Origin of the sequence: Streptomyces sp. ALB3 (assembly GCF_044385685.1) — a bacterium.
GTDB lineage: Bacteria > Actinomycetota > Actinomycetes > Streptomycetales > Streptomycetaceae > Streptomyces.
Genome location: NZ_JBISCE010000003.1, coordinates 57048 through 512351, shown reverse-complemented (window position 1 = coordinate 512351; position 455304 = coordinate 57048). Strand labels below are relative to the sequence as shown.

Sequence of the window (455304 nt, the reverse complement as noted above, 5' to 3'; positions counted from 1 at the left end):
CAGGAGCGGCGGATCGGCTCGCTGATCTTCAACTTCGGCGGGCCCGGCGCCTCCGGTGTCGCCACGCTGCCGTCCTTCGGCACCGCGTACGACACCCTTCGTACCCGCTACGACCTGGTGAGCTTCGATCCGCGCGGAGTCGGACGCAGCGAGGGCGTCGAGTGCTCGGACGACAGGACGCTCGACGTCCGGTACGAGCAGGACGGCACCCCCGACGACGCCGAGGAGGAGAAGGCGTTCGTCGAGGACCAGGAGTCCTACATCGCGGACTGCGAGGAGAACTCCGGGGACGAACTGCCCTACGTCGGCACCACCAACGCGGCGCGGGACCTCGACCTCATGCGCCAGGTGCTCGGCGACGCCGAGCTGTACTACTTCGGGATCTCCTACGGCACCGAACTGGGCGGTGTCTACGCCCACCTGTACCCCGGGAAGGTCGGCCGGGCCGTCCTGGACGCGGTCGTCGACCCGACGGAGGACTCCCTGCAGTCCTCGCTCGGCCAGGCCGAGGGCTTCCAGCTCGCCCTGGACAACTTCACCGCCGACTGCGCCCGGCGCGACGACTGCAGACTCCCCGGCGCCACCTCGAAGGAGGTGCAGGACTGGATCGCGGGCCTCCTCGCCAAGCTGGAGAAGAAGCCCGTCCCCGGGCTCGGGGAGCGGGAGCTGACGCAGACCCAGGCCACCACGGGTATCGCGTCGGCCCTCTACTCCAAGGAGACCTGGCCGTTGCTCGAACAGGGCCTCGACGAGGCGGACGGTGACAACGGCGGACTGCTGCTGGCGCTCGCCGACTCCCTGAACGGCCGCTCCGAGGACGGGCGTTACGACAACTCCAACGCCGCCAACGCGGCCATCAACTGCGCGGACTCGGAACAGCGGTTCACCCTCGACCAGACGCGGAAGGCACTCCCCCGGTTCCGCGAGGCCTCCCCCGTGTTCGGGGACTACCTGGCCTGGGGGCTGATGTCCTGCACCGGCTGGCCCGTCGCGGGCGCCTGGGACACCCCGGACGTCAGCGCGGCCGGCTCGGCCCCGATCCTGGTCATCGGCAACACCGGGGACCCCGCGACGCCGTACGCCGGAGCGAAGGCGATGGCCGCCGAGCTGGGCGCGGGGGTCGGGATCGAGCTCACCTACGAGGGCGAGGGCCACGGGGCGTACAACGGTGGCAGCACCTGCGTACAGAGAGCCGTGGACGGTTACCTGCTCGACGGGAAGGTACCCGAGTCGGGAACGGTCTGCGAGTGACCGGGAGGAGCTTCGGCCGACGGACGCCCGTCCGGAGCGGGCAGGCGCTCCAGGCACGCGGAAGGGCCGGCTCCACCGAGGAGCCGGCCCTTCGTACCGCGGGTCTAGTAGACCGGCTTCTCCGGCTCGATCTGGTGGACCCAGCCGATCACGCCGCCGCCGACGTGCACCGCGTCGGCGAAGCCCGCCGACTTGAGGACCGCGAGGACCTCGGCACTGCGGACACCGGTCTTGCAGTTCAGGACGATGCGCCTGTCCTGCGGAAGGCCCTGGAGGGCGCTGCCCATCAGGAACTCGTTCTTCGGGATCAGCCGGCTGCCCGGGATCGAGACGATCTCGTACTCGTTCGGCTCGCGGACGTCGATGATCTCGATCTTCTCGTCCCCGTCGATCCACTCCTTGAGCTGCTTGGGAGTGATCGTGGAACCGGCCGCCGCCTCCTGGGCCTCCTCGGACACGACGCCGCAGAAGGCCTCGTAGTCGATGAGCTCGGTGACGGTGGGGTTCTCGCCGCAGACCGCGCAGTCGGGGTCCTTGCGGACCTTGACCTGGCGGTACTGCATCTCCAGCGCGTCGTAGATCATCAGACGGCCGACCAGCGGGTCACCGATACCGGCGAGCAGCTTGATGGCCTCGTTGACCTGGATGGACCCGATGGACGCGCAGAGCACGCCGAGGACACCGCCCTCGGCGCAGGAGGGCACCATGCCGGGGGGCGGCGGCTCCGGGTAGAGGCAGCGGTAGCAGGGACCGTGCTCGGACCAGAAGACGGACGCCTGGCCGTCGAAGCGGTAGATCGAGCCCCAGACGTACGGCTTGTTCAGCAGGACCGCGGCGTCGTTGACGAGATAGCGGGTGGCGAAGTTGTCCGTGCCGTCCACGATCAGGTCGTACTGGGCGAAGATGTCCATCACGTTGTCGGCCTCGAGCCGCTCCTCGTGAAGGACCACGTTCACCAGGGGGTTGATCCCCTGCACGGTCTCCTTGGCCGACTGGGCCTTGGACTTCCCGATGTCGGCCTGGCTGTGGATGACCTGCCGCTGCAGGTTGGACTCGTCGACCTCGTCGAACTCGACGATGCCGAGCGTGCCGACGCCGGCCGCGGCCATGTACATCAGGGCAGGCGAGCCGAGGCCGCCGGCGCCGACACAGAGCACCTTCGCGTTCTTCAGCCGCTTCTGTCCGTCCATCCCGACATCCGGGATGATCAGGTGGCGGGAGTACCTGCGGACCTCGTCGACGGTGAGCTCAGCAGCTGGCTCGACCAAGGGTGGCAGCGACACAGGAACCTCAACAATGCAGGTGGTCGGTTTCTACGTACTTCATCTACGTACGGTTGTTCTTCCGCAACACTGCCACGCCGCTCCTCATTCCGAGATACCCGGTCCGATCCGCGAGACGAATTCGTCCCAGTAGCTGGGCAGTGCCGCAAATGGATCGGTTTGCCCGCGTGTGCCGTCCCGGTCCGTGAAGAAGACCGTGCCGGCACCCTGCCAGCGGGCGATGCGCATGGCCTCTTCCAGATGGGTGCGCGGGACGCCGTGGACGAAGTGCGCGAAGCGTCCCGGCTCGTACGCGGCGGTCCACTCCGCCACCTGTGACCAGCGGTAGTCGGTCCACGGCCCCCGGAAGGTGACCAGTTGGTCGGCCGCCTCGGCGTAGCCCGGGTGCGGGTGGGTCCCGTGCCCGAGCACCAGCCGCCCGCCCTCGTCCGCGCTGCCGCTGTCGGCCAGAAGGGCGGAGAGGGTGCTGGTCAGCCGGCGGACCGCCGCGAGCCCGCCGCGTTCGGCCGGGCAGTGGTCCAGGTAGAAGCCGCCGACGCGGTACCAGTCGAGGTAGGACCGGGCGTCGGCGACCAGCTCGCCGAAGGAGCGGCTGCCGAAAGCCAGGTCCAGGTGGCCCAGCAGCCTCCCGCCCCAGGCCCGGACGGTGTCCTCGGGCACCTCCCCGCGCAGCGCCCGCTCACGGGCGTTGCGCAGGCGGCCGGCGGCCTCCAGGCAGTGCGGGTCGGGCCGGGCGCCCGGCCCGTCGTCGATGTTGAGGACGGCCCAGTGCAGCGGTGTGCCGGGCCGGTTGAGTCCGGCCCATTCGGCGGGCGCGAGCAGGGGATGGGCGTATCCGGGTACGCCGACGCCGAGTTGTCCCGCGCCACCGGTCCGCAGGGTGGAACCGGTACCGGTCAGATGCGGCACGCCGCCTCCATCCAGATGTCCGCCAGGGATTCCTCCAGGTTGATGCGGGGACGCCAGCCGAGCCTGTCCCGGGCCGTCCGCACGTCGGCCTGCTGCCAGGCACCGCAGCCGTCGGGATAGGGGGAGGGTGTCGCCGCGAGGTGCTCCACGACCGATTCCGTGGAGGCGCGGGGAGCACCGATGGGGAGCCGGCCGGGGGGCGTGTCGAGCTCGTGGAGCGCGCCCGCGTATCCGGCGACCCTGGCCAGGACGGCAGCCGCGTCCCGCAGCCGCACGGCCCTGCCGGTGCCGATGTTGACGACGCCCTGGGCGGCGGAGAGCGAGGCGGCGTGGACGGCGCGCGCCACGTCACGCACGTCGACGAAGTCCCGCTGGACCCCGAGTCCGCTGAGCTTGAGCTCGGGGTCGCCGGTCTGCATCGCGCGGCGCATCGTCTCGGCGAGTCTGCCGAGCGGGGAGCCCGCCGGGGTACCGGGCCCCACCGGCGAGAAGACCCTCAGGACGACCGCGTCCAGACCCGATCCCAGGACCAGTTCCGTGGCGGCGAGCTTGCTGACGCCGTAGGGGCCGCCCGGGCGGGGCACCGCGTCCTCGGCGGTGGAGGAGCCGGGCTGCGAGGGGCCGTACTCGGAGGCGCAGCCGACCTGGACGAGCCGTGCGCTGCAGCCGCTGCGGCGCATTGCCTCGCAGACGGTGGCCACGGCGACGGTGTTGTGGCGGGTCAGGTCGCGGGCGCCGCCCCGGGTGGCACCCGCGCAGTTGACGACGACCCCGGGGTGGACGGCGTCCAGGAAGCGGGTGAGCGCTCCGGGGCTGCCGCCCGCGAGGTCGAAGCGCACGTCGGCGTCGTCGCCTCGGCCGAGTGCCGTGAGGTGCACGGCGGGATCGGCGAGCAGGCGGTCGGCGACGAAACGGCCGAGGAATCCGTTCGCTCCGAGCAGCAGAACCCTCATCGCGCGCTCCCTCGGTGCCGACGGCGGGCTGCCGGTGCGGGGGATTGGGGGGTCATGTCCGGTGTCTCCTTTGAGGAAGGTGTGTGCGGTACGGAAGACCCGCGGCGTCGGCTCCGCGGGGCGGTGAGGAGGTCGGGGGTGTGCGCGGGGTCCCGTGTACGCCCGGGAGGGCGTGGAGCGAGCCCGGCGGGAGCTCGTGGCACCCCCTAGCCCGGGGCGTGGGCGGATGCCCGGGTGAGGGTGACCGATGCGTGGACCAGCAGTCCCAGGGCGGCGGCGCCGCAGGCCAGGACGGGCACGCCGCCGGTGCCGGCCGCGGCGACGACCGTCTCGACCGGGCGGGCGAGGAGGCCGAGGCCGGGCAGCCGACCCGCTAGGACGAGGAAGGGGGCTGCCACCTCGACGGCGCAGGCCGCGGCGAGACCGGTGGCGGCCGGTTCCGGGAATCCGTGCACGGCCAGCAGGCGGGCCACGAACAGCAGTGCGCCGAGGGCGACCGGAGCGGCGTGCCCCGTGCCGGTGCCGGGGTGGCCGGGACCGGCGAGGTACAGCAGTGCGGTGAGCGCGCACAGGAAGAGCGCGACGGCGCCGAAGAGCAGGGGGCGTACACCGGCGCCGAAATCGGCGAGCCCGTGGGACGCGGCGAGCCGGTGGCGCGCCCGCACGGCGAACAGGTGGGCGCACCAGGCTGCCGGGGCCAGGGCGGGCACGAGCCCGAGCAGGGGAGCCGGCGCGGCGGTCCAGTGGCCGTCGGGGCCGCCGCTGATGACCTGGGCGAGCAGGTCGTCGCCGTACACGACGTAACCGAGGAGCCAGCAGACGTACAGCGTCACGCCCCCGGCGCCGTCCGGGGCGCGCAGCGGGCCGCCGCGCAGGCAGAGGCGGAGCGTGAGGAGGACGAGCAGCGCCCCGGCGGACGTCACCGCGAACCTGGCTCCGTCCCCGAGCACCCCCTCGGTGGCCCTGAGCGCCCCGGCCGTCGCGAGGCAGGCGGCGCCGGGCAGCAGCGCCGAGAGCGTCCACGCGGCCCGCGCGTCCCCGCCGGCGTCCTGTTCGGGCCCCGGAGCGTGGAGGGCTCGCCTGCCCGCGCCGGGGACGCGGGCGTAGAGCTCCTCGGCGAGCGAGAAGACGTCCCGGTGCCGGTAGCGCGCGGCGGTCCGGTCGGTGAGTCCGTGCGCTTCGAGACCGGCTGCGATCTCCAGGGGGTCGACGGCACGCTCACAGAGCTCCCGGTGCCGGTGCATGAGCACCTTCACGGGGTCGGCGGGTCCGCGCCCGGCCACGGCTCTGCGGGCCGGGTGGTAGGCGATCTCGGGTGCCCGGACGGCGGAGCGGACCACGCCCGCGCCTTCGCCGGCCGGCCCGCCCCCGGCGCCCGGGGCGTCGCTCGGTCTCCCCATCCGGGCTCCTCCGTGGTCGTGGCCGCTCGTGTCGTCACGCATCGCCGTCCCCCGCTCCGTGTACGCCGGCGTGCACGCCCTCCGAACCGATGGCCCAGCTCGGCACCCGGGAGGAACCGGCACAGACACGCGCGGAGGAACGGGCGGTGCTCGCCGCGGCCACCGGTTCGGGGGGCAGCGCGCTGAGCACGTGGTCCTCGGGGGGTGTGGCGAACGGCCGTGGCGCGCCGGCCGGGTCCGGAGGCTCCGCCCGCGTCGTCCGACGGACCGGGGCGTGCCCCACCAGGTCCAGGTAGATACCGCGGAACGCCGCGAGGTTCTGTTCCACGGTGAAGAGTTCGAGCGCCCTGGCGCGCGCCGCCGCCCCCAGGCGCGCACGGCGCTCGGGGTCGCGCAGGAGCGCGACGCAGGCGTCGGCCAGCGCCCGGGGATTGCGCGGGGGCACCACCAGTCCCGTCCCGCCGACGACTTCGACCACCGCGCCCACGTCCGTCGAGACGGTGGCCCGGCCGCAGAACATCGCTTCGACCAGACTGATGGGGAATCCCTCGACGGTGCTGGACAGGACCACGACGCCGCCCGCGGCGTAGGCCTCCGCGAGGTCGGGTACCTCGGGGCCGCCGATCTCCTCGAAGGTGACCGGGCCGGCCCCGACGGCGTGTGGGCCAGCGGCCTCGTCGGGGAAGAGCCGGGCGGCGAGTGCCCGGCAGTGCGCGAGGTAGGTGTCCCCGTCGCCGCCCCGGACGGGCGCGCCGAAGATCCGCAGCCGGGCGTCCGGCTCGGCCCTGCGTACTTCGGCGAAGGCATGGAGCAGCAGGGTCAGGTCCTTGGCGGGTTCGATCCTCCCGATCCACACGAGCGTGCGGGGGCCGCCCTTGTCGTCGCCCTCCCCCACGGCCGCGAACCGCGCCGCCTCCATGCCCGGGTAGACCGTGCGCAGCTTGCTCCGGCCGGCACCGAACCGCTCCTGCCAGCGGCGGACGTGGGTGTTGCCGGGGGTGATGAGCGCGGCCTGCCGGTAGACCTCGGAGGCGAGCAGCCCGTGGAAGTTGGCCAGCAGGGCGCGTACCGGCGCGCGGAGCGGGGCCTCGGGCGCGGCGAGGTAGTGGGCCCGCAGCGGCACTCCGTACTCGGTCACCAGCAGCGGCAGACCGAAGAAGCGTTTGGCCAGGAGTCCCGGCAGAGCGGCCGCGCCGCCGGACGCCGCGTGGCAGAGGTCGACCGCGCCGAGGCCGTCCTCGTCGTACCAGTCGAGGGAGAGGGGGCGCAACGCGCGCTCCAGCCCGGCCACGAAGGCGAGGTGGTCGGGGACGGCGGCACCGTGGACCGTCCGCCCGGTGCCCGGAGCACGGCAGGCCGCCTCCACGATGCGTACGGTCGCCTCGGAGCGCAGGGCGTACCGCAGTCCGCCGTGCTCCCTGGCCAGTTCGGCGAGACCGTAGAGGCCGTCCGTGAAGAGGCCCGTCGCCGCACCGGAGTCCGTGCGGTCACCTGCGGGACGGGTCCCGGTGCCGGCGCAGACCGCGCCGACGAGCGCCGCCACGTGCGCCGTGAAGCGCCGTCGGTCCCGGCGTCCGTACGAGCGCCCCAGGCCGGTGGCGAGTCTGCCCGGCAGCCCTCTGGGGCGGCCGGCGTGCCGGACGTCCTCCTCGTGCGTCCACAGCGGCGCCGTCCGGACCCGCCCCACCTGGTCGGGGAGGCGCACCCGGCCCTGCTGTTCCTGGTCCGCCGAGCGGCTGAGCGCGAACAGGTCGAACCGGTGCTGGGGGAGACCGCGCACCAGACGGTCGCACCAGAGTCTGGACTCACCGTTCGCATACGGGTAGCCACCGTCCGTGAGGAGTCCGATCCGCACGAGTACACCCCCGATCTCCCTTGTGATCAGCCGCCGTTGCCCGGCGACTCGCAGCGGGACGACCGTATGCGGATACACAGGTGGTGCGACGGACGGTTGTCCGTCGCACCACCGAAAGGGGTGAACCGGCGTAACTTTCCCGGCCCGGTCGCGTTCCGTTGCGCCGAACGGGCCATCGGTGACACGAAGTCAGGCCGCGGCCGGCCGTGAGCGGCCCCGGAGCGTTCCGTCACCACGGCCCGGCGGCGGAGCGAGTACGCGAACAGTCGCGCCGGGCCGCCGGGGCCGGGCCCCACAGCGGGCGCCGGCTCCCCCGCGACTCAACCTCCCGGATACACCCAGGGGTTGGGACGGCACTTGACGCCGTCGAGGTCCAGCGTCTTCGTCTGCTGCTGCATCACGGGCGCCAGGGCGCCCGGAGTGCGGCAGCTCACGTGATTGTGCCCCAGCCGGTGGCCCACCTCGTGGTTGATCAGCATCTGACGGTAGGCCAGGAGCTTGTCGGGTCCGAAGGTGGAGGCACCCTGCGCCCAGCGGTAGGCGTTGATCATCACGCGGTCGGTGGCGGCGGAGTCGCAGGAGACGTTGTCCTCGGTGGTGTCGAGACCGGACTTCTCGCACCAGACGCCCGTGGTCCCCGGGCTCGCGAGGGTGATCACGAAGTCGGGCTCCCCGGAGGAGATCCGCTCGAAGGTCATGGCGCCGTTGTGCGCCCAGCTGCGGTCGTCGTTCAGCGTCTTCTGCACGGCCTCGGCGAACAGCCCGGGATCAAGGCCCAGCCCGCGCTCGACATCGATCCGGTACCGGTACTTGTGCCCCTTGCCCGGCGCCTTCGCCAGCCCCGGCACCGCGTCGAACGTCCCTGACGCCTTCAGGTCGGGTGCCAGCGGAAAGGCGACGGCCATCTTCTGGGCGTACGAGAGCGGCTTGACCTGATGCCTCTGGGCCTGCGGGGCGGGCCGGTCCACCGAGCGTGACGCGTCCTCGGCCTCCTGCCGGTCGACGTCCCCGGACCGCGGGCGGTCCACCGCTCCACCGTCGCGCGCCACCTGCCCGGCCACCACCACCGCGAGCACGGTGGTCACGGCGGCGGCCGCGATCCCCGTGATGGTGCGGCCCCTGCCGCCCTTCGGGCCCCGGCCGCCCACGTCGTCCGCGGAGTCGCCGGCCGCCCCGGGGTTCGCGGGAGGCCGGGCGCCGGCATCTCGCGGCGCCTGCGGTGCCGACGGCCGGGGACGCGAGGGGGCGGTGTCGAACGCCTCCAGGAATTCCCTGCGGGGGCCGGGTATCAGCGTGGCGTCACCCGTCTGCGGTCCGGCCGTGCGCCGCCCGGCCTCCCGCTGGGCCGCCTGCTGCCGCGCCATGGCTGCCTGCCCTGCCCGGAAGATCTCCTGACTGCCGGGGCCGGCCGGGTCCCGCCGGCTGCCGTCGTGCGGCTGCGGCGCGTTGCCCCAGCCACCACCGTGCTCGTGCTGCTCGGGGTGGCCGCCACGCACCTGCGGGGCGTCGCGGAACCGGCTGTGGCCGTCCCGGGAGGGCGGCGTGGCGGAGTCCCGCCCACGTCGGCCGGTGCCGCGCTCGCTACCGGCCGCGACCCCGGCCTCGTCGCGCCGGGTGGCCTCGGGGCCCTTTCGGCTGTGTCGTCCCACGCCCCGGATCAGCTCCCGCCGCGTTCGTCGAGCAGGTCCCGGAACGCCTGGGCGACCGTCTCCGGGTACTCCATCATCGCCACGTGCCCGGCGTCGGGCAGTGTCAGCAGGCGCGAGTCGCGGAAGGCCGCGGACGCCCTGCGCGCCATCCGGTACGAGACGAGCTGGTCCCGTCCGCCGTACACCAGCAGGGTCGGTGCGAGCACCCTCTCGGCCTGCCGCCACAACCCGTGCTGCCCTCCCAGCGTGTAGGCATCGACGATGCCTCGCGCCGAGCGGGCCATGGCGTCCCAGAAGTACGGCAGCCCCAGCCGTCGCTCCATCTCGGCCACCGCGTGACGGAAGGCTTCGTCGGAGATACGTGCCGGATCGCCGTAACAGAGTGCCATGGCGCCGCGGGTCCGCTGCTCCGCGGTCCAGTCCCGGGTGAGACGGACGAACAGGGATGCGACGCCCGGGAGTGCGAGGAGGGCGGTCGGCACGGCGGGCCGCTGGACCCGGATCTCGGGCAGGGCCGGGGAGACCAGGGTCAGGGTGCGCACCAGATCGGGCCGGACGGCCGCCACCCGGGTGGCAACCGCGCCACCCAGGGAATTACCGAAAAGGTGGACCGGCCCGCGCCCCTCGGCGTCCAGCAGCCGGATCACCGCCCGGGCGTGTCCGGTGACGGAGTAGTTGCCGTCGTCCGGCGGCGGCGAGTCCCCGAACCCGGGCAGGTCGACCGCCTGGCTGTCGAGGGTGTCGGCCAGCAGCGTCATCATCGCCGACCAGTTCAGGGACGAGCCGCCGAGACCGTGCACGAAGAGCGCGGGGGCGGGCTCCGCCGTCCCGGCCGGACGGGAACGGACGGTCAGGGTGAGGCCGGGAAGGGTGACGGAGCGCAGCTTCTCCCCTTCCGCGACACGGACGGCACTGACCGTGGGCGCCACCGCGGCGGCGGCGGCCTGGATGCCGGGCAGCTCGGTCGAAGACATGTGGCAATGTTACGAGACGATCACGTGCTGGTTCGTGTGTTCGCGGTCACAGGCCGCATAGCGCCCCCGCAGGGTTGCTCCTAGGCTGCAAGGGAAGGAAGGGAGCCACCATGACGGTCGACCCGACCGACCCGGAGACGTTCGAGGACCCGCAGCCGGAGGAACCGGGCCCCGAGGCGCCCGAAGCCGACAGCGCCGAGCAGCAGGCCGCCGTCCTGCCGGAGCGCGACGAACCGCTCACCGGCGTCGACCCCGGGGTCGCGAACGAGGCGGACGCGGCGGAGCAGGCACGCGTCGTCAAACAGGACGAGGACGATTACCGGTAGAACGCACCGCTTTGCGGCCGGAACCGGCGTCCCTGCGGCTGTCGCAGCCGTCCGGTACGTGAAATTCTGCGTCCGCGCCGCGCGCACCCGGGTTACTCAAAAGTACGATGGCCCCACGGCGCAGCGGGAACGGTACGGCTGTGTTCGAACACGAATTTGGGAGGCGGCGTGACAGCCATCGAGCAGACAGAGGCGGCGCGCCCGCGGGGCACCCGGCTGCCCCGCCGTGCCCGACGCAACCAGCTGCTGGGCGCCGCGCAGGAGGTCTTCGTCGCCCAGGGCTACCACGCCGCGGCGATGGACGACATCGCCGAGCGGGCCGGAGTCAGCAAGCCGGTGCTCTACCAGCACTTCCCCGGCAAGCTGGAGCTCTATCTCGCCCTGCTCGACCAGCACTGCGAGTCGCTGCTCCAGGCGGTCCGTACGGCGCTCGCCTCGACCACGGACAACAAGCTGCGCGTCGAGGCGACGATGGACGCCTACTTCGCGTACGTGGAGGACGAGGGCGGTGCGTTCCGTCTGGTCTTCGAGTCCGACCTGACCAACGAGCCTGCGGTCCGCGAGAGGGTCGACCGGGTCTCGCTGCAGTGCGCGGAGGCCATCTCCGACGTCATCGCCGGGGACACGGGCCTGTCCCAGGACGAGTCGATGCTGCTCGCGGTCGGTCTGGGCGGCGTCTCCCAGGTGGTGGCGCGCTACTGGCTCTCCAGCCGCTCCGGCATCCCACGCGACACCGCCGTGCAGCTGCTCACGTCGCTCGCCTGGCGGGGTATCGCGGGATTCCCCCTCCACGGCGCCGATCAGCACTGAGCCCCCGGGGCGACGACGGCCGGTGTTCGCTGCGGGCGTTGCCGGTCGACCCGTGATCCGTCCCTTCACCGGGCTAATGTGTGCTGCGTACGGCGCGGTTCACCGCGCAGAGACGGACCGTCGGAGGGACATAGCCGTGGAGGTCAAGATCGGGGTGCAGCACACGCCCCGCGAGATCGTTCTGGAGAGCGGACTTTCCGCCGAAGAGGTCGAGAGCGCGGTCGGCGAGGCGCTCAACGGCAAGGCGCAGCTGCTCAGCCTCACGGACGACAAGGGCCGCAAGGTCCTGGTGCCGGCCGACCGGATCGCCTACGTGGAGATCGGCGAGCCCAGCACCCGGCGGGTGGGATTCGGCGCGCTGTAGCCCGCGCGACGCGGAAGCACAGGTGGAGGCCCGGCGGATGATTCCGCCGGGCCTCCACCTGTGCTGCTCCGGATCGGTTCCGCTTTTCCCTCGGTGGGGTTCACGGAGGCCGAGGAGGGTTGTGTTCCGCGGGCCACGGGTAGGACGGCCTAGGACCGACCGACCGCCGCGCCAACAAGCGAGGTGACCCCTCTGTGCTCTGGGAATCCATCAGCTCCGTCGCGCTCGGACTCGCCCTGTCCTGGGTCGCGCTGCGCTCCCTGCCCGGCCGGCTCCCGTCCTCCCGCGTGGTGTTCGTCACGGGTGCGCTGGGAGCTCTGTTCGGCGCGTATCTGACGCACTCGACGGTGGGCTCCGGCCATCTCCTGGCGACGCCCACCGGCGCCGTCCTGGTCGGGGCGGTGACCCTGTCCCTCCTGATCCGCCCGCGCGGCAGGAGGCCGGTGCGGTCGGCGACGGCCCTGTAGGGCCGGGCCGTCAGGCGGCGAGGCCGAGAGCGGCCATCCGCTTGGTGTGCGCCTCGGTGATCCGGGAGAACATCCTGCCGACCTCGGCCAGGTCGAAGCCGTCCGCCACGCCGCCCACCAGCATGGTGGACAGGGCGTCGCGGTCCGCGACCACGCGCTGCGCCTGGGACAGCGCCTCGCCCATCAGCCGGCGTGCCCACAGGGCCAGCCTGCCGCCGACCCGGGGCTCCGCCTCGATGGCGGCGCGCACCTTCTCGACCGCGAAGTTCCCGTGGCCCGTGTCGTCGAGCACGGAGAGGACGAGGGAGCGGGTGTCCGTGTCGAGGCGGGCGGCGATCTCCCGGTAGAAGTCGCTGGCGATCGAGTCGCCGACGTACGCCTTGACCAGGCCTTCCAGCCAGTCGGACGGGGCGGTCTGGCGGTGGAAGTCGTCCAGCGCCTTGGCGAATGGCTCCATGGCCGCCGTCGGCGTCTCCTCGATGGCCGTGAGCCGGTCGGTCAGCTGCTCGAAGTGGTGGAACTCGGCGGACGCCATCTTCGCCAGCGCCGCCTTGTCACCGAGTGTCGGCGCGAGTTTCGCGTCCTCGGCGAGCCGCTCGAAGGCCGCGAGTTCCCCGTAGGCGAGCGCGCCGAGCAGGTCCACGACCGCGGCTCGGTACTGGGGGTCGGCGGACGCGGTGTCCCAGGCCTGGGCGGCGATCCCGGTCGGTGCGGGCGCTTCGTCGGATGCTTCGTTGGCGTTGTCAGGCGTCTCCATGGAGCGCAGAATAGCCCGCCCCGCCGGGGACGGACGGGCCCGGCCAGCAGGAGACATCACACCGTTCCGATGAATTCGTCCGACACGCATGCGCGAATCCGGGGTACAGTGGTATTGCGCTTACTGAGCATTTTGGTGTGCCAGGAGCGCGACCTTGAATGAGGATGCCCGGTCGGTGGCCCGATCGGCTCCGACCCGACAGCCCTCCACGCGGGGCGTACACCACGTACGACCGCAGATGAGGGGCCCCCTCAGCGGCACGAGCGCTCGAGCGACGGCAGTGGTCCCGCGCCACCCGGCCCACCCACGGCCGGATGACCAACCCCGGCACGGTACGACCCCCAGCGTTCGCCTCGGGCCGCGTCTCACAGAAGAGGCAGCACCCTGACTACGTTCCGCGACCTCGGAATCCTTGCCGAGACGGCCGAAGCCCTCGAGGCGGTCGGCATCACCTCCCCCTTCCCCATCCAGGAGATGACGCTCCCCGTAGCGCTCTCCGGATCCGACGTCATCGGCCAGGCCAAGACCGGCACCGGCAAGACGCTCGGCTTCGGTCTCCCGCTCCTGGAGCGCGTGACCGTGCCCGCCGACGTCGAGGCGGGCCGGGCGGCGCCCGAGAAGCTGACGGACGCGCCGCAGGCCCTGATCGTCGTGCCCACCCGTGAGCTCTGCCAGCAGGTCACCAACGACCTGCTGACCGCGGGCAAGGCCCGTAACGTCCGTGTCCTCGCGATCTACGGCGGCCGGGCGTACGAGCCCCAGGTCGAGGCCCTCAAGAAGGGTGTCGACGTGATCGTCGGTACCCCGGGCCGACTGCTCGACCTGGCGGGGCAGCGCAAGCTCGACCTCTCGCACATCCGTGTCCTGGTCCTCGACGAGGCCGACGAGATGCTCGACCTGGGCTTCCTGCCCGACGTCGAGCGCATCATCACCATGCTGCCGCCCAAGCGCCAGACGATGCTGTTCTCGGCCACCATGCCCGGCGCCGTCATCAGTCTCGCGCGCCGCTACATGTCGCAGCCGACGCACATCAACGCCACGTCGCCCGACGACGAGGGCACGACCGTCAAGAACACGGCGCAGTTCGTCTACCGCGCCCACTCGATGGACAAGCCCGAAATGGTCTCCCGTATCCTGCAGGCCGAGGGCCGCGGGCTGGCGATGATCTTCTGCCGTACGAAGCGGACGGCCGCCGACATCGCGGAGCAACTGGAGAAGCGCGGTTTCGCGTCCGGCGCGGTCCACGGCGACCTCGGCCAGGGCGCCCGCGAGCAGGCGCTGCGCGCCTTCCGCAACGGCAAGGTGGACGTCCTCGTCTGCACCGACGTCGCCGCGCGCGGCATCGACGTCGAGGGCGTGACCCACGTCATCAACTACCAGTCGCCGGAGGACGAGAAGACGTACCTCCACCGCATCGGCCGTACCGGCCGCGCGGGCGCCAAGGGCATCGCGATCACGCTGGTCGACTGGGACGACATCCCGCGCTGGCAGCTGATCAACAAGGCCCTGGACCTGAAGTTCCCGGACCCGCCCGAGACGTACTCCACCTCCCCGCACCTCTACGAGGAGCTCAGCATCCCGGCCGGCACCAAGGGGGTCCTGCCTCGCACCGAGCGGACCCGTGCGGGTCTGCGCGCTGAGGAGGTCGAGGACCTCGGTGAGACCGGCGGCCGCGGCCGCAAGTCCGCCGCCTCGGCCCCGGCACCCCGCGAGGAGCGCCCGCCCCGGACGCCGCGGCAGCGTCGCCGTACACGCGGAGGCAGCACGCTCGAAGAGGGCGCCGTCACCGTGCCCGCGCCTGCCGCCGAGGTGACCGCCGACGACACCGAGCCGCGCACCCCGCGCCGCCGGCGCCGGACGCGCGCCGCCGCCCCGGAGGCCGTGACCGAGGCCGCCGTGGCCGTGGCGGAGGCCCCCGTGGCCGAGCCCGCACCCGTGGCCGAGCCGGCTGCGGAGGCGGAGAAGCCCCGCCGTCGCCGTACGCGTGCCACGGCCGCGAAGGCGGACGCCGTGGCGCCCGTCGCCCCGGCTGCCGCCGCCGAGCCCGTCGTCGACTTCCAGACCGTGGCCGTCGCCGCACCGGCCACGGAGCCCGTGGCCACCAAGCCGCGCCGCCGCACCCGGGTGGTGAAGCCGGCCGACGAGGTCGACTTCCAGATCGCGCCGGCCTCGGAGCCCGTGACCGAGACCAAGCCGCGCCGCCGCACCCGTGCCGCCGCCAAGCCGAAGACCGAGGCGGTGGCCGCCGCCACCGTCACCGAGGACGCGGCGGAGACCAAGCCGCGCCGTCGTCGGCCGCGCGCCGCAGCGGAGAAGGCGGAGACCGCCTCGGTGACCGAGGCCACGCCGGACGGCGACGCACCCGCGAAGCCGCGCAGGCGCCGTTCCCGCGCGACGGCAGCCGCCGCCGAGACGACCGAGGGCTGATCCCCGACCCCGGACACCTCCGTACGGCCCCGTTCCCCGCGTCGCGGGGAACGGGGCCGTACGTCTGCCCGGGCGGGTCCGGGCCCCCGGCGATACGCTCGGCCCCATGAGCAGGCCGCCCACCTTCACCCCGCCCCCCTGTGCCCGTTCCCGCGTACTGCGTACCGCGCGCGGGGACTTCGCCGTGCTCGACGCCGTGCCATCTGCCGGCGCCCGTGCCACCGCTCTCCTCCTGCCCGGGTACACCGGCAGCAAGGAGGACTTCATCGCGCTGCTCGAACCTCTCGCGGAAGCCGGCTTCCGGGTGCTGTCCGTCGACGGCCGAGGACAGTACGAGACGGGGGGAGTGGGCAGTCAGGGGGCCTATTCACAGGCGGAGTTGGCCCGTGACGTACTGGCTCAGGCCACCGCCCTCGACGGCACCACGCCACCCGGCGGCATTCATCTGCTGGGGCACTCCCTGGGCGGCCAGATCGCCCGCGCCGCGGTCCTGCTGGATGCCGCGCCCTTCCGTTCGCTGACCCTCATGTCGTCCGGCCCCGCGGAGATCGACCCCGCCCAGCAGGAGAAGGCACGGCTGCTCAGCGACGCGCTGGGCAGATGGAGCATGGCCGAGGTCTGGCAGATGATGCGCGCGATGGATCCGCCCGAGGACGCGGACACCGGCGACGGGGAGGGCCTGCGCCGCCGCTGGCTGCGCCACGACCCGGCGCAGCTGATCGCCACCGGCGCGCAGTTGTCGTCCGAACCCGACCGGGTGGCCGAGCTCGCCGCGCTGCCCCTCCCCGTCCACGTCGTCTCGGGCGAGCGGGACGACGTCTGGCCGGTGCCGCTGCTGGACGACATGGCCCGCCGTCTGGGCGCGCGCCGCACCGTGATCGCGGGGGCCGAGCACTCCCCCAACACGGCCCGGCCCCTGGAGACGGCCGCGGCCCTCGTGTCGTTCTGGGACGGTCTCTGAGCCCGCCTCCCGGCTCACCGCGACGTCCGGTCGCCGGCCGTTCGTCGCGGTGCGGCACGGGCGGGTGGGCCCCGGGTGCTTGCCGGGTGCCCCTTCAGCTCACCTCGACGAGAGCCTTCCAGCCGGTGCCGATCCTGGGTCGGTCGTCAGCGTCGGGTCCCCCCACACCGGGAAGCCCTGCTCAGTCGCTTCGCGGGGGGTGCGTGGCGGCCCTCAGGCCAGTGTCCGCCGCCCACAGCCGGCCGGCCCCCGGGGACGGCCGGCTCACCGCTGCGGCCCCTGTCAGTACTGCGCCTGCAGGTGCTGCCAGAAGCCGTCGCGCAGTGCCCGGCGGAGATGGGCGTGGCCGCGCAGCGAGTGCTGGAGGAGCCGCTCGGCCTCGACGAGCAGGTCCTGGTCGACGGAGCCCGGCAGATAGGGGTGGCCGGGCATCAGGTCGGCGAGTGCGTCGCGGCCTCGCGAGGAGAGCCACCCCGCGGCGATCTGGGCACCGACGAAGCGGACGTCCTCGCGCGCGGGGGCCGGGCTGTCGTCCTCGTACATCGTGACGGAACGCCGGGTCACGTACGGGCGGCAGAAGTCGAGGTCGAAGGTGCGCTGGCTGTCGACCTCCCACAGCAGCGGCTCCGCCTGGTTGCGGCCCTCACCCGCCTCGATGCCCCAGAGGTGGACGCGTGCGCCGTAGCCCTGGGCGGCCTCGACGGCCGAGACCAGGTCCTCGTCGCCGCCGACGAGCGCCGCGTCGCTGATGGCGCGGTGCCGGGCGAGTGACTCCAGGTCGGTGCGGATGAGCGAGTCGACGCCCTTCTGCTGGTTGTTGGCGTTGAGGTTGCCGAGCCTGACCTTGACGTCGGGCAGTTCGGCGATGGCCTGCTGTTCGACGGTGTGGATCCGGCGCCTGGCTCCGTCGTACCAGTACACGCGCAGCAGCCTGCTGTCCGCGAAGATCGTGCGGGCCTTGTCGATGAAGGCCTCGATCAGCCCTTCGGCGTCCAGGTCGAAGGACCGGCGGTCCTCTGTACCGGTGACCAGCAGACCGGCAGCCGCGTAGACGTAGCCCGCGTCCACGAAGATCGCGTGGGTGGAGGGGGTCTTCGACACCTCGGCGAGTACGCGCTGGAGCAGCGCGTTGGTGCGGTCGAGCTGTTCGCGGATGCCCGGTCCTTCGTCCGTCCGCGGGTCCGCCTGACTCATACGGGCCTCATCGTGTGCGCATGGCCGATTACCGACGGGTACTTAGACATCCAAAAAATTTCCTTAGCGTAGGGAATGTTTGCAGTAGGCAAGCCGTTGTACCCCCTGTGGAGCGCGAGACGTCGGACGCCTCGTGCTCCCCATCCTTGCGGACGGCGAGCCCGTCCTCCCAGTAGTTCTCCAGCAGGAGGATCAGACGAAGGGAAGCCATATGCGCTTCGAGATCATGCGACTCGACGACGTCGACGGTACCGCCGTGGACAGCACCGTCGTGGACGCCGCCTCCGTCAACCGGATCGTGCAGCAGGCCGCGGCAATGGGCCAGCGCATCTACATCCGGCCGGCCGACACGTCGGCCTCGTGACACCTTGCTCTGCTCCGCGCCGCTGACGTAGGGCGGACGGCGGGCTGAAGACGAGGCGCCCCCGCACGGCAGGTCCGTGCGGGGGCGCTGTGGTGTCCGGGCCGGGCAGGCCTCAGGAGGTCCGGATGACCTGGGTGACGCCGTTGATGATCTGCTGCACGGCGATGGCCGACAGCATCATTCCGGCGAGCCGGGTCACCAGGACCACTCCGCCGTCCTTGATCACACGGATGATCAGCAGCGAGTACCGCATGGTCAGCCAGAGCACGACGTGCATCGCGACGATGGCCGACCAGACCGACACCTGGCCGGCGGTCCCGTCCGCGTTCTGCACCGCGAGGATCACCGAGACGATCGCGCCGGGCCCGGCCAGCAGCGGCATGCCGAGCGGGACGAGGGCCACGTTGACGTCCTTGGTCTGCGTCGGCTCGTCCGTCTTGCCGGTGAGCAGGTCCAGCGCGATGAGCAGCAGGAGGAGCCCGCCCGCGATCATCAGGGCGGGTACGGAGACGTGCAGGTAGTCGAGGATCTGCTGGCCCAGGAGGCCGAAGACGGCGATCACCCCGAAGGCGACGGCAACGGCCTGGAGGGCCATCCTGCGCTGCACCTTGACGGGACGGCCCGCAGTGAGGGCGAGGAAGATCGGGGTGATTCCGGGCGGATCCATAATCACAAAAAGGGTGAGAAAAAGGGATCCGAAGACAGCGATGTCGAACACGATGAGCCTTGCGAGAGGAGAGCGGGCCGAACAGGAGGGTTCGCGCACCGGCGCGCCTCGGGGACGCCCGGCGCGCGGGGGTACGTACGACAGGGGGAGGAGAAGGTGCCCCGTTACGCGGGGAGCGGTCCACCGGCTCCCGGCACGGGGAACGCGCCGGTGGCGCGCCGGGTGATCTCGCCGTAGATCTCGGGGTCGGTGGTGTACTCACCGAGCCGGACGGTCTTGCGTGAGCCGTGGTAGTCGCTGGACCCGGTGGGGAGCAGCCCCAGCTCCGCGGCGAGTCCCCGCAGGCGCGCCCTGGCGGGCTCGTCGTGGTCCATGTGGTCGACCTCGATGCCGTCGAGCCCGGCGGCGGCCAGCCGCGCGATCGCGGCCTCCGGGACCACCTCACCGCGCTTGACGGCGAGCGGGTGCGCGAACACGGTGACACCGCCCGCGGCCTTGACCAGCCGGATCGCCTCGAACGGGTCCAGCTCGTGCTTGTCGGCGTACGCGCGCCCGCCGTTCCCCAGCCAGGCCGAGGTGAAGGCGTCGGAGACCGTGTCGACGACACCGAGCTCCACGAGCGCGGTGGCGACGTGCGGGCGGCCGACCGAGCCGTTGCCCGCGATCCGCGCGACCTGTTCCCAGGTGACCGGGACTCCCAGCTCCCGCAGCCTGCGCACCATGGCCTGCGCCCGCGGTACCCGGTCGTCCCGGACGAGCTCACGCTCACGGGCCAGTTCGGGCTCGGCCGGGTCGAAGAGGTAGGCCAGCATGTGCAGGCCGACGCCGTCCATGCGGCAGGAGAGCTCGGCTCCGGTGACGAGGGTGAGGCCCTCGGGGAGGGCGGCTGCCGCCTCCTCGTGGCCTCCGACCGTGTCGTGGTCGGTCAGGGCTACGACGTCGAGGCCCGCGGCGGCGGCGTTGGCGACCAGCTCGGCGGGGGTGTCCGTGCCGTCCGACGCCGTGGAGTGGGTGTGCAGATCGATGCGCACGACGCGGACTCCAGGGCTGCGGGCGGACAGGGGACGCTCAAGGATAACCGCCGGGCGTCACCCGTCCGGCCCTCCGCCTCGGCCCCGGGCCCGGTCAGGGCGGCGTGAGCAGCCGGGGCGTGAGTGCTCCGCAGGGCAGCAGGTCCACCTCGGCGCCGGCGTCACGCAGGTCGGTCAGCACCAGTTCGTCGTACATCAGGAGCCCGGACCGTTCGGGCCAGACGATCGCCCACAGCCACAGCCCGCGCGCCTCGCCCGCGAAGACCGCCCGGTCGGCGGGGGCGTGCCTGACGTGCCAGAGCGCGGTCGGGCGTCCCGCGGCGAGCACCTTGGCGTCGGGTGCCGCATCGAGGCGCAGGCCCGGCCCGGGATCGACGCCCTCGATACCGGCGTAACGGGCGCCGAGCCCAACGCCGAGCTCCTCGGCGACGAGAAGCAGTTCACCCATCCCGCCGAGCGGTCCGGGCCCCGAGCACGCGACAGCGGTGGCCCGGCCGCCGCTGCGGTCGTCGCCCGCGTACGCCGCGCCGGTGAACAGCCAGCCGACCGGGAGGGGCCAGGGCATCCACACCGGCACCTCGGCCCGGTGCACCACCACGCCCAGCGCCTCGACGCTGGGCGGGACGACCGGCTGCATCGGGTGCACCTGGCCGTGCCCGGAGCACTGCCAGGCATCGGCGAACAGACCGGGCGCCCTGACCCGGCCACCGCACTTCGGGCAACTGGGTTCGCCCCTCATAACGCTCAACGGTCCTCCCCGGCCGTCGCCGCGTCAAGGACGATCACCCGTCCGCAGCGCGGCTCCGGACGGAACCGATAGATGCAACTTGCACTTATTAGTGTGTCTAAATCAATCTGCGCATGACGCAACGACCTGAAGGGAGCGAGAGAACGATGCGGGGAGAGGATCCGTTCGACGAGGGGGCGACCAGCATCCTGCGCCAGCCGAAGGCCGGCCCTGGCCGGCGCGGTGGTCGTGTGGGTCAGGCGCTCGGCCCTGACCCACGAGGCCGGGGAACTGGAGCCGCGCCACGCCGCGGACGACGGCGTCAGCGTCTTCGCCGACTGACCTCACGGCCTCGTCCACCACGGCCCCGCCCACGGTTCCCCTCCTGTGCCGCGCGGCAGGGCCTCCGCCGCCCGCCGCGTCAGTCGAGCGGGACGGAGGCGCGGAGCGGGTCCCGGAGGTCCGTGCCGTGCGAGAGCCAGCGCTCCTGGAGCTCCTGCGCGCCCCTGACCCGCTTCCACGCCGCCTCGTTGTGCGTCATCGGCAGCAGGGGCAGGAAACGCACCGCGTCCATCGGGGCCTCCAGCTCCAGGTCCTCGACGAGACCGCCCGGCTCGGCGACCAGGACGGAGCTGAAGGGAGCCCCGGCCCACAGCGGCTGCCCGAGGTCCAGCGACGCCCCGGGGACCACGATCAGCCCCTCGACCTGCGGGGAGGCCGCCAGCACCGCGAGGGGCCGCAGCACCTGGTCCGTGTCGGCGAGACCGACCCGCACGGACAGGACCAGTTCGGCGCGCGGGCCCTTCACGGGATCGGCCAGCGGCGAGGTCGGATCGGCCATCGGCTGGGCGGACATGCCGAGTGTGGCGTAACGCACCACGTCCCCGTCGATGAAGCGGAGCACCTCGATGCGGTCCGTGCCGAGGAACGTCACATCGGCGCGTGCGTCCGGCTCGCCCAGCGCCGTACGGAGCCGGGCCTCGACCAGATCAAGAATTTCTCCCATGCCGCGAGCATAGAACGCGTAAGGAATGGGAACAGAAAGGGATTGGCTCCTCACCTGGCTGATAGCCTGAGGCGTCGGTCGGGACAGCACGCAGAAGCGTCGCTCTCAGTCCTGACAACACGTGATCCCCCACGGGGGACCGGCCGGAGGAGGTGGGGCTGCGGTGGATCCAAGTCGACCGTGCAGTACCGACCGCTCTTCCGCACGACGCCTTCCTTCTGTGATCTGACGCCCTTCCCGGCCGTCACCACGGCAGTTCGCGAACCGGAAGAGCACCTCGTTTTTGCCTGTCTGTAGCGAACGCCGTCATCGTGCCCACGCGGTGCCGCCCGCTTTGCGGACGTGAGCGCACGTCCCCATTCCGGGCTGTTCCACCTGCCCGCCGACGGCCCTCCGTGAAGAGGAGCCAGCCATGTCGATGATCCGTGACCTGCGCGCCGCCGTGCGCCCGTCCCTGCGCAAGAGCAACACCCCGTACAACAGCTACGACGCCACCCGCGACCCGTCCGCCTCCAGCGCCGTCGTCGACTGCGCGGTCTACCGGGACGGACGCCGGCAGACCGAGATCTCCTGCCTGACGCCCCGTGAGGCGATGCTGCGCGTACGGGAGGAGGGCGGCTTCGCCTGGATCGGTCTCCACGAGCCGACGGAGGAGGAGTTCGCGGGAATCGCCCGCGAGTTCGGCCTCCACCCGCTCGCCGTCGAGGACGCGGTCCACGCCCACCAGCGGCCCAAGCTCGAACGGTACGACGACACGCTGTTCACCGTCTTCAAGACGATCCACTACGTCGAGCACGCCGAACTGACCGCGACCAGCGAGGTCGTCGAGACCGGCGAGGTGATGTGCTTCACGGGACGGGACTTCGTCATCACCGTCCGGCACGGTGGGCAGGGTTCGCTGCGCGCCCTGCGCCACCGCCTCCAGGAGGACCCCGAACTGCTCGCCAAGGGGCCGTCCGCGGTACTGCACTCCATCGCCGACCATGTCGTCGACGGGTACATCGCGGTGGCCGCCTCGGTGCAGGACGACATCGACGAGGTGGAGATCGACGTGTTCTCCACCCCCTCCAAGGGGAGCGCGCGCGGATCGGACGCGGGCCGGATCTACCAGCTCAAGCGCGAGGTGCTGGAGTTCAAGCGCGCCGTGTCGCCGCTCCTGCGGCCGATGCAGCTGCTCAGCGAACGTCCGATGCGGCTGATCGACCCCGACATCCAGAAGTACTTCCGCGACGTGGCCGACCACCTGGCCCGGGTGCACGAAGAGGTCATCGGCTTCGACGAACTGCTCAACTCGATCCTCCAGGCCAATCTGGCGCAGGCGACCGTCACGCAGAACGAGGACATGCGCAAGATCACGTCGTGGGCGGCCATCATCGCCGTGCCGACGATGATCTGCGGCGTCTACGGCATGAACTTCAAGCACATGCCCGAACTGGGGTGGACCTACGGCTATCCGATGGTGCTGGCGCTCATCGGCGTGGTCTGCTTCTCCATCCACCGCACGCTCAAGCGCAACGGCTGGCTTTAGGGGCGCCCGCGCAACCCCATAGAGTGCGGGCATGACAGCTGCTGACGTGTTGCTTGCCCGGGCTCTCGTCGAGGAGGCCACCAAGAAGTCCGGCCTGATCTGGGTCCGGGGCACCGGCCACTCCCGGGCGCTGTGGCACGTGTGGCACGAGGGCGCGGCCGTGCTCGTCGGGGACGGACCCGGGGAGCAGCCGCTCCCCGCCGGGCTCGACACCGGCGCCACGGCCGAGGTCACGGTGCGCAGCAAGGACAAGGGCGGCAGGCTCGTGGCGTGGACCGCCGCCGTCACCGTGCTGGAACCGCGCTCCGAGGACTGGGAGGCGGCGGTCGGTGAGCTCAAGGGCAAGCGGCTGAACGCCCCGGACGCCGAGCGGATGACGGAGCGCTGGGCGCGTGAGTGCCGCGTCGTACGCCTGACGCCCGGCGAGTCCCGCACCGTCCTGCCGGACTCCTCGCTGGCCGCGCGACCGCTGCCCACCGGGGCGACCACGCGGCGGACGGCGCCCGCCGCGCTCCCCCGGCTGCTGCTGAAGCGCCGCAGGAAGCGCTGACCGGCCGCGCACGGGAGGCCGGCGGCCGACCGGCCCCGTCAGCCGGACGACCTGGGCAGTTCGCCGCCGTAGTCGACGGTCTCGTCCTCGGCCGGTGCTTCCAGCGGGAAGGCCTCGCCCCAGTCGGCGAGGGTGAGGGTGCCGCCGCCACCGCCACGGGCCACCCGCAGGGGATAGGGAGTGCCCTTCAGGGAGACGTCCAGTGCGCCCCCCTCACCCTTCCCCCCCATGATCTGCACGGTGCGCACGCCGCCGATCTCGTCCCGGCCACCCTTGTTGATCTTCCCGTGCAGTGCGAGCACCCCGTCGAGGAGCGTCTTCTTCTCCGTGAAACCACGCAGCTGCTGGTAGGTCGGGTCGTCCTCGGGGACCTTCACGTACTTGTCGCCGAGCTTGTCGGCGGCCTGGTCGCTCTCGTCGTCGGCACTCTCGTCCTTCCAGAAGCCGGCGTCGGCCTTCAGGAAGAGCTCGTCACCGACGCGCAGCAGCGCGAAGGTGTCGTTGCCCGAGGTGACCGACCCGGTACCGCCCTTGCTGCTGAGCTGCATGTTCAGGACGTAGGTCCCGCCCTTGCTGACCAGCTTGCCCGTGAGCCGTACCGCGTCGGCGGCGTCGGCCGCGGCCCGCGCCTTCTTGTCGATCTGCGATGCCGTCAGCTTGCCGACGCCGTTGGTCCCCTTGTCCGGGTCCTCTCCGGCACAGGCCGTCAGCGCGACGGTCAGCCCCGCGCAGAGCACCACGGCGGAAGCGGTCCGGCGACGGGCCCGGACGGCCGGGGCGGAAGAGGTCACGGGCGCACTGCCTCTCGTCTGTGTGTCGGGGGTTGGCAGACGGCAGCGTACCTGTGCGGCGTACGCCATTCGGCAGAGCGCCGTACGGACGGTCCGCCAGCGCGTCCCGGACCGGCACGGGCTAGCCTGATCACGGCAAAGGCGGACCCGAGAGGCAGAGGGAGGGGCACAGGATGGCGGCAGTCACTCCCAGGGTCTTCGTCTCGCACCTCGCCGGCGTACCGGTGTTCGACCCGAACGGTGACCAGGTCGGCAGGGTCCGCGATTTCGTGGCGATGCTCCGGGTCGGCGGCAAGCCGCCACGCCTGCTCGGCATGGTCGTCGAGGTGGTGAGCCGGCGGCGCATCTTCCTGCCGATGACGCGGGTCACGGGGGTCGAGTCGGGCCAGGTCATCACCACGGGCGTGGTCAACATGCGGCGCTTCGAGCAGCGCCCGACCGAGCGACTCGTCCTCGGCGAGTTCCTTGACCGGCGGGTGCGCCTCGCGGAGACGGACGAGGAGGTGACCGTCCTCGACGTCGCCATCCAGCAGCTCCCGGCCCGCCGCGACTGGGAGATCGACAAGTTCTTCGTACGCAAGGGGCGCGGCGGTGCCCTGCGCCGCAAGGGCGAGACGCTGACCGTGGAGTGGTCGGCGATCAGCGGCTTCTCGCTGGAGGAGCACGGGCAGGGCGCCGAGAGCCTGGTGGCCACCTTCGAGCGGCTGCGCCCCACCGACGTCGCCAACGCCATGCACCACCTGTCGCCCAAGCGGCGCGCCGAGGTCGCCGCGGCCCTGGACGACGACCGGCTCGCGGACGTCCTGGAGGAACTCCCGGGTGACGACCAGGTGGAGATCCTGGGCAAGCTGAAGGAGGACCGCGCCGCGGACGTCCTGGAGGCGATGGACCCGGACGACGCCGCCGACCTGCTGTCCGAGCTGCCCGAGGCCGACAAGGAACGGCTGCTGGCTCTGATGCGGCCGGACGACGCGGCCGACGTGAGGCGCCTGCTGTCGTACGAGGAGCGGACGGCCGGCGGTCTCATGACGACCGAACCGATCATCCTGCGGCCCGACGCGACGGTCGCGGACGCGCTGGCCAGGGTCCGTCAGCAGGACCTGTCGCCCGCCCTGGCCGCCCAGGTGTACGTCTGCCGGTCGCCGGACGAGACCCCCACCGGCAGGTATCTGGGCACCGTGCACTTCCAGCGGCTGCTGCGCGATCCGCCGTTCACCCTGGTCAGCTCGATCGTCGACAGCGACCTGGTCCCTCTGCCCCCGGACACCCCGCTGCCCGCCGTGACCAGCTATCTGGCCGCGTACAACATGGTCTCGGTGCCCGTGGTGGACGAGAGCGGATCACTGCTGGGCGCCGTGACCGTCGACGACGTGCTGGACCACCTGCTCCCGGAGGACTGGCGCGAGACCGACTTCCAGGGCGAGGAGGGGATCGCCGGTGGCCGCTGAGGACCGTTCGAGGGCCGTGCCGGCCGGCGCCTCGGGCATCGTGCGCCCGCCCCGGCCCCGGCTCGACCAGCCCAGGGCGCCGCGGCGCCGGCTCCTGCCCGAGTACGACCCCGAGGCGTTCGGCCGGTTCTCCGAACGCATCGCCCGTTTCCTGGGCACCGGGCGGTTCATCGTCTGGATGACGCTGATCATCATCCTGTGGGTGGTGTGGAACATCTTCGCGCCGGAGAACCTGCGTTTCGACGAGTACCCGTTCATCTTCCTGACCCTGATGCTGTCCCTCCAGGCCTCCTACGCTGCCCCGCTGATCCTGCTCGCGCAGAACCGCCAGGACGACCGCGACCGGGTCACCCACGAGCAGGACCGCAAGCAGAACGAGCGCTCGATCGCGGACACCGAGTACCTCAGCCGGGAGATCGCCGCGCTGCGGATGGGCCTCGGCGAGGTCGCCACCCGGGACTGGATCCGCTCGGAGCTGGAGGCCATGGTCAAGGACATGGAGGAGCGCCGGCTCCTCCACCGGGCCGAGAGTGACGAAGGCGACCGCTGAGGCGCTACCCGTGCGTAGCCCCCGGCGCCGTACCATCGTCGGTATGGCTACGGAAGACGCGGTGCGCGAAGCACTGGCGACAGTGAACGACCCGGAGATCCACCGACCGATCACCGAGCTGGGCATGGTGAAGTCGGTCGAGATCGATCCTGACGGTGTAGTCGCTGTCACCGTGTACCTCACGGTCTCCGGCTGCCCGATGCGCGAGACGATCACCAAGAACGTGACCGACGCGGTGGCCCGCGTCGAGGGCGTGTCGCGGGTCGAGGTCACGCTCGACGTGATGAGCGACGAACAGCGCAAGGAGCTCGCCTCGTCGCTGCGCGGCGGCACCGCGGAGCGCGAGGTGCCGTTCGCCAAGCCCGGCTCGCTGACCCGCGTCTACGCGGTCGCGTCCGGCAAGGGCGGCGTCGGCAAGTCCTCGGTGACGGTGAACCTCGCCGCGGCGATGGCGGCCGACGGGCTGAAGGTGGGTGTGGTCGACGCGGACATCTACGGGCACAGCGTGCCCCGGATGCTCGGTGCCGACGGCAAGCCCACCCAGGTCGAGAACATGATCATGCCGCCGTCGTCGCACGGCGTGAAGGTGATCTCCATCGGCATGTTCACCCCGGGCAACGCCCCGGTGGTGTGGCGCGGCCCGATGCTGCACCGCGCGCTCCAGCAGTTCCTCGCAGACGTGTACTGGGGCGACCTGGACGTCCTGCTGCTCGACCTGCCGCCGGGCACCGGTGACATCGCGATCTCCGTGGCCCAGCTCGTCCCGAACGCCGAGATCCTGGTCGTCACGACCCCGCAGCAGGCCGCCGCCGAGGTGGCCGAGCGGGCCGGCTCCATCGCCGTGCAGACCCACCAGAAGATCGTCGGCGTCGTGGAGAACATGTCGGGCATGCCGTGCCCGCACTGCGACGAGATGGTCGACGTGTTCGGCTCGGGCGGCGGGCAGCGGGTCGCCGAGGGGCTGACGAAGACGGTCGGCGCCGAGGTGCCGGTGCTCGGTTCCATCCCGATCGACGTACGTCTGCGTGAGGGCGGGGACGAGGGCAAGCCCGTCGTCCTGTCCGACCCGGACTCCCCCGCGGGCTCCGCCCTGCGCTCCATCGCGGAGAAGCTGAGCGGCCGTCAGCGCGGTCTGTCCGGGATGTCGTTGGGGCTCACCCCGCGCAACAAGTTCTGAGCACCTCACGGGTGGGGGCGGCCTCCTCGGGAGACCGCCCCCACCCGTGCGCGTGCCGCTCAGTCCTCGTACGAGGCGATGTCGCCGATCACCGCGAACCCCAGGCCGTAGGCGCTCATTCCACGCCCGTACGCGCCGATGTGGACCCCCTCGGGTGCCGAGCCCGCGAGCACCCAGCCGAACTCGGACTCACGGTAGTGGAAGTCCACCGGTACGCCGTCCACCGGCAGGGACAGCGTCGACCAGGGCTCGCCGCCCAGATCGTCCGCGAGCTCGAACGCCGTCTCGGTCTGCTGGTTCAGCCATTCGCCGCGCAGGGTGTGGTCCATCTGCGGGGGCCAGGTGCAGTCCAGCAGGCCCGAACCCGCCAGCCAGGCGGCCGACGACACGGTGGTGGCGTCCAGCACCCCCGTACCGTCGTCGCTGTGCCGTACGGGGCTGCTGCCCACGGTCACGACCACCGCGAAACGCGCCTTCTCCGCACCCGCGTCCGCCCGCACGACGGGCTCCTCGCCATGCCCGGTCGAACCGTGCTGCACCGTGTCGTCCGCCGCGGCGGTGACGTGCATCAGCCAGCGCGGACCCGTGAAGGCTTCGTCCAGCCCGTACCAGGGGAACGGTGCCTTGAGATAGCCGTCGACAGTACGCCGGGTCACCGGCACCCCCTCTGCGGTGACTGTGCTGGGCGCACCATCCGCCCCTGCCCGACTCGTCGTCTCCATCTGCCCGGCCGCCTCCTCGATCTTCCACTGATCCGGAGCGGCCCTCCCCCCATGGGCATGGGCAACTCGCAACCGGACAGATGGAGAATAGCCATACCGCCCGGACGAGTCGGGATTGACGGTCTCAGGTGGCGTCTGCGTCGAAGGGCGGACGCTCGTCCCCGGCCGGCTGCGCGGGCTTCTTGAGGAGGTCGGGCGCGGCGGATCCCGCCGCGCCGGCGGCGGTGCCGGAGGACGTGGCGCTCTCGCGGCCGTTCACCGCGTCGGTGACCTCGGCCATCTCCTTGCGCAGGTCGAAGCTCTCCCGGATCTCCTTGATCCCCAGATCGTCGTTCCCGTCCATGAGCTGCTTGCGGACGAACGTCTTGGGGTTGAGGTCCTCGAACTCGAAGTCCTTGAACTGGGGTCCGAGCTCCGAGCGGATGTCCTCCTTGGCGCTGTCCGAGAACTCACGGATCTTGCGGATGGTGCGCGTGACGTCCTGGATGACCTTCGGCAGCTTCTCGGGGCCGAATACGAGCACGGCGAGAACCACGAGCGTCAGCAGCTCGAGTGCGCCTATGTCATTGAACACCTTGTTGCTCCTCGTGTTCTCTGCGTGGTCTCCGTGGGTTCTCCGCCGCCAGGTCGTCAGGGGCCCGGACCGCTCCACGGTACCCGGCGAAGCTGTCCGTGCGGTACCTGCCGGTGGCCGTCAGGTGCCGCTCGCCGAACCCAGCGTCAACGTCATGGACAGGTCCTTGCCTCCGCGGGTGAGGACGAGACCGAGCCGGTCGCCGGGCCGGTGGGCGCGGATCTTGACGATCAGTTCCTCCCCGCTGTGCACGCGCTGTCCCTCCACCTCGGTGATGACGTCGCCCGGCCGGATCCCCGCCTTGTCGGCCGGTCCCCCCTCGGTCACCGCGGTTCCGCCCTCGGCCGCCTCGCCTCCGACCTTGGCACCGTCGCCGGTGAACTCCATGTCCAGTGTGACGCCGATCACCGGATGGGTGGCCTTGCCGGTGTTGATCAACTCCTCGGCGACCCGCTTGCCCTGGTTGATCGGTATCGCGAAACCGAGGCCGATGGAGCCGGACTGGCCGCCGTCGAGCCCTGACCCGCTGTCCGCGGCGCGGATGGCGCTGTTGATGCCGATGACCCGGGCCTTGCCGTCGACCAGGGGGCCGCCGGAGTTGCCCGGGTTGATCGGCGCGTCGGTCTGCAGGGCGTCGACGTAGCTGACGTCGCTTCCGTCGCCCTTCTCGCCGCCCGCGGTGATGGGCCGCTGCTTGGCGCTGATGATGCCGGACGTGACCGTGTTCGACAGGTCGAAGGGTGCGCCGATGGCCACCACCGGGTCACCCACCCGCACGTTGTCGGAGTTCCCGAGCGGCAGCGGCTTGAGGCCCGATACGCCGGTCACCTTGACGACGGCGAGGTCGTAGCCGCTGTCCTTGCCGACGAGTTCGGCCGGCGCGCTCTCCCCGCTGCTGAACGTGACGGTGATGTCGCCGGTGGAGCCGGCGGGAGCGACCACGTGGTTGTTGGTGAGGATGTGGCCCTTGCCGTCGAGGACGAAGCCGGTGCCCGTGCCCGACTCGGCCGAGCCGTCGACGTGCAGGGTGACCACGCTGGGCAGTGCGCTGGAGGCGATCCCGGCGACGCTGTCGGGCGCCCGGCCGCCGTCGTCGCGGCCCGACTGGGGGAGCTCCACCGTGGTCAGCCCGCCGTTGCGCTCGACATAGGCACCGATCCCCCCGCCGATCCCGCCGGCGACCAGCGCGAGCAGGGCCGCCCCGACGAGGAGCTGCCCCCGCCGGCCCTTACGCGGCCCGGTGTCCGGGCCGTGGCCGGGGCCGGGGTGGCTCAGCGGCTGCTGCCCGGGGGCTCCCCACGGGTCGTACCGCAGCCATTGCGAGGTCTGCTGCGGGGCCGTCGGGGCCTGTCCCGCCCGCGCGACGGGCTGAGGCGCCGCGTGCTGCTGCGGCACGGTGTGCGGGGGCGGGGGCGCCCAGGCCTCCGCGTGCCCCTGGCCAACCGGTGCGGCGGCGGGGGCCTGTGGGGAGGGCAGGGGGGTGGCCATGCCGTGCCCGCTCCGCCCCGCGTACGGCGGCGGTACGGGGGTCCCGTGTGCCGGGGTCGCCACCGGGCGCTGCACGGGCGGCGCGGGCGCCCAGGGCCCCGGGCCGCCGTAGGGCGGGGTGCTGTACTCGTCGGGAGCGTGCAGCGGCTGCGCACGGTGGGCGGGCGCGGTGGGCGGCGCCGGGGTGTAGTCACCGTCGTCGTCCGGTGTCACGGGTGCTTCCGCCCCGGCTGCGGGCCGCCCGGGTGTCCGCGGTTCGGTGGCCGGCGGACCGGGCGTGGGAGCACCGTCCGGGGTCGCGGGCGGGTGCGGCTCTCCGGCCACGGGCACGGTGGCTTCGCCGGTGCCCGCCTGCGCGTCCACGGGCCCGGGCAGCTCCGGGCCGGCGGCGGTCACCGCGTCCTCCGGCCCGGCGGGACGGTTCCGCTCCGTCGAGGGACGGCTCCACCACTTCGTCCGCGGCCCGCTGGGCTTCCCGTCGTCCATGCTCTCCCCGCAACTGGCCTCTGCACGCCCCCACAGGGGCGTCCCTCCCGGAATTCAACCAGGTTTGCGAATCCGTGCGCAGGATCCCGGTCAGCGCAGAGGAGAAAGCGGCATCGCGCGGTCGCGCGGCGGCGGTGCGGAGACCGTGGCGGAGGGCTTCGGGTCCGCTCCCCCGCCGAGCGCGGCCGAGTAGAGAGGGCCGGCGTCGGTCGGGCGTATCAGGGGCGGCACGGTCACGTTCAGCACCGGGAAGGTGTACGTGCTCCCGGTGAACGCCGAGGTGCTGAGCAGCGAGGGCGCGGAGACGAGCACGGGCCTGGCCGACCTGGTCGGCACGGCACTCGGGCCGGGGGCCTGCCCCTCACCGACGGCGAGGGCGCCGCCACCGCTGCGGCTGGCCGCGGGGGTGGTTCCGCCGGTCCGGTCCTCCGCGTCGAGCGGGGTCGTGCTGCTGCCCGCGCCCTCGGCGCTGAGCGGCGCCCCGGGGCCGTAGCCGAGGGGAAGCGAACCCCCCAACGCGATAGCGGCGAGCGAGACGGCGCTGGCCGCGACGAACGCGAAGCGCCGGGCACGCCAGGGCGACCGGTCGGCTTCGCGCCCCACGTCGTGGATGCGGAAGCCGGAACCGGGCACACCTCCCGGCAGCACGGCGGTCGAGCCGTGAGCGGTGGGGAGATATCCGAAGCCGTCCAGCGGCGAGCGCCCCGGTTCAGTGGGACCGCCGGCCTGCAGCACGGGGAAGATCCCGTCTCCGAGGCGCCGGCCGTCACCCGGGCCGTTCCCGCCGCCGGTGGGGCCGCCCGGAAGACCCTGCAGACGGGCCAGGAAGCCCTCGGAGGGCGAAGGAGCGGCCGATGTGGCGAAGGCACTCTTCAGTCGCCGCTGGGAGTCGGCCTCGGCCTTGCACCTGGCACAGGTGGCCAGGTGCGCCAGGACGCGTTCCCGGGCGTCGTGCTTGAGCTCGCCGTCGACAAGCGCGGCGAGGCGGTCCCCCAGGTGCTGTTCCGCGGGGGTCGGACCTGTGCCGCTCACGCCGTACCGCCCTCCCCCGCCAGGACCGCGTCCGCGAGGGAACGCTGCTCGGCGCGGGCCTCGGGCGAACGGTGCTTGAGCGCCTTGCGCAGGTGCGAACGGCCGCGGTGGATGCGGCTGCGCACCGTCCCGAGCTTGACGCCGAGAGTGGCGGCGATCTCCTCGTAGGAGAGGCCCTCGATGTCACAGAGCACGACCGCCGCGCGGAACTCGGGTGCCAGGGTGTCCAGCGCCTGCTGCACGTCCGCGTCGAAGTGCGTGTCGTTGAAGACCTGCTGCGGGGAGGGCTCCCGGCTGGGCAGGCGCTCGGCCGCGTCGTCGCCGAGTGAGTCGAAGCGGATCCGCTGCTTGCGGCGGACCATGTCCAGGAAGAGATTCGTCGTGATCCTGTGCAGCCAGCCCTCGAAGGTGCCGGGTGTGTAGGTGGACAGCGACCGGAAGACCCGGACGAAGACTTCCTGGGTGAGGTCCTCGGCGTCGTGCTGGTTACCCGTCAGCCGGTAGGCGAGGCGGTACACACGGGCGCTGTGCGTGCTGACGATCTCTTCCCATGAGGGCGGGGTCCACGCCTGGGAATCCGCATCTGAGGCGAAGGTCGCGGTCGGTGCGGAAGCGTTGGAAGAACGGTCAGCAATGTCGGTCACGGATTTCGGCTCACCCGCCGACCTGAGAAGGCGCCGCAGCGGCCGTCTCCGATCCACAGGCGCAGCCGCACCTCCCCTATCGGCTCTGGTGGTGTCCAGTGGAGCCCCTACCATAGCCACCTCGCCCGTTAGCTCCGGATAAGCCTTTTTACCTGCTGGTACCCGGTGTCCCCGGGAGCAAGAGGCACATTCCGGGCCCGGCCGCAGGGCCTGGTCCGGCTGTTCCCCTCTGCCCCTACCTAACGCCTGGTCCCATCTGCGGGTTCCCGGGTCCAGCGGATACAGTCACCGTTGCGCCAACTACGGGGACAGGAGAGGGTCATTACCGCCAACCGGCAGACGAGCTGGGCATTCGCCGACGCCTTTGTCGCCGAGGAAGAAGCTCTGCTCTGGGCCCGGGACCGGGCCCACGAGACAGGGCTCCGCCCGGTGTCGTCAGGCACCGGCGCGGCACTGCGCCTGCTCGCTGCCACCGCGGACGCCAAGGCGGTGGCCGAGATCGGCACCGGAACCGGCGTGTCGGGTATCTACCTGCTCCAGGGCATGCGCCCGGACGGCGTCCTGACGACCGTCGACCCCGAGCCGGAGCGCCAGCAGTTCGCGCGTGAGGCCTTCCGTGCCGCCGGCTTCGCCACGAACCGGGCGCGCTTCATCCCGGGACGCGCCCTGGACGTGCTGCCGCGGCTCGCGGACGGCGGGTACGACCTCGTCTTCTGCGACGGCGACCGGCTCGAGAGCATGGACTGCCTCGCTGAATCGTTGCGTCTGCTGCGGCCGGGCGGGCTGGTCTGCTTCGAGGGCGTCTTCGCGGACGGCCGCACCATCGACTCGGCCGCGCAGCCGGCCGAGGTCCTGCGCCTGCGCGAACTGCTGCGGGCCGTGCGTGAGAGCCAGGAGCTCATGGCCACGCTGCTGCCGGTGGGCGACGGCCTCCTGTGCGCGGTGCGGCGCGGCTGACGGCCGGTCCAGCGGGAGCACTCCCGCGGGCCGGGGACCGCCCCCCCGGCGCACCACTGCCCCGGCACGGGTTCCGTGCCGGGGCAGTGGTGAAGTGTGGGCGCCTCAGCCTCAGCCGACGACCTTCTTCAGCGCGTCACCGAGTGCGTCTGCCTCGTCCGGAGTCAGCTCGACGACAAGCCGACCGCCGCCTTCGAGCGGAACGCGCATGACGATGCCCCGCCCCTCCTTTGTCACCTCGAGCGGGCCGTCGCCCGTCCGCGGCTTCATGGCCGCCATGCTCGTTCCCCTTCCTGAAACCAGCTCATCGCAGCCGGCGGCCCCATGACAGGCGCTGCCTCACCGGCGTCGAACACAATGCTTCCTCCGCATTATCCCGCATCGAAGACCCCGATGACCAACATCGGACGGCATCGCTTGCGCAACGCGCTCTCTCAAAACCACCCAATACGGCGATCCGGCTGCGATACTGCGCCACCTCCGGCCCTCAGCCGAGGTCCAATCGTTAGACGCAGGTCACATGACCGGGCCGTCCGGAGTCCGCCATGCTTGCCTGGACAGGCACAACGCCGGAGCCGTAGGGAGACCCAGCAATGGCCGACATGGCCGACACCATGGCTGACACCGTGCTCACAGACGTGAGCGACGGACTCGCGACGATCACGATCAACCGCCCGGACGCGATGAACGCCATGAACACCGCCGCGAAGGTCGCCCTCCGCGACGCCCTTCGGGCCGTCGCGGACGACACCGCCGTGCGGGCGGTTCTACTCACCGCCACCGGGCGCGCCTTCTGCGTCGGCCAGGACCTCAAGGAGCACGTCGCCAAGCTCTCCGAAGCCCGCGAGCCGGACGGCGGCAACGCCCTGAGCACGGTGCGGGAGCACTACAACCCCATCGTCCGCACCCTCACCGGGATGCGGAAACCGGTGGTGGCCGGGATCAACGGGGTCGCGGCGGGGGCGGGCTTCGGTTTCGCGCTGGCCGCCGACTACCGCGTGGCCGCCGACACCGCTGCCTTCAACACGTCCTTCGCGGGCGTCGCGCTGACCGCGGACTCGGGCGTCTCCTGGACCCTCCCCCGGCTGATCGGTGCGAGCCGCGCGGCCGACCTGCTCCTCTTCCCCCGTTCGATCTCCGCGCAGGAGGCGTACGGGCTGGGCCTCGTGAACAAGGTGGTGCCCGCGGCCGACCTCGCGAAGGAGGCGCACGCCGTGGCCCGCGCCCTGGCGGACGGCCCGACGGTGGCGTACGCGGCTCTGAAGGCCTCGATGGCGTACGGCGCCGGGCACACGCTCGCCGAGACGCTGGAGAAGGAGGACGAACTCCAGACCGAGGCGGGCGCGTCGCAGGACCACACGATCGCCGTCGAGGCCTTCCTCGCCAAGCAGCCGCCGAAGTACCTGGGCAGGTAGGGCTACCGGCCGCCGCCCCGGGCCACGCAGTCGGCCAGATGGTCGTCGACCAGACCGCAGGCCTGCATCAGCGCGTACGCGGTCGTGGGGCCGACGAAGCGGATGGACCGCTTCTTCAGCTCCTTGGCCAGCGCGGTGGACTCCGGGGTGACCGCCGGGACGTCACCGAGGGCTCGCGGGGCCGGCCGCGTGGCCGGGTCCGGCGCGTACGACCAGATGAGCGCGTCCAGTTCGCCCTCGTCCCAGCCGGCCAGCACCTTGGCGTTGGCGAGCGTGGCGTCGATCTTCGCCCGGTTGCGGATGATCCCGGCGTCGGCGAGGAGCCGCTCCCTGTCCGCGTCGGTGAACTCCGCCACCGCGGAGATCTTGAATCCGGCGAAGGCGCTCCGGAAACCCTCCCTGCGGCGCAGGATCGTCAGCCAGGACAGCCCGGACTGGAACGCCTCCAGACAGAGCCGCTCGAAGAGGGCGTCGTCGCCGTGGACCGGGCGGCCCCACTCGGTGTCGTGATAGACGAGGTAGTCCTCCGTGGACAGGCCCCACGGGCAGCGCGGGCGCCCGTCCGCCGCCGGCTCGGCGCCGCTCACCGCTCGCCCTCCCCGCCGCGCGGGGGCTCCTCGGCCGCGGACGGCTCGCCCGGCCGCTTGAACAGGTCCGGACCGTTCACCGCGGTCGCCTGGGCCCCGGCGAGCGCCGACTCCAGCTCGGCGATGTGGGCGTCCCGCTCGGCGAGCTCCGCCCCCAGCCGGCCGAGGGCCTCGTCCACGTCCGCCATGCGGTAGCCGCGCACGGCCATCGGCAGCCGCATGGCCTCCACGTCGGCGCGGCCTACGGGACGGTTCGCGGGCAGCGGGTCGGTGAGCCGCTCGGGCTCGACGTCCTGCAGCACCGCGCTTCCGCCACCGCCGACCACCGCCAGGGTGACCGCGGCCACGACCACGGTCATCGTGAGCAGCAAGAACCAGAACACGCGCATCTCCCGGGGAGCGGAATACCTGTCCAGGTCAGATCGTGCCATGCGCCACCGACAGTTAGGGTCGCAGGCGGGCTACAGGGAGGAACCAGGAATGCGCAGCGGGACGCTCAGGCTGGGACGGCGGGAGTTCGGGCCGGAGGAACCGGTGATCATGGCGATCGTGAACCGGACTCCCGATTCCTTCTACGACCAGGGAGCGACCTTCCAGGACGCGGCCGCCCTCTCCCGGGTGGAGCAGGCCGTCGCGGAAGGTGCCGCGATCATCGACATCGGCGGGGTGAAGGCCGGCCCCGGCGAGGAGGTGACGGCACGGGAGGAGGCGCGCCGCACGGTCGGCTTCGTCTCCGAGGTGCGCCGCCGCCATCCGGACGTCGTGATCAGCGTGGACACCTGGCGGCACGACGTGGGCGAGGCCGTCTGCGAGGCCGGCGCCGACCTGCTGAACGACGCGTGGGGCGGTGTGGACCCGGAGCTGGCGGCTGTGGCCGCGCGTCACGGGGCGGGACTGGTGTGCACGCACGCGGGCGGGGCGGAACCCCGTACGCGCCCGCACCGGGTCGCGTACGACGACGTGATGGCGGACATCATGCGGGTGACCCTGGGGCTCGCCGAGCGGGCGGTGGAGCTCGGCGTCCGGCCGGACGGGATCATGATCGACCCCGGGCACGACTTCGGGAAGAACACCCGGCACTCGCTGGAGGCGACCCGCCGGCTGGACGAGATGACGGCCACGGGCTGGCCCGTGCTGGTCTCCCTCTCCAACAAGGACTTCGTCGGGGAGACGCTCGACAAGCCGGTCAAGGAACGCGTCATCGGCACGCTCGCCACGACCGCCGTGTCGGCGTGGCTGGGGGCGCGGGTGTACCGGGTGCACGAGGTGGCCGAGACCCGGCAGGTCCTGGACATGGTGGCGTCCGTCGCGGGCCACCGCGCGCCCGCGGTGGCCCGGCGGGGGCTGGCGTAGCCAAGACCGCACGGCCCGGCCCGCTGCCCGCCGGGACCGGCCCGGGCGTCCGCGTTCCGCCTCGGGCCGCCCGATCCGCCTCCCGGCCATCGCGCGGGCGCTCGGGGAGCACGGTCCGGTACGCCGGGACCCCTACCGCCCGACCTCCTTCGTCACCAGCCGGACCGCCTCGTCCACGTCGTCGGTGACGTGGAACAGCATCAGGTCCCGCTCGGACGCCTTGCCCCCCGCGACCACCGTGTCCCGCAGCCAGTCCACCAGGCCGCCCCAGTACGCCGTGCCGAACAGGACGATCGGGAAGCGCGTCACCTTGCCCGTCTGCACCAGGGTCAGCGCCTCGAAGAGCTCGTCCAGCGTGCCCAGTCCGCCGGGCAGGACGACGAAGCCCTGCGCGTACTTCACGAACATCGTCTTGCGGACGAAGAAGTAGCGGAAGTTGACGCCGATGTCGACATGTGGATTCAGACCGGACTCGAAGGGCAGCTCGATGCCGAGTCCGACCGAGACGCCGTTCGCCTCCCGCGCCCCCTTGTTCGCCGCCTCCATGGCCCCGGGACCACCGCCCGTGATGACCGCGAACCCCGCCTCGACCAGCGCCTTGCCGATCTGTACGCCCGCCTCGTAGTCCGCTCCGCCCGCCGGGGTGCGCGCGGAGCCGAAGACGCTGATGGCGCTGGGCAGTTCCGCCAGCGCGCCGAAGCCCTCCACGAACTCCGACTGGATCCGCATGACCCGCCAGGGGTCGGTGTGGACCCACTCGGAGTCGCCTTCGGAGTCCAGCAGCCGCTGATCGGTCGTGCCCGGCTGGACCTGGTCCCTGCGGCGCAGTACCGGACCCATTCGCTGTTCCTCGGGCTTCACCGCACCCTCGGGAATCTGCGCGCCCTCGGGGATCCGTGCGTCCTCCGGGTTGCCCATGACCTGCTCCCTCCGCCGACCTGCGATGTGCGTGTGTCGTCTCAGCGTAGATCGGCGGAGGTTACGCGCAGGGGAATGCCGTGAGTCAGCTGGTGAGCCACGAGCGGAGACGCTCCTCGCAGTGCGTGATCCTTTCGACCCGCACGTGCTCGTCCCGCTTGTGGGCGTACAGGGGGTCACCGGGCCCGTAGTTCACGGCGGGAATGCCGAGGGACCCGAAACGGGACACGTCCGTCCAGCCGAACTTGGGCAGCGCGATGCCGCCGACCGCCTCCATGAACGCCTTGGCCGCCGGGTGGGACAGGCCGGGCATGGCGGCGCCGGAGTGGTCGTCGACGACGAACTCGGCGACACCGCAGCCGGCGAAGACCTCCTGGACGTGCGCCTCGGCCTCGGCCGCCGTGCGGTCGGGGGCGTAGCGGTAGTTGACGACCAGGGTGCAGGCGTCCGGGATGACGTTGGTGGCGACGCCGCCCTCGATGCCCACGGCGTTGAGCCCTTCCCTGTACTCCAGCCCGTCGATGACCGGCCGGCGCGGCTCGTACGCGGCCAGCCGGGCCAGCGCCGGGGCGGCCGCGTGGATCGCGTTGGAACCCATCCAGCCGCGTGCGGAGTGCGACCGTTCGCCCTGGAATCGCAGATGGACCCGGAGCGTGCCCTGGCAGCCGCCCTCGACCTCGGCGTCGGAACCCTCGAGCAGGACGGCGAAGTCCGCCTCTAGCCACTCGGGGTGCGCCTCGGCCACGTGCCCGAGGCCGTTGAGGTGGGCGGCGACCTCCTCGTTGTCGTAGAAGATGAACGTGAGATCGCGGTTGGGTTCCGGCACCGTCGCCGCGATCCTGAGCTGGACGGCGACGCCCGACTTCATGTCGGAGGTCCCGCAGCCCCACAGCACGCCGTCCTCGTCGAGCCTGGACGGCACGTTGTCCGCGATCGGGACGGTGTCGATGTGTCCCGCCAGGACGACGCGCTCGGCGCGGCCCAGCCGCGTCCTGGCCACGATGTTGTTCCCGTGGCGGTCGACCGTCAGGTGCGGCAGCGGGCGCAGGGCCGCCTCGATGGCGTCGGCGAGCTCCTTCTCCTGCCCGCTGACCGAGGGGAAGTCGACCAGCCGGGCGGTGAGCTGCGGGCCGTCCAGGGCGAGGTCAAGCGTGTGTCCATCCATGGTCACGACCCTAAGGGACTTCGGCCCGCGCCCCGGTCGTACCCTCCAGTACGGTGGGCCCCGTGCCCCGGACCAGCTCCCTTCCCCGTCGCAGCCGCCTCTTCCGTTTCGCGGCCGCCTTCGCCGTGCTCGTGGCCCTGGCCGGCTATCTGGCCGTGCAGTACCTCTCCGGCCACAAGGGCGCGCCCCGCTGCACCGTGGCCTCGGCCGACGGAGGCGAGGGGCGTACGTACGAGATGAGCCCCGACCAGGCCGCCAACGCCGCCACGATCTCCGCCGTGGCCACCACGCGCGGGCTGCCGGAACGCGCGGTGACCATCGCGCTGGCGACCGCGCTGCAGGAGTCCGCGCTGCGCAACATCGACCACGGCGACCGGGACTCGCTCGGGCTCTTCCAGCAGCGGCCCTCCCAGGGATGGGGTACGCCCGAGCAGATCATGGACCCGGTCTACTCGTCCGGGGAGTTCTACGAGCACCTCGCGGAGGTCCCCGGCTACTCCCGGCTGCCGCTGACGGTCGCGGCCCAGCGGGTCCAGAAGAGCGGGTTCCCGCAGGCGTACGCCAAGCACGAGCCGGACGCCGCCCTGCTGGCCGCCGCGCTGACCGGACGCGCTCCCGCCTCGCTGTCCTGCTCGCTGCCCGCGTCGGCCGGCGGCCCCGGGGACGCCGCCGAGGTCCGGTCCCGCCTGGTGCGCGCCTTCGGCAAGGACGTGCTGCCCTCCACCTCGTCGGCGGGCGCCTCCGCGGCGGGCACGGTGTCGGTGCCCGTGCGCGCGGGGGACGACGCCGCGTCCAGGCGGGGCTGGGAGCTCGCCCACTGGGCGGTCGCGCAGGCCGGCACCCTGCGGATCGAAGAGGTCTCGTACGCGGGCCGGGTCTGGACCACCGACACGGGCTGGCGGACGGAACGTGCGGAATCGGGCGCCACAGCGGTCCGGATGCGGCTCGCGCAGTAGTGCGGACCGTCATCCGTACGGGCAGTCGGCCGCCCGCTCGACCCTCACTCCCGTCACCTCTTCGAGAGCCCCGCTCCCCGGGGTAATCGCCATGGCGGCAGCGGGAAGTGACGGTTCGTCGGACGGCCGGGGAATGGGCCGTTCGCCCGGGTTCCTCCGTTGCGGATAATCCGACGCATTACCCAGTCTTTACCTTGCTGGCCCGCAACCTTCCCTGCCCCACGACCGGTTGTTCAGTGCGTCCGATCACCGGACAGGCGGATCCCACATCCGCCGTGAACCATTGACGTCCCGTCGAAGGAGCATCATGTCCCTCCCCCTGACCCGCCGGATCGCCCGTGCCGCGCTGCTGATCGCCGCGGGTGCGGCCCCCGTGGTCGGCGCGGCCGGTGCCGCGGGTGCCGCGGGGCTCCCGCAGACCCCGGCACTCGGCGGCCTCACCTCGCTCGACGGCGCCGGAGTCAGCAGCACGCTGGACTCCGCCTCGAAGCAGGGCTCCGCGGTGGCGAACGAGACCGGCGGCAAGGTGGTCGGCACGACCCTGCCCGCCGCGGGCAGGACCCTCGAGGCGGCCGGCACCGTGGCGGACGGTGAGCTCTCGGAGGACTCCCTCCCGGCCAAGGGCCTGCCCACCGAGGGCCTGCCGACCGGGAACCTGCCCACCAAGGGCCTGCCGATCGGCTGATCCGCCGGAGCGCGCGCGGTGGCGACGCGCGAAGGGGCCTCGGGAGTGCGCACTCCCGAGGCCCCTCGGCACATCCCGGGGCGGACGCCCGGCTCAGGACAGCCGCTTGACCGCCGCGTCCACGCGCTCGTCCGAGGCCGTCAGCGCCACCCGTACGAAGCGGTCTCCGGCCGGCCCGTAGAAGTCACCCGGTGCCACCAGGATGCCGAGCTCCGACAGGTGCGCCACGGTCTCCCAGCACGGCTCGTCCCGGGTGGCCCAGAGGTAGAGGCTCGCCTCGCTGTGCTCGATCCGGAAGCCGTGGGCCTCCAGCGCCGCACGCAGAGCTGTGCGCCGCCTCGCGTAGCGCGCCCGCTGTTCCGCCACGTGCGCGTCGTCCGCCAGTGCCGCGACCGTCGCCGCCTGGACCGGGGCCGGCGTCATCATCCCGCCGTGCTTGCGGATCTGGAGCAGCTCGCCGAGGACGGCCGCGTCGCCCGCGACGAAGGCCGCGCGGTAGCCGGCGAGGTTGGAACGCTTGGAGAGCGAGTGGACGGCGACGATGCCCTCGTACGTACCGCCGCAGACGTCCGCGTGGAGCACGGAGACGGGCTCCGCCTCCCAGCCAAGCTCCAGGTAGCACTCGTCACTGAAGAGCAGCACACCGTGCTCGCGCGCCCAGGCCACGACGCGGGTCAGCTCGTCCTTCGGCAGGACGCGGCCCGTCGGGTTGGACGGTGAGTTGAGCCAGAGAAGCTTCAGGCCCCGGGGGTCCAGGTCCGTCGGGTCGTCGTAGACGACGGGTTCGGCACCGCAGAGCCGCGCGCCGACCTCGTACGTCGGGTACGCGAGCCGCGGGTAGGCGACCTTGTCGCCCGCGCCGAGCCCGAGCTGGGTCGGCAGCCAGGCGACGAGTTCCTTGGAGCCGACGACCGGCAGCACGTTCTCGTGGGTCACCCCGGCCGCGCCGAGCCTGCGCTCCACCCAGCCGGTCAGCGCGTCGCGCAGAGCCTCGGTCCCCCACACCGTCGGATAACCGGGGCTGTCCGCGGCGGCGACCAGCGCCCGCTGGATCAGCTCGGGCACCGGGTCGACGGGCGTGCCGACCGACAGGTCCACGAGGCCGTCCGGATGGGCCACGGCCGTCGCCTTGTAGGGCGCGAGCTTGTCCCAGGGGAAGACCGGGAGACGGGAGGAGACGGGCACTGCTGCGGACACGGGACTCTGCTTTCTCGTACGGGGGACTTCGCGGCCGGGAAACACCTCGGTCCCGCACGGTGACGAGCCGTACGGGACCGGGCGGCGCTCGTGCGGCCGCTTACTGGTTCTGCGGCGGCAACGCGGCGATGAACGCGTGGTCGCGCTCGATGAGACCCAGCTTGGAGGCGCCACCCGGCGAGCCGAGGTCGTCGAAGAACTCGACGTTCGCCTTGTAGTAGTCCTTCCACTCCTCCGGGGTGTCGTCCTCGTAGAAGATGGCCTCGACCGGGCACACCGGCTCACAGGCTCCGCAGTCGACGCACTCGTCCGGATGGATGTACAAGGACCGTGAGCCCTCGTAGATGCAGTCGACGGGGCACTCTTCGATGCAGGCCTTGTCCTTCACGTCGACACAAGGCTGCGCGATGACGTAGGTCACGCTGTCGTTCCTCCTCGGTAGGGCGTTGGCTCTCGCGCGGGAGCGCGGCGTCGTCGATGCCCGCCCCTAGTATCTCCGTTCCGGGGCACGATCCGAACAGGAGGGGCGGACAGAGCTGTGGAATTCACTATCGGCGGACGACTCGAGGTTCGCCTGACACCCGCTGACGTGGGCAAACGGGTATCCGTCCGGTGTGCCGTCGGTGTCCCTGCCGAGGGCGCGAAGTTCACCGACACGGTCGGGGTTCTCACATCGTGGGACGACGAAGTGCTGTCCGTCACGACGAGGGCGGGCGAGAACGTCCGCATCGCGCAGTCCTCCCTGGTGGCGGGCAAGGTGGTCCCCGCGGCCCCGGCACGCCGCCGGGGTCCGGCGGCCTCCTTCGACGAGCTCGCCCGGGCGACCGCGCGCGCCTGGCAGCCGGTGGAGAGCGAACTCCTGGGCGGCTGGCGGCTGCGCGCGGCCGGAGGGTTCACCCGCCGGGCCAACTCCGTGCTTCCGCTCGGCGATCCGGGCCTGCCGGTCGGCGAGGCGCTCGGGCGTGTCCGGCACTGGTACGGGGAACGCGGCCTGCCCGCCTACATCCAGACGGCCACGGGTGCCGAGGGCACACAGGAAGGGCTCTGCGCGGATCTGGAGGACCACGGATGGCGGCGCGAGGTGACGGCGGAGGTGCGGATCGCGGCGCTGGCGCCGGTGGGCGACCTGGACACGGACGTCTCCGCCGTGCGCGTGTCCCGCGAGCCGGACAGCGCGTGGCTCTCACGGTACGGGCGCTCCGTGACCCCGGGCCCTCACGTGCTGAAGGTGCTGGGCAGCGGCCCTTCGGTGTGGTTCGCCTCCGTGCCGGGCGACGGTCCGGCCTCGGCGCCCGCCGCGATCGGGCGCTGCGTGGTGGACGGCCGCTGGGCGGGGTTCATGGCCGTCGAGGTGGCCCCGGAGTGCCGGCGCCGCGGTCTGGCCACGGCCGTCATGACGGCGCTGGCCCGCACCGCGCTCGACGAAGGCGCCTCTGCCGCGTGGCTCCAGGTCGAGGCGGACAATGAAGGTGCCCGTGCGCTGTACGACGGCATGGGCTTCGCCACCCACCACCGCTACCACCACTTCCGGCCCGCGTAGCGGGAACAGCAGCAGGGACACATGTCACATGAGCGCTGAGGATCCCGGCACGGCCGCACGACGGCAGCGGTTCGCGCAGGAGGCGCGGGCCGAACGGCCCGACCTCGCGCTGCTGTGCCTGCTGCTGGGAGCGGAAGCCTCCCCGCCGTCCGCCGGGGACGCCGATCCGTACGGCGTCGACGCGGCGCAGATCGAGTTGGACCGGCTGGCCGGCCTCCTCCCGTACGGAGCCCGCGGCGCCCGCGCGTGGGCGTCCGCGCTCGCCGGGCTGCTCGGTGAACGCTGCGGTTTCGCGGGCTCGTCCCAGGACTACCAACGGCTCGACTCGTCCGTGCTCCAGCAGGTGCTGCGGCGTCGCAGAGGACTGCCCATCCTGCTGTCCGTGGTCTGGATCGAGGTCGCGCGGAGGGCCGGGGCTCCCGTGTACGGGGTGGCACTCCCGGGCCACTACGTGGTCGGTTTCGGCGACCCGTCCGAGCGGGTGCTGGTCGACCCCTTCGCCGGTGGCGCCCCGCTGAGCGGCGAGGACGCGGAGCTGATGGTGGCGGGGGCGACCGGGCAGCCGCTGGAGTCGTCGATGCTGGTGCCCGCACGCCCTCTGGAGACGGTGCTGCGTGTCCTGAACAACGTCCGCGCCTGGGCGGCGGCGCGCCCCGAGCGTACGGACGTGGCGCTGTGGGCCCTCGAGCTCTCCCTGCTGCTGCCCTCGCACCCGGCGAGGCTCCGCTACGAGCGGGCCCAGCTCCTCGTGCAGCGTGGGGAGTTCATGCGCGGGGCGGCGGAGATGGACGAGTACGCCGAGATCGTCGACGGCATCGAGCCGACGGCCGCCGAGGCCATCCGGCACCGCGCCCAGGCCGCCAGGGCGCTGCTGAACTAGGCCGGAGGTGACGGCCGGCAGAGGGGCGAGGCGGCAGGCCCCGGCCACGTCGGTCATTCGCCCTGTGAACGCGTGGCCGACGCCATTCGGGGACGAAGCGTCCGTAACGCCGCACCGCCGACGTCAGGTGTTGCCGGTGCGGCGATCGGATGAGGACCCCTCGTGCACACCTCTTGACGTGTCCAGGCTGAGAGCGGTTACATCGGCGCATCGAGAGAGCGCTCTCTTGCCTCTCGAGTTCCGTCGTGCCCCTACCACGACCCAGGAGATGTCATCCATGCACGTTCCCCCCACGAACCCGGCGGCCCCCACCGCCCCTCGCCGGCACCGCCGGTCGAAAGCGCTCGGCTTCGCCGCGCTCGCCGTTTCCCTGCTCATGGCCTTCCCCACCGCCCAGTCGGCGTTCGGTGAAGAGGCCGGGGAAGTGGCCGGCGGCGGCGACCTCGGCCCCAACGTGCTGGTCTTCGACCCCTCGACGCCGGACATCCAGGGCAAGGTCGACGAGATCTTCAGGAAGCAGGAGTCCGCGCAGTTCGGCAGCGACCGCTACGCGCTGATGTTCAAGCCTGGCACGTACAACGACATCAACGCCCAGATCGGCTTCTACACCTCCATCGCCGGACTCGGCCTGAAGCCCGACGACACCACGTTCAACGGCGATGTCACCGTGGACGCCGGCTGGTTCGACGGCAACGCCACCCAGAACTTCTGGCGCTCGGCCGAGAACCTGGCCCTCGACCCCGTCAACGGCACCAACCGCTGGGCCGTCTCCCAGGCGGCCCCCTTCCGCCGCATGCACGTCAAGGGCGGCCTCAACCTCGCACCCGACGGCTACGGCTGGGCCAGCGGCGGCTACATCGCCGACAGCAAGATCGACGGCCAGGTCGGCCCGTACTCCCAGCAGCAGTGGTACACCCGCGACAGCTCCGTCGGCAGCTGGGGCAACGGCGTCTGGAACATGACCTTCTCCGGCGTCGAGGGCGCCCCCGCCCAGAGCTTCCCCGAACCCCCCTACACCACACTGGACACCACTCCGGTCTCCCGGGAGAAGCCCTTCCTCCACCTCGACGGCGACACCTACAAGGTCTTCGTCCCCGCCAAGCGCACAGACGCACGCGGGGTCTCGTGGGAGGGCACCCCGCAGGGCGAGTCCATCCCCCTCGACCAGTTCTACGTGGTGAAGCCGGGCGCGACCGCGCAGACGATCAACACGGCCGTGGACCAGGGCCTGCACCTGCTGTTCACCCCGGGGGTCTACCACGTCGACGAGACCATCGAGATAGACCGCGCGAACACCGTCGCCCTCGGCCTCGGCCTCGCCACCGTCATCCCGGACAACGGGGTGACCGCGATCAGGGTCGGTGACGTCGACGGCGTCAAGCTCGCCGGACTCCTCGTGGACGCGGGACCGGTGAACTCCGAGACGCTCATCGAGGTCGGCCCCGACGGCGCCTCGGGTGACCACTCGGCCAACCCGACGTCGTTGCAGGACGTGTTCGTGCGCATCGGAGGCGCGGGCCCCGGAAAGGCGACCACCAGCATCGTCGTGAACAGCGACGACGTGGTCATCGACCACACCTGGGTCTGGCGCGCCGACCACGGCGAGGGCGTCGGATGGGAGACCAACCGGGCCGACTACGGCGTCCACGTCAAGGGCGACGACGTCCTGGCCACCGGTCTGTTCGTCGAGCACTTCAACAAGTACGACGTCCAGTGGTCCGGTGAGAACGGCAGGACGATCTTCTTCCAGAACGAGAAGGCGTACGACGCCCCCGACCAGGCCGCCATCCAGAACGGCGACATCAAGGGGTACGCCGCTTACAAGGTCGACGACTCCGTCACCACCCACGAGGGCTGGGGCATGGGCAGTTACTGCTACTTCAACGTCGACCCGACCATCCGCCAGCAGCACGGTTTCCAGGCCCCGGTGAAGCCCGGGGTGAAGTTCCACGACCTGCTCGTCGTGTCCCTCGGCGGCCAGGGCCAGTACGACCACGTCATCAACGAGACCGGATTCCCCACGTCGGGTACGGACACCGTTCCCTCCCAGGTGGTCTCCTTCCCCTGACACGGTGACGGACGGAGCCCGGCCGCGCTCGCGGCCGGGCTCCGTCCGTCCGGGCCGCACACGGCGGGCGGCGGCTCCCTCACGGGCCGGCTGTCCACGTGGGCGGCCACGGCCGCCCACCGCCGGGGTCCACGACGCCGCCCCCGCCCGGAGACCCGGACGGGGGCGGTCGCACGGAGGTCGCCCGGCCCGTCAGCCGGCGCCGTTCAGATCGATCGCGACGGTGCGCTCGGCAGGGGTCTTGCCCAGCAGGGCGCCCTGCATGGCCTGGGCCACGTCGGTGGAGCTGACCTGGTGCTTCTTCCCGTCACCCTTGGTGATCATGACGCCGTCGAAGACGCCGTCGAGCAGGGTGTCGATCGCCTCCCGGTCGTAGACGGGGACCAGCTTGCCGTCCACCGGCTTCATGGACAGGATCTGCGGCAGCGACCTCGCGGGGCCGAAGTCGATCTCCTTGGGTCCGGCCTTGATCGTGATCAGCCCGGACATCGCCGGCTCGGCGAACTCCTTCATCGCCCGGTCCAGCTCGGCCTTGGTGATGGTCGGCTCGGTGGCGGCCACGGGCAGTTCGACGACGGCCGGTTCGCCGGTCTGCACCTGCGCCCGGTAGGCATCACGTACGGAGATCATCGACCGGTTGACGTCCAGCGACTTCCCCGCCTTGCCGGGGACGGCCACGGCCTTGTTCGGCTCGAACCTGATCGTGCCGTCGTCGGCGGAACCGGAGACGCCCGCCAGGTCGCTCAGCGCGACCCCGAGCTTCTCCTCGTCGACGGGGATCACCGGGTCGGCGGGACGGGCCCCGCCGAACAGGGAGCCGATGACCGAGACCGGGTTGTAGTCGCTTCCGGCCGCGCCACGGACGGTCTCCTGGCTGTCCAGGGTGAGACCGGCCTTCTCGGGGTCGAGCTTCTCCTCCTTGCCGTCCACGGACAGCCGGAGGGGCGACTGGGCGCGCTTGCCGAGGGCGGCCTCGAGCTTGGTGACCGCCTCCTGCTTCGTGCCGCCGCCGATGTCGACGCCGAGCACGGTGGTGCCCTTGGGGACCTCCGAGTGGTTCATCAGCAGGCCGGCGCCGTAGGCCAGGCCGAACAGCACGAAGACGGCCACGCCCAGGAGGACCAGCTTGGAGCGGCCCTTCCTGGCGGGCGGCGCGGCCTTGGGCGCGGGCCGGGGAGCGGATGCGGGGGCCTGGGCGCCCGTGTCCGCGGGGCCGCCGCCCACGGGGCCGTCGGCCGGCCGGATCCCGCCGGGTCCGCCCGGGAACGCCGAGCGGGGCTCCGAGGGGATGACGGGGATGCCGCTGGTGAGCGTGTCACCCGAGACATGACCGCCGGGGCCGGGCCCCGGGGCCGGCGCGGGTGCCTGCGGCGTGAGGATCGCGGTGTCGTCGGACATCCGCGGGGGTGCACCGCCGGGTCCGCCCGGCCGGGGGCCGGACGGACCGCCGGGCGCGCCGGGAAGACGGTCGAGATCCGGTGTGAGCGACGAACTCCCGGTCACCGGACCTGCGGTGGGGCCGGAGGGACCCGGGCCGCCGGGAGGCCGCACGCCGGGGTTCGGCGTGGGCCGGGGGCCGGAGTCCAGGTCGTCCAGGGCGCTGCGGCCCGGGCGGGGGGCGCCGCCCCGGTCGCCGGTCTGCTGAGGACCGTCCGGGAAGTACGGCGAGTCCGTGTGCGGCGGGGTCGGGCCGGACCCACGGCCGGCACCGGAGGGCCCACCGGGGACATGACCACCCTGACCCGGACCGGAACCCTGGCCGGGACCGGGGCCCTGACCGGGACCGGAACCCTGACCGGGGCCCTGGCCGGGACCGGGCACTCCCGCGGCCGAAGCCGCGGGGGCCTGGCCCGTGCCCGGTACGGCGGCCGGAGCCTTGCGCGGGGCGAACCAGTCGCTGCCGCTCTTCTCCCTGGCCGGCTTCTCGGCCGGGGACTCGGCGCCCTGACCGCCGTCACGCGTGTCGGGTCCGGCGCCCGGCGCGCCACCGGGCGCCGGCGCGGGTGCGCCGGGCCCCGGGGTGCTGCCGGTGCGCTCGGGGTCCGGACGGCCACCGGAGGGGTCCGTGTCACTCATGGGCGTGCGCATGACGACAGGCGGGATCGGACGCGATCCCGGGATGTTGATCCGGATGCGCGTCGTCAGCGTCGTCTCTGTTCTGGGCTCCTCGGGCTGAGGCGGGTCCGCAGGCTCCGGAGTCTCCTCCGGTCCGTCCTGAGACGGGTGCAGCGACGGATACTGGCGTGATCCGTACGGCGGCGTACCCGATGGGTACGCGGCTCCGCCGCGCCCCTGGGGCCCGGAGGACGAACTGTCAGTTTCACGACTCAAAGCAGGTTCTCCCGATTGGCTCCGCCGCCCGTACTTCCCCCATGCCGCAGGCCAGGGGACGGCTCGGCGCGCGCACCACCATACTGGCCGCCACCGTAAGACTCTCCGCGCCCGGGGGGAACAAGGATGCCCTCTTCACCACTCGGAGGGGCAATCCGGGAGCGGACATAGCACATCACGTGGCAGTTCGGCCGGTGTCGTCGGCCGGATGTGGCAGCCGCGTCATCGTGGCACACATCACAGCGACGGCCATCGTCCCGAGCATGAAGAGCGCCAGACCGATCTCCTCCCCGAAGACGTAGTCGCCCTCGGGGCGCCCGCCCAGGAGGAGGACGACCGCGATGAACCAGCCCACCGCCGGTACGAGCGCGCCGAGCTGGGTCCCCATCAGCACCCGGCCGCCGTAGAACAGCCCTGCCGAGGCGGCGAGCGACAGCAGCAACCCGCCCGGGAACAGGGCCGCCTGGAGGACGGTGCCCGCGATCCCGGCGGCCGCGCCCAGCACCGCGAGACCCACGTACAGGGGAATCCGCGAAGGGTCGGGCCGTGCGGCGAGACCCGTGGGGGTGGGCTCCCTGGGCGGGGCGTTGGTGCGCGGCGCCTGCGACGAGGCGCGCGGCCTCTGCCTGCTGCTCATGTCTGCGCTCCTGGTGCGGGGACCGCGTCCGGAACTCCCGCGAAGAGGTCGTGCTCCCGGGGACCGTCGCCCCCGCCGGGGTTGCCCCGCGCCAACTCGTAGTACTCGGTGGTGAAGACGGGCTGTCCCAGGTCGTTCGAAAGAGCGAAGAAGGGGCCGTCCACGGCGATCTGGGTGGCGTGTGCCCGCATCGCGGCGGTCTTCGCCGCGGCGTACGCCGAACCGTCGATCTCCGCCGTGATCCGCGCGTCGTCCACGACGCCCGGTACGTCGTCCACCGAGGCGATGCCCGGGAAGGCCGCGGGGGCGGTACTCCGCAGCCGCGCGAAGGCCTCCTCGGCCACGGAACGGGGCACCCTGTTCCAGTAGGTCTTGGCGATGGCGTGAGGGGCCCCGGCGCCGGCGTCGTAGGCGGGGTCGGCGGCCAGCTCGGCCGCGCGCGTCGCGACGCGGTGCGCCTGGATGTGGTCGGGGTGGCCGTAACCGCCGTCCGGGTCGTACGTGATCAGCACCTGGGGGCGCAGGGAGCGGATCACTCCGACGAGATGACCGGCCGCCTCGTCGACGGGGGTGGCCCAGAAGGCCCCGGGCCGGTGGTTCTGTTCGGTGCCCATCATCCCGGAGTCGCGGAACCGCCCGGGGCCGCCCAGGAACCGGTGGTCGGTGACCCCGAGCTCCCGCATCGCGGCCGCGAGTTCACCCACGCGGTGGTCCCCCAGGCCGCCGTCCCGGTCCGCGGCGAGGTGGGCGAGGCCGGGTGGGATGACCTCGCCCTCCTCGCCCAGGGTGCACGTCACCAGGGCGACGTGGGCACCCTCGGCCGCGTACCTGGCCATGGTGGCGCCGTTGTTGATCGACTCGTCGTCGGGGTGCGCGTGCACCAGGAGCAGACGGCGGGCGGGAACGTCCTTCATGGGACCACCCTACGAGCAGGCGGTCCCCGGGGCCGAACGCCCCACGGCGACCGGGGGTCCCGGCGGCGCGCCCGTCAGAACTTGATGCCCCCGATCATGCCTGCGACGTTCGACGTCACCTCCGAGATGGTCGGTGCGATCGACGAGCTCGCGAGGTAGAACCCGAGCAGCATGCAGACCACCGCGTGTCCGCCCTTCAGTCCGGATTTCCGGATCAGCAGGAAGACGACGATCGCCAGCAGCACCACCGCCGAAATCGAGAGTGCCACGGCGGTTCACCTCCATCAGTACGGTCGGGACGGGCAGCACACATGGAGCCAGCAGGTTCATACCCACCGAGCGCTACGGATCATAACTATCCGTGCCGACGCATTGATCGGGGCACAGCAGCACGAGGGGCGCACGGACCGGCCCTCGCGGGCTAGGTTCGGGGCCATGACCTCGCAGAAGCTGTCCTTTCCCCGCCAGCACGCCCGGACCCAGCGGTTCACTCTCGGCGCACCCCGGGCCTTCACCGTCTCACCGGATGGGACGCGGGTGCTCTTCCTCCGCTCGTCCTCCGGCACCGACCGGACGAACCGGCTCCTGGTGCTGGACACCGGTACGGGCGAGGAGCGGACCGCCGCCGACCCCGATGTCCTGCTGGGCGGTTCGGCGGAGAAGCTGTCGCCGCAGGAGAGGGCACGGCGCGAGCGGACCAGGGAGGGCTCGGCGGGCATCGTGGCCTACGCGGTGGACGCCGCGGCCGAGTTGGCGGCCTTCGCGCTCTCCGGCAAGGCGTACGTCGCCGAGTTGAGGGCGGGCACGGCGCGCGCCCTGCCGGTACCGGGGCCCGTGATCGATCCCCGCCCGTCCCCCGACGGCCGGCACGTCGCCTACGCCACCCGGGGCGCCCTGCGCGTGGTGGGGGCGGAGGGCGACGGCGACCGGCCGCTCGCCGAGCCGGAGGACGCGCACGTCTCGTACGGCGTCGCGGAGTTCGTCGCGGCGGAGGAGATGGGCCGCTACCGCGGCTTCTGGTGGTCCCCGGAGTCGGACCGCCTGCTCGTCGCCCGGGTCGACGACGGCGCCGTGCAGCGGTGGTGGATCGCCGATCCGGCCAACCCCGGGAGCAAGCCCGCCGAGGTGGGCTATCCGGCCGCGGGGACGGCCAACGCCGAGGTGGGGCTGGCCCTGGTGGGACTGGACGGTTCACGCACGGAGGTCGTGTGGGACCGGTCCCGTTTTCCGTATCTGGCCCGCGTCCACTGGTCCTCGCACGGCGCCCCGCTGCTTCTCGTGCAGGCCCGTGACCAGCGCAGCCAGCTGTATCTGGCCGTCGACACGGAGACCGGCTCGACCCGCACGGTGCACGTCGACGAGGACCCCGTCTGGCTTGATCTTTTCGCCGGGGTGCCCGCCTGGGCGCCCGACGGCCGGCTCGTGCGGATCGCCGACGAGGGCGGCGTCCGGGTGCTCTCGGTGGGCGGCCGGCCCCTGACCGGCAGCAGGCTGCACGTCCAGGCGGTGCTGGACATCGGGGAGTCGGACATCCTGGTGCAGGCGACCGCGGGCGAGGGCGCGGCGGACCCGGAGACGGGGCAGAGCCATGTGTACCGGGTCAACGAGCTGGGCGTGGAGCGCGTCAGCGAGGGCGCCGGCGTGCACTCCGCGGTGCGCGCCGGAGATGTGACGGTGCTGGTCTCGGCGTCCCTGGAGCACCCCGGAACGGCGGTGCGGGTGCTGCGGGACGGCAAGCGGACCGCCGCTGTGGCGAATCTCGCCCAGGAACCGGTGCTGACCGCGAGAGTGCGTCTCACGGAGGGGGGCGCACGGCGGATTCCGTGCGCCGTGCTGCTTCCCACCGGGTACGAGGAATCGGACGGTCCGCTCCCGGTCCTGATGGACCCCTACGGCGGCCCGCACGGACCCAGGGTGGTCGCCGCCCACAATCCGCACCTCACGTCGCAGTGGTTCGCGGATCACGGTTTCGCCGTGGTCGTCGCCGACGGCCGGGGCGCGCCGGGCCGTTCACCCGGCTGGGAGAAGGCGGTGAGGGACGATCTCACCCTCACGCTCGACGACCAGGTCGAGGCGCTGCACGCACTGGCGGAGCGCTTCCCTCTGGACCTCTCGAAGGTGGCCGTGCGCGGCTGGTCCTACGGCGGCTACCTCTCCGCGCTGGCGGTGCTGCGCCGCCCCGAGGTCTTCCACGCGGCCGTCGTGGGAGCCCCGGTGACGGACTGGCGGCTGTACGACACCCACTACACCGAGCGCTACCTCGGCGACCCCGCGAAGCAGCCCGAGGTGTACGCCCGCAACTCCCTGGTGACCGACGCGGGGCTCTCCGGAGCCGACGAGCGCGTACGGCCGATGATGATCGTCCACGGCCTGGCCGACGACAACGTGGTGGTCGCCCACGCGCTGCGGCTCTCGTCCGCGCTGCTGGCGGCCGGACGCCCGCACGAGGTGCTGCCGCTGAGCGGGGTGACGCACATGACCCCGCAGGAGCAGGTGGCCGAGAACCTGCTGCTGCTCCAGGTGGACTTCCTCAAGCGGTCCCTGGGACTCCCCCGGGCTTAGCGGCGGCCTGTCACCAGCCGGGCGGCGGGGACGCGGGCGGCGGCGGGGAACCGTGGCCGCCTTGCGGATAGCCGTAGCCCGGCGCACCGTCTTGCGGACAGCCGTAACCGGGCGCACCGCCCTGCGGACAGCCGTAGCCGCCGTAGCCCTCGTTCTGTCCGTCGGCGCTCTCGAATCCCCTGCGTGCCAGGACGAGCAGCGCCGTCGCCCCGGCGAAGGCGAAGAGGAACGGGGTGAGCACGACGAGCTGTTGCTCGGCCGGCGCCTCGCCGATGTGTTCCAGCCACGCGTTGTCGACGTACCGGGCGATCCCGCAGCCGCCGGAGACCAGCAGGAACCCGGCAAGGACCATGCCGAGCGGACGGGCGTGGACGGCGCGGAAGAGCGCGGTCCACGCCACCACCAGACACGCCGTCCCGAGTACCGCGCTGCTCCAGCCCGGCGGGGCGGCGGTCAGCCCGAGGGTGAGCGCCTCGCCGCCGATGAACCAGTCGGGATAGAGCTGGTCCGGCAGCCGGAAGGCCTGCCGGACCTCCCAGGCGATCATGACGGCCCCCGAAACGCCGAGTACCAGGAAGGCCGTGACGCCGGCACCCCGGCCGGGCCGGGTCGGCCGGTGCTCGTGGGAGGCCTCGGGCCGTCTGCGGCCGGCGGCGCCGGCGACGACGAGCGCGAGGGCGGCGGCGAGGGTGACGAAGGTGCTGATGAGGGCGCGGGTGCGCAGTTCGTCGCTGAACCGCCCGTCCATCCAGGACGAGCCGATGGTCCAGACGCCCGGCAGGCGGAGGGCGAGCGTGACCAGCCCGGTGACGACCAGGGTGGACGCGGCCACCGGGGAGCGCAGCGCGGCGAACAGGGCGAGGACGTGGACGACGAGCAGCACCGGGTCGGCCTGCAGGGTGGTGGGCAGTTCCCTCGGCCACCCGCCCGTGTGACCGGCCCAGTAGCGCAGCAGTGCGCCCGGGTCGCCGACGGCCCGTAGGTCCCGCACGATCCAGCCCGCGACGAGGGCCGCGAGCACGGCACACAGCACCGCTCCGGTGACTCTGGCTCCCCGTGTGAGTATCACCCCTGCGATACTCCACCGCGGTCCGCCGATGGACAAGGGGACCTGTGGGGGCGGGCGGCGACGGGCAACCGGCCGGGGCGACGTGATGGACGCCCCGGCCGGTTCACGGCACCCGCACGGCCGTACGCTCACCAGAGTGGGGCGTTCGTATATCGGTGTGACGACGGCGGAGTTGCCTCTGTGTTAACCCCGTGACGGCCTTTCGGCATCCTCCGTCACGCGTGGCCGGGCGCGTTCGGTCCACCCTCCTCGCCGGGCGGGAACGCCGGCCGGTCGTCGTCGGACGGCTCCCGCAGCGCTTCCTGGGGCACGACCCGCTTCTCCTCGGCGAAGTGGCAGGCCGAGTCGTGCCGGGCCGGTGTCGCCGTGTCCCGGAAGGCCGCCGGTACCGCGAGCAGCGGGACCTCCTGCGCGCACCGCTCCTGCGCCTTCCAGCAGCGTGTGCGGAAGCGGCAGCCGGACGGGATGTTCGCCGGGGAGGGGACGTCCCCGTGCAGGATGATCCGCTCGCGGTGCTCACGGGCCGTCGGGTCGGGCACGGGGACGGCCGACAGGAGTGCCTGGGTGTACGGGTGCGTGGGGTGGTCGTAGATCTCCTCGTCCGTGCCCATCTCGACGATGCGCCCCAGGTACATGACGCCGACCCGGTCCGAGATGTGCCGGACGATCGACAGGTCGTGCGCGATGAAGAGGAAGCTCAGGTCGAAAGCGCTCTGCAGCCGGTCCAGCAGGTTGACGACCTGGGCCTGGACCGACACGTCGAGCGCGGAGACCGGCTCGTCGGCGACGATGATCTCCGGGTTGAGCGCGAGGCCCCGGGCGATCCCGATGCGCTGGCGCTGGCCGCCGGAGAACTGGTGCGGATACCGGTTGACGTACTCCGGGTTCAGACCGACGACGTCGAGCAGGTCCTGCACCTTCTGCCGGCGGCTCCCCCTTGGCGCCACCTCGGGGTGGATCTCGTACGGCTCCCCGATGATGTCGCCGACCGTCATCCGCGGGTTGAGCGAGGTGTACGGGTCCTGGAACACCATCTGGATGTTGCGGCGCACGGCCTTCAGCGCCCGGCCGGACAGCTTGGTGACGTCCTCGCCCTTGTACCGGATCACGCCGGCGGTCGGCGGTTCCAGGTGCACCAGCATCCTGGCGACGGTCGACTTGCCGCAGCCGGACTCCCCCACGATGCCGAGCGTCTCGCCCGCGGCGAGGTCGAAGTCCACCCCGTCGACGGCCTTGACCGCGCCGATCCGCTTCTTGAAGAGGATGCCCCGGGTCAGCGGGTAGTGCTTGACCAGTCCACGCACCTCCAGGATGGGATCGCCCCCGGCGTACGGCCGCGTGGGGCCCGTCTCCCGCGCCTCGGGCAGCAGGGTGGGACCCCCGCCCGGGCCGTCCTCGCGTCCCGCGCCCTCAGCGCGCATCGAGGGTCTCCTTCCAGAAGTGGCAGGCGCTCCTGCGTTCCTCGTCCACGGTGTAGAGCGGGGGCACGTCCGTGCGGCACACGGCCTGCGCCATGGGACAGCGCGGGTGGAAGGCGCAGCCGGGCGGGATGTGCAGGAGGTTGGGCGGCAGGCCCTTGATCGCGTACAGCTCCTGGCCCTTCTGGTCCAGGCGCGGGATCGATTTCAACAGGCCCTTGGTGTACGGGTGGGCGGGCGCCGCGTAGATCTCGTGGACCGGCGAGGTCTCGACGATCCGGCCGGCGTACATGACCGCGATCCTGTCGGCGACGTCCGCGACCACACCGAGGTCGTGGGTGATGAGGATCAGCCCCATGCTGAGTTCGCGCTGCAGTTCCGCGAGCAGCTCCATCACCTGGGCCTGGACCGTCACGTCGAGGGCGGTGGTGGGTTCGTCGGCGATGATGAGGTCGGGCTCCAGGGCCAGCGCCATCGCGATCATGATGCGCTGGCGCATGCCGCCGGAGAACTGGTGCGGGAAGTCGCCGACCCGTTCGCGCGCGGCCGGAATGCGCACCCGGTCCATCAGCTCGATGGCCTTGGCCTTGCCGTCGCCGCGGGACATACCGCGGTGCACGACGAACATCTCGCCGAGCTGCGCCCCCACGCTGAGCACCGGGTTCAGCGAGGACAGCGCGTCCTGGAAGATCATGGCCATCTCCTGGCCCCGGATCCTGCGGCGTTCCTCCGGCTTCAGCTTCAGCAGGTCGCGGCCCTGGAAGAGGACCTCTCCCCCGCTGATCCTCCCCGGCGGGGTGTCGAGGATGCCCATGATCGCCTGGGCGGTGACGGACTTGCCCGAGCCGGACTCGCCGAGCACGGCGAGCGTCTCGCCCTCGGCCACCGAGTAGTTGACCCCGTTGACGGCCTTGGCGACGCCGTCGCGGGTGTGGAACTCCACGTGCAGATCGCGTACTTCGAGCAGCATGGCGGTGGACTCCTCAGCGCAGCTTGGGGTCGAGGGCGTCGCGCACCGCGTCGCCGAGCATGATGAAGGCGAGCACGGTGACGGCCAGCGCCCCGGCCGGCCAGAGCAGCATGTGCGGCGCGTTGCGGACGTACTGGGAGGCGGCGGAGATGTCGATGCCCCAGGACACGGCGGGCGGTTTCAGGCCGACGCCCAGGTACGAGAGGGTCGCCTCCAGCGAGATGTACGTGCCGAGGGCGATGGTCGCGACGACGATGACGGGGGCGATCGCGTTGGGGGTGATGTGGCGCAGCATCATCCGCGAGTTGGAGGCGCCCAGGGCCCGCGCGGCCTGCACGTAGTCGTTCTGCTTGGCGGTGATGACGGAGCCGCGCGCGATGCGGGCGATCTGCGGCCAGCCGAGCAGCACGATGAAGCCGATCACCGGCCAGACGGTGGAGCTGGTGACGACGGACAGGAAGACGAGCCCGCCGAGGACGACCGGAATGCCGAAGAAGACGTCCGTGATCCGGGAGAGCACGGCGTCCCACACCCCGCCGAAGAATCCGGCGAGGCCGCCCAGCACCCCGCCGAGCAGCGAGACCCCGAGGGTGGAGAGCACACCGACGGTGACGGAGGTCCGCGCGCCGTAGACGGTGCGGGTGTAGACGTCGCAGCCCTGGCCGTCGAATCCGAAGGGGTGCCCGGGCCGGGAGCCCTCCTGGGCCCTGGCCAGGTCGCAGTCCAGTGGGTCCTGGGTGGCGATCAGTGAGGGCCAGATCGAGATGACCACCAGGAACAGGATGATCAGCCCGGACACGATGAAGACGGGATTGCGGCGCAGGTCGCGCCAGGCGTCGGACCACAGGCTGCGCGGCTTGCCCCCGGGACCGGTGCCCTCGGGACCGCCGGGCGTCTTCTCCAGCGTGGTGCCCTCGTCCATCGCGAGGTCCATCGCACCGCCCGCACCGGCCCCCGAGATCGCTCCGCCGCCCGTCGCGTCGTCCCACGGCTGCTGTTCAGGCATAGCGGATCCTCGGGTCGAGTACGGCGTACAGGAGGTCGACGATCAGGTTCGCCGCCAGGAAGACGAGGACCAGGACGGTGACGAAGCCGACGACCGTCTGCGAGTTCTGGCGGAGGATGCCCTGGTAGAGCTGGTAGCCGACTCCGTGGATGTTGAAGATGCGCTCGGTGACGATCGCGCCTCCCATCAGCGCCCCCACGTCCGTACCGATGAAGGTGATGACGGGGATGAGGGAGTTGCGCAGCAGGTGCCGCACGACCACCCGGCGCCTGGGGAGGCCCTTGGCCACGGCGGTACGGACGTAGTCGGCGCGGGCGTTCTCGGCGATCGAGGTCCGGGTGAGCCGGGTGACGTAGGCCAGGGAGACCGACGCCAGGACGAGCCCGGGGACGATGAGCTCGTCGACCGGGGCCTGAGGGGACACGGAGGGCTTGATGATGCCCCACTCCACGCCCAGCAGGAGCTGGAGCAGCAGTCCCGTGACGAAGGTCGGCACGGCGATGACGACCAGGGTGACGATCAGGACCACGGTGTCGACGGGCCGTCCTCGCCGCAGACCGGTGACGACGCCGAGGCTGATGCCGATGACGATCTCGAACACGATCGCGACGATGGTCAGCCGGATGGTGATGGGGAAGGCGGTCGCCATCAGCTCCGTGACCTTCTGTCCGTTGAAGGCCGTGCCGAAGTCACCGGTGAAGATGTTGCCCATGTAGGTCAGGTATTGCTGCCAGACCGGCTTGTCGAGTCCGAACTCGGTGCGCAGCTGGGCGGCGGTCGCGGGGTCGCACTGGCGGTCGCCGCAGAGACCCGCGATGGGATCGCCCATCACGTTCACCATGAGGAAGATCAACAGCGTGGTGCCGAAGAACACGGGGATCATCTGCAGCAGCCGCCGGATCACATAACGTCCCATGAGGGGCTCCGGGGGTCGGGGCGGGCGGAAGGACCGGAAAGCCGGGTGGCCGGTGCGGCGTACCGCACCGGCCACCCGGCTTCAGCGGGTCACTTGACCTTGATCTGGTCGTACACCGGGACGCTGAAGGGGTTCAGGGAGACGTTCTCGACCCTGTCCGAGTAGCCCGCGCTGCCGTTCTGGTACCAGAGCGGGATGACGGGCATCTGCTCGACGAGGACCTTCTCCGCGTCCTGGAAGGTGGTGACGGCCTTGGCCTTGTCGCTCTCCGCGTTGGCCTTGTCGACCAGGTCGTCGAACTTCTGGCTGCTCCACTTGCCGTCGTTGGACGGGGCGTTGGTGTAGTAGAGCGGCTGCAGGAAGTTCTGGATCAGCGGGTAGTCCATCTGCCAGCCCGCACGCCAGGCTCCGGTGAACTTCTGGGTGGAGACCTGGCTGCGGAAGTCGGCGAAGGTGCCCACGGGCGCGCCGACGCAGGCCTTGTTGTCGCCCATGACGTTGTTGATGCTGTTGCAGACCGCGTCGACCCACTCCTTGTGGGAGCCGGTGTCCGCGTTGTACGAGATCTTGAGCTGGCCGCCGGGGATGCCGCCGCCCTCCCCGATCAGCTTCTTGGCCTCCGCCTTGTCGTACTCGCACGCCGGGCCGCAGAGGCCCTTCTTGAAGCCGCCCTCCTCGCCGAGGACCGGCGAGGTCCAGTCGGAGGCCGGGGTGCGGGTCTTCTGGAAGATCTGGTCGGTGATCTGCTCACGGTTGATCGCCATGGAGAGTCCCTGGCGCACCTTGATCGCTTTCGGGGTGTTCCAGGCCTTCTCGTAGAACGGGAAGGCGAGCGTCTGGATGATGCCGGCGGGCGTGTTGATGTACCGGTCGCCCAGGTCGGCCTCGGCGTTCTTGAGCTGCGAGGCGGGCACGTCGTCGACCAGGTCGAGGTTGCCGGCCGTCAGGTCGGTGTAGGCGGTGTTGTTGTCCGTGTAGACCTTGAGGTCGATGCCGCCGTTCTGCGCCTTGTCCGCGCCGGGGTAGCCGTCCCACCGGCGCAGGTTCATCGACGAGCCCTTGGCGTACTGGTCGATGGTGTAGGGGCCGTTGCCGACCGGCTTGGACAGCCAGGCGTCGTGGTCGGTGTAGAAGACCTTGGGCAGCGGCACGAAGGCCGAGTAGCCGAGGGTGTCGGGCCAGAGCGAGAACTTCTGCGACAGCCTGACCGTGAAGGTCGTGCCGTTGACCACCTTGAGGCCGGAGAGTGTGGCCGCCGTCGCCTTGCCCGACTCCGGGTGCACCTTGTCGTAGCCGTCGATGTACTGGAAGAAGTAGGCGTTCTTCTGGTTGTTCTTGAGGGCGGCGCCGTAGTTCCAGGCGTCCACGAACGACTTCGCCGTGATCTTCTCGCCGTTGCTGAAGGTCCAGTTGTCCTTGATCGTGACGGTGAAGTTCTGCGAGTCCTTCGTGTCGATCGTCCGGGCGATCTCGTTCTTCGCCTCGCCCGTCTTCGGGTCGTAGCGGACCAGTCCGCGGAAGACCATGTCGAGGACCTTGCCGCCCTGCACCTCGTTGGTGTTCGCCGGCTCCAGCGGGTTCTGCGGGTCGCCCCAGGAGGAGCTCACGATTCCGTCGGCGCCACCGCCCCCGCCGTCGTCCCCGCCGCCGCAGGCCGTGGCCGCCAGCGCGACGGCGACGGCGCATACGGCCCACCTGGCCTGTGTGGCTCCGCGCATGGAGTGCCTCCTAGGGTTTCCTTATGCGGCTCAATGCCTCATATCACCCCATATGGCACTTCGTCGCACGTCCTTGTCCGCCGTACGGGCGGGCGGCAACGCGAAACGCCCGGCCCCTCGGGGGCCGGGCGTCCTCAGCGGTCCGAACGGGCGCTACGCCGCGTGGACGACGTCCTTCTCCTCGGCGAAGTGGCACGCCGACTCGTGCGCGGCCGGCGTGTCCGTCGCCTTGAAGCGCTCGGGGATGGCCAGCAGCGGCACCTCGGTGGCGCACTTGTCCTGCGCCTTCCAGCACCGCGTGCGGAAGCGGCAGCCCGACGGCGGGTTCGCCGGCGACGGGACGTCACCGGAGAGGATGATCCGCTCGCGGCCCTCACGCGCCTCGGGGTCCGGTACGGGGACCGCCGACAGCAGCGCCTGGGTGTACGGGTGCGTCGGGTGGTCGTAGATCTGCGTGTCCGTACCGATCTCGGCCATCTTGCCGAGGTACATGACGCCGACCCGGTCCGAGATGTGCCGGACGATCGACAGGTCGTGCGCGATGAAGAGGTAGGAGAGGTTGAACTCGTCCTGGAGCTTCTCCATCAGGTTGATGACCTGGGCCTGGACCGACACGTCGAGCGCGGAGACCGGCTCGTCGCAGATGATGATCTCCGGGTTGAGCGCGAGGCCCCGGGCGATGCCGATGCGCTGGCGCTGACCGCCGGAGAACTGGTGCGGATACCGGTTGATGTACTCCGGGTTCAGACCGACCACGTCGAGCAGGTCCTGCACCTTGCGGCGCCGCTCACCCTTCGGGGCCGCCTCGGGGTGGATCTCGAAGGTCTCCCCGATGATGTCGCCGACCGTCATACGCGGGTTGAGCGAGGTGTACGGGTCCTGGAACACCATCTGGATGTTGCGGCGCACGGCCTTCAGCGCGCGGCCGGACAGCTTGGTGATGTCCTGGCCCTTGTAGAAGACCTCACCGGCGGTGGCCCGCTCCAGCGTCATCAGGAGCTTGGCGACCGTGGACTTGCCACAGCCCGACTCGCCGACGATGCCGAGCGTCTCGCCCTGGTAGAGGTCGAACGAGATCCCGTCCACGGCCTTGACCGCGCCGACCTGCTTCTTGAACAGGATGCCCTGGGTCAGCGGGAAGTGCTTGACCAGGTTGCGGACCTGCAGGATCGGCTCGCCCTGCGACACCGGCGCGTCCAGGGCCGCCACGGCCTCCGACTCGGTGGCCGCGTTGACGGTCGCCACTTCGGTGACGTTCGGGGTGGCGTCCACGGAGTCCTTGTCGAGCTCAGCCATGGATCGTCTCCTTCCAGAAGTGGCAGGCGCTGCCGCGGCCGACCAGCTCGGTACCGTCCTGCTCGGTCACCGGGCGAAGCGCCGGGACCTCGGTACGGCAGATGTCCTGCGCCATCGTGCAGCGCGGGTTGAAGGCGCAGCCCGACGGGACGTGCAGCAGGTTGGGCGGCAGGCCCTTGATCGCGTAGAGCTCCTGGCCCTTCTGGTCCAGGCGCGGGATCGACTCCAGCAGGCCCTTGGTGTACGGGTGCGCGGGGCGCTTGTAGATCTCGTGGACCGGCGCGGTCTCGACGATCCGGCCCGCGTACATCACGGCGATCTTGTCGGCGACGTCGGCGACGACACCCAGGTCGTGCGTGATCAGGATCAGACCCATGTTGAAGTCGCGCTGGAGCTCGGCCAGCAGATCCATGACCTGCGCCTGGACGGTCACGTCGAGCGCCGTGGTGGGCTCGTCCGCGATGATCAGGTCGGGCTCCAGAGCCAGCGCCATCGCGATCATGATGCGCTGGCGCATACCACCGGAGAACATGTGCGGGTAGTCGTTGACCCGCTCCTTCGCCGCCGGGATGCGCACGCGGTCCATCAGCGCGATGGCCTTGGCCTTGGCCTCCTTCTTGGAGACGCCCTGGTGCACGCGGAACATCTCGCCGAGCTGGTAGCCCACGGAGAGGACCGGGTTCAGGGAGGAGAGCGCGTCCTGGAAGATCATGGCGATCTTCTGACCGCGGATCTGCCGCCGCTCCTCGTTGGACATCTTGAGCATGTCCTGGCCGCGGAAGAAGATCTCGCCCTTGGGGATGCGGCCCGGGGGCATGTCCAGGATGCCCATGACCGCCTGAGCGGTCACGGACTTGCCCGAGCCGGACTCGCCGAGGACGGCGAGGGTCTCGCCGGCGCTGACGCTGTAGTTGACTCCGTTGACGGCCTTGGCGACGCCGTCACGGGTGTGGAACTCCACGTGCAGGTCCCGGACTTCGAGCAGCGGGCCGCCCGAGTCGTTCGAACCACGCGGAGCAGGAACATCCGCCGTCTTGTCGATGATGGTCATGTACGCCTCCCTCAGCGCAGCTTGGGGTCGAGGGCGTTGCGTACCGCATCGCCGAGCATGATGAACGCCAGGACGGTGATCGACACCATGACCGACGGGATGATCAGCACGAACGCGGCGTTACGCAGCTGCTCCTGGCCCGAGGAGATGTCGACACCCCACGACACGGTCGGTTCGGCGAGGCCGATGCCCAGGAAGGACAGGGTGGCCTCGGCCGAGATGTAGCCGCCGAGCGCGATGGTCGCGACGACGATCACCGGGGCGATCGCGTTGGGCAGGATGTGCCGGAGCAGGATGCGGGTGGTCGAGGCGCCGAGCGCCTTGGCCGCCATCACGTAGTCGGCCTGCTTGATCGTCAGCACCGAACCGCGCGCGACACGGGCTATCTGGGTCCAGCCGAGGAAGGCCAGCGCCAGGATGACGACCCAGATCTTGCGCTCCTCGAACGAGGTCAGGACGACCATCGCGCCGAGGATGAAGGGGACGCCGAAGAAGATGTCGGTGACCCGGGACAGGATCGTGTCGATCCAGCCTCCGAAGTAGCCGGCGAGCATGCCGACCACGGTGCCCAGGATCGTGACCAGGGCGGTGACGATGACGGCGACCATGATCGAGGCACGGGCGCCGTAGACGACACGCGCGTAGATCGAGCGCCCCTGGATGTCGTACCCGAACCAGTCCTCCTGGAAGAAGTTCCCCCACTTGGGCTTCTGCAGGTAGTGGTTGGCCAGGTCCGCGTAGCGCGGGTCGGCACCGGTGAACAGGCCGGGTGCTATCGCCATCACCAGGAGGAAGAAGATCAGCACGGCCGAGACGACGAACAGCGGGCTGCGCCGCAGGTCGTGCCAGGCGTCCGACCACAGGCTGCGGGGCTTGCCCGCCTTGGCGGCGGGGGCCGGCGCGGCCGTTGCTTCCACGGAGGTCTCCGCGGTGGTTTCCTTGAGCGTCTCAGGCATAACGGATCCTCGGGTCCAGGACCGCATAGAGCAGGTCGACGACCAGGCTGGCGACGAGATAGACGATGACGATCAGCGTCACGATGCCGACGACGGTGGCGCCCTCGCGGTGCCGGAGCGCGTCGAAGACGTTGTAACCGACACCCTTGACGTTGAAGATGCCCTCGGTGACGACGGCGCCGCCGAGCAGGGCACCGAGGTCGGTGCCGAGGAAGGTGACCACGGGGATCATCGAGTTGCGCATCAGGTGGACGCCGACGATGCGACGGCGCGGCAGCCCCTTGGCCACGGCGGTGCGCATGTAGTCGGAGCGCAGGTTCTCCGCGACGGAGGTGCGGGTCAGTCGTGCCACGTAGGCGAGTGACAGGGACCCGAGGACGACAGCGGGCAGGATCAGCTCGTCGGAGCTCGCTTCGAGACTCACGTTGGGCTGGACCCAGCCGAGCTGGAAGGCGAAGAAGTACTGGCCGAGGAAGCCCAGGACGAAGGAGGGGACCGAGATGAGCAGCAGCGTCAGGACGAGCAGGCCACGGTCGCGCAGGGTGTCGGCCTTCAGACCCGCGAAGATGCCCATGGAGATACCGACGACGACCGTGAAGATGAAGGCAAACAGGGCCAGCCGGACCGTGATCGGGAACGCTTCCGAGATGATGTCCGCGACCGGCCGGCCGCTGGCGATCTGCGTTCCGAAGTCACCCTGGAACAGGTTCACGAGGTAGTTCCAGTACTGATGCCAGAGCGGCAGGTCGAGCCCGAGCTCCTTCTTCATTGCCGCGATCTGGGTGGGGTCCACCGTCTGCTCCCCGGCGAGCGCCCGCACGGGATCACCGGGCAGCGCGTACATCATGGAGAAGACCAGCAAGGTTGACCCGAGGAAGACCGGGATCATCTGGAGCAGTCGCCGCGCGACGTAACGCCCCATGTTTGCCTCCGATAGGGATAAAGCAGCCCAGGGGCCGCCCTCCGGATACGGAGAGCGGCCCCCCGGGACCTACTGCCTGGTGTGGGCGGCTGATGGCCGAGTGGGGGCCCTCAGGCGTGTGTTACTTGTTGACGGTGACTTCGGTGACGTTGTAGTCACCGTGGAAGTCGATCGTCACGTTGTCGACGGCCTTCGAGTAGCCACCGTTGGTCTTGTACTCCCACAGCGGGATCGCCGGCATCTTCTCGAGGACGAGCCGCTCCGCGTCCTGGTAAGCCTTGATCGACTCGTCCAGGGTCTTGGCGTTGTCGCCCTTCTTGAAGGCCGCGTCGACCTCCTTGTCGGAGAACCGGCCGTTGTTGGCCTCGGCGGTCGTGCCGTAGAGCTCCCGCATGAAGTTGACGTTCAGCGGGTAGTCGGCCACCCAGCCACCGCGGTACATCGACTTCACCTGGTCGTTGTCACGCGCTTCCAGGTCGGTCTGGAAGTCCGGCTTGGCGTCCGGGACGCAGTCGACCCCGGTCGAGTTGCGGATCGACTCGCAGACCGCGGTCACCCACTCCTTGTGGCCGCCGTCGGCGTTGTACTGGATCCAGATCTTGTTGCCCGGAACGCCGCCGCCCTCGGTGACGAGCTGCTTCGCCTTGGCCGGGTCGAACTTGAACACGTCGGTGCCCAGGTCCTGGTTACCGGCGACGCCCGGAGGCGTGAAGCTGGTGGCGGGCTTGCGGGTGTTGTTGAGCACGGTCTTGGTGATCGTGTCGCGGTCGATGCCCATCGACAGACCCTGCAGGACCTTCGGGTCGATGTCCTTGAAGGTCTTCGAGTAGAAGGTCGGGACGAGCGACTGGATCGCGGCGTACGGCTCGTCGATCGCGCGGTCGCCGAGGTCGGCCTTGTACTTCGGGAGGTCCTTCGGGCCGACCTGGCGGATCATGTCCAGGTTGCCGGACAGGAGGTCCTGGTACGCGGCCTCGACGGTCGCGTAGTTCTTGAAGAGGACACCCTTGTTCTTGGCCTTGTTCGGGCCCTGGTAGTCAGGGTTGGCCTTGACCTGGATGAGCTTCTTGTGGTCCCACTTCTCGAAGACGTAGGGACCGTTGCCGACCGGGGCCTGGCCGAACGCCTTGGTGTCCTTGTAGAACACCTCGGGCAGCGGGGCGAAGGTGGTGTAGCCGAGCTTGTACTCGTAGTACGGCACCGGCTTGGTGAGCTCGATGGTGAAGGTGGTGTCGTCGACCGCCTTCAGGCCGGACATCTCCGTGGCCTTGGGGTCACCCTTCTCGGGGTGGACGTCCGCGTAGCCCTTGATGTCCTCGAACCAGAACGCGTTCTGCTGGGCGTTCTTGACGTTGGCGTACCAGTTCCACGCCTTGATGTACGACTCGGACGTGACGGGAGTGCCGTCGTGGAACTTCCAGCCGGGCTTCAGCTTGACGGTCCACGTCTTGGAGTCGGTCGTCTCCACGGACTCGGCGTTCGTGTAGACGATCTTGCCGTCCGCATCGAAGTCGAGGAGCTGGGTGAAGATCGACTGGATGACGTAGCTGCCGAGCGACTCGTTGGTGTCCGCAGGGATCAGCGGCTTCTGCGGCTCACCGACGTCGATGGACACATAGCCCTCGGGCTTGCCCTTCTCCTTGGAAGCCGAGTCACTGTCACTGTCTCCGCCGCCGCAGGCAGTCGCGGCCAGGGCGATGATTGCCGCTCCCGCGACCCACTTGGCGCTCTTGGCACCACGCATGGGTTTCCTCCTCATGAGTCCACTTTTGACTACAAGAAGGGCACTGGACAGATCACCGACACCCCTGACGGCGATCGTTTGCAGTGCCCCGAGTGTGCTCGTGAGTCCGCACTCCCCACAGTGCGCCGACCCATTGACCCGAGCTCAATGGAGCCAACTATTAAGTAACACCGGGCTGTAAACCACACTTAAAGGGTCTCGGTTTGACAACATCCAGAAGCCATGGTTGCCCGAAATCCGGACAAAGCGATCCCAGACAGACACCCCCGAAACGGACCGTTAACACATGTTCCGGAGAGCGACGCACGATATCCGGACACCTCGGTCATGAAAACGAGTTGACGAAAGGCCTGGACCCCCACAGTTTCTGCGGGGGTCCAGGCCTCATGTCAATGGCACGTCCTGATGGTTCGCCGGCCCGTGGCGGACGAACCCCTGGTCAGGTCAGCCGTTCTTCGCGCGCGAGGCCGTGCGGCCACGCTGCTTGGCGTCCAGGACGACCTTACGGATACGGACGGTCTCCGGGGTCACCTCGATGCACTCGTCCTCGCGGCAGAACTCCAGCGACTGCTCCAGGGAGAGCTTGCGGGCGGGCACCACGTTCTCGGTGGTGTCCGCGGAAGCCGCACGCATGTTGGTGAGCTTCTTCTCCTTGGTGATGTTCACGTCCATGTCGTCGGCGCGCGAGTTCTCGCCGATGATCATGCCCTCGTAGACCTCGGTGCCGGCCTCGGTGAAGATCACACCGCGCTCCTGGAGGTTGACCATCGCGAACGGCGTCACCGTGCCCGAGCGGTCGGCGACCAGCGAGCCGTTGTGGCGGGTGCGCAGCTCGCCGAACCACGGCTCGTGGCCCTCGAAGATGGAGTGCGCGATGCCCGTGCCGCGGGTCTGCGTCAGGAACTCCGTACGGAAGCCGATGAGGCCGCGGGAGGGCACGATCCACTCCATGCGGACCCAGCCCGAACCGTGGTTCGTCATCGTCTCCATGCGGCCCTTACGGGTCGCCATCAGCTGGGTGATGGCACCCAGGTGCTCCTCGGGGGAGTCGATGGTCATGCGCTCGATCGGCTCGTGCGTCTTGCCGTCGATCTGCTTGGTGACGACCTCCGGCTTGCCGACCGTCAGCTCGAAGCCCTCACGGCGCATCTGCTCGACCAGGATCGCCAGTGCGAGCTCACCACGGCCCTGGACCTCCCAGGCGTCGGGACGCTCGGTGTCCAGGACGCGCAGGGAGACGTTACCGATGAGCTCACGGTCCAGACGGTCCTTCACCTGACGGGCGGTGACCTTGTGGCCCTTGCCGCCCTTGCCGACGAGCGGCGAGGTGTTCGTACCGATGGTCATCGAGATGGCCGGCTCGTCGACCGTGATGAGCGGCAGCGCGATCGGGTTCTCGGGGTCGGCGAGGGTCTCACCGATCATGATGTCCGGGAAACCGGCCACGGCGCAGATGTCGCCCGGCCCGGCCTTCTCGGCCGGCTTGCGGGTGAGCGCCTCGGTCATCAGGAGCTCGGTGATGCGCACGTTGGACATCGTGCCGTCACGCTTGATCCAGGCGACCGTCTGGCCCTTGCGCAGCTCGCCCTGCTCGACGCGGCACAGCGCGATACGGCCGAGGAAGTTGTCGGCGTCCAGGTTGGTGACGTGGGCCTGCAGCGGGGCGTCCTCGTCGTACTCCGGCGCGGGGACGGTGGAGAGGATGGTCGTGAAGAAGGGCTCCAGGCTGTCGCTGTCCGCGGGGACGGTGCCGTCCTCGGGCTTGGTCAGCGAGGCGACGCCGTCACGGGCGCAGGCGTAGACGATCGGGAACTCGATCTGGTCCTCGTCGGCGTCCAGGTCCAGGAAGAGGTCGTACGTCTCGTCGATGACCTCGGAGATCCGGGAGTCCGGGCGGTCCGTCTTGTTGATGCAGAGGATGACCGGCAGCTTGGCGGTCAGTGCCTTGCGCAGGACGAAGCGGGTCTGGGGCAGCGGCCCCTCGGAGGCGTCGACCAGGAGGACGACCGCGTCCACCATCGACAGACCGCGCTCGACCTCGCCGCCGAAGTCGGCGTGGCCGGGGGTGTCGATGATGTTGATCGTGATCGGGTCCCCGCCGTCCTTGGGGTGGTACTTCACCGCCGTGTTCTTGGCGAGGATCGTGATGCCCTTCTCACGCTCCAGGTCGTTCGAGTCCATCATGCGTTCGTCGAGGTTCTCGGCGGCGTGCGCGGCGAAGGCGCCCGCCTGCTTGAGCATGGCGTCGACCAGCGTGGTCTTGCCGTGGTCGACGTGGGCGACGATGGCTACGTTACGGATGTCGTGGCGCGTGGGCATGGGTGGCTTGCGCTTCTCTCGGATCGTGGGATCAGGCGTCTCAGTCGGTCTCGAGTCCTCGTACGCCCGCCGGGCGGCACGCCACGGCTAGTCCAATGGTACGGGCCCGATGGGTCCGGGGCTTCCCGGCCCGATCCACAGGGCAGGACTACAGCCACAATTCAGCCGATATTCAGCTGGTATTACGTCATCGTCGAGCCGGTTACCGGCTCGACGGCAAGGGGTGCGGGAAGGCGAGCAGCCCGGGTCGGGGCGGACACCACCTTGCCCGCCGGAAGGTCCGGCGGGCAAGGGAGTTGAGCTCCATCTGAGCTTGGAACAGGGCCTTGACCTGCTACTTCTTCCGATTCGCGGGGGAACCTGCCGCTTCACGCCCGGTGAAGCCGATGTCCTCGTAGCGGGGTGCGGCGAAGCCGAAGGCGCCGATGTTCGCCAGCTTCTTGTCGACGGCGACCAGCTGAGGTCTCTGATAGAGAGGAATCGATCCCGCGGCGGCCCAGATCCGGGCGTCGGCCTGCTTCAGCAGGTCCCTGGCCGCGTCGGCGTCGAGCTCGGCGACCGCGCGGTCGAAGAGCTGGTCGATGTGGTCGGAACCGACCCGCGTGTAGTTCTGCTCGACGAGCAGAGAGCCGTCGGTGGCCGGCTCCGGCTTGGCGAAGATGGGGCGGCCGTCGGTCGCCGGGTAGGCGGTCGCGGGCCAGGAGTACAACGCCAGGTCGTAGTCACCGGAGGCGATGTGGTCCTTGAAGTAGCTCTCGTCGTCGACCTTCGTGATCTGCGTGCTGATGCCGATCGCGTCCAGCATCCCGACGATCTTCTCCCCGACGGTGCGCAGCGACTGCGATCCGGGGCCGGACGGCAGGACGAAGCGGAGGGTCAGCGGCTTGCCGCCCTTGCCCAGGCGGTCCCTGACCGAGGCGGGGGCCGGTGCCGCCGTCCCCGCGGGGGCGTAGGCGCCCGCGGCGCCGCCGGGCTTCTTGTCCTGCGCGGTGACCTCGGTGTCGCCGGCGGGGCGCTCGCCTGCCTTCTCGTCGCCGACGACGTACAGGCCCTCGTCGCGTGAGGCCTTGTCCTCCTTCCCGGCGGCCGGCTTCCCGTCCTTCTCCGTCGCCTTCTTCTCCGCCGCCTTCTCTTCGGCGGCCTTCTTCTCGGCGGCCTTCTTCTCCGCCTCGCTGCCCGCCTTGGTGTCCTCGGTCCTGCGGACGGCTCCCCCACGGGTCCACCCGGCGTCGGCCAGCAGGGCCTGTGCCTCCTTGGTGTCCTGTTCGCCGAGCGCGCCGCTGCCGTCCTTGTACCCGGGCTGCCCCGCCAGGGCCAGGTGGCTGCCGGGCGGCTCGGCGGGCAGGCCGAGCGGCTTGAGCACGGTGTCGGCGAGCTCCTGGCGGTCCAGGGTGCGGGCCACCGCGCGGCGCACCCGGTCGTCGGAGAGCGGCCCGGACTCACCGTTCAGCGCCAGTTGCGTGTAGGCGGGCTCCAGCGACTTGCGCACGGCGAATCCGCGGAGCGACTTCTGCTCGGCGGCGTAGACAGCGACGGCCTCCCGGTTCTTGGCGCGGGCGGCGCGCGCCGCCTCGGCGGCCTCCTCGTCCGAGCCGTGGGCCAGTGCCCATGAGCGCAGAGCGGAGGCCGGGGTGATGCCGGCTCCCGGCCCGTGGGCGGGCGGCACTCCGTTCCCTCCCCGGTAGCGTGCCGCGGAAGCGATGCTGTTCGCCGTCGCGGGGTCGATGTCGGCGACGTCCACCGTTCCCGCGGTCAGCGCGTCGGCGCGGGCCCCGGGCTCTACGGCGCGGAAGACCAGGGACTCGAGCTTGGCCTCGTCGCCCCACCAGCGCGGGTTCCGGTCGAGCACGACCGTCCCCTTGCCCTTGTTCACGCTGCGCAGGCGGAAGGGTCCGGCGGTGTTCTTGAGGGTGGCCCTGGCCCCGTCGTTGAAGGTGCCGGGGGAACCGGTCACCTCCTTCGGGTACAGCGGTGAGAAGAGCGAGCGCCAGTCGCCGTACGGCTTGGAGAACGTGACGCGGACCTGTAGATCGTCCTTGCCGCGTTCGATCTTCTCGATCCGCTCGTACCCCGCGTTGCGTGCGGTCCAGAAGGCCGAGTCCCGGCCGCTCAGCGCCCGCCACTGGGCGACGAAGTCGGGGGCGCCGATCTCCCGGCCGTCGCTCCACACGGCCTGCTGGTTGAGCTTGTAGAGGACGACCTGCTTGGGCTCCTGCTCGATGACCTTCGCCGACTCCAGGTAGTCGGGGTTCAGCCTGGGCTCGCCCCGTGCGTTCATGGGGAAGAGGGAGGGCAGCAGGGCGCCGGTGATCCGTGTGGTCGCGCTGTCGGCGTCCGCCTGGAAGGCGTTGAGGGTGGCGGGGACCGCGTCGATCGCCCAGGTGAGGGTGGAGCCTTCGGTCACCCGGTCCCGCGACGCCGGGGCGATGTCCTGGGGGACGGCCACCGATGTGGGGCCCTCGTTGTCCGAGGTGCAGCCCGCCAGTACAGGGAGCGTGAGCACACCTGTCGCCAGGAGCGCGACCGAGCGGCGCTTTCGGGCCGTCCCGCGTGGGACGCCGACGTGGGCCATGGCTGATACCTCCGGGGCCGGCCCGGCCCACCCCGTACCGGAATGGACCGGATGATGCGTTCTGGTGGCATTTGCAGTTGATCAGACTGATGCGCTGATTCACTGAACGCACCGTGACGCGCGGGCGGAGGCAGACACGGCCGGTGGGGCGCCGGAAGTCACCCGTGCGGCCCCGGCAGCGGCCCGGCGGACCGGTCGGCCGTGCAGCCCGGTCACCACGGCGCAGGCCCTGGGACCCGGACCGCCGCCACGGCCGTTCCGGACCGGGGCCTCTCGCGCGGACCGGCCGGCGACCGGTGCGCGACGCGTCCCGGACCCGCCGGCCGGTGCGGACGCGCCGGGTCGCGGGCGGCAGAGGGCGGACATAGCCTCCCAGATGTGACGCCGCCTGCGAGCCGCACCGGGATGCCCCGGCTTCCGATACCCGGCAGGGTCCTCGTCGCCGTCCTGGTGGCGGCGCTCTGGACCACCCTGCCGGGAGGCCCGGGGGCCCGGGCGGAGGACCCCGTGCCCCTGTCCCGGGACGGGCAGATCACCGACCGGGTGGACGCTCTCGGCACCCGCGAGCCGCAGGTCGAAGCCGCCCTCGACCGCTTGTTCGAAGAGCGGCGGGTGCAGCTGTTCGTCGCGTACGTCCGTGACTTCTCCGGGCGCGACGCGCAGACCTGGACCGACGAGACCGCGAACCGCAACGGGCTGGGCCAGGAGGACGTACTGCTGGCCGTCGCCACGCACGACCGGCAGTACGCCTACTCCGTCGACCAGGGCTCGCGGCTCACCGACGCCCAGCTCCAGGACGTGGCGAACACGGCCATCGAGCCGGCCCTCCGGCAGAACGACTGGGCCGGCGCCGCGATCGGCGCCGCCGGGGGCTACGCCGCGGTGCTCGTCGGTGACCCGGTCCCGGCCCCCGCCGTCACCCCCGGAGAAGCGGATCCCGGGGGCGGCTCGGGCAGCGGCGCCTCGGCGGGCCTGATCGTGCCCGTGGCGGTGCTCGTCGTCGCCCTCGCCGTCGCCGCCTTCGCCTTCACCCGCCGCAGGCGGCGCACGAGGACCAGGACGACACCTGCGGTGGGCGGCTGGGGCGGCGCGAGCGGGGCGGCGTCGGAGCCGCCGGTTCCGCTGGCGGAACTCGACGCGCGGGCGAAGGGGGACCTGGTCGACACGGACGACGCCGTGCGCACCAGTGAGGAGGAGCTCGGCTTCGCCACGGCCCAGTTCGGCGAGGAGGCCGCGGTCCCGTTCGCCGAGGCAGTCCGGCGCGCAAAGGCCGGACTGACCGCCGCCTTCCGGCTGCGACAGCAACTGGACGACGCCGTCCCCGAGGACGACGCGACGCGGCGCCGCATGCTCGACGAGATCGTCAGCCGCTGCGCGGACGCCAACGGGCGCCTGGACGCCGTGTCGGAGGACTTCGACCGGCTGCGCGCCCTGGAAGAGACCGCCCCGCAGGCCGTGGCCACCGCCGAGGCCACCTACCGCGAGCTGGCCTCTCGCGTCTCCGCGTCGGAGACGGCCCTCGGTGCGATGCGGGCCCGCTACGCCGAGCCGGCCTCCGCGCCCTCGGCCGAGGACATCCGGCAGGCCGAGGACCGGCTGGCCTTCACCACCTCCACCCTCGGCCGGGCGCGCCAGGCCGTGGACGGCGGCGACAACGCGCGGGCCGCTGTGTACGTCCGTGCCGCGGAAGGGGCGATCAAGCAGGTGGGCACGCTCCTGGACGCCGTGGGCCGGAGGGCCGGCGAGCTGGCCGAGGCCGCCGACAGGCTGCCGCGCGCGCTCACCGAGGCGGAGACGGATCTCGCGGACGCCCGGGGGCTGCTCGACGGCACACCGCGGGGGGTTCCGACCGCGGATCTGCGGGGCAGGGTCGCCCGGGTCGAAGCGGTGGTGGGCGACGTGAGGGAGGAGCTCTCCTCCGGTCCGTACGACCCCGTCGACGCGCTGCGCAGGGTGGAGGAGGCCGACGCGGCACTGGACGAGGCACTGGCCGGAGCCCGTGAGCGGGAGCACGGCAGCCGGCGGGCGCGTTCGCTGCTCGACCAGGCCATGCTCACCGCGCGGGCGGCGATCGGTACCGCGGCGGATTACGTCGCCACCCACCGGGGAGCCGTCGGCAGCCAGGCACGCACCCGGCTGGCGGAGGCCCAGCGGCGGTGGGAGAGGGCCGGGGAGCTGTCGGCCGGAGACGACCCCCAGGGCGCCCTGGCCGAGGCCCGGCAGGCGGACGCGCTGGCCGTCCAGGCGCGGAGCCTGGCCGAACAGGACGTACGCGGATACCACGACAGGAGCGGTTACGGCGGTCCGCTCGGCGGAGGCGGGGCGGGCGGCGCCGTGCTGGGCGGCATCATCCTGGGCGGCCTGCTCGGCGGCGGACGCGGAGGGTTCGGCGGCGGGTTCGGGGGCGGTTTCGGCGGTCCGGGCAGCTTCGGCGGCGGGGGGACCCGTGGCCGGCGGGGCGGGGGCGGCCGATTCTGACTCCGGTCCGCCCCGCTCGGCAGCCCCCGGCTCCCGTACGACGAGATCTCGCACAAGGAGAGGTGTCATGACCAAGCAGACCGTCCTCGGCCGCGTCACCCAGCTGGCACGGGCCAACATCAACGCCCTGATCGACCAGGCGGAGGATCCGCGGAAGATGCTGGACCAGTTGATCCGCGACTACACCGACAACATCGTGGAGGCCGAGCAGGCGGTGGCCGCCACCATCGGCAACCTCAGGCTGATGGAGGAGGACCACCGGGAGGATGTCGACGCGGCCAGGGAGTGGGGCCGCAAGGCACTCGCCGCCAGCCGGAAGGCCGACGAGCTGCGGGCCGGGGGGTCGGGCGCGGACGCCGACAGGTTCGACAACCTGGCGAAGGTGGCGCTGGGCCGGCAGCTCCGGTCGGAGCAGGAGGCGAAGTCCGCCGAGCCGACGATCGCCTCGCAGACGGTGGTGGTGGACAAGCTGAAGTCGGGCCTGGACCAGATGAAGGGCAAGCTGGCCCAGTTGAAGTCCAAGCGCGACGAACTGGTCGCCCGTGCCGCGTCCGCGCAGGCGCAGAACCGGATGATGGACGCCGTCAGGAGCATCGACGTTATGGACCCGACGAGCGAGCTCGGCCGCTTCGAGGACAAGGTGCGGCGCGAGGAGGCGAGGGCGGTCGGCAAGCAGGAACTCGCCGCGTCGTCCCTGGACGCCCAGTTCGAACAACTGGACAGCCTCGGGGACAGCGCGGAGGTCGAGGCCCGGCTCGCCGCCCTGAAGTCCGCTGCGTGACGGGACGCCGCCGCGGCCCTGACCTGCCGTCAGTACATGCTCAGCAGCTGCTCCACGGAGAGCTCGGCGGCCGGCTCTCCGTGAGGCAGTGCGAGCTCGAACCACACCGTCTTGCCGCGCGGAGTACGCCGCGAGCCCCAGGCGGCGCTCAGCAGCCCGACCAGTTGCAGTCCGCGCCCGCCCTCGTCGGTGTCGCGAGCACGCCGGCGCCGCGGCTGGACGAGCCCGGCGTCCCATACCTCGCAGACCAGCGTGCGGTCGCGGAGGAGCCTGAGCCGGATCTCACCCTCGCCGTAGCGCAGGGCGTTGGTGACGAGTTCGCTGACCAGCAGTTCGGTGGTGTCCACCAGGTCGTCCAGGTCCCAGGCGGTGAGCTGGACGCGGGCCAGCTCACGCGCGCGGGCGACCGAGCGGAGCTCACGCGGAAGCCGCCAGTCCCCCACCGCGTCCGGCGCGAGACCCTGGATACGGGCCATCAGCAGGGCGATGTCGTCCTCACCGTGCCGGGTGTCGAGCGTGGTCAGCACATGGTCACAGACGTCCTCCAGCGGCTGTGACGGCTCGGTGAGGGCCTCCCGGAACGCGTCCAGTCCCTCGTCGAGCGGGTGGTCCCGGGACTCCACGAGCCCGTCGGTGTAGAGGGCGAGGAGCGAACCCTCCCTGAGTTCCACCTCGACCTCCTCGAAGGGTTCGCCGCCGACGCCGAGCGGCATGCCCGGCGGCACGTCGAGCAGCAGGGCCGGCTCGCCCGGCTCGGCCACCACCGGAGGCAGGTGACCGGCGTTGGCGAAGGTGCACCGCCTGGTGACCGGGTCGTACACCGCGTACACACAGGTCGCCAGATAGACCTCGGACAGGTCTGCCTCACGCGACTTGTGGGCGGCCCGCGAGGGCCACTGGGCGCCGCCGCCAGCGGCGAAGCCCTCGCTCCGCTCGCCTCCCCCCGGGGTTCCGAGACCCCGTGCGACCTCGTCCAGGGCGGACAAAACCTCAGCGGGTTCCAGGTCCAGGAGGGCCAGCGTGCGTACGGCGGTGCGCAGTTCGCCCATGGCGACGGCGGCCCGCAGCCCGCGGCCCATCACGTCGCCGACGACCAGGGCCGTGCGGTGACCGGGCAGCTCGATGACGTCGAACCAGTCGCCGCCGACCTCCGTGGCCGTGTTGCCCGGCAGGTAACGGCAGGCGATGTCCAGGCCCGCCGCCTCGGGGTCGCCCGGGGGGAGCAGGCTGCGCTGGAGGATGAGCGCCCGCTCGTGCTCCCGGCGGTAGAGGCGGGCGTTGTCCATGCAGACGGCGGCGCGGGCCGCGAGTTCGGTGGCCAGTGCCCGGTCCCGCTCGCCGAAGGGTTCGCTTCCCTTGGTGCGGGAGAACTGGACGAGGCCGACGACGATGTCGTGCGCGACCATCGGCACGGCGAGGGTGGAGTGGACGAAGCCGCGTTCGTCGCCGGGCACGTCCTCGACCCGGCCGGTGCGCAGGGCGACGGCACAGGGCGAGTGGAACGGGTAGCGGTGGACCGAGCCGAGGGCGGGGGGGCCGGTGTCGCCGTGGGACTTCCCGTCGTCTCCCCCGGGGGCGCCGGTGAGGACTCCGGGGAGCGCGTCGGACACGGCGCTGGCATGGGCGACCCGGCGCAGTTCCGCCGTTCCCGAGCCGGATTCCTGGTGGTGCCTGCCCCAGCTGGCGGGAGAGGACTCCTCGCCGGTGAGCAGCCCCTGGAACAGGTCGACCGACGCCAGGTCGCAGAAGCCGGGCACGGCGACGTCGAGCAGTTCCCGTGCGGTGGTCTCCAGGTCGAGTGAGTTGCCGATGCGCGCGCTCGCCTCGTTGAGCAGGGCGAGGTTGCGGCGGGCGCTGGCCGCCTCGCGGGCGGCGATGTGCCGTTGCGTGACGTCGGTGGCGAGTCCGGCGATGCCGACGGGCCGCCCGGAGCCGCTGTGCACCCGGTAGAGGTTCATGGACCAGTGGCGCCGGCTCTTCGTCCCGGGCGGGGTCCCGACGAGCTGGAGGTCGGTGACGGCGTCACCGGTCTCCAGGACGCGCTTGAGCGTCATGGAGAGGCGTTCGGCCTCCGGGCGGGCCAGGTAGTCCTCCACCGTGCGGCCCCGGTGGTCGTCGGCCTCGCCGCCGAAGACGGTGGCGAAGCGCCTGTTGGCGCGCACGACGGTGAAGTCGGTACCGAAGAGGACGAAACCGAAGGGAGATTGGCCGAATATCGCCTGCGAGGCGGCGAGGTCCGTCTCGATGCGCCGCAGTGCCCTGACGTCGACCACGATGCACAGCGCGGCGCGTTCGCCGCTCTCGGTCTCGCTCGGCATGACGTAGATCTCGGCGAGTCCGCGTGCCGCGTTCTCGCCCGGGATCCGGAACGGGACGACGCCCGTCCACTCCTTGCCGTCCAGGATCTCGCCGACGCGCCTGTGGGCGTCCCCGCGCAGCTCGGCGGGCATGAACGCCTCGACCGGGTCCTTGCCCACCACCTCTTCGGAGGCCATGCCGAAGAGACCGGCGGCCCGCCGGCTCCACTGCTCGATCAGGCCGTCCGGCCCGATCGAGAACGATGCGACCCTGATGTAGTCATAGATCGAGCCGGGCGGGCTGCTCTGCCACATGACGTCGCCCGCCGTCCCAGGTATCTCGCTCACGCGACCGTCCCCTCCAGCTCACACACCGGACCGGTCCTGCCCGCAGTATTCAGCACTACGGGCCTCACCGGCACGGCGTTCACGATCACAGCACGGTCTCAGTCCCTTTCAGCCAGGTGCTGCCCGACCTCCGGTGATCGCTGTGCGTCCCCTCCCACTCCTAACCAGGCAGAGCGAGCTCGAACCACACGGTCTTGCCACTCTTTCCGCGCCGGGTCCCCCAGCGACGTGCGGAACAAGCCACGAGCTGCAGCCCACGACCGCCCTCGTCCTCCGGTCCGGCACTGCGTTCGGTGGGCGGATCCGGAACGGGATCCGAGACCTCCACCAGCAGACTCCGCCCGTCAGCGGTCCCCTCGGGCCGCCCACCGCCGGCGTGCGGACGCACGAGCCGGACACCGATGGGGCCGGAGGCGTAGCGCAGGGAGTTCGTCACCAGCTCGCTGACGAGCAGCACGACGACGTCACCCACCGCCGCGTCGAAGCCCCAGTCGTGCAAGGCGTCGCGGACCGCGTGCCTCGCGCCGCGCACGGAGCCCGGCACCGCCGGAAAGCTCCACTCGGCACGATCGCCGTCGGTATCGGTCACGCCGATCACTTCCCAGGGCCGGCATCGGGGGCATACCCTGCTCAAGGGTCTATTCGCCACATACCCGATATTTGATGCACCGTATCGCAAGCACTGGTCAATGGGGCGTACGGGTGCATCGCCGCCGGCAGAAGACACCGCGCGCCACCCAGGGACCTGGAGGGCTCGCGGCCCGTGCGGCTGGCGGCCCAGGCGGCTCAGGTCCGCGAGGCTTCCCGCAGCCGGCGTACGACCTCGGTCACGGCCGGGCGGTCCTGGTCCAGCCAGTCGACGGTGTCCGCCTCCTCCGGGGCCAGCCAGCGCAGCTCGTCGTGGTCCTCCAGCGGGCTGGGCTCGCCCGACAGCAGCCGGACCGTCCACACCCGGAGGACGTAGCCGGGCTTCAGCGGCCATTCACCCGGGACGCGCTCCAGAGGCTCCGCCTCCACGCCCAGCTCCTCCCGGAGCTCCCGCACCAGGGCCTGTTCACCGTTCTCACCGGGCTCCAGCTTGCCGCCCGGCAGCTCCCAGCGCCCGGCCAGCTCCGGCGGGGCACTGCGGCGGGCGGCCAGGAGCCGCCCGCCGTCACACACGGCCCCGGCCACCACGACGACGGAATCACTCATGCGCCGGAGCGTAACCGGTGCCTTCCCGGGCCCGCGGCCGGCTGTCCGGCCCTCCCCCGGCCCACGGTGCCTACGGGCGCGCGCTCCGGCTCGTTCGCTCCACCCAGTAGAGCTGTTTGTGCCCGTGGCGGTCCAGGCCGTCCGCGATCTTCTGTGCCTCGTCCTGCGTCGCATAACGCCCGACGCGGTACCTGTTGCCGTTGTCGTCCTGTCTGATCACCAGCCAGGGCAGCACGGCCCCACTGTCCGTCATGGCGTTCCTCCCCAGCATCCCGCCCCTCTCCCCACCGGCGTGCACGTCTCTAAGGATCCCCAGGAAACCGCAGTACGCATATGCCCGAGCGTACGCCTGACCTTCACTCAGCGGATGCGTCTTTACACAAAGAGACACGCATCCGGCCATACCGATGGGGCGCACTCTCCCGAGTGCGCCCCTGTCCCCCGTCAGCCGGCCGGCGTCCTCGCGCCGGATGTCCGGCGCCCTCCCCGCTCAGCCGGACGGTGTCCGCACGACGGGCATCGGCATCAGCACCGGGCCGGCCCCCGGCTCCTTGCGGCAGGCGTCCCCGCATTCCGCGTCCAGCGAGCAGCACAGGGAGCAGATCGGCCCCGAAAGGACGGGGCAGTCCGCGATGTCCGGCAGTTCGTAGGACGTCTCGCACACCCCGCAGGTGTGCGTGGCGGTGATGTCGGCGATCACGACGTCGGGGCCGTTCACCGGGTTCGGCCGGGCCAGGTAGTACTTCCCCTTGGTCAGCCACGCGATCAACGGGCAGAGGACCAGCGACAGTCCGGCCGCGATGAAGGTGGAGAAGGCCTCGGCGTGCCTGCCGAACAGACCGAAGAAGGCCAGGATCGAGACGGTCGAAGCGATCACCATCGCCCCGAAGCCGGCCGGGTTGACGGCGTGCAGGTAGGCGCGTTTGAACTCGATGTACCGAGGGCTCAGCCCTATGCGTTTGTTGATGACCAGGTCGGCGGCGACGGCCGTGATCCAGGCGATGCCCACGTTGGAGTAGAAGCCCAGCAGCTTGTTCAGGGCCGCGAACATGTTCATCTCCATCAGCGTCAGCGCGATGGCGAGGTTGAGGAAGATGTACCAGACCCGGCCCGGGTGCTTGTGCGTGATCCGCGAGAAGAAGTTCGACCAGGACAGTGAGCCGCTGTAGGCGTTGGTCACGTTGATCTTGATCTGCGAGACGATCACGAAGAGGGCCGCGGCCGGCAGCGCGAAGGAGCCGAGCCACGGCTTCAGTGCCTCGATCTGCGGCGCGATCGGCTCCAGCGCGTGCGTCTTGCCGACCGCTTCCAGGGCGACGAAGGCGAGGAAGGCGCCGCCGAGTTGCTTCGCGGCCCCGATGACGACCCAGCCCGGGCCCGCGGCGAGGACGGCGATGTCCCACCGCCGCTTGTTCGCCTCGGTCCTGGCGGGCATGAAGCGCAGGTAGTCGGCCTGTTCACCGATCTGGGCGATGAGCGAGAGCGCGACGCCGGTGCCGAGCCCGAAGGCGATCCAGGAGAAGCCCGGCGCGGCGCCCTCCGTACCGGTGAAGGAGCCGAAGGCGCCGAAGGAGCCGGGGGCTTCGACGGCGAGCACCACGAAGGGGAGCACCATGCCGATGATCCAGACCGGCTGCGTCCAGGCCTGCACCTTGGCCAGCGCGCCCATGCCCCGGAAGACGATCGGGATGACGATCAGCGTGGTGACCAGATAGCCCACCTCGACGGGGAGTCCGACGGCCTGGTGCATGGCCTGCGCCATGATCGAGCCTTCGAGCGCGAAGAAGATGAAGGTGAAGGACGCGTAGATCAGCGAGGTCAGCGTCGAGCCGAAGTAACCGAAGCCCGCCCCGCGGGTGACCAGGTCCATGTCCAGGCCGTACTTCGCGCACGCGCGGGCGATCGGGATGCCGGTGAGGAAGATGATCGCCGCCGCGGTCAGGATCGAGGCGAGTCCGCTCGTGAAGCCGTAGGTGAAGACGATCGACGCGCCGATCGCGAAGTCGGCCAGGTACGCGATGCCGCCGAGCGCCGTCCCCGCGACCATCGAGGGTGACCAGCGCCGGAAGGAGTGGGGGGCGTAGCGGAGGGAGTAGTCCTCACGGCTCTCGTCGGCGGCGAGCGCGGCATAGCTGCGCCGTGGTGCCGGGGAGTCCTCCTGCGGCTCCTGTCGCGGCACCTCGCCCGTCGTGGGCGTTGCGATGTCCGTCATCGGGTGGCTTCCCGTCCGTCGGTCCGGTGTGCGGTGACGAACGGGAAAGTAAGACTTGGACATGACAAGCCGTGACGGGGGACGGTTGCCCGCCGGTTACGCCCGGCGCGGGACTGTTAACTCCGCATCACGGAAGGCGGACAGGCTGTCGCTCCCAGCGGTCACCACAGCCGTCCCACGTGCCACCTCAGCTACCCCTGCGGTCACTTGACCGGCAGATGGTAGGCAATCCGGTAGCGGTCGGCGGGAACGACCACGTCGGCCGTCTCCACCGCCCGCCCCGAGGCGTAGTACGTCCGCCCGATCACCATCACCACATGCCCCGGCACGCCGCCGAGCGCCAGGAGCTCCTCCGCCAGCCCCGGGCGCGCACCGACCTCCTCCGCCACGTTGTCCACAACGACGTCGATCGCCGCCATGCGGTCGACGACGCCGCAACCGCCCAGCGGGCCCTCCTCCGGAAGCATCACCGGCGTACGGCCGGTGACGGCCAGGGGCTCCCAGGACGTGGACAGCATCATCGGCTCGCCCGCCTCCCGGAAGACGTACCGCGTGCGCATCACCCGGTCCCCCGGCTCGATACCGAGCCGCTCGGCGATCTCGGCGCTCGCACCCTCCTGCTCGCTGCGGGACTCCCAGGTCCCCCGCACCCCCTCCGCCGTCTGCTCCTGGCGGAACGGATCGATCCCCGCGCCCGGCCGGTAGCCGGAGCGGGCGATCGGGCGGGGGACGGGACGCGCACGCACGTACGTACCCGAGCCCGACCGGCCCTCGACGAGCCCTTCGGCCATGAGCACCTTGCGGGCCTCCAGCGCCACGGTGTCCGAGACCCCGTACTCCTCGCGGATCCTGGCCTGGGACGGCAAGCGGGTATGGGGCGGCAGCGCGCCGTTGACGATCTTCTCCCTGAGATCGCTCGCCACGCGCAGATAGGCGGGCTGCTGACCGAAAGGCACAGGCCACTCCCAACAGGTTGACAGACAGCAACAGCGTGGCAACCGTGGGTTGAGTACCGCAAGCGGAGGCCAGAGTTTCACTCGAAGTGATGACTACCCGCCCACCAGCGCATACCCGGCCCCCGTGCGAGCGGGCACGCCCAGGCTCTTGACCCTTTTTGGTCCAGACCAATACCTTCCTGTGCACAGCACGGCTCCCGCTGCCCCGCCGGCACCCGGAACACCACCGGAATCCGCCACCCGGAACCACCCCGGAACACGCACAGGAACGAGCCCCATGCGCCGAAGAACCCTGACCGGACTGACCACAGCCGCCTGCGCCCTGACCCTGCTGGCAGGCCTCGCCCCCGCCGCCACGGCCGACCAGGACCAGCACGACCGCGGTACGGGCCATCACGGCCGCGCGTACCGGACCGTCGGCTACTTCACCCAATGGGGCGTCTACGGGCGTGACTTCCAGGTGAAGGACCTGGAGACCAGTGGCACCGCGGCCAAACTCACCCACATCAACTACGCGTTCGGCAACGTCAGCGCCGAAGGCCGCTGCTTCACGGGCAACGTGCCCGGCGAGGCGGACGCCTGGGCGGACTACGCCCGACCGCTGGACGCCGCCGGATCGGTCGACGGCGTCGCCGACACCGACACGCAGCCCCTCGCGGGCAACTTCAACCAGTTGCGCGAGCTCAAGGCCGAGCACCCCGGCCTCAAGGTGATGATCTCGCTGGGCGGCTGGAGCTGGTCCACCCACTTCTCGGACGCCGCCCGTACCGCCGCCTCCCGCAAGGCCCTCGTCTCGTCCTGCATCGACCTGTACATCAAGGGCAACCTGCCCCAGGACGGCGCACGCGGAGGCGAGGGGGCCGCGGCAGGACTCTTCGACGGCATCGACCTCGACTGGGAGTGGCCCGGCTCCGCCGGTGACACGGACACGGTCTTCCGCCCCGAGGACAAGCGGAACTTCACCGCACTGGTGCACGAGTTCCGGACCCAGCTCGACGCCTACGCCAAGAGCGGCCGGAAGGGAGGGACCAAACCGAAGCACTACGAGCTGTCCGCCTTCGTCCCCACGGCGCCCGCCAAGATCGACGCCGGATTCGACGTGCCCCGCATCATGCGGGACTTCGACTTCGTCAACCTCCAGGGCTACGACTTCCACGTCTCCGGCGAGGCGACGACGGCCCAGCAGTCCGCGCTGTACGCCAGGGGCGACTTCAGCGTCGACCAGACGGTCCGTGACTGGATCAGGCGCGGCGCCCCGGCCCGCAAGCTCGTGATGGGCATGCCGTTCTACGGTCAGGGCTGGACCGGCGTCACCGGAGGCGGCGACGGACTGGGCCAGCCGGCCGCGTCCCCCGCTCCCGCCACGTACGCCCCCGGCTACGAGGACTACAAGGCGCTCAGGAAGCTGGCCGACTCCGGGCAGTACACGGTGCACCGGGACACGCGCAACGGCCACGCCTGGCTGTTCGACGGAAATACCCTGTGGACGTACGACGACCCGCAGGTGCTGCGGGCCAAGACCTCGTACATCCGCGAACGCGGCCTCGGCGGCGCGATGTTCTGGTCGCTGGACGGCGACACCGACGACGGTGAGCTGATGACCGCGGTCGACCGGGGACTGCGGCGGCGTTAGAGGGCGCCCCCGTGGGGGCCGCGCGTGACCATCCGTCCCGCGCGGCCCCCACCGGAAGCGGACCGTCCGGACACGGGTAATAGATTGGGCACATGGCCGACTCCCCCATGCCGACAGCGGAATACCTCTGCCCCCAGGACGGGACCAGGTCCGACGTCACCGCGCGGGCCTGGTGCTGTCCGGCCTGCGGAGGCCCCTGGGACCTCGACAGGGGCGCCTCGGCGCCGGTGCGCCTGGACACGCTGAGCGGACGCGTCAACTCACTGTGGCGCTACGAGGAGGCTCTGCCCCTGTCCGCCCCGGCCGTCTCACTCGGCGAGGGGCGGACCCCCCTCGTCCCCCTCACGGCCCAGGTCTCGGCCAAGCTCGACTTCCTGATGCCCACGCTCTCCTTCAAGGACCGCGGCGCGGTGATGCTGGCCGAACTGGCCCGCAGGCTCGCCCCGGAGCAGGTCGTCGCGGACAGCAGCGGCAACGCGGGAACGGCCGTCGCCGCGTACTGTGCCCGGGCCGGGCTGCCGTGCACGGTGTACGTCCCCGAGGGGACCTCGCCGAAGAAGACCGAGCAGATCCGTGCCCACGGAGCCTCACTGGTGACCGTGCCCGGCGGGCGCGAGGCCGCGGCAGCCGCCGCCCGGGCCGCCGCCGGCGCCCCCGGCACGTTCTACGCCTCGCACGTCTTCAACCCGTACTTCCTGCACGGCACGAAGACGTACGTCTACGAGATCTGGGAGGACCTGGGCGGCACCCTGCCCGACGCCCTCGCCGTACCGGTCGGCAACGGCACCCTGCTCCTGGGCGCCGCACTCGCCACCGCGGAGCTGTTCGCCGACGGCCTGATCGACCGTCGCCCCGCCCTGCTCGCCGTGCAGGCGGAGGCCGTGTCGCCCCTGGCCGAGGCGTTCCGGGCGGGTGCCGACGTGCCGCCCGGCGCCCCCGGCCACGCCGCGCCCACCCTGGCCGAGGGGATCGCCATCCCCCGGCCGCCACGCGCACGGCAGATCCTCGCGGCGGTCCGCGAGTCAGGCGGCACCTTCCTGACCGTCACGGAGGATCAGATCCGCGCGGCGCAGCGGGACCTGGCCGCGCGCGGCTTCTTCGTCGAGACGACCGGCGTCGCGTGCTGGGCGGCTGTCGGCGGCGTGACGGACCGGAGCGTGGTCGTCCCGCTCTGCGGGGCCGGCCTCAAGACGGGCCTCGCCCCCTGAGGCAGGCGCGCCCCGCCGTGTTCAGTCCGTCCAGTACGTGTCGTGCTTGATGAAGAACTCCGCCCGCTCCTTCTCCGGCCAGTCGGAGACCTGCCCCACCTTCTCGAAGTACTCCTCGCGGGGCGCGCCCGGCGTGAAGAGCAGCAGCATCGACGCGGGCTCGTCCGAGTCGTTCCGGAAGGCGTGCAGCCCGCCCTGGGGCACGTACAGGAAGTCACCCGCCGTGGCGTCGGTCCACCGCTCGCCGTCGTAGATCCGTACCGTGCCGTCGAGGATGAAGAAGGACTCCGATATCGACCGGTGGAAGTGCTCGGCGGGGCCGTCCGCCCTGGGGCCCATGTTGATCCGGTAGAGCCCGAACTCGCCGTGCGTCGACTCCGACGTGGCCAGGTAGTGGGTACTGCCTCCGCTGCGTGGCAGGAAGTCCGGCGCGGTGCCGGCCGGCCGGTACCGCGCGCTGATCTCGCCCTCACCGCCCGTGTGGACGGGGTCCGGATACGACATGCCGCTCTCCCTGCCTCCGGCCCTGGGACCGGTCCGCTCGTCCCGCGCGCCGGTACCGCACCGACGGCGTCCCGCTGCCTACCTTCGTACGGTGAGCCTCAAGCGCATCTCTCTTCTCGCGCCCCTCGTCGCGGGTACGCTGATCGCCCCTCCGCCACCGCTCTCCCACGCCGCCGGGCCCGCCCCGGCCCCCGTGTGCGGCAGGGCCGCGACGTCCGACGGCGCCTCCTGGACGCCGACGTCGACCGTCTTCGGGGAGGCCGGAGGATACGACCCGTACGTCGGCAACGGCTACCTGGGCCACCGGGTGCCCGCCGTCGGCGCGGGGTACGCCGCAACGGGCGGGAAGACGGGCTGGCCCCTCTACACACCACGGTACGACGGCGCCTTCGTCTCCGGGCTCTACGCGCGCGACGCGAGCCTGGCCGAGGGCCGCGAGGTGATCGCCGCACTCCCCTCCTGGACCACGCTCGACGTGCGCGTCGGCTCCGAGACGTACGGTTCGGCCACTCCTCGCGGCCGTATCTCGCGCTACCGCCAGACCCTTCACCTGCGCTGCGGCGTCGTGGTCACCTCCCTGCGCTGGACCACGGCCGACGGCCGCGCGACCGACCTGGCCTACGAGGTGCTGGCCGACCGGTCCGACGTGCACACCGGCGCGGTACGCCTGCGGATGACCCCGCACTGGAGCGGCACCGCGACGGTGACGGGCCGGCTGGACGAGCGCGGGGCTCGCCGGGTCACGGTCGCCGCGGACGGCACGTTCCGCACGCTCGGCACGGAGACGGAGGGGGCGATCGTCCAGCGGGGCACCGACGGCGCCCGGACGACCCGGGTCAGGGCCGGCCGCTCGTACACCTTCGAGAAGTACGTCGGCGTGGACACCTCTCTCACCTCCCGCACGCCGCTCACCGCCGCCCGGGCGGCGGCGGACCGTGCGGCCCGGCGCGGCTGGTCCGCGGTCCTCGCCGGAAACGCGGCGGCCTGGCGCGAGGCCTGGGCGGCTGACGTCAGGACACCGGGCAGTCCCGGCCTGCAGGCCTGGCTGCGGGCGGCGCAGTACGGGCTGCTGGCCGGCACCCGGCCCGGTTCCTCGGACAGCATCGCCCCGGCGGGGCTGACCAGCGACAACTACGCGGGCATGGTGTTCTGGGACGCCGAGACCTGGATCTATCCGGGGCTGCTCGCCACCCGCCCCGAACTGGCCCGGTCGGTCGTCGAGTACCGCTACCGCACCCGTGACGCCGCCCGTGCGAACGCCAGGGAGCTGGGTCACGAAGGCCTGTTCTTCCCCTGGACGAGCGCGAGCAGGGGGCGCCTGGACTCCGAGTGCCAGAGCTGGGACCCGCCGCACTGCCTCACCCAGATCCACCTCCAGGGAGATGTCGCGCTCGCCGTCTGGCAGTACTACCTGGCCACCGGCGACCGCGCCTGGCTGGCCGGGCGGGGCTGGCCACTGCTGAAGGGCATCGCCGACTTCTGGCAGTCGCGCGCCACGGCGAACTCCGACGGCAGCTACTCGGTGGAGAACGTCGCCGGCCCCGACGAGTACAGCAACGGCGTCACGGACGGCGTCTTCACCAACGCGGTCGCCGCCACCGCCCTGCGCAACGCCACCCGCGCCGCCGTGGTCCTCGGCCACCCGGCACCCGCGGGCTGGACCCGGGTCGCCGACGGGCTCCGCATCCCGTACGACACCGGACGGAAGGTGTTCCTCCAGTACGCCGGCTACAACGGCTCGACCATCAAGCAGGCCGACGCGGTGCTGTTGATCTACCCGCTGGAGTGGCCGATGGAGGAGGGAGCCGCCGCCGCGACCCTCGACCACTACGCCGCCCGGACCGACCCGGACGGCCCCGCGATGACCGACTCCGTGCACGCGATCGCCGCCGCCGCGATCGGTCAGCCGGGCTGCGCCACGTACACCTACCTCCAGCGCGCCGTGCGCCCGTTCGTCCGGGGCCCGTACCACCTCTTCTCCGAGGCGCGGGGCGAGAAGTCCGGCGCGCAGGACCCGTTGTCGGGCTTCCCCGCCGAGGACTTCCTCACCGGGAAGGGCGGGCTCCTCCAGGTCTTCACGCACGGGCTGACGGGACTCAGGCTGCGGGAGGACGGCGTACGCCTCGACCCGCTGCTGCCCCCGCAGCTCCGCGACGGCGTGGAGCTGACGGGGCTGCGCTACCGGGGCCGTACGTACGACGTCGCGATCGGCCCGAGGACGACCACGGTCCGGCTGACGGACGGCGCGCCTTTCACCGTCCACACACCCCAGGGCCCGCGCCGCCTCTCCGGCTCCCTCAGCCTCCCCACCCGCCGCCCCGACCTCACCCCGACATCCGACGCCGCCCGCTGCCGGCCCGCGACGGCCACCTCCGAGGCCCCCGGCCTGTACGCCGGGGCGGCGGTGGACGGCAGCCCGTCGACGTCCTGGTCACCGGACGGCGCGTCGGGCACGCTGACGGTGGCGCTGCGCCACGTGACCCGGATCGTGTCGCTGACGCCGCGCTGGACGGATACCGCACCGGCCTCCCACACCCTGGAGACCTCCCTGGACGGCCGCACCTGGCGCCCGTACGAACCGGGCGCCACGGCACGCCGGGTGCGGCTGACGGTCCGTTCGGCGGACGCGGAGAAACCGACGGGAGTGACGGAACTGACTGTCGGTACGGGCGCGTAGGCGACCGCGGGCGCGGCCCCGCCCGCGCCTCGCGCGGCCCCGGTGGCCGAGGGGAACGGGAAATCCCGAAAGCCCCATGCGTCGGTGGCCGCTGCAACTAGAGTGCCGTACATGATCAGCACCGTGGTCAACGGCGTGTCCCTCCGCTACGACGATCAGGGGCCGCCGGACGGCATACCGGTGGTGCTCGTGCACGGCCACCCGTTCGACCACACCATGTGGGCTCCTCAGGTCACCGCGCTCTCGGCTGCCGGGTACCGGGTCGTGACACCGGACCTCCGGGGCTACGGCGGCAGCGAAGTGGTGCCGGGCACCTGCCCGTTCTCCGATTTCGCGGACGACATCGCCGCCCTGCTCGACACGCTCGGCCTGCGGCAGGTCGTCATCGGCGGTGTCTCCATGGGCGGCCAGATCACCATGGAGTTCCTGCGGTCCCACCCCGGTCGCGTACGCGGGCTCATCCTGTCCGACACGTCCCCCGTCGCCGAGACGGAGGACGGCAAGACCTTCCGCAACGCCCTCGCCGACCGGCTCCTCGCGGAGGGCATGGGCGGCTACGCGGACGAAGTGATCGACAAGATGATCGCCCCGTACACCGTCACGGCTCGTCCGGACGTCGCCGAGCACGTCCTGTCCATGATGCGCGGCACCGCCCCTGCGGGGGCCGCCGCCGCCCTCCGGGGGAGGGCCGAGCGGCCCGACTACCGCGACACCCTCGCCGGGACCACGGTGCCCGCCCTCGTCGTGGTCGGCGCCGACGACTTCTACATCCCGGTGAGCGACGCCCGGGCCACACACCGCCTGATCCCTTCCGCCGATCTCGTCGTCATCGAGCGGGCGGGCCACCTCCCCGGCGTCGAGCAGCCCGCCGCCTTCAACGACGCGCTCCTGCACTTCCTCGGCACGCGGGTGGCCCCCCACCACTGAGGGACAGCGGCCGCCATGAGTAGTAGCAAGAAGTACTCGATCAGCCTGCCCGAGGACCTCGCCGAAGCCGCACGCGCCCACGTCGGGCCCGGCGGCTTCTCCGCCTACGTTGCCGAAGCCCTCGAACAACGGGTCGCCATGGACAAGCTCCGGGAGATCGTCGCCGACTTCGAGACCGACAATGACGAACTCACCCGCGAGGAGATCGAAGCCGCCCGCACGCTGCTACGCCATGACCACCGACAGGCCGGCGGGGCCGCCGCCTGATGCCCGGCACCCTACTGCTCGACAGCGAAGGCCTCTCGAAGCTCTACCGCAAGGACCGCGCCGTCATGGCCCTGGTCCAAGCGGCATCGGAGGAAGGCGTCCGCGTGGCTCAAGCGCCATGACCACCCTCGATGCCGACTACGAGCGCATTCACCCCGCCCGCATCAAGTGGGTCTTCTCCCACGTCGACGTTCACGACGTCACCAAGGAGATCACCGATCAGGCCGCAGCCCTCCTGCGCAGCCACCGCCTCCACGGCCACAAGTACGCCATCGATGCCGCCTTCGCCCGCACCGCACCGCAGCGACTTCAGCGCTTCGCGGCACAAGGACTCCACGCGGACGTACACCTGCGCCCGACCCATCGACAAGCGGGCCGGGCACAACTCTTGACTGCTCGTCAGACGTTGAAGCGGAATGTCTGCGGATCGATCCTGACCTGGGGCGGAGCCGCATTTCCCGCCCTGACCAGGCATTTCTCCGTTAGTGTGCGTTGGGTCCCGGCGGCTGTTTACGGGTGTCCTGCGGACTGCCTGCGGACTGACCTACGGGGTTTCGACGGAGGCGAGGTGCCTGCGCAGCTCCGCGGCGATGTCTTCGTCGCGGCCCTCGGCCGGCAGCGGCCACGGATCCTGGTCGCCGTTCGCCACGGCAAGGCTGCTCGCGAACCAGACGAGGTGCGGCGCGGGCACGAAGGAGTCCCGGAGCCACCGCGCGAAGACAGCGGCTTCGCCGGCAGTCACGTCGGTCAGGGTGATGTAGGCGTAGTCGGGTCTGGGCATCGACGCCGTCCCGTCGATCCATACACCGGATGCCAGCTCGATCTCGAAATCGAGGACGGGAACGCTGTGGATCCCCGAGATCCGATAGTCCACAGCGGGCTCGGGGAATGCCTCCCTGAGAGCCCTCTCCAGGGACCCGGCCGTGGCGCGCCAAGCTCCGCCGTCGCCCTGAAGCGGGTAGAAGGCGAATTGGTGCGGCTGTTCCGTTCAGTCGGCACAGTCCTCCTCTGGCCTCGAGGCCCCGGATCTCGTTGTTCGCGGGGTACTCCACGGCTTGCTCCGCCCCACCTTGCCCGGGGCAACTGGCGTGGCAGGTCGTGAACGGCTGCGATTCAGGCCTGACTGTCAGTGTGATCCGGCATGCTGAGGGGCCAGCCGAAGCCAAGGGGGATACGCCACGTGGGTGGAGTCGATACGGCACGGGGCATGGGATTCCAAACTGCGTGCGCCATCCTGCAGCTCATCCGCGCCCCGGAGGAGTACCCGGATGCTGCGGCCTTCCGGGTGGAGGGCGCCGACGAGGCTATCGATTTCGAGGTACGCGACGCGCAAGGGCGGCCGCTGCTGCTCGCGCAGGCGAAGACCCGCGTCGAACCGGGTTCGTGGTCCGGTACGGAGCTGGTGCGACTGGCCCGCCGGTGGGGGGCCGCAGATCCCGGCGGTACGGCAGTGCTTCGGTTCCTCTCGGATGCCCCCGTGCACCCGTCGGGCCAGGCGCTGCGGGACGCGGTGGCCCGAGCTCGAGCTATAGCGGACCCCAACCGGTGGCTGGCGGAGTGCGAGGGTCTGGTGCCGGCCTCCGTCACGCTCACCACCGAGGATCACGCGCTGCTGCGACGGCTGGAGATCGAGACCCGGATCGGCCCGTGGGAGCAGATCCTCGACCAGGCCCGGCTGGAACTGTTGCGACTGTCCCCCGTCGCCATGGCCGCGGCAGAGGTCGACGGCACTGTCGACGCACTCTTCGTGAAGATGTTCCAATGGTCCGGGGACCGCATGCTTGCCCGGCGCACGGTCCGGTTGGACGAGCTTCCGGTGCTCCTGCACGGACGCCACGCCGCGCCCGGGGCGGGGGCGATCAAGGCGCTCGGGCCCGGCCGCGCGCTCTTCCGGGAGGTCCCCTCAGCTGTCGGTGTGCGCGGCCGTGACCGGGAGCTGAGGGTGCTCAGGGAGCGACTCGAGAGGGAGCCCGATGCGGGCACAGCCCGCGTGGTGGTGTCCGGACTAGGCGGAATCGGCAAATCGAGCATCGTCCGGCTGTACGCCCACCGGTACCGGGACTCATACGAGTTCGTCTGGTGGATCCCCTCCGACACCCGGGAGGACGTTCTCGCCGCATACCGGCGGATGGTCGCCGAGGAACAGCAGGGGATCGGGGCGACGACCGAGGAGGAGATCCTCGCCCAGGTCGGCTCCCGCCTAGCGCGCTTGGGCCCCCAGCTGCTGCTGGTCTACGACAACGTCACTGACCAGGACCAGCTGCACGGACTGGTGCCCGCCTGCGACGGGGCACATGTGCTGGTCACAACCCGCGACTCGGCCTGGGCCGCGGCGGACGGCGGGCTCGTTGTAGAACGGATGAAAGCCGACGAGGCCACCGCCTGGGCCGGGGAGCGCCTGCCGGATGTCTCCACGGCGGAGGTGTCCGCGCTGGTTAACGCGGTGGAAGGCATCCCGCTCGGCATTTCCCAGGCCATCGGCTACATCGCGGCGACCCAGTGCCCGGTCGGCACCTATCTGGCGGAACTCGCCGAATGCCGGACCCGATTGCTCAACGAGTCTGGCTTCGTGCCACTCGACTACCGGCCGGGTGTGACGCTGACAGCGGCGGTGACCCTGAGCGTGGGGAAGGTACTCGATCGGGCGCTGCAGTCTTCCCAGGGCTCGGCACAACATCTCGCCGCCGAACTACTCGCCCGATGTGCCCTACTCGCGCCGGACTTCATTCCACTCCACCTCGCCACGCTCGACCTTCCGCCCGAATCCGCGGCTTATGGCGCCGTGGCAGAGCTGCGCAGATTCTCCCTGATCGACCCTCGGGACGGCGTGCTGGCGATCCATCGCATCGTCCAAGAGGTCATCCGCGCGATGCTGGACGGCGATGCCGTGGACGTGATGCAAGGGCGCTTCCAGTTCGAGCTGGTGACGCGGCTGGTGAAGTGCCAGAAGCAGCACGCCTGGGCTGAGGCTGCCGTCCTGATCGAGCACGCGGTTCATGTGGCACACAACGTACGCGGCAGCGGCAATGGGGACGGCAACACCGTCGCGCTGCTGGCCAATGTCGCCGGAGCCATCATGAACGTGCACGGTGATCTGCTGCGCAGCGAAGGGCTGTTGCGCGAGGCTCTGGACATCGTGGAGCAGGCGGGAGACGGGGTAGTGGACGATCCTGTCTATCGGCGGGCCGCGACGATGACCATCTTGGCTCAATGCCTACTAAATCAGTCACGCTTCGAGGAAGCCGCGGAAGCGGCGCGAACTGGCTGGACCCTGCTGGAGGGTATGGAGGTGCTCAACGGGGAGGGCTTGGAACACCTGCTGCTGGCCCACGAGTCCGATATGCGCGCGGCCGTGGCGCAAGACCGGTACGCCGATATTGCTCGCGCGAGCACCCGGCTCGAAGCTGTGCTGCGACGCGAGGACGTGGAGCCCGCGATCGCGCTCCGAACCCGGCTGCAACAAGCACAAGTGCTCGTGTGGATCCAGAACTGGGACGACGCGGCACTGGTCATCGACCAGGCCAGGGCAGAAGCTCCAACCGACGCTGAGGCGAACACGGAGCTGCGTTTCCTGGACGCGACCATCAGAGCATCCAAGGGCCGACTGGAGGAAGCCCTCGCCATCACCGCCGCGATCCCCGAGCCCGACGAGCGGACGGCCACGACGATCGTGCGCCACCATGCGGACCACATGGTGGAGGCGGCACATGCTGTGATGGTCGGCAGTCTCAACAGACATGAGAAGGGCCTCGCCACGGAGGCATGGCTTCTCCAGGCTGCGGAGTCGATGATCGACCGGGCGGAGGCCTTGCTACGAGCACACACCGAGGCCGGGCCGGAGGTGTTGGCCCCTGTCTTCCAGCGTCGCGCAGTTCTGGCCATGACTCGGTATCTGGTGGGGCATTCAGACGGGGATAGCAAGAGGGTCCGCGCTCTCATGCACGAGGCCCTCGGGCTGTTTGAGGCGGCGGGGCTGGGCCATGTAGCGCTCGCAACTACGGCGCGCCGCTACCTGGATTTGGGAGAGCTGGACACCCAGGAGAAGGGTTCCGAATATTTAGGCGTTAGCGCGCCGCCGATTGTCCCGCTGCCACCTTCGGGTGACGCCGGCACCTACCGGATTTCCGAGTTCCCCTGGCTCGACGCCGTAGCGCTTGCTCAGGCCGTTCCGCCCGAGGCCCGGCTGCTGTACAGCTTGGTCGGAGCCACTGCCTACCACCTGGGAGGCCAGGCGGCACCCTCCCCCACCTTCCTATCCCTCGCGTTCGCTGCGGCACTGCGCTCCTTGGGGTTGGACGGTCAACTGCTACCCGCAACTTTGCGAGTGACCCGAGGCGACGGCAGTCTCCTAGACCTGCCCAAGTGGAGGCTCCCGCCAATGGTCACCGAAGATGGAGAGGTCTTGGGGCACGTGGCTGTCTGGTGCGAGGAAGCTAGGCGACTGGTGGACCCGGCGCTGCTGCTCGGCCAGAGCCGATTCGGCCCCAACACGGCAGAGCACGCGATCTTTCGGGCTCCCACCGTTCTACCGGTACCCGGGTTGGATGCTCTGCTCGGCTGCAGCCCAGCCACGCACCGAGAGGGGCACCTGCTCGCGTACGAGTTCCGCCCCGACTGGGAGGGGCAGCTCGGCAAGGTAATCGCCCATGTGAACGGGGCGGCGGTCGCCGACTTCGCGCGGGTACTCTCCGCCTCCGCCACGCTGGCTGCCTCAACCGATCTGGAAGCCTGAAAGTAAAGGCGGTCCGGAACAGCCCGCCCTCGGGTGAACATAGGGAACGGCATCCGACCTGGTGTCGCCCTGCGGGCTGGAGTTCTGCGGACTGCTGCGGACAGCACAACGGCCTGACCCGCGTTCTCACAGGTCAGGCCGTCTGTGGGTAGGTGATCAGACGTTGAAGCGAAATGTCTGAAGCCAGATCCTGACCTGCGGCGGATCCCCCTTCAGGGCTCTGACCTGGGATTTCCTGGTTGGCACGCGTTGGCTCCCGACGGCCGTTTACGGGTGTCCTGCGGACTGGCTGCGGACTGGCCGGGCACCCAGTCAGAGAAATGCATGGCTCACCAGCGGGACCTCCAAGGAGACTGCGCAGGTGAGCAACTTCTACCCCTGCCCGTGCTGCGGACATCGCGTGCTGGACGCGATGCCCGGCTCGTACGAGATCTGCCCCGTCTGCTTCTGGGAGGACGACGGGGTCCAGTTCCGCTGGCCGACCATGGCCGACGGGGCGAACAAGGTCTCCCTGATCGAGGCCCAGCGCAACTACCAAGATTTCGGCGCCTGCGCCGAGCACGGCCGACGGTACGTCCGCCCGCCGACCGAGGACGAACTGCTCGACCCCGCCTGGCGCCCCATCGACCTGACGCGCGACTCCTTCGAGGACTGGGGAGCCGAGGACCGCATTCCGTGGCCTGATGACCACTCAGTGCTCTGCTGGTGGCTCCCCAGCTTCTGGCGCCGCGACCACCCGGCGTCATGACCACCCACATCGAGAGGCTCGCCCAGCAGCTCGACGGCGAGTCCGGCGAGTCCTACGACGCCCGCGCTGAACTGATCCACATCGGATCCGCCGCCACCCTCGCCATCCTCGACGCCCTCCCCTCCCTCGGGGGCTTCGGGCAGCTGACCGTCATCGAGGTCTTCGAGGAAGTCGCCGACCCCCGCTGCGGCCCCGCCCTGATCACCCTGCTCGACGGCGACAACCCCACCGTCCGGCACTGGGCGGCCTCGGCCCTGGCGAGCTTGGAGATCGAGGACGCGATTGAGCCCCTGCGCCGCGCCTACCGCGCCTGCCTGGAGCGGCGGACTCCACCCGACGAGTCCGAACCCGTCGCCATCCGCTGGGCCCTAACCGATCTCGGCGCCCGCAGCCCCGTCGTCCCCTCCCTGACCGCCCGGCTGCAAGCCAGTACCGGACCGGACAGCCCCGGCTGGCCCTCGGCCCACTTCGCGGAGATCATCGACGACCTGGCCGACCACTCCCAACTGGTCCTCTACTCCCAGTTCTGGCGAGTGGACGCCGGCCAGACGTACGGCGTCTCCGGCACCGGCCTCGACTGGCAGCTCGACTGGACCGCGCCCTGGGAGCACCTGGTCGAGGAAGCCCGCGCCTGGTCCCTCCTGGAAGCCACCGAAGCCCCCGTCGCCGACAATATCTTCGTTGCTCCCACCTGGATCGACCGGACCGACCTGCACCCGGAGAGGTGACCGATGCCGTTCCAGCACCCCGAGGAGATCGGCTACGGCTACGTGATCAAGCGCTACGCGGCAAGGAAGGACTCGGGCCACGCGCGCTACCTCATCCTGAAAGGTGGTCGATTCCTTCGGCCCGAGTGGCCTCACGCCCAACATTTCGCCCATCACCTCATCGACGACGCGGCCACGATCACCGATGCCGAGTTGGAAGCCCTTCTCGGCTACGAGTGGCGCTCGCGCCTCACCGCCGCGTGGCTGATCGGCGTCGACCGCCGCGATCGGTTCCGCGAACGCATCGGCGATCTGCTCCTGGCCAGCGAGGTCTGCTTCTCCGGTAGCGCCTACTGCTTCGCCCTGGCCCGCTTCGGCACCCACGCGGACGCCGAGACCCTCACCGCCTACCTCGACCATTACCTCCCCCGCACCGACCTCCGCTACGACCAGCCCGCAGCCCTTGGCGCCCTCCTCCGCCTCGACGCCCACCTCGGCACCCACCACGCCGACCGCTTCACCCAGCCCGACGGCCTCTGGGACCAGTGGCTCAATGCCCTGCCCCACCTGTGCGGCCACCAGGGCTACGTGCCCGACGAGCCGCGCCGCTGGACGGACCTGCAATGCGACTTCGCCAACAGCTGGACTGAGCCGTAGACGAAGCCCTCGGCTGCGTCTACACAAAGTCCCTCCTCGACCACGCACACCGGACCCGTGTGGATGTACCCCCGCGCTCGCCCGCCCCAGACGCACGTCGAGCTGGCCACGATGACCGCCCCGGTCTCCGACAAATTGGAGCCTGCTTCCTGGAATCAGCCCAGATCCCACATGTGACATCTCACCCGATGTACTGAAAGTCACACCCGCTCCTTCCGTTCGGCCTAGCCTGAACGGCATGCGAGTCCGTAACACCGGACCCAACCGTGGGGGGTGCACATGAGGTTGCTGTCACACGTTGAAGCAAGCCCAGAGCAGATGCGGATCCTGGCCGACACGCGGCCGGGCTTTCATCTGGTCCGTGGCGCCGCCGGGAGCGGCAAGACCACCACCGCACTGTTGCGCCTGCGGCAGCTGTGCGCCACCAGGCTTAGCCGTCGCGAGCGACTACAACTAGTCGACCCTGTGCGAGTGCTGGTACTTACCTACAACAAGACTCTGCAGGGATACGTCGGAGAACTAGCCCGTCAGCAAGTCTCCGGCTCACCGGGGCTGATCCTTCACGTTTCGACCTTCAGCAAGTGGGCCGTCGGGATGGTCGGCAATGAGGGCCTCGTCGATCGCGAGCGAACCCGGCCGGCCATCGGCAGCTTGGCTGCTTCGGTTCCACTTCCAATCGACTTCGTCATCGACGAGGTCGAATACCTCATGGGACGCTTCCGCCCCGACGAATTGGAGGACTACCTAGGCGCCCGCCGAGAAGGGCGAGGTCAAGCTCCCCGCGTCGAGCGAGCACTTCGCCAGCGCCTACTGACCGACGTGGTCCTTCCATATATTGCACACAAAGAGAAGCAGGGCTGGCGCGACTGGAACGACATCGCCGCGGAAGCTGCCTTGGTGGAAGGGTACCCGGCCTGGGATGTCGTGATCGTAGATGAGGCACAGGACTTCAGCGCCAATCAGGTACGTGCAATCGCTGCACACGTTGGTGCCGAACACACCACGACATTCGTCATGGACGCGACTCAGCGCATCTACCCACGCTTCTTCACCTGGCCCGAGGCTGGCGTCCAGCTCGTGAACTCCCATGTCTTGCGCAGCAACTACCGGAACACCCGGCAGGTTGCTGCCTTCGCGCGCGGACTCGTTGAAGGACTACCCAACGAGGATGACGGATCACTCCCTGACTTCCACGCATCCGATCGCGACGGCCCGCTCCCTACTGTCGCGGTTGGCCGCTTCGGCGCTCAAGTGCGCTACGCGATCCGACGTCTGCGCACCGAGATCGACCTGACGAGCGAGTCTGTCGCGTTTCTCCACCCGAAGGGCGGCGGATGGTTCGACCACCTACGACAGGAATTGGATCGCGAAGGCATCGCCTGGTGTGACCTGACTCGCGCATCCGGTTGGCCGTCTGGGCCCGAGTCAGTCGCCCTCTGCACCATCCACTCGGCCAAGGGGCTGGAATTCGACCATGTGTTCATGCTTGGCTTGAACCAGCAGGTCACCCCCCACGGCGACGAGGAAGGCGATGCAATGCTGGACATGCTCCGCAGACTGCTAGCCATGGGCGTAGGTCGGTCCCGTGAGACCGTGACCCTGGGATACAAGGCCGACGATCCGTCAACGCTTATCAACCTCTTGGCCGTCGGCACGTACAAGGAAGTGCGCCTGTGACGTCCACCCAGGACGCCCCGGAGACCAAGGATACGGTCGAATCGATCATTACGAGCCGGGAGATCTCCGAGGCACTCCACTTCACAACCAATCTCGGACTGCTAGGAATTCTTGGCACATCCGCAGTACTCAGCCGACGGCAACTCCCATCCGAGAAATATGTAGAGCACATCTATACACCAAATTGCAGCACTCGAAAAGATCACGCTTGGCTTGACTATGTCAATCTCAGCATTTCCCGCATCAACGATTCCATGTTCGATGCCAGCAAGCGATGGCACGAGGTCGATGAAGTGTGGTGGGCCGCGTTAAGCTTCGAAGCCGAGATTTTGAGCGCTCCTGGCGTCTATTTCACAACCACGAACAACATCTACCCCTCCGTTCGCAGGGGCACGGGCGCGGACGGATTGAACGCACTGTTCGCCGAGGTGGTCAGCGGGCGCTACTCTCAGCCGATGGTACGAAGAGTCGGGCAGCCAACCTCTTGGACTACTGACCGACAGGCGGAAGTCCTGTACCCGAGCCGCCTACCTCTGGCGCAGCTGCAGCGCATATATGTGCGCGAGGAGCATCACGCAGACGACATCAGCGGCTGGTTCGCCAGCTTCCCATCAGCCCCCACCGTTCCTATCATCTGCGCACCCAAGGTCTTCACATGAGCCCGAATGATGCAAGTATGCACATCCAGCAGCGACTGCACTCGGCGCTATGGGCAGCCTGGGCGGATGCACTTGGATTCATCAGCGAGTTGACCGACGAGGCGGGCCTCCGTCGTCGCCTAGCCGGAGGAACCCTGCAGCATCCGGTCGAGTGGAAACGCCGTATTGGTGGAAAATTTGGGGTAACCGTTCCACTACCCGCCGGAACTTATAGCGATGACACACAACTTCGCCTGGCAGTCGGACGAGCGATCCGCCCTAGTGGTTTCGACCCTGAAGTCTTCTCGAAGATCGAGCTTCCTGTCTGGACTAGTTACTCCCTTGGTGGCGGGAAGGCGTCCAAGGCGGCGGCATCCCATATCGCCGGCACTGGTGTTCCCTGGTTCGGCAACTTCTACAAAGGGTGGACTGACGCTGGAGGGAATGGCGCCGCAATGCGTGTGCAACCCCATATCTGGGCGGCGCAGGAACCGAGTCGGGTTGGATCGCATCTTCTGGATGTTCTAATCGATGCTGTGATCACCCATGGTCACCCACGAGCCCTTGTTGGCGCCCTGTTTCACGCGATGACTTTGGGGTTCATGCTCGATCGCGGCCGAACTCCACACCCCGTCGAGTGGGTCAGCATCGCTGACGAAATGCATCAATTTCCCTCGATAATCCGCCAACACTCAGAGCTCTCCTTGTGGTGCTCCGCCTGGGAGCGCAGCGCCGAGAAAACACTAGACGCTGCCTGGGAGGCCACGGTCCTCGAAGTGATCGAGATGTTTAACGCGGCCGAGGAGTTTGCACATTCCGGCAACACCGCGCTACAGGAGGAGGATTTCGAATCCCTTCGGACCGCCTACGAGCTACTTATCGAAAAGCTTGACTTGCGTTCACCCGCCACCAGAGGGAGCGGGACGAATACAGTTGTCGCCGCCCTAGCCTTGGCGGTTGCCGGCTCAAGCCATCCCATCTCCATCCTGCAAATCGCCGCTCAGGCCGTGGGGACAGACACAGACACAATCGCCACGATGGCAGCCGCCTTGGTGGGAAGCGTTACCAACGACGAACCGCCTTCCAATGTCGCTGATTACAAATACATTGCGACTGAAGCCGTCCGCCTCGCAGCAATTTCCGCGGAAAACCGAGAGCACATGGAGAACTTCACCTACCCGGATCTCCTCCATTGGGAGGCTCCCAGAACCCAGGCAGGCGCTGTCGGTCTGGTGGAGGGCAAGCCTGCCTTGGCCGGGCTGGGTCTGTCCGACAGCTTGACGCTGGCTGGGACCGCTCAGTCATTTTCCTGGTCCTGGACGACGCTAAATTTCGGTCAGACCGTCCTGGCCAAGCACCGCACAGTGTTGGACGAGCTGCCAGCCACACAATGCCCTGCGCCCCTACAGAGGGGTACAGTTCACAAAGAGTCGAACCCAGCCCAGTCGGAACCCACGCACAGCATGGTCCAGCAGGAAATTGAGCTCATGCCCGTGACAACGCCACCAGAGCACCGAGAACCCGCAGGTCCTAACCGCCGGCGCCCCAGCGGGGGACAAGACCTTGATGTCGATGCCATGTTGGAATGGCTTCGTGCTCAGGGGCGCACTGACCAGGCCATCGGATATGCCGTTCGACGCATCGCCGAGCTTGGTACAACGGAACAAATGATCGCCTTCACTGCAACCATCCAAGCTGAGATCAGGCTGCACGCCGGTCAGACGCACCGTACGTTCTAGCCTGCCCGCCGGATCGCCTCAGACGGTGGCCGACCGCGAGGACTCAGATCCCTAATTTCAGTTCAGGGAGCATGATGCTCACGCTTTTTGCCAACCCATCGCGGAGACCGCGGCGCCGTCGTTGAGATAGTGGTGGAGGGCGCTGGCCGTAGTGTCCACGAACGCGTCGGGGATGGCGTTGGCATCGACCCAGCGGACCTGAGAGTGCTTATGGGGTTCACGGTTCTCCGGCTCGCCGGTCCAGCCGTGAGCGGCGAAGACGACCGTGAGGAAGCCATTGGGGGACTCAACGCCCCAGGCTCCGTGAATGATGTGCGCGACCTTGAGGGACTCGGGCTTCACCGTGAGGCCGGTCTCCTCGTAGAGCTCGCGGACTGCGGTCTCGGTGATGGGCTCGCCCGGTTCGCTCTTTCCGACGGGCAGGTCCCACATCCCCTGGGCGAACTTGGCGTTCTCGCTGCGCTGGAGGAGCACGACGCGGTTGGTGGCCTTGTCGTGGACGATGACGGCCGCGACCAGCAGGGTCATGGAGTCGAGCGCCGGCTTGAGGGCTGGGGGGCGGTTGTCGGTCTGCTGGGCCACGGGGTTCCCTTCGTCGGGCGGGTTGTTGGGCATGTTAGGCGAGGGCCTCGCGGGCTCGGCGGGCGAGATCTGCGGCGCCGGGGACGCGGCGGCGCTGGAATACCGCCAGGGTGGAGCGGATTGAGGTGATGGCCTTGCGGGTGCGGTCTGAGGTCATGCCTTCCATGAGGACCAGGGCCTGTGTCCAGGCCGCGACTGCTTCGTCGGCTCGGGCCTGGGCGGCGAGGCTGTCGCCGAGGTCGGCATGGGTGAGGGCGTGGACGCGCTTGTACTTCTCCGGGTCCCAGCGGGTTAGCGCGTCGCGGTGCTGCTGTTCCGTGCCGATGTGGTCGGCGAGGTCGGTCAGCGTGCGGGCGGTGTGGCTGGCCACGGTGCCGGCGGCGGGGCCGCTGACGCGGGAGAAGCTGGGCTGGGGACCGTCCTCGCGCAGGAGGGCGTCTTCGGCGGCGAGGAGAGCGCGGGCAGCCAATGGGTTCTCGCCGACGGCCGCGTAGGCGCGTGCGTGCGTGATGTGGAGGAGAGCTTCGGTCTGGCCGTCCACGTGGCCGAGGCCGCGGGCGAGCGCGCCTTGGACGAGGTCCACGCAGTGGTGGGGTTGCTTGAGGCTGAGGGACTGGTGGGCGAGGGCGCGCATCATCCAGGAGGCATGGCCGTGGGCGTCTGCTTCGCAGGCGAGCTGGTAGCCGACCTGGTAGTAGCGCTGGGCGGCGCCTTCGTGGCCGAGGTCGTGGTGCTTCCACCCTGCGAGGTAGGCGAGTTCGGCGACGGCGCCGAAGGCGGCCTGGCGTAAGGCTTCTGTGGGGAAGCGGCCGCGCAGCATGGGGGCTGCCGTGTCGGCGAGGTACGCGGTGACCGTGGTCAGGCCGTGCCCGCCGCCGAGCCTTTCGTCGGCGGCGCTGAAGGCTGCCGTGATCTGTCGTACGACGTCGATGTCGTCGCTGCCGACGAGGGAGCGGGCGGTGCGGGCGCGGAGCATCCGCGAGGTGGCTTCGTGGTCGTGCAGGAGCGGCATGGCCACGCCGGCCGTGGTGAAGGCGGCGATGGCGAGGAAGCGGCGGCGCTCGACGTCCGCGCGGCCGAGGTCGGTGACTGCGGTGACGGGGTCGGTGTCCGGCGGCGACTCCGTGTCGGGTGAGTGGAGGCCGAGATCGGTTCGGGTGACGACGCGTCCCAGTCGCCGGGAGAGGGCTTCGGCGAGGTACTGGCCTGCCTGACCAGACGGCGTGCGGGCACCGCCCACCCAGTGGGAGATGGCCGACTTGTTGGTTTGGAGCAGTTCGCCGTTCTCGGCGGCGATGCGGCGTACGTCCTTGGCGAGCGCGTCATACGTGCACCCGGCGGCGTTGATCGTGTCGCGCAGCTGGGAGTTGGCGCTGATCGGTGCCGCCACGATCGCCTCCGCTCCGGATCTGTAAACCGTGTATACCGCTTGACCTCGCGCACACCGTACCCACTCTGCGTAGCGGACGGTTCACTTATCGACAGCCGCCCCACTCACGGCATCGCGGGCCGGGCGGCCCCCAAGTTCCGTACGCCCCAACGGGCTCGGGCATTCCTGTGCCCCGGTCCGGACGATCAGAGACGGAGACACGGTGACCACCATCGACACCGCGACCATCACGGTCGAGCTGCCCGACGCCTTCGACCCGCGCTGGAACCGCCTGCCCGGCATCCAGGTCGACGGCCGACGCATCACCATCGACCCGGCCGAGTACTTCTTCCGCTTCGAGTCCAACACCTGGCTCGTCGCCGACTGGGAGCTGGTGAAGGCGCAGCTCCTGGACGTGAACGAGACGACCGAGAGCGCGGTCGAGCAGCTCGCGCTCGACTTCATCAAGCAGCACAGCGAATCCACCTCCGACGCCGCCCGTGTGCTGACGACGGCGTACGGGGTGTACGCGTACCTCTTCCGCGAGGAGCACCTGGCCGGCCTCGGCCTCTCGCAGATCACCGCCGACCACCTGCGCATGCTGCGCGAGGCCGCCACGCTGATGGCGCTCAACAAGGTCGAACTGGACGGGCACATCTCCAACGTCGGCCCGTGCTGGTTCTTCCCCGCCGCCACGTCCGTCGTCTTCGACCTGGACGACGAGGCGGGCGGAATGCTGGACGAGGTCTACCACGGCGGCTGGTTCAACGAGCACCGCCGGATCGAGTCCATCAAGGCCCACGCCGCGCTCGGCGGCCGACTCGTGCACGGCTGCCAGTCGGTGCCGGACCAGTCCGGCGGCGTCGTCGCACCCTACGGTGCCTCGATGGCCAACTTCCGCGACGACCTGGCCGAGTTCAAGGCGGGCTGGATCGAGCAGGTCTACGCCCACCGCGTGACCGCAGCCGAGTAACCCTGCCCCCAGTACGGCTCCGGGGCGGGCCAGCTCGCGCGCGCCCGCCCCGGAGCCCACCAGTCCCCTGGAGACCCCCATGGCCCAGAGCCTGTCCGCCACCCTGCTGAACGACCTGTGCGCTCTCATCGGCAAGCCCTTCCCCGAACGTACCGAGATTCGCGTCTGGGGCATGTCCGGCGTCGAACGCGTCACCTTCCCCGACAGCACCACGGCCGTCTTCAAATACGCCAAGGAACCCTTCGACCGCGAGGCCCAGGCCCTGCGATTGGCCTACCAGCGACGGCTCCCGGTCCCCACGCTCCACGCAACCGCCCTGCGGGGCAAGTGGCTCGGGATGCTCATGGACGACCTCGGCACCCCCGTACGGGACGCAGACGACCTCGACGGCGTCGCCGCCGCCGTGATGCTCCATGCCGCCCGCCCGGCCAGCGGTCTGCCCCTCCTCGACGGGGCGGGCCTCGCGGCCCTGCCCGGCCGTGCCTTCGATCACCTACAGCGGCTGCGGAAGACCGACCGATGGACGGACTGCGACGACATCGAGACCGCGCTGGGGAAGATCTCCGCCGCGGCCGAGACCCGCGTCCAGGGGGCGACGCTCGAACCGTTCGGCTGGGTCCACTCAGAGTTCCACCCCACGAGCGTCCACATCGGGGAGAACGGCTGGCACCTCCTCGACTTCGCACGCGCCTTCACCGGACCCGGCCTGATCGACCTCGCCTCGTACCACGGCACCACCGACGTACCGAGCCCCTTCCGCATGCGGGTGCTCCTGGAGCAGTACGTCGCCGCAGGCGGTCATGCGGACGCCCTCGCCGCCCGGGGCGGCCTGACCGCAGAGGCATGGGCCCTGGGTTGGCATCGGATGTGGGCCGTGGAGTGGTTCATGGAGCAGGCCATCCGCTGGATCGACGACCCGGCCAAGGACCCCGCGTACATCCCCGTTGTCCGCCGCCACCTGAACGACGTGGTCCAACTCCTGGAGGTCTAGGTGCTCGCCCAGGTCTCCCCCTGGTACGCCCACGCAGCCCAGCGCACAGCCGCCGCCCCCGCACACGCCCTCACCGCACCGGCCCGGATGGAATGGAGCACCCACGCCGGCCTCGGTCCCGGCGCCGAGATCCTGGGCCGGGACCTCTGCGGCAAACGCGTCCTGGAGCTGGGCTGCGGCCCCGGCCACAACGTGGCCCACCTCGCGAAGCACCACCAGGCCCACGCCACCGGCGTGGACCTGATCGGCCTCCAAGTGCGCCGCGCCCGCTCCCACTACGGCCACATCGACGGCGCCACCTTCGCCGCCGGCCACGCACTGCACCACCTGCAAGCCACCGGCCAGACCTTCCACGCGATCTACTCCATCTTCGGCGCCGTCGGCCTCGTCGCCCCCGAACTCCTCCTCACCGCCATTTCCCGACGCCTGGAACCAGGCGGTGTCCTGGCCTTCTCCGTCCCTCACCCGGCACGGGCCGGAAGACATCCATCCACGGACGACCGTCCGCGCGAGGACTACGTCACCATGCCCGACCGCACCCGACTGCCCCTCGCCCGATGGGAGTTCGACGCCCGCCGCTGGGGAGCCCACCTCTCCCGGACCGGCCTGGGCGTCACCTCGACGGTGGAGCTGCGGCACCCGCGCCGCGACCCGTGGCCCACCACCCTCCTGATCACCGCCCGCAAACGCTGACCGACGGAGGCAACGATGGCCCCGCCCTACCTGCTCCTCGACATCGACGGCGTCCTCATCCCGTTCCCGGCCGCCGACGGCAGCACCCCGCCCACCCACGTCCGCCACACCGTCCTGCCCACCGGCCGGCACCCCGACGACCCCGTGCCCATCTGGCTCGACCCGAGCCAGGGCGGCATTCTCACCGACCTCCTGACCAGCGGGCTCGTCACCCCCGTGTGGTGCACAAGCTGGCGCAAGGACGCCACCACGATCATCGGCCCCCTCCTGGGGCTGCCCGACTTCCCTTACCTCGACCTGCCTCATCCTCAGATCACCACCAGTCACCCCGACGGCTACCTCTGGAAACGAGACCACGTCGACGTCTGGCTGGCAGACGCCCCCGCCGTCTGGATCGACGACGACTTCACCGGCCTCGACCATGACTGGGCAGCAGAGCGCACCGCCAAGGGGACGCCGATCCTCCTCGTTCAGCCAGACCCACACCTCGGGCTGCAGCCCGAGCATCTGACCGAGGTGGCGAAGTGGGTCGCGCAGTTACCCACAGCCCACGCCGTCTGACGACTGGTGCCCTCGCTACCGCGAGCGGCGAGGGCACCAGCGTGTTGCTCGAGCGTCTACCGTCTGCGGTCCGTGGCGGGGATCGGCACCGCTGATGTCGGAGTCGGCTGGAACACTGCGGCCGTGATCAATGAAACAACTCCGGACCTTCCTGATACTCCCGCCGGTTCCCTGCCACCCACAGCACAGGCTGAACTCGCCGACATCGCCTGGGAGGAGCTGCCGCACGTCTGTACAGGCCAGCACAGTGTGCATGACACACCGGACATCCTCGGCGCTGTGCTCGCCACCGACCCGGCCCGCCGGGTGCGGGCTGTGGAAGACCTGTATCGGCTGCTCCTCAATCGGGAGCAGGTTTTTCCGGCGTCCGCTCCGGCGGCCTTGGTCCTCGCTCGTGTTCTTGACGATCCGCGCACCCTCGCCGAAGACCGGTGGGAGCGCAGGGCCGGCCGGCGGTCGCTTCGCGCCGAACTGCTGAACTGGCTTGCTTCGTTCGCCGACATCACCCGCCTGGACGTCGAAGACGGCGTCGGCACGGCGCAAGATCTGGCTGCCGCCCGTGCGGCAAGGCCAATACTCCACGACCGCATCGCGGATTTCTGCGACGACGACGATCCACTGGTGAGGGAGGCCGCGCTTGCGGCTACAGCCCTGCTCCTGGCCGACCCCGCCCTCACCTCGTCCGTACCCCGATACGCCCCCGCCGTCCGCGAGGTCCTTGCCGTGAGCGCGGACTCGTACTACCGGTGGATCGCCCGGGAACGGCTGGCCGCCTGCGGAGAGGATGTCACCGGTCTCGTCACTGCGGAGGAGGAGCGCCGCGCAGCCCTGGACCGGGCAGGCGAGTTGGCGGATGACCCATTCGGCCGAGACCAGGAGCAGGCGATCCGCTGGCTGGAAGAGCAACCCGGGGACACCGCGGCTCCGGAACGATTCGGTCACCGGCGAGAGGACCGGACCGCGCCCATACCGGCCGCCCCGGACGAGCCGGCACCCGAGCCGCCCGTGGCCGTCACGGGGAGCGAGGCGGGGTACTGCGGCCCGTGGCGGATTGCCCGGGAGAAGGAGCGCGCCGAGTGGACGTTCACGCCATATGTAGGAGTCGGCCCCCTGCACTTTGGGATGACTTTGGAAGAGATCACCCACGTCCTCGACGAAAGACCTGCCGTCGTGTCCTACTCCCACCACGGCGAGGGCCAGCAACTCAACTACGCAGACTTCACCGAGAGCGGGATCAGGGCCCTCTTCCATGAGGACCACCTGGGGTGCATCGCCGCCGACGCCCTCACCGGCCCCCAGGTGAGACTGGACGCTACCCCGCTGACCGGTTGCGTCCCTTCTGACGTGGAGAACTGGCTGGTCCACCGCACAACACGGCTTGGCAGCCTGGCGTACAGCGTCGCTGGCGATCCGGTCTTCGCCGACCTCGGTCTAGCAATCCGCTCCCAGCGGGCCGACGACGTCGTCCTGACCCGCCCCCTCTTCCTGCTCTACGACTGGCTCGACCTGTGGCACGCACTGCCCAGTGAGGAGTGGAACTGCTCGTGAAGTGTGGTTCGCCGGTCGACCTCACCTGAGTGCGAGGCCGACCGGTACAACATTCCGCCTAATCGAGCGATAGCGGGGTCAACGGTGTCGACTGCGCCTTTCGAGACTCATAGCCACTGGTGCGGCCGGAGGGTGTGGGACAGGGGGCATGGGCGATGTTCCGCTGATGATGCTTCGACTGTGAGCTGCTTGCGTCCTCCTGTTCGGCTGAGCGGTGATGCGCCAGGCGAGAACCTCGGCCGGGTGCTCGGCGCTGTTGAGCTCCCGCTGGGCGCCCGCCTCGGCCAGGAGGCGTCGGGGGTTGGGGCCGGCGGCCTCGGCGTGGGCGAGGGTTGTGGTCATGGCGGTCCAAGTGGGGTCGGCGAGGATCCGGTCGGCGTGGTCGGGGAGGGCCGCGCGCACGTCCTGTTCGAAGCGGCGGGCGGTTGCGGCTCGTGGTGCGCGGCGGGCCAAGTCCGCTAGGACGGGTGTGGCGGCCTGCTGGTAGCCCGTCTGAAGATGGCGGAAGGCTTCTTCGGCCGCAGCGGCCTGCTGTGCGTGGCCGCGTTGCTCGTGCCACTTGGCGGCGGCACCAGCGAGGTACACGGTGGCGAAGAGCAGGGCGATGGCGAGTCCGCCCGGCTCGTTGGAGGCATGGGCGAGTTCCTTGGCGGCCGTGCGTAGGGCGGTGCCGGCTTGGTGGTTGGCGCGGGTGGCGGAGCGGCGGGCGCGGTTGAACGTCGAGGCGGCTGCGCGTAGCTCTGCGCGGTGCGGGCCCGGTGTGGCGCTGGCGATGTTGTAGAGGGTGTCGCCGAAGGCGGCGAGGTGGGCCTGGGCGGCAGCATCGTCGTCGGAGTCGAGGACGATGTACGCCGTCTGTATCGCGGTGATGGTGCGCTGCCACGGCTCGGCGGGGTCTGCCGCGAACCGGGGGCGGTCGGCTTTCTCCTGGTCGGGGAGACGTTCGCGGAGGCGGTTGATCGAGAGGTCGGGGGCGAGTTTCGAGCCGCCGTACCAGACGGGGTCGCCGGCGCTGTTGGTGTCGCCGGGTGCGGCGAGGCTGTAGCCGATCACGTCGCCGCTCTCGGGGCCGAGGCGCGTTTTGACCTTGATGCCGAGGGTCTGCAGCACGGTGAAGTAGTCGGCCTCGGTGTGCACGGCGGCGGCGACCGCGTACGCCCGCTCGCGCAGCCAGTGCCGAGCCGTCACCGACTGGCCCTGACGCTCGGCCTTGGCGCGTTCGGCGCCGGTGGGGGTGCGAGGCGCGGTGAGGTCGCCGGACTTCAGGCGGCGCAGGCCGAACTCGGCCTCGATCCTGCGACACTCGGCCTGGGCTCGGCGTCCGTCCTGGTGGGTGCGTGGGCGGCGGCCGTCGGCGCGGACAGTGGTGGCCATGATGTGGATGTGGTCGTCAGCATGGCGGACCGCGATCCATCGGCATGCCCTCTCGTCGCCTTCGGGGGCGATGCCCGTGGCGTGCACGACGCGGCGGGCGACCTCGGCCCACTCGTTGTCGGTGAGGTAGCGGTCGCCGGGGGCGGTGCGTACCGGGCAGTGCCAGACGTGCTGCGGTGGCTTCTTGCCGCCGAGCTCGCGGGTGCGGAGGTCGACGTGGTGGTCGAGTCGTTTGGCGAGCTGGCTGTAGGTGGCTGCCGGGTCACGGCTGGGGTCGGGGGCGCCAGCCATGTCCCAGGCGGCGACAATGTGGGGATTGGTGTGCTAGTCGCGGCGGCCGGGGCCGAAGAGGTAGGCGATCAGTCCGCGGCTGTCGGAGCCGGTGGAGACGTCAGGAACCATAAGCCGTGCCTTCCGCGAGCAGCTGGTCGATGAGGTGGTAGCTGTTGTGTGCCGCTTGCTCGACGCGGTCGAGGACCGCTTCCGCTCGCTCGGGCACGGTCCCTCGGTTGATGGCTGCGGTGATCCGGTTGAGGTTGCTGCCGATGCGGTTGAGCGCGACCGTGTGCGCCTCGACGGCCTCGATCAGCGGGCGCAGAGGATCGTCCTCAGGGCTGCCGAGCATCCCTGCTTTGCCCCGTGCGACGGCCAGGGCCGCGTCCCCGACGAATCCGGCGAACCTCTGACCACACTGCTGAGCGGCGACGCTGATCTCCTCAACCGCGCTGGGCGTGAAGCGGATGGTCTTCTCCCGGTCGCGCCTCTCGACGGTGCGCTTGCGGTTCATCTGCGCGGGCAGGGCGGGGGCGTCGAGATCTCGCCAGGAGGGCTGCTCGACGGGCAGCGCTGCCGTAGTCGACGTGCCGGGAGGGATGGAGGCGGCGGCAGGCTGGCCAGAGTCCTCAGCCACCCCCTGCTCCGGCTCGGGCGCCCCCTGGCGCTCGGCCTTGTCCTCCGCCACCCCTGGGGCGGGGGCAAGCGCGGACGAAGCCTCGTTAGAGGCTCGTTCGCTCCAGCTTGCTGCTGGTCGTCGGGTGAGCCTGAACAGCTTCTTACGGCGGCGGGAAGTGGTGTCGTCCTTCGATTCGGACATCGTTGCGCTCCGTCAGTGGTGAGGGGTGAAGGTTCGTCGCATCCGTCGCGTGGCTGGTCAGCACAGGTACGGAGAGGGCCGCAGGTACGGAGTGATCCGTAACGGCGAGGAGATCCGTCCCCGCGCTGACCTGCGCGGGGACGGATGCGACGGATTGCTACGGACCTGGTGTCAGCGAGTGGGCCTGGGGCCTGCGGGCCCTCCCGGCGGGCCGGTGGGCAGCGTCCCGGACGGAGGGGCGGGTGGCATGCCCGGGGTCGGACGTGCCGGGGCCTCGGCGGTGGGTGCCGACGGGGCGGGTCGGGGCAGTAGCGGGCCCAGGCGTCCACGAACTGGTTGCGGGCGTACGCCTTGGCCTGCCGGCCGTTCTCGAACCGGTAGTTGGCCGGGCTGATGCCGAAGTCGCGCAGCAGATTCGCCAGGTGGTAGGCGTTCAACCCCTTCGTGCCGTACTCCGCCCACGGGGCCTCGGCGTCCTGGATCAGCACGGCCAGCAGGTCCTGGCTGCGCAGTGCCTCCCTGCCGCCCTCCTGGTCGAAGACACGGCGGATGTCACGCAGCAGCCGTGTCTTCAGCGTCGTCTGTTCGTCTTGGACCACCTCGTTGCGTGTCATCGCCAGACAGGCGGCACGTGCCCGCGCGGGCCAGTGCCCGCCGGCGAGGTCGGCGACGATGACGAGCGGCTCCCATGTGTCAGCGGCACGGTCCTCGACGGGCATCTTCGGCACCGCGCCCGCGACGGTGCCGCGCTGCGGGACCAGCCAGTCGGCCAGCCGGTCGCGCAGCGCGTGCAGTTCCGGCACGGAGTACCGCGATCGGAACGGGGTTATCCGCTCGCCCGGCTTGCGCTTCTGCATGCGGATGACGATTGCCCGGTCCATGATCGTGTCCGGCAGGTCACCGATGCCGGCCAGCGCCGCCATCGCGAAGGTGGGAAACGCGGTCGGCTTGTGCTCAGGACCGGAGATCCGCCAGGCGGGTCGGTTGCGCTGGTGCCCTGCGTTCAGCAGGCCGCGCAGGTCCTCCTTGTCGCCCGCCTTGGGGCCGAAGATGGTGTCTGCCTCGTCCACCAGCAGTGTCGGCGGTTTCTTGCCGATGACGCGGAAGACGACAGCGGGGGACGTGTTGACCGTCATCATCGGCTGGTGGACGGTCTCGTAGAGAACGTCCAGGAGGCGGGACTTGCCGCACCCCTTGGTCGGTCCGACCACCGCCAGTCGTGGCGCGTGCTGGAGGGCGGGTTGGATGTGGGAGGCCGCGACCCAGAGGGTGACGGCGGTCAGGGCCTCGTCGCTCGGCAGCACCACGTACCGCCCGATCGCCGTGCGGAGGTCGTCCAGCAGCGCGCTGCCCTCGCCTGCCGCCCCGGCGCCGTCTTGGGTTTCTGATCCGCCTGGAGCAGGATCGCCTGCGCTGTCCGGCAAACCGGGTGTACTCCGATTCGGGGCATCGGAGGTCACGCCTCCCGTATCGGGGCGTGGTTCCGTCCGCTCCTCGCGGTTCCGAGGCAGACCCTGGCCCGGGATCGCGATCGGTGGCCAGGCAACACCGGATGCCTTCGAGGTGGCGGGGGACGTAGGGTCCTTCATAGATGTTCCTCTCGGGTGGGGCGAGACGGGCAAGGTCTCGCCCCCGACCAGTTCGTTCAGGGATGGGCGACGTGCAAGGGGATCTCCGGCCCTCGGCGTAGGCGCGCCGAGGGCCTTTGCTGTGTCCGGACGGGTCGGCGGCTCATGAGGCCAGGCCCCAGTCCTCTCCGCCATCGATCAGCGCGCGCTCGTAGCGCAGCAGTTCGGCCTCGGGGTAGAGCACCCGCTTGCCGACCTTGATGCTGCGGGGTCCCTTCTGGAGATGGCGCCAGTAACGGACGGTGCTCTCGGCGGTGCGGTAGCGCTCGGCTACCTCGGCGGTGGTCAGGTATCGCACGCGTTCCCATTCGGCTAGGCGGTGATTCGATATGCATAATCAGTACCTCATGATCGGCGGTTAGCCAAACCGGGAAGCCTATGTTTCAATTTGGATAGCGACGGTCGCGATGGAGGTTCGATGGCAAGCGAGAAGCCCGAGGGTGGCGAGGTGCCGCTGCTCTACAGCGAAGGCAACGTGGCGGGCCGCGTGGCCCTGGAGCGCGAGGTCAGAGGGTGGAGCACGACCGAGCTTGCCGAACGGGTGACCAGAGCAGGCGTGAAGATGAACCAGACGGCCGTCTGGCGCATCGAGAACGGCTCACCCCGTCGCCGGATCAACCTCGACGAGGCGCTCGCCTTCTCCCGCGTCTTCGAGCTCCCCCTCGAAGAGCTGATGTCGCCGCCCCTCGAAGGGCTCGACATCGACAGCCGACGACTCGTCCAGGAAGCCGTCGAAGCGTTCTACGAAACCCGTGACGCCCGCGACCGCCTGCACCGCGCCGTGGTCGCCGTCGCCGGCCACATCAAGGCCCACCCCGACAGCTCACGCGCGATCAACGAACAGTGCCTCCGCCTCATGGGCGACGAGCGAGACGCTCGCACCCTCACCAGCGACATCCAGGACGGCGGCCACTACTGACAACCAGCACCAAGGAGAAACCACTTGGCGAACATCCAGAAGCGCCCCAACGGCAAATGGCGCGCCCGATACCGCGACCTTGACGGCAAGGAGCACGCCCGCCACTTCGACCGCAAGATCGACGCCCAGCGCTGGCTCGACGAAGTGACGACTAGCGTGGTCACCGGCCAGTACGTCGACCCGCGCTCGGCGAAGAAGCCTTTCAAGGAGTACGCGGAGGAGTGGCGGGCCAGCCAGCCGCACCGGCCGTCGACGGCCAAGGCCGTAGCCCAGCACCTGCGTTGCTACGCCTACCCCGTCTGGGAGAAGCGGGCACTCGGCGCGATCAAGCCCGGTGACGTGCAGAGCTGGATCACCATCCTGACGACCACCCACATGCTCGCCGCAAGCACCTCCCGCACCGTCTTCAACACGGTCAACGCCGTCTTCCGGGCAGCGGTCCGCGACCGCATGATTCCGCACAACCCCTGCACCGACGCAAAGCTGCCCTCAGTTCCGAGGAGGAAGGTCGTACCCCTGGCCGTCGAGCAGGTGCGGATGCTGGCCGAGGAGATACCCGGCCGCTACAAGGGCCTGGTCCTGCTGGGCGCTTGCACGGGGCTCCGCCCCGGCGAGCTCTTCGGCCTCCAGCTCCGGCACGTGGACCTGCTGCACGCCACCGTCTCGGTCGAGCAGCAGATCCAGCAGACCGCCAAGCACGGCGTGTACGTCTGCCCGCCCAAAACCGCTCGCTCGTACCGCACGGTCCCGCTCCCCCGCATAGCGGTGGATGCGTTGAAAGCCCACCTACGAAACTTCCCCGCTGATGGGCCCGAGAGCTGGATCTTCACGGCGCCGCAGGGCGGGCCCGTGATCTACACGCACTTCATGGACGGGTCGTGGCGGCCCGCCTGTGCGAAGGCCGACATACCGAAGGGCACCGGACCCCACGCCCTCCGGCACCACTACGCCAGCCTGTTGATCAAGCACGGCGAATCCGTGAAAACGGTCTCCGAGCGCCTCGGCCACACCAACGCGGCCATGACGCTGAACATCTACACCCACCTGTGGCCCGACTCCGAGGAGCGGACCCGGGCCGCCGTCGACAAGGCGTACGCGGACCAGTCCGCCGATGCCCAGCCACAGGTCGACGAAGCGGCGTAACCGCTCCCCCGCGTGCCGGACCCATCCAGCACCTGCGGACTCTATGCGGACCGCAAAGGCCGCCCAACCCGCTCCGCCGCAGGTCAGACGGCCTTTCGCCGAACGTATTAGACGTTGAAGCGGAACTCCACCACGTCGCCGTCCTGCATCACGTAGTCCTTGCCCTCCATGCGCGCCTTGCCCTTGGCGCGCGCCTCGGCCACCGAGCCCGTCTCGACGAGGTCGTCGAAGGAGACGATCTCCGCCTTGATGAAGCCCTTCTCGAAGTCGGTGTGGATCACACCGGCCGCCTCCGGGGCCGTGGCGCCCTTCTTGATCGTCCAGGCGCGGGCCTCCTTCGGGCCTGCCGTGAGGTAGGTCTGGAGACCCAGGGTGTCGAAGCCGACGCGGCCCAGGGTGGCCAGGCCGGGCTCCTCCTGGCCCATGGACTGGAGGAGTTCGAGGGCCTCGTCGTCGTCGAGCTCGATCAGCTCGGACTCGATCTTGGCGTTGAGGAAGATGGCTTCCGCCGGGGCGACCAGGGCGCGCTGCTCGGCCTTGAAGTCGTCGTCGACCAGCTCGTCCTCGTCGACGTTGAACACGTAGAGGAACGGCTTGGTCGTGAGCAGGTGCAGCTCGTGCAGGAGCCGGCCCTTCTCGGTGCCGGCCGTGATGCCCTTGGAGAAGAGCGTGTCGCCGGCCTCCAGGATCTTCTGGGCCTCCTCGACGGCGGCGAGGACCGCGGCCTTCTCCTTCTGGAGGCGGGCCTCCTTCGTCAGCCGCGGGACGGCCTTCTCGACGGACTGGAGGTCGGCCAGGATCAGCTCGGTGTTGATCGTCTCGATGTCGTCCTTCGGCGAGACCTTGCCGTCGACGTGGACGACGTTCTCGTCCTTGAAGGCACGGATGACCTGGCAGATCGCGTCGGACTCGCGGATGTTCGCGAGGAACTTGTTGCCCAGGCCCTCGCCCTCGCTCGCGCCCCGCACGATGCCCGCGATGTCGACGAAGTCGACGGTGGCGGGGAGCAGCTTCTGCGAGTTGAAGATCTCGGCGAGCTTGTTCAGGCGGGGGTCGGGGACGCCCACCACGCCGACGTTCGGCTCGATGGTGGCGAACGGGTAGTTGGCCGCCAGCACGTCGTTCTTGGTCAGGGCGTTGAACAGGGTCGACTTGCCGACATTCGGCAGGCCGACGATTCCGATCGTGAGCGACACTTTGGCGACTTCCTGAGATGAGGAGAGGGGCTGTCCGGGCGGGCCGGGGAGCGGGCCGGTCCTCCAGTTTACGGGCGGGGCCGGGCGGCCCGTCACGGGTGCGGGGACGGGGGCCGTCCGGGGCCGAACGGTCCTGTTTCGGCCGTGTGGGATCGAACGCAACGCCAAGGTCGGCCAAAGCGCGTGTCCAACGCCCGAAAGAGTGCACCGGGCGACCTAGGTTGTCGGGGTGGAGCAGCACAGGACACGTACCCCGCAGCGCAGGCAGCCCCCGCAGGTTCCGCCGGCCCCGCCCGGCGGCCTCGGCGAGGTCACGGCCGCGGCCGCCCATCCGGTGGCGGTGGCGGTCGCACCGGCGGCGGGCCACTCCGGGCCGGGATCGCGGCCCGGCGGTGTCCCGCCGGTGGTTCTGGCGCTGCGCCGGTTCCCCAACCCCCGGCTGACCGGCATCGGGGCCGGGCTCTTCGCGGCGCTGACCATGTTCCTGCTGGCCTGCGCGGACCGGCTGCTCCTGGGCGGTTCCGAACTCGTGTACGGGCTGCTCTTCCTGCCCGTCAGCGCCCTGACCGCCCTCTGGGTGCGGCCCGCCGACCTGGTGACCGCTCCGATCATCGTGCCCATCGCCTTCGCGGTCGGCGTGATCCCCGTCGCCGGTGGCACCGGCGGCTTCGGCGGGCAGGCGATGGCCGTCGTGACCGCGCTCGCCGTCCATGCCGGGTGGCTGTACGGGGGCACGCTCGTCGCCGGGCTCATCGCCAGCGTGCGCAAGATCCGGCAGATGCGGGAACGGCAGCGCCACCTGCTCCGGGCCGACCGGGCTGCCGCCCGCCGCCCCCGCGCCTAGGGCTGCCTTCCGGCGGCCGCCATGGCCGCGCCGACGATGCCCGCGTTGTTCTGCAGCTCGGCCGGGACCATCTCGGCCCGTACGTGCTCGATGAGCGGCAGGAACTTCTCCGCCTTGCGGCTGACGCCCCCGCCGATGATGAAGAGCTCGGGCGAGAACAGCATCTCCACGTGGACCAGGTATTTCTGCACCCGGTGCGCCCAGTGCGACCAGCTGAGGTCCTCGTCCTCCTTGGCCTTCGTGGAGGCACGCTTCTCGGCGTCGTGGCCGTGCAGCTCCAGGTGGCCGAGCTCGGTGTTGGGGACCAGCTGCCCGTCGGTGAAGACGGCGCTGCCGATGCCCGTGCCGAGGGTCAGCATGATCACCGTGCCCTTGCGGCCGCGGCCCGCCCCGAAGGTCATCTCGGCGACACCGGCCGCGTCGGCGTCGTTGAGGATCGTGACGGGCTGTCCGATGCGGTCGCTGAGCAGCGTCCGGGCGTCGGTGTCGATCCAGCCCTTGTCCACGTTGGCCGCGGTCCTGGTGACGCCGCCGGTGACGACCCCGGGGAACGTGATGCCGACCGGCCCCTGCCAGTCGAAATGCCCGACGACCTCGGCCACACCGTCGGCCACGCTCCCGGGCGTGGCCGGGTGGGGGGTCAGTACCTTGTGGCGCTCCTGCGCCAGCTCTCCGCGGTCCAGGTCCACGGGCGCGCCCTTGATCCCTGAACCGCCGATGTCCACACCGAAGATCTTCATGCCGTCCACGGTACGGGCAGGTGGCGCGGACCACTCCCCGGACGCCCGAACCGGCGGGCGCCCCGGGGCGGTCCGGGGGGACGGGCACCCCCGAAGGGCGTCCGGCGACAGCCTGGGCCCGGGTCCTGCGGCGACCGCGTGGGCGTGCCCCGGGTCACCCGGCGGGGAGCGGGCGCACGGCATGGATCGGGCGCACGGCGGGGAGCGGGCGCACGGCGGCCAGCCGCTACGCCCGTGTCACTCGGAGAGTGCCGCCGCCTCGGCGCGCAGGTCGCGGCGGAGTTCCTTGGGCAGCGAGAAGGTGATCGACTCGTCGGCGGTCTTCACCGTCTCCACGTCCGCGTAGCCCCGCTCGCCCAGCCACTCCAGGACCCCGTCGACCAGGACGTCGGGTACGGAGGCCCCCGAGGTGAGGCCGACCGTGGTGACGCCCTCCAGCCACGCCTCGTCGATCTCGTCGGCGAAGTCCACCAGGTGGGCCGCGGGCGCGCCGGCGTCCAGGGCGACCTCGACCATGCGGATCGAGTTCGAGGAGTTCTTGGAGCCGACGACGATGACCAGCTCGGCGTCCTCGGCCAGCTTCTTCACCGCGACCTGACGGTTCTGCGTGGCGTAGCAGATGTCGTCGCTCGGCGGGGAGAGGAGGTTCGGGAACTTCTGCTTGAGCGCGCCGACGGTCTCCATCGTCTCGTCGACGGAGAGCGTGGTCTGGGAGAGCCAGACCACCTTCGACTCGTCGCGGACCTCGACGTTCGCGACGTCCTCGGGGCCGTCGACCAGCGTGATGTGGTCGGGTGCCTCGCCGCTCGTGCCGATGACCTCCTCGTGGCCCTCGTGGCCGATCAGGAGGATGTCGTAGTCCTCCTTGGCGTAGCGGACGGCTTCCTTGTGGACCTTGGTGACCAGCGGGCAGGTCGCGTCGATGGTGGCGAGCTTGCGCTCGGCTGCCTCCGCGTGGACGGTCGGGGCGACTCCGTGTGCGGAGAACATCACGATGGAGCCCTCGGGCACCTCCGCGGTCACGTCGACGAAGATCGCGCCCTTCTTCTCGAGCGTTTGCACCACGTACTTGTTGTGCACGATCTCGTGGCGGACGTAGATCGGCGCACCGTACTGCTCCAGGGCCTTCTCGACGGCGATCACGGCGCGGTCCACGCCCGCGCAGTAGCCACGGGGCGCGGCGAGCAGGACACGGCGGGCAGGAGTAGCAGTCATGCGTCCCATCGTAAGGCCGTACCGAACAGGCGCCGGGACAGCGGGGTCGTGAGACTGATGCGTACGCAAGCGAGCGACGGAGGCTTCATGGCGGGCAGCGGCAGCAGCGCGGAAGAGGGCAGGCTGCGGCGCACCCTCGGTTTCCGCGACCTGGTGGTCTACGGGCTGCTGTTCATCGCGCCCATGGCCCCGGTCGGCGTGTTCGGCACGCTGGACGCCAAGTCCGACGGGGCCGTGGCACTCGTGTACGTCGTGGCGACCGTGGTGATGGCCTTCACCGCGTTCAGCTACGCCCAGATGGTCCACGTCGCGCCCCTCGCCGGATCGGTCTTCGCGTACGCCCGTAAGGGGCTGGGGGAAGGGCCCGGGTTCATCGCCGGCTGGATGGCGATGCTGGACTACCTGCTCATCCCCGCGGTCGCCTACCTCTTCTCCGGGATCGCGATGAACGCGCTGGTCCCCGAGGTGTCGCGGTGGGTGTGGACGGCGATCGCGGTGGTGGTGACGACCCTGCTGAACCTCTGGGGTGTGCGGGCCGCCGCCCGGGTGGGCTTCGCCGTGCTCGCCATGGAGATCGTGGTGCTGCTGGTGTTCGTGGTGTCGGCTGTGGTGGTCCTGGTCCGCGACGGGGCGCAGCGTGGCTGGCTGACGCCGCTCACCGGGGACTCCGGGTTCTCCATGACGGCGGTGATGGGGGCGGTGTCCATCGCGGTGCTGTCCTATCTGGGCTTCGACGCGATCGCCTCGTTCGCCGAGGAGGTGACAGGGGGGTCGGCGAAGGTGGCGCGGGCGGTGCTGTTCTGCCTGGTGCTCGCCGGGGCCCTGTTCGTGGCCCAGTCGTACCTGGCGGCGCTCCTGGAGCCGGTGAGCTCGGCGGAGCTGGCAGCGGATCCGGTGAAGCAGGGGTCCGCGTTCTACGACGCGGTGGATGCCTCGGTCGGTACCTGGCTGCACGATCTGGTGGCCGTCAGCAAGGCGATCGGTGCCGCCTTCGCGGCGCTGGCGGGGCAGGCGGCGGCCGGCCGGCTGGTGTTCGCGATGGCCCGGGAGCGGAGGCTCCCCTCGTTCCTGTCGCGGATCGACGCGAAGTCCGGGGTGCCGCGCGTGGCGATCACGGGGGCCGCCGTGGTGACGCTGGTGGCGGCGGTGTGGGCGGCCCGGCGCGACGACGGGCTGGATCACCTGGTGTCGGTGGTGGACGTCGGCGCCCTCACCGCGTTCGTGCTGCTGCACGCGTCGGTGGTGGGCTGGTTCGCGGTACGCCGCATGGAGGGCCCGCCGAGCTGGTGGCGTCATGTGCTGATGCCGGTGGTGGGGGCGGCCGTCCTCGTCGCGGTGATCCTGGAGGCGACGACGAGCGCTCAGCTGGTGGGGTTGTGCTGGCTGGGGATCGGACTGGTGGTGCTCGCGGTGCAGTGGGGGCGGCGGGCCGCCTGATTGTCGGTTCCGGCCGATACGCTCGCCCGTATGGCTCTCACTACGTCCCCGGAAGCCCCGCTGCCCGTCGGCGACGTGTCACGGCTGATCGGCGGCTGGATCGACCGGCTCGGCGCGGTCTGGGTCGAGGGGCAGATCACCCAGTTGTCACGCCGGCCGGGGGCCGGCGTGGTGTTCCTGACCCTGCGCGACCCGTCCCACGACATCTCGGTGAGCGTGACGTGCTTCCGGCAGGTCTTCGACCGGATCGCCGATGTGGTGACGGAGGGCGCGCGGGTCGTCGTCCTCGCGAAGCCGGAGTGGTACGCCCCGCGCGGACAGCTCTCCCTGCGGGCCACGGACATACGGCCGGTGGGCATCGGCGAGCTGCTGGTGCGCCTGGAGCAGCTGAAGAAGTCGCTGGCCGCCGAGGGCCTCTTCGCGCTGGACCGGAAGAAGCCGCTGCCCTTCCTGCCGCAGCTGGTCGGCCTGGTCTCCGGGCGGGCGTCGGCGGCGGAGCGCGATGTGCTGGAGAACGCGAGGCGGCGCTGGCCCGCGGTGCGCTTCGAGGTGCGCAACACCGCGGTGCAGGGGGTGCACGCCGTCAGTCAGGTGGTCCAGGCCGTCCAGGAGCTGGACGGGCTGCCGGAGGTCGATGTGATCGTCGTCGCCCGCGGGGGCGGCAGCGTCGAGGACCTGCTGCCGTTCTCCGACGAGGCACTGATCCGGGCGGTCGCCGCGTGCCGCACCCCGGTGGTGTCCGCCATCGGGCACGAGCCGGACTCGCCCCTGCTCGACCTGGTGGCCGACGTACGCGCGTCGACCCCTACGGACGCGGCGAAGAAGGTCGTGCCGGACGTGGGTGAGGAGCTCGACCGCGTCCAGCAGCTCCGTGACCGGGCGCTGCGGACCGTGCGGGGGCTGATCGACCGGGAGGAGCGGGGGCTGGCGCACGCGCTGGGCCGGTCCTCGATGGAGCGGCCGCAGCGGATGGTGGACGAGCGGGAGGCGGAGACCGACGCGCTGGTGGGGCGGAGCCGCAGGGTGCTCGGCCACCTGCTGGACCGCGCCGACTCCGAGCTGGCGCACACCCGTGCCCGGGTCGTGGCGCTGTCGCCCGCGGCGACGCTCGAGCGGGGTTACGCGGTCCTGCAGCGGCCGGACGGGCACGTGGTGCGCTCGCCCGGGGACGCCGGGGCGCCGGGCGAGGAGCTGCGGGCGCGGGTGTCCGAGGGCGAGTTCACCGTGAGGGTCGCCCGGTGAGGGGCCCGCTCTGTCGGAGCCCGCGCATAGGGTGGTCGGCATGACGGACGACGGGACGACGACGGCGGCGGCGACGGGCACGCTCGGGTACGAGCAGGCGCGGGACGAGCTGATCGAGGTCGTGCGCCGCCTGGAGGCGGGCGGCACGACGCTGGAGGAGTCGCTGGCCCTGTGGGAGCGCGGCGAGGAGCTGGCGAAGGTGTGCCGGCGCTGGCTGGAGGGCGCGCGGGCCCGGCTGGACGCGGCACTGGCACGCCCGGAGGAGCCCTCGGAGGCCGGCGGCGGCGCGGACTGACCGCGCGCACCGCCGAAGGGCGGGACCGCTGTGCGCTGGATCACTCCGGGCCGATTTAGTTGAACTTTAATCTATTCTCCGGTTACGGTGGCCACGTCGCTCGACCCGTACCGTCCGGAAGGTAACGCCACAGATGTCCCTCGTTCTTGACCCCGCCGCCCAGGACCTCCTCTTCCGCGAGGCCCGCACCGCCAACACGTTCACCGACGAGCCGGTGACCGACGAGCAGGTCCAGGCGATCTACGACCTGGTCAAGTACGGCCCCACCGCCTTCAACCAGTCGCCGCTGCGCGTGATCCTGGTCCGCACCCCCGAGGGCCGCGAGCGTCTGGTCAAGCACATGGCCGAGGGCAACCGCCCGAAGACCGCGACCGCCCCGCTGGTCGCGCTCCTCGTCGCGGACCACGAGTTCCACGAGGAGCTCCCCGCGCTCATGCCGCACTTCCCGCAGGCCAAGGACGCCTTCTTCTCCGAGCGCCCGGTCCGCGAGCAGTCCGCCGCGCTGAACGCCGCGCTTCAGGCCGCCTACTTCATCATCGGCGTCCGCGCCGCCGGCCTGGCCGCCGGCCCGATGACCGGCTTCGACGCCGCGGGCATCGAGAAGGAGTTCCTGGACGCCGACCACAGGCTGCTCATGGCCGTCAACATCGGCAAGCCGGGCGAGGACGCCTGGTTCCCGCGTCTGCCGCGCCTGTCCTACGACGAGGTCGTCACGACCGTCTGACGTCCGGCCCTCCCCGGACCATCCGAAAGCCCCGCGGCGCCCGAGCGCCGCGGGGCTTTCGCGGTTCTCCCCGACCCGGTCCGCCGGATCCCGAGAAGGTCCCCGCGGAAGGTCAGGCGGCGGGGGTGGGGGCGCCGGAGGAGGCCGTCCTCAGCGCGGCGGCCATCTCCGCCAGCCGGTCCGCCGGGGCCGAGCCGGTGACCACCGTCGTCACGCCCTCGGCGCGCAGCACCAGCGCGTCGTACTTCGGGCCCTCCCAGACCTCCCAGACCCGGCCGGACACCTCACGCGTGCGACCGGTGGCCTCGGCGTCCTGGCTGACCTGGGGGACGTACTTCTTCGCCGGGGTCGTCGACTGCTCCACGGCCACGTACCTGTCGTCCGGGTCGAGGTAGCCGAGGTGCCAGCCGGCGTCGTTGTGCCCCTCGTACGAGACGGAGGTCGGCTTCCAGCCCTCGGCCAGGCCCGCCGGGGCCGCCACCGGGTACGGCGCGGCGCGACGGGCCGTCGCGAGCTCCACGCGGTAGTCGACCGCCTTGACCGGGTCGGCCTTGTCGTCGTGCGGGATGAAGATGTAGACGACGCCCGCCACTGCGGTGATCACGAGCATCGACAGGATCATGTCCCGGACGGTCTGCTTGCCTCGCTTGCTTGCCACGGACTCAATGGTGGCATGAGCCGCCGGACGCCCGGCCATCGGGCACCCGCTCATAAGTGACCCGCTCTGCTCATTTTATCGACCTACCGATAGAGTCGCAGCACCCTCTTTTCCGGTCGTCGTCGTACAGAAAGGTGCGCTCCGATGTCCGAGCATCATCTGCCGTCCCAGCTCGAGGTCTCCCCGGAGGCCCCCGACCGCAACCTGGCCCTGGAGCTGGTGCGGGTCACCGAGGCCGCCGCCATGGCCGCCGGGCGCTGGGTCGGCCGCGGCGACAAGATCGGCGCCGACGGCGCCGCGGTGAAAGCCATGCGTACGCTCGTCTCCACCGTGTCGATGAACGGCATCGTCGTCATCGGTGAGGGCGAGAAGGACGAAGCCCCCATGCTGTTCAACGGCGAACGCGTCGGCGACGGCACCGGAGCCGAGGTCGACATCGCCGTCGACCCGATCGACGGCACCACGCTCAACGCGAAGGGCATGCCCAACGCGATCGCCGTACTGGCCGCCGCGGACCGCGGTGCGATGTTCGACCCGTCGGCCGTCTTCTACATGGACAAGCTGGTCACCGGCCCCGAAGCGGCCGACTTCGTCGACATCAACGCGCCCGTGTCCGTCAACATCCGGCGGGTCGCCAAGGCCAAGAGCTCGACGCCCGAGGACGTCACCGTCGTCATCCTCGACCGGCCCCGGCACGAAGGCGTCGTCCGGGAGATCCGGGAGACCGGCGCCCGGATCAAGTTCATCTCCGACGGCGACGTCGCCGGGTCGATCATGGCGGCCCGCGAGGGCACCGGCGTCGACCTGCTCATGGGGATCGGCGGCACGCCGGAGGGCATCATCTCGGCCTGCGCCATAAAGTGCCTCGGCGGAGTCATCCAGGGCAAGCTCTGGCCCAAGGACGAGGCCGAGCGGCAGCGTGCGCTGGACGCCGGTCACGACCTGGACCGGGTCCTCTCGACGGACGACCTCGTCAGCGGGGACAACGTGTTCTTCGTCGCCACCGGGATCACCGACGGCGAACTCCTGCGCGGTGTGCGGTACCGCGCGGAGACGGCGACCACGGACTCCCTGGTGATGCGGTCCAAGTCGGGCACGATCCGCAGGATCGACTCGACGCACCGGCTGTCGAAGCTGCGTGCCTACAGCGCGATCGACTTCGACCGCGCCAAGTAGCCCCGGCGGCACGGATGTGGGGACCGCCCCGTGCGGGGCGGCCCCCACGTCCGTACGCGCTGTCTCAGCCCGCTGCGGCTATGCGCCCCGTCGGGGCGGACGCCTTGAGCTCCATCTCGCGCCTCCTGCGCCGGGCCAGCACCACGCGGCGCTCGGCGGCGGTGAGTCCGCCCCACACGCCGTAGGGTTCGGGCTGGATGAGCGCGTGCTCCCGGCACTCCACCATGACCGGGCATCTCGCACAGACCTGCTTCGCGGCTTCCTCACGGGACAGCCGGGCAGCAGTCGGCTCCTTCGACGGGGCGAAGAACAGCCCGGCTTCGTCCCGGCGGCACACCGCCTCCGAGTGCCAGGGCCCCGCCTGATCCTCCCGCGCGGGTGCGCGCTGGGGCGGTACGGCGGCGACCTGCAGGGGCTGATGCGGCATGTGCAGCACGGTCCACTCCTGACGACGGCTCGGGCTTCGTGAGCGAGGGGCGATGCAGCTCTCCCTACCCGCTGTACGCACGCCTAAGCACTGAGTGGCGTCGCCCGGTGACCGCCGCGGTCACGACGCGTCGCCGACTGGCCGGAATGCGTGCCGGCTCAGCCGCCCGGCTCAGTGGCCGAGGTGCTTGCGCAACTGCCGGTGCAGATTGGCGATGAGCTTGCCGCGCTTGGGCTTCGCCTCGACGCTCCCGAACACCGAGTAGCCGTTCACGACGACCACCGGCGCTTCCGGGTCCGCCGATTCCAGTGTGTCGACCTCGAAACTGCCGAAAACGCCCGTCCCGCTGCCCCGCAGCGAGATGTTCTCCGGAACCTTGACCTCGACACTGCCGAAGATGGACGTCGCGTTGATGACCGTCAGACGCTGGCCGAAAAGCGCCTCGGTCAGGTCGATCTCGACACTCCCGAAGAGCGCGAAGGCGTTCGTACGGCCACCGACGCGCCAACGGCCCCTGCGGGTGGAGCCGCTGAAGACCGCCACCAGGTTCTCGGCGGGGCCCGCCGTGCCCTCGGGGCCGTATCCGTAGGGCGAGGCGGCCTGCCCGGCGGTGCCGTGCGGCGTCGGCAGGTCCTGGACCAGCGGCTCGAGCTCACCGACGGTCTTGGCCCGGTAGACGAGGTCGACCCGCTCGGCGTGCTCCTCGGCGGTCAGCCGGCCCTCGGCCATGGCCTCCCGCAGGATGTCCGCGATCCGGTCGCGGTCCGCGTCGGAAGCGCGGATTCCGGCGGGCGCGGGACCGGCCGGAGCGACGGGCTGCTGGGGCTGCTTCTCGAGGTCCACCGGACCAGCCTACCCAGACGCGATAGATCGCGACCAGTGCCTCACCGGCCCTGCTCGCAATCCGGCCTTCCCGAGCGGGCGCCACGGGTGAGCCTTACCTCACAGGTCCGGCACGCCCAGGGGGTCCTACCCTGGTGGATGCGCTGCCCAAGGGTGGACAGCTGCTGTCGCCGAGTGAGGAATGGCCGTAATGCCAGAGTTTGCGTACTCCGATCTGCTCCCTCTGGGAGAGGACACCACGCCGTACCGGCTGGTGACCGCCGAGGGCGTCTCGACCTTCGAGGCCGACGGCCGTACGTTCCTCAAGGTGGCTCCTGAGGCCCTGCGCACCCTCGCGGCAGAGGCCATGCACGACATCTCCCACTACCTGCGCCCCGCCCACCTGGCGCAGCTGCGCCGCATCGTGGACGACCCGGAGGCCTCGTCCAACGACAAGTTCGTGGCGCTGGACCTCCTGAAGAACGCGAACATCGCCGCCGCGGGTGTGCTGCCCATGTGCCAGGACACCGGTACGGCCATCGTCATGGGCAAGCGCGGCCAGAACGTGCTCACCGAGGGCGGTGACGAGGAGGCCCTGTCGCACGGCATCTTCGACGCGTACACGAAGCTCAACCTGCGCTACTCGCAGATGGCCCCGCTGACCATGTGGGACGAGAAGAACACCGGCTCGAACCTCCCGGCGCAGATCGAGCTGTACGCGACCGACGGCGGAGCGTACAAGTTCCTCTTCATGGCCAAGGGCGGCGGCTCGGCCAACAAGTCGTTCCTCTACCAGGAGACCAAGGCGGTCCTCAACGAGGCCTCCATGATGAAGTTCCTGGAGGAGAAGATCCGTTCACTGGGTACGGCGGCCTGCCCGCCCTACCACCTGGCGATCGTCGTCGGCGGCACGTCGGCCGAGTTCGCGCTGAAGACCGCGAAGTACGCCTCCGCCCACTACCTGGACGAGCTGCCCGCCGAGGGCTCCCCGACCGGCCACGGCTTCCGGGACAAGGACCTGGAGGAGAAGGTCTTCGAGCTGACGCAGAAGATCGGCATCGGCGCCCAGTTCGGCGGCAAGTACTTCTGCCACGACGTCCGGGTCGTCCGCCTCCCCCGGCACGGCGCCTCGCTGCCCGTCGCGATCGCCGTGTCCTGCTCGGCCGACCGCCAGGCGACCGCGAAGATCACCGCCGAGGGCGTCTTCCTGGAACAGCTGGAGAAGGACCCGGCGCGCTTCCTCCCGGACACCACCGACGAGCACCTGGACGAGGCGGGCGACGTCGTACGGATCGACCTGAACCGGCCGATGGACGAGATCCTCGCCGAGCTGACCAAGTACCCGGTCAAGACCCGGCTGTCGCTGACCGGCCCGCTGGTCGTGGCGCGCGACATCGCGCACGCCAAGATCAAGGAACGGCTCGACGCGGGCGAGGAGATGCCGCAGTACCTCAAGGACCACCCGGTGTACTACGCGGGCCCCGCGAAGACGCCCGAGGGGTACGCGTCCGGTTCCTTCGGCCCGACGACGGCCGGCCGCATGGACAGCTACGTCGCGCAGTTCCAGGCGGCGGGCGGCTCCAAGGTGATGCTCGCCAAGGGCAACAGGTCCAAGCAGGTCACGGACGCGTGCGACGCGCACGGCGGCTTCTACCTCGGCTCGATCGGCGGCCCCGCCGCCCGTCTCGCGCAGGACTGCATCAAGAAGGTCGAGGTCGTCGAGTACGAGGAGCTCGGCATGGAGGCGGTCTGGCGGATCGAGGTCGAGGACTTCCCCGCGTTCGTCGTGGTCGACGACAAGGGCAACGACTTCTTCACCGAGCCCGCCCCGGCGCCGACCTTCACCAGCATCCCGGTGCGCGGCCCCGGCCTCGGCTGACCGCACACCCGTCCGGAGGGGCGCACCGGTGGCCGGTGCGCCCCTCCGGCATGTGCGCGTGCGGGCGGCCGGGACGGTGGGGGAGTGTGAACGTCGTGGCGTCGCGTGATCCGCTCCGCGCCCCGGGGCAGGAGGAGCGGGGGGAATACGGCGGGCGCGGACCGTGCTCGTTCCAGCAGGAGGTATGAACACCATGGGTGAACCGGCCGAGAACACGCAGTACCGCGTCGAGCGCGACTCGATGGGCGAGGTGAGGGTACCGGCGCACGCCAAGTGGCGTGCCCAGACGCAACGCGCGGTGGAGAACTTCCCCATCTCCGGGCAACGTCTGGAACGGGCCCACATCGAGGCCCTGGGCCGGATCAAGGCGGCGGCGGCCAAGGTCAACGCCGAGCTGGAGGTGCTGGATCCGGAGATCGCGGACGCCATCCGGGAAGCCGCCGCCGAGGTGGTGGCGGGGCACTGGGACGAGCACTTCCCCGTCGACGTGTTCCAGACGGGTTCCGGCACCTCGTCCAACATGAACACCAACGAGGTCCTCGCCACGCTCGCCACCGAGCGCCTGGGCCGCGAGGTCCACCCCAACGACCACGTCAACGCCTCCCAGTCGTCGAACGACGTGTTCCCGTCGTCCATCCACATCGCCGCGACCGCGGCCGTCACCGCCGATCTGATCCCGGCTCTCGAGCACCTGGCCGGGTCCCTGGAGCGGAAATCGGCCGAATTCGCGGACGTCGTGAAGTCGGGCCGTACGCACCTGATGGACGCCACGCCCGTCACGCTGGGCCAGGAGTTCGGCGGTTACGCGGCGCAGATCCGCCACGGCGTCGAGCGGCTGCACGCCTCGCTCCCCCGCCTGGCCGAACTCCCCCTGGGCGGCACGGCGGTGGGCACCGGGATCAACACCCCGCCCGGCTTCTCCGCCGCGGTGATCGCGGAGGTCGCCCGCACGACGGGGCTGCCCCTCACCGAGGCCCGCAACCACTTCGAGGCGCAGGGCGCCCGGGACGGGCTCGTCGAGGCCTCGGGCCAGCTCCGTACCGTCGCGGTGTCACTCACCAAGATCTCCAACGACCTGCGCTGGATGGCCTCCGGCCCCCGCACCGGACTCGCCGAGATCAGCCTTCCCGACCTGCAGCCCGGGTCGTCGATCATGCCGGGCAAGGTCAATCCGGTCGTCCCGGAGGCCGTACTGATGGTGGCGGCCCAGGTCACGGGCAACGACGCCACGGTCGCCGCCGCCGGAGCGGCCGGCAACTTCGAACTCAACGTGATGCTCCCGGTGATCGCGAAGAACCTGCTGGAGTCGGTCCGGCTGCTCGCCAACGCCTCCCGGCTGCTCGCCGACCGCACGGTCGACGGCATCACGGCCGACGCGGAGCGGGCACGGCGGTACGCGGAGTCCTCGCCGTCGGTCGTCACCCCGCTGAACAAGTACATCGGCTACGAGGAGGCGGCGAAGGTCGCCAAGAAGTCCCTCGCCGAGGGCATGACGATCCGGGAGACGGTGCTGGCCGGAGGATACGTCGAGCGCGGCGACCTGACGCCGGAACAGCTCGACGAGGCCCTGGACGTGCTGCGTATGACCCGGCCTTGACGTGTAACGCGCCGCGTCGGCGGGTGCGTCCCTAAGATCTCTTCATGGCAGCGACGGAAGCGGGTACGGGAGCGGGCACCGGGCCGGGTGCGGGGGACGGTGTGCGCTGGTCACCGGGGGACCGGATCCTCTGGCGCTACCGGGCCAACTCGAGGCCCGGCGACGGGGACGGTCACTCGGTGCACATCTGCCGGCCGGTCACGGTCGTCCAGGACACGGACGACCTGCTGGCGGTGTGGATGGCCTCCGGCACCGAGTGTGTGCGGCCGGTGCTCGCCGACGGCACCCAGGTGCACGCCGAGCCGCTCGCCACCCGTTACACACGCCCGCGCACGACGGTGCGCTCCCGGTGGTTCGGCTCGGGGGTCCTGAAGCTCGCACGCCCGGGTGACCCCTGGTCGGTCTGGCTGTTCTGGGACCGTGGCTGGCTCTTCCGCAACTGGTACGTCAATCTTGAGGAGCCGCGCTCACGCTGGGCCGGCGGGATCGACTCGCAGGACCACTTCCTCGACATCTCGGTGCGTCCCGACCACAGCTGGGAGTGGCTCGACGAGGACGAGTTCGCGCAGGCGCAGCGGGTCGGGCTGATGGACCAGGCCACCGCCCGGCGGGTGCGTGAGGCGGGGCTGGCGGCCGTCGAGGTCATCGAGCGCTGGGGCTCACCGTTCAGCGACGGCTGGGAGCACTGGCGGCCGGACCGGGGGTGGCAGGTCCCCCCGCTCCCCGATGACTGGGACCGCACCCCCGCTCCCACGCCGCCGTGAGACCCTTGATGCACCCCAGGGGGGCGAACGTAGGATCGCCCTCCATGAACCGCTCCGCCGGACCGATGTGCCACAACCGGCGTCACGGGCCCGGGGCCTGACCACAAGTCACCGCACGCATCGCATGAGACACACGGTCCACGGAGCCGGGTGGACCGTGCGGTCGCACGAACCACTACGAGGGGGTGGAGACGTGCTCGCTGTCCGCTGCCCGGCCGACGGAAGACCCCATACCGGTTCCCCCGGTGGCCGTACGGTTTCGGCCCCTTTTCCGAGGGCATCCGGTGACAGCCGTTGTTCTCACCGCTCTTGCCGGGGCACAGTTGCGCCCCACGAGGTGATTGCCTCATACAACCGGCCCGGACGGACGGAATCCCACGCGTGACGGAGCATCCCACCTCCCACGAAGGCCGGCAGCCCCTGGCCGCCCGGCAGCAGGAACGCGCCCGGCCACGGCAGCAGGAGGCCCCGCCGGGCGCCGCCGCCACCGCCGCGATTCCCGGTCCCTCCCCGGTTCCGGCCACGGCGAAGGGCCCGGGACCCGACGCCGTACCGCATGCGGTGCCCGGCACGGCCCCCGAGGCGGCCGGGCCCGTCGCCGACACCCAGACGGTCACCCGGCGCGAGGGGGACCGGCTGCGCTTCGTCGGGGCGGCGACCCGCCGGATCGCGCGGGGCATCGATCTGGACGAGATCGTGCTGGGTCTGTGCCGGGCCAGTGTGCCCACGTTCTCCGACGCCATACTCGTCTACCTCCGCGACCCGCTCCCGGTGGGCGACGAGCGGCCCGTCAACCCGTTCGTGCTGAGGTTGCGGCGTACCGACAGACTGCGGCTGGCCGACGAGGAGAACGAGAGCGGCCCGGAGGGGGAACGGCTGCGGCTGCCGGTCACCGACCCCCAGGCCGGGTTGCTCCCTGCCGCCGACCTGTGCGAGATCCGGGCGGGCGGCGCGCTCGCCGAGGTGCTGCGCGGGGTGCGGCCCGTCTTCGGCGACTCCGCGGCGGCCCGGGTCGCCCTGCCCGAGCTGCTGGGCGCGGGCCGGGCGGTGCCGACGGGGCACCGCGCGATCCTGGCTCCGCTGCGCGGCCGTCGCCGGGTGATCGGCGCGGCCGTCTTCCTGCGCGGCACGGACCGTCCGCCGTTCGAGGCCGACGACCTCCTGGTCGCCGCCCAGCTGGCCACGCACACCGCGCTCGGCATCGACAAGGCCGTGCTGTACGGCCGTGAGGCCTACATCGCCGACGAGCTCCAGCGCACGATGCTGCCCGACTCGCTGCCCCAGCCCACCGGCGTACGCCTGGCCTCGCGTTACCTTCCCGCCGCCGAGACGGCCCGGGTCGGAGGCGACTGGTACGACGCGATCCCGCTCCCCGGCAGCAGGGTCGCCCTGGTCGTCGGTGACGTGATGGGGCATTCCATGACCTCCGCGGCGATCATGGGCCAGCTGCGGACCACCGCGCAGACCCTGGCCGGCCTCGACCTGCCTCCGCAGGAGGTCCTCCACCACCTGGACGAGCAGGCGCAGCGGCTCGGCAGCGACCGCATGGCGACCTGCCTCTACGCGGTGTACGACCCCGTCGCCCACCGCATCACCATCGCCAACGCCGGCCACCCGCCGCCCGTGCTGCTCCACCTCGGCGGCCGGGCCGAGGTGCTGAGGGTGCCGCCGGGTGCGCCGATCGGTGTCGGAGGGGTCGACTTCGAGGCCGTCGAGCTGGACGCCCCGGCCGGGGCGACGCTGCTGCTGTACACGGACGGCCTGGTGGAGTCCCGGATGCGGGACGTCTGGACCGGTATCGAGATTCTGCGGGAGCGGCTCGCCGCCACCGCCCAGCTGACCGGGCCGGACCACTCTCCGCCGCTGGAAGCGCTCTGCGACGACGTGCTGGACATGCTCGGGCCGGGTGACCGGGACGACGACATCGCACTGCTGGCCGCCCGGTTCGACGGGATCGCGCCGAGTGACGTCGCGTACTGGTTCCTGGAACCGGAGGACGCGGCGCCGGGGCGGGCGCGCAGGCTTGCCCGCAGGGCCCTGAGCCGGTGGGGGCTGGACGACCTCTCGGACGAGGTGGAGCTGCTGGTCAGCGAGGTGGTGACCAATGCCGTGCGCTATGCGGAGCGGCCGGTGACGCTGCGGCTGCTGCGTACGGACGTCCTGCGCTGCGAGGTCGGTGACGACTCCCCGCAGCTGCCCCGGCAGCGGCGTGCCAGGGAGACGGACGAAGGTGGCCGGGGACTGTTCCTGGTCAACCGGCTGGCCAGGCGGTGGGGGGGCGACCCGGCTGTCGACGGGCAAGGTGGTCTGGTTCGAGATCGCCACGCCGTAGGCGCGGGCGGGCCGGGCCCAGGACACGGGTGAGGGGCGGGTGCCGGCCGGCACCCGCCCCTCACCCGTCGCTACTGGCCCAGCAGGCCGTCGCTGCCCGGCCGCTCGCCCGGCGGCTCGTCCTCGTCCCCGGGGCCCTTCGTGGGAGTGGGTGACCCGCTCGGCGTCGCGGAGGGGCTGTCGCTCGGGGGCTCGGCCGACGGCGATTCCTCGCCGGGTGTCCCGCTCGGCGACTCGGAGGGCGTCTCGGGCTCCTCGGACGGGGTCTCGGACGGCTCGGGGGTCTCCGACGGAGTGGCCGGGGGCGTCTCGGTCACGGCCGTCTCGCCGCGTTCGACTCCCTGCAGGTCGAAGGTGGCGTTCGAGCCGCCCCCGAGCGCGCCCAGGGTGTAGTCCGCCCAGATCCTGGCGGGGAACCCGCCTCCGTTGGCCCGGCCGGAGTTGGCCGTGCCGGTGAGGCTGACCTGGCCGCCGCCGTCCGCGGTGGACTCCCCGAAGAGGGCCACGGCTGTGGTGAGCTCCGGGGTGTAGGCCGTGAACCAGGCGGCCTTGTTGTCCTCGGAGGTGCCCGTCTTGCCGGCGGCGTCGTAGGCGGACGTGCTGGCCTCGCGGCCGGAGCCGACGTCGACGACCTCGGTCAGTGCCTTCGTCACGGTGTCGGCGGACGCCCGGCTGATCACCTGGCCGCCCACGCCGTCGACGGGCTCCATGGTCCGGTCGCGGTGCACGGCCGACTTGACGATGGTCGGAGTGACCTTCTTGCCGTGGTTGTCGAGGGTGGCGTAGACGCCGGCCATGTCCCAGGTCGAGGCGTTCATGGTGCCGAGGGTCATCGAGGGCGTCTCGGGGAAGTTCTTGTCCGGTACGCCCAGGGCGAGCGCCGTCTTCTTCACGGCGCTCGGGTCGGCGTCGACGACCATCTGCGCGAAGACGGAGTTGATCGACTTGTCCATCGCCCTCTGGACGGTCGGGCTGTCGTAGCTGATGTCGTCCTCGTTCTGCGGGGCGAACGGGATGTCGCTGCCGACCACGGGACGTTTGCTGGTCCCGTCGTAGACGGTGTCCAGGCCGATCAGGTCGCCGTCCTGCGTGGTCGCGCCGTTCTCCAGCGCGGAGGCGAGCACCAGCGGCTTGAAGGTGGAGGCCGGCTGGTAGTCCTGGCGGGTGGCGTTGGAGATGTAGTGCTCGGTCGCTCCGACACCGCCGTACAGCGCGACGACCTTGCCGGTCCTCGGGTCCACCGAGGTGGCTCCTGCCTGGACGGTCGCGTCGACCTTGCTGTTCTCGCGGTCGAGCTGGTCCTCCAGCTGGCGGTCGACCGACTTCTCCAGCTGCTTCTGCTTCTTCTTGTCGATGTTGAGGGTGACCGTCCAGCCGCCGGAGTCCAGCATCTCGTCGGTGATGCCCTGCCGCTTCATCTCGTTGTTCGCGGCCTCGACGAGGTAGCCGGTCTGGCCCTCCATGCCGGGCGCCGCCTTGGGCTGGTCGGGGACGGGGAAGGTCATTTTGTCGCGTTCGGCCCGGTCGAGCCAGCCCTCGTCCACCATGTTGTCCAGCGTGTACGCCCAGCGTTCCTTGACGAGCTTCTTGCCGCCCGGGGTGGCGTTCGCCCAGTCGTACTGGCTGGGGGCCTGGAGCAGGGCCGCGAGATAGGCGCCCTGAGCGGTGTCGAGGTCCTTGGCGTCGACGCCGTAGTACGCCTGCGCCGCCGCCTGGATGCCGCTCGCGCCCCGCCCGTAGTACACGGTGTTGAGGTACCCGGCGAGGATGTCGTCCTTCTCCATGCGCTGGTCGACCTTGAGGGAGATCACCAGTTCCTTGAGCTTGCGGGTGACCGTCTGGTCCTGCGTGAGGTAGTAGTTCTTCACGTACTGCTGGGTGATGGTGGAGCCACCCTGCTTGCCCTTGCCGGAGAGCGTGTTGAGCAGGCCGCGCGTGGTGCCCTTGAGGTCGACGCCCTGGTCACGGTAGAAGGACTTGTTCTCGGCGGCGACGAAGGCGTGCTGGACGCTCTTGGGCACGACGCCGAGATCGACTATCTCCCGGTTGACCTCGGAGTTGCTCCGGGCCAGGAGTGTGCCGTCGCTGTACTTGTAGACATTGCTCTGCTTCTGGGCCTGGGCGTTGGCCGCGGGCACGTCGACGTACACGTAGAGGGCGGCGAAGGCGCCCATCACGAGCAGGCACAGCCCGAAGAACGTCCCCAGCAGCCTTCGCCAGGTGAAGAACCGGCGTGTGCCACCACTTCCGCCGGCTCGCCGCGCATCCGCTCGACCCATCGCTGTAGTGCTCCCGTTCTTCTGCTCGTACCACTGCGGTCAGACCTGCCAGCTAACACTGAGAGCCTGGACAAAAGACAAGCGATCCGGTCTTTTCCGGACGTGAGAATCAGCACCCGACCCCTAGGGAACCGACTCCCGAGAGGTGCGCAAGGTTGCGAAGCGCGTTAATGTGTAATCACATTGCTAGCGCGGCGCGAGCCGCACGAAACGGGGGACCCATGTCCGCACCGCACGACCTTCCCGGCCCCACCGGCCCCGGCACCGATCTGACGCCCGACGCCCCCGAGATGCCCGAGCCGCAGGTCAGGGAGACGACCGCCCACTCCATCCCCGGCGGACTAGGGCTCCTGCTGACCGTCCTCGGGGTGTTCGTCGGGGTGGCCCTGGCCATCATCGGCGGAGTCCTCGGCTCCGACGGCCACAACGGCGTCGGCATCCCGGTCCTCGTCATCGGGCTGCTCCTGACCGTCGCCTCCTTCTTCTGCATGAGCGGTGTGAAGATGGTCGCTCCGGGCGAGGCCCGGGTCATCCAGCTCTTCGGCCGCTACGTGGGCACGATCCGCGCGGACGGGCTGCGCTGGATCAACCCGCTGACGTCCAGCCGCAAGATCTCCACCCGGGTCCGCAACCACGAGACGGCCGTCCTGAAGGTCAACGACGCCTACGGCAACCCGATCGAGCTGGCGGCGATCGTCGTGTGGAAGGTCGAGGACACCGCGCAGGCGCTCTTCGAGGTCGACGACTTCCTGGAGTTCGTCGCCACCCAGACCGAGTCGGCCGTCCGGCACATCGCGATCGAGTACCCCTACGACGCCCACGACGAGGGCGGGCTCTCCCTGCGGGGCAACGCCGAGGAGATCACCGAGAAGCTCGCGGTCGAGCTCACCGCCCGGGTCCAGGCGGCCGGCGTGCGCATCATCGAGTCCCGCTTCAGCCACCTCGCGTACGCTCCCGAGATCGCTTCGGCGATGCTCCAGCGGCAGCAGGCCGGGGCGGTCGTCGCGGCCCGTCAGCAGATCGTCGAGGGCGCGGTGGGCATGGTCGAGATGGCTCTGACGCGGATCGCGGAGCAGGACATCGTGGAGCTCGACTCAGAGCGCAAGGCCGCGATGGTCAGCAACCTCATGGTGGTGCTCTGCGGCGACCGTGCGGCGCAGCCGGTCCTGAACACGGGCACGCTCTACCAGTGACCGACGACGCGCCCCCTCCTCCCCCGGGCCGGACGCCCCGGGGCGGGCCCGCCCGGAAGCAGATGCTGCTGCGGCTGGACCCCGCGGTGCACGACGCGCTGGCCCGGTGGGCCTCGGACGAGCTGCGCAGCGCGAACGCGCAGGTCGAGTTCCTGCTGCGGCGGGCGCTGGCGGAGGCGGGCCGGCTCCCGGGCGGCGCGGCCCCGATAGCCCGCCGGGGCCGGCCCCCGAAGAGCCCGCCACCGGAAGGGCCCGAACCACCGGAGTGACCCCGCACGGGCTTGATTCCGCCCCTGCACCCACCCGACGCAGGCCGGCGCATTCAAGCCCCGCCGGCGATTGAGGCGCGGGGGTTCGGGGGCGGAGCCCCTGAGGTGGGCCCGCCTCAGGGGCTCCGGCGCCATATACACGCCAGGTATACACACCGTGTACAGTGCGGCGCATGTCAATCGGTCACACCCTCCTCGGGCTCCTGGAGTCCGGCCCCCGCCATGGTTACGACCTCAAGCGCGCCTTCGACGAGAAGTTCGGGCACGATCGCCCCCTGCACTACGGCCAGGTCTACGCGACCATGTCCCGTCTGCTGAAGAACGGGCTCGTCGAAGTGGACGGGGTCGAGACGGACGGCGGGCCCGAGCGCAAGCGGTACGCGATCACCGAGGCGGGCATCACCGATGTCGGCGCCTGGCTCGCGCAGCCCGAGAAGCCGGAGCCGTACCTCCAGTCGACCCTGTACACGAAGGTCGTCCTGGCGCTGCTCACCGGCCGCGACGCCGCCGACCTCCTGGACGCCCAGCGCTCCGAGCACCTGCGCCTGATGCGCGTCCTCACCGAACGCAAGCGCCGGGGCGACCTCGCCGACCAGCTGATCTGCGACCACGCCCTGTTCCACCTCGAAGCCGATCTTCGCTGGCTGGAACTGACCGCCGCCCGGCTCGGCAGACTCGCCGAGGTGGTCACCCCGTGACCCCCGCCGGATCGCTGCTCGCCGCCCGCGACCTCCACAAGGCCTACGGTTCGACCCCCGCGCTCGACGGCGCCTCCTTCTCCGTCCACGCCGGCGAGGTCGTCGCCGTCATGGGCCCCTCCGGCTCCGGCAAGTCGACGCTGCTGCACTGCCTCGCCGGGATCGTCACCCCCGACTCGGGCACCATCAGCTACGGCGACCGCGAGCTGTCCGCGATGTCCGACGCCGAGCGCAGCGCCCTGCGCCGCAGCGACTTCGGCTTCGTCTTCCAGTTCGGCCAGCTCGTCCCCGAGCTGACCTGCCTGGAGAACGTCGCCCTGCCGCTCCGCCTCGACGGCGTCAAGCGCAAGGAGGCCGAACGCACCGCCCGCCAGTGGCTGGAGCGCCTGGAGGTCGAGGACGTCGCCGGGCAGCGCCCCGGCCAGGTGTCCGGCGGTCAGGGCCAGCGCGTCGCCGTGGCCCGCGCCCTGGTCGCCTCCCCCAAGGTGATCTTCGCCGACGAGCCGACGGGGGCGCTGGACTCCCTCAACGGCGAGCGGGTGATGGAGCTGCTCACCGAGTCCGCGCGGCTGGCGAACACAGCCGTCGTACTGGTCACGCACGAGGCGCGGGTCGCCGCGTACTCGGACCGCGACATCGTCGTACGCGACGGCCGGTGCCGCGATCTGGAGTACGCCGTATGACCTGGCTGCGTGACCTCGGCCTCGGTCTGCGCCTCGCCGCCGCGGGCGGACGCGAGGGCTGGGCGCGGACCGCGCTCACCGCTGTCGGGGTCGGCCTCGGTGTGGCACTGCTGCTGGCCGCCTCGTCGGTCCCCCATCTGCTGGACGAGCGTTCCGCACGTGACCGCGCCCGTGCGGAGGGCTCGGCCTCGTGGAACGGGAAGGTCGAGAAGTCCGACACCACCGTGCTGCGGATCGGCGCGGAGACCGAGTTCAGGGGACAGGTCGTCACCGGCTTCCTGATGCGGCCGGAGGGCACGCACCCGGTCACCCCTCCGGGGGTCGAGTCCCTCCCCGCCCCGGGCGAGATGGCCGCCTCCCCCGCGCTGAGGGAGCTGCTGGCCTCACCGGAGGGCAGCCTCCTCAAGGAACGCCTCCCGTACCGGATCTCGGCGACGATCGGTGACGCGGGCCTGCTCTCCCCGGGCGAGCTGTACTACTACGCGGGCAGCGACACCCTGACCCCGGCCACCGGAGGTCACCGGGTGGGCGGCTACGGGGACAGGAAGTGGGGCGACGAACTGCCGCCCGTCCTGGTCGTCCTGGTCATCCTTCTCTGCGTCGTGCTCCTCGTGCCCGTGGCGGTCTTCATCGCCACCGCCGTACGGTTCGGCGGCGAACGCCGGGACCGCCGGCTGGCCGCCCTGCGCCTGGTCGGTACGGACATCCGGGCGACCCGCAGGATCGCGGCGGGTGAGGCCCTGTTCGGCTCGCTGCTCGGCCTGCTGGCGGGGGCGGGGATCTTCCTGGCCGGCCGCGGGTTCGTGGGCGAGGTCGAACTGTGGGGGCACAGCGCCTTCCCGTCCGACCTGGTCCCCGCCGGATGGCTGGCCGCGCTGATCGCGGTGGCGGTACCCCTCGCCGCGGTGCTCGTCACCCTCGCCGCCCTGCGCTCCGTGGCCGTCGAACCGCTCGGCGTCGTACGCGGCGCCGCCGGCCGGCGGCGGCGCCTCTGGTGGCGGCTGCTGGTGCCGGCCGCGGGAACCGCCGTGCTGGTGCTGACCGGGCGGGTGGACGAGTTCACCCCCGCCGACCCCTACCCGATCGCGGCCGGCGCCGTACTGGTCCTCCTCGGGCTCGCACTGCTGCTCCCCTGGCTGGTCGAGGCGGTCGTGCGACGGCTGCGCGGCGGGCCCCTGGCCTGGCAGCTCGCCGTCCGCAGACTCCAGCTGAGCAGCGGGGCCGCGTCCCGCGCGGTCAGCGGCATCACGGTCGCGGTGGCGGGCGCGATCGCCCTGCAGATGCTGTTCGGCGCGATGGGTGACGACTTCGTACGGATGACGGGACAGGACCCGTCCCGCGCGCAGTTCACCACCTACTCCCGGAACGTGAGCGGGGAGGCCGCCGCCAGGACCATCGAGGACTTCCGGGCGACCGAAGGGGTCGAGAAGGTCATCGGCACGGTCGAGACGTACGTGACCAGGCCGGGGCGGTACGAGGCGAACGACATCCAGCCCACCACCACCCTGACGGTCGGAGACTGCGCCACCCTGGCGGAGCTGGCGGCGATCGGCTCCTGCGAGGACGGGAACGTCTACGTCGTCCACCCGGAGGGCGACAAGGAGCGGGCGGACTGGATCGACGAGACGGCACGCAAGGGCGAGGCGATCGAGCTCAACTCCTCCCGCGGCCTCGAGCCGGGTGCCACGTCGATGCTCTGGACCCTGCCGGCAGCGACCCGGACCGTGCGGGCCGGGCTCGACCCCCTCGGCAAGGAGCACTGGGGCATCATGGCGACACCCGGTGCGATCGACCCGGCCACCCTGCCCAACGCCCGGATCACGGCCCAGCTCAGGGTCGACGAGGGCGTGGCGGACGTCGCCGAGCACGTGAGGAACACGGCGGCCAGGATCGATCCCACGATGCGGGTCGCCACCCTGACCTCCGTCACGCGCGACCGCCAGTACGCCGGCGTCCAGACGGCGTTGCGGCTGGGCGCGGTGGCCACCCTGATGCTGATCGCCGCGTCCATGCTGGTCTCCCAGCTGGAGCAGCTCCGGGAACGGAAGCGGCTGCTGTCGGTGCTCGTCGCCTTCGGTACCAGGCGGGTCACCCTCGGCTGGTCGGTGTTCTGGCAGACCGCCCTGCCCGTGGTCATCGGCCTCCTGGCCGCGACGGCCGGCGGCCTCGGGCTCGGCGCCCTCATGACGTGGATGCTGGACCTGACGGTGACCCGGTGGTGGGTGTTCCTGCCGATGGCGGGCGCGGGCGGGGCCCTCATCGTGGGCGTGACCGTCCTCTCCCTGCCGCTGCTCTGGCGCCTGATGCGCCCGGACGGCCTGCGGACGGAGTGACGGCAGGGGTGAGCGCGCCGGAGGCGCGTTCACCCCGGCCCGGGCACCCTGACCGGCAGCTCCGCCATCGCGGTGCGCAGCGCGGCCGCCAGCTCCTCGAACTCCTCGTGCCGTGCCGTACCCGTCCGCACGGCCAGGGCCACCTGCCGCGAGGGCGCCGGGTCCGTGAAGTACCCGGTGGACAGCGCTTCGTTCCGCCCGGTCTCCACCGTCACCGCCGTGCGCGGCAGCAGCGTCACCCCGAGTCCGCCCGCGACGAGCTGCACCAGCGTGGAGAGCCCGGCCGCGGTCGTCGTCACCGCCGCCCCCTGGGGGCGTCCCGCCTCCCGGCAGATGTCCAGCGCCTGGTCGCGCAGGCAGTGCCCCTCGTCGAGCAGCAGCAGCGGGAGGTCGCGCAACGTCTCGCGGGACAGGCCGGTGCGCCCGGCGAGTTCATGCCCTTTCTCCATGACGAGCACGAAGTCCTCGTCGAACAGCGGGAGTTCCGTGACACCCGGCACCCCGAGCGGCACGGCGAGCAGCAGCAGGTCCAGCCGCCCGGCCGCCAGCCCGTCCAGCAGCGAGGAGGTCTGCTCCTCGTGGACCTGGAGGTCCAGGTCGGGATAGCGCTCATGGACCAGCCTGAGCACGGCGGGCAGCAGATACGGGGCCACGGTCGGGATCACGCCGAGCCTGAGTATCCCGGTGAACGGCGCGCGCACCGCCTCGGCCTCCTCCATCAGCTCGCCGAGCGCCTCCAGCACCGCCCGGCTCCGCACCGCGAGGCGCTCCCCCTCCGGCGTGAGCAGCACCTTGCGCGTCGTACGCTCGATGAGCTGGACACCCAGTGCCACTTCCAGCGCGGACACCGCCCCCGAGAGCGCCGGCTGACTCATCCCGATTGCTGCCGCCGCGTCCCGGAAGTGCAGATGTTCCGCCACCGCCGTGAAGGCGCGCAGCTGGGAGAGGCTGGGCTGCTTGACCTTATTGGCCTGATTTACATACGCCACTGATAGGCACCTCCGATCACACCGACCGAGTGTAGCTATTTCCGTGATCAATGCACTGTGTGCCAAGGTGGGGACTGTCCAACCCCCAGGAACGCCCTCAAAAGGGGATTTCCTACGCAGCAAGGAGTGCGCGTGCTCACTGTCGGTGACAAGTTCCCCGAGTTCGACCTGACCGCTTGCGTGTCGCTGGAGAGCGGCAAGGAGTTCGAGCAGATCAACCACAAGACCTACGAGGGTCAGTGGAAGGTCATCTTCGCGTGGCCGAAGGACTTCACCTTCGTGTGCCCCACCGAGATCGCCGCCTTCGGCAAGCTGAACGACGAGTTCGCCGACCGTGACGCGCAGGTCCTCGGCTTCTCCGGCGACTCCGAGTTCGTGCACCACGCCTGGCGCAAGGACCACCCGGACCTGACCGACCTGCCCTTCCCGATGCTGGCCGACTCGAAGCACGAGCTCATGCGTGACCTCGGCATCGAGGGCGAGGACGGCTTCGCCCAGCGCGCCGTCTTCATCGTCGACCAGAACAACGAGATCCAGTTCACGATGGTGACCGCCGGCTCCGTGGGCCGTAACCCCAAGGAGGTCCTGCGGGTCCTCGACGCCCTGCAGACCGACGAGCTCTGCCCCTGCAACTGGACCAAGGGCGAGAACACCCTCGACCCGGTCGCCCTCCTCTCGGGCGAGTGAGCTGATACGACATGGCACTCGATGAACTGAAGTCCGCCATACCGGACTACGCCAAGGACCTGAAGCTGAACCTCGGTTCGGTCATCGGCAACAGCGAGCTCCCCCAGCAGCAGCTGTGGGGCACCGTCCTGGCCTGCGCGATCGCCTCGCGCTCGCCGAAGGTGCTGCGCGAGCTGGAGCCGGAGGCGAAGGCCGCCCTCTCCGCCGAGGCGTACACCGCGGCGAAGTCGGCCGCCGCCATCATGGCGATGAACAACGTCTTCTACCGCACCCGCCACCTGCTGTCGGACCCCGAGTACGGCAACCTCCGTGCGGGTCTGCGGATGAACGTCATCGGCAAGCCGGGCGTGGAGAAGGTCGACTTCGAGCTGTGGTCGCTCGCCGTCTCCGCGATCAACGGCTGCGGCCAGTGCCTGGACTCCCACGAGCAGGTGCTGCGCAAGGCCGGCGTGGACCGTGAGACCATTCAGGAAGCCGTCAAGATCGCTTCGGTGATCCAGGCGGTCGGCGTCACCCTCGATTCCGAGGCCGTGCTCGCCGGGCCGTAACCCGCAGTATCTTTGTACGAGAAGGGCCCCGTGGACGACCGACCGTCCGTGGGGCCCTTCTTCCATGCCCGCCCGCCGGCCGGGGCGGGCCTGGTGGCTACCGCTTCTGGTCGTCGGGCGCGCCGGCCTCGTCGGAGCGCTCGGCCCCGTCCGCGGCGGCGGGGCCCGACGCCGGTGCGTCGTCCGCGGGGAGCGGCCGGGATGCGGGCGGTTCCGTCGGAGCGACCGAGACCGCCGTGGCCCCGTGGGGCCCGGGTCCGTGGAGCGCCGACGCGTCCGGTCCGAACGAGCGCAGATAGCCGACCACCGTGTTGGTCACCGCGACCAGGGGCACGGCGACGACCGCACCGCCGATACCGGCGACCATGCCGCCCGCCGCGACCGAGAGCACCACGGCCAGCGGGTGGACGCGTACGGCACGGCCGAGGATGAAGGGCTGCAGGATGTGGCCCTCGATCTGCTGGACGGCGAGCACCACGATCAGCACCATCAGGGCGGTGAACACACCCTGGGTGACGAGCGCGACGACCACGGCGAGGGCTCCGGAGACCACGGCGCCGACGAGGGGGATGAAGGCGAAGAGGAAGATGAAGACGGCGAGGGGGACCGCCATCGGCACGTCGAGGAAGTAGATCCCCAGCCCGATGAAGATCGCGTCGATCAGGGCGACGATCACCGTGCCCCGCACATAGGCGGTCAGCGTCCGCCAGGCGCGCGGACCGGCGCCCGCGACTCCCGGCCGGGCCTGGGAGGGCACCAGCTTGAGCACCCACTGCCAGATGCGCTTTCCGTCGTAGAGCAGGAAGAGCGTCGAGAACATCGCCAGCAGCAGCCCGGTGAGGACCTCCACCATCACCGTGACGCCCTGGAGCCCGGCCGAGGTGATCTCCTCGGTGTTGGTGCCGATGGTGTCGCTGAGGTTCTTCGCGATGTCGTTGATCTGGGACTCGGTCACATGGAACGGGCTGTCGAGGAGCCAGCGTTTCAGCTCGTCGATCCCGTCGCGCACCCGGTCGGACAGGTCGTCGAGGTTGTCCATGACCTGCCACACGACGAACCAGCCGACCAGGCCCATGACGACGAAGCCGAGGACCGCGGTGACCGCGGTGGCCAGACCGCGCGGCAGCCCGAGCCTCCTCAGCCGTACGACGGTCGGCTGGAGCATGGCGGTCACCAGCAGGGCGGCCACGAAGGCGAGGACGACCAGTTGCACGGCGCTGATGACCCGCATGAGCACCCAGAGGGTGCCGGCCAGGACCAGCAGCCGCCAGCCCGCCTCGGCCGCGACGCGCATCCCCCAGGGGATCGCGGCGACCGGGTCGGGCTTGGCCGCGACGGAAGGGGCGTAGGCGGGCGGGCGCGGCACCTGTTCGGCGGCGACGGTGGAGAGCGTCGACGAGGACCCGCTGGTGGCGTCGGCCTCGGCGCGGCGCTCGTCCTCGGCGCGGCGTTCTTCCAGGCGCGCCCCGATCTCGGTGAGTTCGGCGCCCAGCCGGCCGAGCCACCCCGGAAGTTTGGACATGGATCTTTCCTTCCCCCGTACGCTCCACGCACGCCCCGGAGCTGTCCGGAAGACCGTACACGCGCGGAGCTCCGCACCGTGAGACGGTGCGGAGCTCCGCGGAGTTGCGAGCGGACCCGGCGGGGTCCTAGTACCAGTGGTTGGCCTGCCAGAACGACCAGGCCGCGCAGGGGCTGCCGTAGCGGTCGCTGTTCATGTAGCTGAGGCCCCACTTGATCTGGGTGGCCGGGTTGGTCTGCCAGTCCGCGCCCGCGGACGCCATCTTGGAGCCCGGCAGCGCCTGCATGATGCCGTAGGCACCGGAGGACGGGTTGGTCGCCTTGTAGTTCCAGCCCGACTCGCGCTCCACGATGTTGCTGAAGCACTGGAACTGGTCGGCCGGCATCATCTGACGGGCCATGGCCTGGACCTCGGCCACGCTGTAGGAGCCCTGCGACGAGAACGAGGAGGCGTCACGGACGGAGGACCGGCTCGCGCGCTCGGCCTCCTTCTCCTTGGCCTCGCGCTCCGCCTCCAGCTTGTCCTCGGCCGCCTGCTTCTTCGACTTGGCGTCCTTGGCGGCCTGGATGCGGGCCGTCTCCTCGGCGGACTTCTTGGCCGCCGCGTCGGCCGCGGAGGCCTGCGCGTCGGCCTGCTGCGTCAGCGAGGCGGTCTGGACCTGGGCCTGCTGGCCCGCGGGGATGTCTGCGAGCAGCGTGGTGTCGGCTGCGGCCGCCTCGAAGTTGTTGTCGTCGGCAGCGGGAGTGCTGCCCGACGCAACGCCTACGACGGCGCCTACGGTGGTGACCGCGGTGGCAGATGCCACGGCGAACCCCCGGACCGAGATCCGGCTCACACGGTGTCCTTCCAGCATCGCCCGCTTAGGTGACCTCGCGGGCGCGATCGTGCCCCTGACACTGGCCTCCCTACTGCTTGGGTCACGGGAGGCACGGGCCCGGTGGGCGACTTCCCTGCGGAAGCGCCGCGTGGTGCTCGCGGGCGGCATACGGACGACGGTTGTTGAGTTGTGTGGTGCGTGGCGCCTTCGGAGGTGCCCAAGTGCCGTATGCGGGGCCTGACGGAAGCAAGACTCTGCCGGAAGGACACGGCGCGTTGCAATTCTGTGTTGCGTGTGAAAGGTCACACCTCGTTTGGCGCACAACATTTTCGGAAATGACGGCGCAGCACGATGCCGCCCGGCTAAGCTCCTTGGCTCGCCGGGCGGCATCTATGGGGTGTAGCGGGTCAGATGTGGCCGTCCTCCAGCATTTCGGTCACCAGTGCGGCGATGGGTGAGCGCTCGGAACGGGTGAGCGTGACGTGCGCGAAGAGCGGATGCCCCTTCAGCTTCTCGACCACGGCGACGACTCCGTCGTACCGGCCGACCCTGAGGTTGTCCCGCTGCGCCACGTCGTGGGTGAGGACCACCCGCGAGTTCGCCCCGATACGGGACAGCACGGTCAGCAGGACGTTCCGTTCGAGGGACTGCGCCTCGTCGACGATCACGAACGCGTCGTGGAGCGAGCGCCCCCGGATGTGGGTGAGCGGCAGGATCTCCAGCATCCCCCGCCCCAGCACCTCTTCGATGACCTCGCGCCCGGCGACGGCCGACAGCGTGTCGAAGACGGCCTGCGCCCAGGGGCTCATCTTCTCGGACTCGCTGCCGGGGAGATAGCCGAGCTCCTGGCCGCCGACCGCGTAGAGCGGCCGGAAGACCATCACCTTCTGGTGCTGCCGGCGCTCCAGCACGGCCTCCAGGCCCGCGCAGAGTGCGAGTGCGGACTTGCCCGTACCCGCACGGCCGCCCATGGACACGATGCCGACGTCCGGATCGAGGAGCAGATCGAGCGCGATGCGCTGCTCCGCGCTGCGGCCGTGGATCCCGAAGGCCTCCCGGTCGCCGCGCACGAGTCGCACGTTGCCCTCGGCCGTGACCCGGCCCAGTGCCTTGCCCCGCTCGGACTGGAGGACCAGCCCCGTGTGCACGGGGTACTCGGCGGCCTCGGGGATGTAGAGGCTCTCCTCGCCGAACAGCAGGTCGACCTGTTCCGCGGCGACGGGAAGTTCCGCCATCCCGGTCCAGCCGGAGTCGGTGACGGCCAGTTCGGCGCGGTACTCCTCGGCGAGGAGACCGACCGACGAGGCCTTGATCCGCAGGGGCAGGTCCTTGGAGACGACGGTGACGTCGTACCCCTCCGCCTGCAGGTTGCGCGCGACCGCGAGGATCCGTGAGTCGTTGTCCCCCAACCGGTAGCCGGCGGGCAGCACGCCGGGGTCGGAATGGTTGAGTTCGACACGGAGCGACCCGCCGAGATCCCCGAGCGGGATCGGGGCGTCCAGCCGGCCGTACCGGACCCGGAAGTCGTCCAGCAGGCGCAGGGCCTGCCGGGCGAAGTAGCCGAGCTCGGGGTGGTGCCTTTTGGCCTCCAGCTCCGTGACGACGACGATCGGCAGCACGACTTCGTGCTCGTCGAAGCGGGTCACGGCTTTGGGGTCGGCCAGCAGGACGCTGGTGTCGAGAACGTAGGTGCGCCTGTCGGGCATGCGGCGCTTAGTGCTGGTCACCACGGAAGGACGTACCCCCTCGGACGAGGTCGGGGAGTGCGACGGGCGTCGCGGAACTTCCCGAAGGGAGAGGACGGACCGGGTTCGGGCCCTGTGCGCGGGCCGAACGCCGGCCCTCGCGTCGGCCGCACGGTGTGCGGTCCTTCGTGTGCAAAGGGCCTCCCGGGCGAGCGGGCTGGGTGCCGCTCACTTGGCTGCGACATCCGCCTGGTTGCTGACCGGACATCGACCTGAGAGCTGTATTCCCTCCCACACGCGAAGCCATGCCCCTGCCTGCGAGAAGGTGCGCCTGACCGGGCCTCCCGCCCCGGTTCTCCGTCCTTCAGCCGTCCACCGGGTGAACGGCGCCCGTCAGGTCCCGTAACGCCGGTGCCGCGCCGCGTAGTCGCGAAGGGCGCGCAGGAAGTCGACCTTGCGGAAGGCCGGCCAGAAGACCTCGCAGAAGTAGTACTCCGAATGGGCGCTCTGCCAGAGCATGAAGCCCGACAGGCGCTGCTCCCCGCTGGTACGGATCACGAGGTCCGGGTCGGGCTGCCCGCGGGTGTAGAGGTGCTCGGAGATCAGGTCCGTGGAGACGATCTCGGCGAGCTCCTCGAACGTGGTGCCCCGCGAGGAGTGCTCCAGGAGGAGGGAGCGGACCGCGTCCGCGATCTCCTGACGGCCTCCGTAGCCGACGGCGACGTTGACGATTATCCCGTCGACGCCCGCCGTGGCCTCCTCCGCCTCCTTGAGGACGGTCTGGGTGCGCGACGGCAGCAGGTCGAGGGTGCCCACGTGGTGGACGCGCCAGCGTCCGTCGGACGCCAGCTGGCGCACCGTGTTCTCGATGATGCCGAGCAGCGGGATGAGCTCGGCCTCAGGCCTGTCGAAGTTGTCCGTGGACAGCAGCCAGAGGGTGACGACCTCGACGTCGGTCTCGCTGCACCAGCCGAGCAGCTCCGAGATCTTGTCCGCGCCGGCCTGGTGTCCCTGCACGGCGGAGCCGCCGGATGCCTTCGCCCACCGCCGGTTGCCGTCGAGGATGACTCCGATGTGCTTGGGCACCTGGTCGTGATCCAGGCGGCCTTCCACCCGGCGTGCGTAGAGCCCGTACACCAGGTCGCGCAGATTCACTGAGTTCACCCTCTCGGTTCCGTACGGGCCCGGGGCCCGCCCTCCCCCTCGCCGGGGGTCCGGGGCCGCCCCCCGGGGGGATCGCCGCGCGGTCCGCGCACCGCGCTCCCGCGCCGCGGACCGGCATGTCCCGAAGCCGCCACATTACTGCGGACGGGTCACGAGGGCCCAACCCGGTCTGTCACAAGTCCGTGATAAGGAGTGAAACGTGACTGATTCCCTCTCCTACCTCGCCGACGAGTCGCGTTACGACTCCATGGAATACCGCCGCACCGGCCGCAGCGGGCTCAGGCTGCCCGCCGTCTCGCTCGGCCTCTGGCACAACTTCGGCGACGACCGCGCCCTGGGTACGCAGCGGGCCATTCTGCGCCGCGCCTTCGACCTCGGCGTGACCCACTTCGACCTGGCCAACAACTACGGCCCGCCCCCGGGCTCGGCCGAACTGAACTTCGGCAAGCTCTTCCGCCAGGACTTCGCCCCCTACCGGGACGAGATCGTCGTCTCCACCAAGGCCGGATACCGGATGCACCCCGGCCCGTACGGCGAGTGGGGTTCCCGGAAGTACCTGTTGTCCTCGCTCGACGCCTCCCTGCGGCGGACGGGCCTCGACCACGTCGACATCTTCTACTCCCACCGCTTCGACCCCGCCACCCCGCTCGAGGAGACGATGGGCGCGCTGGCCTCCGCCGTCAGCCGGGGCAAGGCGCTGTACGCGGGCGTCTCCTCCTACAGCGCGGCGCAGACCGCCGAGGCGGCGCGGATCCTCGGGGAGATGGGCGTACCCGCCCTGATCCACCAGCCGTCGTACTCGATGGTGAACCGCTGGATCGAGGCCGACGGGCTCCTCGACACGCTGGAGACCGCCGGTATGGGGTGCATCTCCTTCGCGCCGCTGGCCCAGGGGCTGCTGACCGACAAGTACCTGACGGGCATCCCCGAGGGTTCGCGTGCCAGCCAGGGCAAGTCGCTGGACCCGGGGCTGCTGTCCGACGAGATGGTGCGGCGGCTGCGCGGGCTGAACGACATCGCGCGGGGCCGCGGGCAGTCCCTGGCGCAGCTCGCGCTGAACTGGGTCCTGCGGGACAGCCGGATGACCTCGGCCCTGATCGGCGCGTCGAGCGTGAGGCAACTGGAGGAGAACGTGGCCGCGCTCGCCGCCCCCGCGTTGACGGCCGACGAGCTGAAGGAGATCGACACCTTCGCCGTGGACACCGCCGGCACCAACATCTGGGCCGACCGGGGCTGAGGCACGGCCACCGCGGGCCCGGCTCGCGTACGCCGCCCGGCGTCCGGCACGGGGCCTCCACAGGTGCCGCACCGGGGCCGCACACCGGGCACACGGTCAGGGCACAAAAAACGGGCCGGTCCGTGGGGGGGGTTACGGACCGGCCCGAGGGGGGGTTTCCACCATAACCCTTCGTAAGTGATGGTGGGTGCCACGCCACGGAATAATCACTCTCCGGATTCACCGGACTGCGCTGCGGGCACATCGGCCGGCATCTCGCCGACCCCTCCGTCCCGGTCATCGAGGACAGGTCCTGTCCTGTAGGCGGCCTACATTCGGCCCATGACGACACGAGCCCCGCGCACCACCGTCAGCTGGTCCCAGGCGAACGCCCGACGTCTTGACCGGCAGTTCCTCTCCGGACGTGCCCCTTCGGCTCCCCACACGGCCGGGGACGTCAGCGGCGGTGTGGCCGCGATGCTCGGGGCAGACGCACAGGTGATGCCGGCCGCCGAGCTCTCGGTCGCGCTCCGGGCGCCGGGGGCGACGCGTACTGATGTGCGTACGGCTCTGTGGACGGACCGGACCCTCGTGAAGACGTTCGGACCGCGCGGCACCGTGCATCTGCTGCCGGCCGACGAGCTGCCGATGTGGACCGGAGCCCTGTCGGCCGTACCTGCGGGCCGCAACCCGTTCCCCAGGGACGCCCGGATGACGCCTGAGCAGGTCGAGGAGGTCGTGGCCGCCGTGGGCGACGCCCTCTCGGGGGCCGAGCTCACGATCGACGAGCTCTCCGACGAGGTCATCGCGCGCACCGGTCCCTGGGCGGGCGACCTGGTGATGCCGGCGTTCCAGGGGATGTGGCCGCGCTGGCGCCAGGTGCTGCATCTGGCGGGCCACCGTGGTGTCCTGTGCTACGCGCCGAACCGGGGCAGAAAGGCCATGTACACCGGCCCCGGGACCGTCCCGATGCCCGGCCCGGATGCGACGGCCGCCCTCGTCGGGCGCTACCTGCGGGCGTACGGTCCCGCCACACCGGACCACTTCGCCCGGTGGCTGGCCGCGCCGCGGGCCTGGGCCGGGCAGCTCTTCGCGGACCTGGCCGGGGCCGGCGCCATCGAGGAGGTGACGTTCGAGGACTGCGGGACGGCCTGGGTGGCGTCGGGCGACACCCTCTTCCCGTCCGCCGCGCCGAGCGGCGTACGGCTGCTCCCCTACTTCGACGCGTTCACCATCGCCTCCCGGCCCCGCGAGCGGCTCTTCCCCGGCGCGGCGTACGGGCGCGCGCTCGCCGGCGGGCAGGCGGGCAACTTCCCGGTGCTGCTGGTGGACGGCACGGTCGCCGGGGTGTGGCACCAGCGCCGTACGGGGAAGCGGATCGCGGTGACCGTGGAGTCTCTGGTCCCACTGGACGCCGGGCGGACGCGCGCGCTGGAGGAACGGGTGGAGGAGCTGGGCAGGGCCCTGGAGGGGGACCCGGAGCTGACGCTGGGGAAGGTGACCGTGGGCGGTCACGCCTAGGGCGGGCTCAGCAGGGCAGGAAGCGGATCGCCACCGTGTCGCCGCCGACGACCACGAAGTCGCCGTTCTCGCACCGGATCACCGCTTCGCGCACCTCACCGTGCCCGTCGCGCCGCTCCTGCGTGCCGGTGACCGTCCAGGCCCCGCCGTACGGAGGGGACGGCAGCCGGCTCAGGTGCTCGAACTGCCACTGACCCGCGGGCACACACCAGTCGGGAAGACCGGGCCAGGCTCCGGACGTGATGCTCAGGGTGTGGTCGGAGGCGCAGGTCAGCAGGACCGACTGGCCGCCCTCCAGCACGAACTCGACGGCTTCCGGCTCCCCCGCCCGGCCCTCGGGCCGGTAGAACAGGCCGTGGACGGCGGTGATCCGCGCTCCCGTGAGCCAGTCGGCCTTTCCGTGGCGCGGCCGGCCGGCCGGCGGGCTGATCTCCCCGCCCGGCATCTCGCTTCCCACCGACATGACCTGCTCCTTCGTTGTGCGCTCAACTACCAGGGTCGCACTACTCATGGGTAGGACGGTGGGGAGGGTGATGCCGTTGCAGCCACGGCCCGCGAAGCCGCCCTCAGCGTAGGCCTGTCGGGGTCGGCTCCGGCTTGCGTGCCTCGATCAGGAAGCGGGAGCTGTGGGCGACGAACGGCCCCTCCTCCTCGATCCTCCTGTGCAGGGAACGCAGTTGGGGCAGGTAGGCGCCGACGGTGAACTCCGGCACCATCCAGATGACCTTGCGCAGGAAGTAGACGACGGCCCCGATGTCGAGGAACTCGATACGCAGCCGCTCGGCACGCAGGTCCGTCACCTCCAGCCCGGCGGCCTCCGCGTCGTCCCGCGCGCGCCGCGGGTCCCGGGCGCCGCGCTCCCCGGGGGACCGCGGGCCGAGGAAGTACTCCACGAGCTCGAACACGCTCGCCGGGCCGACCTGCTGGGAGAAGTACGTGCCGCCGGGGGCCAGCACCCGGGCGATCTCGGCCCACCAGGCAGTCACCGGATGCCGGCTGACGACCAGGTCGAAGGCGTCGTCGGCGAAGGGCAGCGGCGGCTCGTCGGAGTCCGCGACGACGACGGCGCCACGCGGGTGCAGCAGGGCGGTGGCCCGCGCGACGTTCGGCGGCCAGGACTCGGTGGCCACGGTGAGCGGAGGCAGCACGGGCGCGGAGGCGAGCACCTCCCCTCCCCCGGTCTGGATGTCGAGCGCGGCCCCCGCCCGTGCCAGCCGGTCCGCCATGGCGCGCGCGTACCCCCACGAGGGGCGCTGCTCGGTGGCCCGCCCGTCGAGCCACGAGAAGTCCCAGCCGTCGACGGAGACGGCGTCGGCCTCGGCGACGAGGGCGTCGAAGCGTGCGTCGGAGGCGGCGGGAGAAAGGGGTGCGGACGATCCGGTCATACGGGAAGGGTGTCAGCCCGCGGGGGCCCGGCGCGACCCCATATTCCGTATGTCCGTGCGCCGGGTGGGGTTCAGGCGGCGAGGCCACCGAACAGCAGTCCGAGCAACGCCCCCGCGATCATGAACGGGCCGAAGGGGATGCCCGTCTTGCGCCCGGCGCGTCGCATCAGCATCAGACCGGCCCCGTACAGCGCGCCGAACAGGAAGCCGGCGAATCCGCCCGCGAACAGCACCGCCCAGCCGTACCAGCCGAGCCCCACGCCCAGCGCGAGGGCGAGCTTCACGTCACCGAAGCCCATGCCGTTCGGGTTGATCAGGAAGAGCAGGAAGTAGAAGCCCCCGAGCGCCGCTCCGCCGAGCAGGGCGGAGGTCCAGGAGCCGCCGTGACCGGGCAGCAGCGCGGCACCTCCCAGCAGTGCCGCCGCGGCGCCCGCGAGGGGAAGCGTCAGCGTGTCGGGGAGCCGGTGGACGCGGCGGTCGATGACGGCGAGGAGCACGGCGACCGGGGTCAGCAGCAGCCAGACGGCGGCTTCGGGCCGTGCCCCGGCGGCGGCGGCGAGTGCCACACAGGCGAGCACGGTGACGACCGGGGCGACCACGGCGGGGGCGTAACGCCCCCGGCCGGAGGGCCGGGGGGCTGCGGGGGCCGCGCCTCCCGCGAGCGAGGGGACGGTCGCGGCGCACACCGCGCACCTGGGCGAACCGAGCCAGCCCCGGGCCGGCCCCGTGAGCGCGTGCCCGGCCGGACAGGCGTCCCTCCAGGACTCCTCGGGTTCGACGGAGAAGCGGTACGCGGCGCGCGGGAGCAGCAGTCCGGCGGCCGCGCCCCAGAGCGCGGCGACCGCGATCAGTGTGGCGTCCACGGAGCCGACCCTAGTCCGGCCGTGCGGCGGGGTCTTGGGCCCTGGGACCCATCGGTGTCCGTTCGGGGCCCACGGAACCGCCGGGAGGGCTACGGTCGCTTCCCATGGGGAAATGGCGTGACGGCAGCGGGACACTGACGGTCGGGACGGACGCCGAGGCGCGGGAGGTGCCGCTGCGCGTCGCCGCCTCGTACCGGGCGCGGGCACGCGGGCTGCTCGGTGCGGACGGGGTCGACGGGGCGCTCCTGATCACACCGTGCGGCAGCGTGCACACCTTCCGGATGCGCTTCACGATCGATGTGGCGTACCTGGACCGCGGGTTCAACGTGCTGGCGGTCCGCACGATGCGGCCGGGCCGGCTCGGCCTGCCCAGGCTCCGCGCCCGTCATGTGGTGGAGTCGGAGGCCGGTGCGATGGGCCGCTGGGGTCTGCGGCCGGGGACGCGGGTGCGGATCTCGGTACCCGTCACGGAAGTTTCGCCGCCTGCGCGGTGACCAGATCGGCGGGGACCTCCGGCGCCGTCGCCGTCAGGTAGTTGGCCGCGTAGAAGGTGACGACCGTGGAACCGGTCCGCACGAGGTGGAAGACGAGCGGGACCCTCACCCCCTCCAGGCTGCCCGTCACCTGGTAGGCGAACGACTCCTGGCCGGCCCCGGCCGCGGGCAGGGTCTTGACCTCGGTGTAGGTGGACGGCCCGTCGTCGCTCGTCGTGCGGAACCCCCCGGCGCAGGCCCGCACCGCGTCGCGGACCGAGCGCAGCAGTTCCTCGGCCCCGCCCTTCGGGTGCGAGGTGAGGATCTCGGTGACGACGGTCTGGTCGTCCTGGCCCTCCTCCCTCGTGTCCATGGCCGTACGGAAGACGGTGGCGGCCGGGGCGGGTTCGGGCGAGCCGTTGATGATCGCGGTGATCGGCCGGCAGGCCTTGTCCCCGGGCTCCTCGGTGCCGCGTTCGTCGGTGCCCTCCAGGGGCGCGATCTCGTAGCCCGCCACTTCGTCCGTGGCGAGGACCACCTTCGCCAGCTCGGCCTCGGTGAGGGTCCTGCCGTGGGTGGTGGGCGTGGGGGCCGGGGCGGCGGTGGCTCCGGGCGTGGCGGCGGAGCCGTCCCCGGAGGCCGGGGTCCGGGAGGCGGTGGCCCTCCCGCCGGCTCCCCCGTCCTCGCCGCCGTCCGGTCCGCAGCCGGCAGCAGCCAGGCAGAGGACCAGCGTGCCCGCCGTCACGAAAGTGGTACGTACCTTCATCGTTCACCGCTCCCGCCCGCTGTGCACCGGATCAGCACGCTAACAACCGGGGCGTCGCCGGCGCGTGGGCCCGTGGGCCCAACTCACGGCGGCCCCGCCCCCAGCAGCGTCCACGCACCGTACGCGGCGGAACCAAGCGCCAGCGCGGCGACGACCGCGCCGGGACCCACCGTCGTACGCAGTCGCGCGAGCGCCACCGCGGGGGGCAGGAGCAGGGGGAAGGCGGGCATCATCAGGCGCGGCCGTGAGCCGAAGTAACCGGAGCCGATGAGCGAGATGACGACGACCGCGACGCCGTACACCAGCACGGGGAGCGGCTGCCTCTGCCGTACGCACAGGTACACGAGCATGCCCAGCAGCCCCAGCGCGGCACAGAGTCCGGTCGCGGCGGGAAGCGGCAGTCCCGCGATGAACACGGCCAGCGCCCTGCCCCCGTCGATGCTGTTGCCCCACTGCGCCTGGACGTCGAAGTAGGCGAACGGGCCGCCCTCCCGCACGGCGACGAACACGACGTAGGACAGCCATCCCAGCGGGGCGGCGCAGACCCCCAGGAGCATGTGCGCGTTCCGGCGCAGCAGGCCCCGCCGTGCGCCGGCCCGCCACTCCCGCAGGAGGACGACGGCGGCGGTGAGCGCGAGCGCCGCGATGAGCGCGGCCGCCGAAGGCCGGGTCAGCCCCGCGAGCACGCACAGCGTGCCCGCGGCGACCCAGCGGTCTCTGAGCACGGCGTACAGGGACCATGCGGCGAGGGCCGTGAACAGGGTCTCGGTGTACGCCATCGACTGCACGAACCCGGTCGGGTACGCGCCCCACAGGGCGGCCAGCACCACACCGGCCCGCCGGCCGTACAGCCGCGCCCCCACGGCGAAGATCCCCCAGGCCGCGAGGAGCCCCGCCAGCCAGGCGACGGCGATCCCGGCGCCCTGCACGGTGAAGGGGGTGACCGTGGCGAGCGCGCGTTCCAGAGCCGGAAGGAGCGGGAAGAAAGCCAGGTCGGGGTGGACGCCTCCGTCGGGGAGGGTGACGGTGTAGCCGTAGCCGTCCTCGGCGATCCGCTGGTACCAGACGGAGTCCCAGCGCCCGCCCAGCAGGTGCAGAGCGTCCTTCCCCACGGCCGACGCCCACGCCCAGAGGACGAGGAGCCCGACGGCTCTGACCACCGCGTAGGCGCCCAGAGCGGGGGCGGCTGCGGTGAGCAGGTGCATGACGCGCTGCCGGGCGCTGCGGGATTCGGGCGCCGCCGGGCGGGAGGGCGTCTGCTGATCGGGCATGCGGCCGATTATGAGCCCGCCGCTGCGGGGGCCGGTGGGCCGGGGCTGTCAGGAGGCCGGGTGACCCGGCCCGGACCGGTCCCGACAACGGGGGCCTGAGGGCGCTGGGGGCAGGGAAACGCGGGGATTCACGGGAGCCGGGGGCTCACGGAGCCCGGGGCCTGAGGCGCCTGCGGGACCTGCCGGGTGCCGAGCCCCCGGCCGGCCAGGGGGGCGACCGTACGGATCAGGCATCAGCCCGTGCGGGAGGAGACGGGACTCCCCGTCGGTCAGGGGCGGCGGCCCGGCCGTGGGCACGCGCCGTCGCCTTCGGGTGGCGGCCCGGCCCGGCGCCGTGGGGGTGCGCCGGGACGGGCGTCGATCACCTGCAGCGCAGACGCTATTGACCCGCCGGCCTTCCCGTCTTGGGCCCAGGGGCCCAACCCGGGTCCTTGCCGTCCCCCGGGCGGACCCACCCGTGGCCGGGGCGCAGCTCCGGTGTCGCACGACGGTGCCGTCACCGGGCACCGAGACAGCGGCGCGCTGAGGCACTGCCGTCCGGGAGCGGCCGACTGCGCCGGGCCGGTGCCGGCCGGCCGCCGGCACCGGCACTTCCCCGCCCGGTCACCCCGCAGGCCGCACCCTCGTGAATCTCGCCGCCATGACCGGCCCGAGCTCCCCGACGATCGCGTGTCCCGGCTTGCCCGGGAAGGGCAGGTACTCCAGGAACGAGGTGTCGATCACCTCGTCGATGCCGGGCACCCCGCGCGCGCTCTGCTCCTCCAGGAAGGCCAGCGTCCGCCGCCAGTCGGGGGCGTCGGCGTCGGCACCGAGATAGGACTGCACGGTCTCCTGCGTGACGTCCCAGAAGAACACGTGCGGCAGCACGGTGCCGTTCTCGTTGAACACGTGCGACTCGTAGAGATCCTCGAACTCGGGGATCCGGGAGACCAGGTCCTTCACCAGCTGTACGTCGGCGGTCATCAGCACTCATCCAGCCCCGGGTAGTTCTTGTGGCCCTTGTACCTGCCCAGCTGAGCATCGTCGATGGCCTGGATCAAGATCTTCGCGATCTTGATGTCCTTGGGGCTCCGGATCACCTGCTCCTTCTTTCCGCCCTTGAGCCGGATCTCGTCCTTGGTGAGGAAGTTCTGCAGCGAGGCGCGGAGCTGGGCCGTGCTGCGGATGTGGTTCTTCCCCTCGACGCCCGGGGCTCCGTTGGCCTCGGCGCTCGCGGCTGCCATCGCGCTGCCGTCACCGACGAGTTCCGCGTTGCCCACCCCGTGGTACAGCGCGTCCACGATCTTCTGCAGCCTCGCGTTGTCCACGGCCGGGATGCTCGCGGGGCCGTCGTTGTTGTGGACGAGCAGTCCGGTGCGGTCGGCCACCACGTAGTAGGTGTGGATCCCCGCCACCGTCAGGTCGTGCGTGGTCCGGCGCTGCGTGTAGCGGGTCACGGAGGCGACGGCGAGTGTGGTTCCGTCCGCGGTGCGGAGTCCGGCCCCCGGCTCGATGTCACCGGCGTCGACCCAGCGCCCCTGGTCGGCCAGCCAGAAGGGGTGCGTGTCGGTGGCCGTGACGACGGCCGGTCCGTGGGCGGTGCGCAGGGTGAGCCGCGTGAAGTGTCTGTCGTCGTGGGTGGTGATCGCCTGCTCGACCTTCCGCACCCCGGTGCGCCCGGTGTACGGGTCGGTCGCGACCACCTTGTCGTCGACAGCGACCTTCTCGATGGCGAGGCGGCGCCCGTCGGCCAGGAGTACGGGAGTGCCGGGCAGGAAGCTGTGCCGAGCGGGACAGGCGGTCGGCCGGCTGTCCGGCTTGTCGTCCTTCCTGGGCGGGTCCTTCTTCTCTGTGTCGAGCTTCCTCTTCGCGTCCGCGAGCTTCTTCTCCGCGTCCGTGACCTTCCCACGGTTCTTGATCAGGCCCTTCAGCCCGTCATAGAGGTCCCCGCCGTGCTTCTTCAGCTTCTGGATCAGCTCCGCGGCCTTCTTCCACTTCCACGGCGCCCCGTACTTCGCCGCCAGCTTGCCGACCGCACCACCCACCAGGCTCAGCAGCACATTGATCAGCGTCTCCGTGCACGCACCCATGTCCCCCTTGGTGATGCAATCCAGAGCATCGGTGATCCCCAGCTCCTCAGCCAGGATCTTCGCCAGCTCCTTCGCCGCTTCCAACGCCTGGTCGGAACTCGACTTCTCCGCCGCCCGGGCGTCCTGCAACTCCTTCAGCGCGGCGTCGTAGTCCAGCTGCGCCTGCGACTTCGGCCCACCGTCGTCCGAAGCCGGATCGCCCTCACCCGGTGAGCCCTGCGCGTCGGAGTCCCCACCGGACCCACCACAGTCACTCCCACCGGTCACCTCACAGACCGCCACACCGAGACGCTCGGCCAGCTGGGGACCCACGCCCGTCGCCACCAACGCCCCGACGACCGCCACCACCACCAGGACAAGACCCACGTACTCGATCGCACCCTGACCACGCTGACTCCGCCGCAGGCCCAGCAGACGCACCCCCGTCCGCGGCGCCCTCCCCCGCGACCGACGACGAAGCAGACCACGCGACCGACGCCCCAGAACCCCCCGACCAGACATACACCCGACGCTAACCAGCCCACACCACCCACGTCTTGGGCCCGGGGGCCCAACATGGCGTCCTCCGCGCCCTGAGGCATCCCGGGTCCTCCGCGTCTCGCGTGCCGGACCCGGCGGACCGGGCCCGACTCGCCGTGCGAGGGTTTTCCGGCGTTCGCACGACTGGTCGGGCGGACGTGGCAGCGCGAGAGAAGGGTGACAGCGGATGACGGCCGGTTCATCGGTACCGACGACGGAGGAACGCGCGGAACAGCCGTCGTCCGGCGGAGCCTCGCCACGGCCACGGCTGGTCCGGGACCTCTCGGTGTCAGCCGTACTGGCCGGGGTGGTCGCGGTCGTCGTCTCCTACTCCGGCCCGCTGGTCATCGTGCTCTCCGCCGCCCGTGCCGGGCACCTGGACGCGGGGCGGACCGGTTCGTGGATCTGGGCGATCTCGATCGGCAGCGGGCTGACCTGCATCGCCCTGAGCATGCGCACCCGGATGCCGGTCATCACCGCCTGGTCCACCCCGGGTGCCGCCCTCCTGGTCACCAGCATCGGCTCGTACGCGTACGGCGAGGTGATCGGCGCGTTCGTGGTGTCCGGTGTCGTGACCGCCCTGATCGGGGTGACCGGCCTCTTCGGGCGGCTGATGCGGATGGTGCCCGACGCCGTCGTGTCCGCCATGCTCGCGGGCACCCTCTTCTCGTTCGGCGCCGACGTGTTCACCTCGCTGGAGCACACCCCTGTCATCGCCGGGTCCGTGCTCCTGGCCTACCTGCTGGGCAGGCGCCTGCTGCCCCGGTACGCCGTGCTCCTGGCTCTCGTCGCGGGCGTGGTGTGCAGCGCCGCGAGCGCGAGGCTGCACGTCCGGCTGGACCATGCCGGCCTGGTGCAGCCGGTGTTCACCACACCCGCCTTCTCCGTGGCCTCGCTCGTCGGGATCGCGGTCCCGCTGACCCTGGCGACCCTGGCCTCCCAGAACGCGCCCGGCATCGGCGTGCTGGCCGCGTCCGGGTTCCGGCCCGACGACCGTCTGCTGGTCGGCTCGACCGGCCTGGTCTCGGCGGTGCTCGCACCCTTCGGCTCCCACGCCGTGAACCTCGCGGCCATCACCGCCGCGATCTGCACGGGCCCCGAGGCCCACCGCGATCCCCGGCGCCGCTACGTCGCCGGGGTGGCCTGCGGTTCCGCGTACCTGGTGGTGGGGGCGTTCGGCTCGACCCTCGTGGCGTTCTTCGCGGGGCTGCCGAAAGAGCTGGTCGCCGCCCTCGCCGGTGTCGCCCTCCTCGGTGCGCTGTCCGGCGGGCTGACGGGCGCGGTACGGGAGGAGAAGGACCGGGAGGCCGCGCTGGTCACCTTCCTGGCCACGGCCTCCGGTGTCACCCTTCTCGGCATCGGCTCGGCGTTCTGGGGACTGGTCTTCGGAGTGGGCGCGCACGTCCTGCTCGGCGGCCGCCGTCGCGCGGCCGCTTCGGCACCGGCTGATCCCGGGGAACCCGCAGGGCGTTGACGGGGCCCCGGTCGCCGCGGCGCCGTCTCAGCTGTCCCACGGGAGCGTGGCCGGACGGCGGTGCCACCACCAGCCCCGGTCGGCGACAGCTGAACCCGACCTGGTGAGGTGGCCCAGCAGCGCACCCGAGTCCGGCTCGGTGCCGCGCCGGAACACCTCGTCCAGCTCCGCCACGGCCCGGGCGATCAGCTCGCGTTCCGGGCCGGCGGTCTCGGCCAGCTCCCCCAGGCCGTCGCGGATGCGCAGATCCTCGACGTACAGCTCGAAGGGATAGCGCCCGCCGGGCAGCCGGCCGGCGTCGATCCGGCGCACCAGCCGCTCCCAGAGCAGCAGTGCCTCGCGCGCGCGGTTCACGGTGCCGGCCGCCGGGGCGCAGCCGTGCGGGTCGGCCGCCTCGGCGAAGGCGTCGGTCACCGGGGTCCCGATGTGTCGCCCCCGCAGGATCTCGGCCAGCACCTCGACCCGGGCCGCCGGGAGCTGCTTCATCGGGGCTTCGACCGCGTCGACCGTACAGACCGGGAGGTCGCCCTCCCCCTCGTACAGACGGGCCCGTGTGACCGTACCGTCCGGGCCTGCCGCCCAGTACGCCGACGGGGCCTCCTCCTGAGCGGGGCGGAGGACCGTCGTGCCCAGGCCTTTCGCGAGCTCCAGCGCCGCCGCCTCGGCCGACGGTGCCGTCACCCCGTCGGACACGGAGACGTCCCAGCTGAGTGCGAGGTCCCCCGCCACGGAGCGATACGTGCACAGCACCGGGGCGTCCCAGTTCCTGTCGTCCGCCTCTTCCGTGTCCTCGTCGGCGAGGTCCACGGCCTCCGGTTCCACTCCGAGGGCTCCGGCCAGCGCCGACGCCATGGCGTGCGGTGCGGGCCGGTGCACGGTCAGGAAGCTGTAGGTCGCCGTCACGCATACGTCCCGTCGTGAATCCTCTTGGCCTTCCGGACCACCTCAGGACGGTCGAGAAGGCGGGTGCCCCTGTCGTAGCCGGTGCTTCCGTTCTACCACCCGCCTCGGCGGTCTCCCTGAGTGCCGCGTACTCGTTCCCGTGATGCCCCCGTGCCGGAGACCGGGAAGACCCGCCCGAAGCGGGCCGGCAGGCCCACCGCTCCTGGCGGCGACGCGAGTTGGGCCCTTATTTGGGGCCGGGGGCCCAGGTCGGGCGCGATTCCCAGCCGTACATTCACCCCGAGGGACAACAGGGCGGATGTCGACGAGAGGTGAACCGTGAGCGGTGGCAGAGACTGGGGAGGCAGAGTCCCGGGCCGTGTACCGCCGGGCGCCGGCGGGAGCGGCTGGTTCTTCCCCCTGAGCCGTGGCTGGGCGGCCGGCGCCCTCGTCTACGTCATCGCCGGGTACCTCGTGGCGCGGACACTCGTCGAGACCCTGGCCACCGATGAACGCCTCGGACAGTTCGGCTGGCGACTGGCCCTGCTGCATCTGCCCAGCATCGCCGTGACCGTACTGACGGTCCTGGCCTCCGCCCGCGCCCTTCCCGACCGGCAGAAGGACTCCCGCGTCCAGTACCTCCTCGGCACGCTGGCCGTCCCCGTCGCGGGACTCGCCCTCGGTTACGTCGTGACGTGGGACGTGGTGGACCCCGAGGGCGTCCTGATGCCGGTCGTGGCGATGGCCACCGGCGCCGCCGTCGGGCTCGGCACCGACCGGCTGCTGGAGGAACGGGGCACCGGGCCCGCCGCCCTGCCGACGCACACGCGCTCCTACGACTGGCGTGACGGCGGGGCCGCCGCCCTGGAGTACACCGGGGTCGTCATCCTGGTCGCCGCGCTCGTGGGCGCGCTCGTCATGACCGGTGTCGCGGGCCGGATCGGCGAGCGCTTCCGCTGCGCCGTCAGCGCGCTCACCGGGGGCGGCACCTGCACGACGGGCGGGGACGGCACGGCGAAGCCGAAGACCGACGCCGACTACGAACCCAAGCTCTGCCAGATCTCCAACATCTCCGACACCGCCGGAGGCAAGGTCAAGATCGGGTGGTTCGAGTGGGGCGAGGAGTACGGCTTCCAGCAGAAGGTCGCCCAGGCCGGCACCGACGTGAACCAGGACGGCAGAGTCGACGAGAACGACAAGCTCGTCTACATGACCTTCACCGACGCCGCGTCCGCGGGCGTCAACGCCAGCACACCGGGCGTCAAGCTCGGCAGCCTCGGCAAGGCGGACGTCGACATCGGGGGCGGCATCAAGATAACCAATGGTGACACCTGGGTGTTCAAGAGCGAGGAGGACGCCCAGAAGATGCGGGACGACATCGAGGAAATGAAGATGTGGGAAACCTCGATGAAGCACAGCGGCGGATACGGCGGCGGCTGGTACTCCGGCATGAAGTGGGCCGAGAAGATGGAGGACATCGAGAAGAAGATCGGCGACAAGAAGATCTCCTACTCGTCCCTGGGGATCAACGTGTACGCCGACGGCGGCCTCTCCATCAAGCCGGGCGACGAGGACAAGCTCGGCGCCAAACTCGGCGGCAAGGCGAAGTTCTCGCCGGACGTGACGATCACCAAGGACGACGTCAACGGCAACGAGTCGTACACCTACACCGCCAAGCTCGAGATCGAGGGCAAGGTGGGCGGCAACGCCGGTCCGCTGGGCGGGACGGCCGGGGCCAAGGACTCCCGCACCGGAGCCATCACCGTCACCCGCGACCAGGAGACCGGGAAGATCGTCCGCATCGACATGACCAGGACGGTGGAGACGACCTCGACGTCCGACAAGGGCGAGGTGGGCGGCGACAACGGCAAGAAGGACGGGGACAAGCGGGGCGGCAAGGGCAGCGTGACCGACTCGTCCGGGGACACGGGTATCGAGGTGCAGACGAACTCGGTCGTCTTCGGCAAGGAGACCGACAAGATCACCGAGGCGAAACGCTCCCTCGCCGAGGAGTGGCTCGACGGCTCAGGCAACAACACCGCACCGTTCGAGTACATGTTCGGCGACCACTCCCTGCAGGAGAAGCCTGCCGGGACCGACCCCTTCGAGCAACTGATGTTCCAGGACGGCCTGTCCAGCACCATGCGGTACCTCGGTGAGACGGACGCCCAGGAGTTCGGCTTCGAGGTCTCCCTGGGCATGAGCCTCGGCTTCTCGATCTCCGACGAGCACAAGAAGGAGACACTGACGGAAGCCCGGTTCCTCGGAGCTCCGCAGGGTGACAAGCGCACCTACCTCCCCTACAGCTACTGCGCGCGTTGAACACACGAGACCGCGAGACGAAGAGGCGATGACGTTGACGAAGTCCATGGCGCTCGGCGCGGCCGTCGCCGCCACGCTCGGCCTGATGCTGCTCAGCGGCTGCGGTGGCACGGACGCCGCCGCGGTCCCGGACGGCTGGGGCACGCTCGACACGAGGAGTGTGTCCGTCGGATACCCCGAGGACGAGGGATACGCCCCGCAGCCGGCGTCCGAGCGCAGCAAGGCCAACGCGGCGGTCGCGCTGAAGCAGGAGAAGGGCGTGCGCACCGGCATGGTGTCCGTCCAGCTGGACTTCGCCACCGGTGTCGACGACGCCGGTGAGGCCGCCGCCGCGGCAGGCGCCGGGATCGGCCTCGGAGCGACCCGTAAGGACACCCGGGACGTGCGCCTCGCGGGTGAGGAGAGCGCCCGGGAGGCCCGCAGGATCGACTACGAGTTCACGTCCACGGGCGAGGAGGCGACCCCGGCGAAGGGGACGCGCATGACAGGCGTCGTGGTGGCCGGCGTCGACTCGAAGGACGTACCGTTCGCCATCCGGATCAACGCGGTGAAGGGTGCGCTGACTCCGGCCGACCTCGACTCGTTCGTCGAGTCCATCACCGTCAAGTAAGCGCGGAGGAGCCCCGCTCATGGACGTACTGCCCGGTGGTACGGCCACCTTCCTCCTGCTGTTCGGCCTCTTCCTCGGCGCCTTCGCGGCCCGGTCCGGCCTCCGGCTCCTCCGCGTGCTGCGGCTGCTCCGGCACGGCGAACACGTGGAGGGCCGGTGCGCGGACCGGCGGGTGGTGGACCGCGGATCGGGCGCGGAGAACCGTTACCGCACCGAGTACGTATTCGCCTTCCGCACCCCGGACGGCCGTGAGGTGGAGTTCACGGACCACGCGCCGGGCCCCTTCGGCTACGAGGTCGGGGCACCGGTGCGCGTCTCCTTCGACCCGTCTGCCCCGGACCGGCGGGCTACGGTCGCGGGACCGGGCGCCTGGGGGCCGGTACTGATGCCGGCGGTCTTCGCCACGGTGCTCGGCCTGTTCTCCCTGGGTCTGCTGGCCGCGTTCGCGGCGACCGTGGGCTGAGCACCGTCCCCACGAGTCGGCCGGCCGGGCCGGCCACCTGTGCTGGCACGTTCAGTGGCCCGGTACCGAGGTACCGGGCCACTGGATGAGGGGCGGAGTCAGGAACTCGCACCGCGCGGGAAGGAGATCTCCACGCGGCGGTTCTTCTTCCGGCCTTCTTCCGTGCTGTTGTCCGCGATGGGGTACTGCTCGCCGTAACCACGGATCTCGAAGGTGACCGTCGTGCCGAGCTCTTCGGACAGCACCCCGTTCACCGCCTCGGCACGCTCCTTGGACAGCACGTCGCCGTGGGCCGAGGAGCCGAGATCATCGGTGAACCCGAAGACGCGGACCTTGACGGCCTTCTGCGCCTCGATCTCGGCTGCGATGGCAAGGATGCGGGAGTTGGCCTCGGAGCTCAGCTTCGCGCTGTCCTTACCGAAGAGCACCTCGGCCTGGAGAGCGAACTTGATGTCCGAATTGGTGTCCTCACGGCGCTCCTCGCCCCCGAGGTCCTCGACCACGGACTTGATGTCGAGGACCTTGGGTGCGGCCAGCGTGGCACCCTCTGGAAGCTTGAGATCGGAGTCGTTGGGATCCACCTCCACCGGAGCCTCAGCCGAAGCCGAGGGGTACGGAGTGTCGTCCGCGTCCGCTTGGGGGACACCTGCCATTCCGAAGGCGAACACTCCCGCGAGCACAGTCGTCGCCACGCGGGCACCGGCCCGTCCTGGACGGGTGAGGGCGCCAGTCATCAGGAGATCTCAATCGTCGCGTTCGGGAAGCCCGGGAACTGCAGGTCCACCTTGCTCGTCGTGTTGGGCGGGGCGGGGAACTGGGCGAAGAAGTTCAGACTCTTGCCCGCCTCGATGCTCGACGTGTAATTACTGGTGGTGAGCGCCCGATTGTCCGTGTCACGCAGCACGTAGTAACGCTTCTTGCCGACGGAGTCGACCAGTGTCATGCCTGCCAGTGAGGGCCCGGCGCCCTTTACCGCCTCTTCCTGGCCGCTCCACTCGACGGGCGTGGTGAAGCCCTCGCTGCCCGGGTTCTTGAAGTCGCCGCTGATGGTGAGGAACCCGCCGCTGTCACGCTTGGCCGTGTACACGACCATCTCGATGCCCTTGTCGTTCTTGAGGGTGGCAAGAGTCGAACTCCTGTCGGGCAGCGTTTCACCCTCAGGAGCTTCCTCTTCCTTGTCCTTGCCGGATTCCGACGAGGCTGCGGGCGCCTTGTCCTGCCCCCCCTTGTCGCCGCCACAAGCGGCCACGGAGAACACCAGTGTCGATACCAGGAGGGCGGCAGCCCCAGCCCGGCGCACATTCCTCACGTGCCGGTTATTCATGCGTGATCCTTTGCGTTGATTCACGGTCAGCGTTCGGCCAGTCGAACGGAGAAGAGGTCGCTCATGTCGGGCATGAGCGCCAAGTCCTTGGGATTGATCACCCATACTCTGCTGTCACAGACGACTGTGCCGGGCGACAGCCCCGTGGCGTCCGGGTTCGGGATGAATTTGCAACGCGACTTGACGACGGACACCGCATCCGCCTCGGCGCGTTTCCCCTCCGTGCCCGGGACGAGGTTCGCACTCATCCCCTTGTTCGACCTGACGCCGACCCGGAATCCCCAGCGCCCGTCGAAGAGCATGGCGCAGTCGACGTCACCGGCGTCGTTCCGCGCGGCGAACCTGGACGCCTGCGCACAGCCGTTGTAGGTGCCCGGGAAGGGCCCGTTGAACAGGTGGGTGAGGTAGGCCCTGTCCAGGATGTGAGCCCGGAGGTCGACCTCGAGCTGGTCACGGGATTCCTGGGCCGCTGCCAGCGCCGAGGCATCGGCCGCACTCTGGGCACCGTTACGTCGGACATCCGCCTCACCGAACGCAAAGAACACCAACGCAAGGAAGAGCAGGCCCGCCACCGCCGTGATGTACAGCGGTGCGGCCTGCCCTGACTCGCGGAGAAGCCCTCGGCTCACTTGTTGAGGACCTCGTTGATCTTCTCCTTGAACTTGTTCGCGATGGTGTCGCCCATCTTGGTGTTCAGGAGCGCGACGACGATCGCCACGACGAGGATCGTGATACCTACGTACTCGAGGGCGCCCTGACCGTTGTCCCGGCGACGCTTCATGTGGTCGACCGTGGTGTTCGCCCAGCTGTTCACGTAGACCCGCGTGCTGACTGCGGCCTTGAGCGCGGCGTCCTTCATCATGGTGTTCCCCTCCGAGTGCGGCCGGCCGCTGGCCGGCCGACGCTGCTGCGTAAGTCTTCGTGTCGTCCGCGCTTCCGGCTTCCTCCTGGCCGGTCTCGCTTCCGACATGCGAAACGTACGTCGGGGCACCACCCGCACACATGGGCCTCCGGGCCCAACTCCGGGCCCACTCCCTCAGTTGGGCCTTCGGGCCCAGCGCGTGCTCAACCATGCCTCGTCGGCCCCCCGGTCGACATGCGGTGCCAGAGGGCGATGGCCTCGCCCCGGCTACCGGCGTTCAACTTGGCGAAGATGCGGTTGATGTGGTTCTTGACGGTCTTCTGGCTGATGAAACAGGTGGCGGCGATCTGCTGATTGGTCATGCCCGACGCGATCAGGTCCATCACTTCCACCTCCCGTTCACTCAGCTCGGCGACCATTGCCTGGGGCGCCGCGGCAGGGGCTCCCGTAGACGAATATCCCACAGAAGATTGCGCGAGCGAAGAGTTTTCCGCACATCCGGGCCGACGCAACTCCCCCTGCCCTTCCGCGCTGTACGCGTCCGCCCCCCGGCTCGCGTCCCCCTGCAGGCCTTGCGTGTGTGCGGATGCAGATGGCTGACCGTGTCCACCGGCGGATCCCTGGCCGGAGCCGCTGAAAGCCGTTCCCAGACCGTCGGGGAGAGGACGGGCCACCTGCTCGGGGCCCGTGGGGCCGCCGCGTACGGACCGCAGCAGCGCGCTGGACGCGGAGTGCGTGAAGTGGGCCCGCCCCTCCTTGGTGTCGCGCACGGCCGCGACCAGCTGATCCGCGGTGAACTCGCCGTGCACGAGATAACCGCCGGCCCCCAGACGCAGCGCCTCGTGGACGATCTCGCTCTCGCGGCTGTAGGTCATCATCAGCACGGGCGCGAGCCGCACCAGGTGCGGGAGGGCCGAGATGCCGTCGACGCCGGGCATACGCACGTCGAGCAGGATGACGTCCGGACGGTGCCTGACCGACACCTCGTAGGCCTGGCGGCCGTCGCCGGCCTCCGCGACCACGTCGATGTCGTCCCGCCCCTGGAGCAGAACCGTCAGCCCCGCCCGTACGACGGGGTTGTCGTCGGCGACGACGACCCTGAGGGGCACCGCCGCCGGCAAGGGGCCGGGGAAGGCCGGGAAGGCGGCGGACTCACCGGACGCCGCGGGGACCGCGGCACCAGGCGTGCTGTGCGAACTGAGGGCGCTGGGGTTCGAAGACGTGTGCTGCGAGACATGGGGATGCCGGTCCCATTGCTCTCCGGAGCCTCGGGACGTCTCGTTCTGCATGGTGCGGCCTCCTCTCAGAGGGGGACGGTTTCGTGGCGGCTGTACCACCGGTGTCATTCGCGGGTTCCCGCGTGTTCACCCGGCGGCGACCCGAGCGGGGGCCGCCGCGTCGCCGGGTACGGGGAGGAGCCGGGGAGGGCCGGCGGTGTCAGGTCCATGGCAGACAGGGACAGATCGAGGCGGACCTCGGTTCCCCGGGTGGCCTTTCCCCGGCCGATGCGGATACGGGCCCCGATGGAGGCGGCCCGCTCGACCATGCCGACCAGGCCGAAGTGCCCGGCCTTCCTCAGGTCGGCGAGCGAGGTGCCCGGGGGCAGGCCGTCGCCGTCGTCGTACACACTGATGCGCACCACATCGCGCACCAGTCCGGCGGATACGTCCAGGCGCTGTGGACGAGCGTGCCGGTGGGCGTTCTCCATGGCCTCCGTCGCGATGATGAGCGCGTGCCGGGCCACGGCATGGGGGATGCGGGGTACCGGACCGCTTCCGATCCGGTGGAACGCCGTCGTCACCGTGTGGCGGCGTCCGAAGTCCTCGGTCCGGGCGCGCAGTTCGTCCAGGAGGTCCACGCCGCCGTCCAGGCCGGACTCGCGGCGCAGGTCGGAGAGCAGCTCCCGGGATTCGGCGGCGGCGCGGCGGGCGGAGCGGGCGACGAGCTCGGCCTGGTGCTTGACGGTGAGCGGGTCCATCCGGTCGGCCGAACCGGCCAGGCCGTCGGCAGCCAGGGCGAGACCGTGCAGCGTCTTGGCGACCGAGTCGTGCATCTCGCGGGCGAGACGGGCCCGTTCCTCCTCGACCGCGCTGTTCACGGCGAGGCGCGCCCGTGTCTCGGTGAGGGCCTGGGACGCGGCGCCGAACCGCAGCAGGAGCCCGCGCAGGGTGCTGCCCACCGCACCGGCCATGATGCAGAGGCCGACCATGAGGAGCGCCGAGGCGTCGGCTTCGGCCTTGCCGTTGATCCCGTAGGCGGCGGCGAGAAGGAGGGTCTGGAAGACAGCGAAGACGGCCCCTCCCCGCCAGCTGTAGACGAGACCCGCGAGGAGCGGGGTGCAGACGGTGACGTACGACAGGGTGGACCCCGGCGACGCGGCGAAGAGCAGCAGGGCGCCGAAGAGCATGTCGACGCCGAGGAGCGCGGGGTGTTTCAGGAGGATCGGGCCGAACCGTTCCCAGTCCCTCATCAGGAGGTAGGACACCATCACGGTGACGAGGACCGCCGCCCCGACCAGCCAGCTGCCCAGCTCGTCGTCGACGCCGTTCAGCGCGAAGGGCGCGGCCAGGGCCGTCATGGCCAGGCGGAAGCCGAACAGCTGCCGGCACAGGGCCTGCAGTGCGTTGATCTGGATGGGCAGTGCCGGTACGTGTCCGGGCTGGGCACCCGGCGCCGCCGCGTCCGGGCCACCGGTCAGTGCGGGGCCTCTCGGTCCGGGTCCCATGTGCGGTTCACCTCCTCGTCCGCGCTCGTCGCCATGCCCTCAGCCCCCGAAGACGTCGCCGATGTCGACGTTCGCGGCGTAGTAGAAGCCCACACCGATGAGGATCATCGTGCCGGGGAGCATGAAGCTGGTCACGATGAGCGTCGCCTTCGGCACCGCCTTGGACGCCTTGCGCCGGGCGTTCTGCGCGTCGGTGCGGCGCATGTCGTTGGCGATCTGGATCAGGGTGTCGACGATGGGCGCGCCGAGCTCCTCCCCCTGCTGGAGCGCCGACACGAACATGGAGACCTGCTCCGATTCGTTCCGCTTGCGGAGCTGGTCGAAGGCATCACGACGGCTCACCCCCATGTCCATCTGGCGCAGGGTGATGCGCAGCTCGTCGGCCCACGGACCGGAGTACTTCTCCGACACCCGCTCGAGTGCCTGACGGAACCCGAGCCCCGCGGACACGACCACCGCGAGGACGTCCAGGAAGTCGGGCAGGGTGCGGTCGATGTCGTCCTTGCGCCGGCCGATGGCGGACCGGATGAGCACGTCGGTCCAGAAGAGGCCGTAGACGAAGAACAGGACGGCCAGCACCATCTGTCCGTTCATGAGCATGGCGAGCCCCGCCAGGGTCCCCAGGCCTCCGTAGACCGCGCGCCGCGCCGCGTAGCGGTCCACGGTCATGCCGCCGGGATTGCCCGCCATGTCCAGCTTGCGGCGCAGCTTGTCGACCCGCTTGGGCCCCATCATCCGCAGCACCCTGGGGGCGTACCGCATCCCGAGCCGGTCCACCGCGCTGCCGGTGGCGGTGGTGCGGCTGGCGCCGACCTCCAGGGCGACCGCGAGGTCGCCCGGCAGTTTGGCATCGGCACGGTACATGCGGAGGCCTTGGAAGACCCCGTGGACGGCAAGCCCGAAGACCAGTGCGAGCAGTAGTTCCATAACGGCCTCTCCCCCTTCAGATGCGTACGCGGGTCAGTCGGTTGATCAGGAAGAAGCCGAGGGCGTAGAGCCCTGCGGCGATCACCACGGCGACCCGCCCCGGGAAGGCGCTCGTCATGTCGTCCAGGGCGCCGTCCCGCATGCCGTTGATCAGGAGCAGGAAGCCCAGCCCGAGAATCGGCACCGCGACCGCCGTCACCTTCACCTGGGAGAGCAGCGTGGTGACTTCTCGCCTGGTCTCCTTGCGCTCCTCCAGCGTCTCCGTGAGGTTGCGCAGCGAGGAGACGATGGCGCCGCCGGCCCGGCTGGACAGGATCAGCGTGGAGACGAGCACGTTCAGTTCGCGGGAGGGAAGTCGTTCGACGAGTTCGTTGAGCGCGTCGTCGAGGGAGTGGCCGACGGCCAGCCGGTCCGCGACCCGGCGCAGCTCCTCGTGGGCCGGGTCGTCGAGTTCCTCGACGGCCATGGCGATGGCGGTGCGCAGCGCGAGGCCCGCCTGGGTGGCGTTGGCCAGTACCCGGGTGAGTTCGGGGAGCTGGTTGATGAACGCCTCCGTGCGTTTGGCGCGTTGCCAGTCGAGGAAGGCGTTGCCGCCCCACAGGCCGATGAGGCCGGCGAGCAGCCCGAAGAACGGTGCGAAGACCGCCCCGGCCACGAAGTAGAGGCCGAGCAGGGCGGCGATGACGTAGACGAAGTACTCACCGGGCGTGAGGTCCAGCCCGGTGGCCGAGATCTTGCGCTCGATGCGCTTGCCGAGACCGGTCTTGCGCAGACGGCGGTCGACACCCCGGAAGCGCCGGCGGCGGCCGCCGATGGTGACCTGTCCCGTCTGGGACATCCGGTCGTACAGGAGCTGCCGCTGCGCCTGGCCCGACGAGTACGTGTGCACACCGATGACGGCGAACAGGCCGGCGAGCAGCGTGACGCCGATCGTCAGGAGCGGAACACTATCCATGTCGGGCGAAGACCTTCTCGGTGAGCGGCGGGCGGGGGGCTGGAGACGGGCCGGGGCGCCCGTGGGTGGGTCAGGCGGTGGATCTGCGCACGGCCAGCTGCTCCTCGGACTCGGCGACGCCGAAGGCGGCCGGGATCGCCTCGTTCGTCATGTAGAGGCGTTCGGCCACGCGGCGGGGCATCGGGTAGTACTCGAAGGCGCCGTGGACGCGTCCGTCGGCCGCCATCGGACGGGCGTTGAACCGGCAGACCGAGACGATGCGGTAGTCCTCGCGGCCGTGCGAGTCGACGACGGCGATCTCGGTGATCCGGCGCGATCCGTCGGCATGGCGGGTGAGCTGCACGATCACGTCGACGGCGCTGTTGATCTGGTCGTGGATCGCGACGAACGGGATCTCCACCTCGGACATGGAGCTCAGCGTCTGCAGTCGCATCAGGGCGTCTTCGGCGCTGTTGGCGTGGACGGTGGCGAGGGAGCCGTCGTGGCCCGTGGACATCGCCTGGAGCATGTCCAGTGTCTCGCCGCCGCGGACCTCACCGACGATGATGCGGTCGGGCCGCATGCGCAGGGAGTTCCGCACCAGGTCGCGGATGGTGATCTGGCCCTTCCCCTCGACGTTGGAGGGGCGGCTCTCCAGTGTGATCACGTGGGTCTGCTGGAGCTGGAGCTCGGCGGAGTCCTCGATGGTGACGATGCGCTCGCCGTCCGGGATCAGTCCGGAGAGCGCGTTGAGCAGGGTCGTCTTCCCCGTGCCGGTCGCACCGGAGACGATCACGTTGAACTTCGCCCGGACGAGTCCGGCCAGCAGGAGCAGCATGTGCTCGTCGAGGGAACCGAGACTGATCATCTCCTGGAGCGTGAAGGCACGGGGGAAGCGCCGGATGGTGAGGATGGGGCCCTTCAGCGAGAGGGGCGGGATGATCACGTTGACTCGTTCGCCGGACGGCAGGCGGGCGTCGACCATCGGGTTGGCCTCGTCCACCCTTCGGTTGACGGTGGAGACGATGCGCTCGATGGTCTGCATGAGCTGCTCGTTGGACGAGAAGCGCATGGGCAGCAGCTCGAGACGGCCACCCCGCTCCACGTAGACCTGTTCCGGTCCGTTGACCATGATCTCGCTGATGGAGGCGTCCTCGAGCAGGGGTTCCAGGATGCCGAGGCCGAGGGCCTCGTCGACGACCCTGCGGATGAGCTGCGACCGCTCGACGGTGGAGAGGACCGGTCCCTCGCGGCTGATGATGTGGCCCAGCACGCGCTCCAGCCGCGCCCTGCGCTCGGCCGCCGCGAGGGCGGACATCTCGGCGAGGTCGATCTCCTCCAGCAGCTTGGCGCGGTAGACACCGACCAGCCGGTTCTCCTCGCTCAGCCCCCCGGCCGGCTCGGGCCCGGTGATGCGCGCCCGCAGGCTCATTCCCTCAACTCCCTGTCTCGGTTCGGCATTACGTCGGTCAGTCGCGTGGCATGGTGGCGCTCTTCGTGACCGACCAGGAGTCCAGCAGCGGCAGCAGGGAGGGCACCTCGACCTCGGTGGTCACGGTCATCTCGTCACCGCCTCCGGACGGGGTGAAGGTGGCACCGTCCGCGAGCCAGCCGCTCATCGACGCCCGTCCCGCCTGCTCGTACTTCCATGCCTGGCCGTCGAGCGACGCCACGCGCGCCGCCGCACGCGATGCCGTCCCCGCCTGCTGTGCCGCGTACACCGCGATACCGAGCTGGACCACGGCGAGGGCGACGACGAGGAGGATGACCAGCACCCCCACGTACTCGATGGCGGCCTGTCCCCTCTGCCGCCGGCCGCTTCGCGGTGCGGGCGTCCCGGTCGCTCCGGGCTGTGGGCGCGTCACCACGCCCCCCGATTCTCCAGTGCGGCAGCCGCCTCACCCGGTACCGTCATCGGCAGGTTGAAGGCGCCGGGGAAGAGCAGCGGTACCTTGAGGTCCACCCTTGCCGTGACCATGTCGCCGCTCGCGCTGCATCTGAACGAGGCGTCCCAGGCGTTCGGCAGGTCCTCGCGGCCGGCTCTCTCGCACGCCGCCTGCCGGCTGCCGTACGTGGACGTGGCCGCGGTGACTCCCTTGTCGGCCGCGTTGCCCGCCAGCATGAAGGTGTAGCCCACCACCCCGGCCTGCCACATCAGGGCGAGCGTGACCAGGATCAGTGGGAGCGTGCCGGTGAACTCGATCGCCGCCTGCCCCCGGTCATCGCGCGGGCCGTGCCGGCGGCCCGTCACGGTCGGTCCCTCTGCTGGATGTCCCATGGCTCGACTGTCCCCCTCGGTATCGGTGAGCGGCCCTTACTTCGCACGTCCGCGGCGGCCACCGAGCGCGCCTCGATCGCCTCTGAGCCTGCCTTGCTTGTCCGTACCCTCGGTGTTCTTCACCAGGCCGAGGTCCCCCGCGAGGCCCCACAGTGCCTGCTTGACCGTGGACTTGGCCTCCAGGTCCTGCATGCGGCCCGCGTCCACGACCGCCTGCAACTCCTTGAAGGCCGCGGGGATCGCGATGCGCGCGACCTTCGTGGCGGTGATCTTCTCGATCAGCGGCGGCTGGATCTCCGTGTTCCGGTTGTACCGGTTGACGACGGTGATGGTCTCCTCGGCCTTGCGGATCTGCAGCCGGTCCCAGAGCCGGACCATGCGCTTCGCCGCCCGGACGGTGACGACGTCCGGAGTCGTGACCAGCAGCGTACGGTCCGCCATCTCGACGGCTGCGGCGTTCGCCGTGTTCATGTGGGTGCCGCAGTCGATGACGACGATCTCGAAGCGGTGTCTGAGCGCGCTGATGATCTGGCGTACGACCCGGTCGCTGACCTCCTCACCGCGCTCCCCCTCTCCCGGTGCCAGCAGCAGTCCGAGACCGGTGTCGTGGTTGAACAGGGCGTCCTGGAGGACCCGCGGTGAGATGTCCTGGATGGTGGAGAGGTCCACGATCGACCTGCGGAACTGCACGTCGAGGTAGGAGGCCACGTCACCGGACTGCAGGTCGAGGTCGGCGAGCGCCACCGTGTGACCGGACGCCTTGGCGGCCAGGGCGAGCTGGACGGCCACGACGGTCGTCCCGACACCGCCCTTGGCCCCGCTGACGGTGACGACCGTTCCGCCGGGCCCGGTGAAGACGTCCGCGCCCTGGCCCAGATGGCGGCGGACGCCCACGGACCAGCCTGCCGCGGCCTGCACGCGTGTCGCCAGTTCCTCGTAGGAGAGGGGCAGACCGACGAGGCCTCGCGCGCCGGAGTCCATCGCGGCCGAGTAGAGCCCGGGGCTCGCGTCGGCGGTGACCAGCACGACTCCCACCGCCGGGAACCGCAGGGACACCTCCCGGATCAGCTCGAGTGCCGGTACCGGGCCGATCCGCTCGTGGACCAGCACGACCTCCGGCAGCTCGTCCAGCGATTCCGAGGCCAGCCGCGCCAGGGTGTCGAGCAGCGAGGTCGAGTCACCCAGCGGTCCGGCCGGCTCCGCGTCCGGGAGCTGGCTGAGCAGCGTGGTGATGGATCGGGCGGCGTCGGGGTCACCGACGGCCGGGAGGATTCGTGTGCTCATCCGGCCCTCACTTGTTCTTGTCTTCGTCGAGGTTGTAGCTGCCCTCACCCGGACGAAGGGTGGTGGGACTGTTCTCCGGCAGGAGGGCCAGCCGTACGTGCTCGGCGAAGGACTCCGCGTAGGCCACGCGCTGGGCGTCCGTGGTGTTGAGGGCGAACGTGATCGGCACGGCCTCCGTCGGTCCGCCCCGGTCGTCCGCCTTCGGTTCGAGGGCGGTCAGCTGGCCGACGTCGATGACTTTGGCGTTGGGCACGATGACGCGGGAGGTGGGTTTCTCCCGCTCGTTCTCCGCGGCGAAGGTGGCGAAGATGTTGACGAGGTTGCCCGGCCGGATCTTGCCTGCGACACCCGTCGCAGCGTCGATCATGATGGCTATCTCCTGTTCGCCGTTCTCCACCCTGGGCCGCGAGACGAGCATGTCGTCCTGCAGCAGGGAGCCCTTGTTCAGCTGGGTGACGGCGATCTTCCCGTTGATGATCGAGAGGTCGGTGACCGCGTTCTCGGACAACCAGCGCTCGGGCATCCTGACCTTCTCGAACTGCCCCGGCGCCAGCGGCGCGTAGGGCGCCACGTTCGTCTTCACCTGGTAGGCGGTCACCTCCGGCCCGACCTTCGAGTTGACGTCGCTGATCACCGAGAGGACGCCGGCGAAGGCGCCGAAGGCACAGAGGACCGAGAGGAGGAGAAGGATCACGCCGCGGCGTTGCCGTGAGTTCATGAGCGGAGCAACCTCGTTGGGAGTCGTGGCCGATGAGCGGAGCGGACGGATGAAGCGGATCGGGTCCGGGTGGGGACGAACCTCGTGGAGACGCAGGCGCCGTTCGTCCGGGATGCCGGTTCCTGTCTCGGCGGCACTCGGCCGGGAAGCACCGTGCGGCGTCCTACGACCCGTGTCGCAGGGGTGTTCCTTGGTTCAGGACACCTGAGCCGTTGCTTTGGTTCTCCTGCGGACGCAGCGGGGCGGAGCACAACCCGCAGCGGTCCCCGATGAGTTCGTTGCCGCACCAGGTGCAGACCTCCCTGCGCACCGAGGAAACCAGCTGGTAGATGACCGAGATATCGGGCAGGAAGGCGGCGAACTCGATCATCTTCGACGTCCCCCACCACCCCGGTGAGTCCGTGAGCGGTGCGACCTCGTGCACCGCTTGGACCCCCCAGGCCGGCGCGATCGTGCTGGTCACCCAGTCCGACTGCAACTGCCCTTTCGCGACGAGGAGATGCGTTCCGAACTCGGGTCCGGTCAGCTCCCCCGTCCCGATCTTGATCAGTTGGGGGTTCGGGTTGGCCATCACGCCGAACTGTGAGCCGGGGACCCACGACTTCGCGTGAGCCTTCAGGCTGACAGGGACCCGGTCGAGTCTGGTCACCGAGTTCAGGAGGGCTCCGGCATGGATGTAGTGGGAGAGCAGTCTGGCCGCCGAGGCGACCACACCGGCACTGAAGTCACAGATGGACAGCTGTCTCAGTTGCCGGACGAGCACGGCCACCCCCAGGGGCGGCAGGTCCACCTTGAGCAGCGCGATCCTGTCGCTCTCCAGCACCGATCGGACGGTGTGCAGGCGCCGTTCGTGGGCGGGCGCGATGTTGGCGGGATAGACGGCGATCACATAACCGTGCTGGTCGAGCAGCAGCTGCATGTCGGACAGCGCCGTGTCCAGCGCCTGCTCGCCCGGCGCGCGCAGGAGCGCCGCAGGCGGTGTCTGCTGATCGGTCGGCGGTAGCACCAGATCAGCGCTGGTCACTGCTATTGCGGTCGGCACGCTCTTCCCCGTTCGGCTCCGGCCGTCGTCGGGGTGACTCCGGCCGCAATCGCTCCTGCTCCGTGCTTCTTCTCCAGCACTTTAGCCACGTCAAACCAGGCAGAGAACAGATATCGGAACCCAGTACGAAGACGTGCGGTACACGCGTTCGCAACGCCTCCGTGCGAAATCGGACGAAAAGAATGTTCGTTAACCGCTGTACCACTGCGGAGAGTTACCCCGACCGCCCGGGACCGGAAATGGTGAGAATTCGTCCTAGCACGTCAGAACGGGTGTCTGCCGCATTTTCCGGCCGCCCTGAAAATCCACTGCGTCACCACCCGGCATCCCGGCCGACTCACCCTCGCGAGTGGCCCACGCGAGTGCCGGAGTCGTCACCCGATGGTGGCCCCCGCCCCCGGGCGGGCCCCGCTTCCACCCGTGCCGTACGCCTCCGGATCCGCCAGAGGTCTTGACAACTTGATTGGTCTGGACCAGTTTATCGGCCAACGGTGGCCACCGTTCCCGCCAGCACCCCCAACTCCCCCACCGGAGGCAGCAAGTGGAACGCTCCGCAGGCAGCAGCAGGCACAGAAGACGCCGGGTCCGGCCGCTCCTCGGCGTGGCCGTCACCGGCGTCGTGGCCGGGGCACTGGCCTTCACCGGGCTCACCGGCACGGCCCAGGCGGCCGACGTCAACGTGGCCAGGAACGCCGGGTTCGAGTCAGGGCTCGCGAACTGGACCTGTTCCGCGGGAAGCGGCACCACGGTCTCCTCCCCCGTGCACGGCGGCACCTCCGCGCTCAAGGCCACTCCGGCCGGGCAGGACAACGCCAGGTGCACGCAGACCGTGTCCGTGAAGCCCGGTTCCACCTACACGCTGAGCTCCTGGGTGCAGGGCGGTTACGCCTATCTCGGAGCGAGCGGCACGGGCACCACCGACGTCTCCACCTGGTCGCCCGGATCCAGCAGCTGGACCCAGCTGAGGACCAGCTTCACCACCGGCCCCTCCACCACCTCGGTGACCGTCTACACCCACGGCTGGTACGGCCAGGCCGCCTACGTCGCGGACGACATCCAGGTGACCGGGCCGGACGGCGGCGGTGGCACGGATCCGGAGCCGGCGATCCCCGGGACCCCCGCCGGGCTGGCCGTGGGGACGACCACCGCCTCCTCCGTGGCCCTCACCTGGAACGCGGTCTCCGGCGCGACCGGCTACACCGTCTACCGGAACGGCGCGAAGGCGACCACCTCCACCGGTACCTCCGCGACGGTGACCGGTCTGGCCGCCGACACCGCGTACCAGTTCTCCGTCAGCGCGACCAACTCCGCCGGTGAGTCGGCCAGGTCGGCCACCGTCAGCGGGCGTACGGCCAAGGCCACCGACCCGGGGGGTCCGACGACGTCGGTGCCCAAGCACGCGGTGACCGGCTACTGGCAGAACTTCAACAACGGCGCCGCCGTCCAGAAGCTCAGCGACGTCCCGGCGAACTACGACATCATCGCCGTCTCCTTCGCGGACGCCACGGCCACGCCCGGCGCCGTCGCCTTCAACCTGGACACGGCGGGGCTCAACGGCTACACCGTCGCCCAGTTCAAGGCCGACATCAAGGCCAAGCAGGCCGCCGGCAAGAACGTCATCATCTCCGTCGGTGGCGAGAAGGGGTCCGTCGCCGTCAACAGCGACGCCTCCGCGACCGCCTTCGCCGACTCCGTGTACGCGCTCATCCAGGAGTACGGCTTCAACGGCGTCGACATCGACCTCGAGAACGGCCTCAACTCCACCTACATGACGAAGGCGCTGCGCTCCCTGTCCTCGAAGGCGGGTGCCGGCCTCGTCATCACGATGGCTCCGCAGACGATCGACATGCAGTCGACCTCCGGCGAGTACTTCAGGACGGCGCTCAACATCAAGGACATCCTGACCGTCGTCAACATGCAGTACTACAACAGCGGCTCGATGCTGGGCTGCGACGGCAAGGTCTACTCGCAGGGCTCGGTGGACTTCCTCACCGCGCTCGCCTGCATCCAGCTGGAGGGCGGTCTCGCCCCGTCGCAGGTCGGCCTCGGTGTTCCCGCCTCCACCCGGGGTGCGGGCAGCGGCTACGTCGCCCCGTCCGTCGTGAACGCGGCCCTGGACTGCCTGACCAAGGGCACGAACTGCGGATCGTTCAAGCCCTCCAGGACGTACCCGGACCTGCGCGGCGCGATGACCTGGTCCACCAACTGGGACGCCACCGCGGGCAACGCCTGGTCCAACGCGGTCGGTCCGCACGTCCACGGACTGCCGTAACCCCGCCGGACGACGCCACGTCCGGACGTGACCCCGTCCGGGCGTGACCCCCTCCGGGCGTGACGCGCTCGTCCTCCGGCCCAGCAGCGCCGCCGCTCCCCCGGCGGCGCTGCTGCGTCGTGGTGGCTCCTACGCCGGTGTCACCAGGGCAGCTCGCGCACCTGCTGGACGCACAGCACGAGGAAGAGCAGCCCGGCCGCGCCCAGCATCCCGTTGCTGAGCCAGCCGTTGCGCCACTCCCGCGGCGTGCGGGAGGAGTTCAGCAGCCACAGCAGGGTCAGGGCGAGGAACGGCATGAAAAACGCGCCCAGGACGCCGTAGGCGATGACCAGTCCGAAGGGCTCGTCCAGCCACAGCAGCGTCATCGGCGGGAAGGTCAGCCAGAGCAGGTACGCCCGGAAGGGTACGGACCGCTGCTGCCGGCCGACCTTCTCACTGCTCGCCTTCTCCACCTCCGCGCCGTCGCGCGCTGCCCGGACGCGTTCCACGAAGTCGGCGAACATCAGGCTCACGCCGTGCCACACACCGATGAGCGACGAGAACGACGCCGCGAAGAAGCCGACCAGGAACAGCTTCGCCGTGCCCGCGCCGAAGCGGTCCTCCAGGATCCGGCCCAGCTCGATCAGCCCGCGGTCACCCTTCGTCAGGGCGATCTGGGAGGAGTGCAGAAGCTCGGCGCCGACGATGAGCATCGCGACCACGAAGATGCCGGTGGTGATGTAGGCGACCCGGTTGTCGATCCGCATCACCTTCATCCACGAGGTGTCGGACCATCCCTTGGCGTTCACCCAGTACCCGTACGCCGCCATGGTGATGGTGCCGCCGACCCCGCCGATCAGCCCGAGCGTGTAGATCAGCGAACCGTCCGGGAGCACGGGGAGCAGGCCCGCGAAGGAGGCGCCGGCGTCCGGCGCCACCCGGATGGCGACGTAGACGACCACGACGAACATGACGCCGATCAGGACCGTCATGACCTTCTCGAAGACGGCGTACTGGTTGAACCAGACGAAGACGAGGCCGACCAGGCCGGTGATGATCGCCCAGGTCTTCAGTCCCGGTCCGTCGGGGAAGAGCGCCACGATGGGCAGGGCGCTGGAGGACATGGCCGTCGCGCCGTAGACGAAGCCCCAGATGACGACGTACACCGCGAAGTACCCGGTGGTCCACCCGCCGAGGGTGCGCCAGCCGTCGAAGAGGGTGCGGCCCGTGGCCAGGTGCCAGCGGCCCACCGCCTCCGCGAGGGAGATCTTCACGAGGCAGCCGATCACGGCCGCCCACATGAGCGTGTAACCGAACTTGCTGCCCGCGATGAGTGTCGCGACCAGGTCCCCGGCCCCGACACCGGTGGCCGCCACGACGATGCCGGGCCCGATATGACGCCAGCTGGATGTGCGCGGCCGGGAGCCCTGCTCCCCCGCCTCTGTGGTTTCGCTTGTCTCCGCCATGTCGATCAACGAAGCGCATCGCGCCGGTTCGCACAAGGGGGCGCGGCACACCGCCGTCATGCCCCCGCGCCGCCGCGACAGCTGTGGACGTCCGGTGAGCGGGGGCGGTGGGGCGCGCCCCGGCTCCCCGGGGGACGCCCGGTGCGCCGGACGGGGCAGGCGGCGTCCGGCGCCGGGCCGGATCAGGCCTGGTCAGTGGCCTGATCCGGGGTGGCGGACCCTAGATCACCAGGCTCAGCGCCGCCGCGACCACGAACCCGGCGACCGAGAGGACCGTCTCCAGGACCGTCCAGGTCTTGAGGGTGTCGCGCTCGGAGATGCCGAAGTACTTCGAGACCATCCAGAACCCGCCGTCGTTGACGTGGGAGGCGAAGATGGAGCCCGCCGAGATCGCCATGATGATCAGCGCGAGGTGGGCCTGCGACATGTCCTGGCCCTCGACGAGCGGGACGACGATGCCGGCGGTGGTGACGATGGCGACGGTCGCCGAGCCCTGCGCGACCCGCAGGACGACGGAGATCAGCCAGGCGAGCAGGATGACCGGCAGGCCGACGTCGTTGAAGGTGTCGGCGAGCGCGTCGGCGATACCGCTCCCCTTGAGTACGGCTCCGAAGATGCCGCCCGCGCCGACGACCAGCAGGATGTTGCCGACGGGCTTCAGCGAGGCCGTGGAGACCGATTCGAGGGACTTGCGGGACCAGCCGCGCCGGATGCCCAGCAGGTAGTAGGCGAGGAACAGCGCGATCGTCAGGGCGACGAACGGGTTGCCGAAGAACTCGATGACCGAACGCGGGGTGGACGGGTCCAGCGCGATGGAGGAGAACGTCGCCGCGAGGATGAGGATCAGCGGGGTGCCGATGATCGCGAGGACGGTGCCGAGCGCGACGGGCCGCTCGTGCGGGGTGACACCGGCGGCGCGCTGTTCGGCGACGACCGCGGCCTTGGACTCCTCCGCCGCCTCGACCATGTCCTGCGGTACGTCGACGAAGACGCGCTTGCCGATCCAGGCGGCGTAGCCCCAGGCGGCGAGGACGGACGGGATGCCGACGAGGGCGCCCATCAGGATGACCCAGCCCAGGGAGACGTTGAAGAGGCCGGCCGCGGCGACCGGGCCGGGGTGCGGCGGCAGGAACGCGTGGGTCATCGAGAGGCCGGCCAGCAGGGGCATCGCGTACAGGACGACCGACTTGCCCGAGCGCTTGGCGGCGGCGTAGACGATCGGCGCGAGGACGAAGATGCCGACGTCGAAGAAGACCGGGATGCCGAAGATGAGGCCGGTGAGGCCCATGGCGAGCGGGGCGCGCTTCTCACCGAAGAGGTTCAGCAGGCGGGCGCTCAGGACCTCCGCGCCGCCGGACACCTCCAGGATCGCGCCGAGCATCGTACCGAGGCCGATGATGATCGCGACGTGCCCGAGGATGCCGCCCATGCCGGACTCGATGACGGAGACGGCGGCTGACTTCTGGACCGTGCCGAAGAGTTCGGTGACGGAGAGACCGGCACCCAGGCCGACGGCTATGGACACGGCGAGCAGCGCGACGAAGGGCTGCAGCCTGACCTTGATGATCAGGAAGAGCAGGAGTGCGATCCCGAGGGCGGCGACGGTCAGCAGACCGGGCGTTCCGCCGATCAGGAGGAGCAGTCCACCGGTGTGGGGTGGCGCCTCGGGGGCGGGGGCGGCGGCGAGCAGCATGAGCGGTCAACTCCGTTGGTGACGGGGCCCTTCGGGCAGGGGGGAGCGCGGCACGGCGCCCCTCGGGGGGAGGGGTGGGGCGCCGTGCCGTGGGGCGGGCGGTTCAGGGGAGGCGGCTCACCGGTGGCGGATCGCCGGACCGGTCGGCCAGGTGCTCAGGTGATCAGCCGAGGACCGCGAGTGCGTCGATCTCGATGAGCAGGCCCTTGGGCAGGCCGACGTACACCGTCGTACGCGCGGAGGCGGGTGCCTTGAGGCCCTGCTCCTCGAAGTACTCGTTGTAGATGGCGTTCATCTCGGCGAAGTGGTCGACGTCCGTGAGGTAGACGCGCATCATCATCACGTCGTCCCAGCTCGCGCCGCCCTCCTCCAGGATCGCCTTGACGTTGGCGAAGGTCTGCAGGGTCTGCTCGCGCAGCGTCGGGCCGGCCGGCGTGGGCGCCTGTCCCTCCACGGCGGGGAGGAAGCCGACCTGACCGGCGACCTGGAGGATGTTCCCCTTCTTCACGCCGTGCGAGAACTTGGCGGGCGGGGCGGTGTGCGTGCTGGGGGTGAGGGCGGTCTTCTCGGTCATGGCGCTTCAGGCTTTCTTGGTGGGGGTGGTGCCGGAGTACTCCCGGCTGATCGTGTCCGCGGTGCGGCGCACCAGCGGGAGCAGGGTGAGGAGTTCCTCGGCCGTGACGACCACGTTCGGTGCGGACACCGACATGGCGGCGACGACCCGGCCGTCCGCGCCCCGGATGGGGGCGCCGACGCAGTTGATGGACTCCTCGTGGCCGCCGAGGTCGGTGGCCCAGCCCTGTTCGCGGACGACGGCGAGTTCCTTGAGGAAGGCGCCGGCGTTCGGGAGCGAACGGGACGTGTACATGGGGTAGTCGAGCCGTTCGGCGATGGCGCGCCGCTCGGGCTCGGTGAGGTCGGCGAGGAGCAGTTTGGCGACCGCCGCGACGGTGATCGCGACGGGTTTGCCGATCCGTGAGTACATCCGCACGGGGTAGCGGCTCTCGACCTTGTCGATGTAGAGGACCTCGTTCTCCTCGTACACGGCGAGGTGGACGGTGTGCCCGCACTGCTCGTTGAGCGCGACGAGGTGGCTGTGGGCGATCTCGCGTATGTCGAGGTTCTCGACGGCTTCCTGCGCGAGTGCGAAGAGCCGGGCGCCGAGGCGGTAGCGCTGGTCCTCCTGGCGGTAGACGAGTCCGTGCTCGTGGAGCGTGCGGAGCAGGCGCAGCGCCGTGGACTTGTGGACGCCGAGACGTATCGCGACCTGGCCGAGGTCGGCGGGGCCCTGGGCGAGCAGCGGCAGGATGCTCAGCGCGCGGTCGACGGTCTGGCTCATGTGACTCGTACCTCCTCGTTCGCCCCGGGGGCGGCTGTCCAGCCGGGGCCGAGACGAAGTGTGCCCCAGGCCTCGTCGTCGAGGGCGGCGAGCCGGTCGGCGTACGCGCGGGGCGGGGGGTCCGTGAGGTCACCGGGGACGGTGAGGACGGCGGCCGCCATGAGGTGGCCGTGCCGGGCGCGCTCGCGTACGGGCAGGTCGCGGAGGGTGGCGGAGAGGAACCCGGCGGCGAAGGCGTCTCCCGCGCCGACGGCGGCGACGACGTCGACGCGCAGGGAGGGCACGGTGGTGACGGTGTCCTCCGCCGTGCCGCCGCCCGTCCTCGCGAAGACCGTGACGCCGTCCGAGCCGCGCTTGACGACCAGGACGTCCGGTTCGGGCAGGACCGCGCGGATCGCCTCGGTGCCGTGCACGCCCCACGCCTCCTCCGCCTCGTCCTCGCCGACGAAGACCAGGTCGCAGCGGCGGGCGAGGGCGAGCAGGACCTCGGGGCCCGCCTCGCCGTCGCGCCACAGGCCGGGGCGGTGGTTGACGTCGAAGGAGACCAGCGGACGGCCGTCGCGGGGGGCGGTGAGGTCGTGGAGGAGCGCCAGGCAGTCGGCGGAGAGCGCGGCCGTGATGCCGGACAGGTGCAGGATCCGGGTGGCGAGGAGGTCCTCGTAGGGGACGTTGTCCGGGGACATCGCGGAGGCCGCGGAACCGGCCCGGTAGTACGCCACCTCGTGGGTGTCGGTGGCCCGGTCCGCCGCCGTGCGGAAGTAGACGCCGGTGGGGCGGCCCGGGTCGCGTCGCACGGCGGAGGTGTCGACGCCGTAGCCGGCGATCGTGGCGACGAGGTGGTCGCCGAAGCCGTCCGCGCCGACCCGGCCGACCCATCTGGCGCGGTGGCCCCCGGCGGCGAGCGCGCAGGCGACGTTGGACTCGGCACCGCCGATGCCCCGGCCGAAGGAGGGGACGTCGGCGAGGCGGCCCGGCTGTGAGGGCAGGAACGTCACCATGGACTCACCGAGGCAGACGACGTCCGCGGTGGCTGTCCTGGCTGCGTGTCCGGGCACTCTGGGCTCCTCATGGTCGGCCGTGGGCGCCGGTGCTCACCATTGACCCGGCATCGGCTCGGATGTTAGACAGCGTTAAGCGATATGCGCAATGGCCGTTGCAGATGCTGCAACGAGCATGTTTCCGAGGAGGACCCCTTGGCCGCCCAGCAGCCCGCTGACCAGCCCGTGACGGCACTCGCCGGTGAAGTGGTCGACCACCGCTTCAAGGCGCTGCCGCCCGATGCGGAGGGGCTGACCGTCGGCGCCCTGGCGGCCGAGCGCCGCAATCTCTTCACCGGCGGCTTCACCACCCCCGTCCTGGCCCTGTCCGCCGAGTCGGTCGAGGCCAATCTCGCCCTGCTGGAGACGTACGCGGAGCGGCACGGCCTGGCCTTCGCGCCCCACGGCAAGACGTCGATGTCACCGCAGCTCTTCGCCCGCCAGCTGGAGTACGGCGCCTGGGGCATCACCGCGGCGGTCCCCCACCAGGCCCGGGTGTACCGCGCCTACGGCATCCGGCGGATCTTCCTCGCCAACGAACTCGTCGACGCCGTGGCGCTGCGCTGGCTGGCCGGTGAGCTGGACGCCGACCCGGACTTCGTCTTCGCCTGCTACGTGGACTCCGTGCGCGGCGTCGAGCTGATGGACGAGGCACTGCGCGCCGCCGGTGCCGTCCGCCCCGTGGACGTCGTGGTGGAGCTGGGGGCCGGTCAGGCCGCGCGCACCGGTGCCCGTACGGAGGCGGACTGCGCGGCGGTCGCCGACGCGGTGGCCGCCACGTCCACCCTGCGCCTGGTGGGCGTCGCGGGTTACGAGGGCGAGGTACCGGACGCGTCCCCCGAGCTGGTGCGGCAGTGGCTGCGCCGGCTCGTCGCCCTGGCCGCGGACCTCGACGCCGCCGGGCGCTTCCCCGCGCTGGCCGACGGTGAGGAGATCCTGGTCAGCGCGGGCGGCAGCGCGTGGTTCGACGCGGTCGCCGATGTCTTCGCCGAGATCCCCGCGATGAGCCGGCCCGTACTCAAGCTGCTGCGTTCCGGGGCGTACGTCAGCCACGACGACGGCCACTACCGCCATCTCACCCCCTTCAACCGCATCCCGGAGGAGGGCGCGCTCCAGCCCGCCTTCCGCCTCTGGGCCCAGGTCGTCTCCCGTCCCACCCCCGGGCAGGCCTTCGTCAACGCGGGCAAGCGCGACGCCGCCTATGACCTGGACCTCCCCGAGGCGCAGGTCGTCCGCTCCGCACGCGACGGCTCGGTACGGCCCGCCACCGGCATCACCGTCAGCGGGCTGTCCGACCAGCACGGCTGGGTGCGCACCGAGGCGGGCGCCGAACTGGAGGTCGGCGACTGGATCGGGATGGGCCTCTCGCACCCCTGCACGTCCTTCGACAAGTGGCAGCTGATCCCGCTGGTCGAGGCGGACGGCACCGTCACCGACTACATCCGCACCTTCTTCTGAGCACGGCGGAAAGCCCCCACCCCGAAAGGCGACCTCCCATGGACCTGGTCATCCGCGACGCCCGCGTCGCCGACGGCACCGGTGCCCCCTCCTACCGTGCCGACGTGGGCATCACGGACGGCCGGATCACCGAGATCCGCAGCGAGGGCGACGGCCCCCGCCCCACCGCCGCCCGCACTCTGGACGCGGACGGCCTCGCGCTCTCGCCGGGCTTCATCGACATGCACGCGCACAGCGACCTCGCCCTGCTGCGCGACCCCGACCACAGCGCGAAGGCCGCCCAGGGCGTCACCCTGGAGGTCCTCGGCCAGGACGGCCTCTCCTACGCCCCCGCCGACGACCGCACGCTCGCCGAGGTCCGCCGCTCCATAGCCGGCTGGAACGGTGACGGCGGCGACATCGACTTCGACTGGCGCACCGTCGGCGGCTACCTGGACCGCCTCGACCGCAACTTCGGCGGCCAGGGCATCGCTGTGAACGCCGCCTACCTCGTCCCGCAGGGCACGGTCCGGATGCTCGCCGTCGGCTGGGACGACCGCCCCGCCACCGACGCCGAGCTGGACCGCATGAGGGAGCTGGTCGCCCAGGGCATGGCCGAGGGCGCGGTCGGCATGTCCTCGGGCCTGACGTACACGCCCGGGATGTACGCGAAGGACGCCGAACTCACCGAGCTGTGCCGGGTCGTGGCGGCGCACGACGGCTACTACTGCCCGCACCACCGCTCGTACGGCGCGGGGGCCCTCGCCGCGTACGAGGAGATGGTGCGGCTCACCCGCGACGCGGGCTGCGCCCTCCATCTCGCGCACGCCACCATGAACTTCGGTGTGAACGAGGGCAGGGCCCCCGAGCTCCTCGCCCTCCTGGACGACGCCCTCGCCACCGGCGCGGACATCTCCCTGGACACCTATCCGTACACCCCCGGCTGCACGACCCTGGTGGCGATGCTGCCCAGCTGGGCGAGCGAGGGCGGCCCCGAGTCGGTCATGACCCGGCTCGCGGACCGGGAGACGGCGGAGCGTATCCGCCACCACATGGAGGTCGTCGGCTCCGACGGCTGCCACGGCGTCCCGATCGAGTGGGACACGATCGAGATCTCCGGCGTCGGCTCACCCGCGCTGGCGGACCACGTCGGCCGTACGGTGGCCGAGTCCGCCCGGCTGCGCGGCGAGGAACCCTGGGTGACGGCCCGCCGGCTGCTCGTCGAGGACCGGCTGGGCACGACGATCCTCCAGCACGTCGGCCACGAGGAGAACGTCCGGCAGATCATGCGCCACCGGGTCCACACCGGTGGCAGCGACGGCATCCTCCAGGGCGACAAGCCGCACCCCCGCGCGTACGGCACTTTCCCCCAGTACCTCGGGCGGTACGTACGGGAGCTGGGCATCCTCTCCCTGGAGGAGTGCGTCGCCCACCTCACCTCCCGCCCGGCAGCCCGCCTGCGCCTGCCGGACCGCGGGTACGTCCGCGAGGGCTACCGCGCGGACCTGGTCCTCTTCGACCCGGCCACCGTGGCGGCCGGATCGACCTTCGAGGAGCCGCGCACCCTGCCGGTGGGCGTCCCGCACGTCCTGATCGACGGCCGCTTCGTCATCGAGGACGGCAGGCGGACGTCCGCCCTGGCGGGCCGGGCCGTGCGGGGCGGCGGCCGGCGGGCGGCCTGACGCCGCCCCGACGCCCGGGCGGGTCCCGCCCGCTGTCGTGCCGTCAGGGGCTGTGGGGAACCACTGAGGTGTCTGCGTAGTGTCGGGGTATGACACTCGACCTCGACGCCTACTTCGCCCGCATCGGCTGGTCCGGGGAGCGCCGCCCCACCGTGGAGGTGCTGCGGTCCGTGCACCGCGCCCACATGCTGGGCATCCCGTTCGAGAATCTGGAGCCCGTCCTCGGCAGCGCCCCGTCGCTCGCGCTCCCCGACCTGGAGAAGAAGCTCGTCCGCAGTGAGCGCGGCGGGTACTGCTACGAGCACAACACCCTCCTCGCCGCCGCCCTGACCCAGCTCGGGTTCCGGGTGACACTGCTGACGGCGCGGGTGGTGCTGGGCGCCGCGCCCGGTGACGTCAGGCCCCGCACGCACATGCTGATGCGGGTGGACGTGGAGGGCGGGTCCACCCCCTGGCTGGCGGACGTCGGCTTCGGCGCGCACGGCGCGCTGCTGGAGCCGATCCCGTTGGCGGTGGACGCCGAGCTGCTCGACACCCCGCGCCGCCACCGGCTCGTGCACGCCCCGCACGACGGGCCGCTGGAGATGTGGGAGCTCCAGGCGGACAAGGGCGGCTACTGGGAGCCGCAGTACGAGTTCACCCTGGAACCGTTCGAGGCCCCGGACTACGAGGTCATCAACTGGCACATCGCGACCCACCCGCGCTCGCCGTTCCGCCAGGCGGTGTACGCGCAGCGGACCCTGCCGGGCCTGCACCGGGCCCTGTCCGGCCGGACGCTGGTGGAGACCGCCGACGACGGCACGGTCGAGGAACGGGAGCTGGGCGACTCCGCGGAGGTGCTGCGCGTGCTGGCCGAGGACTTCGGCGTACGGCTGCCCGAGGGGACCGTGCTGCCCGGCTGAGCGACGGGCCGGTACGGGGCGCGCCGGCGCCGTCAGCCACGCGTGGCGCATCTCACCCGGCCCCGCGCTCACGCCCGCTTTCCAAGCCGCGGCGCCGCCCCGACCGGCCGTTCCCACGGTGCGCGGCCGGGGCGGCATGCCGATGGAAGACCCGGCGCTCCCTCGCACGGCCCCGGAGGGAGCAACGGGTACGCGAACGGGGCGCACCGCGCGAAACGCGGTCGTAAGCTCGCAGACATGCAGGTCATCCAGTCCACGAAGCTGTCCGGCGTCTGTTACGAAATCCGCGGCCCCGTGCTCGAGGAAGCGATGCGGCTCGAAGCCGCAGGTCATCGCATCCTCAAGCTCAACACGGGCAACCCCGCGGCGTTCGGTTTCGAGTGCCCCCCGGAGATCCTCGAGGACATCCTGCGCAACCTCTCGGGCGCGCACGGCTACGGCGACGCGAAGGGCCTGCTGTCCGCGCGCCGCGCGGTCATGCAGCACTACCAGACCAAGGGGATCGACCTCGACGTCGAGGACGTCTACCTCGGCAACGGCGTCTCCGAGCTGATCCAGATGTCGATGCAGGCCCTGCTCGACGACGGTGACGAGGTACTCGTCCCCGCCCCGGACTACCCGCTGTGGACGGCCTCCGTCTCGCTGGCCGGCGGCACGGCCGTGCACTACCGGTGCGACGAGCAGGCCGACTGGATGCCCGACCTCGCCGACATCGAGCGGAGGATCACCGACCGCACCAAGGCGCTGGTGATCATCAATCCGAACAATCCGACCGGCGCCGTCTACGACGACGAGATGCTGCGCGGCCTCACCGAGATCGCCCGCCGCCACAACCTGGTCGTCTGCTCCGACGAGATCTACGACCGGATCCTCTACGACGGCGCGACGCACACCCCGACCGCCGCCATCGCCCCGGATCTGATGGTGCTCACCTTCAACGGGCTCTCGAAGAACTACCGGATCGCGGGATACCGGTCCGGCTGGATGGCGGTCTGCGGACCGAAGGCCCACGCCTCCTCCTACATCGAGGGCCTGACCATCCTCGCCAACATGCGCCTGTGCGCCAACATGCCGGCGCAGCACGCCGTCGCCACCGCCCTCGGCGGCCGTCAGTCGATCAACGAACTGGTGCTGCCGGGCGGGCGCATCCTGGAGCAGCGGGACGTGGCCTACGACCTGCTGACGCAGATCCCCGGGGTGACCTGCGTGAAGCCGAAGGGGGCGCTGTACCTCTTCCCGAGGCTCGACCCCAAGGTGTTCAAGATCAAGGACGACCGGCAGATGGTCCTCGACCTGCTGCGTGCCGAGAAGATCATGGTGGTGCAGGGCACGGGCTTCAACTGGCCGGAGCCCGACCACTTCCGGGTGGTCACGCTGCCGCCCGCGAAGGATCTCACCGACGCGGTGACCCGTATCGGGAACTTCCTGGACGGTTACAGCCAGCCCTGACGGCTCCGCCGGACAGCAGGACCGGACCCGACACAACTTTAGACAGAATCCAATGTAGGATGGCCTTACTGCAACGCCAGGAGGCCACCCATGTACGAGCCGATCCGCACCAAGTCGGTCCACACATCGGCCGACGACGCCGATTTCCCGCACCGCAGCCGCGAGGAAGAACTGGACATCCAGCTCGCCGGCCATCTCGCGGCGCTGCTCGCCGTCACCGACGAGCTGGGGCTCACCGCCGAGGGTGACCGCGTCGCCGCCCAGGTGGCGCGGCTGCGCGGCGCACCGCCCGCCCGGCACGCCGGACGGAGCGACGTGCCTCCGGCCGCCCTGCACCGCCGCGCCCACACCCTCGCCGGCCGGGCGCTCGTGGTGGCGGCGTCCCGCGCCGACACCGCCGTGGCGATCCTGGCGGCCCAGGCCATGGACGTCCATGCCGCGGCCCTGTCCGCGCCGGCCGCCCTGGTCGGCGCCCCCTGACGGCCCCGGTCCACGGGTCGCGAAGACGCGTGGACCGGGTGCCACACACACGAGCCGGGTGCGGTCCGCACCCGGCTCGGGCGCGCACGGACTACGCCGCGGGGCGGACCCGTACCGTGGCCGACGCGGTCGACGCGCTGTGCAGGTCGTCCCCCGCGTACGCGACCGTGTAGACGACCTCGCCCCGGACCGAGGCCAGGTCGTTGATCCGGAAGGTGCCGTCCGCGGCGACCGCCGCCGACGTGAGCGCGCCGGTGCCCCGCCTGTCCGTGCGCTGCACGGACAGGGTGATGCCCGCGGGCAGCGCCCGGCCCTGTCCGGTCAGGGTGCCGGTGATCTCCAGCCCCTGGTTCCTCGTCGCCTCCGCCGGAGCCGTGAGCGCGATGGCCGTCGGGGCCTTGGCGACCGTGACCTGGAGCGTGACGTCCTCGGCGGGGCGGTGGGTCACGTCACCCAGGAAGGACAGGGTGTACGTGGACCCGCCGACCAGTGAGGGGACGTCGAGGACCGTGAAGGTGCCGTCGGCGTCCACTTCCACGGCCGCCAGCCTCCGGTCCCCGTTGGCGTCATGACGCGTCGCGGAGACCTTGACCGGCTCCGCCGGGGCGGGGCCGTCGAGTTCGAGCCGGCCACGGATGCCGAGCGGCTCGCCGACGACCGGGGTGCCCGGGGTGGTGGACGGCGTGCCCGTGAAGCGGGAGTCGTACTGGGCGGCGGGGGGCTGGATCACGTGCAGCCAGTAGGCGGACCCGGAGGCGTTGGTGGTCACGGCGAAGAGCCGGGAGCCGTCCCCGGACCACCCGAGGCCTCGCGGGGTGACGCGGGAGCCGTCCAGCTCGCCTTCGAACGCGAACTCCAGCGCCGTGGTGCCCTCCGCCGGATCGGCCTTCTGGATCAGGAGGTCGGCCGTGGACCCGGAGGCCGCGGCGCCCCGCGCGATGTACTTCCCGTCCCCGCTGAACGCGACGGCCGACGCCTTCGCGCCCTCCGGCAGCGGCTGGTACGGCGCCGGGGCGTCGGACAGGTCCGCGGTGTCCAGCAGCCGGGTGCCGTGCGCGGCGTCGGCGACGGCCAGCCGGCTGCCGTCGGAGGACAGGGCCAGGTCCTTCAGGTCGAGCGCGCCGTCGCCCGCGCTGTCGGCGAACCGGCGCTGCGGTCCGCGCACGAGCGTGTCGCCGCTGCTGTCGAAGACGGTCAGATAGGGGTCGGTGCCGCCCGGAGTCAGCGTCTGCCCCATGGCGAGCAGGTCCGGGGCCTGGGGCGTGGTCGCGAACTGGAGCCTGCCGGCGCCCTCCCAGCCGGTGTAGGAGAGCAGGCCGTTCGCGCTCCCGTACAGATAGCTCTGACGCTCGTCGCACAGGGTGGTGTATCCGATGTCGGTGTGCCACACCTTGCCACCCGCGTAGGCGACCTGGCGCCCGCACTGCCCCGACCAGTTGGTCCCCGTGTGGGTCGTCTTCCCGAACGTCCCGGTGTCGTACGCGGAGATCCGGTTCATCTCGGAGACGTACAGCTTCGACCCGTCGTGCGCGAGGGCCATGCCGCCGACGGAGCCGTACGTACTGGGCAGTTCACCGACCTTCTGGCCCTGGAAGTTGTAGACGTGCACCGACGTCTTCACCGTCGTGGACCGTGTGTCGTCACTGACGTAGACCCGCTCGTGCGCGGAGTCCACGACCATGGACGAGAACGACGAGATGGGCAGCTTCGCCACGTCGTCGTCCGCCGCGTGGGCAGCCGGCGCGGAGAGCACGGTGAGTCCCGCGCCTCCGAGCGTGAGCGCGAGGAGTGTCGCGAGGCCGCGCTTCCTCTGTCCTGTCCTGTTCAACTGGTTCCCCCACAGAAGAGTTGACGGCGCCTGACGTCCTCTGCGGCGCCCCGTGGGGATCATGCAACAGATGTGGAGGATGTGTGTGCAAGTGGTTGGCGATGCATGGACGTTCCCACCGAATCGGGACGCCGTGCCGTCCCAGCCGCTCTCCTGTGGAGGAGCGGCACCCGGAACCATGAGGGGGCTCCGGGTGCCGTGCCGCGGCGGGCCGCTGACCCCACAGGTCAGGGCGGATGTCGAAGGGACCCGGCCGCGGGGACGGGGGTGGGTCAGCCCAGGCGCCGGACCAGCGCGCGGTACTCGTCCCACAGTTCCTTCGGCGTGTGGTCACCGAAGGTGTTGAGGTGGTCGGGGATCAGCGCGGCCTCCTCGCGCCAGACCTCCTTGTCCACGGTGAGCAGGAAGTCGAGGTCGGACTCGGAGAGGTCCAGCCCCTCGGTGTCCAGGGACCCCTTGGCCGGCAGGATGCCGATCGGCGTCTCCACACCCTCGGCCCTGCCCTCCAGGCGCTCCACGATCCACTTGAGCACGCGGCTGTTCTCGCCGAAGCCGGGCCAGACGAACGTGCCGGCCTCGTTCTTGCGGAACCAGTTCACGTAGTAGATCTTCGGGAGCTTCGACTGGTCCGGCTTGTCGGCGCCGACCTCGACCCAGTGCTTCATGTAGTCGCCCATGTTGTAGCCGCAGAACGGCAGCATGGCGAACGGGTCGCGGCGCAGCTCGCCGACCTTGCCCTCGGCGGCTGCGGTCTTCTCCGAGGCGACGTTGGCCCCCAGGAACACACCGTGCTGCCAGGTGAAGGACTCGGTGACCAGCGGGACCGCGGAGGCGCGGCGGCCACCGAAGAGGATCGCCGAGATCGGCACGCCCTTCGGGTCCTCCCACTCCGGCGCGATGATCGGGCACTGGCCGGCCGGGACGGTGAAGCGGGCGTTGGGGTGGGCGGCGGGCGTGCCGGACGCGGGGGTCCAGTCGTCGCCCTTCCAGTCCGTGAGGTGCGCGGGGGGCTCCTCGGTCATGCCCTCCCACCACACGTCGCCGTCGTCGGTGAGCGCGACGTTGGTGAAGACGGAGTTGCCCCACAGGGTCTTCATGGCGTTGGCGTTGGTGTGCTCGCCGGTGCCGGGGGCGACACCGAAGAAGCCCGCCTCGGGGTTGATCGCGTACAGCTGGCCGTCCTCCCCGAACCGCATCCAGGCGATGTCGTCGCCGATGGTCTCGACGGTCCAGCCGGGGATGGTGGGCTCCAGCATGGCGAGGTTGGTCTTGCCGCAGGCGCTCGGGAACGCGGCGGCGACGTACCTGCTCGCGCCGCGCGGGGGCGTGAGCTTGAGGATCAGCATGTGCTCGGCGAGCCAGCCCTCGTCCCGGGCCATGACGGAGGCGATGCGCAGGGCGTAGCACTTCTTGCCGAGCAGGGCGTTGCCGCCGTAGCCCGAGCCGTAGGACCAGATCTCGCGGTCCTCGGGGAAGTGGGAGATGTACTTCGTGGTGTTGCAGGGCCACGGGACGTCCGTCTCGCCCTCGGCCAGGGGTGCGCCGAGGGTGTGGACGGCCTTGACGAAGAACCCGTCGGTGCCGAGCTCGTCCAGGACGGCCTGCCCCATGCGCGTCATCGTGCGCATCGAGACGGCGACGTACGCGGAGTCGGTGATCTCGACACCGATCGCGGAGAGCGGCGAGCCGACCGGGCCCATGCAGAACGGGACGACGTACATCGTGCGACCGCGCATGGAGCCGCGGAAGACGCCCTTCTCCCCCGCGAAGATCTCCCGCATCTCGGCGGGCGCCTTCCAGTGGTTGGTGGGGCCCGCGTCCTCCTCCTTCTCGGAGCAGATGAAGGTGCGGTCCTCGACGCGGGCGACGTCGCTCGGGTCGGACGCGGCGTAGTACGAGTTCGGGCGCTTGACCGGGTCGAGCTCGGTGAAGGTGCCCTTGGCCACGAGCTCCTCGCACAGGCGCTCGTACTCGGCCTCGGAACCGTCGCACCAGACCACGCGGTCCGGCTGGGTGAGGGCGGCGATCTCGTCCACCCAGGAGACGAGCTCCTGGTGCCGAGTGGGAACAGTGAGGGGAGCCGCGATGTCTCGCGCCACGATCGCTCCTAGTCGAGAGGGTGTGTTGTCAGGCCCCGTGGGGGCTGCGACCCGGATGCTGACCCCTTCGAATTCCCCTGGCGCTCATCCGGTGCCGACCGCACTCATTTGATCATCCGACCAACGCGCCCATATGTCCAGAGGGCCGCACACGTGAGCATCACCACTCGGATCGGTTACCTACGGAAGCGTAGGTAACATGCCGATATGACTTCTGCCGCCCCCGCGTCCGGACCCGTCGAACTCACCGATCCGGTACCGGTGAAACCGCGGATGCGCGGCTGGCTGCACGCCGGAATGTTCCCCGCGGTGGTCATCGCCGGAGCAGTCCTGCTCACCCTGGCCGACAGCACGCGCGCGCGGGCCGCCTGCGCCGTCTACGTACTCAGCGCCTGCCTGCTGTTCGGCGTCAGCGGCGTCTACCACCGGGGCACCTGGGGCCCGCGCGGCGAGGCGGTGCTGCGCAGGCTCGACCACGCCAACATCTTCCTGATCATCGCGGGCACCTACACGCCGCTGGCCCTCCTGCTGCTGCCGGAGTCCACCAGCCGCCCGCTGCTGTGGGCGATCTGGGGGGCCGCCGCGGCCGGGATCGCCTTCCGCGTCTTCTGGGTCGGTGCCCCGCGCTGGCTCTACACCCCGTGCTACATCGCCATGGGCTGGGCGGCGGTGTTCTTCCTGCCGGACTTCATGCGCGCCGGCGGCGTCGCGGTGCTGGTACTCGTGGTCGTCGGCGGGCTGCTGTACAGCGCGGGAGGCATCATCTACGGCCTCAAGCGCCCGAACCCGTCACCGGCCTGGTTCGGCTTCCACGAGGTCTTCCACTCTCTGACACTGGCGGCGTTCATCGCGCACTACGTCGGCATCTGCCTGGTCGTCGACCGGCACTGATCCACCCGGGCACGTACGGCGGGGGGCCCGGCCGCGGCCGGGCCCCCCGGCCGTACGTGCCCGGGTCAGCCGCCCAGCTTCCCGGCCAGCTCCCCCGCGTCCGTCGTCGGGGCGTCGCACACGAAGTGCCGGCAGACGTACGCCGTCGGCACACCGCCCATCAGCGGCCGGTCCACCAGGAGCGGGAACTCGGTACCCGCGTCCGGCCCCTCGCCCACCGCGACGACCGCGCCGGGCGCCCGTCCCAGCAGGGCCGCCCGGTGCAGTTCCCCGGAGACCGGGCCGGCCACCGCGACCTCGCGCGGACCGTCGAGCAGCGCCTCGGCGACGGCCAGTCCCCAGCCGATGAACCTGGGCGCCTTGGGGCCGAGCGCCCCGACGATCCCGAGGGCGCCCTCAGCGGCCGTGCGGTGCGCCTCGGAGCCGGTGTGCGCGGCGTAGGAGAGCAGCGCTCCGGCGGCGGCGGTCCAGCCGGCCGGGGTGGCGCTGTCGGTGGGGTCCTGAGGGCGTCGGATCAGCCGCTCCGCGTCGTCGGCGGTGTCGAACAGCTGTCCGCCCTCACCGGTGAAGCGCTCCAGCACGATGTCCAGCAGGAAGCCCGCGAACTCCAGCCAGGCCCCCTCGCCGGTGACGGAGGCCAGTGCGAGGAACCCCTCCGCGACATCGCCGTAGTCCTCCAGGACCCCGGCGTTGTCCCCGGCGCGGCCGTCCCTCGACGTGCGGCAGAGCCGGGCCACGTCACCCATGTGCACCCGCACCAGCAGGTCAGCGGCCTCGGTGGCCCGTTCGACGAGATCCGGGCGGTCGAAGTAGGCCCCGGTCTCGGCGAGCGCGGCGATCGCCAGCCCGTTCCAGGCGGCGACGATCTTGTCGTCGCGTTCGGGGCGTACCCGCAGCTCGCGCGCCGCGAGCAGCCGGGCCCGCACGTCGGCGACCCGGGCTGCGCCGGCCTCCTCCGCGTCACCGGGCCACGCCGCCCGCAGGACCGAGGACCCCTCCTCGAAGGTGCCCTCCTCGGTCACCCCGAAGTACTCCGCGGCGAAGGCCGCGTCCTCCTCACCGAGCACCTCGCGCAGCTGCGCGGGCGTCCACACGTAGAAGGCGCCCTCGACGTGGCGCCCCTGCGCGTCCTCGCTGTCGGCGTCCAGCGCCGAGGCGAAGCCGCCCTCGGTGGTCCGCAGCTCACGCACCATGAAGTCGGCCGTCTCCAGGGCGACCCTGCGGGCCAGATCCGACCCGGTGGCCCGCCACAGGTGGGCGTACACACGGCACAGCAGGGCGTTGTCGTAGAGCATCTTCTCGAAGTGCGGGACGACCCACTCGCGGTCCACCGAGTAGCGCGCGAAGCCGCCGCCGAGCTGGTCGTAGATCCCGCCGCGCGCCATGGCCGCACAGCTGTCGGCGGCCATCTGCAGGGCGCCCTCGGCACCCGTACGGGCGTGGTGGCGCAGCAGGAACTCGATGACCATGGACGGCGGGAACTTGGGCGCGCCGCCGAAACCGCCGTGCTTCTCGTCGTAGTCGCGGGTCAGCCGCAGCAGGGCCTGCGCCAGCTCCACCTCACCCGGCAGGCCCCCCTCCCCGGCGGTCAGGGACCGGCCCGCCAGATCGCGGACGATGCGCCCGGCCACCTCCGCGACCTCATCGCGCCGGTCGGACCAGGCGGCCACCACTCCTTCGAGCACCTGCCGGAAGGAGGGCATGCCGTGGCGGGGCTCCGGCGGGAAGTACGTGCCGAAGTAGAAGGGCTCGGCGTCGGCCGTCAGGAAGACGGTCATCGGCCAGCCGCCCTGGCCCGTCGCGGCCTGCACGGCCTCCATGTACACGGCGTCGACGTCGGGCCGTTCCTCGCGGTCGACCTTCACCGGCACGAAGTGGGCGTTGAGGTAGTCGGCGGTGGCCGTGTCCTCGAAGGACTCGTGGGCCATCACATGGCACCAGTGGCAGCTGGCGTAGCCGACGCTGAGCAGCACGGGTACGCCACGGCGCCGGGCCTCCTCGAACGCCTCCGGCGACCACGGCCACCAGTCGACGGGGTTCTCAGCATGCTGAAGCAGATAAGGCGAGGTCACACCAGCCAGCCGGTTCATACGGCCCAGCCTCTCACAGGGCCCGGCCCTGACGCGGGGAGCGCGCGGGGTCCGGACCGGGCGGCCAGGCGTCGCGGACAGCGGGGCCGCGGAACTCCTCGCAGGAGGTGCTCCGCGCGAACCGGCCGCCGCCGCCCCGGTCCTCGCGCGCCCCGCTCTCTCGCGCTGACGGGCCGTACGCAGGACACTGGACGCCTGTGACGGCCGGACGGGTCGCAGTCGCCGGAACCTGGGGGGACGCATGCGGGACAGCCATCGGGCGGAAGCCGAACGGCTGTTGGTACGTGCCGTGGAGGAAGAGGCACGGCGGACAGGAGGCCGGACGGACTCCGGCGCGCTGCTGGCGCGGGCGCGGGGCGCGCTCGACACGATGGCGGCGGGCGTGGCCGACGAGTACGCCGCCTACACCCGCGCACTGGACGCCGCGGAAGCCGGTCGGCAGCCGCTGTCCGCGCGGTTCAGCAGGGCGAACCTGGGAACACCCCTGCTGGTGACGGCCGTTGCCGCCGCGTCGGCGTTCGGTGCGGACCTGGCGCTCGGCACCGCGTCCGGTCTCGCCCTGGGCGCGGGCGCGGTCGTCGCCGTCGCGGGGACGACGACGACGGTGGCCCGGGTGGCCGCCGCGCACTGGCCCGCCGCCCATCGCAGGGCCGGCGAACGGAACCAGCCCGGCGGCCCGGAACAGTTGCGGCTGGAGTGGCTGACGGCCCTGGAGGTACGGGGCATCCGCCCGTTCCTCGACCAGCAGCGCATGCTGACTGCCTCCGCTCGCCCGGCGAGGAAGGCGGGCACGTCCGTGGTGGCGCAGTCGCGCGGTGGTGACCGCAGTGCCGCCGCACGCACCCGCGCGCTCCTCGAGCAGTCCTTCGGCCATCTGCCCGCGGTGGACGGCCCGTTCGCCGGCCGCCGTGGCGAACTGGCGCGGATCGCCCGGTGGGTGCACGCCGCGCGCGCCGCGACGGAGACCCGGCCGACCGTCGTCGTGCTGCACGGGCCCCCGGGGTCCGGGCGCACCGCACTCGCCGTACGGGCGGCGCACGCGCTCAAGGACCAGTTCCGCGGGGCGTGCGTGGTCGACCTGCGGGGCGACGTCGCCGGCGAGGCCCCGCTGCCGACGCGGGACGCCCTGCTGCACCTGCTCAACCGGCTGGGGGCGCCGCGCGAACAGCTCCTCTTCCGGGAGAGGTCATCCGCCGAACAGCACGTACGCCGGCTGGGCGAGCTCTACCACCAGCACCTGACGGGAACGCCCGTCGCGGTCGTCCTGGACGACGCGACCGACGCCGCCCAAGTGCGCACGCTCGTTCCCGAGCGCTCCGACAGCCTCGTCCTCGTCACCTCCCGTGAGCCCCTCGAACTGCCCGGCGACCTCCCGGCGAGGGTGTACCACCTGCCCGTCGGCGCTCTGGACGCCGCGGGCGCCGAGGAGCTGCTGCGCGAGTCGGCCTCCGACGAGGAAGCCGGTCCCTACGACCACCCGTCGACGGACACCGTCGTCGAGCTGTGCGGCGGGCTGCCGCTGGCGCTGCGCGTCGCGGGCTCGTCCCTCGGCGCCCGCACCCGGGCCGAGCTGGCGGCGGCCCTCGGGGCGTACGGTCCCGTCGCGCCCGTCGAGCGTGCCCTGTGGCTGCGCTACACGGACCAGCCCGAGGCGGCCCGCCGGCTGCTGCGGCGCCTGGCCCTGGCCGGCCGGGCCAGCCTCGGGGCCGCCGCGGCGGCGTCGCTGCTCTCCTGCGACGAGCAGGAGGCCGGCCGCCTGCTGGAGGCCCTGGCCGGGGCCGGGCTCCTGGTCCACGTGCGGGGGGCCCGCTACCGGCTGCACGACCTCGTGCGGGACTTCGCCCTGGCGAGACTGCTCGACGAGGAACCGGCGGCCGACCGTACGGCCGCGCAGGAACGCCTCGTCCAGAACTACGCGGAGCTCGCCGACGCGGTGATCCGCATGGTGGACGGCAAGATGTCCACCCGCGCCGGGCAGTTCGGCTCGCACGGCTTCAGCTCACTGGACGCCGCCCTGCGGTGGCTGGACGACGAGTCGAGCTTCATCACGTCGGCGCTGCGGCACGCGGAGGGTGTCGACCAGCGGGCGGTGCTCCACCTGCTGGGCGCCCTGTGCGACTACTGCCTGCTGCGCGGTGACCTCTACCGGCTCGGCGAGATCAGCGAGCTGACGCAGGCCGTCGACCAGGGGCTCCTGGAGCGCTCGGTCCAGTGGCGCACGGGCATCGCCGCCCGGCAGCTCGGGGAGCTCGACAAGGCCCGCACCACCCTGTCCGCCGTCGTCGGCCTCTACCAGGAGGCGCACAACGACGCCGGAGCGGCCCTCGCGCTCTGCTCGCTCGGCATCACGCTGCACCACCAGGGCAACCTGACCGAGGCCTCGGCGCGGCTGCGGGAGGCCCTCGCCCTGCAGGCCTCGCCGGAACAGGCCGAGGACCGCGCCTGGTCCCTGCACGCCCTGGCCGCCGTCGAACGCGACCGGGCCGGTCTGGCCGAGGCCCTGACCCTGCTGGACACCGCGCTCGCCCTGCACCGCGAGGGCGAGTCGCTGCACGGTGAGGCCTGGACGCACTTTCAGCTCGGTCAGGTCTGCCTGCGGATGGGCGAGGTCGCGAGGGCCGAGGAGGAACTGTCCACCGCGCTGGACCTGTACGGCCGCACCCGGGACGAGCGCGGGGAGGCGTGGGCCCTGACGCAGCTGGCGCGGGCCCGCCTGATGGACGGTGACCCCGCCCCGGCGGTGGAGGAGCTGCGCGGGGCACTCGCCCGGCACCGGGGCAACGAGGACGCGCGCGGCGAGGCGTGGACGCGGTACTACCTCGGGCAGGCGCTGGAGGAGGACGGCGACACCGACCAGGCGGTGCGGGAGCTGGAGCGGGCCCGCACGATGTTCTCCCGGATGCGTGACGTGTACGGGCTGGCGTGCGCCCGCCACCACTCGGGGCGCGTCACCCGCGACCAGCGGGCGGCGCAGACGGGGAACCTGCGCAACTCCGGCTTCGCACGGCAGCTCCTGGTGGACGCCCGTGCGGACTTCCGGCGGATCGGAGTGGCCCACGGCGAGGCCTGGACCTGCCTGGAGCTGGCCCTCATCGACGGCGGCAACAACCGTGCGGCGCAGGCGCTGGAACTCTGCGGCGAGGCCGTCGCCCTGTTCGCCTCGTACGGCGACGCCCGGGGCGGCGACTGGGCGGCGTTCCTGCGGTGCACGCTGCTGCCGTACGCCTCGCCCGGCGGCAGCGAGGTGGGCACGGCGGTGGCCCAGCAGGAACTCGCGGACCTGCTGGAGGCCGCCCACCCGCTGCGGGACGCCCACCTGGAGGACTGCGCGGAGGCCTTCCGGGTGGTCCTGGGACGCGGTGTGGACCTGGACGACGGCTGGCAGGCCTGGCGCCTCGGCCTGACGCCGTCCCGGCACGCCCGCGAGGTGATGGGGGTGCCGGTGGGCGTGCGGCCCTGACGGGGCCCCGGGCCGGGCCGGCCGCCCGGCCCGCCGCGTCAGCCCCTGTCCGGGGCCTTCGCCTTTGCCTTCGCCGGGCCGGAGGTGGCCGCCTCCCCGTCGGTGCCCGCGGGCTCCGCCGTCGGGTCGGGGGCCTCCTCGAAGTTCACCCGGCCCATGTGGCGGTTCATCGACTTCATCAGGAACCACACTCCGACGGCGAGCGCCGCGAAGACGAGGAAGCCGAGGACGCCGGGAGTCACCTTGTTCTTGTCGAGCTCGTCGGCGGCGAGCGGAACGAGCTGCGTCAGTGCCTGGGTCGCGTACATATCAGGCATTGTCGCGGATGCCCGCGAAGAGGTCGTCCTCGGGGAGGGAGGTAGCGACGAGGGACTTCGCGAGCTCGTACTCCTCGGTCGGCCAGACCTCCCGCTGGACGTCCATCGGCACCCGGAACCAGCCGCCGTCCGGATCGATCTGCGTCGCGTGCGCGATCAGCGCCTTGTCGCGGATCTCGAAGAACTCGTCGCACGGGATGTGCGTGGTCAGCGTGCGTTCGGCGCGCTCGAACTCCTTCCAGCGCTCCAGCCAGTCGCCGTACGGGGACTCCAGCCCGCGGGCGAGGAGGGCCTCGTGCAGGGCGACCGTCCGCGGCTTGTTGAAGCCCTGGTTGTAGTAGAGCTTCTGCGGCTGGAAGGCCGGGCCGAACTCCGCCTCGGGGAACCTCTCGGTGTCCCCGGCGCCGTCGAACGCGATCATCGAGATCGTGTGGGTCTTGATGTGGTCGGGGTGCGGGTACCCGCCGTTCTCGTCGTAGGTGGTGATCACCTGCGGCCTGAACGCGCGGATCTTCGCGACGAGGCGCCCCGCCGCCGTCTCGTCGTCCTCCAGTGCGAAGCAGCCGTCGGGCAGCGGCGGCAGGGGGTCGCCCTCGGGCAGGCCCGAGTCGACGAAACCGAGCCACTCCTGCTTGACGCCCAGGATCTCGCGGGCCTCGTCCATCTCCTTGCGGCGCACCTCGTGGATGTTCGCCTCGATGTACGCGTCCCCCTGGAGCTTCGGGTTCAGGATGGATCCCCGCTCGCCCCCTGTGCAGGTGACGACCAGGACGTCCACCCCCTCGGACACGTACTTGGCCATGGTGGCCGCGCCCTTGCTCGACTCGTCGTCGGGGTGGGCGTGAACGGCCATCAGTCGCAGCTGCTCGGTCAAGACTCGGTCCTCAGTGATTGGTCGCGTCGGTCGGCTTCTATAGTGACTGAACCGGGGGGTGGAAAATTCCTCGATCTCCGTCACGGGAGGAACGATCATGGCAGCGGTGCGCGAGGCCTTGCCCGAGGGGCGCTACGGCCGGTCGCGGGACCAGCGCGCGGACCGCAGGCTGAGGATCATCGGCGCGGTGCTGGGTGCGGCCTTCCTCGCCATGATCGGCTGGTTCGGTTACGACTACGTGGCCGGCCAGGACATCAGCGCCGAAGTCATCAAGTCGCGGATCGCCTCGGACGCCCGCGCGGAGGCCCACCTCGAGGTCCGCAAGGAACGGGACGCCGAGGGCCACTGCACGCTCCGCGCCCTGAGCGAGGACGGCGGCGAGGTCGGGCGGGCGGACTTCAGGTTCGACGAGCGCTCCGAGCGGATCGACGAGGTCGTCTCCCTGCGCACCACCTCCAGGGCGACGGCGGTGGAACTGAAGGGGTGCGCCGCGGGCGGCTGACCGCTTGGGGGCGCGCGCCGCGCCGGACGCCCGCTCTCCCGCCCCGACCTGCGCGGACGCGCGTGTGATGATTTACCTTCTCCCCCTTTTCGCGCGGAATTGTTAGGCTCGTTGTTTCGCCCACCCGTGGCAGCGCATGCTTGGGGTAGGGCGTTGCTTTGTATTCCCAGCACCGACGAGGAGCACCCTGTGACCCAGACCAGCGATAACGTCACCTGGCTCACGCCGGAGGCGTACAACCAGCTGAAGGCGGAGCTGGAGTACCTGTCTGGTCCCGCGCGCACGGAGATCTCCGTCAAGATCGCGGCGGCCCGCGAGGAGGGTGACCTCCGCGAGAACGGCGGGTACCACGCGGCCAAGGAGGAGCAGGGCAAGATGGAGCTCCGGGTCCGTCAGCTGACCCAGCTCCTGGAGCACGCGAAGGTCGGCGAGGCACCTGCCGACGACGGCGTGGTCGAGCCCGGCATGGTCGTGACCATCGCCTTCGACGGCGACCCGGACGACACGGTCACCTTCCTGCTCGCCTCCCGTGAGTACGCGAGCACCGACATCGAGACGTACTCCCCCCAGTCACCGCTCGGCACGGGCGTGAACGGCAAGCGGGTGGGCGACGACGCGGAGTACGAGCTGCCGAACGGCAAGAAGGCAACGGTGAGGATCGTCTCGGCGAAGCCGTACCAGGGCTGACCCCCCACAGCACCGCGAGAGCCCCGGCCGCACGTGCGGCCGGGGCTCTCGCGTCGCGCGGGGTCAGGCGGTGGCCGAGCGGTACCTGCGGACCGCCAGGGTGCGGAAGACCACGATGATCAGGACCGACCAGATGACCGAGGCGAGGATCGGGTGCCGCATCGGCCAGGCGTCCGGGGTGACGAAGCCCGGCGGCACGTTACCGAACAGCTCGCGGCAGGCCGCCACGGTCGCGCTGAACGGGTTCCATTCCGCGATGTGGCGCAGGACGGTCGGCATCTGGTTGGCGTCCACGAAGGCGTTCGAGATGAAGGTCAGCGGGAAGAGCCAGATCAGACCGCCCGACGTGGCCGCCTCCGGGGTGCGCACGACGAGGCCGATCAGCGCGCCGATCCAGGAGAACGCGTAACCGAGCAGGAGCAGCAGCAGGAAGCCGAGCAGCACCTTGCCGAGGTTCTCGTGGGTCCGCCAGCCGATGATCAGTGCCACCCCGGCGAGTACGACGAGGGTGAGCGCGGTCTGCACGAGGTCGGCGAGGGTGCGTCCGGTGAGGACGGCGCCCCGGGCCATCGGCAGTGACCTGAAGCGGTCGATCAGCCCCTTGTGCATGTCGTCCGCGATGCCCGCTCCGGCGCCGGCGGTGGCGAAGGTGACGGTCTGGGCGAAGATCCCGGCCATCAGGAACTCCTTGTAGGCCGTGGGCGAGAGGGAGCTGCCCACCTTGATGGATCCGCCGAACACGTAGGTGAACAGCACCACGAACATGATGGGCTGCACCAGACCGAAGATCACCATTTCGGGGATCCTGGCCATGCGGATCAGGTTGCGCCTGGCGACGACCAGGGAGTCGGCCACCGACCGGCTGATCGCCCCACGCGAGGTGAGCGGTGCCAGGTCCCGCGCTTCTGTGACGGCACTCACTTCCCGTCCTCCTTCCGGCTCTGTGCGGCGTCGGTCGATGGGTCCCCGCCGTTCCTCCCGATCTCGGCGGCATGGCCGGTGAGCGAGATGAAGACGTCGTCGAGGGTGGGGCGGCGCAGCCCGATGTCGTCGATCTCCACGCCCTGGGTGTCGAGGTCGCGGATCACCTCGGCGAGCAGCTTGGCCCCGCCGGTGACCGGGACGGTCAGCTTGCGGGTGTGCTCGGCGACGGAGATCTCTCCCTTGCCGTACCTGGCGAGCACCGAGCGGGCGGGGTCGATCTGGTCGGGCTGGTGGACGACGACCTCGACGCGCTCACCACCGGTGCGGGCCTTGAGCTGGTCGGAGGTGCCGCGGGCGATGACCTTGCCGTGGTCGATGACGCAGATGTCGTGGGCGAGGTGGTCGGCCTCCTCCAGGTACTGCGTGGTCAGCAGCAGTGTCGTCCCACCCGCCACGAGTTCCTCGATGACCTCCCACAGCTGCTGCCGGTTGCGCGGGTCGAGTCCGGTGGTGGGCTCGTCCATGAACATCACCGGCGGGGAGACGACGAGCGCCGCCGCCAGGTCGAGGCGGCGGCGCATGCCCCCTGAGTACGTCTTCGCGGTGCGGTCGGCCGCTTCGGCGAGGTTGAACTTCTCCAGGAGCTCCCCGGCCCGCTTCTTCGCGTCGCGCGCCCTCATCTGGTAGAGCTGCCCGACCATCTGGAGGTTCTCGCGGCCCGTGAGGTACTCGTCGACGGCAGCGAACTGGCCGGAGAGGCCGATCGAGCGGCGTACCTCGTCGGGGTGCTTCAGGACGTCGATGCCCGCCACGACGGCCCGCCCGCTGTCCGGCCGGAGCAGGGTGGTCAGCACCCGGACGGCTGTCGTCTTGCCGGCGCCGTTGGGCCCCAGCAGGCCGAGGACGGTGCCTTCGGGCACGTCGAGATCGACGCCGCCCAGTGCTCGTACATCGCCGAAGGTCTTCACCAGGCCTTCGGCGTAGATGGCGCCTGGCATAAAGGAGTCCCCCAGTTGCTTTCGCGTGAGTTCCTGAGCGGATCGTAGAGTTTCCGGCCCCTCGGCGGCGGGAGGACCGGATTGTTCGGCGGTGCACCGTAACGCGGCGGGTGGCGGCCGACAACGGGATTTCGCCGGGTCGACGGCCGTTCAGGACCTCACGAGGTAGCCCGCGGCCCGCAGCGCGGAGGCGACCTCCTCGCAGTGTTCCGGCCCCTTGGTCTCCAGGTGGAGTTCCACCTCCGCCTCGGTGAGTCCGAGCCTCGGATCGGTCCGCACGTGGCTGATGTCGAGCACGTTGGCGTCGGCGACGGAGAGGGTGGCGAGCATGGCGGCCAGCGCCCCGGGCCGGTCGGTGAGCCGCAGCCGCAGGCTGAGGTAGCGGCCCGCCGCGACCATGCCGTGCGTCAGGACGCGCCGCATCAGCAGGGGGTCCACGTTGCCGCCCGACAGTACGGCCACGACGGGGCCCCGGAAGGACTCCGGATCGCTCAGCAGCGCCGCGACGGGGCTCGCCCCCGCCGGCTCGACGACCATCTTCGCCCGCTCCAGGCACAGCAGCAGGGCGCTGGACAGCTCGTCCTCGGAGACCGTGCGGATCTCGTCCACCAGCTCCTGGACCAGCGGGAACGTGAGGTCGCCGGGGCGCCCCACCTTGATCCCGTCGGCCATGGTGTGCACCTGGTCGAGCACCACCGGATGCCCGGCGGACAGCGAGGGCGGGAAGGCCGCCGCGCCCGCCGCCTGCACACCGACCACCCGGACGTCGGGACGCAGCGCCTTCACCGCGACCGCGATCCCCGCGGCGAGACCCCCGCCGCCGATACCGACGACGATCGTGCGGACCTCCGGGCACTGTTCGAGGATCTCCAGGCCGACGGTGCCCTGCCCCGCGATGATGTCCGGGTGGTCGAAGGGGTGGATGAACACGGCGCCGGTCTCCTCCGCGTACTCCTGCGCGGCTGCCAGCGTCTCGTCGACGACCTGGCCCTGGAGCCGGACCTCGGCCCCGTAGTCCCGGGTGGCGGCGACCTTCGGCAGGGGAGCGCCCACGGGCATGAAGACCGTCGAGCGTACGCCGAGCAACGACGAGGCGAGTGCGACACCCTGCGCATGGTTTCCGGCACTCGCGGCCACCACTCCGGACGCCCGTTCGACGGGGCTCAGGCCGGCGATCCGCACGTACGCCCCGCGCAGCTTGAACGAGCCGGTGCGCTGGAGGTTCTCGCACTTGAGATGGACCGGCGCCCCGACGAGGGCACTGAGATGGCGGCTGCCCTCCATCCCGGTCGTTCTCGCCACCCCGGACAGCATCTTCTGCGCTCCTCGGACGTCGTCGAGGATCAGCGGAGGAAAGGGGCCTGACGTACGGAAGGTCATGACAGCAAGTCTTGCAGCTCGGAGCGGTCGCAGCCGTCGCATCTCATGGCGGCCTGCGGTGGTGTCCACAGGTTTGTGCAGCGCTGGTACACGTTGCCCCGTGGCCGCGTACTCTGTCCCCCACCCATCCGACACCGCACGAAGAGAGCCCCCGGCCATGCCCCCTCAGGACATGACGACTGCTGCGTCTCCTTCCGGGGGCGCGACCCCCGGACATCCGGGAACGGACCACCTGCTCGACGCACTCCAGCACCAGGTGGCCGTCTTCGCCCGCCGCGCCGAGCAGACCCGCCTCGGCGGTGTCGGCCAGGTCCGCAACTCGATGGACCGGGCGGCCTACCTGCTGCTCAACCGGCTCGACGTGGAAGGCCCCATGGGCGTCAAGGCGCTGGCCGCGGGCATGGGGATCGACTCCTCGACCGTGACCCGTCAGGTCGCGCCACTCGTCGACACCGGCCTGGTCAAGCGCACCTCCCACCCGGAGGACGGGCGCGCCGTCGTGCTCCAGCTGTCACCGCGCGGCCAGGCCCGTCTCGAGGAGGTCCGCGCCTCCCGGCGTGAGCTGATGTCCCAGGTGACCGACGGCTGGAGCGAGGAGGAGCGCGACACGTTCTGCGCCCTGCTGACCCGCTTCAACGGTTCGCTGGCGGCCCGGCAGGCGGCGTACCAGCCGGCCCCGGAGAACTGACGGCCGTTCCCGGGGCCGCGGCCGATCCGGAACTACCCTGGAAGGGCCTGCACTCGCGAACCGAGGAGGCCGTCATGACACGGAAGACCGCCGACTGCCGTAGGTATCCGAGCGTCTCGGACTGCACGCTCACCATGTCCGGTGAGGAGGACGAAGTCGTCCGGGCCGCCGCCGAGCACGCCGTCTCGGTCCACGGGCACACGGACGGCCCGGAGCTGCGCGAACAGGTCCGGGCCTCCCTCGAGGACGAGAAGACCGCCGTCTGAGGTGTGCCACGGTCCGGCGGCCGGGACCGGGTCCCGGCCGCCGGACCTGTGGTCGTCAGCCGAGTGCCTGCGTGAGGTCGGCCAGCAGGTCGTCCGCGTTCTCGATGCCCACGGACAGCCGGACCAGGTCGGCCGGCACCTCCAGCAGCGAACCGGCGGTGGACGCGTGCGTCATCCTGCCGGGGTGCTCGATCAGCGACTCCACACCGCCGAGCGACTCACCGAGCGTGAAGAGCTTCGCGCGGTTGCAGACCTCGACCGCCGCCTCCTCGCCGCCGGCGACCCGGAACGACACCATCCCGCCGAACGCCTTCATCTGCTTGGCGGCGACCTCGTGCCCCGGGTGCTCCGGCAGCCCCGGGTAGAGGACCTGGGTCACCTTGGGGTGCCGGGTCAGCAGGTCGGCGGCCTTCGTGGCGTTCTCGTCGTGACGGTCCATGCGGACCGCGAGGGTCTTGATGCCGCGCAGGACCAGCCACGCGTCGAAGGGCCCGGCCACGGCGCCCATCGCGTTCTGGTGGTACGCCAGTTCCTCGGCCAGCCCGGGGTCGCTGACGACGAGCGCGCCGCCGACGACGTCCGAGTGGCCGCCCATGTACTTCGTGGTGGAGTGCACCACGACGTCGGCGCCGAGCGAGAGCGGCTGCTGCAGGTAGGGGCTGGCGAAGGTGTTGTCCACGACCAGTCGCACGCCGGCCTGGCGGGCCACTCCGGCGACGGCCGCGATGTCGGTGATGCCGAGCAGCGGGTTCGACGGCGTCTCCACCCAGATCGCCTTGGTACGCGGGGTGAGCGCCGCCCGCACCGCGCTCACGTCACAGGTGTCGGCGACCGAGAACTCCACGCCCCAGCGCGAGGCGACCTTCGCGAACAGCCGGAAGGTGCCGCCGTAGGCGTCGTTCGGGATGACCACGTGGTCCCCGGGCGTCAGCAGCGTCCGCAGGAGGCAGTCCTCGGCGGCGAGGCCGGACGCGAAGGCGAGCCCGCGGCGGCCGCCCTCGAGCGCCGCCAGGTTCTCCTCCAGCGCGGTGCGGGTGGGGTTCGCGCTGCGGCTGTACTCGTAGCCGCCGCGCAGCCCGCCGACGCCGTCCTGCTTGTACGTGGACACCTGGTAGATCGGCGGGACCACGGCGCCGGTGAGGGGATCCGCCGTGTTGCCGGCGTGGATCGCAAGGGTCTCGAAGCTGTGCTGGTCGCTCATGGGGCCCGAGCGTAGTTCGTCGGGCGGTGAGTTACAGGCCACTCGCCGCCCGGATACCCGTCCGGGGACAATGGGCCGCATGGAGATTCTCTGGTTCCTGCTCGCCCTGTGCATGCTCGTAGCCGTCGTGGGGCCGGTCATGCTGCGGCGCCGTGGCGGTATCCGCCAGGTCGCCCCCGGTTCGCCCGACGCCGCCGACCCGGACACCTACGGCTTCGCGCGCCAGGAGGAGCTGGACGTCCGGATGCCGGGACCCGACCAGGACCTCCTCGACGTCCTCGAGGTCGTCCAGGGCACGCAGAACTGGAAGGCTGCCTCGCAGCTGCTCGCGGGGACGCCCACGGAGAGCGAGGTCCGCTGGCAGCGGGTCCAGGCGTTCGCCGGCGCCGCTTCCCTGGAGCTGGCCCAGCGACCGGGTGCCGGCGGGGCGTGGCTGAGGACGTGGCGGGCCGAGGCCCCGAAGGACGCCGGCGCGGCGGCGGTGCACGCGGAGTTCCTGGTGCAGCAGGCCTGGCGGACCGGCACCGTGGGCACCGACGACTTCCGGATCATCCTGGAGGAGGCCCGCACGGTCTGCGGCGAGGCCGCCCTGCTCGCCCCGGGCGACCCCGTCCCCTACATCGTGGAGCTGGCCGTCGCCCGTGGACTGGGTTACTCGCACGAGGAGTTCGACCGTCTCTGGGTGAAGATCATCGACCGTGCCCCCGCGCACATGGGCGCGCACATCGCGGCCCTGCACTTCTGGTGCGAGAAGTGGCACGGCTCCCGCGAGGAGGCCGACCGCTTCGCGACGACCGCCGCGGCCCGGGCCCCGCAGGGCTCCCTGCTCGCCGCGCTGCCGCTGTTCGCGGTGTACGAGCATCTGCCCGAGGTCAATCTGGTGCAGGGCTTCTACCAGGGCGCCGTCGTGACGAAGGCGGTCGAGGGCGCGATGTTCGCGGTGCACGCGGCCCGTCCGGACGACCCGGTGCTCGCCCACGTCCGGCACCTGCTGGTCCTCTTCCTGGTCCGCATGGAACGCTGGTCGGAGGCGATGCACCAGCTCGTGCACATCGACGGCCACGTGGGCGCGCTGCCCTGGACGCAGAACCCCGACCCCGCCGCCGAGTACACGGTGTACCGGGCGCTGGCCGTCGCCGGTTACGAGGCGAACGGCGGCAGCCCGGCCACCCTCCTCCACTGACCCGGCACGACCCGCCCCACCGATTGGACCGGCAGACCCATGGCACGACTGATCCCCATCGTCCTGATAGCCCTCGCCGTCTGGTTCTGGGTGCGTGCGCGGAGGAAGACCGCCGCGTACATGGCCTCCTACGAGAACCCGGCGGGCGGGCACCGCGACGGCGAGCGCCGCGAGCCCCCGGCAGCCTGAGCCCACGGAATCCGCCGCGCCCCCGCGGCGTTGTACGGACCGAACCCGACCCCCGGAGGAGCCCCGCATGTTCCTGACCCACCGCACCCCGCAGCTCCCCACCCCCCAGGAGGCCCTGCGCGGCCGTCCCACCCCGGAATTCACGGTGCCGTCCCGCCACACGGTCCTCGGCAACCCGCTGACCGGCCCGTATCCGCAGGGCCTGGAGGTCGCCGACTTCGCGCTGGGCTGTTTCTGGGGTGCCGAGCGCAAGTTCTGGCAGACGGAGGGCGTGTGGACGACGCTCGTCGGCTACCAGGGCGGCTACACCGAGAACCCGTCGTACGAGGAGACCTGCTCGGGCCTCACCGGTCACACGGAGGCGGTGCGCGTCGTCTTCGACCCGAAGGCCGTGAGCTACGCGGAACTGCTGAAGCTGTTCTGGGAGTCCCACAACCCGACCCAGGGCTTCCGCCAGGGCAACGACGTGGGTACGCAGTACCGCTCGGCCCTCTACACCCACTCCCCCGAGCAGGCGGAGGCCGCGGAGGCGTCCCGCGAGGCGTACCAGCAGGTGCTGACGGGCGCCGGCTTCGGCACGATCACCACGGAGATCCTGCCGGCGGAGGGCCGCACCTTCTGGCCTGCCGAGGCGTACCACCAGCAGTACCTGGACAAGAACCCCGACGGCTACTGCGGCATCGGCGGCACGGGAGCCACCCTGGAGTCCCCCTCGGAGACGAACTGGGGCCGTGCCTGCCCGACGGGTATCGCTCCCGCCCCCGGAGCGTGAACAGGGGCCTCGCGTAAGGATCTGGGCCCCGCCTCCCGGCTGCCGCCGGGGTGCGGGGCCCACGCCGTCAGGCGGCCAGCCGCACCTCGCCCATCGGAGCGCGGGCGGGAGCGGACCGTCGCGCCGGGCTGTCGCGGACGAGCTCCCGCTGGGCCAGGCTCAGCACGTCCCCCAGCCCGAGCCCCAGCGCACGGGCCGCGGCGGCGAGCACCTCGGACGACGCCTCCTTGCGGCCGCGTTCGATCTCGGAGAGGTACGGCACGGAGATCCTGGCGGTCTCGGCCACGTCCTTGAGCGTGCGCCGCTGGGCGGCGCGCTCGCGGCGCAGGACGTCACCGACGAGGTCCCGCCAGAGAGGTTCCCTGGCGGCGGGCGCGGGGCGCAGGGGGATGACGCGGGCTCGGTCCGGCTCGTGGCTGCTCATCGTCCCAGCGTAGGAACGAAGCGCCCGGCGCGGGAGGGGAACGCCTGCGGCGCCGGGCGGATCTGCTGCCGGCAGAACGGGGGCGTCCGTGAGGGGCCGTGCCGGCCTCCGGGTACGGGCCGGAACACGGCCGTGGCCCGTTCCTCCGACGCCTTCGGCGGGCCTCCGCCGGGCCCGGTGCCCGCTGTCCGGGGCCGGGCGGAGGCACGGGCTCAGATCAGGCCCTGCGCCAGCATCGCGTCCGCGACGATCTCGAAGCCGGCGATGTTGGCACCGACCACGTAGTTGCCGGGGCTGCCGTACTTCTCGGCCGTGGTGTGGCAGGAGTCGTGGATGTGGCGCATGATCTGCGCGAGCCGCTCCTCCGTGTGGGCGAAGGTCCAGGAGTCGCGGGACGCGTTCTGCTGCATCTCGAGGGCGCTGGTGGCCACGCCTCCCGCGTTGGCCGCCTTACCGGGGGCGAAGGCGACGCCCGCCTCCTGGAGGACGTGCACGGCCTCCGGGGTGGTGGGCATGTTGGCGCCCTCGGCGACCGCCTTCACCCCGTTGCGCACGAGGGCGAGCGCGTCGGCCTCGTGGAGTTCGTTCTGGGTGGCGCAGGGCAGGGCCACGTCCACGGGGACGCTCCAGACGCCCGTTCCCTCGACGTACCGCACGTGGTCGCCGCGCCGCTCGGCGTACTCGGAGATCCGGCCGCGGCCCGTCTCCTTGATCTCCTTGAGCAGCTCCAGGTCGATGCCCTTGTCGTCCACGACGTAGCCGCCCGAGTCGGAGCAGGTCACGACCGTCGCACCGAGCTGCTGGGCCTTCTCGATGGCGTAGATGGCCACGTTGCCGGAGCCGGACACGGCGATGCGCTGGCCGTCGAGGGACTCACCGCGCACACGCAGCATCTCGGCGGTGAACAGGACGCAGCCGTAGCCGGTCGCCTCGGTGCGCGCCTGGGCCCCGCCCCAGCCGAGCCCCTTTCCGGTGAGCACACCGGACTCGTAGCGGTTGGTGATCCGCTTGTACTGGCCGAAGAGATAGCCGATCTCCCGGCCGCCGACGCCGATGTCACCGGCGGGGACGTCGGTGTACTCGCCCAGGTGGCGGTGGAGTTCGGTCATGAAGGACTGACAGAACCGCATGACCTCCGCGTCGGACCGCCCCTTGGGGTCGAAGTCGGCGCCGCCCTTGCCCCCGCCGATCGGCATGCCGGTGAGGGCGTTCTTGAAGATCTGCTCGAAGCCGAGGAACTTCACGATGCCGAGGTTGACGGAGGGGTGGAAGCGCAGACCGCCCTTGTACGGGCCGAGCGAGCTGGAGAACTCGACGCGGAAGCCGCGGTTGACGTGGATGTCGCCCGCGTCGTCCGACCACGGCACCCGGAAGATGAGCTGACGCTCGGGCTCGCAGATCCGCTCGATGATGCGGGCGTCGACGAACTCCGGCCGCTGCGCCAGCACGGGGCCCAGGGTGTCGAGGACCTCGCGCACCGCCTGGTGGAATTCGCCCTCGCCCTGGTTGCGCCGCAGGATCTCCGCGTAGAGCGGCTCGATGACGCGGTTCTCCGCGGCGCGCGGGGTGAGGGAGTCGGAACTGGCCGGCATCTGATCAAGACCTTCCGTGGGTGGGCTGTCGCGCGTCGGCGCTCCCTGTCCCCGGAGGCGCCTGAGGCCGTGAGGCCGTCGCACGCGGCAAGTCTCGCAGCGCGGCCCGGTCCCGTCCGGGCGACATCCACATAGTGGCCACGGTTGTTCGCCCCGGTACGGGGGTTCCGTCCCCGCGCGGCCCCGTGACGCCGGGGCCGTGCGGTCCTCCGCCCCGGCGTCACGGAGCCGCGCGGGTGGCGAACCTCACAGCCCGAGGAGGGCGGCCGTGAGGTTCGCGCCGTCCCGGAGCGCGTACGCCGAAGGCGGCGGCGCCCGGGGATTCCGGGTGCCGCCGCCTTCGGAAGGGGAGGGGCGTGCGGATCAGGCCTGGGAGCCCGCCGTCCACTCCGACCAGCTCATGTTCCAGCCGTTGAGGCCGTTGTCCGGGGTGATGGTCTTGTCCGGGGAGTTCTTGACGATGACCACGTCACCGATCAGGGAGTTGTCGTAGAACCAGGCGGCGGGGGTGTTCGGGTCGTCGGCACCCTTGGTGTCGGAGAGGCCGACGCATCCGTGGCTGGTGTTCGCGCTGCCGAAGATCGACTTCGCGCCCCAGTAGTTGCCGTGGATGAAGGTGCCCGACGTGGACAGCCGCATGGCGTGCGGCACGTCCTTGATGTCGTACTCACCCTTGCCGTCGTCGTCCGTGAAGCCGACGGTCGAGCCGTCCATGCGGGTCTCCTTGAACTTCTCGGAGATCACCATCTGGCCGTTGTACGTCGGGTTGTCGGAGGATCCCGCGGAGATCGGGATGGTCTTGACCGTCTTGCCGTCCCGGGTGACGGTCATGGTGTGCGCCTTGGCGTCCACGGTCGAGACCTGGTTGCGGCCGACCTTGAAGGTGACCGTCTTCTGCTGCACGCCGACGACGCCGTCGGCGCCCTCGACGCCGTCCAGGGCCAGCTTCAGCGTGACGGTGGAGCCACCCTGCCAGTAGTTCTCGGGGCGCAGGTCGAGGCGCTTTGCGTTGAACCAGTGGCCGACGACTTCCTGGCCGCTGCTCGAGGTCACCTTGATGCCGTCCTGGACGGCCTTCTTGTTGGTGATCTCCTTGTTGAAGTTGATCGAGACGGGCATGCCGACGCCGACGGTGGAACCGTCCTCGGGGGTGAAGTTCCCGATGAAGCTGTTCTCCGGCGAGACCGTGGTGAAGGAGCTGTTGGCGTGGGCCGCACGGCCCTTGCTGTCGGCGGCCGTCGCGCTGATCCGGTACGTCGTGGAGCGTTCGAGCTGGCCGCTGGGCTTCCAGCTGGAGCCGTCGGCCGCGAGGGCGCCCTCGACGGCGTCGCCCTCCGCCGTCGTCATGGTGACCTCGGTCAGCTTGCCCTTGGCGACGGTGACCATCGCGGCGTTGTTGATGCTCGCGTTGGTGGCGCCGTTCTTCGGCGCGATCGTTATCTGTGCCTCGGAGGCGTCCTTGGCGGCCGCCTCGTCCACCTGCGCCTGTGACGTCTTCGAGCTGTCGGCGCTCGCGCCCGTGCCGCTGCCGCCGTCGTCGCTGCAGGCCGAAAGCACCAGCACTCCGCCGAGCAGTGCGGACGCGGCCATGAGGCCCCGGCGCCGCTTGCTGTCCGTCATCACACGCTTCTCCATCGTTGCCGATTCCCCAAGATCCCCGGACAGGGTCGCCCGACGGCGATTCCCCGTCAATGTTCCAAGAACACCGCGACCGGGTCTTCCGTTCCACATCCACCGAGGATGTGGGGAACACCACTCATCGACGCACCCGGGGCCGCGGCGGTTCCCGCCACCTGGGAGGAGGGGCCCGCGGGCGTCAGCGTTCCGTTTTCCCTCCGCCTTCTTCGTCGTCCGTGTCATTGTCCTCGATCCCGTAGTACGCCTCGTCCCCGTCCTCTCCCGCGGCCCAGTCCTCGGCGTCGGGGTCGTAGTCGATCGTCTCGCTGCTCCAGGAGGCCTGGGCGAGCTCGACGCCGGGCACCTGGCTGACCAGATCGAACGGGTCGATCAGCGAGGCGAGGGCTTCCGCTGCGTCTTCCCTGACCGTCTCCTCGGCATGCGTGCGTTCCTCGGCGGACTCGTCGGCCGACGCTCCGGAAGCGGTGAAATCCGCGGCGATGCTCTCCAGCGCGGTACCGGTCAGGGCGTCCGCGTCGCTGACCTCCAGCACCATCTCCACGCGAAGCCGAACAAATGAGGGTGTCTTCGAAGTGCTCATACGCCGGAGCGTAAGGCTCCCGGGACCTGTGGCTTTCCTCCGACCCGCTGCTTTGCTTAGCATCGGCCCGCAGGGCTAACTGATGGTTGTCGCAAGGGGATCGATTCTGTGTCCATGGCTCGTCGCACGCTGCTGACCACCACGGCGGCAGGCACCCTGCTCTGTGCTCTCTGGTTCGTCCCCTCCGCCAACGCGACCGGCGAAGCAGAGACACGGAGCGGTTCCACCGGCTCGTCCGCCGGTTCCTCCGCCGGGGCGGCGCAGGCCTTCGCCACGAAGGAGTCCGCCTCCGGCGACCGGCTCGCCGACACCGGGGCGGGCATCGACACGACTCCCTATCTGATCGGCGGCACGGCGTCGCTGTGCGTCGGCGCGGGTTTCGTCGCCTACTCGGTACGCCGGGGCGGCACACCGGTCGCCGGCCTCTGAGGCGCGCCGGGGCCGCCGCGTCCGGTGACGGGTGCGGCGGCCCCTCGCGTGCCGCGCGGTCAGGCCAGCGGGCCCGTCACCTTCTCCACGGCCGCGACCAGCCGCCCTTCCCGTACGAAGGCCTCGGCGGCGGCCAGGTCGGGGGCGAGGAACCGGTCGGGGCCCGGCCCCTGGACGCCGGCGGCCCGCAGGGCCTCGATGACCGCCCGGGACGCGGGCGCGGGGGTCAGCCCCTCGGCCGCGCGCAGCTCGACGGCGCGCGTGGCGGCGTACAGCTCGACGGCCACGATCCGCGCGAGGCCGGTGACCGCGGTACGGAGTTTCCTCGCGGCCGACCAGCCCATGGAGACGTGGTCCTCCTGCATGGCGGAGGACGGGATCGAGTCGACGGACGCCGGGACCGCGAGCCGCTTCAGCTCGCTGACCAGGGCGGCCTGCGTGTACTGGGCGATCATCAGCCCCGAGTCGACACCGGCGTCGTCGGCGAGGAACGGCGGCAGCCCGTGCGAGCGGTTCTTGTCCAGCAGCCGGTCCGTGCGGCGCTCGGTGATCGACCCGAGGTCGGCGGCGACGATCGCCAGGAAGTCCAGGACGTACGCGACGGGTGCGCCGTGGAAGTTGCCGTTGGACTCCACGCGCCCGTCGGGGAGGACGACGGGGTTGTCGACCGCCGAGGCCAGTTCACGGTCCGCCACGAGGCGTCCGTGCGCGAGGGTGTCGCGCCCGGCGCCGTTGACCTGGGGCGCGCAGCGCACGGAGTAGGCGTCCTGGACCCGGGGGGCGTCGGACGTGAGGTCGGCGTGCCGCCCGGTGAGGCCGGAGCCTTCGAGCACCCGCAGCATGTTGTCGGCGGAGACGCCCTGGCCGGGGTGCGGGCGGATGGCGTGCAGCTCCGGGGCGAGGACGCGGTCCGTGCCGAGGAGCGCCTCCAGGGAGAGCGCGGCGGTGATGTCCGCGCCGGTGTAGAGGTTCTTCAGGTCCGCCAGGGCCATCACGAGCATGCCCAGCATGCCGTCGGTGCCGTTGAGGAGCGCGAGCCCCTCCTTCTCGCGCAGCTCCACGGGGGTGATGCCGTGTGCCGCGAGCAGTTCGCCGGCCGGCCGCACGGTGCCGTCGGGGCCCTCCGCCTCGCCCTCGCCCATCAGGGTCAGGGCGCAGTGCGAGAGGGGGGCGAGGTCGCCGGAGCAGCCGAGCGAGCCGTACTCGTGGACGACGGGGGTGATGCCCGCGTTGAGCACGTCCGCCATGGTCTGCGCGACCTCGGGGCGTACGCCGGTGTGACCGGAGGCGAGCGTCTTCAGCCGCAGGAACATCAGCGCCCGGACGACCTCGCGCTCCACGTGGGGGCCCATGCCCGCCGCGTGCGAGCGGACGATGTTGCGCTGCAGCTGCGCCCGCAGAGCGGGGCCGATGTGCCGGCTGGCGAGGGCTCCGAAGCCGGTGGAGACGCCGTAGACCGGCTCGGGCTTGGCGGCGAGGGCGTCGACGGTCTCCCGGGCCGCGGAGAGCGCTTCGACGGCGGCCCGGGAGAGCTCGACACGGGCGCCCTGGCGGGCCACGGCGATGACGTCCTCGGCGGTCGTACCGGACGTCCCCACCACGACTGTATGCATATCCATATTCAGAAGCGTACGGACTGAAAGCCGCGATGTCACCAGTGGTCGTGCGGTTGACCCCTTACGCCCTCACCCGGGCCGGCCGGCGGGCCGGGGCGTCACCGGTCCCCGCCGGGCGGACTGCCCCGCAGCCTGCGGCGGTCGTGGGGGGACCTGGGCGGCGAGTCGGCGAGCCGGATCACGTCGCCGTCGCGCCCGGCGACCACCGGCCTCGTGGAACGCGCGGCCTTGGCCCGGTACTGGGCGGCGTCCGCCAGCCGGAAGAGCCTGCGGGCGGAGGGGACCGGGCCGATGTCGTCGCCCGTGGACGCGACACCGCAGGAGACCCCGCCACCGGGCTCCAGGGCGACGGCCCGCGCGCAGAGCTCCTCGGACACCCGGACCACGTCGTCGGCGGGCGGCCCGACGGTCAGCAGGCAGAACTCGTCGCCGCCCAGGCGTGCGGACAGCGCGCCCGGAAGCATCGCGCCGCAGAGCGAGAGTACGGAGCCGAAACGTTCCAGCAGCCGGTCGCCGACCGCGTGGCCGTGCGTGTCGTTGACCGCCTTGAGGCCGTTGAGATCACACACGACCAGGCTGACCACGGCGCCTTCACCGTGGTGCAGGTCCACCGCCTCGTCGAGGCGCAGATCCACGGCCCTGCGGTTGGCGAGACCGGTCAGCGGGTCCGTGAAGGCCAGCTTGCGGACCTCTTCGAGCCGCTCGGTCTGTGCGATCCCCGCCGCGACCACGGCGGCCAGCACGGTCGCGAAGTCCGCGTCGTCCCGGCCGAAGTACGGAGCCCCCGCCGGGCGGGCCACGTACAGCTCCCCCCAGGCCCGTCCGTGCAGCACGATCGGCGCCACGACGCAGCAGCCCCGGCCGCGCCGGCGCAGCGCCGCGACCCGCTGAGGGCAGTACGGGCGGGCGCCCCGGGCCGGTGCGCCGGCGGCCGGAGCGCCGTCGGCGGTCTCCACCCAGGCGTCGGGCTCGCCGCCGCCCGCCCAGCGCTCGTGCAGGAACTCCGTGATCTCCGGGAACTGGTGCACGGGGTAGGACTCGGCCTCGGGGAACTCCTCCTCCCCCTCCGCCCGCTGCCCCGTGTTCACCAGCACCCGGAGCCTGCCCTGCTCCCTCTCCCACGCGGAGAGGGCGGCGAAGCTTCCCGCCAGCGCCTCGCACGCCCCGGCCGCCGCGGCGTGCCAGGACTCGCGCGGGGTGCAGGCCGCCGCCATCGCCTGTGCCAGCGCAACCACGGCACGCAGCCGCGCATCATCGCCCATCGCCCCAGCTTAGGTACATCTGTGACGATGTGATCAGTCGGCGGCGCTGGCGATCTTCAGGTCACCCGGCGGCCCACCCGCCGGGCCGGGCGGGTGGGCTCACTCGCCGGGCCAGGCGGGCTTCCGCTTCTCGTTGAACGCGGCCACGCCCTCGGCCCGGTCCCCGGAGAAGGCGACGGACCGCCATGCGGCGTCCTCGACCTCGAGCCCGGCGCGCAGATCCAGCCCGTGCCCCAGCCGCAGTGCGCGCTTGGCGGCCCGCAGCCCCACCGGCGAGTTCGCGGCGATCCGGCCACCGAGGGCCAGCGCCTCCTCCCGGTCCCTGCCCTTCTCGACCAGCTCGTCGACCAGTCCCAGCTCACGCGCCTCGGCCGCCTCCACCCGCCGGGCGGTGAAGACCAGCTCGGCGGCGCGGGCGGCGCCGACCCTGCGGGGCAGCAGCTGCGTACCGCCGCCGCCCGGGATGACGCCGACGGACACCTCGGGCAGGCCGACGACGGCCGTGCGGTCGGCCACGATGACGTCGCAGGCCAGCGCGAGCTCGAAGCCGCCACCGAGGGCGAAGCCGTGCACGGCGGCGACGACCGGCATGGGCAGTTCCAGCACCCCGGTGTACGCGGCCCGCGCCGTGGGCCGCTGCCTCACGAGCTCGGCGTCGGTGAAGGAGTTGCGCTCCTTGAGGTCCGCGCCCACGCAGAAGGCCCGTTCGTGGCTGGACGTGAGCACGGTCGCCCGCACCCCCTGGTCGGCGCCGAGCGCGGCACAGGCCTCGGCGACGGACCGGGCCATCGCGGTGCTCACGGCGTTCATCGCCCCGGGCCGGTCGAGCACCAGCTCCGCGACGTGCTCCTGGCCCTCGTGCCGCCGCACGACGACGAACTCCCCGTACCTCTGCTCGGACGTGACACCCATGCTGCACCCCTCCGGTTAACGAGCGTTACCGGAATCCTAGGCGGGGTCACACGGGGCCCGGGAGGGGTCCCTCCCGGCCCTCGGCCTCGGCGCCCCCGTCAGGCCGACGGCTTGCCCCGCCGCGCCAGCAGCCACGGTTCCACCACGCCCAAGCCCCGCACCGGCCGCTGCCACATCGGCTGCAGCCCGAAGCGGTACGGCGGCGGCGGCTCCCCGTCCGGGCGGCCCTCCTTCTCCGCCAGCCGTGCGCGCTCGGCCGCCGCGGCGGCCTCCTCGGCCTCCGACGCGGGGGCGTCGCCGTTCCTGATCAGTTCCTCGGCGAACGCGCCGTCGACCAGCACCGCGTCCTTCGGCGCTATCGACGTCAGCCGGCTGGCCAGGTTCACCGTCGTCCCGAACACGTCGCCCATACGGGTGGTGACCGTGCCGAAGGCGATGCCGACCCGCAGCGCGGGCATCGTCGTGTCCTGGGCCATCGCCTCGACCAGCCGGAGCGCTATCTCGCCCGCCGTACCCGCGTCGTCCGCGGCGAAGAGCACCTCGTCGCCCAGGGTCTTGATGAGCCGTCCGCCGTGCGCGGCCACCAGGTCCGCCGAGGTCGTCTCGAAGGCCTCGACGAGCTCGCCGAGCTCCTCCTCCTCCAGCCTCCGCGTCAGCCGCGTGAACCCGACCAGGTCCGCGAAGCCCACGGCCAGCCGCCGGTCCACCATCTCCTCGTCGTCCGCCGCCTGCACGACCCGGCCCGTGGCGGCCGCCAGCTGGCGCCGCCAGACGTAGACCAGGAACTCCTGCAGTTCGGGCAGGAGCAGCTCGATGAGCGGATAGGTGACCTCGGTCCGGGTCATCCCGGCCTCGGGTGGCTCGGTGAGCCCCTCGAGGAAGGAGTCGATCTGCCACTCCGCCAGGCGGGCGGTGGTCTGCCCGGTCGACCGGGCCACCTGGATGGCCATCGGCTCGCTGAGCAGCCCGGCCTCCACGAGACCGGCGAGGCGGCGCAGCGCCAGGACGTCGGCCTCGGTCAGCGCCTTGGCCTGCCCGATGTCGGCGAAGCCCATGGCCCGCCAGAACCGGGACGCCAGGTCCATCGAGACCCCGGCGGTCCTGGCCGCCTGGAACGGCGTGTAGCGGCGGTCGGCCCCCAGGATCAGGGCCTCCAGCCGGATGGCGAGCGGGTCGTCGGTCGGCTCGGCCGTGTGGTCGACCTCGTGATGCGGTGTCGAGTGGACCGACGGTCCCGACGAGGGCTCCGCGCCGTCGTCGGAATGCGTGTCGTCGACGGTCACCGGCCGCCTCCTGCCCGTTCCCTGCGCACTGCCCTGCCGATCTGTCGCTGGATCGCCTCAACGATACGGCAGGTGTGCCCTGGCTCACGTCCCCGGTCACGCCGTCACGTGTCCGTCATACGTGACATCACCCGTATGTGCGGCAACTCCGGATCAGGTGAGACCTCCCTCCTCGCCCCGCAGGTGGACGATGTCGCCGGCCGACACGGGCTCCTGCAGCCCGTCGCCCGTGGCCAGCACGAGCCGCCCGTCCCCGTCGATCGCGACGGCCTCGCCGACGAGGGACCGGTCGCCCGGCAGCTCGGCGCGCACCGTCCGGTCGAGCGTGGCGCAGCCGGCCGCGTAGGCCGCCTGGAGCCCGCTCACGGCGGCGTCGCCGTTCGCGTCACGCCACTGCCCGTACCACTGTTCCAGTGACCGCAGGACGGCCCGGAGCAGGGTCTCGCGGTCGGTGGAGACGGCTCCGGCGAGTGCCAGCGAACCGGCGTGCGGGGCGGGGAGCTCGGCGGCGCGCAGCGACACGTTGAGCCCGATGCCGATGACGACTCCGTCCCCGGCCCGCTCGGCGAGGATGCCGCCGGTCTTGCGTTCCGTGCCTCCGATCGTCACCAGGAGGTCGTTGGGCCATTTCAGTGCCATGTCGACGCCTGCCGACCGGGCGAGGCCCGTGGCGGCGGCGACACCGGTCAGCAGGGGCAGCCATCCCCAGCGCTCGGCGGGCACGTCGCCGGGGGTCAGGTGGACGGAGAGGAAGAGGCCCGAGCGGGGCGGGGCCGTCCAGCTCCGGTCGAGCCGTCCGCGGCCCGCCGTCTGCTCCTCGGCGACCAGCACCGCCCCTTCGGCCAGGCCTCCGCCCGCGGCCCGTGCGGCGAGGTCGGAGTTGGTGGAGCCGGTCGTCTCGACGACGTCCAGGGAGGTCCACAGGCCGCCGGGCCTCAGCAGCCCTCGGCGCAGCGCAGCGGCGTTCAGGGGCGGCCTGTCGAGGTCCGACCAGCGGTTGTGCGGCGCATCGGGAGGTGTCATGCAACCCACATTAGGTGTGGCCAACGACGCACTGCCGAACGGTATCCGCGCCGATACGCTACGGGTCAGTAGCCAACAGCCGACGAGCACGCAGCCGTCGAGCACGAATGGGTCCAGCACCTACTGGATGTACCAGCCGTCCCCGTGACCAGGCAGGGAGCCGCCACCCGATGTCCGAGCCGCAGAGCGACATCCACACCACCGCGGGCAAGATCGCGGACCTGCAGCGCCGTATCGAAGAGGCCACACACGCAGGTTCCGCCCGTGCCGTCGAAAAGCAGCACGCGAAGGGCAAGTTGACCGCCCGGGAGCGCGTCGACCTCCTCCTCGACGAGGGGTCGTTCGTGGAGCTCGACGAGTTCGCACGGCACCGGTCCACCAATTTCGGCATCGAGAAGAACCGCCCGTACGGGGACGGTGTCGTCACCGGTTACGGCACCGTCGACGGCCGTCCCGTCTGCGTCTACTCGCAGGACTTCACCATCTTCGGCGGTTCGCTCGGCGAGGTCTACGGCGAGAAGATCGTCAAGGTCATGGACTTCGCGATGAAGACCGGCTGCCCGGTCATCGGCATCAACGACGGCGGTGGCGCCCGCATCCAGGAGGGTGTGGCCGCCCTCGGCCTGTTCGCCGAGATCTTCCGCCGCAACGTGCACGCCTCCGGTGTCGTCCCGCAGATCTCCCTGATCGTCGGGCCGTGCGCGGGCGGCGCGGTCTACTCCCCCGCGATCACCGACTTCACGGTCATGGTCGACCAGACCTCGCACATGTTCATCACCGGCCCGGACGTCATCAAGACGGTCACCGGCGAGGACGTCGGCTTCGAGGAGCTGGGCGGCGCCCGGACCCACAACACCACCTCCGGCGTGGCGCACCACATGGCGGGTGACGAGAAGGACGCCATCGAGTACGTCAAGTCGCTGCTGTCCTACCTCCCCTCCAACAACCTCTCCGAGGCCCCGGCCTTCCCCGAGGAGGCCGACCTGGGGACCACGGACGAGGACCGCGAGCTCGACACCCTCATCCCGGACTCGGCGAACCAGCCGTACGACATGCACACCGCCATCGAGCACGTGCTCGACGACGCGGAGTTCCTGGAGACGCAGGCCCTGTTCGCGCCGAACATCATCACCGGGTTCGGACGCGTCGAGGGCTACCCGGTCGGGATCGTCGCCAACCAGCCGATGCAGTTCGCCGGCTGCCTGGACATCGACGCGAGCGAGAAGGCCGCGCGGTTCGTCCGCACCTGCGACGCGTTCAACGTGCCGGTCATCACCTTCGTCGACGTCCCCGGCTTCCTGCCCGGCGTCGACCAGGAGTACGGCGGCATCATCCGCCGCGGCGCCAAGCTGATCTACGCCTACGCCGAGGCCACCGTCCCGCTGATCACCGTCATCACCCGCAAGGCGTTCGGCGGGGCCTACGACGTCATGGGCTCCAAGCACCTGGGCGCCGACCTGAACCTCGCCTGGCCCACCGCGCAGATCGCCGTGATGGGCGCGCAGGGCGCGGTCAACATCCTGCACCGCAGGACGATCGCCGCGGCCGAGGACCAGGACGCCACCCGCGCCCAGCTGATGGCCGACTACGAGGACGCGCTCCTCAACCCGTACGTCGCGGCCGAGCGCGGCTACGTCGACGCGGTGATCATGCCGTCCGACACCCGGGCGCACCTCGTCAAGGGCCTGCGCCAGCTCCGCACCAAGCGCGAGTCACTTCCGCCCAAGAAGCACGGCAACATCCCCCTCTGACCACCGGGAGCCATCATGATCAAGGTCGTACGGGGCAATCCGACCCCGGAGGAGCTCGCCGCGGCCCTGGCCGTGGTCCGGGCGCGCGCGGCGGCGACGGCCGCGGTGCCGTCCGGCGCGCCGCTGCCGCCCGAGGAGTGGTCGGACCCGGGACGGATCGCCCGCCGGGGCGCTCTCCGGCCGGGGCCCCGCTCGTGGGCACGGACGTACTGGCCCTCCTGAGAGCGGGCGGGCGGCGCTTGAGTACGCGTACTCAGGCGCCGCCGCCGTGCCCGGAGCACCATCGGGAGCATGCTGTGGTCCGACCCCGAGAACGAGCCCCCGAAGGAACTGCGCGACGCCCAGGACATGATGCGCCGCGCGGGCCTGGTGCTGGCGCTCGCCATGGTCGTGGCGATGTTCGTCCTGGGCACCCGCTGAGGTCCCCTGGGCCCGCCTACGATGGCGGGTATGACTGATCAGCGCCGCCTCGTGCTCGCCTCCGCGTCCCCCGCCCGTCTCGGTCTCCTGCGTCAGGCGGGTTTCGCCCCCGAGGTGATCGTCAGCGGCGTGGACGAGGACGCGCTCACCGCTCCGACGCCGGGGGACCTCGCGCTCGTCCTGGCCGAGGCGAAGGCCGCCGCGGTGGCGGCCCGGCCCGAGGCCGCCGGCGCGCTCGTCATCGGCTGCGACTCGGTGCTGGAGCTGGACGGTGAGGCGTTCGGCAAGCCGGCCGACGGCGAGGAGGCCACCGCCCGCTGGAAGTCCATGCGTGGCAGGTCGGGCATCCTGCAGACGGGTCACAGCCTCATCGACACGGCCACCGGCCGTACGGCGTCGGCGACCGCGTCCACCGTCGTCAGGTTCGGCGAGCCGACGGACGCCGAGGTGGCGGCCTACGTCGCTTCGGGTGAGCCCCTCCACGTGGCGGGAGCGTTCACCCTGGACGGCCGCTCGGCGCCGTTCGTCGAGGCGATCGAGGGCAGCCACGGCAACGTCATCGGGCTCTCGCTGCCGCTGCTGCGGCGCCTGCTCGGCGAACTGGACGTGTCCGTCACCGACTTGTGGGTCTGATCGGGGCCGGCGTCACACCGGCGCGGGCGCCTCTCCGGCACCGGCCCGCCGCGCTTCGGGCTCCCGTCGCTCGAACATCACCAGGGTCAGCACGATCAGGGCCAGGACGGCCATCAGGAAGGCGAAGGCCGCCCAGCCGAGCAGCCCCACCGCCAGTGCGCCCAGCACTCCGTGGACGACCGCGCAGCCGATGAGGGCGATCCTGGCGAAGCGGCCCGGGGCCCGGTCGCGCACACCGGCCAGGAGGGGGATCACTCCGCAGCACGCCAGCAGCACACCGGAGACACCGCCCATCACCCAGGTGCCGGTGACCATGGCGTCAGGGTCCATTCCGGCCAGGGACATGCTCTGGTTGCCGGCGACGGTCGCGAGGACGCCGTTGACGATCACGATGCCCACGGCTTCCACGAACAGAACGATCGCGGTCGCGAAGGCCACTGGTCTGCGCACCACGGCGCCACCCCTCTGTTACCTGCAGTACGTGCGGTAGCGCGGACCCTACTAACGGGTAACGCTCCGGACAAGGGGTCGGGCACGCCTCGCGCCGACGCCGGAGCCCCGCGCCGCCGCCCGTGGCGCCGGCCGTCGGCACCGTCGCGTGGCGGCGGCAAAGTTTCCCTCGTCCGTTCGTAGGGAGTCCACAAAGAAACGCCGCGCGGCGTTGACCGTACGAACAGAGACTTGAGCCACACTTCGTGGCTACTGTGCGGTTAAGGATCCCGGCGTACCGTGGTGCCACAAGGGATTTCGCGACTCGAGCAAGCCTCGAATCACACTCCGTGTGGGCAAGTTCACTATTGGGGACGGGTCGTACGGCCGTGTCGGTAGTCCCTAAACTCAGCTTGTTCTCAAGGAGGGAGTCATCGTGCGCAAGGTGCTCATCGCCAACCGTGGCGAAATCGCTGTCCGTGTTGCCCGGGCTTGCCGGGATGCCGGAATCGCGAGCGTAGCCGTCTACGCCGATCCGGACCGGGACGCTCTGCATGTGCGCGCGGCCGACGAGGCGTTCGCTCTGGGCGGTGACACCCCGGCCGCCAGCTACCTGGACATGGCCAAGGTGCTCCAGGCGGCCAAGGACTCGGGAGCGGACGCGATCCACCCCGGCTACGGCTTCCTGTCGGAGAACGCGGAGTTCGCCCAGGCCGTGCTCGACGCGGGCCTCACGTGGATCGGCCCGCCGCCCCAGGCGATCCGGGACCTCGGCGACAAGGTCGCGGCCCGCCACATCGCACAGCGTGCCGGTGCCCCGCTGGTCGCCGGCACCCCCGACCCGGTGAGCGGTTCGGCCGAGGTCGTGGAGTTCGCCGAGAAGAACGGCCTGCCGATCGCGATCAAGGCGGCCTTCGGTGGCGGCGGGCGGGGCCTGAAGGTGGCCCGCACGCTGGAGGAGATCCCCGAGCTGTACGACTCCGCCGTCCGTGAGGCCGTCGCGGCGTTCGGCCGCGGTGAGTGCTTCGTGGAGCGCTACCTCGACAAGCCGCGGCACGTGGAGACCCAGTGCCTGGCCGATACCCACGGCAACGTCGTCGTCGTGTCCACCCGTGACTGCTCCCTCCAGCGCCGCCACCAGAAGCTGGTCGAGGAGGCCCCCGCGCCGTTCCTGTCCGAGGCTCAGAACGCCGAGCTGTACGCGGCGTCGAAGGCGATCCTGAAGGAGGCCGGCTACGTCGGCGCCGGCACGGTCGAGTTCCTCGTGGGCGTGGACGGCACGATCTCCTTCCTGGAGGTCAACACCCGCCTCCAGGTCGAGCACCCGGTCACCGAGGAGGTCACCGGCCTCGACCTCGTGCGCGAGATGTTCCGCATCGCCGACGGCGAGGAGCTCGGCTACGGCGACCCGGCCGTGCGCGGCCACTCCTTCGAGTTCCGCATCAACGGCGAGGACCCGGGCCGTGGCTTCCTGCCCGCCCCCGGCACCGTCACCCTGTTCGCGCCGCCCACCGGTCCCGGTGTCCGCCTCGACGCGGGCGTGGAGACCGGCAGCGTCATCGGCCCCGCGTGGGACTCCCTGCTGGCCAAGCTGATCGTCACCGGCGCGACCCGTGAGCAGGCCCTCCAGCGCGCCGCGCGCGCGCTGGCCGAGTTCCAGGTCGAGGGCATGGCCACCGCCATCCCCTTCCACCGCGCGGTCGTGGCCGACCCGGCGTTCACCTCCGACCCCTTCCGGGTCCACACCCGGTGGATCGAGACCGAGTTCGTCAACGACATCAAGCCCTTCACGGTCCCCGCGGACCAGGAGGCCGACGAGGAGTCCGGCCGCGAGACCGTCGTCGTCGAGGTCGGCGGCAAGCGCCTCGAGGTCTCCCTGCCCTCCTCGCTCGGCATGAGCCTGGCCCGCACCGGCCTGGCGGCCGGCGCGAAGCCCAAGCGCCGCGCGGCCAAGAAGGCCGGCTCCGCGGCCTCCGGCGACACCCTGGCGTCCCCGATGCAGGGCACCATCGTCAAGATCGCCGTCGAGGAGGGCCAGGAGGTCAAGGAAGGCGACCTCATCGTCGTCCTCGAAGCGATGAAGATGGAACAGCCCCTCAACGCCCACCGCTCCGGCACGGTCAAGGGCCTGGCTGCGGAGGTCGGCACGTCGGTGTCGTCCGGCGCCACCATCTGCGAGATCAAGGACTGAGTACTCGTGCTCGTCACTGGGGGCCCGGCATCCGCCGGGCCCCCAGTGGCATCCTTGGGACGCGGAGCGGACACCCAGGAGGACACGGCGATGGCGATGAGCACGGCACCGACACCGGCCCGGCCGATGCGCGCCGACGCGCGCCGCAACTACGACCGGCTGCTGAGCGAGGCGCGTACGTCCTTCGCTGCCCACGGCACGGACGCCTCGCTGGAGGACGTCGCCCGGCGGGCGGGCGTCGGCATCGGCACCCTGTACCGGCACTTCCCGAACCGTCAGGCCCTGATGAACGCCGTGTTCCAGGAGGCCCTGGCCGCGCTGCTCGCCCGCTCCCGCGAACTGGCGGAAGCCGACCGGCCGTGCACCGCGCTGGTGGAGTGGCTGGGCGCGATCGTCACGCACGCGGGTGAGTACCGGGGTCTGGCGCAGGCGCTCATGACGGCGTCGGGGGACGAGACCTCGGCGCTGACGTCCTGCCATGTGCCGCTGCGTCAGGCGGGGGCGCGCTTGCTGGCGCGCGCGCAGTCGAGCGGCTCGGTGCGCGCGGACGTGTCGATCGACGACCTGCTGCAACTGACGAACGCGATCGCGCTGGCCGCCGAGCAGACCCCGGCCGATCCCGCCCTGGCCGACCGCCTGCTGCGGCTGACGCTCCGCGGCCTGAAGGCCGACCCGGCCGGCGGCCGGCCGCCGACGCCTCCGCCCGGCGGCTGACGGGCTCCTGACGGGCCCGCACGCGCCGGTGCCTCTTACCGGCGCCGCAGGTCCGCGACCCGTCCCACCGGCCCTTCCGCCAGCGCGGCGGCACTCCGCAGCTGGGGGCCGAGCCCTCCCGGCCCTCCGTGGCCGCCGGGCGTACGCCGCTGGCCCGGCAGCGGCATGTCCTGCCGCGACTGCCGTCCGGGCGGGACGCCGTCACCGGGACCGGCCTCGGTGCCGGGCCCCGCCACCGTGATCTCCACGCCCTGGTCCGCCAGGGCCTGGAGCTCGGTGGCCGCACGCTCGTCGTGGGCCGGTGGTCCGTCCGTCACCAGACGGGTGATCAGCTCCGTGGGCACCGTCTGGAACATGGTGTCGGAACCGAGCTTCGTGTGGTCCGCCAGGACCACCACCTCGGCCGCGGCCTGCACCAGCGCCCGGTCCACGCTCGCGGAGAGCATGTTGGACGTGGACAGCCCGCGCTCCGCGGTGAGCCCGCTCCCGGAGAGGAAGGCACGGCTGACCCGCAGCCCTTGGAGGGACTGCTCGGCACCGCTTCCGACGAGCGCGTAGTTGCTCCCGCGCAGGGTGCCTCCCGTCATCACGACTTCCACCCGGTTGGCATGGGCCAGCGCCTGGGCGACGAGCAGGGAGTTGGTGACCACGGTCAGACCGGGCACCCGCGCGAGCCGGCGGGCCAGCTCCTGCGTGGTCGTTCCGGCGCCGACCACGATGGCCTCGCCCTCACCGACCAGGCCGGCCGCAAGGTCGGCGATGGCCGTCTTCTCCGCGGTGGAGAGATGGGATTTCTGTGGGAAGCCGGACTCCCGCGTGAAACCGCCCGGCAAGACCGCACCGCCGTGGCGGCGGTCGAGGAGTCCTTCTGCCTCCAGTGCCCGCACGTCCCGCCGTACGGTCACTTCGGAGGTCTGGACGACGCGGGCGAGCTCACGGAGCGATACCGCCCCGTTGGCGCGCACCATTTCGAGGATCAATTGACGACGTTCTGCAGCGAACACGAAACTGACAGTAACCTGGCCGTACGTTGCTTTTCAGCAGTTTGCGCCGAATAACAGAAGTTGTGCACAGGCGGGGCCCCCCGGTGGTATAGGAGGCCCCGCCTGTGTACGAGCGGTGCGGACGGCGGCCGGTACTACGCCTCGCCGGTGCTCTTGCGGGTGTGCAGCTGCCGCGCCACCTCGGCGATCGAGCCGGACAGCGACGGGTACACGGTGAAGGCGTTGGCGATCTGCTCCACCGTCAGGTTGTTGTCGACGGCGAGCGAGATCGGGTGGATCAGCTCGCTGGCCCTCGGCGCGACGACACAGCCGCCGACCACGATGCCGGTACCGGGCCGGCAGAAGATCTTGACGAAGCCGTCCCGGATGCCCTGCATCTTGGCGCGCGGGTTGCGCAGGAGCGGCAGCTTCACGACACGGGCGTCGATCCTGCCCGAGTCGACGTCGGCCTGGCTGTAACCGACGGTGGCGATCTCCGGGTCGGTGAAGACGTTGGCGGAGACCGTCTTCAGGTTCAGCGGCTGCACCGCGTCGCCCAGGAAGTGGTACATCGCGATGCGGCCCTGCATCGCCGCGACCGAGGCCAGGGCGAAGACCCCGGTGACGTCACCCGCGGCGTACACGCCGGGGGCGCTGGTGCGTGAGACCCGGTCGGTCCGGATGTGCCCGGACTCCTTGAGCTGCACCCCTGACTCCTCGAGGCCCATGCCCGCGGTGTTGGGGATCGCGCCGACCGCCATCAGGCAGTGGCTGCCCGTGATGACGCGGCCGTCGGCCAGGGTCACCTCGACGCGGTCGCCGGCACGCTTGGCGGACTGGGCGCGGGAGCGGGCCATGACGTTCATGCCGCGGCGCCGGAAGACGTCCTCCAGGACGGCGGCGGCGTCCGGGTCCTCGCCCGGGAGCACCCGGTCGCGGGAGGAGACCAGCGTGACGCGCGAGCCGAGTGCCTGGTAGGCGCCGGCGAACTCGGCGCCGGTGACGCCCGAGCCGACCACGATGAGCTCCTCGGGAAGCTCGTCCAGGTCGTAGACCTGGGTCCAGTTCAGGATGCGCTCACCGTCGGGCTGGGCGTCCGGGATCTCCCGGGGGTGGCCGCCGGTCGCGATCAGCACCGCGTCGGCCGTGAGCCGCTCCTCGGTGCCGTCGGCGGCGGTCACCACGACCTGGCGGGACCCGTCGGCGGCCTGGAGCCCTTCCAGCCGCCCGCGGCCTCGCATGACCCGGGCGCCCGCGCGGGTGACGGAGGCGGTGATGTCGTGCGACTGGGCGAGGGCGAGGCGCTTGACACGCCGGTTGACCTTGCCGAGGTCCACACCGACCACCCGGGCGGCCTGCTCGATGTGCGGGGTGTCGTCGGCGACGATGATGCCGAGCTCCTCGTAGGAGGAGTCGAACGTGGTCATCACCTCGGCCGTCGCGATCAGGGTCTTGGAGGGCACGCAGTCGGTGAGGACCGACGCGCCGCCGAGGCCGTCGCAGTCGACGACGGTCACCTCCGCGCCGAGCTGGGCGCCGACCAGTGCCGCCTCGTAGCCGCCGGGGCCGCCGCCGATGATCACGATCCGGGTCACGAAAAGTCCGCCTCGCGTGGTGTCATCCCACGGCCGTCTGCCGCCCCGGCCGGGGGTCCGGGGGGTCGCCCCGGCGTATGCAGTACGTAATTCATTGTCCCGCACGCGCCAAGCGCCTTCGCCCCGGGGCCCTCCATACGGGAACCGGCCAGGCCGGGGCACGGCCCCCGGCCCGCGCGGACCGCCCGCGACCGGGCCTCTTCGCCCGTGGAACCCGGCACGTCCCCGGCGCCTCCCGTACCCTCGACCCCATGTCGCTCTACGCCGCATACGCCGGCAACCTCGACGCGCGGCTGATGACGCGCCGCGCACCGCACTCCCCGCTGCGCGGCACGGGCTGGCTCAACGGCTGGCGGCTGACGTTCGGCGGGGAGCAGATGGGCTGGGAGGGCGCGCTGGCCACGGTGGTGGAGGCACCCCGTTCCCAGGTGTTCGTCGCGCTGTACGACCTGGCGCCGATGGACGAGGACTCCATGGACCGCTGGGAGGGCGTGGGCCTCGACATCTACCGGCGGATGCGGGTGCGCGTGCACACGCTGGACGGCGAGGAGCCGGCCTGGATGTACGTCCTGAACGGCTACGAGGGCGGGCTGCCCTCGGCCCGCTATCTGGGCGAGGTGGCGGACGCCGCCGAGTCCGCCGGCGCGCCCCACGACTATGTGATGAACCTCCGCAAGCGCCCCTGCTGAGCAGGGCCCTCCGGGCCGTTTGTACGAACGTACGAGCAGGACCGGCCAGACTCTCCACGGGTGCATCTACGCGCGTAGGGAATCACCGGTTACCCTCGTCCGCGTGAACGCATCTGTTATTCCGGACCACATCCAGGGCGACCCCCACGCCGCCGCCGCCGACGCCGCCGCCCGCCTGCGCGAGCTGACCGGCGTCGAGACCCACGACGTCGCTCTCGTGATGGGCTCCGGGTGGGCCCCCGCCGGCGATGCGCTCGGCATCCCGGAGGCCGAGTTCCCGGTCACCGCGCTGCCCGGGTTCCCGGCCCCGGCGGTCGAGGGCCACGGCGGCACGATCCGCTCGTACCTGATCGGCGGGAAGCGTGTCCTGGTCTTCCTGGGCCGGACGCACTACTACGAGGGCCGCGGCGTCGCCGCCGTCGCCCACGGCGTCCGTACGGCCGCCGCGGCGGGCTGCGCGACCGTCGTCCTGACGAACGGGTGCGGAGGGCTGCGCGAGGGCATGCGCCCCGGTCAGCCGGTCCTCATCAGCGACCACATCAACCTGACGGCGGCCTCGCCGATCGTGGGCGCGAACTTCATCGATCTGACCGACCTGTACTCGCCGCGGCTGCGCGCGCTTTGCAAGGAGATCGACCCGACGCTCGAAGAGGGCGTGTACGTGCAGTTCCCCGGCCCGCACTACGAGACTCCGGCCGAGATCGGCATGGTCCGGGTCATGGGCGGCGACCTGGTCGGCATGTCCACCGTCCTGGAGGCCATCGCGGCACGTGAGGCGGGCGCTGAGGTGCTGGGCATCTCCCTGGTCACGAACCTGGCGGCGGGCCTGAGCGGCGAACCGCTCAACCACGAGGAGGTCCTCCAGGCGGGCCGCGACTCGGCGACCCGGATGGGCGCGCTGCTGGCGCGGGTACTCGACCGGATCTGACCGGCGGCAGCCGGACCCGGCGTTCCGGGCGCGGGGGCCGGAAGGGCCCCGGCGGCCCCGCGCCGGGGCCCACCCCCGACCCCACCACACCGCAGAAAGGCGGACACCGTGCAGCAGGACCTCATCACGCGGGCCAGGACCTGGCTCGCCGAGGACCCGGACCCCGAGACCCGCGCCGAGCTCGCCGGGCTCATCGACGCCGGAGACCTCGCGGCGCTGGAGAACCGTTTCGCGGGCACGCTCCAGTTCGGCACGGCCGGGCTGCGCGGCGAGATCGGCGCCGGCCCGATGCGGATGAACCGCTCCGTCGTCATCCGCGCCGCCGCCGGACTGGCGGCGTACCTGACGGCGCGGGGGCGGTCCGGCCAACTCGTCGTCATCGGCTACGACGCCCGCTACAGGTCCGCCGACTTCGCCCGCGACACCGCGGCGGTGATGACCGGCGCGGGTCTGCGCGCGGCCGTACTGCCCCGTCCGCTCCCGACGCCCGTCCTGGCGTACGCCATACGGCACCTCGGGGCCGTCGCCGGCGTGGAGGTCACGGCCAGCCATAACCCGCCGCGCGACAACGGCTACAAGGTCTACCTCGGCGACGGCTCGCAGATCGTGCCCCCGGCCGACGCGGAGATCGCCGCCGCGATCGCGGCGGTCGGTCCGCTCGACGGCGTACCGCGCCCGGAGTCGGGCTGGGAGGTCCTCGGTGACGAGGTCCTGAGCTCCTACCTGGAACGTACGGACGCCGTCCTCGGTCCCGGATCGCCGCGCACCGCCCGGACGGTCTACACCGCGATGCACGGCGTCGGCACCTCCGTCCTGACGGCCGCCTTCGCGCGGGCCGGGTTTCCTGACCCCGTGCTCGTGGCCGAACAGGCGGAGCCCGACCCGGCGTTCCCCACCGTCGCGTTCCCCAACCCGGAGGAACCCGGCGCCATGGATCTCGCGTTCGAGACCGCGCGCGGGGCCCGGCCGGACCTCGTCATCGCGAACGACCCGGACGCCGACCGGTGCGCCGTCGCCGTCCCTGACGCGTCGGCGGACGGCGGCTGGCGGATGCTGCGCGGCGACGAGGTCGGCGCGCTGCTCGCCGCGCACCTGGTGGACCGGGGCGCCACGGGCGTGTTCGCCGAGTCGATCGTGTCCTCGTCCCTGCTCGGCCGCATCGCGGAGGAGGCCGGGCTGGGCTTCGCCGAGACGCTGACGGGCTTCAAGTGGATCGCCCGCGTCGACGGTCTGCGCTACGGCTACGAGGAGGCGCTGGGTTACTGCGTCGACCCGGAGGGGGTCCGCGACAAGGACGGCATCACGGCCGCGCTGCTGATCACGGAACTCGCGTCCGTGCTCAAGGAGCGGGGCCGCACCCTCCTCGACCTGCTGGACGACCTCGCGGTCGCACACGGCCTGCACGCCACGGACCAGCTGTCGGTCCGGGTGGAGGACCTGACGGTGATCGCGGACGCCATGCGGCGGTTGCGCGAGACGCCCCCGGCCACCCTGGCGGGTCTCCCCGTCACCTCGGCCGAGGACCTCTCCCACGGCACGGACGCGCTGCCGCCGACCGACGGCCTGCGCTACCGCCTGACGGGGGCCAGGGTCATCGTCCGCCCGAGCGGCACGGAGCCCAAGCTCAAGTGCTATCTGGAAGTCGTGGTCCCGGTCGCCTCGGCGGACGAGCTGCCCGCCGCCCGCGCGAAGGGCGAGGAGCTGCTGAGCGGCATCAAGCGGGATCTGGCGGCCGCCGCCGGCATCTGACACCGCATGTGCGGCGGGGCGCGCGGGCGGCCCACGCCCGGGCGCCCCGCCGCACGCTCGCGTGCGGCCCGTGGGCCGTCAGGCGATCGCGAGCAGCACCACGAGCAGCACCGCGCCGACCACGGCCGGGGCGATCACCTCGTAGGCCCAGCGCACCGAGGCGGCGGTCGTGCCCTGCTCCTCACGGCCGGCGGCGCGCTCGGCGAGTTCCCTCAGCTCCCCCACCGCCTGGTCGGCTGCGGCCGCGCGGGCCTGGGTGTCCCGGACGTCGGCGTGCACGGAGGTCCTGCCGTACGGGTCGTCGTGTGCCTGCTGGGTGGCCTTCCTGGCGGCGCGCTTGCGTTCGCGCAGCGACACGGGGACCGCCCACAGCTGGTACTTGGCACCGCTGTGGGTGAAGATCTCGCTGGAGTACGCGGCGCGCACGGTGGAGACGTCGGACCAGGGGAGCACGATCGTGCGGAACGGGTTGCGGATCCGGATCCGCTCCTCGTCGGCGAACACGGCCGGGCGCAGCGTGAACGCCACGATCAGCGGCACCACCGTCAGCAGCGCGGCCAGAGCCAGCCACGGCACCCATCCCGCTCCCCGGACCACCGCGTCGCCGCCGATCCAGCCGGCCAGCAGGATCAGCAGCGCGCCGCTGACCAGCCCGGCACCCGACCGGAAGGTCCGGTCGGCGTAGGAGGGCTCGGTGGGGGGTGTGGGGCTCGTCATGGTCCGATTCTGCCTGAAGCGGCACGGTGCGCGGGGCGCGCCCTCGTCCGTCCCGTGGAAGGTCCGGAACGGGTAGGCCCCTGTACAGGTCGCTACGCGCGTAGATATGCTCATGTGGTGACCATGCCCACCACTGCACCCTCCCCCGAGCCCTCAGCTCCGTCCGGGCGGGGAGGCGCCTCTTTCGCCGACGCGACGGCGTCCGACAGCGCGCTGCGCCGCTTCCTGCACGGGCTGCCCGGTGTCGACACCGTCGGCCTCGAAGCGCGCGCCGCCTCCCTCGGTACCCGATCGATCAAGACGACCGCCAAGGCGTACGCCATCGATCTCGCCATCTCGATGATCGATCTGACGACGCTGGAAGGCGCGGACACCCCGGGCAAGGTCCGGGCTCTGGCCGCCAAAGCGGTCAACCCCGACCCCACCGACCGCACGACCCCGCGCACCGCGGCCGTCTGCGTCTACCCCGACATGGCGGCGACGGCCGTCGCCGCGCTGGCCGGCTCGGGGGTGAAGGTCGCGTCCGTCGCGACGGCCTTCCCCGCCGGACGCGCCGCGCTGGACGTCAAGCTCGCGGACGTCCGCGACGCCGTGGCGGCCGGGGCCGACGAGATCGACATGGTGATCGACCGGGGGGCCTTCCTCTCCGGCCGCTACCTCAAGGTCTACGAGGAGATCGTCGCCGTGAAGGCCGAGTGCGGCTCCGCGCGGCTGAAGGTGATCTTCGAGACCGGCGAACTGTCCACGTACGACAACATCCGGCGGGCCTCCTGGCTCGGGATGCTGGCCGGGGCGGACTTCATCAAGACGTCGACCGGCAAGGTCGGCACCAACGCCACCCCGGCGAACACCCTGCTGATGCTGGAGGCCGTGCGCGACTTCCGGGAGCAGACGGGCGTGCGGATCGGCGTGAAGCCCGCGGGCGGCATCCGCACCACCAAGGACGCGATCAAGTTCCTCGTCCTGGTGAACGAGACCGCGGGCGAGGACTGGCTGGACAACCACTGGTTCCGCTTCGGCGCCTCCAGCCTGCTGAACGACTTGCTGATGCAGCGCCAGAAGCTCAGCACCGGCCGCTACTCCGGCCCCGATTACGTGACGGTGGACTGATACGCCATGGCATCCGCATTCGACTACGCACCGGCGCCGGAGTCCCGCTCCGTCGTCGACATCGCCCCTTCGTACGGCCTGTTCATCGACGGCGAGTTCGCCGAGGCCGCCGACGGCAAGGTCTTCAAGACGGTCAGCCCGTCCACCGAGGAGGTGCTCTCCGAGGTCGCGCGAGCAGGCGCCGAAGACGTGGACCGCGCCGTGAAGGCGGCCCGCAGGGCGTTCGAGAAGTGGTCGGCGCTGCCCGGCTCCGAGCGCGCCAAGTACCTCTTCCGGATCGCCCGGATCATCCAGGAGCGCTCCCGCGAGCTCGCCGTCCTGGAGACCCTGGACAACGGCAAGCCGATCAAGGAGACCCGCGACGCGGACCTCCCGCTGGTCGCAGCACACTTCTTCTACTACGCGGGCTGGGCCGACAAGCTGGACCACGCGGGCTACGGCGCGAACCCCCGCCCGCTCGGCGTGGCCGGCCAGGTCATCCCGTGGAACTTCCCGCTGCTGATGCTCGCGTGGAAGATCGCCCCGGCGCTCGCCACCGGCAACACGGTGGTGCTGAAGCCGGCCGAGACGACCCCGCTCTCCGCGTTGTTCTTCGCCGACATCTGCCGCCAGGCGGGCCTCCCCAAGGGTGTCGTCAACATCCTGACCGGTTACGGCGACGCGGGCTCCGCCCTCGTCGAGCACCCGGACGTGAACAAGGTCGCCTTCACCGGGTCGACCGCCGTCGGCAAGGCCATCGCCCGGCAGATCGCGGGCACCGGCAAGAAGGCCACGCTCGAACTGGGCGGCAAGGGTGCCAACATCGTCTTCGACGACGCCCCGGTCGACCAGGCCGTCGAGGGCATCGTGACCGGCATCTTCTTCAACCAGGGCCAGGTCTGCTGCGCGGGCTCCCGGCTCCTCGTCCAGGAGTCCGTGCACGACGAGGTGCTGCACGCCCTCAAGCGCCGGCTGTCCACGCTGCGGCTCGGCGATCCGCTGGACAAGAACACCGACATCGGCGCCATCAACTCCGCCGAGCAGCTGTCCCGGATCAGCGCGCTCGTCGAGACGGGCGAGGCGGAGGGCGCCGAGCGGTGGTCCGCGCCGTGCGAACTGCCGTCCGCCGGATACTGGTTCGCACCGACCCTCTTCACCGGTGTCACCCAGGCCCACACCGTCGCCCGCGACGAGATCTTCGGCCCGGTGCTGTCGGTGCTGACGTTCCGTACGCCCGACGAGGCGGTGGCGAAGGCCAACAACAGCCAGTACGGCCTCTCGGCGGGCATCTGGACGGAGAAGGGCTCCCGCATCCTCGCGGTGGCGGACAAGCTCCGTGCGGGCGTCATCTGGGCCAACACGTTCAACAAGTTCGACCCGACCTCGCCGTTCGGCGGATACAAGGAGTCGGGCTTCGGCCGCGAGGGCGGCCGTCACGGTCTGGAGGCCTACCTCGATGTCTGACGGGCGACTGAGCGTCTTCAAGACCTACAAGCTGTACGTCGGGGGCAAGTTCCCCCGCTCCGAGAGCGGCCGGGTGTACGAGGTGACGGACTCCAAGGGCAGGTGGCTGGCGAACGCCCCGCAGTCCTCCCGCAAGGACGCGCGTGACGCCGTCGTGGCCGCGCGCAAGGCGTTCGGCGGCTGGTCGGGCGCCACCGCGTACAACCGCGGACAGATCCTCTACCGCGTCGCGGAGATGCTGGAGGGGCGCCGGGAGCAGTTCGTGCGGGAGGTGGCGGACGCCGAGGGGCTGTCGAAGTCCAAGGCGGCGGCCGTCGTCGACGCGGCGGTCGACCGCTGGGTCTGGTACGCGGGCTGGACGGACAAGATCGGCCAGGTCGTGGGCGGGGCCAACCCGGTCGCTGGCCCGTTCCTCAACCTGTCCACCCCGGAGCCCACGGGCGTCGTCGCGGTCCTGGCCCCGCAGGAGTCGTCGTTCCTGGGCCTGGTCTCGGTGGTCGCCCCGGTGATCGCCACGGGCAACACCGCGGTCGTCATCGCCTCGGCGGACGCACCGCTGCCCGCCCTCTCCCTGGGCGAGGTGCTGGCCACGTCGGACCTGCCGGGCGGAGTGGTGAACATCCTGTCGGGCGCGACGGCGGAGCTCGCCCTCCCCCTGGCCTCGCACCAGGACGTCAACGCGATCGACCTCACGGGGGCGGACGCCGGCCTGGCGAAGGAACTGGAGGTCGCGGCGGCGGACAACCTGAAGCGTGTCCTGCGCCCGTCCGCCGCCCGTCCACAGGCTGTGGACGCGGCCGACTGGTCGGCCGATCCCGGTACGCACCGCCTGACGGCGTTCCTGGAGACGAAGACGGTCTGGCATCCGACGGGCGCGCTGGGGGCCTCCGGCTCCTCGTACTGACCCGGGCACGACGTGGGGCCGCCCCTGGGGCGGCCCCACACGCACGCGTGCCCGGGGTCAGCCGGTGATCAGACCGGTCACCTGCCCGACGACGGGCAGGTCGCCGAGCGCGGCGCCGCTCGTGAGCGGGTCGGTGACCACGGCCGTGGTCACCGGCTTGAAGTCGGCGATCTGGGTACCCACCGCGTTGTCCAGCGGGTCCACGCCCGTCCCGGCCAGCGGGTCGAGCTGAAGGTCGGTCACGGGCTCGACGGCTCCCGCGAGCCCGTAGCCGAGCGCGCTGGTCAGCGCGGGCGCCGCCGCCTCGCCGACCGCCCCCAGGGTGCTGTCCGCGGTGTCCGCGCCGGCCGCGGGCGTGACGGGCAGCGGCGCGGCCTGGGCCGCCGCACCTCCCGCACCGAGTGCCGCGCCCAGCGCGGTGAGGGTCAGTCCGGCGCGCAGCAGGGCGCGGTGCCGGGGCTTGGACAGTGCATGACGTGCCATGTTTTCCCACCTGATCGGGACGTGTCGGGTAATCATCCGTGCGCGCAGAGTAGTTGAGGTGTGATGCTCGATACCAACAGGACCTCCCGGGGATCCCCTGCGCGGGTCAATGCCTCACACTTCTGTTCTGTGAGTTCCCAACCGATCCCCACGCGCGTCGTGCTGCTCTCCGGTCCTTCCGGCTCCGGCAAGTCCTCCCTCGCGGCCCGCAGCGGTCTCCCGGTGCTGCGTCTGGACGACTTCTACAAGGAGGGAAACGATCCGACACTGCCGCTGGTCACCGGCAGCGCGGACATCGACTGGGACTCGGTCCTGTCCTGGGACGCGGACGGCGCGGTCGCGGCCATAGCGGAGCTGTGCGGCACGGGGCGGACGTCCGTCCCCCTCTACGACCTCGCCACGAGCTCCCGTACGGGCCGCGAGACGCTCGACATCGCGCGCACGCCCCTGTTCGTCGCGGAGGGCATCTTCGCGGCGGACATCGTGGAGCGGTGCCAGGACCTGGGTCTGCTCGCGGACGCCCTGTGCCTGCGCGGCCGGCCGTCGACGACGTTCCGCCGCCGGCTGGTGCGCGACCTGCGGGAGGGCCGCAAGTCGGTCCCGTTCCTGCTGCGGCGCGGATGGCGGCTCATGAGGGCCGAGCGGGGGATCGTGGCCCGGCAGACGGCGCTGGGCGCGTACCCCTGTGGCGGACGGGAAGCACTCGGCCGGCTGGCCGCGGCGGCGGCGGGTCGCTGCCGGGCCCCGCGGAGCCGGGTGCCGAACTAGAGCGCGCTCACCGCCGGCGCGCGCCGCGCCGCGCGTAGCCCGGCGGCGCGTGGCCGCCTCCGGTGCGGACGACGTGGAACAGCGGGGCCGGACAGGACCCCCCGGCCCGTCCGGCCCCGCCGCGTTCTCCCCCGTGACCGCCGCCTCCCCCGAAGCCGCGGCCTTCCCCCGTTCCCCGTTACCCCGTTCCCCCGTAGACCTCAGGCCACCAGCTCGCCGAAGGACTCCTCCTCGTCACGGCCGAAGCTGAGGACCTCGTCCTCGCGCAGCCGGCGGAGCGACCGCCAGATGCTGGACTTCACCGTGCCGACACTGATGTCGAGGATGGACGCGATCTCCGGGTCCGTGCGGCCCTCGTAGTAGCGGAGCACCAGCATCGTGCGCTGGAGTTCCGGCAGACGCGCGAGCGCCTGCCAGAGCACCGCCCGCAGTTCCGTGCCCCGCATCGCGTCCGTGTCGCTCACCGTCTCCGGCAGCTCCTCGGTCGGGTATTCGTTGAGCTTGCGCCTGCGCCACGCGCTGATGTGCAGGTTGGTCATGGTGCGGCGGAGGTATCCGCCGACCGCCGCCTTGTCACTGATCCTGTCCCACGCCCGGTACGTGGAGAAGAGGGCGCTCTGCAGCAGGTCCTCGGCCTCGAACCGGTCGCCGGTCAGGTGGTAGGCGGTCGCGTACAGGGAGGCGCGGCGCTCCTGGACGTAGGCGGTGAACGCCGCTTCGGCGTCCTCCGTCCGGACCAGGGGCTTCCGCTCCCCCGGAACCTCCCCGTACGCGCTTCCCCCGCTCTCCCCCGTGGGCGCGTCGACCATCGTCAGGTACGACGCGTGCTGACGCCCGGCGCCACGAACGCACCCCCGCACTCCGGCACCGGACTTCTCCTGACTCCGCCCGACGTCGTGAAGGCGCGTGACTACTGCGCTTGAAGTGGTGCTGTGCAGTGCGTTCATCTGGCGCCCCCCATCGGTGGAGTCCGTTCGTTCCGTGTGACCACGAGCTTGCCGGGGCAGTTTCATGGCGCTGTCCCCCGACTGTCACAGGGCTGTCACAGGGCATGACGGAGGAGCAAGTCGGGGGGATTGTCGAAACGTGGCACCACCATGGGCCAGAATGACCCCCGTGCCTTTCCTGTTGCTCATCGAGGACGACGACGCCATCCGCACAGCCCTCGAACTCTCCCTGTCACGCCAGGGCCACCGTGTGGCCACCGCGGCGACGGGAGAGGACGGCCTGGAGCTGCTCCGTGAGCAGCGGCCCGACCTGGTCGTGCTGGATGTGATGCTGCCCGGGATCGACGGTTTCGAGGTCTGCCGGAGGATCCGGCGTACCGACCAGCTGCCGATCATTCTGCTGACCGCGCGCAGCGACGACATCGACGTCGTGGTGGGGCTGGAGTCCGGCGCGGACGACTACGTGGTGAAACCCGTGCAGGGCCGGGTGCTCGACGCCCGGATCCGCGCGGTCCTGCGCCGAGGGGAGAGGGAGTCCACCGACTCGGCGACCTTCGGCAGTGTCGTCATCGACCGTTCGGCGATGACCGTCACGAAGAACGGGGAGGACCTGCAGCTCACGCCGACCGAGCTGCGGCTCCTGCTCGAACTGAGCCGTCGGCCCGGACAGGCCCTGTCCCGCCAGCAGTTGCTGCGGCTCGTGTGGGAGCACGACTATCTCGGTGACTCACGACTGGTGGACGCCTGTGTGCAGCGGCTGCGGGCGAAGGTGGAGGACGTGCCGTCCTCGCCGACACTGATCCGTACCGTGCGCGGTGTGGGGTACCGGCTGGATTCGCCTCAGTGAGCGATTCCGCGAAACGTTCCATACTCGCGGGTCTTCGCTGGACCAGCTTGCGGCTGCGGCTCCTGATCGTGTTCGCGCTGGTGGCCCTGACGGCGGCCGTGTCCGCGTCGGGCATCGCGTACTGGCTCAACCGGGAGGCCGTCCTGACGCGTACGCAGGACGCGGCGCTCGGTGACTTCCGGCGCCAGATGCAGAACCGCGCGGCCTCGCTGCCGCTCCAGCCGACGGCCGGGGACCTGCGCGACACCGCCGAACAGATGGCCAGCAGCAGCCCCGGCTACCACGTGCTGCTGATCGGCACCAACGACGGCAAGCCCGTCACCGGTTCCTCCGACCTCGACGCCTTCACCAAGGCCGACGTGCCCGTCTCGCTCCAGAAGCAGGTGAACAAGAAGCAGCCGCTGACGTCGGCCAACACCTTTGAGTACCACCTGTTCTGGCAGCGTACGACCTTGGGCGGCACCCCGTACCTGGTGGCCGGGACGAAGATCATCGGTGGTGGTCCCGCCGGATACATGCTGAAGTCGCTCGACCAGGAACGCGAGGACCTCAATTCGCTGGCCTGGTCCCTGGGGATCGCCACCGCGCTGGCCCTCGTCGGCTCGGCGCTCCTCGCCCAGGCCGCGGCGACGACCGTGCTCCGGCCGGTGCAGCGGCTCGGTGACGCGGCCCGCAAGCTCGGCGAGGGCAAGCTCGACACCCGTCTCGTGGTCTCCGGCACCGATGAACTCGCCGATCTCTCCCGCACCTTCAACAAGGCCGCGAGTTCGCTGGAGAAGAAGGTCGAGGACATGAGCGCGCGGGAGGAGTCGAGCCGGAGATTCGTCGCCGACATGTCGCACGAACTGCGCACCCCGCTGACCGCCATCACCGCGGTCGCCGAGGTGCTGGAGGACGAGGCGGACAGCCTGGACCCGATGATCGCTCCCGCCGTCCACCTGGTGGTGAGCGAGACACGACGGCTGAACGACCTGGTCGAGAACCTCATGGAGGTCACCCGCTTCGACGCCGGTACGGCCCGCCTCGTCCTGGACACCGTCGACGTCGCCGACCAGGTGACCGCCTGCATCGACGCCCGCGCCTGGCTGGACGCGGTCGACCTGGACGCGGAGCGCGGCATCATGGTGCGGCTCGATCCGCGCCGGCTCGACGTGATCCTGGCGAACCTGATCGGCAACGCGCTCAAGCACGGCGGGTCGCCCGTGCGGGTGTCCGTGCGGACCGACGACGACGAGCTGGTCGTCGAGGTCCGCGACCACGGCCCCGGCATCCCCGAGGAGGTCCTGCCGCACGTGTTCGACCGCTTCTACAAGGCGAGTGCGTCCCGTCCGCGTTCCGAGGGCAGCGGTCTCGGTCTGTCCATCGCGGTGGAGAACGCGCACATCCACGGCGGTGACATCACGGCCGCCAACCTGCCGGACGGCGGGGGCGCGGTGTTCGTGCTGCGGCTTCCCCGTGACGCGGAGCGGCTGGCCGGCACCACGGACGGCGACGGGGGCGGCGACGGGAACGAGGAGGGCGGCGCGACGTGATGCGCGGCAGAGACGCGTACGGCATACGCCGCCCGGCAGGGGCGCGCGGACGCGGGGGCCCGGGGTGGCGCCCCGCGCGGGCGGTCACCGCCGCCCTCGCCGTCACCGTCTGCGCGGTGCTGGCCGCCGGGTGCGGCATCAGGAGCACGTCGGTGCCGGTCGACGCCGGGGCGGCTCCCTCCCGGGTGCCGTGCCGGGCCTCCGGCACGGGCACGGGGAACCATCCGGCCGGAACGCTGACGCTCCAGGTGTACCTGCTCTGTGCCTCCCAACTGCTCGCGGTGGACCGTGTGGTGGAGATGGACGAGTCGGACTCCGACCGGCTCGGGGTGGCACGGTCGCTCCTGGCCCAGCTGCAGCAGCGGCCGTCCGCCGACGAGCGGCGTGAGGGCTTCTCCACCCGCGTACCGGAGGGGCTCACCGTCGCCGGGGGGCTCCGGGACGACCCGGAGGGCACACTGCGTCTGAGCGAGCACCCCGAGGACCTGCCGGCCGGCGCGCTGGCGCAGTTGGTGTGCTCCTTCGCGGAGAGCGACGGCTTCGGCGATCCGGTGCTGCTCGGGGGCCCGGGTGAGTACCGGGCGCGGAGCTACGCGTGCACGCCGGAGACGAGAGCGCGCCCGGCCGACGGGGTGGGGAGCCGGACCGCCGCGCCCTGAACACCGCCCGGCCCGGGGCCGGTCCCGGCGTACCGGCCCGTGCGGCCGCCTTCGTAGGATGTCGGCCCATGGGGTCATGTTTCCGCACGGGTGAGGTCATCGTCCGAAGAGAGGTCCTGGACGGCCGTGAATGGATGGTCTATCCGGTCACGGTGGCGGGTGACGACGGGCGCACGCTGGCCGTGTACCTGGCGCAGGGCACTCCGCTCACGTTCGGCCGGGGCGACTTCCGCTGGGGGCTGCACCCCTGGACCGAGTTCGCCCACGCGTGGCAGTCCTCGGGCGTGCTGCAGCTGCAGCGGGACGGCGAGGCCTACTCCGTGTGGGGCCGTTGGGACGGCGGGGTACTGGTCGAGTGGTACGTCAACTTCCAGGCGCCGCTGGTGCGCACGGAGCGGGGCTTCGACACCCTCGACCACGAACTGGACCTGATCATCCCCGGTGACGGCTCGCCGCACCGCTGGAAGGACGTCGAGCACTTCGAGGAGCGTGTCAGGACGGGCGGCTTCACGCCCGGTGAGGAGGCCACGGTGCGGGCCGCGGCCCGCGAGGTCGAGGCTCTCGTCGTCAAGGGCGAGTGCTGGTGGGAGGAGTGGCGCGACTGGCGCGCTCCCGCCGGCTGGACCGTGCCGGGCCCCGTCGCGATCGGGGACGGCCCGGCGGCGGCCGTGTCCGCCGGGCCGCCGCACGTCCTTCAGTAGGACTCGGCGTAGAGGGTGCGCAGGTACTCCTGGTCGGCCTGCCCCGCCGGGTCGTTGTCCAGGTTTCCCGTCACCGAGGCCACGAACCGGTCCAGGTCGCCCCGGGTCACCCCGTGGTCGCGCAGCCTGCCGTTCAGGCCCGCCGAGGTGAGGAGGCGGCCCACCGCGTCGTGGACGGTGGGGCCGCCGAGCAGTTCGGCGACCGCGGCGAACGCGTCGGGTACCAGCGGTTCGGTGTGCCGCAGCCAGCTCGGATACAGGAGCGCGAGGCCTCGGCCGTGCGAGATGTCCAGCCCCGGGACCGCGCCCATGGCCTGCTGGAGCCGGTGGGGCAGGCAGGTGCTGACGTGGGCGACGTTCGATCCGCCCAGCAGGGCCGCCTTGCACAGGGCTTCGCGTGCCTCCGGGGACACGTCGCCGTCGAGCGCGCCGGGCAGGTGGGCGGCGATCAGCTCGATGGCCAGGTGCGCCCGTCCCCGGCTCGCCCCGTCCGCACGGGCGGCCACGCAGCCCTCGACGGCGTGGGCGAACGAGTCGAAGACCGTGTCGGCCATGACACCGCGCGGTACCGAGGCGATCAGGTCCGGGTCGACGACCGCGACGCGCGGGGTGACGGCGGCGCCTCGGACACCGGCGCGGAACATCCGCACCGTGTCCGTGATGATCGCTCCCCTGGTGACCTCCGAACCGCTGCCGGCGGTGGTGGGGACGGCCACCAGGGGGAGGGCGGGCGCGTCCGGGGCCAGCGTCCCTCCGATGAGGTCCCGGATCGTGCTCCCGTACGGCACGGCGACCGCGACGCCCTTGGCCGCGTCCAGGGCGCTGCCGCCGCCGAGGCCCACGACGAGGTCGCAGCCCCGGGACCGCGCCAGGGTGGCGGCCTCGTCCACCTCGTGCGACGCCGGGTTCGCCGAGACGCCGTCGAAGACCGTGACGCGCAGGCCCGCCTCGCCGAGCGAGGTGACGACCCGGTCGAGATAGCCGTTCGCCCTGGCCGCCGTCCGTCCGGTGACGACCAGCGCGTGCTCCCCGGAACCGGCGGCGTGGACGCCGGTGCGGTCCAGTTCACCGCGGCCGAACTCGACGCGGGTGGAGACGTCCAGGCCCATGTCCAGCTTCATCTGATCACTCCATCGGTAGCGGCGTGGCGGGTCACGTGTGCGAGGCGTCCCGGCCGGGCCGGGCGGCGTTGTCCCTGAGCGCGTCCAGGACCGCGCAGGTGCCGGTGGACAGCAGGTGGAGAGCCGATCCCCCGCCCGTCGACACCGGTCCGTCCCAGGGGAGTTCGGCCACGGTGTCCCCGCCGAGCAGGAGCGTCCTGCCGGGGGCGGCGGCCAGGGCCGAGAGGATCGCGTCGCAGGATCCGCGGTGGCCGTCGAGGTAGCGGGACGGTGTTCCGGCGACCACCGTCCTGGACATGCCCGCGAGCATGCGGGCGGCCCAGGGTTCCAGTACGAAGTCCACGATCGCGTGGCCCGGCGGTACCCCGTCGGCGACGGCGACCGGGAAGGCGGCGCCCGTGATCCTCCTGCCGTCCACGGGCGCGGCCCGGACGGTCGTCGGAACGTGCAGCCGTGCCCGGCCCCCGGTCCGCAGCGCGGTGCGCGCCGCGTCGAGGCACTCCTCGGGGTGGCTGCCGGTGTCGGACGCCCCGATCTCGTGGCCGAGGGCGCGCAGCACGGTGTTGAGCACCACTCCGCCCGGGACCACGAGTCGGCAGGTGCGCAGGGCGTGCACCAGCCCCACGCACGTCTTCTCCTTCTTCCGGCCGCCCAGCACGGCGGCTGACGGGCCCGGGGAGCCGGTTCCGCACCAGGGGGCCATGAAGCGCACGTCCGTCACGAGACTCCGGGCCGCGTAGCCCGGCAGCCGGCGCAGCAGACCGGTGTTCGAGGCGTGCGCCCGGTGCGCCTTGGAGAAGCCGCCGACCGCGACCCGGTCGCCGAGCAGCGCGAACCGGCGCGCGAGGTCGTCGTCCCCGCGTTCCTCGCCCGCGTGGTGCCTGGTGTTGCCGAAGAGGGCGATCTCACCGGGGCGCAGACGGCGGGCCTCCTCCACGGCGGCGTCGGATGCGTTCTCGGGTACGTACCGCACCGGCCGGTCCAGTCGCCGGGACAGGTACGCGGCGATGTGGTCCAGCGCGGTCGCGCTGCCGTCCCGGTGGCTGCCCTGGTGGGAGAGGACCGCCACCCGGGCGCCCGCGTCGGACAGCAGCCGCAGGTCGTCGAGTTCGCTGTCGACGCGGCCGGTGCTGGCGAGGTCCGGCCCCACGTTGAAGCCGGCGGAGTGGATCCACCGTTCACCCGGGACCACGGTCCGCTCCGTGAGCAGGGGGACGCCGGCGAGCGGGTCCCCCCGGGGGCCGTCAGAGGCCATAGCCGCGGAGTCCGGCCGTCTCGTCGAGGCCGAACATCACGTTCATGTTCTGCACGGCCGAGCCGGCCGCCCCCTTGACGAGGTTGTCCGTGACGGCGACCACCTTGGCGATACCGCGGCGGACGTCGTAGTCCAGCCCGATGTGGCAGAAGTTGGAGCCGGTGACTCCGGCCAGGCCGGGATACCTGCGGTAGTCCTTGTCCGTGAGGCCGCCGGTGCCGGTCTCCGTGTTGACCCGGACGAAGAACTCGCCCTCGGAGCCCGCGCCGTAGCGCTCGGTGTAGAGGTCCAGGAGCATGCTCCGCGAGACCTCCTCGCGCATCTCCTCGCGGACCCGGACGCTCGCCTGGATGTAGATCCCCCGGGCGAAGGGGCCGTGCGCGGTGCTGAGGTCGACCGTGACCGGGCCGTCCGGCCCGCCGGGGAGGCGGTCCTCGAGCTCCGGTGCGTGCCGGTGCCCCTGGAGGCTGTAGGGCAGCATCGAACCGTGGACCTCCGCGTGCAGGGTCTCGGTCCGGGGCTTGATCCCCGCGCCCGTGGTCCCGTTGACCGCGGCGATGTGCAGCGGTGCCCCCGGTTCGGCGAGCCGCGCGGACAACAGGGGTTCGAGTCCCAGCAGGGCGGTGATGACGTAGCACCCCGGGTTGGCGACGAGGCGCGCCCCCGCCAGGAGGTCGCGGTGCCACTCGGTGACCCCGTACACGGCCTCCGCGAGCAGCTGGGGGGCGGTGTGCTCCCGTCCGTGGGCGGCGCGGTACGCCAGGGGGTCGGAGAACCTGAAGTCGGCGCTGAGGTCGATCACCCGCGCCCCGGCCCCGAGCAGCGCGGGCGCCCGCCGCATGGCCTCGCCCGACGGGGTGCACAGGAACACGACGTCCAGGTCACGGGCCTGGGCCTCGATCTCCTCGGCGTCGTGGAAGCGCAGTCCGGATCCGAGGAGGTTCGGATGGACGCGTTCGAAGGACTCGGTTCCACGGGAGGTGGGCAGGATCTCGGACACCTGCGGATGCCCGAGGAGCAGGCGGCACGTCTCGCCGCCCGTGTAGCCGGTGCCCCCGATGACCGCCGCCCGTATGCCGTCGTCGCTCATGCGTTCCATCCGTTCGTGAACTCGTCCGGGTCGGTGCTCACATGGATCATGATCTTGCCCGTGGGTACGTCGGCCCGGTCCATCAGACGAAGCGCCGACGCGGCGTCGTCGAGTCCGAAGTGGTGCGTGATCATCGGGAGCACGTCGACGGAGCCGGTCGCGAGGTGTTCGATCACCTCGTCGAAGTCCCGGGGGGTGGACAGGGCGGAGCCGCGCACGGTCACCTCACGGCCGACGAGGGAGTTCAGGTCGACCGGGTGGGGGCCGTCGAAGTAGCTGACGATCACGACGACGCCTCCGGGCCGGACCGTCCTGAGCGCCTGGTCGGTGACCCCGGGATAGCCCGAGGCGATCACGACCACGTCCGCCGGTCCTCCCAGGGCGTCGCGGACGCCCGCGACCGGATCACCCTCCCGTGCGTCGACGTAGGCGTCGGCGCCGAGTCCCCGTGCCGTCACGCCCTTCGCCGCGCCGATGTCCACGCAGGCCACCGTGGCACGGCCGAGCGCGCGGGTGGCGACGAGGCAGCTGAGCCCGATGGTGCCGGACCCGAGGACGGCGACGCGGCGGTCCGCCCCGGCCACGTCGGCGAGCCGCATCGCGTGCCGGCCGATGGACAGCGGTTCGACCAGCGCCCCCGCCAGCGGGTGCATGCCGGGCGGCAGCCGGTGGGCCATGTTGGGGTGCAGGACGACCAGGTCCGCGAACGACCCCGTCCAGTCGAGGTGGCTGAGGTTGCGCTTGCGGGTGCACAGGTGCGGGGCGTCGCCCTCGCACTCCGCGCAGGAGCCGCAGTGCGAGAACGCTGCCGAACAGACCCGGTCGCCGGGGGCGAACCCGGTCACCTCCCCGCCCACGCGCACCACCGTCCCGGAGAACTCGTGGCCCAGGACCGCGGGCGCCTTCTTGTACGGGTGCGTCCCCCGGTAGGCCGCGAGGTCGGAGCCGCAGATCCCGGTGGCCGACACCCGGACGAGCAGTTCGCCCGGGCCGGGTTCGGGCGCGGGGGTCTCCCGGTACTCCAGGATCCGTCGCCCGGTCAGGACGGCGGCGCGCATGGTGGCGGTTCCTTCCGGTGCGGTCGTCATGGTCAGCACACCCTGTTCGTCGCGTCCGCGCCCGCCAGGACGGACCGGAGGTCATCGACCAGCAGGCGGCCGACCCTCTCCTGGGCGTCGGTGCTGGTGGCTCCGATGTGGGGGGTGAGCACCACGTTGTCCAGGGCGCCGAGGGCCGGGGTGCCGGACTCCCGGCCGTGCACGTCGAGCCCCGCACCGGCCAGTGCTCCCGAGGTCAGGGCGGCCAGCAGTGCCTCCTCGTCCACCACGCCGCCCCGGGACACGTTGATGAGGTAGGACCGGGGGTGCATCCGCGCCAGTTCCGCCGCGCCGACGAGGTTCTTCGTGCCCGCGGTGAGCGGTACGGCGAGGCACACGATGTCGGAGCGGCTCAGCAGGTCGTCCAGGGGCACCCGCTCGATGTGCCGGAGCCGCAGCTCCTCGTCGCGTTCGGGAGTGGGCCGCTCGACCGCGGCCAGGACCCGCATCCCGAGGGCGAGGCCGAGGCCCGCGATGTGGGAGCCGATCGGTCCCAGGCCCACCACGCCGAGGACCCGTCCGTGGAGGACCGGGCCGGCGAGCTGGGGCTTGTTCCACGCGCCCCCGCGTACCTGCCGGTCGGCGAGGGCGATGTTGCGGGTGACCGCGAGCATCAGACCGAGAGCCAGCTCGGCCACCGCGGGCGCGGAGACGCCCGGCAGGTTGAACACCTGGACCCCGGCCTCGCGGCAGGCCGCGAGGTCGATGTTGTCGGTGCCGGAACCCGCCCGCGCCACCACCTTCAGCCGGCTGCCGCGCCGGATCACGTCCCCGGTGATCCGCACGCCGCTGCGTACGACCAGGGCGTCGGCATCGGCGGCCAGTTCGAGGAGTTCCTCGTGGGCGGGCTGGATCCGCACCGTGATGTCGTGGTCGCGCCCCAGGTCCGCAAGGGCGTCCGCGGACACGGGGTCCAGGACGACGACGCGTGCTCGATAGGTCATGTCGGCGATCCAACCGCAGACCGCAGACCTTGGCAAGTAATTGACAACTCCATTGACATAGGCACCGGTGCGCCTCTAGCTTCAACGAGCTGCCGGACGTGGACACTCGCGATGAACGCCAGCACAGCACGTTGGAAATAAATTGCCCAGGTTGGTGAACGACGGGCTCAGAACCGTCTCGTGACGTCCCAAGAAAGGCCGTAGATGCTCAAGCGCAGCTCCGCCTCGTTCCGTTCCGTACTCGCGTCCCACGACGTGGTCAGGGTCGCGGGCGCCCATCACGCGCTCAGCGGGGTCCTGGCCCAGGAGGCCGGCTTCCAGGCCGTGTGGTCGTCGAGTTTCGAGGTGTCCGCCTCCCGGTGCCTGCCCGACGCGAGCATCCTGAGCATGACGGAGTACCTGGAGGCGGCGGCCAACATCCAGAAGGCCCTCGACATCCCGGTCGTGGCGGACTGCGACACCGGGTACGGCGGGAACTACAACGTGGCGCACATGGTCCACGAGTTCGAAGGGGCCGGCATCACGGCGGTCTGCATGGAGGACAAGCTCTTCCCGAAGATGAACAGCTTCGCCGACGGCGACCAGACGCTGCTCTCCACCAAGGCCTTCGCGAGCAAGATCGAGACCGCCAAGGCGGTGCAGTCCTCCGAGGAGTTCTTCGTCATCGCCCGCACCGAGGCGCTCATCTCCGGGGCGGGACTCGATCAGGCCGTGGAGCGCTGCCTCGCCTACGCCGACTCCGGCGCCGACGCGGTGCTGATCCACTCCAAGGCGCCGACCAAGGACGAGGTGCTCTCCTTCCTGGACCGCTGGGACCAGCGCGTCCCGGTGGTGATCGTGCCCACGACCTACCCCGACTGGCACATCGACGACGTCCGCGACGCCGGCGTCTCGGTCGTCATCTACGCGAACCAGGGCATGCGCGCCACGCTGTCCACCCTCCGCGCCACCTACCGCGCCATCTACGAGGCCGGGGACACCACCGCTCTCGAACCGAAGATCGCCGCCGTGCGGGACATCTTCGACCTGCAGCGGATGGGCGACTGGCAAAAGCTCGGCGCGTGAGCCGTCCCGGCGGCACCCGGCGGACGGACGGAGGTGGACGGAGCGCATGACCATCATCACCGGAGCGGACGAGCTCTTGGACAACGAGGTCTACCTGGACCTCAGGCGGCAGCTGAACTGCCGCCTCTACCTCAAGTGCGAGGGCTTCAACTTCGCCGGTTCGGTCAAGGTCCGGCCCGCCGCGTGGATGGTGGCCACGGCGCAGCGCGACGGGCTCATAGGCCCCGGCTCGGTCCTCGTCGAGTCGTCGTCCGGCAACCTGGGGGTCGCCCTGGCCGTGATCGCCGCCGCCAAGGGGCTCCGCTTCGTCTGCGTGACCGACCCGAAGTGCAATCCGGCGGCGGCCGACCTCATGCGGGCCCTGGGGGCCGAGGTCGTCGTGGTCGACGAACCCGACGCGGCGGGCGGCTACCTGGCCGCGCGCAAGGCACGGGTCCGCTCCCTCTGCGCCGAGGACCCGTCGTACGTCTGGCTCAACCAGTACGAGAACCCCGCCAACTGGGTCGCGCACTACGAGAACACGGCCGCCCTGATCGCCAAACAGTTCCCCCGTCTGGACACGCTGTTCATCGGCACGGGCACCGGCGGCACCCTCATGGGGTGCGCCCGCTACTTCAGGGAGCACCGTCCGAGTGTCCACATCGTCGCCGTGGACAGCGTCGGATCGGTGAACTTCTCCGGTGCCCCCGGGCCACGGCACATCCCCGGGCTCGGGGCGAGCACCCCCATGCCGCTGATCGACGCGTCCCTCGTGGACGAGGTCGTGCGGGTGCGGGAAGCCGACGCGGTACGCATGTGCCGCCGCCTGGCGAGCCACGGCGTACTGCTCGGCGGCTCCTCGGGAACGGTGGTCGGCGGGGCCACCGAGTGGCTGAAGCAGCACGACAGCGACCGGCTGACCTCCGTGGCCATCGCCCCCGACCTCGGCGAGCGCTACATGGACACGGTCTACGACGACGCGTGGGTGGACCGCCACTACGGCCCCGGCACGCAGGACCTCCTGGAGAACACGTGAACAACCCAGCTGCGGTACCGGACTTCGCGGTGGTACCCGGCACCACCGTGCACGAGATGCTCGACGGCCGGCAGGAGGAGGTGACCGGGCTCGTCGAGAGGACCTACCTGCTGCACGGTGAGGCCAGGACCGTCAACCCGCCCTCCTACTTCCTGCGCTTCCCCGACCGGCCCTCGTCCCGCATCATCGCGCTGCCCGCCTCCGTCGGCGGCGACCGCGCGGTGGACGGCATCAAGTGGATCGCCAGTTTCCCCTCCAACCTGGAGCGCGGCATCCCCCGCGCGTCCGCCGTGCTGGTGCTCAACACCCCCGGGACCGGCTACCCGTACGCCTGCCTGGAGAGCTCGATCATCAGCGCCGTGCGCACCGCCGCGTCCGCGGCCGTGGCCGCCCGCGCCCTGACCCGGGACAGGCCCGCACCGCGCCGCGTCGGCTACATCGGCACCGGCCTCATCGCGCGCTACCTGCACACCTATCTCTCCTCCCTGGGCTGGGAGCCGGAGGAGACCGGAGTGCACGACCTGTCGCGGGAGTACGCCGAGGCCTTCGCCGGCCATCTGAGGAGCACCGGCGACGCGGGCACCGTCCGCGTCCACGACAGCGCGGAGGAGCTGATCCGGTCCTGCGACGTCGTCGTCCTCGCCACGACGGCCGCGGCCCCCCACCTCACCGACCCGTCGTGGTTCGCCCACCACCCGCTGGTCCTGCACGTGTCGCTGCGCGACCTCGGCACCGACGTCGTGCTGGACAGCGTCAACGTGGTGGACGACGTCGAACACGTACTCAAGGCCGACACGTCGGTCCACCTGGCGGAACAGCTCACCGGCGGACGCGAGTTCATCGGCGGGACCCTGTACGACGTCCTGACGGGCCGGTTCACCCCGCCCGCGGACCGTACCGTCGTCTTCTCCCCCTTCGGACTGGGCGTGCTCGACCTCGCCGTGGGGGACCACGTGTACACCCGCGCCCGGGAGACCGGGAAACTCGCCGTCGTCGACGGCTTCTTCCACGACCTGGAGCGCCACCGCGCGCCCGCCGCCCGGGGCGGGGAGCGATGACCGCCCCGGCCGAGGGCCGCGTGTGGGCGGAGCTCCCCCTCGCGGACGGCGCCCGCGACCGGGCCAGGGCGACGGCGCCTGCCGCCACCGGGGACGTGGACACGGCGACCGGTGTCCTGGAACACGTGCTGGAGCACGCCGTGAAGGACCCGGGCCGCCCCGCCGTCACCGAGGGCGCGCGCACGGTGGGATACGGCGAGCTCGCCGAACGCGTCGCCGCCGTCCGCTCCCTGCTGCTGGACCGGGGCGTCGGCGCGGGAGACGTCGTCGCCTGCGTGGGTCCGCGCGGCATCGGCACCCCCGTCGTGTTCCTCGCCCTGGAGAGCCTCGGCGCCTCCTACCTGCCGGCCGATCTCGACTGGCCGCGCGAGCGGGTCCGTGACGTGCTCGGACGCAGCGGCGCCGCCCTCCTCCTCGACTACACCGGCGGCCCCGCCTCGGGGCCCGCACTGGAGGCGGCCCGTGAGGCAGGGGTGGCCACGGCGTCCGTACCCGCCGTCACCGCGCCGGGCGGCCCACCGCCCCGCGACGCGTCCGACCGCTCCCACGAGGCCCGCTACACCATCTTCACCTCGGGCACGACCGGACGTCCCAAGGGCGCCACCGTCGAGCACCAGGGCATGCTCAACCACCTGTGGGCCAAGGTCGTCGACCTGTCGCTGACCGAGGACGACGTGGTGGCGTTCACCGCCCCGCTCGTCTTCGACATCTCGATCTGGCAGATGCTCTGCCCGCTGATGGTCGGCGGCCACCTCGTGATCGTGGACGACACCGTCATGCGCTTCCCCCGTCGCCTGGTGAAGACGCTCGACGCCCACGGGGTCACCGTCGTGGAGCTCGTCCCCACCGTCCTCGGCTGGCTCGTCGACGAGACCGTCCGACGCGACCTCGCGCCCCTGCGGTCGCTGCGCAGCCTGCTCTCCACGGGCGAGGAACTGCACCCGGCGGTGGCCGGGCGCGCCATGGCCGCGTTGCCGAACGCCTCGCTGGTCAACGCCTACGGCCCCACCGAGTGCTCCGACGACGTCACCCACCACGTGGTGACCCCGGCCGATCTGCGGCGCACCCGGCTGCCGATCGGTGCTCCCGTCCTCAACACCGCGCTCTACCTGCTGGTGGAGGACGAGGACGGCCGCTGGCGTGCCGCCGGCCCGGACGAGCCGGGCGAGCTGTTCGTCGGGGGCAAGGGGGTGGGCCTGGGCTACCTCAACGACCCGGCGACCACCGACCGCGCATTCTTCCGCGACCCGTTCGACCCCGCCTCCCCCACCGGCCGGCTGTACCGCACCGGCGACCTCGCCCGGATCGAGGACGGCCTCGTGCACTACCTCGGCCGGGGGGACCGCCAGGTGAAGGTCGCCGGCGTACGCATGGAGCTCGACGAGATCGAGGCCGTCCTGGGCCGCCAGCCGGCCGTGGAGCGCTGCGCCGTGGTCGTCTCCGGTGACGGGGCGCGTTCGGAGCTGGTCGCCCACTACACCCTCCGCGAACCCGTGACGTCCGACGATCTCTACCTGGCCGTGCGTTCCGCGCTCCCGCCGGCCATGGTGCCCCGCCGCTGGCGGGAGTGGGAGGCACTGCCCCTCACGCGCAACGGCAAGGTCGACCACCGGTCCCTCGCGGCCGCCCACCAGGAAGAGGCACGATGACCACTGCACCGGAGAAGAACCCGGCGCCCCGCGAACGGCCGCAGGCCGGGCCGGACACCTCGGGGCTCCCCCCGCACGCGCGGCTGCTGCTGGCCCTGGCGCGGGTGCGCCTCGACGCCGCGCAGGTGGCCGCGATCCGCGCCCTGGCCGGGCGCGACGACCTCGACTGGGGCGCCTTCTGCGACGCGGCCGCACGCCACAAGCTGCTCCCGCTGGTCGGCCGCCACGTGTTCACCCACCGCCTGGGCCGTTCCGACGGCGACACCAAGGGCTTCCCGTACAGCTGGGTGTTCACCACCGCCTACACCGGGAACCGCGCGCGGAACCTCGCCCTGTCCGACGAGTTCGGCCAGGTCTTCCGCGAGCTCGCCGAGGCGGGCGTGCGCCACGCGGTGCGCAAGGGGTTCTCGCTGGCCGAGGGCGAGTACGCCGACGTCGGTGTGCGCCGGATCAACGACGTGGACCTGCTGGTGGACCGGGAGGACGCCTCACGGGCCCACGAGGTCCTGGAGCGCCTCGGGTACGTCCAGGGGCAGCTCGCGGACGACGGTGAGGTCGTCCGCCCCTTCAGCCGCAAGACGCAGATCTTCTGGCGCGTGAACCTGAGTAACCAGCTGCCGTACGTGAAGGCGGGGAACCGGCCGGACGTCCCCGAGTTCAACGTGGACCTGTGCCACGACATCTTCCAGAAGAAGTCCGGGGTCACGGCCCCGGCGGCGCAGCTGCTGGAGCGCAGCCTGCCCACCGTCCTGTGCGGCGCGGCGACCTGGGTCCCCGGCCCGGCCGACCGGCTCCTCGACCTCTGCTCCCACCTGCACAAGGAGGCGACCAGCCTCCGCTTCATCGAGGACAGCGTCGACCTGCAGATCAGCAAGTTCCTCGACCTCGCGCTCGTCGCCGCCGGCTACGACGACGCGCTGTGGAAGGACTTCCTGGCCCGGGTGGAGGAGTACGGAGCCGGCCCCATCGCCTACTACGCCCTCCACTTCACCGCCGAGCTCTACCCGGAGAGCGTGCCCGCCCACGTACTCGCTTCCGTGCGGCCGGACGACACCGACTACCTGGAGCAGTACGGCACCCTCGACGGCACGACGGCCCGCTGGTCCCTCGGCTTCCTGGAGCGCCTCTTCGAGACCGGCCGCAAGAAGGGCAGCGCCCAGTCCAATGTCCCGCACGACTGATCCACGGGCCCGTGGCGCCGGCGCGGCCGGCCGCCCCCTTCCCACCGACCTCTCACCGACACCGGGAACCCTCATGAACGCACCCTGGGACAGCCGCTTCGAGGAGCTGTTGCTGCGGATCGTCGACCTGCGCCGGGACGGCGGACTGCGGGCGGACGACGACCTGCTGCGCCTCGGACTCGACTCCATCGCCATCGTCGAACTCGTCGTCACGCTGGAGGAGACGTACGACATCGAGATTCCCGACGAGCACCTGACCCAGCAGTCCTTCGCGACGCCCGGCGTCCTCTGGTCGGTCGTCTCCGGCCTGCTGGAGCGGGAACCCAGCCAGGAGGCCGGCGCGTGATCGTCTCGCTCGTGGGCTCGGACGGGGCCGGCAAGTCGACCGTCTCCAAACTCGCCACCGCACGACTGGCCGGTCTCGGCACGGCGGTCGAGAGGGTGGACCGCTGGGACATCGTCGACAACCCGGCGTACCCGGCCGCCCGTTTCATGCGCCCCGACGTCCCCGACACCCGGCTGTGCGTCGCGGAGATGCCGAACGCGACCCGTTTCCTGTTCCTGATGTGGTCGATATCCCACGCCCTGCTGGGCCGCACACCCGCCGCCGTCCGGCCGGGCGCGGTCACCCTGCTCGACGGGTACTGGATGAAGCACGCCGCCAGTGAGGTCGTCTACGGGCTCGACCGCGCCTGGGCGGAGAGCGTCGTCGCGGGTCTCCCCGGCTCCGACCGGGTCCTCTACCTGCGCATCGATCCCGAGCAGGCCTGGGAGCGCAAGGCCGACGGCGACGTCGTCCCGTACGAGTGCGGGATGGACGACGAGTGCTCGCAGAAGAGCTTCCTGACCCACCAGGGACGCATCCTCGACGTGCTCGACGGCTGGGCCGAGCGCTTCGGATGGACGGTGCTGGACGCCGGGGCCCCCCTCGACACGGTGGTGGACCAGGTCGTCGCAGCCGTGCGCGGGGACACCGAGGAGGGCGCGTGAACACCCGGGCGGCCGTCCTGCCGCGCGCCGGCACGACCGCCCCGCGCACCCTGGTGGTCAAGGTCGGGGGCAGTCTCGTCTCCGACAAGCGCACCGACGACCACATCGACGCCGGGGCGCTGCGCGACTACGCCGCGCAGATCGCCGACCTGGTACGGACGTTCCCCGGCCGGACGGTATTCGTCGCGGGCGGTGGCGCGCTGGGCCACGGCGCGGTCCGGGACCTCGACGATGCGGACGACTTCGCGGTACTCGGCCTCACCCACGCCACGTTCGCCGTCAAGTGGGCCTGGGTGACGGCGTTCCGGGAGGCCGGCATCCGGGCCCTGCCGCTCCAGGTGGCCGCCATGTGCTCGGACCGGCCGGAAGGGACGTCCGCGGACCTGACGCTCGTCCGGGAGCTGCTCGACAAGGGCGTGCTGCCCGTGCTGTCCGGCGACTGCATCCTGACGCGCGACGGCGGCCTGCGGATCCTGGGCAGCGACCACGTCCCCGGCGTGCTCGTCGACGACGCCCTGGCTCCGGTCCGGATCGTCACGCTCACCGACGTCCCGGGCATCCTCACGGGGACCGGGCCCCGCAGCGCCGTACTGGCCCGGGTCAGCGCCGACGACCCCGCACCCGCCCACGACCTCGTCTGGGAGACCGCCGCCTGGGACACCAGCGGAGCCATGCACGGCAAGGTCGACGCCCTGGTCGCGCACGCGCGGCGCGGCGCGGAGTGCGTGATCACGCGCGGTGACCGGTCAGCGGGCTCACTGCGGCATCTGCTCGCACCGATGGACCGGTGGCCCGAGGACCTGCCGCACACCCTGATCACCAGAACCTCTCCGCTCCCCTGAGTGCGGCGGGCCGCCGGCTCCCCGAGCCGTCCCGGACCGCGCCCCTCCCCACCTTCGACCGTCCTACCCGAGGAGATCCCGGCATGCCCGAGAACACCGTCACGCCCCCCGCCGGCCGTCTGGTCCTGCTCAACCCCGGCCCGGTCAACGTCCACGACGACGTACGCGCGGCAATGACCTCACCCGACCAGTGCCACCGCGAGCCGGAGGCCGCCGCGCTGATGGCCCGCGTCCGCGAGAAGGCGACCCGGCTGAGCGGCGGCGACGACAGCTGCACCTCCGTGCTGCTGGCCGGTTCGGGCACGGCGGCGCTCGAGGCGGCGTTCTCCTCCATCGTCCCGGACGACGGCCGCATCCTCATCCTGGACAACGGCAACTACGGCGAGCGGCTCTGGCGCATCGTCGACGTCCACGGCATCCCCCACCGCCGCATGGAGTTCGGGTGGTGCAATCCGATCGACGTCGACGCGGTGGACCGCGCGCTCGCCGACGACCCGGGCATCACCCACGTGGGACTCGTCCACCACGAGACGAGCACCGGCATGCTCAATCCGCTGCGCGAGATCGGCGCCGTGGTCGCCAGGCACGGCCGCCAGCTGGCCGTCGACGCCATCAGCAGCCTCGGGTCCGAGCGCCTCGACCTGCGCGACGACAACATCGACTGGTGCGTCGGCACGGCCAACAAGTGCGTGGAGGGCCTGCCCGGCGTCAGCTTCGTCACCGCTCCCCGTGAGCGGCTGGAGCAGCTGGAGGGCGTACGGGCCCACACCTTCTACCTCGACCTGTACGGCCACTACATCTCGCAGGACCGGCTCGGGGCCCCGCTCTTCACGCCGGCGCTCCAGGTCATGACCGCTCTGGAGGCAGCCCTCGACCGGTCGCTCGACGAGGGCGTCCAGGGGCGCGGTGCCCGCTACAACGCCCTGGCCGAGCAGGTGCGCGAAGGCCTGGCCGCGCGGGGGGCCCGCTTCCTGCTGCCGCCGGCCGAACGCGCCAACTCGGTCACCAACGTCTACGTGCCCGAGGGCATGACCTACGACGAACTCCACGACGGACTCAAGGCCGAGGGCTACGTCGTCTACTCGGTCCAGGCGCAACTGGGCGGTGTCTTCCGGGTCGCCAACATGGGCCAGCTCGACGCCGCCGACATCGAGGGGTTCCTCGCCGCCTACGACCGGGTCGTCGGCAAGTACGCCGGCCGCGGAATCTGACCGGCCCAGGCAGCGGACCGTCCGCACCGTAACGATCAAGGAGAGCGACCCTATGCGTTCCAACCGACTGGCCATCGTCGGCGCGGGCCCGAGCTGCACCTACGTGCTGGACCGGCTCGCCGCGACGGCGCGGGCGGCGGCGGGACCCCTGTCCCTCGACGTCCACATCTTCGACCGCGGCGGGCAGTTCGGAGCCGGGCAGGTCCACAGCCCCGACCAGCCGGTCACCAGCTTCCTGAACCGGATCGTCGGGCAGGTCGCGTTCGCCGCCGACGAGAGCGTCGAGGGCGCCGGGCCCCTGCTGCCGAAGGAGGACCGCCCGACCCTGCTCGAATGGTGCCGCCTGCGGTACGAGGAGACGGGGGACCCCGTCTTCGACGTGGCGGCCGAGCACTGGCCGAAGCGGTACGTCCACGGCCTGGCGCTCCGGGACCAGTTCCAGCGGTATGTCAGGATGCTGCGGGAGGTCCCCGGGGTGAACGTCCATCTGCACCAGGCCGAGGTCACCGACCTCGAGGACCTCGAGGACGGCCGTCTCGCCGTCCTCACGGGCGACGGTGAGCGCGTGGTGGACGCCGATCACGTCCTGATGCTGACCGGGCACTCCTCCAACGACCCCGCGCGCTACCCGAGCCAGGCGGAGTGGCGCCGGTTCGCCGACGAGCACCGCGCGGTGTTCGTGCCGTCGGCCTATCCGCTGGAGGCGGCCTTCGGCCCCGGGGAGGCCGGGCCGGGCACGAAGGTCGGCTGCGTGGGGATGGGGCTCACCGGCATCGACGTGATCCTGCACCTGAGCGAGGGCAGGGGCGGCACCTTCGACGAACAGCCCGACGGCAGCCTGGTCTACCGCCCCTCCGGCCTGGAGCCGGATTCCGTCGTGATGTTCAGCCGGGCCGGACTGTTCACCTTCGCGCGCCCCTACAACGCCAAGGAACGCGATCCCCGGCGGCTGGAGCACCGGGGCGTGTTCCTGACCGAGGAGGCCGTCCGCAGCCTGCGCCTCTCCGCGGGCACCCCGGCGACCGTGGGGCGCAGGAGCCAGCGGCAGCTGGACTTCCGGGCCCACGTGTTCCCGGTGATCGTGCTCGAGATGGCCTACCTCTACTACAGGACGCTGCTCGGTGAGGACTTCGGCGCGCGTCTCGTCCGGGCGGTGCTCCCCGAGTACGAGGCGTTCCTCGCCGACGGCGGCCGGGGCCAGGCGTCGGACGTCTCCGTGCGGCGGCTGCTCGCCCCGGTGGAGGCACTCGTCGACGAGGCGGCTGAGGTCGTCGACGGTGTGCTGGCCGGCGGGCGGCCCCTCGCCGGGACCGGTGGCCTCGGCTGGGACGCCGAGGCGGCGGTGCTGCGGTTCCTGGACGTGGTCTTCGGCCCCGAGCAGGCCTCGGCGCTGACCGGTCTCCTGGACGACCCCGAGGCGTTCGCCGCGGCCGTCCGCGCGGCGCGGTCGCCCTGGCGGCACGCCAAGGACGTCGCCGGCCAGCGCTTCTCGTGGGAGCGCTCGATCCGTCCGGTCGACCGTCACTCGTTCACCACGCCCGAGGAGTACCGTGACGCGCTTCTCGACTTCCTCGACGTGGACCACCGCTGGGCCGCCCAGGACAACCTGACGAACCCCGCCAAGACGGCGGCCGACGGCGTCTGGCGGGATTTGAGGGACGTACTGGCGACGGCCGTGGACTTCGGCGGTCTGCACGCGGCCTCGCACCGTGACTTCCTCGACGTCTTCATGCGCCATCACAACCGTCTCTGCAACGGGGCGGCGCTCGAGGTGATGGAGAAGATCCGTGCCCTGATCCGGCACGGCCTGGTCGACGTGTCGGCGGGTCCCGGGGCCGACGTCGTCACCGACGCGGCCACCGGCCGCTTCGTGGTGCGCGGCACCGCCACCGGTGCCGTGCTGCCGGTCGACCTCCTGGTGGACTCGCGGGTCCACCCCTTCGACGCCGAGAACGACGTCCTGCCGGTCTACCCGAACCTGCTGCGCCGCGGAATCGTCCGCAAGTGGAGCAACCCCGGTGCGGGTGTCCCGGACTTCGCGCCGGGCGGACTGGACCTCACGGAGGACTTCCACCCGGTGCGCGCGGACGGTGAAGTGGACCGGCGCATAACCTTGTTGGGGCCCCCGAGCGAGGGCGTGATGTTCTTCCAGCTGGGTGCCCTGCGCCCGAACCAGAACCATCACGTCATGCAGGACATCCTCTGCTGGATGCGGGGGTTCTGGAAGCAGGACGCCGCCGCAGCCGACCCGGGCGGCTCCCTCATCACGACAGGAGTGTGACCGATGGCCACCACACACGGAACCTCAGTGGGACGGCTGGACGAGATCGCGTCCACGCACACGCGTCTGCGCGCCGACGCCGCAGCGCTGGACGAGGCGGCCGCCCGCGCGGCGACGGTGCTGCCCGGATGGACCCGGGGGCACGTCCTGACCCATCTCGGCGACCTCGCCCGGGCCTTCGCGCGCCAGGCGGAGGCAGCGCTCGAAGGCCGCACCGTCGAGGTGTACGACGGCGGCCGGCCCGGCCGGGACGCCTCCATCGAGCGCGGGGCGGGGCGGCCCGTGGCCGAACTGCTGGTCTCGCTGGAGGACGGGCTCGGCCGGCTGGAGCAGGCCTGGGGCAAGCTCGGGCCGGACGACTGGGCCCTGCCGTGCGCCTACCGCGACTCCGACCTGCTGGCCACCCAGATGTGCTGGTGGCGCGAAGTCCACATCCACTACGCGGACCTGGGCGTCGGCTACCGGGTGGAGGACTGGGGCGACGCCCTGGAGGAGCACCTCGTCGACTACCTCCTGCCCCGGCTCCCCGCCACCCGGACCACGGTCCTCCTGCCGGGCGACACCGACCGCCGCTGGGAGTACGGGACGGGGGCACCGACCACGGTCCACGGCTCCCGGAACACCCTGGCGGCCTGGCTCGCCGGACGGCCCTGCGAGCGGCTCCCGAAGGCGTACGGAGCGGCCGACACCCTTCCGGAGCTGGGCGACTGGCCCTGACGGGGCCGGGTTCGGCGGCGGTGTCCATCCCACCTGAGTACGACGAAGGAGCACGACCGACATGGCAGCACAGGGACAGACCCTCAGTGGCGACACCACTCTCGTCCTGCCCGAGTTCGACACGCCGCCCGAGGATCCGCTGGCGCTGATGCGCTCCTGGCTGGACTCCGCGGTGACCCGTCAGATCCGCGAGCCGCTCGCGGCGGTGCTGGCGACCGCCGACACGTCGGGCAGGGTGTCGAGCCGGGTCCTGCTGGTGAAGGAGGCCGACGAGCGCGGGCTCCTGTTCACCAGCTTCCAGGGAAGCCGCAAGGGCCAGGACCTGGCCGCGTCGCCCACGGCCTCGCTGACGTTCTACTGGCGCGAGACGCTCCAGCAGCTCACCGTGCAGGGCCCGGTGGAGGTCCTGGACGCCGGGGCGTCCGACGACCTGTTCGCCCGGCGGCCCCTCGAGGCGCAGGCCACGACGGCGGTCTCGCGGCAGAGCCGCACCCTCGACGACGAGGCGGAGCTCAAGGCGCGGGCCAGGGCCCTGGTGGCGGCCGGCGGACCGGTGCCCCGGCCGGCGGAGTGGACGGGCTACCGGCTCGTGCCGGACGCCGTCGAGTTCTGGTACGGCAGTCCCGACCGGCTGCACCGCCGGCTGCGCTACGACCGTCCGGCGGAGACCGGCTCCTGGTCCCACCGCAGGCTCCAGCCGTGACGGGCCCGGCCGTGCTCGGTCCGAAGCCCCCGCGCAGGGATCGCACGGACGTGGAGCGGCCTCTGCGCGCGGTGGCCGGCGACCTGGCCGGTGAGATGCGCCGCCGCCGTCCGGCGGGATGTCTGGCCACGTCGGGCGCGGTGCAGACCTGGCACCGCACCAGCGGACGGTTCGCCGAGGGGCGCGTCAGCGACATCAGCGTGCAGCAGGGCCAGGGAACGTCGGCCCGGTACGTCCTGCGCGACGGCTACCGCCACCGCTCCGTGGCGGGGCTCGACCCCTACGCCGCCGCCCTGGACGGCCGCGACCGCCCCGGGCGGGCCGGCGCGGAAACCGGGACGGCTGCCCCCGCCTGGATGGAGATCTCCTCCGTCCTGGCGGTCCTCGGTGAGCTGGAGGCCGCCGCACGCGGCTTCGATCCGTCCGTGGCCCAGGTCGTCATCGACTTCGAGCTCAGCGACCAGACCACGGTCCTGGCCAGGGACGGCCGGCTGCACGAGGACCGCCGTCTGCTCAGCTACCTGACCGTGCGCGTCATCGCCCGCGGCGGCGGCCGGGTGGCCACCGGGTTCTACACACCCGGGGTGAGCGGCCCGCTGAGCGGAATCGACGCGCGGAGCGCCGGCGTGGAGGTCGCCAGGCGCGCGGTGACGGGCCTGGCCGCACGCCCGGCTCCCGTCGGACGCCTTCCGGTCGTCGTCGCCGGCGGCCGGGGCATGGTCCTGCTCCACGAGGCGTGCTGCCACCCGCTCGAGGGCGACGAGGTGCTGCGCGGTTCGGTCTACGCCGGGATGCTGGGCAAGGACGTCGCCTCCCCGCTCGTCACCATCACCGACGACCCGACGGTCGCGGGCGCGGTCGGTTCCTTCGGCTACGACGACGAGGGGACACCGGGGACCCCCACCACGCTCATCGAGGACGGCGTCCTGCGGGGGTTCCTGACCGACCAGGAGTCCGCCGCCCGGCTGGGCGGGGGCTCCAGCGGCAACGGCCGGTGCACGACCGTGCTGCAGCCGCCGCAGCCGAGGATGACCAACACCTGCCTGCGTGCGGGGACCTCGTCGGTGGACGACCTCGTCGCCGGTACGGAGTCCGGCATCTTCGCCCAGCACGTGGGCGGCGGCGAGGTCATCGAGTCCACGGGCGAGTTCACGTTCAGGGTCACCAACGGCTTCCTGATCGAGAACGGCAGGATCACCGATCCGATCGAGGAGACGACCATTTCGGGAACGGGGACCCAGGTGCTCAGGGACATCAACGGCATAGCCGACGACACGGTCGTCGGAGCGGCCAAGTGCGGCAAGTTCGGTCAGTGGGTCCCGGTCGGCGTCGTCGGCCCCACGCTCCGGGTCGGCTCGCTGCTGGTGGGAGGCACCGGGCGATGAGCGACGTCAGCGTGTTCCTGACCGAGGAGGCGGCCCGCCGCGGGGCCGACGCCGAGGTCTGGGAGAGCACCCAGGAGATCCACGAACTCGTGTGCCGTGAGGGGGCGGTCGAGCGGCAGAGCGAGGTGACCGCCGCGGCGACCGCGCTCACCGTCTGGAAGGACGGCACGGAGGGGTACGCGGTGCGAATGCCCGGCCGCGCGGACCCCGCGCTCGTCGACACCGCGCTCGCCGTCGGCAGGGCGCTGCCGGGCGGGCAGTCCCCGCCCGCCGCGGCGCCTGCGGGCCCCGCCCCGGAGGAGCCGCCCGCGCCGTCCGGCTTCAGCACGTCGGCGGCCGGGCGGCTCTCCACGCTGTCCGCCGGAGCACCCGGCGTCGACGTCGAGCTGCGGGCGCGGGCCGACCGGACGCACGTGCTGCTGCACCGGGCGGGCAGCACGCCTCGCGCCCGCACCACGGGGACGGTGCAGCTCCAGACCCGGGTGACCGCGAAGGGCGAGCGCGTCGGATTCATGGCGCACCAGGTCTTCGGCCGGACCGTGGAGTCCGTCGTGGAGGCGGCGGACCGCGAGGTCGCGTCGCTGACGGGTCTCGCGCGGATCCTGGCCTCCGAACCGGTGGCGGACTGCTCCTACGCCGACGTCCTCGTCGACGGCCGGGTGATGGTCAAGCTGTTCGCCCTCGTCGCTCCGGCGTTCCAGTGGGACTCCGTCCTGGAGGGCCGCTCCCCGCTCGCGGACCGCGTCGGCGAGCGGGTGGCCGTCGCCGGACTGGAGCTGGTCGACGATCCGTCGTCGCCGGACTGCCCCGGCCCGGCCGCCTGGGACGACGAGGGCACACCGTGCCGGCGCACGGTGCTCGTGGAGGACGGCGTGCTGCGCGGCTTCCTCGGCTCGCGGCGCACGGCCGCCGCCTCGGGGGTCCCTTCCACCGGGTCGGGCCGCCGGGGCCCCTCCGGGGAGATGGCGACGGTGCAGCCCGGCTTCCTGGCGCTGCGCCCCGGGCCCCTGCTGGGTGACGGCCCCCGGGAGGGCCGGCCGCTGCTGAAGGTCGTCCAGGCGAACGGCGCCCACACGTCGAACGGCATCACCGGCGACTTCTCCATCGGCGCCAACGCGGTACTGGTGGGGGGTGACGGAACCGGGCGCAACGCCGGCAACATCACGCTCGCCGGCAACGTCTTCGAGCTGCTGCACCGGATCGACGGCCACGACGGCCACACGAGGGTCAACCGCGGCCACCACTCCTTCGTCGCCTCCCCCGGTGTGTGGACGTCCGGCCTCACCGTGGGGCGGTAGCCACCGTGTCCCTGCTGAGGCATCCCGATTTCCGGCTCTTCTGGGCGGCGCAGACGGCCAGCACCGTCGGCGGCAACATGAGCCGGGTCGCCATCCCCCTCCTGGCGGCCACGGCGCTGGCCGCCACGCCCTTCCAGATGGGGCTGCTCCAGGCGGCGCAGACCATCGCCTTCCTGCTGGTGGGCCTTCCGGCCGGCAGCCTCATCGACCGGATGCGGCGCCGCCCCGTCCTCATCGTGTGCGACCTGCTGCGCGCGCTGTTCCTGCTCGTCCTGGTCGCCGGGTTCGCGCTGGACTGGGTCGACTTCACCGGTCTCATGGCCGTGACGCTGGTGATCGGCTTCGCCACCGTCTTCTACGAGATCGCCTACCAGTCGTACATCCCGGCGGTCGTGGGCCGGGAGCACCTGGTCGAGGGCAACGCGAAGCTGGAGAGCACCAACGCGGTCGCACGGCTGGCGGGGCCCACCCTCGGGGGTTCCCTGGTCCAGCTCGTCGGTGCGACGTTCACGGTGACCGCCCAGACCTTCAGCCACCTGACATCGGCGGTCCTCCTGGCGCGGATGCGCACCGTCGAGGAGGTCGCCCCCCGCAGCGGCGAACGCCGCATGGCCGCCGAGATCAAGGACGGCCTGCTCTTCGTGGTGAGGCATCCCGTCTTCCGCGCCGTCACCGGGTCCGCCGCCACGTACAACTTCTTCTACGCCCTGATGCTGCCCCTGGTCATGCTCCTGCTCGTCGACGGGATGGGGCTGTCGGGCACCACGGTGGGTGTGCTGATGGCGGTCAGCGGCCTGGGAGGAATCCTCGGCGCGTCGCTGTCGGGCCGGCTCACCGCCAGGTTCGGCCAGGTGCGCGTCATGTGGCTGTCCTACCTCGTGACCGTACCCACCACCCTCCTCATCCCACTGGCCCATGGCGGGTGGGGCATCCTGCTGTTCGCCGTCCCCTGGTTCGCCGTCAGCTTCGGCATGGTCGTCTACAACGTCAGCCAGGTCAGCATCCGTCAGGCGCTGTGCCCTCCCGGCATGCTCGGCCGGATGAACGCGAGCGTGCGCTTCATCGTCTGGGGGATCCTCCCGCTCGGCTCGCTCACCGGCGGCGCCCTGGGCGAGTGGATCGGCATCCGCGGGGGCCTGCTCGTCGCCGGGCTCGGCATGTCGGCCGGTGTCCTGTGGCTGCTGCTGTCGCATCTGGTCCGTGTGCGCGACCTCCCGGCCGACGAGCCGCCCGGCAGCGACACGGCCGCCACCGCATCCGAAACATCGAAGTGACCGGCCCGCAGGCCGGGCCCGACCAAGGAGCATCCTCATGTCCCACCAGGAGACCCCCCGTTACGTGGTCTTCGTCGAATCCCCCCTGACGGGTGCGGGGCAGGACTGCGCCCGCTTCCTGCTGGAGCAGGGGATCACCCCGGTGGTCGTGGCCGCCCGCCCGGAGGCCATGGCTCCTTCGCTGCTGAGCGACTACGCCGAGCTCGGGGTGGAGATCAGGGCCTGCGACACGCAGGACCCGGAGGCCGTCGTGACCGCCTGCCGGGAGATCGCGGCGGACGGCACGCTCGTCGGAGTGAGCTCGGTCTACGAGTACTACTGCGCCATGGGCGCCGAGGTGGCGGCCAGGCTGGGCCTGGCCGGCCCGGACCCGGCCGCGATCGCCGCCTGCCGGTCCAAGGCGTCCATGCGCAGGGCGATGTCGGCCGTTCCCGGCCTCAACCCGCCGTTCCGGGTGTGCTCGTCTCCCGGGGAGGCCGCCGCCGCGGCCACCGAGATCGGCTTCCCCGTCGTGGTCAAGCCCCTCGACCTGACGGGAAGCCTGTGGGTGCGCCGCTGCGGGACGGCCGATGAGGTGTCCGCGCTCGCCGAGGAGATCATGGGAATCGGTGAGTACCTGGGCCAGCGGGTGGCTCCCGAGGTGGTCGTCGAGGAGTGCGTCCTGGGGGACGAGTACTCGGCCGAGGTCATGCACGGCAAGGTCCTCGGCCTCACCGAGAAGATCTGCAGCGAGCCCCCGTTGTTCCTGGAGATGGGCCACATCTTCCCGGCACGGGTCGACGGCGCCCGGGAGCGGCTGCTCGTCGCGAAGGCCGAGCAGGCCGTCAAGGCCGTGGGCGTGACCTGGGGGCCCGCGCACGTGGAGCTGAAACTCACCGGGGACGGTACGGACGCCCGGGTCATCGAGGTGAACGGACGCATAGCCGGGGACCGCATCCCCGAGCTGGTGCGGATCGCCACCGGTGTCGACATGTGCCGTCTCCACATGACCGCGCTGCTCGGCGGCACGCCCGACCTGGAGGTGCCCTTCCTGCGGACGGCCGCCGTGCACTTCCTGATGTCCGCCGCGCTGGGCCGGCTCGACGCCATCGACGGGGTCCCGGAGGCGACCGCGATGGAAGGGGTCCACGAGGTGCGCATGCGTCCCGGCGTGCAGCCCGGGATGGTGTACCGGGCGAACGGCTCCAACAGGGACCGCGCGGCCTGGATCATCGCCGAGGGTGCCGACAGGGCCGAGGCGCTCGGCCGGGCCGAGGCGGCCGGCCGGCGGCTCAGCTTCTCCTGGTCCCCCGTCGACGAGGTCCGGGCATAGCCGCCGTGGGGACCTCCGAGTGCCACCAGGTGCCCTTCAGCGGTGGCGAGGACCGGCCGCCGGCCCCGCTCACCTGGAGCCAGCAGTACTACCTCGCCGAGCTCGACGCGGCCCGCCCCCGGGGGTGCTCCCTGGCCATCAGCAGGGTGTACGCGCTGCGCCCCGGCACGAGCCGTCAGTCGGTCACCGAGGTGCTGGCGGAGCTGCTCCTGCGCTTCGAGGGGCTGCGCACCACCGTGCTGCGGGAGGGGGACGCCGCCCGCCAGCGGGTGCACACACGGGGCACGCTCCCCCTCGCCGTCCACAGCGCCGGGCCCGGCGACGAAGGTGACCGGGAGACGGCCGGGGTGGCCACCGCGCTCGCCGCGGCGCCGTTCGACGTCTCGGCGGAACTGCCGGTGCGCGCCGCACTGGTGGAGCGGGCGGGCGCGCCCCACTCGCTGGTCCTCGTCTTCAGCCATGTCGCCGTGGACGCCTTCGCCCTGCGGCCCGTCACCGACCACCTGGTGTCCACCGTCGCCCTGCGGCACCCGGACTGGCCCCCGGCACGCGCCGGCGAACCGGGACTCCACCCGTACGAGCAGGCCGCCGCCGAGGCGTCCGCGGCGGGTCTGAAGCGCGCCGGGCGGGCCCTGCGGCACGCCTCCGAGGTGTTCCGGACGATGCCCGAGGCCCTTCCCACGGCGGACGGCGGCCGTGCCGGGGAGCGGTTCGCGTTCCTGTCCCACCGGTCGCCCGCACTGGACCTGGCTCTGGGGGCTGTCGCGCTGCGCACGGCGGAGCCCGTCTCCACCGTGCTGGCCGCGGCCGTGCTGGCGGTCGACGCGGTCATGGCGGACCGCACCGACGGTTACGTGCAACTGCTCTCCGCCAACAGGTCGCGGCCCGGGACCGTCAACGCCGTGGTGCCGTGCTCCCAGCCCGTCCCCTGCGGTGTCACCGTGTCCGGCGCCTCCTTCACCGAGCTGGTCCGCCGCACCGCCACGGCCACCCTGGGGGCGCTGCGTCACGGTTCCTACCCGCCGGCCGGACTGGCCGAGGCGCACCGCGAGGCCGAGCTGCGCCGGGGGGCGGCCCTGGACGTGTCACCCACGTTCAACTACCGGGGCCGGCCCGGCTCGCTGCCCCGGCGCGGGGTGACGGCGGACGAGCTCGCGCGGGCCGCCGGCGGAGCGCGCACCGGCTGGGTCCCCGGGGGCCCGCAGTGGCGGTCCACCCGCTACCTGAGCGCCGACACGGGCGAGGCCGGGCTCCGGCTGACGCTCCAGGTGGACACCGCGGCGCACACCCCCGAGTGGGCCGGGGCCTGGATGTCGGCCCTGGAGCGGCTGGTGTGCGCGGCGGCGGTCGGGGACGTGTCACCCGCCGGGCTGGTACGGGTCGTCGAGCAGTCGGAAGCGAGGAGTCAGTAGTGGACACACCGGTGAACAGCGTGGACCGCACCCTGGTGCTGATCGGGGCGGGCGTCATGGCGGAGGGGTACCTGCACGCCGCGCAGGCCCTGGGAGTACGGGTGGGCCTGGTCGAGACGCCCGCGCGCCACGCGGAGCTGGCGCCCCGGTTCCCGTGCGTCGTCGACTTCGAGGCGGTGGAGGGAGTCGCCGCCCGCGACGAGGCGTGGCTGCCCCCGGCGATGGCGCTGGCCGAACGGCTGGCTCCGGACGCGGTCATGGGTTTCGCGGAGCCGCACGTCATGGCGACCGCGATGCTCCAGCACCGGCTCGGTGTGCCGGGCCCCGGCCTGGACGCCGCGGTGATCTCCCGCAACAAGGCGATGCAGCGCGGGGAGTTCCGGCGCGCGGGACTGCCGCAGCCGGAACACCGGTACCCCGCGCGGCTGTCGGAGGCCGCGGAATGGGCGCTCGCCGGGCTGCCGGTGATCGTGAAGCCGGTGTCCCTCCAGGGGAGTGCCGGGGTCGAGCGCGTCGACACGGCCCAGCAGTGGGAGGACGTGGTACGCCGCCGGGACGGGGAGGGCCCCCTCCTGGTGGAGGAGTACGTCGAGGGGCCGGAGTACAGCGTCGAGGCGCTGGTGCAGGACGGCCGGGTGCTGTTCACCAACCTCACCCGCAAGGAGACCACCGGGGCCCCCTACTTCGTGGAGCTGTTCCACGAGGCCGGGTTCGGCGCGGACAGGCCCGGACTGCGCCGGACCGCCGAGGCGTTGTGCCACTCGGTCGTCTCCGCGCTGCGGATGCGCACCGGGATCGCGCATCTGGAGTTCCGGGCCCGGGCGGACGACGATCCGGTCATCATGGAGGTGGCGGTGCGCACGCCGGGCGACCACATCCTGGAGATCGTCCGCCGGGCGCACGGCTTCGACGTGTACGAGGCGTGCCTGCGTCTCGCGCTGGGAGAGAAGCCGTCGGTGCCGTCCCCCGCCCGGGGACCCGTCCGGGCCGCAGGCAGCTTCTTCCTCACCGCCCCGGAGGCCGGGACCATGGTCTCGCTGGACCTCTCGGACTGGGCCGCCCGGCCGGGTGTCGTGCGGCACGGGGCCCGGCTCGCGCCGGGCACGGCGGTGCGCCCCGCCGAGAACTCGGGCGACCGGCTCGCGTACGCGGTGCTCGACTGCGGTGATCCGGCGGAGCTCCAGCGGCTCGCCGCACAGGTGCGGTCCTCCGCCCGCGTGGTGATCGCCGCGCCGCCGGCCGGCTGACCGGCCCCGCGGACCCCCAGACCTCAGGCTCTCAGCAGGACAGGAAAGGCACATGGCACAAGAACGCGTTCTGATCATCGGTGGCCGGATCGACAACGTCCGGAAGGCCGTGGAGCAAGGCCTGGCCGTCGTCTGCCTCCAGCAGCCGGGCCAGTTCACGCCGCAGCACGCGGAGCTCGTCGACGCGGCCCTCCTCGTCGACTTCTCCGACTGGTCCGTGGTCAAACCGCTGGTCTCCGCCGCCCACAAGGTCTACGGCTTCACCCGCGTCGTCACGACCGGTGAGGCAGGGGTGGAGGTCGCGGGGCGGATCAACGACCTGCTGGGGCTGAAGGGCGTGTCGTACGAGGTGGCCAGGCGGCTGCGGGACAAGCTGGCGATGCGCGAACACCTGGCGAGAGTGGGCGCGGCCACGGTCCCGGCCGCCGAGGTGACCGGTCCCGAGTCGCTGGAGGCCTTCGGCGCCGCCCACGGCTATCCCTTCGTGGTCAAGCCGGTGGACGGCATCGCGAGCCTGGGTGTCCAGCTGGTGAAGGGCCCGGAGCAGGTGGCCGGGGCGTGGGAGCGTATCGGGGAACTGCGCGGGTCCGACCACGCGTTCGCACGCTATTTCCCGCTGGACCGCTTCATCGCCGAGGGATACATCGACGGACCCGAGTTCAGTGTCGAGGCGTTCACCTTCGAGGGACGGCACCTCGTGGTGGCGGTCACCGAGAAGCTGACGCACGGCAACTTCGTGGAGGCCGGTCACGTCATCCCGGCGCGGATCGACCGGGCGACGGAGCGCCGGCTCGAACTGGCGGTCGCGGAGTTCCTGGACGCCGTCGGACTGACCCACGGCCCCAGCCACACCGAGCTGCGGCTCTCCCCCGCCGGTCCGAGGGTGATCGAGTCCCACAACCGGCCGGGCGGTGACCGCATACGGGACCTGGTGGAGGCCGCCTACGGGTTCGACATGGAGGCCTACACCGTCGCCCACCCCTGCGCCGGCCTGCCGGCGCCGGGGGAGCGACCGCCCCTGCTGCGGGCAGCGGCGACGCGTTTCCTGTCGGCCGAACCCGGCCGGGTCGTACGGGTCAGTGGCGTGGAGGAGGCCCGCGGACTCGACGGTGTGCAGGACGTGGAGCTGTCGGTGTCGGCGGGCGACGTGGTGAAGGACCTCGCGTCCAGCTGGGACCGGATCGGCCAGGTGATCGCCGTCGGCGCCGACGCCGACGCCGCGCTCGCCGCCTGCGAGGCGGCCGCCGCAGCGGTCGTCGTGGTCACCGGGGCGGAGGCGGAGCCCACCGGACCGGAGCCGGGCCGGTGACCTGGGCCGGAGGTGCGGACGGGCGGCCCTGAAGGCGCGGCCGGGGACGGCCGCGGCCCGCCGAACGCCCGCCGGGCCGGTACCCGACAACGATTGCCAATACCTGGCAATTTCTTGCCAAGAATGGCCCTCGCCCTTACTGTTGCCGCACAACCCGCACAGAAGGAGCGAGATAGTGAAGATCGCCAGGCTTGTCAGGATCGCAGCCGGGGGGCTGGCCGTTCTTTCCCTTTCCGTCGTGCTGGAATTCGGAGGCAGCGCCGCCTCCGAGGCCGGTACCACCACCGTCAGCTCCGCAAGCGGGCCTGCCACGCAGCCGTCCGGCAACATCGACTGGCCGTAACCGGAAGCTCACTGCCCACGCCCGTCACCGCGCCGTCCACGGCCGTTGTCAGGCTGGTCAAATCGTTGCAATGCGCGCCGGTATAGTGACAAGCGGGGGCGAGTCATATGACTCGCCCCCGCTTGGGCTCTGTCGATCCCGGGCCCAGACGCTTTTATCGCCACGCCGAGGTGGGAATTGCTCGAGCAGCCAGCGTTCGGCCGGCGCCTGCGCCAGCTGAGACAGCAACAGGGGAAGTCCCAGGTCGAGCTGACCGGGCCCGGGATGTCGGCCACCTATCTGTCCCGGCTGGAATCCGGCAGCCGCCGCCCGACCGACCGGGCCGCGGCCTACCTCGCGGAGAAGCTCGGCATACGGCCGGAAGGCTTTCGGGAACAGCCCGAGGACAGCCTGACCCACGCCATAGCCGCGGTCGTCTCGCTTCCCGAGAGCGAGGTCGACCAGGAGGCCGTGCGCGTCCTCACGGACGCCCTGCAGTCGGCGGGTGACGCCGACCCCGTGATGCGGTGGCACGCGCTCGCCCAGCTCAGCCGCGTCCAGGAGGCCCTCGGCGACTTCCCGGCCCAGCACGGCGCCCTCACCGAGCTCAACGCGCTGAGCGACGAACTCGACAGGCCCGTCCTGCGGATCCGCGCGCGGCTGCGGATGGCCCGGTGCGCCAGGAACATCGGCGAGGCCCGGGCGGCCCGGCTGGCGGTGCGGGAGGCCCTCGCCCTGAGCGAGGAGTACGACGTCCACGTCTCCACCTCCGACATGGTGCGGAGCAAGCTGGTGCTGGTGTCCGCGGAGGCGGAGCTCGGCGACCTCGCGGAGGCCGCCCGGCTCGTCGAGGAGATCTACGCCTCCCTGGGTGACGCCCGGGGCGCCCTGGCCGCCGAGGTGTACTGGACTGCCGCGACCGTCAGCACGCGGCAGGGCAACCACACCCGGGCCATCTCCTTCCTGCTCGAGGCCCTGGACGCCATCGACAGCCGGGAGGACCTGATGCTGTGGATCAGGCTGAGGCTGGCCGCCGCCTCGCTGTCCATGCAGGCGATGCCGCCCCGTCTCGCCGAGGCCGAGTCCTTCCTCGACAGCGTCGAGCCCCTGCTCAAGGTCACCGGTCCGCTCAGGCACTGGATGGAGCTCCTCTTCCTCAAGGCCCAGCTGGCCTTCCGGCGGGGGGACACCGACCGGGCCTCGACGCTCGCGGCGCAGGTCGAGGCGAACCTCCAGCTCCTCTCCTACCGCGACCAGGTGCGCCTCGCCGCGCTGCGCGGAGTCCTGGACCTCAAGGCCGGCGACCCGGAGGCGGGATCCCGCCTGAAGGAACTCGTGACGCAGGTCCAGACGGCGAACATGCCGGATCTGGCAGCCGAGGTGTGGCGCTCGATGGCCGAGAGCACGATCTGACGGGTCCCGCCTCACCGCGTGCCGGTCGTCACAGACCCTTCGCCCCGCCCGGCGGAACCGATCCTGCCGGCCACGGCGTCTTGGTCGACGTGCGTCACAGTCCGGACGGCCCGGCCGTCATCCGCTTCCGTGCGGCGGGAGTACTCCTCCTCCTCGCGCATCTTCTGTTCGTCGGCTGGCTGACGCTGCGCCCGCTGGACGTGCCCTGGATGACGGCCGCGAACTTCCATCCGTTCGCCGGCATCAGGGCGGATCTGGCCCTGGGACCGGCCGAGGCGGTACGCCGCATCGGTGAGGGCCTGCTGCTGCTCGCGCCGCTGGGCGTACTGCTGCCGATGGCCGGCGGCAGGCTGCTGGTCTCCCCCTGGGCCTCGCTGGCCCGTACCGTCGCGGCGGGGGCACTGATCTCGATGGCCATCGAGCTGGCGCAGACGGGGGTGCCGGGCCAAGTCGTCGACGTCGACTCGCTGCTCCTGAACACCGCCGGCGTGGCGCTGGCGCACCTCCTGGTCGTCCCGCTGTCGCGGGCACGGCTGCGCCGTGGCAACCGGGCCGGGGCCGGCGACCTGTCCCGGATCAGGACCGGGGCCCGGCCGTTCCGTAGCGAGGCCCCCCAGGGGGCGACCCCGACGATTACCAGGGTCGGCATCGCCCCGTAGAGCGATGCTTTGTCCCCCTTCGCGGAGCGACCATGGAGGTACCGGGAGCACGACGGAGCTGCTCCCCGGAACGGTTAGCGAAGGAGTCCACCATGGCCGCACTTGTCCGCCCCGCTGAGGGACGCATGATCGGTGGGGTGTGCGCAGCGCTGGCACGGCGCTTCGGCACCTCCGCGGGGACGATGCGCGTCATCTTCCTGGCGTCCTGCCTGCTTCCCGGCCCGCAGTTCCTGCTCTACCTGGCGCTGTGGTTCCTGCTGCCGTCGGAGAAGAGCCGGGCCGCGACGGCCTGGTGACCGGCGGCACCACGGGGAGAACGACCATGGGGCGCACACCCGGACCGGGTGTGCGCCCCATACGCGTGGGCGGTGATCAGCCGCCGAGCGGCAGGGCGCCGGTCAGGCCGCCGGCGGGCAGTCCGCCGAGCAGGTTGGTGCCGGGAGCCGAGAGGTCACTGCTGCTGCCGCCCTGGGACTGGTCGAGAAGTCCGCCGGCCGTCTTCTGCACGGCGGGCAGCGCGTCGGTGACGGAGTCGAGTGCGACACCGGCGGGCAGGGTGCCGGCCACGGCGTCGACGGGCACGGCGACGGCGGAGGCACTGCCCGCGCCGGCTGCGACGAAAGCGGCGCCGAGAGCGGCGACACCGAGGGTCCTGACAGCAGACTGCTTCATGTGAAATTTATCCTTGGGAAGGGGATGTGAGCGGCTCTGCAAGGTAGTCAGCACCGCACCCCTCCCGCAAACATGCCGGGACACGGAAAACGGCCGGAATTCCGAGATCCCGGCCGTTCCGCCCTTATGTCACTCAGCCCGCGACGGACGAAGAACCACTGGTCACAGCCGTCTGACGGAAAAGCCACTCGGATTTCAGCTCGGCGTAACCGGGCTTCACGACGTCGTTGATCATCGCCAGACGTTCATCGAAAGGAATGAACGCTGATTTCATCGCATTGACTGTGAACCACTGCATGTCGTCGAGCGTGTATCCGAATGTCTCGATCAGCCGCTCGAATTCACCGCTCATGCTCGTCCCGCTCATCAGCCGGTTGTCCGTGTTCACGGTCGCGCGGAAATGCAGCCTGCGCAGCAGCCCGATCGGGTGCTCGGCGTACGAGTCGGCGGCGCCGGTCTGGAGGTTGGAGGTCGGGCACAGCTCCAGGGGGATGCGCTTGTCACGCACGTAGGAGGCGAGACGTCCCAGTGTGACGCTGCCGTCCTCGGCGATCTCGATGTCGTCGATGATGCGGACTCCGTGACCGAGCCGGTCCGCACCGCACCACTGCAGGGCCTGCCAGATCGACGGCAGGCCGAAGGCCTCTCCCGCGTGGATGGTGAAGTGGTTGTTCTCGCGCTTGAGGTACTCGAAGGCGTCCAGGTGGCGGGTGGGCGGGTAACCCGCCTCGGCGCCCGCGATGTCGAAGCCCACCACACCCAGATCGCGGTAGCGGTTGGCGAGTTCGGCGATCTCCAGTGCGCGGGCGGCGTGCCGCATCGCGGTGAGGAGGGCGCCGACGCGGATGCGGTGGCCGTTCGCGCGGGCCCGGCGCTCGCCCTCGCGGAAGCCCTCGTTGACCGCCTCGACGACCTCCTCGAGCGAGAGGCCGGCGGTGAGGTGCTGCTCGGGCGCGTACCGCACCTCGGCGTAGACGACACCGTCCTCGGCGAGGTCCTCGGCGCACTCCGCCGCCACCCGGAACAGCGCGTCGCGGGTCTGCATGACGGCGCAGGTGTGGGCGAACGTCTCCAGGTAGCGCTCCAGCGAACCGGAGTCGGCCGCTTCGCGGAACCAGACGCCGAGCTTGTCGGGCTCGGTCTCGGGCAGGGCGTCGTAGCCCTGCGCCAGGGCCAGTTCGACGATCGTGCCGGGGCGCAGGCCGCCGTCGAGGTGGTCGTGCAGCAGCACCTTGGGTGCGCGGCGGATCTGGTCGGGACCGGGGGCATCAGGGGTCTGGCTCGTCATCCGGGCACTCTAGCGCCTACGCGCGTAGAGCGCTCGGTGTCGATGCGTAACAGTGACCGTGAAGCCGGGTCGCGTTCACCTGCCCTTCTGACACTGTTCTGTCATGGCACAGCGCGCACTTCCCCTGCCTGCCGCCAGGCTGGGACGGGCCGTCCTCACGGCCGGAGCAGCACCCGAGGTCAGCGGCGTCGTCCTGCTGCTCCCGGACGGCGAGACCGACTCCAGACGCCGCCCCTCCGCACTCCGCCACGCCGCACTGCTGCCGTTCGCCCGGGCCCTGGCCCGTTCGGGCGGGTCCGACGGGCTCGCGGTGCACGTCGTGCGCTACCGCACCCGGGGCTGGAACGACGGAGCGGATCCGGCGGCCGACGCACACTGGGCGGCCGACGAGGTCGTACGCCGCTACGGCGACATCCCGGTCTGCCTCGTCGGCCACGGCATGGGGGGCCGGGCGGCCCTGCGCGGCGCCGGGCACGACGCCGTCAACTCCGTGCTGGCGATGGCTCCCTGGCTTCCGGAGGACGCGGAGCCGGAACCCGAACCGGTGAAGCACCTGGCGGGGCGCCGGGTCATGATCGTGCACGGCACGAACGACGCGCGGACGAATCCGGAACTCTCCTACCGGCTGGCCGAGCGGGCCAAGAAGGCCAACCGCGCCACCTGCCGCTTCGAGGTCCACTCGGACGGAAACGCGCTGCGCCAGCACCGCTCCGAGGTGACGGCGCTGGCCTCCGACTTCATCCGGGGGTCGCTGTTCGCGCGGTCGTACGCGCGCCCGGTCGCCGACGCGTTCGCCGCTCCCCCGCCGCTGGGACTGCGGATGCCGCTGGCGGCGGGCTTCGGGCGGTCGCTGAGGCCCTGACGGAGACGCCCGGTCCGCCGGTGGCCCGGCTCCCGGGCCACCGGACGGCCCTCAGTCCGGCAGCAGGCTCCCCCGGCGCGACAGCAGGAATCGCTTGAAGGCGGCCACCGGTGGCGTGTCGGGGTGGCCGTCCAGCCAGGCGACCCCGATCTCGCGGGCCGCCCTCGGAGCCGTCACGGCCAGCTCGACCACGCCGGGCCGGGCGACGGCGGGCGGCGGCAGCAGCGCCACCCCGAGTCCGGCCGCGACCAGGCCGCGCAGCGTCTCCGCCTCCTCGCCCTCGAAGGCCACCCTCGGGGTGAAGCCGGCCTCGGCGCAGAGGTCGTCCGTGATACGCCGCAGCCCGTAGCCGGGTTCGAGCGTCACGAACGTCTCGTCGGCGGCCTCGGCGAGGCGGACGCGCCGGCGCCCCGCCAGCCGGTGGTCGTCGGGCACGACCAGGCGAAGCCGCTGTTCGTCCAGGCGCATGGCGACGAGGTCCGGGGCGTCGGGGACGGGCGAGGTGAGGCAGAGGTCGAGGCCCCCGGCACGCAGGCGGTCGATCATCGCCTCGCCGTAGTTCTGGACGAGCTGGAAGCGGACCCGGGGATGGTCGGCGCGGAAGGCGCGGATCAGGGCGGGCACGGTCTCGGAGCCCATGGTGTGCAGGAAGCCGAAGGCGACCCTGCCCGCCGTGGGGTCCGCGTCGGCGCGCACCGAGTCGGCCGCCTTCTCCACCTCGGCCAGCGCGCGTTCGGCGGAACCGAGGAACGTGCGGCCCGCCGGGGTGAGCGAGACGGTGCGGCCGCGGCGGGCGAACAGGGCGACCCCCAGGTCCTGTTCCAGCCTCACCATGGCCCGCGACAGGGTCGACTGCGGGACACCGAGCTCCTGCGCGGCCCGGGTGACGTGCTCGTGGCGGGCCACCGCCTCGAAGTACGCGAGGCGGGGCGCGAGCACGGCTCGGATGTCTTCTTCGTAACTGCCCGGTGACAGCCGTTGCTGTGAGCTGTATTGATGCGCCATGGGAACGATTATGAGCGTTTCATGCATTGGACGCATGAAACCGCGCGCCCTACGTTCGCTGTATGCCTCCTGCCAGTACCGGGGCGTCCACCATCGTGCTGGGCGCCGCCGTCCCCTCATCCCCCGCCACCGTCTCCCCGGCCGTCCCGGACCGCCTCACGCCCGGCGGTCCCGGCTACCGCAGGATGAGCTTCGCGCTCTTCGCGGCGGGGATCGCGACCTTCGCCCTCCTCTACTCGACCCAGGCCCTGCTGCCGGCCGTCTCCGCCTCCTTCGGGGCGACGGCCGGCCAGGCGAGCTGGACGGTATCCGCGGCGACCGGTGCGCTGGCCCTGTGCGTCCTGCCCCTCAGCGCGCTCTCCGAGCGCTTCGGGCGGCGCCAGATGATGACGGCCTCCCTGGCGGTCGCCGTGGTGATCGGGCTCCTCGTCCCCTTCGCCCCGTCGCTCGGCTGGCTGATCGCTCTGCGCGCGATCCAGGGCGCGGCGCTGGCCGGACTGCCCGCCTCCGCGATGGCCTACCTCGCCGAGGAGGTGCGGCCCAAGGCCCTGGTGGCCGCGATCGGCCTGTTCGTGGCGGGCAACAGCATCGGCGGCATGAGCGGCAGGATCGTCGCCGGCTGGGTCGCCCAGCTGTGGGGCTGGCGGGTGGCGCTCGGCGCGATCGGGCTGCTCGCCGTGGCCTGCGCGGTGGTCTTCCACCTCCTCATCCCCAGGGCCCGGCACTTCAGCCCCGCCTCGCTCAACCCGAAGGCTCTGGCGAAGACCGTCACCGGTCACCTCTCCGACCCGCTGCTGCGCCGGCTGTACGCGATCGGCGCCCTGTTCATGACGGTGTTCGGAGCGGTCTACACGGTCATCGGCTACCGGCTCGTCGAGGAGCCCTTCGGCCTCCCGCAGGGCATCGTCGGCTCGGTCTTCCTGGTCTACCTCGTCGGCACGCTCTCCTCCGCCGCCGCGGGCCGGCTGGTCGCACGGCTGGGCCGCCGGGGCGCGCTCTACCTCGCCGTGTCCACGACGGCCGCGGGACTGCTGCTCTCCCTGGCCGGCCAGCTGGCCGCCGTCCTGGCCGGCCTCGTCCTGATCACGGCGGGCTTCTTCGCCGGACACGCGGTCGCCTCGTCCTCGGTGAGCCGTACGGCGACGACCGGCCGCGCCCAGGCGTCGGCGCTCTACCAGTCCGCGTACTACCTGGGCTCCAGCGCCGGCGGCACGCTCGGCGCCGTCGCCTTCCACGCCGGGGGCTGGCCGGGCACGGTCGCGCTGGGAGTCATGGCGGTCCTCGGTGTCCTGTCGATCACCCTGTTCGGGACCCGGGCCGCCCGCACCGAGCGGCTCCGCGCCGCGTCCCCGGCACCGGTGCACAACTGAGACCTTCCCGGCACAACCACGGCTCCCCGACGCGCGTCCAACAGACGGAGTCACACACCGCGGGCGAACGCGAAGGGGAGCAGGCGTACATGACGATCATGGGGAACATACGCGGCGTACGGGTACGGCGTGGGGCCGTCCTGTCCGTCGCCGGACTGGTGGCCGCTCCGGCCCTGGTCCTGGGGACGGGGACGGCGGCCCAGGCTGCGTCCTGCACGGCGTCGAAGGGTCCGTACCAGAAGCAGGCCGAGAAGTGGCTGGGGCGCACCGCCGACGGCCGGCAGTCGGCCGCCGACTGCAAGGCCATCCGCTCGTTCCAGGTGTCCAGGGGCCTCACCCCGGCGATCGGGTACGCGGGGCCGGTCACCTGGCGCACGATGAAGACGATCACCGCGCAGAAGGCGGCGGGGAAGAACCCCAACGCGGCGAAGAAGTGCCCCACGAACAAGGGACGCATCGCCTGTGTGGACCTGACCAGGCAGCTGAGCTGGATCCAGGACGGGTCCAAGCTGAAGTTCGGCCCCGTGCCGGTGCGCACGGGCCGCAACGGTGACGAGACGCGGACCGGCTCGAAGAAGGTCTACTGGCGCAGCATCAACCACTGGTCGACGCTCTACGACGTCCGCATGCCGTACGCCCAGTTCTTCGACGGCGGGCAGGCGTTCCACTCGGTCACCAAGTCCATGTACAACAACCCGGGATCGGCGGGCTGCGTCAACATGCGCCCGGCGGACGCGAAGGCGTACTGGAACCTTTTGAAGAACGGCGACGACGTCTACGTCTACGGACGCAAGCCCGGCACCTGAGCAGCGGTTTACACGCTTCCCGTCCCGGTTGTCAGTGCCCTGCGGTAGCTTCCACAGTGCTGAGTGAGCGGTGTCACAGCGCAACAGGGGTGGAGCGATGAGTGATCTGACAGCGGCGACGGACATCGACAGCCGTCTGGAGGGACACCGGGTCGAGCTGACCGGTTACTGCTACCGGATGCTCGGCTCGGCCTTCGAGGCGGAGGACGCGGTCCAGGACACGCTGGTGCGCGCCTGGCGCAGCATCGACAAGTTCGAGGGGCGTTCGTCCCTGCGCTCCTGGCTGTACCGCATCGCGACGAACGTCTGCCTGGACATGCTGAACGCGGGCAAGAAGCGGGCCAGGCCGGTGGATCTGACCGGCCCGACACCGCTGGCGCAGGCCGCGCTGAACCCCCTCCCGGAGAACACCTGGCTGGAGCCGATGCCCGACGGGCGCATCCTGCCCTCGGTGGCCGACCCGGCGGAGGCCGCCGTGGCCAAGGAGTCGGTGCGCCTCGCGTTCGTCGCCGCGCTCCAGCACCTTCCGCCCAAGCAGCGCGCGGTCCTGATCCTGCGCGAGGTCCTGGCGTGGAGGGCGAGCGAGGTCGCCGAGCTCCTCGGTACCTCGGTCGCCTCGGTCAACAGCGCGCTCCAGCGGGCGCGGGCGACGCTGTCGGACACGGACACCACGGCCCCGGACACCGCCGACCCGCTGGACGACGAGCAGCGCAAGCTGCTGGACCGCTACGTGGCGGCCTTCGAGGGGTACGACATGGCGGCGCTGACGGCTCTGCTCCACGAGGACGCCGTGATGACCATGCCGCCGTTCGACCTCTGGCTCCAGGGACACGACGACATCGCCGGCTTCATGCTCAGCATCGGCGCGAGCTGTGCGGGTTCCCGTCTGGTGGCGACCGAGGCCAACGGGACCCCGGCCTTCGCGCACTACAAGCCGAATCCGGACGGCCCGGGGTTCGTGCCGTGGGCGGTGCAGGTCATCGACATCTCGGACGGCGCCATCACCGGGATGCACTGCTTCCTGGACACCCCGCGCTGGTTCCCGCTGTTCGGTCTGCCCGACCACCTGGACGACGCCGCGTGAGGACCGCACGCCCCGTGGTGGCCGGGTGGGCCCTGCTGGTGGCGGGTGGGTGGGCGGCGACGCTGTGGCTGGGCGAGCCGTCCGCCACGGCGGGTCCGGGACCGGCCCCGGTCTCCAGCGCTCCGGGCGACAACCCCGAACCGGGGCCGCAGCCGGAGAGCGGCTGGTGTACGTCACCGAGTGCGGCACCGCCGCCCCCGGGCGGCACCGATGAGGCGCCGCTCGCCAAGGCGCCGGGCGAGTACGGGCAGGCATACGCGCAACAGGTCGACTGCGTCCGCATCACGGCACGCGACAGCGCCAGGGCCCGCTGAGCGCCCATCACTCCGGGGACGGCCGGATGTTCCGCACCACGTCGGTCAGCCCCACCAGACCGAGCAACGCCCCCAGTTCGGCCGGAACGTTGCGCAGCCGCAGCTCGACGTCCCCGGCCCGGCGTGCGACGAGCCCCAGCCGGGCGACCGCCTCGACCAGGGCCAGGTCCGGGTGTACGACGCCGCCCACGTCGCAGTCCACCACGGCGGCCTCGGGGGCGCCGAGCAGCAGCGCCTCCAGCTCGGCGCAGAGCGCCGGCACGTCGGCGCGGGTGACGCGGCCGGTGAGGACGAGGGCGTTCGGAGTGATGGCATCCACACCAGGGAGACCGGCGGGACGCCAGGAACTCATCGCTGCCCGGCGGGGCGGGCTCAGCTGACCGGGAAGACGCCCGTGTCCAGATCCAGTCCGACGGGCTTCGGCAGCGTCAGCGTCTCGCCGTACTCCACCGCTTCCAGGACCCGGTAGGTGCCGTCGCTCGGCTCCCCGTACAGCGTCGCGGTCGGGCGGCCGGTGTGCCAGGGGTCCAGCAGCAGGAACAGCTCGACGCCTGCCTTCGCGTACCCGTGCGCCTTGCCGATGCGGTCGTGGTTGGCGTTGGCCGGTGAGGTGATCTCCACGACCAGCCGGACCTCTTCCGCCGGTACGCGATTGCCCGGCCCGGACGCGACCGCCCGAGGCAGGACGACGAGGTCGGGGACGTACAGCCCGGCCCGTCCGGGCACGGAGACACCGAGCGTCTGGTAGATCCCCCAGTCCTCCGGGATGACGGAGTACAGCCTGCGCTGAAGCAGTTCCGCGGTGGTGTTGTGGTCCTTGGACGGCGGTGGCGACACGGTGACGATCCCCTCGATGATCTCCACCTTGCAGCCCTCGGGTGCGTCCGTCTCCTCCCAGATCCGGACGAGGTCGTCCCAGTCCTGGCCGTGACCCGGCCCGGGACCGACGGTGAGTGCGCTCATGGCGGTCTCCTCTTGTCGGTGCGTCACCGATCCCAGCATGCCGAACGGGACCGGTGGTGGTCCACCGGTCCCGTTCACCCGAAAGGGAAAGCCGCAGGTCAGGCGATACGTTCCCGCACCGCCGGCGTGGCGGTGAAGGGGGTTCCGGCCGGGGCGATGTCGTACGAGCCGGGCAGGGCCTTCAGGGCGTACTCGAACTTCTCGGGGGTGTCCGTGTGCAGGGTCAGCAGCGGCTGGCCCTCGGTCACCGTGTCGCCCGGCTTGGCGTGCAGCTCGACCCCCGCGCCCGCCTGCACCGGGTCCTCCTTGCGCGCACGGCCCGCGCCGAGGCGCCAGGCGGCGACGCCGACGTCGTAGGCGTCGAGGCGGGTCAGGACGCCCGAGGAGGGGGCGCTGATCACGTGCTGCTCACGGGCGACGGGGAGCTCGGCGTCCGGGTCGCCGCCCTGGGCGGAGATCATGCGGCGCCAGACGTCCATGGCGGAGCCGTCGGCCAGTGCCTTCTCCGGGTCGGCGTCCTTGAGTCCGGCGGCGTCGAGCATCTCGCGGGCGAGCGCCAGGGTCAGGTCGATGACGTCCTTCGGGCCACCGCCGGCCAGCACCTCGACGGACTCGCGCACCTCCAGGGCGTTACCGGCGGTCAGGCCGAGCGGGGTCGCCATGTCGGTGAGCAGCGCCACGGTCCGTACGCCGCTGTCGGTGCCCAGCGCGACCATCGTGGAGGCCAGTTCGCGGGCGTCCTCGATCGTCTTCATGAAGGCGCCGGAGCCGACCTTGACGTCCAGGACGAGTGCCCCGGTGCCCTCGGCGATCTTCTTGGACATGATCGAGCTGGCGATCAGCGGGATGGCCTCGACGGTGCCGGTGACGTCGCGCAGCGCGTACAGCTTCTTGTCGGCGGGGGCGAGCCCGTCACCGGCCGCGCAGATCACCGCGCCGGTGGTGTCCAGGACGTCCAGCATCTCGGCGTTGGAGAGGTGGGCGCGCCAGCCGGGGATGGACTCCAGCTTGTCGAGGGTGCCGCCGGTGTGGCCGAGGCCCCGGCCGCTGAGCTGCGGCACGGCGGCGCCGCAGGCGGCGACCAGCGGGGCGAGCGGCAGGGTGATCTTGTCGCCGACGCCTCCGGTGGAGTGCTTGTCGGTGGTGGGGCGGGAGAGCGCGCCGAAGTCCATGCGCTCGCCGGAGGCGATCATCGCGGCGGTCCAGCGGGCGATCTCGGTACGGTTCATGCCGTTCAGCAGGATCGCCATGGCCAGCGCGGACATCTGCTCGTCGGCGACCTCGCCGCGGGTGTACGCGTCGATGACCCAGTCGATCTGCTCGGGGCTGAGCTCGCCCCGGTCCCGCTTGGTGCGGATGACGGAGATGGCGTCCATGGGAGGGGAGTCCTTCCGGCCGGAGGGGTAGGCGAGAGTCCCGTCGACTCTACGCGCATAGAGAGGGAACGTTCCGCCGCGCCGTTCCCGGCCGGGCCGGGGGGCCCGGCCGGGGAGCGGCGCGGCGGCGGGGGACGACTACCCCAGGTGTTGCGGTCCGAAGGCCTGCGGCAGCATCTCGTCGAGCGTACGGAGACCCTCGGGCGTCTCCATGACGAGCTCCGGGCCCCCGAACTCGTACAGCAGCTGCCTGCACCGACCGCACGGCACGAGTACCGCGCCCGCGCCGTCCACGCAGGTGAAGTGGGTCAGCCGGCCGCCGCCCGTCGCGGCGAGCTGCGAGACCAGCCCGCACTCGGCGCACAGGCTGAGGCCGTACGAGGCGTTCTCGACGTTGCTGCCGGAGATGATCCGGCCGTCGTCCACGAGGGCGGCCACGCCGACCGGGTAACCGGAGTACGGGGCGTACGCCCGGGACATCGCGTCCCTGGCGGCCTCGCGCAGCACGCCCCAGTCGACGGGGGCCGCGCCGTCGGTCACTTCCCCTGTCCCTTCCGGTAGCGCATGCCGTCCGCCTTCGGCATGCGCAGGCGCTGGGCGGACAGCGAGAGCACGAGCAGGGTGACGACGTACGGGGTGGCGCTGACGAACTCGGTGGGCACGGTGTCGGTGGTGAGGTACCAGACCAGCACCGCGGCGGCGATGACCGCGCTGATGACACCGGGCACGAAGCGCCTGCGGTAGAGCTTCCAGACCGCGAGGACGGCCAGCATCACCACGAGCAGGAGGAGGAGCGCGTGGACGGACTCCCCGCCGTTGCGCAGCTGGAGCGCGTCGGCGAAGCCGAAGAGGCCGGCGCCCATGGCGAGTCCGCCCGGCCGCCAGTTGCCGAAGATCATCGCGGCGAGGCCGATGTAGCCGCGGCCGCCGGTCTGGCCCTCGTTGTAGATGTGCGAGGTGACCAGGGAGAGGAAGGCGCCGCCGAGGCCGGCCAGGCCGCCGGAGACGATCACGGCGATGTACTTGTAGCGGTAGACGTTCACACCCAGCGACTCGGCGGCGACGGGGTTCTCACCGCAGGAGCGCAGCCGCAGGCCGAAGGAGGTCTTCCACAGCACGAAGAACGTCCCGACGAACAGCGCCACGGCCACCAGGGTCAGCAGCGAGACGTGGGTGACGAGTCCGCCGAGGATCCCCGCGAAGTCGGAGACGAAGAACCAGTGGTGCTGCTCGACGGAGTGCAGCCAGTCCGAGACACCTGGCACCGTGACCGTGGTGATGCTGTCGGCCGGCGGCGACTGCTTGGGGCTGCCGCCCTTCTCCGCCGCGACTCCGGTGTTGAACCACAGCTTGGCGAGGTACGTCGTGAAGCCGAGGGCCAGGATGTTGATGGCGATACCGGAGATGATGTGGTCGACGCCGAAGGTGACGGTCGCGAACGCGTGCAGCAGACCGCCGAGCATGCCGCCCACCACACCGGCCAGGACGCCGATCCAGGGATCGGTCTGCCAGCCGGCCCAGGCACCGAAGAAGGTACCGAGGATCATCATGCCTTCGAGGCCGATGTTGACCACACCGGCCCGCTCCGACCACAGGCCGCCGAGACCGGCGAGACCGATCGGCACGGCCATCGCGAGGGCGGCGCTGATCTGCCCGGCGGAGGTGACGTCCTGCGCACCGGTGACGGCGCGCACGGCGGACAGCGCGAGCAGGGCGCCCGCGATGACCAGAAGGATGACGGGAAGACTGAAACGGGTGCGGCCGCCCTTGCCGCCGGAGACCTTGGGGGCCGCGGGCGGCGGGGTGGAAGTCGCCGTGGCGCTCACGCCGACACCTCCTGCTGGTCGGAGTTACGTGCGGCCTTGGCGGCGAGTTCCGCGCCGACCTTGCTCTGCTGGCGCTTGAGGCCGTAGCGGCGGACGACCTCGTAGGCGATGACGACGCACAGGACGATGACGCCCTGGATGACGCCGACGATCTCCTTGTCGTAGCCCTCGAACTCGAGCTTGCCCGTGCCGCGTTCCAGGAAGCCCCAGAGGAGCGCGCCGAGCGCGATGCCGACGGGGTGGTTGCGTCCGAGGAGCGCGATGGCGATTCCGGTGAAGCCGATGCCGACCGGGAAGTCGCCGCTGTACTCGTAGCTGTCGTTGAGCAGCGTCGGCATGCCGATCAGGCCGGCCATGGCACCGGAGATCAGCATCGAGGTGACGACCATCTTCTTGACGTCCACACCGCTGGCCTCGGCGGCCGAGCCGGACTGGCCGACCGTGCGGAGGTCGAAGCCGAACCGGGTGCGGCCGAGCGTGAACCAGTAGGCGACACCGGCGAGGACCGCGATCACGAGGAAGCCCCAGACGGGCGTCGGCGTGGTCGGGAACTCGAAGAAGTGCGAGGACTCCGGGATCGGCGTGGTGGACACCTTCGTGCCTGCCTCGTCGAGGTGGCCCAGGCGGCCCTGCTGGAGGAGGTAGCCGATGATCGCCGTGGCGATGGAGTTCAGCATGATCGTCGAGACGACCTCGCTCACTCCGCGGGTGACCTTCAGGAGACCGGCGATGCCCGCCCACATCGCGCCGACGATCATCGCGGTGAGGATGATCAGGGGGATCTGGAGGGCGCCCGGCAGGGTCAGCGCCCCGCCGAGTGCGGCGGCGAAGAACGCGGCCAGGCGGTACTGGCCGTCGACCCCGATGTTGAAGAGGTTCATGCGGAAGCCGACGGCGACCGCGAGCCCCGCGAGGTAGTAGGTCGTCCCCTTGTTGAGGATGTAGACCTGGCTGTCCGACTTCAGTCCGTAGTCGAACATGATGCCGAAGGCGCTGAACGGTTCCTTGCCGGTGGCGGCGAGCACCAGAGCGGTGACCAGGAAGGCGACCACGATGGCGAGCAGCGGGGCGGCGATCCCCAGGAGCAGCCGCTCCTTGTCGAACTTCTTCATCGGTCCTCTCCCCCGTCCCGGGGGTCGGTTTCGGAGCTGTGGGCCCCGGTGTGGTCGCTGCCCGCGCCGTCCTGCGACTCCAGGTGGCCGACCGCGGCGCCGGTCATCGCGGAGCCGAGCTCCTCGGGCGTGACCGTCGCCGGGTCGGCGTCGGCCACGAGCTTGCCGCGGTACATCACGCGCAACGTGTCGGAGAGCCCGATGAGCTCGTCGAGGTCGGCGGAGATCAGCAGGACCGCGAGGCCCTCGTGGCGTGCTTCGCGGATCTGGTCCCAGATCTGCGCCTGCGCGCCGACGTCCACACCCCGGGTGGGATGCGCGGCGATCAGCAGCTTCGGGTTGTGGCTCATCTCGCGGCCGACGATCAGCTTCTGCTGGTTGCCGCCGGAGAGCGAGGCCGCGGTGACCTCGATGCCGGGGGTGCGGACGTCGTACTCGCGCACGATCCGCTCGGTGTCGGCGCGTGCCGCCTTGAGGTCGAGGAAGGCGCCCTTGCTGTTGGGCTTCTCCGTGACGTGGCCCAGCATGCGGTTCTCCCAGAGCGGCGCGTCCAGGAGGAGGCCGTGCCGGTGCCGGTCCTCGGGGATGACGGCCATGCCGTCCTCGCGGCGCCTGCGGGTGGCCGCGCGGGAGATGTCCGCGCCGTCGAGGGTGAGCGCGCCGGTGTCGAGGGTGCGCATGCCCATGATGGCGTCCACGAGTTCGGACTGCCCGTTGCCCTCGACGCCCGCGATGCCGAGGACCTCGCCCTTGTGGATCGTGAAGGTGATGCCGTCCAGCACCGCCCGCACCGTCCCGTCGGGGTCGGTGGCCGTCAGCCGCAGGTCCTCCACCGCCAGCATCGGGGTGTCGGTGACGGTCGACTCCCGGGTCTCGGGCGAGGGGAGTTCACTGCCCACCATCAGTTCCGCGAGCTGCTTGCTGGTGGTGTGCGCGGGGTCGGCGGTGCCCACCGTCGTGCCGCGCCGGATGACGGTGATCTCGTCCGCGACCGACAGCACCTCGCCCAGCTTGTGGGAGATGAAGATGACGGTGAGGCCCTCGGCCTTCAGTTCGCGCAGGTTGTCGAAGAGCGCGTCGACCTCCTGCGGCACGAGGACCGCCGTCGGCTCGTCGAGGATCAGGGTGCGGGCGCCGCGGTAGAGGACCTTGAGGATCTCCACCCGCTGGCGGTCGGCGACCCCGAGGTCCTCGACGACGGCGTCGGGGCGGATGCCCAGGCCGTACGCGTCGGAGATCTCCTTGATCCTGGCCCGTGCCTTGTCCCCGATGCCGTGCAGCTTCTCGGAGCCGAGAACGACGTTCTCGAGGACCGTGAGGTAGTCGGCGAGCATGAAGTGCTGGTGCACCATGCCGATTCCCCGGTCGATGGCATCACCCGGGCTGCTGAACGAGACCTGTTCACCATCGACCGAGATGGTGCCCTCGTCCGGCTTCTGCATCCCGTAGAGGATCTTCATCAGGGTGGACTTGCCGGCGCCGTTCTCACCGACGAGGGCGTGGACGGTGCCACGGCTCACCGTGATGTCGATGTCGTGGTTGGCCACGACGCCGGGGAACCGTTTGGTGATGCCGCGGAGCTCTACGGCATGGGGACTGCTGGACGCTTTGATGGCGCACTCTCCTTGGCAGGAGCGGAGGGCGGGCGATGTACGGACACGGCGCGGGGACCGGTGGCGAAAAATACCGTGCCCGGCGGACACTACGCGCGTAGCGCCACCGAATCGTTGGCCACCTGGTGACAGGTGACGACCACGGGCACGATACCGGCACGGACCGAGGGGGCGCGGCCGGGAGGTACACGTGAATCGGGGTCCGCAGGGGCGGCGGAAACCGCGCCTGCGGACCCCGGGTCCATCGGGCCGGTCAGGTCGTGGTCTTGACCTTGATCGTGCCGTCGACGATCTTCTTCTTGGCCTCGTCGAGCTTGGCCTGGATGTCCTTGAGGTGGTCACCCGTGGTGGTCAGGCTGACACCGTTCTCGGCCAGCGAGTAGGTCTGCGTACCGGTCATCGGCTTGCCGTCCTTGACGGACTTCACCAGGTCGAAGACACCGCTGTCGACGTTCTTCACGACCGACGTCATGATCGTGTCGGCGTACTTCGACAGAGCCGGGTCCTTGGCCTGGTCCGAGTCGACGCCGATGGACCAGGCGCCCTTCTTGCCGGCCACCGCCTCGATCGCACCGGCACCGGAACCGCCGGCCGCCGCGAAGATCACGTCGGCACCCTTGTCCAGCATGCCCTTGGCGGCGGCCTCACCCTTGTCGGGGCTGCCGAAACCGGACAGGTCCGAACCGGTGGACAGGTACTGGATCTGCACCTTGGCCTTGGGGTTCGTCTCCGTGACGCCCTGCTGGAATCCGGCCGCGAACTTCTTGATCAGCGGGAGGTCGACGCCGCCGATGAAGCCGACCTGACCGTCCTTGGACTTCAGCGCCGCCGCGACACCGGCGAGGTACGAGCCCTGCTCCTCGGTGAAGACGATGGACGACACGTTCTTGGCGTCGGAAACCGAGTCGATCAGGCCGAACGTGGTGTCGGGGTGGGACTTGGCCACCTTGGCGATGGCGTCCGAGTACGCGAACCCGACGCCGATCACCGGGTTGTAGCCGCCCTCGGCCAGCGACGCGAGGCGCTGCTCGCGGTCCGCGGGGGTCTCGCCGCTCTTGGCGGTGAGCTCCTTGGTCTCGGCGTCGAACTCGGCCTTGGCCTTGTCCAGGCCGCGGGCGGCGGAGTCGTTGAACGAGTTGTCGCCACGGCCGCCGACGTCGTAGGCCATGCCGATCTTCATCTGGCCGGAGTCGGACCCGGTGCTCTCGGTGGACGATTCACCGCACGCGGTGGCGGTGAAGGCGAGAGCCGCGGAAACGGTACACGCAGCTGCGATCTTGGATACGCGGCGCAAGGGAAGGCTCCTTCAAACCTGACCGAAGCGCCTCTTCCGGCGCTGGTTTCGCGGCGATCGTAACGCGCGTAGATGTCAGATAAGGACCCCTACGGAAGCCGTTATCGGATCGTCGCGAACAGGAGGTGTCCTGTCCGGTTACGAGCCGTTACCAGCACGGAACGTGATGTGCTCCGGACGGCCGCCCCGTCCGGCTCCTCGGCCGGTCAGGCCTCCAGCAACGCCGCGGCGGTGAACAGTTCGACCCCCACCGTGATCGCCTCCTCGTCCACGTCGAAGTCGCCCCGGTGCAGGTCCAGACCACGGGTGTCCCCCGGGGCTCGCACGCCGAGCCTCGCCATGGCTCCCGGGATCTTCTCCAGGTACCAGGAGAAGTCCTCGCCGCCCAGACTCTGTTCGGTGTCCTCGATCGCATACGAACCGCGGCGGATGGTCATCGCGGCGTCCAGGAGGCCGATCGTCTCGGCCTCGTTCACCACGGGCGGCACCCCCCGGACGTAGTCGATCACGGTCTTCGCCCGGTACATGGCGGCCACCTCGTCGATCGCCTCGTGCACGAGGTCGGGTGCCCGGCGCCAGCTCTCCAGGTCCAGGCAGCGCACCGTCCCGGACAGCTCGGCGTGCTGGGGGATGACGTTGGGCGCGTGTCCCACGTGCAGCCGTCCCCAGGTGACCGCGAGCCCGGCCCTGGCGTCGACCCGCCGGGCGAGCAGTGCGGGTACGTCGGTGGCGACGCGGGCGGCGGCGGTGACCAGGTCGGTGGTGAGGTGCGGCCGGGCGGTGTGACCGCCTGGCCCGTCGAGGGTGATCTCCACCCGGTCGCAGGCCGAGGTGATCGGCCCGATCCGCAGCCCGATCCTGCCCACGTCGACCTTGGGGTCGCAGTGCACCCCGATGATGCGGCCCACGCCTTCCAGCACCCCGGCCGCGACCGCGTCGGCGGCGCCGCCGGGCAGCACCTCCTCGGCGGGCTGGAACAGCAGCCGCACCGGCCGGGGCAGCGCCCCCTGCCGGTCCAGCTCACTCAGCACGAGTCCCGCGCCCAGGACGCAGGTCGTGTGGACGTCGTGCCCGCACGCGTGCGCCCGGTCGGGCACGGTGGACCGGTAGGGGACCCCCGCCTTGGTGTCCGGGATCGGCAGCGCGTCGATGTCGCCACGGAGCGCCAGCATGGGCGTCAGGCCGTCCCACTCCCCCACGTCACAGACCAGTCCCGTGCCACCGGGCAGCACCTGCGGCTCCAGGCCCGCCTTCTCCAGCCGGGCCTTGACGGCGGCGGTGGTGCGGAACTCCTGGTTGCCGAGCTCGGGGTGCATGTGCAGATCACGGCGGAAGGCGATGAGCTCGGCACGCAGGTCGTCGGGCAGGGTGCCGGGCAGCACGGCCTCGGCGTGGGGCGCACGGGACTTCAACTGGTTCACCCAGTCAAGGGTAGGCCCATGACACCCGCAACTGGCCACAGATCAACAAAAGTTCAGCCGCATAGAGGAACAAAAGGCGGCTCGTCGGCGTGTGACCGGTGGCCCTGGTGGGTAAACTCGCCCGTTTCCGCAGCGCGCGGTGAGGGTCCGGTCCGCTGCGGCAGGAGATTCCCAGCAGCTCACGGAGCGTACCGGCATACACGGCGACGTCGCGCGGACCGGCGCGCGGCGGGCGGTGCCCGTGGCGGAGCCGCCGCCTGACGAGACCGGTCGGCGAGGCGACCCGGCTGGCATTCCCGCGGCGGGTCCCGGGCCCGGATGCCGGGCGCCGGCTGTGTAACAGGCCGTCGACAAGCTCGAACGCCGGGCGCGGACAGGTGGAGCACTCGTTACTGTGCGCGGATGTCATACGCGCGTACGCCTCACGGCTACCGGACGGACGGCCTCTGGGCCACAGCGGGCATCGCCTTCGGCGCGCTGACGGTCTTCCTGTTCCTCGCCGTGGTCGCGATGTCGGATTTCGGCGAGCGGTGCGCGCACGGGCTGATCCAGGGGCCGGGCCGGCTCAGGGAAGTGCGGCACCAGGCGTTTCCCCCTGCCACCGTCTGCGAGTTCCAGGGCGGGGAGGTCGTGTCCGTCGGCGGCCGCGACGTGCTCGGCACGCTGCTCTGGACCGGCCTGCTGGTGATGGTGGTCTGCCTGTTCGTCGCCCTGCTCGCGGAGTGCCTCGACCCGGAGCCCGGTGGTCGTCTGGTGACGCCGATGTCCAGGACCCGGAAGCTCCGCCGGACCGGAACAGCGTTCGCCATCACCGGATTCGCGTTCCTGCTGCTGTACGCGCTGGCCGGCTGGAGGCTCGTCCAGGGGCCGTCGTCGGCCTGCTCGGCGGGCCGGGACCGGGACGTCCTCGCGCCCAGGACACTGGAGTACAGCCTCTTCCCTCCGCAGGCGACGTGCCAGTACGCCAGCGGCCACACGAAACGCGTCAACCCCCCTTGGCTGGTCTCGTTGACCGCGCAGTCCGCGGCTCCCACGCTGCTGGCCGGAGTCGGGTTCGCCCTGGCATGGCGGCGCCGGGGGGCGGAGCGGCGGGACGCGGGCCGGGCGGCCTCCCCGTCCTCCGGCCGGGAGGACACGCGCTGACGACGGCAGCGGCCTGACGGCACACGTGCCGGCAGCACGTGTCCCGAAGGCGTCGGACGCCACGGGCCGGTCCGTGCTCCGCGCGGGCTAGGACCACTCCTCCTTCCACGGGTCCGACGGCGGCTTCAGGCCGAACGTGCCGTCGAGTCGCGCCTGGACCGCCTTGAGGTTCTTGACGCCCTTGTCGAAGGTGTCCCACCCCTGCCACATCTGCGCGGTCTCCGCTGGTGACTGGAACAGGCTGGTCTCCGAAGCCGAGTCGAGGACGCCCTGGGCGCCGTTCTCCAGGTTCTCGAGGGCCGCCGACCAGGCGGCCTGGGTCCTGGGATCCGGGACGGAACCGAACAGCCGGGCGGTGGTCAGTGCCTGGAGGAGGTCCTCGAAGTCCACGGTCACGATGGCCAGGTCTTCGGTGGGGCGGCGGGCCCCCGCCTTCACGGTCTCCTCGATCAGGCTGGTCATCGCCGTCCCGCCGCCGAACTCGTACCAGTGGTCGACGGCCTCGGCGATCTCGGCGGCCGTGCTCGGTGCAGGCGGGGTGGCCGGGGTGGGGCTGGGCGTGGCGCTCGGGGCAGGCGTCGGGGTGCGGGCCCGCTGGGTGGCGGCCGACGGGGACGCCTGGGGCCCCGCTTCCGAACAACCGGTGAGCAGTACGGCGGTGACCAGCGGGAGCAGCAGGACGCTGACGCGTCCGGGCCGGTTCACCCGCAAGGTCCTGATGACCGGGCCGACGGGTGTCGCCGGCCGCGCGCATCCCGGGGCCACCTCGGCTTCGGCTCGTGACAACGCGTCTCCCCCTCGCACGGCATGGGGGCGGGGCCCCCGAGTGGCCGGGGAGGCCGACGCGGCCTCCCCCCCACCGAAGCTAGGGGGAGGCGATACATTCCACCAGCGACTGGTTTGCATGGCATCCATGCGCGGCCGGAATGGGTGAGTGAGGGAAGGGGCGGCTCGTGTTCGACATCGACGCGTTGCGGTTGCTGGTGGCGGTGGCCGGGACGGGGTCGTTCACCAAGGCGGCGGCCGGCCTCGACTACACGCAGTCCGCGGTGTCGCGGCGCATCGCGGCACTGGAGCGGGCCGCGGGCGGGCCGCTCTTCGAGAGGCTTCCGAGGGGCGTACGGCTGAACCCGGCGGGCCGCGCCCTGCACCGCCACGCCGTGGACGTCCTCGACCGCCTGTCACGTGCGGAGCGGGAGCTCGCCGTGCTCCGCACGGGACACGGCGGGCTGCTGCACGTGGGGGCGTTCCCGACCGCCAACATCTCGTTGGTGCCCACCGCCCTGCGCGCGTTCCGGCAGGCCTGGCCCGCTGTCGAGGTCGTCGCGGTCGAGGGCCGCAGCGACACTCTGACGGCGCGGCTCGCCGACGGGGCGCTGGACCTGGCCGTCGTCAGCGACTACCCGTCCGGGCTTCCCGCCGCCGAGGGCGTCACCACGACCCCGCTGTGCGGGGACGAGCTGTTCGTCGCCCTCCCGCGCGGGCACCGCCTGGCCGGCGCCGACGCGGTCGGTCTGCGCGAACTGCGCGACGAGGCCTGGCTGCAGGACGCGTACGGGGACCGTCCCACCGTGCTCGCCGACGCCTGCGCGCGGGCGGGCTTCACCCCCAGGAAGATCATCCGGATCGCGGAGTGGACGGGGAAGTTCGGTTACGTGGCGGCGGGGCTAGGAGTCGCTCTGGTTCCCTCACTCGCCGCCTGGGCGGTGCCGGACGGACTGGTGCTGGTCCGGCTCACCGACCCCGGTCTGCGCAGGACCCTGCACGTCGCACTGCCCGCCACCCCGCTGCCGGCGGCCCTGGCCCTGCGCGGTCTGCTCCGGGACGGCGGACCCGGTCAGTAGACGGCACCGCTCACGTACGGAGGGCACCGGGTCCGGGGTGCCGTGGCGCCCTGCCGGGGCGGCGCCGACGCCATGTCAGGGCCGCCGGGCCCGCCCTCAGCCCTCCGCGACGGCGGTGGCCCGCCAAGGAGCCAGCCGCTGCACGTCCTTGGCCGTCTCCGTCACGCCGCTCAGGAATCCCTGGGCACGCGGGGACGCCGTGTCGCGGAGCCATTCCGGCGCTATGTCGCACACGGCGACCTTCACCCCCGTGCCCGCCAGGGCCAGCGGGAGCGTGTGGACCACCGTGGACGGGAAGCTGAGGACCGTGTGCCCGATCGGGCCCCTGCGGGCGATGAGTTCCAGGGGGAGGTCCGGGCGGACGATCTCCAGGCCGGTGGCGGCTTCCAGGGCGTGGAGCTTCTCGGCGGATTCACGGCGGTGGGCGAAGTAGCGGGTCGCGCCGTGGGTGCGGGCGAGCGAGGTGACCGCCTCCTGGTACGGGACGGGGTCGACCACGCCGGTCTCCACCAGGGAGGTCCCGACCAGGTCGGCTCCCCTGGTGATGAGGGGCGGGCCGAAGCGCGCCCGGGTCCAGGCGAAGGCGTTGGCCGTCACCTCGACGCCCTCGGGGGCGTCCACCGGCATCGCGGTGAACACCTCGACCGTGCGGGTCGCCGACGGGGTGAAACTGCGGCGGGCCGCGGAGGCGACCGGGGCCAGGAGCAGCTCGCGCGGGCCCCGGATTCCCCGCCGGTGCCAGCGCACCAGGCGTTCGCCGCCGGCCAGTTGGGCGACGAACTCCATGGTGGCGGTGCCGTCGTCGACGACCGTGATCCGGCGGGTGCGGACCAGGCTGAGGAGCAGCTGCACGTACCGGGAGAACGGGTCCCCGATGACGATGCGGTCGGCCTTGCGGGTCAGGGCCGTCAGCGCGCGCAGGGCCTTCAGAGGCGCGCCGGTCTCCCCGCGCGCCTCCTGCCAGCGGACGGTGACGCCCTCGTCGCGGGCCAGCTCCGCCATCCTGCGCAGCTGTCCGCGCGACATCGGGTCGACCGGGGGGAGGACGACGACCGTGGTCCCGGGTCCTCCCCCGGTGTGGGCCCACTCCAGGACGTTCAGGAGCTGGACCGGGCTCTCGACGAAGGCGAGGTTCACCGGTCGGCCCGTCAGACCGCGACCGGCTCGGCGGCCGGCGCGTTCTCGCTCTCGGCGACGACGCCCGTGACCCGGCGGAGCTTCTTCATCGGGCCGAGCTCCGACTCGTACACCTTCTTGACCCCGTCGCCGAGCGACGCCTCGATGGTGCGGATGTCGCGGACGAGACGTGTGAGGCCCTGCGGCTCGACGGACGCGGCCTGGTCGGAGCCCCACATGGCACGGTCCAGGGTGATGTGGCGCTCGACGAACGCGGCGCCCAGCGCGACGGCGGCGAGGGTCGTCTGCAGGCCGGTCTCGTGGCCGCTGTAGCCGATCGGGACGTTCGGGTACTCCTGCTGCAGGGTGTTGATGACCCGCAGGTTGAGCTCCTCGGCCTTCGCCGGGTACGTCGAGGTGGCGTGGCACAGCAGGATGTTGTCGCTGCCGAGGACCTCGACCGCGTGCCGGATCTGCTTCGGGGTCGACATACCGGTGGAGAGGATGACGGTGCGGCCGGTGGAACGCAGGGCGCGGAGCAGCTCGTCGTCCGTGAGCGAGGCCGAGGCGACCTTGTGGGCGGGGACGTCGAACTTCTCGAGGAAGGCGACGGCCTCGGTGTCCCACGGGGAGGCGAACCAGTCGATGCCGCGCTCGGCGCAGTGCTCGGCGATGGCGGTGTACTCGGCCTCGCCGAACTCGACGCGGTGGCGGTAGTCGATGTACGTCATCCGGCCCCAGGGGGTGTCGCGCTCGATGTCCCACTGGTCGCGCGGGGTGCAGATCTCCGGGGTGCGCTTCTGGAACTTGACCGCGTCACAGCCGGCGTCCGCGGCCACGTCGATCAGCGCGAGGGCGTTGTCGAGGTCGCCGTTGTGGTTGATGCCGATCTCGCCGGTGATGTAGACGGGGTGGCCGGGGCCGGCGGTGCGGGTGCCGAAGGTGCGCAGGCGGGAGGTGTTGCTCATGGTGGTGCTTCCTTACCGGGTGGGGGTGTCGGGGGTTTCGGTGGAGAGGGCGAGGGTGGGGCCCAGCAGCCAGGCCGCGATCTCGCGGATGGCGCCGGAGCCACCGGGTCGTGTGGTCACGGCACGCGCGGCGGCGCGTACCGAGTCGTGGGCGCTCGCCACGGCGACGGGCCAGCCCGCCAGGCCGAAGCAGGCCAGGTCGTTGACGTCGTTGCCGACGTAGAGCACGCGGTCGGGAGCGATGGACTGCTCCTCGCACCACTGCTTGAGTGCCAGGTCCTTGCGGTCGATGCCGTGCAGGACGGGGACCTGGAGTTTGCGGGCGCGGGCGGCGACGACCGGGTTCTGTTCCGTGGAGAGGATCAGGAGCGGTACGCCGGCCCGGCGCAGGGCGGCGATGCCCAGGCCGTCCCCGCGGTGCACGGCGACGGTCTCCCGGCCGTCCGAGTCGATGAGGACGCGGTCGTCGGTCTGCGTGCCGTCGAAGTCGAGGACGACGGCGTCGACGTCCGCCCGGGTGGGCAGCGGTGACGGGTCGAGGAGCGGCGCGAGGGCGCGGGCGCGGGCCAGGTCGTGCGGGTCGTCGATCTCCAGGACCCGGGCGGGGTCCGTCAGGACGAGCGCGGTGTGACCGAAGAAGCGGTGACGGTGGGTGCGGAACCCCTCGACGTCCATGGCGTACGCGGCACCGGTCTCCAGGTGGTCCTGGGGCCGGTCCTGGCGGCGGGGGCGTACGGACTTGTCGTGGTTGACGCCGTAGGTGCCGTCCTCGACGGCGCTGCCGTCGCGCCACACGAAGCCGTGGAAGGGGGCCACGGTGACGGCGGTGTCGGCCCCGTCCCGGGCGACCGCGGTGGCGACGCCGTCGATGTCCTCGCGTGTGACGAAGGGACTCGTGCACTGGACCAGGAGGACCACGTCGGCCTTCCGGCCGTGTGCGGTCGCCTCGTAGGAGTGCAGGGCGTGCAGGACCGCGTCCTCACTGGTCGCTGTGTCACCGGCGATGGCAGCGGGACGCTGCACGCAGAGCAGCCGGGCGTCCTCTCCCAGGGCCTCCGCCGCCTCCCTGGCCGCGCCGGCGATGGCCGGGTCGTCGGTGGTGACGACGACGTCCGTGACCTCGGGCGAGGCGAGACAGGCGCGGACGGCGCGGGCGACGAGCGGTACGCCGCCGACCTTGGCGAGGTTCTTGGCCGGCACGCCCTTGGATCCGCCACGGGCGGGGATCACGGCGAGCACGGTGGGGGGCGGGGTCATGGTTGCTCCTGGATCGGTGGTCACAGCTCGCCCATCCGCCGGATCACGGGGGCGACCCGCTGGACTCCGTGGCGGTAGGCGCCGCGCGCCGCGTTGCGTACGGTCTCGCGGACCGCGCCCCGGACCCGGCCCGTCTCCCTGGGCGCGACGGCGCCCGGCAGCGGGTGTCCGTCGGGGCCCAGGTGGTGGCGGGCGAGGATGCCGGGGAGGTACCCGGGCGCGGTGGCGGGCGTGTAGTAGGGAGTGAGGCGGGGAAGCGGTCCGGCGGCGAGCAGCGCCGCGACCCGGGCGCGGGCGGTGTCGTAGGCCGCCCCGTACGTGCCGTCGGCGGCGACGCCCTGGCCGGCGAGCCACTCCTCGTCGGGTTCCGGCCGGATGCCGCCGTCGAGGTGGTCCCAGGACGTGATCAGTCCCGAGCCGATGAAGTGGTGGTTGCCGAGGGCCTCGCGGACACCGAGGTCGGAGAGGACCGCTGTCGGGATGCGCCGGTGGAGGGACTCCAGCGCGGCGGTGGAGGACACGGTGACCAGCAGGTCGGTGCGGTCCAGGACCTCGCCCATGTGTCCGTACACGAGCCGGAGGTTGGGCGGCAGGCCGCCGGGGATCCGCTCGGCGAGCCGCTGGTAGGGCAGCTCCTCGATGTGCGTGGTGTGTTCACCCGGCTTGGAGCGCAGCTTCAGCACCACCTCGCGGCCGGGGTGCAGCCTGGCGTGCTCGACGAGCCGGCGCAGCAGATACATGCGGTCGGCGCGGGAAGCGGGCACGGAGGGCTGGGCGGCGAACACGACGGTGTCGCGGCCCTCCACCGCACGGTGCGGCTCCCCGCCGAGGAACGGCAGGGCCGCCTCCGTGACGGACGACGCGTCGGCGCCGACCCCTTCGTAGACGGCCCGGAAACGCGCGGCGTCGTGACGGGAGTTGGCGAGGACGATGTCCGCGCCGTGACGGAGCAGGAGTCCGTCCGCGAGCTTCTCGTAGACGACCCCGACATAGCCGGTGACGACGACGGGCCTGCGGGGCGGGTCCAGTGCGGCCAGGCCGTGGATCATCGCCTGTACCGCGCCGCCCACGAGGGCGAGGACCACGACGTCGTACGCCTCGTCCCGCACGGTGTGCAGGAACTCCACGGCGGTCACCTCGCGCACCCGGCCGGCGTCGACGCCCACCTCGCCCACCTCGGCGAGCTGGCGTGGGGTCGGGGTGGCCCGGCCGCGCAGCAGCAGACCGCTGATCTCGACGGGGCGTTCCGCCGCACCGGCGTCCGCCGCCCCGGAGAGGCGGCGCGCGGTGAGCGCGCCCCATTTCCACCGGGTGTCGGAGTCGGCGAGGACGGCTATGCGGAGCGCCGCACGGCCGGCTGCTGGGGTGGCGGCCGGAGCGGCCACGTCATCGGTACTGGGGGGCACGTCGTAAAAGCTAGGAAGCCATTTCGATCCGCGGCCCAACGCGGTGGCAACAGATGGTTAACAGCCGGTCGACGGTTGGGTATTCATCCTTACGGAGGGCGAAAAGGGCCGCCGGGGCGGACCGGTTCACTTTCCTGCCGCGCGTCGTTCACTTTCCGTACGGGCAGGAGTCAGGGCGAATGCCGGGGCCGCCCTTAGCGTGACGCGGGTGGTCAAGCTCTCCGTCATCGTGCCGTTCCACAACGTCCGGCCGTACGCCCCCGACACGCTCAGAAGCCTGCGGGCCAACACCCGCGAGGACTTCGAGTTCGTCCTCGTCGACGACTGCTCGACCGACGGGACGGCGGATCTGCTGCGCCGGGCCCAGGACGACATCGAGGGAGTGGTCGTCCACAGGCACGAGCGCAACGCCGGACTGGCCACGGCCCGCAACACCGGTCTCGACGCGGCCCGGGGCGAGTACATCGCCTTCCTGGACGGCGACGACTGGCTCGCTCCCGGCCACTACGCCGGGCTGCTCGCCCGCACCGAGGCGCTGGGCTGCGCGTTCGTGCGCACGGACCACGTCCAGGTCACCGGCACGTCCCGCACGGTGCACCGCGTCCCGCACGGCCTGCGGGGAGTGGTCGGCGACCCCCGGGCGGCGATCCTGCCCGCCGGCCGGACCACCTCGGTCGACTACGCGTACGCCTGGGCGGGGCTCTACCACCGCAGCCTGCTGGACCGGGGGCTGCTGCACTTCACCGACGGGCTGCGCACCGCCGAGGACCGGCCGTGGATCTGGCGGCTGCACCGGGAGGCGGATTCCTTCGCGGTTCTGGGAGACCTGGGCCATTTCTACCGGCGGGGTGTCGCCTCGTCCCTCACCCGGATCGGCGACGAACGCCAGCTGGATTTCATCAAGGCCTATGACCAGGTGCTGTCCGACACCGCTGCGGACCGCGACGCGGACACCCTGATGCCGAAAGCGGTGCGGACGTATTGCGCCGTCATTTTCCATCACATCAATTCCGTCGGGAAATTCGAACCGTCCGTGGCCCGTACATTGAGAACTCTGTGTTCGGCGGCTCTCGGAAACATGCCCCAGCGCGTACTCGACGACGTCCTGGACTCCATGGACACCGGACGGGCGACCGTACTGCGCAGGCTGCGCCGCCGGTCCGCCACCGCAGAGGGAGCGACCGCCGCGTGACCACCCAGATCTTCCTCACCTCCGGCCTGCGCGGCACCGCCGTGCTCGCCGCGGCACTCGACTCCGGCTGTTTCGCGGACTCCGGCAGACGCCTCCTGCTGATCTGTGACACCACGGAGGCCCCCGAGGCGGTGCCCCCGGTCGACGCGATGCCCGGGTTCGAACGGCTGCGCACCCGCTTCGACGAGGTCCTGTCGTGGAACGACACCGTCTTCCCCCTGCATCCGGGCGCCTGGACCCCCCGCGCCGACGACGTGCCCCTGTGGGAACGCCACCTGCGACGTGCGTGGGACCTCGGGGACGAGGAGGTCGAACTGGTCCTCGAATCCCCGCACACCGGCCCCGCCCTGGCTGTGGCCCAGGTCTTCACCGGGGTACCGGTGACCGTGTACGCGGACGGCCTGAGCGGCTACGGGCCGACCGAGGGCAAGGTGGCGCCGCTGATCGGCACCCGCGTCCGGCGCCTGCTCCACCCCGGCCTCCTCCCCGGCGCGGAACCGCTTCTGCTGGCCGAGTTCGGCGCCGCGCCCCGTCAACTGCCCACCCCGGCCCTGCGGAAGGTCTTCGGTGAACTGGCGCGTGCGGCGGCGCCGGGGATCGAGGCACCCGAGGGAGCGGCTGTCCTGATCCTCCCGGAGCCGGGAACGCTCCCCGCCGCCGAGGAGGCGGAGCTCCACCTGCGGATGATCCGTGGCACGGCCGCTCTCGGCCACACCGACATCGTTCTCCAGCCCCACCCCCTCGGTCCCGCGCAGCCCGCCCCGGCCCTGCGGGCGGAAGCCGCCCGCCTGGGAGTCGAACTGACGGTGCCGGACTCCGGCCGGCCGGGCGTCCCGGTCCTGGCCGAGGTGCTGTTCGAGCGGCTGCGCCCCGCGCTCGTCGTCGGGTGCTCCTCGACGGCGCTGCTCACCGCGGCGGCGCACTACGGCCTTCCGGTGGCCAGGGCGGGAACCGGCGCCCTCCTGGAACGCCTGACCCCGTACGAGAATCCGGCGAGGATCCCGGCCACGATCGCCGACGTCCTGCTGCCCGACCTGGCCGAACCCACCGCCGTGTCCGGTCAGTCACCACTGACCGGGGCCCTGGTGGAGAAGGCCCTGGGCGGTCTGCTGCCCGCTGTCGCCTTCGCCATGCAGCCGCGCGTCCGGCCGGACCTCCGCCCGGCGGCCGAACGCTACCTCTCCGCGCACCTGGACGCCCGGACCCGGCGCTACTTCAGGCGCCGGCGCCTCGGCTCGCTGGCGCTCCCCGGCGCCGTGCCCGCCCGCCTCGCCTCCGTCCGGCGGAACGCCACCCTGCTGCGGCTGGCCCGGCGGGCCCGGGCGCTGAGAAGGGGACTCGGGAGCTGACGGCGCGGAAGCGCGGGTGTCAGGGCGTCACACCTCGTACTGTCCTACTGCGACGAAGTGGCGCAGCGCCTCCCTGGAACCGTCCTCCAGCGCGGCGATCGCCGCCGCACGCAGGGCTTCTCCGGTCCCGGGCGCACCCAGGATCGTGAACACCGCCACGCGGTCGTCCACCTCCTGCGCGTCCCAGCGCCCGGTCTCCAGGAAGTGCCGCAGCGCCTCGGCCGTACCGGCTTCGAGGGCCTTCACGGCCGCGTCGTGAACCGCCCGGCCCGTCCCGGGCGCACCCAGGATCGTGAACACCGCCACGCGGTCGTCCGTCACCTGTGCGACACCGCGTCCGGTCTTCAGGAAGTGGCGCAGCGCCTCTGCCGTATCGGTCTCCAGGGCCTGGACAGCCGCCTCACGAACAGTCCGGCCGGTGCCGGGGTCACCCAGGACCGTGAAGACCTCGACGCGGAGCTCGGTCAGCGACATGGAGTCGTACGGGGAGTCCGAGCCGGACACGTCCTTGGCCACCGACGCGGTGACGGGCGACGGGGCCGCGTCCGCGGCGAACGAGGGGGTGGCGAGCAGAAGGGCCGGAGCGAGGGCTCCTGCGGTCACGGCCAGCGCCGCGCGGGTCAGTCCCATGGGAAACACACACCTCAGGTCGATGAGCGGTCGGAGAGTCCGGAGGTGGGGACTGCCCGCACGGTGCCTGTCTCGGCATCATGTCCCGGCGCCCCCGCGTCCCCGGCGGCTGCATCCTCCCCCGTGCGTGGGCCCGGCTCACTGCCCGGCCCCGGCAGTCTTCACCTGGTCGCTGCTGCCGAGCCGGCACACCCGTCGTCGGACGGCACGGGAACACGGCCCTGCGCGAGCAGGGCCTCGTCGCCGGGGTTCAGCCCAGCAGCCGCGTCAGCCCGAGGCGGGTCCACAGCAGGGCCGCGCCGAAGGAGAGGGCGGTCGTGGCAGCGGTGACGGCGAGGACCAGGGCCGCCGCCACCGGCAGGGTGAGGTCGGCGTCGACCAGCACGTCGGTGAGGACGCCCAGCACCAGCACATGGATCATGTACGCGCCGAACGAGGCCCCCGCCAGACGGGTCAGTGCGGGGCGCAGCCGGTCCGGGACGCGCAGACGGTGCAGGGAGAGGAGCACACCGGCGCTGAACAGGGCCACCAGGACGCTCGCGTACGGGATCGCGTAGTGCACCTCGTGCTGGTACGTGACGACCCCGGCCAGGAAGACGCCCGCCGGGAGCAGCCACCACCGGCTCCGCCTGCCGAAGGCCCCGGCGGGCAGGGCGAGGAGCAGGGCTCCGAGGACCGCGTAGATCAGCTGGTACGGGCCGAAGCCCCAACCGAACCGCGGCAGTTCGAGGTCCGTGATCCTGGCCAGGTCGCCGGACAGGGACGGAGCCGCCCCCAGCACGAGGAGTGCGACGCCGAGGCCCCAGGGGCACCCGCCCGCTCTCACCAGGGCTGCGAAGGCGAGCAGCATGATCACGGGGATGTACGCGTACAGGTACCAGAGGTGGTACGCCGGGCGCACCGAGGCGAACAGCGCGTCGAACGCCAGCTCACCGGCCGGTGCGTCGTTGGTGTCGCGCAGCCGGCCCCAGGCCACGTGGAGCACCGTCCATACCGCGAGCGGCACCAGGATCCGGACGACCCGCTGCCACAGTTGCCGGCCGTCGCGGACCGGGGCGCCGACGAGGACGACCCATCCGGCGATCGCGAAGAACAGGGGTACGGCGAAGCGGCCGGCCGAGTCCGCCACCAGCCCCGCCCAGTAGGTGCCGGGCCCGTTCGCGGCCTCGCGGCCCGCCGTGTTCACGAACGCGGAGCCCGTGTGGCAGAGGATCACGCCGACGGAGCAGAGCAACCGGATCAGGTCCACGTCGTACCGGTGTTCGCGGTGCGGGCGGGGTCCGGGAGCGGGCCGCGGGGTCTGCGCGGGAGCGGGGGAGCCGGCTCGGGAGACGGAGGAAGACATGGTCGTCGAAGGCTACGAACGCGCGGCGCGCGGGTGAACTCCGGTCAGGTGAACAGTCACTTCGTCCGGGTGTCGGGCAGGTGAAGGCATGCTCGTTCCGCCGTTCCGTCATCGTCGTCAGGGACCGGCCCGGGGCGTGCCCGGGCCGGTCCGGGGGTCAGAGGCCCAGACTGCTGCGGGTGCGCCGTACGGTGCGGCGCAGTCGGATCGCCGCGCCTCGCGGGCCGCCGCCGGGCAGGGTGAGCTTCTGGAGGCGGCGCCGCTTGAAGTAGTGCTGCGTGCTGCTGTCGAGGTGGTCCCGCAGCCAGGACTCGGCCTCGGCGCGCAGGGTGGGGTGGAGGCCGGACTGCATGCAGTAGCCGACCGTCCGGACCAGGGGCGTCAGGCTCTCCGGGGCCGTGGACGGCAGTCGGGCGACGGGCTCGCCGGCCGCACCGTCCAGGTCGGGCACGAGGTGGTCGACGATCGTCAGCGGGACGCGGTTGCTGTTCTCGTAGGGAGTGATGCGGTCCAGGACGAGACGGGTGCCGACCCGGGCGACGGGGATGCCGTAGTACGCGGCGGCGGTGAACATCGCGGTGGAGAAGCAGCCGACGACGAGCGTGGGCGCGCAGCGCTCGTACAGGGTCTCGGCGAGGAGCGGGCTGTCCAGCGTGGTCAGCCGCACGCCCAGCGCGGTGGCCGCGTCGTCCAGCGCCCTGGAGTAGCGGGCCGGCGCCGTGGGATGGGGCTTGAAGAGGACGGAGGTGTGGCCGGCCCGCGCCGCGCCGCGCAGCATGCTCAGGTGCAGGTCCTCCTCCTCCTCGGCCGTGAGGATGCCCAGGGCCGCGAGGTACTGGCCCAGGAGCACGGCCGTGGGTGCCGCGGCCTCGGCCTCCGCGAGCCGGTGGTCGCCGTCCGACGCCCCGGCGATCTCGCCGAGCACCTTGCGGAACGCGTCGTCCGGCACCAGCTCCGGCTCGACGCCGGACTCGGTGAGGAGGAGCGGGCGCAGTCCCGGCACGAGGTCCAGGTGGAGCACCCGCTGGATGCGGCAGGCGAGGGACCGCGGCACCTTGGTGCGGGTGGGGCCGTAGGTCATCAAGCCGTCCGCGTAGACGTGCACGGCGCTCTCCGAGAAGATCGCGGCCAGCGCGCGGGCCGGGTTGACCTGGATGGACTCGACGGCGAGGTCGACGGGGCCGTCCGGGTCGATGCCCCAGGCGAGGCGGAAGGCACGCTGCCAGAGCTCGGTCTCCTCGGCGCGCGGCCCCCAGCCGCTCGGGTGGTGCGGGCTGATGGCCTCGTTCCAGTCGACGACGGAGTCGAAGCGCGCGGCGATGTCCCCGTAGCCGCGCATCTCCTCCAGCCGGAGTGCGGTCTCGGGGACCGCCGCGTTGTTGGACACGAGCAGGACGCGGTGGCTGTCCTGGCCCGGCCCGAACTGGCCGGCGTCCAGCGCCGCCGCGAGTGTGGCCGCCCCGTACAGGGTCGACACCTGGAAGATCTGGGTGCGCGTGGGCATGGGTCAGGCGGCCTTCTGCTTGTCACGCAGGCGGTGGAGCACGGTGCTGCGCCTGGTGTCCATCATCGTCAGGGTGTGGTCGAGCACCTGCTGCGGCATGCGGCGCAGCGCGGCTGCCGACTCGTGGCGCAGCCGCCGGAAGGTGGCGGGTTCGTACGCGTCCGCCTTCTCGTTGTGGAAGGCGATCATCGCGCAGTAGGTCCGGACGGCCTTGGGAAGGAGGAGTTCGGCGTCGGGGTCCTCGCGGATCTCGTCGAGCAGCGTGTCGTAGGCGGGGAAGAAGTCCAGCTGACGCGAGTCCTTGATCTGCGTCAGGGAGGTGGTGACACCGCGCCGGTAGAAGACGCCGTACAGGTTCAGCGCCGCGTAGGTACGGGCCCGGAGGTGCAGCTGCCAGATCCACAGCCGGTCCTCGGCGGTGCGCAGCCGTGTCGTGAACCGGTGGCCGCCGTCCTCGAACAGCCGCCGGTGGTAGACGCCCGCCCACACGAAGGGGTAGTCGACCATCGTCTCCCACTCGGGAGCCGCGATGCCCTCGCGCGGGTCCAGCACGGTGTTGCGGAGCCGGGCGGGCGCGCGCCGCACGACGCGGCTGGTCCCCGTGGCCTGTACGTGGTCGGTGCGGGCGAAGTCGCAGTCCAGCTCGGCGGCGGCGTGCAGCAGCCGTCCCAGGTGCCCGGGCGCGTACCAGTCGTCGCCGTCGAGGAAGGTGACGAAGTCACCCCCGGCGGCGTCGATGCCGCTGTTGCGGGCTGCGGCGATGCCGGCGTTCTTCTCGTGGCGGATGACCTCGGCGCGCGGCAGTCTGTCGGCCCAGCGGTCGATGACCGCCGGTGTGTCGTCCGTGGAGCAGTCGTCGACCAGCAGGAACTCGATGTCCGGGCCCGCGTTGCGGGCAAGACTGCCCAGGGTCGTGTCGGCGAACGGGCCGACATTGTGGAACGGGACGACGACGGACAGTTTCGGCACGCGGGCCCTCACCTTCGATCACGGTCCGCACACGCTAGTGAGGCGGGTGGAGGGGCGGGTGTCGCCCGGCCCGACGAAGGGTGAACTCTGGGCGTCGCCCCGGTGGCCCGCGCCCGGGCCCCTCCGGGGGATCACGTCCCGGCCCCCGGCGGGCCTTGACCTCAACTTTGCTTGAGGTCCTACGGTCCAGGGCATGGACTACTCACATGACGACGCGGGACTCGCACGGCAGCCCATCGGCTACTGGAGCTGGGCCGCCCACGACGCGGCCGTGACCCACATCCGGGGCGCGCTCGCCGAACACGGTCTGACCCAGCCGCCCTGGTGGGTCCTCAACCAGCTCACCGACGCGGACGAGCACGGCCGTCCGCGCGCCGAGGTGGTGGCGATGCTCCGCGGCTACCTCGACGTGGGCGACTCACTGGAGCCCGAGATCGACACCCTCATCACCCGGGGCCTGGTCACCGAGGACCCGGAGACCCGGCTGCGGCTCACCGCGGAGGGGCAGGCGTTGCGCGCCCGGGCGGCCGAGCGGGTCGGCAGGGCGTGGGCACAGCTCCACGCCGGCATTCCGGACGAGGAGTACGTCGCCGCCCTCAAGGTCCTCCAGCGGATGATCCACAACGTGGGCGGGAAGGCCTGGCACCACTGAGGCGTGCCGGTGCGCTCACACGCCGCTGAGCGACAGCTTCGCCGCGAAACCGAGGAACAGCACGCCCGCCGCCGACGTGGCCCCCGCCGAGAGCCGCTTACGGCGACGGAACGCGGTGGCCAGGCGGGTGCCGCCGAAGATGAGGGCGGAGAGGTAGAGGAAGCTGCCGGTCTGCAGGAGCGTGCCCAGCAGCAGGAAGGACAGGGCCGGGTAGGCGTAACCGGGATCGACGAACTGCACGAAGAAGGAGATCAGGAACAGGATGGCCTTCGGATTGAACAGGCTCACCACGAGCGCCCGCCGGTAGGGTCGTTCCGCCCCCGCCGCGGGAACCTCGTCCTCCTCCGCCAGTTCGGCCACCCGCTGGTGCCGCTCGCGCCACGTCGACACGGCCGCCCGCATCATCCCGACCGCCAGCCAGGTCAGATAGCCGGCGCCCGCGTACTTGACCACGGCGAACAGCAGCGGAGTCGTCTGCAGCAGGGAGGCGGCACCCAGCGCGGACAACGTCATCAGGACCGTGTCCCCGGTCCACACGCCGGCGGCGGCCACATAACCGCTGCGCACGCCGCGCCTGGCGGCGACGGAGAGCACGTACAGCGAGTTCGGCCCCGGCAGAAGAATGATCAGCACCAGGCCGGCGAGATAGGTCGGAAGATCGGTGACACCCAGCATGGACGGAGTGTCGCACGCGCGTACGAGACTCCGTCCGGCCGGTTCGCATCGCGGAAGATCAAGGGCTCCCGGGTGCCCGCGCCCCCACGGGGCGGGCGTACACGACGACGTGGTCCGCGCGCGCGACGTGCGCGCGGGACCGGGGAGTCGTCAGAACGCGTCCGTCGGGACGTACGCGCCCCAGACCTCCCGCAGCGCGTTGCACACCTCGCCCACCGTGGCCCGTGCCCTGAGCGCCTCCTTCATCGGGTACAGCACGTTGTCCGTGCCTTCGGCCGCCTTCTTCAGCTCCGTCAGCGCGGCGTCCACCGCGGCCCGGTCGCGGCCGGCGCGGAGTTCCGCCAGGCGGGCCGCCTGCTGGGCCTCGATCGCCGGGTCGACCCGGAGCGGCTCGTAGGGCTCCTCCTCGTCGAGCCGGAAGCGGTTGACCCCGACGACGACGCGCTCACCGGAATCGGTCTCCTGGGCGATGCGGTACGCGCTGCGCTCGATCTCGCTCTTCTGGAAGCCGCGTTCGATGGCGTTGACCGCGCCGCCCATGTCCTCGACCTTGGCCATCAGTTCCAGGGCGACGGCTTCCACGTCGTCGGTCATCTTCTCGACGACGTAGCTGCCGGCGAAGGGGTCGACGGTGGCCGTCACGTCCGTCTCGTAGGCCAGGACCTGCTGCGTCCGCAGCGCCAGCCGGGCCGACTTGTCGGTCGGCAGGGCGATGGCCTCGTCGAAGGAGTTGGTGTGGAGCGACTGCGTACCGCCGAGCACCGCGCCCAGGCCCTGCACGGCGACCCGGACCAGGTTGACCTCGGGCTGCTGGGCGGTGAGCTGGACGCCCGCGGTCTGGGTGTGGAAGCGCAGCATCAGGGACTTGGGGTTCTTCGCGCCGAACTCCTCCCGCATCACCTTCGCCCAGATCCGGCGCGCGGCACGGAACTTGGCGACCTCCTCGAGGATCGTCGTACGGGCGACGAAGAAGAAGGAGAGCCGCGGCGCGAAATCGTCCACGTCCATGCCCGCGGCGACGGCGGTACGGACGTACTCGATGCCGTCCGCGAGGGTGAACGCGATCTCCTGCGCGGGCGAGGCCCCGGCCTCGGCCATGTGGTAGCCGGAGATCGAGATGGTGTTCCACTTCGGGATCTCGGCCTTGCAGTACTTGAAGATGTCGGCGATCAGCCGCAGCGAGGGCTTCGGCGGGAAGATGTACGTGCCCCGGGCGATGTACTCCTTGAGCACGTCGTTCTGGATGGTGCCCGTCAGCTTGTCCGCGGGTACGCCCTGCTCCTCGGCGACGAGTTGGTAGAGCAGGAGGAGGAGTGAGGCGGGTGCGTTGATGGTCATCGAGGTGGAGACCTCGCCCAGCGGGATGCCGCCGAAGAGAACGCGCATGTCGTCGATCGAGTCGATCGCCACACCGACCTTGCCCACCTCACCCGAGGCGATGGGGGCGTCGGAGTCGTGTCCCATCTGGGTGGGGAGGTCGAAGGCGACGGACAGGCCCGCCGTGCCGTTGGCGATCAACTGCTTGTAGCGGGCGTTGGACTCGGCCGCGGTGCCGAAGCCCGCGTACTGCCGCATCGTCCACGGCCGGCCCGTGTACATCGTGGGGTAGACACCGCGCGTGAAGGGGAAGGCACCCGGGGCGCCCAGCTTCTCCTCGGCCTGCCAGCCGTCGAGCGCCTCCGGCCCGTACACCGGCTCGATGGGCAGTCCCGACTCGGACTCACGCGTCATGTGCTGTGCCTCCCGTTCAAGCTACTTAGCGGTAACAAACTCGCGACGGACTCTAGCGGCGGCGCCACGGCCCGTGGGAGCCCTCCGCTGGGACCTTGCTCACAACCCGTTCCCGGGGTCCGGACGTACGTCCCCCATCATGCGCAGGATTCGGCAACCGGGCAGGGCGGGAATCCGTCCCATGAGATGTCCGCCCCGTGCGACGCGGTTCACGCGGGACCGGGGCGGTGACGGACGCGACCAGGGGGTGGGACATGGGACGCAGACGGACGGACGGCGACGCGCGCCGCGTGCGCAGGGCGGCGGCGCTGGCGGTCGGCGCGGTGACGCTCGCCGTCCTCACCGCGGGCTGCAAGGCCGAGCCGGTGGGGACCACGGAGCCCACCGTCGGGCCGGCGCGGACACCCGCACCCCCCACGGGTGACGCCGGGCCGGGCGACCGACCGGCGAGCCCCTCGGCCGCTCCCCCGGCTCCCTCACGGACACCGAGCACACGGCCCGCTCCTCGGCCCAGCACCCTGATGTCCGTCGGTGACCGGAGCACGCGTGTACGGGAACTCCAGGCCCGACTGCGCCAGATCGGCCACTTCGACCGCAGCCCCACCGGCTACTACGGCTCGGCGACCGTCGCGTCCGTGCGGTCGTTCCAGGGCAAGCGGGGCCTGTCCCGGACCGGGAGGACCGACACGGTCACGTGGGAGCGGCTGCTCGCGATGACGCGGGAGCCGACGTCGGAGGAACTCGACCCGCCCGCCACCGAGCCGGCCGCCGTGAAGCCCGACCCCCGCTGCGTGGAGGGCCGTGTCCTCTGCATCAGCAAGAACAGCCGCACGCTGGCCTGGATGATCGACGGCCGGGTCGTCTCGTCGATGGACGTGCGCTTCGGCTCGCAGTACACGCCCACCCGCGAGGGCACCTTCTCGGTGTACTGGAAGTCCCGCCATCACGTGTCGACGCTCTACGACTCCCCGATGCCGTACGCCATGTTCTTCAGCGGCGGGCAGGCGGTGCACTACTCGTCCGACTTCGCGGCGCGCGGCTACGACGGCGCCTCGCACGGCTGTGTGAACGTACGGGACGAGGGGAAGATCGCGTCGCTGTTCGCCCAGGTGAGGGACGGCGACAAGGTCGTCATCCACTGGTGACCGGTGCGACAGGACAGAGGGCGCGGGCGGGACCGGGGGAACGAGTCCCGCCCGCGCCGGGTGCGCCGAGCCGAAGGTACGGGGGGAACCCCGGCTCGTTGCGCGGCCGATGACCAGTCGGCACTCACTACTGCGCCGGACTGTCGAAGAACGTTACAGCTACCGCGTCCGTGCAGGTCAGCGCGTTGTCCGGGTGAGCGCGGACAGTCCATCCGCCGTGGTGCCGGCCTGCGGAGCGTCGTCCGGCGCGCTCCGCGCGGGCAGCGTACGGAAGGTGATCGAGGGGCGGGAGCCCTTCCCCTCGTCCCCGTCGTCCGCCCCGTCGTTCCTGCCGCCGCCCTTGCCGTCCTCGTCGGCCCCGCTCCCGCCGTCGCGGCCACCGGGGCCGAGGACGCGGTCGCAGAAGCGTTCCAGGTTGCGCTTCCCGTCGGCCAGGTCGAGGAGGCGACGCTCGTCCTCCCGGCTCAGCTGGTCCTCGCGGTAGTCACGGCAGGCCTCGGCCGACTTCCTGTACACGTCGGCCGGAGAGCCTCCCGGTGCTTCGGGGCCGTCCGTGCGGTCCCGGGTGCCACCGGTCGTGCCGCCGTCCGGGCCGGCGTCCTCACGGTCGGGCGCGTCCCCACCGTCCTGTCCGGTCCGCCCCCCGCCTTCCGGCGTCCCGCCGCCCGGCACGTCCGACGGCGTGGGAGGGACCTGCGCACGGGGCGAGCCGGAGGGCAGCGGCGACGGCTCGCCGGAGTCCGGCACCTCGGCACCCAGTTCCTCCGGGGACGCGGCCGCCGAGACGGAGGTGGCCGGAACCGGTGAGGCGTGGCCGCCGAACGGTGCGGGAAGCATGCCCGTGCCCCCGGCGACCGCCACGCCGCCCAGCGCGCACCCGGCGAGTGAGACGGCGAGGCCGTAGCGCACCGGGCGGGTCCAGCGCGGGCGCCGGCGCGGGGCCGTGGGCGCCGCCGCGATCCGCACGGTGTGCAGCGCGCCCTGTCCCGCGGCGCGGGCGGGGCCCGCCGCGCCTGCCCTCCGGTCCCCGCCACCTGACGCCTCACGGAAGGCCGCCAGTACGGCCGCCTCGCCGGGCAGTTCCGCGTCGGCCGGGCCCGGGGTCCGCAACGCGCGGAGGGCCGCCTCCAGTCGCCGGGCCTCGGTCCTCACGTGATCGTCGACGGGCTCGACGGACTCGCCACGGAGCAATGTCTCCGCCGCGTCCGCATCAAGCCACTCATGCTGCTCGTCGGCCATCACATGTCCTTCTGCGTCCACGGACGCGAATGCGTCACACCGGCGGGCGCCACCGAACCCTGGCGGCCGGGGCGCTGCGCGGGTACGGCGCCCAGTTCCGCGCCGGCCGCCGGAATCTCGTCCTCCGGGCCGTGGTCGGCACCGACGAGCTCCGCCAGCCGCTTCAGTCCGCGATGGGCCGCGGTGCGTACCGCGCCGGGCCGCTTGCCCAGCGTCCGGGCCGCGCTCTTGGCGTCGAGGCCGATCACCACGCGGAGCACGACCGCCTCGGCCTGGTCCTGGGGCAGCTGCGCGATGAGGGACATCGTGCGTCCGGTGGCCAGCGACTCCAGCGCCTCACCGGCCGTGTCCGACTCGGCCGCCTCGCCCGCCAGCTCGGTCTCGTCGCCGCTGATCGCCGGGCGCCTGCCCCGCATCCTCATGTGGTCGAGCGAGCGGTTCCGCGCTATCCGGGCGGCCCAGCCACGGAACCGGTCGGCGTCCCCGCTGAACCGGTCCAGGTCACGTGCTATCTGCAGCCAGGACTCGGACGCCACGTCCTCGGCGTCCGGTTCACCGACCAGCGTCCGTATGTAGCCCAGCAGCCGCGGGTGCACGGCGCGGTACACAGTCCGGAAGGCGTCCTCGTCCCCGTCCTGCGCCGCGAGCACCGCGGCGGTCAGCTCCGCGTCGTCCCCCAGCACTCCCCAACCCGCCCTGCTGATCCGAATCGTGGCTGGTCACCACTACTGCGCCACCCTGCGCGACTCAGCACGCTACGTGGTCGGACGGTGCCCCGTCCATGACTTGTACAACACGCAACCGTCTCCTGACCCAGTGCGGTGTGACAGAAAACGCACCCGTGACGCTGAGATGAGTACGGGGTCGCCCTGCGGCCCTGTGGAAGACGGCCGGGGCCTCTCCTGTGGGGGGTGGCGGCCCCGGTCGTCGTCCTCCGGGTCTCCTGATGTCACTTCAGGGGCAGGCCACGGCCGCGAGCGCGGCGGGACATCACCGCGCGCAGCACGCGGCGGCCCTCGGCGGACAGGTCCAGGATTCCGCGCAGACCCGCGCCGCCGCCCGCCGTCCCGGTCGTCCCGGTCGTCCCGGTCGTCCCGGCGAGATCCTCCAGGATCCGGACCTGACGGCGGAGCTCTCCGGCGGCGAGGGGGCCGGCGTCCACGGCCCCGCCGTCCCGCCCGCACCCCGGGGCCTCCGCGCCGCTACCGGCCGGGACGTCGAATTCCCGGTGCACGTCCAGGGCGAGCAGCGAGCAGGCGTCCGCCCACGCGCGCAGCGGCCCCGCGTCGAAGTGCCGGGGCGCCGCGCCGAGCAGCGTACGGACGCGCGCCGCCGTGGCGTCGCTTTTTGCCACGGCCTCCAGCGCCGTGTGCACCGCGTCGATCCGGGCGGCCCATTGAGTCCCGCTCTCGCACGCCGGCCAGAGCGGGCGCAGCGGTTCCTGATCGCCCCCGCCCTCGGGCGGCGGAAGCAGGCGGTCCAGACAGGCGACGCCGCTCGTCGCCAGACCTCGCTCGTCGGCACGGGCGATCAGCTCCAGCAGAGTCATCGGCGCCTCCCCCATCGGTCGGTCCATCGGTCCCCGGGGAGCGCACCGCTGCCCGTTACCGCGTACAGCGTCGGATGGCTGAAAAGCGTCACTCTCACGACACGAGAGATCACAGCAGAGGTCAGCCGGGCAGGCCTTCGATGCCCAGACGATCCAGAAAAGCGAAGAATAGTTCCTCCGCCGACCCGGCGGACCGCTCGATACGGAGCAGTTCGAGCAGGGGACCTTCGAGGACTCCCCGGCCGGTTTCGGCCGCCCACTGCACCGCCCTGGCAGCCGCGACCTCGGGTGGGAGGAAGAGGTCCTCGACTGTCGCGCCGTCAGGGGCGAGGTGCTCGGCCATCGACTGCCTGCCGAGGCACGCGTACCAGGATCCGCTGTGCGGCGCGGCCGCCTCGACCGCCACGCAGACGCCGTCCATGACGAGCCCGAGGAGGACCGGCGCCCTCGCCGCCTCCGCGAGGGCGGTCATGCTGCCGGGCGAGGGGTCCGTGGGGTGGGCCCAGACCTGCCAGCCGTCCGCCCGGTACTCCCGCAGCGTCAGCCGGTCGCGCGCCTCACGGAGCGCCGGATGGCCGATGAGCGGCTCACCGCTGCGGCCCACCAGATAGCAGCCCCAGAAACCCACGTCGCGCTCCCCCCGCGGTCCGGGCAGTCATTCTTCCCTCCAGGCCCCCCGGGGAAGCGCGAGATCGGGTCAACTCAGAGGGACGCCGGGCCGCCTCCGGCGCCGGGGCTCCCCCGCCGCGGCACGCGGCGGACAGACCCCCGGGTCCGGGTGCGGCGACGCCCGTGCCCCGCGCCCTTCCTCCGGGGCACGTGGCACCCCATGGCCCGGGATCACTCCGACGGGTCGACCTCGTCCGCGAGGGCGGAGAACTCGGCCCAGCTGAGCTTCGGCTCTCGCGGGTCCCACAGCTTCTGGGAGACCGCGTTGAGCGGCATCCGGATCCCCTCGGCGACCTGCGCCTGCGTCTGCGCGTTCGGGAGGTCGCCCCAGACGGCGAACCGGCCCCCCAGGATCTGCTTCGAGTAACGTGCGGCCACCGGTTCCGTGCCGCGCAGGACGAACGGGGTCCACTGCTCGTAGATCCGCTCCCCGGTCGGGTACGTGAAGTCGTTGGGCTGCCCGAGCACGTAGTAGAGGTACTCGTCGTTGAGGTTGACCACCTTGCGGCCCTCGGCCAGGTAGTCCTGGGGCGGCCTGGCCCCGATCTCCTTGCCGGTCCAGTACTCGACCTCTATGCCCTGGTGGGCGGTGACCGTCCCGCCGCTGAAGAAGCCGTCGTTCCACGCCTTGGGGATCTTCCCCGCCTTGCGGACGACCGCGGCGCGGTCGTTCAGCCAGCCCTCGGCCAGGTCCTGGATGGTGGCGTCGGCGCCGTACTTCTCCCGCGCGGCGGCGGCCAGCTGCGGATAGGAGGCCGCGGGGTCGCTCACGGTGAGCGCCTGGTACTCGTCCGCGCCGACGTGGAACCAGTCGCCGGGGAAGAGCTCCGCGTACTCCTCGAGCAGGTCGTCCACGATCTCGGCCGACCCTGCCTTCGAGATGTCGACGGCCCCCTGCCGGGCCACCCCTCGCGTGTCGCGCAGCTGGAGGTCGGGGTGGGCGCGCATGACGGCGCCCAGGTGTCCCGGGGAGTCGATCTCCCCGACGACGGTGATGTGGAGACTGCGGGCGAGCTTCACGATCCGTCGGACCTCGGCCTTGGTGAGGTGCTCCTCGGACACCACCTCGGGATGGGTGTCGGACTCGATCCGGAAGGCCTGGTCGTCGGAGAAGTGCAGGCCGAGCTGGTTGAGCTTGAGGTCGGCCATCTCGTGCAGCCGGTTCTCGATCCAGTCCGCCGAGTAGTGCTTGCGCGCGATGTCGAGGTTGAGCCCGCGCTGCGGCCGGTCGGGCGTGTCGCGGACCACGCCCTCGGGCACGGTGCCGTCGGCGTCCAGCGACTGCTTGAGGGTGCGGGTCCCGTAGAAGACGCCCGCCTGGCCGGGGCCGCTGATCGTGACCCGGTTGTCCCCGGTCCTCAGCGTGTACGACTCCGGACCGCTCTTGCCCGCGGCGAGCGCCAGCTCGACGTCTCCGGACCGGGGGGACCTCTCGCCCCGGTAGCCGATCCTCAGCTCCCCGGCGAGCAGCTTCGCCTCGTCGACGAGCTCGGGGTCGGCCGCGACGACCGCGCTGTCCTTGGCCGGTTTCCATCCGGGTCCCCGGGCGGCGGTGTGCTCGCGGACCGCGGGTATCGTCCGCGGCGTCGTGGAGAGCGGATAGCTCCGGGTGGGCGACGGTGAGGCGGAGGTGCGGGACGCGGACGACGCGCCGCTCCGGGCGCCGGGTCCCGAATCCTCGGGCCAGACGACGACGGTGAGGGTGACGGCGGCTGCCACCGCGACGGCGGCGCCGGCCACCAGGGGTGCGCGTGAGGGCGACATCGGTCAGAAACCTCCGGATCGGGGGTAGAACAGGTCAAAAGAAGATGAGAAAGCCGGGCATTTCCCGCCACCAAAGCGTCCAGCAAGCGTTCCGAAACTCTCCCGTCCGGGTGAATTTCTCGCCTCATTCAGTTGGACGTCGCCCGGTCTCGTTAGCGTGACGGCACACAGGAATCAGTCCTCACTCCCACCCCGCGCAACCTCGTCGCTCTCCGGTCCCTCTCCAGGGTCACAGAAGTCATTGATTCGAGGAGTCCCGCTGTCCAGGTCCAGCGAGTCCCACGCCGACCTGCCGAACCCACCGCAGCAGGCCGGGCGGACGGCCGTACCCGTCCAGCACCGGGGTCCTTCCCCGGCCCTTCGGGAGGCCCTGGTGGAGGCCCCCGTTCCGGAACCAGTGTCCGTGAGCACGCGTCCGAGTGCCCACTCGAGCGGCCTGGCCCACTTCAACGCCTGGCACCGGGAGCAGGCCGAGGACGCCCTGCTCGAATGCTGCGGCAGCACCCGCTGGGCGCAGCGGGTGGCCGCCCACCGCCCCTACCCGGACCTGGACACCCTGCTCGCCGCGTCGGACGAGGCGGGGTACGACCTCGCGCCCGCCGATCTCGCCGAGGCGCTGGCCTGGGAGAGCGCCCCCTGCCTGCACCACGACGCGCCCCGGGCGGCCCACCTGGCGCTGCGGGCCGCGCACGCGGCGTACGAGAGCCGGTTCGGCCACGTGTTCGTGATCAGCCTCGACGGCCTGCGCCCCTCCCAGCACGTGGACCAGGTGCTGGCCGCCATCCGCACCCGGCTGGCGCACGACCCCGACGAGGAGCGGGCCCTGACCGCGGAGGAGATGCGACGACTCGCCCGGGGCCGCATCATCGAGCTGGTGACGGAGGCGGGCCGGGCGTCCGGCCCGTTCCCTCCGGTGGCATATGACCCGCGGTAGCCCGTCCGTGCCTGTTTGACTGCCGCTTTGATCACACCGGAGGCCCCGCCGCCATGGAACCGACAAAGCGTCGCTACGATGGCCAGGGCCGGTGGACCGTACCCGGCCGGGTCAGACCGACAGTCAAGCCGGCCGACCCCAATCCCCGCTCCCGGAGGGTTCTTCCGTGCCGGCTGGAACGCTGTACCGCGGCCGGGAAGGCATGTGGTCCTGGGTGGCTCATCGAGTCACCGGTGTCCTCATTTTCTTCTTCCTGTTCGTACACGTCCTGGACACCGCTCTCGTGCGTGTCTCCCCCGAGGCGTACGACGACGTCGTGGCCACCTACAAGACCCCGCTCGTCGCGCTGCTCGAGTACGGCCTGGTGGCCGCGATCCTCTTCCACGCGCTGAACGGTCTCCGCATCGTCGCCGTGGACTTCTGGGCCAAGGGCCCGCGCTACCAGAAGCAGATGCTCTGGACCGTCCTGGGTATCTGGATCGTGCTGATGGTCGGGGCCCTGTACCCCGTCCTCGGTCACGCCGTACGCGAAGTCTTCGGGAGCTGAGGCCGATGTCCGCCGAGACACCTACGTCCGCGATCGGTGACGTCGAGGGCGTGAGCCTCTACGACACCGACAACCCGGCCCCGGTGATCGAGCCCCCGCGCAAGCGCACGGGCAAGACCCCCAAGGGTTCGCGCACGAACTTCGAGATGTACGCCTGGCTCTTCATGCGCCTGTCGGGCATCGTGCTGGTCGTCCTCGTCATCGGTCACCTGCTGATCCAGCTGGTGCTCGACGGCGGTGTGTCCAAGATCGGTTTCGCCTTCGTCGCGGGCCGCTGGGCCTCGCCGTTCTGGCAGGTCTGGGACCTGACGATGCTGTGGCTCGCCATGCTGCACGGCGCCAACGGCCTCCGTACGGTCATCAACGACTACGCCGAACGGGACAACACCCGCTTCTGGCTGAAGATGCTCCTGTACACCGCCACGGTGTTCACCGTCCTGCTGGGCACGCTGGTGATCTTCACCTTCGACCCGAACATCCGCTAGGCGCCGGGACAGAGGGACCAGAGGAAACCATGCAGATCCACAAGTACGACACCGTCATCGTCGGCGCAGGCGGCGCCGGCATGCGCGCGGCCATCGAGTCGACGAAGCGCAGCCGGACCGCCGTGCTGACGAAGCTCTACCCCACCCGCTCCCACACCGGCGCGGCGCAGGGCGGCATGGCCGCGGCGCTCGCCAACGTGGAGGAGGACAACTGGGAGTGGCACACCTTCGACACGATCAAGGGCGGCGACTACCTGGTCGACCAGGACGCCGCCGAGATCCTGGCGAAGGAGGCCATCGACGCCGTCCTCGACCTGGAGAAGATGGGCCTGCCGTTCAACCGCACGCCCGAGGGCCGCATCGACCAGCGCCGCTTCGGCGGTCACACCCGCAGCCACGGCGAGGCCCCGGTCCGCCGTTCCTGCTACGCGTCGGACCGCACCGGCCACATGATCCTCCAGACGCTGTACCAGAACTGCGTCAAGGAGGGTGTGGAGTTCTTCAACGAGTTCTACGTCCTCGACCTCCTGCTCCAGGAGGTCGACGGGGTCAAGAAGTCCGCGGGCGTCGTCGCCTACGAGCTGGCGACCGGCGAGATCCACGTCTTCCAGGCGAAGTCGATCATCTTCGCCTCCGGCGGCACCGGCAAGTTCTTCAAGGTGACGTCCAACGCCCACACCCTGACCGGTGACGGCCAGGCCGCCGCGTACCGCCGCGGTCTGCCGCTGGAGGACATGGAGTTCTTCCAGTTCCACCCGACGGGCATCTGGCGCATGGGCATCCTGCTGACGGAGGGCGCCCGTGGTGAGGGCGGCATCCTCCGCAACAAGGACGGCGAGCGCTTCATGGAGAAGTACGCGCCGGTCATGAAGGACCTCGCGTCCCGCGACGTCGTGTCCCGCTCCATCTACACGGAGATCCGCGAGGGCCGTGGCTGCGGCCCCGAGGGCGACCACGTCTACCTCGACCTCACGCACCTCCCGCCGGAGCAGCTGGACGCGAAGCTCCCGGACATCACCGAGTTCGCGCGTACGTACCTCGGCATCGAGCCCTACACGGACCCGATCCCGATCCAGCCGACCGCGCACTACGCCATGGGCGGCATCCCGACCAACGTCGAGGGCGAGGTGCTGGCCGACAACACCACCGTCGTCCCCGGCCTCTACGCCGCCGGCGAGGTCGCCTGTGTCTCCGTGCACGGCGCCAACCGCCTGGGCACCAACTCGCTGCTCGACATCAACGTCTTCGGACGCCGGTCGGGCATCGCCGCCGCCGAGTACTCCGCGAAGAACGACTTCGTCGAACTTCCCGAGAACCCGGCGCAGCTGGTCCAGGAGCAGGTCGAGCGGCTGCGCAACTCGACGGGCACCGAGCGTGTGCACGCGCTCCGCACGGAGCTGCAGGAGTGCATGGACGCCAACGTGATGGTGTTCCGCACCGAGCAGACCATCAAGACGGCGGTCGAGAAGATCGCCGAACTGCGGGCGCGCTACCTCAACGTGTCCATCCAGGACAAGGGCAAGCGGTTCAACACCGACCTGCTGGAGGCCATCGAGCTGGGCAACCTGCTCGACCTGGCCGAGGTCATGGCGACCTCCGCGCTGGCCCGCAAGGAGTCCCGCGGCGGTCACTACCGCGAGGACTACCCGAACCGCGACGACGTCAACTTCATGCGCCACACCATGGCGTACCGCGAGGTCGCGGACGACGGCACCGAGTCGATCCGGCTCGACTACAAGCCGGTCGTCACGACCCGCTACCAGCCGATGGAGCGTAAGTACTGATGGCTACCCCGACCCTGGACAAGACCGACAAGGCCGAGGCGGGCTTCGCCGACACCCCGTACATCACGGCCACGTTCCGGATCCGCCGCTTCAACCCCGAGGTCTCCGACGAGGTCCAGTGGCAGGACTTCCAGATCTCGATCGACCCGAAGGAGCGGGTGCTCGACGCCCTTCACAAGATCAAGTGGGAGCAGGACGGCACGCTGACGTTCCGGCGCTCCTGCGCACACGGCATCTGCGGCTCCGACGCGATGCGGATCAACGGCAAGAACAGGCTCGCCTGCAAGACGCTGATCAAGGACATCAACCCGGAGAAGCCGATCACGGTCGAGGCCATAAAGGGCCTCACGGTCCTCAAGGACCTCGTGGTCGACATGGACCCGTTCTTCCAGGCCTACCGCGACGTCATGCCCTTCCTCGTCACCAAGGGCAACGAGCCGACGCGTGAGCGCCTGCAGTCCGCCGAGGACCGGGAGCGCTTCGACGACACCACCAAGTGCATCCTGTGCGCCGCGTGCACGTCCTCGTGCCCGGTGTTCTGGAACGACGGCCAGTACTTCGGCCCGGCGGCCATCGTCAACGCGCACCGCTTCATCTTCGACTCGCGTGACGAGGCCGGGGAGCAGCGCCTGGAGATCCTCAACGACCGTGACGGTGTGTGGCGTTGCCGCACGACGTTCAACTGCACGGACGCCTGCCCGCGTGGCATCGAGGTCACCAAGGCGATCCAGGAAGTGAAGCGCGCGCTGATCACGCGTCGCTTCTGACCCGGCGCCACCACGGGAGGCCCCGTCCCCGCGCACGCAGAGTGCGGGAACGGGGCCTCTTGGTGCATCGGGCGGGCCGGGGCGGTACGGTCATGCGGAGCCTTCGACCGGCTCGCCCCTCCTGGCGCAGCACAGCACGGGAGCAGATGGCTTGATGGAGAACGGGGAACGTTGTGAGCGATCCGAATCCGTACGCGGACGACTCATACAAGTGGGGCCCGCCCCAGCCGCCGGGCAACCCGCCCACGATGCCGGACGGCCAGGGCTACGGCTATCCGGCGCCGGGCGCCACTCCGGCGTACGGCTACCCGCAGCCGCTGCCCGACTCCGCGGCGCAGCCCGGTCCCGGTTACGGCTATCCCGGCCCCGGTCAGCCGACCGAGCCCGGTTTCAACCTGCCCGTGCAGCAGGGCGGCGGGATCCCGATGCTCTCGCTCGGTGACATCACGGTGATGAACGACGGCATCGTGACCCCGTCGGGGACCCTGCCGCTCAAGGGAGCCGTGTGGACGGCGACCGACATGTCGCGCACGGAGGAGAAGATCCCCACCGTGGGCATCGTGCTGGCGATCGTGTTCGCGCTGTTCTGCCTCATCGGTCTGCTGTTCCTCCTGATGAAGGAGAAGCGCACGACCGGCTTCGTGCAGATCACGGTCACCAGTGGCGGGCGGCACCACCAGACGATGATCCCGGCCACCGGACCCGAGACCTTCCAGTGGGTCATGTCCCAGATCAACACCGCGCGTTCGATGAGCGCCTGAGCAGGACCCGTCCGCCCGCCCCGCACTCTCCCCGGGGGCGCTCCGGCCCGCCGCCGGAGCGCCGCCGTCCGCCCGGTCCCGGTGCGGAGATCTCCCGGTTAGCCTTGGGACCGTGGTGAAGCAAGAGAAGAACGTGGCGGACGCGGACGGTCCGGAGCCGGCCGGAAGCGACGGGGCGGCCAGGCGGTCCAGGGCGCCGAAGAGCGAGCAGACCCGCACGCTGATCCTGGAGACCGCGCTCCGGCTCTTCGAGGAGCGCGGCTACGACCGGACGACGATGCGGGCCATCGCGCAGGAGGCGGGCGTCTCCGTCGGGAACGCCTACTACTACTTCTCGTCGAAGGAACACCTCGTCCAGGGCTTCTACGACCGGATCGCCACCGAGCACGAGGCGGCGGTGCAGCCCGTGCTGGCCGGCGACAAGGACCTCGCCGTACGTATCAGGGGGGTGCTGCTCGGCTGGCTGGACGTGGCCGGGCAGTACCACCGCTTCGCCGCGCAGTTCTTCAAGAACGCCGCCGACCCGGACAGCCCGCTCTCCCCGTTCTCCCCGGATTCGGCCGCGGCCCGGGCGGCGGTCATCTCGGTGCACGAACGCTGCCTGTCCGGGTCGTCGACCAAGGCCGATCCGGAACTGGCCGTACTGCTGCCGCAGTTGATGTGGCTGATGCAGATGGGCCTGGTGCTGTTCTGGGTGTACGACCGTTCCGAGGGCACGGAACGCAGCCGCCGGCTCGTCGAGCGCACCGCGCCGATCGCCGCCCGTGCGATCGCGCTCTCCCGCTTCCGGGTGCTGCGACCGCTCGTGCGGCAGATCCACGAGGTGCTGGTGGAGTTCATGCCCGGGTCGCCCTCGCGCGGCGCCCGGGACGCCGGGTCCGCCTGAGGCTGCGGGGCCGCCGGGTTCAGGCCTGCGGGGAGGCGAGCTCCACCACGGTGATGTCGGAGGGGGCGCCGACGCGTACGGGCGGCCCCCAGGCGCCCGCACCGCGCGAGACGTACAGCTGGGTGTCGCCGTAGCGTTCGAGCCCGGCGACGGTCGGGTTGGCGAGCTCCGCCAGCAGGTTCCCGGGCCAGAGCTGGCCTCCGTGGGTGTGGCCGGAGAGCTGGAGACCGACCCCGTACTCGACGGCGTCGTCGATGACGACGGGCTGGTGTGCGAGGAGGACGGAGGCGCGGCTGCGGTCCCGGTCTCCCAGCGCCCTGGCGAAGTCGGGTCCCTGGCCCTCGCTCTCGCCGGCGATGTCGTTGACTCCGGCGAGGTCGAAGCCCGCGATCTCGACGCGGGCGTTCTCCAGCGGGTGCAGCCCCAGCTCGCGTACGTGGTCGACCCATTCGGCCGCCCCCGAGAAGTACTCGTGGTTGCCGGTGACGAAGTAGCTGCCGTGGCGCGCCTCGAGCCCGGCGAGCGGCTCGGCCGCGGTACCGAGGTCGGCGACCGAACCGTCGACGAGGTCGCCCACCACGGCGACCAGGTCGGGCCGGGTCGCGTTGATCGTGTCCACGATGCGGCGGGTGTGGGCGCTGCCCAGGATGGGGCCGAGGTGGATGTCGCTGACCACGGCGATCCGGAAGCCGTGGGCGGAGCGCGGCAGCCTGGCGAGCGGCACGGTGATCCGCTTGACCTTGGGCCCGCGCAGTACCCCGTAGGTGCCGTGCCCGACGGTGCCGAGCCCGGCGAGGGCGGCCGCGCCGCCGACGGCGCGGGCCACGAAGAGCCGCCGCGAGGGGTCGGCGACGGGCCGGCCCGGGGCGTCGGCGGGCGGCGCGGGGTCCGTCCGGGTGCTGCCCGTCGCGGAGCCTGCCCCGGTGGCCGTGGCGCTGAGCTGCTCCGCCGGCCGGGGGGCGGGGGGAGCGTGCTCGCCGTCCGTGGCGGGGGCCCGGTCCGGGTGCCCGGCGCCGGCCGCGGCGGCCCGGCGGGCGAGGATCCGGCGCAGCAGGGGGCGTACGGCCTCTCCCACCAGCAGGGCCAGCGTCAGGTACAGCAGGGCGGCCAGCCACAGATAGCCCGGCCAGGCCAGCACCTGCTGCACCGGGAACGGGAACCCCGCGCGGCCGGAGACGAGGGCTCCGACGGTCAGCAGCGGCAGCACGAAGGCCGCGGCCGTCCCCGCGCGGCGCGCCGGGCTGCCCTTCCGCGTCGTGTCACCGATCAGCCGGCGCCACACGTATCTGTGCACGCCGGCCAGCAGCGCGAGAACCGCGACCGCAATGAGCACGAAGACGACAACCACGTACGCTCCCCCGCTGAAACGATCCTGTCCGGATGACGGCCCGCGCCCGGCCCGTCACGCGTCTTCGCGACGCAAAGCCCTGACGCCACGGAACCCGATGACCCCCACAGCCGTCCCCAGAAGAAACGAGGTGATGGCGAGTGCGAGATGGACCCAGAAGTACGCAGTCGGGTCGCCCGCGTCGTCGAACGCGAGCCCACTGCCGTCCTTCCAGAGATTCTTGACAAAGGTGACCCAGATGACCCAGCTCCACGCTCCGAAGACGAGCAGGAACCAGGAGACGGGGCGGCTGAGCTTCATGGGACCAGTATCGCCGCCGCGCTACCGTCCGATCGCCCGGGGTGGGCTGTCCCGGCGGTATGCACGGCGGGTCAGGCCATCCGGGTCCCCATCCTCAGCAACGCCATGTACGTTTCCGACCGTGCCTGCTCTGAAAAAGACCGTAATGACGGTCCTCTCTGCCGCGTTGCTGTCCGTATGCGTCGTCAGTCCCGCCGGGGCGGCCGACAAGGACAAGACCGACGACAAACAGCCGAAGCCGACCGGTCCGATGTCGACCGTGGGCGGCGAGCGGCTGGGCGAGGTGGGCACCCAGGTCGCCCTGGGGCCCGGCGCCCCGGTCCTGCCGAAGGGTCTCAGCGCGCGGTCGTGGATCGTCGCGGACGCGGAGAGCGGTGAGGTGCTCGCGTCCCACAACGCGCACTGGCGGCTGCCGCCCGCCTCCACCCTGAAGATGCTCTTCGCCGACACGGTCCTGCCCGCCCTGCAGCCGAAGACCCTGACCCACCTGGTGACCCAGGACGAACTCTCCGGCATCGGTGAGGGAAGCAGCCTGGTGGGGGTCAAGGAGAACCACCTGTACACGGTCCACGACCTGTGGCTCGGTGTGTTCCTCCGCTCCGGCAACGACGCCGTGCACGTGCTCTCGGAGATGTACGGCGGCGTGCCCGCCACCGTCGCCGCGATGCAGCGTCACGCCGAGGAGCTCCAGGCCCTGGACACCAAGGTCGTCTCGCCCGACGGCTACGACTCCCCGAAGCAGGTCTCCAGCGCGTACGACCTGACCCTGATCGCCCGCAGCGGGATGCAGAAGGCGGATTTCCGCGAGTACGCCGCGACGGCGACGGCGGTGTTCCCCGGCGCGCAGAAGAAGGGCAAGAAGCGGGAGAACTTCGAGATCCAGAACACCAACCGGCTGATCACCGGTGACATCGGGGTGGAGCCGTACAAGGGCATCGCGGGCGTCAAGAACGGCTACACCACCCACGCGGGCAACACGTTCACGGGGATCGCCGAACGCGACGGCAAGGTACTCCTGGTGACGGTCATGAACCCCGAGTCGGAGGAGAGCCACGCCGTCTACAAGGAGGCAGCGGGCCTGCTCGACTGGGGCTTTGCCGCCAGCGGCAAGGTGACACCGGTCGGTGAACTGGTACCGCCGAAGTCCGCGGTGGCGGCGAAGGGCTCCGAAGCAGCCGCGGCGGGCGCGGCCGAGGCGGACAGGAAGAAGCACGCGGCCACGGTCGCCGCGGCAGGCGCCGGCGGCGTGTGGACCGCGCTGTCGGTCGCGGGCGGGCTGCTGGTGGTCCTGGCTGCCGGGGTGTTCCTGGTCAACCGGCGCTGGCCGCTGCCCGACCTGGTGCGCCGCCTCCCCCGTCGCTGACGTCAGGGTCCGCCGGGCCGTTCCCGCCGCTCCTGCTCGGTGTCGCCGTCCAGGCGGCGCACACCAGCAGGAGCTTCGCGCTGAAGTTGATCCACAGGAGGAGCGCGATCGGCACACCGAACGCGCCGTACATGCTCTTGGACGCGACATCCCGCATGTAGCTGCCGAGCAGCAGCTTGAGCAGCTCGAAGCCGACCGCTCCGACCAGTCCGGCCACGACGAGGCGCCGGCGCGGCGGCTCCACCCCGGGCAGCAGGGTCAGCAGGTAGAGCAGGATCAGGAAGTCGGCGAGGACCGCGACTCCCACGGCAGCCGCCTGGAGCAGCACTCCGCCCACACCGGCCTCCGGGATCCCCATGCGGTCGGCCGTCCAGCCGATGGCCGTGGAGGCGACCGTGGACACGACGAGCGTCAGGAGGGCCGCTCCGCCGAGACCGAGGAGCAGTCCGGCGTCCTTGAGCTTGCGGACGACCGGATTCCCCTCGTCCACGTCGTCCTTCTCCCAGACCGCGCGCAGGCAGTCCCTCATCGAGCCGATCCACCCGATGCCGGTGAAGAGGAGCAGCACACCGGCGACGACCCCCACCGTGCCCGCGTTGGCCACGAGGTTGTCGATGCCGAGCTGGTCCGAGATGCCGGGCACCTGGTCGGCGAGCTTCTCCTTGATCTCGTCGAGCTGCTCGGCGGAGAGCAGCGCGGCCCCGACGGCGGCCCCGACCGCGATCAGCGGGAAGAGCGCGAGGAAGCTGAGGAAGGTGATGGCCGCGGCGAGCCTGGTCCAGTGGGCCCGGTCCAGCGTCTCGTAGGAGCGCCAGGCGTGCGTCTGCGTCAACCGCGCGACGAGTGGCCCGATCACGGGGAGTTTCTTCAGCCAGTCCATGACGTACGCGTACCCGTCCGGGCGCGGAAAAGCGGCAGGGGCGGCCTGTCGGCCCTCCAATCACCCATTTCGGTGAGTCCTGTAACAAATCCCTCAAAAGGGTTTTCCTGGACGATACGGTCACGACCATGTCTGTCGACACGGTGTCCTTGTCCGGCTGGGGCCGCACCGCCCCGACGACCGCGCTGCGGTTCCGCCCTCGCACGTACGACGACGCGGCGGCCGTCGTGCGGGGCCGTGGGCCCCGGGGGGTCGTCGCCCGGGGACTGGGCCGCGCGCACGGCGACGCCGCGCAGAACGCGGGCGGCTCGGTGGTCGACATGACCGCACTCGACCGGATCCGCGCGGTCGACTCCGTCGCGGGGACCGTGGTCTGCGAGGCCGGGGTGAGCCTGCACCGCCTGATGGAGACGCTGCTCCCGCTCGGCTGGTTCGTCCCCGTCACCCCCGCGACCCGCCACGTCACCGTCGGCGGAGCGATCGGCTCCGACGTCCACGGCAGGAACCACCGGACCGCGGGATCGTTCGCCCGGCACGTGCGTGCCCTGGAACTGCTGACCGCCGACGGTGAGGTGCGCACGGTGCTCCCGGGCACCGATCTGTTCGACGCGACCGCCGGCGGCATGGGTCTGACCGGAGTCGTCCTCTCCGCCACCCTCTCGCTGCGCCGCGTCACCAGCTCCCTGATGTCGGTCGACACCGCGCGGGCGGGCGACCTGGACGAGGCGCTGGCCCGGCTGGCCGCGTGCGGCGACCGCACCCCGTACGCGGCTGCCTGGATCGACCTGCTGGCGCGCGGAAGGGCGACGGGACGGGCCGTCGTCACGCGCGGGGAGCACGCACCCCTGGACGCGCTCCCTGCGCGCGCTCGGCGCACAGCTCTCACGTTCCGTCCGGGACAGTTGCCCACCGCTCCCGCGCTGGTCCCCGAGGGGCTGCTCGGACGGTCGCCGGCAGCGCTCCTGCACGCGATCCGGTACCACGGCGCCCCCACGTCGCGGGCCGGCGAACTGCAGCGGATCTCCACCTTCCTCCATCCCCTGGACGCCGGACCCCGGTGGAGCGGGCTCCCCGGCCGGGGAGCCCGCGTGCGGTACGAGTTCACCGTCGGACACGGCCAGGCGGAGACCCTGCACCGCATCGTCCGACAGCTCACCGTGCGCCGGTGTCCCGCCTCTGACGCCGTGCTCCAGAGGTTCGGCGACGGCGGCCCCGGCTGGCTCTCCTTCCCGGCGCCCGGCTGGTCCCTCTCCTTCTCGGTGCCCGCCGGCCTGCCCGGCCTGGCCCGCCTGCTCGACGTCCTGGACGAGGAGGTGGCGGCGGCGGGAGGCCGGGTCTGCCTGGCGAAGGACGCGAGGCTGCGGCCCGGCCTGGTGGCCGCGATGTACCCGCGGCTGCCCGAGTTCCGGGCGCTGCGCGAGGCGGTGGACCCGGCAGGGGCCTTCCGGTCCGACCTGTCCCGCCGCCTCGCGCTCTGACCCGTGCCGCGGGGAGGCGCGCGGCCTGGGTGCTCGCCTGGTGACGCCCGTACCGCCCGCGCCCGTCGCGGGCGGGGGACCTCCCCCGTCCGCGAGCGCCCGGCACCCCCACGGGCGCCCTGGCCCCCTGTCCGGTCCCTCGCGGCCTCCCGGGCCGCCCGGTGGCCGCTCCGCCCGCCCGGCCGCCCTTTCCGCCCACCCGCCCCCCGCTCTGTCATCGCGCTAGGAGTTACCCGTGAAGGACGCCTTCGGTGCCCCGCAGTCCCTGCTCGTTCTCGGCGGCACCTCGGAGATCGGCCTGGCCACCGCGCGACGGCTGATCGCCCGGCGCACCCGGACCGTCCGGCTGGCCGGACGGCCGTCCCCCGCCCTGGAACGGGCCGCGGCGGGGCTGCGCGAGCTCGGGGCCGACGTCCGCACCGTCGCCTTCGACGCGCTCGACTCCGCCTCCCACGAGGAGGTGCTCGGCAAGGTCTTCACCGAGGGCGACATCGACATGGTGCTGCTGGCCTTCGGCGTCCTGGGCGACCAGGCGCGCGACGAGGAGGAGCCTCTCTCAGCGGTCCGGGTGGCGCAGACGAACTACACCGGGGCGGTTTCCGCCGGCCTCGTCTGCGCCGGCGCACTCCAGGCACAGGGCCACGGATCGCTGGTGGTGCTCTCCTCGGTGGCCGGCGAACGTGCCCGGCGCGCCGACTTCATCTACGGCTCCAGCAAGGCGGGCCTGGACGCCTTCGCGCAGGGGCTCGGCGACGCGCTGCACGGGACAGGGGTGCATGTGATGGTGGTGCGACCGGGCTTCGTACGGTCACGGATGACGGCCGGACGCGAGGAGGCGCCGCTCGCCACGACCCCGGGCGCCGTCGCGGACGCGATCGTGGCGGGGCTGCGGCGGCGTTCGGAGACCGTCTGGGTGCCCGGGGCGCTGCGGGTGGTGATGTCCGCCCTGCGGCATGTGCCGCGTCCGCTGTTCCGACGGCTGCCGGTGCGGTAGGGCCGCGCGGCACGAGCCGAGGGCTGCGACGAGCCGCGGTCCGGACCGGGACCGCGGCTCGTCGGCGTGTCAGGCTCGGGCCGGTGCGGCGCTCAGGGGTGCAGGGACGGCTGGTCCATGGCGCTGCCGCCCTGGGCCGGTACGGCGGGCGCGCCGTCGCCGCCCCCGAACGGGAACTCGTGGATCTTGCGCCAGACGCCGTCCGCACCCTGTTCGTACAGGGCGAAGGAACCACAGGTCCAGGCCGCCTCGTAGGAGGAGAGCTCCTTGAACGCGCGGTCCATGGCCTCCTCGTCGATCCCGTGCGCCACGGTCACGTGCGGGTGGTACGGGAACTGCAGCTCACGCACCAGGGGGCCGGAGGCCTCCCGCACCCGCTTCTGGAGCCAGGAGCAGGCCGAGGCTCCCTCGACGACCTGGACGTAGACGACCGGCGAGAGCGGGCGGAAGGTGCCCGTGCCGGACAGCCGCATCGGGAAGGGCCGGCCCGCCGTGGCGATCCGGGAGAGGTGCGCCTCGATCGCCGGCAGGTCGGCCGCCTCGGCCTCGGTCGGCGGGAGGAGGGTGACGTGGGTGGGAATGCCGTACGCGGCAGGGTCCCCGAAGCTCGCGCGCCGCTCCTGGAGCAGGCTGCCGTACGGCTCCGGGACCGCGATCGAAACGCCAAGCGTTACGGTCCCCACATCGTTCTCCTCAATCGTCGAAGGTCGTACTTCGGTCGTGCCGACGCCAGTGTGGCCCCTCCGGCCGTGCTCCCGCCAGGGTCCTTGGACTCAGTGCTTCGCAGGCAGAAGGCCCATCCGGTCGTAGGTCCGCGCCAGCGTCTCGGCGGCGACGGCCCTGGCCTTCTCCGCTCCCTTGGCCAGGAGGGCGTCCAGGGTCTCCGGGTCGTCCAGGTACTCCTGGGTCCGGGTCCGGAACGGAGTGACGAACTCCACCATGACCTCGGCGAGGTCGGTCTTGAGCGCGCCGTACCCCTTGCCCTCGTACTTCTGTTCCAGGTCGGGGACGGCGGTGCCGGTGAGGGTGGAGTAGATGCTCAGGAGGTTGCTGACACCGGGCTTCTTCTCCACGTCGTACCTGATCACGGTGTCCGTGTCGGTGACCGCGCTCCTGACCTTCTTCGCGGTGGCCTTCGGGTCGTCGAGCAGGTTGATCAGACCCTTCGGCGTGGACGCCGACTTGCTCATCTTGACCGCCGGGTCCTGCAGGTCGAAGATCTTCGCCGTCTCCTTGAGGATGTACGGCGCCGGGACGGTGAACGTCTGGCCGAAGCGGCCGTTGAAACGCTCGGCGAGATCCCGGGTGAGCTCGATGTGCTGACGCTGGTCCTCGCCGACGGGGACCTGGTTGGCCTGGTACAGCAGGATGTCGGCGACCTGGAGGACCGGGTAGGTGAAGAGGCCCACGGTCGCCCGCTCGGCACCCTGCCTGGCGGACTTGTCCTTGAACTGCGTCATGCGGGACGCCTCACCGAAACCGGTGAGGCAGTTCATGATCCAGCCGAGCTGGGCGTGTTCGGGGACATGGCTCTGGACGAAGAGCGTGCAGCGCTCCGGGTCGAGCCCGGCGGCCAGCAACTGGGCGGCGGCGAGCCGGGTGTTGGCCCGGAGTTGCGCCGGATCCTGCGGCACGGTGATCGCGTGCAGGTCCACCACCATGTAGAAGGCGTCGTGGGACTCCTGCAGCGCCACCCACTGGCGGACCGCGCCGAGGTAGTTGCCGAGGTGGAACGAGCCTGCGGTGGGCTGGATTCCGGAGAGCACGCGGGGTCGGTCAGAGGCCATGAACTCATTGTCTCAGGTGCGGAACCGATCTCCGGCAACCGGTGTGGGAAAGATGCGAGGACGCGGGAAGGGGCTCCACAGGGGAGGTTCCGGGACGCCGCTTCCTTCCGGCCGTGGCTGCTGCGCATCGTGACGAATGAGACGAGAAACACGCTCCGCCCGCCCGGTGGGCGCGGCGTCTCGCCGTCCTCGCGACGGTGCTCGACCCGGCCCTGCTGACGGCGCCCGGGGCATCGGCGGGAGGGCCGGCGAGCGTGCTGCCGGCCCCGTCGAGCGGTGGGACAGCGGCCCTCGTCGCTGGACGGCTCTGGTGGGGACCCGGCAGACCGACGTCACGTGGACGGCGCTCGACGTGCGGCCGTCCAGGACCGATCGGGTCCTCCCCGGCAACAATCCGGTCGCGGTGCGGATCCACACCGCGCCCGAGGTCCCCCGGACGTACCGGGGGCTGTGGCACCGGGCGGCCGAGCGTCGGGAGCTCGTCGACGGCTGAGCGGCGGAGAGGGGCGGCGGACGGGCTCGCGCACCCGGAAGCGGGCACGGACACGGCGGTCGCGGGGCGCGCCGCGCGCGGAAGGTTTCCGGGTCCTGGTTCCGACCGACGATACAAAGTGGGCACACCCCGCCCACGCCGCACGACGAACGGAGATCCCGTGCCGACCACGGACACCGCCATCGCCTCCGCCGAGGCGCACAGCGCGCACAACTACCACCCGCTGCCGGTCGTCGTCGCCTCGGCGGACGGCGCCTGGATGACCGATGTCGAGGGGCGTCGCTATCTCGACATGCTCGCCGGGTACTCGGCGCTCAACTTCGGACACCGCAACCGGCGCCTGGTCGACGCGGCCAAGGCCCAGCTGGATCGCGTCACGCTGACCTCGCGCGCGTTCCACCACGACCGTTTCGCCGAGTTCTGCACGCGGCTCGCCGAGCTCTGCGGCATGGAGATGGTCCTCCCCATGAACACCGGGGCGGAAGCGGTGGAGACGGCGGTGAAGACGGCCCGTAAGTGGGGCTACCGGGTCAAGGGCGTCCCGGACGGGATGGCGAAGATCATCGTCGCGGCCGACAACTTCCACGGCAGGACGACCACGATCGTCAGTTTCTCCACCGACCACGAGGCACGGGACGACTTCGGCCCGTACACGCCGGGGTTCGAGATCGTCCCGTACGGGGATCTGACCGCGCTGTCGGAGGCGATGACGGAGAACACCGTCGCGGTGCTGATGGAACCGATCCAGGGCGAGGCCGGGGTGCTGGTCCCTCCGCCGGGCTATCTCGCCGGGGTGCGGGAGATGACCCGCGAGCGGAACGTGCTGTTCGTGGCGGACGAGATCCAGTCCGGCCTGGGCCGCACGGGCCGGACCTTCGCCTGTGAGCACGAGGGTGTCGTGCCCGACATGTACGTGCTGGGCAAGGCGCTGGGCGGTGGCGTGGTGCCGGTCTCGGCCGTCGTGTCCTCAGCGGCGGTGCTCGGTGTCTTCGGGCCGGGCGAGCACGGATCCACCTTCGGCGGCAATCCGCTGGCGTGCGCGGTGGCGCTGGAGGTGGTCGCGATGCTGCGCACCGGTGAGTTCCAGCAGCGCGCGGCGGAGCTGGGCGACCATCTCCACCACGAGCTGGGGCTGCTGACGGGTGGCGGCACGGTCCGGGCTGTGCGGGGGCGGGGCCTGTGGGCAGGAGTCGACGTCTCCCCGGCTCTCGGCACGGGCCGGGAGATCTCGGAGAAGCTGATGGACCGCGGGGTGCTGGTCAAGGACACCCACGGTTCCACGATCCGGATCGCCCCGCCCCTGGTGATCAGCAAGGAGGACCTCGACTGGGGCCTGGAACAGCTCCGCGGAGTCCTGGCCGGCTGAACCCGGATCGGTGGGGGGTGCGCTCCGTCGCGGCTCAGAGGATGACGTGGGGCAGGAACCGGGCGTACTCGTCCGTGACCAGCCCCGCCGACTCCCGGATGCCGAGACCGGCCGACTCGTTCTCGACCACCCAGGCCCCGAGCACCACGCGGTTGCCGGAGAAGTCGGGCAGGGGCGCCAGCTCCTGGTAGCAGCAGGGCTCGTCGCGCGTCACCGGGGCGCTGCCCGGTTCGTGGACGGTGACCCCGGCACCTTCGCGGCCGAGCAGCGGCTTGGCGACGTAGCCCGCTCCACCGGCGCCGGCCAGCTCGCGGGGGCCGTCGAGATAGGCGGGGAGGAGATTGGGGTGGCCCGGGTACAGCTCCCAGAGGATCGCCAGCAGCGCCTTGTTGGAGAGGAGCATCTTCCAGGCGGGCTCGATCCAGCAGGTGCTGCCCGTGCCGCCGCCGTTGTCGAGGGTGTCCAGCACGTGCGGACCGAAGCGGTCGGTCGTCAGCCATTCCCACGGGTACAGCTTGAAGCAGCTGCGGATGAAGCGGAGCCGCTCGTCGACGAACCGGCGGGACAGCCGGTCCCAGCCGATGCGTTCGACGGAGAGCGCCTCGGTGTCGATCCCGGCCTGCGCGGCGGTCTCCCGCAGGTAGGCCACCGTCATCAGGTCCTCGCCCAGCTCGTCGCCGTCGGAGTGGGCGAAGTGCAGGGGGCCGGGCGGCAGCAGCGGGGCCTGGCGTTTCCACGCGTCGACGAGACGCTCGTGCAGGGAGTTCCACTGGTCGGCGCCGGGGAAGCGGTCCTCCATCCAGAACCACTGGGGGCTGGCGGCCTCCACCAGGGAGGTCGGGGTGTCGGCGTTGTACTCCAGCATCTTGGCCGGGCCGGTGCCGTCGTACCGCAGGTCGAATCTTCCGTACAGGGAGGGGAGTTCGGCGCGACGCCGCCAGGACTCCGCGACCAGGCCGGCCAGCCGGGGGTCGGTGATGCCGAGGTCGGCGAAGCGGTCGTGCTCGACGATGTGCGCGGCGGCGGCCAGACACATCGCGTGGAGCTCCTCCACGACCTCTTCCAGCGCCTCGACCTCGGGCAGCGAGAAGACGTAGTAGGCGCTCTCGTCCCAGTACGGGCGCAGGGAGCCGTCCGGGTAGCGGGTCAGGGGGTAGATCAGCCCCTGCTCCTCGACGGTCTCCTGCCAGCCGGGGCGCGGTTCCGTGGTGCGGCGTTCCATGGGGGACTCAGCCGCCGCTGGAGCCGGAGGAGCCGAATCCGTCACGTTCGACCGCGGACTTGTTGAAGCTGCCGCCGGAGACCCGGTTGTTGTGGCTGCTGCCGCCGTAGTAGTAGCTACCGCTGCCGTCGCTGTCCTCGCACTCGTAGCTAGGCAGGATCTCCTGGGTCACCGGGTCGACGCACCGTTCGTCCGGTTCCGAACTGCAAGCGGTGAGCGTTGCCGCGAGCACTCCCATGCCGCCGAGCACGACGGTGCTCGACCTCAGCTTGCGCCTGTTCATGTCCTGTTCTCCCCCGTCGTACCCACGAGCCGATGTCCGCCGACCCGCGAACTGCCAGTCAGATTAGATGCACGGCTGGCTCGGCTGAAACCCGGTGCCGCCCACTCCTCGCGCATATCCCGACATCCCCGGTCACGGGAGCACCCGGCAGAGTGCGTCCAGCGCCCCCGCCCAGCCGCTCTCCGACGGCGTGCCGTAGCCGATGACCAGTCCTTCACGGCCCGGTTCCGCGTCCTGGTGCCGGAAGCGCGAGAGCCGCTCCAGTGCGAGTCCCTGCCAGGTGGCCGCCTGGACGACGGACGTCTCGGTCCCCTCCGGGAGTTCGAGCACCGCGTGCAGCCCCGCCGCGATGCCGCTCACCCGGAAATCCGGCGTCCGCTCCGCGAGCGCCGCGACGAGCTGGTCGCGGCGGCGCCGGTAGCGCAGCCGCATGGCCCTCACATGCCGGTCGTACGCTCCCGACGCGATGAACTCCGCCAGGGTCAGCTGGTCCGTCGTCCCGGTCATCCACTCGGGACCTCCCTTGGCCTCGCACACCTCCGCCACCAGGTGCTCCGGCAGCACCATCCAGGCCAGTCGGAGTCCTGGGGCCAGCGACTTGCTGGCTGTCCCCATGTAGACCACCCGTTCCGGATCGAGCCCTTGGAGCGCGCCCACCGGTTGCCTGTCGTACCGGAACTCGCCGTCGTAGTCGTCCTCCAGGATCAGGCCGCCCGAGGACCGTGCCCAGTCGACCGCCGCCGCCCGCCGGTCGGGGTGGAGGGGGACGCCCGTGGGGAACTGATGGGCGGGTGTCAGCAGTGCGGCACCCACCCGGTGCATACCGCCGAGCTCCCCCGTCCTGGCCCCGAGCCCGTCCACCGGGAGGCACGGAGTGCCCAGGCCGGCCTTTCCCAGAAGGTCCCAGTGGATGTCCAGCCCGGACGACTCGACGGCCGCCTCCCGGACCCCGCGCCGTGCCAGCACCTTTCCCATCAGGGTGAGCCCGTGGACGAATCCGGAGCAGATCACGATGCGTTCGGGGTCCGCGTGGACCCCGCGCGCCCGCGCCAGATAACCGGCCAGGACGGTTCGCAGTTCGACGCGGCCCTGGGGGTCGTCGTAACCGAAGGCCAGGTCGGGGGCGGCGGTGAGGGCGCGCCTCGACGCCTTGAGCCATTCGGCGCGTGGGAAGGCCGAGACGTCCGGTGACCCCGGCATCAGGCTGTGCGCCGGCCGTGGCCGGACCCGGGACGGCGTACGCCGGGGCTTCGGCCCGGCCGCGTCGGCCCGGCGCGCGACCCTCGTCCCTGATCCCTGCCGAGCGGTGAGCCAGCCCTCGGCGACGAGTTCGGCGTAGGCGTCGGCGACGGTGTTGCGGGCGACACCGAGATCGGCGGCGAGCGTCCGGGAGGAGGGCAGCCGGGTGCCGGGGGTGAGCCGCCCGGTGCGCACCGCCTCCCGCAACGCGTTCATCAGACCGCTGCGCAGGCCCCCGCCGACCGGTTCGATGTGCAGGTCGGCACCGAAAGCGGCCCAGGAATCCGTCATGGAAATGGACCATACCGGTGCGCCATCCAGCCGTTAGCGTCGAACTCATGACCACGCACACACATCACCACACCGCCACCGCCCACGCCCCCGAGCACCCGGCCCGTCTCCAGTGGGCACAGCTCGCCCCCGACGTCTACAAGGCCATGGTCCGACTGGACGCCGCGTCGCGTAAGGGACTCGACCCCACCCTGCTCGAACTGGTGAAGATCCGCGCCTCCCAGCTGAACCACTGCGCCTTCTGCCTGGACATGCACTCCAAGGACGCCCTCGCGGCGGGTGAGTCCGTCGAGCGGATCATCCAGCTCAGCGCCTGGGAGGAGTCGCAGCACTTCTACACGGAGAAGGAGCTGGCGGCGATCCGGCTGACGGAGGCGGTGACGGTCCTGACCGACGGGTTCGTGCCGGACGAGGTCTACGCGGCGGCCGCCGGGCACTTCGAGGAGGCCGAGCTCGCCCAGCTGATCGCCGCGATCACGGTGATCAACGCCTGGAACCGTTTCGGCGTGACCGCACGGCTGGCCCCCGGTCACCACACGCCCGGTGACGTCAAGCACTGAGTGGGCCGATGCGGGGGACGGTCTCCGCCCGCCGTATCCAGTGCGCCGCCCGTCCCCTCTTCCTCCCTGTCCCTCCCCGTCCCGGAGCCCTGATGAACGAGCCCGCGTCCGTCTTCCGCGCCCTGCACCACGGACGTCTTCCGGGTGATCCGCTGGTCCTGCCCGGCCCGTGGGACGCCGCCAGTGCCCGTGTGTTCGAGGACGCCGGATTCCCGGCCCTCGCCACGCCCAGCGCCGGTGTGGCCGCCTCCCTCGGTCACGCCGACGGGCAGACGCCCGCCTCCGAGATGTTCGCGGCGGTGGCCCGCATCGTGCGAGCGGTCTCCGTCCCCGTCTCGGCGGACGTGGAAGCCGGTTACGGCCTGGCACCGGCCGAACTCGTCGACCGCCTCCTGGAAGCCGGAGCGGTCGGCTGCAACCTGGAGGACTCGGCCGACGGCGCCCTCGTGGACGCGCGGCGTCAGGCCGACCGGCTCGCGGAGGTGCGCGCGCTGGCAGGCGGCCACCTCTTCGTCAACGCCCGTGTCGACACGTACGTCCACGGGGGCCCCGCCGCGGCGGGCGTGGAGGCGGAGACGGTCGCCCGAGCCCTGCTCTACGCGGAAGCCGGTGCGGACTGCGTCTATCCGATCATGGCGCCGGCGGACGTCCTCTCCCGCGTGGCCGCCGCCGTCCCGGTCCCGGTCAACGCCCTCGGCGTGCCCGACGGTCCCTCCGGCATCCGCCGGCTGGGGGAACTGGGGGCGTCACGGATCACCTTCGGCCCCCAGCTCCAGCGCAGGGCCGCCGACGCCGTGCGCGATGTCGCCGGCCGGCTGCTCGGCCGCTGACCCCGCAACCGGGGGCGCCCCCGGCAGCGGTGCTGCCGGGGGCGCCCCCGTACGACTGCCGGGCCCGGCCGGCGGCCGGTGACCGGTCAGATCAGGCCGAGCTCGCGGACCGCGTCGCGCTCCTCGGAGAGCTCCCGCACCGACGCGTCGATCCGCGCGCGGGAGAACTCGTTGATGTCCAGGCCCTGGACGATCTCGTACTTCCCGTCCTTCGTGGTGACCGGGAAGGAGGAGATGATGCCCTCGGGAACACCGTAGGAGCCGTCCGACGGGATGCCCATCGACGTCCAGTCGCCCTCGGCGGTGCCGTTGACCCAGGTGTGCACGTGGTCGATGGCGGCGTTGGCGGCCGAGGCAGCCGAGGACGCGCCACGGGCCTCGATGATCGCGGCGCCGCGCTTGGCGACGGTCGGGATGAAGGTGTCGGCCAGCCAGGCCTCGTCGTTGACGACCTCGGCGGCGTTCTTGCCGGCGATCTCCGCGTGGAAGATGTCCGGGTACTGGGTCGCCGAGTGGTTGCCCCAGATCGTCAGCCGCTTGATGTCGGAGACGGCGGCACCGGTCCTGGCCGCAAGCTGCGAGATCGCGCGGTTGTGGTCCAGGCGGGTCATCGCGGTGAAGCGCTCAGCCGGTACGTCCGGGGCGGCGGCCTGCGCGATGAGGGCGTTGGTGTTGGCCGGGTTGCCGACGACGAGGACCTTGATGTCGTCCGCGGCGTTGTCGTTGATGGCCTTGCCCTGCGGCTTGAAGATGCCGCCGTTGGCGGACAGCAGGTCGCCGCGCTCCATGCCCTTCGTGCGCGGGCGCGCGCCGACCAGGAGGGCGACGTTGGCACCGGCGAAGCCGACGTTGGCGTCGTCCGTGATCTCGATGCCGCGCAGCAGCGGGAAGGCGCAGTCGTCGAGTTCCATGGCGGTGCCCTCGGCGGCCTTCATTCCCTGCGGGATCTCGAGGAGTCGCAGGTTGACCGGCACATCCGGGCCGAGCAGGTGGCCGGAGGCGATGCGGAAGAGCAGCGCGTAGCCGATCTGGCCGGCTGCGCCGGTCACGGTGACATTCACGGGAGTGCGGGTCATGGCGATCTCCGTTAGACAGCTGGCGGTGGGGGTCCCTGCCCCTGGTGCTGGACACCTCTGAATCTTGACGTGAAGAGATATCCAGCGGTCAGGCTATCCGACCCTCGCCGCCCGGGCCGCCCGCCCCCCTGTGGGACCGCGCACAGTCCGTTACTCAGCGCAGCCGCTCCTGCCTCACTCCGGCGTGGTGCAGCCCGTGGCACCGGAGGCGAGTGTCGCGCAGGCCCTGGCGTCGGAGGCCTTCTCCACGGCGACCATCGGGGTGTACGCCTCGGCGTCCGCGCGCACCGTACCGGCCTGTTCCGACGCGCCGGACGTGATCCGCACGGTGTCACCGAGGGACGCCCGGGTGAGACGGGCCCACGCCGCGCCGCAGGTCTCGCTGTGGCGGACCTCGACGAGGCCGCCGCCGACCGCCACCCTGGCGACCGTGCCGGCGAACCGGCCGCCGCAGCCCATGGCCTCCGGGTCCCGTCCTGTGCAGTCGGCACCGCCGCACCCGACACCGGCGGGCAGTGCGGGCGCGCGGGTGACGGGCTCCGCGGACGGAGCCGGGGCCGCCGCACCGGCGTCGTCGTCCCCGCCCGGGCCGGTCAGCAGCACGGCCCCCGCCATCAGCGTGAGCGCCCCCACGAGACCCGTGAGGACCAGGAGCACCCGGTTACGGCCGCCCTCGCGCCGCCCACCGGTACCGCCGGCCGTGCGGAGTGGGCCCGTGACGGAGTCCGGCGCGGATCCCGGCTGCGGCGGGACCCGGGGGACCGCCCCGCGCCGGGCCGGCACGGACGGGGGCCGGCCCACCTCGCGCCCCGCTCCCCGGGGCCCCGCGGCGGCGCGGGCTCCCGTACACCCGCGGGCCGTACGCCTGCTCGCCACGGGCGCCGCGGACACACCCGCCTCACCGGGCGCCGTGCGCGCCTGGGAGATCCTGATGGCCTCCATCGTCATGTCGTGCCGCATCTCGGAGCGGCTCCAGGCACGCTCGGCCGGCTCCCACATGGCCGTCAGGTGGTGCTGCGGGGTGCCCGTCACCTCGGCGAGCGCGACGACCGCCCCCTTGGGAGCGAGCAGCCTGCCGTTGAGATAGCGCTCCCACGAGGTCCTGCTGTAGCCCGTGCGGTCGGCGAGGGTGGCCAGGCTCATCCCGCCGCGGTCCACCAGTCGGCGTAGCTGGTACACGAACTCCCGCATCTGCGGATCGAGTTCTTCCGGCAGTGCCTTCCTACGCGGCATTACTTCCCCCCACCCGATTCCCCCGACGCCCCTGCGCGGCCCCCCTGACCCGGCGCCGGGCCCTCCTCCGCCGTCGGGACGGGTGACTCCGTGCTCCGAACCACGCGGAAAGGTGCACCGAGCCAGGATGCCAGTTCCGCGAAGAGGAGCACGGCGCATTCGCCATGAGCGCGGGATCCGTCGTGCGCAGTGGCCCGCACCGCCCGGGCTCCGCCGTTGCGCAACGATCACACAGTGGCGGAATGGTCACCTCCGTGCCACAGGCACCAGGCATCCCTTGAACGCTGTCCTCATGTCCATGACGCTTGTCGCGGGACAGGGCAAGGCCGCGCACGTCGCCGCATCGCGGCGCTTCCCGTGAGGTCGCCCTGTTCAGGTGTCCGTCCCCTCTCGGGGGAGGGGACGGACACCCCTCAGCGGATCGTGAAGTGCACCACGTCCTGAAGGAACGGGACCTTCAGCCACGGTTCGGGCTGCGCCATCAGTGCGAGCAGCACGATCAGCACCCCCATCAGGCCGTACGTGGCCAGATCGGTGAACCGGGACCGCACGGCCAGCATGCCGACGGACGGGACCACCCAGCGCAGCACCGCCCCGGCGAGCAGCGCGACACCCATCAGCATCGCGCCGACCCTGAAGGCCTGGCCGAACGGGTCGGCCGCGACGATCAGCAGCCCGAGCCCCGCGGTGCAGAGCACCGTCAGCAGCGGCCACTGCCGGGCGGGGGCGGGAGCGTCCCCCGGCGCCGCCCGGCCGCCGCCCTCGGGACGCGCGGTGTCACGGGTCAGCGAGAAGCGGCGCGAGGGTTCCCAGGTCGAGCCACTGCCCTCGGCGGCCACCGTGCCACCGTCGGCCGCGTCGGGGACGGGCGCGGACGCCCCGGCCGCCGCGGTCTCCCCCTGCGGCCCCGCGTCCCCCGGCCCCGCGTCCCCCGGCTCACCGGACAGCCGCGCACCCTCGGACCCCTCCGCCGTTCCGGACGTCCCCGCGTGCTCGGCGGGCCCGTCCGCGTGCGTACCGTCCGCCGGACTCGTACCAGCGCCCATGACGTTCCTCCGGTCCGGGTCAGCCGGCGGACGCGGCGGAGGCCCCGGCGGCGCCGCGCTCGGCTGCCTCGACCACGTTGACGAGCAGCTGGGCCCGCGTCATGGGGCCCACGCCGCCCGGGTTCGGGGCGACCCACGCGGCCACCTCCGCCACGCCGGGGTGGACGTCGCCGACGATCTTCCCGTTCTCGTCCCGGCTGACGCCCACGTCCAGCACCGCGGCACCCGGCTTGACGTCCTCGGGCTTGATCAGGTGGGGCACGCCGGCGGCGGCGACGATGATGTCGGCCTGCCTGAGGTGCGCCGAGAGGTCGCGGGTGCCGGTGTGGCACTGGGTGACGGTCGCGTTCTCCGACCTGCGCGTCAGCAGCAGCGGGAGCGGGCGTCCGATGGTGACGCCCCGGCCGACGACGACCACGTGGGCGCCGTTGATCTCCACGCCGTGACGGCGGAGCAGGGTGACGACGCCCTGGGGTGTGCAGGGCAGCGGTCCCTCCTCGTTCAGCACGAGCTTGCCGAGGCTCATCGGGTGCAGCCCGTCCGCGTCCTTCGCCGGGTCCATCAGCTCCAGGATGCGGTTGGTGTCGATCCCCTTGGGCAGCGGGAGCTGCACGATGTAACCGGTGCACTCCGGGTTGGCGTTGAGCTCGCGTACGACCTCCTCGATCTCCTCCTGGGTGGCGGTGTCGGGGAGTTCGCGCTGGATGGAGCCCATGCCGACCTGGGCGCAGTCGCGGTGCTTGCCGTTCACGTACCAGCGGCTGCCCGGGTCGTCGCCGACGAGCAGGGTTCCCAGGCCGGGTGTGATGCCCTGTGCCTTGAGGGCCGCCACGCGGACGGTCAGATCGGACTTGATCGCAGCTGCGGTGGCCTTGCCATCGAGAATCTGGGCAGTCATGACACCCATCCTCGCGGATGACCCCGCCCGCGTACCAATCGTGGCCTGCCACGTGGACGGGAGATTGCACTTGCACAACACTCTGGGCAACCGGCTGGACAAAGAGCGGATGTCACGACGACGATAAGGCCCGCATCACCGCGGACAGTGTCGGGGGGACCACCGTTCAGATCGCGCACGATTCCTCCGTCCGGGCCGCGTCGTCCCCGCACTTCGCAACGGAGGAACCTCGCCATGAGCTTCGGCGACCCCAACAACCCCTACGGCCAGCAGCAGGGCGCGCAGCCGGGCGGGCAGCCGGGCTACGGCTACCCCCAGCAGGCGCCGCAGGGCGTGCCCCAGCAGGGCTACGGCTACCCGCAGGCACCCCCCGTGCAGGGCGGTTACGGCTACCCCGGCGGGCCCACCGAGATGCCCGGCGGTGTGAAGGCCGCCCGCGTCATGCTCTTCGTGATCGCCGGCCTCCAGGTCATCGGCGCGATCTTCGTCGCCCTCGCCGCCGCGGCCGTGAACGCGGCCAAGGAGGACCCGACGCTGAAGGAGGACGTCCAGTTCCAGCAGCTGGCCGACTACTCCGGCGCCGCGCTCTGGGGCATCGTCGTCTTCGCGATCCTGTGGGGCGTCCTCGCCGTCTTCCTCGCCGCCAAGTTCGGCAAGGGCGGCAACGGCGTGCGCATCACGGCCATCGTCTTCGGCGTGATCACCGCGATCCTCGGCATCTACCCGTTCATCGTGATCGGCCTCATCCACACGGTGCTGGCCATCCTGGTCGTCGTCTTCGTGGCGAAGTCCGACGGTGGCGCCTGGTTCAACCGCCAGCAGCAGCCGCAGCACTGACCGCAGCGCACCCGCGCGTGAAGGCCGTGGCACCCGCTCACCAGCGGGTGTGCGGCCTTCAGCCGTTCCCGGGCGCCGGCGTGGTGCGTTCCATCACGACGAAGGAGCCCACCTCCCGGGTGATCCGGTAGCGCGCCTCCGGGTGGAGCTGCTGGGCGTACCTCACCGGGTCGTCGATCGGCCGCGACCAGCCGAAGTCCAGATTGATCGCGACGACGTCGGGTGCGGTGCCGGGGGCGCCCCCGACCCAGTAGACCGTGCGGTCCGCGGTCAGGTGCGCCATCAGCGTGATGTCCGTCTCCACCCGCGCGCCCACGGGTATGGCGTCGAGGGCCGCCTCGGCCGCGTGGGCGCGCGCGTCCGCGCGGTACGTCTCCGGGCGCAGCAGGTCGCGGAGCGGCAGGTGCTGGGTGAGCGCGACGGCGACCGCCGCGGCCACGGGGACGGCGACGTTCGCGTACGAGACGAGCCAGGGCCGCTTCGAAGCCCGGCTGCGGCGGACGCCGTCGGCCATGGCCAGGAAGACCACCGGCATCAGGATCGCGCTGTAGTGCCAGACCATGCCCCAGTGGTTGGAGTCCTGGGAGAGCAGGCGCCACCCGACCGTGGGCAGGACCAGCAGGATCAGGGGTGAGCGCAGCGCCATGAAGGCGGTGATGCCGACCAGGAAGACCAGCATCTCCAGCTTGACGGAGGAGTTGAACACGCCGAGGGCGGAGTCGAGCAGGGAGACCTCCTGCCCGCCGTTCTCCTCGATCTTCTTCCAGTAGTCGTACGTTCCCGCGCTGCTGGCCGCCGGTATGAGCACCAGTACGGTCAGCGCGAACGCGCACACCCCGAAGGCCGCCAGCAGGAAGCCCTGGAACCGCCGCCCGTACAGGGCCAGCAGCCCGCCCACGACGGCCACGGTGATCCCGAGGTCCTCCTTCACGAGCACCAGCGGCAGGGACCACAGGACGACGGCCCGCCAGCGCTCCATGAGCAGGGCACGGCAGACGAGGGCCAGCAGCGGGACGGCGAAGGCTATCTCGTGGAAGTCGGCCTTCACCGCTTCCTGGAGGCCCCAGGACAGCCCGTACGCGACGGTGGCGGCCAGGCCCGAGCGTCCGCCCAGGATCTGCTGGACGGTGCGCCCGACGACGACCGCGGAGGCGGCGAACAGGGCGGCCTGGGCGAACAGCAGGGCGACGGCGGAGGGCCAGATCCAGTAGAGCGGTGCGAGGAGGGCCACCACGGGACTGAAGTGGTCGCCGAGTATCAGATAGCCCGGGCCCTTGATGTCGACGACGGGGGCGTCGAACCCCGCGTACGCGCGCACCTCCTGCTCGAAGATGCCCAGGTCCCAGGAGGGCGACTGGAAGTGGCTGAACCGCAGGTAGCCGTAGAGGAAGTAGAGGGCGCACAGGACCACGGCGGCGATCAGATAGGGCCGCGGCGGCGCCGCGTGCGGCGTCCTGGCGCCGGGCTCCGGGGCCCGCGCCCCGGGCACGCCGGTCTCGCTCTGGTTCAGCTCAAGCACGATGCCCCCGCAACGGAATCCCACACTGGTCACTGCCGGTCGCGCCGGTCCTGCCCCGCTACGGCCCGACAAGGCCATTCATTAGAACAGAGGGGCGACTGGCGTCCGTACGCCGGGACGCGGGGCCGGGCGAGCCCCGGACACGCCGCAGGCCGCACCCCTTCGGGTGCGGCCTGCGGCGGCTGGACGAGCCAGGTGTCAGTGGAAGAAGTGGCGCGTGCCCGTGAAGTACATGGTCACGCCCGCCTTCTGCGCGGCCTCGACGACGAGCTCGTCACGGACCGAGCCGCCCGGCTGGACGACCGCCTTGATACCGGCGGCGGTCAGGATCTCCAGGCCGTCCGGGAAGGGGAAGAAGGCGTCGGACGCGGCGTAGGAGCCGCGGGCCCGCTCCTCGCCGGCCCGCTCCACCGCGAGCTTCGCGGAGTCCACGCGGTTGACCTGGCCCATGCCGACGCCGACCGAGGCGCCGTCCTTGGCGAGGAGGATCGCGTTGGACTTGACGGCGCGGCACGCCTTCCAGGCGAAGGCGAGCTCCCTGAGCTCATCGGCTGTGAGCGCCTCGCCGGTGGCGAGGGTCCAGTTGGCCGGGTCGTCGCCGTCGGCCTGGAGGCGGTCGGTGACCTGGAGCAGGGCGCCGCCGTCGATGGGCTTGACCTCGACCGCGGAGGCCGGGGCCTCGGGGCAGCGCAGCACCCGGATGTTCTTCTTGCGGGCCAGCACCTCGACGGCGCCGTCCTCGTACGCCGGGGCGACGATGACCTCGGTGAAGATGTCGGCGACCTGCTCGGCCATCTCGACGGTCACCGGCCGGTTGACGGCGATGACACCGCCGAAAGCGGACAGCGGGTCGCAGGCGTGCGCGTTGCGGTGCGCGGTCGCGACGTCGTCGGCGACGGCGACGCCGCACGGGTTGGCGTGCTTGATGATCGCGACGCACGGCTCGGCGTGGTCGTAGGCGGCGCGGCGGGCGGCGTCGGTGTCCGTGTAGTTGTTGTAGGACATCTCCTTGCCGTGCAGCTGCTCGGCCTCCGCGAGACCGCCTTCGCCCGAGGTGTAGAGCGCCGCGGGCTGGTGCGGGTTCTCGCCGTAGCGCAGGACGTTCTTGCGCGTGTACGTGTCACCGAGGAACTCGGGGAGACCCGCGTCGTCGGCGGCGTAGCCGGCCGCGAACCAGGAGGCGACCGCGACGTCGTACGCGGCGGTGTGCCGGAAGGCCTCGGCCGCCAGCCGCTTGCGGGCGGTCAGGTCGAAGCCGCCCGCCTTGACCGCCGCGAGGACGTCGGCGTAGCGCTCCGGGCTGGTCACGACCGCCACGGACGGGTGGTTCTTGGCGGCGGCGCGGACCATGGAAGGACCGCCGATGTCGATCTGCTCCACACACTCGTCGTCGGAGGCACCGGAGGCGACGGTCTCCGAGAACGGGTACAGGTTGACGACCACGAGGTCGAACGGCTCCACACCGAGCTCGGCGAGCTGCTCGCGGTGGGTGTCCAGGCGCAGGTCGGCGAGGATGCCGGCGTGCACACGGGGGTGGAGGGTCTTGACGCGGCCGTCGAGGCATTCGGGGAAGCCGGTGAGCTCCTCGACCTTGGTGACCGGGACACCGGCGGCTGCGATCTTCCCGGCGGTGGAGCCGGTGGAAACCAGCTCGACACCCGCCTCGTGCAGACCGCGGGCGAGGTCTTCGAGCCCCGTCTTGTCGTAGACACTGACCAGGGCGCGGCGGATGGGCTTATTCACCGACATGACCGAGATGAACCTTTCGTCCCTCAATGCGATAGCCGTCGCGGGCGAGCCGCCCCACGGCCTCGACGAGCAGCTTGCGCTCGACTTCCTTGATGCGTTCGTGGAGCGCGGCTTCGCCCTCCACGCTTTCCTCTTCGGTCACCTCGACCACGCCCTGCGCGATGATCGGACCGGTGTCGACGCCGTCGTCGACGAAGTGGACGGTGCACCCGGTGACCTTCACGCCGTACGCGAGCGCGTCGCGCACGCCGTGGGCACCGGGAAAGCTGGGGAGCAGGGCGGGGTGGGTGTTGACGACACGGCCGCCGAACGCGGCCAGGAAGTCCTTGCCCACGATCTTCATGAACCCGGCGGACACGACGAGGTCGGGGCGGTGCGCCGCCACGGCCGCCGTCAGGGCCGCGTCCCACTCGTCGCGGTTCGCGTACGCGCCGAGCCTGCACACGAAGGTGGGAAGGCCGGCCCGCTCGGCACGTTCGAGGCCGACGGTGCCGTGGCGGTCCGCGCCGACCGCCACGATCCGGGCGCCGTACCCCTCGGGGTCGTCACCGATCGCGTCGAGGAGTGCCTGGAGGTTCGTGCCCGAACCGGACACGAGGACGACCACACGGGCCGGAGCGGCAGAGGGGGGCGGGGAGGCCACGGCAGGGCCCTTTCTCGCGCGGTGCAGCAGGTACGCGATGTACAGGAGGTGCGTTTGTATGGTCGTACGAAAGAAGCTCGTCCCGGGATACGGGGAACTCTACGAACGGTCCGACCGTCAGCAACGATACCGGCACACCCGGCGGCCCCCACGGGACGGGGGCGTGACCGGGAGGTAGCGTCAGGGGACAGGGAACCGCCCCCGGGCGGAAATGACGAGATGGGGAAGACGTTCACCACATGCCGGACCGCCTCCGCACCGCCCTTGGCCACCCGCTGCCCGAGCGGGCCTCCACGCTGATGCGGGAACGCCAGTCCTCATCGCCGGACTCCTCGCCGGGTTCGGGTTCCCCGTCGGGTTCGGGTTCCCCGTCGGGACCGGTATCGCCCCGTGGACCGGGCTCGTCGTCCGGGTCGTCCGGGTCGTCCGACGACAATCCGTTCGCGGCCCCGCCCGAGGACCGGCCCGACCAGCCCTGGCAGCCCCGCCGTCCTTCCCACGCGCCGGGAAACCAGGGCAACGGCGGGAACGGCGACAGCGGCGACGGTCCTTCCGACGACCGCCCGGTCTGGGGCAGCCAGTGGAGCGACCGGCAGCCGGGCCGCCAGGGCGGCGGGTTCGGCGGCCGCCCCGGCGGCACCGGCGGTCCGGGCGCCCAGGGAGGCGGCCCCGGGGGCAGCCCCGGCGGGCTGCGCTGGGACCCCACCGACCCCGCGCAGCGGCGCGCACGCTACGCGGTGCTGGGCGGGATGTGGGCCTTCTTCTTCGCCCTCTTCGACTTCCCCGAGATCGCCATGCTTCTCGGCGCCCTCGCCGTGTACTGGTCGGTCAGCGCCCTCCGCGGGGGTCCGCCCAAGGCCCAGGAGCCGGGCTCGCGTGCGGCCGTGGCCTCCGGCACGAGCGGCTCGGACCACCCCACGGCGCCTCAGGCGCCGGGGGCCGTGCCCGGCTCCGCCGCCGGCGCCCAGCAGAGCGGCAGCCGACAGCAGACGACCGCGGCTGTCAGCGGTCTGGTGACGGCGCTGCTGGCTCTCGCGATCGTGGCCACCGGTTACACGGTCCAGCTGGTCTACCGCGACTACTACACGTGCGTGAACGACGCCCTCACCAAGTCCGGTGCCGTCGCCTGCAACAAGAAGCTGCCCGACCCGCTGGAGCCCTTCTTCGGCGTGAAGAAGTAACTACTCCCCCTACCGGCCCGCTCCCTCAGGGAGTCTCGGTCTCCCGGCCGGGTTCCGAGTGCCCCTGGGCATCCGGGGCCCGGCCGGCCGGCGTACCGGACCCGGCAGCGGGGGCGTTTCCAGGAGTGGGGGCGGATGCGGCGGGCGAGGGACCGGCCTCCGACGGGGGCGAGGCGGCAGGCGCCGGGTGCCCGGGCGCCTGTGTGGGTGCGGGTGCCGAGGGCGGGGGCGACTGTGACGCGGCAGGCGCCGGGTGCCCGGGCGCCGGGGCCGGGGGCGCCCCGGGCGCGGACGCCGGTGCCGGTGCGGGTGCCGAGACCGGCGCCGGCCCGGGCGCGGACGCCGGTGCCGGTGCGGGCATCGGCGGCCCCGGTTCTGCCGCCGTCCGCTCCTCCGCCGGGAAGTCGGCCATCAGCCCGCCCGACGCCTTCTTGAGCTTGGCCCAGCGTGCCTCCCTCGCCCCTTCCTCGTGCCACGGATCGGCCGAGAGGAAGTCGTAAGGCTCCGCGTCCCCACTCGTCTCCCCGGGCTCCTTCCCGGCAACGGGATCCGGCTCAGGACCCGGTGGCGTCACCGCCGTCCCGCCGGTCGCCGAGTCCCGCCGCCATCCCCACCGGTGCTCCCTCAGCCGCCACGCCCGCAGCAGCAGCGCCGCCGGTACGCCGATGACGGCGGACCACGCGAGTGCGGCCGGGCCCACCATCCACCACACGGGTCCGAACTCCGCCAGGGCCCCGGTACCCAGCGGGCCGCCCGACACCGCCGCCAGGGCCGCCGCGCCGGTACCGCAGCCCACGGCGGCAAGGGCCGCCACCAGCGCGGTCCGTCCCTGGCCCCACGCCTCCTCGCGACTTCCGCGAACCGGAGCCGCCCCCCGTGCGACGACACGCCCGAGGACGACGGCGGCCACGACCGGCACCGCGGCTGCCGCCCAGTTCGCCGGCGTCCCCGGGCCGTGGGACGGCACCGCCGCGAGCAGCGGGAAGTCCGGCAGCGCGGGCGGGCCGGTGAAGGCGAGCGGGGTGGCCATGGACGCCGTACCGACGGCGAAGCCGGGCCCGAGGCCGTAGGCGGCACCCCACACCGCCGCGTTCGGGACGAGCGCCGCCGCCAGCAGAAGGACGGAGATCCGGCCGGCCCAGTCGCCGGAGAGCCCCAGGAACGACTCCCTCGCCGGCCCCGCGTGCCACGCCAGCGCCAGCGCGACCAGCAACGCCCCGCCGCACAGCAGCGCGAGCACCCCGGCGGCGGCCGACCGCAGGACCACACCGGTCCCGGACCGGAACCGGGAGCGGGCGGCTGCCTCCTGCAGCCTCAGCGGGGCCCGGACGAGAAGCGGACCGAGTGGCCGCCCGCACGCCGCCCATGCCCCAGCGGCTGCCGCCCCGGTCACCACGAGCGTCACCGGGAAGACGATCGAGGCGCGGTCGGCCGGCAGCACTCCGCCCCGCGCGTACGCCGCGGCGCCCACCACCACCAGCAGGTATCCCGCGCTGACCGCCCAGAACGCGCCGGCTGCCGGGGAACCGCCCGGCACCTGCCCGCCGGTGTCCGAGGAGTCCCGGGCGGCCCGGTACACCAGCCACACCGGCACCACCACGAGCAGGAGCGGGACGATCGCCACGGGCGCGGTCTGCCCTCCCGCGGTGTCCGCTCTGACGAGTTCGGCACCGTGAGCGAGCAGCCAGAGCCCGGCTGCCACCCGGAGGGCTCCGCCCGGCCCGCTGTCGGGGTACGGGGAGCTGATCCACAACAGCATGACGAGGACGGCCAGCGAGCCGAGCCCCAGCCCCGCCGCGAGCGCCCCGCGCACGAAGGCGGAGGCCATCGCGGCGGACCTGTTCCGCTCGGCCGGCAACATCGGGCTGCGCTCGGTCACTTGGGTCACGCGGCCATGCTGCCAACGACACGCGCTTATGTCGCGTAACGGGGTAATGGTCGTGGTGTCGCTCAATATACGTTTATGTACTTTTTCACCCAGTGCAGTGTCATCGGGGACACCGGGGACGGAGGCCGGACATGACGCGAAGCAACACCGGTCCGGCCCCCGCCGCCCCGTTGCCCTCCCCCGAGGAGCGCCGCAGGCTGCGTGAGGCCATGGCGCTGAGCGAGGAGGAGGTCGCGAGGGCCGTGGGGGTCACGTCTGCCACCGTCCGGTCCTGGGAGACGGGGCGCACCAGCCCCAAGGGCCGTCGGCGCACCGCCTACGCCGGACTGATCGGCGTCGCCGGACACGCCTCGGCACCTCCCCCGTCCGTCGAAGCCACCGGGAGCAGCATGACGCCCCAGACCGAGACCGAGACCGGGACCGGCACCGACGCCGGGATCCGGGCCGCTCCCCCGCCGGGGGAGTCCGAGGAGTCCCGCGCCACCGGGGCGCTCACGCCCGCGGCCCCCGCTCCGGAAGTACCGGCGCCCGCGGCCCACACACCGGAGCTGTCCGCGCCGGACAAAGGGGGGCCGGACGGAGGGGGCCCGGAGGGAGGGGGACCGGAAGGATCTGGGCCGGATGTGCCGGTGCCGGTGGAGTCCGAGCGTGCCGTACAGCGCCCGGAGGGCCTCACCGCCGAGGAGGCGTTCGATGTCCTGTACGGCCGGACCGCCCTGGGCCTCACCCGCCAGATGTATCTGCTGACCGGCCGTCGCGGGCTGTCGCGGGAAGCCGTCGAGCACGCCTTCAGGGTCACCTGGCAGCGGTGGCCCGAGGTGGCCAGGGACCGTGACCCGGCGGGCTGGGTGCGGGCGGTGTCGTACGAGTACGCGATGTCGCCCTGGCACCGGTTGCGCCGTAGGCACCGCCGGGCCGACCCGCTGCCCGACGACCCGGCGCTGGGCGCCCTGCTCGACGCGCTGCTGGACCTTCCGCCCTCGTACCGCCGGACGCTGCTGCTCCACGACGGCGTGGGCCTCGGGCTGCCGGACACGGCCGCGGAGACGGAGGCGAGTACGCCCGCCGCGGCGAGCAGACTGCTGAACGCGCGGGCCGCCGTCGCGGAGCGGGTGCCCGAGCCGCCGGAGCCCCGGGCCCCCGCCGGCCGGCCCCCGCTTCAGGAGCGGCTCCGCGCGCTCGCCCTCGCCGAAGAGGTCCCGGCGCCGCCACCGGCCCCGGTGGTCCGCGCGGGCAGCGAGCGCGTCGCGGAGCTGTGGACCCGGGCGGCACTCTGCTTGGGGGCGCTGCTCGTCAGCTCGACCGCGTTCACGCTGCACACCGCCCCCACCCGGTACGAGCAGCCGCTGGCACCCGCCGCGCGCGTCGGCGGCGTCCCCCCGCTGGGCGGGCCTCAGAAGCTGACGCCTCAGGACCTGGAACTGCAGAAGTCGCTGCGGAGCGAGCTGACGCACGGCCCGGAACGCCTGGTCCCACGGATTCCGTGAGCGGCCGGGCGACAGAAACGGCGCGGGCTCGCGCCCCCTCGTCGAAGGGGCGCGAGCCCGCGCCGTTTCCGCGGTGAAGCGGTGACGCGGTCAGCCGCCGAGGATCTCGCGCGCCAGCTTGGCGGTCTCGGTCGGCGTCTTGCCGACCTTCACGCCTGCGGCCTCGAGGGCCTCCTTCTTGGCGGCGGCGGTGCCGGACGAGCCGGAGACGATGGCGCCGGCGTGGCCCATGGTCTTGCCCTCCGGGGCGGTGAAGCCCGCGACGTAACCGACGACCGGCTTCGTGACGTTCTTCGCGATGTAGTCGGCGGCACGCTCCTCGGCGTCGCCACCGATCTCGCCGATCATCACGATGAGGTCGGTCTCGGGGTCCGCCTCGAACGCCGCGAGGGCGTCGATGTGCGTCGTGCCGATGACCGGGTCGCCACCGATGCCGACGGCGGACGAGAAGCCGATGTCACGCAGCTCGTACATCATCTGGTAGGTCAGCGTGCCGGACTTGGACACGAGACCGATACGGCCGGGCTTGGTGATGTCGCCCGGGATGATGCCGGCGTTGGACTGACCGGGGGTGATCAGGCCGGGGCAGTTCGGACCGATGATCCGGGTCTTGTTGCCCTTGGAGCCGGCGTACGCCCAGAAGGCGGCCGAGTCGTGGACGGCGATGCCCTCGGTGATCACGACGGCCAGCGGGATCTCGGCGTCGATCGCCTCGACGACGGCGGCCTTCGCGAAGGCCGGCGGCACGAAGAGGACGGACACGTCGGCGCCGGTCTTCTCCATCGCCTCGGCGACGGACCCGAACACGGGTACCTCGGTGCCGTCGAAGTCGACGGAGGTGCCCGCCTTGCGCGGGTTCACGCCACCGACGATGTTGGTGCCGTCGGCCAGCATGAGCTTGGTGTGCTTCATGCCCGTGGCGCCGGTCATCCCCTGGACGATGACCTTGCTGTCCTTGGTGAGGAAGATAGCCATGGTGTTGGAGTCCCTCGTCCCTTACTTCGCAGCCGCGGCGAGCTCGGCGGCCTTGTCGGCCGCGCCGTCCATGGTGTCCACGCGCTGAACGAGCGGGTGGTTGGCGTCGGAGAGGATCTTGCGACCCAGCTCCGCGTTGTTGCCGTCGAGGCGCACGACCAGCGGCTTGTTGACGTCCTCGCCCTTGGACTTGAGCAGCTCCAGGGCCTGGACGATGCCGTTGGCGACCTCGTCGCAGGCGGTGATGCCACCGAAGACGTTGACGAAGACGGACTTGACGTCCGAGTCACCGAGGATGATCTCGAGGCCGTTCGCCATGACCTCCGCGGAGGCGCCGCCGCCGATGTCGAGGAAGTTGGCGGGCTTCACGTTGCCGTGCTTCTCACCGGCGTACGCGACGACGTCCAGGGTCGACATGACCAGACCGGCACCGTTACCGATGATGCCGACCTCGCCCTCGAGCTTGACGTAGTTGAGGTTCTTGGCCTTGGCGGCGGCCTCGAGGGGGTTGGCCGCGGCCTTGTCCTCGAGCGCCTCGTGGTCGGGCTGGCGGAAGTCGGCGTTCTCGTCGAGAGACACCTTGCCGTCCAGCGCCAGGATGCGGCCGTCCTTGGTCTTCACCAGCGGGTTGACCTCGACGAGGAGCGCGTCCTCGGCGACGAAGGTGTCCCACAGGGTCACCATGGCCTCGGCGACACCCTCGGCCACCTCGGCCGGGAACTTCGCCTGGGCCACGATCTCGCGGGCCTTCTCGATGTCAACGCCGTCGACGGCGTTGACCGGGACCTTCGCGAGGGCCTCGGGGGTCTTCTCCGCGACCTCCTCGATGTCCATGCCGCCCTGCACCGACGCCATGGCGAGGAAGGTGCGGTTGGTGCGGTCGAGGAGGTACGAGACGTAGTACTCCGCCTCGATCTCCGGGGACAGCTCGGCGATCATCACCTTGTGGACCGTGTGGCCCTTGATGTCCATGCCGAGGATGTCGGTCGCGCGAGCGACCGCCTCGTCGGGGTCCGCCGCCAGCTTCACGCCGCCGGCCTTGCCTCGGCCACCGACCTTCACCTGCGCCTTGACGACGGACTTGCCGCCCAGCCGCTCGGTCGCCTCGCGGGCTGCCTCAGGCGTGTCGATGACTTCACCGGCCAGCACCGGTACACCGTGCTTGGCGAAGAGGTCCCTCGCCTGGTACTCGAACAGGTCCACGCGCGTCCGTCCCTTTTAGTGGTCTCGCGGTTCGTTTTCTGCGTGGGCGTGCCGCGAGGGCAACGTGACTGCGCAGTCACAAGGGAGGCGCACACGGTGACCGGGTACGCGGCATGTCCATCCGGCAGGTTATCCCCCGCGCCGTGCCGGACCCTAAATTGCACATCACACCTGAGCGGTGATACCGGTCACAGACAGCGCTGGTGACCGGGGTGCGGGGGACAAAACGGCTCCGCCGGGGAGCGGCCCGGGCGGTCCGTCGCCTGGCGGTGGGCCGAGCGGTCCGTCGCCTGGCGGCGGACCGGTGGCTCGCTCGGTCACGGGCCGGTGTCCGGTATCGGCAGGGGCCGTTTCTCGATCGCCGCCGCCATCACCTCGGGGAAGAGGTCCGGAGTACAGGCGAAGGCCGGGGCGCCGAGTGCCCCCAGGGCGGCGGCGTGCTCCCGGTCGTAGGAGGGCGCGCCCTCGTCCGACAGGGCGAGCAGCGTCACGAACGTGACACCGGACGCCGTCATCGCGGCGGCCCGTTCCACCATCTCGTCGCGGATCCCTCCCTCGTGGAGGTCACTGATGAGGACGACGACCGTGTCCGCCGGACGGGTGATCCTCGACTGGCAGTAGGCGAGCGCGCGGTTGATGTCCGTGCCGCCGCCGAGCTGGGTGCCGAACAGGACGTCGACCGGATCGTCGAGCTGTTCGGTGAGGTCGACGACGGAGGTGTCGAACACGACGAGCCGTGTCGCCAGCGTCCGCATCGAGGCGAGTACCGCGCCGAAGACCGCGGCGTGGACGACGGAGGCGGCCATCGACCCGGACTGGTCGACACAGAGGATGACGTCCTTCTTCACGGACCGGTCCGCGCGCCCGTACCCGACGAGCCGCTCGGGTATCACCGTCCCGGCCCCCTCGCGGCCGGGCAGGGGTACGTAGTTCCGGAGGTTGGCCCGGATCGTGCGGTCCCAGTCGACGTCGCGGTGACGCGGCCGGCCCGACCTGGCCGAGCGGTCGAGGGCGCCGGTGAGCGTCGCCCTCGTACGGGTGGCCAGTCGGCGCTCCAGGTCGTCGACCACCTTGCGCACGACGGCCCGGGCCGTCTCCCTGGTCGTCTCCGGCACGGCCTTGCCGAGCGAGAGCAGGGTGCCGACCAGGTGGACGTCGGGTTCGACGGCCTCCAGCATCTCCGGCTCCAGCAGCAGGGTGGAGAGCCCGAGGCGGTCGATCGCGTCGCGCTGCATGACCTGGACGACGGAGGCCGGGAAGTACGTACGGATGTCACCGAGCCAGCGGGCCACGGACGGGGCGGACGCCCCGAGCCCCGCGGAACGCTCCGGCCCGCCCCTGCCGCCCGGCTTCCTCCCGCCGTCGTACAGCGCGGCGAGTGCTCCGTCCATCGCCTCGTCGCGCCCCGTCAGCGCGTGCCCGGTGCTCCCGGCGCTGTCCGCGCCGAGCACCAGCCGCCAGCGCCGCAGACGCTCGTCCTCCGTGGGGGCCGCCTCCATCGCCCTCTCCTCCTCCGGGTCCGCCCGGTCCGTGGTCATCCCGTCACCAGCTCCCGCTCCGACGGGTCGTCGAGACCGAGGAGCAGCCGGAGCACCGGAACCACCGCGTCCGCCCGGTCCTCGTCGAGCCCTTCGCCGAAGCCCGGCGCGGCGGGCACCCCCTCGTCGCGTGCCTTTCCGGAACCCGCCCCGCGACGGACGAGTTCACCCAGCGTGCGGCGGACGCCGGGCTCGTACGCGGAGAACGTGCGGCGCACGAGGGGCAGCACAGCGTCGAACGTGCCGGCCGGTATGCCCGACAGCCAGGTGTCGACGAGACCGAGGAGCCGCTCGTCGTGGACGAGCAGCAGGCCACCGCCCGCCGCCCCGCCCACGAAACCCTCGATCCAGGCCGCCGCGTCGGCAGGCGCGGTGCCGGGCGAGAGGGCCAGTCCCATCAGGCGCGCGGCCTCGTCCCGTGCCAGCCGGCCGTCGTCCAGGAGGAGTCGCGCGGCACGGCCCCTGATGACACCGGCGACCGCGTCCCTGGCGGCCAGCTGGTGCAGGACACCGGCCCACCGCTCGGGCAGCCCGTCCGCCCGTACGGCACCGGCGAGCAGCCCGATCGCGAGGTGCACGCCCTCCACCCTGCGCTGCGCCTCTCCCGCCGCGTCGGCGTCGAGGCCGGTGCAGGCGGGCGGCAGGCCCACGCAGACACGCTCCGCGAGGCCGACGGCCACCTCTCCGAGGGCCGCGGTGTCGGTGGACCGCACGTCGCCGTACCGCAGGGAGCGGGCCAGGGCGGGCAGCGCGTCGGCCAGGTGGCCGACGTCCGTGTCGAGGGCGGCGCGGTCGGCGAGGGCCCTCATCACGACGGGCAGGGCCTCGGGCAGGCCCGCCAGGAGGCACTGCCCGGCGAGCGCGGTGACCCCGGCGAGCGACGACGCCGACACGGCGTCCGACTCGGCCCTGGCGGTCGCCGCGCCGAGCACGGTGGTGCCCCACACCCCGGCCTCGGCGATCCGGACGTGGAGCTCGGGCTCCCACTGCAGCCGCCAGCTCTCCCGGAACGTCCCCGTGCTGCCCCGGCCCACGGCGGGCTCGCCCCAGTGCACTCCGACGACGCGCAGCCGGTGCAGCAGTCTGCTGCGGGCGGCGTCGGTGTCCTTGCGCAGATCGAGCTCCAGCTCGCGCCTGCCCGCCTCGGGCCGCAGCCTCAGCGTGCGCTGCTGCTTGTCCAGGTCGCGCTGGAGGGGGACGGCCGGGGCGGTGTCCGGGACCTCGCCCAGGACCTCCCCGACGACGAGCCGGTCCCGCACCAGGGCGAGCGGCACGTCGGAGCCCTGGCACATGACGGCCCTGACCGCGTCGGTCGCCTCGTCCAGGCCGACCGCGGGGCGTCCGCGCAGGGCGGCCAGTGTCCCGGCGAGCCGGACGGCCTCGATGACGTCCGCCGAGGACACGGTCCTGTCCGTGGCGCGCAGCAGCCCGGCGACCTTCGTCATCCAGCGCTCGACGGGCCGGTCGGGGGCAGCGAAGAGGTGCCCGTACCAGCCGGGTGACTGGATACCCGCGCCGTATCCGCTGTACCGGGCGAGCCTGCGGTGGGTCCACGGCACCCAGGTCAGCTCCGCCCTCACCTTGGGCATCCCTTTCAGGAGTGCCCGGTCGGCGGCGACCGTCGTCCTCGCGGCGAGCGCCGGCACGTGCCACGCGCCGCAGACCACGGCGATGCCGTCACCGAACTCCTTGCGCGCGGCACGCAGCTGGAGGCGCATGCAGGCCTCCCGGACCGCGTCCTGCGGATCCCCCCCGTCGCCGTACGCCTCACGCAGGGCCGTCATCGCCTCGGCGAGCGCGGCGAACGGGGCGCACGGGTCGGCCGGCTCGCCGTCCGCCCCCCGGTGCTCGACGACGTCCTCCCACCAGCGCTCGGGGTCGTCGTAGCCCGCCGTCCCGGCGAGGATCCCGAGCGGATCGATGCCCCGGCCCTCCTCCGGTCCGTCGTCCCGCGGTTCCCTCAGTGCCAGGGAGTGCGCGGCGGGCAGGTCGACGAAGCGCACGGGGACGCCGTGCGCCGACGCCCAGCGGATCGCCACCCACTCGGGGGAGAAGTCGGCCAGCGGCCAGAACGCGGCACGCCCCGGGTCGTCGACGGCGTGGGCGAGCAACGCGACCGGCGGGCGCATCCGGCTGTGCGCGGCGAGCGGCAGCAGCGCGTCGCCCTCGGGCGGTCCTTCGACGAGCACGGCACTCGGCCGTGCGGACTCCAGTGCGGCCAGGACCGCGCGGGCGGAACCCGGACCGTGGTGGCGTATCCCCAGGAGCAGCGGTCCCCCGGACGCTCCGGGCCCTCCGGTGCGGGGTGTCATCCGGCTGCCTCGCGGCAGGCGCGGTAGAAGTCCTTCCAGCCGTCCCGCTCCCGGACGACGGTCTCCACGTACTCCTGCCAGATCACACGGTCGGCCGCCGGGTCGCGGACCACCGCGCCGATGATGCCGGCTGCCACGTCCCCCGGACGCAGGACGCCGTCGCCGAAGTGGGCGGCGAGTGCGAGGCCTCCGGTGACGACGGAGATGGCCTCTGCCGTGGACAGCGTCCCCGACGGTGACTTGAGCTTGGTGCGGCCGTCCGTGGTGATGCCGTCGCGCAGCTCGCGGAAGACCGTGACGACACGGCGGATCTCGGCCATGCCGTCGGGCACCGGGGGCAGGTCGAGCGAGAGCCCCGTCTGCGCCACGCGCCGGGACACGATGTCGACCTCGGCCTCGGGGGTCGCGGGCAGGGGCAGCACGACGGTGTTGAAACGCCGGCGCAGCGCGCTGGAGAGCTCGTTGACCCCGCGGTCACGGTCGTTGGCCGTGGCGACGAGGTTGAACCCCCGGACCGCCTGCACCTCCTGTCCGAGCTCGGGGACGGGGAGCGTCTTCTCCGACAGGATCGTGATCAGCGCGTCCTGCACGTCGGCGGGGATGCGGGTGAGCTCCTCGACGCGGGCGGTCATGCCCTCGGCCATGGCACGCATGACCGGGCTCGGCACCAGCGCCTCGCGGCTGGGGCCGTGGGCCAGGAGCCGCGCGTAGTTCCACCCGTAGCGGACGGCTTCCTCGGGTGTGCCCGCGGTTCCCTGGACGAGCAGGGTCGAGTCCCCGCTGACGGCCGCGGCGAGGTGCTCGGACACCCAGGTCTTCGCGGTCCCGGGAACGCCGAGGAGCAGCAGGGCACGATCGGTGGCGAGCGTGGTCACGGCGACTTCGACGAGGCGGCGCGGGCCCACGTATTTGGGAGTGATCAGCGTGCCGTCCGGAAGTGTCCCGCCGAGCAGATAGGTCGACACGGCCCATGGCGAGAGCTTCCAACGTGCGGGCCTGGGACGGTCGTCGGCGGCGGCGAGTGCCTTGAGCTCGTCGGCGAAGGCATGCTCGGCGTGCGGCCTCAGGGCTTCGCCGTCGGCTGCGTCGGTCTGTACGGACACGGTCATTGGATCCCCCTCCGGATCGGTCGATCCGATGCGGTTCCCACCGTGCACCATGCCACTGACAACCGGTCCGTGGCCGGGGCCTGGCGGAGGGCCGGCCTCCCGCGACTGGCGTTCGGGAGGGCAGGACATCGGGGGTCTCCGGCCGAACTCCCCTCAGCCGTGCCCCACCTGACCGGATGCCATGGGGAACGGGCCCCTGGACAGCCGGACGGTACGACTCGAAGACAGCGAAGACAGCGAGGACAGCCCAGCGGGGCGCCGGTCAGCGGCGGAGCGCCGGCCGCCGGGATCCCGCTCCGAGCAGCGATGTCAGTGGTACGCCCTACCGTCGGGTCCATGGTGCTGTCTCACGAGGGAGAAGCCTGGCGCGCCGCCGGTCACACGGCGCGCAGGACGCTGGAGCGGGTTCTGGACCTGGCTCCTGACGAGGAGTCGCGCGCGGCGGGCCGTGCGCTCGGTTCCCCGCACGCGTGGTCCGGTGCGGGCCGCGGTGGTCCGGGCGTCGCATGGGGTGAGTGCACGGACGGCGACGGCGCCCGGCACCGCGCGGCGGTCGACACGAACGGTCCCCGGCACACGTGCAGTTGTTCCCGCGAGCAGTCTCCGTGCGGGCATGTCCTGGGCCTGCTGCTCCTCCTCGGTTCGGAGGCTTCGGTCCTGGAGCCGGAGCGGGAGCCACCCGCTTGGGCAGCGCTGTGGCTGGCTGACCGTCAGGGTCCGGCGCCGGCCGGGGCACCCCCGGGTGCGGCGGCTGACGGGGACTCCGCGGCGCGGGCAGCGGCCCGTCGCGCCGTCCGCAGGGCCGACCGCGTCACGGCCGGCGCGCAGGAGCTGGAGCAGCGCCTCACCGATCTGCTGCGCGGCGGACTGGCTGCGACGGACCGGTCGGACTACGGGCTGTGGGAGGAGACAGCGGCCCGCATGGTCGACGCACAGGCCCCGGGGCTCGCCGGCAGGGTGCGGGAGCTGGGGTCGCTCCCGGCCTCCGGGCCCGGGTGGCCGGCACGGCTGCTCGAGGAGTGTGCTCTCCTGCACCTGCTCGGCTCGGCCTGGCTCGGGCGCGACCGGCTGCCCGCCCCGCTGGCGGCGACCGTCCGTTCGCGGGTCGGGCTGACGGCGTCGGCCGGGGGGCCGGCCGTCCGCGATCGCTGGCTGGTCCTCGCGCAGTACGACGTACCGGACGGGCGGATCGTCACCCGCCGCATCTGGCTGTACGGCAACGACTCGCGGCGCACCGCGCTGCTCCTGTCCTACGGCGCGCCGGGCCGGGCTCCCGCCCAGGCCCTGCCGGTGGGTGCGGTGATAGACGCCGAGGTGAAACGGTATCCGGGCGGGGGAGGGCTCAGGGCCGAACTGGGACCGCAGTTCGGCGAGCCCGTCGTCACGACGGCACCGCCGCCCGGCGGCACGACGGCCGACGCCGTGGCCGCGTACGGAGCCGCGCTGCTGGACGACCCGTGGCTCGACGCCTGGCCGTTCACACTGCGCGAGGTCATACCCGCACCGTCAGGGGAGGGCTGGCAGCTGGTGGGAGCGGCGGACGGTTCCGCCCTGCCGATAGCACCCTCCGCCCTGTCCCGGCCGGGGCTGTGGAAGCTCGTGGCGCTCTCCGGCGGCAGCCCCCTGACGGTGTTCGGCGAGTGCGGGCACCGGGGTTTCGACCCGCTGGCGGCCTGGTGCCCCGAGGCCTCCGGCGACATGGGGCCGACGGCGGCGGTGGCACTGGCCTGACGTCGGCGTGCCGGATCGCCCTGCCCCGGCCTCCCGCCCGACCGGCCGTCCTCCGCAGCCCCGACCGCGGCCCTGGACCACCGCCTGCTTCGACCCGCCGATCGCCGGACCACCGGAAGGAACCCGATGCCCACCACCGTCACGACGAGCGGGACGCCCGTGAGCGCTCCGTGGGAAGAACTCGTCACCTCGGCGCTGCTCGGCACCGACCGGCGCCCTCTCCGCCCGGAGGGAGACGTCACGGCCGGCCCGGCGGCCCTGCTCGACAGGGCGGCGGTGCACACGGTGCGGCGCCGGGCGGCCCTGCGGCCGGCCGCGGGGGCCGTGCCGCCGGTGCCCGCGCCCGTCGACCCCCGGCCGCCTGTGCCTGCCGCCGCCCGCCGCAGGCTCGCCCAGCTGCTCGCGGACCGCTCGGCTCCGCCCGCCGGTGGGCGGCGGGGGTCCGCTCCCGACCTCACCGAGCTCATCCCCCAGTGGCTGGCCTCCGCCGGCGCGCACGGTTACCGGGCTCCGGCGGAACTGCTCCCCGCCCTGCTGGACGCGGCGCGAGCCCGCACCGACCTGCGACCGCACGTGCTGGCTTTCGCCGGACCGCGCGGTCGTTGGCTGGCCGGGCTCAATCCGGAGTGGAGGTTCGCGCTGCGCGCGGGGGCACGCGGCGCGCAGCGGCCGGACACAGCGGATCCCGAGGCGGTGCGCCGGCTCTGGGACGAGGGCCTCTTCGCGGAGCGGGTCGCGCTGCTCGGCGCCGTGCGCGAGCGGGAGCCTGAAGCGGCCCGGGCTCTCCTCACCACCACCTGGTCCACGGAGAGGGCCGAGGACCGGCTGATGTTCCTCGATTCCCTCCGCTCGGGCCTCTCCGCATCCGACGAGGCGTTCTTGGAGGAGGCCCTGGCGGACCGCAGTCGCAACGTCCGTGCCACAGCCGCCGAACTGCTGTCGGCGCTGCCGGACTCGGCGCTCGCCCGGCGGATGGCGGACCGTGCCACGTCCTGCGTGAACCCCGACCGTACGGGGGGTGCCGTGTCCGTCGCCGTGGAGGCCCCGCACGAGTGCGACGCCGCGATGCAGCGGGACGGAGTGGTGCCGGTGCCCCCCTCGGGTCGCGGCGAGCGGTCCTGGTGGCTGGGCCAGTTGGTGGAGGCCACTCCGCTCGGCATCTGGCGGGAGAGGTTCGGCGGCCGGACGGCGCAGGAGCTGGTGGCCCTGCCGGTCGCCGACGGCTGGGCCGCGGAGCTGCACGCCGCCTGGTGCCGGGCCGCGGTGCGGCAGCGGGACGCCGACTGGGCCCGGGCGCTGCTGGGCGCCCCTTCGACGCCTCCGGCCAACGGCCCCGGGACGGTGTCGCTCGCGGAGCGGTCGCAGCTCCTCGCCACTCTGCCTTCCTCCGAGCGGGCGCTCTGGGTCGCCGGCTTCATAGCCGCGCACGGCCTGTCCGAGGCCTTCCAACTGCTCGGCGTCTGCTCGGTGCCCTGGGACGGGCCGCTCGGCCGGTCGGTGGTCGACGCGCTGGACATCGCCCGGGACGCGGGGAGCTACCCCTGGAGCTTCAGCGGGGTGATGGGCCTCGCAGAGCGCTGCCTGAATCCTGCCGAGGCGGACCGGCTCGCCGTGCTGACCACCACACCGGACGAACCGGAGGGTGCTTCCCCGGGTGCGGGCGGCTACTGGTCGGAGGCCTTCCAACGGCTGGTCTCCACGCTGCGCCTGCGCGCCGCGATGGACGCGGAGCTGGCCCCCGGGCACGAGTGACCGGCCGTCCGGACGGCCAGGAGAAGCGCGGACGAGTGACCTCGGCCCCCCAGGGACAGGGCGGCGGGGGCCGGGGGCCCGCGAGCCCGGAGCCGGCCCACCGGCACGTCCCGACCCGGCACGTCCCGACCCGGCACGTCCCACGGCGGCCGGCCCTCCGGCCCCGCTCAAGGAGGGGCCACTGCGGAAGTCTGCGGCTCCGCACCCGGGGCCTGACCAGGCCGAAGCACCCGGGGCACGGGACCGCACGGGGGCGAAGCGCTCGCACCTCCTCAAGACCGCACCGGGCCGAAGCGCCGGGACCGCCCGGTCGAGGTGCTCAGGACGCCCGCCCACCCGCCGCTCGCCACCCGGCGGGCTCGCTCCCGCCACGGAACGGCGCCGGGCCGCGTGGGCTCCTGCCACGGACCATCCCGCGTGACGGTGGCGACGGCGGCTCAGGCCTCCGCGGGCTGGCGGACGTGCGCGTTCACCCAGTCGACGATCGAAGCCGTCGTGGCACCCGGGGTGAAGATCTCCGCGACGCCCTGCTCCTTCAGCGGAGCGATGTCCGCCTCCGGGATGATGCCGCCGCCGAACACCTTGATGTCCTCCGCCTCGCGCTCCTTCAGCAGCTCGATCACCTTGGAGAAGAGCGTGTTGTGCGCACCGGAGAGGATCGAGAGGCCGATGGCGTCGGCGTCCTCCTGGATCGCCGTGTCCACGATCTGCTCGGGGGTCTGGTGGAGCCCCGTGTAGATGACCTCCATGCCCGCGTCCCGCAGCGCCCGCGCGATCACCTTGGCCCCGCGGTCATGGCCGTCGAGGCCCGGCTTGGCCACCACCACACGGATCGGACCGGTCACACCCATCAATGCCTCCACATGCGTTTCCCGTGCCCGGAGGGCCGGTGATGTGAACGAACGTTATCCACAGCATCCCGCACGGCGTCGTTTCGCGGTGGGCCGGGAGGGGGAAATCACACATGGGACATGTTCGCCGGCGTCGTTCCAGCACCGGGCGGCCCACGGGTCGCGCGGGCAACGCCGCCAGGGAGCCGCTACGAGGTCGCCGTACCACCGCGCCGTCAGCCGCACGGCACGGTGGTACGGCCTCCGGCCACACCACGAAGGCCGGTCACCTCCGGAGCGACCCCCGTGAGGGCGTACGGGGCAGGGAGCCGCCTCCCCCGCATGCCGTGCAGGAGGTCGGCCATGAAGGTCCTGTCCTTCCTACCCCCACTGCTGCGCAGGGCGTGTCTGCGCCCGGCATGGCTGTCGTCGACGCTGGTCAGAGCCACCGCACTGGAACTGGTGATCCTGGCCGGGCACGTGCTGCTCTATCCGTCCGGCCTCACTCCGGAGCGCAGGCCCTCCCCACCACAGCGCGACACCTCCCCGCCGGGCTCCGACACCGGGCCTGAAGCGGGACCGGGCGTCTCCACCCGTCCGGCGGACACGCCCGCCCTGCCCGCCAGGGCCGACGACCGCCCGCCGGTCGTGCTCCTGCACGGTTTCATCGACAACCGTTCCGTGTTCGTCCTCCTTCGCCGCTCCCTGGCCCGGCACGGCTGGCACCATCTGGAGTCGCTCAACTACTCGCCCCTGACCTGCGACATCCGCACGGCGGCCGAGCTGCTCGACCGCCACGTGGAGGAGATCTGCGCCCGTACCGGGCACCACGAGGTCGACATCGTCGGTCACAGCCTCGGCGGCCTGATCGCGCGCTACTACGTGCAGCGGCTCGGCGGGGACCGCCGGGTACGCACGCTGGTCACCCTCGGTACGCCCCACGGCGGCACCGCCGCCGCGCCGCTGGCGGGCGCGCATCCCATCGTCCGCCAGATGCGCAGCGGCTCCGGACTGATCGAGGAGTTGCGCCGTCCGGCTCCGGGCTGCCGGACACGGTTCATCAGCTTCTGGAGCGAGCTCGACAGGGTGATGCTCCCGGTCGAGACGGCATGCGTCGACCATCCCGACCTCGACGCGGTGAACGTGCGCGTCACCGGCATCGGCCATCTGGCCCTTCCGGTGCATCCCGCGGTCGCGTCCGCGGTCCGTCAGGCGCTCGAGTCCGACGGAACGGCCATCGGCACCACCGGCACCGCCTCCGTCGCCTGAACGCGCTCACCTTGACGCGCCCCGGCCCTGACGCGCGCCCCGGCCTCGACGCGTCGGCCTGGAGGCGCCCCGGACTCCCTCATTCCTCAGCCGATTAGAACGTATTTCGAACATACGGCCAAGCCTGACCCTCCGGTCCACCGAAAGGCGGTCGATTGCCCGTTTCCTGAGGGGATGAAAGCCGCCGAAGATTGTCGTCCTCCGCTACCGCCGGGTACAGTCGCGGCCACTGCTCACCCTGGGATCCCCCCACCGGACCCCGGAACAGGTCCTGCTGCCGAGGCGAGAGAGAAGTTGGTGAACGACCAGCACCCCCACGCCGGGTATGCCGGATACGACAGCCGGTCCACCGGCAGTTTCGACACCGACCCGCTCTTCGGAACCCTCCCGGGTCAGCACGACACCGACCAGGAGACGACGTACGGCGGCGGCTACGCCCCGGCGTACGACGACGGCTACGGCGGTCACGACAGCGGCCGTTGGGACACGGGAGCCCATCAGCAGGCCCCGCTCGACGCCTACGGCGCCCAGGCTCACCCGCAGGCGCCGCAGAGCTACGACACCACCGCCGACTGGACGCCCGAAGCCGCGATCCCCGCCCCGGCGCCGGACGCCACGGGCCAGTGGGACACCGCGGGCTGGGACATGACCGGCCAGGCCGGCCAGTGGGCGGCCGGCGACACCGGCGCCTTCCCCACCACGACGTTCGACACGACGGCCTACGCGACGGGCACCTTCACCCCTCCCGCGTTCGCGACCGCGGGATACGAAAGCTACGCCGCCCCGGACACCGGCTCCTACGACGCCACCGCCTGGAACACCGGCGCCACGCCCGAGAACGCCGTGTACGCCCCCGAACAGACGTCGTATCCCTCGTACGAACACCAGTCGGTGCCCTACGAGCCGTACGACACAGCCCAGTTCGCCTCCCACGATCCGCAGGACTCCCCCGGCTCGCACGACCACGCCGGGTACACCGAGACCAGTACCCCGCAGACGGACGTGTACACGGACACGTACGACGAGACCCCCGAGGACGACGGACCCGAGCCGTCGGCGGACCTCGCCGACGTGACCGCCGACGCGGTCTCCCCGGCAGGCGTCCCCGCGCGTCCGGTGGGTCGCTCCGCGGCCCCGCGCGGCGGCGGCCGGGGCAGGCGCCGCACCCCGGCGAAGCGGTCCGCGCTCCTCACCGTCGCCGTCCCCTCCGCCTGCGTCATGAGCGTGGCGGGCATCGCCGCCGCCTCGGTGAGCGTCGGCGGGGGCGAGGAGACGAAGGACGAGACCGCGTCCATGGCTGCCGCCGACACGGTCCAGCCCGCCGTGGCCAACAACAAGCTGGACACCCAGCTGGCCAACCTCAGGGCCGACGCCGAGAACTTCGCCGACCGCGCCAGCCGCACGCAGGAGCGCATCGACCTGAAGGCGCGACAGGCCGCCGAGAAGAAGAAGCGCGAGGAGGAGGCCGCACGCCGCGAGGCGGCGCGCCCCAAGTTCGCGCTGCCCGTGACGCAGCACGGCCTCAGCGCGGGGTACGGCCAGGCCGGTGTGAACTGGATGTCCGTGCACACGGGCATCGACTTCCCCGTGAGCTACGGCACCCCGGTGATGGCGGCGACCGACGGCACCGTGCGCACGCAGCTGAACAGTGCCTACGGGAACATGGTGATCGTCACCGCGGCCGACGGCACCGAGACATGGTACTGCCACCTCAGCACCGCGAAGATCCGTTCCGGCCCGGTCAAGGCCGGCGACGTCATCGCCTACTCGGGGGACTCGGGCAACTCCACCGGCCCTCACCTGCACTTCGAGGTGCGTCCCGGTGGCGGCTCGGCGATCGACCCGATGCCGTGGTTCCGCAGCCACGGCATCAACCCGAACTGAGACCGACCGGCACGACGGGCCGGTCGGCCCCCGGTCAGAGCTTCTCGACCGGCGCGTAACGCAGCAGCAGCTTCTTCGGCCTCTCGTCGCCGAAGTCGACCGTCGCCTTCGCCTGGTCGCCGAAACCCTCGACCGCCGTCACCGTGCCCAGACCGAACTGGTCGTGCGTGACCCGGTCCCCCGCCACGAGGGTCACCACCGGCTTGTCGGAGGTGCGACGGGTCGCGAACCCCGAGGGGCCTGACTTCGACCGCGACGAGGACAGCGACGACGTGATGCCGGACGTGGGACCCGCCGGAGCGGCCATCGGCCCCTTGCGCTTCCACTCCAGGTGCTGGTCCGGGATCTCCTCCAGGAACCGTGACGGCGGGTTGTACGAGGGCTGACCCCACGCGCTCCGCATCGCCGCCCGGGTGAGGTACAGGCGTTCGCGGGCACGCGTGATGCCCACGTAGGCGAGCCGGCGCTCCTCCTCCAGCTCCTTCACCTGGCCCAGCGCGCGCATGTGCGGGAACACCCCGTCCTCCATGCCCGTCAGGAACACCACCGGGAACTCGAGTCCCTTGGCGGTGTGCAGCGTCATCAGCGTGACGACGCCGGAACCGTCCTCGTCCTCGTCGGGGATCTGGTCGGCGTCCGCGACGAGCGCGACCTTCTCCAGGAACTCGGCGAGTGTTCCCGCGCCCTCCTCCTCCGCGCGCTCCTGCTCGAATTCGAGCGCCACGGCGGCGAGCTCCTGCAGGTTCTCGACACGCGTCTCGTCCTGCGGGTCGGTGGAGGCCTGGAGCTCGGCGAGGTAGCCGGTCCGCTCCATGACCGCCTCCAGCACCACGGCCGGTCCCGCACCGGACTCCACGATCGTGCGGAGCTCCTCCATGAGCGTGTTGAAGCGCTTCACGGCGTTGGCCGAGCGGGCGGCCATGCCGTACGCCTCGTCGACCCTGCGCAGCGCCTGCGGGAAGGAGATCTTCTCCCGCATGGACAGGGCGTCGATCATCGCCTCGGCGCGGTCGCCGATGCCGCGCTTGGGGACGTTGAGGATGCGGCGCAGCGGGACGGTGTCCTCGGGGTTGGAGAGGACGCGGAGGTAGGCCAGGACGTCCCTGACCTCCTTGCGCTCGTAGAAGCGCACTCCGCCGACGACCTTGTAGGGCAGTCCGACCCGGATGAAGATCTCCTCGAAGACACGGGACTGTGCGTTCGTGCGGTAGAAGACGGCGACGTCGCCGGCCTTGGCGTCCCCGGCGTCCGTCAGCCGGTCGATCTCGTCGGCGACGAACTGCGCCTCGTCGTGCTCGGTGTCGGCGACGTAGCCCGCGATCCGGGTACCGGCGCCCGCGTTCGTCCACAGGTTCTTGGGGCGGCGGCTCTCGTTGCGCTCGATGACGGCGTTGGCCGCGGAGAGGATCGTCTGCGTGGAGCGGTAGTTCTGCTCCAGCATGATCGTGGTCGCGTCCGGATAGTCCTCCTCGAACTGGAGGATGTTGCGGATGGTCGCGCCGCGGAACGCGTAGATCGACTGGTCCGCGTCACCGACGACACACAGCTCGCCGGGGGCGTCGGCCGCGCCGGACGGGCCCACCAGCTCGCGCACCAGGGTGTACTGCGCGTGGTTGGTGTCCTGGTACTCGTCGACCAGGACGTGCCGGAAACGCCGGCGGTAGTGCTCGGCGACGTCCGGGAACGCCTGGAGCAGGTGCACCGCCGTCATGATGATGTCGTCGAAGTCCAGGGCGTTGGCCTCACGCAGCCTCGCCTGGTAGAGCGCGTAGGCCTGCGCCAGCGTCTTCTCGAAGCCGTCGGCCGCCTGGCCGGCGAACGTCTCCTCGTCGATGAGCTCGTTCTTCAGGTTGGAGACCTTCGCCGTGAACGACTTCGGCGGGTAGCGCTTCGGGTCGAGGTCCAGGTCGCGGCAGACCAGCGCCATCAGCCGCTTGGAGTCGGCGGCGTCGTAGATGGAGAACGACGAGGTGAAGCCCAGGCGCTTCGACTCACGGCGCAGGATCCGCACGCAGGCGCTGTGGAACGTCATGACCCACATGGCGTTGGCGCGCGGGCCGACGAGGTCCTCGACGCGCTCCTTCATCTCGCCGGCGGCCTTGTTGGTGAAGGTGATCGCGAGGATCTGCCCCGGGTGCACCCCGCGCTCGGCCAGGAGGTGGGCGATCCGGTGGGTGAGCACCCTGGTCTTGCCCGAACCGGCCCCCGCGACGATGAGCAGCGGGGCCCCGGCGTGCACGACGGCGGCGCGCTGCTCGGTGTTCAGCCCGTCGAGCAGCGCGGCGGAGCCGATGACGGGGCGCGGGGCGCCGTCGCGGTAGTAGGCGTCACGCGGCGGCGGAGGCGCGTCGAAGACGTCCTCGAAGAGGCCCTCCGGCACCGCTTCGGGGGCGTGCTCCTCCGGGGGCGGCGGGGGGGCGTCCTCAGCTTGCTGGAGGCCGGTCAGGAAACTGTCGTCAAAGAGGCTGCTCATCGCCTCACGAGTCTAGGCGGCCGCACCGACAGCCCGGGCCGCTTCCGGGACAGGAACCGCGCACCGTGCGCGTACCGGGACGCCGCGCTCACCGTGCGTGAGATCGAGGGGCGTTTTCCGGCCGCGTGGGCAGCCGCCGGGGGAAGGTCACGAAAATGTATCGGGCATATCGAACATCAACCTTCACAGGGACACCACGGTTTGGCTAGCGTGCTCCGACGGGTGCCCCGAACCCTCCTCAGGCGAACCGCGCCGCACGGGCACCCCCGCCGAATCCGCACTCCCCGAGAGGGGACCCGGAACCGGGTACCCACACGCAGCACCGGGGTGAATCGGTCCGTGCCCACCGGACCGTAGGGCAGCCTTCCGTTCCGCCCGAACCCTCCCCCAGCGCCCGAACGGCCTGGGGGACCTCCATCGCTGACCGGGCAGGCGGTCCACGGAAGGAGATGCCGGCCTTGGCATCGCATCGCAAGCCGCGCACCCGGGTGCGCACCACCACCCCCGCCGTCGGTCTCACGACGGCGGCGCTCGCTTCCGTCACCCTGCTCTCCGCACAGAGCGCGACGGCCACCCCCGCCGAGCCCAGGCCCAGCATCGAGGAAGTGCAGAAGAAGGTCGACGCGCTCTACCGGCAGGCCGGTACCGCGACGCAGCAGTACAACCAGGCGAGGACCGCGTCGGCCGAACAGCGTTCCACGGTGGACGCGCTGCTCGAGGCCGCGGCGAAGCGGGCCGACAAGCTGAACGAGACGCGCCGGGAGCTGGGCAACTACGCGGCGGCGCAGTACCGCGGCGGCTCGATCGCCCCGACGGCGACGTTCTTCCTCGCCGACGACCCGCAGGCATACTTCGACCAGGACCAGCTGATGGCGCGGATGACGAGCCGGCAGCAGAAGGCGGTCGCCGACTTCCGCACGCAGCAGAAGGAGGCGGCCGCGAAGCGCGTCGAGGCCACGAAGAGCCTGGAGACGCTCACGCGGTCGCAGGAGACGCTGCGCGCCAGCAAGCAGCAGGTGCAGGCGAAGCTCGCCGAGGCCCGCACGCTGCTGTCGGAGCTGACCGCCGAGGAGAAGGCGCGGCTCGCGGAGCTGGAGCGCGAGAAGGAGGCCGAGGCCCGGCGCAAGGCCGAGGAACTGGCCCGGCAGCAGGCCGCCGCGAAGGAGAAGGCCGAGCAGGCCGCCGAGGACGGGAAGACGGAGGAAGAGGCGGGCACGGGCACGGGAGGCGGCACGGGGACGGGCACGGGCACGGGGGGCGGCACCGGCTCCGACAGCGGCTACGCCACGAAGGCCGGCAAGGTGCTGGCCTTCGCCGGCGCCCAGATCGGCAAGCCGTACGTCTGGGGGGCGACCGGCCCTTCCTCGTACGACTGCTCCGGGCTCACCCAGGCCGCCTGGAAGGAGGCGGGCGTGGATCTGCCGCGCACCACCTGGGACCAGGTGGAGGTCGGCACCCGGGTCGCCACGGCGGACCTGCGGCCGGGGGACCTGGTCTTCTTCTACGACGACATCAGCCACGTCGGCATCTACAAGGGCGACGGCATGATGATCCACGCGCCGAAGCCGGGTGCGAACGTCCGCGAGGAGTCGATCTACTCCATGCCGATCTACGGCAGCGTGCGCCCCGCCTGACACGCGGAGCGACACCGGCGGGCGGGTCCGGGGGCGCGGGCCCGCCCGTTCCGCTCGGGTCCGGAGGGCGGCGGTGAGGACGTCGGCGGCCGTCGGGCCGCCGACCGCGGCGGACGCGCCCGCCTCCGCCTCGTCCCGTTCCGCAGGGACGAGGCGTCCCCTTCCACAGGGACGGACGCCAGGATCACGACCAGGACCGGCAGCTCCGCACCGGTCCTGATGCTGTCCACGCCCCGGTCGCCGCGCGCCCCATGGCCGCCACCGGGTCGGGAAGCCGCCCGTCGTCAAGGCGATACGGGCGAGACAGCGGCACCGATGATGTGAGGGGCCTAGAAGACGCTGACGAGCGTGTCCATGGCCGCAGCCCGGCCGCGCCGTATCACCACTCTCCGACCAGGTACGACTTACCGATGAGGTGACCCCCGGTCTGCGCGAATTGCCGGACTGTGCTTGATTTTCCCGGTCATCGGCCGGAAACGAAACAGCACATGCGGGCAATAGCTGTCATTACACCTCTTTCCCGTGTCGCGGGTTTAGCGTCCCTCCCAGGTGACCGGTTCTGCACCACCGCCCTCGTACCGGGCGGTGCCCCGGTCGCCCCGCCAGGAATCCGGCGGCGGGCCACTCCCCCCTGTGGTGACCCGTCGCCGGACCCCGGCGGGCCCGCGGCACCCACCGACGGGCAGTCGAACGGAAGGACGCACCACCCCCGTGGCCGCCCATCGAGAAGCCGCTCACCGCAAGCCCAGGCAGCGCCTGTTCTCCGGGCCTGCCGCCCGCACGGCAGCCGCCGTCGCCCTTGCCGGGGCGGCGACCGCGACGGCCCTGGAGGGCGCCGCCCAGGCTGACCCCCAGCGCACCCCGGCCCAGGTCGAGGCCGAGGTCGACCGGCTGTACCACGACGCCGAGGTGGCCACCGAGAAGTACAACGGCGCCAAGGAGCAGGCCGCGGCCTCCGAGAAGTCCCTCGACGCACTGCGCGACGAGGCGGCCCGCAGGACCGAGCGCCTCAACGCGGCGCGCGACGCCCTCGGCTCGTTCGCCACCGCCCAGTACCGCGCCGCTGGCATCGACCCCGCCGTCCGGCTGGCGCTCTCCTCCGACCCCGACGAATACCTGGAACGCGCCTCCTACGAGGCCCGCGCCCACGACCGCCAGGCCGGAGCGGTCAACGGCGTACGCCGGCAGCTCGGTGACCTCGCCCAGCTGCGTGCCCGGGCGGAGGACGAGCTCACGGTCCTCGCCTCCCGCCGGGCCGCCCTGGAGGAGCACAGGGACACGGTCCGCGCCAAGCTCGCCGGTGCGCGCAAGCTCCTGGCCACCCTCACCGCCGGGCAGCGCGCCGCCTACGAGCGCTCGGCCGACGCCGCGCACGGCGGCGGCGCCGTCCGGGCCGACCGGGGTACCCCGCGCGGCGCCGTCGCCGCCCCCAACGCCCGCGCGGCACAAGCCGTGGCCTTCGCCTACGGGGCCATCGGCAAGCCGTACGTCTGGGGCGCCACCGGGCCGTCGTCCTTCGACTGCTCCGGGCTCACCCAGGCCGCCTGGCGGGCCGCGGGTGTGTCCCTGCCCCGCACGACGTACACCCAGATCAACGCCGGGCAGCGTGTCTCCCGTTCGGAACTCGCCCCGGGCGACCTCGTCTTCTTCTACCCCGGGGTCACCCACGTCGGGCTCTACATCGGCGGCGGCCAGATGATCCACGCCCCGCGCCCGGGAGCTCCCGTCCGCATCGCCCCGGTCAGCGAAATGCCGTTCGCGGGAGCGACCCGCGTGGCCTAGGCTCCGGGGCCCATGGACCACGCCATCCAGGACTACGCCCGCTCACTCGCCCTCCGCTCCCCCGACCACTACCGGGTCGGCCCGTTCACGGTGCGCCACAACCCGGACTGGGCACTGAAGTTCGCCAACTACGCCATCCCCGACCGGGACGCGGAACCCACCGCCCGGGACGTCACCGATCTGGTCGAGGCGTTCCGCGCCCACGACCGGCTGCCCAGGCTGGAGTTCCTGCCCGCCTGGGCACCCGCCGTGGAACCGGCCCTGCTGGCGGCCGGTTTCACCGTCGAGTACCGCGCGCCCGTCATGGCCTGCGCCGCCGGCAGCCTGCTCACGCCCGGACCGGTGGACGGCCTGCGCATCGCCGAGCCGGCCGGCGCCGACGAGTTCACCGCGGCGGCCGCCGTCCAGCACACCGGTTTCGGCGGGGAGGGCGGACCCGAGGACGCCGCGGTCGCCTGGCTGCGCGGAGCGACGGCGGACGGCGGCGTCTCGGCGCTCGCCACCGTGGGCGGCCGGCCCGCCGGCGCGGGTGGCTGCTCGGCCCCGGTCGAGGGGATCGGCGAACTGGCCGGCCTGGCCGTGGCCGAGGAGTTCCGCCGCAGGGGCGTCGGCGCGGCGCTCTCCGCCTGGCTGACCCGCACCGCCTTCGAGCGCGGCTTCGACACCGTGTGGCTGGAACCGGGCGGCCCCGACGTCGAACGCGTCTACGCCGGCATCGGCTACCGCAGGACCGGCGAGAAGCTCAACATCTCGCTCGGCCCTGCCTGAGCGGGACCGCCCTCGGACCGAGCGGGGCGGCCCTCAGACCAGCCGCCGCGCCGTCGCCCACCGGGTCAGCTCGTGCCGGTTGGAGAGCTGGAGCTTGCGCAGCACCGCCGAGACGTGCGACTCGACGGTCTTCACCGAGATGAACAGCTGCTTGGCGATCTCCTTGTACGCGTATCCCCGGGCGATCAGACGCAGCACCTCGCGCTCGCGCTGCGTCAGCCGGTCCATGTCCTCGTCGACCGGTGGGGCGTCCGTCGAGGCGAAGGCGTCCAGGACGAACCCCGCCAGCCGCGGCGAGAACACCGCGTCGCCGTCCTGGACCCGGAAGACGGAATCGACCAGGTCGGCGCCGGTGATGGTCTTGGTGACGTAGCCCCGGGCACCGCCCCGGATGACTCCGATGACGTCCTCGGCGGCGTCCGACACGGACAGTGCCAGGAAGCGCACCGGGTTCTCGACCGCGCCCATCATCGGGGCGCAGCGCCGCAGCACCTCGACCCCGCCGCCCCCGGGAAGGTGGACGTCCAGGAGGACGACCTCGGGGCGGGTCGCGGTGATCACGGTGACCGCCTGGTCGACGTCGGCGGCCTCTCCGACGACCTCGACCCCGGTCTCCTCGGTGCGGCCGATCTCGGCCTGGACCCCCGTGCGGAACATCCGGTGGTCGTCGACGAGGACGACCCGTACCCGGCGCTCCGGTCCTCCGGTCGCTTCGGTGTTCTCGGTCATTCGCTCGCCCTCTCCATCTCCAGCTCGACTTCCGTGCCCCCGCCGGGCACCGAACGCAGCCGCGCGGTACCGCCGTTGCGCTGCATCCGGCCGATGATCGACTCCCGTACGCCCATCCTGTCGTCCGGAACGGCGTCCAGGTCGAACCCCGGCCCCCGGTCCCGCACGGAGACGAAGACCGTGCGCCCCTCGACCTCGGCGAAGACCTGGACGGCGCCGCCCTCGCCACCGTACTTGGCGGCGTTGACCATCGCCTCGCGTGCGGCCTGCATCTGTGCCGCGAGCTTCTCGTCGAGCGGGCAGTCGCCGACGACGACGACCTCCAGCGGGACCCCGTGCTTGTCCTCCACCTCGGCGGCGGCCCGCTTGACCGCCTCGGCGAGGCTCGCCGGTTCCTCGTCCTCCTCCTTGCCGGTGCCCTCCGGGTTGTACAGCCAGTTGCGGAGCTCGCGCTCCTGGGCGCGGGCGAGCCTGCGGACCTCCCCGCCGTCGTCCGCGTTGCGCTGGATCAGCGTGAGCGTGTGCAGGACGGAGTCGTGGACGTGGGCGGCGACCTCGGCCCGCTCCTGGGCCCGGATGCGCATCAGGCGCTCCTCGGAGAGGTCCTGGGTCATCCGCACCAGGTAGGGACCCGCGAGCAGGGCGATCCCGGTGAGTACGGCGATGGCCGCGGTCAGCGCGGTGCCGAGCTGGGCCGCCGAACCCCGCACCACCATGAAGGCGGCGAGCCCCAGGCCGACGAGCGCGACACCGGCCAGTCCCCGGGCCAGGTGCAGCACCCTGCGGCGGCGGCCGACCTCGATCCACTGGGCCCGGCGCGCGTTGTCGGCCTGGCGCCACACGAGGACGGAGCCCGCGCCGATCAGCAGGGCGGGCCAGACGTAGCGGTCGGCCTCGCTGCCCATGTCGACGTTGCCGACGAAGACCACGGCGCCGACGAGCAGGGCGACCAGGGCGAAGACCTGGCCCTTGTCGGGCTTGCGGAGTCGGCGCCGGCCGTCCGGGGCGGTCTCGAAGAGGGACCTGTCCACCCCGCCCACCCCGCCGACCCCGAGCGGTACGACGGTCCAGAAGACCGCGTAGAGCAGGGCGCCCAGGCCGTCCGCGAAGAACAGCCCGAGGAAGACGAACCGGACCCAGGCGACGGGCAGTCCGAGATGCCCGGCGAGCCCGCGCGCGACCCCGCCGAGCATCCGTCCGTCGGCGCTGCGGTACAGCTTGCGCGGCGCCGGCTCCTCCGGGTCCGGGGCGTGGGAGCTCGCGGCTCGGGTCGTGGCTGCTGGCATGCACCGATCGTCACACGTTCCGGCGGGTCGTGGCATCAGGGTCTGCCCGGACTCGACCCTGAGGCCTCCGGGCACCGGCGGCCTCAGACGCGGGCCCGGCGGGCCCGCGCCAGGGGCCTCAGGGGCCAGGGGGACGCAATATCAGGGATCGGCCAGGGTCGTCGCGGGTCCCACCGGGGCGCCTGGACCGTCACCATGGAGCCATGACCGTTCCCCAGGACGCCGCTCCCGGCGTCACCCCGCCCCCGGAGCCGGCACCGCGGCTGCGACGCAGCCCGCGGCAGAAGGTGGTCGCCGGGGTGTGCGGCGGGCTCGGCCGGTACTGCGACGTGGACCCCGTCATCTTCCGGATCGTGCTCGGCGTGCTCGCGGTGACAGGCGGCATCGGCCTGATCTTCTACGGCTTCGCGTGGCTGCTGCTCCCCTTGGAGGGCGAGGAGGAGAACGAGGCGCGCCGGCTGCTGTCCGGCCGGGTCGAGGGCGCCTCACTGATCGCACTGCTGCTGGCCCTGGTGGGCTGCGGGCTGCTGCTGTCGATGCTGCACAACGGCAGCATGCTCGCCTTCGCCGCGATGCTGTCGCTGACCGTGATCGGCTTCTCGGTCTGGACCCAGCACCGCAGGACGGTCCCGCCCGAGGACGCACCGGGCACGGCGGCGCACCCTCCGAAGAGCACCGCGCACGCCGCCGGCCACGGAGCGCCGCCCGAGGTGAAGGCGCCGCCCACGCCGGCCGGCCCGTCCTGGTGGCGGGAGCCGATCGTCAAGGACGGCACGACGGGCCCGGCCGGGACCGGTTATCTGTGGGGCCCGGCGAACGCGGTGTCCGAGGCGGCGGAGCTCGGCAGGAGCAGGGCGACGGCGGACGCGCCCTACCGCCCGCCGTACCGCCCGACGGGCACCCGGGGCCCGCGGTCGATCGGCGGTCCCGTCTTCCTGCTCGCCCTGGTCGCGGGCGGTCTGGGCACGGGGCTCAGCTGGGAGACCCATCCGCTGGGGACCAGCCTGCAGTTCGGGCTCGCCGCCGCGCTGGGGGTGTTCGGCCTCGGCCTGCTGGTCGCCTCCGTACTCGGCAGGACCGGCTTCGGCACGATCCTGGTGGCCGTGATCACGGCGGGCCTGCTCGCGGGGGCCTCGGCCGTACCGGAGGACATCGGCACCGACTGGGTCCGCAAGGAGTGGCGTCCGGTCTCGGTCGCGGCGGTCCAGCCGCAGTACAAGCTGAACACGGGGGACGCGAAGCTCGACCTGTCCCGGATCACGGTCCCTCGGGGCGGCACCGTGCGCACCAGGATCGAGGTCGCGGCGGGCCGCGCGCTCGTCGTCGTACCGGAGGGCGTGACGGTGAGGGTGGACGCCGAGGCGGGCCTCGGCGACATCCAGTTCCCGTCCGACCGGCGCAAGGACGTGGACGTCGGCCCCGGCCGGCACGTCGAGCGGACCCTCGCGCCTCCCCGTGGCAGCACGCCCGCCGGCACCGTCGAGCTGGGGATGGGAATCGGCATCGGACAACTGGAGGTCACCCGTGCTGCGTCATGAGATCCGGCCCGGCCGCGCGGTGGCGGGCCTCGTCATGCTGGCCCTGGCGGGCGGCTACGCGGCGGACGCGGCCGGTGCGTGGGACGCCCCCTGGACGTTCTTCGCCCCCGTGTTCTTCGGCGGGCTGTGGCTGGCGGCCACGGCGACCTGGGTCAGCTACCGGCTGCGGCGGCGGCGCGAGGCGCGGAGGGCGTCGAAGGAGAACTCGGCGGAGCCCGCCAGCAGCAGCGGCAGCCAGGCCATGAGGTAGACCAGGTCGTTGCCGTAGTAATACGGCTCGGTCTGCCAGCTGACGGTCAGCCACAGACTCAGCGAGACCAGCACCCCGCCGAGCGCCGCGAGCCGCGCCCACAGCCCGGCCAGCGTGCCGAGGCCGACGAGGAGTTCACCGATCGCGAGGGCGTAGCCGAAGCCCTCGGGGCTGTTCAGGGCCAGGTCGACGAGGCCCGGGATCGCCGCGCCGTCGCGTACGGCGTTCATCGTCTCGCCGACGGAGCCGGTACCGCTCGCCGACAGGAACGCGCTGTCGGTCAGCTTGTCGATCCCCGCGTAGACGAACGTGACGCCGAGGAAGATCCGCAAGGGGAGGAGCGCGTACTGCCGGGCCCGGTCCCGGATACTTCTCGGCTCGTCCAGCCCGTAGGAACCGCCGCCGTACCCACGCATCACTGCCCCGCCTTCCGTTGGCCCTTCGACAGACCATACGTACGCCGGTTCGGTGCCGCTCACCAGGGGCGCGGATCAGTCCGTGACGTCGATGAGGCAGGCATTGGTCTCCACGCCCGCGGCCGTGACCACCTGGACCTCGACGGCGCCGGGTTCGACCTCGACCGGCACGGGCACGGTCAGCACGGTGTCCGCCGGGTTGGCGAAGCCTCCGGTGACCGGGATCAGGGGTACGTGCACATGCACCCGCCCGATCCTGACGACCACCCGCGCCAGCCGGTCGGGGCTGCCGGCGCCGGGCGGGACGAATCCCGCGCCGCGGATCTCGATGTCGTCGCCGGTACGGATCGGGGCGTCCAGGTCGCCCGCCTCCCTGGTCCGGACGACCGACAGGATGACCGGCCGGCCGCCCTCCGCGTACTTCCCGGCGAAGTACGTCGCCGCCGAGACGGCCACCAGGACCGCCAGGCCCCACGGCAGATCGGGGAGCTGCTCGGGGCGACGGGCCAGGCGGACGGCTGCGAACAGCACGGCGACGGCACTGACCAGCACGTACTGCACGTCGGTGAAGCTGCCGCGTCCGGAGTCGTCGGTCAGCAGGTCGGCGGCCCGCGGCCGGTCGGCGCGCAGCTTCTGCAGCCGCTGGCCCAGCACGCGCACGGTCACCACCCGGCGTACGACGACGGCGACGGCGCACACCAGCGCGAGCACGGTCAGCACGCCGGCCGAGCGGACCAGGTCCAGGCCCTCGATCAGGGCGTCGCGGTCGGCGTGGTCGGACGCCCCGGCCAGTTGCAGCGCGAGGACGAGCACGGCGAAGACGGCGAGCAGCACCCAGGAGGCGGCCACGGTGCGCGAGGTGGAGAGCCGGTTGTCCTCGCCGATCAGCGGGGCGAGGAGACCGCCGCGTGCCCGGTGGAGGCGGGCGGCGCCGGTCAGCAGGCCCGCCGTGACGAGTGCGGCGATCAGGCCCGCGGTGCGCGCCGTGGACCAGCCCGCACCGATGGCGGTGACGGCCTCACCGACGACCAGCAGGGCGACGCCGCCCCAGACCACGGTCAGGGTGCGCCGCCAGAGGGTGTGCAGCCATGCGTCACCGGCCTCACGGCTGCGTTCGGCGACGGCGCGGGCCGACTCGGTCAGCTCGTCCGACACCCACTGCCGGGACGCGGAGACGGACTGGGCGACCCCGGCGGGCAGACCCCGTCCGGCGGCGAACTCGTCGCGCTTGGTGAGGAAGGCCGCCACCGCACGGCGGTGTCCCTCGCGTGCTCCGTGCGGGCAGTCGCCGCACGTACAGCTGCCGCCGTGCGCACTTTTCGCCCTCGCCTCGTCCAACGCCACGGAGAACGCCGCCCTTTCCCACCCTGGTAGAACCAACTCGCCTGCGATTTCTGCGAATTGTGCCGTACGGAGCGGGCTCGTCCCGCATCGGGGCGGGCCGGGGGCGCGTCTCGTAGGTATGTGCGATTCTCAGGTGCCGAGCACGAGGTAGGCGAGACCCAGCGTCCCGCGGTATCCCCCGTAGTACCCGGTGCGGCGGGCGTCGACGGCCTCGGTCACGGCGGCGTGCAGCGGGTGTCCGGGGTTGGCGAGCGCCCAGCGCTCGCCGCGTCCGATGTTGGCGGCGGACTCGAAGAGGTCCCACTCGCGCTGGTCGGCGACGGTCACCTGGAGCGGCCTGAGCCCGGCCGCCTCCGCCTGCCGGACCAGGCCGAGGAGCGTGCCGAAGTCACCCGGCTCCGCGCCGAGCCCCTCCAGCGCGGCGGGCGAGGGCTCGCGCTCCCAGAACCCGTCGCCGAACAGCACCCGTCCGCCGGGCCGCACGGCGGACCGCAGGGCCTTCAACGCGTCCGGTGTACCCCCCGGCCAGGCGTGCGAGGAACCTATGGAGACGGCGAGGTCGTAGCCGTCCCCCCGGTACTCCGCCGCCGGCACCCCGTGGAAGCGCACCCGGCCGGCGAGCCCGCGCTCCCGGGCCAGCCGCTGCCCGCGCGCGACGGCTTCCGGATCGGTCTCGACGCCGTCCCCGGCAGAACCGGGCGCCGCTTCGACCAGGCGCATCAGCAGCTCACCCCAGCCGCTGCCGAAGTCGGCGATCCGTGCACCGGGATCCGGTGCGCAGGCCGCGATCAGCTGGGCGGCGTGCTCCTCGGAGAGAGGGGTGTTCCAGGTGAGGCGGTCGTTGCCAGGGGCGGACATGAGGGCGCGGACTTCTTCGGCGGACATGGGGCCGCACCCTTGCACGTCCCGGGCGACCTATGCCACCGCATTAGCGGGAGCGCCGCCTTCCGGCCGAGGCGGAACCGCCGTGGAACGGAGGGCTCCGCGCCTCGGCGCCCCTGTCCCCCGTCCCCCGTCCCCCGTCCCTGTCGGCGTACCCGGTGGACGTGACATGCCGCTGCCGCCGCCCGGACGGCATGGGCGGCGGCAGCGGCAGCAGCCTCAGAGGGCGGGGATCACTCCCACTCGATCGTCCCCGGCGGCTTGCTCGTCACGTCGAGCACCACGCGGTTGACGTCGGCCACCTCGTTGGTGATGCGGGTGGAGATCTTCGCCAGCGTCTCGTACGGCAGGCGCGACCAGTCGGCCGTCATGGCGTCCTCGGACGAGACCGGGCGCAGCACGATCGGGTGGCCGTAGGTACGGCCGTCACCCTGGACGCCGACGCTGCGTACGTCCGCGAGCAGGACCACGGGGCACTGCCAGATGTCTCGGTCGAGACCGGCGGCGGTCAGTTCCTCGCGGGCGATGGCGTCGGCCTCGCGCAGCAGGTCGAGGCGCTCCTTGGTGACGTCACCGACGATACGGATCCCCAGGCCGGGGCCGGGGAACGGCTGGCGCTGGACGATCTCCTCCGGGAGGCCGAGCTCCTGGCCGACCATCCGGACCTCGTCCTTGAACAGCTGGCGCAGCGGCTCGACGAGCTGGAACTCGATGTCCTCGGGGAGGCCGCCCACGTTGTGGTGGGACTTGATGTTGGCGGTGCCGGTGCCGCCGCCCGACTCGACGACGTCCGGGTAGAGGGTGCCCTGGACGAGGAAGGCGACGTCCTCGCCCTCCGCGGCCTCGGCCACGATCTCGGCCTGTGCCTGCTCGAAGACCCGGATGAACTCGCGGCCGATGATCTTCCGCTTCTGCTCCGGGTCGGAGACTCCCGCCAGCGCGTCGAGGAAGCGCTTCTCCGCGTCGACGACCTTGAGCTTGACGCCGGTCGAGGCCACGAAGTCCTTCTCGACCTGCTCGCTCTCGCCCTTGCGCATCAGACCGTGGTCCACGTACACGCAGGTGAGCTGGGATCCGATGGCCTTCTGCACGAGGGCCGCGGCGACCGCCGAGTCCACACCGCCGGAGAGGCCGCAGATCGCGCGCTTGGTGCCGACCTGCTCGCGGATGAGGGCGATCTGCTCCTCGACGACGTTGGTGGTCGTCCAGGTCGGCTCGATGCCCGCACCCCGGTAGAGGAAGTGCTCCAGGACCTGCTGACCGTAGGTCGAGTGCATGACCTCCGGGTGGTACTGGACGCCGTAGAGCTTCTTCTCGTCGTTCTCGAAGGCGGCGACCGGGACGACGTCCGTGGACGCGGTCACGGTGAAGCCCTCGGGGGCGGCGGAGCAGGCGTCCCCGTGCGACATCCAGACCGGCTGCTCGGTGGGCGTGCCCTCGAAGAGGGTGGAGCCTGCCTTCGAGACGGCGAGCTGGGTGCGGCCGTACTCACGCGCGCCGTTGTCGTCGACCGTGCCACCGAGGGTGGTGGCCATGAGCTGGAAGCCGTAGCACATGCCGAAGACCGGGACACCGGCCTCGAACAGCGAGCGGTCGAGGGTGGGCGCGCCCTCCGCGTACACCGAGGACGGGCCGCCGGACAGGATGATCGCCCGGGGGTTCCTGGCCAGCATCTCGGCCACCGGCATCGTGGACGGGACGATCTCGCTGTAGACCCGGGCCTCACGGACGCGACGGGCGATGAGCTGGGCGTACTGGGCGCCGAAGTCGACAACCAGGACGACGTCGGTCGTGGTGTCGGGGGCGGCGGGGGGTGCTGCTGGCACTGGGGCGGCCTTCCGGCGGTGGAGAGGGGTCGGTCCTCCCAATTCTACCGGCCGTGGGACGGAACCCCGCCGAGCTCCCGTCTCACCATCCGGGCCCGGCGTGGACCCGGCCGGGAGCGGGGTCCATACTTGGCCCCATGCGTCAGCACACGATCTTCGTCTTTACCTATGGCACCGGGCCCGCCGGCTGCCATGGTCGTGCTGCTTGAGCAACTGACAAGCACTTCTCCAGGCGCCCCGGGCCGACAGGCTCGGGGCGTTCCTGCGTTCCGGACCTGCTGACCCGGGGGGGCCTCAGTCCACCGGGAGTCACCATGACCAGCACCACATCCACGAAGACGGCCGCCGAGCGCACCGGCGCGCACACCGACGAGGCCGCGTCCCTGATCGGGGGCGCGCGGGCTCGCATCGACGCGCTGGACGACCGGATCATCGGCCTCGTCCAGGAACGCATGGCCGTCTCGGCGGTGATCCAGGAGGCGAGGATCACGTCCGGGGGCCGCCGCGTGAACCTCTCCCGGGAGATGGACGTCCTCAGCCACTACAGCGGCGCACTGGGCAAGCCGGGTACGGCGCTCGCCATGACGCTGCTGGAGCTGTGCCGCGGCCGGGTGTGACGCACGGGAAGGCTGTAGGGCCGTACCCGCGTTCGGGCCCGGTCTCACCCGTACGGCGCGTGACCGGGTCACGGACGGCTTCGTTGGTCCGGATGTCCGTGCCAGCCAGGGGCGGCATCGGCAGGAACGTACGCGTGGCTCCGCCGGGACGTGTGACGTACCGCAGGTGCGTCGTGGGACCACGGCCCGGCGCGTGTGGCCGGTCGGCAGGGGACAGCAGCCCGGTCACACACGTGCGGCCGGCCCCGGGGACGCCCGGGACCGGCCGGCTTCCGCGTCGTGGACCGACGGCCTCGGACCCGCTGGGCGCGGCGCCGGCCCCGTCCCCCACGGCCATCGACGACGAGCAGCAGGCGCTGGGCGCGGGGTTCCGGGCCTCCCGGCACCCGCCCTCCGCGCCGCGGCTCCCGGAGTCGCCCCGGACGCGAGCAGGGAACGCGCACGCCCCAGGATGTGGCGAGCGCCACATAAAGATTCCGTGAGACCGAGGACAACCGTTTCCTCACTTCACCGGTCATGCATGGCGAACACACCGGCTCGTTCCGTGCCCCACAACGGCAGGCCCGTTCACTCCTTTCAGGCGTACCGCAGCCGCGGTACCACGGACCCGCTGAGGCCCCAGATGAAGCTCCGCCGCACCCTGGCAATCGCTGCCGCCACCGCCGTCATAGGCCCGGTCGTCCTGCTCTCGGCCCCGGCCGCCTTCGCGGACCCGGAGACCACGACGGCCGAGACCACCTCGCCCACGCCGGCCGTCACGCCGAGCGAGACGCCGTCCGAGACGGCCTCCCCCGAGAACACCGAGTCCGCTTCGCCGTCCGCGACCCCGTCGGCCACGGAGTCGTCCGAGGGCACCACTCCCGAGACCGCCTCCCCGTCCGCGACCGCGACCGCGTCGGAGTCGGCGTCCGCGACGCCGACGCCCACCGCTTCGGAGACCGACGAGGAGGAGGAGCCCGGTGAGGACGAGGAGCTCGGCGAGTGCGAGCCCCACCCGCTGGACCTCGCGATCAACGGCCTCTCCGGCAAGATCGCCCGGGGCAGCGGCTGGGACCGGTTCACGTTCAACATCTACAACGACTCGAAGTCGACCGTGAAGAACGTGGCGTTCTTCGCGGGCGCCGCCGCCGACAAGGCGGGCGAGAAGCTCTTCACCACCAAGCAGGTCAGGCTCCAGGCGCTCAACGAGGCCGAGGGCACCTGGGAGGACGTCGAGGACTTCGGGGGCGCGTCGTCCGGCTACGTCGGTGAGACGGACGCGATCAAGCCCGGCTACGAGGTCGACATCGACCTGCGCCTCAAGGTGGAGGCCGGTGCGCCGGTGGGCGCAGGCTTCAGCCTCGGTGGCGGGCTCGTCTTCGGCGAGGACTTCGAGGACATGCCGTGCTTCACGGACGTCGCCTACAAGTTCCAGATCGTCGACGCCGGTGACGCCGACGGCACGAAGCCCCAGGAGGGCGGCAAGGTGCCCGTGCCCGACACGAAGCCGGCCGGCGGCACCAACAAGGTCACCGGCAGCCTGGCCGAGACCGGTTCGTCCTCCAGCACCACGATGTTCGCCCTCGCGGGCGGCGCCGCCGTGGTGCTGGGCGCCGGCGCGATGTTCGTCGTGCGCCGTCGCGGGAACGGTGACGCCGCCGCGTAAGGCGCGTCACCGGTAGTACGTGGAGGGGCTGCACTCGGAGGGGGGTGCAGCCCCTCGGCGTTCCCGCGTCAGGCGTCGGTGGCGGCGGCCTTCTTCGGCGGCACCACCGGCATCCCGAGGAACGGCAGCTTCAGGGCGCCGAACGCCTCCTTCGGCACGGCCGGGTTCCGGGGCTCGACGGCGGCGAGCCGTTCGTAGGCGGCGTCCTGCGCCGGACGTGCGTCCGGCTCGCCCTTGTTCGGCCAGAAGGACATCGCGCGCTCCGCCTGCGCCGTGATGGTCAGGGACGGGTTGACGCCCAGGTTGGCGGAGACGGCGGAGCCGTCGACCACCGAGATGCCCGGGTGTCCGTACAGCCGGTGGTAGGGATCGATGACGCCCTCGTCCGGGCTCGCGCCGATCGGGCAGCCGCCGAGGAAGTGCGCGGTGAGGGGGGTGCCCATCAGCTCACCGATGTTCGATCCGGCGAAACCGTTGATCTCCTGGGCGAGCAGTGTCGCGCCCTGGGTGGCCTCGGGGATCTGGGTCGGGTTGGGGGAACCGTGGCCCTGCCGGGCGGTGAGCAGCCCCTTGCCGACCCCGCCGGGCTTGCGGTAGGCGGTCAGCGAGTTGTCCAGCGACTGCATGACGAGGCCGATGATGGTCCGCTCCGACCAGCGCCGGTTGGACAGCGAGCGCATCAGGAGCCACGGGTGCCTGGCCGCGCTGCCGAACCAGCTCAGGACCCGGTGGGTGCTGTAGGGCACCTGGAGGATGGTGAGCGCGCCCATGGCGTTCGAGCCCTTGCCGTAGCGCACCGGTTCGATGTGGGTGTTCTCGTCGGGGTGGATCGACGAGGTGATGGCGACACCCTTGGTGAAGTCGGCCCTGGCGGCCCCGTGCTTCCTTCGGTAGCGGCGGTCGCTGGTCTGCGCCCCCACCAGCCCTTCGGAGTTGGTGCGGGTCAGCTCACCGAGCCGGGCGGACAGCCGGGGCAGCAGCCCTTCGTCCTTCATCGTGTGCAGCAGGGTCTGGGTGCCGTAGGTCCCGGCGGCGATGACCACCTTCCGGGCACGCAGCACGGACGGTTCCGCCTTGCGGCGCCGGTTCGTGGGCACGGTGGACACCCGGTAGCCGCCGTCCGGACCCTCCGTCACGGCGACGACGGACGTCATCGGGTGGATGACGGCGCCGGCCTTCTCGGCCAGGTACAGGTAGTTCTCGTTCAGGGTGTTCTTCGCACCGTGGCGGCAGCCGGTCATGCACTCGCCGCACTGCGAGCACGCCTTGCGGGCGGGGCCCGCCCCGCCGAAGTAGGGGTCGGCGGCCTCTCCGCCGGGCTCCGTGCGCACCGTGCCGTCCGCGTCCTGGCCGTCACCGAAGAAGACGCCGACCGGGGCGAGGTGGAAGGTGTCGCCGACCCCCATGGTCTCGGCGACGGCCTTGAGGTGGACGTCCGCCGGCGTCACGGTCGGATTGAGCCGCACCCCCAGCATCCGCTTCGCCTGGTCGTAGTACGGCGCCAGCTCGGCCTTCCAGTCGGTGATGCCGGCCCACTGACGGTCCTCGAAGAAGGGCGCGGGCGGCACGTACAGGGTGTTGGCGTAGTTGAGGGAGCCGCCACCGACGCCTGCCCCCGCCAGCACCATCACCTTGCCCAGCAGGTGCACCCGCTGGATGCCGAACAGGCCGAGCGCCGGGGCCCACAGGTAGTTCTTGATGTCCCAGGAGTTCTTCGGCAGCGTCGCGCGCGTGAAGCGGCGGCCCGCTTCCAGGACGCCGACCCGGTATCCCTTCTCACTCAGCCGCAGGGCGGAGACCGCGCCGCCGAAGCCCGAGCCGACGACGAGGACGTCGTAGTCGTACGCGTCGTCGTCCGCCGCCGGAGCGGACGGACCGGCCTGGTTCTGGGCAGGGCTGTCCTGGGACATGGCTCTCCTCGGTACGGAAAGGGCAGGGGAAAGGCGGGCAAGGGGGCCGCTCGGGCGGTCAGCTCAGCCGGAAGGCCTTCATCGCCTTGAGGCTGCGGCTCATGAAGGCGGCGTACTTCTCGTCGTCCATCCCGAACGCGGGCGCCAGGGGGATGAGCCGCTGCTGGGCGACCGTCTGGGCCTCGGTGTACTTCAGGATGCCCTCGGAGCCGTGGCGCCGGCCGAGACCGGATTCCTTCATGCCGCCCATGGGGGACCGGACACTGCCGTACGCGGGCGCGTACCCCTCGTTGATGTTGACCGTGCCGGTGCGCAGCCGCGCGGCGACGCGGTGGCCGCGCGCGGCGTTCTTCGTCCAGACACTGGAGTTGAGGCCGTACGGGGTGGCGTTGGCCAGGGCGACGGCCTCGTCCTCGTCACGGAAGCGGTAGACGGAGACGACCGGTCCGAAGGTCTCCTCGGCGCAGACGGCCATGGGCGCCTGCACGCCGTCGAGGATCGTCGGCTCGTAGAAGAGCGGGCCGATGTCGGGGCGGGCGACGCCGCCGGCGACGAGCGTGGCTCCCTTCCCGACGGCTTCGGCCACGTGCCGGCTCACCGTCTCCAGCTGCCGCTCGCCGACGAGGGAGCCCATGTCCGCGCCGTAGGCGAGGGAGTTGCCGAGGCGCATGGCCTTGGTGCGGGCGGCGAAGCGTTCCACGAAGTCGTCGGCGACCGACTCGTGCACGTACAGCCGCTCGATGGAGATGCAGAGCTGCCCGGCGGAGGAGAAGCAGGCGCGGACGGCGCCCGCTGCGGCCTTCTCCACGTCGGCGTCCGCCAGGACGAGCATGGCGTTCTTGCCGCCGAGTTCGAGGGACACGCCGACGAGCCGGGCGGCGGCGCCCTGGGCGACCTCACGACCGGTGCGGGTGGAGCCGGTGAAGGAGACGTAGTCGGCACGGCTGACGACCGCGGGGCCGACGACGGGGCCCTCACCCAGGACGACCTGGAACACCTCGGCGGGCAGTCCGGCCTCGATGAGGAGGTCACGGGCCCAGAGCGCGGTCAGCGCGGTCTCGGTGTCGGGCTTCATCACGACGGCGTTGCCGGAGACGAACGCGGGGAGCGCGTCACCGACGGAGAGTTCGAGCGGGTAGTTCCACGGCGCGATCTGTCCGACCACCCCGCGCGGCTGGCGCAGCTCGGTGACCTTGGTGAGGGCGGGGACCACCCCGGTGTGCCGCTTCGGCCTCAGGTACGAGGCGGCCTTGCGCCCGTAGTGCCGGGCCGCGACGGCGACGGCCAGCACCTCCTCGTGCGCGTGCAGCCGCGCCTTGCCCGTCTCCAGCTGGATCAGGTCGAGGACCTCGGACTGGCGCTGGAGCACCAGGTCGTGGAAACGGAGCAGTACGGCGGCCCTCGCCCGGACGGGCGTCGCGGCCCAGGCGGGCTGGGCGGCGCGGGCGCGGTCGAAGGCGGCCTCGACGTCCTCGGGGGTGGACTCGGGCAGGTCGGCCAGCTTCTCGCCGGTGAAGGGGCTGTGGTTGGCCGTGCGGCCGGAACCGACGACACCACGGGTCAGCCGAACGATCACCTCGGGGGTGACCACGTCGGCGGCGGTGCGCGCGCCCGCCGGGGCGGCGGCCACCGGATTCGTGCCGACGCGGGTGCCGGAGGCGGCGGGGGTGGTCGTGGTGGCCTGCGAGTCCGTCATGAGGGCGAGAGTATGTCCACCCGCCCACTTTGGGTACCCGTGGGTAACAGGTTTTCACACACCCCGCCGGAGACCCTTGCCGCGCCCGGCCATGCAGCCAGTGATCACTGGCTGCATAACCGCTGATCAGGGGCGATGCGTCGCAGTTCTCGGGATCCGGCATCAGGAATCGTGAATTTTCAGCCACCCCGCGCAGAAGTGTCCGGGTGGTCGGCGCGCAGGGCTCCGCCGTGGGCGGCGGGAGCTCCTTCAGCCCGTTCGCCGCGGCGGTTCCCAGCTGCGCAGCATCGTCTCGAAGAGCTTCCGGGTCTCGGCCCGGTCCTCCTGCGGCCCCGTCATGTAGAACGCGTACTCCGGCCCGCCCGGCTCGGCGAAGTACATCTGGTCGATGCCGTGACGCGGGCCGGGGAAGTCCTTGGACTCGACCCAGGTGAACTCCCAGAGGGAGCCGGGGCGGTCGCGGAAGACGTTCTTCTCCAGCACCAGGCGTTCGTACTGCGGCAGGCGCGCGGCCAGGTCCTTCTCGATGCTCTGCATGTGCGTGTACGAATTGCCGAAGTCGGGCTGGGGATCGAGGCTGATCCGGAGGCGGTGCGCGCCGTTGTCCGGTGTGTAGTCGATCTGCCCGCCGCCGGCCTGCCGTTCCCACCCGTCGGGAAGGGCGAGACCGAAGCCCTCGGGGTCCTCGATCCGGTTCCAGCCGTCGGGTATGTCCTGCGCGGCGGGCTCGTCGTCCTTCCCGGGGGAGCCCACGGGCTCGTCTCCGGCGGGTGAGGCCGAAGGGGCGGGAGCGGGAGCGGCGGTGGTCCGCTCCCCCGCTCCCCCGGTCGCGGAGCCGTCGTCGTCCGCCGCCTTCATCGCGATCAGGCCCGCCGCCCCGCCGATCAGAGCGGCCACCGCCACGACCAGCAGGACGGTGCGCCACCGGCCGGGGCCGCGCCGGGCGGCCTGCACGGAGGGGTACGGGGGGACGGACTGCGGGGGCACGGCACGGTCGCGGTGGGCGGGGGTGCCGTCCGGGACGGAGAAGGCGAACAGTTCCTCCTCGGAGACCCGCTGCGTCGGCACGTGCGCCTGAGCGGCACGGGGCTTCCGCCCCTCCATCGCGTCCAGCAGCATGCGCTCCGTCTCCTGGGCCGTCGGACGGTCCGCGGGGTCCTTGCGCAGCAGAGCGGTGATCACGGGCGCCAACGCCCCGCCGTGCAGCGGCGGGGGCGGTTCCTCCGTGACCACGGCCTGCATCGTGGAGATGGGGGACGAACGCCGGAAGGGTGAGGTCCCCTCGACGGCCGTGTAGAGAGTGGCACCCAGCGACCACAGGTCTGACGCGGGGCCCGGGTCGCCGCCGCGCACCCGCTCGGGCGCCAGATAGTCGATCGACCCCACCAGTTCGCCCGTCCTGGTGATGGTGGAGTCGCCCTCGATGGCGGCGATCCCGAAGTCGGTCAGCAGGACCTGTCCGTCGCGGGCGAGCAGCACGTTGCCCGGCTTCACGTCCCGGTGCAGGACTCCGGCGTCGTGGGCGGCCCGCAGCGCGCTCAGCACATGGAGACCGATCCTGGCGGCCTCGCGCGGCCCGACCTCGCCGGACTCCTTCGTCGCGTCGGCGAGCGAGGGCCCGTCGACGTACTGCATGACGATCCAGGGGCGGTTGTCGTACTCGACGACGTCATGGACGGTGACGACTCCCGGGTGCGTGATCCGGGCCGCCGCGCGCGCCTCCTTCTGCGTGCGGGCGTGCAGCACGGCCCGGTCGGCCTCGGCGACGTACAGTCCGGCGGTCAACTCCTTGACGGCGACGGTCCGGTGGAGCACCTCGTCGTGGGCGCGCCACACCTTGCCCATGCCGCCGCGGCCCAGGACGTCACCGAGACGGTAACGACCGGCCAGTACGATCCCCGCGTCCGTTCCCTGCCCGTGTTCCACGTGTGTCCTCGCCCCGTTCCTCGGTACGACAGGTTACGGACGGGAGGCGGCCCCACGGAACCTCGCATCGCTCACGAGACCGCACTGTGACGCTTGTCGCGCCGGGCTGTCGCGCGGTCAGGAAGCCACGCGGTAGCTGGAGATGGCCTGCTCGTAGATGTCGGACACCTTGTCCCGTTCGCCCTCAGGGCCGATGACCTGCACGACGTGGTACCTGCCGTCCACGATCATCACGAGGTTGCGGACGTAGACCTCGCGTCCGCCGCTCTCCTGCCAGGTGAACTGCCCCTCGGCCATGGCCTGCCGTCCGACGTCGACGCGGCGCAGACCGGTCGACGTGGCCCAGCTGGACTGCCGGAACGGCTCCAGTTCGGGCTCAGCGGTCCGCTGGTAGTCCAGCGGGTCACTCCCGTTGGCCTTGACGGTGTCCCGGCCGGGCACGACGAGGACGCTGAACCCGTCGCTGCCGTAGCGGACCTGACGGTCGGCGTTGGCCGGGCTGCGCTGCCAGCCCTCGGGCACGCCGATCTCGAACCCTTCGGCGTCCTTGCGCAGTTCGTAGCCCGGCGCGAGGGCGACGGCGGAGCGGCTGGTCTGCGGCTTCTGCGAGCCGGAGGAGCCGGACGAGGCAGAAGGGTCCGACGAACCGGGCGAGGCCGTCGGACCGGTGGACGGACCGCTGCCGGTCTCGGCCGGGGCAGCCCGGCCCGAGGGCGTCGCGCCCGCCCCCGTGTCCTGTCCTTCCTCGGGCATGAACAGCATGGCGTAGGCGATGGCGGCCGCCATCGCCAGCAGGATCAGGACCAGCAGCAGCCGTCCGAGCCTTCTCGGCGCCCGGCCGCCGGGCTGCGGCTGCCGCAGCACCTTGGGGCCCTTGGGTTCGCGAGGCGCGCGCGGCGGCTTCTCGTACGCCTGCGGCTTCTCGAACGCCTGCCGCTCGTACGTCCGCTGCTTCTCGCGGCGCTGCGGCTTCCCCTGGCGGTGCCGGCCGTGTGCCGCGCCACCGCGGCCCCGACGGCGGCGCACCAGCTCGCCCCGGCGGCGCACCACCGGCAGGCGCGTGGCGTCAGCCGGCGGCATCGTGACGATGTCCGCACCGGCCTCGGGCTCGGGGGCCGACCGCACGAGGGAACGCAGCCAGCCGCGCAGCTCCTCGAAGTCGGGGCGCTCCGTGGGGTCCTGGCGCAGCAGCGACTCGACGACGGGCCGCAGCGGACCGCACTCCTCCGCGAAGGCGGGCGGCTCGCCGCAGACCATCTGGACGAGTTCGGCGGCGTTCTCCTCCGGATACGGGGCGTGGCCCTGCACCGCGCGGTAGAGCAGGGCGCCGAGCGCCCACAGATCGGTGGAGGGGCCGATGGGCGGCGCGAGCTGCCAGTTGTCGTGGACCGGCCCCGCCTGCTCGGGCGCCCACCTCTCGGTGACCGCGCCGACGACGGCGATGCGGGCCTGCCTGGCGCGCTCGGCTGCGAGCGGGGTGGCCGGTCCACGGTAGGCGGGGGTGGTGGCACCGCCGGCGACGACCTCGTCCCATCCTCCCGCGGGTGCGCGGGCGGCCACCGGCTGCGGCAGACGGTCCTGGCGCCCGGCGGGCCCGCTGCCGAGGCGCCGGGCGTCGGCACGCAGCGCGTCCTCCCCGGAGCCGCCGCGCCCTCCTGAACCGCCCGCGGGCACGGGCCGGCCGGAGCCGGGGCCGTCGTCCCAGGCACCGGCGAGGTGGACACGCCGGCCGGGGGGCCTGGGGCCACCGCCGTCCTCGTCGTCGGCGTCGGTGTAGTCGTCGGCGTCGGAGTCGGTGTCGTCGTCCTCGTCGTCGGCGTCGGTGTCGTCCTCGTACGGGTACGGCGGCGGGTCCCCCACCGCCCCGCCCCAGGAACCGGTCGGCCACGGGCCACCTGGGGCGGAGGCCTCCTCGCCGGTCTCCTCGATCTCTTCCGCGCCGGGGCCGTCCTCGCGGTCGTGGTCCGCGCGCCTGTGCTCCTCGCCCGCGCGCGCCGCAGCGGCGCGGGCGCCCGCGCGGTAGGCGGCGATGGCCCCGGCGCGGGCGGCGCGCAGCTGCGCGGCGCTCCCCGCTCCGGGCTCGGCGGGCAGCGTGGGGGGCGCGGGGGGAGCCGCCTCGGTGTCCGCCCGGTAGCCGGGGGCCGGCACTCCGCCGGTGGACGCTCTCGGGGCGGGCAGCGCCTCGGGCGCCGTCCGGGCCTCAGGCCCGGGCGGGAGGGCGTCCGGCCCGTACGACGCGGGACTCCCGTACGGACCCGGCTCCACGACAGGCGGCTCGTACGGACCGGACTCCACGGCCGCAGGTCCGTCGGCCCCCGGATCCCCGGGCGGGAGCTCGTACGGGCCGGACTCCGCAGCCGGAGGCTCGTACGGGCCGGTGGGGCCCGATTCGACGGCCGGAGGCCCGTAGGCGTTCTCCTCGTCGGGCCGGGGCGCGGGAACGTATCCGCACAGCGCCTCCTCGGCCGCGCCCGCCGCGAGGCCCGTCAGCACGACACGCCCGTCGTCGCAGACCAGCACGGTGCGGACCGTGATGTTGCGGTGCGTCCAGCCGTGCGCGTGCAGCACCCGCAGCGCCGTGAGCACGTCGGAGCCGATCTCGGCGGCCCGGTAGGGGTTGAGGGGCCGCTCCGCGAGGAGCGCGGCGAGCGGCCGGGCGGCCACCAGTTCGCTCACTATCCAGAGCGAACCCGCCTCGGCGAACACGTCGAAGACCTGGTCGAGACGCGGATGGTCGGGAACCTGTGCCGCCGCCTGCGCGGCCTCGATCGCCCGCCGGACCGCGGGGTCGGTGGACCGCCGCACCGTACGCCCGGTGGCGCGCCTGACCGAGGCCTGGCCGTCCGCGTCGAGCACCTCGGCGTCCACGACCTCGGGCAGCGGCACCTGCCGCACGAGGACTTCCTGGCCGCTGTACGTGTCGAATGCCCGGGTCTCCACCAGTTCGTACGCGTCGGACGGAGGCAGCGGAAGGCGGTAGCGGTCGGCAAGCACCCGACCCGCGTAGTCGTCCACGACGCCTCCCCAGAGCGCGCTGTCCCCCGGTCATCAAAACCGCGTGAATCCGTCAATTGCGGTCACTTGCTGTGCTATTGACCCATCATCACGGCTGCGTACGGTCCTCGGTCTCTCACCATACGTGGCACGTCGCCGCCGCGCGGCCGTGTCACGGCAACCCGGCCGTCCCGCAGGCCGCGGGTCCGGCTCAGTCGGTCGGCTCGAACGTCGCGAAGGCCGTCTCGCGCAGTGTCCGGCACTCCTTCCCGTCCCACGCGTCCGCCTTGCAGCTGATCATGATCGAGTAGCCGTGGGTGGCGTCGGCCTTGAAGCCCCGGTTGAGGACCCTGACCCGCACGCCCTGCTGGTTGCGCGTGAACTCCCAGTCGGCGACGGTCGGGTAGCCGTTGAACTCGACCTTCTTTATCCCGATGTGCTGGTAGCCGTTGCTGAGGCTCTTGGTGGCCGCGACCGCACCCGCCCAGGCGGCTGCCGCGTCGTCCTTCGGGGAGGAGTTGTAGTCGACCTGGACGCGCGGGAAACCGCCGCCGTCGTTGTAGATCGCCCCTGAGTTCTGTCCCGCTATCTTGTCGAACGTGAAGTTACCGGGCATCGCCATGGAGAAGTGGAACTGCTTGTTGGTGACCGTGCGGTAGCCGGTGGGCAGGGCGTCCGGGTCCGGGGACGGGTCGCCGGCCCCCGGCGAGGGCGAGGCGCTCCCCGAGACGTCGCCGGACGCCTCACCCTTGTCCTGCCCCTGACCGTCCTTGCCGCCGTCCTTCGTGCCGTCCTCGTCCTTGCCCGCGTCTCCGCCGGTCGCGGGCCGGCCGTCGTCGCCGGCCGTCGTGCCGGCCGACGCGGCCTTGTCGCCCTTGGAGCCCTCGTTGCCGGCGTCGCCGTCGCCGAGCGTCAGGGCCAGGACCGTCCCGAGTACGGCGAGCACGACGACACCGGCGATGACCGCCAGCGTCCGGCGCGGTACGACGTCGGTGATCGGCGCGCGGGCCACACCCGGGCGTCCGGGCGGCACGGCGGGCCCGGAGGCCGATGCGGTGGCGGCGGGGGAAGCGGCGGCGGCGCCTGCCGCCGGGGACTTCGCGTTGCGTACGGAGCGCAGTGCTCCGCGCAGCCGTTCACGCGTGCTCTCGGCGAGCGCGGCCACGCCGACCGGAGTGGTCGCGGAGGAGGGAGCGGGGCCGGAGGGCCGGGCGACGGGGGCGGAGTCCCCGGAAGCCGGTCTTCCGGAATCCGCGGCCCCCTTCGCCCCGCTGCCCTCGCCGGCCGGGGCGGACGCGGCGGCTGCTGCGGCTGCTGCCGCGGCTGCCTTCTTCGCTCCGCCCTTGGTGTCGCTCCTGCTGCCTCTGCTGCCCTTGTCGCTCCCGGAGTCACCGATCGTGGGAAGGGCCATGACCTGGGTGGAGTCGGCCGGCGGTACGACCGGCTGTTCGGGAGCGTTGATCACCGCGTTGAGCAGGACACGCGCCCCCGCGTCGTCCAGCCGCTGGTCGGGGTCCCTGGCCAGCAGGCCGTAGATGACCTCCTCCAGCGGGCCCGCGTTGGCCGGCTGCTCGACCGGCTCCGTCATCACGGCCGTCAGGGTGGCGATGGCCGAGCCCTTGTCGTACGGAGGGCGGCCCTCGACGCTCGCGTACAGGAGGCCGCCGAGCGACCACAGGTCGGCGGGCGGGCCCGGCTTGTGGCCACGGGCCCGCTCGGGCGAGATGTAGGAGGGAGCGCCGACGAGCATGCCGGTCGAGGTGACGGAGGGGTCGCCTTCGACCTGGGCGATCCCGAAGTCGGTCAGGACGACCCGGCCGTCCTCCGAGATCAGCACGTTGGACGGCTTCACGTCGCGGTGCAGGATGCCCTCGCGGTGCGCCGAGCGCAGCACGTCGAGGATGGCGAGGCCGACCTCGGCGGCACGCCGCGGGGTCAGCGTCCCGTCCTCCCGGATCACCTCGGCGAGGGACTTGCCCTCGATGAGTTCCATGACGATCCACGGCCGGTCGTCCTCGTCGACCACGTCGTAGACCGTCACCGCGCTGGTGTTGCGGATCCTGGCGATCGCTTTCGCCTCACGCAGGGTCCGCGTGATCAGACGCCGCTTCTCGTCCTCGTCGATGGACGACGGGAACCGCAGTTCCTTGACCGCGACCGTACGCCCCAACGTCTCGTCGGCTGCACGCCAGACCGTGCCCATGCCGCCCCGGCCGAGCACCTCCCCGAGGCGGTACCGCCCCGCGAGGAGACGTCCTTCCTTGTCCCGTTGGGGCTCCCGCGCCTGCTCCGCCTCCGACATGCGTCCCCTCTGCGATCAACCCGCCCTGGCAGAGCGTTCATTGTCCCTCACCCCGGGACCGGTCATGGTGCCGGGTCCGTGGTCGGCCATGATGTGGCCGGAGGAAGGAACCCCCAGCCATGCCGATATCCAGGGCGCTGCTCACCGCCCCGCTCGTGCTGACTCTGCTCGCACTGGGAACCGCGAGCCTGCCAAGCGAACCACACCTCCCGCCCGCATCGTCCTACCTCCCCCGGCTCGTCGTCGAGGGCCGGGCCCCGGCAGCCGCCTTTCTGGCCCGCCGCGACACCCCCGGCCAAGCGGCGAGATACCGCTCAACGGGCCCCGGGATCGGGGTCGCCGACCGCTTCCGGGCGGGCAGTGTCACCAAGACGTTCGTGGCGACGGTCGTCCTCCAACTCGCCGAGGAGGGCGTGCTCCGGCTGGAGGACAGCGTCGAGGACCATCTGCCGGGTCTCGTGCGGGGCCACGGCAACGACGGCTCCGCCCTCACCCTGCGCGCGCTGCTGACCCACACCAGCGGCCTGTACGACTACACGGCGGCCCTGCCGGCCGCGGATCCGGTGCTCTCGGGCGCCGCCGGCCCCTCGGCGCAGCCGCTCACCCCCGCCGCCGCGGTCCGGGCGGCCGTGTCCCGGCCCCCGGTCACGGCGCCCGGTTCGTACGCCTACTCCAACACCAACTACGTCCTGCTCGGGCTGGTCGTCCAGCGCGCGACCGGACGTCCGTACGCCACCGAGATACGGCGCCGCATCCTCTCCCCCCTCCGGCTCACCGGCACCTCACTGCCGGGCGCCCGCGCCCCTCTTCCGCTCCCGCACTCCCGCGCCTACCACCGTTCCCCCACGGACGGGGCGCTTCGCGACGTGACGTCCGCCGGCCCGTGGTTCTCCGGGGCGGCGGGCGAGCTGGTCTCCACACTGGGCGACCTGGACCGCTTCTACGGGGCGTTGCTGGGGGGCCGGCTGCTGCCGCCCGCCCGGTTGGCCACGCTGCTCGACACCGGCGCCTCCGGCGGGGTGTACGGCATGGGGATCTACCCGCAGGAGCTGTCCTGCGGCGCCACCGTCTGGGGCCACAACGGGCACATCACCGGCAGCTACGTCCGTACCGCCGCGACCCGCGACGGCCGGCACGTCCTCACCTTCCGGGTCAACACCGGCACACCGCCCGGCGCGGACCTCGAAGCGGAGCTGCTGGAGGCGGAGTTCTGCCCGCGGGTCCGCTCCGAGGTCCCGTGAGGGGAACGGGTGCGGTTCAGCGGGGCACGATGTCCGGCGCCCCCAGCCGCGCGGCGTCCGCCGTCTGGTCGTCCGGCTGTCGCTGGGACTCCCGCTCCGCCTCCACCCGCTTGCGGTAGTGCTCCACCTCGCGCTCGACCTGGTCCGTGTCCCAGCCGAGCACCGGCGCCATCAGGTCGGCGCACTCGCGGGCGCAGCGGGTGCCCCGGTCGAAGGTCTCGATGGAGATCCGGGTGCGCCGCGTCAGGACGTCGTCGAGGTGCCGGGCCCCCTCGTGCGAGGCGGCGTAGACGACTTCGGCGCGCAGGTAGTCCTCGGCGCCCGCCAGCGGCTCGCCCAGCGACGAGTCGCCCCGCACGAGCTCCAGGAGCTCCTCGGTCATCGAGCCGTACCGGTTGAGCAGGTGCTCCACCCGGACGACGTGCAGTCCGGTGCGGGCCGCGATCCTGGCGCGGGCGTTCCACAGGGCGCGGTACCCCTCGGCTCCCAGCAGCGGGATGTCCTCCGTGACGCAGTCCGCCACCCGCTGGTCCAGCGCGTGCACCGCCTCGTCGACGGCGTCCTTCGCCATCACCCGGTACGTCGTGTACTTCCCGCCCGCCACGACGACGAGCCCGGGCGCCGGGTGGGCGACCGTGTGCTCGCGCGAGAGCTTGCTCGTGGCGTCCGACTCGCCGGCCAGCAGGGGGCGGAGCCCTGCGTAGACGCCCTCGACGTCGTCCCTGCCCAGCGGGGTGTTGAGCACGGAGTTCACGTGTTCGAGCAGGTAGTCGATGTCGGCACTGGACGCCGCCGGATGGGCCTTGTCCAGGTCCCAGTCGGTGTCGGTCGTGCCGATGATCCAGTGCCTGCCCCACGGGATCACGAAGAGCACGGACTTCTCGGTCCGCAGGATGAGCCCGGTCGAGGAGTGGATGCGGTCCTTGGGCACGACGAGATGGATGCCCTTCGACGCCCGGACGTGGAACTGTCCGCGCTCGCCGATCAGCGCCTGGGTGTCGTCCGTCCACACGCCGGTCGCGTTGACCACCTGCTTGGCCCTGACCTCGTACTCCCCGCCGCCCTCGACGTCCTGCACGCGGGCGCCGACGACCCGCTCGCCCTCCCGCAGGAAGCCGGTCACCCGTGCCCTGTTGGCGACGTGCGCGCCGTACCCCGCGGCTGTGCGCACCAGGGTCGCCACATAGCGGGCGTCGTCCATCTGTGCGTCGTAGTACTGCAGGGCTCCGACCAGGGCGTCCTTCTTGAGGGCGGGCGCGACCCGCAGGGCGCGGCGGCGGGAGAGGTGCCGGTGCACGGGCAGCCCGCGGCCGTGACCCGAGGACACCGACATCGCGTCGTACAGCGCGACCCCGGATCCGGCGTACAGCCGCTCCCAGCCCTTGTGCTGCAACGGGTAGAGGAAGGGCACGGGCTTCACCAGGTGCGGTGCCAGCCGCTCCAGCAGCAGTCCGCGCTCCTTCAGTGCCTCCCGTACGAGCGCGAAGTCCAGCATCTCCAGATAGCGCAGCCCGCCGTGGATCAGCTTGCTCGACCGGCTGGACGTCCCGGACGCCCAGTCGCGCGCCTCGACCAGTCCGGTGAGAAGCCCTCTGGTCGCCGCGTCCAGCACGGTCCCGGCGCCGACCACGCCGGCTCCCACGACCAGGACGTCCAGTTCGCGCTCGGCCATCGCGGTCAGCGCTGCTGCGCGCTCCGCGGGTCCCAGTGTCGCTGTCCTCACTGCTGCCTCCCGGTAATCCCGGTGCATCGGGGTGGTACGGCACGGGAGCGGGGACCGGCCGGGGGGCCGGGGCGCCCGTGCCCACCACTCGATTCTGTCCGTGGTCCGCGACTTCAGCCACCGCCTGTGGACAACACCCGCCCCACACGAGACACAGAATGCGACATATAGGTCATATTTACGCCTAGTCTGACATTGCGCTGTCCCCAGCAGTTGCACTTTCTGTCTCTTGGCCTTAGGGAAAGGACGGCCCACATGCCCGCAGACCTCGCCGTCATCGGACTCGGTCACCTCGGCCTGCCCCTCGCCCAAGCAGCCGTCGGCGTGGGGATCCACACCGTCGGCTACGACACCGACCCACGCCCCTTCGCGGAACTGTCCGCGGGCCGTACTCCGGTCGAGGGATCTCTCAGCGCCTCCGACATCCGGCGGATGGTCGCAGGGGGCTTCCGTCCCACCGCCGACCCGGCCGAGCTGGGCCGGGTGCGCACGGCGGCCATCTGCGCCCCCACCCCGCTCGGACCGGACCGCACCCTCGACCTCGGCGCCGTGACCGACGCGGCCCGGGCGCTCGCCGCCCGTCTGCGGCCGCACACCACCGTGCTGGTGGAGTCGGCCGTGCCGCCCGGCACCACCGAGAACGTCGTGCGCCCCCTGCTGGAGGACGGCTCCGGGCTGCGCGCCGGACGGGACTTCCACCTCGCCCACTCCCCCGGCCGCCTCGACCCCGGCAACCGCACCCATGTGTACGGCAACACCCCGAAGGTCATCGGCGGCCTCACCCCCGCCTGCACCGAATCGGCCGCCGCCTTCTACGGCCGGCTCACCGACAAGGTCGTCCGGGCCCGCGGGCCGCGCGAGGCGGAGATGACGAAGGTCCTCGAGACGAACTTCCGGCACGTCAACATCGCGCTGGTCAACGAGATGGCGGTGCTCTGCCACGACCTCGGCGTCGACCTCTGGGACGTCATCAGGTGCGCCGAGACCAAACCGTTCGGTTTCGAGCCGTTCCGCCCGGGCCCCGGCGTCGGCGGCCACGGCGCCCCCGTGGACCCCGGCTACTTCCCCTACAACAGCCGCACGCCCGGCCACCCGCTGCGCATGGTCTCGCTGGCCAAGGAGATCAACGACCGCATGCCGAGCTATGTGATCCAGCGCTGCGCCACCCTGCTGAACGAGCACGGCAAATCCGTCCGGGGTGCCCGGCTGCTGCTGCTGGGCGTCACGTACAAGCCGGACCTCGCCGACCAGGAGGCCTCGCCCGCCCGCGAGATCGCGACCCGGCTGATGGACATGGGCGCCCAGATCGGCTACCACGACCCCCACGTCCTGGACTGGCGGGTGCGCGACCTGCCCGTCCCGCGCGCCGACTCCCTCTACGAGGCCGCCGCCGGGGCCGACCTGACGGTGCTGCTCCAGCATCACCGCACGTACGACCTCCAAGGGCTCGCGGTGAAGGCCCAGCTCCTCCTGGACACCCGGGGAGCCACTCCGGCGGGGGCCGCCCACCGCCTGTGACTCCGCCCGGACGTGCCCGCCGGAATTGCCGGTGGGACATGTCCGCACGGGCTGCTAGCCTGCGGCGTCACTTCTCGCACACCCGTGCGCACCGTCCCAGGGGGGAACACCCGAATGAGCCAGCCCGCGCAGCCGCCGAACCCACCGCAGCAGCCCCACGGCGGACAGCCGGCAGACGGCAACCCGTACGCGGGCCAGCAGCCCGCCCAGGCCGGCAACCCGTACGCAGGCCAGCAGCCCGGCGCACAGACGGGCAACCCCTACGCCGGCCAGCAGCCCGGCGCACAGACGGGCAACCCGTATGGGGGCCAGCAGCCCGGCGCGCCGACGGGTAACCCGTTCGCCGGCCAGGGCGGCGTTCCGTACGCCCCGGTCCCGCCGCAGGCCCCGGCTCGCAACAACGTCGGGCTCGGGATCGCCGCGGGGATCGCCGCCGCCCTCGTGGGCGCTCTCGTCTACGGCGGCCTGATGCGTGCTCTCGCCGACGAGGACGGCAGCTACACACAGATCGGCTGGGCGGCCCTGGGCGTCGGCGCCCTCGTCGGAGTCGCCCTCGGTAAGGTCGGCGGGCGCAATCCCGTCCTGCCGGTCCTCGGCATCCCGCTCGCCCTGGCCGGCGTCTTCCTCGGCCAGCTCTTCGGCTTCGCCCTGATCATCAGCTGGTGGTCGGAGGCCGGCCCCGACCCGGTGGGCGCTCTGGAGGTCCTCACCTCCCGGCTGGGCGACCTGGTGCAGGTGTGGAAGGAGGAGGCGGACTTCATGACCGTCGTCTTCCTCGGTGTCGCCGGCTTCGAGGGCTTCGCCCTGGCGAGGAAGACCGCGGCCTGAGGCCGCCACCGCGACGGTGAACCGGCGGACGCCGGCACCGGGGAAGGGGTCCGGCGCTCGCGCCGGGCCCCTTCCGTCCACTTCGCGGAGTGCTTGTACTCGTAGCCGACAGCCTTGCGAGCCGTTGTGGACGGGGTAGGCCTTCAAGGTCCCGGACTTGTTCTTCGGGACCGTCCAGCTGCCGGACATGCTCTTCGTCCGCGACGTGGTCACGTCGAAGCCGACCGCGGCCGACACCGGGCCCGCGGTGACGTCGAACGAGGAGCTCCTGGTGTTGCTCACCGTCTCGAGGTTCGTGAGGGTGAGGGCCATGGGGCCGCGTCCCCGGACGATCGCGGTGCAGTCCTTGCCCGTCTGAGCCCGAGGTACTTGACGTCCACCAGGGTGTCCAGGGCGCGCCGGGCACGCGGAAGGGGGCCTGGACACCGGCGGTGTCCAGGCCCCCTTCCCACCCGTGAGGGTCAGCGGCTGTGCTGCGAGTCCGCCACCGTCACCTCGACGCGCTGGAACTCCTTGAGGTCGCTGTAGCCCGTGGTGGCCATCGCCCGGCGCAGCGCGCCGAAGATGTTCATCGAGCCGTCGGGGCTGTGCGAGGGGCCCGTGAGGACCTCCTCGGTCGTACCGACGGAGCCCAGGTCGACCAGCTTGCCGCGCGGCACGTCCTCGTGGACGGCCTCCATGCCCCAGTGCCGGCCGCGGCCGGGCGCGTCCGTGGCACGGGCCAGCGGGGAGCCCATCATCACCGCGTCCGCGCCGCAGGCGATCGCCTTGGGCAGGTCGCCGGACCAGCCGACGCCGCCGTCCGCGATGACGTGCACGTACCGGCCGCCGGACTCGTCCATGTAGTCACGGCGGGCACCCGCCACGTCGGCGACAGCCGTCGCCATGGGGACCTGGATGCCGAAGACGTTGCGCGTGGTGTGCGCGGCGCCGCCGCCGAAACCGACGAGGACGCCCGCCGCACCGGTGCGCATCAGGTGGAGGGCGGCGGTGTACGTGGCACAGCCGCCGACGATGACCGGGACGTCCAGCTCGTAGATGAACTGCTTCAGGTTGAGCGGCTCGGCCGCGCTGGAGACGTGCTCGGCGGAGACCGTCGTGCCGCGGATGACGAAGATGTCCACGCCCGCGTCGACGACGGCCTTGGAGAACTGCGCGGTGCGCTGCGGCGACAGCGCGGCGGCGGTGACGACTCCGGAGTCGCGCACCTCCTTGATCCGCTGCCCGATCAGCTCCTCCTGGATGGGGGCGGAGTAGATCTCCTGGAGGCGCGGGGTGGCGGCCTCGACCGGCATCTCGGCGATCTCGTCGAGGAGGGACTGCGGGTCGGCGTGCCGGGTCCACAGCCCCTCGAGGTTGAGGACGCCGAGGCCGCCCAGCTCGCCGATGCGGATGGCGGTCTGCGGAGAGACCACCGAGTCCATGGGCGCGGCCAGGAAGGGCAGCTCGAAACGGTAGGCGTCGATCTGCCAGGCGATCGAGACCTCCTTCGGGTCACGGGTACGCCGGCTCGGCACGACAGCGATGTCGTCGAACGCGTATGCCCGCCGACCGCGCTTGCCGCGCCCGATCTCGATCTCAGTCACGATGGTGTGGCCTTTCCTCTACGTCTGCGCTGACCAGTATCCCCGACACACACATGAGGGGCGGTCCCGGGAACCCCGGTCCGCCCCTCATCTGCGCTGATGTCTTACTTCCTGCTGTAGTTCGGCGCTTCGACCGTCATCTGGATGTCGTGCGGGTGGCTCTCCTTGAGGCCCGCCGAGGTGATCCTGACGAAGCGGCCCTTGCTCTCCATCTCGTCGACCGAGGCCGCGCCCACGTACCCCATCGTCTGGCGGAGACCGCCGACGAGCTGGTGCAGCACGTTGGCCAGCGGGCCGCGATAAGGCACCTGGCCCTCGATGCCCTCGGGGACGAGCTTGTCGTCGGAGGACACCTCGGCCTGGAAGTAGCGGTCCTTCGAGTACGAGCGGCCCTGCCCACGGGACTGCATCGCACCCAGCGAACCCATGCCGCGGTACGACTTGAACTGCTTGCCGTTGATGAACATCAGCTCACCCGGGGACTCCTCGCAACCGGCGAGCAGCGAGCCGAGCATCACCGTGTCCGCGCCTGCCACCAGGGCCTTGCCGATGTCGCCCGAGTACTGCAGGCCGCCGTCGCCGATGACCGGGACGCCCGCCGCGCGCGCGGCCAGCGCGGCCTCGTAGATCGCGGTGACCTGCGGGACGCCGATGCCGGCGACCACACGGGTGGTACAGATCGAACCGGGTCCGACACCGACCTTGACGCCGTCCACGCCGGCGTCGACGAGTGCCTGGGCGCCGTCACGGGTCGCGACGTTGCCACCGATCACATCCACGGCCACGGCCGACTTGATCTTCGCCATCCAGTTGAGGGCGTTGCTGTTGTGGCCGTGCGAGGTGTCGACGATCAGGAAGTCGACCCCGGCCGAGGCGAGCGCCTGGGCGCGGTCGAGCGCCTCGGGGCTGGCACCGACGGCCGCGCCGACCAGCAGCCGGCCTTCGGCGTCCTTGGCGGCGTTCGGGTACTGCTCGGCCTTCTTGAAGTCCTTGACCGTGATGAGGCCCTTGAGGAGGCCGGCCTCGTCGACCAGCGGCAGCTTCTCGATCTTGTGGCGGCGCAGCAGCTCCATCGCCTCGACACCGGAGATGCCGACCTTGCCCGTGACCAGCGGCATCGGCGTCATGACCTCGCGCACCTGGCGCGTCCGGTCCGACTCGAAGGCCATGTCACGGTTGGTCACGATGCCGAGGAGCTTGCCCGCGGGGTCGGTGACCGGCACTCCGCTGATGCGGAACTTCGCGCAGAGGGCGTCGGCCTCGCCGAGCGTCGCGTCCGGGTGCACGGTGATCGGGTCGGTCACCATGCCGGACTCGGACCGCTTCACCAGGTCGACCTGGTTGACCTGGTCCTCGATCGAGAGGTTGCGGTGCAGCACGCCGACACCGCCCTGCCGGGCCATGGCGATGGCCATCCGGGCCTCGGTCACCTTGTCCATCGCGGCGGAGAGCAGCGGGATGTTCACCCGCACGTTCCGCGAGATGAGCGACGAGGTGTCGACCGCGTTGGGCAGCACGTCAGATGCGCCCGGCAGCAGCAGCACGTCGTCGTATGTCAGCCCGAGCGTCGCGAATTTCTCGGGCACTCCGTCGACGTTTGCAGTCATGACACCTTCCCCAAATGGCCTTGATCGGTGCGGATGTCCATGCTAACGGCCTCGCGGGGTGTCTCATTCCACGAGCAAGATCACCTAGCGGTTCTGTGGCTTCCTCCACATCCCGGAAGCCTCCGGAACCGGTCCTCTACTGGCCCGCGAGGGCCCTCAGCCTGCTGAGCGCGCGATGCTGGGCGACCCGGACGGCGCCCGGGGACATTCCGAGCATCTGTCCGGTCTCCTCCGCGGTCAGTCCGACCGCGACCCGCAGGACCAGCAGCTCGCGCTGGTTCTCCGGAAGATTGGCGAGGAGCTTCTTGGCCCAGGCCGCGTCGCTGCTCAGCAGCGCCCGCTCCTCCGGGCCGAGTGAGTCGTCGGGCCGCTCGGGCATCTCGTCCGACGGCACGGCCGTCGATCCGGGGTGCCGCATCGCGGCGCGCTGGAGGTCGGCGACCTTGTGGCCGGCGATGGCGAAGACGAAGGCCTCGAAGGGCCTGCCGGTGTCCCTGTAGCGCGGCAGCGCCATCAGCACCGCCACGCAGACCTCCTGCGCCAGGTCCTCCACGAAGTGACGGGCATCACCGGGCAGCCGGTTCAGCCGCGACCTGCAGTAGCGCAGGGCCAGCGGGTGGACGTGGGCCAGCAGGTCGTGCGTTGCCTGCGCGTCACCGTCGACCGCACGGTGCACCAGAGCACCGATCACCGTCGTCCCGTCCTCACGCATCAGACCATGGTGCCTTGACGGCGTCCGGTCCGATGCATCGCGTCCCGAGTTGTGCACCGAAGCGTTATCAGCGGGTGTGCCGACTGGTCCGACGGGCACGTCGGAGCGGTCGGCACATGCGTCTGCCCGCGCGCCGTCGGCGTCGCGGGCGGGTGAGCCAGCGTTCTGAGCGGGTGCGCCGGATGTCATGTCCTGCGCCCTCCCCTTCCGCTCGACCGAATGTTCCCCGAGGAACTCCACAACCCCAAGGATGCGGCATCGGCCAGGAAGCGTCACATAGCGCTGGTGGGGAGGGCCCGGCCGCAGGTCCGCCGCCACCGTCGCCCCGTCCGCCGGCCTGCGGACGGGAACAACGGGCTACCTGCCGCGTCGCGGCATCAGCGGACCAGACCCCAGCGGAATCCGAGCGCGACGGCGTGCGCCCGGTCCGAGGCCCCGAGCTTCTTGAACAGACGCCTCGCGTGCGTCTTCACCGTGTCCTCGGAGAGGAACAGCTCACGCCCGATCTCCGCGTTCGAACGGCCGTGGCTCATGCCTTCGAGCACCTGGATCTCCCGCGCGGTGAGCGTCGGCGCCGCGCCCATCTCCGCCGACCGCAGCCGGCGCGGGGCGAGCCGCCACGTCGGGTCGGCGAGCGCCTGGGTCACGGTGGCGCGCAGCTCCGCACGGGAGGCGTCCTTGTGCAGGTAGCCGCGGGCCCCGGCGGCGACCGCGAGCGCGACACCGTCCAGGTCCTCGGCGACGGTCAGCATGATGATCCGGGCTCCGGGGTCGGCCGAGAGCAGGCGCCGGACCGTCTCGACCCCCCCGAGGCCGGGCATGCGTACGTCCATCAGAATCAGATCCGAACGGTCGGCCCCCCAGCGGCGGAGGACCTCCTCGCCGTTGGCCGCCGTCGTCACACGCTCGACGCCGGGCACGGTCGCAACCGCGCGGCGGAGCGCTTCTCGGGCAAGCGGGGAGTCGTCGCAGACGAGGACGGATGTCATGACCGCCCTCCGCAGCTGATGCGCGTCACCTTGAGCCTCCAGGCTGATACAAGTCGTCACCTGAGCGGTTGACCCCCTCGGACATCTGCCCGAGCTCGTTCTCCGTCAACCGCCTCCCCCTCAACAACGACGGTCACTCGAAAGAGTTACGGGCCAAAGCATCCGGTTCGGCACTCTAAGTGAGGTGCCGTGTACGGAGGAGAACGACACGGGTTCCTTCACCCGTCAACTGAACCCTCACCCGACGACCTGCCCCATTTAGCGGGTTTTCTTCCCTTTTGCTGGCGTCTGAGGCTAGATTCGCAATCAGTCATATTTACATCTACTAACACCGTAGATGTACCGTCGGGACTCCGGTCATCGACAACACCGGTCGAGCGACAACGGTCGAGGATGCCGTTTCCGAACCAGCAAGGTTTCGAGGGGACACGCAATGGCAGATTTCTCCCGCCTTCCAGGACCCAACGCGGACCTGTGGGACTGGCAGCTGCTGGCCGCCTGCCGTGGGGTCGACAGTTCACTGTTCTTCCACCCCGAAGGGGAACGCGGAGCAGCCCGGAGCGCTCGTGAGACCTCTGCGAAGGAGGTCTGCATGCGCTGCCCGGTGCGCGCCGAGTGCGCCGCGCACGCGCTCGCCGTCCGGGAACCGTACGGCGTCTGGGGCGGCCTGACCGAGGACGAGCGCGAGGAGCTCATGGGCCGCGCCCGCAACCGTCTGATCTCCGCCCATACGGGACCCGCCCCGGAGGCCGGTCCCACCTGACCTCCGCAGGGTCCATTCGAATACAGAAACGTTTCTTCCTGCCTGGCGCATCGCCGCCGGAACCGCGCGCCACGGAGCGGGGGGCCGGGGGCCGGTCGGTGTGCGCCGGACCGGACCGTCAGCGTGCGGCAGCCAGGGACAGCTGGTCCAGGGTCGCCGCGACCGCCGGCACCCGGGCGAGGTCGGGCAGGGTGAGGGCCACGATCTCCCTCTCCACGGCCGGCTCCACCGTCACGGTCCGCGCCCCCTTGGGCCGTACGGACTCGAGGGCCAGCTCGGGCAGGACGGCGACACCGAGACCCGCTCCGACGAGGCCGATCACCGCCGGGTAGTCGTCCGTCGCGAAGTCGATCCTCGGGGTGAAGCCCGAGTCCTCGCACACCTCCACCAGCTGACGCCTGCAGCGCGGACACCCGGCGATCCACGACTCGTCGGCCAGCTCCCCGATGCCCACCGCCTCCGTCCCCGCCAGCCGGTGGCCCTCGGGGACGAGCCCGACGAGCCGGTCCTTGAGCAGCGGGCGCACGACCAGGTCGTCCCATTCGCCGCCGGTCGTCCCGTAGCGGAACGCCAGTGCGATGTCGCAGTCGCCGTCGCGCAGCATCTCCACCGAGCGCGGCGGCTCGGCCTCCACCAGCGACACCTGGGTGCCGGGATGGGCGGCGCGAAGTGCCGCGAGAGCGCCGGGGACCAGGCTGGAGCTCCCGCTCGGGAACGACACGAGCCGGACCCGGCCTGCTCGCAGCCCCGCGATCGCGGCGACCTCCTCCTCCGCGGCGGTCAGCCCGGCGAGGATGCCGGACGCGTGGCGCACCAGCGCCTCCCCCGCCTGGGTGAGCCGCATCTCGCGCCCCGTACGGATCAGCAGAGGGGTGCCCGCCGAGCTCTCCAGCACTTTCATCTGCTGGCTGACGGCCGGCTGCGTACAGCCCAGCTCGCGTGCGGCGGCGGAGAACGAGCCGGTGGTGGCCACGGCACGCAGGACACGGAGATGACGGGCTTCGATCACTCCTCAACCATAAGCGACTGTTGCATCGCCGGGCGAATAATCGCAAGCAGCTTTGAGGAGCTCGCGATTAGTGTGTCCGGTCATGAAGGTGCTCACTGTGAACGTCGGCAGCCCCACGCCCTCCCCCCACACGGACGGGCCCAGCGGCCTCACCGGAATCGGCAAACTGCCGTCCGAGGGCCCCGTGCGGGTCTCGGACCCGGGCCCCAAGGGCAGCGGCGGCAGTGGTCTCTCCGGCGACGCGGTGTGCGATCTGCGGCACCACGGCGGGACGGACCAGGCCGTGTACGCGTACGCCCGGGAGGAGCTCGACGTCTGGGAGAGGGAGCTCGGCCGCCCGCTCCCCAACGGCTCGTTCGGCGAGAACCTCACGACGTCCGGCCTCACCGTGAGCCACGCGCTGATCGGTGAGCGGTGGCGGATCGGCGACGAGCTGGTGCTGGAGGTGACGTCGGGCCGCATCCCGTGCCGTACGTTCGCGGGCCACCTGGGCGAGCGGGGCTGGGTGAAGCGGTTCACCCGGGAAGGGGCCACGGGCGCCTACCTCCGCGTGATCACACCGGGGACGATCCGTTCGGGGGACCCGGTCGAGGTGGTGCGTGTGCCCGGCCACCGGATCACCGCCGCCCTGGCGTTCCGGGCGGCCACCACGGAGCGGGAGCTGCTGCCGAGCGTTCTGGACGCCGGTGACGCACTGCACGCGGAGACGCTGCGCGCGGCACGGGAGTACGTGGCGAAGCGGGGGTCCGGCGTCCAGGCGCCGCCCGCCACGGGTGGGGCCGGCCGGGGGTGAGGGTGCGGTGGCGCCCCGCGCCGCGCTGCTTCCGGCCCCGCGCGGAGGCCGGGACGGAAGGCGGGTCCGCCGCCCGCTGACGTGGGCACTAACGTGCCGCCTATGACGACTGCATTGATTACGGGCGCGACGGCGGGGATCGGGGCCGCCTTCGCGCGGCGGCTCGCGGGTGACGGGCACAACCTGGTGCTGGTGGCCCGCGACACCGAGCGGCTGCGGGCCCAGGCCACGGAGCTGCACGACGGACACGGCATCGAGGCCGAGGTACTGACGGCCGACCTGTCCACGGACGCCGGGATCGAGGCGGTCGCAGCGCGGTTGACGGACCGTGTGAGCCCTGTCGACCTGCTGGTGAACAACGCGGGCTTCGGCAACAAGGGGCGCTACCTGGACGTGCCGATGGCCGATGAACTGACGATGCTGAAGGTGCACTGCGAGGCGGTGCTGCGGCTGACCTCGGCCGCGGCGGGCTCGATGCGGGAGCGCGGTCGGGGCGGGGTGGTCAACGTGGCCTCGGTCGCGGCCTTCCTGCCCCGGGGGACGTACGGGGCGTCGAAGGCGTGGGTCGTGCAGTTCACCCAGGGCGCCGCGAAGGATTTGGCAGGTTCGGGTGTGCGGCTGATGGCGCTCTGTCCGGGCTTCGTGCGGACCGAGTTCCACGAGCGGGCCGGCATGGGGACGGGCGACATCCCGGACTGGATGTGGCTCGACGCGGACAAGCTGGTGGCCGCGGCCCTGGCGGACCTGGCCCGGGGCAGGACGGTCTCCGTCCCGGACCCGCGCTACAAGGCGTTGATGGGTCTGGTGAAGCTGACGCCCCGCAGCATCCTCGGGGGCGTCACCTCCCGCGCGGGCCGGACGTACGGCCCGAAGTAGGCGGCAGTACCCGGAGACCGGCGCCGGGAACACCGAGGCCCGGTGCCCCCGCGACGGGGGTACCGGGCCTCGGTGGCGTACGGGGCCGTACTAGTGGGAGTGGCCGTGGCCGCCGTGACCGGCGTCGGCCTCTTCCTCGGCCGGCTTCTCGACGACCAGGGTCTCGGTCGTGAGCAGCAGCGACGCGATGGACGCGGCGTTCTCCAGGGCGGAGCGGGTGACCTTGACCGGGTCGATGACGCCGGCCTTCACCAGGTCGCCGTACTCGCCGGTCGCGGCGTTGAAGCCCTGACCCTTGTCGAGCTCGGAGACCTTCGCGGTGATCACGTAGCCCTCGAGGCCCGCGTTCTCCGCGATCCAGCGGAGCGGCTCGACGGCGGCGCGGCGCACGACCGCGACACCCGTGGCCTCGTCGCCGGTCTTGCCGAGGTTGCCCTCGAGGACCTTGACGGCGTGGACCAGGGAGGAACCACCACCGGAGACGATGCCCTCCTCGACCGCGGCGCGGGTCGCGGAGATGGCGTCCTCCAGACGGTGCTTCTTCTCCTTGAGCTCCACCTCGGTGGCGGCACCGACACGGATCACGCACACGCCGCCGGCCAGCTTCGCGAGGCGCTCCTGGAGCTTCTCGCGGTCCCAGTCGGAGTCCGTGGACTCGATCTCGGCCTTGATCTGGTTGACCCGGCCCTTGACGTCGGCGGGGTCGCCGCCGCCGTCGACGATGGTCGTGTCGTCCTTGGAGACGGTGACACGGCGGGCGGTGCCCAGCACGTCGAGACCGGCCTGGTCGAGCTTGAGGCCGACCTCCTCGGCGATGACGGTCGCACCGGTGAGGGTGGCGATGTCGCCGAGCATGGCCTTGCGGCGGTCACCGAAGCCCGGGGCCTTCACCGCGACGGCGTTGAAGGTGCCACGGATCTTGTTGACGACGAGGGTGGAGAGCGCCTCGCCCTCGACGTCCTCGGCGATGATCAGGAGCGGCTTGGACGCGCCGGCCTGGATGACCTTCTCCAGGAGCGGGAGCAGCTCCTGGATGGAGCCGATCTTGCCCTGGTGGATCAGGATGTACGGGTCGTCGAGGACGGCCTCCATACGCTCCTGGTCGGTCACCATGTACGGGGACAGGTAACCCTTGTCGAAGGCCATGCCCTCGGTGAACTCGAGGTCCAGACCGAAGGTGTTGGACTCCTCGACGGTGATGACACCGTCCTTGCCGACCTTGTCCATCGCGTCCGCGATGAGCTCGCCGACCTGCGGGTCCTGTGCGGACAGCGCGGCCACGGCGGCGATGTCGGCCTTGTCGTCGATCGGGCGTGCGGTCGCGAGGAGCTCCTCGGACACGGCCTTCACGGCGGCGTCGATGCCCTTCTTCAGGGCGGCCGGGGACGCGCCGGCGGCGACGTTGCGCAGGCCTTCGCGCACGAGGGCCTGGGCGAGCACGGTGGCGGTGGTGGTGCCGTCACCCGCTACGTCGTTGGTCTTGGTCGCCACCTCCTTCACCAGCTGGGCACCGAGGTTCTCGTACGGGTCGTCGAGCTCGACCTCGCGCGCGATGGTGACGCCGTCGTTGGTGATGGTGGGAGCGCCGAACTTCTTGTCGATGACGACGTTGCGGCCCTTCGGGCCGATCGTCACCTTCACCGTGTCGGCAAGCTTGTTGACGCCGCGCTCAAGGGCGCGACGGGCGTCCTCGTCGAACTTCAGGATCTTCGCCATGGGCTGAGCTGTCCTCTCAAACGAACTGCGCCCCTCGCCACCCGGCTAGTTATTTCGCAGGGGGCCAGGGGCGCAGAACACAAGCAAACGTGGGTGAATTACTTCTCGACGATCGCGAGAACGTCGCGGGCCGAGAGGACGAGGTACTCCTCGCCGTTGTACTTCACCTCGGTGCCGCCGTACTTGCTGTACAGAACGACGTCGCCGGTCTTGACGTCGAGCGGAAGGCGCTCGCCGTTCTCGAAGCGGCCCGGGCCCACGGCCAGGACGACGCCCTCCTGGGGCTTCTCCTTGGCGGTGTCCGGAATGACCAGGCCGGAAGCCGTGGTCTGCTCGGCGTCGAGCGGCTGGACCACAATGCGGTCCTCGAGCGGCTTGATCGCAACCTTGGTGCTGGTGGTCGACACGATCCGGTCTCCCCCTTCGGAGATCTCACGGGGTTTAACAGTCTGTGGGGTGGCGACCGGACCGATCCGTCGTCGCGGGTGCCGGACCTGCCCTGTCGCGCAGTTGTGCTGGCACTCTCCATCGGGGAGTGCCAGCACTGAGACTATGGCCGCGATTAGCACTCGGTCAAGCGGAGTGCCAATTCACCACCCTCGCGTGGCGTCGCGGGACCGGCGCACCCCCGGACAACGGGGGAGACCGCCGCGGTGTTCCGCACCGGCGTGTCCCGGCGTCCGGACGGCCGCGTCAGACGTAGTCCTCCAGTCTGGCCACGGCGTAACCCTTGTCCGTGACCGTCTTCATGACGTGGCGAATCATGTCGGTCATGGATCCCTCCCAGTCCTCACGGCCCCGGAAGTGGGTGAGGATGATGTCGCCGGGGTGCAGGTCCTGGTCCCACTCGCGCCACTCCATGTGGTCGGGGAACGCCTCGGCCGCCCACAGCGGTACCGCCTTGATCCCACAGGACGCGGCGACGCGCAGGGTGTCGCCGTTGTAGTTGCCGTACGGCGGCCGGAAAAGGGTGGGGCGTGCGCCGAAGTGCTTCTCGATCTTGTCCTGCTCGCCACAGATCTCCCGCCGCTGCTCGGCCTTCGAAAGCCCCGGGAGATAGCGGTGGTTGAGTGTGTGGTTGCTCAGGGTGACGCCCCTGGCCTGCATGTCCTTGAAGTAGCCGTAGTCGTCGCTCACCACGTAGTCGCTGAGGAAGGCGCTGTACGGGATCCTCAGTTCCGTCATCATCCGCAGCAGTTCGGGGTCCTTCTCGGCCCCGTCGTCCATCGTCAGGAAGACGACCCGCTCCTTGGTGGGCACGGTGGTGAACACCGGCGGTAGCGTCTCCCCGCCCTCCACCTCGAAGCCCTCACGGGTGGTGATGCGGGGCTTCACGGCGGGCGGTGCCGGGGCGGCGAGCGGCACCTTCGCCAGGCCCCACTTCTTCGCGGCGACGGCGCGGGCGGCCTGTTCCCGCCGCACGCGCTCCGCCCGGGCCGCCGCGGGACCCCCCGGCTGCGCGGCGGCGGCGCCCGGCTGCCCGGCGACCGGCTTCCGCCGGTCCTCGCCGCCGCCTCCCGCGCCGTCCCCGCATCCGGAGACGGCGGCGCCGACCAGCAGGGCGGCCAGGACCGCTCGGACCGTTCCGCGACGCTTCGCGGGGGTATTTTCCTTTTGTCGTACTAGTTGCATGGCGCCGCATCCTGCCACCGGGGCGCCGGCGGTCTCCGGCGACACCTCCGGCGGGCCCGCCGCGTCCCCCGACTGGCTCACAATGGACCCGTGAACGCCCTTCCTCCTGCCGGTCAGGCCGACCCGCTCGCCTCCTTCGCCGCCCTGCGCACCCCCGAGGGCGCCGCGCTCCTCGAAGAGCTGCGTGACCACGACCCGGCCCGGGAGCTGGCGACCGCGACCAGGCTGCGCCGCACCCACCCCGCCGCCCTGGTGTCGGCGGCGCTCGGACAGGCGCGGCTGCGGCAGCGCGCGGTGGCGAAGTTCGGGGCGGCCGACGCCCACCGCATGTTCTTCACCCCCGCCGGCGTCGAGCAGGCGACGCGCACCTCGGTAGCCGGCCACCGCGCCGCGCGGTTCGCGGCGCTGGGCGTACGGAGCGTGGCCGATCTGTGCTGCGGCATCGGCGGCGACGCGATCGCCCTGGCCCGCGCGGGAACGGCGGTCCTGGCGGTGGACCGCGATCCGCTCACCGCCGAGGTCGCCCGTGCCAACGCCGAGGCGCTCGGGCTCCAGGACCTCGTCGAGGTCCGGTGCGCCGACGTCACGGAGATCGACACCTCGCCGTACGACGCGGTCTTCGTCGACCCGGCGCGGCGGGGCGGACGCGGCAGGATCTTCGACCCGGAGGCCTACTCGCCGCCGCTCTCCTGGGCGACCGGAGCGGCACTGAAGGCGCCCCGCGCCGCGTTGAAGATCGCTCCGGGTGTCCCGCACGAGGCCATCGAGCCACGGGCCGAGGCCGAATGGATCTCCGACGGCGGCGACGTGAAGGAAGCCGTGCTCTGGTTCGGTGACGGCTTCACGCCCGGCGCCTTCCGTGCCACGCTGCTCCCGTCCCGCACGACCCTCACCTCCGACGGCCCGCTCCCCCCGCCGCCGGTCGGTCCCGTCGGCCGGTACCTGTACGAACCGGACGGCGCGGTCATCCGGGCCCATCTGGTGGCCCGCGTGGTCGAACTCTGCGGGGGCAGGCTGATCGACGAGACGATCGCCTACGTCACGAGCGACACCCTGTACGCGTCCGAGACCACGTCGGCGTACGAGATCACCGATCAGCTGCCCTTCAACATGAAGAAGCTGAAAGCACTGCTGAGGGAGCGGCAGGTGGGCGTCCTGACCGTCAAGAAGCGCGGCTCGCCGGTCGAACCGGAGGAACTGCGCCGGAAGATGAAGCTCCAGGGGCCGCACGCGGCCACGGTCTTCCTGACCCGGGTGGCCGGGGCCCCGACGATGCTGATCGGGCAGCCGGTGGGGGGCGGCTGATCAGGCGTCCGCCGTCACCGGCGGGTCGCCGACCGGCGCCCCGACGCGCGCCCGCAGCACCCGGCACCGTGCCTGAACGCCTTGTCGAGGCGGGCCGGTGCGGTCAGGCCCGGCCCACCGGCCGGTACGTCTGCTGACCGGCCCCGGCGGCCGCCGGGGGAACCGTCCGTTGTCAGGTCAGCGGGTACGACGTGCGGCCGGAGGCCTCGTCGATCTCGTCGTGCGCCTTGGTGAGCAGCTTCATCGCCAGTTCGTTCAGCGCGCGGGCACCGGCGATCTCCTCGCCCACCCTCGGCTGCTGCGCGTCGGACGGGTGGCGGCTGGCGTACCCGTGAGCGCGTACCTCGGTGCCGTCACTCAGCCGCACCATCGCGGCGGCGCGTGTGCGGTGGGTGTCCTCCTCGAATTCCAGCTCGATGTGCCATCCGACCGTGGTCTCCATCATGTCGGTCACCTCCCGGGAGTCCTGTTTCCAGGGTGCGCCCCTCCGGCCGCCCGCGCACGGCGTGCACCGCCCCGCCCGGGCCGCTCCCGAGGGCCGCGCTCAGGCGTCCTGACGGGCCTGGACGTCCAGCTCGCGCATGCCCCACATCGCCTTCGTCACCCGGCCCGCCCCGGCCCGGCCGGGGCCTCCCAGCAGCTCGGGGAGCGCACGGGGACGATCTGCCAGGACAGCCCGTACCCGTCCTTCAGCCATCGGAACGCCCGGCGCGGGCAGCCGTCAGCCGCCCGCGGGGCCGAGCGACTCGAAGCGCCACCGGTGGACCGGCCGGCTGATCAGCCCGGCGTCCGGCTCGGGCAGCTCGGGAAGCTCGTCGTCGTACGCCGCTTCCCACCAGGTCAGCACCAGCACCCGGTCCTGGGGTGCGCGCAGCAGCTCGCCGCGCAGCGGTTCCCGGGCCAGCTCGGCGACCTGATCCCGGGCCCACTCCAGCAGCTCGGCGCCCCGGCCGTCGGCGGCACGGGCCTCCCACATCAGGGCGACGGTCATGAGTAGAGGTTGTCCTTGCTGATCTCGTGCACGTGGTCGTGACCGTGGCCGTGCGCACCCGGTACATGGGTCTCCGTGACCGGCAGCGAGGAGTCCGCCGAGAGTCCCAGGTCCGACACCGGGCGGTTGCGCGCCACCATCTCGGCGCCCAGCGCCGCGACCATGGCCCCGTTGTCCGTGCACAGCCCGGGCCTGGGGACCCTCAGCCGGATCCCGGCCTTCTCGCACCGCTCCTCGGCGAGGGCCCGCAGCCGCGAGTTCGCCGCGACCCCGCCGCCGATCATCAGGTGGTCGACGCCCTCGTCCTTGCACGCCCTGACGGCCTTGCGGGTGAGGACGTCCACCACGGCCTCCTGGAAGGACGCCGCCACGTCCCGTACGGGGACGTCCTCGCCGGCCGCGCGCTTCGCCTCGATCCAGCGCGCGACGGACGTCTTGAGGCCGGAGAACGAGAAGTCGTACGCGGGGTCGCGCGAGCCGCTCAGCCCGCGCGGGAAGGCGATCGCCTTCGGGTCGCCCTCCCTCGCCAGCCGGTCGATGACCGGGCCGCCGGGGAAACCGAGGTCCAGCACCCGGGCGATCTTGTCGAAGGCCTCGCCTGCCGCGTCGTCGATGGTCGCGCCCAGCGGCCGTACGTCGTTGGTGATGTCCGGCGCCAGCAGCAGCGAGGAGTGACCGCCGCTCACCAGGAGCGCCATCGTCGGCTCGGGGAGGGGGCCGTGCTCCAACTGGTCGACGCAGATGTGCGAGGCCAGGTGGTTCACCCCGTAGAGCGGCTTGTTCAGCGCGTAGGCGTACGCCTTGGCGGCCGAGACACCGACGAGGAGCGCCCCGGCGAGCCCGGGTCCTGCCGTGACCGCGATGCCGTCGAGGTCGCGGGCGCTGATCCCGGCGTCCTTCAGGGCGCGCTCGATGGTGGGGACCATCGCCTCCAGGTGGGCCCGGGAGGCGATCTCCGGGACGACGCCGCCGAAGCGTGCGTGGGTGTCGACGCTGGACGCGACGGCGTCGGCGAGGAGGGTCGTGCCGCGCACGATGCCGACGCCGGTCTCGTCGCAGGAGGTCTCGATACCGAGTACGAGCGGTTCGTCAGCCATCAGTCTGTCTCTGTTCCTTGTACGGTCAGGCGCATGACGAGTGCGTCGATGTTCCCCGGCTGGTAGTAGCCCCGGCGGAAGCCGATGGGCTCGAAGCCGAAGCGTTCGTAGAGCTTCTGCGCGCGGGTGTTGTCGACACGGACCTCCAGGAGCACGGCGGTGCACTCGAAGGCGGTGGCGTGCCGGAGCAGGTCCGTCAGGAGCTCGGAGCCGAGGCCGCCGCCCCACTGCCCGCGGCTGACCGCGATCGTCTGGACGTCGGCGAGGTCGCCGGCCGAGGCGAGGCCCGCGTAGCCGACGATCCTGCCGTCGGCGGGGTCCTCGGCGACGACGTAGCGGTGGGTGGCCCGGGGGCCCCGCGCGCGGGCCAGTTCGGACCAGAACATGCCGGCCGACCAGGCGTCATCGGGGAACAGCTCGTGTTCCAGCTCCAGCACCGGCTCGATGTCCCACCAGCGCATCTCCCGGAGCACAGCGGTCGTGGTGGTCACTTGGGCGTGACCACCTTGTAGTTCTTCGGGACCTGCGCGTCGGGCCTGCGCAGATAGAGCGGCTGGGGCGGCAGCAGGGCCGCGCCGGCGGTCAGGCGTTCGACGGCCAGGGCGGCCAGGGCGCCCGCGGAGACGTGTTCCGGGCCGCGTGCGTCGGGGAAGGCCTCGGGGTAGAGCAGCGCGCCCGCGCCGACGACGGGCAGTCCCGCCAGCAGGTCCGAGACGTCACCGGGCCGGTCGACGGCCGGCTCGCCGTCCCGGGTGCGGGAGTCCTCGTACCGCGCCCAGTAGACCTCCCTGCGGCGCGCGTCGGTCGCCACGGCGAAGGGGCCTTCGAGGCCCTCCCGGCCGGCGGCGTAGGCGAGGGCGTCGAGGGTGCACAGTCCGTGCACGGGCACGGAGAGGGCGGAGCCGAAGGTCGCCGCGGTGACCAGGCCGACGCGCAGCCCGGTGTACGGGCCGGGGCCGACCCCGACGGCCACGTCGGTCACGGCGCCGAGTTCCACCCCGGCCTCCGCGAGGACCCGGTCGACGGCGGGCAGCAGCAGCTCCCCGTGCCTCCGGGCGTCGACCTGGCCGGTCTCGGCGATGACGGACGTCCCGTCGTGGAGGGCGGCGGTGACGGCGGGGGTGGCGGTATCCATGGCGAGCAGCAGCACACGAACAGCCTACGGCTCCGCCGACTCGGCCACCGCAGCGTCCCGGTCCCCCCGTCCGCTGCTGGTACCGTCGCCGCGTATACGCGTGTACGACGTAAATGCTTGTACGACATGTGACGAACGCATGTGAAAGGGGACCTCACGGTGGCAAGGGGCAGCTCGGGAATCGTGGCCGGGCTCACCGCCGCGGCGGTGGCCGCGGTCTGTTTCCTCGCCTACCAGGCGTCGGCCAGCGCACCCGACTCGGTCGCCTCGTCCCCGGCCCAGGCTTCCGGACCGACGGCCGCGGCCCCCTCCGCGAAGCCGGAGCCGACGAAGCAGCCGCTCGCGGTCCCGGCGGACTCCGACACGGGAGCCCGCGTCGTGTACGCGCTGAAGGACCGCCGCGTGTGGATCGTGGACGACCAGGAGAAGGCTCTCCGGACGTTCACCGTCATGCCGAGTTCGGTGAGCCCGCCGCCCGGCGTGTACCAGGTGACCTCGCGCTCCGGCAGCATCAAGGGTTCGGACGGCGTCCCGATCGAGCACGTGGTGCGGTTCGCGAACGTCGAGGACGTGTCCGTCGGCTTCAGCGCCGCGCAGGACGACTCCATGCAGCCCCCCGATCCCACGATGAGGACCGGCGGGGTGCGTATGAAGAGGGCCGACGGCAACGTGCTGTGGACGTTCGCCACCGTCGGTGTGAAGGTCGTCGTCGTCCCGTGAGGCCCCCCGGCCCGGGGCGGGGCTCACGCCGCGTCGCGGCCCGCTCCGTGCTGTAGGTCCTCGGTGTCGCCCTCGTCGGCGCGGTCGTCCGACGGCGGTGTCGACACCGCCGTCGCGGCCGCGCAGGAGGCCAGCAGGTCCTTCATCGACACCGCGGACACCGACGGTGGCTCCGCCTGCGACGACTGCGGCTGCACTTCACGCTCGGGTGCCGGCATGGATGCCTCCTCGGGCTTCGGTGAGAGACGTGGTTAGGCAGACCTAACCAATCCCTGTACCCCATGTGACCACGCCGAGCGCCCCCGGCGCAACATTTTACCGACGTCCTGTCGGAAAGCGTCGGGAGACAGTGGCCGGAAGCGCTCCACGCGGCGGGCCCGGCCCCCTATCGGAGGGCCGCCAGTTCCGCGCCCAGCCCGGCCCACCGCGCGCCGATCCCCACCAGGGTCACGGTGCGGCGCTCGTCGTCCGTGTCCCCGACCGCCCGGTCGATCACCACGCGCAGCCGGTCCTCCGACAGCTCCTCGACCTTGCCGTCGCCCCACTCGACGACGACCACCGACTCGGGCAGCGACACGTCGAGGTCCAGGTCCTCCATCTCGTCGAGGCCGCCACCCAGGCGGTAGGCGTCGACGTGGACCAGGGCGGGGCCCTCCCCCAGCGGCGGATGGACACGGGCGATCACGAAGGTCGGCGAGGTGACGGCGCCGCGCACCCCGAGGCCTTCGCCGAGGCCCCGGGTCAGGGTGGTCTTGCCCGCGCCGAGCTCGCCGGTGAGCATCACCAGGTCTCCGGGGGCCAGCACACCGGCGATCCGGCGGCCCAGTTCCTTCATCTCTTCGGGGGACTCGACGGCGACGTCCAGGGTGACGGTGCCCGGTGCGGTGGACTCGGTCACCGGGCCGTTGTGCGCTGTTTCCATGCCGACCAACGGTAGAGGATCGGCGCGCCCGGAAGTCCTGCCCGCGGGTCCTGCGCCCCGAGGGCGCGGCCGGCCGTCTCAGCCGGCCGGGACGGCACCGATCCGTACCAGCAGGTCCGCGAGCCGGTCGGTCACCGTCTCCGGGTGCTCCAGCATCACCAGGTGCCCGGCGTCCGGCACGATGACCAGCTCCGCTTCCGGAAGCTGGTCCGCGATGGCCTCGCTGTGCGAACTCGGGGTCACGAGATCCTTGTCACCGGCCAGGATCAGCACGGGGAGCCCCCGGAAGGCGGGCAGCGCCCCGCTCTTGTCGTGGTCCGTGAAGGCCGGGTAGAACTCGGCGACCACGTCGATCGGGGTCGACTCGATGAGCCGCTCGGCGAACCTCGCGACCGCCGGGTCGACGTCACGCGATCCGAACGAGTACCGCTTGATCAGCCCCGCGAACAGGTCGGCGGTCGCCCGGCGCCCGCGCTCCACCAGCTCGGCCTGCGACCCGAGTGCCTTCAGCACCCCGGGCAGCACCCGGCGCACCGCGTTCACGCCCGCCACCGGCAGCCCGAAGTTCACTTCGCCGAGCCTGCCGCTCGACGTCCCGACGAACGCGACCGCGGCCACCCGGTCGCGGATCAGCTCCGGGTACCGGTCGGCGAGCGCCATCATCGTCATGCCGCCCATGGAGTGCCCGACCAGGACCAGCGGCCCCTCCGGCGCCGCCGCGTCGAGGACCGCCTTGAGGTCGCGGCCGAGCTGGTCGATGCCGAGCGCCTCACCCCCGGCCTGCGCCCTGCCCCGCTCGGAGCGGCCGTGGCTGCGCTGGTCCCAGTGGACCGTGCGCACCAGACCGCGCAGCGCGGCCCGCTGGAAGTGCCACGAGTCCTGGCCGAGGCAGTAGCCGTGGCTGAAGACGACCGTCAGGGGCGCGGGGTCCTTGCTGCCGAAGAGCCTGCGCCGGCGCGGGCCGGAGCCGGCGGGGGTGCCCACCCCGGGGCCCCCGCCCGGGCGGCTCGTGCCGCCGTCGGGTTCGATCTCGTCGACCTCGTAGTACAGCTCGGTGCCGTCGTCCGCGACCGCCCGGCCGGGCAGTCCGCGCAGGGAGCCGTACGGGCCGGAGGCGTCCAGGGCGAGGCGCGCCTTCTTGCGCATCCCCCGGCCCACGGTGAGCCGCTCGACGGCGACGCCCGCCGCCGCCCCCGCGGCGATGACGCCTATCGCCGCCCCGGCGAAGCCCGCCCGGCGCCAGCCGGCCGCCGCGACGGCCGCCGTCGTCACCACGTCCTCGGCGCTGGTCTCGCTCACCGTGCCGTGCTCCTTCGTCGTCGTTGTCGTCGTCGGACCGTGCTCCGGCCGGGCCGGCTCTCAGTCCCCGCGGGAGTCCTCGTGGAGGTGGACGCGCGGGACCCGTGCGCCGATGCGCGTGACGATCTCGTACGCGATCGTGTCCGCCGCGCCCGCCCAGTCCTGTGCGCTCGGTTCGCCCCGGTCCCCCGGCCCGAACAGCACCGCTTCCGCGCCCGCGTCGAGGGTGTCGCCGCCGAGGTCCACCACGAACTGGTCCATCGCGACCCGGCCCGCGATCCTCCGGACGGCGCCACCCACGAGGACGGGGCCCCGGCCCGAGGCGTGGCGCGGGATGCCGTCCGCGTAGCCGACCGGCACCAGCGCGAGCGTCGTCTCGGCGGAGGTCGTGTAGTGGTGCCCGTAGCTGATGCCGTGGCCCGGGGGCACCTGCTTGACGAGCGCCACCGAGGCGGCGAGCGTCATGACGGGCCGCAGCCCGAAGTCGGCCGGGGTGCCCAGTTCGGGGCTGGGCGAGATGCCGTACATGGCGATACCGGTGCGTACGAGGTCGAAGTGGGACTCGGGCACGGTGAGCGTCGCCGGCGAGTTGGCGATGTGCCGCACCTCGGGCCGGACGCCCTCCTTCTCCGCGTACGCCACCATGTCGCGGAAGACGCTCAGCTGGGCGGCGATCGAGGGGTGGCCCGGCTCGTCGGCGCAGGCGAAGTGCGACCAGAGACCGGCGACGCGCAGGACTCCGGCGTCCTCGGCCGCGCGGGCCGCCGTGACGAGTGCGGGCCAGTCCGCGGGCTGGCAGCCGTTGCGCCCCAGGCCCGTGTCGGCCTTGAGGTGGATACGGGCCGGGACCCCGGCCTCCGAGGCGGCGGCGGCCACCTCGTCCAGCGCCCACATCCCGCTCACCGAGACGTCGATGCCGGCTTCGACCGCCTGGCGCCACGGGCCGCCCGGCGTCCACAGCCAGCACATCATCCGGCCGCCGATCCCGGCTTCCCGCAGGGCGAGCGCCTCCTGCGGGGTGGCGGTCCCCAGCCAGGCCGCCCCGGCCTCGACCGCCGCCCTGGCGCAGGGCACCGCCCCGTGCCCGTACGCGTCGGACTTCACCACGGCCATGAGCTGTGCCCCGGACGCCCGCGCGCGCAGGGCGCGCACGTTGGCGCGCAACGCGGCGAGGTCGATCTCGGCGCGGGCTCTCAGGGTCGCTGTCTCGTTCATCGCGCCCAGTGTCTCAGAGCCGTACGCCTGTGCCCTCGACCTCTGTGCCCGGTGAGGCGGTCACCGGTGGTCGAGGGCGTCCTCCAGGTGGCCGACGAGGACCGGGACATGGCTGGCCGGGACGTCCTTCACGGCCGTGACGAGGGTGACGGGCCCGCCCCGGCGCAGCAGGGCGAGCAGCCCCTCGACGGCCTCGGTGTGGTCGGGGTCACCGAGCTCGGTGCGGTAGCGGTCCACGAACTCGTCGTACCGGTCGGCGGAGCGGTCCTCGTGGTACCAGGTGCGGAGTTCCTTCGACGGTGCCACGTCCTTAGCCCACAGGCCGACCGCCGCCTGCTCCCTGGAGATGCCGCGCGGCCAGAGCCGGTCGACCAGGACCCGGGTGCCGTCGTCGTCCTCCGGCGGGTCGTAGACCCTGCGTACGCGGATGCCGCTGCCACTGCCCACGGCCGATCACCGTCCCGTTCCCTCTGCTCCGGCTCCGGTCTCCAGCGTGGATCAGCCCCGCACGTCCCGCCAGGCCGCCGGTACGGCGTCCGCGACGTCCTGCGCGGAGACCGGGGCCCCGTCAGACGCCCGGCGTGCCGCGAGTCCGTGCAGATAGGCGCCCACCGACGCGGCGTCGAGCGGCGCCAGGCCGGCGGCCAGCAACGAGCCGGTGAGCCCGGACAGCACGTCGCCGCTGCCCGCCGTGGCGAGCCAGGACGTGCCGGTCGGGTTGACGCGGACGGGCAGGTCACCCGGCTCCGCGACGAGGGTGGTCGAGCCCTTCAGCAGCACGGTGGCCCGGTAGCGCGCGGCCAGTTCCCGCACGGCGGCGAGCCGGCCTGCCTCGACCTCCTCGCGCCCCACCCCGAGCAGCGCCGCCGCCTCTCCGGCGTGAGGGGTGAGGACGGTGGCCGCGGACCTGGCGCGTACGGCGTCGGCGTCCATCAGCCGCAGCCCGTCCGCGTCGACCAGTACGGGGACGTCCGAGGCCAGCACGTCGGACACCGCTCCGGCCGCCGCCGTCGAGTCGCCGAGCCCCGGCCCGACCACCCAGGCCTGCACCCTCCCGGCCTTCGACGGCGGGCCGGGGTGCACCAGCGTCTCCGGGAAGCGGGCGATCACCGCGCCGGCTCCGGGGCCGGCGTAACGCACGGCTCCCGCTCCGCCGTGCAGCGCCCCGGCGACCGCGAGAACGGCCGCGCCCGGATACCGCTCCGAGCCGGCGGCCACACCGACGACCCCGCGCCGGTACTTGTCGCTCTCGGCGCCCGGCACGGGCAGCAGGGCGGCCACGTCGGCGTACTGGAGTGCCTCCAGGTCAGGGCGCCCGGGCAGGTGTGCCGCCAGGCCGATGTCGACGAGCCGGAGCGCGCCCGCGTGCCCGGCGGCCGGGTCGATGAGCAGCCCCGGCTTGTACGCACCGAAGGTGACGGTCGCGTCCGCCCGTACGGCCGCGCCGAGCACCTGGCCGGTGTCCGCCTCGACACCGCTCGGCAGGTCCACCGCGAGCACGGGCGCGTGTCCCGTGGTGACCGCGCGCACCAGTTCCGCCGCCCCGGGGCGCAGGCCGCCGCGGCCCCCGCTCCCGGTGATGCCGTCGACGACGAGGTCCACGGGTCCGAAGGCCCCCAGGTCCGGGCCGTCGAGTACCTGCCCGCCCGCCGCCAGCAGGGCGGCCGACGCGGCCGGGTGGACCTTGTCCGGCGAGGTCAGCAGGGCGCGCACGCCGGCTCCGCGCCGGGCCAGCCGGGCACCGGCGTACAGGGTGTCGCCACCGTTGTCGCCGCTGCCGACGAGGAGGAGCACCCGGGATCCGTACACCCGTCCGTTGCGCCGGAGCAGGTCACCGCAGGCCACCGCGAGTCCGGCGGCGGCGCGCCGCATGAGGGTCCCCTCCGGCAGCCGTGCCATGAGCGCCTTCTCGGCGGCCCGTACGGTCTCGACGCTGTAGGCATGTCGCATGTCCTCAACCCTCCGCGATCACCACGGCCGACGCCACCCCCGCGTCGTGACTGAGCGACACGTGCCAGTTGCGGACGCCGAGTTCGGCCGCCCGCGCCGCGACGGTGCCGCGGACCTCCAGGCGCGGGCGCCCGCTGTCCTCGACGCAGACCTCGGCGTCGGTCCAGAGCAGCCCGGCCGGCGCGCCGAGCGCCTTGGCCAGGGCCTCCTTCGCGGCGAACCTGGCCGCCAGCGAGGCGATCCCCCGCCGCTCCCCGCCCGGCAGCAGCAGCTCCCGCTCCAGGAAGAGCCGCTCGGCCAGCTGGGGTGTGCGTCCCAGCGCGGCGCCGAAGCGTTCGATTCCCGCCACATCGATCCCGACCCCAATGATCACGCGTGCTCACTCACTCACTCGACTGTCACGGACTTCGCCAGATTGCGCGGCTGGTCCACCTCGTTGCCCCGGGCGGTCGCCAGCTCGCAGGCGAACACCTGCAACGGCACCGTGGCGACCAGCGGCTGAAGCAGCGTAGGCGTAGCCGGGATCCTGATGAGGTGATCGGCGTACGGGACGACCTCCTCGTCGCCCTCCTCGGCGATGACGACGGTACGGGCGCCCCGCGCCCTGATCTCCTGGATGTTCGACACGATCTTGTCGTGCAGCACCGAACGGCCGCGCGGGGACGGCACGATCACGACGACGGGCAGCCCCTGCTCGATCAGCGCGATCGGCCCGTGCTTGAGCTCCCCCGCGGCGAACCCCTCGGCATGCATGTACGCGAGCTCCTTGAGCTTCAACGCGCCCTCCAGGGCCACCGGGTAGCCCACGTGCCGGCCCACGAAGAGCACCGTTCCGTGGGCTGCCAGGGAGCGGGCCAGTTCACGGACCGGCTCCATGGTCCCCAGTACGCGTCCGACCGCGCCGGACATCTCCGAGAGCTGGCGTACGACGGTGCGGATCTCGTCGCCCCACTTGGTGCCGCGTACCTGCCCCAGGTACAGCGCGACGAGGTAGCAGGCGACGAGCTGGGTCAGGAACGCCTTGGTGGAGGCGACGGCGACCTCCGGCCCGGCGTGCGTGTAGAGGACGGCGTCCGACTCCCTGGGGATGGTCGAACCGTTCGTGTTGCAGATCGCGAGGACCTTAGCCCCCTGCTCGCGGGCGTGCCGGACCGCCATCAGCGTGTCCATCGTCTCGCCCGACTGCGAGATGGCGACGACGAGGGTGCGCTGGTCGAGGATCGGGTCGCGGTAGCGGAACTCGCTGGCGAGCTCGGTCTCGCAGGGCAGCCGTGTCCAGTGCTCGATGGCGTACTTGGCGATCATCCCGGCGTGGTAGGCGGTCCCGCAGGCGACGACGACGACCTTGTCGACCTCGCGGAGCACTGCCTGCGGGATGCGCACCTCGTCGAGGCGGAGGGTCCCCGAGCCGTCGATCCGGCCGAGCAGGGTGTCGGCGACGGCCTTGGGCTGGTCGGCGATCTCCTTCAGCATGAAGGAGGCGTAGCCGCCCTTCTCCGCCGCCGAGGCGTCCCAGTCCACGTGGTACTCGCGTACGTCGGCGGGCCGGCCGTCGAAGCCCGTGACCGTCAGCCCGTCCCGGCGCAGCTCGACCACCTGGTCCTGTCCCAGCTCGATCGCGTCCCGCGTGTGCTCGATGAAGGCGGCCACGTCGGAGGCGAGGAACATCTCCCCGTCCCCCACGCCCACCACCAGCGGCGAGTTGCTACGGGCCCCCACCACCGCGTCGGGCTCGTCGGCGTGCACCGCGACCAGGGTGAACGCGCCCTCCAGCTGCCGGCACACCTGGCGCATGGCCTCACCGAGTTCACCGCCCGACGAGTACGCCTCGGCGAGCAGGTGGGCCACCACCTCGGTGTCGGTCTCGGAGGTCAGCTCGTGGCCCCGCCCGGCCAGTTCCTCGCGCAGGGCGGCGAAGTTCTCGATGATCCCGTTGTGCACGACGGCGACCCGGCCGGCGTTGTCGAGGTGCGGGTGGGCGTTGGCATCGGTGGGCCCGCCGTGCGTGGCCCAACGGGTGTGCCCGATCCCGGTGTTCCCGGCCGGCAGCGGCCGGTCCTTGAGTTCCTTCTCCAGGTTGAGGAGCTTCCCCGCCTTCCTGGCCGCGGCGAGGCCCCCGTCCGCGAGGACGGCGACCCCCGCGGAGTCGTATCCCCGGTACTCCAGCCGCTTCAGCCCCGCGACGACGACATCCTGTGCCGACTGCACCCCGACGTAACCCACGATTCCGCACATATCGGCACCATAAGGCCCGTACCGTCCCTCTGCCCGGCTTCCGACATGCCCGAGCGGCCCGGCCGACCGGCTCCGAGTGGACAGCCGCCCCAGTGGCCGGCGCGGCTCCGGACGAGGAGAAGCCGGTGCCCGCCTACCGACGGCGAACGTCCTCCCTCGGTGGTGACGCCTCTGGCTGCGTCGGCCTCACCCCCGCCCCGTCCCCGACGGCGCCGTCCGTCTCCGGGACAGCAAGGGCCCCCGGGCCGTCGTCGCCAAGAGCGCCACCGGCAGCTGAGCGTTCCGGGAGGCGCCTCGCCGCACCCACGCCCGGCCCGCCCGTGAACCTTTCCGGGCCGTGCGGGTAACAGCGGGTGCCAGACTCACCGACCGGACCGCTGGAGGCGCTGTGCCCGGAAGACGACCACCGCCGCCGGGCGGGCCGGACGACGCCGAGCTGATCACCCGGTCCCTCGGTGAGCCGGAGCTCTTCGCCGGGCTGTACGACCGTCACGCGGCGGACATCCACCGGTACACCGCCCGCCGCCTCGGGGAGGGCGCGGCGGACGACATCACCGCCGAGGTGTTCCTCGTCGCGTTCCGCACCCGCGCCCGTTACGACTGTGCCCACCGCCTCGCCCGCCCCTGGCTCTACGGCATCGCCGCCAACCTCATCGGCAAGCACCGGCGCAGCGAGGTCCGCGCCCTCAAGGCACTGGCGCGCACCGGTGAGGACCCCGTCGCCGCGTCATGGAGCGAGCGCTCGGACGACCGGATCGCCGTCCAGGCGCCGCTGGCCGGCGCGCTGGCAGCGCTCTCTCCCGGGGACCGCCACGTACTGCTGCTGATCGCCTGGGCGGACCTGGGCTACCAGGAGGTGGCCGACGCGCTCGGAATACCGCTCGGCACCGTCCGCTCGCGCCTCAGCCGCGCCCGCCACAAGGTCCGCGAGGCACTGCGCACCGACCCCTCGTTCACTTCGGCCCACCAGGAGCTGAATCCGTCATGGACGAAATGACCCGACTGCGCGAACTGCGCGCCGGCGCCCCGGCCCCGGACCGTGCCGCACTCGCTCCCGGACGGCAGCGCCTGACCGACGCCATCGCGGGCGGGCGGCGTGGCCGCAGGCCGTGGGCCGACTGGCGGATCGCCTCGGCCGGCGCGGCCGTGGCCGTCACCGTGGCTGCCCTGCTCGGCGCCCAGCTGCTCGACGCGTCCGACCCGCGCGGCGCGGGCCCGGCCACGGTGGCGGGCGATCTCGACCTCTCCGGTCCCGCCCGGACCCTGGGCCGGGCGGCCGACTTCCTGGAGGGGCTGACACCTCCGCCGGAACCGCGCGACGACCAGTGGATCTACACCCAGGGGGCCGTGGGCCAGCTGTTGCTGAAGACAGGGGATGACCGCGCGGTCGAGGTGCGGCGGGAGCCGGCCTCCTGGACCCCGTACGGCAGCGGAGCGGCGGAGAAGGACAAGTCGGACGACGACCTGTCGGCCCGCGAGACGTACCGGGTCGCCAACGCCCTGCCCGAGGATCCCGCGGCCCTGCTGGCGAAGGTCCGTGAACGCTATCCCTCCGGACCCGGCGCCCCCGAGAGCGAGGCCGCTCAGACGTTCCGGGGGCTGAACGTGCTCGTCGAGTCCTACCCGCTCGCCCCGGACGCCCTCGCCCGCATCTACCGGGCCATGGCCACGGTCCCCGGTGTCGAGATCACCGACCACCTCGTCGAGGACGCGGCCGGCCGTCAGGTCATCGCCGTCACCCGGGAGGAGGAGGGCACCCACCAGCGCCGCGAGATCCTGCTGTCCCCGTACGACTACAGCTACGCGGGCATGCGCTTCGTGGTCACGGAGGACCACGAGATGGATCTGCCCGCGGGCACCGAGGGCCTCGACCGGGAGCTGTTCGCCGGTGACGTCACCCTCACCGAGGTCCGCACCGCCGCAGCCGTCGTCGACGCCGAGGGCGACAAGCCCTGAGCCGCGCGGCCCTGGTCCCTGGTCCTCCCGGCCGGGAGCCGGTGTCCGCCACAGGGGTGCGGACACCGTCCCGGCCGGGACACGGCATCAGCCGGGCCGCACCCACGTGACCGACCCCACCCCCCACTCGGCGAGGTCTCCCGCGACAATGAGTACGTGATCACCTCGCCCGCACGGAGCCCCCGCCGCACCGAGCACGCGCCGACGCCCTACGTCGACCTGACCCGGGCCGAGTGGAGCGCCCTGCGTGACAAGACGCCGCTGCCGCTGACCGCCGAGGAGGTCGAGAAGCTGAGAGGGCTCGGCGACGTCATCGACCTCGACGAGGTCCGGGACGTCTATCTGCCGCTCTCCCGGCTCCTCAACCTCTACGTCCAGGCCACCTCGGGCCTGCGCGGGGCCCTGAACACCTTCCTGGGTGACGCGGGCAACGGCCACGGCGAGCAGCGCGGCACCCCGTTCGTCATAGGGGTCGCCGGCAGTGTCGCCGTCGGCAAGTCCACCAGTGCCCGCATCCTCCAGGCGCTGCTGGCGCGCTGGCCGGAGCACCCCCGGGTGGAGCTGGTGACGACCGACGGGTTCCTGCTGCCGATGAAGGAGCTCCAGTCCCGGGGCCTGATGTCGCGCAAGGGGTTCCCGGAGTCGTACGACCGGCGGGCGCTGACCCGGTTCGTCGCCGACATCAAGGCCGGCAAGGACGAGGTGACGGCGCCCGTCTACTCCCACCTGATCTACGACATCGTGCCCGGCGAACGCCTCACCGTGCGCCGCCCCGACATCCTGATCGTCGAGGGGCTGAACGTGCTCCAGCCCGCGCTGCCCGGCAAGGACGGCAGGACGAGGGTCGGGCTCGCGGACTACTTCGACTTCAGCGTGTACGTCGACGCACGCGCCGAGGACATCGAGAACTGGTACCTCCACCGCTTCCGCAGGCTGCGCGAGACGGCGTTCCAGAACCCGTTCTCGTACTTCCGCAAGTACACGCAGGTCTCCGAGGAGGAGGCGCTGGACTACGCGCGCACCATGTGGCGGACCATCAACCGGCCCAATCTGCTGGAGAACGTGGCGCCCACGCGTGGCCGTGCCACCCTGGTGCTGCGCAAGGGGCCGGACCACAAGGTCCAGCGCCTGTCGCTGCGCAAGCTCTGACTCCGGAAGGGACGCGCCGTGCTGCATCTGCGCCTCATCGTGCCCGCCGACCGCACCGACGAGGTCCTCGGGCTGATCGAGGGGGCCGTGGGCACCGCCCACGTCGCGGTGCTCACGGGCGCGGCGCGCAGCCCCGTGGGCGATGTGGTCCTGTGCGACGTGGCGCGGGAGGCCGGCGACGAACTCATCGAAGCGCTGCGGACGATGGGCATCGACGACTGCGGTTCCATCACCGTCGAGAACATGGACCTCACGCTCTCCAAGCGCGCCGACGAGGCCGAACGCGCGGCTCCCGGCGAGGGCGCGGACGCGGTGCTCTGGGAAGAGCTGAGCGAGGTGACCCACGAGGAGTCCACCTTCAGCGTCACCTACGTCGCGTTCCTCGCCCTGGCGACCATGCTCGCCGCGTGCGGGGTGATGCTCGACAACGCGGTCCTGATCGTGGGCGCGATGGCGGTGGGCCCGGAGTTCGGTCCGCTGGCCGGGATCTCGACGGCGCTGGTGCAGCGCGCGCCCCGGCTGGTGGCCCGGTCGGTGTGGGCACTGGTCGGCGGCTTCGCGGTGGCGATGGTGCTCACGGCGGGCTTCGCCTGGCTGATGGACGCGTTCGGGCTGTTCACCGAGGACATGGTGAAGGCGGAGCGGCCCAACACCGGTTTCATCTGGCACCCCGACTGGATGTCGTTCGTGGTGGCGCTCCTGGCGGGCGTCGCGGGAACGCTCTCGCTGACGTCGGCGAAGTCCGGGGCGCTGATCGGCGTGGCCATCTCGGTGACCACGGTGCCGGCGGCCGCCAACGCCGCCGTCGCCTTCAGCTACCAGGACCTCCAGCAGACCTGGGGCTCCTCGGGACAGCTGCTGGCCAACCTGGCGGGCATCGTCCTCGCCGGCACGCTGACGCTGCTGCTCCAGAAGGCGCTGTGGAGTGGCAGGCGCCGCACGGCCCCGGTACCGAGGTAGTCGACCGGCAGCGTCGCGGGCCCGGAGACTGCCGGACACCGCACAAGCGGGAACGGCCCCGCCGGTGACACGATCCCCCGCATGGACGACGCCAGCGAAGTGTTCCGCCACCCGCTCGGCGGGCGCGCCCTGTGGAGCCTCGTGGCACTCGGGGCGGCCGGGGCCGGTCTGTCGACCGTGCGCGCCGTGAACCGGGGCACCCTCCTGGACGTGTGGGTGGCCGGGGGCCTGCTGCTCGCGCTGCTGAGTCTCGTCCTCCTCCACTCGGCCACCGTCGAGGTCGTCGCGGACGCCCACGGACTGCGCACCCGGACACTGCTGCGCCGCCGGGACATGCCATGGAGCGACATCGCCGACCTGCGGGTCCACATCCGGTCCGGGCGGTACCAGGACATCTACCGCGTCAGCGTGCTCCTGCGCGACGGCCGCGCCCCCCGACTGCCCCTGCCCCTCAGCACATCCTCCGGCGAACGGCCGGAGTTCGACGCCCGGCTCGACGCGCTCCGCGCTCTGCACCGCCGCCACGGAGCTCCGGAGTCGAGCCACGTGCCCGTCCTCTCGCACCGCACCGCCGGACGCGGCTCGCCCGTGGCGAAACTCCTGTGCGTGGCACTGCTCGCGGGCGCCGGCCTGGCCGCGTGGTCCGTGCCGGCCACCGCCTCGCTGAAACAGGCCTGGACGTCGGCCGTCCCCTGCACCGCCGGCACGCCCGCCGCGGAACGCGGCGAGTGCCTGCGCACCCAGGTCGCGGTGATCGAGCGGACGGAGGCCGGCAAGGGCAAGCAGAGCAGCTGGCTGTACTTCGCCGACGACCGGCCGCTGGACCGGCTCGCCGTCACGCGGGAGGGCGCCCGCGGATTCCACCCCGGTGACGAGGTCGGCCTGACCGTCTGGCGGGGCCGGGTGAGGGAGGTCGCCGCAGAACACCACGTGTGGCGCGAGCACTTCACCGGAGCGGGGGACGTGGCCGTCATCGCGGCCGGGTGCGCCCTCGCCGCGGGCTACCCCGGCGCCCTGGTGCTGCTGCGCCGACGCGGGCGCCGGCTGCCGGACGACGAGATCCTGCCCTCGGCCCTGCCGTTCGCGGGCGCGCTCGCCGGTACGGCCGTGTGGCTGCTGCCGCTCTGCTACCTCCACCCCATGGACCCGCTCGGCACTCCCGCGAGGCTGGCATGGACGGCCTCGGGGGCGCTGGCCACCCTGGGCATGCTCGCCTGGGCCTGGCACGCGACCCGCGTCCGTACGCCCGGAGACGCGGCGGAGACCGGGGAAGCGACGGAGACCGGGGAGGACCGGTTCCTGGCCGCCCGCTTCCTCGAGCACACCGACTACAACCCGAACGGCTTCGGCACCCATGTCGTCCTGGGGGACGGGCCGCCCGCGGTGACACCCCACCCCGGCCCGGGCCGGTTCGCGGCGAGACGGATACCGGTGGAACGGCTCACCGTCACGCACGTACGGCGTGCCAGGGGAAGCGACGGCGACACCCTCCACAGGAGCTGGCACATCGCCGAACTCGACGACGCCGGCGAACCGGTCCGGCTCGCGGCCGCCCCGGCCGACCTGACCCTCATCATCCGCGAGCTGGACGCCGAACGGCCCCGGCCGTGAAGCCGGAGCCGTCTGTCGGAGCGGGGTGCGTCGGCCGGGTGCGGACTTCACCACGACCGGCCGGGGGTCCGCAGGCCGGGCGCGGACTCCACCGCGCGCTCGGCCGACGGCCCGTCAGCCGAGCGCGGACTTCACCACGTCGGCCAGCTGCCCCGCCACGGCGCGCGCCTGCTCGATGTCGGCGGCCTCGACCATGACCCGTACGAGCGGCTCGGTGCCGGACTTGCGCAGCAGTACGCGCCCGGTGTCACCCAGGTCGCGCTCGGCCTGCGACACCGCGGCGGCCACCTCGGGCGAGGTGTCCACCCGCGACTTGTCGACGTCGGGCACGTTGATGAGGACCTGCGGGAGGCGCTGCATCACGCCCGCCAGGTCGGCGAGCGTACGACCGGTGGCGGCGACCCGTGCCGCCAGCATCAGCCCGGTCAGCGTGCCGTCACCCGTGGTGGCGTGGTCCAGCACGATGACGTGACCGGACTGCTCACCGCCCAGGGCGAAGCCCTCGGCCTTCATCGACTCCAGGACGTAGCGGTCGCCGACGGCGGTCTGGACGAGCTGGATGCCTTCGCGCTCCATCGCCATCTTGAAGCCGAGGTTCGACATGACCGTACCGACGACGGTGTCCTTGCGCAGGTGACCCGACTCGCGCATGGCGAGGGCGAGCACGGCCAGGATCTGGTCGCCGTCGACCTCCTCGCCGTTCCCGTCCACGGCCAGGCAGCGGTCCGCGTCGCCGTCGTGCGCGATGCCGAGGTCGGCACGGTGCTCGACGACGGCCGCGCGCAGCAGCTCCAGATGGGTGGAACCGCAGCCGTCGTTGATGTTCAGGCCGTCCGGTTCCGCGCCGATGGTGATGATCTCGGCCCCGGCCCGGGCGAACGCCTCGGGCGAGACGCGGGCGGCGGCGCCGTGTGCCTCGTCGAGAACGACCTTCAGGCCGTCGAGCCTGTTCGGGAGCACTCCGATGAGGTGGGCGACGTAACGGTCGAAGCCCTCCGCGTAGTCGGTGACGCGTCCCACGCCCGCACCGGTCGGCCGGGCCCAGGGCTCACCCGTGCGGTGCTGCTCGTAGACCGTCTCGATGCGGTCCTCCAGCTCGTCGGCGAGCTTGTGGCCGCCGCGCGCGAAGAACTTGATGCCGTTGTCGGGCATGGCGTTGTGGCTGGCCGAGAGCATGACACCGATGTCCGCGCCGAGCGCACCGGTGAGGTAGGCCACGGCGGGCGTGGGCAGCACGCCGACGCGCAGCACGTCCACACCGGCGCTGGCCAGGCCCGCCACGACGGCCGCCTCCAGGAACTCTCCGGAGGCGCGGGGGTCGCGGCCCACCACGGCGGTCGGCCGGTGCCCCTCGAAGGTGCCCGCCTCGGCCAGTACGTGCGCCGCCGCGACCGAGAGTCCGAGCGCGAGCTCGGCCGTCAGGTCCGCGTTGGCGACACCGCGCACGCCGTCCGTGCCGAAGAGTCGTCCCACTGGTGTCCTCCGAATGTGCTCCGAAACCGCAAAACCAAAGTACTCAAAACAGGGCAGGGCGAGGCAAGGCACAGCAAAGCAGGGCGCCCGTGATCGCCAGCCCTATAAACATGCAAACGTCTTAAGCCGTTATACGCCCGCGAGGGCCGATAAACGAACGCCCCAGCAGCACGGAGTGTGCCGCCGGGGCGAACGTGTAAAGCAGACGAGCAGGCGGTTTAGCGCTTGCTGTACTGCGGGGCCTTACGGGCCTTCTTGAGACCGGCCTTCTTGCGCTCGACCGCACGGTCGTCGCGGGAGAGGAAGCCGGCCTTCTTCAGCGTGGCGCGGTTGTTGTCCACGTCCGCCTCGTTCAGCGCGCGGGCCACGCCGAGGCGCAGGGCGCCGGCCTGACCGGAGACGCCGCCACCCGAGATGCGGGCGATGACGTCGTAGCGGCCGTCGAGCTCGAGCACCTTGAAGGGCTCGTTGACTTCCTGCTGGTGCACCTTGTTGGGGAAGTAGTCCTCAAGGGTGCGACCGTTGATCTTCCACTTGCCGGTGCCCGGGACGATCCGGACACGGGCGATGGCGTTCTTGCGGCGGCCCAGGCCGGCCGCGGGCTGCGGGTCGCCGAAGCGGCCCGCGAGCGACTCGGAGGTGTACTCACCCTCGACGGGGACCTCCGACTCGAAGGTGGTCACCTCGGCGAAGGTCTCTTCGCCCTCGGTGCCCTCGACGGGCGTCTCAACAGTGGTCTCGGCCACGATTCTCCTCAGATCTTTCTTTACGTCTTAGGGGGGAGGCCGGAACTACTGCGCGACCTGGGTGATCTCGAACGGGACCGGCTGCTGCGCAGCGTGCGGGTGCTGGTCGCCCGCGTAGACCTTGAGCTTCGAGAGCATCTGACGACCCAGGGTGTTCTTGGGGATCATGCCCTTGATGGCCTTCTCGACAGCCTTCTCGGGGTTCTTCGAGAGGAGCTCGTCGTAACGCACGGAACGGAGACCGCCCGGGAAGCCCGAGTGGCGGTACGCCATCTTCTGGGTCTTCTTGTTACCGGAGAGGTGGACCTTCTCGGCGTTGATGATGATGACGAAGTCGCCCATGTCCATGTGGGGGGCGTAGATCGCCTTGTGCTTGCCTCGGAGGAGGTTCGCAGCCGTGGTGGCCAGACGGCCGAGGACGATGTCCTCGGCGTCGATGATGTGCCACTGGCGAGTGACATCGCCGGGCTTGGGGCTGTACGTACGCACTTCGTAGCCTTCGCTTCTTCAGTGGATGAGGTCCAGACACATGGCACCCCTGAAGCGATCATGCAGCTGGGGCTCACAGTGCCGGGGACACTGCCCGTATGCGAGCCACTGGTAACTGCTCCAGAGAACCTACGTATGGGCTGTGCGCGTGAGAACGACGACGCCGATACGTATAACAACCACCGACAGTACCCGGACCGCCCGGGGCGGGTCAAAACGCGCCGGGCCTACCGCTTCCGCTCGACCCTGCGCTCGTCCCAGACCGGCTCCGTGGACTCCCGCACGACGCCGTCCGAACCGAAGACCAGGTACCGGTCGAAGGACTTCGCGAACCAGCGGTCGTGCGTGACGGCCATGACCGTCCCGTCGTACACCTCCAGCCCGTCCTGCAGGGCCTCGGCGGACTCCAGGTCCAGGTTGTCCGTCGGCTCGTCGAGCAGCAGCGCGGTCGTGCCGGCGAGCTCCAGGAGCAGGATCTGGAAGCGCGCCTGCTGCCCGCCGGACAGCCTCTCGAAGGCCTGGTCACCCTGGCGCTCCAGCTCGTAGCGCCGCAGCACCGACATCGCGCCGCCGCGGTCCCTGGCGTGTTCCGTCCACAGGATCTCGACGAGCGTCTTGCCGAGCAGCTCCGGGTGGGCGTGCGTCTGGGCGAAGTGACCGGGGACGACGCGGGCGCCGAGCTTCCACTCACCGGTGTGCGCGACGGGCTCCCCGGCCAGCAGCCGCAGGAAGTGCGACTTCCCCGACCCGTTGGAGCCGAGGACCGCGACCCGCTCCCCGTAGTAGATCTCCAGGTCGAACGGCTTCATCAGCCCCGTCAGCTCCAGACGGGTGCACGTCACCGCCCGCACCCCGGTACGTCCGCCGCGCAGCCGCATCCTGATGTCCTGCTCGCGGGGCGGCTCCGGCGGGGGCCCGGCCTCCTCGAACTTCTTGAAGCGGGTCTGCATCGCGTGGTAGCGGTTCGCCATGTCGGGGCTGTTCGCCGCCTGCTGCCGCATCCGCAGGACGAGCGCCTTCAGCCGGGCGTGCTCCTCCTCCCAGCGCCGCAGGAGTTCCTCGAAGCGCGCGAACCGTTCCTTGCGGGCCTGGTGGTAGGTGGCGAAGCCGCCGCCGTGCACCCAGACGTCCGACCCGGCCGGGCTGGGTTCCACGCTGACGATCTTCTCGGCGGCCCGCGAGAGCAGTTCCCGGTCGTGGGAGACGAAGAGCACCGTCTTGCGGGTCTCCTTGAGCTTCTCCTCCAGCCACCGCTTGCCGGGGACGTCCAGGTAGTTGTCCGGCTCGTCAAGGAGCAGCACCTCGTCCGGGCCCCTGAGCAGCGCCTCCAGGACCAGCCGCTTCTGCTCGCCCCCGCTGAGCGTGCGCACCTCGCGCCACTGCGCCTTCTCGTACGGGACGCCGAGCGCTGCCATCGTGCACATGTCCCACAGCGTCTCGGCCTCGTAGCCCCGGGCCTCCGCCCAGTCGCTCAGCGCCTGCGCGTACGCCATCTGCGCGGCCTCGTCGTCCACGGTGAGGATGCGTTCCTCCGCCACGTCGACGGCCTTCGCCGCCTCCTGGATCCGGGGCTGGGCCACGGACACCAGCAGGTCCCGCACGGTCCGCTCGTCCCGTACGGAGCCGACGAACTGGGCCATCACACCGAGCCCCCCGCTCACCGACACCGAGCCGCCGTGCGGCTGGAGCTCCCCGGCGAGCAGCTTCAGGAGGGTCGTCTTGCCCGCCCCGTTCGCGCCGACCAGCGCGACCACGGCGCCGTCGGCCACCCGGAACGAAGCGTCGCCGAGCAGCACCCGTCCGTCCGGTAGGTAGTACTCCAGGTGGCCCGCTTCAAGATGTCCCATGCACAGCATTGTCACGGCTGGCGAACCGTTGGCCCAACAGGATTACGGTCGGTCTAGGATTCGCCGCATGAGCTTTGGGCAAGGGGGGCCCTCCTGGGGGCCGGGAGAGAGCCGGACTCCGGACTGGGCGGCACTGGCGGACGCGTCCGCCGCACGCGGCAGGCGCAGGAAGTGGCTGATGATCGGCGGGGGCGCTCTGGCCACCGCCGTGGTCGCCGCGATCGTGGCGACGGCGGTCATCACGGCCAACGGGGGCGGGAGCGCCTCCGGACCGGACAAGAGCGCGAGTGAACTGCCGGCCCCCGCCGACCTGCCCTCCGAGACCTCGGCGCCCGGCCCGTCCTTCTCCTCGGTCGCACCGCCGCCGCCGCCGGACCCGAAGGACTACATAGCCGACGAGAAGAAGGACAAGGCCCCGGTCACCGTGGACGCCTTCTTCCCGGGCAGGAAGCTGACCATGGGCGACCGCGTCTACGCCAAGGGCGCCACCGCCCGCGCGGCGGACTGCGCCACGACGACCCAGGGCGCCCTCGGGTCGATCCTCGCGAACAACGGCTGCGACCAGGTCATCCGCGCGACGTACGGCAAGGGCGGCATCGCGGTCACGGTCGGGCTCGCCGTCTTCGGCACCGAGGCGGAGGCCAGGAAGGCCGCCGAGCAGGCCTCCGGCGGCGTCGCCTCCCTCAGCGGGGCGGGCGTCCCCACCTTCTGCCGTGGCGGATCCGTCTGCCGGCGCACCGCCAACTCCTACGGCCGTTACGCCTACTTCACGGTCGGCGGCTACACCAGCGGGAAGAACGTCACCACGGCGGCCGAGGACGTCTACAAGGTGGGCGACGACCTGACCGACTTCACCTTCCGCCAGATCCGCCACCGCGGCGAGGTCCAGGCATCGGCGGCCGCAGGGCTCCCCGTCGGCTGAACGCCCTGCCCCCGCGCCGGCCGCCGCCCCCGCGCACCGGTCCCGCCCCTCCCCTCGACCGAGGACCCGCCGCCGTGCGTCTGACCACCCTCTTCAGCATTCCGCGCGTCCTGCGCCACAGCGACGCGACGGGCGCCGGCCTCCCCCCGGACGACGCCGTGGTCCTCGACGCCCCCGACCCCTCGCTGCGGGTGGCCCTCGCGGCCGCCGCGGCGGGAGACCACGCCCCCGCCGCCGAGCTGCTCGCCACCACCCGTGAGCACGCGCAGTGGGAACGCAGGGACTCCTGCGTCGCGCGCCTCGCGCGGGCCTCCCTGCACCACCCGGGGTGGCTGGACGGCTGGCTGGAGGAGTCCCCGGAGAACCCGGACGCCGTACTGGTCAAGGCCGACCTGTACGTCTGCCAGGCCTGGCAGATCCGGACCGGCGCCCGGGCCGGACAGGTCGAGGACGACCAGTTCCGCGCCTTCCACGCGGTGCTGCGGGACGCGGTGCCGGTGGTCTCGGCCGCCGCCGAGCTCAACCCCGACGACCCGGTCCCGTGGCGGATCGCGCTGACGCAGGCCCGTGGCATCCAGGCCCCCCGGGAGGTCTTCGACACCTATCTGGCCGAGGCGAACGCCCGCGACCCGCACCACGAGGGCTGCCACGTCCAGGCGCTCCAGTACCTCTGCGCCAAGTGGTACGGCTCCCACGAGGAGATGTTCGCCTTCGCGGAGCACGCGGCCGGCCAGGCCCCTCCCGGCTCCCGGCTCCACGCCCTGCCCCTCCAGGCCGTCGTGGAGTACCTCATAGCGGACGGGGACCCTGCCGGCCCCGACCTCTGGACCGCCCGCGCCGAAGCAGCCGTGACCCGCGCGCAGGCCCTCTCGGACTGCTACGCCCCGGGGGACCGCGAGGCCGCCGGCTTCCGCAACCACCTGGCTCTGGTCCTCTGGTCGATGAGCCGCTACGAGGACGCCCTCGCCGCCTTCCGCAGCATCGGCGTACACGCCACGACCTTCCCGTGGACCTACTTCGGCGAGCCCCGCGCCGAGTTCCTGGAGGCCCGCTCCGACACCCGCGTCGAGCTGGCGATGAGGATCCCCTTCTTCCGCCCCTCCCCCGAGCCCCCGGCGACCGGCGCGCCCGACTGGGAGCGGGAGCTGGCCCCCCGGTCGGTCGCCATCGCGTCCGCCGGACCCACCGAGGTCGCCCAGGCCGCTCTGATCTGCGGCCACAGCCTGCGGACGGCCCCGGCCGGCAGCCGTCACACGTACGTCGAGATCGTCCCCGGCCCGGCACGCGCGCGACGGGTGCCCCTGCTCCCCGAGGACCCGCTCACCTCGGCGGCCGACAGCTTCACCACGGCTGAGAGCTGGCCCGCCCTGGTCCTGCGCCGCACCCCGGAGCACAGCGGCTTCACCCTCCTGCACCAGGGCAGGAAGGTGGCGCACCACACGTGGGAGACCGCCGCCCCCGCCACCGACCACGCGGAGGCGACCGCCGTCGCCGCCGCGCTCGCCCGCGTCTACGGACTCGGTGACCCGCGTCCGCTGACCCACATCCTGCGGGCCACCGGCGACCCCGCCCGCCACCAGGGCGAACTCGTCGCCGCCCTGGGCCTCCCGCCCTTGCCCCCGGGGTACGGCGGGGAGCAGGAGATCCTCACGGACCTGCCGGGCGCCCGGGTACTGGCCCGCCGGAGCTTCCTCGCCGGCATGCGGGACACCCTCACCGCGAAGGACGGCGTACACCCGGAATCCCCGGCCCCGTACGAACCGCACCCGGCCCGCTGGTGGGTGCTGCGCACGGCGGCCCTGGTCCTCTTCACCTCGGCGGCCGTCTACGCCTGGTGGACGCCGGACATCGGCTGGTTCCGCTCCACCGTGATGACCCTGCTCGCCGGCCACAGCGTGGCCGCCCCGGCACGCGCGCTGCGCCGCGGACGGGTCAGCAGCACCCCGCCCCCGGCAGCGTCCTGACGTTCCGGGCCTCCGCCGCCCGGTCCGCCAGCAACGCGTCGGCCGGATAGGCCACCTCCTCCAGCGTCAGTCCGTGCGGCCGCACCACGTGCACCCCCGGGTCCCGCACCTTCGCGGCCAGCACCTCCGCCGGCCAGGCGGCCGGCCGGCGCCCGTCCCCGACGAACAGCGCAGCCCCGATCAGCGCGCGCACCATGTTGTGGCAGAACGCGTCCGCCTGCACGGTCGCCGTCAGCACCCCGGAGTCCGCGTCCCGCACCCAGCGCAGCTTCTGCAGCGTGCGGATGGTCGTCGCCCCCTCACGCTTCTTGCAGTAGGCGGCGAAGTCGTGCTCCCCCACCATCAGGGCCGCCGCCTCGTTCATCGCGTCGACGTCCAGCGGCCGGTCGTGCCACAGCACGTGGCCCCGGAGCAGCGGGTCCACACCACCGGGCCGGTCCCCCACCCGGTAGGCGTAGCGCCGCCACAGCGCGGAGAAGCGCGCGTTGAACCCGGCGGGGGCTTCGGCCGCCCGCCAGATCCGCACGTCCAGGGGCAGCCGCCCCGCCAGCCGCCGCAGCAGCTTCTCCTCGTGCTCGGCCCACACCTCGGCCGGCAGGTCGACGTGGGCCACCTGCCCCCGCGCGTGCACCCCGGCGTCGGTGCGCCCGGCGACCGTCAGGGCGTACGTCACCGACGACCGCGTCACGGTGCGCAGCGCGTCCTCGATCTCGCCCTGCACGGTGCGCCTGCCGGTCTGCTTCGCCCAGCCGGAGAAGTCCTTGCCGTCGTAGGAAAGGTCCAGCCGTACCCGTACGAATCCGGGCTCTGCCTCATCACTCACCCGCAGATCCTCTCAAAACCGAACGGGCCCGCACCGCCCCGAAGGGTGATGCGGGCCCGGACCTGGGTCTCAGGACGCTCAGGCGTCCTTGGACTCCTCAGCGGCGGCGTCGGCCGGCTTGGCGTCCTCGACGGTCTCGGCCGGAGCCTCGTCCTTCTTGAGGGCGTCTTCCTTGACGGCGCGCTTGGTCGCGGCCTCGGCCTCACCGGTGGCCTGCTGGGCCACGGTCAGGGCCTCGACCAGCTCGATGACCGCCATCGGGGCGTTGTCGCCACGACGGTTGCCGATCTTGGTGATGCGGGTGTAACCACCGGGGCGGTTCTCGTACCGCGGGGCGATCTCGGTGAAGAGCGTGTGCACGATGCTCTTGTCCGTGATCGACTGCAGCACCAGGCGACGGTTGTGGATGTCGCCCTTCTTGGCCTTGGTGATGAAACGCTCGGCGACCGGACGCAGGCGGCGGGCCTTGGCCTCGGTCGTGGTGATGCGGCCGTGCTCGAACAGCGACTTCGCGAGGTTGATGAGAAGAAGCTTCTCGTGCGCAGCGCTGCCGCCCAGACGGGCACCCTTGGCGGGCTGAGGCATGGTTTTTCTCCTTGTGTGCTGCACCGGCCGTATCAGGTACCGGTGTCAGTTCCCGCGAGGCGGCCGCCCCGCGGAAGTCATGCGGCCGGACCCGGCACGGGAACGCCCCTCACGGGGCGCCCCCGGCCGGGCAGCGGCTCAGTACTGCTCGGTCTCCACGAATCCGGCGTCCGCGTCGTCGTCGGCGCCGAAGGCGTCGGCGGCGGCCGTCGGGTCGAATCCGGGCGGGCTGTCCTTGAGCGCCAGGCCCATGCCGGCCAGCTTCGCCTTGACCTCGTCGATCGACTTGGCGCCGAAGTTGCGGATGTCGAGCAGGTCCGCCTCGGAGCGGGCGACGAGCTCACCCACGGAGTGGATGCCCTCACGCTTGAGGCAGTTGTACGAACGGACCGTGAGCTCGAGCTCCTCGATCGGCAGGGCCAGATCGGCGGCGAGCGCGGCGTCCGTCGGGGACGGGCCCATGTCGATGCCCTCGGCGTCGATGTTGAGCTCGCGCGCCAGACCGAACAGCTCGACCAGGGTCTTACCGGCCGACGCCATGGCGTCACGGGGACGCATGGCCTGCTTGGTCTCGACGTCGACGATCAGCTTGTCGAAGTCGGTGCGCTGCTCGACACGGGTCGCCTCGACCTTGTACGTGACCTTGAGCACCGGCGAGTAGATGGAGTCGACCGGGATACGGCCGATCTCCTGGCCGACCTGCTTGTTCTGCACGGCGGAGACGTAGCCGCGACCGCGCTCGACGGTCAGCTCCATCTCCAGCTTGCCCTTGCCGTTCAGCGTGGCCAGGACGAGGTCCGGGTTGTGGACCTCGACACCGGCCGGCGGGGCGATGTCAGCAGCGGTGACCAGGCCGGGACCCTGCTTGCGCAGGTACATCACGACCGGCTCGTCGTGCTCCGAGGAGACGACCAGCTGCTTGATGTTGAGGATGAGGTCGGTGACGTCCTCCTTGACGCCCGGCACGGTGGTGAACTCGTGCAGGACACCGTCGATCCGGATGCTGGTGACGGCGGCACCGGGGATCGAGGAGAGGAGGGTACGGCGCAGGGAGTTACCGAGCGTGTAACCGAAGCCCGGCTCCAGCGGCTCGATCACGAACCGGGAGCGGAACTCGTCGACGACCTCTTCGGTCAGCGACGGACGCTGAGCGATAAGCATGGTGTGGTCCTTCAGTCGTGGGCACCCACTATTTGATGCCCGACAGATGAGACAAGGGTACGGGCGGCACGCCCCCGAAGGGGCATACCGCCCGGACCCGCGCTACTGACGCACGGCCGTCACCGGCCGTGGCGGATCAGACGCGGCGACGCTTCGGCGGACGGCAGCCGTTGTGCGGCGTCGGGGTGACGTCCTGGATCGAACCGACCTCGAGGCCCGTGGCCTGGAGGGAACGGATCGCGGTCTCGCGGCCGGAGCCGGGACCCTTGACGAAGACGTCGACCTTGCGCATGCCGTGCTCCTGCGCGCGGCGGGCGGCCGACTCGGCGGCCATCTGCGCGGCGAAGGGGGTGGACTTGCGCGAGCCCTTGAAGCCGACGTGGCCGGCGGAGGCCCAGGAGATCACGTTGCCCGAGGGGTCCGTGATCGAGACGATGGTGTTGTTGAACGTGCTCTTGATGTGCGCGTGGCCGTGAGCGACGTTCTTCTTTTCCTTGCGACGCACCTTCTTGGCTGCGCCCTGACGACCCTTGGGGGGCATGTCTTGACTCCAGATGGAGAGGGGAGGTGATCGGTCCTACAGCGAAGACCGCTGGTTTCCGCGAACGTCCGGTGGGCCGGACACCCGCAGTGCGTCCGCTGAGGACTACTTCTTGCCGGGCTTCTTCTTACCGGCGATGGCGCGACGCGGGCCCTTACGGGTACGCGCGTTCGTGCTGGTGCGCTGACCGTGGACCGGCAGACCGCGACGGTGCCGGATGCCCTGGTAGCAGCCGATCTCGATCTTGCGGCGGATGTCGCCCTGGATCTCGCGGCGAAGGTCACCCTCGGTGCGGAGGTTGGCGTCCACGTACTCGCGGATCTTGACCAGGTCCTCTTCGGCCAGGTCACGAACGCGGGTGTTCGGGTTCACGCCGGTGGTGGCGAGGATCTCCTTGGACCGGGTGCGCCCGATGCCGAAGACGTAGGTGAGGGCAACCTCCACGCGCTTTTCGCGCGGGATGTCAACACCTGAAACGCGTGCCATTCAATGGCTCCAGTTGTTATGTCGGGGGTCTTCCGCAGTGCCACTCCCGGACGCCGACCTCGTCCGCTCGGGAAGAGGTGGTACGCCCGGGTCCCCGGCCCCCGCCGGAGGTGTCGTCAGCCGAAGCCTGGACGGGCTCTGCGTATGTACGTTTACGTGCGTCGCGCGAAAAGCTGCGAGATGCAGGTGGTCGTGCGTCAGCCCTGGCGCTGCTTGTGGCGCAGGTTGTCGCAGATGACCATGACCCGGCCGTGACGGCGGATCACCTTGCACTTGTCGCAGATCTTCTTGACGCTCGGCTTGACCTTCATGGGATGTCAGGTTCTCCGGGTCAGTGCCCCTCACCACGCCGAAGCGTGATGGCGGCAAGATCTACTTGTACCGGTAGACGATCCGGCCACGCGTCAGGTCGTACGGAGACAGCTCCACGACGACCCGGTCATCCGGGAGGATGCGGATGTAGTGCATCCGCATCTTGCCGCTGATGTGCGCGAGGACTTTGTGACCGTTCTGGAGTTCCACCTTGAACATGGCGTTCGGGAGGGACTCGATCACGGTGCCCTCAATTTCGATGGCACCTTGCTTCTTGGCCACGCTTCGCCTTTCGAATCGGCTACCTTGATCGACTCCCGTCGCCGCATGAAGACACACGGATGCACGAGAGCCGACGAGTCAGTCTACGTCAGCGGACTCCAAAAGACGAATCCGTCAAGTTTGCCCACTTACTCTGATCCTTAGACACGGATCAGCCGGGCGGTCCTGCGCCGGGCCGGCGTACCGGCCCGGGCCGGCTCCCCCACGCGGCCCCCAGGGGCCGGCACGGGCGTCCGGCGGCGGGGCTCCTCAGCCCAGCGGGTCCGGCGCCGCCTCGACGCCGTACTGGGCGAGCTTCGCCCGGCCGCAGTCCGGAGAGGTCAGGACCAGCGGTCCCTGCTCCGTGAGGGCGATCGAGTGCTCCCAGTGCGAGGACCAGGTGCCGTCGGTCGTGAGCACCGTCCACTCGTCGGACAGGACCTTGGTCTGTGCCGTGCCCAGCGAGACCATGGGCTCGATGGCCAGGCAGACGCCGGGGACCAGCTTGATCCCCTTGCCACGCTTGCGCGAGACGTAGTTCAGCAGGTGCGGGTCCATGTGCATCTCGGTGCCGATGCCGTGGCCGCCGTAGTCCTCGATGATCCCGTACTTGCCGGTGGCCGGGCGGGGCTGGCGGCGGATGTAGGACTCGATGGCCTTGGAGATGTCCACGAGCCGGTTGTTCACCTTCATCGCCGCGATGCCGGCCCACATCGACTCCTCGGTCACCCGGGAGAGCTCCACGACCTCGGGCGCGTGACCGGTGCCGACGAAGGCGGTGTACGCCGCGTCTCCGTGCCACCCGTCGACGATCGCCCCGGCGTCGATGGAGATGATGTCGCCGTCCTTGAGGACCGTCTTCTCGTCCGGGATGCCGTGCACCACGACCTCGTTGACCGAGGTGCAGATGGTCGCGGGGAATCCGCCGTAGCCCAGGAAGTTCGACTTCGCGCCGTGGTCGGCGATCACCTTGCGGGCGACCTCGTCCAGGTCCTTCGTGGTGGCGCCGGGGACTGCCGCCTCGCGCGTGGCGGCGTGAATGGCAGCGACCACGAGGCCCGCCTCGCGCATCTTCGCGATCTGCTCGGGGGTCTTGATCTGCACCATTGCTGGGCGCCTTTCTGCCTGCGGAGGGAACGGTCGACGGCCGTACTCCACGATACGGCGCAAACAGTCGGCCGCGGCGCCCGAGGGCGCCGCGGCCGGCTGCGGTGGAACGGAGGGCTCAGCCCTCGTCGGACTTCTTGAGGGCCTCCATGGCCCGCTCGGTCACCTCGGTGACCTTGCCGAGCGCGGAGATCGTCACGACCAGGCCCTGGGACCGGTAGTAGTCGATGATCGGCTCGGTCTGCGTGTGGTAGACCTCGAGGCGGGTACGGACCGTCTCCTCGGTGTCGTCGTCCCGCTGGTACAGCTCGCCGCCGCAGGCGTCGCAGACGCCCGCGGTCTCCGGCGGGTTGTACGTCACGTGGAAGACGTGCGCGCTGTCGTTACGGCAGATGCGGCGGCCGGCGATGCGCTTGACCACCTCGTCCTCGGGGACCTCCAGATCGAGGACCGCGTCCAGCTCGACGCCCTTGACGCGGAGCATCTCGTCGAGCGCGACGGCCTGGCCCACGTTGCGCGGGAAGCCGTCCAGCAGGAAGCCGTTCTCGGCGTCCGCCTGCGACATGCGGTCCTCGGCCATGGCGTTGGTGACTTCGTCCGGCACCAGCTGTCCCGCGTCCATGAAGGAGCGGGCCTGCTTGCCAAGGTCGGTGCCCTGGCTGATGTTGGCGCGGAAGAGGTCGCCCGTGGAGATGTGCGGAATCGAAAGATTCTTGGCAAGGAACGCAGCCTGCGTTCCCTTGCCGGCACCGGGCGGCCCGACGAGGACGATTCGCATCAGCGGAGGAACCCTTCGTAATTGCGCTGCTGGAGCTGACTCTCGATCTGCTTCACGGTCTCCAGACCCACACCCACGATGATCAGGATGCTCGTCCCGCCGAACGGGAAGTTCTGGTTAGCGCCACCGAAGCCTGCCAACGCCATCGTCGGCACCAGAGCGATCAGACCCAGGTACAGCGAGCCCGGCCAAGTGATCCGGTTGAGCACGTAGCTCAGATACTCGGCAGTAGGTCGACCTGCCCGGATACCCGGGATGAAGCCACCATACTTCTTCATGTTGTCGGCGACTTCCTCGGGGTTGAACGAGATCGCCACATAGAAGAATGCGAAGAACACGATCAACAGGAAGTACGTCGCGATGTAGTACGGGTGGTCGCCCTTGACGAAGTGGTCCTGAATCCAGGTCGCCCAGCCCGCGGTGGAGTTGGAGAACTGAACGATTAGAGCAGGGATGTAGAGCAGCGAAGAAGCGAAGATGACGGGAATCACACCCGCCTGGTTCACCTTCAGCGGGATGTATGTGGACGTACCGCCGTAGGACCGGCGCCCGATCATCCGCTTCGCGTACTGCACGGGCACCCGGCGCTGGGCCTGCTCGACGAAGACGACGAGGCCGACCATCACGAAGCCGATGAGGATGACCGTGATGAACTCGATCCAGCCGTCGGCGAGCTTGCCGCTCTGCTTGATGGCCCACAGGGCGCCCGGGAAGCTGGCCGCGATCGAGATGAACATCAGGATCGACATGCCGTTCCCGATGCCGCGGTCGGTGATGAGCTCACCGAGCCACATGACGGCGGCGGTTCCCGCGGTCATGGTGATCACCATGACGATCGTCGTGAAGATCGACTGGTTCGGGACGATCTGGTCGGCGACGGGGCAGCCGCTGAACAGCGCGCCGCTGCGGGCGGTCGCCACCAGTCCGGTGCCCTGGAGGATGGCGAGCGCGACGGTCAGATAACGCGTGTACTGCGTGATCTTGGCCGTGCCCGACTGCCCCTCCTTCTTGAGGGCTTCGAGGCGGGGGATGACGACGGTCAGCAGCTGGAGAATGATGCTGGCCGTGATGTACGGCATGATTCCGAGCGCGAAGATCGTGATCTGCAGCAGTGCACCACCGCTGAACATGTTCACCAGACCGAACAGGCTGTTGTTGCCCTTGCTGGCCTGATCAACACAAATCTGGACGTTCTCGTAGCTCACCCCCGGTACGGGAATGTGCGCCCCGAGACGGTAGAGCACGATGATGCCGAGCGTGAAGAGCAGCTTCTTGCGCAGGTCGGGCGTCTTGAACGCCCGGGCGAACGCGGTGAGCACGGTGCCTCCTGCGACCCCCGCGCAAAAGCGTGAGGTGACGGTCTTGAGGATCGACGGTTACGTAACAGCCAAAGGACCCCGGGCGCTTGCCCAGGACTTACCACAGCAACAATGCACGCCACCTTACCGGCGGACATGCCCCCCTAGGAACGACCAACCGGGGATGCCCCAAATGAGAGGCATCCCCGGTCGGGTGTTCAGGCCACAGTCCTGTCCGAGTTGTCTCAGACGAGTTCGGTGACGGTGCCGCCGGCAGCGGCGATCTTCTCCTTGGCGGAGCCGGAGACGGCGTCAACCGAAACCTGCAGCGCCACGGAGATCTCGCCCTGTCCGAGGACCTTGACGAGGTGGTTGTTGCGCACGGCGCCCTTGGCGACCAGGTCGGCCACCGTGACCTCTCCACCCTCGGGGTAGAGCGTCGCGAGCTTGTCCAGGTTCACGACCTGGTACTCCGTGCGGAACGGGTTCTTGAAGCCCTTGAGCTTCGGGAGACGCATGTGGAGGGGCATCTGGCCACCCTCGAAGCGCTCCGGAACCTGGTAACGAGCCTTCGTACCCTTGGTACCACGGCCTGCGGTCTTACCCTTGGACGCCTCACCACGACCCACACGGGTCTTGGCGGTCTTGGCGCCCGGGGCAGGCCGGAGGTTGTGGGCCTTCAGCGGGCTGTTCTCCGCCATGTCAGTCAACCTCCTCAACCGTCACGAGGTGGCGGACGGTGTGAACCATTCCGCGGAACTCGGGGCGGTCCTCCTTGACAACCGAGTCGTTCAGGCGCTTGAGCCCGAGCGAACGCAGGGTGTCGCGGTGGTTCTGCTTGCTGCCGATGTACGACTTCGTCTGCGTGATCTTGAGGCGAGCCATTACGCACCCGCTCCCGCACGCGCACGAAGCAGAGCCGCGGGGGCGACGTCCTCGAGGGGCAGACCACGGCGAGCCGCGATCTCCTCGGGACGCTGCAGGCCCTGGAGGGCCGCCACGGTCGCGTGCACGATGTTGATCGGGTTCGACGAACCGAGCGACTTCGACAGGATGTCGTGGACGCCGGCGCACTCCAGGACGGCGCGCACCGGGCCACCCGCGATCACACCGGTACCGGGGGAAGCAGGCTTGAGCAGGACGACGCCCGCAGCCTTCTCGCCCTGGATCGGGTGAGGGATGGTGCCCTGGATACGCGGGACCTTGAAGAAGCTCTTCTTGGCCTCTTCGACGCCCTTGGCGATGGCCGCGGGAACTTCCTTGGCCTTGCCGTATCCGACACCGACGGTGCCGTCACCATCGCCCACCACGACCAGCGCGGTGAAGCTGAAGCGACGACCACCCTTCACTACCTTGGCGACGCGGTTGATCGCGACGACGCGCTCGACGTACGCGGTCTTCTCGGCGGCTGCGCCACCGTCACGGCCCTTCCGGTCCCGCCGCTCGCCGCCACCGGCACCGCTTCCGCGGCGCTGGGGTCCAGCCATTGGATTTACCTCTCTCTGTTACGTCCGCTGTGCGTTGGAACCGGGGCTTAGAACTTCAGCCCGGCTTCACGGGCGGCGTCAGCCAGAGCGGCAATCCGCCCGGCGTACTGGTTACCACCGCGGTCAAACACGACGGCCTCGACGCCTGCAGCCTTGGCACGCTCGGCGACCAGGGCGCCGACCTGCTTGGCCTGGGCGCTCTTGTCACCCTCCGCACCACGGATCGAGGTGTCCAGGGTCGACGCCGACGCGAGCGTGTGGCCCGCGATGTCGTCGATGACCTGGGCCACGATGTGGCGGTTGGAACGCGTCACGACCAAGCGGGGACGCTCCGGCGAACCGGAGATGTGCTTGCGGACGCGGATGTGGCGCCGCTTGAGAGCGGCACGCTTGTACGCGTCGCCCTTGGCGATCTTCACACCGTATGCCATGGCTACTTACCAGCCTTTCCGACCTTGCGGCGGATGACCTCGCCCGCGTACTTGACGCCCTTGGCCTTGTACGGGTCGGGCTTCCGCAGCTTGCGGATGTTGGCGGCTACCTCGCCGACCTTCTGCTTGTCGATGCCCTCGACGCTGAGCTTCGTGGGCGACTCGACCTTGAAGGTGATGCCTTCCGGAGCCTCGATGAGGATCGGGTGGCTGTAGCCCAGGGCGAACTCCAGGTTGGAGCCCTTCGCCTGGACGCGGTAACCGACACCGCTGATCTCGAGCGCCTTGCTGTATCCCGTGGTCACGCCGGTGATCATGTTCGCCACCAGCGTGCGGGACAGGCCGTGGAGGGCCTTGTTCTGACGCTCGTCGTTCGGGCGGACGACGTTGAGCACGCCGTCCTCACCCTTGGTGACCTCGATCGGCGCTGCGACGGTGTGCGAGAGGGAACCCTTGGGGCCCTTCACCGCGACCGTGCGGCCATCGATGGTGACGTCCACACCGGCGGGAACCTGGATGGGGAGCTTGCCGATTCGCGACATGAGCTATTCCTCCGTTCCCGACTACCAGACGTAGGCGAGGACTTCCCCACCTACGCCCTTCTTGCTGGCCTGCTGGCCGGTCAGGAGACCGTGGGACGTGGAGATGATCGCCACGCCCAGGCCGCCGAGAACCTTCGGCAGATTGGTGGACTTTGCGTAGACACGCAGACCCGGCTTCGAGATGCGCTTGATGCCGGCAATCGAACGCTCGCGGTTCGGTCCGAACTTCAGCTCGAGGACGAGGTTCTTACCGACCTCGGCGTCCTCGACCTTCCAGCCGGTGATGAAACCCTCCTGCTGGAGAATCTCCGCGATGTGCGACTTGATCTTGCTGTGCGGCATCGCGACATCGTCGTGATACGCCGAGTTCGCGTTACGCAGACGCGTGAGCATGTCTGCGATGGGATCAGTCATGGTCATGAGTTGGCCTTCGGCCTCTCTCGCCGGGGTTTCCTGTATGCGCCATCCCTCTCCCCACTCAGTGGCGGGACGGGTGCGGTGCGGGGACCTACGGCGTAGTAAGTCGGTCAGGGCGGCAGGCGCCCAACCCTTCAAGCCTACGGCATGAAGAGCGGGGCTCCTGCCGACCGGATACTTACCGAGAGCTTTCTGGTCCTCCCAACGCCCGAAGGGCGAGGAAGAATTACCAGGAGCTCTTGGTCACGCCCGGCAGCTCGCCACGGTGAGCCATCTCACGAAGGCACACGCGGCACAGGCCGAACTTGCGGTAGACGGAGTGGGGCCGGCCGCAGCGCTGGCAGCGGGTGTACCCGCGCACGCCGAACTTCGGCTTACGGGCGGCCTTAGCGATCAGAGCCTTCTTCGCCACGGTCAGTTCTCCTTGAACGGGAAGCCGAGGTGACGAAGCAGGGCACGACCCTCGTCGTCGTTGGTCGCCGTGGTGACCACGGTGATGTCCATGCCCCGGACCCGGTCGATCTTGTCCTGGTCGATCTCGTGGAACATGACCTGCTCCGTGAGACCGAAGGTGTAGTTGCCACGGCCGTCGAACTGCTTCGGCGACAGGCCACGGAAGTCACGGATACGCGGAAGCGCGAGCGACAGCGTACGGTCCAGGAACTCCCACATGCGGTCACCACGGAGGGTGACGTGGCAGCCGATCGGCTGCCCCTCGCGCAGCTTGAACTGCGCGATCGACTTGCGGGCCTTGGTGACGGCCGGCTTCTGGCCCGTGATCGTGGTGAGGTCCTTGACGGCACCGTCGATCAGCTTGGAGTCGCGGGCGGCGTCGCCCACACCCATGTTGACCACGATCTTGACCAGACCGGGGATCTGCATGACGTTCTCGTAGGAGAACTCCTCACGCAGCTTGCCGGCGATTTCCTCGCGGTAGCGCGTCTTGAGACGCGGCGCAGTGGTGGCAGTCATCAGATGTCCTCACCGGTCCGCTTGGCAACGCGGATCTTCTTGCCCTCGTCGTCAAAGCGGTAGCCGACGCGGGTGACGACCTTGTTGCCGTCCTTCTCCACGACCAGCTGTACGTTGCTGACGTGGATCGGGGCCTCGGTGGTGACAATGCCACCGGTCTGCGAGCCGCGAGCCGTCTGACCGGCCTTGGTGTGCTTCTTGACCCGGTTGACACCCTCGACGAGGACACGGTCCTGGGCGGGGAAGGCGACGATGACCTTGCCCTGCTTGCCCTTGTCCTTACCGGTGATGACCTGAACCAGGTCGCCCTTCTTGATCTTCATGCTTACAGCACCTCCGGCGCGAGCGAGATGATCTTCATGAACTTCTTCTCGCGCAGCTCTCGGCCCACGGGGCCGAAGATACGGGTGCCGCGGGGGTCGCCGTCGCCCTTGAGGATGACGGCAGCGTTCTCGTCGAAGCGGATGTACGAGCCATCCGGGCGACGACGCTCCTTGACGGTGCGAACGATGACGGCCTTGACGACGTCACCCTTCTTCACGTTGCCACCGGGGATCGCGTCCTTGACGGTGGCGACGATGACGTCACCGATGCCCGCGTAGCGGCGACCCGAGCCACCGAGAACACGGATGGTGAGAATTTCCTTCGCACCCGTGTTGTCGGCGACACGCAGTCGCGACTCCTGCTGGATCACGTCTATCTCCTGATCGTCTGCCGGTTCCCGGCAGGGGCTCCGTTGCGGGAGCCCCTGCCGAGCCTGGCGGAACTGGCCTGAGGGGAGACCCCCTCAGGGATTACTTGGCCTTCTCGAGGATCTCGACGATGCGCCAGCGCTTCGTCGCAGACAGCGGACGCGTCTCCATGATGAGGACGCGGTCGCCGACGCCTGCGGCGTTCTGCTCGTCGTGGGCCTTGAGCTTGTTCGTACGGCGGATGACCTTGCCGTACAGCGCGTGCTTGACGCGGTCCTCGACAGCGACGACGACGGTCTTGTCCATCTTGTCGCTGACGACCAGACCCTCACGGGTCTTGCGGAAGCCGCGGTCGGTCTTGGTCTCAGTCACAGTGCTCTCGCTCATCAGACGCTCTCCACCGTCTCGATGCCCAGCTCGCGCTCGCGCATCAGGGTGTAGATCCGGGCGATGTCCTTACGGACGGACTTGAGCCGACCGTGGTTCTCGAGCTGCCCCGTCGCCGCCTGGAAGCGGAGGTTGAACAGCTCTTCCTTGGCCTCGCGGAGCTTGTTGAGAAGCTCCTCGCCGCCCAGCTCGCGCAGCTCGGACGCCTTGGTACCGGCCGACATCACGACTCACCTGCCTCGCGCCGAACGATCCGGCACTTCATCGGAAGCTTGTGAGCAGCGCGGGTGAGCGCCTCACGAGCAATCTTCTCGTTCGGGTAGGACAGCTCGAACATCACCCGACCGGGCTTGACGTTCGCGATCCACCACTCGGGAGAACCCTTACCGGAACCCATGCGGGTCTCGGCGGGCTTCTTCGTCAGGGGGCGGTCCGGGTAGATGTTGATCCAGACCTTGCCGCCACGCTTGATGTGGCGGGTCATCGCGATACGAGCTGCCTCGATCTGGCGGTTCGTCACGTACGCCGGGGACAGCGCCTGGATGCCGTACTCGCCGAACGCAACCTGCGTGCCACCCTTGGACATACCGCTGCGCTTCGGGTGGTGCTGCTTGCGGTGCTTGACCCTACGGGGGATCAGCATTTCGGTCAGGCCTCCGTTCCGGTGCTCTCAGCCGGAGCAGCTGCGGCGGGAGCGTCGGCCTTGGGGGCCTCCGCTGCCGGCGCGGACTGCTGCGGCTTGCGGCCGCGACCGCCGCGCTCGCCACCACGGCCACCACGGCCGGCCGGGCGGTCAGCGCCGCCACGGGCCGGACGGTTGCCGGCGCGAGCCGCTGCGTTCTCGGCGCGGACCTCGGCGATGTTCTTGACGTCGCCCTTGTAGATCCAGACCTTCACGCCGATGCGGCCGAAGGTCGTCTTGGCCTCGAAGAAGCCGTAGTCGACGTTCGCACGGAGCGTGTGCAGGGGCACGCGGCCCTCGCGGTAGAACTCCGAGCGGGACATCTCGGCGCCGCCGAGGCGGCCACCGCACTGGATCTTGATGCCCTTGGCGCCGGCCTTCATCGTGCTCTGCATGCTCTTACGCATGGCACGACGGAAGGAGACGCGGGAGGAGAGCTGCTCGGCGACGGCCTGGGCCACCAGCTGAGCGTCCACCTCGGGGTTCTTGACCTCGAGGATGTTCAGCTGGACCTGCTTGCCGGTCAGCTTCTCCAGCTCGCCACGGATGCGGTCGGCCTCGGCGCCACGGCGGCCGATGACGATGCCCGGGCGGGCGGTGTGGATGTCGACGCGGACGCGGTCGCGGGTGCGCTCGATCTCCACCTTGGAGATGCCGGCCCGCTCCATGCCCTTCGTCATCATGCGACGAATGGCGACGTCTTCCTTGACGTAGTCCTTGTACAGCTTGTCGGCGTACCAACGGGACTTGAAGTCCGTGGTAATGCCGAGCCGGAACCCGTGCGGGTTTACCTTCTGGCCCATTACCGGGTTCCTTCCTTGCTGCTGACGACCACGGTGATGTGGCTGGTCCGCTTACGGATCCGGTAGGCACGGCCCTGAGCACGCGGACGGAACCGCTTCAGGGTCGGGCCCTCGTCCACGAACGCCTCGCTGATGACCAGCGAAGAGGCGTCGGTGTGGTCGTAGTTGTGTGCAGCGTTGGCGATGGCGCTGTCCAGCACCTTGCCAACCGGCACGCTCGCGGCCTGCGGGGCGAAACGCAGGACCGCCTGAGCCTCCGTGGCATCCATGCCACGGATGAGGTCCACCACGCGGCGGGCCTTCATGGGCGTGACGCGGATGTACCGCGCCTGGGCCCTGGCTTCCATGGTTGTCCCTTCGGTGTAAGTCATAGTCGTTTCCACCCCGCGGTTAGCGGCGCTTCGACTTCCGGTCGTCCTTGACGTGGCCGCGGAAGGTGCGAGTCGGCGAGAACTCGCCGAGCTTGTGGCCGACCATCGACTCGGTGACGAACACCGGGACGTGGATCTTGCCGTTGTGCACCGCGATGGTGTGACCCAGCATGGCCGGGACGATCATCGAGCGACGGGACCAGGTCTTGATGACGTTCTTGGTGCCTGCCTCGTTCTGTACGTCCACCTTCTTGATGAGGTGGCCGTCGACGAAGGGCCCCTTCTTGAGACTGCGCGGCATCTAAACCCGCTCCTAGCGCTTCTTGTTCGTCTTGCGGCGGCGGACGATGTACTTGCTCGATGCCTTCTTCGGCGAGCGAGTACGACCCTCCTTCTGACCCCACGGCGAGACCGGGTGACGTCCACCGGAGGTCTTGCCTTCACCACCACCGTGCGGGTGGTCAACCGGGTTCATCGCGACACCGCGGACGGTCGGGCGAACGCCCTTCCAGCGCATACGGCCGGCCTTGCCCCAGTTGATGTTCGACTGCTCGGCGTTGCCGACCTCGCCGATCGTGGCGCGGCAGCGGGCGTCGACCAGCCGGATCTCACCGGACGGCATACGAAGGTGGGCCATCGTGCCCTCCTTCGCCAGCAGCTGCACGGAGGCACCCGCGGAACGGGCGAACTTCGCGCCGCCGCCGGGCCGCAGCTCGATGGCGTGGAGGGTCGTACCGACCGGGATGTTGCGCAGCGCCAGGTTGTTGCCCGGCTTGATGTCTGCGGTCGGACCGTTCTCGACACGGTCACCCTGCGACAGACCACGGGGGGCGATGATGTAGCGCTTCTCGCCGTCCGCGTAGTGCAGCAGCGCGATGCGCGCGGTGCGGTTCGGGTCGTACTCGATGTGCGCGACCTTGGCCGGCACGCCGTCCTTGTCGTGACGACGGAAGTCGATCACTCGGTAGGCGCGCTTGTGGCCACCGCCCTGGTGGCGAACGGTCACACGACCGGCGTTGTTACGGCCGCCCTTGCTGTGCAGGGGGCGGACCAGCGACTTCTCCGGCGTGGACCGCGTGATCTCGACAAAGTCGGCGACGCTGGAGCCACGACGGCCCGGGGTCGTCGGCTTGTACTTGCGGATACCCATTTCTCAGTCCTCGTCCGATTCCGGACGACTCGACCTCCGTCAGGAGGTCGGGCCGCCGAAGATGTCGATACGGTCGCCCTCGGCGAGGGTCACGATGGCGCGCTTCGTGTCGGCGCGCTTGCCGAAACCGGTCTTGGTGCGCTTGCGCTTACCCTGCCGGTTGATCGTGTTGACCCCGGTGACCTTGACCGAGAAGACCGCTTCCACGGCCTGCTTGATCTGGGTCTTGTTGGAGCCGGGCGCGACGATGAACGTGTACTTGTTCTCGTCGAGCAGCGCGTAGCTCTTCTCGGAGACAACCGGCTTGACGAGAACGTCGCGCGGGTCCGAGTAGGTCTTGCTGGTAACGGTCGCCTCACTCATCAGGCGGCGCTCCCTTCGGTCTCAGCGGTCTGGGGGCCAGACACGAAGGACTCGAAAGCGGCCTGGGTGAAGACCACGTCGTCAGAGACGATCACGTCGTACGTGTTCAGCTGGCCCGGCTCCAGGATGTGCACCTGGGGCAGGTTGCGCGCGGACAGCCACGCGGCCTCGTCGGCGCGGTCGACGACCAGGAGCAGGTTGCTGCGCTCCGAGATCTTGCCGAGCAGCGTCTTGGCGGCCTTGGTGGAGATCCCGCCCTCGACCACGCCGGTGACGACGTGGATGCGGGAGTGACGCGCCCGGTCCGAGAGGGCACCGCGGAGGGCGGCGGCCTTCATCTTCTTCGGGGTGCGCTGCGAGTAGTCACGCGGCTGCGGGCCGTGGACGACGCCACCGCCGGCGAACTGCGGCGCGCGGGTCGAACCCTGGCGCGCGCGGCCGGTGCCCTTCTGGCGGTACGGCTTGCGCCCACCACCACGGACCTCGCCGCGGGTCTTGGTCTTGTGCGTGCCCTGACGGGCAGCTGCCAGCTGAGCGACGACGACCTGGTGGATCAGCGGAACGCTGGTCTTCGCGTCGAAGATCTCCGCGGGGAGCTCGACGGTACCGGCCTTGTCGCCTGCCGGCGAAAGGATGTCAATGGTGCTCATTACCTCAAGCCCCCTTGGCCGCGGTACGGACCAGGACGAGGCCGCCGTTCGGACCGGGGACCGCGCCCTTGATGAGCAGCAGACCCTTCTCCGCGTCAACCGCGTGGATGGTCAGGTTCTGGGTGGTGACGCGCTCGTTACCCATCCGACCGGCCATGCGCATGCCCTTGAAGACACGCCCAGGGGTGGCGCAGCCACCGATCGAACCGGGGGAACGGTGCTTGCGCTGGACGCCGTGGCCGGCGCCGAGGCCCTTGAAGTTGTGACGCTTCATGACACCGGCGAAGCCCTTGCCCTTGCTCTTGCCCGTGACGTCGACCTTGACGCCGGACTCGAACACCTCGGCAGTGACCTCCTGGCCCAGCGTGTACTCGCTGGCGTCAGGGGTGCGGAGCTCCACCAGGTGGCGGCGCGGGGTCACGTCGGCCTTGGCGAAGTGGCCCTTGAGGGGCTTGTTCACCTTGCGCGGGTCGATCTCGCCGAAGGCGATCTGGACCGACTCGTAGCCGTCGCTGTCGTTCGTACGGACCTGCGTCACGACGCACGGACCGGCCTTGACGACGGTCACCGGGACAACCCGGTTGTTCTCGTCCCAGACCTGGGTCATGCCGAGCTTCTCGCCCAGGACGCCCTTGATGTTCTTGCTCATCTCGGCCCGTCCCCTCAGAGCTTGATCTCGATGTCGACGCCGGCCGGCAGGTCGAGGCGCATAAGCGAGTCAACCGTCTTCGGCGTGGGGTCGAGGATGTCGATGAGGCGCTTGTGCGTGCGCATCTCGAAGTGCTCGCGAGAGTCCTTGTACTTGTGCGGCGACTTGATGACGCAGTACACGTTCTTCTCAGTGGGCAGCGGCACCGGGCCTGCGACCGACGCACCAGTGCGGGTCACCGTCTCGACGATCTTCTTCGCCGAGGAGTCGATGACCTCGTGGTCGTAGGCCTTGAGCCGGATGCGGATCTTCTGTCCCGCCATGGCTACTAGTAGTCCTGTCTCTCAATAACGCTCTGGAACCCGGGAGTTCTCTTAACTCCGCCTCCGACCCACGCGGTCGGGCGTGTCGCATCCCCTCTACGAAGATCTCCCGAAGGATTTCCCAACCAAGGGGGTGCGGGCCGAAACCGCGCTGCCGGGGGCGAAACCCCACCGGGTGCCTGGTCAGCGCCCTGCTGAACTTCCCGAAAGATTCCCGTACGTCCGACCCGCATGGGGTCGACGAGTACTGTGGGACTCGCTTCCGGTCCTCCCGGCGGGAGGCGCGCAGCATTGACACTCAACCGAGCAACCTGGCTAGTGTGCCATACGGGCCGCAGGCCTGGCCAATCGGGCCGGGGATCTTACCCCCTGTGAGGGACGGATCAAACGCAGGCGCCCTTCGAGGGCCCGCTCGGCCCCGCCCGGCACGGAAGCGCGTGATCGTCCGAAGCGTCCGCCCTGGCCCGTAGCCGCGCCGCGGCCACGGCCGAGGAGCTCTCCGCCGGTGCCTGACAGAATCCGGCCATGTCCACGAACACCGTCCAGGGCCCGCGTCTGCGCCCGGCCACTTGCGAGGACGTCGAGGTCATAGCTGATCTCCGGGCCGTCGTCATGCGCCCCGACCTGGAGCGCCTGGGCCGGTACGACGATCACCGGGTGCGGCAGCGCCTGCGGGACGCGTACGCCCCCGAGCACACGTCCGTCGTGGAGGCGGAGGACGGCACGCTCGCGGGTTGTGTCGCCGTGAGGCCGTCGGAGGACGCCTGGTGGCTGGAGCACTTCTACCTCGCCCCGGAGTATCAGGGCGGGGGTATCGGCACCGCGGTCCTGACCGCCCTCCTCGCTCGCGCCGACGCCGAAGGCGCGACCGTCCGCCTGGACGTCCTGCGGGGCAGCGCCGCCCGCAGGCTGTACGAGCGGCACGGCTTCACCGTGGAGCGGGAGGACTCGGTGGACGTGTACATGGTTCGTCCGCCAGGCGCCTGAACCGGCGGCCGCGCCTTCCCGCCCGGACGGTGCTGCGACGCGGAAGCCGCGGCGCCTGCCGGTGCCGGCCGGGGCGGGTGGCCTCTCTCGGCACCGGCAGACGGAGGTCAGCTTCCAGCGGCGTGCGACACGAAGTCCGTCCACGCGGCGCGTGTGAAGCCGAGCTGCGGGCCCGGGACGTTCTTGGAGTCCCGCACGTGGACCGTGCGGACGGACGCCGCGACCTCGACGCAGTCGGGGCCGTCGTTGCTGCTGTAGCTGCTCTTGCACCACGTCAGCGCGAAGCCGTCTCGGGCAGTGGGCTTGAGGCTCATGTCTCCCCTCGCACTTTCTCGATAAAGGCCATCGACTCACGCGGTGTGAGCGCCTGGGCCCGGATCATTCCATACCGCATCTCAAGGATCTGGACCTCCCTGGGATCAGAAATCAGACGGCTGGTGAGCTGTGCTTCCGAGTAGCCCACCGTCGTACCGTCCTTGATCTTCAGCACACGCAGTTCTCCCGCCATGCCGGCGTGCTCTTCGCGGTCCGTGGGCATCACCTGCATTTCGACGTGTCGCAACTGGCCGATGTCCAGCAGGCGTTGGAGCTGGCGCCGCAGTACCGTCCTGCCGCCGACCGGCCGCTGAAGCGTCACCTCTTCCAGCACGAACGTGAGCAGCGGGGCGGGCCGACGGCCGTAGATCTCCTGCCTGGCCATGCGAGCGGCGACATGACTGTCGATCTCGTCCTCGCCGTACGCCGGACGGCGCATGGCGAACAACGCCCGTGCGTACTCCTCGGTCTGCAACAAGCCGTGCATGTTGTGGTTGCTGTACGCCCCCAGCTCGACCGCGTTGTCCTCCAGCTTCGCCAGATCGCGCACCTTCTTCGGGTACCGGGCCTCCGCCACGTCCCCCTGCATCGCGGCGATCTTCCCCGCCGCCTCCAGGACGCGGTCCGCGTTGTCCAGGAATTCGGGTCTCGGGGCCCGCCGGCCGCGCTCCACGCAGGAGACCATCTCCTCGCTGTAGCCGATGGCCGCGCCCAGTTCCGCCTGGCTCAGTCCCGCGGCCTCCCGCCACAGCTTGATCTGCCGGCCGACCGCCTTCAGCACCGCACCGGAGTCGTCCTCGACACCGGTGTCCCAGCGCGAGCCGTCCGCACCGTCCGTCGTGCAGTCCGTCCGGCCCGCACCACCACTGTCCAAGCCCATCGCGCGCCCACCTCCGTCGTGCTCGTGTCCGGCAGTGCCCGCTGGCGGCAGGTCACGGCGTACAGGCCGGACCGTTGCGGGCCGCAGCCGGACAAGGACTCCCGGCACGGGCCCAGCACCTTCCGAGAGTAGGCACGGAACGACCACGCTGAGTGACGTGAACCAAGAAATCACCCGAACCGAACATTCCGCTCCTACGCGGCAGTTCAGCGTGCTGCTGTCCCCCACCCGTCGCGCGGCCCGGCTCGCCCGCCTGCTCACCACGGCGCATCTCGGTGGCTGGGGGCTGCCGACGGACGCGGCGGCGCACATCGTCGCCGAGCTGGCCGGCAACGCCGTGGTGCACGGCCACGCGCCGGGACGGGACTTCCGGCTGGACCTCGGTGTCCGGGGCCGGATCCTGCGGATCGAGGTGACCGACACCAGGGGCGAGCGGCTGCCGTGCATGACCGCGCGGTCCGGCGACGCCGAGCACGGTCGCGGCCTGCTGATCGTCGAGGCGCTCGCCGACCGCTGGGGCGTGCTCCCGGGACCCGCACCCCGCAAGACGGTCTGGGCGGAGATCGACCTCGCACCATGACCGCAGTACCGGGTCGTGGAGGACCACGACCCGGTGGACCGCGTCCCGGCGCCCCGCGACACATAAAGCTTTTGAGTACCTGGAGAAATGACTTCCCCCACCCGACCCGACCCCATTCCGCCCAAGTCACTCGAGCGGGTGACATAGGGCAACTGGGCTGGATTTGAGACGGGTTGGCGGGCATATGCTCGCCCCGACAACCACAGACATGCGACGGCCCCCGGCCGGGACGGGAATCCCGGGCGAGGGCCTGACCACCGAGGAAGTAAGGGCTTCCCGATGGGTATCCAGCAGGTTAGCGCGCCCCCGTGCGCTGCGTCCCCCAGGTCCGGGGACCCCACGCCGACGTCCGGCGTCATGCACAGCAACGTCCGGCACGCGGCGGGCTTCACCGTCATCGGCAACCACCTGAGCCGGCACCGTGCCCTCTCCCTCGTCGCCATCGGGCTCGCCGTGCACATCCAGTCGCTGCCCGCCGGAGCGAAGATCGGCATCAAGGTGCTCACCGGCCGTTTCCCGGAGAGCGAGAGCCGCATCGCCGCCGCCCTGCGCGAGCTGGAAGCCGCCGGCTACCTGCTCCGCAGCCGCGTACGCCTTCCCGACGGCCGCATCGTCACCCGGACCGTCTCGTACAACCAGCCCGGCGCCGAGGCGCGGGCCCCCACGGTCCCCCGGCAGCGGACCACCGAGCGCCCCGTCGCCCGGACGGCGCCCGCACCGGCGGCAGCACCGCCGGTGCCGCCCGCGCCCCCGCAGTACACCGGCCCGGAACCGCCCCCGCCCGCGCGCGTCCAGCTGCCGGCCCCCACCGCACGTACGACAGCGCCGCCGCCGCTCCCCCGGCCCCGGGTGGGCACACCCGAGCTGCACCGGGCCGCCGCCGCGCTCCTCGCGGACCTGCGCCGCCGCACGCCCCAGCTCACGCTTTCCGAAGGCGACGTCGAGTCCCTCACCCCGGGTGTCGCCACCTGGCTCGAACGCGGCGCCCGTCCCGACACCGTCCGCCACGTCCTCACGGCCGACCTGCCGGTCCCCCTCAAGCACCCGGCCAAGCTTCTGCGTCACCGGATCACGGCCCTGCTGCCGCCTCCGCTGCCGGGTGCCGAGGACCTCGCACCCGCGCGCCCCGGCGTGATCGTCATCCCCCTCCAGAACTGCGACGCCTGCGACCGCGCCTTCCGCTCCCGCCACCCCGGCCACTGCCGCCCATGCCGGGACGGCCGTCACGCGGCCGCCTGACGGCCGCCACCACAGCTCGACGGAGCGGGCCGCGCCCCGCCCGGTGGGTCGCCCGGATGCGCCGCACCTGTGGTGGACGGGTCCCGTACCGCCGAGCGTGGAGGAGGACCTGTGGGTGTCCGCAGGTCCTCCGCGTACAGAGGAGCGACGATGTCGGAACGCAACACCCTCGTCCGCAGCATCCACGATCTCGGTCTGGCTGCCTGGTTCGGCGGCTCGCTGATGGGTGCCGTGGGACTGAACGGCGCAGCGGCGGGCCACGGCACGAGCGAGAGGGACACGGCCAGGATCGCCAGTGACGGCTGGGCGAAGTGGTCGCCGGTGAACGCCGTGGCGATCGGGCTGCACCTCATGGGTGGCACCGGACTGCTGTCCGCCAACGCCACCCGGGTCCACACCCAGCAGGGTGTCGCGGCCTCGACCCTGGCGAAGACCGTGCTGACCGGTGCGGCGCTGGCGGCCACGGCCTACAGCCGGGTCCTGGGCAAGAAGGTGGAGCTCGCGAGCAGCGATGCCCCCGAGGACCTCGCGAAGGCCGAGCGCCACCCCGTGGACCTGGTCAAGGCCCGCAAGCACCTGACGGTCATGCAGTGGGCGGTACCCGTGTTCACCGGTGCCGTGGTGGTCCTCAACGCCCTGCACGGCGAGCAGCAGCGGCCCCTCCAGCAGAAGACGGGCATGCTGCAAAGGGCGGCGTCCCAGGTGAGCGTGCCGCACCTCGGCCACTGATCCCCCGCCGGGCGAGGCGGGGCCCCGGCCCGTCGCCGGGCGACGGACCGGGGAGCGGCCCGGCTCAGCTCACGTACGGGTGACCGTGCCGCAGGACCCGTCGGCCTGCCATTCACTCCGGTCGTAAGGGTCGACATCGGCGCCGGCGGGGCCAGGGTCCGGGCTGTCGCCGGGGAAGGACGGATGCAGGAAGCCGTCGTTCACCTCGCAGGCGGTGTTGCCGAAGTTCTGCTGGGAACGGACGACGGAGAGCTTCCCGCGCGTCGCCACGAACCGCTCCGGGTCGTGCAGCGCCGTCGTCAGTCTCCGCCGCACGATCGTGCGCGCCACCTCGTCCCCGCCCGGCCTCACCAACGGGTAGACGAAGGTGTAGTCGGCGTGCACCTCCACCGAGCCGGCGGCACCCGCCTCGAAGGTCATCCGGCCGCGGGTCTTGACGACGTCCCCCACCAGCCGCGCCTCGCCCGGGTCGAACCGGCTGAACAGCATCAGCGGGTCCCGTGCCTCGTCGGGAGCCGCCAGCGACCGCTCCAGCCGCTCCCGCTCCCCCTTCTGCAACGGGTCGAGCAGCGCCAGCGCCGCGTCCGGGTTCTCCCCCCGCAGGGTGGCCGGGTCGAGGTTGGCCGCGACCAGGAGCCGCTTCGTCGCCTTCAGGGCGTGCTCGACCTCGTCCTTGCTCATCCCTGCGACGGCCTCGGCCTGGGGGACCTCGATCCCGGCCGCACCGTCCGCCCAGCGGATCGCGGGCGAGCCCAGGAAGGGCTGCGCCCGGGTCGGCCGCTCCGGGACGGTCTCGCCGGCGGGCGCCCCGGTCGGCGGCGCGGTCTCGGCGGGCAGCGGTGCGGCGCCCGCGGAGTCACCTCCTCCGGGAAGGTGTCCGGTCAGCAGGCTCGGCCGCATGGCGACCACCAGGAGCCCCACGACCGCGACGAAGCCCAGCGTGAGGGCCAGACGCCGCCGCTTCCGGGAGCGGTCGGGGTAGGCCGGGGCGGTGCGCCAGCCGTCGGGCTGCCACGGCTCGGCCGGGCCGCCTTTCAGCCCCCGGCGCCGCCCCCCTCGCGCGGCGGCCTCCTCGTCCAGCGCGCGCAGGCGGGCGGTGACCATCCGGGCGCGGGCCGAGGGTTCCTTCGGCGCGTCGGCTCCGCCGCTCTCGGCCTGCCGGACGAGTTCGGCCCACTGTTCGTCGGAGACGGAGCCCCCGTCGTCCGGGCGCTCGGACGGCTCGCCCCGGGACGCGTCGGTGTTCACTGTTCTGTTCCACTCCCCCACACAGCTACGGCGGGTCCACTTCACGTCGTCACCCCGCGCCCGGACAAGAGTGCGAAGGGAACCGTGACGATCATGTGACGGACGCGCCCCTCCCGGCCGGGCCGGAGGCGGCGCACTCGCCCGGTCCGCAGACCGCCGCCCCGTGGGCCGCCGCCGCCGTGACCGACGGCACGCGGTCGCCCGGCCCTCCGGGCAACGCCGGGGCCCGGTTCCTCGTCTATCCCCCCGCGAGGTCAGGCACAAAGCCCTGACCTGCGCTTGACCGACAGCACGCAGCTCTGGGCACCAGCCCGTCCGCTGCGGGGGGACGCGGACGGAGTGCGTGGCGTGACGGATGGACCTGCCCTGCCCGGAACCGGTGTGCGCAGGCGCGCCGTCGTGACGGCTGCCGCCGCGGGCGCGGCGCTCAGCGCCTGCTCGGTACCGCCACCCCGGCGTACGGATCCCGCCCCCGACCCGGCGCCCGGGCAGCCCGTCAGCACCGGGCGCCGTGCGCTTCTCATGCAGATCCTCGCCCACCCGGACGACGACCTGTACTTCATGAACCCGGACACCCGGGTCGCCCTCGACGCCGGAACACCGCTGGTCTGCGTCTACCTCACGGCCGGTGAGGCCGACGGCCTCAACAAGATCCCGGGACGGCCCCGCCCTGCGCCGGACAAGGCCGCGTACTCCTCCGCGCGCCATCAGGGGCTACGACAGGCGTACGCGGCCCTGCTCGGACTGGGTCCGTTCACGCCCTGGGAGATCTCGGTGGCCGAGCTCGGCGCGGGCCACCGTGCCGAGGTGAACGTGCTCGCCGCCGACGGCCGCCGGGTCGAGCTGGTCTTCCTCAACACGGCCATGCACACGGGCAGGCACCGTCTCGGGCTGCCGAGTCTCTGGCAGGACCGTCGGCTCGTCCTGCGTACGGTCGTGGCCGCCGGTTCCCCGCTGCGCCGTGCCGGCTCGTACACGTACGACGGGCTGATCGGGGTCCTCGCCGGGCTGATGGAGAGCTACCGCCCCACCGTCGTCCACACCCTGGACCCCGACCCGGACATCCAGCACAGCACCGAGGCCGTCCGCCGCAGGGACAGCGAGCAGCGCGGTTACTCCGATCACGCCGACCACACCGCCGCGGCCTGCTTCGCCTGGGCCGCGATGATCCGCTGGGTGGCCCGGGCGACCGCGGACGGTGGCCGGATACCGGGGTTCGTGACGGCCGCCTACCGCGGGTACTACAACCGGCACTGGCCGAAGAACCTGCCGCAGGGGGTACTGGCGAGGAAGGCCGCCCACCTCGTCCCCTACGGCGGCTCACCCGACTGGGACTGCGGCAACCCGTCGGGCTGCGGTGACTACAACGTCGGCGGAGACCGGCCGCTCACCAACCGCAAGGGCTGGGTCCGCTCCACCCACCACCGCTACCCGGGCACGCGCACGGTCCTCGCCGCCGAGCCGGACGGCCGGCTCGCTGCCTACGCCGTGCTGGGGCTGCGGGTGGTGAGATGGCTGGAGACCGGGAGGGGCACCGGCGTCTGGGGCGCACCGGACGATCTCGGCGGCGGCCCACTCGCCCCCGTGCTGGGCTCGGCGCACACGCGGGACGGACGTCTGCTGCTCTTCGGGCTGCGCTTCGCCGCACTCGGCGGGCACGGCGCCGACAACGACCGCGAGATCGTGGTGCTGGAGCAGAGCGCCCCGGGAGGCGGCTTCCTCCCCTGGCGCGGCCTCGGCACCCCCTCTCCCGGGCGCGACGAGGGGCGGCGCATCGGCGTGCCCGTGGCCGCCGCCGCACCGGACGGGCGGGTGCATCTCTTCGCACGCAACGCGGAGAAGGGCCTCAGTACCCGGGTGCGGGACGGATCGGGCCGCTGGAGCGCGTGGCGGGACATGGGTGGCGGGGAGGTGCAGGACGGCCTGAGCACAGCCGTGGACGGCGGCGGGCGGGTCCACGTCTTCGGCGCCGGCCACCACGCGGTGCACCACTGGACCCAGGACGCGCCGGGCACCGGGCTCACCACCCGCACGCAGCTCACGGCGGCGCCCGTCCCGGCTCACGCGCCCGCCGCCCTGCCGGCCCCCGACGGGTCGGTCACGCTCCACTACCGCCCTGCGGCCGAGGGCGGGGTGACGACCGTCCGCGCGGGTACGCCCGTGCCCGGCGCACCGTTCGACGGGTACGGGCCGGTGCGAGCGGCCCCGTCGCCGCGGGGGCCCGTGCTGCTCGGCCGCACCGCCGAGGGGCTCGTCCAACTGCTCAGGGTCGACGGGCTCCTCGTGCGGGAGGACGGGCCGGTCGCCCTGGACGGGGCGTCGCTCCACATCGGTCCGGACGGGCGGCCCACGGTCGCCGGCCTCGGCCCGGACGCGG

428 protein-coding genes and 4 pseudogenes (2 of these 432 running past the window's edge) are annotated in these 455304 nt (G+C 71.5%); 184 read left to right on the top strand and 248 right to left on the bottom strand.

The features are described 5' to 3' along the window. Positions 1–1251, top strand: partial view of an alpha/beta hydrolase gene (locus ACHFIV_RS04240; RefSeq protein ID WP_398963594.1) — the 3' portion only. 348 nt of this gene lie to the left of the window's left edge; the window shows 1251 of its 1599 coding nt (coding positions 349–1599); the start codon falls outside the window, past its left edge; the stop codon is at positions 1249–1251. A gap of 104 nt (positions 1252–1355) precedes the next feature. Here ACHFIV_RS04240 and moeZ read toward each other — a convergent pair whose 3' ends face one another. The 7 genes from moeZ to ACHFIV_RS04205 all read right to left on the bottom strand — a co-directional run bounded on the left by moeZ (position 1356) and on the right by ACHFIV_RS04205 (position 10274). After that, positions 1356–2534 carry an adenylyltransferase/sulfurtransferase MoeZ gene (gene moeZ / locus ACHFIV_RS04235; protein ID WP_398963591.1) on the bottom strand — a complete coding sequence of 393 codons (1179 nt, stop codon included), beginning with the start codon at positions 2532–2534 and terminating at the stop codon, positions 1356–1358. An 84-nt stretch (positions 2535–2618) separates the two neighbouring features. Continuing rightward, positions 2619–3443 (bottom strand): spherulation-specific family 4 protein, encoded by an 825-nt coding sequence (locus ACHFIV_RS04230; protein ID WP_398963589.1) that lies wholly within the window; start codon positions 3441–3443, stop codon positions 2619–2621. Then, positions 3431–4396 (bottom strand): NAD-dependent epimerase/dehydratase family protein, encoded by a 966-nt coding sequence (locus tag ACHFIV_RS04225; protein WP_398963586.1) that lies wholly within the window; start codon positions 4394–4396, stop codon positions 3431–3433. The genes ACHFIV_RS04230 and ACHFIV_RS04225 overlap by 13 nt, the downstream gene beginning before the upstream one ends. A 206-nt stretch (positions 4397–4602) precedes the next feature. Then, complete coding sequence (locus ACHFIV_RS04220; RefSeq protein WP_398963583.1) at positions 4603–5796, bottom strand: hypothetical protein; 1194 nt, start codon at positions 5794–5796, stop codon at positions 4603–4605. 34 nt (positions 5797–5830) lie between these two features. Further along, positions 5831–7651: a glycosyltransferase gene (locus ACHFIV_RS04215; RefSeq protein WP_398963582.1), complete on the bottom strand. Its 1821-nt coding sequence runs from the start codon at positions 7649–7651 to the stop codon at positions 5831–5833. Between the two features lie 320 nt (positions 7652–7971). Then, the gene (locus tag ACHFIV_RS04210; RefSeq protein ID WP_398963579.1) at positions 7972–9300 is read right to left on the bottom strand and encodes a DUF3152 domain-containing protein; all 1329 of its coding nucleotides are present in this window, start codon (positions 9298–9300) and stop codon (positions 7972–7974) included. Positions 9301–9308: 8 nt separating this feature from the next. After that, the gene (locus ACHFIV_RS04205) at positions 9309–10274 is read right to left on the bottom strand and encodes an alpha/beta fold hydrolase (protein ID WP_398963576.1); all 966 of its coding nucleotides are present in this window, start codon (positions 10272–10274) and stop codon (positions 9309–9311) included. Between the two features lie 110 nt (positions 10275–10384). Between ACHFIV_RS04205 and ACHFIV_RS04200 the strand changes: the two genes are divergently transcribed. From ACHFIV_RS04200 to ACHFIV_RS04185, 4 genes are all read left to right on the top strand, one after another. Further along, entirely contained in the window at positions 10385–10600 is a 216-nt protein-coding gene (locus tag ACHFIV_RS04200) for a hypothetical protein (RefSeq protein WP_398963573.1), read from the top strand. A gap of 168 nt (positions 10601–10768) precedes the next feature. Next, complete coding sequence (locus ACHFIV_RS04195; RefSeq protein WP_398963571.1) at positions 10769–11410, top strand: TetR/AcrR family transcriptional regulator; 642 nt, start codon at positions 10769–10771, stop codon at positions 11408–11410. Positions 11411–11546: 136 nt separating this feature from the next. Further along, positions 11547–11774 carry a DUF3107 domain-containing protein gene (locus ACHFIV_RS04190; protein WP_167526138.1) on the top strand — a complete coding sequence of 76 codons (228 nt, stop codon included), beginning with the start codon at positions 11547–11549 and terminating at the stop codon, positions 11772–11774. 194 nt (positions 11775–11968) lie between these two features. After that, complete coding sequence (locus ACHFIV_RS04185; protein ID WP_398963568.1) at positions 11969–12241, top strand: hypothetical protein; 273 nt, start codon at positions 11969–11971, stop codon at positions 12239–12241. A 10-nt stretch (positions 12242–12251) separates the two neighbouring features. On the opposite strand, the gene ACHFIV_RS04180 is transcribed toward ACHFIV_RS04185, so the two are convergent. Then, positions 12252–13007, bottom strand: a complete 756-nt coding sequence (locus tag ACHFIV_RS04180) for a ferritin-like fold-containing protein (RefSeq protein WP_398964212.1) — start codon at positions 13005–13007, stop codon at positions 12252–12254. A gap of 465 nt (positions 13008–13472) precedes the next feature. Here ACHFIV_RS04180 and ACHFIV_RS04175 point away from each other — a divergent pair, with 465 nt between their 5' ends. Next, on the top strand, positions 13473–15425 hold the full coding sequence (locus ACHFIV_RS04175; protein ID WP_398963566.1) for a DEAD/DEAH box helicase: 1953 nt from the start codon (positions 13473–13475) through the stop codon (positions 15423–15425). Between the two features lie 106 nt (positions 15426–15531). After that, the gene (locus ACHFIV_RS04170) at positions 15532–16386 is read left to right on the top strand and encodes an alpha/beta fold hydrolase (protein WP_398963563.1); all 855 of its coding nucleotides are present in this window, start codon (positions 15532–15534) and stop codon (positions 16384–16386) included. A 282-nt stretch (positions 16387–16668) separates the two neighbouring features. Here the strand turns inward: ACHFIV_RS04170 and ACHFIV_RS04165 are convergent, their stop codons facing one another. Continuing rightward, on the bottom strand, positions 16669–17580 hold the full coding sequence (locus tag ACHFIV_RS04165) for an NYN domain-containing protein (protein ID WP_398963560.1): 912 nt from the start codon (positions 17578–17580) through the stop codon (positions 16669–16671). Between the two features lie 211 nt (positions 17581–17791). Here ACHFIV_RS04165 and ACHFIV_RS04160 point away from each other — a divergent pair, with 211 nt between their 5' ends. Continuing rightward, positions 17792–17944: a hypothetical protein gene (locus ACHFIV_RS04160; RefSeq protein WP_014154223.1), complete on the top strand. Its 153-nt coding sequence runs from the start codon at positions 17792–17794 to the stop codon at positions 17942–17944. Between the two features lie 112 nt (positions 17945–18056). On the opposite strand, the gene ACHFIV_RS04155 is transcribed toward ACHFIV_RS04160, so the two are convergent. From ACHFIV_RS04155 to ACHFIV_RS04140, 4 genes are all read right to left on the bottom strand, one after another. Next, entirely contained in the window at positions 18057–18662 is a 606-nt protein-coding gene (locus tag ACHFIV_RS04155; protein ID WP_398963557.1) for a MarC family protein, read from the bottom strand. A gap of 113 nt (positions 18663–18775) precedes the next feature. After that, complete coding sequence (locus ACHFIV_RS04150) at positions 18776–19642, bottom strand: PHP domain-containing protein (protein ID WP_398963555.1); 867 nt, start codon at positions 19640–19642, stop codon at positions 18776–18778. 94 nt (positions 19643–19736) lie between these two features. After that, positions 19737–20381, bottom strand: coding sequence for a DUF6758 family protein (locus ACHFIV_RS04145; protein WP_398963552.1), 645 nt, complete (start codon positions 20379–20381; stop codon positions 19737–19739). A 409-nt stretch (positions 20382–20790) separates the two neighbouring features. After that, complete coding sequence (locus tag ACHFIV_RS04140) at positions 20791–21375, bottom strand: suppressor of fused domain protein (protein WP_398963549.1); 585 nt, start codon at positions 21373–21375, stop codon at positions 20791–20793. A 412-nt stretch (positions 21376–21787) separates the two neighbouring features. Between ACHFIV_RS04140 and ACHFIV_RS04135 the strand changes: the two genes are divergently transcribed. Together ACHFIV_RS04135 and ACHFIV_RS04130 are read left to right on the top strand one after the other, a co-directional pair. After that, positions 21788–22903, top strand: coding sequence for a magnesium and cobalt transport protein CorA (locus ACHFIV_RS04135; protein ID WP_398963546.1), 1116 nt, complete (start codon positions 21788–21790; stop codon positions 22901–22903). Between the two features lie 31 nt (positions 22904–22934). Then, positions 22935–23453, top strand: a complete 519-nt coding sequence (locus ACHFIV_RS04130; RefSeq protein ID WP_398963543.1) for a hypothetical protein — start codon at positions 22935–22937, stop codon at positions 23451–23453. 38 nt (positions 23454–23491) lie between these two features. Here the strand turns inward: ACHFIV_RS04130 and ACHFIV_RS04125 are convergent, their stop codons facing one another. Beyond that, complete coding sequence (locus ACHFIV_RS04125; protein ID WP_398963540.1) at positions 23492–24244, bottom strand: hypothetical protein; 753 nt, start codon at positions 24242–24244, stop codon at positions 23492–23494. Between the two features lie 173 nt (positions 24245–24417). On the opposite strand from ACHFIV_RS04125, the gene ACHFIV_RS04120 reads away from it, so the two are divergent. The 3 genes from ACHFIV_RS04120 to ACHFIV_RS04110 are packed head-to-tail and all read left to right on the top strand — an operon-like array spanning position 24418 to position 27419. Next, entirely contained in the window at positions 24418–25692 is a 1275-nt protein-coding gene (locus ACHFIV_RS04120; protein ID WP_398963538.1) for a magnesium transporter MgtE N-terminal domain-containing protein, read from the top strand. Beyond that, on the top strand, positions 25682–26242 hold the full coding sequence (locus ACHFIV_RS04115) for a DUF1003 domain-containing protein (RefSeq protein ID WP_398963535.1): 561 nt from the start codon (positions 25682–25684) through the stop codon (positions 26240–26242). Before ACHFIV_RS04120 ends, ACHFIV_RS04115 begins: the two co-directional genes overlap by 11 nt. Positions 26243–26285: 43 nt before the next feature. Continuing rightward, positions 26286–27419, top strand: a complete 1134-nt coding sequence (locus ACHFIV_RS04110; protein WP_398963532.1) for an Mrp/NBP35 family ATP-binding protein — start codon at positions 26286–26288, stop codon at positions 27417–27419. Positions 27420–27478: 59 nt separating this feature from the next. Here the strand turns inward: ACHFIV_RS04110 and ACHFIV_RS04105 are convergent, their stop codons facing one another. From ACHFIV_RS04105 to sigE, 5 genes are all read right to left on the bottom strand, one after another. After that, positions 27479–28141 carry a hypothetical protein gene (locus ACHFIV_RS04105; RefSeq protein WP_398963530.1) on the bottom strand — a complete coding sequence of 221 codons (663 nt, stop codon included), beginning with the start codon at positions 28139–28141 and terminating at the stop codon, positions 27479–27481. Positions 28142–28265: 124 nt separating this feature from the next. Next, positions 28266–28715, bottom strand: a complete 450-nt coding sequence (locus ACHFIV_RS04100) for a sec-independent translocase (RefSeq protein WP_398963527.1) — start codon at positions 28713–28715, stop codon at positions 28266–28268. A gap of 120 nt (positions 28716–28835) precedes the next feature. Next, on the bottom strand, positions 28836–30689 hold the full coding sequence (locus ACHFIV_RS04095; RefSeq protein WP_398963524.1) for a S1C family serine protease: 1854 nt from the start codon (positions 30687–30689) through the stop codon (positions 28836–28838). Between the two features lie 90 nt (positions 30690–30779). Continuing rightward, complete coding sequence (locus tag ACHFIV_RS04090) at positions 30780–31721, bottom strand: anti-sigma factor family protein (protein WP_398963522.1); 942 nt, start codon at positions 31719–31721, stop codon at positions 30780–30782. After that, positions 31718–32479 carry an RNA polymerase sigma factor SigE gene (gene sigE / locus ACHFIV_RS04085; RefSeq protein ID WP_398963520.1) on the bottom strand — a complete coding sequence of 254 codons (762 nt, stop codon included), beginning with the start codon at positions 32477–32479 and terminating at the stop codon, positions 31718–31720. Before sigE ends, ACHFIV_RS04090 begins: the two co-directional genes overlap by 4 nt. 177 nt (positions 32480–32656) lie before the next feature. On the opposite strand from sigE, the gene ACHFIV_RS04080 reads away from it, so the two are divergent. Further along, positions 32657–33322: an O-methyltransferase gene (locus ACHFIV_RS04080; protein ID WP_398963517.1), complete on the top strand. Its 666-nt coding sequence runs from the start codon at positions 32657–32659 to the stop codon at positions 33320–33322. Positions 33323–33433: 111 nt separating this feature from the next. Here ACHFIV_RS04080 and ACHFIV_RS04075 read toward each other — a convergent pair whose 3' ends face one another. After that, a complete protein-coding gene (locus ACHFIV_RS04075; protein ID WP_003966491.1) occupies positions 33434–33601 on the bottom strand; it encodes a DUF3117 domain-containing protein in 168 nt (55 codons plus the stop codon). Positions 33602–33924: 323 nt separating this feature from the next. On the opposite strand from ACHFIV_RS04075, the gene chcB reads away from it, so the two are divergent. Beyond that, positions 33925–34737: a 2-cyclohexenylcarbonyl CoA isomerase gene (chcB, locus tag ACHFIV_RS04070; RefSeq protein ID WP_398964209.1), complete on the top strand. Its 813-nt coding sequence runs from the start codon at positions 33925–33927 to the stop codon at positions 34735–34737. A 2-nt stretch (positions 34738–34739) separates the two neighbouring features. On the opposite strand, the gene ACHFIV_RS04065 is transcribed toward chcB, so the two are convergent. Both ACHFIV_RS04065 and ACHFIV_RS04060 read right to left on the bottom strand, forming a co-directional pair. Continuing rightward, positions 34740–35324 (bottom strand): DNA-3-methyladenine glycosylase I, encoded by a 585-nt coding sequence (locus ACHFIV_RS04065; RefSeq protein ID WP_398963514.1) that lies wholly within the window; start codon positions 35322–35324, stop codon positions 34740–34742. Continuing rightward, positions 35321–35713: a DivIVA domain-containing protein gene (locus ACHFIV_RS04060; protein ID WP_398964206.1), complete on the bottom strand. Its 393-nt coding sequence runs from the start codon at positions 35711–35713 to the stop codon at positions 35321–35323. Before ACHFIV_RS04060 ends, ACHFIV_RS04065 begins: the two co-directional genes overlap by 4 nt. A 91-nt stretch (positions 35714–35804) precedes the next feature. Between ACHFIV_RS04060 and folP the strand changes: the two genes are divergently transcribed. Next, complete coding sequence (gene folP / locus ACHFIV_RS04055; RefSeq protein WP_398963511.1) at positions 35805–36677, top strand: dihydropteroate synthase; 873 nt, start codon at positions 35805–35807, stop codon at positions 36675–36677. Between the two features lie 132 nt (positions 36678–36809). On the opposite strand, the gene ACHFIV_RS04050 is transcribed toward folP, so the two are convergent. Together ACHFIV_RS04050 and dapE are read right to left on the bottom strand one after the other, a co-directional pair. Then, positions 36810–37595: a TIGR00730 family Rossman fold protein gene (locus ACHFIV_RS04050; RefSeq protein ID WP_398963509.1), complete on the bottom strand. Its 786-nt coding sequence runs from the start codon at positions 37593–37595 to the stop codon at positions 36810–36812. A gap of 85 nt (positions 37596–37680) precedes the next feature. Beyond that, entirely contained in the window at positions 37681–38760 is a 1080-nt protein-coding gene (gene dapE / locus ACHFIV_RS04045; protein WP_398963506.1) for a succinyl-diaminopimelate desuccinylase, read from the bottom strand. Between the two features lie 62 nt (positions 38761–38822). Between dapE and ACHFIV_RS04040 the strand changes: the two genes are divergently transcribed. After that, positions 38823–39716, top strand: coding sequence for a hypothetical protein (locus ACHFIV_RS04040; protein ID WP_398963503.1), 894 nt, complete (start codon positions 38823–38825; stop codon positions 39714–39716). A 307-nt stretch (positions 39717–40023) separates the two neighbouring features. Beyond that, positions 40024–40401: an ATP-binding protein gene (locus ACHFIV_RS04035; RefSeq protein WP_398963500.1), complete on the top strand. Its 378-nt coding sequence runs from the start codon at positions 40024–40026 to the stop codon at positions 40399–40401. A 93-nt stretch (positions 40402–40494) separates the two neighbouring features. On the opposite strand, the gene dapC is transcribed toward ACHFIV_RS04035, so the two are convergent. After that, positions 40495–41598, bottom strand: a complete 1104-nt coding sequence (gene dapC, locus ACHFIV_RS04030) for a succinyldiaminopimelate transaminase (RefSeq protein ID WP_398963498.1) — start codon at positions 41596–41598, stop codon at positions 40495–40497. 100 nt (positions 41599–41698) lie between these two features. Next, positions 41699–42019 carry a ferredoxin gene (fdxA, locus tag ACHFIV_RS04025; RefSeq protein ID WP_014154250.1) on the bottom strand — a complete coding sequence of 107 codons (321 nt, stop codon included), beginning with the start codon at positions 42017–42019 and terminating at the stop codon, positions 41699–41701. Between the two features lie 117 nt (positions 42020–42136). Between fdxA and ACHFIV_RS04020 the strand changes: the two genes are divergently transcribed. The 3 genes from ACHFIV_RS04020 (at position 42137) to ACHFIV_RS04010 (ending at position 46086) form a co-directional block, all read left to right on the top strand. Next, positions 42137–43138, top strand: coding sequence for a GNAT family N-acetyltransferase (locus ACHFIV_RS04020; RefSeq protein ID WP_398963495.1), 1002 nt, complete (start codon positions 42137–42139; stop codon positions 43136–43138). Between the two features lie 28 nt (positions 43139–43166). Further along, on the top strand, positions 43167–44018 hold the full coding sequence (locus ACHFIV_RS04015; protein ID WP_398963492.1) for a transglutaminase-like domain-containing protein: 852 nt from the start codon (positions 43167–43169) through the stop codon (positions 44016–44018). 277 nt (positions 44019–44295) lie between these two features. Continuing rightward, the gene (locus ACHFIV_RS04010; RefSeq protein ID WP_398963490.1) at positions 44296–46086 is read left to right on the top strand and encodes a coagulation factor 5/8 type domain-containing protein; all 1791 of its coding nucleotides are present in this window, start codon (positions 44296–44298) and stop codon (positions 46084–46086) included. A gap of 192 nt (positions 46087–46278) precedes the next feature. Here ACHFIV_RS04010 and ACHFIV_RS04005 read toward each other — a convergent pair whose 3' ends face one another. The 4 genes from ACHFIV_RS04005 to ACHFIV_RS03990 form a co-directional block, all read right to left on the bottom strand. Next, positions 46279–48417 (bottom strand): hypothetical protein, encoded by a 2139-nt coding sequence (locus tag ACHFIV_RS04005; protein ID WP_458575924.1) that lies wholly within the window; start codon positions 48415–48417, stop codon positions 46279–46281. Between the two features lie 175 nt (positions 48418–48592). Continuing rightward, complete coding sequence (locus ACHFIV_RS04000) at positions 48593–49054, bottom strand: DUF6113 family protein (protein ID WP_398963485.1); 462 nt, start codon at positions 49052–49054, stop codon at positions 48593–48595. Next, a complete protein-coding gene (mshB, locus tag ACHFIV_RS03995; RefSeq protein ID WP_398963482.1) occupies positions 49051–49968 on the bottom strand; it encodes an N-acetyl-1-D-myo-inositol-2-amino-2-deoxy-alpha-D-glucopyranoside deacetylase in 918 nt (305 codons plus the stop codon). Before mshB ends, ACHFIV_RS04000 begins: the two co-directional genes overlap by 4 nt. 74 nt (positions 49969–50042) lie before the next feature. After that, positions 50043–50237: a hypothetical protein gene (locus tag ACHFIV_RS03990; RefSeq protein WP_014154257.1), complete on the bottom strand. Its 195-nt coding sequence runs from the start codon at positions 50235–50237 to the stop codon at positions 50043–50045. A gap of 166 nt (positions 50238–50403) precedes the next feature. On the opposite strand from ACHFIV_RS03990, the gene ACHFIV_RS03985 reads away from it, so the two are divergent. Beyond that, the gene (locus tag ACHFIV_RS03985) at positions 50404–52530 is read left to right on the top strand and encodes a S9 family peptidase (protein WP_398963478.1); all 2127 of its coding nucleotides are present in this window, start codon (positions 50404–50406) and stop codon (positions 52528–52530) included. Between the two features lie 10 nt (positions 52531–52540). Here the strand turns inward: ACHFIV_RS03985 and ACHFIV_RS03980 are convergent, their stop codons facing one another. The 13 genes from ACHFIV_RS03980 to ACHFIV_RS03920 all read right to left on the bottom strand — a co-directional run bounded on the left by ACHFIV_RS03980 (position 52541) and on the right by ACHFIV_RS03920 (position 70487). Then, complete coding sequence (locus ACHFIV_RS03980; RefSeq protein ID WP_398963475.1) at positions 52541–53599, bottom strand: hypothetical protein; 1059 nt, start codon at positions 53597–53599, stop codon at positions 52541–52543. A 215-nt stretch (positions 53600–53814) separates the two neighbouring features. Continuing rightward, on the bottom strand, positions 53815–55020 hold the full coding sequence (locus ACHFIV_RS03975) for an ABC transporter ATP-binding protein (RefSeq protein ID WP_398963473.1): 1206 nt from the start codon (positions 55018–55020) through the stop codon (positions 53815–53817). After that, on the bottom strand, positions 55010–55987 hold the full coding sequence (locus tag ACHFIV_RS03970) for an ABC transporter ATP-binding protein (RefSeq protein ID WP_398963470.1): 978 nt from the start codon (positions 55985–55987) through the stop codon (positions 55010–55012). The genes ACHFIV_RS03975 and ACHFIV_RS03970 overlap by 11 nt, the downstream gene beginning before the upstream one ends. Before the next feature lie 13 nt (positions 55988–56000). Further along, entirely contained in the window at positions 56001–56993 is a 993-nt protein-coding gene (locus tag ACHFIV_RS03965) for an ABC transporter permease (protein WP_398963468.1), read from the bottom strand. Further along, positions 56986–57909, bottom strand: coding sequence for an ABC transporter permease (locus ACHFIV_RS03960; RefSeq protein WP_398963466.1), 924 nt, complete (start codon positions 57907–57909; stop codon positions 56986–56988). The genes ACHFIV_RS03965 and ACHFIV_RS03960 overlap by 8 nt, the downstream gene beginning before the upstream one ends. A gap of 89 nt (positions 57910–57998) precedes the next feature. After that, the gene (locus ACHFIV_RS03955; RefSeq protein ID WP_398963464.1) at positions 57999–59627 is read right to left on the bottom strand and encodes a peptide ABC transporter substrate-binding protein; all 1629 of its coding nucleotides are present in this window, start codon (positions 59625–59627) and stop codon (positions 57999–58001) included. A 153-nt stretch (positions 59628–59780) separates the two neighbouring features. Next, the gene (locus ACHFIV_RS03950; RefSeq protein WP_398963461.1) at positions 59781–60923 is read right to left on the bottom strand and encodes an ABC transporter ATP-binding protein; all 1143 of its coding nucleotides are present in this window, start codon (positions 60921–60923) and stop codon (positions 59781–59783) included. Further along, the gene (locus tag ACHFIV_RS03945; RefSeq protein ID WP_398963458.1) at positions 60916–61974 is read right to left on the bottom strand and encodes an ABC transporter ATP-binding protein; all 1059 of its coding nucleotides are present in this window, start codon (positions 61972–61974) and stop codon (positions 60916–60918) included. The genes ACHFIV_RS03950 and ACHFIV_RS03945 overlap by 8 nt, the downstream gene beginning before the upstream one ends. Positions 61975–61985: 11 nt before the next feature. After that, positions 61986–62930 carry an ABC transporter permease gene (locus tag ACHFIV_RS03940; protein WP_398963456.1) on the bottom strand — a complete coding sequence of 315 codons (945 nt, stop codon included), beginning with the start codon at positions 62928–62930 and terminating at the stop codon, positions 61986–61988. Then, positions 62923–63852, bottom strand: a complete 930-nt coding sequence (locus ACHFIV_RS03935; RefSeq protein WP_398963454.1) for an ABC transporter permease — start codon at positions 63850–63852, stop codon at positions 62923–62925. Before ACHFIV_RS03935 ends, ACHFIV_RS03940 begins: the two co-directional genes overlap by 8 nt. Before the next feature lie 121 nt (positions 63853–63973). Then, positions 63974–65596, bottom strand: a complete 1623-nt coding sequence (locus ACHFIV_RS03930; protein ID WP_398963452.1) for a peptide ABC transporter substrate-binding protein — start codon at positions 65594–65596, stop codon at positions 63974–63976. A gap of 444 nt (positions 65597–66040) precedes the next feature. After that, entirely contained in the window at positions 66041–67915 is a 1875-nt protein-coding gene (gene typA, locus ACHFIV_RS03925; RefSeq protein ID WP_398963450.1) for a translational GTPase TypA, read from the bottom strand. Positions 67916–68249: 334 nt separating this feature from the next. Beyond that, positions 68250–70487 carry an ABC transporter family substrate-binding protein gene (locus ACHFIV_RS03920; protein ID WP_398963447.1) on the bottom strand — a complete coding sequence of 746 codons (2238 nt, stop codon included), beginning with the start codon at positions 70485–70487 and terminating at the stop codon, positions 68250–68252. Between the two features lie 405 nt (positions 70488–70892). Here ACHFIV_RS03920 and ACHFIV_RS03915 point away from each other — a divergent pair, with 405 nt between their 5' ends. Both ACHFIV_RS03915 and ACHFIV_RS03910 read left to right on the top strand, forming a co-directional pair. Beyond that, positions 70893–72965, top strand: coding sequence for a TPM domain-containing protein (locus ACHFIV_RS03915; RefSeq protein ID WP_398964203.1), 2073 nt, complete (start codon positions 70893–70895; stop codon positions 72963–72965). A gap of 67 nt (positions 72966–73032) precedes the next feature. Then, the gene (locus ACHFIV_RS03910; RefSeq protein WP_398963444.1) at positions 73033–73746 is read left to right on the top strand and encodes a PspA/IM30 family protein; all 714 of its coding nucleotides are present in this window, start codon (positions 73033–73035) and stop codon (positions 73744–73746) included. A 29-nt stretch (positions 73747–73775) separates the two neighbouring features. On the opposite strand, the gene ACHFIV_RS03905 is transcribed toward ACHFIV_RS03910, so the two are convergent. The 6 genes from ACHFIV_RS03905 to ACHFIV_RS03880 form a co-directional block, all read right to left on the bottom strand. Then, positions 73776–76358, bottom strand: a complete 2583-nt coding sequence (locus ACHFIV_RS03905) for a SpoIIE family protein phosphatase (protein WP_398964201.1) — start codon at positions 76356–76358, stop codon at positions 73776–73778. 193 nt (positions 76359–76551) lie between these two features. Further along, positions 76552–76989: an ATP-binding protein gene (locus ACHFIV_RS03900; RefSeq protein WP_398963442.1), complete on the bottom strand. Its 438-nt coding sequence runs from the start codon at positions 76987–76989 to the stop codon at positions 76552–76554. Between the two features lie 188 nt (positions 76990–77177). Continuing rightward, the gene (locus ACHFIV_RS03895; protein ID WP_398963439.1) at positions 77178–77585 is read right to left on the bottom strand and encodes a (deoxy)nucleoside triphosphate pyrophosphohydrolase; all 408 of its coding nucleotides are present in this window, start codon (positions 77583–77585) and stop codon (positions 77178–77180) included. Positions 77586–77655: 70 nt separating this feature from the next. Beyond that, positions 77656–77838: a hypothetical protein gene (locus ACHFIV_RS03890; protein WP_033298025.1), complete on the bottom strand. Its 183-nt coding sequence runs from the start codon at positions 77836–77838 to the stop codon at positions 77656–77658. Between the two features lie 237 nt (positions 77839–78075). Beyond that, positions 78076–79797, bottom strand: coding sequence for a purine-cytosine permease family protein (locus ACHFIV_RS03885; RefSeq protein WP_398963435.1), 1722 nt, complete (start codon positions 79795–79797; stop codon positions 78076–78078). A gap of 203 nt (positions 79798–80000) precedes the next feature. After that, positions 80001–80753 (bottom strand): GntR family transcriptional regulator, encoded by a 753-nt coding sequence (locus ACHFIV_RS03880; RefSeq protein WP_398963433.1) that lies wholly within the window; start codon positions 80751–80753, stop codon positions 80001–80003. 277 nt (positions 80754–81030) lie between these two features. Here ACHFIV_RS03880 and ACHFIV_RS03875 point away from each other — a divergent pair, with 277 nt between their 5' ends. Continuing rightward, complete coding sequence (locus ACHFIV_RS03875) at positions 81031–82386, top strand: glycoside hydrolase family 18 protein (RefSeq protein WP_398963430.1); 1356 nt, start codon at positions 81031–81033, stop codon at positions 82384–82386. A 92-nt stretch (positions 82387–82478) separates the two neighbouring features. Beyond that, a complete protein-coding gene (locus tag ACHFIV_RS03870) occupies positions 82479–83594 on the top strand; it encodes a threonine synthase (protein WP_398963428.1) in 1116 nt (371 codons plus the stop codon). A 21-nt stretch (positions 83595–83615) separates the two neighbouring features. Here ACHFIV_RS03870 and ACHFIV_RS03865 read toward each other — a convergent pair whose 3' ends face one another. Next, the gene (locus tag ACHFIV_RS03865; protein WP_398963425.1) at positions 83616–84098 is read right to left on the bottom strand and encodes a cupin domain-containing protein; all 483 of its coding nucleotides are present in this window, start codon (positions 84096–84098) and stop codon (positions 83616–83618) included. Positions 84099–84189: 91 nt separating this feature from the next. Between ACHFIV_RS03865 and ACHFIV_RS03860 the strand changes: the two genes are divergently transcribed. The 4 genes and pseudogenes from ACHFIV_RS03860 to ACHFIV_RS03845 form a co-directional block, all read left to right on the top strand. Beyond that, positions 84190–86775, top strand: coding sequence for a glycosyl hydrolase family 65 protein (locus tag ACHFIV_RS03860; protein WP_398963423.1), 2586 nt, complete (start codon positions 84190–84192; stop codon positions 86773–86775). A 111-nt stretch (positions 86776–86886) separates the two neighbouring features. After that, positions 86887–87702, top strand: coding sequence for an alpha/beta fold hydrolase (locus tag ACHFIV_RS03855; RefSeq protein WP_398963420.1), 816 nt, complete (start codon positions 86887–86889; stop codon positions 87700–87702). A 15-nt stretch (positions 87703–87717) separates the two neighbouring features. Continuing rightward, the gene (locus tag ACHFIV_RS03850; RefSeq protein ID WP_398963417.1) at positions 87718–87969 is read left to right on the top strand and encodes a hypothetical protein; all 252 of its coding nucleotides are present in this window, start codon (positions 87718–87720) and stop codon (positions 87967–87969) included. Continuing rightward, a pseudogene (locus tag ACHFIV_RS03845) lies at positions 87969–88273 on the top strand (DNA-binding protein); the annotation flags it as partial. The gene ACHFIV_RS03850 and the pseudogene ACHFIV_RS03845, both read left to right, overlap by 1 nt. A gap of 240 nt (positions 88274–88513) precedes the next feature. Here the strand turns inward: ACHFIV_RS03845 and ACHFIV_RS03840 are convergent. Continuing rightward, entirely contained in the window at positions 88514–88843 is a 330-nt protein-coding gene (locus tag ACHFIV_RS03840; RefSeq protein WP_398964245.1) for a hypothetical protein, read from the bottom strand. 333 nt (positions 88844–89176) lie between these two features. On the opposite strand from ACHFIV_RS03840, the gene ACHFIV_RS03835 reads away from it, so the two are divergent. From ACHFIV_RS03835 to ACHFIV_RS03805, 7 genes are all read left to right on the top strand, one after another. Then, on the top strand, positions 89177–92701 hold the full coding sequence (locus tag ACHFIV_RS03835; RefSeq protein WP_398963415.1) for an NB-ARC domain-containing protein: 3525 nt from the start codon (positions 89177–89179) through the stop codon (positions 92699–92701). 361 nt (positions 92702–93062) lie between these two features. After that, positions 93063–93449: a CPCC family cysteine-rich protein gene (locus tag ACHFIV_RS03830; protein ID WP_398963412.1), complete on the top strand. Its 387-nt coding sequence runs from the start codon at positions 93063–93065 to the stop codon at positions 93447–93449. Beyond that, on the top strand, positions 93446–94177 hold the full coding sequence (locus ACHFIV_RS03825; RefSeq protein ID WP_398963409.1) for a HEAT repeat domain-containing protein: 732 nt from the start codon (positions 93446–93448) through the stop codon (positions 94175–94177). The genes ACHFIV_RS03830 and ACHFIV_RS03825 overlap by 4 nt, the downstream gene beginning before the upstream one ends. Positions 94178–94180: 3 nt before the next feature. Continuing rightward, positions 94181–94813 (top strand): DUF6000 family protein, encoded by a 633-nt coding sequence (locus tag ACHFIV_RS03820; protein ID WP_398963406.1) that lies wholly within the window; start codon positions 94181–94183, stop codon positions 94811–94813. A 318-nt stretch (positions 94814–95131) separates the two neighbouring features. After that, positions 95132–96490, top strand: coding sequence for a 3'-5' exonuclease (locus ACHFIV_RS03815; protein WP_362955807.1), 1359 nt, complete (start codon positions 95132–95134; stop codon positions 96488–96490). Further along, positions 96487–97149, top strand: a complete 663-nt coding sequence (locus tag ACHFIV_RS03810; protein ID WP_398963404.1) for a DarT ssDNA thymidine ADP-ribosyltransferase family protein — start codon at positions 96487–96489, stop codon at positions 97147–97149. The genes ACHFIV_RS03815 and ACHFIV_RS03810 overlap by 4 nt, the downstream gene beginning before the upstream one ends. A 17-nt stretch (positions 97150–97166) precedes the next feature. After that, positions 97167–98867, top strand: coding sequence for an ADP-ribosylglycohydrolase family protein (locus ACHFIV_RS03805; RefSeq protein WP_398963401.1), 1701 nt, complete (start codon positions 97167–97169; stop codon positions 98865–98867). A gap of 78 nt (positions 98868–98945) precedes the next feature. Here the strand turns inward: ACHFIV_RS03805 and ACHFIV_RS03800 are convergent, their stop codons facing one another. Together ACHFIV_RS03800 and ACHFIV_RS03795 are read right to left on the bottom strand one after the other, a co-directional pair. Next, a complete protein-coding gene (locus ACHFIV_RS03800) occupies positions 98946–99482 on the bottom strand; it encodes an NUDIX domain-containing protein (protein WP_398963398.1) in 537 nt (178 codons plus the stop codon). Between the two features lies 1 nt (position 99483). Next, positions 99484–100839, bottom strand: coding sequence for a tetratricopeptide repeat protein (locus tag ACHFIV_RS03795; protein WP_398963396.1), 1356 nt, complete (start codon positions 100837–100839; stop codon positions 99484–99486). A gap of 202 nt (positions 100840–101041) precedes the next feature. Between ACHFIV_RS03795 and ACHFIV_RS03790 the strand changes: the two genes are divergently transcribed. The 5 genes from ACHFIV_RS03790 (at position 101042) to ACHFIV_RS03770 (ending at position 105584) form a co-directional block, all read left to right on the top strand. Then, on the top strand, positions 101042–101791 hold the full coding sequence (locus ACHFIV_RS03790) for a hypothetical protein (RefSeq protein ID WP_398963393.1): 750 nt from the start codon (positions 101042–101044) through the stop codon (positions 101789–101791). Between the two features lie 79 nt (positions 101792–101870). Beyond that, on the top strand, positions 101871–102782 hold the full coding sequence (locus tag ACHFIV_RS03785) for an aminoglycoside phosphotransferase family protein (protein WP_398963390.1): 912 nt from the start codon (positions 101871–101873) through the stop codon (positions 102780–102782). Next, positions 102783–103475, top strand: a complete 693-nt coding sequence (locus ACHFIV_RS03780) for a class I SAM-dependent methyltransferase (RefSeq protein ID WP_398963387.1) — start codon at positions 102783–102785, stop codon at positions 103473–103475. Between the two features lie 15 nt (positions 103476–103490). Then, a complete protein-coding gene (locus ACHFIV_RS03775) occupies positions 103491–104036 on the top strand; it encodes an HAD domain-containing protein (RefSeq protein WP_398963384.1) in 546 nt (181 codons plus the stop codon). Between the two features lie 72 nt (positions 104037–104108). Then, positions 104109–105584, top strand: coding sequence for a hypothetical protein (locus ACHFIV_RS03770; RefSeq protein ID WP_398963382.1), 1476 nt, complete (start codon positions 104109–104111; stop codon positions 105582–105584). A 78-nt stretch (positions 105585–105662) separates the two neighbouring features. Here the strand turns inward: ACHFIV_RS03770 and ACHFIV_RS03765 are convergent. The 4 genes and pseudogenes from ACHFIV_RS03765 to ACHFIV_RS03750 all read right to left on the bottom strand — a co-directional run bounded on the left by ACHFIV_RS03765 (position 105663) and on the right by ACHFIV_RS03750 (position 109977). Then, positions 105663–107360, bottom strand: a pseudogene (locus ACHFIV_RS03765) (relaxase/mobilization nuclease domain-containing protein). Further along, entirely contained in the window at positions 107350–107919 is a 570-nt protein-coding gene (locus ACHFIV_RS03760) for a hypothetical protein (protein WP_398964198.1), read from the bottom strand. Before ACHFIV_RS03760 ends, ACHFIV_RS03765 begins: the two are co-directional and overlap by 11 nt. A 303-nt stretch (positions 107920–108222) precedes the next feature. After that, positions 108223–109640: pseudogene (locus ACHFIV_RS03755) on the bottom strand (DUF3631 domain-containing protein). Positions 109641–109782: 142 nt separating this feature from the next. Further along, on the bottom strand, positions 109783–109977 hold the full coding sequence (locus ACHFIV_RS03750; protein ID WP_398963379.1) for a helix-turn-helix transcriptional regulator: 195 nt from the start codon (positions 109975–109977) through the stop codon (positions 109783–109785). 120 nt (positions 109978–110097) lie between these two features. On the opposite strand from ACHFIV_RS03750, the gene ACHFIV_RS03745 reads away from it, so the two are divergent. Both ACHFIV_RS03745 and ACHFIV_RS03740 read left to right on the top strand, forming a co-directional pair. Next, the gene (locus ACHFIV_RS03745) at positions 110098–110598 is read left to right on the top strand and encodes a helix-turn-helix transcriptional regulator (protein WP_398963376.1); all 501 of its coding nucleotides are present in this window, start codon (positions 110098–110100) and stop codon (positions 110596–110598) included. Between the two features lie 24 nt (positions 110599–110622). Beyond that, positions 110623–111741, top strand: coding sequence for a tyrosine-type recombinase/integrase (locus tag ACHFIV_RS03740; protein WP_398963374.1), 1119 nt, complete (start codon positions 110623–110625; stop codon positions 111739–111741). A gap of 107 nt (positions 111742–111848) precedes the next feature. On the opposite strand, the gene ychF is transcribed toward ACHFIV_RS03740, so the two are convergent. After that, entirely contained in the window at positions 111849–112937 is a 1089-nt protein-coding gene (gene ychF, locus ACHFIV_RS03735; RefSeq protein WP_398963371.1) for a redox-regulated ATPase YchF, read from the bottom strand. A 229-nt stretch (positions 112938–113166) separates the two neighbouring features. On the opposite strand from ychF, the gene ACHFIV_RS03730 reads away from it, so the two are divergent. Further along, on the top strand, positions 113167–113781 hold the full coding sequence (locus ACHFIV_RS03730) for a DUF6542 domain-containing protein (RefSeq protein ID WP_398963368.1): 615 nt from the start codon (positions 113167–113169) through the stop codon (positions 113779–113781). Here the strand turns inward: ACHFIV_RS03730 and ppgK are convergent. After that, positions 113778–114521 carry a polyphosphate--glucose phosphotransferase gene (gene ppgK / locus ACHFIV_RS03725; protein WP_398963366.1) on the bottom strand — a complete coding sequence of 248 codons (744 nt, stop codon included), beginning with the start codon at positions 114519–114521 and terminating at the stop codon, positions 113778–113780. The two genes, ACHFIV_RS03730 and ppgK, sit on opposite strands and share 4 nt — an antisense overlap. Positions 114522–114758: 237 nt before the next feature. Beyond that, entirely contained in the window at positions 114759–115745 is a 987-nt protein-coding gene (locus ACHFIV_RS03720) for a 4-hydroxy-3-methylbut-2-enyl diphosphate reductase (RefSeq protein WP_203182250.1), read from the bottom strand. A gap of 78 nt (positions 115746–115823) precedes the next feature. Between ACHFIV_RS03720 and ACHFIV_RS03715 the strand changes: the two genes are divergently transcribed. From ACHFIV_RS03715 to ACHFIV_RS03700, 4 genes are all read left to right on the top strand, one after another. After that, positions 115824–117173 carry an APC family permease gene (locus ACHFIV_RS03715; RefSeq protein ID WP_398964197.1) on the top strand — a complete coding sequence of 450 codons (1350 nt, stop codon included), beginning with the start codon at positions 115824–115826 and terminating at the stop codon, positions 117171–117173. A gap of 30 nt (positions 117174–117203) precedes the next feature. Beyond that, positions 117204–118415, top strand: a complete 1212-nt coding sequence (gene xseA / locus ACHFIV_RS03710; protein WP_398963362.1) for an exodeoxyribonuclease VII large subunit — start codon at positions 117204–117206, stop codon at positions 118413–118415. A 40-nt stretch (positions 118416–118455) separates the two neighbouring features. After that, a complete protein-coding gene (locus ACHFIV_RS03705) occupies positions 118456–118710 on the top strand; it encodes an exodeoxyribonuclease VII small subunit (protein WP_398963360.1) in 255 nt (84 codons plus the stop codon). A gap of 133 nt (positions 118711–118843) precedes the next feature. Further along, positions 118844–119434, top strand: coding sequence for a malonic semialdehyde reductase (locus ACHFIV_RS03700; protein ID WP_398963358.1), 591 nt, complete (start codon positions 118844–118846; stop codon positions 119432–119434). Positions 119435–119546: 112 nt separating this feature from the next. Here the strand turns inward: ACHFIV_RS03700 and ACHFIV_RS03695 are convergent, their stop codons facing one another. After that, entirely contained in the window at positions 119547–120092 is a 546-nt protein-coding gene (locus ACHFIV_RS03695; RefSeq protein ID WP_398963355.1) for a DUF4245 domain-containing protein, read from the bottom strand. A 144-nt stretch (positions 120093–120236) separates the two neighbouring features. Between ACHFIV_RS03695 and glpX the strand changes: the two genes are divergently transcribed. After that, positions 120237–121268, top strand: a complete 1032-nt coding sequence (glpX, locus tag ACHFIV_RS03690) for a class II fructose-bisphosphatase (protein ID WP_398963353.1) — start codon at positions 120237–120239, stop codon at positions 121266–121268. Between the two features lie 64 nt (positions 121269–121332). Here glpX and ACHFIV_RS03685 read toward each other — a convergent pair whose 3' ends face one another. After that, positions 121333–121704 (bottom strand): WhiB family transcriptional regulator, encoded by a 372-nt coding sequence (locus tag ACHFIV_RS03685; RefSeq protein ID WP_398963351.1) that lies wholly within the window; start codon positions 121702–121704, stop codon positions 121333–121335. A 162-nt stretch (positions 121705–121866) separates the two neighbouring features. Next, the gene (locus tag ACHFIV_RS03680) at positions 121867–122538 is read right to left on the bottom strand and encodes a DUF1707 SHOCT-like domain-containing protein (protein ID WP_398963348.1); all 672 of its coding nucleotides are present in this window, start codon (positions 122536–122538) and stop codon (positions 121867–121869) included. Between the two features lie 190 nt (positions 122539–122728). Here ACHFIV_RS03680 and ACHFIV_RS03675 point away from each other — a divergent pair, with 190 nt between their 5' ends. From ACHFIV_RS03675 to ACHFIV_RS03660, 4 genes and pseudogenes are all read left to right on the top strand, one after another. Beyond that, positions 122729–124396 (top strand): fumarate hydratase, encoded by a 1668-nt coding sequence (locus tag ACHFIV_RS03675; RefSeq protein ID WP_398963346.1) that lies wholly within the window; start codon positions 122729–122731, stop codon positions 124394–124396. A 193-nt stretch (positions 124397–124589) separates the two neighbouring features. Beyond that, positions 124590–125993, top strand: a complete 1404-nt coding sequence (locus tag ACHFIV_RS03670; protein WP_398964194.1) for a class II fumarate hydratase — start codon at positions 124590–124592, stop codon at positions 125991–125993. Between the two features lie 44 nt (positions 125994–126037). Continuing rightward, positions 126038–126757 carry a cytidylyl-2-hydroxypropylphosphonate hydrolase gene (fomD, locus tag ACHFIV_RS03665; protein WP_398963344.1) on the top strand — a complete coding sequence of 240 codons (720 nt, stop codon included), beginning with the start codon at positions 126038–126040 and terminating at the stop codon, positions 126755–126757. Between the two features lie 381 nt (positions 126758–127138). Further along, positions 127139–129089: pseudogene (locus ACHFIV_RS03660) on the top strand (SpoIIE family protein phosphatase). 70 nt (positions 129090–129159) lie between these two features. On the opposite strand, the gene ACHFIV_RS03655 reads toward ACHFIV_RS03660, so the two are convergent. Then, complete coding sequence (locus tag ACHFIV_RS03655) at positions 129160–131367, bottom strand: transglycosylase domain-containing protein (RefSeq protein WP_398963341.1); 2208 nt, start codon at positions 131365–131367, stop codon at positions 129160–129162. A gap of 221 nt (positions 131368–131588) precedes the next feature. Here ACHFIV_RS03655 and ACHFIV_RS03650 point away from each other — a divergent pair, with 221 nt between their 5' ends. The 5 genes from ACHFIV_RS03650 to ACHFIV_RS03630 all read left to right on the top strand — a co-directional run bounded on the left by ACHFIV_RS03650 (position 131589) and on the right by ACHFIV_RS03630 (position 136543). Beyond that, positions 131589–132560: an SPFH domain-containing protein gene (locus tag ACHFIV_RS03650; protein ID WP_398963338.1), complete on the top strand. Its 972-nt coding sequence runs from the start codon at positions 131589–131591 to the stop codon at positions 132558–132560. Continuing rightward, positions 132557–132829 (top strand): hypothetical protein, encoded by a 273-nt coding sequence (locus ACHFIV_RS03645; protein WP_398963335.1) that lies wholly within the window; start codon positions 132557–132559, stop codon positions 132827–132829. Before ACHFIV_RS03650 ends, ACHFIV_RS03645 begins: the two co-directional genes overlap by 4 nt. Before the next feature lie 173 nt (positions 132830–133002). Continuing rightward, entirely contained in the window at positions 133003–133527 is a 525-nt protein-coding gene (locus ACHFIV_RS03640) for a PadR family transcriptional regulator (protein WP_398963332.1), read from the top strand. Continuing rightward, on the top strand, positions 133524–134210 hold the full coding sequence (locus ACHFIV_RS03635) for an ABC transporter ATP-binding protein (RefSeq protein ID WP_398963330.1): 687 nt from the start codon (positions 133524–133526) through the stop codon (positions 134208–134210). The genes ACHFIV_RS03640 and ACHFIV_RS03635 overlap by 4 nt, the downstream gene beginning before the upstream one ends. After that, the gene (locus ACHFIV_RS03630) at positions 134207–136543 is read left to right on the top strand and encodes an ABC transporter permease (RefSeq protein WP_398963327.1); all 2337 of its coding nucleotides are present in this window, start codon (positions 134207–134209) and stop codon (positions 136541–136543) included. The genes ACHFIV_RS03635 and ACHFIV_RS03630 overlap by 4 nt, the downstream gene beginning before the upstream one ends. A gap of 29 nt (positions 136544–136572) precedes the next feature. On the opposite strand, the gene ACHFIV_RS03625 is transcribed toward ACHFIV_RS03630, so the two are convergent. Further along, positions 136573–137532 carry a hydrogen peroxide-inducible genes activator gene (locus tag ACHFIV_RS03625; RefSeq protein ID WP_398963325.1) on the bottom strand — a complete coding sequence of 320 codons (960 nt, stop codon included), beginning with the start codon at positions 137530–137532 and terminating at the stop codon, positions 136573–136575. 132 nt (positions 137533–137664) lie between these two features. Here ACHFIV_RS03625 and ACHFIV_RS03620 point away from each other — a divergent pair, with 132 nt between their 5' ends. Together ACHFIV_RS03620 and ACHFIV_RS03615 are read left to right on the top strand one after the other, a co-directional pair. Continuing rightward, positions 137665–138219 (top strand): peroxiredoxin, encoded by a 555-nt coding sequence (locus ACHFIV_RS03620; RefSeq protein ID WP_398963322.1) that lies wholly within the window; start codon positions 137665–137667, stop codon positions 138217–138219. An 11-nt stretch (positions 138220–138230) separates the two neighbouring features. Further along, positions 138231–138767: an alkyl hydroperoxide reductase gene (locus ACHFIV_RS03615; RefSeq protein WP_398963319.1), complete on the top strand. Its 537-nt coding sequence runs from the start codon at positions 138231–138233 to the stop codon at positions 138765–138767. Positions 138768–138864: 97 nt separating this feature from the next. Here ACHFIV_RS03615 and ACHFIV_RS03610 read toward each other — a convergent pair whose 3' ends face one another. The 4 genes from ACHFIV_RS03610 to ACHFIV_RS03595 all read right to left on the bottom strand — a co-directional run bounded on the left by ACHFIV_RS03610 (position 138865) and on the right by ACHFIV_RS03595 (position 143946). Next, entirely contained in the window at positions 138865–140289 is a 1425-nt protein-coding gene (locus ACHFIV_RS03610) for an AI-2E family transporter (protein ID WP_398963316.1), read from the bottom strand. Between the two features lie 127 nt (positions 140290–140416). Next, positions 140417–141124: an aggregation-promoting factor C-terminal-like domain-containing protein gene (locus ACHFIV_RS03605; protein WP_398963314.1), complete on the bottom strand. Its 708-nt coding sequence runs from the start codon at positions 141122–141124 to the stop codon at positions 140417–140419. Between the two features lie 389 nt (positions 141125–141513). Further along, complete coding sequence (locus tag ACHFIV_RS03600) at positions 141514–142836, bottom strand: PhoH family protein (RefSeq protein ID WP_398963311.1); 1323 nt, start codon at positions 142834–142836, stop codon at positions 141514–141516. Positions 142837–143184: 348 nt separating this feature from the next. Beyond that, positions 143185–143946: an isoprenyl transferase gene (locus tag ACHFIV_RS03595; RefSeq protein WP_398964191.1), complete on the bottom strand. Its 762-nt coding sequence runs from the start codon at positions 143944–143946 to the stop codon at positions 143185–143187. 208 nt (positions 143947–144154) lie between these two features. On the opposite strand from ACHFIV_RS03595, the gene mgrA reads away from it, so the two are divergent. Then, the gene (mgrA, locus tag ACHFIV_RS03590) at positions 144155–145192 is read left to right on the top strand and encodes an L-glyceraldehyde 3-phosphate reductase (protein ID WP_398963308.1); all 1038 of its coding nucleotides are present in this window, start codon (positions 144155–144157) and stop codon (positions 145190–145192) included. A gap of 321 nt (positions 145193–145513) precedes the next feature. Continuing rightward, the gene (locus tag ACHFIV_RS03585) at positions 145514–146692 is read left to right on the top strand and encodes a winged helix DNA-binding domain-containing protein (protein WP_398963306.1); all 1179 of its coding nucleotides are present in this window, start codon (positions 145514–145516) and stop codon (positions 146690–146692) included. 7 nt (positions 146693–146699) lie between these two features. Here ACHFIV_RS03585 and ACHFIV_RS03580 read toward each other — a convergent pair whose 3' ends face one another. The 3 genes from ACHFIV_RS03580 to ACHFIV_RS03570 form a co-directional block, all read right to left on the bottom strand. After that, positions 146700–147155: a hypothetical protein gene (locus ACHFIV_RS03580; RefSeq protein WP_398964188.1), complete on the bottom strand. Its 456-nt coding sequence runs from the start codon at positions 147153–147155 to the stop codon at positions 146700–146702. A 103-nt stretch (positions 147156–147258) separates the two neighbouring features. Beyond that, complete coding sequence (locus tag ACHFIV_RS03575; protein ID WP_398963303.1) at positions 147259–148077, bottom strand: class I SAM-dependent methyltransferase; 819 nt, start codon at positions 148075–148077, stop codon at positions 147259–147261. A 71-nt stretch (positions 148078–148148) separates the two neighbouring features. Further along, complete coding sequence (locus ACHFIV_RS03570; protein ID WP_398963300.1) at positions 148149–148940, bottom strand: prepilin peptidase; 792 nt, start codon at positions 148938–148940, stop codon at positions 148149–148151. A gap of 104 nt (positions 148941–149044) precedes the next feature. Here ACHFIV_RS03570 and ACHFIV_RS03565 point away from each other — a divergent pair, with 104 nt between their 5' ends. After that, the gene (locus ACHFIV_RS03565) at positions 149045–149434 is read left to right on the top strand and encodes a DUF192 domain-containing protein (RefSeq protein ID WP_398963297.1); all 390 of its coding nucleotides are present in this window, start codon (positions 149045–149047) and stop codon (positions 149432–149434) included. Here ACHFIV_RS03565 and ACHFIV_RS03560 read toward each other — a convergent pair. The 4 genes from ACHFIV_RS03560 to ACHFIV_RS03545 form a co-directional block, all read right to left on the bottom strand. Next, positions 149406–150179 carry a hypothetical protein gene (locus ACHFIV_RS03560; RefSeq protein WP_398963295.1) on the bottom strand — a complete coding sequence of 258 codons (774 nt, stop codon included), beginning with the start codon at positions 150177–150179 and terminating at the stop codon, positions 149406–149408. The genes ACHFIV_RS03565 and ACHFIV_RS03560 overlap by 29 nt on opposite strands. 83 nt (positions 150180–150262) lie before the next feature. Further along, the gene (locus ACHFIV_RS03555; protein WP_398963292.1) at positions 150263–151450 is read right to left on the bottom strand and encodes a hypothetical protein; all 1188 of its coding nucleotides are present in this window, start codon (positions 151448–151450) and stop codon (positions 150263–150265) included. Between the two features lie 603 nt (positions 151451–152053). Next, a complete protein-coding gene (locus ACHFIV_RS03550; RefSeq protein WP_398963289.1) occupies positions 152054–152413 on the bottom strand; it encodes a DUF7674 family protein in 360 nt (119 codons plus the stop codon). Continuing rightward, positions 152413–153885 carry a polymorphic toxin-type HINT domain-containing protein gene (locus tag ACHFIV_RS03545; protein ID WP_398963287.1) on the bottom strand — a complete coding sequence of 491 codons (1473 nt, stop codon included), beginning with the start codon at positions 153883–153885 and terminating at the stop codon, positions 152413–152415. Before ACHFIV_RS03545 ends, ACHFIV_RS03550 begins: the two co-directional genes overlap by 1 nt. Before the next feature lie 340 nt (positions 153886–154225). Between ACHFIV_RS03545 and ACHFIV_RS03540 the strand changes: the two genes are divergently transcribed. Beyond that, a complete protein-coding gene (locus tag ACHFIV_RS03540) occupies positions 154226–155512 on the top strand; it encodes a benzoate/H(+) symporter BenE family transporter (protein WP_398963284.1) in 1287 nt (428 codons plus the stop codon). Between the two features lie 27 nt (positions 155513–155539). On the opposite strand, the gene ACHFIV_RS03535 is transcribed toward ACHFIV_RS03540, so the two are convergent. Beyond that, positions 155540–156415: a hypothetical protein gene (locus ACHFIV_RS03535; protein ID WP_398963282.1), complete on the bottom strand. Its 876-nt coding sequence runs from the start codon at positions 156413–156415 to the stop codon at positions 155540–155542. A 318-nt stretch (positions 156416–156733) separates the two neighbouring features. Here ACHFIV_RS03535 and ACHFIV_RS03530 point away from each other — a divergent pair, with 318 nt between their 5' ends. Genes ACHFIV_RS03530 through ACHFIV_RS03520 form a run of 3 tightly spaced genes read left to right on the top strand, consistent with a single transcriptional unit; the run spans position 156734 to position 159789 of the window. Beyond that, positions 156734–158716: a DUF3488 domain-containing protein gene (locus tag ACHFIV_RS03530; protein ID WP_398963280.1), complete on the top strand. Its 1983-nt coding sequence runs from the start codon at positions 156734–156736 to the stop codon at positions 158714–158716. 28 nt (positions 158717–158744) lie between these two features. Next, complete coding sequence (locus tag ACHFIV_RS03525; RefSeq protein ID WP_398963277.1) at positions 158745–159326, top strand: hypothetical protein; 582 nt, start codon at positions 158745–158747, stop codon at positions 159324–159326. Between the two features lie 19 nt (positions 159327–159345). Then, positions 159346–159789, top strand: coding sequence for a DUF3592 domain-containing protein (locus ACHFIV_RS03520; protein WP_398963275.1), 444 nt, complete (start codon positions 159346–159348; stop codon positions 159787–159789). Positions 159790–159887: 98 nt separating this feature from the next. On the opposite strand, the gene ACHFIV_RS03515 is transcribed toward ACHFIV_RS03520, so the two are convergent. From ACHFIV_RS03515 to ACHFIV_RS03450, 14 genes are all read right to left on the bottom strand, one after another. Further along, entirely contained in the window at positions 159888–160523 is a 636-nt protein-coding gene (locus ACHFIV_RS03515; protein WP_398963272.1) for an OmpA family protein, read from the bottom strand. Next, positions 160523–161113 carry a hypothetical protein gene (locus ACHFIV_RS03510; RefSeq protein WP_398963270.1) on the bottom strand — a complete coding sequence of 197 codons (591 nt, stop codon included), beginning with the start codon at positions 161111–161113 and terminating at the stop codon, positions 160523–160525. Before ACHFIV_RS03510 ends, ACHFIV_RS03515 begins: the two co-directional genes overlap by 1 nt. 26 nt (positions 161114–161139) lie before the next feature. Continuing rightward, the gene (locus ACHFIV_RS03505) at positions 161140–161685 is read right to left on the bottom strand and encodes a pilus assembly protein TadG-related protein (RefSeq protein ID WP_398963268.1); all 546 of its coding nucleotides are present in this window, start codon (positions 161683–161685) and stop codon (positions 161140–161142) included. Between the two features lie 53 nt (positions 161686–161738). After that, positions 161739–161975: a hypothetical protein gene (locus tag ACHFIV_RS03500; protein WP_398963265.1), complete on the bottom strand. Its 237-nt coding sequence runs from the start codon at positions 161973–161975 to the stop codon at positions 161739–161741. Positions 161976–162178: 203 nt separating this feature from the next. Next, positions 162179–163264, bottom strand: a complete 1086-nt coding sequence (locus tag ACHFIV_RS03495; protein ID WP_398963262.1) for a response regulator — start codon at positions 163262–163264, stop codon at positions 162179–162181. A 53-nt stretch (positions 163265–163317) separates the two neighbouring features. Then, positions 163318–164700 carry a sensor histidine kinase gene (locus tag ACHFIV_RS03490; protein WP_398963259.1) on the bottom strand — a complete coding sequence of 461 codons (1383 nt, stop codon included), beginning with the start codon at positions 164698–164700 and terminating at the stop codon, positions 163318–163320. Between the two features lie 39 nt (positions 164701–164739). Further along, a complete protein-coding gene (locus tag ACHFIV_RS03485) occupies positions 164740–165627 on the bottom strand; it encodes a DUF5936 domain-containing protein (protein ID WP_398963257.1) in 888 nt (295 codons plus the stop codon). Between the two features lie 16 nt (positions 165628–165643). After that, entirely contained in the window at positions 165644–166582 is a 939-nt protein-coding gene (locus ACHFIV_RS03480; RefSeq protein ID WP_398963255.1) for a type II secretion system F family protein, read from the bottom strand. A 70-nt stretch (positions 166583–166652) separates the two neighbouring features. Then, positions 166653–167993 carry a CpaF family protein gene (locus ACHFIV_RS03475; RefSeq protein WP_398963253.1) on the bottom strand — a complete coding sequence of 447 codons (1341 nt, stop codon included), beginning with the start codon at positions 167991–167993 and terminating at the stop codon, positions 166653–166655. 37 nt (positions 167994–168030) lie between these two features. Continuing rightward, the gene (locus ACHFIV_RS03470) at positions 168031–168429 is read right to left on the bottom strand and encodes a TadE/TadG family type IV pilus assembly protein (RefSeq protein WP_398963251.1); all 399 of its coding nucleotides are present in this window, start codon (positions 168427–168429) and stop codon (positions 168031–168033) included. Next, positions 168423–168839, bottom strand: coding sequence for a TadE family protein (locus ACHFIV_RS03465; protein WP_398963249.1), 417 nt, complete (start codon positions 168837–168839; stop codon positions 168423–168425). Before ACHFIV_RS03465 ends, ACHFIV_RS03470 begins: the two co-directional genes overlap by 7 nt. Before the next feature lie 36 nt (positions 168840–168875). Then, on the bottom strand, positions 168876–170123 hold the full coding sequence (locus tag ACHFIV_RS03460; protein ID WP_398963248.1) for a CpaE family protein: 1248 nt from the start codon (positions 170121–170123) through the stop codon (positions 168876–168878). A 7-nt stretch (positions 170124–170130) separates the two neighbouring features. Continuing rightward, positions 170131–170841: a Flp pilus assembly protein CpaB gene (gene cpaB / locus ACHFIV_RS03455; protein WP_398963245.1), complete on the bottom strand. Its 711-nt coding sequence runs from the start codon at positions 170839–170841 to the stop codon at positions 170131–170133. 163 nt (positions 170842–171004) lie between these two features. Next, on the bottom strand, positions 171005–171865 hold the full coding sequence (locus ACHFIV_RS03450) for a hypothetical protein (protein ID WP_398963242.1): 861 nt from the start codon (positions 171863–171865) through the stop codon (positions 171005–171007). 559 nt (positions 171866–172424) lie between these two features. Between ACHFIV_RS03450 and ACHFIV_RS03445 the strand changes: the two genes are divergently transcribed. Next, positions 172425–174155: a chitinase gene (locus tag ACHFIV_RS03445; RefSeq protein WP_398963240.1), complete on the top strand. Its 1731-nt coding sequence runs from the start codon at positions 172425–172427 to the stop codon at positions 174153–174155. Between the two features lie 140 nt (positions 174156–174295). Here the strand turns inward: ACHFIV_RS03445 and ACHFIV_RS03440 are convergent, their stop codons facing one another. The 5 genes from ACHFIV_RS03440 to ACHFIV_RS03420 all read right to left on the bottom strand — a co-directional run bounded on the left by ACHFIV_RS03440 (position 174296) and on the right by ACHFIV_RS03420 (position 179687). After that, positions 174296–175600 carry an Nramp family divalent metal transporter gene (locus tag ACHFIV_RS03440; protein WP_398963237.1) on the bottom strand — a complete coding sequence of 435 codons (1305 nt, stop codon included), beginning with the start codon at positions 175598–175600 and terminating at the stop codon, positions 174296–174298. A gap of 220 nt (positions 175601–175820) precedes the next feature. After that, on the bottom strand, positions 175821–177293 hold the full coding sequence (locus ACHFIV_RS03435) for a GntP family permease (protein WP_398963234.1): 1473 nt from the start codon (positions 177291–177293) through the stop codon (positions 175821–175823). Positions 177294–177456: 163 nt separating this feature from the next. Next, on the bottom strand, positions 177457–177867 hold the full coding sequence (locus tag ACHFIV_RS03430; protein WP_033297919.1) for a RidA family protein: 411 nt from the start codon (positions 177865–177867) through the stop codon (positions 177457–177459). A 6-nt stretch (positions 177868–177873) separates the two neighbouring features. Then, positions 177874–178632 carry an IclR family transcriptional regulator gene (locus ACHFIV_RS03425; RefSeq protein ID WP_398963230.1) on the bottom strand — a complete coding sequence of 253 codons (759 nt, stop codon included), beginning with the start codon at positions 178630–178632 and terminating at the stop codon, positions 177874–177876. Further along, positions 178629–179687: a sugar kinase gene (locus tag ACHFIV_RS03420; RefSeq protein ID WP_398963227.1), complete on the bottom strand. Its 1059-nt coding sequence runs from the start codon at positions 179685–179687 to the stop codon at positions 178629–178631. The genes ACHFIV_RS03425 and ACHFIV_RS03420 overlap by 4 nt, the downstream gene beginning before the upstream one ends. 138 nt (positions 179688–179825) lie before the next feature. Between ACHFIV_RS03420 and ACHFIV_RS03415 the strand changes: the two genes are divergently transcribed. The 5 genes from ACHFIV_RS03415 to ACHFIV_RS03395 all read left to right on the top strand — a co-directional run bounded on the left by ACHFIV_RS03415 (position 179826) and on the right by ACHFIV_RS03395 (position 185619). Beyond that, positions 179826–181127: an alanine racemase gene (locus ACHFIV_RS03415; RefSeq protein WP_398963225.1), complete on the top strand. Its 1302-nt coding sequence runs from the start codon at positions 179826–179828 to the stop codon at positions 181125–181127. A 38-nt stretch (positions 181128–181165) separates the two neighbouring features. Further along, on the top strand, positions 181166–182788 hold the full coding sequence (locus ACHFIV_RS03410) for an amidohydrolase family protein (protein ID WP_398963223.1): 1623 nt from the start codon (positions 181166–181168) through the stop codon (positions 182786–182788). Positions 182789–182877: 89 nt separating this feature from the next. Next, positions 182878–183690 carry an arylamine N-acetyltransferase gene (locus tag ACHFIV_RS03405; protein ID WP_398963220.1) on the top strand — a complete coding sequence of 271 codons (813 nt, stop codon included), beginning with the start codon at positions 182878–182880 and terminating at the stop codon, positions 183688–183690. 237 nt (positions 183691–183927) lie between these two features. Next, complete coding sequence (locus ACHFIV_RS03400) at positions 183928–185139, top strand: pyridoxal phosphate-dependent aminotransferase (RefSeq protein WP_398963217.1); 1212 nt, start codon at positions 183928–183930, stop codon at positions 185137–185139. A 90-nt stretch (positions 185140–185229) separates the two neighbouring features. Continuing rightward, on the top strand, positions 185230–185619 hold the full coding sequence (locus tag ACHFIV_RS03395) for an SCO4983 family protein (protein WP_398963214.1): 390 nt from the start codon (positions 185230–185232) through the stop codon (positions 185617–185619). Positions 185620–185710: 91 nt separating this feature from the next. Here the strand turns inward: ACHFIV_RS03395 and ACHFIV_RS03390 are convergent, their stop codons facing one another. Then, complete coding sequence (locus tag ACHFIV_RS03390) at positions 185711–187447, bottom strand: Ig-like domain repeat protein (protein ID WP_398963211.1); 1737 nt, start codon at positions 187445–187447, stop codon at positions 185711–185713. Positions 187448–187719: 272 nt separating this feature from the next. After that, complete coding sequence (locus ACHFIV_RS03385; RefSeq protein WP_398963208.1) at positions 187720–189546, bottom strand: phosphoenolpyruvate carboxykinase (GTP); 1827 nt, start codon at positions 189544–189546, stop codon at positions 187720–187722. Positions 189547–189753: 207 nt separating this feature from the next. On the opposite strand from ACHFIV_RS03385, the gene trhA reads away from it, so the two are divergent. Continuing rightward, positions 189754–190437 carry a PAQR family membrane homeostasis protein TrhA gene (gene trhA, locus ACHFIV_RS03380; RefSeq protein ID WP_398963206.1) on the top strand — a complete coding sequence of 228 codons (684 nt, stop codon included), beginning with the start codon at positions 189754–189756 and terminating at the stop codon, positions 190435–190437. A 65-nt stretch (positions 190438–190502) separates the two neighbouring features. Here the strand turns inward: trhA and ACHFIV_RS03375 are convergent, their stop codons facing one another. Then, positions 190503–192527, bottom strand: a complete 2025-nt coding sequence (locus tag ACHFIV_RS03375; protein WP_398963203.1) for a thioredoxin domain-containing protein — start codon at positions 192525–192527, stop codon at positions 190503–190505. A 241-nt stretch (positions 192528–192768) separates the two neighbouring features. Here ACHFIV_RS03375 and ACHFIV_RS03370 point away from each other — a divergent pair, with 241 nt between their 5' ends. After that, on the top strand, positions 192769–195987 hold the full coding sequence (locus ACHFIV_RS03370) for a tetratricopeptide repeat protein (RefSeq protein WP_398963201.1): 3219 nt from the start codon (positions 192769–192771) through the stop codon (positions 195985–195987). A gap of 38 nt (positions 195988–196025) precedes the next feature. Here the strand turns inward: ACHFIV_RS03370 and ACHFIV_RS03365 are convergent, their stop codons facing one another. Continuing rightward, positions 196026–196304 (bottom strand): hypothetical protein, encoded by a 279-nt coding sequence (locus ACHFIV_RS03365; RefSeq protein WP_398963198.1) that lies wholly within the window; start codon positions 196302–196304, stop codon positions 196026–196028. Next, a complete protein-coding gene (gene mca, locus ACHFIV_RS03360) occupies positions 196297–197178 on the bottom strand; it encodes a mycothiol conjugate amidase Mca (protein ID WP_398963195.1) in 882 nt (293 codons plus the stop codon). Before mca ends, ACHFIV_RS03365 begins: the two co-directional genes overlap by 8 nt. 97 nt (positions 197179–197275) lie before the next feature. Here mca and ACHFIV_RS03355 point away from each other — a divergent pair, with 97 nt between their 5' ends. Together ACHFIV_RS03355 and greA are read left to right on the top strand one after the other, a co-directional pair. Then, complete coding sequence (locus tag ACHFIV_RS03355) at positions 197276–197680, top strand: DUF4307 domain-containing protein (RefSeq protein ID WP_398963192.1); 405 nt, start codon at positions 197276–197278, stop codon at positions 197678–197680. Between the two features lie 189 nt (positions 197681–197869). Beyond that, positions 197870–198367, top strand: coding sequence for a transcription elongation factor GreA (greA, locus tag ACHFIV_RS03350; protein WP_383115543.1), 498 nt, complete (start codon positions 197870–197872; stop codon positions 198365–198367). Positions 198368–198430: 63 nt separating this feature from the next. Here the strand turns inward: greA and ACHFIV_RS03345 are convergent, their stop codons facing one another. From ACHFIV_RS03345 to ilvA, 3 genes are all read right to left on the bottom strand, one after another. Further along, positions 198431–199261, bottom strand: coding sequence for an ABC transporter permease (locus ACHFIV_RS03345; RefSeq protein ID WP_398964185.1), 831 nt, complete (start codon positions 199259–199261; stop codon positions 198431–198433). A gap of 23 nt (positions 199262–199284) precedes the next feature. Further along, positions 199285–200289, bottom strand: coding sequence for an ATP-binding cassette domain-containing protein (locus ACHFIV_RS03340; protein WP_398963188.1), 1005 nt, complete (start codon positions 200287–200289; stop codon positions 199285–199287). A 150-nt stretch (positions 200290–200439) separates the two neighbouring features. Further along, positions 200440–201669, bottom strand: coding sequence for a threonine ammonia-lyase (gene ilvA / locus ACHFIV_RS03335; RefSeq protein ID WP_398963185.1), 1230 nt, complete (start codon positions 201667–201669; stop codon positions 200440–200442). 157 nt (positions 201670–201826) lie between these two features. Between ilvA and ACHFIV_RS03330 the strand changes: the two genes are divergently transcribed. Continuing rightward, positions 201827–202357 carry a MarR family winged helix-turn-helix transcriptional regulator gene (locus tag ACHFIV_RS03330; RefSeq protein ID WP_398963182.1) on the top strand — a complete coding sequence of 177 codons (531 nt, stop codon included), beginning with the start codon at positions 201827–201829 and terminating at the stop codon, positions 202355–202357. A 74-nt stretch (positions 202358–202431) separates the two neighbouring features. Beyond that, the gene (locus tag ACHFIV_RS03325; RefSeq protein WP_398963180.1) at positions 202432–202623 is read left to right on the top strand and encodes a DUF1059 domain-containing protein; all 192 of its coding nucleotides are present in this window, start codon (positions 202432–202434) and stop codon (positions 202621–202623) included. 55 nt (positions 202624–202678) lie between these two features. Here ACHFIV_RS03325 and ACHFIV_RS03320 read toward each other — a convergent pair whose 3' ends face one another. Then, positions 202679–203824 carry a cystathionine gamma-synthase gene (locus ACHFIV_RS03320; protein ID WP_398963177.1) on the bottom strand — a complete coding sequence of 382 codons (1146 nt, stop codon included), beginning with the start codon at positions 203822–203824 and terminating at the stop codon, positions 202679–202681. 79 nt (positions 203825–203903) lie between these two features. Between ACHFIV_RS03320 and ACHFIV_RS03315 the strand changes: the two genes are divergently transcribed. From ACHFIV_RS03315 to msrA, 3 genes are all read left to right on the top strand, one after another. Then, positions 203904–205007: a hypothetical protein gene (locus ACHFIV_RS03315; RefSeq protein WP_398963174.1), complete on the top strand. Its 1104-nt coding sequence runs from the start codon at positions 203904–203906 to the stop codon at positions 205005–205007. A 39-nt stretch (positions 205008–205046) separates the two neighbouring features. Next, positions 205047–205196, top strand: a complete 150-nt coding sequence (locus tag ACHFIV_RS03310; RefSeq protein ID WP_398963172.1) for a hypothetical protein — start codon at positions 205047–205049, stop codon at positions 205194–205196. A 67-nt stretch (positions 205197–205263) separates the two neighbouring features. Continuing rightward, entirely contained in the window at positions 205264–205968 is a 705-nt protein-coding gene (msrA, locus tag ACHFIV_RS03305; protein ID WP_398963169.1) for a peptide-methionine (S)-S-oxide reductase MsrA, read from the top strand. A gap of 67 nt (positions 205969–206035) precedes the next feature. On the opposite strand, the gene ACHFIV_RS03300 is transcribed toward msrA, so the two are convergent. The 4 genes from ACHFIV_RS03300 to ACHFIV_RS03285 all read right to left on the bottom strand — a co-directional run bounded on the left by ACHFIV_RS03300 (position 206036) and on the right by ACHFIV_RS03285 (position 210202). Beyond that, a complete protein-coding gene (locus ACHFIV_RS03300; protein WP_398963166.1) occupies positions 206036–206392 on the bottom strand; it encodes a helix-turn-helix domain-containing protein in 357 nt (118 codons plus the stop codon). A 212-nt stretch (positions 206393–206604) separates the two neighbouring features. Beyond that, positions 206605–207984, bottom strand: coding sequence for an NADP-specific glutamate dehydrogenase (gene gdhA / locus ACHFIV_RS03295; protein WP_398963163.1), 1380 nt, complete (start codon positions 207982–207984; stop codon positions 206605–206607). Positions 207985–208347: 363 nt separating this feature from the next. Further along, complete coding sequence (locus ACHFIV_RS03290; protein ID WP_398963160.1) at positions 208348–209619, bottom strand: L,D-transpeptidase; 1272 nt, start codon at positions 209617–209619, stop codon at positions 208348–208350. 181 nt (positions 209620–209800) lie between these two features. Next, complete coding sequence (locus ACHFIV_RS03285) at positions 209801–210202, bottom strand: hypothetical protein (protein ID WP_398963158.1); 402 nt, start codon at positions 210200–210202, stop codon at positions 209801–209803. A gap of 108 nt (positions 210203–210310) precedes the next feature. Here ACHFIV_RS03285 and ACHFIV_RS03280 point away from each other — a divergent pair, with 108 nt between their 5' ends. Beyond that, positions 210311–210631 (top strand): hypothetical protein, encoded by a 321-nt coding sequence (locus tag ACHFIV_RS03280; RefSeq protein WP_398963156.1) that lies wholly within the window; start codon positions 210311–210313, stop codon positions 210629–210631. A 59-nt stretch (positions 210632–210690) separates the two neighbouring features. Here the strand turns inward: ACHFIV_RS03280 and hutH are convergent, their stop codons facing one another. The 5 genes from hutH to ACHFIV_RS03255 form a co-directional block, all read right to left on the bottom strand. Next, complete coding sequence (hutH, locus tag ACHFIV_RS03275) at positions 210691–212244, bottom strand: histidine ammonia-lyase (RefSeq protein WP_398964182.1); 1554 nt, start codon at positions 212242–212244, stop codon at positions 210691–210693. Between the two features lie 101 nt (positions 212245–212345). Next, positions 212346–213509, bottom strand: a complete 1164-nt coding sequence (locus ACHFIV_RS03270; protein ID WP_398963153.1) for a GGDEF domain-containing protein — start codon at positions 213507–213509, stop codon at positions 212346–212348. A gap of 99 nt (positions 213510–213608) precedes the next feature. Further along, entirely contained in the window at positions 213609–214421 is an 813-nt protein-coding gene (locus ACHFIV_RS03265; protein ID WP_398963151.1) for an enoyl-CoA hydratase/isomerase family protein, read from the bottom strand. A gap of 98 nt (positions 214422–214519) precedes the next feature. Further along, positions 214520–215704, bottom strand: coding sequence for an adenylate/guanylate cyclase domain-containing protein (locus ACHFIV_RS03260; RefSeq protein WP_398963149.1), 1185 nt, complete (start codon positions 215702–215704; stop codon positions 214520–214522). A 153-nt stretch (positions 215705–215857) separates the two neighbouring features. Further along, entirely contained in the window at positions 215858–216727 is an 870-nt protein-coding gene (locus ACHFIV_RS03255; protein ID WP_398963146.1) for a biotin--[acetyl-CoA-carboxylase] ligase, read from the bottom strand. A 170-nt stretch (positions 216728–216897) separates the two neighbouring features. On the opposite strand from ACHFIV_RS03255, the gene ACHFIV_RS03250 reads away from it, so the two are divergent. The 4 genes from ACHFIV_RS03250 to ACHFIV_RS03235 all read left to right on the top strand — a co-directional run bounded on the left by ACHFIV_RS03250 (position 216898) and on the right by ACHFIV_RS03235 (position 219531). After that, positions 216898–218478, top strand: coding sequence for an acyl-CoA carboxylase subunit beta (locus ACHFIV_RS03250; protein ID WP_398963143.1), 1581 nt, complete (start codon positions 216898–216900; stop codon positions 218476–218478). 15 nt (positions 218479–218493) lie between these two features. Then, positions 218494–218700, top strand: a complete 207-nt coding sequence (locus ACHFIV_RS03245) for an acyl-CoA carboxylase epsilon subunit (protein WP_398963141.1) — start codon at positions 218494–218496, stop codon at positions 218698–218700. Positions 218701–218769: 69 nt separating this feature from the next. Beyond that, positions 218770–218898 (top strand): morphogenic membrane protein MmpB, encoded by a 129-nt coding sequence (gene mmpB, locus ACHFIV_RS03240; RefSeq protein ID WP_398963138.1) that lies wholly within the window; start codon positions 218770–218772, stop codon positions 218896–218898. Between the two features lie 21 nt (positions 218899–218919). After that, positions 218920–219531 (top strand): nucleoside triphosphate pyrophosphatase, encoded by a 612-nt coding sequence (locus ACHFIV_RS03235; RefSeq protein WP_398963135.1) that lies wholly within the window; start codon positions 218920–218922, stop codon positions 219529–219531. Positions 219532–219543: 12 nt separating this feature from the next. Here ACHFIV_RS03235 and ACHFIV_RS03230 read toward each other — a convergent pair whose 3' ends face one another. Further along, the gene (locus ACHFIV_RS03230; protein WP_398963133.1) at positions 219544–219984 is read right to left on the bottom strand and encodes a hypothetical protein; all 441 of its coding nucleotides are present in this window, start codon (positions 219982–219984) and stop codon (positions 219544–219546) included. A 412-nt stretch (positions 219985–220396) separates the two neighbouring features. Here ACHFIV_RS03230 and ACHFIV_RS03225 point away from each other — a divergent pair, with 412 nt between their 5' ends. Further along, the gene (locus ACHFIV_RS03225) at positions 220397–222151 is read left to right on the top strand and encodes an acetyl/propionyl/methylcrotonyl-CoA carboxylase subunit alpha (RefSeq protein WP_398963130.1); all 1755 of its coding nucleotides are present in this window, start codon (positions 220397–220399) and stop codon (positions 222149–222151) included. 90 nt (positions 222152–222241) lie between these two features. Beyond that, positions 222242–222865 carry a TetR/AcrR family transcriptional regulator gene (locus tag ACHFIV_RS03220; RefSeq protein WP_398963127.1) on the top strand — a complete coding sequence of 208 codons (624 nt, stop codon included), beginning with the start codon at positions 222242–222244 and terminating at the stop codon, positions 222863–222865. Positions 222866–222900: 35 nt separating this feature from the next. Here ACHFIV_RS03220 and ACHFIV_RS03215 read toward each other — a convergent pair whose 3' ends face one another. Both ACHFIV_RS03215 and ACHFIV_RS03210 read right to left on the bottom strand, forming a co-directional pair. Beyond that, positions 222901–223869 carry a DeoR/GlpR family DNA-binding transcription regulator gene (locus tag ACHFIV_RS03215; protein WP_398963125.1) on the bottom strand — a complete coding sequence of 323 codons (969 nt, stop codon included), beginning with the start codon at positions 223867–223869 and terminating at the stop codon, positions 222901–222903. Positions 223870–224003: 134 nt separating this feature from the next. Then, on the bottom strand, positions 224004–225443 hold the full coding sequence (locus ACHFIV_RS03210; protein WP_398963123.1) for an NAD(P)H-quinone dehydrogenase: 1440 nt from the start codon (positions 225441–225443) through the stop codon (positions 224004–224006). Positions 225444–225694: 251 nt separating this feature from the next. Between ACHFIV_RS03210 and ACHFIV_RS03205 the strand changes: the two genes are divergently transcribed. The 3 genes from ACHFIV_RS03205 (at position 225695) to ACHFIV_RS03195 (ending at position 228809) form a co-directional block, all read left to right on the top strand. Then, complete coding sequence (locus ACHFIV_RS03205; RefSeq protein ID WP_033297850.1) at positions 225695–226132, top strand: gamma-glutamylcyclotransferase; 438 nt, start codon at positions 225695–225697, stop codon at positions 226130–226132. 103 nt (positions 226133–226235) lie between these two features. Further along, the gene (locus ACHFIV_RS03200) at positions 226236–227060 is read left to right on the top strand and encodes a purine-nucleoside phosphorylase (protein WP_398963121.1); all 825 of its coding nucleotides are present in this window, start codon (positions 226236–226238) and stop codon (positions 227058–227060) included. Between the two features lie 108 nt (positions 227061–227168). Then, entirely contained in the window at positions 227169–228809 is a 1641-nt protein-coding gene (locus ACHFIV_RS03195; protein WP_398963118.1) for a phospho-sugar mutase, read from the top strand. A 78-nt stretch (positions 228810–228887) separates the two neighbouring features. On the opposite strand, the gene ACHFIV_RS03190 is transcribed toward ACHFIV_RS03195, so the two are convergent. Beyond that, positions 228888–229526 (bottom strand): PH domain-containing protein, encoded by a 639-nt coding sequence (locus ACHFIV_RS03190; protein ID WP_398963117.1) that lies wholly within the window; start codon positions 229524–229526, stop codon positions 228888–228890. Between the two features lie 123 nt (positions 229527–229649). Between ACHFIV_RS03190 and deoC the strand changes: the two genes are divergently transcribed. From deoC to ACHFIV_RS03175, 3 genes are read left to right on the top strand one after another with little or no spacing between them, the layout of a single operon-like run. After that, complete coding sequence (gene deoC, locus ACHFIV_RS03185) at positions 229650–230636, top strand: deoxyribose-phosphate aldolase (RefSeq protein WP_398963114.1); 987 nt, start codon at positions 229650–229652, stop codon at positions 230634–230636. 6 nt (positions 230637–230642) lie between these two features. Further along, positions 230643–232079, top strand: a complete 1437-nt coding sequence (locus ACHFIV_RS03180; RefSeq protein ID WP_398963111.1) for an aldehyde dehydrogenase family protein — start codon at positions 230643–230645, stop codon at positions 232077–232079. Beyond that, on the top strand, positions 232072–232983 hold the full coding sequence (locus ACHFIV_RS03175; protein ID WP_398963108.1) for an aldehyde dehydrogenase family protein: 912 nt from the start codon (positions 232072–232074) through the stop codon (positions 232981–232983). Before ACHFIV_RS03180 ends, ACHFIV_RS03175 begins: the two co-directional genes overlap by 8 nt. A gap of 57 nt (positions 232984–233040) precedes the next feature. Here ACHFIV_RS03175 and ACHFIV_RS03170 read toward each other — a convergent pair whose 3' ends face one another. Next, a complete protein-coding gene (locus ACHFIV_RS03170) occupies positions 233041–233466 on the bottom strand; it encodes a hypothetical protein (protein WP_398963107.1) in 426 nt (141 codons plus the stop codon). A 63-nt stretch (positions 233467–233529) separates the two neighbouring features. On the opposite strand from ACHFIV_RS03170, the gene ACHFIV_RS03165 reads away from it, so the two are divergent. Beyond that, positions 233530–234234, top strand: coding sequence for a uridine kinase (locus ACHFIV_RS03165; protein ID WP_398963104.1), 705 nt, complete (start codon positions 233530–233532; stop codon positions 234232–234234). Between the two features lie 200 nt (positions 234235–234434). On the opposite strand, the gene ACHFIV_RS03160 is transcribed toward ACHFIV_RS03165, so the two are convergent. Continuing rightward, positions 234435–235181, bottom strand: coding sequence for a SigE family RNA polymerase sigma factor (locus tag ACHFIV_RS03160; RefSeq protein ID WP_398963101.1), 747 nt, complete (start codon positions 235179–235181; stop codon positions 234435–234437). Positions 235182–235350: 169 nt separating this feature from the next. On the opposite strand from ACHFIV_RS03160, the gene afsQ1 reads away from it, so the two are divergent. The 4 genes from afsQ1 to ACHFIV_RS03140 all read left to right on the top strand — a co-directional run bounded on the left by afsQ1 (position 235351) and on the right by ACHFIV_RS03140 (position 238920). After that, positions 235351–236028 carry a two-component system response regulator AfsQ1 gene (afsQ1, locus tag ACHFIV_RS03155; protein ID WP_015578482.1) on the top strand — a complete coding sequence of 226 codons (678 nt, stop codon included), beginning with the start codon at positions 235351–235353 and terminating at the stop codon, positions 236026–236028. Beyond that, on the top strand, positions 236025–237560 hold the full coding sequence (locus ACHFIV_RS03150; protein WP_398963098.1) for an ATP-binding protein: 1536 nt from the start codon (positions 236025–236027) through the stop codon (positions 237558–237560). The genes afsQ1 and ACHFIV_RS03150 overlap by 4 nt, the downstream gene beginning before the upstream one ends. After that, complete coding sequence (locus ACHFIV_RS03145) at positions 237560–238219, top strand: hypothetical protein (RefSeq protein WP_398964179.1); 660 nt, start codon at positions 237560–237562, stop codon at positions 238217–238219. Before ACHFIV_RS03150 ends, ACHFIV_RS03145 begins: the two co-directional genes overlap by 1 nt. 68 nt (positions 238220–238287) lie before the next feature. Next, on the top strand, positions 238288–238920 hold the full coding sequence (locus tag ACHFIV_RS03140) for a DUF402 domain-containing protein (protein ID WP_398963096.1): 633 nt from the start codon (positions 238288–238290) through the stop codon (positions 238918–238920). Here ACHFIV_RS03140 and ACHFIV_RS03135 read toward each other — a convergent pair. From ACHFIV_RS03135 to ACHFIV_RS03115, 5 genes are read right to left on the bottom strand one after another with little or no spacing between them, the layout of a single operon-like run. Then, the gene (locus tag ACHFIV_RS03135) at positions 238914–240041 is read right to left on the bottom strand and encodes an iron-containing alcohol dehydrogenase (RefSeq protein ID WP_398963093.1); all 1128 of its coding nucleotides are present in this window, start codon (positions 240039–240041) and stop codon (positions 238914–238916) included. The genes ACHFIV_RS03140 and ACHFIV_RS03135 overlap by 7 nt on opposite strands. 31 nt (positions 240042–240072) lie before the next feature. Next, the gene (gene pgk / locus ACHFIV_RS03130; protein WP_398963091.1) at positions 240073–241296 is read right to left on the bottom strand and encodes a phosphoglycerate kinase; all 1224 of its coding nucleotides are present in this window, start codon (positions 241294–241296) and stop codon (positions 240073–240075) included. Continuing rightward, complete coding sequence (gene argC, locus ACHFIV_RS03125) at positions 241286–242386, bottom strand: N-acetyl-gamma-glutamyl-phosphate reductase (protein ID WP_398963088.1); 1101 nt, start codon at positions 242384–242386, stop codon at positions 241286–241288. The genes pgk and argC overlap by 11 nt, the downstream gene beginning before the upstream one ends. Continuing rightward, positions 242383–243474, bottom strand: coding sequence for a zinc-binding dehydrogenase (locus ACHFIV_RS03120; protein WP_398963086.1), 1092 nt, complete (start codon positions 243472–243474; stop codon positions 242383–242385). The genes argC and ACHFIV_RS03120 overlap by 4 nt, the downstream gene beginning before the upstream one ends. Positions 243475–243476: 2 nt before the next feature. Continuing rightward, entirely contained in the window at positions 243477–244427 is a 951-nt protein-coding gene (locus tag ACHFIV_RS03115) for a hydroxyacid dehydrogenase (RefSeq protein WP_398963083.1), read from the bottom strand. A 204-nt stretch (positions 244428–244631) separates the two neighbouring features. Between ACHFIV_RS03115 and ACHFIV_RS03110 the strand changes: the two genes are divergently transcribed. The 23 genes from ACHFIV_RS03110 to ACHFIV_RS03000 all read left to right on the top strand — a co-directional run bounded on the left by ACHFIV_RS03110 (position 244632) and on the right by ACHFIV_RS03000 (position 269066). After that, positions 244632–245492, top strand: a complete 861-nt coding sequence (locus ACHFIV_RS03110; protein ID WP_398963080.1) for an isocitrate lyase/phosphoenolpyruvate mutase family protein — start codon at positions 244632–244634, stop codon at positions 245490–245492. A gap of 46 nt (positions 245493–245538) precedes the next feature. Beyond that, positions 245539–246507 (top strand): 2,3-diaminopropionate biosynthesis protein SbnA, encoded by a 969-nt coding sequence (sbnA, locus tag ACHFIV_RS03105; protein WP_398963077.1) that lies wholly within the window; start codon positions 245539–245541, stop codon positions 246505–246507. Then, positions 246504–247565 carry a 2,3-diaminopropionate biosynthesis protein SbnB gene (gene sbnB / locus ACHFIV_RS03100; protein ID WP_398963074.1) on the top strand — a complete coding sequence of 354 codons (1062 nt, stop codon included), beginning with the start codon at positions 246504–246506 and terminating at the stop codon, positions 247563–247565. The genes sbnA and sbnB overlap by 4 nt, the downstream gene beginning before the upstream one ends. Beyond that, entirely contained in the window at positions 247562–249214 is a 1653-nt protein-coding gene (locus ACHFIV_RS03095) for an amino acid adenylation domain-containing protein (RefSeq protein WP_398963070.1), read from the top strand. The genes sbnB and ACHFIV_RS03095 overlap by 4 nt, the downstream gene beginning before the upstream one ends. After that, on the top strand, positions 249211–250395 hold the full coding sequence (locus tag ACHFIV_RS03090) for a nucleotidyltransferase family protein (protein WP_398963068.1): 1185 nt from the start codon (positions 249211–249213) through the stop codon (positions 250393–250395). The genes ACHFIV_RS03095 and ACHFIV_RS03090 overlap by 4 nt, the downstream gene beginning before the upstream one ends. Positions 250396–250468: 73 nt before the next feature. Further along, positions 250469–250741, top strand: a complete 273-nt coding sequence (locus ACHFIV_RS03085; RefSeq protein ID WP_398963065.1) for a phosphopantetheine-binding protein — start codon at positions 250469–250471, stop codon at positions 250739–250741. After that, complete coding sequence (locus ACHFIV_RS03080) at positions 250738–251385, top strand: thymidylate kinase (RefSeq protein WP_398963063.1); 648 nt, start codon at positions 250738–250740, stop codon at positions 251383–251385. Before ACHFIV_RS03085 ends, ACHFIV_RS03080 begins: the two co-directional genes overlap by 4 nt. Continuing rightward, on the top strand, positions 251382–252227 hold the full coding sequence (locus tag ACHFIV_RS03075; RefSeq protein WP_398963060.1) for an amino acid kinase family protein: 846 nt from the start codon (positions 251382–251384) through the stop codon (positions 252225–252227). The genes ACHFIV_RS03080 and ACHFIV_RS03075 overlap by 4 nt, the downstream gene beginning before the upstream one ends. A gap of 83 nt (positions 252228–252310) precedes the next feature. Beyond that, positions 252311–253438, top strand: a complete 1128-nt coding sequence (locus ACHFIV_RS03070) for a pyridoxal-phosphate-dependent aminotransferase family protein (RefSeq protein ID WP_398963057.1) — start codon at positions 252311–252313, stop codon at positions 253436–253438. Positions 253439–253490: 52 nt separating this feature from the next. Next, positions 253491–255719: an FAD/NAD(P)-binding protein gene (locus ACHFIV_RS03065; RefSeq protein ID WP_398963054.1), complete on the top strand. Its 2229-nt coding sequence runs from the start codon at positions 253491–253493 to the stop codon at positions 255717–255719. 3 nt (positions 255720–255722) lie between these two features. Further along, the gene (locus ACHFIV_RS03060; RefSeq protein ID WP_398963051.1) at positions 255723–256436 is read left to right on the top strand and encodes a maleylpyruvate isomerase family mycothiol-dependent enzyme; all 714 of its coding nucleotides are present in this window, start codon (positions 255723–255725) and stop codon (positions 256434–256436) included. Positions 256437–256497: 61 nt separating this feature from the next. Further along, positions 256498–257139, top strand: a complete 642-nt coding sequence (gene phzG / locus ACHFIV_RS03055) for a phenazine biosynthesis FMN-dependent oxidase PhzG (RefSeq protein WP_398963047.1) — start codon at positions 256498–256500, stop codon at positions 257137–257139. Continuing rightward, entirely contained in the window at positions 257136–258524 is a 1389-nt protein-coding gene (locus ACHFIV_RS03050) for a TldD/PmbA family protein (protein ID WP_398963044.1), read from the top strand. The genes phzG and ACHFIV_RS03050 overlap by 4 nt, the downstream gene beginning before the upstream one ends. Beyond that, the gene (locus ACHFIV_RS03045; protein ID WP_398963042.1) at positions 258521–259822 is read left to right on the top strand and encodes a metallopeptidase TldD-related protein; all 1302 of its coding nucleotides are present in this window, start codon (positions 258521–258523) and stop codon (positions 259820–259822) included. Before ACHFIV_RS03050 ends, ACHFIV_RS03045 begins: the two co-directional genes overlap by 4 nt. Positions 259823–259827: 5 nt before the next feature. Further along, positions 259828–261096, top strand: a complete 1269-nt coding sequence (locus ACHFIV_RS03040; RefSeq protein ID WP_398963039.1) for an MFS transporter — start codon at positions 259828–259830, stop codon at positions 261094–261096. A gap of 37 nt (positions 261097–261133) precedes the next feature. After that, a complete protein-coding gene (locus ACHFIV_RS03035; protein WP_398963036.1) occupies positions 261134–262408 on the top strand; it encodes an ATP-grasp domain-containing protein in 1275 nt (424 codons plus the stop codon). A 5-nt stretch (positions 262409–262413) separates the two neighbouring features. Next, positions 262414–263820: a condensation domain-containing protein gene (locus ACHFIV_RS03030; RefSeq protein ID WP_398963034.1), complete on the top strand. Its 1407-nt coding sequence runs from the start codon at positions 262414–262416 to the stop codon at positions 263818–263820. After that, positions 263820–265067, top strand: coding sequence for an ATP-grasp domain-containing protein (locus tag ACHFIV_RS03025; RefSeq protein WP_398963031.1), 1248 nt, complete (start codon positions 263820–263822; stop codon positions 265065–265067). The genes ACHFIV_RS03030 and ACHFIV_RS03025 overlap by 1 nt, the downstream gene beginning before the upstream one ends. A gap of 52 nt (positions 265068–265119) precedes the next feature. After that, positions 265120–266376 carry an ATP-grasp domain-containing protein gene (locus ACHFIV_RS03020; protein ID WP_398963029.1) on the top strand — a complete coding sequence of 419 codons (1257 nt, stop codon included), beginning with the start codon at positions 265120–265122 and terminating at the stop codon, positions 266374–266376. A 175-nt stretch (positions 266377–266551) separates the two neighbouring features. Further along, positions 266552–266719, top strand: a complete 168-nt coding sequence (locus tag ACHFIV_RS03015) for a hypothetical protein (protein ID WP_398963026.1) — start codon at positions 266552–266554, stop codon at positions 266717–266719. Between the two features lie 177 nt (positions 266720–266896). After that, on the top strand, positions 266897–268111 hold the full coding sequence (locus tag ACHFIV_RS03010) for a helix-turn-helix domain-containing protein (protein ID WP_398963023.1): 1215 nt from the start codon (positions 266897–266899) through the stop codon (positions 268109–268111). A gap of 89 nt (positions 268112–268200) precedes the next feature. Further along, positions 268201–268770: a VanZ family protein gene (locus ACHFIV_RS03005; protein WP_398963020.1), complete on the top strand. Its 570-nt coding sequence runs from the start codon at positions 268201–268203 to the stop codon at positions 268768–268770. Between the two features lie 92 nt (positions 268771–268862). Then, on the top strand, positions 268863–269066 hold the full coding sequence (locus ACHFIV_RS03000; RefSeq protein WP_398963017.1) for a PspC domain-containing protein: 204 nt from the start codon (positions 268863–268865) through the stop codon (positions 269064–269066). 76 nt (positions 269067–269142) lie between these two features. Here the strand turns inward: ACHFIV_RS03000 and ACHFIV_RS02995 are convergent, their stop codons facing one another. After that, complete coding sequence (locus tag ACHFIV_RS02995) at positions 269143–269442, bottom strand: hypothetical protein (RefSeq protein WP_398963014.1); 300 nt, start codon at positions 269440–269442, stop codon at positions 269143–269145. A 133-nt stretch (positions 269443–269575) separates the two neighbouring features. After that, on the bottom strand, positions 269576–270730 hold the full coding sequence (locus tag ACHFIV_RS02990) for an adenosine deaminase (RefSeq protein WP_398963011.1): 1155 nt from the start codon (positions 270728–270730) through the stop codon (positions 269576–269578). A gap of 103 nt (positions 270731–270833) precedes the next feature. On the opposite strand from ACHFIV_RS02990, the gene ACHFIV_RS02985 reads away from it, so the two are divergent. After that, positions 270834–271592, top strand: coding sequence for an alpha/beta hydrolase (locus ACHFIV_RS02985; protein ID WP_398963008.1), 759 nt, complete (start codon positions 270834–270836; stop codon positions 271590–271592). 51 nt (positions 271593–271643) lie between these two features. Here the strand turns inward: ACHFIV_RS02985 and ACHFIV_RS02980 are convergent, their stop codons facing one another. Continuing rightward, complete coding sequence (locus tag ACHFIV_RS02980; RefSeq protein WP_398963005.1) at positions 271644–272597, bottom strand: LysR family transcriptional regulator; 954 nt, start codon at positions 272595–272597, stop codon at positions 271644–271646. Positions 272598–272659: 62 nt separating this feature from the next. Between ACHFIV_RS02980 and ACHFIV_RS02975 the strand changes: the two genes are divergently transcribed. The 4 genes from ACHFIV_RS02975 (at position 272660) to ACHFIV_RS02960 (ending at position 276171) form a co-directional block, all read left to right on the top strand. Next, positions 272660–273967, top strand: coding sequence for an MFS transporter (locus ACHFIV_RS02975; RefSeq protein WP_398963002.1), 1308 nt, complete (start codon positions 272660–272662; stop codon positions 273965–273967). Positions 273968–274065: 98 nt separating this feature from the next. After that, positions 274066–274773 (top strand): L,D-transpeptidase family protein, encoded by a 708-nt coding sequence (locus ACHFIV_RS02970; protein WP_398964176.1) that lies wholly within the window; start codon positions 274066–274068, stop codon positions 274771–274773. Between the two features lie 97 nt (positions 274774–274870). Next, the gene (locus ACHFIV_RS02965) at positions 274871–275857 is read left to right on the top strand and encodes a sigma-70 family RNA polymerase sigma factor (protein ID WP_398963000.1); all 987 of its coding nucleotides are present in this window, start codon (positions 274871–274873) and stop codon (positions 275855–275857) included. Then, complete coding sequence (locus tag ACHFIV_RS02960) at positions 275854–276171, top strand: hypothetical protein (RefSeq protein WP_398962997.1); 318 nt, start codon at positions 275854–275856, stop codon at positions 276169–276171. The genes ACHFIV_RS02965 and ACHFIV_RS02960 overlap by 4 nt, the downstream gene beginning before the upstream one ends. 7 nt (positions 276172–276178) lie before the next feature. Here ACHFIV_RS02960 and ACHFIV_RS02955 read toward each other — a convergent pair whose 3' ends face one another. From ACHFIV_RS02955 to ACHFIV_RS02915, 9 genes are all read right to left on the bottom strand, one after another. Continuing rightward, complete coding sequence (locus ACHFIV_RS02955) at positions 276179–276523, bottom strand: hypothetical protein (RefSeq protein WP_398962994.1); 345 nt, start codon at positions 276521–276523, stop codon at positions 276179–276181. Positions 276524–276543: 20 nt separating this feature from the next. After that, the gene (locus ACHFIV_RS02950; RefSeq protein ID WP_398962991.1) at positions 276544–277134 is read right to left on the bottom strand and encodes a Uma2 family endonuclease; all 591 of its coding nucleotides are present in this window, start codon (positions 277132–277134) and stop codon (positions 276544–276546) included. A gap of 98 nt (positions 277135–277232) precedes the next feature. Beyond that, positions 277233–278510, bottom strand: coding sequence for a thymidine phosphorylase (locus ACHFIV_RS02945; protein ID WP_398962988.1), 1278 nt, complete (start codon positions 278508–278510; stop codon positions 277233–277235). A 138-nt stretch (positions 278511–278648) separates the two neighbouring features. Next, on the bottom strand, positions 278649–279050 hold the full coding sequence (locus tag ACHFIV_RS02940; protein WP_398962985.1) for a cytidine deaminase: 402 nt from the start codon (positions 279048–279050) through the stop codon (positions 278649–278651). After that, positions 279047–280336: an ABC transporter permease gene (locus tag ACHFIV_RS02935; protein WP_398962982.1), complete on the bottom strand. Its 1290-nt coding sequence runs from the start codon at positions 280334–280336 to the stop codon at positions 279047–279049. Before ACHFIV_RS02935 ends, ACHFIV_RS02940 begins: the two co-directional genes overlap by 4 nt. After that, positions 280333–281448 carry an ABC transporter permease gene (locus ACHFIV_RS02930; protein WP_398962979.1) on the bottom strand — a complete coding sequence of 372 codons (1116 nt, stop codon included), beginning with the start codon at positions 281446–281448 and terminating at the stop codon, positions 280333–280335. Before ACHFIV_RS02930 ends, ACHFIV_RS02935 begins: the two co-directional genes overlap by 4 nt. Continuing rightward, on the bottom strand, positions 281445–283061 hold the full coding sequence (locus ACHFIV_RS02925; protein WP_398964174.1) for an ABC transporter ATP-binding protein: 1617 nt from the start codon (positions 283059–283061) through the stop codon (positions 281445–281447). The genes ACHFIV_RS02930 and ACHFIV_RS02925 overlap by 4 nt, the downstream gene beginning before the upstream one ends. Positions 283062–283314: 253 nt before the next feature. Beyond that, positions 283315–284355 carry a BMP family protein gene (locus ACHFIV_RS02920; protein WP_398962976.1) on the bottom strand — a complete coding sequence of 347 codons (1041 nt, stop codon included), beginning with the start codon at positions 284353–284355 and terminating at the stop codon, positions 283315–283317. A gap of 206 nt (positions 284356–284561) precedes the next feature. Further along, the gene (locus ACHFIV_RS02915) at positions 284562–285776 is read right to left on the bottom strand and encodes an amidohydrolase (protein ID WP_398962973.1); all 1215 of its coding nucleotides are present in this window, start codon (positions 285774–285776) and stop codon (positions 284562–284564) included. Between the two features lie 402 nt (positions 285777–286178). On the opposite strand from ACHFIV_RS02915, the gene ACHFIV_RS02910 reads away from it, so the two are divergent. After that, the gene (locus ACHFIV_RS02910; RefSeq protein WP_398962971.1) at positions 286179–286919 is read left to right on the top strand and encodes a hypothetical protein; all 741 of its coding nucleotides are present in this window, start codon (positions 286179–286181) and stop codon (positions 286917–286919) included. Positions 286920–287006: 87 nt separating this feature from the next. Here ACHFIV_RS02910 and ACHFIV_RS02905 read toward each other — a convergent pair whose 3' ends face one another. Continuing rightward, on the bottom strand, positions 287007–287624 hold the full coding sequence (locus ACHFIV_RS02905) for a hypothetical protein (protein WP_398962969.1): 618 nt from the start codon (positions 287622–287624) through the stop codon (positions 287007–287009). A 248-nt stretch (positions 287625–287872) separates the two neighbouring features. On the opposite strand from ACHFIV_RS02905, the gene ACHFIV_RS02900 reads away from it, so the two are divergent. Continuing rightward, positions 287873–288763, top strand: a complete 891-nt coding sequence (locus tag ACHFIV_RS02900) for a LysR family transcriptional regulator (protein ID WP_398962966.1) — start codon at positions 287873–287875, stop codon at positions 288761–288763. Between the two features lie 96 nt (positions 288764–288859). Here the strand turns inward: ACHFIV_RS02900 and ACHFIV_RS02895 are convergent, their stop codons facing one another. The 4 genes from ACHFIV_RS02895 to ACHFIV_RS02880 are packed head-to-tail and all read right to left on the bottom strand — an operon-like array spanning position 288860 to position 293510. Continuing rightward, on the bottom strand, positions 288860–289900 hold the full coding sequence (locus tag ACHFIV_RS02895; protein WP_398962963.1) for a hypothetical protein: 1041 nt from the start codon (positions 289898–289900) through the stop codon (positions 288860–288862). 11 nt (positions 289901–289911) lie between these two features. Beyond that, positions 289912–290847, bottom strand: a complete 936-nt coding sequence (locus ACHFIV_RS02890) for an N-acetylneuraminate synthase family protein (RefSeq protein ID WP_398962960.1) — start codon at positions 290845–290847, stop codon at positions 289912–289914. Between the two features lie 12 nt (positions 290848–290859). Next, a complete protein-coding gene (locus ACHFIV_RS02885) occupies positions 290860–292104 on the bottom strand; it encodes a cytidylyltransferase domain-containing protein (protein ID WP_398962958.1) in 1245 nt (414 codons plus the stop codon). A 20-nt stretch (positions 292105–292124) separates the two neighbouring features. Beyond that, positions 292125–293510: a DUF6716 putative glycosyltransferase gene (locus ACHFIV_RS02880; RefSeq protein WP_398962956.1), complete on the bottom strand. Its 1386-nt coding sequence runs from the start codon at positions 293508–293510 to the stop codon at positions 292125–292127. A gap of 208 nt (positions 293511–293718) precedes the next feature. Between ACHFIV_RS02880 and ACHFIV_RS02875 the strand changes: the two genes are divergently transcribed. Both ACHFIV_RS02875 and ACHFIV_RS02870 read left to right on the top strand, forming a co-directional pair. Then, positions 293719–294702: a glycosyltransferase family 2 protein gene (locus tag ACHFIV_RS02875; protein WP_398962953.1), complete on the top strand. Its 984-nt coding sequence runs from the start codon at positions 293719–293721 to the stop codon at positions 294700–294702. Then, positions 294699–296051, top strand: a complete 1353-nt coding sequence (locus ACHFIV_RS02870) for a polysialyltransferase family glycosyltransferase (protein ID WP_398962951.1) — start codon at positions 294699–294701, stop codon at positions 296049–296051. The genes ACHFIV_RS02875 and ACHFIV_RS02870 overlap by 4 nt, the downstream gene beginning before the upstream one ends. A gap of 27 nt (positions 296052–296078) precedes the next feature. Here the strand turns inward: ACHFIV_RS02870 and ACHFIV_RS02865 are convergent, their stop codons facing one another. From ACHFIV_RS02865 to ACHFIV_RS02850, 4 genes are all read right to left on the bottom strand, one after another. After that, positions 296079–296681, bottom strand: coding sequence for an ALF repeat-containing protein (locus ACHFIV_RS02865; RefSeq protein WP_398962948.1), 603 nt, complete (start codon positions 296679–296681; stop codon positions 296079–296081). A gap of 250 nt (positions 296682–296931) precedes the next feature. Next, positions 296932–298026: an acyltransferase gene (locus ACHFIV_RS02860; protein ID WP_398962945.1), complete on the bottom strand. Its 1095-nt coding sequence runs from the start codon at positions 298024–298026 to the stop codon at positions 296932–296934. A gap of 157 nt (positions 298027–298183) precedes the next feature. After that, positions 298184–299530, bottom strand: coding sequence for a polysialyltransferase family glycosyltransferase (locus ACHFIV_RS02855; protein ID WP_398962942.1), 1347 nt, complete (start codon positions 299528–299530; stop codon positions 298184–298186). 3 nt (positions 299531–299533) lie between these two features. Beyond that, positions 299534–300499 (bottom strand): glycosyltransferase family 2 protein, encoded by a 966-nt coding sequence (locus ACHFIV_RS02850; RefSeq protein ID WP_398962939.1) that lies wholly within the window; start codon positions 300497–300499, stop codon positions 299534–299536. Positions 300500–300692: 193 nt separating this feature from the next. On the opposite strand from ACHFIV_RS02850, the gene ACHFIV_RS02845 reads away from it, so the two are divergent. After that, positions 300693–301151 carry a MarR family winged helix-turn-helix transcriptional regulator gene (locus tag ACHFIV_RS02845; protein ID WP_398962936.1) on the top strand — a complete coding sequence of 153 codons (459 nt, stop codon included), beginning with the start codon at positions 300693–300695 and terminating at the stop codon, positions 301149–301151. A gap of 15 nt (positions 301152–301166) precedes the next feature. On the opposite strand, the gene leuE is transcribed toward ACHFIV_RS02845, so the two are convergent. Beyond that, positions 301167–301826: a leucine efflux protein LeuE gene (gene leuE / locus ACHFIV_RS02840; RefSeq protein WP_398962933.1), complete on the bottom strand. Its 660-nt coding sequence runs from the start codon at positions 301824–301826 to the stop codon at positions 301167–301169. A gap of 150 nt (positions 301827–301976) precedes the next feature. Beyond that, positions 301977–303557, bottom strand: a complete 1581-nt coding sequence (locus ACHFIV_RS02835; protein ID WP_398962931.1) for a methylmalonyl-CoA mutase — start codon at positions 303555–303557, stop codon at positions 301977–301979. A 254-nt stretch (positions 303558–303811) separates the two neighbouring features. Between ACHFIV_RS02835 and ACHFIV_RS02830 the strand changes: the two genes are divergently transcribed. Continuing rightward, entirely contained in the window at positions 303812–304702 is an 891-nt protein-coding gene (locus ACHFIV_RS02830) for a L,D-transpeptidase family protein (RefSeq protein WP_398962929.1), read from the top strand. Positions 304703–304879: 177 nt separating this feature from the next. On the opposite strand, the gene ACHFIV_RS02825 is transcribed toward ACHFIV_RS02830, so the two are convergent. From ACHFIV_RS02825 to ACHFIV_RS02805, 5 genes are all read right to left on the bottom strand, one after another. Then, positions 304880–305941: a hypothetical protein gene (locus ACHFIV_RS02825; RefSeq protein ID WP_398962926.1), complete on the bottom strand. Its 1062-nt coding sequence runs from the start codon at positions 305939–305941 to the stop codon at positions 304880–304882. Further along, on the bottom strand, positions 305941–306624 hold the full coding sequence (locus ACHFIV_RS02820; protein WP_398962924.1) for an RNA polymerase sigma factor: 684 nt from the start codon (positions 306622–306624) through the stop codon (positions 305941–305943). Before ACHFIV_RS02820 ends, ACHFIV_RS02825 begins: the two co-directional genes overlap by 1 nt. Positions 306625–306890: 266 nt before the next feature. Further along, positions 306891–307490, bottom strand: a complete 600-nt coding sequence (locus ACHFIV_RS02815; protein ID WP_398962921.1) for a hypothetical protein — start codon at positions 307488–307490, stop codon at positions 306891–306893. A gap of 121 nt (positions 307491–307611) precedes the next feature. After that, positions 307612–308118 carry a hypothetical protein gene (locus tag ACHFIV_RS02810; RefSeq protein ID WP_398962918.1) on the bottom strand — a complete coding sequence of 169 codons (507 nt, stop codon included), beginning with the start codon at positions 308116–308118 and terminating at the stop codon, positions 307612–307614. A gap of 212 nt (positions 308119–308330) precedes the next feature. Further along, positions 308331–309923 carry a glycoside hydrolase family 20 protein gene (locus ACHFIV_RS02805; RefSeq protein ID WP_398962916.1) on the bottom strand — a complete coding sequence of 531 codons (1593 nt, stop codon included), beginning with the start codon at positions 309921–309923 and terminating at the stop codon, positions 308331–308333. Positions 309924–310296: 373 nt separating this feature from the next. Here ACHFIV_RS02805 and ACHFIV_RS02800 point away from each other — a divergent pair, with 373 nt between their 5' ends. The 7 genes from ACHFIV_RS02800 (at position 310297) to ACHFIV_RS02770 (ending at position 316087) form a co-directional block, all read left to right on the top strand. Beyond that, positions 310297–310857: a 2-oxo-4-hydroxy-4-carboxy-5-ureidoimidazoline decarboxylase gene (locus ACHFIV_RS02800; RefSeq protein ID WP_398962913.1), complete on the top strand. Its 561-nt coding sequence runs from the start codon at positions 310297–310299 to the stop codon at positions 310855–310857. A 166-nt stretch (positions 310858–311023) separates the two neighbouring features. Next, positions 311024–311404: a succinate dehydrogenase, cytochrome b556 subunit gene (gene sdhC, locus ACHFIV_RS02795; RefSeq protein ID WP_014154475.1), complete on the top strand. Its 381-nt coding sequence runs from the start codon at positions 311024–311026 to the stop codon at positions 311402–311404. A gap of 5 nt (positions 311405–311409) precedes the next feature. Next, positions 311410–311889, top strand: coding sequence for a succinate dehydrogenase hydrophobic membrane anchor subunit (locus tag ACHFIV_RS02790; protein ID WP_398962910.1), 480 nt, complete (start codon positions 311410–311412; stop codon positions 311887–311889). 29 nt (positions 311890–311918) lie between these two features. After that, the gene (gene sdhA / locus ACHFIV_RS02785) at positions 311919–313673 is read left to right on the top strand and encodes a succinate dehydrogenase flavoprotein subunit (protein WP_391771317.1); all 1755 of its coding nucleotides are present in this window, start codon (positions 311919–311921) and stop codon (positions 313671–313673) included. Further along, positions 313673–314440, top strand: a complete 768-nt coding sequence (locus tag ACHFIV_RS02780; RefSeq protein WP_387391136.1) for a succinate dehydrogenase iron-sulfur subunit — start codon at positions 313673–313675, stop codon at positions 314438–314440. The genes sdhA and ACHFIV_RS02780 overlap by 1 nt, the downstream gene beginning before the upstream one ends. A 173-nt stretch (positions 314441–314613) precedes the next feature. Beyond that, the gene (locus ACHFIV_RS02775; protein WP_398962906.1) at positions 314614–315201 is read left to right on the top strand and encodes a hypothetical protein; all 588 of its coding nucleotides are present in this window, start codon (positions 314614–314616) and stop codon (positions 315199–315201) included. 112 nt (positions 315202–315313) lie between these two features. After that, positions 315314–316087: a TetR/AcrR family transcriptional regulator gene (locus ACHFIV_RS02770; RefSeq protein ID WP_398962903.1), complete on the top strand. Its 774-nt coding sequence runs from the start codon at positions 315314–315316 to the stop codon at positions 316085–316087. Positions 316088–316106: 19 nt separating this feature from the next. Here ACHFIV_RS02770 and ACHFIV_RS02765 read toward each other — a convergent pair whose 3' ends face one another. Both ACHFIV_RS02765 and ACHFIV_RS02760 read right to left on the bottom strand, forming a co-directional pair. Then, positions 316107–317435: a metallophosphoesterase gene (locus ACHFIV_RS02765; protein WP_398962900.1), complete on the bottom strand. Its 1329-nt coding sequence runs from the start codon at positions 317433–317435 to the stop codon at positions 316107–316109. Positions 317436–317489: 54 nt separating this feature from the next. Continuing rightward, on the bottom strand, positions 317490–317735 hold the full coding sequence (locus ACHFIV_RS02760) for an SCO4848 family membrane protein (RefSeq protein ID WP_398962897.1): 246 nt from the start codon (positions 317733–317735) through the stop codon (positions 317490–317492). Between the two features lie 121 nt (positions 317736–317856). Here ACHFIV_RS02760 and ACHFIV_RS02755 point away from each other — a divergent pair, with 121 nt between their 5' ends. Further along, positions 317857–319098, top strand: coding sequence for a D-alanyl-D-alanine carboxypeptidase family protein (locus ACHFIV_RS02755; RefSeq protein WP_398962894.1), 1242 nt, complete (start codon positions 317857–317859; stop codon positions 319096–319098). Here the strand turns inward: ACHFIV_RS02755 and ACHFIV_RS02750 are convergent. Further along, complete coding sequence (locus ACHFIV_RS02750) at positions 319046–319978, bottom strand: YihY/virulence factor BrkB family protein (protein ID WP_398962891.1); 933 nt, start codon at positions 319976–319978, stop codon at positions 319046–319048. The two genes, ACHFIV_RS02755 and ACHFIV_RS02750, sit on opposite strands and share 53 nt — an antisense overlap. Positions 319979–320106: 128 nt before the next feature. Here ACHFIV_RS02750 and ACHFIV_RS02745 point away from each other — a divergent pair, with 128 nt between their 5' ends. Together ACHFIV_RS02745 and ACHFIV_RS02740 are read left to right on the top strand one after the other, a co-directional pair. Beyond that, positions 320107–321456, top strand: coding sequence for an FAD-binding oxidoreductase (locus tag ACHFIV_RS02745; protein WP_398962888.1), 1350 nt, complete (start codon positions 320107–320109; stop codon positions 321454–321456). 235 nt (positions 321457–321691) lie between these two features. Continuing rightward, the gene (locus tag ACHFIV_RS02740) at positions 321692–322450 is read left to right on the top strand and encodes a decaprenylphospho-beta-D-erythro-pentofuranosid-2-ulose 2-reductase (protein ID WP_398962885.1); all 759 of its coding nucleotides are present in this window, start codon (positions 321692–321694) and stop codon (positions 322448–322450) included. Positions 322451–322542: 92 nt separating this feature from the next. Here the strand turns inward: ACHFIV_RS02740 and ACHFIV_RS02735 are convergent, their stop codons facing one another. Together ACHFIV_RS02735 and trpS are read right to left on the bottom strand one after the other, a co-directional pair. After that, positions 322543–323133, bottom strand: coding sequence for a 2'-5' RNA ligase family protein (locus tag ACHFIV_RS02735; RefSeq protein ID WP_398962883.1), 591 nt, complete (start codon positions 323131–323133; stop codon positions 322543–322545). Positions 323134–323223: 90 nt separating this feature from the next. Next, entirely contained in the window at positions 323224–324237 is a 1014-nt protein-coding gene (gene trpS / locus ACHFIV_RS02730) for a tryptophan--tRNA ligase (RefSeq protein ID WP_398962881.1), read from the bottom strand. Between the two features lie 310 nt (positions 324238–324547). On the opposite strand from trpS, the gene ACHFIV_RS02725 reads away from it, so the two are divergent. Then, positions 324548–324730, top strand: coding sequence for a hypothetical protein (locus tag ACHFIV_RS02725; protein ID WP_398962879.1), 183 nt, complete (start codon positions 324548–324550; stop codon positions 324728–324730). 160 nt (positions 324731–324890) lie between these two features. After that, on the top strand, positions 324891–326096 hold the full coding sequence (gene rocD / locus ACHFIV_RS02720) for an ornithine--oxo-acid transaminase (RefSeq protein WP_398962876.1): 1206 nt from the start codon (positions 324891–324893) through the stop codon (positions 326094–326096). Positions 326097–326130: 34 nt separating this feature from the next. Here the strand turns inward: rocD and ACHFIV_RS02715 are convergent, their stop codons facing one another. The 3 genes from ACHFIV_RS02715 to pdxR all read right to left on the bottom strand — a co-directional run bounded on the left by ACHFIV_RS02715 (position 326131) and on the right by pdxR (position 329131). Continuing rightward, a complete protein-coding gene (locus ACHFIV_RS02715) occupies positions 326131–327318 on the bottom strand; it encodes a glutathionylspermidine synthase family protein (protein WP_398962873.1) in 1188 nt (395 codons plus the stop codon). A gap of 7 nt (positions 327319–327325) precedes the next feature. Next, positions 327326–327601, bottom strand: a complete 276-nt coding sequence (locus tag ACHFIV_RS02710) for a hypothetical protein (RefSeq protein ID WP_398962870.1) — start codon at positions 327599–327601, stop codon at positions 327326–327328. Positions 327602–327733: 132 nt separating this feature from the next. Continuing rightward, positions 327734–329131 (bottom strand): MocR-like pyridoxine biosynthesis transcription factor PdxR, encoded by a 1398-nt coding sequence (gene pdxR, locus ACHFIV_RS02705; RefSeq protein ID WP_398962868.1) that lies wholly within the window; start codon positions 329129–329131, stop codon positions 327734–327736. 47 nt (positions 329132–329178) lie between these two features. On the opposite strand from pdxR, the gene ACHFIV_RS02700 reads away from it, so the two are divergent. Next, positions 329179–329691 carry a carboxymuconolactone decarboxylase family protein gene (locus ACHFIV_RS02700; protein WP_398962865.1) on the top strand — a complete coding sequence of 171 codons (513 nt, stop codon included), beginning with the start codon at positions 329179–329181 and terminating at the stop codon, positions 329689–329691. Positions 329692–329783: 92 nt separating this feature from the next. Beyond that, complete coding sequence (locus tag ACHFIV_RS02695) at positions 329784–330521, top strand: isocitrate lyase/phosphoenolpyruvate mutase family protein (RefSeq protein ID WP_398962862.1); 738 nt, start codon at positions 329784–329786, stop codon at positions 330519–330521. A gap of 86 nt (positions 330522–330607) precedes the next feature. Here the strand turns inward: ACHFIV_RS02695 and ACHFIV_RS02690 are convergent, their stop codons facing one another. The 4 genes from ACHFIV_RS02690 to ACHFIV_RS02675 all read right to left on the bottom strand — a co-directional run bounded on the left by ACHFIV_RS02690 (position 330608) and on the right by ACHFIV_RS02675 (position 334774). After that, a complete protein-coding gene (locus ACHFIV_RS02690; RefSeq protein ID WP_398962859.1) occupies positions 330608–331597 on the bottom strand; it encodes a malate dehydrogenase in 990 nt (329 codons plus the stop codon). A 174-nt stretch (positions 331598–331771) separates the two neighbouring features. Further along, entirely contained in the window at positions 331772–332830 is a 1059-nt protein-coding gene (locus ACHFIV_RS02685) for a helix-turn-helix domain-containing protein (RefSeq protein WP_398962856.1), read from the bottom strand. 413 nt (positions 332831–333243) lie between these two features. Beyond that, entirely contained in the window at positions 333244–333876 is a 633-nt protein-coding gene (locus ACHFIV_RS02680; RefSeq protein ID WP_398962853.1) for a DUF3017 domain-containing protein, read from the bottom strand. A gap of 19 nt (positions 333877–333895) precedes the next feature. Next, the gene (locus tag ACHFIV_RS02675; RefSeq protein ID WP_398962851.1) at positions 333896–334774 is read right to left on the bottom strand and encodes a bifunctional methylenetetrahydrofolate dehydrogenase/methenyltetrahydrofolate cyclohydrolase; all 879 of its coding nucleotides are present in this window, start codon (positions 334772–334774) and stop codon (positions 333896–333898) included. A gap of 234 nt (positions 334775–335008) precedes the next feature. Here ACHFIV_RS02675 and ACHFIV_RS02670 point away from each other — a divergent pair, with 234 nt between their 5' ends. Beyond that, complete coding sequence (locus ACHFIV_RS02670; RefSeq protein WP_398962848.1) at positions 335009–335611, top strand: hypothetical protein; 603 nt, start codon at positions 335009–335011, stop codon at positions 335609–335611. Positions 335612–335669: 58 nt separating this feature from the next. Here ACHFIV_RS02670 and ACHFIV_RS02665 read toward each other — a convergent pair whose 3' ends face one another. The 3 genes from ACHFIV_RS02665 to purN form a co-directional block, all read right to left on the bottom strand. Beyond that, a complete protein-coding gene (locus ACHFIV_RS02665) occupies positions 335670–337130 on the bottom strand; it encodes a DUF2079 domain-containing protein (RefSeq protein ID WP_398962845.1) in 1461 nt (486 codons plus the stop codon). A gap of 198 nt (positions 337131–337328) precedes the next feature. Next, positions 337329–338879, bottom strand: a complete 1551-nt coding sequence (gene purH / locus ACHFIV_RS02660) for a bifunctional phosphoribosylaminoimidazolecarboxamide formyltransferase/IMP cyclohydrolase (protein WP_398962843.1) — start codon at positions 338877–338879, stop codon at positions 337329–337331. Then, positions 338866–339522: a phosphoribosylglycinamide formyltransferase gene (purN, locus tag ACHFIV_RS02655; RefSeq protein WP_398962841.1), complete on the bottom strand. Its 657-nt coding sequence runs from the start codon at positions 339520–339522 to the stop codon at positions 338866–338868. The genes purH and purN overlap by 14 nt, the downstream gene beginning before the upstream one ends. Before the next feature lie 239 nt (positions 339523–339761). Between purN and ACHFIV_RS02650 the strand changes: the two genes are divergently transcribed. Further along, complete coding sequence (locus ACHFIV_RS02650; RefSeq protein WP_398962838.1) at positions 339762–340703, top strand: hypothetical protein; 942 nt, start codon at positions 339762–339764, stop codon at positions 340701–340703. A gap of 25 nt (positions 340704–340728) precedes the next feature. Here the strand turns inward: ACHFIV_RS02650 and ACHFIV_RS02645 are convergent, their stop codons facing one another. Then, positions 340729–342582, bottom strand: coding sequence for a cell division protein PerM (locus tag ACHFIV_RS02645; RefSeq protein WP_398964171.1), 1854 nt, complete (start codon positions 342580–342582; stop codon positions 340729–340731). A gap of 140 nt (positions 342583–342722) precedes the next feature. On the opposite strand from ACHFIV_RS02645, the gene ACHFIV_RS02640 reads away from it, so the two are divergent. Continuing rightward, a complete protein-coding gene (locus ACHFIV_RS02640) occupies positions 342723–344078 on the top strand; it encodes a helix-turn-helix domain-containing protein (protein WP_398962835.1) in 1356 nt (451 codons plus the stop codon). 90 nt (positions 344079–344168) lie between these two features. On the opposite strand, the gene sucD is transcribed toward ACHFIV_RS02640, so the two are convergent. The 5 genes from sucD to ACHFIV_RS02615 all read right to left on the bottom strand — a co-directional run bounded on the left by sucD (position 344169) and on the right by ACHFIV_RS02615 (position 351215). Beyond that, complete coding sequence (sucD, locus tag ACHFIV_RS02635) at positions 344169–345053, bottom strand: succinate--CoA ligase subunit alpha (protein WP_356737463.1); 885 nt, start codon at positions 345051–345053, stop codon at positions 344169–344171. Between the two features lie 21 nt (positions 345054–345074). Then, positions 345075–346256: an ADP-forming succinate--CoA ligase subunit beta gene (sucC, locus tag ACHFIV_RS02630; protein ID WP_398962831.1), complete on the bottom strand. Its 1182-nt coding sequence runs from the start codon at positions 346254–346256 to the stop codon at positions 345075–345077. Positions 346257–346573: 317 nt separating this feature from the next. Further along, the gene (locus ACHFIV_RS02625) at positions 346574–347794 is read right to left on the bottom strand and encodes a VWA domain-containing protein (protein ID WP_398962828.1); all 1221 of its coding nucleotides are present in this window, start codon (positions 347792–347794) and stop codon (positions 346574–346576) included. Beyond that, positions 347791–350106: a DUF5682 family protein gene (locus ACHFIV_RS02620; protein ID WP_398962825.1), complete on the bottom strand. Its 2316-nt coding sequence runs from the start codon at positions 350104–350106 to the stop codon at positions 347791–347793. The genes ACHFIV_RS02625 and ACHFIV_RS02620 overlap by 4 nt, the downstream gene beginning before the upstream one ends. Continuing rightward, positions 350103–351215, bottom strand: coding sequence for an AAA family ATPase (locus ACHFIV_RS02615; RefSeq protein WP_398962823.1), 1113 nt, complete (start codon positions 351213–351215; stop codon positions 350103–350105). Before ACHFIV_RS02615 ends, ACHFIV_RS02620 begins: the two co-directional genes overlap by 4 nt. A gap of 336 nt (positions 351216–351551) precedes the next feature. Between ACHFIV_RS02615 and ACHFIV_RS02610 the strand changes: the two genes are divergently transcribed. Beyond that, positions 351552–352946, top strand: a complete 1395-nt coding sequence (locus ACHFIV_RS02610) for an SWIM zinc finger family protein (protein ID WP_398962821.1) — start codon at positions 351552–351554, stop codon at positions 352944–352946. 126 nt (positions 352947–353072) lie between these two features. After that, the gene (locus tag ACHFIV_RS02605) at positions 353073–354698 is read left to right on the top strand and encodes a DUF5691 domain-containing protein (protein ID WP_398962819.1); all 1626 of its coding nucleotides are present in this window, start codon (positions 353073–353075) and stop codon (positions 354696–354698) included. Positions 354699–355135: 437 nt separating this feature from the next. Here ACHFIV_RS02605 and ACHFIV_RS02600 read toward each other — a convergent pair whose 3' ends face one another. Beyond that, a complete protein-coding gene (locus ACHFIV_RS02600) occupies positions 355136–355549 on the bottom strand; it encodes a cobalamin B12-binding domain-containing protein (protein WP_033297702.1) in 414 nt (137 codons plus the stop codon). Between the two features lie 342 nt (positions 355550–355891). Between ACHFIV_RS02600 and ACHFIV_RS02595 the strand changes: the two genes are divergently transcribed. Beyond that, positions 355892–356797, top strand: a complete 906-nt coding sequence (locus tag ACHFIV_RS02595) for an esterase/lipase family protein (protein WP_398962816.1) — start codon at positions 355892–355894, stop codon at positions 356795–356797. A gap of 297 nt (positions 356798–357094) precedes the next feature. Continuing rightward, positions 357095–358681 (top strand): M23 family metallopeptidase, encoded by a 1587-nt coding sequence (locus tag ACHFIV_RS02590; RefSeq protein WP_398962814.1) that lies wholly within the window; start codon positions 357095–357097, stop codon positions 358679–358681. A 34-nt stretch (positions 358682–358715) separates the two neighbouring features. Here ACHFIV_RS02590 and pcrA read toward each other — a convergent pair whose 3' ends face one another. Next, positions 358716–361154 (bottom strand): DNA helicase PcrA, encoded by a 2439-nt coding sequence (gene pcrA, locus ACHFIV_RS02585; protein ID WP_398962811.1) that lies wholly within the window; start codon positions 361152–361154, stop codon positions 358716–358718. Positions 361155–361603: 449 nt separating this feature from the next. Here pcrA and ACHFIV_RS02580 point away from each other — a divergent pair, with 449 nt between their 5' ends. The 3 genes from ACHFIV_RS02580 to ACHFIV_RS02570 all read left to right on the top strand — a co-directional run bounded on the left by ACHFIV_RS02580 (position 361604) and on the right by ACHFIV_RS02570 (position 365338). Continuing rightward, positions 361604–362788 carry a C40 family peptidase gene (locus tag ACHFIV_RS02580; RefSeq protein WP_398962808.1) on the top strand — a complete coding sequence of 395 codons (1185 nt, stop codon included), beginning with the start codon at positions 361604–361606 and terminating at the stop codon, positions 362786–362788. A 711-nt stretch (positions 362789–363499) separates the two neighbouring features. Next, a complete protein-coding gene (locus ACHFIV_RS02575; protein WP_398962805.1) occupies positions 363500–364570 on the top strand; it encodes a C40 family peptidase in 1071 nt (356 codons plus the stop codon). Positions 364571–364582: 12 nt separating this feature from the next. Next, entirely contained in the window at positions 364583–365338 is a 756-nt protein-coding gene (locus tag ACHFIV_RS02570; RefSeq protein ID WP_398962802.1) for a GNAT family N-acetyltransferase, read from the top strand. 33 nt (positions 365339–365371) lie between these two features. On the opposite strand, the gene ACHFIV_RS02565 is transcribed toward ACHFIV_RS02570, so the two are convergent. Continuing rightward, a complete protein-coding gene (locus ACHFIV_RS02565; protein WP_205018411.1) occupies positions 365372–366067 on the bottom strand; it encodes a LuxR C-terminal-related transcriptional regulator in 696 nt (231 codons plus the stop codon). After that, positions 366064–367353: a PspC domain-containing protein gene (locus tag ACHFIV_RS02560; protein WP_398962799.1), complete on the bottom strand. Its 1290-nt coding sequence runs from the start codon at positions 367351–367353 to the stop codon at positions 366064–366066. The genes ACHFIV_RS02565 and ACHFIV_RS02560 overlap by 4 nt, the downstream gene beginning before the upstream one ends. Positions 367354–367556: 203 nt before the next feature. Here ACHFIV_RS02560 and ACHFIV_RS02555 point away from each other — a divergent pair, with 203 nt between their 5' ends. Together ACHFIV_RS02555 and ACHFIV_RS02550 are read left to right on the top strand one after the other, a co-directional pair. Continuing rightward, the gene (locus tag ACHFIV_RS02555; RefSeq protein WP_398962797.1) at positions 367557–368891 is read left to right on the top strand and encodes a PspC domain-containing protein; all 1335 of its coding nucleotides are present in this window, start codon (positions 367557–367559) and stop codon (positions 368889–368891) included. Beyond that, entirely contained in the window at positions 368878–369141 is a 264-nt protein-coding gene (locus ACHFIV_RS02550) for a hypothetical protein (RefSeq protein WP_398962795.1), read from the top strand. Before ACHFIV_RS02555 ends, ACHFIV_RS02550 begins: the two co-directional genes overlap by 14 nt. Here ACHFIV_RS02550 and ACHFIV_RS02545 read toward each other — a convergent pair. The 4 genes from ACHFIV_RS02545 to guaA form a co-directional block, all read right to left on the bottom strand. Then, a complete protein-coding gene (locus ACHFIV_RS02545; RefSeq protein ID WP_398962794.1) occupies positions 369048–369557 on the bottom strand; it encodes a DoxX family protein in 510 nt (169 codons plus the stop codon). The genes ACHFIV_RS02550 and ACHFIV_RS02545 overlap by 94 nt on opposite strands. Positions 369558–369632: 75 nt before the next feature. Continuing rightward, positions 369633–370901, bottom strand: coding sequence for a hypothetical protein (locus ACHFIV_RS02540; RefSeq protein WP_398962791.1), 1269 nt, complete (start codon positions 370899–370901; stop codon positions 369633–369635). Positions 370902–371030: 129 nt separating this feature from the next. Then, on the bottom strand, positions 371031–371786 hold the full coding sequence (locus ACHFIV_RS02535) for an SAM-dependent methyltransferase (protein WP_398962789.1): 756 nt from the start codon (positions 371784–371786) through the stop codon (positions 371031–371033). A 230-nt stretch (positions 371787–372016) separates the two neighbouring features. After that, complete coding sequence (gene guaA / locus ACHFIV_RS02530; protein ID WP_398962786.1) at positions 372017–373609, bottom strand: glutamine-hydrolyzing GMP synthase; 1593 nt, start codon at positions 373607–373609, stop codon at positions 372017–372019. Between the two features lie 314 nt (positions 373610–373923). On the opposite strand from guaA, the gene ACHFIV_RS02525 reads away from it, so the two are divergent. Beyond that, positions 373924–374226, top strand: a complete 303-nt coding sequence (locus ACHFIV_RS02525; RefSeq protein WP_398962783.1) for a chorismate mutase — start codon at positions 373924–373926, stop codon at positions 374224–374226. Between the two features lie 622 nt (positions 374227–374848). Beyond that, complete coding sequence (locus tag ACHFIV_RS02520; protein WP_398962781.1) at positions 374849–375871, top strand: LAETG motif-containing sortase-dependent surface protein; 1023 nt, start codon at positions 374849–374851, stop codon at positions 375869–375871. 68 nt (positions 375872–375939) lie between these two features. Here ACHFIV_RS02520 and ACHFIV_RS02515 read toward each other — a convergent pair whose 3' ends face one another. From ACHFIV_RS02515 to ACHFIV_RS02495, 5 genes are all read right to left on the bottom strand, one after another. Then, positions 375940–377781 carry a GMC oxidoreductase gene (locus ACHFIV_RS02515; RefSeq protein WP_398962779.1) on the bottom strand — a complete coding sequence of 614 codons (1842 nt, stop codon included), beginning with the start codon at positions 377779–377781 and terminating at the stop codon, positions 375940–375942. A gap of 58 nt (positions 377782–377839) precedes the next feature. Continuing rightward, entirely contained in the window at positions 377840–379477 is a 1638-nt protein-coding gene (locus tag ACHFIV_RS02510) for a succinic semialdehyde dehydrogenase (protein ID WP_398962776.1), read from the bottom strand. Positions 379478–379726: 249 nt separating this feature from the next. Continuing rightward, the gene (locus ACHFIV_RS02505; RefSeq protein ID WP_398962773.1) at positions 379727–381403 is read right to left on the bottom strand and encodes a serine/threonine-protein kinase; all 1677 of its coding nucleotides are present in this window, start codon (positions 381401–381403) and stop codon (positions 379727–379729) included. A 117-nt stretch (positions 381404–381520) separates the two neighbouring features. Beyond that, positions 381521–384418: a protein kinase gene (locus ACHFIV_RS02500; protein ID WP_398962770.1), complete on the bottom strand. Its 2898-nt coding sequence runs from the start codon at positions 384416–384418 to the stop codon at positions 381521–381523. A 190-nt stretch (positions 384419–384608) separates the two neighbouring features. Next, positions 384609–386699 carry a serine/threonine-protein kinase gene (locus ACHFIV_RS02495; protein WP_398962767.1) on the bottom strand — a complete coding sequence of 697 codons (2091 nt, stop codon included), beginning with the start codon at positions 386697–386699 and terminating at the stop codon, positions 384609–384611. Between the two features lie 119 nt (positions 386700–386818). On the opposite strand from ACHFIV_RS02495, the gene ACHFIV_RS02490 reads away from it, so the two are divergent. Next, complete coding sequence (locus ACHFIV_RS02490) at positions 386819–387940, top strand: serine hydrolase domain-containing protein (protein WP_398962765.1); 1122 nt, start codon at positions 386819–386821, stop codon at positions 387938–387940. Positions 387941–387956: 16 nt separating this feature from the next. On the opposite strand, the gene ACHFIV_RS02485 is transcribed toward ACHFIV_RS02490, so the two are convergent. Beyond that, positions 387957–389663 carry a glycerol-3-phosphate dehydrogenase/oxidase gene (locus ACHFIV_RS02485; protein ID WP_398962762.1) on the bottom strand — a complete coding sequence of 569 codons (1707 nt, stop codon included), beginning with the start codon at positions 389661–389663 and terminating at the stop codon, positions 387957–387959. A 255-nt stretch (positions 389664–389918) separates the two neighbouring features. Here ACHFIV_RS02485 and ACHFIV_RS02480 point away from each other — a divergent pair, with 255 nt between their 5' ends. The 3 genes from ACHFIV_RS02480 (at position 389919) to ACHFIV_RS02470 (ending at position 392367) form a co-directional block, all read left to right on the top strand. Further along, a complete protein-coding gene (locus tag ACHFIV_RS02480; protein ID WP_398962760.1) occupies positions 389919–391181 on the top strand; it encodes a nucleotide sugar dehydrogenase in 1263 nt (420 codons plus the stop codon). 114 nt (positions 391182–391295) lie between these two features. Beyond that, positions 391296–392009: a hypothetical protein gene (locus ACHFIV_RS02475; RefSeq protein ID WP_398962757.1), complete on the top strand. Its 714-nt coding sequence runs from the start codon at positions 391296–391298 to the stop codon at positions 392007–392009. Between the two features lie 157 nt (positions 392010–392166). After that, positions 392167–392367, top strand: coding sequence for a hypothetical protein (locus tag ACHFIV_RS02470; protein ID WP_398962755.1), 201 nt, complete (start codon positions 392167–392169; stop codon positions 392365–392367). A 103-nt stretch (positions 392368–392470) separates the two neighbouring features. Here the strand turns inward: ACHFIV_RS02470 and ACHFIV_RS02465 are convergent, their stop codons facing one another. The 4 genes from ACHFIV_RS02465 to ACHFIV_RS02450 form a co-directional block, all read right to left on the bottom strand. After that, complete coding sequence (locus ACHFIV_RS02465; RefSeq protein ID WP_397698882.1) at positions 392471–393595, bottom strand: GuaB3 family IMP dehydrogenase-related protein; 1125 nt, start codon at positions 393593–393595, stop codon at positions 392471–392473. Positions 393596–393699: 104 nt separating this feature from the next. Beyond that, positions 393700–395202, bottom strand: a complete 1503-nt coding sequence (gene guaB, locus ACHFIV_RS02460) for an IMP dehydrogenase (protein ID WP_398962751.1) — start codon at positions 395200–395202, stop codon at positions 393700–393702. Between the two features lie 136 nt (positions 395203–395338). After that, on the bottom strand, positions 395339–395914 hold the full coding sequence (locus ACHFIV_RS02455; RefSeq protein WP_398962748.1) for a sigma-70 family RNA polymerase sigma factor: 576 nt from the start codon (positions 395912–395914) through the stop codon (positions 395339–395341). 377 nt (positions 395915–396291) lie between these two features. Continuing rightward, the gene (locus ACHFIV_RS02450; protein ID WP_003948568.1) at positions 396292–396903 is read right to left on the bottom strand and encodes a response regulator transcription factor; all 612 of its coding nucleotides are present in this window, start codon (positions 396901–396903) and stop codon (positions 396292–396294) included. 433 nt (positions 396904–397336) lie between these two features. Between ACHFIV_RS02450 and ACHFIV_RS02445 the strand changes: the two genes are divergently transcribed. Beyond that, positions 397337–397666, top strand: coding sequence for a WhiB family transcriptional regulator (locus ACHFIV_RS02445; RefSeq protein WP_398962745.1), 330 nt, complete (start codon positions 397337–397339; stop codon positions 397664–397666). A 118-nt stretch (positions 397667–397784) separates the two neighbouring features. Here the strand turns inward: ACHFIV_RS02445 and ACHFIV_RS02440 are convergent, their stop codons facing one another. Beyond that, positions 397785–398675, bottom strand: coding sequence for a LysR family transcriptional regulator (locus ACHFIV_RS02440; RefSeq protein WP_398962742.1), 891 nt, complete (start codon positions 398673–398675; stop codon positions 397785–397787). Positions 398676–398757: 82 nt separating this feature from the next. Here ACHFIV_RS02440 and ACHFIV_RS02435 point away from each other — a divergent pair, with 82 nt between their 5' ends. Next, positions 398758–399468, top strand: a complete 711-nt coding sequence (locus ACHFIV_RS02435; protein WP_398962739.1) for an MOSC domain-containing protein — start codon at positions 398758–398760, stop codon at positions 399466–399468. 102 nt (positions 399469–399570) lie between these two features. Continuing rightward, complete coding sequence (locus ACHFIV_RS02430; protein ID WP_398962736.1) at positions 399571–400344, top strand: SDR family NAD(P)-dependent oxidoreductase; 774 nt, start codon at positions 399571–399573, stop codon at positions 400342–400344. Between the two features lie 90 nt (positions 400345–400434). Here ACHFIV_RS02430 and groL read toward each other — a convergent pair whose 3' ends face one another. The 3 genes from groL to ACHFIV_RS02415 all read right to left on the bottom strand — a co-directional run bounded on the left by groL (position 400435) and on the right by ACHFIV_RS02415 (position 403692). Next, positions 400435–402060, bottom strand: coding sequence for a chaperonin GroEL (gene groL, locus ACHFIV_RS02425; protein WP_398962733.1), 1626 nt, complete (start codon positions 402058–402060; stop codon positions 400435–400437). Positions 402061–402158: 98 nt separating this feature from the next. Then, positions 402159–402467 (bottom strand): co-chaperone GroES, encoded by a 309-nt coding sequence (gene groES / locus ACHFIV_RS02420; protein ID WP_185299054.1) that lies wholly within the window; start codon positions 402465–402467, stop codon positions 402159–402161. 286 nt (positions 402468–402753) lie between these two features. Then, a complete protein-coding gene (locus ACHFIV_RS02415; RefSeq protein WP_398962730.1) occupies positions 402754–403692 on the bottom strand; it encodes a polysaccharide deacetylase family protein in 939 nt (312 codons plus the stop codon). Positions 403693–403782: 90 nt separating this feature from the next. On the opposite strand from ACHFIV_RS02415, the gene ACHFIV_RS02410 reads away from it, so the two are divergent. Next, positions 403783–404997 carry a THUMP-like domain-containing protein gene (locus ACHFIV_RS02410; protein WP_398962727.1) on the top strand — a complete coding sequence of 405 codons (1215 nt, stop codon included), beginning with the start codon at positions 403783–403785 and terminating at the stop codon, positions 404995–404997. A 172-nt stretch (positions 404998–405169) separates the two neighbouring features. On the opposite strand, the gene ACHFIV_RS02405 is transcribed toward ACHFIV_RS02410, so the two are convergent. From ACHFIV_RS02405 to tsaB, 6 genes are all read right to left on the bottom strand, one after another. Beyond that, a complete protein-coding gene (locus ACHFIV_RS02405) occupies positions 405170–405442 on the bottom strand; it encodes a DUF1876 domain-containing protein (protein ID WP_203182026.1) in 273 nt (90 codons plus the stop codon). Between the two features lie 99 nt (positions 405443–405541). Further along, on the bottom strand, positions 405542–405694 hold the full coding sequence (locus tag ACHFIV_RS02400) for a hypothetical protein (protein WP_398962724.1): 153 nt from the start codon (positions 405692–405694) through the stop codon (positions 405542–405544). A gap of 24 nt (positions 405695–405718) precedes the next feature. Continuing rightward, positions 405719–405988 (bottom strand): hypothetical protein, encoded by a 270-nt coding sequence (locus tag ACHFIV_RS02395; protein ID WP_398962721.1) that lies wholly within the window; start codon positions 405986–405988, stop codon positions 405719–405721. Continuing rightward, the gene (gene tsaD, locus ACHFIV_RS02390) at positions 405985–407085 is read right to left on the bottom strand and encodes a tRNA (adenosine(37)-N6)-threonylcarbamoyltransferase complex transferase subunit TsaD (RefSeq protein WP_398962718.1); all 1101 of its coding nucleotides are present in this window, start codon (positions 407083–407085) and stop codon (positions 405985–405987) included. Before tsaD ends, ACHFIV_RS02395 begins: the two co-directional genes overlap by 4 nt. Beyond that, positions 407085–407576 (bottom strand): ribosomal protein S18-alanine N-acetyltransferase, encoded by a 492-nt coding sequence (rimI, locus tag ACHFIV_RS02385; RefSeq protein ID WP_398962716.1) that lies wholly within the window; start codon positions 407574–407576, stop codon positions 407085–407087. Before rimI ends, tsaD begins: the two co-directional genes overlap by 1 nt. Next, the gene (gene tsaB / locus ACHFIV_RS02380) at positions 407573–408220 is read right to left on the bottom strand and encodes a tRNA (adenosine(37)-N6)-threonylcarbamoyltransferase complex dimerization subunit type 1 TsaB (RefSeq protein WP_398964168.1); all 648 of its coding nucleotides are present in this window, start codon (positions 408218–408220) and stop codon (positions 407573–407575) included. Before tsaB ends, rimI begins: the two co-directional genes overlap by 4 nt. Positions 408221–408379: 159 nt before the next feature. Between tsaB and ACHFIV_RS02375 the strand changes: the two genes are divergently transcribed. Further along, positions 408380–408940 (top strand): hypothetical protein, encoded by a 561-nt coding sequence (locus ACHFIV_RS02375; protein WP_398962713.1) that lies wholly within the window; start codon positions 408380–408382, stop codon positions 408938–408940. A gap of 23 nt (positions 408941–408963) precedes the next feature. Here the strand turns inward: ACHFIV_RS02375 and ACHFIV_RS02370 are convergent, their stop codons facing one another. From ACHFIV_RS02370 to glmS, 8 genes are all read right to left on the bottom strand, one after another. Continuing rightward, positions 408964–409158 (bottom strand): hypothetical protein, encoded by a 195-nt coding sequence (locus ACHFIV_RS02370; protein WP_398962710.1) that lies wholly within the window; start codon positions 409156–409158, stop codon positions 408964–408966. Between the two features lie 167 nt (positions 409159–409325). Further along, on the bottom strand, positions 409326–409862 hold the full coding sequence (gene tsaE, locus ACHFIV_RS02365; RefSeq protein WP_398962707.1) for a tRNA (adenosine(37)-N6)-threonylcarbamoyltransferase complex ATPase subunit type 1 TsaE: 537 nt from the start codon (positions 409860–409862) through the stop codon (positions 409326–409328). A 78-nt stretch (positions 409863–409940) separates the two neighbouring features. Beyond that, the gene (locus ACHFIV_RS02360; protein WP_398962704.1) at positions 409941–411161 is read right to left on the bottom strand and encodes an alpha/beta fold hydrolase; all 1221 of its coding nucleotides are present in this window, start codon (positions 411159–411161) and stop codon (positions 409941–409943) included. A 60-nt stretch (positions 411162–411221) separates the two neighbouring features. Further along, entirely contained in the window at positions 411222–412376 is a 1155-nt protein-coding gene (alr, locus tag ACHFIV_RS02355) for an alanine racemase (protein ID WP_398962701.1), read from the bottom strand. Between the two features lie 60 nt (positions 412377–412436). Next, positions 412437–412823, bottom strand: coding sequence for a DUF488 domain-containing protein (locus ACHFIV_RS02350; protein WP_398962698.1), 387 nt, complete (start codon positions 412821–412823; stop codon positions 412437–412439). A 51-nt stretch (positions 412824–412874) separates the two neighbouring features. Next, entirely contained in the window at positions 412875–414326 is a 1452-nt protein-coding gene (locus tag ACHFIV_RS02345) for an NAD(P)H-hydrate dehydratase (RefSeq protein WP_398962695.1), read from the bottom strand. A gap of 4 nt (positions 414327–414330) precedes the next feature. Beyond that, entirely contained in the window at positions 414331–414699 is a 369-nt protein-coding gene (locus ACHFIV_RS02340) for a holo-ACP synthase (protein WP_398962692.1), read from the bottom strand. Positions 414700–414713: 14 nt separating this feature from the next. Further along, positions 414714–416561 (bottom strand): glutamine--fructose-6-phosphate transaminase (isomerizing), encoded by a 1848-nt coding sequence (gene glmS / locus ACHFIV_RS02335; RefSeq protein WP_398962689.1) that lies wholly within the window; start codon positions 416559–416561, stop codon positions 414714–414716. 388 nt (positions 416562–416949) lie between these two features. Between glmS and ACHFIV_RS02330 the strand changes: the two genes are divergently transcribed. From ACHFIV_RS02330 to ACHFIV_RS02310, 5 genes are all read left to right on the top strand, one after another. Beyond that, positions 416950–417558, top strand: coding sequence for an RNA polymerase sigma factor (locus tag ACHFIV_RS02330; RefSeq protein ID WP_398962686.1), 609 nt, complete (start codon positions 416950–416952; stop codon positions 417556–417558). Further along, positions 417546–418517: a CU044_5270 family protein gene (locus ACHFIV_RS02325; RefSeq protein ID WP_398962683.1), complete on the top strand. Its 972-nt coding sequence runs from the start codon at positions 417546–417548 to the stop codon at positions 418515–418517. Before ACHFIV_RS02330 ends, ACHFIV_RS02325 begins: the two co-directional genes overlap by 13 nt. Positions 418518–418673: 156 nt before the next feature. After that, complete coding sequence (gene coaA / locus ACHFIV_RS02320) at positions 418674–419666, top strand: type I pantothenate kinase (protein ID WP_398962679.1); 993 nt, start codon at positions 418674–418676, stop codon at positions 419664–419666. Positions 419667–419684: 18 nt separating this feature from the next. Further along, positions 419685–420626: a DUF389 domain-containing protein gene (locus ACHFIV_RS02315; RefSeq protein ID WP_398962676.1), complete on the top strand. Its 942-nt coding sequence runs from the start codon at positions 419685–419687 to the stop codon at positions 420624–420626. Positions 420627–420707: 81 nt separating this feature from the next. Continuing rightward, entirely contained in the window at positions 420708–422237 is a 1530-nt protein-coding gene (locus tag ACHFIV_RS02310) for a PH domain-containing protein (RefSeq protein WP_398962673.1), read from the top strand. 114 nt (positions 422238–422351) lie between these two features. Here the strand turns inward: ACHFIV_RS02310 and glmM are convergent, their stop codons facing one another. The 4 genes from glmM to ACHFIV_RS02290 form a co-directional block, all read right to left on the bottom strand. Further along, positions 422352–423710 carry a phosphoglucosamine mutase gene (gene glmM, locus ACHFIV_RS02305; protein ID WP_398962670.1) on the bottom strand — a complete coding sequence of 453 codons (1359 nt, stop codon included), beginning with the start codon at positions 423708–423710 and terminating at the stop codon, positions 422352–422354. A 218-nt stretch (positions 423711–423928) separates the two neighbouring features. Further along, positions 423929–424456 (bottom strand): 30S ribosomal protein S9, encoded by a 528-nt coding sequence (rpsI, locus tag ACHFIV_RS02300; protein ID WP_014154572.1) that lies wholly within the window; start codon positions 424454–424456, stop codon positions 423929–423931. 45 nt (positions 424457–424501) lie between these two features. Further along, positions 424502–424945, bottom strand: coding sequence for a 50S ribosomal protein L13 (rplM, locus tag ACHFIV_RS02295; protein WP_030914195.1), 444 nt, complete (start codon positions 424943–424945; stop codon positions 424502–424504). Between the two features lie 227 nt (positions 424946–425172). Next, complete coding sequence (locus ACHFIV_RS02290) at positions 425173–426792, bottom strand: ABC-F family ATP-binding cassette domain-containing protein (protein WP_398962667.1); 1620 nt, start codon at positions 426790–426792, stop codon at positions 425173–425175. A gap of 67 nt (positions 426793–426859) precedes the next feature. Between ACHFIV_RS02290 and ACHFIV_RS02285 the strand changes: the two genes are divergently transcribed. Continuing rightward, positions 426860–427714: a hypothetical protein gene (locus ACHFIV_RS02285; protein WP_398962664.1), complete on the top strand. Its 855-nt coding sequence runs from the start codon at positions 426860–426862 to the stop codon at positions 427712–427714. A gap of 74 nt (positions 427715–427788) precedes the next feature. After that, a complete protein-coding gene (locus ACHFIV_RS02280; protein ID WP_398962661.1) occupies positions 427789–429678 on the top strand; it encodes a hypothetical protein in 1890 nt (629 codons plus the stop codon). On the opposite strand, the gene truA is transcribed toward ACHFIV_RS02280, so the two are convergent. The 31 genes from truA to rpsJ all read right to left on the bottom strand — a co-directional run bounded on the left by truA (position 429647) and on the right by rpsJ (position 446949). Next, positions 429647–430501 carry a tRNA pseudouridine(38-40) synthase TruA gene (gene truA, locus ACHFIV_RS02275; RefSeq protein WP_398962658.1) on the bottom strand — a complete coding sequence of 285 codons (855 nt, stop codon included), beginning with the start codon at positions 430499–430501 and terminating at the stop codon, positions 429647–429649. The genes ACHFIV_RS02280 and truA overlap by 32 nt on opposite strands. 78 nt (positions 430502–430579) lie before the next feature. Further along, entirely contained in the window at positions 430580–431086 is a 507-nt protein-coding gene (gene rplQ, locus ACHFIV_RS02270; RefSeq protein ID WP_014154578.1) for a 50S ribosomal protein L17, read from the bottom strand. 138 nt (positions 431087–431224) lie between these two features. Beyond that, positions 431225–432247, bottom strand: coding sequence for a DNA-directed RNA polymerase subunit alpha (locus tag ACHFIV_RS02265; RefSeq protein ID WP_003966937.1), 1023 nt, complete (start codon positions 432245–432247; stop codon positions 431225–431227). Between the two features lie 136 nt (positions 432248–432383). After that, entirely contained in the window at positions 432384–432788 is a 405-nt protein-coding gene (gene rpsK / locus ACHFIV_RS02260; protein WP_003956432.1) for a 30S ribosomal protein S11, read from the bottom strand. A 105-nt stretch (positions 432789–432893) separates the two neighbouring features. After that, positions 432894–433274, bottom strand: a complete 381-nt coding sequence (gene rpsM, locus ACHFIV_RS02255; protein WP_014047799.1) for a 30S ribosomal protein S13 — start codon at positions 433272–433274, stop codon at positions 432894–432896. 197 nt (positions 433275–433471) lie between these two features. Continuing rightward, positions 433472–433585: a 50S ribosomal protein L36 gene (rpmJ, locus tag ACHFIV_RS02250; protein WP_003956441.1), complete on the bottom strand. Its 114-nt coding sequence runs from the start codon at positions 433583–433585 to the stop codon at positions 433472–433474. A 61-nt stretch (positions 433586–433646) separates the two neighbouring features. Further along, the gene (gene infA / locus ACHFIV_RS02245; protein WP_003956442.1) at positions 433647–433868 is read right to left on the bottom strand and encodes a translation initiation factor IF-1; all 222 of its coding nucleotides are present in this window, start codon (positions 433866–433868) and stop codon (positions 433647–433649) included. A gap of 249 nt (positions 433869–434117) precedes the next feature. After that, complete coding sequence (gene map / locus ACHFIV_RS02240; RefSeq protein ID WP_398962655.1) at positions 434118–434954, bottom strand: type I methionyl aminopeptidase; 837 nt, start codon at positions 434952–434954, stop codon at positions 434118–434120. Positions 434955–435072: 118 nt separating this feature from the next. After that, entirely contained in the window at positions 435073–435732 is a 660-nt protein-coding gene (locus tag ACHFIV_RS02235; protein ID WP_398962652.1) for an adenylate kinase, read from the bottom strand. Beyond that, positions 435732–437051, bottom strand: coding sequence for a preprotein translocase subunit SecY (secY, locus tag ACHFIV_RS02230; protein ID WP_145804043.1), 1320 nt, complete (start codon positions 437049–437051; stop codon positions 435732–435734). The genes ACHFIV_RS02235 and secY overlap by 1 nt, the downstream gene beginning before the upstream one ends. 224 nt (positions 437052–437275) lie before the next feature. Next, the gene (gene rplO, locus ACHFIV_RS02225) at positions 437276–437731 is read right to left on the bottom strand and encodes a 50S ribosomal protein L15 (RefSeq protein ID WP_014047794.1); all 456 of its coding nucleotides are present in this window, start codon (positions 437729–437731) and stop codon (positions 437276–437278) included. 1 nt (position 437732) lies between these two features. Next, positions 437733–437915, bottom strand: a complete 183-nt coding sequence (rpmD, locus tag ACHFIV_RS02220) for a 50S ribosomal protein L30 (protein ID WP_003966943.1) — start codon at positions 437913–437915, stop codon at positions 437733–437735. Then, positions 437915–438517, bottom strand: a complete 603-nt coding sequence (gene rpsE, locus ACHFIV_RS02215; RefSeq protein ID WP_014047793.1) for a 30S ribosomal protein S5 — start codon at positions 438515–438517, stop codon at positions 437915–437917. The genes rpmD and rpsE overlap by 1 nt, the downstream gene beginning before the upstream one ends. Positions 438518–438564: 47 nt before the next feature. After that, the gene (gene rplR, locus ACHFIV_RS02210; protein WP_033297607.1) at positions 438565–438948 is read right to left on the bottom strand and encodes a 50S ribosomal protein L18; all 384 of its coding nucleotides are present in this window, start codon (positions 438946–438948) and stop codon (positions 438565–438567) included. A 2-nt stretch (positions 438949–438950) separates the two neighbouring features. Continuing rightward, positions 438951–439490 carry a 50S ribosomal protein L6 gene (gene rplF / locus ACHFIV_RS02205; protein ID WP_033297606.1) on the bottom strand — a complete coding sequence of 180 codons (540 nt, stop codon included), beginning with the start codon at positions 439488–439490 and terminating at the stop codon, positions 438951–438953. 21 nt (positions 439491–439511) lie between these two features. Then, a complete protein-coding gene (gene rpsH / locus ACHFIV_RS02200) occupies positions 439512–439910 on the bottom strand; it encodes a 30S ribosomal protein S8 (protein ID WP_028439249.1) in 399 nt (132 codons plus the stop codon). A gap of 223 nt (positions 439911–440133) precedes the next feature. Further along, positions 440134–440319, bottom strand: a complete 186-nt coding sequence (locus tag ACHFIV_RS02195) for a type Z 30S ribosomal protein S14 (protein WP_003948630.1) — start codon at positions 440317–440319, stop codon at positions 440134–440136. 2 nt (positions 440320–440321) lie between these two features. Continuing rightward, on the bottom strand, positions 440322–440879 hold the full coding sequence (rplE, locus tag ACHFIV_RS02190; protein ID WP_033297605.1) for a 50S ribosomal protein L5: 558 nt from the start codon (positions 440877–440879) through the stop codon (positions 440322–440324). Beyond that, positions 440879–441202 (bottom strand): 50S ribosomal protein L24, encoded by a 324-nt coding sequence (rplX, locus tag ACHFIV_RS02185; RefSeq protein ID WP_014047788.1) that lies wholly within the window; start codon positions 441200–441202, stop codon positions 440879–440881. Before rplX ends, rplE begins: the two co-directional genes overlap by 1 nt. Before the next feature lie 2 nt (positions 441203–441204). Further along, positions 441205–441573, bottom strand: a complete 369-nt coding sequence (gene rplN / locus ACHFIV_RS02180; protein WP_203181991.1) for a 50S ribosomal protein L14 — start codon at positions 441571–441573, stop codon at positions 441205–441207. Positions 441574–441673: 100 nt separating this feature from the next. After that, positions 441674–441958 carry a 30S ribosomal protein S17 gene (gene rpsQ / locus ACHFIV_RS02175; protein ID WP_033297603.1) on the bottom strand — a complete coding sequence of 95 codons (285 nt, stop codon included), beginning with the start codon at positions 441956–441958 and terminating at the stop codon, positions 441674–441676. Next, positions 441958–442182: a 50S ribosomal protein L29 gene (gene rpmC, locus ACHFIV_RS02170; RefSeq protein ID WP_033297602.1), complete on the bottom strand. Its 225-nt coding sequence runs from the start codon at positions 442180–442182 to the stop codon at positions 441958–441960. Before rpmC ends, rpsQ begins: the two co-directional genes overlap by 1 nt. Next, positions 442182–442601, bottom strand: a complete 420-nt coding sequence (gene rplP / locus ACHFIV_RS02165) for a 50S ribosomal protein L16 (RefSeq protein WP_014154587.1) — start codon at positions 442599–442601, stop codon at positions 442182–442184. The genes rpmC and rplP overlap by 1 nt, the downstream gene beginning before the upstream one ends. A 5-nt stretch (positions 442602–442606) precedes the next feature. Further along, positions 442607–443443 carry a 30S ribosomal protein S3 gene (gene rpsC / locus ACHFIV_RS02160; RefSeq protein ID WP_014047784.1) on the bottom strand — a complete coding sequence of 279 codons (837 nt, stop codon included), beginning with the start codon at positions 443441–443443 and terminating at the stop codon, positions 442607–442609. Continuing rightward, on the bottom strand, positions 443443–443790 hold the full coding sequence (gene rplV, locus ACHFIV_RS02155) for a 50S ribosomal protein L22 (RefSeq protein WP_056552397.1): 348 nt from the start codon (positions 443788–443790) through the stop codon (positions 443443–443445). Before rplV ends, rpsC begins: the two co-directional genes overlap by 1 nt. A 43-nt stretch (positions 443791–443833) precedes the next feature. Further along, positions 443834–444115, bottom strand: coding sequence for a 30S ribosomal protein S19 (rpsS, locus tag ACHFIV_RS02150; RefSeq protein WP_003966956.1), 282 nt, complete (start codon positions 444113–444115; stop codon positions 443834–443836). A gap of 12 nt (positions 444116–444127) precedes the next feature. Then, positions 444128–444964 (bottom strand): 50S ribosomal protein L2, encoded by an 837-nt coding sequence (rplB, locus tag ACHFIV_RS02145; protein ID WP_033297601.1) that lies wholly within the window; start codon positions 444962–444964, stop codon positions 444128–444130. A 39-nt stretch (positions 444965–445003) separates the two neighbouring features. Beyond that, positions 445004–445327, bottom strand: coding sequence for a 50S ribosomal protein L23 (gene rplW / locus ACHFIV_RS02140; protein WP_014154589.1), 324 nt, complete (start codon positions 445325–445327; stop codon positions 445004–445006). Continuing rightward, entirely contained in the window at positions 445327–445977 is a 651-nt protein-coding gene (gene rplD, locus ACHFIV_RS02135) for a 50S ribosomal protein L4 (protein ID WP_033297600.1), read from the bottom strand. Before rplD ends, rplW begins: the two co-directional genes overlap by 1 nt. A 4-nt stretch (positions 445978–445981) precedes the next feature. Beyond that, complete coding sequence (rplC, locus tag ACHFIV_RS02130; RefSeq protein WP_014154591.1) at positions 445982–446626, bottom strand: 50S ribosomal protein L3; 645 nt, start codon at positions 446624–446626, stop codon at positions 445982–445984. Positions 446627–446640: 14 nt separating this feature from the next. After that, complete coding sequence (rpsJ, locus tag ACHFIV_RS02125) at positions 446641–446949, bottom strand: 30S ribosomal protein S10 (RefSeq protein WP_003948644.1); 309 nt, start codon at positions 446947–446949, stop codon at positions 446641–446643. Positions 446950–447474: 525 nt separating this feature from the next. On the opposite strand from rpsJ, the gene ACHFIV_RS02120 reads away from it, so the two are divergent. Continuing rightward, positions 447475–447936, top strand: a complete 462-nt coding sequence (locus tag ACHFIV_RS02120; RefSeq protein WP_398962641.1) for a GNAT family N-acetyltransferase — start codon at positions 447475–447477, stop codon at positions 447934–447936. Between the two features lie 107 nt (positions 447937–448043). Here ACHFIV_RS02120 and ACHFIV_RS02115 read toward each other — a convergent pair whose 3' ends face one another. Together ACHFIV_RS02115 and ACHFIV_RS02110 are read right to left on the bottom strand one after the other, a co-directional pair. Next, entirely contained in the window at positions 448044–448250 is a 207-nt protein-coding gene (locus ACHFIV_RS02115) for a DUF397 domain-containing protein (RefSeq protein WP_398962639.1), read from the bottom strand. Further along, the gene (locus ACHFIV_RS02110; protein WP_398962636.1) at positions 448247–449131 is read right to left on the bottom strand and encodes a helix-turn-helix domain-containing protein; all 885 of its coding nucleotides are present in this window, start codon (positions 449129–449131) and stop codon (positions 448247–448249) included. Before ACHFIV_RS02110 ends, ACHFIV_RS02115 begins: the two co-directional genes overlap by 4 nt. 157 nt (positions 449132–449288) lie before the next feature. On the opposite strand from ACHFIV_RS02110, the gene ACHFIV_RS02105 reads away from it, so the two are divergent. The 3 genes from ACHFIV_RS02105 to ACHFIV_RS02095 all read left to right on the top strand — a co-directional run bounded on the left by ACHFIV_RS02105 (position 449289) and on the right by ACHFIV_RS02095 (position 451679). Next, positions 449289–449711 (top strand): ATP-binding protein, encoded by a 423-nt coding sequence (locus ACHFIV_RS02105; RefSeq protein WP_398962634.1) that lies wholly within the window; start codon positions 449289–449291, stop codon positions 449709–449711. 279 nt (positions 449712–449990) lie between these two features. Beyond that, the gene (locus ACHFIV_RS02100) at positions 449991–450950 is read left to right on the top strand and encodes a helix-turn-helix domain-containing protein (RefSeq protein WP_398962631.1); all 960 of its coding nucleotides are present in this window, start codon (positions 449991–449993) and stop codon (positions 450948–450950) included. 150 nt (positions 450951–451100) lie between these two features. After that, positions 451101–451679, top strand: a complete 579-nt coding sequence (locus tag ACHFIV_RS02095; RefSeq protein WP_398962628.1) for a hypothetical protein — start codon at positions 451101–451103, stop codon at positions 451677–451679. 69 nt (positions 451680–451748) lie between these two features. Here ACHFIV_RS02095 and ACHFIV_RS02090 read toward each other — a convergent pair whose 3' ends face one another. Further along, positions 451749–452927: a hypothetical protein gene (locus tag ACHFIV_RS02090; protein ID WP_398962626.1), complete on the bottom strand. Its 1179-nt coding sequence runs from the start codon at positions 452925–452927 to the stop codon at positions 451749–451751. Between the two features lie 348 nt (positions 452928–453275). Between ACHFIV_RS02090 and ACHFIV_RS02085 the strand changes: the two genes are divergently transcribed. After that, a protein-coding gene (locus tag ACHFIV_RS02085; RefSeq protein WP_398962624.1) for a PIG-L family deacetylase crosses the window boundary here: on the top strand, positions 453276–455304 show its 5' portion. The gene runs 26 nt beyond the window's last position; 2029 of the gene's 2055 nt are visible here — the first part of the coding sequence; the start codon lies at positions 453276–453278; its stop codon lies beyond the right edge, outside the window.

What these genes read in the sequence shown, in the direction of transcription:
- ACHFIV_RS03270 (WP_398963153.1), bottom strand. Translation starts at nt 213,509, where the DNA reads ATGGGCGATGATGCGCGGCTGCGTGCCGTGGTTGCGCTGGCACAGGCG.
- ACHFIV_RS04225 (WP_398963586.1), bottom strand. Translation starts at nt 4,396, where the DNA reads ATGAGGGTTCTGCTGCTCGGAGCGAACGGATTCCTCGGCCGTTTCGTC.
- ACHFIV_RS03970 (WP_398963470.1), bottom strand. Translation starts at nt 55,987, where the DNA reads ATGCTGCTCGAAGTACGCGATCTGCACGTGGAGTTCCACACCCGCGAC.
- ACHFIV_RS03085 (WP_398963065.1), top strand. Translation starts at nt 250,469, where the DNA reads ATGAACGCACCCTGGGACAGCCGCTTCGAGGAGCTGTTGCTGCGGATC.
- ACHFIV_RS03910 (WP_398963444.1), top strand. Translation starts at nt 73,033, where the DNA reads ATGACCAAGCAGACCGTCCTCGGCCGCGTCACCCAGCTGGCACGGGCC.
- ACHFIV_RS03175 (WP_398963108.1), top strand. Translation starts at nt 232,072, where the DNA reads ATGTCTGACGGGCGACTGAGCGTCTTCAAGACCTACAAGCTGTACGTC.
- ACHFIV_RS03460 (WP_398963248.1), bottom strand. Translation starts at nt 170,123, where the DNA reads ATGAGCACACGAATCCTCCCGGCCGTCGGTGACCCCGACGCCGCCCGA.
- ACHFIV_RS04095 (WP_398963524.1), bottom strand. Translation starts at nt 30,689, where the DNA reads ATGGACGACGGGAAGCCCAGCGGGCCGCGGACGAAGTGGTGGAGCCGT.
- ACHFIV_RS03965 (WP_398963468.1), bottom strand. Translation starts at nt 56,993, where the DNA reads ATGCCTGAACAGCAGCCGTGGGACGACGCGACGGGCGGCGGAGCGATC.
- ACHFIV_RS03960 (WP_398963466.1), bottom strand. Translation starts at nt 57,909, where the DNA reads ATGGGACGTTATGTGATCCGGCGGCTGCTGCAGATGATCCCCGTGTTC.
- ACHFIV_RS03120 (WP_398963086.1), bottom strand. Translation starts at nt 243,474, where the DNA reads ATGACGACCGCACCGGAAGGAACCGCCACCATGCGCGCCGCCGTCCTG.
- ACHFIV_RS04200 (WP_398963573.1), top strand. Translation starts at nt 10,385, where the DNA reads ATGACGGTCGACCCGACCGACCCGGAGACGTTCGAGGACCCGCAGCCG.
- ACHFIV_RS02930 (WP_398962979.1), bottom strand. Translation starts at nt 281,448, where the DNA reads ATGAAGAAGTTCGACAAGGAGCGGCTGCTCCTGGGGATCGCCGCCCCG.
- ACHFIV_RS03365 (WP_398963198.1), bottom strand. Translation starts at nt 196,304, where the DNA reads ATGCCTGATATGTACGCGACCCAGGCACTGACGCAGCTCGTTCCGCTC.
- alr (WP_398962701.1), bottom strand. Translation starts at nt 412,376, where the DNA reads ATGAACGAGACAGCGACCCTGAGAGCCCGCGCCGAGATCGACCTCGCC.
- ACHFIV_RS03670 (WP_398964194.1), top strand. Translation starts at nt 124,590, where the DNA reads ATGGGTGAACCGGCCGAGAACACGCAGTACCGCGTCGAGCGCGACTCG.
- ACHFIV_RS03340 (WP_398963188.1), bottom strand. Translation starts at nt 200,289, where the DNA reads ATGCCAGGCGCCATCTACGCCGAAGGCCTGGTGAAGACCTTCGGCGAT.
- ACHFIV_RS04060 (WP_398964206.1), bottom strand. Translation starts at nt 35,713, where the DNA reads ATGCGCGTGTTCTGGTTCTTGCTGCTCACGATGACCGTGGTCGTGGCC.
- ACHFIV_RS02095 (WP_398962628.1), top strand. Translation starts at nt 451,101, where the DNA reads ATGTCGGAACGCAACACCCTCGTCCGCAGCATCCACGATCTCGGTCTG.
- ACHFIV_RS04075 (WP_003966491.1), bottom strand. Translation starts at nt 33,601, where the DNA reads ATGGCGGCCATGAAGCCGCGGACGGGCGACGGCCCGCTCGAGGTGACA.
- ACHFIV_RS03745 (WP_398963376.1), top strand. Translation starts at nt 110,098, where the DNA reads ATGGCAAGCGAGAAGCCCGAGGGTGGCGAGGTGCCGCTGCTCTACAGC.
- ACHFIV_RS03825 (WP_398963409.1), top strand. Translation starts at nt 93,446, where the DNA reads ATGACCACCCACATCGAGAGGCTCGCCCAGCAGCTCGACGGCGAGTCC.
- ACHFIV_RS02970 (WP_398964176.1), top strand. Translation starts at nt 274,066, where the DNA reads ATGGGGAACATACGCGGCGTACGGGTACGGCGTGGGGCCGTCCTGTCC.
- ACHFIV_RS02860 (WP_398962945.1), bottom strand. Translation starts at nt 298,026, where the DNA reads ATGTCTTCCTCCGTCTCCCGAGCCGGCTCCCCCGCTCCCGCGCAGACC.
- rplR (WP_033297607.1), bottom strand. Translation starts at nt 438,948, where the DNA reads ATGGCATACGGTGTGAAGATCGCCAAGGGCGACGCGTACAAGCGTGCC.
- ACHFIV_RS04035 (WP_398963500.1), top strand. Translation starts at nt 40,024, where the DNA reads ATGTCCCTCCCCCTGACCCGCCGGATCGCCCGTGCCGCGCTGCTGATC.
- ACHFIV_RS03930 (WP_398963452.1), bottom strand. Translation starts at nt 65,596, where the DNA reads ATGCGTGGTGCCAAGAGCGCCAAGTGGGTCGCGGGAGCGGCAATCATC.
- ACHFIV_RS03870 (WP_398963428.1), top strand. Translation starts at nt 82,479, where the DNA reads ATGGCCGACTCCCCCATGCCGACAGCGGAATACCTCTGCCCCCAGGAC.
- ACHFIV_RS04165 (WP_398963560.1), bottom strand. Translation starts at nt 17,580, where the DNA reads ATGAGTCAGGCGGACCCGCGGACGGACGAAGGACCGGGCATCCGCGAA.
- rplC (WP_014154591.1), bottom strand. Translation starts at nt 446,626, where the DNA reads ATGAGCAAGAACATCAAGGGCGTCCTGGGCGAGAAGCTCGGCATGACC.
- ACHFIV_RS02525 (WP_398962783.1), top strand. Translation starts at nt 373,924, where the DNA reads ATGACCAGCACCACATCCACGAAGACGGCCGCCGAGCGCACCGGCGCG.
- ACHFIV_RS03510 (WP_398963270.1), bottom strand. Translation starts at nt 161,113, where the DNA reads ATGAATAACCGGCACGTGAGGAATGTGCGCCGGGCTGGGGCTGCCGCC.
- ACHFIV_RS02480 (WP_398962760.1), top strand. Translation starts at nt 389,919, where the DNA reads ATGCCCGCAGACCTCGCCGTCATCGGACTCGGTCACCTCGGCCTGCCC.
- ACHFIV_RS03700 (WP_398963358.1), top strand. Translation starts at nt 118,844, where the DNA reads ATGTCCCTCGTTCTTGACCCCGCCGCCCAGGACCTCCTCTTCCGCGAG.
- ACHFIV_RS03480 (WP_398963255.1), bottom strand. Translation starts at nt 166,582, where the DNA reads ATGGATAGTGTTCCGCTCCTGACGATCGGCGTCACGCTGCTCGCCGGC.
- ACHFIV_RS03485 (WP_398963257.1), bottom strand. Translation starts at nt 165,627, where the DNA reads ATGGAACTACTGCTCGCACTGGTCTTCGGGCTTGCCGTCCACGGGGTC.
- ACHFIV_RS02600 (WP_033297702.1), bottom strand. Translation starts at nt 355,549, where the DNA reads ATGGGTGTGACCGGTCCGATCCGTGTGGTGGTGGCCAAGCCGGGCCTC.
- typA (WP_398963450.1), bottom strand. Translation starts at nt 67,915, where the DNA reads ATGCCCACGCGCCACGACATCCGTAACGTAGCCATCGTCGCCCACGTC.
- tsaE (WP_398962707.1), bottom strand. Translation starts at nt 409,862, where the DNA reads ATGGAAACAGCGCACAACGGCCCGGTGACCGAGTCCACCGCACCGGGC.
- ACHFIV_RS03915 (WP_398964203.1), top strand. Translation starts at nt 70,893, where the DNA reads ATGCCCCGGCTTCCGATACCCGGCAGGGTCCTCGTCGCCGTCCTGGTG.
- ACHFIV_RS03550 (WP_398963289.1), bottom strand. Translation starts at nt 152,413, where the DNA reads ATGACCGCCGACGTACAGCTGGTGAAGGACCTGGTCTCCCGGATCCCC.
- ACHFIV_RS03035 (WP_398963036.1), top strand. Translation starts at nt 261,134, where the DNA reads ATGTCCCACCAGGAGACCCCCCGTTACGTGGTCTTCGTCGAATCCCCC.
- guaB (WP_398962751.1), bottom strand. Translation starts at nt 395,202, where the DNA reads ATGACTGCAAACGTCGACGGAGTGCCCGAGAAATTCGCGACGCTCGGG.
- ACHFIV_RS03435 (WP_398963234.1), bottom strand. Translation starts at nt 177,293, where the DNA reads ATGCTGCTCGCCGCCGCCCCCGCCCCCGAGGCGCCACCCCACACCGGT.
- ACHFIV_RS02510 (WP_398962776.1), bottom strand. Translation starts at nt 379,477, where the DNA reads ATGACGGACTCGCAGGCCACCACGACCACCCCCGCCGCCTCCGGCACC.
- sucD (WP_356737463.1), bottom strand. Translation starts at nt 345,053, where the DNA reads ATGGCTATCTTCCTCACCAAGGACAGCAAGGTCATCGTCCAGGGGATG.
- ACHFIV_RS03300 (WP_398963166.1), bottom strand. Translation starts at nt 206,392, where the DNA reads ATGAGCAGCCACGAGCCGGACCGAGCCCGCGTCATCCCCCTGCGCCCC.
- ACHFIV_RS02990 (WP_398963011.1), bottom strand. Translation starts at nt 270,730, where the DNA reads ATGACGAGCCAGACCCCTGATGCCCCCGGTCCCGACCAGATCCGCCGC.
- ACHFIV_RS02780 (WP_387391136.1), top strand. Translation starts at nt 313,673, where the DNA reads ATGGCTACCCCGACCCTGGACAAGACCGACAAGGCCGAGGCGGGCTTC.
- ACHFIV_RS02985 (WP_398963008.1), top strand. Translation starts at nt 270,834, where the DNA reads ATGGCACAGCGCGCACTTCCCCTGCCTGCCGCCAGGCTGGGACGGGCC.
- ACHFIV_RS02745 (WP_398962888.1), top strand. Translation starts at nt 320,107, where the DNA reads ATGTCTGTCGACACGGTGTCCTTGTCCGGCTGGGGCCGCACCGCCCCG.
- ACHFIV_RS02865 (WP_398962948.1), bottom strand. Translation starts at nt 296,681, where the DNA reads ATGGGACTGACCCGCGCGGCGCTGGCCGTGACCGCAGGAGCCCTCGCT.
- ACHFIV_RS03465 (WP_398963249.1), bottom strand. Translation starts at nt 168,839, where the DNA reads ATGGGACATCCAGCAGAGGGACCGACCGTGACGGGCCGCCGGCACGGC.
- ACHFIV_RS02605 (WP_398962819.1), top strand. Translation starts at nt 353,073, where the DNA reads ATGCCCACCACCGTCACGACGAGCGGGACGCCCGTGAGCGCTCCGTGG.
- ACHFIV_RS03410 (WP_398963223.1), top strand. Translation starts at nt 181,166, where the DNA reads ATGGACCTGGTCATCCGCGACGCCCGCGTCGCCGACGGCACCGGTGCC.
- ACHFIV_RS03940 (WP_398963456.1), bottom strand. Translation starts at nt 62,930, where the DNA reads ATGCCTGAGACGCTCAAGGAAACCACCGCGGAGACCTCCGTGGAAGCA.
- ACHFIV_RS02945 (WP_398962988.1), bottom strand. Translation starts at nt 278,510, where the DNA reads ATGGACGCCATCTCCGTCATCCGCACCAAGCGGGACCGGGGCGAGCTC.
- ACHFIV_RS03405 (WP_398963220.1), top strand. Translation starts at nt 182,878, where the DNA reads ATGACACTCGACCTCGACGCCTACTTCGCCCGCATCGGCTGGTCCGGG.
- ACHFIV_RS02995 (WP_398963014.1), bottom strand. Translation starts at nt 269,442, where the DNA reads ATGAAGCAGTCTGCTGTCAGGACCCTCGGTGTCGCCGCTCTCGGCGCC.
- rplP (WP_014154587.1), bottom strand. Translation starts at nt 442,601, where the DNA reads ATGCTGATCCCCCGTAGGGTCAAGCACCGCAAGCAGCACCACCCGAAG.
- ACHFIV_RS03720 (WP_203182250.1), bottom strand. Translation starts at nt 115,745, where the DNA reads ATGGGACGCATGACTGCTACTCCTGCCCGCCGTGTCCTGCTCGCCGCG.
- ACHFIV_RS02515 (WP_398962779.1), bottom strand. Translation starts at nt 377,781, where the DNA reads ATGTCCCAGGACAGCCCTGCCCAGAACCAGGCCGGTCCGTCCGCTCCG.
- ACHFIV_RS03565 (WP_398963297.1), top strand. Translation starts at nt 149,045, where the DNA reads ATGGGGAAATGGCGTGACGGCAGCGGGACACTGACGGTCGGGACGGAC.
- ACHFIV_RS02325 (WP_398962683.1), top strand. Translation starts at nt 417,546, where the DNA reads ATGGACGAAATGACCCGACTGCGCGAACTGCGCGCCGGCGCCCCGGCC.
- ACHFIV_RS03515 (WP_398963272.1), bottom strand. Translation starts at nt 160,523, where the DNA reads ATGACTGGCGCCCTCACCCGTCCAGGACGGGCCGGTGCCCGCGTGGCG.
- ACHFIV_RS02110 (WP_398962636.1), bottom strand. Translation starts at nt 449,131, where the DNA reads ATGGGCTTGGACAGTGGTGGTGCGGGCCGGACGGACTGCACGACGGAC.
- ACHFIV_RS02910 (WP_398962971.1), top strand. Translation starts at nt 286,179, where the DNA reads ATGTCATACGCGCGTACGCCTCACGGCTACCGGACGGACGGCCTCTGG.
- ACHFIV_RS02980 (WP_398963005.1), bottom strand. Translation starts at nt 272,597, where the DNA reads ATGGCGCATCAATACAGCTCACAGCAACGGCTGTCACCGGGCAGTTAC.
- ACHFIV_RS03400 (WP_398963217.1), top strand. Translation starts at nt 183,928, where the DNA reads ATGCAGGTCATCCAGTCCACGAAGCTGTCCGGCGTCTGTTACGAAATC.
- ACHFIV_RS02100 (WP_398962631.1), top strand. Translation starts at nt 449,991, where the DNA reads ATGGGTATCCAGCAGGTTAGCGCGCCCCCGTGCGCTGCGTCCCCCAGG.
- ACHFIV_RS03220 (WP_398963127.1), top strand. Translation starts at nt 222,242, where the DNA reads ATGGCGATGAGCACGGCACCGACACCGGCCCGGCCGATGCGCGCCGAC.
- ACHFIV_RS03850 (WP_398963417.1), top strand. Translation starts at nt 87,718, where the DNA reads ATGAGTAGTAGCAAGAAGTACTCGATCAGCCTGCCCGAGGACCTCGCC.
- ACHFIV_RS02565 (WP_205018411.1), bottom strand. Translation starts at nt 366,067, where the DNA reads ATGACCGAGAACACCGAAGCGACCGGAGGACCGGAGCGCCGGGTACGG.
- rpsM (WP_014047799.1), bottom strand. Translation starts at nt 433,274, where the DNA reads ATGGCACGCGTTTCAGGTGTTGACATCCCGCGCGAAAAGCGCGTGGAG.
- ACHFIV_RS04205 (WP_398963576.1), bottom strand. Translation starts at nt 10,274, where the DNA reads ATGTCTTCGACCGAGCTGCCCGGCATCCAGGCCGCCGCCGCCGCGGTG.
- glpX (WP_398963353.1), top strand. Translation starts at nt 120,237, where the DNA reads ATGTCCGAGCATCATCTGCCGTCCCAGCTCGAGGTCTCCCCGGAGGCC.
- ACHFIV_RS03875 (WP_398963430.1), top strand. Translation starts at nt 81,031, where the DNA reads ATGCGCCGAAGAACCCTGACCGGACTGACCACAGCCGCCTGCGCCCTG.
- ACHFIV_RS03975 (WP_398963473.1), bottom strand. Translation starts at nt 55,020, where the DNA reads ATGCGCGCTGAGGGCGCGGGACGCGAGGACGGCCCGGGCGGGGGTCCC.
- ACHFIV_RS03675 (WP_398963346.1), top strand. Translation starts at nt 122,729, where the DNA reads ATGCCAGAGTTTGCGTACTCCGATCTGCTCCCTCTGGGAGAGGACACC.
- ACHFIV_RS03290 (WP_398963160.1), bottom strand. Translation starts at nt 209,619, where the DNA reads ATGGAGAAGCGTGTGATGACGGACAGCAAGCGGCGCCGGGGCCTCATG.
- ACHFIV_RS03935 (WP_398963454.1), bottom strand. Translation starts at nt 63,852, where the DNA reads ATGGGGCGTTACGTCGCGCGGCGACTGCTCCAGATGATCCCGGTCTTC.
- ppgK (WP_398963366.1), bottom strand. Translation starts at nt 114,521, where the DNA reads ATGAAGATCTTCGGTGTGGACATCGGCGGTTCAGGGATCAAGGGCGCG.
- ACHFIV_RS02855 (WP_398962942.1), bottom strand. Translation starts at nt 299,530, where the DNA reads ATGCCCACGCGCACCCAGATCTTCCAGGTGTCGACCCTGTACGGGGCG.
- ACHFIV_RS03835 (WP_398963415.1), top strand. Translation starts at nt 89,177, where the DNA reads ATGGGATTCCAAACTGCGTGCGCCATCCTGCAGCTCATCCGCGCCCCG.
- ACHFIV_RS02615 (WP_398962823.1), bottom strand. Translation starts at nt 351,215, where the DNA reads ATGACCGTGTCCGTACAGACCGACGCAGCCGACGGCGAAGCCCTGAGG.
- sigE (WP_398963520.1), bottom strand. Translation starts at nt 32,479, where the DNA reads ATGGTAGGGGCTCCACTGGACACCACCAGAGCCGATAGGGGAGGTGCG.
- ACHFIV_RS04120 (WP_398963538.1), top strand. Translation starts at nt 24,418, where the DNA reads ATGGCGGCAGTCACTCCCAGGGTCTTCGTCTCGCACCTCGCCGGCGTA.
- ACHFIV_RS03520 (WP_398963275.1), top strand. Translation starts at nt 159,346, where the DNA reads ATGGACGTACTGCCCGGTGGTACGGCCACCTTCCTCCTGCTGTTCGGC.
- deoC (WP_398963114.1), top strand. Translation starts at nt 229,650, where the DNA reads ATGCCCACCACTGCACCCTCCCCCGAGCCCTCAGCTCCGTCCGGGCGG.
- ACHFIV_RS03320 (WP_398963177.1), bottom strand. Translation starts at nt 203,824, where the DNA reads ATGAGCGACCAGCACAGCTTCGAGACCCTTGCGATCCACGCCGGCAAC.
- ACHFIV_RS02685 (WP_398962856.1), bottom strand. Translation starts at nt 332,830, where the DNA reads ATGCCGCGTAGGAAGGCACTGCCGGAAGAACTCGATCCGCAGATGCGG.
- ACHFIV_RS03650 (WP_398963338.1), top strand. Translation starts at nt 131,589, where the DNA reads ATGTCCGCACCGCACGACCTTCCCGGCCCCACCGGCCCCGGCACCGAT.
- ACHFIV_RS02430 (WP_398962736.1), top strand. Translation starts at nt 399,571, where the DNA reads ATGACGACTGCATTGATTACGGGCGCGACGGCGGGGATCGGGGCCGCC.
- ACHFIV_RS03000 (WP_398963017.1), top strand. Translation starts at nt 268,863, where the DNA reads ATGGCCGCACTTGTCCGCCCCGCTGAGGGACGCATGATCGGTGGGGTG.
- ACHFIV_RS03580 (WP_398964188.1), bottom strand. Translation starts at nt 147,155, where the DNA reads ATGTCGGTGGGAAGCGAGATGCCGGGCGGGGAGATCAGCCCGCCGGCC.
- ACHFIV_RS03610 (WP_398963316.1), bottom strand. Translation starts at nt 140,289, where the DNA reads ATGTCCAAACTTCCGGGGTGGCTCGGCCGGCTGGGCGCCGAACTCACC.
- ACHFIV_RS03885 (WP_398963435.1), bottom strand. Translation starts at nt 79,797, where the DNA reads ATGACGGACATCGCAACGCCCACGACGGGCGAGGTGCCGCGACAGGAG.
- ACHFIV_RS02845 (WP_398962936.1), top strand. Translation starts at nt 300,693, where the DNA reads ATGGACTACTCACATGACGACGCGGGACTCGCACGGCAGCCCATCGGC.
- ACHFIV_RS02345 (WP_398962695.1), bottom strand. Translation starts at nt 414,326, where the DNA reads ATGCGACATGCCTACAGCGTCGAGACCGTACGGGCCGCCGAGAAGGCG.
- trhA (WP_398963206.1), top strand. Translation starts at nt 189,754, where the DNA reads ATGACTTCTGCCGCCCCCGCGTCCGGACCCGTCGAACTCACCGATCCG.
- ACHFIV_RS02495 (WP_398962767.1), bottom strand. Translation starts at nt 386,699, where the DNA reads ATGTCGGAGGCGGAGCAGGCGCGGGAGCCCCAACGGGACAAGGAAGGA.
- ACHFIV_RS03255 (WP_398963146.1), bottom strand. Translation starts at nt 216,727, where the DNA reads ATGACACCTCCCGATGCGCCGCACAACCGCTGGTCGGACCTCGACAGG.
- ACHFIV_RS03490 (WP_398963259.1), bottom strand. Translation starts at nt 164,700, where the DNA reads ATGGGACCCGGACCGAGAGGCCCCGCACTGACCGGTGGCCCGGACGCG.
- ACHFIV_RS02520 (WP_398962781.1), top strand. Translation starts at nt 374,849, where the DNA reads ATGAAGCTCCGCCGCACCCTGGCAATCGCTGCCGCCACCGCCGTCATA.
- map (WP_398962655.1), bottom strand. Translation starts at nt 434,954, where the DNA reads ATGGTGCAGATCAAGACCCCCGAGCAGATCGCGAAGATGCGCGAGGCG.
- ACHFIV_RS04175 (WP_398963566.1), top strand. Translation starts at nt 13,473, where the DNA reads ATGACGCTCCCCGTAGCGCTCTCCGGATCCGACGTCATCGGCCAGGCC.
- pdxR (WP_398962868.1), bottom strand. Translation starts at nt 329,131, where the DNA reads ATGACGGATTCCTGGGCCGCTTTCGGTGCCGACCTGCACATCGAACCG.
- rpmD (WP_003966943.1), bottom strand. Translation starts at nt 437,915, where the DNA reads ATGGCTCGCCTCAAGATCACGCAGACGAAGTCGTACATCGGCAGCAAG.
- ACHFIV_RS03065 (WP_398963054.1), top strand. Translation starts at nt 253,491, where the DNA reads ATGCGTTCCAACCGACTGGCCATCGTCGGCGCGGGCCCGAGCTGCACC.
- ACHFIV_RS02535 (WP_398962789.1), bottom strand. Translation starts at nt 371,786, where the DNA reads ATGTCCGCCGAAGAAGTCCGCGCCCTCATGTCCGCCCCTGGCAACGAC.
- pgk (WP_398963091.1), bottom strand. Translation starts at nt 241,296, where the DNA reads ATGGCCTCTGACGGCCCCCGGGGGGACCCGCTCGCCGGCGTCCCCCTG.
- ACHFIV_RS02120 (WP_398962641.1), top strand. Translation starts at nt 447,475, where the DNA reads ATGTCCACGAACACCGTCCAGGGCCCGCGTCTGCGCCCGGCCACTTGC.
- ACHFIV_RS03805 (WP_398963401.1), top strand. Translation starts at nt 97,167, where the DNA reads ATGCACATCCAGCAGCGACTGCACTCGGCGCTATGGGCAGCCTGGGCG.
- ACHFIV_RS03775 (WP_398963384.1), top strand. Translation starts at nt 103,491, where the DNA reads ATGGCCCCGCCCTACCTGCTCCTCGACATCGACGGCGTCCTCATCCCG.
- rplV (WP_056552397.1), bottom strand. Translation starts at nt 443,790, where the DNA reads ATGGAAGCCAGGGCCCAGGCGCGGTACATCCGCGTCACGCCCATGAAG.
- rpsS (WP_003966956.1), bottom strand. Translation starts at nt 444,115, where the DNA reads ATGCCGCGCAGTCTCAAGAAGGGGCCCTTCGTCGACGGCCACCTCATC.
- chcB (WP_398964209.1), top strand. Translation starts at nt 33,925, where the DNA reads ATGGCCGACACCATGGCTGACACCGTGCTCACAGACGTGAGCGACGGA.
- ACHFIV_RS02490 (WP_398962765.1), top strand. Translation starts at nt 386,819, where the DNA reads ATGCCGATATCCAGGGCGCTGCTCACCGCCCCGCTCGTGCTGACTCTG.
- sdhA (WP_391771317.1), top strand. Translation starts at nt 311,919, where the DNA reads ATGCAGATCCACAAGTACGACACCGTCATCGTCGGCGCAGGCGGCGCC.
- ACHFIV_RS03235 (WP_398963135.1), top strand. Translation starts at nt 218,920, where the DNA reads ATGGCGGGTATGACTGATCAGCGCCGCCTCGTGCTCGCCTCCGCGTCC.
- ACHFIV_RS02950 (WP_398962991.1), bottom strand. Translation starts at nt 277,134, where the DNA reads ATGAGCGCACTCACCGTCGGTCCCGGGCCGGGTCACGGCCAGGACTGG.
- ACHFIV_RS04000 (WP_398963485.1), bottom strand. Translation starts at nt 49,054, where the DNA reads ATGAGCAGCAGGCAGAGGCCGCGCGCCTCGTCGCAGGCGCCGCGCACC.
- rplQ (WP_014154578.1), bottom strand. Translation starts at nt 431,086, where the DNA reads ATGCCTCAGCCCGCCAAGGGTGCCCGTCTGGGCGGCAGCGCTGCGCAC.
- ACHFIV_RS03315 (WP_398963174.1), top strand. Translation starts at nt 203,904, where the DNA reads ATGGAGATTCTCTGGTTCCTGCTCGCCCTGTGCATGCTCGTAGCCGTC.
- ACHFIV_RS02760 (WP_398962897.1), bottom strand. Translation starts at nt 317,735, where the DNA reads ATGAAGCTCAGCCGCCCCGTCTCCTGGTTCCTGCTCGTCTTCGGAGCG.
- ACHFIV_RS02435 (WP_398962739.1), top strand. Translation starts at nt 398,758, where the DNA reads ATGAAGGTGCTCACTGTGAACGTCGGCAGCCCCACGCCCTCCCCCCAC.
- purH (WP_398962843.1), bottom strand. Translation starts at nt 338,879, where the DNA reads ATGTCGGTGAATAAGCCCATCCGCCGCGCCCTGGTCAGTGTCTACGAC.
- ACHFIV_RS04110 (WP_398963532.1), top strand. Translation starts at nt 26,286, where the DNA reads ATGGCTACGGAAGACGCGGTGCGCGAAGCACTGGCGACAGTGAACGAC.
- ACHFIV_RS03540 (WP_398963284.1), top strand. Translation starts at nt 154,226, where the DNA reads ATGACGGCCGGTTCATCGGTACCGACGACGGAGGAACGCGCGGAACAG.
- gdhA (WP_398963163.1), bottom strand. Translation starts at nt 207,984, where the DNA reads ATGCCGGCCAGTTCCGACTCCCTCACCCCGCGCGCCGCGGAGAACCGC.
- ACHFIV_RS03640 (WP_398963332.1), top strand. Translation starts at nt 133,003, where the DNA reads ATGTCAATCGGTCACACCCTCCTCGGGCTCCTGGAGTCCGGCCCCCGC.
- rpmC (WP_033297602.1), bottom strand. Translation starts at nt 442,182, where the DNA reads ATGTCGGCCGGTACCAAGGCGTCCGAGCTGCGCGAGCTGGGCGGCGAG.
- ACHFIV_RS03110 (WP_398963080.1), top strand. Translation starts at nt 244,632, where the DNA reads ATGCTCAAGCGCAGCTCCGCCTCGTTCCGTTCCGTACTCGCGTCCCAC.
- ACHFIV_RS03655 (WP_398963341.1), bottom strand. Translation starts at nt 131,367, where the DNA reads ATGGGTCGAGCGGATGCGCGGCGAGCCGGCGGAAGTGGTGGCACACGC.
- ACHFIV_RS03815 (WP_362955807.1), top strand. Translation starts at nt 95,132, where the DNA reads ATGCGGATCCTGGCCGACACGCGGCCGGGCTTTCATCTGGTCCGTGGC.
- ilvA (WP_398963185.1), bottom strand. Translation starts at nt 201,669, where the DNA reads ATGACCTTCCGTACGTCAGGCCCCTTTCCTCCGCTGATCCTCGACGAC.
- mmpB (WP_398963138.1), top strand. Translation starts at nt 218,770, where the DNA reads ATGCTGTGGTCCGACCCCGAGAACGAGCCCCCGAAGGAACTGCGCGAC.
- ACHFIV_RS03250 (WP_398963143.1), top strand. Translation starts at nt 216,898, where the DNA reads ATGTCCGAGCCGCAGAGCGACATCCACACCACCGCGGGCAAGATCGCG.
- ACHFIV_RS02955 (WP_398962994.1), bottom strand. Translation starts at nt 276,523, where the DNA reads ATGAGTTCCTGGCGTCCCGCCGGTCTCCCTGGTGTGGATGCCATCACT.
- ACHFIV_RS02265 (WP_003966937.1), bottom strand. Translation starts at nt 432,247, where the DNA reads ATGCTTATCGCTCAGCGTCCGTCGCTGACCGAAGAGGTCGTCGACGAG.
- ACHFIV_RS02700 (WP_398962865.1), top strand. Translation starts at nt 329,179, where the DNA reads ATGACCACGCACACACATCACCACACCGCCACCGCCCACGCCCCCGAG.
- sbnA (WP_398963077.1), top strand. Translation starts at nt 245,539, where the DNA reads ATGACCATCATCACCGGAGCGGACGAGCTCTTGGACAACGAGGTCTAC.
- ACHFIV_RS02400 (WP_398962724.1), bottom strand. Translation starts at nt 405,694, where the DNA reads ATGGCTGAAGGACGGGTACGGGCTGTCCTGGCAGATCGTCCCCGTGCG.
- trpS (WP_398962881.1), bottom strand. Translation starts at nt 324,237, where the DNA reads ATGGCCTCTGACCGACCCCGCGTGCTCTCCGGAATCCAGCCCACCGCA.
- ACHFIV_RS03715 (WP_398964197.1), top strand. Translation starts at nt 115,824, where the DNA reads ATGGCGGGCAGCGGCAGCAGCGCGGAAGAGGGCAGGCTGCGGCGCACC.
- ACHFIV_RS02570 (WP_398962802.1), top strand. Translation starts at nt 364,583, where the DNA reads ATGGACCACGCCATCCAGGACTACGCCCGCTCACTCGCCCTCCGCTCC.
- ACHFIV_RS03865 (WP_398963425.1), bottom strand. Translation starts at nt 84,098, where the DNA reads ATGTCGTATCCGGACCCCGTCCACACGGGCGGTGAGGGCGAGATCAGC.
- ACHFIV_RS04140 (WP_398963549.1), bottom strand. Translation starts at nt 21,375, where the DNA reads ATGGGAGAAATTCTTGATCTGGTCGAGGCCCGGCTCCGTACGGCGCTG.
- ACHFIV_RS02975 (WP_398963002.1), top strand. Translation starts at nt 272,660, where the DNA reads ATGCCTCCTGCCAGTACCGGGGCGTCCACCATCGTGCTGGGCGCCGCC.
- ACHFIV_RS03375 (WP_398963203.1), bottom strand. Translation starts at nt 192,527, where the DNA reads ATGAACCGGCTGGCTGGTGTGACCTCGCCTTATCTGCTTCAGCATGCT.
- ACHFIV_RS03170 (WP_398963107.1), bottom strand. Translation starts at nt 233,466, where the DNA reads ATGGCACGTCATGCACTGTCCAAGCCCCGGCACCGCGCCCTGCTGCGC.
- ACHFIV_RS02890 (WP_398962960.1), bottom strand. Translation starts at nt 290,847, where the DNA reads ATGAGCAACACCTCCCGCCTGCGCACCTTCGGCACCCGCACCGCCGGC.
- ACHFIV_RS03145 (WP_398964179.1), top strand. Translation starts at nt 237,560, where the DNA reads ATGCGCGGCAGAGACGCGTACGGCATACGCCGCCCGGCAGGGGCGCGC.
- ACHFIV_RS02285 (WP_398962664.1), top strand. Translation starts at nt 426,860, where the DNA reads ATGAGCTTTGGGCAAGGGGGGCCCTCCTGGGGGCCGGGAGAGAGCCGG.
- ACHFIV_RS03500 (WP_398963265.1), bottom strand. Translation starts at nt 161,975, where the DNA reads ATGATGAAGGACGCCGCGCTCAAGGCCGCAGTCAGCACGCGGGTCTAC.
- ACHFIV_RS03855 (WP_398963420.1), top strand. Translation starts at nt 86,887, where the DNA reads ATGATCAGCACCGTGGTCAACGGCGTGTCCCTCCGCTACGACGATCAG.
- ACHFIV_RS02695 (WP_398962862.1), top strand. Translation starts at nt 329,784, where the DNA reads ATGAACGAGCCCGCGTCCGTCTTCCGCGCCCTGCACCACGGACGTCTT.
- ACHFIV_RS03630 (WP_398963327.1), top strand. Translation starts at nt 134,207, where the DNA reads ATGACCTGGCTGCGTGACCTCGGCCTCGGTCTGCGCCTCGCCGCCGCG.
- hutH (WP_398964182.1), bottom strand. Translation starts at nt 212,244, where the DNA reads ATGCATACAGTCGTGGTGGGGACGTCCGGTACGACCGCCGAGGACGTC.
- fomD (WP_398963344.1), top strand. Translation starts at nt 126,038, where the DNA reads ATGGCAGCGACGGAAGCGGGTACGGGAGCGGGCACCGGGCCGGGTGCG.
- ACHFIV_RS03245 (WP_398963141.1), top strand. Translation starts at nt 218,494, where the DNA reads ATGATCAAGGTCGTACGGGGCAATCCGACCCCGGAGGAGCTCGCCGCG.
- ACHFIV_RS02395 (WP_398962721.1), bottom strand. Translation starts at nt 405,988, where the DNA reads ATGACCGTCGCCCTGATGTGGGAGGCCCGTGCCGCCGACGGCCGGGGC.
- ACHFIV_RS03355 (WP_398963192.1), top strand. Translation starts at nt 197,276, where the DNA reads ATGGCAGCGGTGCGCGAGGCCTTGCCCGAGGGGCGCTACGGCCGGTCG.
- ACHFIV_RS04105 (WP_398963530.1), bottom strand. Translation starts at nt 28,141, where the DNA reads ATGGAGACGACGAGTCGGGCAGGGGCGGATGGTGCGCCCAGCACAGTC.
- ACHFIV_RS02560 (WP_398962799.1), bottom strand. Translation starts at nt 367,353, where the DNA reads ATGCCAGCAGCCACGACCCGAGCCGCGAGCTCCCACGCCCCGGACCCG.
- ACHFIV_RS02815 (WP_398962921.1), bottom strand. Translation starts at nt 307,490, where the DNA reads ATGACTCTGCTGGAGCTGATCGCCCGTGCCGACGAGCGAGGTCTGGCG.
- ACHFIV_RS02455 (WP_398962748.1), bottom strand. Translation starts at nt 395,914, where the DNA reads ATGCGTGAGGACGGGACGACGGTGATCGGTGCTCTGGTGCACCGTGCG.
- ACHFIV_RS03585 (WP_398963306.1), top strand. Translation starts at nt 145,514, where the DNA reads ATGACGACACGAGCCCCGCGCACCACCGTCAGCTGGTCCCAGGCGAAC.
- xseA (WP_398963362.1), top strand. Translation starts at nt 117,204, where the DNA reads ATGGCTCTCACTACGTCCCCGGAAGCCCCGCTGCCCGTCGGCGACGTG.
- ACHFIV_RS03115 (WP_398963083.1), bottom strand. Translation starts at nt 244,427, where the DNA reads ATGACCTATCGAGCACGCGTCGTCGTCCTGGACCCCGTGTCCGCGGAC.
- rplO (WP_014047794.1), bottom strand. Translation starts at nt 437,731, where the DNA reads ATGGCGGAGAACAGCCCGCTGAAGGCCCACAACCTCCGGCCTGCCCCG.
- ACHFIV_RS02710 (WP_398962870.1), bottom strand. Translation starts at nt 327,601, where the DNA reads ATGAACAGGCGCAAGCTGAGGTCGAGCACCGTCGTGCTCGGCGGCATG.
- ACHFIV_RS04220 (WP_398963583.1), bottom strand. Translation starts at nt 5,796, where the DNA reads ATGGGGAGACCGAGCGACGCCCCGGGCGCCGGGGGCGGGCCGGCCGGC.
- ACHFIV_RS03430 (WP_033297919.1), bottom strand. Translation starts at nt 177,867, where the DNA reads ATGACCGAGAAGACCGCCCTCACCCCCAGCACGCACACCGCCCCGCCC.
- ACHFIV_RS02675 (WP_398962851.1), bottom strand. Translation starts at nt 334,774, where the DNA reads ATGACTGCCCAGATTCTCGATGGCAAGGCCACCGCAGCTGCGATCAAG.
- ACHFIV_RS02290 (WP_398962667.1), bottom strand. Translation starts at nt 426,792, where the DNA reads ATGGGACATCTTGAAGCGGGCCACCTGGAGTACTACCTACCGGACGGA.
- ACHFIV_RS03140 (WP_398963096.1), top strand. Translation starts at nt 238,288, where the DNA reads ATGGGGTCATGTTTCCGCACGGGTGAGGTCATCGTCCGAAGAGAGGTC.
- rpsC (WP_014047784.1), bottom strand. Translation starts at nt 443,443, where the DNA reads ATGGGCCAGAAGGTAAACCCGCACGGGTTCCGGCTCGGCATTACCACG.
- ACHFIV_RS03330 (WP_398963182.1), top strand. Translation starts at nt 201,827, where the DNA reads ATGCCCCCTCAGGACATGACGACTGCTGCGTCTCCTTCCGGGGGCGCG.
- ACHFIV_RS02620 (WP_398962825.1), bottom strand. Translation starts at nt 350,106, where the DNA reads ATGACACCCCGCACCGGAGGGCCCGGAGCGTCCGGGGGACCGCTGCTC.
- ACHFIV_RS03615 (WP_398963319.1), top strand. Translation starts at nt 138,231, where the DNA reads ATGGCACTCGATGAACTGAAGTCCGCCATACCGGACTACGCCAAGGAC.
- ACHFIV_RS04010 (WP_398963490.1), top strand. Translation starts at nt 44,296, where the DNA reads ATGCACGTTCCCCCCACGAACCCGGCGGCCCCCACCGCCCCTCGCCGG.
- argC (WP_398963088.1), bottom strand. Translation starts at nt 242,386, where the DNA reads ATGAGCGACGACGGCATACGGGCGGCGGTCATCGGGGGCACCGGCTAC.
- tsaB (WP_398964168.1), bottom strand. Translation starts at nt 408,220, where the DNA reads ATGGATACCGCCACCCCCGCCGTCACCGCCGCCCTCCACGACGGGACG.
- ACHFIV_RS02680 (WP_398962853.1), bottom strand. Translation starts at nt 333,876, where the DNA reads ATGGGCGCTGGTACGAGTCCGGCGGACGGTACGCACGCGGACGGGCCC.
- ACHFIV_RS02580 (WP_398962808.1), top strand. Translation starts at nt 361,604, where the DNA reads ATGCCGGCCTTGGCATCGCATCGCAAGCCGCGCACCCGGGTGCGCACC.
- ACHFIV_RS02115 (WP_398962639.1), bottom strand. Translation starts at nt 448,250, where the DNA reads ATGAGCCTCAAGCCCACTGCCCGAGACGGCTTCGCGCTGACGTGGTGC.
- ACHFIV_RS03160 (WP_398963101.1), bottom strand. Translation starts at nt 235,181, where the DNA reads ATGAACGCACTGCACAGCACCACTTCAAGCGCAGTAGTCACGCGCCTT.
- rplF (WP_033297606.1), bottom strand. Translation starts at nt 439,490, where the DNA reads ATGTCGCGAATCGGCAAGCTCCCCATCCAGGTTCCCGCCGGTGTGGAC.
- ACHFIV_RS03095 (WP_398963070.1), top strand. Translation starts at nt 247,562, where the DNA reads ATGACCGCCCCGGCCGAGGGCCGCGTGTGGGCGGAGCTCCCCCTCGCG.
- ACHFIV_RS02830 (WP_398962929.1), top strand. Translation starts at nt 303,812, where the DNA reads ATGGGACGCAGACGGACGGACGGCGACGCGCGCCGCGTGCGCAGGGCG.
- ACHFIV_RS02835 (WP_398962931.1), bottom strand. Translation starts at nt 303,557, where the DNA reads ATGACGCGTGAGTCCGAGTCGGGACTGCCCATCGAGCCGGTGTACGGG.
- ACHFIV_RS03265 (WP_398963151.1), bottom strand. Translation starts at nt 214,421, where the DNA reads ATGGGTGTCACGTCCGAGCAGAGGTACGGGGAGTTCGTCGTCGTGCGG.
- dapE (WP_398963506.1), bottom strand. Translation starts at nt 38,760, where the DNA reads ATGGATGGACACACGCTTGACCTCGCCCTGGACGGCCCGCAGCTCACC.
- ACHFIV_RS04015 (WP_398963492.1), top strand. Translation starts at nt 43,167, where the DNA reads ATGAGCGCTGAGGATCCCGGCACGGCCGCACGACGGCAGCGGTTCGCG.
- ACHFIV_RS03310 (WP_398963172.1), top strand. Translation starts at nt 205,047, where the DNA reads ATGGCACGACTGATCCCCATCGTCCTGATAGCCCTCGCCGTCTGGTTC.
- rpsE (WP_014047793.1), bottom strand. Translation starts at nt 438,517, where the DNA reads ATGGCTGGACCCCAGCGCCGCGGAAGCGGTGCCGGTGGCGGCGAGCGG.
- leuE (WP_398962933.1), bottom strand. Translation starts at nt 301,826, where the DNA reads ATGCTGGGTGTCACCGATCTTCCGACCTATCTCGCCGGCCTGGTGCTG.
- rplD (WP_033297600.1), bottom strand. Translation starts at nt 445,977, where the DNA reads ATGAGCACCATTGACATCCTTTCGCCGGCAGGCGACAAGGCCGGTACC.
- ACHFIV_RS03020 (WP_398963029.1), top strand. Translation starts at nt 265,120, where the DNA reads ATGGCACAAGAACGCGTTCTGATCATCGGTGGCCGGATCGACAACGTC.
- rplX (WP_014047788.1), bottom strand. Translation starts at nt 441,202, where the DNA reads ATGAAGATCAAGAAGGGCGACCTGGTTCAGGTCATCACCGGTAAGGAC.
- ACHFIV_RS03890 (WP_033298025.1), bottom strand. Translation starts at nt 77,838, where the DNA reads ATGACGGACAGTGGGGCCGTGCTGCCCTGGCTGGTGATCAGACAGGAC.
- ACHFIV_RS03205 (WP_033297850.1), top strand. Translation starts at nt 225,695, where the DNA reads ATGTCGCTCTACGCCGCATACGCCGGCAACCTCGACGCGCGGCTGATG.
- mshB (WP_398963482.1), bottom strand. Translation starts at nt 49,968, where the DNA reads ATGAAGGACGTTCCCGCCCGCCGTCTGCTCCTGGTGCACGCGCACCCC.
- ACHFIV_RS02405 (WP_203182026.1), bottom strand. Translation starts at nt 405,442, where the DNA reads ATGATGGAGACCACGGTCGGATGGCACATCGAGCTGGAATTCGAGGAG.
- ACHFIV_RS03560 (WP_398963295.1), bottom strand. Translation starts at nt 150,179, where the DNA reads ATGAAGGTACGTACCACTTTCGTGACGGCGGGCACGCTGGTCCTCTGC.
- folP (WP_398963511.1), top strand. Translation starts at nt 35,805, where the DNA reads ATGCGCAGCGGGACGCTCAGGCTGGGACGGCGGGAGTTCGGGCCGGAG.
- pcrA (WP_398962811.1), bottom strand. Translation starts at nt 361,154, where the DNA reads ATGAGCAGCCTCTTTGACGACAGTTTCCTGACCGGCCTCCAGCAAGCT.
- ACHFIV_RS02235 (WP_398962652.1), bottom strand. Translation starts at nt 435,732, where the DNA reads ATGCGAATCGTCCTCGTCGGGCCGCCCGGTGCCGGCAAGGGAACGCAG.
- ACHFIV_RS02690 (WP_398962859.1), bottom strand. Translation starts at nt 331,597, where the DNA reads ATGACCCGCACTCCCGTGAATGTCACCGTGACCGGCGCAGCCGGCCAG.
- ACHFIV_RS03440 (WP_398963237.1), bottom strand. Translation starts at nt 175,600, where the DNA reads ATGGCGGAGACAAGCGAAACCACAGAGGCGGGGGAGCAGGGCTCCCGG.
- ACHFIV_RS04050 (WP_398963509.1), bottom strand. Translation starts at nt 37,595, where the DNA reads ATGGGCAACCCGGAGGACGCACGGATCCCCGAGGGCGCGCAGATTCCC.
- cpaB (WP_398963245.1), bottom strand. Translation starts at nt 170,841, where the DNA reads ATGAACTCACGGCAACGCCGCGGCGTGATCCTTCTCCTCCTCTCGGTC.
- ACHFIV_RS02965 (WP_398963000.1), top strand. Translation starts at nt 274,871, where the DNA reads ATGAGTGATCTGACAGCGGCGACGGACATCGACAGCCGTCTGGAGGGA.
- ACHFIV_RS03575 (WP_398963303.1), bottom strand. Translation starts at nt 148,077, where the DNA reads ATGACCGGATCGTCCGCACCCCTTTCTCCCGCCGCCTCCGACGCACGC.
- rpsK (WP_003956432.1), bottom strand. Translation starts at nt 432,788, where the DNA reads ATGCCCCCCAAGGGTCGTCAGGGCGCAGCCAAGAAGGTGCGTCGCAAG.
- rpmJ (WP_003956441.1), bottom strand. Translation starts at nt 433,585, where the DNA reads ATGAAGGTCAAGCCGAGCGTCAAGAAGATCTGCGACAAGTGCAAGGTG.
- ACHFIV_RS03525 (WP_398963277.1), top strand. Translation starts at nt 158,745, where the DNA reads ATGACGTTGACGAAGTCCATGGCGCTCGGCGCGGCCGTCGCCGCCACG.
- ACHFIV_RS02545 (WP_398962794.1), bottom strand. Translation starts at nt 369,557, where the DNA reads ATGCGTGGGTACGGCGGCGGTTCCTACGGGCTGGACGAGCCGAGAAGT.
- ACHFIV_RS02650 (WP_398962838.1), top strand. Translation starts at nt 339,762, where the DNA reads ATGCCGGACCGCCTCCGCACCGCCCTTGGCCACCCGCTGCCCGAGCGG.
- rplW (WP_014154589.1), bottom strand. Translation starts at nt 445,327, where the DNA reads ATGAGTGAGGCGACCGTTACCAGCAAGACCTACTCGGACCCGCGCGAC.
- ACHFIV_RS04160 (WP_014154223.1), top strand. Translation starts at nt 17,792, where the DNA reads ATGCGCTTCGAGATCATGCGACTCGACGACGTCGACGGTACCGCCGTG.
- ACHFIV_RS02370 (WP_398962710.1), bottom strand. Translation starts at nt 409,158, where the DNA reads ATGCCGGCACCCGAGCGTGAAGTGCAGCCGCAGTCGTCGCAGGCGGAG.
- ACHFIV_RS03820 (WP_398963406.1), top strand. Translation starts at nt 94,181, where the DNA reads ATGCCGTTCCAGCACCCCGAGGAGATCGGCTACGGCTACGTGATCAAG.
- ACHFIV_RS03425 (WP_398963230.1), bottom strand. Translation starts at nt 178,632, where the DNA reads ATGAGCCAGACCGTCGACCGCGCGCTGAGCATCCTGCCGCTGCTCGCC.
- ACHFIV_RS03135 (WP_398963093.1), bottom strand. Translation starts at nt 240,041, where the DNA reads ATGAAGCTGGACATGGGCCTGGACGTCTCCACCCGCGTCGAGTTCGGC.
- ACHFIV_RS02805 (WP_398962916.1), bottom strand. Translation starts at nt 309,923, where the DNA reads ATGTCGCCCTCACGCGCACCCCTGGTGGCCGGCGCCGCCGTCGCGGTG.
- ACHFIV_RS03785 (WP_398963390.1), top strand. Translation starts at nt 101,871, where the DNA reads ATGGCCCAGAGCCTGTCCGCCACCCTGCTGAACGACCTGTGCGCTCTC.
- ACHFIV_RS03495 (WP_398963262.1), bottom strand. Translation starts at nt 163,264, where the DNA reads ATGCAGAACGAGACGTCCCGAGGCTCCGGAGAGCAATGGGACCGGCAT.
- ACHFIV_RS03475 (WP_398963253.1), bottom strand. Translation starts at nt 167,993, where the DNA reads ATGAGCCTGCGGGCGCGCATCACCGGGCCCGAGCCGGCCGGGGGGCTG.
- ACHFIV_RS03090 (WP_398963068.1), top strand. Translation starts at nt 249,211, where the DNA reads ATGACCACTGCACCGGAGAAGAACCCGGCGCCCCGCGAACGGCCGCAG.
- ACHFIV_RS02310 (WP_398962673.1), top strand. Translation starts at nt 420,708, where the DNA reads ATGGACGACGCCAGCGAAGTGTTCCGCCACCCGCTCGGCGGGCGCGCC.
- ACHFIV_RS02750 (WP_398962891.1), bottom strand. Translation starts at nt 319,978, where the DNA reads ATGGACTGGCTGAAGAAACTCCCCGTGATCGGGCCACTCGTCGCGCGG.
- groL (WP_398962733.1), bottom strand. Translation starts at nt 402,060, where the DNA reads ATGGCGAAGATCCTGAAGTTCGACGAGGACGCCCGTCGCGCCCTTGAG.
- ACHFIV_RS03555 (WP_398963292.1), bottom strand. Translation starts at nt 151,450, where the DNA reads ATGCCCGATCAGCAGACGCCCTCCCGCCCGGCGGCGCCCGAATCCCGC.
- ACHFIV_RS02475 (WP_398962757.1), top strand. Translation starts at nt 391,296, where the DNA reads ATGAGCCAGCCCGCGCAGCCGCCGAACCCACCGCAGCAGCCCCACGGC.
- ACHFIV_RS03800 (WP_398963398.1), bottom strand. Translation starts at nt 99,482, where the DNA reads ATGCCCAACAACCCGCCCGACGAAGGGAACCCCGTGGCCCAGCAGACC.
- ACHFIV_RS03190 (WP_398963117.1), bottom strand. Translation starts at nt 229,526, where the DNA reads ATGACGAGCCCCACACCCCCCACCGAGCCCTCCTACGCCGACCGGACC.
- rplB (WP_033297601.1), bottom strand. Translation starts at nt 444,964, where the DNA reads ATGGGTATCCGCAAGTACAAGCCGACGACCCCGGGCCGTCGTGGCTCC.
- ACHFIV_RS03895 (WP_398963439.1), bottom strand. Translation starts at nt 77,585, where the DNA reads ATGAGTGATTCCGTCGTCGTGGTGGCCGGGGCCGTGTGTGACGGCGGG.
- ACHFIV_RS02885 (WP_398962958.1), bottom strand. Translation starts at nt 292,104, where the DNA reads ATGACCCCGCCCCCCACCGTGCTCGCCGTGATCCCCGCCCGTGGCGGA.
- phzG (WP_398963047.1), top strand. Translation starts at nt 256,498, where the DNA reads ATGGCAGCACAGGGACAGACCCTCAGTGGCGACACCACTCTCGTCCTG.
- ACHFIV_RS03285 (WP_398963158.1), bottom strand. Translation starts at nt 210,202, where the DNA reads ATGAGCACTTCGAAGACACCCTCATTTGTTCGGCTTCGCGTGGAGATG.
- ACHFIV_RS04130 (WP_398963543.1), top strand. Translation starts at nt 22,935, where the DNA reads ATGACAGCTGCTGACGTGTTGCTTGCCCGGGCTCTCGTCGAGGAGGCC.
- ACHFIV_RS03705 (WP_398963360.1), top strand. Translation starts at nt 118,456, where the DNA reads ATGACGGACGACGGGACGACGACGGCGGCGGCGACGGGCACGCTCGGG.
- ACHFIV_RS03070 (WP_398963057.1), top strand. Translation starts at nt 252,311, where the DNA reads ATGCCCGAGAACACCGTCACGCCCCCCGCCGGCCGTCTGGTCCTGCTC.
- ACHFIV_RS02450 (WP_003948568.1), bottom strand. Translation starts at nt 396,903, where the DNA reads ATGACATCCGTCCTCGTCTGCGACGACTCCCCGCTTGCCCGAGAAGCG.
- ACHFIV_RS03950 (WP_398963461.1), bottom strand. Translation starts at nt 60,923, where the DNA reads ATGGCTGAGCTCGACAAGGACTCCGTGGACGCCACCCCGAACGTCACC.
- rplE (WP_033297605.1), bottom strand. Translation starts at nt 440,879, where the DNA reads ATGACTGCCACCACTGCGCCGCGTCTCAAGACGCGCTACCGCGAGGAA.
- ACHFIV_RS02625 (WP_398962828.1), bottom strand. Translation starts at nt 347,794, where the DNA reads ATGACCACGGACCGGGCGGACCCGGAGGAGGAGAGGGCGATGGAGGCG.
- ACHFIV_RS02610 (WP_398962821.1), top strand. Translation starts at nt 351,552, where the DNA reads ATGGTGCTGTCTCACGAGGGAGAAGCCTGGCGCGCCGCCGGTCACACG.
- ACHFIV_RS02715 (WP_398962873.1), bottom strand. Translation starts at nt 327,318, where the DNA reads ATGGAACGCCGCACCACGGAACCGCGCCCCGGCTGGCAGGAGACCGTC.
- ACHFIV_RS02825 (WP_398962926.1), bottom strand. Translation starts at nt 305,941, where the DNA reads ATGGCCGACGAGCAGCATGAGTGGCTTGATGCGGACGCGGCGGAGACA.
- ACHFIV_RS03325 (WP_398963180.1), top strand. Translation starts at nt 202,432, where the DNA reads ATGACACGGAAGACCGCCGACTGCCGTAGGTATCCGAGCGTCTCGGAC.
- ACHFIV_RS03945 (WP_398963458.1), bottom strand. Translation starts at nt 61,974, where the DNA reads ATGACCATCATCGACAAGACGGCGGATGTTCCTGCTCCGCGTGGTTCG.
- msrA (WP_398963169.1), top strand. Translation starts at nt 205,264, where the DNA reads ATGTTCCTGACCCACCGCACCCCGCAGCTCCCCACCCCCCAGGAGGCC.
- ACHFIV_RS02595 (WP_398962816.1), top strand. Translation starts at nt 355,892, where the DNA reads ATGAAGGTCCTGTCCTTCCTACCCCCACTGCTGCGCAGGGCGTGTCTG.
- ACHFIV_RS03920 (WP_398963447.1), bottom strand. Translation starts at nt 70,487, where the DNA reads ATGGCCCACGTCGGCGTCCCACGCGGGACGGCCCGAAAGCGCCGCTCG.
- ACHFIV_RS04135 (WP_398963546.1), top strand. Translation starts at nt 21,788, where the DNA reads ATGTCGATGATCCGTGACCTGCGCGCCGCCGTGCGCCCGTCCCTGCGC.
- glmS (WP_398962689.1), bottom strand. Translation starts at nt 416,561, where the DNA reads ATGTGCGGAATCGTGGGTTACGTCGGGGTGCAGTCGGCACAGGATGTC.
- ACHFIV_RS03395 (WP_398963214.1), top strand. Translation starts at nt 185,230, where the DNA reads ATGTACGAGCCGATCCGCACCAAGTCGGTCCACACATCGGCCGACGAC.
- ACHFIV_RS02640 (WP_398962835.1), top strand. Translation starts at nt 342,723, where the DNA reads ATGACGCGAAGCAACACCGGTCCGGCCCCCGCCGCCCCGTTGCCCTCC.
- ACHFIV_RS03180 (WP_398963111.1), top strand. Translation starts at nt 230,643, where the DNA reads ATGGCATCCGCATTCGACTACGCACCGGCGCCGGAGTCCCGCTCCGTC.
- ACHFIV_RS04170 (WP_398963563.1), top strand. Translation starts at nt 15,532, where the DNA reads ATGAGCAGGCCGCCCACCTTCACCCCGCCCCCCTGTGCCCGTTCCCGC.
- ACHFIV_RS03955 (WP_398963464.1), bottom strand. Translation starts at nt 59,627, where the DNA reads ATGCGCGGAGCCACACAGGCCAGGTGGGCCGTATGCGCCGTCGCCGTC.
- ACHFIV_RS02790 (WP_398962910.1), top strand. Translation starts at nt 311,410, where the DNA reads ATGTCCGCCGAGACACCTACGTCCGCGATCGGTGACGTCGAGGGCGTG.
- ACHFIV_RS03045 (WP_398963042.1), top strand. Translation starts at nt 258,521, where the DNA reads ATGAGCGACGTCAGCGTGTTCCTGACCGAGGAGGCGGCCCGCCGCGGG.
- ACHFIV_RS04145 (WP_398963552.1), bottom strand. Translation starts at nt 20,381, where the DNA reads ATGAGGGGCGAACCCAGTTGCCCGAAGTGCGGTGGCCGGGTCAGGGCG.
- rpsQ (WP_033297603.1), bottom strand. Translation starts at nt 441,958, where the DNA reads ATGAGCGAGAGCACTGTGACTGAGACCAAGACCGACCGCGGCTTCCGC.
- ACHFIV_RS02670 (WP_398962848.1), top strand. Translation starts at nt 335,009, where the DNA reads ATGAGCTTCGGCGACCCCAACAACCCCTACGGCCAGCAGCAGGGCGCG.
- ACHFIV_RS02415 (WP_398962730.1), bottom strand. Translation starts at nt 403,692, where the DNA reads ATGCAACTAGTACGACAAAAGGAAAATACCCCCGCGAAGCGTCGCGGA.
- ACHFIV_RS02445 (WP_398962745.1), top strand. Translation starts at nt 397,337, where the DNA reads ATGGCAGATTTCTCCCGCCTTCCAGGACCCAACGCGGACCTGTGGGAC.
- ACHFIV_RS03985 (WP_398963478.1), top strand. Translation starts at nt 50,404, where the DNA reads ATGACCTCGCAGAAGCTGTCCTTTCCCCGCCAGCACGCCCGGACCCAG.
- tsaD (WP_398962718.1), bottom strand. Translation starts at nt 407,085, where the DNA reads ATGGCTGACGAACCGCTCGTACTCGGTATCGAGACCTCCTGCGACGAG.
- ACHFIV_RS03165 (WP_398963104.1), top strand. Translation starts at nt 233,530, where the DNA reads ATGCTCGATACCAACAGGACCTCCCGGGGATCCCCTGCGCGGGTCAAT.
- ACHFIV_RS02555 (WP_398962797.1), top strand. Translation starts at nt 367,557, where the DNA reads ATGACCGTTCCCCAGGACGCCGCTCCCGGCGTCACCCCGCCCCCGGAG.
- ACHFIV_RS03060 (WP_398963051.1), top strand. Translation starts at nt 255,723, where the DNA reads ATGGCCACCACACACGGAACCTCAGTGGGACGGCTGGACGAGATCGCG.
- ACHFIV_RS03905 (WP_398964201.1), bottom strand. Translation starts at nt 76,358, where the DNA reads ATGTGGCAGAGCAGCCCGCCCGGCTCGATCTATGACTACATCAGGGTC.
- rpsJ (WP_003948644.1), bottom strand. Translation starts at nt 446,949, where the DNA reads ATGGCGGGACAGAAGATCCGCATCCGGCTCAAGGCCTACGACCACGAG.
- rpsH (WP_028439249.1), bottom strand. Translation starts at nt 439,910, where the DNA reads ATGACCATGACTGATCCCATCGCAGACATGCTCACGCGTCTGCGTAAC.
- ACHFIV_RS03370 (WP_398963201.1), top strand. Translation starts at nt 192,769, where the DNA reads ATGCGGGACAGCCATCGGGCGGAAGCCGAACGGCTGTTGGTACGTGCC.